The organism is Agarivorans litoreus (assembly GCF_019649015.1).
GTDB classification, from domain to species: Bacteria; Pseudomonadota; Gammaproteobacteria; order Enterobacterales; family Celerinatantimonadaceae; genus Agarivorans; species Agarivorans litoreus.
This window is the reverse complement of the sequence record NZ_BLPI01000001.1, coordinates 115,343-575,000: the sequence shown is the minus strand read 5'-3', so window position 1 is coordinate 575,000 and position 459,658 is coordinate 115,343. Positions and strand designations below refer to the sequence as shown.

Genomic DNA, 459,658 nt, shown 5'->3' with positions numbered 1-459,658 from the left:
GCTGGTTCTCCTCGAAAGCTATTTAGGTAGCGCCTCGAGCGAATACTGATGGGGGTAGAGCACTGTTAAGGCTAGGGGGTCATCCCGACTTACCAACCCTTTGCAAACTCCGAATACCATCAAGTACTACTCGGGAGACACACGGCGGGTGCTAACGTCCGTCGTGGAAAGGGAAACAACCCAGACCGTCAGCTAAGGTCCCAAAGTGTATGTTAAGTGGGAAACGATGTGGGAAGGCTTAGACAGCCAGGATGTTGGCTTAGAAGCAGCCATCATTTAAAGAAAGCGTAATAGCTCACTGGTCGAGTCGGCCTGCGCGGAAGATGTAACGGGGCTAAACATACCACCGAAGCTACGGGAGCATGCTTGCATGCTCGGTAGAGGAGCGTTCTGTAAGCCGTTGAAGGTGTGTCGTAAGGCATGCTGGAGGTATCAGAAGTGCGAATGTTGACATGAGTAACGATAAAGGGGGTGAAAAGCCCCCTCGCCGAAAGACCAAGGTTTCCTGTCCAATGTTAATCAGGGCAGGGTGAGTCGGCCCCTAAGGCGAGACTGAAAAGTGTAGTCGATGGGAAACAGGTTAATATTCCTGTACTTCGTATAATTGCGATGGGAGGACGGAGAAGGCTAGGCCAGCGTGGCGATGGTTGTCCACGTGAAAGGCAGTAGGCGGTAAACTTAGGCAAATCCGGGTTTACAATACGCTGAGAGTTGATGACGAGTGTCTACGGACACGAAGTGGTTGATGCCCTGCTTCCAGGAAAAGTCTCTAAGCTTCAGATTATACGAAACCGTACCCCAAACCGACACAGGTGGTTGGGTAGAGAATACCAAGGCGCTTGAGAGAACTCGGGTGAAGGAACTAGGCAAAATGGTACCGTAACTTCGGGAGAAGGTACGCTGCCGGCGGTGATGGAACTTGCTTCCTAAGCTGCTGGCAGTCGCAGATACCAGTTGGCTGCAACTGTTTATTAAAAACACAGCACTGTGCTAAATCGAAAGATGACGTATACGGTGTGACGCCTGCCCGGTGCCGGAAGGTTAATTGATGTGGTTAGCGCAAGCGAAGCTATTGATCGAAGCCCCGGTAAACGGCGGCCGTAACTATAACGGTCCTAAGGTAGCGAAATTCCTTGTCGGGTAAGTTCCGACCTGCACGAATGGCGTAATGATGGCCAAGCTGTCTCCACCCGAGACTCAGTGAAATTGAAATTGCCGTGAAGATGCGGTGTACCCGCGGCTAGACGGAAAGACCCCGTGAACCTTTACTACAGCTTGACACTGAACATTGACCCTACATGTGTAGGATAGGTGGGAGGCTTTGAAGCGTTGTCGCTAGATGACGTGGAGCCGACCTTGAAATACCACCCTTGTAGTGTTGATGTTCTAACGTTGTCCCGTTATCCGGGATGCGGACAGTGTCTGGTGGGTAGTTTGACTGGGGCGGTCTCCTCCCAAAGAGTAACGGAGGAGCACGAAGGTTGGCTAAGTATGGTCGGACATCATACGGTTAGTGCAATGGCATAAGCCAGCTTAACTGCGAGACAGACACGTCGAGCAGGTACGAAAGTAGGTCATAGTGATCCGGTGGTTCTGTATGGAAGGGCCATCGCTCAACGGATAAAAGGTACTCCGGGGATAACAGGCTGATACCGCCCAAGAGTTCATATCGACGGCGGTGTTTGGCACCTCGATGTCGGCTCATCACATCCTGGGGCTGAAGTCGGTCCCAAGGGTATGGCTGTTCGCCATTTAAAGTGGTACGCGAGCTGGGTTTAGAACGTCGTGAGACAGTTCGGTCCCTATCTGCCGTGGGCGTTTGAGAATTGAGGGGAGCTGCTCCTAGTACGAGAGGACCGGAGTGGACGAACCGCTGGTGTTTGGGTTGTTATGCCAATAGCATTGCCCAGTAGCTACGTTCGGAACTGATAACCGCTGAAAGCATCTAAGCGGGAAGCAGGCCTCGAGATTAATTCTCACTAGGACTTTAAGTCCTCTGAAGGGCCGTTGGAGACTACAACGTTGATAGGCAAGGTGTGTAAGTGCTGTGAGGCATTGAGCTAACTTGTACTAATTACCCGTGAGGCTTAACCATACAACACCTAAAGGGTGTTGCTTATAGATACTTTATTTTAGAAACCATGAATGCTTGTTAGTGCTCATGAGGTATTTCAGCTTTTTCGAATGTTAAAGACAACAGTTTTTGCCTGGTGGCAATAGCGTTGTGGACCCACCTGACTCCATGCCGAACTCAGAAGTGAAACGCAACTGCGCCGATGATAGTGTGGGGCTTCCCCATGTGAAAGTAGGTCACCGCCAGGCTCCTATACTAAGCCCTCGTCTAACGACGAGGGCTTTTTTATTGCCTGCGATTTAGTCTCTCAGGCATAGCTAATACTCAATCTCCTGTGACTTCATCAGCAGTACTAACCTAGCACATCACAGGCATCGCCTTCTTGCACATACAAAGTCGACCAGTGATTACCCTAGGTTTGTTTCTTGGCGAGGTTGGGCTCAAATCATTAATGCGTAGCTATCTAGTGAACGCTTTAATTACTCGTCGTGCTTATTGGCTGGACTGATGAGAAAAGTAAGGTGAAAGAATTGTTTTTGGCAATTTGAAAAACAAAAAAGGCAGCAAGTGCTGCCTTTTTATACTATTTCGAACAGCTTATTGAGCTGTAGAAGTAGTTGTTGAAGTTGAAGTGCCTGTAGTCGAATCGTTATTTTGGTTTGCCGCAATACCAATAACAGTAGTTGCTGCTACTATACCACCAACAACGCCTGCAGTAACACCTGTTCCACCAGCTGCACCGCCTGCTGCACCTGCTGTAACTTCTTGTGCGTATACATTAGAAGATAAAGCTAAAGCTGCTACACCAGCTAAAAGTAAAGTTTTCATGAAATTTCCCTGTATTAAATATATCACTGTTTCATTGTATTACTGTGTGGAGATTCTTGCCACATCTACTTACATTTTTATCACTGAAAGCTCTAAATTTCCAGTAATAACAATTAAAAATTAAAGCTCTAGTTCTGAAAGGTATTTCTTGAAACGGTCCCTAAGCTCTGGATGGCGTAAGCCAAATTCGACGATGGCTTTCATATAGCCAAATTTACTACCGCAGTCATGGCTTTTACCAACCATGTAGTAAGCCTGAGTAGTTTCTTTCTTCATTAAACTAGCGATGGCATCTGTTAATTGAATTTCATCTCCAGCCCCAGGAGGGGTTCTTGCGAGCTCTTTCCAGATTTTGGCTGATAATACATAACGACCCACAACAGCAAGATTAGAAGGAGCATCCTCAACAGCGGGTTTTTCTACAGAACCTACCATGTCTGCAGAATTTCCGGGTTTAAGCTCGCTGCCGTTGATGTCTACAATACCAAACTTGCTAACATCTTCCTGCGCTACTGCTTCAACCATTACTTGACTAGAGCCTGTTTGGTTAAACTTCACCACCATGTCTGCCAAATTTTCAGTGCGAAGGTCTGAGGTTGAGTCATCCAGCACTACATCTGGAAGAAGCACGGCAAAAGGTTCGTCGCCAATAAGTGGGTGAGCACATAGAATTGCGTGTCCTAGACCTTTTGCAACGCCTTGTCGTACATGCATGATGGTAACGTCTTTGGGGCAAATTGAACGTACTTCATTTAGCAGCTGACGTTTTACCCGTTTCTCTAAAGTAGCTTCAAGCTCGAAGCTAGTATCAAAATGGTTTTCTATTGAGTTCTTACTAGAGTGGGTTACTAAAATGATCTCTTTAAGGCCCGCTGATATTGCTTCTTGAACAACATATTGAATCAGCGGCTTATCGACAATAGGCAACATCTCTTTAGGGATGGCTTTAGTTGCTGGTAGCATTCTTGTTCCTAATCCTGCTACCGGTAGTACAGCTTTTCGTACTTGTTGGGTCATTTTCAGTCTCTTGAAAAGTAAGGTTAAATACAACAGCACTGTACCACGCCAAAATGACATTTTAAATTGAGATATTTGCGAATAACCAAACTTGGAAGGCGTTTAATTGAGTAGAAAGCAATCGTCCTCACAGTATATGCGACCAACGGACGATGCTGGTTAAAAAGTTAATCCACGTAGATTCGATCTTTGTTATCGAGATAAATCTTTTCACCAATGCCTGGCACTAGCACAATTTGTTCAATGTTCTTGAAGTTACCGTGTTGCTGGCGGTACTGAATAATTGCTGTTGATTTCGACTCACCGACGCCTTTTAAAGAATCTAGTTGTTCTGCGCTGGCAGTATTTAAGTTGATTAGTGTTAAATTTTCATTAGCTAAGGCTGATTGTATGTTGATGAAACTAAATACAAGCACTAGTGCCAGCTGAAGTAATTTCATGGCTTATTCTCCTTTTTGATAAAACCATGAATAACAGTAGAGGATATAGTTTATATGCGAATCACTCATTTGGGCTAAATTGTGACAGTAAGATGATAATTGGGCGATCGCTCGCCCAATTAGATCAAGGAAGTACTTTTTTGAAGGGCTTTACACTTATCTTTGCGTAAACGCCTGCAGCCACGTAAGGGTCTGCATCTGCCCAGGCTTTTGCATCTTCTAAGCTTGCAAACTCTGCTATTACTGTAGAGCCAGTGAAGCCTGCTTCGGCTGGGTCTTCAGCGTCAATCGCGGGCATTGGGCCGGCAACCAATAATCGCCCTTCATCGAGCAAGGCGTTTAAACGCTCTAAGTGTGCAGGTCGCGCTTGTTTGCGTTTATCTAAACTATTAGCCACATCTTCTGCATAGATTACATACCACATGCTATTAATCCTTTTTCTCTGTGAGTGATTCTTTTTGTTCTTTAGGCAAGTGTTTGTATAAGTAAACGACAGTGCCTACTGTAAATACCAAGGTTAAGCCGAGTAGGCCAAACACCTTAAAATTAACCCAAAATTCTTCTGAGAAACTGAATGCGATATAGAGGTTTAGTGTTCCGCAAGCGATGAAAAAAAGTGCCCATGAGACATTCACTTTTGACCAAACAGCATCGGGTAAAGTCATTTCTTTGCCTAGCATTTTTTTGATTAGCGGGCTGCCAAATGCAAACTGACTCACTAACAGCACTAAACCAAAGATCCAATTAATAACGGTAGGTTTCCACTTAATGAAATCGTCATCGCGTAGGATTAGGGTTAAGCCACCAAAAACCAATATAAGAACAAAAGAGATGAGATGCATTTTCTCAACTTTTTTGTTTTTGAAGTAGGAAATAGCTAATAGAACCGCTGTAGAAATAATTAATGCAAGAGTTGCTGCGTAGATATCCTGCATTTTGTATACAGCGAAAAATATAATTAAAGGGATAAACTCGAAAAATTGTTTCATAGTTCCTCAGCGTAAGCTGTTAATAAAAAAAAGCCGCTAAAAAGCGGCTTTTGATAGTAGCAAGATCTTTAACTAAACGGTAGCCGCTTTCATGTCACTGGCAAATTGCTTGAGTGTTACAAGCATTTTCGCTTTGTCATCAAGGTTGTTTTCGATGATCTTAACTACGGCTGAGCCCGATATAGCACCAGCCGCGCCAGCTTCAATGGTTTCTTTAACCTGCTGAGGAGTAGCTATGCCAAACCCCAGTAAGGCTGGCGGCGCATTATGTTGCTTAAGTTTATTTAACAACTCTCCCACTGGCGCGCCTGCTTTGGTTTCTGTACCGGTTACGCCTGCTCGGCTAACAAGGTAAGTGTAACCTTGTCCATACTCAGCAACTTTAGCCAATGTAGCTTCATCGGCGTTTGGTGGCGCAATAAAGATGCTTTGCAAGCCATGTTTATCAGCCGCCTCTCTAAAAGGCGCTGACTCACGAATAGGCACATCTGCAACCAACACCGAGTCTACGCCTACAGCTGCCAGTTTTTGGTAGAAAGAATCAATACCGGTTGAATATACGAGGTTAGCGTATAACAGCAGACCAATAGGTACCTCTGGATGTTTTTCACGAATAACACTTAGCATTTCTAAACATTTAGGAGGGGTAACACCTGCAGCTAATGCGCGAACGTTAGCTCCTTGAATAGTTGGACCATCAGCGACTGGATCAGAGAAGGGTATACCCAACTCTAAAGCATCTGCACCACCTTCAACTAAGGCATCAACAATTGCTAGGGATTGCTCTAAATCGGGATCGCCAAGTGTTACAAAGGGAACAAAAGCGCCTTGTTTTTCGCTCGTTAGACGTTCAAATAGATTAGCGTAACGTTGCGTCATTATAAGCTTCCTCTTTGTTCGAATATTTCGGCTACAGTAAAGATGTCTTTGTCGCCACGCCCCGATAGGTTTACCAACAATATCTGTTCTTTGTCTTTATCTTGCTTAGCGAGTTTTAGCGCGTAAGCCAGCGCGTGAGCAGATTCTAGAGCGGGAATAATTCCTTCACTCTCAGCTAGAGTTTGGAATGCGTCCAAGGCTTCCTCATCGGTAGCTGATTCATAATCTGCTCTGCCGATTGAATTCAAATATGCATGCTGCGGACCTACTGATGGAAAATCTAAACCCGCTGAAATTGAATAAGACTCTTCAATTTGACCATTTTGGTCTTGCATCAATAACGAATGCATACCAAAGAACATGCCTTTGCGGCCATGTTTAAGTGGAGCGCCATGTTGGTCGGTATCAATACCTTTACCGGCAGGTTCTACGCCAATTAGTTTTACATCTTCTTCTTTGATGAAGTCAGCAAACATGCCGATTGCGTTAGAGCCACCGCCAACACAGGCGATTACCGCATCAGGCAAGCGACCTTCGGTCTCAAGAATCTGCTGTTTGGCTTCTTCACCAATCATTTTCTGGAATTCACGAACAATGGTTGGGAATGGGTGAGGGCCTGCTGCTGTACCTAATAAGTAGTGAGCGCTGTCGTAACTGGCTGCCCAGTCGCGTAAGGCTTCGTTACACGCATCTTTTAGAGTAGAAGAGCCGCTGTGCACAGGGATCACTTCTGCACCCATTAGCTTCATTCTGAAAACATTAGGCTTTTGGCGTTCACAGTCAATTGCGCCCATGTAAACACGGCACTTTAGACCAAGTAATGCACACGCTAAGGCGGTAGCTACGCCATGTTGACCAGCACCGGTTTCAGCAATAATTTCTTTCTTACCCATACGTTTAGCTAATAGGGCTTGGCCTAACACTTGGTTGGTTTTGTGTGCACCACCATGTAATAAGTCTTCACGCTTTAGGTAAATTTTGGTTTTAGTCCCCGCAGTTAAGTTACGGCACAAGGTTAGAGGTGTTGGTCTGCCTGCATATTCGCTTAATAGCCCGTTGAACTCTTCAATAAAGCTAGGGTCTTCTTGGGCGTCTATAAAGGCTTGTTCTAGCTGGTCGAGCGCCGGCACTAAAATTTGTGGTACAAACTGCCCGCCAAACTCGCCGAAATATGAATTTAATTTACTCATTGTTGACTCTTATTCGTTAAAAATGGTTAACGCTTACTAATCTGTTTGAGACTAGTACTGTCTAATCTGTTCAAACGCAGCATTAATTTTTGCTGGGTCTTTTACCCCTGGCGCTTGTTCTACACCGGAGTTTAAATCTAAGCCTGCAGCGGCGTAGGCGAGGGCATCTTGAATGTTACTTGGGCTTATGCCGCCTGCTAGCATCGCACCATGACTGTGCTCACCTAATAGTTGCCAATCGAAGGTTTGGCCTGTACCGCCGCATTGGCCAGCGACTTTGCTATCAAATAATATTTTGTCTGCGTTGCTAGGCGCTTCTGGTAATGCTTCACTCACGCCAAGCGCTTTCCAAACTTGGCTGTTGTTAAGTTTTTCTTTTAGCTGTTCGATAAACTGCTCGTCTTCATCACCATGCAATTGTACAGCATGAAGTTTAAGCTGATTGGCAATACTTGCCACTTCTTCGACTGAGCTATTTACAAATACACCCACAAAATTAAGTGGTGCCGCTTGGCTGAGTTTTTCTGCTTGCGCTAGGTTTACGCAACGCGGCGATTTTTTTGCGAAAATTAATCCGCCGTATACTGCGCCCGCTTGATAAACCGCTTTAACATCTTGCTCGCGTGTTAAGCCGCATACTTTGTTTTCACCAAGTATGAGTTTACGACAAGCCATGTCTACATCATCTTGGCTCATTAGCGAGCTACCTACCAAAAAGCCGTTGGCGTATTTGGCTAGCTCACGCACTTGTTGGTGCTGATAAATGCCTGATTCAGAAATGATGATGCGATCTTCAGGGATTTGTTTGGCCAGCTCTGGAGTTCTGTCTAAGGTAATCGACAAGTCACGTAAGTTGCGGTTGTTAATACCGATGACTTTGGCATTTAGATCAATGGCGCGCTCAAGCTCTTGTTGGTTACTCACTTCAGTCAGTACGCCCATATTTAGCTTGTGGGCTACTTCAGCTAGCAAGCGATACTCGTTGTCATCGAGAACCGATAACATCAGCAAGATGGCATCAGCTTTGTGATAACGGGCTAGATAGATTTGGTACTCGTCAATGAAGAAGTCTTTACATAACACAGGTTGCTCAACTTGCTCTCTAACCTGAGTTACATAGTCAAACTCACCTTGAAAGTATTTGGTATCAGTAAGCACCGAAATGGCTGCAGCATAGTTTTTATATACGCCAGCAATTAGGTCTAAGTCGAACTCCGGGCGAATCAAACCTTTGGAAGGTGAAGCCTTTTTACACTCAAGAATAAACTTAGCGGGTGAGCCTGATAGCGCATCATAAAAACTGCGATCTGTGGGCTTAACCTGATCTATAAAGCTTGCTAGTGTTTGGCTTTGCATACGCTCTGCTAACCAAATTTCTTTGTCAGCCACAATTTTATCTAGAATGGTGGCTTGTTTTGTTTCTGCTTGGCTCACTGACTCATCTCCGCCAATTGGTTTGCTAGGGTTAGTGGACGACCAGAGGCCATTTCATCTAAGGCCATTTTAACGCCTTGAGCAACATCATCAGCTTTACCTGCAAGCTTAAGTAACAAGGCAACATTAACTGCAACAGCTGCTTGTTGGGCTGGTGTCGCGGTGCCTTGTAATAACTGTAAAGTGATGGCTTTGTTTTCTTCAGGAGTACCACCTTTAATGGCATCTAGTTCGGCTTGCTCAACACCAAAATCAGCTGGGCTTAAGCTATATTCGGTAATCTTATCGCCGTTAATCTCAGCAATTTGAGTTTCACCATGAATGGCTACTTCGTCTAAGCCTGCACCGTGAACCACCATGGCTTTTTTCATACCTAATTGTTGCAAGGTATGCGCGATGGGCAAAATAAGCCCGGGGTCATAAACACCCATCACTTCCATGCTTGGATGAGCGGGGTTAATTAGTGGGCCTAGTACGTTAAATATGGTGCGCGTTTTTAAGGTTTGGCGCACCGGCATCGCGTGGCGTACACCTGCGTGGTACTGCGGCGCAAACAAAAAGCATAGGCCTAACTCGTCTAAACATTTGCGCGCGGTATCTGGGGTCATTTGAATGTTGATTCCCAAGGCGGCCAATAGGTCTGAAGAGCCCGACTTACTTGATACACTGCGGTTACCGTGCTTGGCTACCTTAACCCCTAAACTTGCTGCAACAAACGCAGAGGTGGTTGAGATATTAATGGTGTTGTGACCATCTCCGCCGGTGCCAACAATATCCGCAAAATCATAATCGGGGCTTGGAAAAGGGGCCGCATTCGCTAACAAAGCCTTGGCTGCTCCAGCAATTTCTTGGGGTTGCTCGCCTTTAATCTTTAGTGCGGTGAGCAATGAAGATAAAAGGATAGGCTCAACTTCACCCTGAATCACCTGACTAAACACTTGCTGTGCTTGTTCAATGCTTAAGTCTTTTCCTTGATATAGCTGCTCTAAAATAGCCTGCATTACGCTTGCTCCTTTTGGGTGGCCCAGTCTAGGCTGCGGGCTAATAGTGTTGCCCCTTCGCTGGTTAAAATGGACTCGGGGTGGAATTGAAACCCAACAATCTTGTCTTGTTCGTTGATTATCGCCATTGGCATGTTTTGATAATGAGCATTCACCACCAGCCCATCTGGCATTGTGGTGGCTACTAAGGAGTGGTAGCGCGCTACAGGCAGAGGATTGCTTAAACCTTCAAACATTAGGCGGTTGTCGTGCTCAATTGCTGACGATTTACCATGAACAATTTCATCGGCTTTACCCACCACACCACCGTAGCTTTCTACTAGTGCTTGGTGGCCAAGGCAGATTCCAATAATAGGTATTTCGCCTTTACATAAGTCGATAAGCTCTAACATGCAGCCCGCTTGCTGTGGGTTGCCAGGACCTGGTGATAAAACCAATACTGGCGGAGTAGGGCTATTATCAATATGTGCCTTAATCTCTTTAGCGCTTAAGTGGTTACGGTAAATGCTAACCTCTAAGCCTTGACTACGAAACTGGTCAACAAGGTTGTAAGTGAACGAGTCAAAGTTGTCTAACAAAAATACACTATGCGTCATCACTAACATCCTTCAAAGTAGAACCATGAGCGCGGGCAATGGCATTTAGCACCGCAGCTGCTTTGTTGCGGGTTTCATCGGCTTCGGCTTGAGGCTGTGAATCATACACCACACCAGCTCCAGCTTGAACATGCGCCACCTTATCTTTAACAAAAGCTGAACGAATAACAATACAGCTATCCATGTCGCCGTTACCTGCAAGGTAACCTACGGCGCCGCCATAACTGCCACGGCGCTGTTGTTCTACTTGGCGAATTAACTCTGAAGCACGAATTTTTGGTGCGCCAACAAGGGTACCCATGTTCATGCACGCTTGGTAGGCGTGAAGTGCGTCTAGGTCATTGCGTAAGGTACCAACTACCCGCGATACTAAGTGCATTACGTGGCTGTAGCGGTCTACTTTTAGTAAATCAGCTACATGACGAGTGCCTGGCTCACTGATGCGGGCTACATCATTGCGGGCTAAATCAACCAACATAATATGTTCTGCGGTTTCTTTTTTATCTAGGCGTAGCTCAAGCTCTAGGCGGCCGTCTAAATCTTGGTTAATTGAACCATCGGTGTTAAAGCCACGTTTGCGCGTGCCGGCAATCGGGTAAATTTCTACATCTCGGCTACGAGAGGAGTATTTAATAGCACTCTCGGGAGAGGCGCCAAATAATACAAATTCACTGTCTTGCAGGTAGAACATGTAAGGACTTGGGTTGGTAATTTTTAATTCGCGGTAAGCGGCGAGGCTATCAGGGCAAGAGAGTTTAAAACTGCGTGATGGAACCACTTGGAAAATGTCGCCTTGGCGAATGTAGTCTTTCATAATTTCTACATTCTGGCAGAAGTCTCGGTCGCTAATGTCAGCTTCAATCTTCCCTTGGTAATCACTAAAATCTGGCTGCGCTTGTTGGTGATTTTTATGCTCACATAATTCTACTAAGTGGGCTAGGCGCTGATTTATTCTAGCTTGCTCACCTTCGTTATATACCGAGCCAATTAAGTGAGTTACTTGTTCTTGGTGATCTATTAGTAGCAATGTTTCGGCGAGGTAGAACTGGTAGTCGGGGCAAATGTTGGTGCTTTCGGCGACGTCTTGTAGTTGCTCAAAGCTGGCGATGAAATCATAGGCAAATACACCGCCGATAAAAACGCCTTTATCATGAGAGGCTAGCTTACCGTAAAGTGTAGTTATCAACCGTAAGGCATCAACAGGAGAGCTCGCTTTTAAACGAGAATCTTCATCTAAATTAGCGGCTGGGAGTGGATAATCTAAAACCAGTTGAGTTGCACTATGCTCGGTGATTAAGCTGTTGTCAGTGTGTTCTACAACCGCCGAGATAACCGCTTCACCATTGAGTGATACCGCAGTAAACGTCACTCGACGACCTTTACAAGTGATCTTTAAGGCTGCATCGGCCAAAATTAAACTTTGAAGGTTTTCTTTGCTGTCTATTTCGCAAGATTCTAGCAACACATTGTGTTGACTCTCTTTGCAAAGCTCTTGATATAAGCTTAGTGGGTCAAGCACGTAGCTAGCATCAATTAAGTTGTTGCTTAGCTGCACCCTAGGGTGATTACTCATGGTTCGTTACTCCTCGTTAAGGCCGTAGCGCAAATATAAAAAAAGCCCGCATTAAGCGGGCTTTTTGTTGTTCTGTTCAATGTATAGGAAATACAACAACTCACACCCGTTTATTTCGGAGTGCGCCACCACCAAGATTTGTTGGTAAGAAGAAAAGTTGTCATGCTTATTCCTAGTCATTTTGATAGACTAAGTTAACTGTAAATGACATCACCAAGTCAAGAAAAAATTTAGGAAATTTAATGCGATTTGATTTGCATTGCCATACTACTGCCTCGGATGGTGGCTTAAGCCCAACTGAAATAGTAATGCGTGCCGAAAACATGCAAGTTGACGTATTGGCTATTACCGACCACGACACCACCGCGGGCATTGCAGAAGCAAAAGCTAATGCGAAGCATGTGCAAATTATCACTGGTACCGAAATCTCTACTGCTTGGCATGCTTTTGATATTCATATTGTAGGCTTGAATATCGATGTGACGTCTACAGAATTACAAAGGCACTTGGCTGAGCAACGAGACAAGCGAGAAGTTCGCGCTCAAGAAATGAGCCGCCGTTTAGCAAAAGCCGGTATCCATGATGTGTACAGTGATGCGAAACAATTGGCGGGCAATGCCCCGATTACCCGTTCTCACTTTGCTAAGGTATTGGTGGAACGTGGTATAGCAGCTAACTTTAATAAAGTATTTGATAAGTATTTAAGCCGTGGCAATACCGGTTATGTGCCTAATAATTGGATGAGCATGGGCGATGCAATAGAGGTTATTCACCAAGCTGGCGGCGTTGCTGTATTGGCTCACCCAACTCATTATGATTTGTCGAATAAATGGGTGCGTAAGTTGTTGGCCGAGTTTGCCGAATTGGGCGGCGACGGCGTAGAAGTGGCAATGCCGCAAATGTCTAAAGACCAATTACTGTGGCTAGCCGATTTAGCCGAACAAAATGGATTACGTGCTTCTCAAGGCTCTGATTTTCATCATCCCTCTCCTTGGCGTGAATTAGGTAGAGGCTTACAATTACCAGAAAAGTGCCAAGCTATTTGGCAGTTGTGGCCTGGCTTCTCTCCTGAATCCAATCGCTAGGCCCATTAATCGCAGGGACAGTTATGAGTCAGTTTTTCTATGTACACCCCGACAATCCTCAACAGCGCTTGATGAATCAAGCGGCTAATCATATTCAGCAGGGCGGGGTGGTGATCTACCCAACCGATTCAGGTTATGCCATTGGTTGCCATATTGGTGATAAAGCCGCATTAGAGCGGATTTGCCGTATTCGTCAGTTAGATAAAAACCACCATTTTACTTTGATGTGTCGCGATTTATCCGAGCTCTCTGAGTACGCGAGAGTGGGTAACCAAGCTTATCGCTTGTTACGCAACAATACTCCAGGACCGTATACTTTTATCTTTAAAGGTACCAAGGAAGTGCCGCGTCGCTTACTTAACCCTAAACGAAAAACCATTGGTATTCGTGTCCCCGACAACAAAATTGCATTAGCCATGCTGGAAGCTCTTGGAGAGCCACTAATGTCATCGAGCTTAATTTTGCCGGGCAATGACTACACCGAATCTGATCCTGAACAAATACGCGACCTGTTGGAACACCAAGTAGACTTAATTGTTAACGGTGGCTATTTAGGCGAGCAGCCTACTACTGTTATTGATCTTTCAGAAGATGAGCCAGAGATATTGCGCAGTGGCTCCGGTGATACGAGCCCATTTGAATAATGTCTGAACAGGCTTCTCCTACTCAGCAATTAACCCTAGCCAGCGTAAATGGTGAGCCTTGGCTAGACATGCCGGAGGATTTGTTTATTCCGCCGGATGCCATGGAAGTGATTCTGGAGCAGTTTGAGGGGCCTTTGGATTTATTGTTGTATTTAATCCGTAAGCAGAAGTTGGATATTGAGCACTTACCAGTATTAGCCATCACCCAGCAATATATGGAATATATTGAAGCAATGCGAATGCTCAAATTAGAGCTCGCGGCAGAGTATTTGGTAATGGCAGCGCTGTTAACCGAAATTAAATCGCGCAGCTTGCTACCAGTACAAGAGCACGAACAAGTTGAGGAAGATCCAAGGGCTGAGCTTATTCGGCGTCTTCAAGAGTATGAGTTATATAAAGACGCCACCGAAAAAGTAGATAGTTTACCAAGACAGCAACGAGATACTTACACGGCTACCATCGACCGCCCTCAAGATATGCCAATTAATGTTATTTACCCAGAAGTGACGATGGATGAGTTAATTCAAGCTATGCGGGGTATTGCCCAACGAGTGGCTAACTTTGAACATCATGAAATTAAGCGTGAAAAACTGTCTACTCGACAAAGGATGAGCGATATATTGGCCAAGTTACAACAACACCAGTTTGTCGAATTTAGTCAGTTGTTTTCCTTATCTGAAGGTCGTAGCGGTTTAGTGGTAAGTTTTTTGGCAATACTTGAGTTAGTGAAAGAAGGTTATATCAAGTGTGTGCAAAGTCAGCCTCTGCAGCCTATTCAAGTATTATTGGTTGATACGGAGATCTCTGAGCATGGCTAAACCTAATCTAGTTAAGTTAGTTGAAGCCGCTTTATTTGTCGCTGGTAGACCGCTTAGCGTGAAAGAACTGCAAGCCACGGTGTTGGCAGATATAGGATTAGCTAAAGCACAAGTGAATATGGTGCTTGAAGAGTTGTCGTTGCGTTATCAAGATTCGGGTATTGAGTTGGCCGAAACCGCATCTGGGTTTCAATTTAGAGCGCGCCAAGAATATGCGCCACAATTAGCCCACTTATGGGCTGAAAAAGCCCCGAAATTTAGCCGAGCAATGTTAGAAACACTCACTTTAATTGCTTATCGCCAGCCGATTACTCGCGGAGAGATTGAAGCGATTAGGGGAGTGGCAGTGAGCAGCCATATTATAAGTGTATTGAAAGAGCGCAATTGGATCCGCAGTGTTGGACATAAAGAAATTCCCGGCCGTCCTACCTTATTTGCAACTACAACAAGCTTCTTAGATTACTTTGGTTTGAAAGATCTGGCCGATTTGCCAGAATTAGATCAATCTTTACTTGAAAAACTGCCGCAAGACTTTCAGACTTAGCGCACTTTACCACCCGGATAAGAAATATGAGTGAAAAACTTCAAAAAGTCCTGGCCCGCAGCGGTTTAGGCTCACGTCGTGAGATGGAAGCTGTAATTGACGCAGGGAGAGTAAGCGTAGATGGGAGTATTGCCACCTTAGGCGATCGCATCGAAGAAGGGGTTGAAGTAAGGGTGGATGGCCGCATCATCGATATTCAAAAAGTCGAAGATACCATTTGTCGTGTATTGGCTTACCATAAGTCGGAAGGTGAAATCTGTTCTCGCAATGACCCAGAAGGACGAGAAACCGTATTTGACCGTTTACCTCGTTTGCAACATGGTCGCTGGATAGCGGTAGGTCGATTAGATATCAATACCTCAGGTTTATTGTTATTTACTACTGATGGCGAGTTGGCCAACCGTTTAATGCATCCAAGTTTCGAAGTTGAGCGCGAATACGCGGTACGGGTATTTGGTGATGTAGATGACGAAGTCATTCGTAACTTACGCACCGGTGTTGAATTGGAAGATGGCCGTGCTGCATTTACCACGGTTAAGCGCCAAGGCGGCGAGGGTATTAATCAGTGGTACTCCGTGACACTAAGCGAGGGTCGTAATCGTGAAGTGCGCAGAATGTGGGAATCACAAGGCATGCAGGTGAGCCGTTTGATTCGGGTTCGTTATGGGCTTATTCCTTTACCTAAAGGTTTACCGCGCAGCGGCTGGCAAGAAATGCCCTTAGATCAGGTAAACTACTTGCGTAAGTTAGTGCAGCTAAATAAAGAAGAGAATACGATTATCAAGGTGGAGGATCGCGTTCGCAGTGCCCAGCGTATTCGCAAATCGGTGCGTAAACACCGTTCTCGCACGCAAAGCCAAGCGGCAAAAAGAAGACGTTTAAAATAGCCCTTTAGCCAATAAAAAGCTCGCTTAGTTGCGAGCTTTTTTGTTGTGGCCTTGCGTCAGTTCGCAAAGATGGGGCCTGCGCCGCTAGACCATAAAATAACAGTTGAGATGAGCACAGTCACCAACATCACCAAGCCTACAGTAACTAGACTACTGGCAAAGATGAAGCCTCGCTCTTCTGGGATGTGCATAATGATCGGCACACCCGTGTACAGCAAATATACGGCGTAAGTGACGCCAACTAAGCCGGCAACCATAACAAACCAAGGTTCTGGATAAAGCGCGGCAAAACCTACCATATATATTGGCGTGGCTACGTAAGCAGATAGCTCAAGTGTTTGCTGATAGGTAGTATCGGTATTAAAGGTTTTTGCCATCCATAGCGCCGCATAAGCTAAACACAACACTACGGTAACCATGGCTGCATACATTGCCACAGACATGAAGATGGCACTGTCGCTGGTTAAAGAGAAACTATTTGCTCCAACCTTCCAACCAATATGCACGGTAGAAAAGTAACCACAAATGGCAGGAATAAGTGCCATAAGTAATAAGTGCGACAAGCTCGCTCCTATCCCTTCGTGGTGCTTGTCAATGTCTTGCCATTCTTCTTTTGTATGTGAAGCTAGTCCCCAAACATGACTAAATAACATAGGCGCGTCCTCGCTAAAATTAACATTAATGCAACATTAATGATTAAGTTATGCGCGATGTCTATGAAATCGTCAAGTAGTTTATTAATTAAACGATTCTGCTGAGGGTTTGGGTAAGAGTAGAGTATTCAAGTGCTTGGCTTGGTTTATTAACAATTTACCTAAGCAAAGTACTAGTACTTAATGTTTAAATTATTGACCAAGCTCAAGCTTCTGTAGCTGGCCTTTAGCGCTAAGTTCTAAACCGTTTCGATCAATTTTTAATACACTCATTTGTTGGTACCAATCTCCAAGTACTACCCGATACTTGGTTGCATTATTGGTTTGCTTAATAGAGTGGATATCTGGTCGGTGGGTATGACCGTGGATCATGTAGTCAATAGCCTGGTCTTCAAAGCGTTGTTCAACGGCTTGTTGGTTAACATCCATAATGCCAAGCGATTTGCTGGTATTGGCTTGTTTACTTTTACTACGGATCTTGTTGGCAATTTTTTGCCGAACAAATAGAGGCAGCAATAAGAATAAGCGCCTAAGCCAAAGCTTTTGAGTTACCTCGCGGTACTCTTGATAACCTACATCGTCAGTGCATAAGGTATCGCCATGCAAAATTAAGACTTTATGACCGTAAAGATCTACCAATTTTTCTTCTTCAAGCAAGGTCATGCCGCAGCGTTTTGCGTAAGCCTTGCCTACCATAAAGTCTCGGTTGCCATGAATAAAGTAACTTGGCACACCCTTATCAGATAAAGCTTTTAATGCTTGCTCTACTTGCTTGGCCACCGGTGTTTTATCGTCATCACCAATCCAAAACTCGAATAAATCGCCCAAAATATAGAGGGCATCGGCCTTAGGGGCTTGTTGCTGCAAAAAGTCGAGAAAGGCCTGAATAATGTCAGGCCGATCTTCACTTAGATGTAAATCTGAAATGAAATAGGTGTGCACGTAAGCTTATTCCGCAACACTTACAGAAGTGATTAGTACTTCTTCTAGTGGAACGTCTGAGTGAACGTAACCAAAGTTACCAGTGTCTACGCCTTTGATTTTGTTAACTACATCCATGCCTTCAACCACTTCACCAAATACGCAGTAACCCCAGCCTTCGGTGGTCTCTGCTTTAAAGTCTAGGAAGGTGTTGTCATTCACGTTAATGAAAAACTGGGCAGATGCTGAGTGAGGATCCATGGTGCGAGCCATTGCCAAGGTGCCAGTTTTGTTAGATAAACCGTTGTTCGCCTCGTTTTTAATTGGCGCTTTGGTTTCTTTTTCTTCCATGCCAGATGCAAAGCCACCGCCTTGAACCATAAAGCCATCAATTACGCGGTGGAAGATAGTGTCGTTGTAAAAACCGTCTTTTGCATAAGCAAGGAAGTTAGCCGCTGTTTCAGGCGCTTCAGCGGTGTTTAGTTTAACCACGATGTCGCCAAAATTTGTATGTAAAGTAACCATTGTTTCACCCTTTTTTGGTAAGTGCACCGATTCTAAACTTTCCCATGTCTACTGACTAGTCACAGCGCTTAATTCGGCTGTTTTTCCTCAGGCGCAGTGTTAGAATAGCCAACCTTAGCAATAGTCAGTAAATGGAACAGGAAACCAATTAGATGTTACAGATATACAATACTTTAACCCGCAAGAAACAAGCGTTTAAGCCCTTAGTAGAAGGGAAAGTGGGTATGTATGTTTGTGGAGTTACCATTTACGACTATTGTCACATTGGCCACGCGCGTACGTTTGTTGCTTTTGATACGGTTGCTCGCTACTTACGTTGGTCGGGTTACGAGCTTAATTTTGTTCGCAACATTACCGACGTAGACGACAAAATTATCAAACGAGCTGCCGAAAACGGCGAAAGCTGCGATGCCTTAACCGAGCGTTTTACTAAAGCAATGCATGCTGACTTTGATGCACTGAATATGCTGCGCCCAGATATTGAGCCTCGGGTAACAACGCATATGCCAGAAATCATTGAGGTGATAGAAAAGCTAATTGCTAATGGCCACGCCTATGTTGCCGATAGCGGCGATGTACTGTTTGAAGTGAGCACCTTCGCTGATTACGGCAAGCTGAGCTTACAAAACTTAGAAATGCTACAAGCAGGAGCGCGAGTAGAAGTAGAAGAAGACAAGCGTAATCCTCTTGATTTTGTGTTGTGGAAAAGTGCCAAACCTGGTGAGCCTATGTGGGATTCGCCATGGGGTAAAGGCCGCCCTGGCTGGCACATTGAATGTTCTGCGATGAATATGAAGCATTTAGGTGATGTATTTGATATTCATGGTGGTGGTTCAGATTTAGCTTTCCCACACCATGAAAACGAAATTGCTCAATCTTGCTGCGCCCATAAAACCAATTACGTGAACTACTGGATGCACTCTGGCATGGTTCAAGTAAACAAAGAGAAAATGTCTAAGTCTTTAGGTAACTTCTTCACCATCAAAGATGTGTTAGAAGTGTATGATCCTGAAACAGTGCGTTACTTCTTATTGTCAGGCCATTACCGCAGCCAGTTAAATTACTCTGAAGACAACTTAAAGCAATCTCGCTCGGCACTTGAGCGTTTGTATACTGCCTTGCGTGGTATTGAGCTGGTGGCTGTAGACGAACAAGTAGCAGCTGCTTATCGCGAACCGTTTAAGGCTGCGATGGATGATGATTTTAATACGCCAGAAGCCTTGCCTGTTTTATTCGAGTTAGCCAAAGAAATTAACCGGGTTAAAGAAAGCAATGCAATGTTAGCCGGCCAGTATGCTAGCTTGTTGATAGAACTTAGCGCGGTGCTTGGCATTTTGACTCAAAATGTCGAAACCTTTTTGCAAGGTGAGCACGATAGTGAAGTGGCTGAGATTGAGGCTTTGATTGCTGCGCGTAATCAAGCACGAGCCGATAAAGATTGGGCTGCAGCAGACATTGCGCGTAATCGCTTAACCGAAATGGGTATTGTGTTGGAAGACGGTGCGGCTGGTACAACTTGGCGTAAAGCCTAAGCAAGGCTTACAGATAACAAAAAGGCAGCTTAGGCTGCCTTTTTTACATATCGTATTTCTTTAATAAGCTTTGATACTGCTCGCCAGAGGTGACTTTACTTAGTGCGGTTCTAAAGCGTTGTAAATAATCAGGGTCAGTCCCTTGGCTAAAGGCATAACAGCCCTCTAACTTACCTAGTTGATAGACAGATTCAAATAGCTCACTTTCAAATCCCAAGGCTTTAGCCGTTTGCTCGATCACTTCGGGTTCAGATGCGATTACATCAACACGCTCGCGCTTTAACATGCGCAAGGCTTTTTCTAAATCTTCGGTAAGTGATATTTGCTCAAACTCAACACCTTTATATAACAAGAGCTGTTCGCCAACACCGGCCTTCATGGCACCAAAGAGAAGTTTTGAATTTGGCCCAATATGGTCAATCTTAATAGCCCTGGATTTTAAAGCAATAAGCTTAATATTGGAGGTAGTTATTGGACAAGCCCAGTTAAACATGTCTTCTCTGCGGGGGCTTCGCATGGTAAGAAACAAAGCCATATTGGGTCGATGTTGTAGTAAGTAGTAGGCTTTTTCCCAAGTTTGCACTTTAATAGGTTGAGGATCTTCGCCCATTTCTTTCCACACTAAACGCAGCAGTTCTACAGAGATACCGGTGAGGTGCGCATTTTCTACGTAGTTAAAAGGGCGTAGGTTTTCTGTTACAAAGCTAATGCTTTCTGCACGAGCGGCAAAAGGTAATGTTAAATATAGCAATAGTAAGTAACGGCGGAGCATAAGTAATCCTAATCTAGTCCCTTTGTTAAAATTAGCTTACTTTTGATTAAGTTGCAGTGAAAATGGCGAATACTTGATCTTAGTATTCGCCCAGACGACTATTTGTCGTGGAACTCTTCACAGGCTTCTAAGGTGTTTTGAATAAGTGTTGCAACTGTCATTGGGCCAACACCACCTGGTACAGGTGTAATAAACGCGGCATTTTGACGAGCAACTTCATATTCAACATCGCCGGCTAGTTTGCCGTTGTCTAAGCGGTTAATGCCTACATCGATCACCATTGCGCCTGGTTTAATCCATTCGCCAGGAATAAATTGTGGTTTACCTACAGCCACAACTACTAAGTCGGCGCGACGCACATGCGCTTCTAAATCTTTAGTAAAACGGTGACAAGTGGTAGTGGTGCAGCCTGCTAGTAATAACTCTAAGGTCATTGGTCGGCCAACAATGTTTGAGGCACCTACAACCACGGCTTCTAGGCCGTAAGGGCTTACTCCCGTTGATTCAATAAGGGTAATAATGCCTTTAGGAGTACATGGGCGCAGTGCTGGAATACGCTGGGCCAAGCGACCAATGTTATACGGGTGAAAACCATCTACGTCTTTGTCTGGGCGAATGCGCTCAATAATTTTGGTTTCATCGATACCTTCTGGTAAAGGCAATTGTACTAAGATCCCATCAATGAGTGGGTCGTTATTCAATTTATCAATCTCAGCCAATAGTGTTTGTTCATCGGTGTTGTCATCTAAGTCGATAGACTTAGATATAAAACCAACGGCTTCACATACACGGCGTTTACTGCCTACATAAACTTGAGAGGCTGGGTTATCGCCTACTAAAATCACGGCTAAACCTGGCGCACGTTTCCCTTCAGCGACTCTTTGCTTAACACGCTCAGCAACTTGATCTTGAACTTGTTGAGCGATTTTTTTTCCATCAATTATTTGTGCAGTCATTGATTCTTCTTTAACGAGTGATTGACCATGCTAGAGGGCGCTATTTTGGCATGATAGGCGAATAAATGTCAGATCTTTTTTTTAGCAAAAAGGGTGGTTTTAAAAAGAAAATGAGTGAAATAGTGAAATTTATAAGGAGGATAAAGAAAAAGCCTGCTTGCGCAGGCCTTTATATAACTAAGCTGCAACCCACAGTAAAACAGCGATCACTTGCGGTGACAAAATCCTTAAACACATCACCAAGGGGTAAACTGTCGCGTAAGCTAATGCGGGGGCTCCGTTGGCACTGTGAATAGAGTTGGCAAAGGCGAGGGCTGGTGGATCGGTCATTGAGCCTGCCATTAAACCGCATAGACTTAGGTAATTCACTTTTAGAACGTAACGCCCAATAAAACCAATAATGAGCAGAGGGATAAGAGTAATAAAGGCTCCATAGAACATCCAGCTAAGGCCATCGCCTTCGACTAAAGTTTCAATGAAGTTAGCACCCGAGTTAATACCTACAACCGCCAGGAATAGCACAATCCCTATCTCTCTAAGTGCTAAGTTAGCGCTTGGTGGCATAAACCAATAAAGGCGGCCAATGCTGCCTATTCTAGCAAGAATAATTGCTACAATAAGTGGGCCTCCAGCTAAGCCAAGCTTAAGCGGAGCAGGTAAACTTGGAATAGCTAACGGCAGAGAACCAAGTAAAACACCTAAGCCAATACCAATGAAAATAGGCAGCATTTGCACATGCTGTAACTTGCTACGCACGTTGCCTAAGCTTTTAGCTACTTTTTCAATGTCTTGGCTAGGGCCCACGATATTAAGAATATCGCCAAACTGTAAAATGGTGTCTTTGTTTGCAACCAGCTCAACACCGGCGCGGTTTAGGCGCGAGATAATTACGTCAAAGCTATGCTTTAAATCTAACTCACTGAGTTTCTTACCTAAGATACGCTCTTCGGTAACTACGACTCGTTCACTGCGAAGTAAGGTACCTTTTGTAGAAAGAGACTCATTGATCTCTTGGCCAATAATTAAAGTGGCTTGGTCTAGTTTATTGCGGTTAGGCCCAACCAAGTGCAGGTAGTCGCCTAAATGCATTAACATATCGGCACTGGGTACTTTTAGCTCTCCATCAGATTTTACCCTAGAGCAAATTACGTCTTCACCGATTAATTTGCTTAGCTCAGAAAAAGCTATACCATTTAGGTTGGGGTTTTCAACAATAACGTTGATATCGATTAAGCTCTGCTTGTTCTTGCCCTTGGTGCTGTCAAAGTCTTCTGCTTCCTGTTCAATGTTAATTCGAAAGGTTAGGCGAATAATCCACATAGTAAGCAATATGCCCAAAATACCAAAAGGGTAGGCCATGGCGTAACCTAAACCGAGTACGGTGGTTTCTTCGGTAGCCATACCAAGTTCTTGCAGAATTTGCTGACCTGCTGCTAGGGAAGGAGTATTAGTAACCGCACCACTGTAGATGCCTAAAAAGACGTTTAAAGGCAGATCGAAAATGAAATGAAGTGCAACAGCAGTCACGCCACCTAGTACTACTATGCCCACGGCTAGCAGGTTAAGTCGTAAGCCGCTTGCTTTAAGTGAGGCAAAAAAACCAGGACCGACTTGGATACCGATGGTGTAAACAAACAGGATAAGGCCAAACTCTTTAATAAAATGTAGTGCGTGAGGGTCAAGGTGCCAGCCAAACTGTTTGATGAAGTGACCAACAAACAGGCCTCCAAACAATACGCCGCCAATACCCAAGCCAACACCACGAACCTTTATTCCACCAAACCATAGCCCTATAACAGCCACCGCTGATAGCACTAAGATGGATAACGCAACTTCACTCATGAGATTCCATTCCAATCGTAAAAAACATTTTGTGTTTAAATAACCAGCACGAGACTACTACTTTAGTCGTAGTTAACTATTGATTTGGATTAATAAATAACAATGATCTAAATAAACAGTGCCAACGTAAAAAATGTGGAAGTGAAAGCTTGTTGATTGGCACATGGCGTTTGTTTGCTGATAAATAGCGCTAGATATTGTTGAAATTCATCCATTTTGGCTATGCTGTAACCAATCGGTAAATATCAGTAAAAAACTGTTTGACGCTGACCAATCAAGTGGGTAGTATTCGCCTCCGTTGAAGGGCACAAACAGTGCTTAAAACGAATCGGTGATTAGCGCAGTTTGATAGCGCATCGTCGCGAAGCTCACTAAGAGCGGGACCAGAGGGTATAGCCTTCTAAAATATCAAAGCAATCGGTGATTAGCGCAGCTTGGTAGCGCATCTGGTTTGGGACCAGAGGGTCGGGAGTTCGAATCTCTCATCACCGACCAAATTTTTAAAGCCTTGAGTTTACTCTGGGTTGTTTGACGCTAAAGATGCGCCCTTAGCTCATCTGGATAGAGCAACGGCCTTCTAAGCCGTAGGTAGTAGGTTCGAGTCCTACAGGGTGCGCCAAATACATGCTCTAGTAGCATAAAAGTTTGTGGTGGGTATAGCTCAGTTGGTAGAGCCCCGGATTGTGATTCCGGTTGTCGTGGGTTCAAATCCCATTACTCACCCCATTATTCGACTACATTGCCATAGCAATGTTGCGAAAATAGTTTTGCGGAAGTGGCGGAATTGGTAGACGCGCTAGATTTAGGTTCTAGTATCGCAAGGTGTGAGAGTTCAAGTCTCTCCTTCCGCACCATTATTGGTGTAAGCGTGGGTAACGCTAAAAAAATACCACAAATGTTTTCGGTGATTAGCGCAGCTTGGTAGCGCATCGTCGCGAAGCTCATAAAGAGCGGGACCAGAGAAGGTCTGGTAAACATACCAAGTCAAATTTCGGTGATTAGCGCAGCTTGGTAGCGCATCTGGTTTGGGACCAGAGGGTCGGGAGTTCGAATCTCTCATCACCGACCACTACATAAAGCCTCGTCAGTAATGACGGGGCTTTTTTGTATCTGTACTTTGCGAAGAAGAGGGCTCAGGTTTAGAGTCAGGTGTTCGCTTTTAAGTTTTGCTCATATTGTAGTACCTGCTTACTTCTGGGATAGCAACAAAGTAGAGCTTCATTTGTTCGACAAGCGCCCAGAGCTATTAGAGCTGCCGTACTTAGCCAGCGGTTTCGAATATCAAGCAAGTGAGGTGATGAGCTGCATTCGTCAGGGGATGTTGCAAAGCCAATTAAATACTTGGCAAGACACCCTAGGCACCCAGCGAGTAATGGATGAAATCTTAGCCCAAGTAGGCGTTAGTTACCCATTTCTTTAGTTGGTCATGAATGCATTTAGCATAAGCCCCGCCTTAGGGGCTTTTTAGCAACCATCGTCGACAAGTTCGTATTGTGGTGGTGTGGTTGCGTTGCTAGCTTGGGTATATTGAAAATAGCAGTTGTCGTCGGTTACTTGGCCATTGCCGTTTCTGTCGTAACCCAAATAAGTAAAAGCGATGCCTTGCTCTTGTAAAACAAAGACATCGTCAATATCGATGCGTTTAGTAATGTCGGTATTATCCAGGTAACGCCATTTTAATCTGACATCAGGGCTATCAGGGTTAAATACATCAAAAATGCCATCTCCATCCATGTCTACGTCGATTAAATCATCGCGATTAGGCACCTGTTGCGACACATAACTTGGCATGTGGGATTTAAGGGTGAGGAGGTCGTTGGCGGCTTTTACACTAACGCTAATCTGTTCAATGGTTTTAACGCGGGCATCGCTTGAAAGGGCTAAAAACTTAGGTGCGGCGGTGATCGCTAGAATACCTAGTACGATAATTACTACAACTAGTTCAATTAAAGTAAAGCCTTGGTTCTTCATTAATCCCTAAACATTTTTACAGCATCCGTTTTCGCAGAAGTATAAAAGTTTGCTTAACGCTTGCCTAGCTTTGTAAAGTCATAGGTTTAATTTTGTGCGGGTGCGCTAATTATAAGCGAGCGTTATATCAACAAGGGCTTGTTTATTTAAGTGGGAGCTTGGAGCTTAATGTAGTGAAATCGCCAAACAGGTATGCGTAGCAGCAAATATTTACCCGATATCTGCGATTATCTAGCAATCAGTCTCGACCTTGGCGAAAACCATGGCTATAATGCGGCGTTTTGAAATTATGGGTCCTTAACTAAGGACAGCTAGTTCGCCAGTGCGAACCGCTAAATTCCCATTGTTTACGTAAGTAAATTGTCAGCAGGGTGCTGACTATAGCCGAGGTAATAAAATGCAGGTTTCAGTAGAAACAACTCAGGGCTTGGAGCGTCGTGTTACGATTTCGATTGACGCTACGCAAATCGAACAGCAAATTGAGCAAGCGCTTAAGCAAGAATCACGTCGTGCTCGCATCGACGGTTTCCGCCCTGGTAAAGTGCCAGTAAGCGTAATCAAGAAACGTTACGGTGCAGCTATTCGCCACGATGTAACTGGTCAAGCAATGCAGCGTTCATTCTACGAAGCTATTATGCAAGAGAAGCTAAACCCAGCAGGTGCTCCAGCACTTCAGCCTGGTGATACTAAAGATGGCGAGTTCAGCTTTAGTGCTACTTTCGAAATCTTCCCAGAAGTAGAAGTTGCTGGTCTAGAGGCAATCGAAGTAGAAAAGAAAATAGCTACTGTTAACGACAAAGACGTTGACAACATGATCGACACGTTGCGTAAGCAGCAAGCTACTTGGAAAGAAACCAAGGGCATGATCAAAAACGAATTCCGCGTAAACCTAGACTTCTTAGGTAAAATCGACGGTGAAGAATTTGAAGGCGGCAAAGCTGAAGGTTTCGACCTAGCTATGGGCGCTGGCCGCATGATTCCTGGTTTTGAAGACGGCATCATGGGTAAGAAAACTGGCGAAGAGTTCACTATTGAAGTTAGCTTCCCAGAAGATTACCACGCAGAGAACCTAAAAGGAAAAGCTGCGACTTTTGATATCAAAATCAACAAAGTTGAGAAGCCTGAACTAGCTGAAGTTAACGAAGAGTTCGTTAAATTGTTCGGTATCGAGTCTGGTGAACTAGACGCACTCAAAGCTGAAATCCGTAAGAACATGGAACGTGAACTTGAGCAAACGCTAAAAGCGGGTGTTAAAGAGCAAGTTTTAGCTGGTCTTATCGAGCAAAACCAAATTGACGTACCAGCTGCTCTAGTTTCTCAAGAAGTTGAGCAACTTCGTAAGCAAGCTATGCAACGTTTTGGCGAAAACGCACAAAACGCGCCAGAGCTTCCAGATGAGTTATTCACTGAACAAGCACAGCGTCGCGTTCGCACTGGTCTTCTACTAGGTGAGTTAATTAAAGTTAACGAACTAGAAGCTGACGATGAGAAAGTTAAAGAGCACATCGCTTCTTTCGCATCAGCTTACGAAGATCCAACTGAAGTTCTTGAGTATTACGCTAAAAACGAAGAGTTGATGAACAACGTTCGTAATGTAGTTCTAGAAGAGCAAGCGATTGAATTTGTGCTTGGGAAAGCAAAAGTGACTGAAAAAGAAGTAGCTTTTGATGAAATTATGAACAAGCAAGGTGCAAACTAAGGTCTAATTTGACTTAGCCACCTTTATCTCGCATATAATGGCTCGTATGTACTACATACGAGCCATTTTTTTTAAGGAAGAGCGCATCAATGTCTAAAGAAGTTAATCAGTCTGCATTCGACCCCATGGCGGCTTTGGTGCCAATGGTTATTGAGCAAACCTCTAAGGGGGAACGCTCTTATGATATTTACTCTCGTCTATTAAAAGACCGAGTTATTTTCTTAACAGGTCAAGTGGAAGACCACATGGCCAACCTAGTGGTTGCTCAGTTGTTGTTTTTAGAATCAGAGAACCCAGAGAAAGACATTTTCATTTACATTAATTCGCCTGGTGGTTCAATTAGCGCTGGTATGGCTATTTATGACACCATGCAGTTTATTAAGCCCAAAATTAGTACCGTGTGCATGGGTATGGCTGCAAGCATGGGCGCATTTTTATTGGCTGGTGGCGCTAAAGGCAAACGTTATTGTTTGCCAAACGCCAAAGTGATGATTCACCAGCCATTAGGCGGTTATCAAGGTCAAGCATCTGACATTGAGATCCACGCCAACGAAATTATTAAAACAAAACGTCGCATGAACGAGTTGTTGGCCGAGCATACTGGTCAAAGTTTTGATACTATCGCTGCAGACACTGATCGCGATAACTATATGACAGCTGAACAGGCTAAAGAATACGGTATTGTCGATGATATCTTTGCGCGTCGTGAATAATTAGTTCCAATTCACGGTCTGTACAGATAGAGCATAGAGAAAATAGCATTCTTCGCGGTTTGATTTACACTGTAGTTAAAAGCGTAGAATGCTACATAGTTTGAGGTTAGCGAATGACAGATAAGCGCAAGGGTGATGGAGATAGCAGTAAGCTGTTGTATTGCTCCTTCTGCGGTAAAAGCCAGCATGAAGTGAGAAAGCTGATTGCCGGTCCCTCCGTCTATATTTGTGACGAATGTGTTGAGTTATGTAACGACATCATTCGAGAAGAAATAAAAGAAATATCGCCGAATAAAAAAGAAGGCAACGCCTTACCGGTTCCCAAGGAAATTAGAGAACACCTTGATGACTACGTAATTGGTCAAGATCACGCCAAGAAAGTATTAGCAGTAGCGGTTTATAACCACTATAAGCGCCTTCGTAACGGTGATGTGGCTGATGGCATTGAGCTTGGTAAGAGTAATATTCTTCTTATTGGCCCAACGGGTAGTGGTAAAACTCTACTGGCGGAAACGCTTGCTCGTTTACTCGACGTACCGTTTACCATGGCTGATGCTACCACCTTAACCGAAGCAGGTTATGTGGGCGAAGATGTTGAAAACATCATCCAGAAGTTACTGCAGAAATGTGACTACGACGTTGATAAAGCGCAACGCGGTATTGTTTACATTGATGAAATTGACAAAATTTCTCGTAAATCAGATAACCCGTCAATTACTCGTGATGTTTCTGGTGAAGGTGTACAGCAAGCCTTACTTAAGTTAATCGAAGGTACTGTTGCTTCTGTTCCTCCTCAAGGCGGACGTAAGCATCCTCAGCAAGAGTTTTTACAGGTTGATACCTCTAAAATCCTATTCATCTGCGGTGGTGCATTTGCAGGCTTAGATAAGGTTATCGAGCAACGAGCTTCTACCGGAACAGGTATTGGTTTCGGGGCTGAAGTGAAGGGCGAAGCGGATAAAAACTCGCTAAGCGAAACCTTCTCTAAAGTTGAGCCAGAAGATCTAGTTAAGTATGGTCTTATTCCTGAGTTTATTGGGCGTTTGCCAGTAGTGGCTACGCTAACAGAGCTTGATGAAGACGCATTAATTCAGATTTTGAGCGAGCCTAAAAATGCCCTTACTAAACAGTACGGTGCTTTGTTCAAGCTTGAAGATGTTGAGCTAGAGTTCCGCGAAGATGCACTTCGAGCTATCGCTCACAAAGCGATGGAGCGTAAAACAGGTGCTCGTGGCTTGCGTTCAATTGTCGAAGCCGTATTGCTTAATACAATGTACGACTTACCATCGATTGATAATATTTCAAAAGTAGTTATCGACCAAACGGTGATTCAAGGTGAGAGTGACCCAATCTTGATTTACAGCAATGAAGATAAAGCTGCTAGCGCAGATTAGTTTGTGCTAGTGCTAGAAAAGCCAGTCGAATGACTGGCTTTTTTGTTTTTGTAAGTTAGACCTTTTGCCAAACTAACAACAGGTTGTTAGCTGGCATAGCTATTGTTTCTTTAAGATGCAAACTATGTTTGGTTGCCCAAGCCTGCAATTGTTCTAAGTCTCGAAGGCCTCCGTAGCCTTGAGCCTGCAGCATCAAATCGAACTCGCGATTACTGTCGCTACTGTATTGGCCTGCTTGCTTAAACGGACCGTAGTGAAACAGTTGTCCTTTAGGTGGTAAATTGTCACCGATGTTCGAATACATTAGCTCTACGAGCTCTTTAGGCATTATGTGTGCGGTATTGGCGGTATATACCGCGTCGCAATCACATGGCCATACATCTTTACCTACTTGATAGTTAAGCGGCGTCGGTTGCTCACTGAGCAGCATGTACTCTTGCCAATATCTAATGGCTGCGTCATTGGTTTGTTGATCAGAGGTCTGCCAACGAAGCTGAGGTAGGGCTTTAGCAAAAAAAGCAGCGTGTTGTCCGGTGCCTGAGCCAATTTCAAGCAGACACCGCGATGATGTTAGCCGAGGGGCGAGCTGCTCTAAGATTACCTGTTTGTTATTGTCGGCGGCGCGATTAAAAAACGCCGCCGGATGTTGATTACTCGTCATTCGGGTTTTGATGCAAATAAGCTTTGTTGGTTAAGTGTTGCTTATGAGTATTGTCCTTAAGCTTCACTTTGTAGTGCAAACCGGCTTTAGCTAGCATGTGCGCTGCAATAGGCGCGGTAATTAGCAAAAACATGGTAATCAGTATTTCTTTTAAATTAACCCTGCCTAACTCAAAGCTAAAGTAAACCATTGAGGCAATCAAAATACAGCCAACACCTAATGTGCTGGCTTTGGTTGGTGCGTGCAAGCGGGTGAAAAAATCTGGCAACTTGGCTAAACCCACTGAGCCAATCAACATAACTACTGCGCCAAGTACAAGCAGAATGCTTACAACAATTTCTAATAAACTGGTCATCTGCTAATCCTATTCGATGATGTCGCCGCGAAGTAAGTATTTACAAAATGCAGCAGTACTAACAAAGCCTAATAGGGCAATTAGTAATGCGCTTTCGTAGTAACTTACCGAGCCTTGGTACAAGCCTAACAATATAATTAAGGCGATGCTGTTGATATACATAGTGTCTACCGCAACAATGCGATCAGGCGCGGTAGGCCCAATAATTAAGCGCCAAGCATTGAGCGCCAAGGCTATACAAATTAAGCCGCTAGCAAAGAGAGTGGCATAAGCTAACATTTGAAAATCTCCTTCAGTGGGGCTTCATAGCGCTGTTTTATTTGTGTAATTAGCGCTTGCTCATCTTCTAGATGAAGCACGTGAACATACAGCCATTGTTTGTCGTCAGATAGCTCGACACTGCAAGTTCCTGGGGTTAACGACACACTGCTTGTAAAAATGGTTAATGGCAAGGGTTCGCTAAAAGAGATAGGTACCGCGACAAATGCAGGGTTAAGCTTTTTGTTACTTTGCAAAACCCTTTTCGCAACATCGAAGTTCGAAACTACAATATCGACAATTAAACGAAAAGTGTAAGAGATTACTTTAAGTGGGTTTTTAGCAACCGGTTCTTTTTCACTTAGAGGCGCAACGATCCAAGGGATTACAATGGCAAAGATTGCACCTAGTACCATATGCCCGCGGCTAAACTCATGTAAGATTTGCCACACTAACCACAACAGTAAGCTGTGGTATGGGGTTGGAAACCAAACAAATTTCTTTTGAGTTTTAATCATTTGGCTACCTCGTTAAGTTGTTGCAAGCTTAGGCCAGCATTGAGTTGCTCTGCGGCAAGCTGAGCGTAATCGGTTAATGGACCACCAAAGACCACCATTAAAGGCAGTAAGCTAACTAAAATAGCGATGGCTAAATATTGAATAGGGTGCCCTTGTAAGGCAGTGGTGTTTTCACCACTGGTGCGCCAAAATAAAGAGGTCCCAGCACGAGATAAGGCAATTAGCGAAATCAAACCTGCGCCTAAAATTAAAGACCATATCCACGCCATTTGATTAGTATCTGTGACCGATTGCAAGATAAGGGCTTTGCCAACAAAACCAGACAACGGAGGCATGCCGATTAGACCAATGGCAAGCAGGGCAAACACAAAGCCAAGTTTAGCCGATTGAGGCATGGCTCTCGCTGTTACAAAGCGGTCTTCTGCTTTTCCTCGCTGCTGCTGAATGAGTCCCGCCAGCAAAAACATCGCAGCACAAGCGATGGTACTGTGTACTAAATAATAAATACCGGCAGTGCTGGCTTGTACGCTATTAAGGCTAATTGTAACCAACAAAGTACCAACCGAAACAATCACCAAGTTGCTACACAGTACTCTTAGGCTTTGGCTCGCTAATACTGATATCGCGCCAATGGCGATGGTCAACAAGGCAATTGGCCATAGCCATGGAAGTGCGATATTAGCCAGCTCGCCCGCTTGATCACCAAACATTACTCCGTGGATCCGCCATATACTGTAGATACCTACTTTGGTCATAATGGCAAACAGCGCGGCTACTGGGGAGCTGGTGCTTGAATATGCCTTAGGCAACCAAAAGTGCAGCGGAAGCATTGCTGCTTTCAAACCAAACACGGCAAGTAACAGTAATGCACCAGACTTGGTAATTAGCTGCTCACTGTGCGACAGTTGCGGAATTTTGTCAGCCATATCGGCAAAGTTAAGGGTACCTAAGGTGCCGTATAAGGTGCCTAAGGCAAACAAGAATAACGATGAGCCAATTAAGTTTAAAAACACATAATGGATGTTGGCCTGAATTTTTTGTTTGCCGCCTCCGTGGATCATCAAGGAGTAGGAAGCAATCAGTAATACCTCAAAAAATACAAACAGGTTGAACGCGTCACCAGTTAAAAAGGCGCCGTTAATGCCCATTAGTTGGAACATAATTAATGGATGAAAAAATGCTCCATTTTTATCTTCACCGGCACTGGCATACAAAATGACAGTTAGGCCTAATATGGCGCTCAAGGCAATCAATAATGCTGAAAAGGCATCAGCCACTAATACAATGCCAAAGGGCGCCGACCAATCACCTAAGGCATACATTTGAATACCTTGGTGTTGCACTTTTAAAAGCAAGGCTATTGCCACAACAACCATTAACAAATTGGCTGCAATAGTGAGAATACGTTGTTTGCTTAACGAAGCGCTTAGGCTTGGAAATAGCAACACTACGCCCACAAAAAACGGGATAAGAACAGGGAAAACAACTAAATGATCAAACAAACTCATTAGGCTTTATCCTCCCGCGCTAAACGGTCTATAGGTTCTTCTCCATCAACATGGTCGTTACCCAAATCGGCACGCCCACGCATGGCCAAAATTACGGCGAAAGCGGTCATCGCAAATCCAATAACAATCGCTGTTAGTACTAAAGCTTGAGGGAGTGGGTCGGCGTAATTGTCTCCGCCATTTAGCACCGCCGGTGCGCCAATGGTTAATCCGCCACTGGCAAACAAAAATAAGTTAACAGCGTAAGACAGCAAGGTTAATCCAATAACAAGGGTAAAAGTGTGGCCTCGTAGCATCAAAAAGATGCCACAAGCGGTCATAAAGCCGACACACAGTGAGTAGACTACTTCCATTATCTTTCTCCTACGGTGAGCCGTTCTTTGGTGGTGAGTTTGCCTAGATTAGCCAAAATCAATAAGGTTGCTCCGATAACCGTTAGGTAAACACCTAAATCAAATACCAAGGCGCTGGTAAGCTCAAACTTGCCTATCCAAGGTAGTGAGAAGTAATCGAACCACGAGGTTAAGAAGGGGCGACCAAAGGCCCAGCTGCCTAAACCGGTAATTGCTGCGGTGACTAATCCAATGGCGATAAAGTAGTGGTAACTAACACTCACTCGTTTACTCATCCAATCTACGCCGTGAGCCAAATACTGCTGAATCAATGCAATTGAGGTTATTAGGCCTGCAATAAAGCCACCTCCGGGTAAGTTGTGTCCGCGCATGAAAATGTAAGCCGATACCAATAGGAATAAGGGCAGTAAACTTTGAGATACTACCGATAGCAGAATTGGGTATTTGTCTTTTGCCCATAAGCGACCATCGTGATCTTTAGTTCGCATTGATAAACGCATTCTTGCGATCAGCTTATAAATACCTAGTGCCGCAATACCCAAAACGGTAATTTCGCCAAAGGTATCAAAACCACGGAAATCAACCAAAATTACGTTAACTACGTTGGTACCACCGCCGCCAGTTTTAGCGTTAGCAATAAAGAAATCTGAAATGCTATCGAGCGGGTGAGTTAGTAGGGCAAAACAAATACTGCCAATAATACAACCAATTGCAGAAGCCACCGCTAAGTCTCGAACAAAGTGGCTGGGGCGGCTTTTGCTGGTAGGAGTATGTTGAGGAAAAAAGTACAAAGCTAACAACAGTAAGATTACCGTTACTACTTCTACAGATAACTGTGTTAAGGCTAAATCTGGCGCCGAGAAATAGGCGAAGGTAATCGATACCACCAAACCCACTAACGATAGCATCAGCAACGCTATCATTCGGTAGTGGCTCCAGATAATGGTAGCGAGAGAGCCTGCAATTAGTAATGTCGCGGCAATCACTACCGCTCCATTAAGCGGCGTGCTTGGCAAGCTGCCTTTAGTCGATTCTAAATTTAACAACGGTGGTGCGGTTAAGGCTAGAGCAAAAAAGCACAGCCAAAAAGCGTAGCGCTGTAAAGACCCAGACTCTAAATAACCATTCACTTTTTGCGCCCACATTACGCAGCGTTGAATGGCGCCTTCAAATATCATTTTTGCGTCCAGCGCAGGGAACAAGCCCTCAAACCTAAACAGTGGTTTGCGGTTTAAATAAATGGCTAATCCGCCCGCAATAGCGAGGCCGCTCATCAATAATGGAATGTTAAATCCATGCCATATTGCCAAGCTAAATTCAGGTAAGGGATGGTTTAACACGGCCAACGAAGCGCTGTCCAATAAGGGGCCAATAGTAAAGCTAGGGAATATACCCACCACTAAACACAGAGCAACCAATATCTCGACGGGCACCCGCATGTAACGGGGTGGCTCGTGCGGTGTTTTGGTTAAACCTTTCGGTTCTCCGTTGAAAAATACATCGTGAATAAAGCGTAATGAATAAGCTACTGCAAACGCACCACCAATGGTGGCAAGAACAGGAATAAGCCAAGACAATGAGCCTAAAATGCTTTGGTCGAGGGTTTCGGCAAAAAACATTTCTTTGGAAAGAAAACCATTTAACAGCGGTACACCTGCCATCGAGGCTGAGGCTACCATCGCCAGCGTGGCGGTGATTGGCATGTACTTCCATAAACCATTAAGTTTGCGCATATCACGCGAACCGGACTCATGGTCGATAATGCCTGCAGCCATAAATAGTGAAGCTTTAAAAATGGCGTGGTTAATAATATGAAATACTGCAGCAATTGCCGCCAGTTGGGTATTTAAGCCAAGCAGCAATACAATTAAACCCAAGTGACTAATGGTTGAATAAGCCAGTAAGCCTTTTAAGTCGTGCTTAAATAGTGCTGTGTAAGCACCCAGTAACAACGTGAACAAGCCAGTAAGAGAGACAACCGCAAACCAGGTTTCGGTTCCTGCTAGCACTGGGTAAAAACGTGCTAATAGGAAGATACCCGCTTTAACCATAGTGGCAGAGTGTAAATAAGCACTTACCGGTGTAGGGGCTGCCATGGCATGTGGTAGCCAAAAGTGGAACGGAAACTGTGCTGATTTAGTGAACGCGCCTAATAGAAACAAAGCCAAAATGGCAAAGTAATAAGGGTGTTGCTGCACTAATTCGCCGCTGTTTAACACCACATCAAGTTCGTAGCTACCGACAACTTGGCCCAGTAACACAATGCCACCTAACAGGGCTAAGCCGCCAGCGCCAGTAATGGTAAGCGCCATGCGAGCGCCTTTTCTTGCGTCACTGCTATGAGACCAAAAACTAATGAGCAGGAAGGAGCTGATGCTGGTTAACTCCCAGAAAAACCACAGCTGCAACATGTTATTCGACATCACAATGCCTAGCATTGCAGTCATAAACATAATTAGGTAGCAATAAAAGCGGCCCATGTGGTCTTTTTCGCTCAAGTAGTAGCGAGCATACAAAATGACCAATAAGCCTATGCCCAAAATCAGTAAGCTGAACAGCACTGATAAGCCATCAAGGCGAAAAGAGAGGTTAAGCCCTAGCTGTGGGATCCAAGCGATACTTTGGGTGAAAAATTGGCCACCCAATACCGCGGGCATGTCGAACAAAATCAAGGCCAGTGCAAGCGCAGGTAGCAAGGCGGTGGCCAGTGCGCAAGTACTTCGGCTGAATTTGTTGGTTAGCAAAGGAACAATAATTCCTAGCATGGGTAAAAACGGTACCCAGAAATAGTGCATTTAACGCAGCTCCATCAGCTAATTGTTTGGTATTTATGAAAAATCATAGTCATTATTCGAATGAATATCCACGCTTAGTTTACACTACTTGGCTAAAGTTACTCAGCGATTAACAACAGTTATTTTGTTTCTTGAGCTTAAGGGAAATGAGTCATAGACTAGGCGCAAACCCCTACAATAAAAGGTGTTTTTAATGGTGCTATTTAAATGCGGTGTTAGTTTACTGTTGTTTAGTTTGTGCATGTTTAGTCAGTTTGCCTTAGCTGAAACAGCAAGCGACTCAAATTGGTTGCAACAGCAGCAACGAATTGAAGCCCTTTTACAAGCCATTGAACAAGCCGATCTCACTTTTGTTCGCAATGGCTCTGAACACAATCCTCAGCAAGCGGGCGAACATTTAAGAATGAAGCTAAAGCGCGCGCAAAACAGTTGGTTTGCGCCAGATAAAGAGAGCTGGACCGCCGAAATGTTCATCGACAAGCTTGCCAGTAAGTCTTCTTTGAGTGGCAAACCTTATCAAATCCGGTTTGCCAATGGCGAACAAGTAGACTCATCCATTTGGCTATATCAACAGCTCGCCCGATATGATCAGCAGCAGGGAGCACAATGAGTAAAACTAATTATCACCGTAAGTTTGTACCGGTGATTCGTTACTTAGTAAAAAACTACGATAAGAACCTTAATTTGAATGAAGTGGCGGAGATGGCGCATTTATCTCCTTACTATTTTCACCGTGTGTTTAAGGCGGTAACGGGAGAGACTCCCGCCGATTTTATTCGCCGCTTAAAACTTGAGAAAGCCGCCACCCAGCTATTTTTTCATAAAGAAGCGGTCACCAAGGTGGCTTTAGATTTTGGCTTTTCTAGCTCGCAAGCCTTAGCTAAGGCTTTTCGTGGTTACTTCGCACTAAGCCCTAGCGAAGTAAAAAATTGTGAAAGCATGGAGCATTACACTCAATTGCTAAGAGACAGCAAGATTGGACACCTGTTACGCAACAATGGACACGCTTTAGCAAACGGCACGCAATATGATGACTCTGCAAATCAAACAAGGAGTGAAATCATGAAAACCGAACATTTTGAAGAAAAGAACTTGGCTTACATTCGGGTAACCGGGCCCTATGGCGAAGGTTACGATGTTGCCAGTGAACGCCTTTATGGCTGGGCGGGACCAATGGGTTTAGCTGAGGGGGAGAGTATTTTTATTTATCACGACAACCCTGAGTTAACCCCAGCCGATAAATGCCGTACCGACGTCTGCTTGGCTATACCTGCAGGGGTTACTCCACCTGCAGGCATCGAGTTGCAAACCTTACCTGCGGGGAGTTATGCCAATTTGCGTAAACTGGTAACGGATAAATCACAATATGCGCTTTACTGGCAGAAGCTGATGAGCCAAGTGGTAGACGCAGAGTTAACGGTTGATAACCGCCCATGTTTTGAGCTTTACCATAGCTACGATTTAAAGACTCACCATGCCGATGTAAGTTTTTGCACCTCTATTAAGTTGTAAGTAGTTCAAGCAACAAAAGTTGCTTAGCGTGTTTTTGAGTTCATTTTGTTTTGCAGCCCTTCCGGGCTGCCTTTTTTATCCCCTCAATAAAAAATGCTTATAAAGCCCAAGGCTATTGGCTCTGCTATGCTCTGGTAACTGCATGTTTAAATTGCTTATCTATTAGTGAAGGAATGTTATGGATACCAGTAACTTTATTAAATCTCGAGCCGCTATTGCTTGGGCACCCAATCAGCCGCTTTCTATCGAAACCGTAGATGTTATGCCACCGAAGAAAGGAGAAGTGCTGGTTAAGATAATTGCTACAGGGGTGTGTCATACCGATGCTTACACCTTATCGGGTGCCGATTCAGAGGGGGTATTCCCTTGTATTCTTGGCCATGAAGGTGGTGGCATCGTTGAGCAAGTGGGTGAGGGAGTTAATTCGGTTAAAGTGGGGGATCATGTGATTCCGCTTTATACCCCAGAATGTGGCGAGTGTAAGTTTTGTCTGTCGGGCAAAACCAATCTTTGCCAAAAAATTCGCTCAACTCAAGGGCAAGGGTTGATGCCAGACGGCACTACCCGCTTTTATAAAGACGGTAAACCCATCTTCCATTACATGGGCTGCTCTACCTTTAGTGAATACACCGTGCTGCCAGAAATATCACTGGCCAAAATAAACCCAAGTGCCGACTTAAAAGAAGTCTGTTTGCTGGGCTGTGGCGTTACCACCGGCATGGGCGCGGTGACAAAAACAGCCAAGGTGCAAGCTGGAGATACGGTGGCAATATTTGGTTTAGGCGGCATTGGCTTGTCAGCAGTGATTGGCGCAGAAATGGCCAAGGCTTCACGTATTCTGGCCATTGATATTAACGAATCTAAGTTCGAGTTAGCCAAACAGCTTGGCGCTACCGACTGCATAAACCCACAAACCATCGATAAACCTATTCAAGATTACATCGTAGAACTTACCGATGGTGGCGTGGATTTTTCATTTGAATGTATCGGTAACGTAAACGTAATGCGCTCAGCCTTAGAGTGTTGCCATAAAGGTTGGGGTGAATCGGTCATTATTGGGGTGGCTGGTGCGGGCGAAGAGATAAGCACTCGACCGTTTCAATTAGTTACCGGCAGGGTTTGGCGCGGCTCGGCATTTGGCGGAGTAAAAGGGCGCAGTGAACTACCAGAATATGTAGATCGTTACATGGCAGGCGAGTTTAAACTTAGTGACTTTATTACCCATACCATGGCATTAGACAAAATTAATGAGGCATTTGATTTAATGCATCAAGGTAAGAGTATTCGCAGCGTAATTCACTATTAAGGTAGCGTGCAATGACAATTAAATTACTTGCCAGCAACAAAGTGTTTGGTGGTGTCCATCAGCGTTATTCTCATCAATCAGAATCCACGCAATGTGAAATGAATTTTGCTGTTTATATGCCGCCACAAGCTGCTGACGATACACCAGTACCCTTGTTGTATTGGCTGTCTGGTTTAACCTGTAGCGACGAAAATTTCATGCAAAAAGCCGGAGCTTTTAAAGTGGCTGCCGAGCTAGGTATGGCGATTGTTGCCCCCGATACCAGCCCACGAGGTGAAGGCGTTACTGATGACCCAGAAGGCGCTTATGATTTAGGTTTAGGTGCTGGCTTTTATGTTAATGCCAGCCAAGCGCCTTGGGCTAAACACTATCAAATGTATAGCTATATTTGTGAAGAGTTACCGGCATTGTTAGAACAGCATTTTCCCATTACTCAGCAGCGAGCTATTGCTGGGCACTCGATGGGCGGGCATGGCGCTTTGTCTATAGCCTTTAAAAATCCCCAGCGTTATTCGTCGGTTTCGGCATTTAGCCCAATCTGTCAGCCTACAAATTGTCCTTGGGGACAAAAGGCTTTTGCGGCTTATTTAGGTGATGACCAACTTCGTTGGCAGGAGTACGACAGTAGTTTGTTAATAAAACGATTAAAACCCGAGCAGCACTTGCCACTGTTGATTGACCAAGGCAGCGATGACAATTTTCTTGCCGAGCAGCTCAAGCCCGAAACCCTTGTTGATGCCGCTAAGCAACGTGATTACGCAATAAACTTTAGAATGCAGCAAGGCTACGACCATAGCTATTTCTTCATTGCTAGCTTTATTGAAGATCATCTGCGCTTCCACTTTAAGTACTTTTAGTTAACTAGGGTCTGTTGATCTTTGCTGATGGTTTTTGCAGCAATTTATTAGCCATTTAGGCAAGGCAGTGAGTGTGCAGTTAAGTGGGCTTAATAATCACTCGCTAACGCTGAATAAATGGCTAAGGAATGCTGCCCAAAGGGTTCGGATAAGCGAGCTTTACTCTTTGTTAAGCACTTCTTGCTTAGCCCACTAGGCTTCTAAGTGCTCGCCGCGATTAAAGCCCGCTTATCTCGAACAAAATTTCAACACCAAAGATCAACAGACCCTAGCTACTATCTTTTACGCTAAACCCGCAACTAACACTGCGGGTTTGTTGTTTTCTCACATTCTTTGATGTTTTGTTTGAAACAAATTTAGGCATATTTTCATTGATGCTTTATTAATGTGAGAACCTACAAATTCTGATTACTCAACAAAGCTTTAGCCTAGGTCAGCTCGGGCTAATCAGTTAGCCTGCTAAGTAGTAATAGGTAGTTGTTTAGAAGGTAAAAGCATGGAAGTGATTAAAAAAAGTCTTCAAGGTAGTGTCATACTCGTTAGCGGTATTTTGCTTGCAGCCTGTGGCGGTGGCAGTTCAACAGGAGCTGCCAGCGGTGCGCAGGTAGAGCTAGACAGTGCTTATTACAGCGATGTCTATGGTTGGAATGCCAGCGGTGGGCTTAACCAAACCCAACTTGGCCGAGGACTTAACTTAGGAAACTACCTAGAAGCGCCTAATGAAGGAGAGTGGACGGGTGGAAGACTGCTGGTTCAAGAAGATCTACAGATTATTGCTGATGCTGGTTTTAAAACAGTGCGCATCCCAGTGCGTTGGTCAAATCATGCAGCTGAATCTTCTCCATATCAAATAGACGCCAGCTTTATGGCCCGAGTTAAGCAAGTGGTTAATTGGAGCTTGGCTGAAAATCTACAAGTGGTGTTAAACGTGCACCACTACGAAGAAATGATGAACGACGGCGAGAGCATGCAAGAAAATCATATTCGTCGTTTAGTGGGGATCTGGCAACAAATTAGCCAAGAGTTTCCGTTAAGTGAGTATGGCCAAGAGCAAGTAGTATTTGAGCTACTTAATGAGCCAAATGGCACCATTGGCTACGATGATTGGAATGACATCATTGCTCGGCTAACGCAGTTGATTTGGACCACTATGGCCGATCAGCAAAATGATGGCAGTGAGCAGCGTACGATTATGATTGGTACTGCTAATTGGGGACACCCCGATGGCTTAACCCAATTGCAATTACCTAGCAGTGTTAACGCTGATAACACCATTATTACCGTTCACTATTACGAACCGTTCCACTTTACTCATCAAGGTGCCGATTGGGTATCGGGCTCTAACGATTGGATTGGCACACCATGGTTAGGTACTGCCTCAGACCAACAACCTTTGATTAATTTATTTGACAGGGTGACGGCTTGGAATGAACAAGCTGGGCGAGGCTTTGAGATATTCATGGGAGAATATGGCGTGTATTCACTGCATTCTGATCCCGACCATCAACGCGCTTGGACTGCGTTTATTGCCCGCGAAGCAGAAAAGCGCAATATAAGTTGGGCCTACTGGGAGTACGCCTCTGGCTTTGGTGCCTACGATCCAGAAGCTGGCGCGTGGCGACCAGCGTTGATCGAAGGCTTAATCCCAACTTCGCTTTAACTATTACTGCTTTGAGACTATTATCTTCTTGATAATCAAATACTACTGTTTGTTAGTCGATTTACTGTGTCAATACTAAATCTAAGCTATTAGCCTGCGCGCTGGTGGCTTTTTCTGTTATTTAAACGTGGTTGCAGTGATGAAAATGAAGCCTTGGTTAAAGCGAAGCATAATTGGTTTAACAGTATTGTTCGCCATTATACTGTTACCCATTGCAGTGTTGGTAGTAGGTGTCAATATTGAAATTGGCGATAGCCGTCAAGTTGTTACTAAGCTACTTAGCGAGCAACTGCAGCGCGATGTTAGCATTAACGGCAATATACAACTCGAGTTGTCTTTGCGTCCTGCCATAACCGTAGAAGATATCCACATAGCTAACCCAAATGGCTTTGGTCAACAACACTTTGCTCAAGTGCGCAAGGCTAGTGCCCAAGTTCGGGTGCTGCCACTTTTGAGGCAGCATTTAGAGATCGAGCAAGTACTGTTAGATGGTTTTTATTTAGAGTTAATAAGAAATGTAGAGGGGCAGAATAACTGGCAGTTTACTAGTCGTGCCGCAGAGTCAAACAACATAGACTCTCATTCGGCTCCCAGTAATACTAAAAATAATAATGATTTAACTTGGCAAGGTATTAACTATAGCTTTGAAATTAAACAGCAAATATTGATTAGCGACGCCAGGATTAACTATACCGACCACGCTGCCGAAGCGGTGCTAGACTGGCAGCTCGAAGAACTAAAACTGACCTCTCTAGACAGTGAAACGCTGGCGATGACAGCTAAAGGGAGTATGTTAGATGAGCACTACGCACTAGATTCCAGCTGGCAACTAGAGCCCTTGCTACAGGGACGTACTGGCGATGTGCAGTTAAACATGCAGGTCGCCGATGCTAAGTTAAGTTTATCGGGGCAGCTGGCGCCGCAAAAAGAAATAAACAGCTACTTAGAACTTAATCTTGATTGGCAAAATGCCAATTCTATTGCCCGTTTATTAGGCAACAAATTATCAAATATTGCTCCGATTAAATTGGCAACGCGTTTTGATGGAAAGCCAGGTGCATACAGTTTATCCCCGATTACCGCTACTTTAGGCAGCAGTGAGCTTTCCGGCGAATTGGCGTTAACAGGGAAACAGCCTGTTGCCATTAGTGGTAATTTAGACATAAGCGAGATTGATTTAAGTGCTTGGCTTCCCAGTTCGGAGTCTGATGAAGCGAAAGCTGAACCGTTGATAAGTGCAGACTCCCAATCGCAATCAAACAAGCAAGTTATTGGACAAGTTCAAGATATAGAAGCGCAAGCGCAAGCGGAAGCGTTACCGTTGTTGCAGATTGTGCGCTACTGGTTAAATCAAGCCGATGCAGACTTGTCATTAACTATTGGCGAGATATTAGGACTACCGCAAGAGGTATCATCAATTAGCTTGGGTTTAAAAGTTGAGGGTGAAAAGTTAAAGGCTCCGCTGCGTGCAGTGGTTGACGATATTCGCTTTCGCGGTAACTTAAAAGCAAATGTGAAGGACGATCGTTTAACGACTTCAATGCGGTTGGTCGCACAAAAGTCCCCATTAGATAAACTGGCTAGTCGTATTCCAATGCTAGCTGGAAGTACTGGAAGCATTGGTCGCTCGGTATTACGAATCAAGGCTACGGGTAGTGATGTTACTGAGCTACTAAGAAATAGCCAATTTGATTACAAAATTGAAGATAGTCGTATGACTTTACCTACAGGTACTAGTTTCGATATCAAGAGTGCCGACCTGCATGCCAGTATAGCCAGTGAGTTAGAGGTTAATCTTGATGGTGTATTACTTGATATTCCGGTTAGTGCGGTTATTCATACCAGCCCTCTAAGGGCTATGTTTAATCAACAAGCGTGGCAAGTTCGAATGCAGCTAGACTCACCAGCAATTGAGCTTGATTTAAATGGTGAGCTTCCTAGTGGCGTGTGGCAGCAGGGGGCAAGTTTGCAACTAAACGCAAATTCTCCACGCATTGGTTTACTCGCGCCATGGTTGGGTGTAGACCAAGGCGCTCAAGGGCCATTTAAGCTCGAGCTAGCGTTGCAGGCTGAAAAAGGGCGCTCATCAATCAATATTAGTCGGCTACAATTGGCTGACAGCAAAGGCTCGTTGCAAGCAAGTTGGGATAGGAGCAAAACGAAGCAAGGATTAGTAAGCATCAATTCCGCTTGGCAACGTATTGATCTTGCTCAGTTAACTGCGTTTATGCCTAATGAAGAGATATCAACCTCCGCTCTTCAAAGTGATAATAAGCAAGCGAATCAACAGCCTGCGAATAGAACCACTATCGATATTCGTGTGCCTATATTGCCACAAGGCGTGTCTATTAATGATGCCGAACTTAATATTAAAGTGGAACAATTGCTATTGGGAGAGCATCAATTTAGTCGTTTGGAGTTACAGGCCTCGGCGCGAGATGGTTGGGTGCAGAGAGCGCCATTTAGTGGCGAGTTTGCGCAAAGTAAAATCGCCGGTAACGCGGTGTTAGATTTACGCAGTTCACCATTAAAACTTGATTTTAGTATTGCAAGTGAACAGCCAAATATTCCTCAATTGCTTAAACAACTTAAGATTGCCGAACAAGCCAACTTGGCCTTAGAGCGTGCAGAGCTAGATTTGTCTTTAACAGGCGACAATATAGCCCAATTAGTCGCGAGTACATCGCTCTCTGCTAAGCTAATTGGCGGGTATTGGGTTTTAGTTGATCCTAATACACAAGCCAGCGCTAGAATAGAACTTGATGAAGGGAGTTTGACTGCCTACCCTGAGCAGCCTTTGGCTTTAAATTTATCAGGTCAGTTAGAGGAACTTCCGTTAAGTTTAGAGTTAAGCACGCTTAGTTTAGCCGAATTTAGTCAACAACCTCGAGAGTTACCTATTCAACTAAACTTAGATGTAAACCAAGTTAGCTTACAAGCAAAAGCCACACTTCCACGCCCTATTTCAAGTGACAATTTAAGTCTTGCTGTGCAATTAAAAAGCCCCAGCTTAAGTCAGTTAGATAGCTTACATGGGATCCAATTACCACCGTTTGGTCCGATAGAACTTGCTGGTGAGTTGCTGATAAATAAGCAAGGTTATGCTATCAATAACATGCTATTAGCTGTAGCCAATAGCGAGCTTACGGGCCTGGCTAACTTAAACACAGTAAATTCAAAACCACAGCTCGATATTGCAATTAGCGCCAAAAACATCCAATTAGATGATTTTCGAACTGATGGGTGGCAGGGGCTTGAGCAGAGCCTTTCTTCATCGACGAATAAAGCGCAAAGTAACGATAAAACTCAGGTTGGCGCTGACTCAACAGACGCTGCTCAACCCTTGTTAAGCCAAGCTGTGTTCCAGCGTCTAAATGCTAATTTTTCTCTGGATGTTGAGAGGGTTAAATCGGGTGATGATTGGCTAGGTGAGGGCAAACTATATTGGCAATTACACGATAGTAGTTTGCACTTGGCTCCTTTGTGGTTAGCACTACCAGGAGGCGAAATAAACCTTAGTGGAGAATTAAGCGCTGTAGATGAAGGATTTTATAGTCAGCTAAAGGCTGATATAGATAATTTTGATTATGGCTTGTTAGCAAGGCGGATAAAACCTGATACTGAGATGCGTGGGACTTTTAGTTTGCATTTAGACGTGAACAGTGAGTTTGACCAACTAAATCAATGGTTAGAAAGTGCTAATGGTAAGATTGGTTTTGCGGTTTGGCCTTTGGAGTTTGAAGCTGGCATTATGGATTTGTGGGCAGTAAGCCTTGCCAGTGCAGTTATTCCCGAGCTGGATGACTCCGAAAAATCGGTACTTAATTGTGTGGTAGCGGCCTTTGATAGTAACGATGGTCAATTGGTACAAAATGTATTGCTGGCAGATACCTCCCGCATGAGAGTGCTAGGAGAAACAGAGGTAGATTTTAAGCAACATCAAGTAAAGATGGTGCTACGACCCAAAGCGAAACGTGCTCAAATATTTGGTTTATCAACACCCGTAAAAGTTACTGGGAGTTTTGATGATTTTAAAATTGGTATTGCAAGTGGTGGGTTAATTGGCACCACCATTCGTTTTGTGACCAGTCCGGTGGTTTCACCTTTGCGTTGGATTGTGGAAGCGCCGCTGGATGCTGATGGCAGCGAACTTTGTCGCCAAGCTTGGCAGCAAGCAAAACAGGTGGATGCAAATAGCCAAGTAGAGTAGTTGGCCTAATTCACAGCTTGCAGGGCTAGTTTATAAAGTTGTTGCTGACAATGTTCCATCAGCTAAATTCGAGTCTGGTCACTAAATACAAAACTTTCAGTTGCTTAGCATCAAGCAAGCTTGATAACTAAGCACTTAGCGCTAACCTTAAATATAAGTCGTATTTAAGGAAGATATACAATGTTCGCGTTTATCAAACCCTTATTCTTAATTGCCGCGGTCGCTAGTTCTCAGTGGGTGGTCGCTTCCGAGTTGACTATTTGTAATCGTTTAGTAGTAACCGGTAATGCCGAGTATCCGCCTATTTTATGGCGAGACCAAAACAATCCAGGCAAGCTTACAGGCCTTGCTATAGAGCTGCTTGAGCTGGCATTAATGGACACCGAAATTAGTATCGATGCTCGTGACCGAGGGGTATGGGCAAGAGCGTTACAAGAAGCCAAACACGGCGAAATAGATATGCTGGCCGGCGCTTTTTTAACCAATGAGCGGCAACAATATATGGACTATATTGTGCCGCAGTTTACCGATGTCCCCAGTGTTGTATGGACAAAAAAAGGTAATGAGTTTAACTATCAGAAGTGGGAGGATTTACTAGACCGCCGTGGTGGCACCTTAGTAAATAACAGCTTTGGTCAAAACTTTGATGCTTATGCCAAAAAGAATTTGAAGATCCTTAGCAGTGCATCAGCAGAGCGCTCTTTCGCCATGTTGTTGGCCGATCGATTCGATTATGTACTTTATGAGTTATATCAAGGCTTAACTATTTTGGAGTCGGCCGGTTTGAAATCTGAGGTTGTTGCTTTAGATAATCCCATTTCTGTAGAAGGTTTGTATTTCACTTTTTCTAAAAAATCAGGTTGTAATAGCGAAGCGCTGAGGCGTCATTTAAGTGAACGAGTGACTCAACTCACTAGGTTTAATACCTTCGAACGCTTGTTTGACAAACACATGCAAGCTTGGTTATTGCAGCAATCGAACTATGGTGATGCGCCGCGTAACTAAGAGCTAACTTGGGTTCAGTTGGTTACGGAGCTTACTCGTCTTAGCTTGTGACTTTTTCTGCTCTAACAGCGGTGTTAGCTTCTTGCCAACCGCGGGTTTTATTAATCAGCTGTTCAACCATCTCGGCATTACCAACAACAACCCCTTCTTCTAAGACCACCAAGCTATTGTTCCGTTCTTCAATCTGAAAATTTGTGCAGATGATTTGGTTGTCACTATATCCGGCAGAATTAAAAAAATGAATCTTGTAAGTATTCATGCCTTCACCTCTATTTGAAGAGCAAAGAATTGCCTTTCATCATTAACTGAGAGTTTTATTGTATTTTAGGAGAGAAAATCGCTATTAAGCAATCGTAGTGAAGAGTATTGTTCAGTTACTTTGATGTTCATCTGTCTTACTTAGTGAGTAACTGAAATGCTATTGCTGTTAGCGATTATTTACCTTGCGTTTATTAGCCTTGGTTTGCCTGATTCGCTATTGGGCTCATCGTGGCCAATCATGCGGGGTGACTTAGACGCCAGCCTCGAATTTGCCGGTGTAATTTCTATTGTTGTTAGCGCGGGAACAGTGGTGTCGAGTCTATTGTCTACTCGGCTTACTCATTACGTTGGCACTGGTAAAGTGGTAGCTGTAAGCGTACTAATGACTGCGATTGCTTTATTTGGCTTTAGCTTAACTTACAACGCTTGGTTACTGGTGCTTTTGGCTGTGCCTTTGGGTTTAGGTGCGGGTGCCGTTGATGCCGCTTTAAATAACTTTGTCGCAATAAACTACAAAGCCAAACATATGAATTACCTGCACTCTTTCTGGGCTGTTGGTGCCACCGCTGGTCCTTTGATTTTGGCGCTTTATCTGAGTCAGCAACAAGGTTGGCGCGACGGTTACGCCAGTATTTCTTATATTCAGTTTGCCTTAGTTGCTGTATTGCTGTTGGCTTTGCCCCTTTGGCGACGCGCAACCAGCGAGAAATTGCCAGCAAGCGGCGAGCAGCATACACCGATAGGCAATGTTACAGCCTTTAAAATGAAAGGCGTTAAGCTGCAATTGCTTACTTTTTTTTGTTATTGCTCCTTAGTGGCGGGGACTGGCTTGTGGGCCGCTAGTTACTTAATTAGTCAGCAGCAGGTAAGTGCCGCTAATGCTGCTTTTTGGACCGCTATGTACTTTTTGGGGATTACGCTGGGGCGCTTTATCTGTGGATTTGTTTCTGAGCGAATTGCAGAAGATAAACTTGTTCGTGGTGGTGTATTGACTATTTTTGTTGGTGTTATGTTTTTGCTGATACCTAGTTGGCCAATGTTGGCTAAAATCGGCTTAATGGTTATCGGTTTTGGTTGTGCGCCTATCTATCCAAATACTATTCATCTCACGCCACAAAGATTTGGCAAGCAAGCATCGCAGACTATTATTGGTTTATCGATGGCCTGCGCTTATGTTGGTACTAGCTTAATGCCTCCGTTTATTGGCTTATTGGCTGCATCCAGTTCTTTTTGTCGTCCTGCCAATCGCATTGCTAATGTTTAGTGGTTTCATGATGTTTAGCACCGAGCGACTGAAACTCTGGCCGAAGTCGTAGCCTACAAATAGCGATCAGCCAGCCATTACTTAGTTCAAGTGCAAAGGGTTTTTATGGGAAACAAACACATCGGCGAGCTGGTATTAAGCCAGCAACAAATTAGCCAAGGAGTAAGCACGGTAGCTAAGCAACTAAATCACTTGTATGCAGGTAAAACTGTTGTGCTAATTACGGTAGTTCCGGGGGGGATTTTATTCACCGCTGATCTAGTGCGCCAGTTAAGCTTTGATGTTGAAATGGATTACATCTCTTGCCCACATACACCTGGCGACCGGCAGAACAACTCCACCATTGTTTATCATCAAAATATTGATATTAACAATAAGCCAGTGATTGTAATTGATGATGCCATAGAGTCTGGCGGCACTATGCAGCGGCTCATTGCCCATCTAAGTAGTCAGTTCTCACCCTCATCATTGGCTATCGCTAGTTTGCTGGTAAAACCGGGTCGTGTGGATATTCCTGTAAAGCAATATTTTGCTTATTTAATGGACAGCGACGATATGCTGGTGGGTTATGGTTTACCGTGGAATAATCAATATCGCAACATCCCATACATCAGCAAGTTAGTAGTACAATATTAAATACTTAGTTGCCGGCAATACTGGCGGCTTGGCTAGTTTCTCGGCTTTTCTGTTTGCTAGTTTTAGCAGGGAAATAAAAGATTTCAGCTGAGCTATATTTGGCTATACTTGGTTTAATGGGTGAATTTAGTTTTAGGTATAACCTATTAATAATAAAAATGAAAATAAAGTGTTAATGCTTTTTCGTTTAGTCGCGTTAAGCATGTGTTTATTGGTGTTTAAGTCAAGTGCTATTGATATCGTACGCTATAATCGACCTCACTCTGAGCTAGATAAACGAGATGATTATCCATTACAGTTGATTACTGCTGCTTTAGAAGCGACTAAAGAGGAGTTTGGGGATTATGAGATAAGCTTTTCTCCCTTGCTGTTGAAGCGCAGCCGAGCGTTGCAAGCATTAGCTACTGGCAAACTTATAAACGTATACTCTGCGCCAAATAATATAGAGTGGGAAAATGCCATATCCCCCATCTATTTCCCTATATACCGGGGGTTGCTGGGTTATCGCTTATTACTCATTAATCGCAGCAACACTCAGCTATTTGCAGACATTAAGTCTTTAGAGGAGTTAAAACCATTAAGGGCTGGATTAGGTTTACAGTGGAGTACCACTAAAATTTTAAAGCCTCAAGGTTTTACGGTAGTCACTAGCAGCTCATACGAAGGCTTGTTTGGTATGTTACATCTTCAGCGTTTTGATTATTTTATTCGTGGCATTAATGAAATTTTTTATGAGTTTGAAGAAAGAACGGACAGGTATCCAAATATGCAAATTGAGCAAACCAAAGCCCTTTATATTCAGTTACCGGTTTTTTTCTTTGTTTCAGCTAGTGAGCCTAAATTGAAACGCCGCTTGGAGGCGGGGCTTTGGAAATTACATCATAGTGGAGAGTTTGACCGTATATTTAACTCTTATCATAGCAACTCTATCATTCGTTCTGATATTAAAAATAAAAGGCTATTTGTTATTGAAAATAACCTGTTAGCTCCAAACCCTATTTATCAGAATTCGGAGCTATGGGTTGACCCTCTAAGTTATTAGCGTCAACAAAATAACGTTGTTATTTTTTCTCAGTTAAGACCACTTGGCTGAAGCTAATGCCATCCCAACCATTTTTAATAAACTGGCGAATATTTTGGTGGTCGTCACCGTATGGCGTAGACAATACATCTTGGTAGTATTGACCAAACAAGGCTAGGGTCTGTTGTTTACTTAATCTGTTTAATTGACCAAAAGCAAATACTTTGCATGAACCTGAGTTTTCACCTTCGGCATTGTTTTGCTTGCCGTTACTAAATGCACTTGGCGTGAACTCGTAGTTTGCGTCAATAATTTTCATACTATCTTCAAAGCGAATTTGATCGGGATCTTTAGTAAGAACTTCAACAAAGTTAGCGATATCTGCCTGTGCCATGAATTACATCCTGTAGTATTAGTTTATTCGCGCTTACCTTATTTGAGAGTATTGCCTCGGGTCAAGAAAAAATCAGCCGATTCAATTATTGTCATTTTGAATAATTAGCATCACAAAAAATACTGGCATTTATGCAGTGTTTTCAGAGCGTCAATTTTTGCCCGCCAAGGCGAGAGCTTTTGTCAATTTTTCCATAGTGCACTTAGCCGCAGAGCAGCCTTATTGGGAGCTTAACCCCAGCTAGCGGCTAAGTGTATTGCTATCGTTTTGCGTGAATGCTGAGCTAATTACTACTCGCTGTTATTAGCCCCTGCTATCGCTTTCTCTAACCAAGATTGTGCATGTTTAATTGGGCCTTGTATGCCTTTTAGTGGGGCGTCGGGGCGGTCGGCTCTTACTTTTGGATGGTTGTTGAGTTTAAGTAAAACTTGCTGAGCATAAGCTAAGGTTTGCTGATCAGGCATTGGTGTCACACCATCGCGAATACAGGCAATTAGCGTACGATGTAAGCCGCTGGTTAAGGTCCAAATGGTGTTTAGCCTAAATCCTCCAAGCTGGCTGTCACTGGCTAGTTCATCTAAAAAACGGATCAGCTCTGGCAACAGCGACACTGGCCTTTTTTCCCTAATACTTACTGCGGCAACGTAAAGCTCTTTTGCTGAAGCGCTTAAGCGAAGATAATCTGCTAGGGAATCAGTTTCCGATAAATTGCGTGCTTCGGCGATGATTGCTTGTCTAGCTTCAGCCAATTGGCTAACCGGGGCATGAGGGTCAAAATTTTGCAGAATATCTTCGAACTGGCGTCTATCGTTTTCGATCTCTGCTTCTAGTTCAACAATCTTTTCTTTACCTTTCTCTACTTCTTGTTTTAGGCTTTGTAGCTCTAGTTCAAATTCGCCAAACTTGAGCTTAGTGATCCGCTTGCGAAGCTCTGGTTGAGTTGCAATGTAAATCACAGCTGCTAGTACCATAAGCTCCCAAAGAGAGGTATTACTCAAAATATTGCTAATGATGCTCATGCCAAAACCTAGTTATTTGAAAGGGTTTCTAGATCTTAGACCAAGCTGGATACATATTGGTGTTTTCAGTGCTTGTGCGGTTTATTCACTTCGCCATTTAGGATTGATAATCGCCCAGCGTTCGTGGTCTTTCCATCCTTTACCACCAATGTTTAAGTAGCTTTTTGATAGACCTTCTTTCACGAATCCTGCTTTTGCTACTAATGCTATTGAAGCTTTATTGGCAGGTTGGATATTGGCTTCTAAGCGATGCAGATTGAGCTCTTCAAAGGCTTCTTTTAATACTAAGCGAATGCCTGTTCGCATATAGCCTTGGGCTTGGTGAGGATGAAAGACTTCGTAACTAAGGTAAGCTGATTGAAAATGGCCGCGAATGATAGCCGAGATATTAAAAGTACCGACTATTTCACCCGTTGCTTGCAGGCAAACAAAATAGCGATGTTCTTCTTCTAAATAAGCGCGCACGTTTTTTGGTGGATAGCTCCAGGGGCGATGAAATATCTCACTGTTTTGATAGCACTCGCTTAGCTCTTCTAAATCGCTGCGCTCGGGTTTTCTTATATACAGTTCTTGGCTCACGCCTTATACCTTAGTTTGCTGAAAAGTGGCTAGAAGCCAAAGTATTTTAGCGAATTATTTTTGCTAAAGGCCAATCAAAATTCCAGTTATTGCTCACAATTTTTTGTTGAATATAACGGACGCTAAACGCACTTTTCTAAGACTATTGTGTAGTTTTTATCAACAGTTTCTTTTGCAAAAACGGGATTATCATTTAAACCCTGTGAAATTAAGCTGGTGGCAACGTAAGTCAAGGTCTTAATTAGGGTCTGTTGATCTTTGGTGTTGATCTTTGGTGTTGAAATTTTGTTCGAGATAAGCGGGCTTTAATCGCGGCGAGCACTTAGAAGCCTAGTGGGCTAAGCAAGAAGTGCTTAACAAAGAGTAAAGTTCGCTTATCCGAAGCCTTCGGGCAGCATTTCTTAGCCATTTATTCAGCGTTAGCGAGTGATTATTAAGCCTACTTAACTGCACACTCACTGCCTTGCCTAAATGGCTAATAAATTGCTGCAAAAACCATCAGCAAAGATCAACAGACCTTAGTTACCTATAAAGCTTAAGGAATAATCATTGAACTATTTACAGCCATTGAGCAACGCCGCGCGGTTAAACATTTTGATTCAGGCGAACAAATGACTGAGCGAGATTTCCCTTAAATGATGAAGGCAGTGCTGTTATCGCCCCGTTTTACAACATTCAGCATTGGCGATTTGTGCGAGTGAGCAATGCTAAGGTGCGAGAGCAAGATGGCAAAGCGGCTAATCCGGCAGGTGTATGCGGGGGACATTTAGCGATGTGCCAGTTGTTGAGGCAAAACCACTTTGCTTAGATCTAAAGTAATAAATTAACCCAGGCTGTATTTGCAACAGCTTGGGTTGATAAACTTCGTTGAGAGCAGCTTTAGTTGCTTAAATGTTGATTAAGTAGTTGCCGTTCGCCAACAGTAATTTGTGTTTTATTCAAAAACGGCATGTCTTGGCTAACAAATGAGCGTTCTACAATCCGTGCTTTCCAGCGCTCTACATCTTGCCAAGTATCTAAATTTACCCCGCCTGGTGCCGCGGTGAAGGTGTCGTCTGTAGGCACGCGGCTGTGACAAGTGGTACAGCGCTGCTGAATAATTGCCATTACTTGGCCCTGCTCGGCGTTTAGCTCATTGTTGTTTTGATCTTGAGCCTGCACAGGGCGATTAGCGTTACTCCAGCTTAAAAACACCGCCATTAACAGCAAACCTGCAGCGCCGCTGACAATAATACTGGGCTTTTGAACGCCTTGGTGCTTTAGGTTGAAGTAATGGCGGATCCAAGCGCTTAAGCCGATCAGCGCACAGAGGATTAACCAACTATGGCTGTGCTGATAAATCATTGGATAGTGGTTACTAATCATCAAGAAAATGACTGGCAAGGTGAGGTAGTTATTGTGCACCGAGCGCTTTTTAGCTTCGAGACCGGGCGCGGGGTCAACGGGCTCGCCAGCGCTAACTTGTGCCACCATTTGTCGCTGTCCTGGGATAATCTTGATCCACACATTAGCCACCATAATGGTGCCAATTAATGCGCCCATGTGGATAAAGGCACCACGACCGCTAAATACTTGAGTAAAACCAAAACAAAACAGTGCACCTATAACGATTAAACAAAGGCTTAAGGGCAAAGGTTTGTTAGCAATCGGTGAGCGCAGTAAACCTTCATAAATGGCAAAACCAAGCGCAATGCCGCCAATTCCAAGGCCAATAGCTTGATAGCTGGTTAAAGCCATAACTTGTGGATCAATTAGATAGGCATCGGCGCGAAGGTAGTAGATCCAAAAAAGCAGCAATGTGCCACTAAGCCAAGTGCTATAGGCTTCCCATTTAAACCAATGCAGTTTTTCTGGCATTTTTTCTGGGCCCACTTGGTACTTGGCTACTTCGTAAAAACCGCCGCCATGCACCGCCCACAAATCGCCTTTAATGCCTTTTTGCTTTTTCCATTCTGGCGGCGTTTTTAGGTTGTTATCTAACCAAACAAAATAAAAGCTAGCGCCTATCCATGCAATGCCAGCGATTACATGAAACCATTTAATAAAGAGGGCTAACCATTCATACAGCTGTGGCCACATAGTGTTGTCCTTTTTTGTAAACTTGCTTACCTGCTACATAGGTGGCGTTTATTACGCGGTCATCACCTAGGGTATTAATGGCAAATAATTTCTCACTTAAGCTGCTGGCTTTATTTAAGCGCTGGCTAAGCATCGGAGTAGGGTGCATATCTAGTTCAATAAAATCGGCTTCGCTGCCTACATTTAAATTGCCCACCTGCCTTTCAATACCCATTGCCACTGCTGCGCCTTGAGTACATAAATACAATGAATCGAAGGGGCTTAAGCTGGCTTGTTGCAGTTGGCAAACTTTGTAGGCATCGGCTTGGTTAGCAAACATGCTTAAGCTGGTGCCACCGCCTACATCACTAGCAAGCGCTACGGCCACGCCATTGGCTTGGGCGCGTTGGTAGTTAAATAAACCGCTACCTAAAAACAAGTTAGATGAGGGGCAAAAGTTGATGGTTGCGCCTGAACTTGCCAAGGCTAAATACTCACGGTCGGTAAGATGAATGCCATGGCCAAATAGCGAACGCTCTCGCACTAAGTCATGCGCTTCGTACACTGCCAGGTAGTCAGAGTAATCGGGGAACAGTTCGTTAATCCACTGTACCTCTCTGGGGTTTTCTGACAAGTGAGTTTGAATAAAGCTATCTGGGTGCTCTTTGGCTAATTGACCCGCTTTAGCTAATTGCGCTTCGCTACTGGTGGGGGCAAAACGCGGCGTAATTGCGTAAAGTTGCCGACCATTTTTGTGCCATTGCTCCAGCAGTTGCTTGCTCTCTCGATAGCCAGATTCAGCGCTATCTTGCAGCGCGGTGGGGCAGTTTCTGTCCATCAATACTTTGCCGCAAATCATTCGTGCATTGTAGCTTTCTGCCGCCTCAAAAAAGCTGCTTACCGATTGCGGGTGAACGGTTGCATATACACTAGCTGTGGTGGTGCCGTGGGCAAACAGTTGTTGCAAAAAGAACTCGGCTTGGGCACGAGCATAGGCGGCTTCAACAAATTGTTGCTCAGTAGGAAAGGTGTAAGTGTTTAACCAATCCAATAGTTGCTTGCCATAGCTGGCAATAATCTCTACCTGAGGGTAGTGCACGTGGCTGTCGATAAGCCCGGGAATAACAAGGCCATGATGCTGAATAACAGCCGCTTGTATTTCGGGGTTGTTGCGTAAGTAATTTTGCGCATCCCCAAGGTGTTGAACAAGACCATCCTCAACAACCAACATGCCATCATGTAAATATTGGTAATTATCGCTAGGTGCAATAGTGGTCTTTGGAAAGTGTAAAATACTCCCGCGGTGGAACTGTCGCGTCATTTTAGCTGCCTCGATAAGTGGAATAGCTAAAGGTGCTCAACAGCAGCGGGATGTGGTAATGGGCTTGTTGTTCATCACTAATAAACACCACATCGGCTAAAGGAAAAAAGCATTGCTGGAAGTGCGCTAGGCAGTATTCTTCGGTAATAAAGCGTAGGCAGTAGCAATCGCTGGGTAAGTCTAATTGTTCAAACTTATAACGCCCGTCTTGGTCGGTTAAGCCTTTGGCTAAGCTTTGGCTTTCACCAAAGCGATAAATTTCTACCGCAACACCTGCTGCGGGCTGGCCACAAGTGGTATCGAGTACATGACAGCTTAAGGTGCTCAAAATAAGTTCTCCATTCTATGCAGGCTAATGCGTTGTTGTTGTTCGGCAGCATTGTGTAATTCTTGCTCGCGGCTATTCCCGTAGCGCTGCTCCAATATGTGCAGCATTTCCTCGGCGGATTTACCGCTAGCAAATACGATAAAAATGAAGCCATATCGGTTTAAATAACGCTGATTAAGTTCTAGTAAAGCACTAAGAGTGGCTTGTTGAGCATGGTTAACTTGTGCTTGCTCTGCTTCGCTTAAGTGCTTGGCTTGGCTGTACTTTTTTTGAAGGCTGGTTAAATCACCAATCATTGGATGACCCGCAAAAGCCTCCAGCCAATCGTTCTCTGTTAGCTGACTAAAGGCTTGTTTCGCCATAGAGATAAACTGCTCAACCGATTGAAAGGGGCGCAATGTTGCCATGGTGGTTTGCCATGTTTTGCTACTGCAAATACTGGCCATTTCGCTAACGAATTGACTGTGTGGAAGATTGTTTAGCAGCTTAAGATGTTTTTCGTCATCATTCATTGAGCTGTTCTCCCGCAAGTTGTTTTCGCAGAGTATTGCTAGATTCCCATTGTTGTTTTTGTTGGTCCCTGCCACTGGTTTTAGCGTGTTTTTCTAGCAGCGTGATCAGCTGGGCACTAATCGACACCGCGACTTGCATGGGTAATTTCCCACTTACATCGGCTAGGCCAATAGGGCAGGTGAGTTGATCACAGCGTGCCGGATTTTTAAGTTGTTCGGCTAAGCGATACTTAAATCGTTGGGCTTTAGTTTGAGAGCCAATCACGCCTACAAAGGCTAAATCTCCTCGGCGCAGCGCAGCTAAACTAAGCGCGAAATCTAAGCTGTGGTCTTGGCTTAGAATGACAACATAAGAGTTGGCTGTTAACTCTGCTACGCTATTTTCTGGCTGTGCGTGATAGTGGGTGTTCACACCAAATTGGCTAATTGAATCTAGCCATTGCTGGCGATTATCAATGACTTGTACTTGGACCGGTAGTTTCGCCAGTATTTCACATAAACAATGGCTTACATGTCCCGCCCCATAAATGGTGATAAGTGGCTGATCAACCAAGAAGTATTCGAACAATACTTGTACTGCGCCCCCACAACATTGGGCTAGATCTGCAGCTAAGGAAAAGCGTTCAATGTGATTAGATTTTGTTCCCTTTTCTAATTGCTCACGGGCATGCTTGATCACCGAGAACTCTAAATTTCCACCACCTAAGGTATCGAATTGTTGTTGCTGACTTATCACCATTTTAGCGCCTGTTGCTCGCGGCACAGAACCAGCCTCGGCCACAATGGTCGCAATACAAAATGGCTGCTGTTGCTGCTTAAGATAGCTGCAGGCATCTAACCAGTTATTGGGTAAAAAGCGGGATTGCCAATCACTCATCTTGTACCTCCATAAACTCATATTGCTTTTGGCAAGCCATTAAAATGCGCTCGCTGGTGGCAGGAGAATCTAACTGCGCTGGTAGCTTATGTTGGCTGATTGACGTTACTGCATCGTAAATGGCACACCAAGCGCTAATGGCTAACATAAAAGGTGGCTCGCCCACTGCTTTAGAACGGTAGATGCTGTGCTCAGGGTTGGCTTGGTCGAACAAGGTAATGTTCATTTGTTCGGGGTAGTCGCCAATAGTAGGGATTTTGTAGTTTGCCGGGCTATTACTCAGCAATTTGCCTTTTTTGTCCCATACCAGTTCTTCGTTAGTAAGCCAGCCTAGGCCTTGAATAAAAGCGCCTTCTATTTGGCCAATGTCGATGGCCGGATTAAGGCTGGTGCCTACATCATGCAGAATGTCTACTCGATCCACGCTCATTTCTCCAGTTAGCGTATCAATGCTCACTTCGCTAACGGAGGCGCCCAGTGCAAAGTAGAAAAACGGCCGCCCCTGCGCTTGTTCGCGGTCGTACCAAATTTTAGGTGTTTTATAAAAGCCAGTCGCTGAGAGTGACACTCGCTGCATGTAAGCTTGTTGCACTAACTCCGCCCAGCTAATGGTTTGCTCGGCGATTTTAACTTGGCCTTGGTTTATGGTGATTTGCTCTGCTGTAAGCTGGTAATGTTGCTGGGCAAATTCAAGCAGACGTTGTTTGATTTCTTTCGCCGCATTATGCGCAGCCATCCCGTTTAAATCACTGCCTGAAGAAGCCGCCGTGGGCGAGGTATTCGGTACTTTGTCGGTGCGGGTAGATGTAATGAGTACATAGCTAAATGGAATGCCCAAAGTTTGCGCCACAATCTGCTGAACCTTGGTATGCAGACCTTGGCCCATTTCGGTCCCGCCATGGTTTAGCTGAACACTGCCGTCGGTATACACATGCAGCAGCGCGCCTGCTTGGTTAAGGTGTTTGGCGGTAAATGAAATACCAAATTTTACAGGGCTTAAGGCAAGGCCTTTTTTGATCAGCGAGTTAGAGTTGTTCCATTGATTTATTTGCTGACGACGCGCGCGGTAATCTGCGTTCACTTCTAATTGTTTAATTAAGTTAAGCTGGTCTTGATGTTGCTCTACCGGCATGCCGTAGTGGGTGGTGGCATGTCCATCGCGATAGAGGTTTTTGTAACGCACATCTAAGGCATCTTGGCCGGTAGCAATTGCGATGTCTTGCATAGCTTGTTCAATTAAGATCATGCCTTGTGGGCCACCAAAGCCGCGGAAGGCAGTATGTGAAACGGTATCGGTTTTTAATCGATTACCTACGACTTCGGCTTCGCCTAAGCTGTAGGCGTTGTCGCTATGAAACATCGCCCTATCCACAATCGCGTCGGATAAATCAGGCGAGTGGCCACACAAGCCATTCACTTCTAACTTAGCACTTTCAATGATTCCCTCGGCGCTTAAACCTAGTTGGTATCGGTTATAAAAAGGATGGCGCTTGCCGGTTACAGCCATATCTATACTGCGCGGTAGGCGTATTTTCACAGGTTTATTGCAATGCCAGGCTGCAAGGCTGGCTAAGCACGCCCATTGAGCGGCTTGGGTTTCTTTACCGCCAAAGCCGCCGCCCATGCGGCGCATGTCTACGGTAACTTGTTGAAACGCAATGCCTAATACTTCAGCTACTAACTTTTGTACTTCGCTAGGGTGCTGTGAAGAGGTGTAAAGCATAATGCCGCCATCTTCGGTTGGCTGGGCGAGGCTTACTTGTCCTTCTAAATAAAAGTGTTCTTGCCCGCCAATATGTTGTTCACCAACTAATTGCAGTTCACTGCGATCTAGCACGGCATCAGCTATTTGTTTACCCATGCAATGGCTTGGGCGCACCGTTGCATTGGGCTGGCTTAAATCGCTAATATCTTGCTTACTTAGCGCTAGCGTATCGGCGCTTTGGTATTGCACTAGCTCTTGATTGGCTTGGTGGGCAATTTGCCATGCGAGTTGGTGGCTATGAGCAAGAACTAGGGCTATAGGCTGCTGAAAGTAGCTAATCTCGTTCTCACTTAACAGCGGGTCGCCTTTAAATATCGGGCCAATATCCCGGTGCCCGGGGATATCCTGGCAGCGAATTACCGCAACTACATCGGGGTGTTGTTGCAGCGAATCTAAGTGCTGCGCAAGTACTTTACCTTTGGCTACTTGGCTAGTGATGACTGCAGCATGCAAGCAACCACTTGGCAGGTTATAGTCGTCGATGAACTGCGCTTCGCCAGCGACTTGTTTGGCTGCACTCTCATGGGGAATCGATTTACCCACTACTTGGCTTGGCGCAGTTTGCTCGAGGTGCTGAGTAGTTAATTTACGCATGGGCGGCTAACCTCGTGGGTAATTGTTGGCTATAGAGGTAGAAGCGTTTTAATAGATTTTGTACCAGCAACACCCTATAAGCTGCGCTGGCTCGCACATCATCAATGGGTTTTACATACTGCGGCACTAGGGCTTGTAGCTGCTTGAGTTTGTTGTTGTTGAAGACTTCACCCAATATGCAGTCTTCTAGCTGGCTTAAGCGCACCGACTTAGCCGCCACGCCTCCTGCTGAGATAACGCAGTGGCTTACTCTGCCTTGGTTATCGCACTCCATAGCTACCGCCAATACCACGGTGGCGATGTCGTCTTCATAACGTTTACTCACCTTGTAGATTTGATGTTTAAGTGTTGGAGACAAATCTGGCAGGTGAATGGCGCTAATCCACTGTTGTGGTTTTAAGCGCGTTTCGCGGTAGCCTGTGATGTAGTCTTCCGGTGCGTAAAGCTCGGTAGTGGTGCCATCATCTACTTCAATTTTGCCGTTTAGGCTAATTAGCAATGGAGCTATGTCACCGATGGGTGAGGCATTGCCTAAACTGCCACCAAGGGTAGCGCGGTGACGAATGGTAATACTGCCCAAGCGAGCAAAAATTTCGTCGGTAGTGGGGTAGTGCTGTGCCATAAATGCATGAACTTTATCTAAGCTTACTGCTGCTCCTATGCGCCAGCCATTGTTGATGCGCTCGATGCCAGTGAGCTCTGGAAGGGCGGTTAAGTCGATAATTTCATCAATGCGTTGATACTGTTGAGTAACTTCTAATGCTAAATCGGTACCGCCGCCTATCCATTTGGCGTGAGGGTGCTCTGCGCGAATGCTGGCTAGCTCACTGCGGCTAGTAGGCTGCCAGTAGTGTTCACTTTCTAACTTGTCACATTGCCCCATCCAGTACTGCACGGCGGACTCATTTTCTTGGATATGATCCTTGGCCGCTGGCGCTGCAGCTACTTGCTTGGCGGCTTCGATAAGTGGCCCATAACCAGTGCAACGACACAAGTTGCCAGCTAAAAATTCTTCGGGATGATCGGGTTTAGTTGTTTGACGGGATAAGGCATATAAAGACATCACAAAACCAGGCGTACAAAAACCGCATTGGCTGCCATGTTTATCTACTATGGCTTGTTGAACGGGATGTAGCTCTTGGCCTTGCTTTAGGTATTCAACGGTGATGATTTGTTTACCGTGCAAAGAATGTAAGGGCGTAATGCAGCTGTTTATTTGTTTGTAACTAAGTTGTTGTTGCTGATCTTGGCTCACCATTACTACGGTGCATGCACCGCAATCGCCACTGGCGCAACCTTCTTTACTGCCCACTAAACCTTGTCGCTCGCGTAAAAAGCTAAGCAGCATGGTATCTGCCGCTTGCTGGCTTAAGGTGATGGCTTGGTCGTTAATCATAAGTTGTAACATGATTGCTCCGAAAAATTTGCAGTCATTAATCTGACTGTTTGGTCAGCTTTTTGGTCAAATTTTTTATTCTTGCTGGTCGTTTCTATAAGCGTAAGTATCGGCAAAGCGCGATAGTATCCATTCACCAGCCGTTATTTCGGGATACTGACTTTGTTCCCCAGGAGCTAAACAGCTCGCGAGAGTATTCACTGGAGTATCAAAGTCTGGCTCTACAAAAAATGGCATTGAAAAGCGAGTAGTTTGCTGTTTTGGACTAAGTACTCTATGCGGCGTAGACTTGTAATGTCCATTGGTCCAGCGCTGCATTAAATCGCCAATATTTACCACAAAGCTATTCTCCACTGGAGGAGCATCTAGCCACTGTTGGTTGCGATCTTGTACCTGTAGACCACCGGTTTGATCCTGATAAAGCAAGGTAATGCAGCCATAGTCTGTGTGTGCGCCAGCGCCGTTATCATTTTGTTGCTGAGGTGGATAATGAATTAAGCGCAGCACACTAATCGGGCAGCTAAAATGCTTGCTAAAAAAGTCTTCGCTTTGGCCCAAGGCTAAAGCCATGGCTTTAAGTATTTTGAGGCCAACTTGCAAAGTGAGTTCGTAATGCTGCTGCAAAAGTTGGATAAAGCCGTCAAGATTTGGGTACTGGTTTGGTCCGTACAACTGTGGGTAACGCGCAACTTGTGGATGATAAGGGCTAAGATCTAAAGCCATATCAAAGGTCTCTTTGCAGTCTTTAGGGCCGCTTGGGTCTAGTTGCTCGGCGCTTACTTGTCCCCAACCTCTATGGTTGGCCGAGTGCTGAATATTGATCTTTTGTTTTTCTTGTTCACTAAGAGCAAAGAACTTAGCAGCCATGGCTTGCATAGCAGCAAATTGTTCGCCAGGAATGCCATGACCGGTCACATAAAAAAAGCCCTTGTCACGACAGGCAGAATCAATGGCTTGAATGGTTTCTTGCCAGTGCTGACTATCGCTATTATCTAGCGTAGAAATATCAATAATGGGTAGGGCTAAATTCATCTCATTCTCGCAGTAAAGGCCCAGCTTAGCTGGGCACTTATTTAGGACTTAGGGTCTAGGTTTACTTAGGAATCGTAGCGTCGATGCCTTCTACGTACCACATCACGCCAGCTAGCTCTTGGTCGTTAAGTGTTTTACCCGCTGGGATCACCTCTTTGCCGCTGTTATCTTTCATAGGGCCAGTAAAGGGATGAAATTCACCTGATTTTATCTTGGCTTCGGTTTCGCTAATGGCGGTTTTTACGTCGTCGGGTAAGGCTGGGTTAACTGAAACAATTTGTAGAATGTCTTCTGCAAAACCACCCCAGTAATCTTCTGGCTTCCAAGAACCCGCTATTACTTCTTCTACGGTGCGAATGTAGTGGGGTGCCCATACATCTCGAACCGAGAACATGTGAGCAGTAGGAGCAAATTGGCTCATATCTGATGCTTGACCAATGCCCATTACGCCGCGCTTCTCGGCAGCAATAAGTGGGGCAGGGCTGTCGGTGTGTTGCAAAATAATGTCGACACCTTGGTCCATTAAGGCGTTGGCTGCGTCTGCTTCTTTACCTGGGTCGTACCACGTATTTACCCATACAATCTTAATTTGCACGTCTGGGTTTACGCTTTTCGCGCCTAAGTACACCGAGTTAATGTCACGGATCACCTCCGGAATAGGGAACGAGGCAATGTAACCAATCACATTGGTTTTGGTCGTCATGCCAGCGGCTACGCCAGACACATAGCGGCCCTCGTAGGTACGTAATACATAAGTAGACACGTTTTTGCTGCGTTTGTAGCCGGTAGCGTGTTCAAAGGTAACTTTAGGAAAACGTTTAGCGGCTTTGATAGTTGGGTTCATAAAACCAAAGGATGTAGTGAAAATGACGTCGTGACCCGATTTAGCCAATTGGGTAATCACTCGCTCTGCATCGGCGCCCTCGGGAACATTCTCAACAAAGGTGGTACTTACTTTACCGCCAAAGTGCTGTTCCATTTCAATCCGGCCTTGGTCGTGCTCATAACTCCAACCGTGGTCACCCACTGGTCCTACATATACAAAGCCTACTTTTAGTGGCTCGTCGGCGGCCATGCTGGCTGGTGTTATCAAGCTGGTTACAGCAAAGGCTGCAGCACTTATCCATTTATTTAGTTTCATTAAGAACTCCGTTTCAATTGTTCGGTGTTTCGGGTTTTGATTAGTGGTAGCAAAAAGCTGGCCACTTGGTCATGTTTTTTGATTTAAGTCAAAGAACACAGTGAATACAAGTTTTGTTGTAAATAGATGTCTTAATTGTTAGCAGCCTTATGCTTATTTATGGCGTTTTTTGGTGCAACTTATCAACGCTACGCACCAAAGCTAAGCGTGTGTAGTTAGCTTAGCCTATGGCTCTTAATGTAGATGTAAGGAATATGTGTATTGCATGTTACTTACTAAGTGGTGATTAGTGGGCGTTACCCAAGTTTTACTAGAGGAGGTGATGCTAGTTGGCAAGTTACTTGCGTTATTAAGCTGACCTAGTGGTCAAATATCTGCTTGTGATTTAGCTTAATAATAGGGAGCAAAGCATGAACGCTAATAAGGAAAAAGCGATACCAAAAGAGCTGTTGTACCACCTAGACGAGAGGCCTCCAGTAGCAGAAGCTTTTTTCGCTGGGCTACAACATGTATTGGCATGTTTTGTTGGTGTGATAACGCCAACTTTGATTATTGGCGGCGTATTAGGCTTAGGCGCGCATATTCCCTACCTAATTAGTATGGCGCTCATCGTATCAGGTGTAGGTACCTTCATTCAGGCCAAAAAATTGGGCCCTGTTGGCGCAGGCATGATTTGTGTGCAAGGTACCAGTTTCGCTTTCTTAGGCTCTATATTGGCGGCAGGCTTTATTGCTAAAAGCCAAGGCGGCGGTCCCGAAGAAATATTGTCGTTAATATTTGGTATTTGCTTTTTAGGCGCTTTTATTGAGATTTTCTTATCGCAAATGCTGGTTAAGATGAAGAAAATCATCACTCCATTGGTGACCGGAATAGTGATTACTATTATTGGTATTTCGCTGATAAAAGTAGGCATGACCGATTTGGCGGGGGGCTTTAAAGCTGCCGATTTTGGTAGCTTACAAAACCTAGGCTTAGGCTTCACTGTGTTGGCAATTATTATTGCTTTAAACCGTTCGGCAAATCCTTGGCTGCGCCTCTCATCAATTGTTATTGGCTTGCTCGCTGGTATGTTAATCGCGCTATTTATGGGGAAAGTAGACTTTTCTTCGCTAGGCTCGCAACCTTGGGTGAGTATTCCTATTCCTTTTAAATATGGTTTTAGTTTTGACTGGGTGGCCTTTCTTCCTATTGCGCTTATCTACTTTATTACGGCAATAGAATCGGCGGGCGATATTACCGCTAACTGCGCTATCTCGCAGCAAGAGATTAAAGGAGACCGCTACTTAAAACGAGTACGTGGCGGAGTGCTAGCCGATGGCGTTAACTCCTTAATTGCCGCTGTTTTTAACACTTTTCCAAACACCACTTTTAGCCAAAATAATGGAGTGATTCAACTAACCGGCGTAGCTAGTCGGTACATCGGTTATTACATTGCGTTAATACTGGTGGTGTTGGGATTGTTCCCTATTTTGGGCGCTGTTTTACAGCAAATTCCTAAACCAGTGTTAGGCGGAGCCACCTTGGTAATGTTTGGTACAGTGGCGGCAGCGGGAATTAAAATTATTGCTAGCGAAACACTTTGTCGACGTAAATTGCTGATTATGGCCGTTTCTTTTGGCGTAGGTTTAGGCGTGACAATGGTACCCGACCTATTACAACACGCGCCTAAACTGGTTCAAAACATCTTTGGTTCAGCTGTTACCTCAGGTGGTTTAGTGGCAATCATACTCAGTTTACTATTACCTGAGCAGCAATCTTCAGCAGCGGCTCAATTCAAACCAAGTGCTCAACAATCATAGAATTAATGGCCTTTAGAGTTTACTTGTATAATCAAAATAGCTTTGGCAGAATGTTGGCAGGTGCTAAGGGGCGCCTGCCCGCCAAGAGGAACTCACCCTAAATACCAAGTGTGTAAGCACATGCTTAGTTACACATCATTACGACACTGTATGTCATTCTGAATATTGTTTTGCGGGGAACAACTTAAGTATTTAGGAGCATAGAGATGTTATCTGCCGTTGAAGAACTTAAAATTCGCAGTAAAATTTTGCTTAAACAGCGCCATACTGCCGATTCCCCATTGGCAAGTTTAGCTAAAGACAAATCACCACAACTAAAACATGCCTTGTTGTATGTAGCGCGAGAAGCGGGCTTTAAAGACTGGCAACACGCCCAAAGTGTATTGTCGTGTCAGCACAAGCAAACCATGCAACAAGATAGCGGCAAGTTTTGGTACTCGCCTGCTTGTATGGCCTTGCTTAATCATTGGTGCGCCAATTATCCAGAGGCTCTGGCTCTGCAAGCCAAGCAGGGTGGGGTGATCCTCCCCTACAAAAGCCAATATGTAGTGGCCAAGGCAAGTTATATTGAGGCTTTGGGTTTATCACCTAAAGATCCACTTTGGGAGCCGCTGGAATATAATTGGTGCGAAGGCTCGCCAGCTCTGCGTCAAGAGTTAGCCTACAAACGCTTATTGGCGATGCAAACCCAGCGCTATAGAGCTTGCTAATAGCCAATTAGTTGCAGCGTTTGCCCGCACAAAGGCTTATTATTGATCTTTTTAAGAATGGCGAGCTCAGCTCGCCGCTTTATTAAGGAAGCCTAATGTCTAAAAAGATCTATTGTATTGCCATGTTTAAACCTAAAGCTGGTAAGCAAAACGAGCTGTTTAAAGTATTGCAAGCGTTAGAGCCAAACACCTTGCGCGAAGATGGCTGTATTCAATACACGGTTACACGCCAAATTGACAACCCCTTTGCTCAGGGCACTGGTTATCCCATCGCCTTTCAAGAGATTTGGGCGGATAAAGAAAGCTTTGAAGCACACTGCCAACGCAAAGAAATTAGTGAGTTTTTTCAAACCCATTGTGTTGCAGAAACAGGCTTAGTAGAAGATTCAAATGTTTGTGTATACAGCGACGAAGCAGAAGATTTTGACGCACCAGTATTTGCTTAGTCTTGAGTAGACAAAGATTGCTTAGGGCGCTTTTATCGTTGGTTATAGATATACAAAGTGATAGCTTTTAGTTCTAGGTTTGGAATAACTAGATAAATAGTTTTGCAATACCGGAAGTTAGTATGCTTGGTTTTATTTGGGATTTGTTTCAGGCTGGTCAAATTGATAGGAATGCTGCTAAAGGCACACAGAACTCGGTTTCGAGCGAATAACAACTCAAGAAGTATCGAGTTTTTGGAAGAGTGAATCAACACCTTAGGCTAGCGAATTAAGCAATGTCGGAGTGATTGTCGAAACAGGTAGGCCTATCTGAGACTGACCTTTTAAACAAGATGGAGTGAGGGATGGCAAAGTAACCAAGCCGGCCATTCATTCCTGTTTAGATTGCGGACACAAAACCAAACAACAAAGAACCCATTGCTATTGGTGTCGTAGTGAATTGGCGACATCTAGGTCCATTTACTGGTTAACACAGTTAGTCTCATAAGTAGCTGAAATAAAAAAATGCTTAGTGAACCAAGTATTGCTGCAATTACTTTTTCCTCAGCTAAATTAAGTGGATTAATTGGTGCTTTTGTCTTCACCTTTCAATGATTTGTTTAGTGATATCGTGCATGTTACCAGCAGCGATATCAGGCTTTACATAATGTGGATTGTAAGGGACATTTAGTCTATTGATATAGGCTGCTTTTAAGCCAGCACTTAATGCTCCATGGGTATCCCAATCGTGAGTGGCAACCAAACGGATATTGTTCGGAGGAAGAGCCAGCCGTTCTACTGCATAATTATAAGCGGTTATTGATGGTTTGAAGGTATTAGCACTTTCTACTGAAATGACATCATCGAAATGAGCCAACAAGCCAGAGTGGCTAAGTTGAGACTTAAGCAATTCTGACGATGAGTTTGAAAAAGCGGCAAGCTTAAATCCAGCCTTGCGTAGTATGGTTAGCGCAGGTTTTATGTCGCTGTGAGCGGGTAAGCTGGTAAATGTACTCAAAATATCAAGGTAGTTTTCGTGTGAGAGATTTTTACCTAAACGTGCTGCAATTGATTGCAAAGCCGCCAGCGCCAACTCCCTAAAGTTAGTATTTATGCCTGTTACTAAGCACACGTTAGAGGAATGAAGGAGCATAGCGAACCACGTATCTGTATGGCTTTCACTTCCCATGTAGTGGCGAAACTTTGGCCTTAAGGCACTTAAGTCGAGCACAGTCTCATTAATATCGAACAGAATGGCTTGGGTAGACATGCTTAACTCTCTTGTCGTTTTAGAAACACTATGGCTAAGTTAGCGCACTAATGGCTATATTTGTGTTAATTAGTATGTTTAGTAATGCGTTATTATGTACTTATAGCAAAGTTTCTAAGCTGGCGTCTTTAAGTACGAACGATGAGCCTTGTGTTCTGCTAAATCAACGATTAATTATGCCCGAGGCTAACTACGCAATACCTGACAACGAGTTGCTGTTGCGTCAAATCGCGAAATGTTTTTGTTACCAGTTACGCCGCTAGTAATTAATAAAACCGAAACACTGAAAAGTAAAACGCCACTGTGTTAGTAACGTTTAGAAGCGCTTAAGCTATTAGATGAGCGCTTCTATCAACTCAACAACTTGCCCGGATTTTTGGGCGTTTAATGCATCGGGGTGGGGTGAGGCAAATTGGCCGATGTCGTTATCAAAATATAGGCCTGCAGCATCATTAAATTCTTCTGATAAGCTGGCTCTTACGAGTATATCTGCACCAATGCTTAAATCGCCGCCAGCAATACCGTAGGCGTCTTTCACCATTTTTCTGCCAAGTAGCGATTTAGGGTTAACCGATACTACGATTGGGCCACTGTCTTTGAGCGCTAAGCCCAACTCGCGAGACCACATGGTTAGTGCCAGCTTGCTTTGCGCATAAGCAGAGTTGTCACTAAGCTGGCGGTTACCTTTTAGCGCGTCTAAATCTACCGTGGCTTGGGCTGCAGACGATAGGTTCACAACACGGCCACTTTTACCCATTAAAGGCAGTAGCGCTTTGGTGAGCTTGTATGGGGCGAGGGTGTTTACTATAAAGCGTAAATCTTGCCCTTGAGCATTGCGCGGTTCGGGGATGTTAAATACTCCGGCATTGTTAATCACTACATCTAAACTGCTGTACTTGCTTGCTACTTGTTTGGCTAGCTCATCAACTTGCTCAAGCTTGGATAGGTCGGCTACAAAGGTATCTACTTGCGCGCCATTCACGCTTAATTGATTTTTAACAGACTCGAGTTTGGCTGGGTTGCGGCCATGAAGCAGCACCTTATGACCCTGCTCTAGCAATTGCTTGGCGGTAACTAAACCAATGCCGTCGGTTGCACCGGTAATTAAAATGGTTTTGCTCATGTGCTTGATACCTATCTTAAAATTGAAAGCCTAAAAGCGAATGCCTTAAGCTGCTTCAAATAGTAGGTGTTGAATCTAGCAACTACAACGGCGGTTAGTGAGAAACAGTTTTTAGATTTTGTTAATAATTGCTTGTTTAAGTGCAACGTTGAGTTACCAGAAGAGAAGGAACAAAAAACGATTAAACCAGCAACTTGTTTAAGAATAGTAACGCTTAGTCGCTAAGTTGTTTATACATGATTAAGCTGTCTACATAGCCAAGTTTGGGGTGTAAGTAGGCCTTTGGAATGGTGCCGATAGTCGCAAAGCCGAGCTTGTGCCATAGCGAAATTGCTGCGGTATTGCTAGATACTACTGAGTTAAACTGCATAGCTTTAAAACCGAGTTCTAATGCAATACCTTGGGAATGTTCACACAGTTTACGCGCAATACCTTTGCCACGTGCCGCCTCGCTTACCATGTAGCCACAATTGCAAATATGTTTACTGGGGCCCATGGCATTGGGCTTGATGTAATAAGTCCCTAGAATTTGCTGCTTGTGTTCAAACACAAAGCTTTTCAGCGGTAGTTCGCACCAAAGCTGAAAGGCTTGTTGTTCGCTCATGTCTGGGTCAAAAGCGTAACTTTGCTGGGCTTGGATAATTGCTTTAAAGCTAGGCCAAAAGTTTTTAAAGTCAGCTCGGCTCATGGTTCTTATCATTTTTTGTCCTTGATCCCTTCATCGACGGCCAACTAAATGTATCTTCCATTTAGTTAGCTACTATTTATTGGCGCAAACCGGCAAGTATTTTAGCAAATCTGTTCTTGTATTGATCTTAGCCACTTACGATGATGTGAATGAATCTTGTTTGACATAATATATTTATTTAGCCAAGTGAGACCATTGCGTCGAGTGGCTTCTGTGATGATTTTACACCCTTTGTTCGAAGGCTGGAGAATCCAAGCGTGATACATATCTGCAGTGCCGACTTTACCTTTCCATGCCAGCCGTTTGTTGGGGATGAACTCTACAACAGTGCCTTTAATGGTGGCTAGCTTTGTTTTTAAGTAAAAGTTTGCGCCTTTAGATAAAGCGTGCCCTTTGCCGTCGAGAATGTGCACTGAGGTTGAGTTGTGGTTCCAGCTAGGCCAATTTGGGGCGTGCACCAAGCTAGACCAAACTTCTTCCGGAGTGGCTGGTATATCAATTTGATTCTTAACGTGTATTTGAGAGTGTTTGGGGTGGTAGTACTGAGGCCATCTAATTTTTTTAGGTGAGATTACGTGACTCCTTTTAGAGATAAAGAATCTTTAGTCTCTCACATTTGCTTAACACAAGCCAATTTACCGTCCCATCCAGTAAGGAAATTATGCTTAGCAGTTGGCCTACCTACAGAAAACAACTAAGACTGATATGTAGACCTAATTGCTAGGTCGCTACAATTCGCAGTTGTTGGCAAAAGCAATAAAACTGTCGCTCATGCTAAGTTCTAAATCGTGATGATCCCAGCTGTTTAATAATGCGTCGTAGCCTTCTTTACCTGCCAAGGTATAGGCAGAAGACACTCCACGATAAACCCGCTGTAGCTGCAAAGCTTGCCAGCCTTGCTCATCTTCAAGTTGTATGTGGCTAACGCGCTGCCCAAGAGGTTTGTGGGCTTGGTAGCTATAACGCAGTTTGTAAAAGTAGGGAAAGCTGCCATCGCCAGTACCCATTAAGCCATTGTTAGTGGCATTGTTAATGGCACCTTCAATGGCCATGGCTAAATCTTCGCCCTTAATTAAATAACTCATTAAGGTTATTTCGAAGGGCAGCAAACGACCGCAAATATCTGCTTTACTCAAAGGGCCTGCTTTTAGCGATACGCGAACGCCGCCAGCATTGTGCAAGGCAAAATCGGTAGGGTGCTTGGCAGCAGAGGTTTGGTAAAATCCTTGGCAAATTAGCGGCGCAATTTCACTGCCATTGGGTAGCTCTTTATTTGGCATTCTACTATGGCGTAAAGGCTGGCTGAGTTTGGTCACTACTTGGCTTTTCATTTGTTCAACCGCTGGACGATATTGTTGATTGATGATCTCGCTGATTTGCTGATCATCAGAGCACTTTAATAGCCCTGGGGCGCTAGCCAAATAGTCGCTAATGAGACGGCGAGTTTCATTGCAAACTATCTGCCCGTTTTGTTTGGCTTGCCAGTTATCATCGATAAGAAATTGGGTTCCGCCTTCAAGCTTAATAACCTTGCCATTCTTATCAAAGTGTAAGCAGCTTAAACCTATAGATTCTGCATGTTTGCCAGCTTGTAGTACCAAGCAGCCATTCTGCCATTGGCCTTCATTTCCGGTACAAGCTTGCCCTAAATGGCCAAACTCGCCGGTTAATGTGTGTGAGTGGCCACCAACAATCACACTTATGCCAGTCACGGCTTTGGCTAAGGCAATATCGCCTTCATAACCTAAATGGCTAAGTATGACGATGTGATTTACGCCTTGTTGCTTTAAGTGCTTAACCGTAGCTTGAGTGGTTTCGATGGCGTTCAAAAAATGGCAGTCGGCATCGGGGCAACCAATGTTGTGCATCTGGTCGTGAGTGATGCCTACAATGGCTAATTGCTGGTCGCCTAAGGGCTTAAGCAGATAGTTAGCAATGGCCAGCTCGTTGTTGTAGTAATACAGATTGTTATGGGGAGCTAAAGGTAAATGCTTTTGCTGATCTTCCTGGCTTAAATCCATGTTGCCGGCAAGGCAGGGGAAGTTAACCTGATCAACAAATTTAGACACCGGAGCATTGCCAAGATCAAACTCATGATTGCCGATGGTCATGGCATCTACCGACATCAAATTGAGTAAATGAGCGTTAGCTTCACCTTTAAACTGGCTAAAATACAAACTGCCTTGAAAGCTATCGCCAGCGTGTAAAAACAGGCTTGAGCGATTATTTTGTGTTGCCAAGGCGTGGTGTTGTTTTACCGCTGTAGCTAATCGTGCATACCCGCCGCAGTATGCGTCTACTTGGTAAACCTCTTGGTTTATGGTCACTTCAAAATGAACCAAAGTAGGCTCAAAATGCGAGTGGGTATCGTTGATGTGAGCAAGGTACAGCGAATAAGTCATGACTACTCCAAACTAGCGGGCAAGCATAATACGTTAGTTTGCTGGCTAGCTTGAAGTATTTGCTTCAATAAATTGGCCTGCTTATTAATGGCGGCGAGCGTCAAAGGGTTTCGCTAGGCTCATTGGAGCCGCTAGTTTCTGGCGAATTGGGTTGGCACTAATCATTACCATTACCACAATAGTTGCCACGTAAGGCATCATCGCTAGCAAGTTAGGCGATATGGTAAAGCCTATGCCTTGCATCACTAAGTGCAAAATAGAGGCTGCGCCAAACAGGTAAGCGCCTACCATTAAATAACCTACACGCCATGATGCAAACACCACTAACGATAACGCAATCCAGCCGCGGCCAGCGGTCATGTTTTCCATCCACATTGGGGTATAAGAAAGCGACATATAAGCGCCAGCTAAGCCTGCCATTGCGCCGCCAAAAAGCACCGCAATATAACGAACTTTTATTACCTTAATGCCAAGAGCATTGGCAGAATAAGGGTTTTCGCCCACGGCGCGCAAGGTTAAACCTGCGCGGGTTTTATTCACAACCCACCAAGTTATTGCCACTAAAGCAAAACTACCATATACCAAAATGTCATGCTGAAATAGCAAAGCCCCAAGCATTGGAATATTACTTAACAAAGGAATTGAAATCGCCTTAAAGCCGTTAATGGTAGAGCCAACCAAGCTTGCACCCAAGAAAGCACTTAAACCGGTGCCAAAAATAGTAAGCGCTAAGCCAGTTGCCACTTGGTTGGTATTAAGGTTTAACGAGAGTAGCCCAAATATGCCCGCCATTAACATGCCTGCAATTACCGCTAGCAATAAACCTAAGGCTAAGTTGCCAGTAAAGTAGGCACCGGCAAAGCCAGCCATAGCGCCCATTAACATCATACCTTCTTGGCCTAAATTGAGTACTCCAGATTTTTCACAAATTAGCTCGCCTAGCGCTACTAATAACAAGGGGGTTCCAGTTTTAATTGCTGCTACCAATATTTGTTGCAGTAGTTCCATGTCCATTATGCAGCTCCTTGCTTAGCACTAGATGAAGAGGGTTGCGCTACGCCCGCGCTGGGCTGCCAGACTATTTTGTAATGAATGAGAAAGTCACAAGCGAGTAAGAAAAACAGCAGTACACCTTGGAATAAACCAGTGATGGCAGTGGGCATACCGAGTTCTATTTGGGCTAAATCGCTGCCCATGTATAAAGTACCCATGAAGAATGCGGCGAAAATGATGCCAAAGGGATTTAGCCTGCCAAGGTAGGCCACAATAATGGCGGCGTAACCATAACCTGGAGAGACTTGTGGGATGAGCTGACCAATTGGGCCTGTCACTTCTGCCACCCCAGCAAAACCTGCCAGTGCGCCGGCGCTTAGCATTACGCTCCAAACAATAAACTTGCTGCTATAACCCGCGTAACGTGCAGCAGGTTGGTCGGAGCCAAATACTCGCAACTGAAACCCAGGTAAGGTGCGATACAAAATGATCCCAGAGCCAATAGCAAATACCACCGCCAAGAGAATACTAATGGAAGCGCGGCCGTCTTCCATAATGGTAGGTAGCAATACGCTATCGGCAAAAATGGCTGACTCTGGGAAACCAAATCCGTCTGGGTCAATTAAGGGACCATGCACGCCCCACAGCAGCAAATACAAGCCAATGTAGTTGAGCATGATAGTGGTAAGAATAAGGTTGGTATGAAATAGCTGATGCAGCAGAGTAGGGATGGCCGCCCAAATCATACCGGCTAATGCCCCTGCTGCGAGGGTGACAAGTAACCACAGATAGCCACTTTGCTCATTGGCTTGCAGTGCAAAATAGCTGCCCACCAATGCGCCAACCAGCAATTGGCCTTCTGCACCAATATTCCAAATATTGGCTTTGTAGCACAAGGCTAAACCCGTAGCACAAAGCAGTAACGGAGTGGTTTTCACCATTAACTCGCCTAAGTTATAGCCATCACTAAGCGGGTCGATGATAAACACTTTAAAGGCGGTGGCTGGGTTTATATCTAGGGCCCAAAACATCACACTAGACACCAACATGGTGAGAACAATAGCGATGAGTGGTGAGAGCCAAGACATCAACTTTGATGACTCTAAACGGGCTTGAGTTTTAAGCATACGCTTGGCCTCCTTGCTCGCTATCGCTATGGACAAATCCACCGGCAATCCATTTGCCAATTTCTTCGATATTGGTTTGCTCGGTATGCACCGCCTCAGAAAGTTGCCCCTCATATAAGGCGGCAATGCGATCGGAGATCATAAACAGCTCATCAATATCCTCTGACACCACCAAAATAGCAGCACCTTTATCGCGAAGTTCAATCAGTTGGCGATGAATTGCGCTAGCTGCGCCAATGTCTACGCCCCAGGTGGGGTGAGCACAAATCAAAATTTCTGGATTTTGGTCTACTTCTCTACCAATAATAAATTTTTGTAGGTTGCCGCCCGATAAGCTTTTAGCTTGGGCGTGGGCGTTATGACATTTAACGTCATTTCGATGAATAATGGTTTTGGCGAGCTCCACCACTTTGTGCGGCAAAATTAGCCCTTTGCTTACCAAGCCCTTGCGCGCGCTGGTAAGCAAGGTATTGTCGGCCAAACTCATTTCTGGCACCGCCCCTTGGCCTAGTCGGTCGGTGGGAACATAACTCATGCCTAACAAGCGGCGCTCGCCAGCATGCAATTTACCTACTTTGCGTTTACCGATTAAAATGCTGTCGGCGGCAGCTCGAGTATCTTCGCCGCTAAGCGCTTCGAGTAAATCTTCTTGGCCATTACCTGCAACCCCTGCAATACCCAAAATTTCGCCGCGATGCAGACTTAAGTTCACCTTATTTAGGCCTGTACCGAAGGGATTGGTGGGTGGCACGCTTAAATTACTCACTACCATTAATTCGTCTGAGCCAATGCGTTTTTGGTAGCGTTCCGATAGTTGGGTGTCGCTACCTACCATCATGCCAGCGATAGACTCTGGCGTTTCTTGTGAAGGAATACATTCTCCACTCACTTTACCGCCACGTAATATAACTGCGCGATCACACAGCTCGGTGACTTCTTTTAGCTTGTGGCTAATAAACAAAATACTGCAGCCTTGGCTTGCCAAGGTGCGCAATACCTTAAACAAACCGGCCACTTCTTGCGGGGTGAGTACAGAGGTGGGCTCATCTAAAATCAGCAGTTTTACGTCTTGAATTAAGCAACGCAAAATTTCCAGCCTTTGGCGTTCACCAATGCTTAGGTTATGCACATAACGGTCGGGCTCAACTTTTAGCTCGTAGGCATTGCTTAGCTCAACGATCTTTGCTCGTAGCGCTGCGGCATCTTTAACTACACCAGCATCTAAGCTTAACGCTATGTTCTCTTGCACGGTGAGAGTTTCAAATACCGAGAAATGCTGAAATACCATGCCAATACCCATAGCTCTGGCCATGTTAGGCGAGCGTATTAATTGCTCTTTCCCTTTCCATAGTAGGCCGCCTTCGTCGGGCTGAATAACTCCGTAGATCATTTTGACCAGGGTTGATTTCCCTGCGCCATTTTCACCTAGTAGCGCTAAGATTTCTCCTTCGGCTAAGTCTAGGCTTACTTTATCGTTGGCAATTACGCCGGGGTAACGTTTTGTCACCCGCCATAAAGACAACAAGCTTTGCTCTGGTTTCATTTTGCGTCCATTCGTTTTTGCATTCTATCCGCTTGGCTGGTCTTATTGCATAAATCTGACCAACTGTTCAAGTTCAGTGCTGTAGCTAATAAGTTGCAATTGTTGGTTTTTTGTTGTGCTTTGATGGTGCGAAGTATGGCAAGTTTTGTCGCGTTATGGTGCGTTTATCGCTTTTTTTTGTTGAGCGCTAGTGATTTACATATTAATCATTAATAATACTTTGCTATTAAGCTTCGGCATTAAAGTTCAACAAGGAGAGTGGGTTAGCATGGCTAAAGCTACGGCAGGGCAAAGTGGCGCAATTAGGAAAAAGAATGAACGGCTTATTCTTAAAGCGGCAACCAATGAATTTGTAAAACACGGTTACCAAGGCACCTCCCTACAAGCCATTGCCGACAGAGCCGAGTTGCCTAAGGCTAACATTCTGTATTACTTCAAATCTAAACAAGGCCTATACAAAACCTTGCTCGAAGATATTGTAGATATGTGGAACGATGCCTTTGAAAACACCACCGCTAACGACGATCCCGAGCAAGCAATTAGTGCTTATATTCGCTCTAAAATGCGTTACAGCCGTAGCCATCCTAAAAGCTCTCGGATCTTTGCCATGGAAATTATCCAAGGTGCTCCTAACCTAAAGGGCAACTTGCAATTTCCTGTTGTAGATTGGACTAAAAACAAATGTAGCTTGATTCAAGCTTGGGTAGACCAAGAAAAAATTGCAGCTATAGAACCTTTATACCTGTTGTTTTTGATTTGGGGAGCTACTCAATTTTACGCCGACTTTGATACCGAAATTAGAATGATTAACGGTAAAACCTTAAGTGCAGAAGATTTTGCCAAGGCCGAACAAAACGTGATTGATATAGTTATTCGCGGGATTGGCTTAAAAAGCTAAAGCAAAAAGCTGAGTGATTGGTCAGATTTTTGCTTATGCTTTAGCTACTACGCTAACAGGACAAGCACTAAGTAATGTCGCCACTCTCTAATCAAGCTCTACAATCAAGCCAAACTCTTTGGATTAAAAATCCTTTAACCGTATTTAGCGGAGCTATCAGCGGCCCCGATGCCGAGCGTGATTTACGCGGTGGCATTGTGATTCAAGGAAGCCAAATTATTGAATGTATTGCAGCAGGGCAGCAGCCGGTTACGGCAGTAGACCAACAGCTCGACGCCAGTGATATGGTGTTGCTGCCTGGCTTAATTAATACTCATCACCACTTTTATCAAACCCTTACGCGCTGCTTACCGGCTGCAATTAATCAGCCGTTATTTCCTTGGTTACAAACGCTTTACCCTGTATGGGCTGGCCTTACTGCTAAGCACATCGAGGTTGCTACAGAGATTGCTTGTTGGGAGCTAATGTTGAGCGGCGCGACAACGGTGGCCGATCATCACTATGTATTTAATCATGCCTTAAGCGAGGCGATAGATATTCAAGCCGAGGTAGTAGGGCGCTTGGGAGTGCGGGCAACCTTAACCCGCGGCAGTATGAGTTTGTCACAAAAAGACGGCGGCTTGCCGCCAGATTCTGTAGTGCAAACTGAGCAGCAAATTCTTGATGATAGCCTGCGTTTAATTAAGCGCTATCACAATGCTGAAGAAGGCAGCATGCTTAATTTGGCGCTTGCGCCATGCTCACCTTTTTCGGTGACCGAATCGCTAATGTGCGACACCGCTACTTTAGCCAAAGAGCAAAGTGTACGACTGCATACTCACCTCGGTGAAACCATTGATGAAAACGACTTTTGTTTGAGAACGCTAGGCATGCGACCAGTAGACTATTTGGAGCATTGCGGGTGGCTAGGACCACAAACGTGGTTAGCGCATGGCATTCACTTTGACCAAGCTGAAATTCAACGTTTAGGTGCTGCACAAGTTGGAATAGCACATTGCCCAACCTCTAACATGGTATTGGCATCGGGCATTTGCCCAACTTTAGACTTAGCTAAAGCTGGTTGTAAGCTAGGCATGGCGGTAGATGGCTCAGCCTCTAATGATAGCTCTAATATGATTCAAGAGTTACGCCATTCACTAATGCAGCAGCGCTTGCGTTATCGCGCCGATCAAATCACTCACCACCAAGTGCTTAATTGGGCAACACAAGGCAGCGCCGCGGTATTGGGGCGTGATGATATTGGCGTTTTGGCGCCAGGTAAGCAGGCAGACATTGGTTTGTATAAGCTAGATGGACTTAATTTTTCGGGCGCTCACGACCCATTAGCCGCTTTGATTTTATGTGGTGCAAGCCAAGTGAGCAAACTGATGGTAGCGGGTAAGTGGATTATTGAAGACGCCGATGAAACCCGCGCCCAGCTAGAACAACTAAAATTACAGCATCACCAATTAGCTATTCAATTGGTGAACTAAGGATAACTATGAGCAACAAAAACTACCCTCGAGATCTAGTCGGTTACGGCCAAAACCCGCCTAAAGCCAACTGGCCAAACAAAGCCAAAGTTGCCCTGCAATTTGTGGTTAATTATGAAGAGGGGGGCGAAAACTGTGTATTACATGGTGATAGTCATTCCGAGAAGTTTTTATCGGAGATAGTTGGGGCAGAGGCGTATCCCGATCGCCACATGAGTATGGAATCCATATACGAGTACGGTAGCCGAGCGGGTTTTTGGCGCTTGCATCGTTTGTTTGTGAGTCAAGGGATTCCAGTTACCGTGTTTGCTGTTGCGATGGCCTTGCAGCGCAACCCGGAAGCGGTAAAAGCTATGTTAGATGCCAACTGGGAAATTGCCAGCCATGGTTTAAGATGGATTCACTATCAAGATTTTAGCGAGCAGCAAGAGCGTGAACATATAGAGCAAGCCATAGCTATTCATCAACAAACCACTGGCAGCAAACCTAAAGGCTGGTATACCGGCCGCACCAGCCCGCATACCTTAAAGTTAATTGCCGAGCGTGACGATATTCTCTATTGCGCCGATAGCTACGCCGACGACTTACCTTATTGGGACAACAACTACAGCAAACCCTTGTTAATGGTGCCCTATACCTTAGACACCAACGACATGCGCTTTGCTACCCCACAGGGCTTTAACAGCGGCGAGCAATTTTACCAATATTTAAAAGATGGCTTTGATGTGTTGTATTTTGAAGGTGAAACTACGCCTAAAATGCTTAGCATTGGCTTGCACTGCCGCATAATAGGCCGCCCAGCAAGGTTTGCTGCGTTACAACGGTTTATTCAATATACCCAACAGTTTGAAGGTGTTTGGTACGCCACCAGAGAGCAGATTGCAGAGCATTGGCTTAATCGATAAATACGCTAGCGATGTTTGTACTGAGTGGGGCAGTAACCGCGCGAAACTTTAATACTTCGTAGTTTTAGGTGTTTGGTTGCACGCCCTGAGACTCTGGCCCGCCAGAGCTTAAAGCTGCTGCGCTTTAACGAGTGCCGCATAAGGCGAATGAGCTGAGGTTCGCTTAAGCCAAATTGTAGTTGTATTGCTTCAAAGGGCGTTCTATCTTCCCAGGCCATTTCGATAATTCTTGATTTGTGTTCTGCTGACAATTCCATTTTATGACTCGTTTATTAAAACTTAACAGTCTTACGGAATTTATTCGCGATTAGTTCAAATCTTATATCTGAGTAAAGTGGGCAATAAAAAAGCAGCACTAGGTGCTGCTTGATGTATATCTTTATCGCTAACCGTCTAAAAGTTCGTGGTCCTTAGGCAGTTGGTTAGCTAACCACAGCACCAGTTTATGGCGCATTTCTGGGCCGGTGATTTTATCTTTTGGCAGTGGGGTTAGCCGTTTATCTTCGGCTAGCAACATGTATAAGGCTTCTACTTTGTCTTTCTCTGATATGCCAGGTGGAAACTTGGCAAAACCACGTTGCAGTGCGTATACCTCACCAATTTGTAAGGCTTTTTTAAGCAACTGTGCTTCATGTTTATACTTTTTCACTAATCATCTCGCTGCGTAGCATATTTGTTTCAACATACGGTAAAGCGATGGTTATTAACAGTGCTTAGCTCACTAAATATTACGAAAGCAAAAAAAATTCACCAATTTGGAGTATGGCATTTGTGATGCTTTTCACTTTTAATGGCTGGCTCGTACAACCTATAGGGTTGGAAGAAGCAGAATCAATAACAAGGAATTTATTTTGAACCAACAGTTACCTGTTACTGCCATTTTATACGATGCTGTAACTTTGCCTTTTCGTTATTTTCGAGATCTTCTCAATATTGGCGCTCCGCTGCTTTTTGTTATGTTTATTGCAGTGTTGTTTGCGTTACTTTCGTTAGAAGTTGGCGACAGCTACTTTAGTAATATTGGTATAGCTTTTTTGAGCATTGCTTATATAACTGCGGCGCTGCAGGCCTTGGTTGGGGCTCATCGTTTGTTTCTTAACAAGCGCCTGCCTAGCGAAGAGCGGGTGCTTAACTGGACAGGCAATGAAATCCGCTTTGCAGGTTGGAGCTTGCTGCTAATAGTTTGTGTTGCTTTGGTATCTTTGCCAGTGGTTGGTATAAGTGGCGTACTTGTTGGCAGCATGGTTTTGGGAGAAAACTCACCGCAATTAGTCGCTCAAATAGTGTCATTAGCGATTACTTTCCCAGTGTATTATTTTGTTGGGCGGTGGTCTTTGGTTCTTCCTGCAAGTGCTATTGGCATTAGGGGGAAGGGGCTATCTTGGGCCTGGAGCTTAAGTGATGGAAATGGTTGGCGTTTAGCGCTGCTAATGGGGCTTCTTCCTACAGGCAGTAACATCCTTCTTAGCTTAATTGCCGTTGAGGATAGCTGGCTATTTGCGATATTTTCAACAGCGATATCTTTGCTAGTCGCTACTATCCAAGTGGGTGTATTGTCACTTAGCTATAAGTTTTTAATCGACAATCAAGTTGATGAAGAGGCAGAGGACAAACCACAAATTGGCACTGTAGAACTATAGCTAATAGACCCACAGTACTCGTTATAACTAAACGGGTGCTTTGCTTTTAAACCAAAAGATAGTGCTTAACAAAGAGTAAAGTTCGCTTACCCGAACCCTTCAGGCAGCATTTCTTAGCCATTTATTCAGCGTTAGCGAGTGATGATTAAGCACACTTAACTGCACCACTCACTGCCTTGCCTAAATGGCTAATAAATTGCTGCAAAAACCATCAGCAAAGATCAACAGACCCTAAAAATTGGCTGCAAGCACTAATTAACTGCCGTTGATTAATTCTTCTTCATCAGTTCAGCAAATCGAGTAGACGCAAAGTTAAATCCTGCGCTGCCACCTCCCAAAAGACCTTCGGCAATGAGTACGTCGGCGATTGTTATTAGATGGCCGTGTATGCCGGATATTTTAGTTAAGTTCATCATTACATCACTAACAATGCTAAGGCCTAGTGATGCCAGTATGATTTTCAAAATAAACAAAAAAGTTCACTTTGCGCTTACCGGTGAATTACAGCCTAGTGCCCATGTTGTTTAATCCAAAATTTTTAGTAGCTGTTTCTTGAATTGTTACCTACAAAGTAGCTTTAGTTTAATAAGCGCCGTTTAGATGAAGTTGGTTAACTGTAGCAATAGTGTTCTGTTGCCGTTAAAATCCCGTGCAATTCAAGATGAGGCTATTAGCCCAAGTAAAGTGAGTTTGAAACATGAGTAGAAAGATTGAATTACTTGCCCCCGGTGGTGATGTAGAAGCCATAAAGGCGGCGGTAATCGCTGGTGCCAATGCGGTGTATTGTGGTTTAGATACCTTTAATGCCCGTAACCGTGCCTCAAACCTTTCTTTTGATGATTTGAATGGCATTTTACGCTTGGCGCATAAGTATGATTGTGAAGTGTTTTTAACCCTAAACGTGGTCATTCTTGAACAAGAAATTCCTGCCATGGTTAAGTTGCTTAACAAACTGGTAAATACCAGCCTTAATGGGATTATTGTGCAAGACTTGGGCATGTTTAACTTGGTTAAAAAGCATTTCCCAAGCTTAGATATTCATGCTTCTACCCAGCTAACTACCCACAATGAAGGGCAGGTAGAGTTTTTGGCAAAACTTGGTGCTTCTAGGGTTAACCTGTCACGCGAGTTAAATTTAGCTGAGATCAAAACACTAACGGCTCTAGCGCATAAACATGATGTATTAACCGAAGTGTTTGTACATGGCTCGTTGTGTATCGCCTTTTCTGGTCAGTGTTACTCTAGCTCGGTAAGTGTGGGTAACTCAGGTAACCGCGGGCGTTGTAGCCAAGCGTGCAGAGACGAATACGAAATCACCAATGCTGGTAATCGCTTCCCACTTAACCTTAAGGACAATTCTGCTTATTTTGATTTGCCAGAGCTGGTGGATGCACAAGTAGACTCACTTAAAATTGAGGGCCGCATTAAAGGTGCTCACTATGTTTACACCGTGGTGGATAGCTGGCGTAAACATATCGATAAGTTTGTTGAGACCGGAAAAATTCTAGCCGACGATTCAAACCTATACCGAGTATTTAACCGAGATTTCACCAACTCCTTTTTGAAGGGCAACCTTACCAAGGATATGTTTATCGATAACCCGCGTGATAACAGCGTGCAGCATGCGGTGCAAAAATATAACGCTATATCGGTGGTAGAAATTAAAGAAGCCAGAAAAGGCTTGCACGCAGAGCGCAACGAAATTGGTGATGAGCTAGCCGAAAAAGTTAAGTACTTGAGCATTGCCAAGCAGCCTTTAAAGGTTCAGTTTTCTGGTGAGTTAAATCAACCCTTGCGTTTAATTCTCACTGTTGGTGATAACGATAAAGTGTATCAATTGGCGACTGAAGAGTTGCTTAGCCAAGCCGGTAAACAATCTTTAGACCAAGCCCTGCTTGAGAAGCGTTTTAAAAACTTCGCTAACCGAGATTACGATTACGCTGAGTTTGATTGCTCAGATTTAGCAGCCAACTTAAGTTTGCCGCTAAAGCAAATTAGTGAGCTGAAAAACCAAGCCATATTGGCCTTAAACAATTCTGTGCCTCATGTGCCAGCGGTAGAGGTGCCAGCCTTGCCTAAGCACCCTCGTACAGAAGGTAAACCGAGCATGTCGCTGCTTATTGCAGATGAAAAAGACTTACACCTATGTGATTTAACCGAATCAGATGTTTACTTTAAGCTGCCAGAAAGCTTTAAAACTGGCAATAATAAGTACATTGATATTTTCTTGCGTAATCCGCGATTAATCCCGTGGTTCCCTGCGGTGTTAATTGGTAAAGATTACCTAGAAGCGGTGCGTTTACTGGAAGAAGTTCGCCCAGCTCGTATTGTAAGTAACAATACCGGTGTGGCTTTTAAGGCTTACCAAATGGGCATTGAGTGGATAGCCGGGCCATTCTTAAATACCACCAATTCACACGCTTTAGTTACTTTAAAAGAAGAGCTTAATTGTGCTGGTGCGTTTATTTCTAACGAAATTAATCGCATGCAAATTCGAAATATTACCAAGCCTGATAACTTCAAATTGCTCTACAGCATTTATCACCCTATTTTGATGATGACTAGCCGCCAGTGTTTCTTCCAACAAACCGTAGGCTGTAATAAGCCTGCGATTGAAGATGGCTGCATGCTTAAGTGTACTAAGGCCACCACTATTACTAATGTGAAAGGTGTGTCGTTTGCGGTCGACAAACAAAAGGGCGGCTACCCAAGCATTTACAACCACGAACAATTCTTGAACTTCGATATTGTGAATGATTTAGCAGGCCAGTTTGACGAGTTTTTTATCGACCTAACCAACATAGGGGCGGGCTCGAAAGCTGAGTTAGACAAAACGGTATTGGTCACTCAGTTTGAGGCATTTCTGCAAGGGGATGAACAAGCGCAACAACAGCTTAGCAGTATGGTGACTGTGGCCACTAACGCCCAATACAGCCAAGGTTTGTAAGCTCACACTTAACACTGTTAGCGCCTTGTTAGCAGTGTTAACACCAAAACGTGGCCAAAGGAGTGAATGACCATGATGACAGGATTACCAATCTTGTACTCCCTGCAAAACTGTCCTTATGCGATGAGGGCTCGATTGGCTCTTTTGCTCGCTGGGCAAACTGTGCATTTGCGGCCAATTGTGATGAAAAACAAGCCTGAACAAATGCTAGCCTTGTCGCCAAAAGGAACGGTACCGGTATTGGTTTTAGCTGATACCCCCAACGCTGAAGCAACTCAATATCAGGTTATTGATGAGAGCCTAGATATTATGCTGTGGGCGCTAAGGCGTAACGACCCTAATGATTTATTGTATTCAGCGCAAGGCGATGCGCTAGATGAAATGCTGCAAATTATTGAGCGTAACGATCAGCAATTTAAGCCGGATTTAGAGCGCTATAAAGACGCAAAACGCTACCATCATCAAGACCTAGAAGCATGCAGGCTAAAGTGTGAGCCTTTTGTGCAAGACTTGGAGCAACGTCTAACTAAACATGGGTTTCTAATGGGCGATAACCCCAGCCTGCTCGATTACGCTTTACTGCCGTTTATTCGACAGTTTTCCAAGGTTAACCGACAGCTTTACTTAAATGGCCCGTATACCCACTTACAAGCTTGGCTAAATCTGCATTTGCAAAGTCGCCTTTTTTCTAAAGCGATGTTTAAACATCCTCTATGGTTGGACACTCAGCAAGACATTGTATTTGGAGAAAACTATTAGCTGCCACTTTTTGGCGATAGCTTTGATTTTAGCCAATTAGAAGCGGTGCTTAGTACTAAGCTGATTAACCAGACTTAAGGTTGTTTTAAGTAAGTGTGCCAGCTTTGGTTAGTTTGCTGGTACTGGTGAATGCAAAACTCTTGGCGCTCTGCCAAGTAGCTGGTGTCAATCTCGTTTAGCAATTTTGGGTAGCGTTTAGGGTTAGAGCCATACACTAAACACAGGGTAGAAAAATAGCGTTGTAAATCAAAACTGTGTTCATTTATATACTCACTTAACTCGTAAAAATTGGGTTTATCTTCAGATTCAAACGCAAACATGTCGGCGGCACTAATTGCTACTTCGTCGCCCAGTTCAACGTAGTTGAGTAATACAATGGTGGCTAAATTGTCTGCTGCATCCTCCTCTTTACCAAGTATAGGTATTTGCTGGTCGGTAATGTAAGCGTGGCCTAATTCATGTAACAGAGTGTGCAATAGGGTGTCTATGGCGGCATCTTCTGCGCTTATGCCATAACGTTTTTGGTAATTGTTATTGGCGAAAAACGCTAAGGTCTCTGCAACAAAGGCATAAGGAATGTAAATACCATGAGCGTCTGGATCGTACAGTGGGCCATCGTTAATGCCATATTCTAAGGTAACTGCCCGTCTAAAGTTGAACAGCTGCGCGACTAACTGGCTAAAGTGCTGGTTTACATTACTGCGTTTTATAAGCGCACGGCTTTCTTTATCAGCTTGGCTTACCGCTGGTTGCATTACTATTTGAATGTTTGTTGCTTGTTGGTTTGCTAATGTCGGATAAGCAATAAGCCCCAATAAAATGGCAAGTATCTTAATAAGCTTCAATAGCAGGCCTCTAGGTATTTAGCGATTGATACCTTTAGCTTAGCCGTTTTTAGCTGGCTAGCGTTAGGTAGGTAAGGGGGAAATGAGATGTGTTGATTGCTGGAGGAAGAAGTTATGGACAATCTATTTGCTAAGCTGCCTAGGGATAAGAGCCAAGAGCATTTTAGTGAATTACTACAAGCCGATGGATTGAGGGTTGAGCGAGTTGTTTCTTATGGACAAGCCTCACCTGAACAGGGTTGGTATGACCAAGAAGAAAATGAATGGGTAAGTGTTATAGAAGGTTCGGCAGTTATAGAGTTTGATAATGGCCAGCGTGTTGTTTTAGGCAAGGGCGATTACTTAAATATTCCCGCACATCAAAAGCATCGAGTGGCAGAAACAGCGGAAAATGTGGCGACTATTTGGTTGGTGATTTTTTACAAATAAACAACGAGCCTATGCGCCATTAAGGCGTTTATAAACACGATATAGCGCAATATCAGTTTATTGGGTTTGGCGTACAGTGGCGTTAATCATCTTAAGTTGCCTTCGGGAGCACCAACATGTTTAACCTAACAAAAGTGCCTGACAACCGTTTAGATATTGAATTTGGCGGGAAGCTGGATGCAGACGAAATGAAACTAGCCTTAGATGGACTTAGCAGCAAAGCACAAGGTATAGAGCAGGGGCTAATGCTTTACCGAATCGAAGACTTTGCATTACCCACATTAAGTGCCTTAGCCTTAGAATTTGCGCGTATTCCCGAGATGTTTAAAGTAATCCGCCAGTTTAAACGCGCCGCAGTGTTGTGCGACAAGCAATGGGTGCAAACCATTAGCGAGCTTGAAGGCAAGCTTATTCTAGGCTTAAGCATTTGATATGGATCAGGCTGACCAAGCCGAGCAGTGGCTCAACAGTTAATAGAACTCTTTCAAAACTAAGCTACGCAATAGTTGGCTTTGCTGCTAGGGTGTAAATACATTCCTAGCAGCCAATAGGGTAATGTTATGCCATTTTCCTCACCTAACATTTCGCGAAATTTTCTAGCCAGTTGCTTAGCGCTTAGCTTTTTCTCCATTTCAGCCTTAGCCAACGATGTCACAATAGTGGCTGCTGAGTTTACTCAAGATGGCCAACGAACCTGGAAGGTTGATGTATCACTTATGCATAGTGATACAGGTTGGGATCACTATGCCAATATGTGGCGTGTGGTGGATGTAAATGGCACGGTTTTGGGAGAGCGCGAATTGTTACACCCCCATGTTAACGAGCAACCCTTTACTCGCAGCTTAAGCAAGGTGCCACATCCAGCTGTTGGTTCCATTGTTTATATCGAAGCGCGCGATAAAGTGCATGGATGGTCACCACAGCGTTTTGAAGTTGATTTAAGCCAAGCACAACAAGGGCATTTGTTGGTGGAAATGCCTAAGTAATCGTTTTAAGCGACGCTTAAATTCGCTGCTTTAGTTCGTGTATTAGGGCTTTAATGGAATGAGTCGTTAAAGCCCAATAGTTGGATTATTGGCATAGTTAGGTTTTAAGTGCTTAGAAGCAGCCCTAGCCGTTAGCATTTTTGTTACTTAATGCTGCAAATGCATTCGCTTTTGCTTTAACTTGCTGTTAATTAAAAAATAATGAATTTTACTGACTTTTATCTCTATTATTGCCGACGTTTGCAACTAAAGCTTAATGTTAGAAAGTGCGAATTTGAAATAAAATGTTACAAGTTTGTATGTTAGTCTGTACTTTGAAAGGGAAGTCTCAGATAACAATATGCACATTAAAAAACTTATAAACTTAGGCGCCGAAGGGCGCTCTTTTGCTGCCGTTAGCCGCATAAAGCTAACCAATATCATCGCCTTAATAACCACCGTTATATCTGGTTTATACTCACTTAACTATTGGCTATTGCTTGATAATAGCGGTGTTGCTTCAATTAATCTTGGCTTTACGGTGGCTTACTTTGCCACCTTAGCATTTATGCACCGGGGCCATGTATCTGGAGCTAAAACCTGGTTTTTCTCGGTGTTAATGGTGCATTTATTGGTTTGTACCAATGTGTATGTGACCAATCAAAGTGGTTTTCACTTGTACTATTTTTTGGTGCCTACTGGCGCATTTTTGCTGTTTGAGCTTCATCAGCGACGAGAGATGCTGGCATTAAGCGCTGCCTCAGTAGGTTTGTTCCTTTATTGCGAAAACACCCTTAATTTAAATCCGCTCATAGAGCTAGATGCTGCCACCAATCACTTGCTTTATCAGTCGGTGGTGTTGGTGAATATGATTGAAGTGGTTTTTGTGCTGACCATTTTTGCGCGACAAATTGAAGCCAATGAAAAACAACTTACCTTACAAGCGTCGACGGATTCGCTAACCGGTTTGGCCAATCGCCATTGCTTTTTCGCTGAAGGTAAGGAAATGCTCAAGCATGCGAACAAGTTGTACCAAACAATGAGCTTGGTCTTGCTCGATTTTGATTACTTTAAAAGCATTAACGATCGTTATGGTCATGTGGTTGGTGATTTGTGTTTAGTTGAAATAAGCAAAGAAATTAATGCGATTTGTCGCGAGCAAGATTTGTTTGCCCGTATTGGTGGCGAGGAGTTTGTTATCGCCATGCCTAAAACCAACTTAGAGCAAGCGCAACAAGTAGCTGAGCGAATGCGCGAGCGGGTGTCTAAACACATTATTCCTATCGTGGGTGAATCCAATTTCACTTGCACCGCTAGCTTTGGAGTGGCAAGTAGCAGCGATGTGAAGTCATTAAAGACCTTGCTGCAACAAGCAGACAAAGCCTTGTATATGGCTAAGGAACAGGGGCGAAACTGCGTTCAGTTGTATACGGCTTAGTAGGAGTTTAATGCTCACAGTTTTTCTCATCGTCAAACCATTGCGCTAGTCGTTTTTGTTGTGGCTGTTTTTCCTTTAGGGATCTGTGTGTTAGTCGTTTAATCTTAAAGCTTAACCTGCTACAAACCAAAGTGGCGTTAGAATCTACCTTGAGGCTAACAAGCCAGCAGTTCAAGATAGGATTTGTCGAAAACCCAGAGACTTACGCTGATATCAACATCGGTTTAGGTGGAGAATTAACGCAAAACAATGGCCTTGTCTCGAATAGTTAGAACAAGCAGAAGCACAATCCACCGCTATCTTTGCATGTTGTAATGAACGCAAGCACTAGCTCAAAGGTTGTAAAATCGTCGCCTTATTGCTTCTAAAGCTTTAGTAAAAGTGCTTTATGCCAGCGCAAAGAGTGTTTTAAAACGCTGGCGTTAAAATATCTTTAGGGCTTAAAAATCACAGTGAGGTGAGCTAGGAAAACAGCTATTGTTTACTTATTTAAGTGCAAAATAGCCATTTCCTCTTAGGTTAAAAGGTTAAGCCCATGCTAGTCTTGAGGGTCTATCTTGAGCGGTGAAAAACACTAATGGAGTAGGTGCAATGTTGGGCATTAATGAGTTTTGGCTATTTGTGATTTCGGGTATTTTGCTCAATTTGATCCCAGGACCAGACTCTTTATATGTAATGGCGCGCAGTGCTAGCCAAGGTTTTAAAGCTGGCTCGGTGGCCGCGTTAGGCATTGGAGCGGGTACCTTTGTACATATAGCTGCGGCGGCGTTTGGTCTTTCTGCTATTTTGGCAAGTTCGGCTGCGGCTTTTACCGTGATAAAAGTTATTGGCTGTATTTATTTGTTGTATATGGGCTTTTCGATGGCCCTTACAAAAACTACCCCCGATGCTAGCTTGCACTTAAGCAACAATAAGGGCGCTGGAGCCCGCTATTCCAAAATATTTAGCCAGGGCTTTCTTACTAATAGCTTAAACCCTAAAGTGGCGTTGTTTTTCTTAGCATTTGTTCCCCAGTTTATCGACGCAGCCGAGCCAAACAAAGCTTTGGCATTTGTGGTGTTAGGTTTGGTGTTTAATCTTAACGCTATGATTTGGGGCCATATTTTAGCTTGGTTAAGTGCTTCTATTTCTCATCGCGTACAGGCAAGTGACAAAATTAAGTGTTGGTTAAATCGTGGTTTAGGCGGCTTATTTGCTGCCTTTGGTATTCGCCTAGCTTTTTCTGAACTGAGCTAAAGCTCGGTTACTTTCATCAAGGATTATGATGCAGCGTTCTAAGAAACAACTTCTGTTAATGATGGCATTTTTAATGCCCTTTAGTTTTTCTATATGGATGGTTTTACTCAACAATTTTGCCATTGAAGTCGCGCAATTTACCGGTCGCGAAATTGGTATATTGCAAAGCTTGCGCGAGATCCCTGGCTTTTTAGCCTTTACTGCAATTTTTGTACTGTTAGCGCTCAAAGAGCAAACCTTTGCCTTGTTAAGTTTATTGGTATTAGCCATTGGTATTACTCTTACCGGATTTTTTCCCAGTATTTACGGGTTGTACTTTACTACGGTACTTATGTCGGTGGGTTTTCATTACTTTGAAACAGTTAACCAGTCACTCACCTTACAGTGGATCCCAAAAGATGAAACGCCAGCCTTTATGGGTAAAGCCCTAGCGGTGAAAGGCGCTGCAGCGGTGTTAGCCTATAGCTCTTTATGGGCGCTACTTGAGTACACCGAGTTTGAATATGTATCGCTTTACGCCATGTTTGGTGGAGCAACCATAATAGCGGTGTTGTTTATTGCCTTAAGGTTTCCACATTACACCGCAGAACACGAACAACACAAACGGCTAATACTGCGCCAGCGTTATTGGCTATTTTACACCTTGGTATTTTTAAGTGGTGCGCGTAGGCAAATCTTCGTGGTGTTTGCCGGTTTTTTAATGGTAGAGAAGTTCGACTATTCAGTGTCAGACATCGCCTTACTTTATCTTGCTAACCAAGTGCTAAACATTCTGTTTGCCGGGAAAATTGGCCAGTTGATTGGGCGTATCGGTGAACGTAGAGCGTTAATTATTGAGTACTCAGGGCTAATTTTTGTATTTGCTGGATATGCCATGGTGGACACCGCAGAGTGGGCTGCAGGTTTATATATTATCGATCATCTGTTTTTTGCGATGGCGATAGCGATAAAAAGTTACTTCCAAAAAATTGCCGATCCTGCCGACATCGCCAGCTCGGCGGGGGTTAGCTTTACCATTAACCATATTGCCGCGGTGGTATTGCCCGCGCTGTTGGGATTCGTTTGGCTGTATTCTTCATCCTTAGTATTTTGGATCGGGGCGGGCATTGCAGTGGCTTCATTGGCCTTTTCGTTTTTGGTGCCACGACATCCCGATCAACATCTAGAAACCACTTGGGCAGTTAACGCACGTTAGTTCACACCATAATGGCGATACGCTGGTAAAATAACCGATATGTCTTAAGTTCTTTATATCAGAACGACATTTGTTGATGGCTAAAGGCGCATTAAATGCTTAAAGTTCTACTCTTAGTATTTTCAATTTTACTCATACAATCTGGCAAGGTTTATGCTGAAAAAATTGTTCTTGCAGCTGCTGCTGGCAGTATCCCTACCTCATATATAGAAAATGGTGAGCAAACCGGTATTTTAGTTGATGTTATAAACCAAGTATTTATCAGAGCAGGCTACACCGTTGAAATCAAGCTAATGCCATGGGCAAGGTGCTTAAGGTCGGTTGAAGAAGGAACTGTAGATGGAATATTTTCAGTATATATGACAGCTGAACGGCAAACATTTTTGAGTTACACCAGTGAGGCTCTTATTACTCAAGTACAAGCTTTTTTTGTTCCCATTGATTCGGCCATTGTCTTTGATGGTGACTTTCAACAATTGGCAGATAAATCAATTGGTATTATTAATGTTACCAGTTATGGCCCAAAGGTTGATGCAGCTCTAGAACAGGGCTTATTCTAGGCAGTTGATGAAGCTCAAAACTCTAAAAGTAATGTTAGAAAACTACTGGCTGGCCGCGTGGATTTGATACCTTCCTATCGGCATGTAGTCTTTAGTACTGCAAAAACATTAGGGGCCGCACATCAAATAAAGCAGTTATCACCTCCGATAGAAGCTATTCCTAGTTACTTGGCGTTCACAAATAAACGTGACTTCTCCATAGTTATAAGTGAATATGACAAAGCTCTTTCAGAAATGAAAAGCGACGGCACCTACGATAGGATTTTTGATAAATACCTTCAATAATCCATGTCGCCAGTATTTTTAAAGCCGTGTTTGAACAATTGTGCTTGAACCTTATGTAAACCCTCAATCTTTCAATGGCGATTGTTATGATTACTAGCCTTGCAAAATGCAATTGGGCCTAAGTATTTGCTTTTTAATGCCACTAAATATCTGATTTATAATCTAAAATAATCTTGGTATGAAATTCGCTATTCAACACTTGAATCAAGTGGAGAATGTAATGGGCGAATTATTACCAAGAGTTTATTTAATCGTTGATGCGCTATGGCGCAGACGTTATTTAATTGTCTTGCCAATACTTCTGATGCCAGTGGCGGGAGCACTCGTATCAATGTTTACCGACAAACAGTATGCCTCGCATACCAGTATGTTGGTGCAAGAAACCGCCAGCTTAAACCCATTTCTAGAAGACTTAGCCGTATCGGCCAACGTGGAAGGGCGCATGGAAGCTCTAACCACGCTACTGCACAGCCGCCACGTTTTAAGCGAAGTGGCAATTGAACAAGGTTTGATGTTTGAAACCGACAGCGCCAGTAAAAAAGAACAAGTAATTAATCGATTATCGGCTTCGTTAAGTGTTCGTCAGGTTGGTAAAGATCTCATTCGCATCGACTATAAATCGCCTAATCCTCAGGGCATGAGCCAGTTATTAGAAACCGTTTCTAAGCACTTTGTAGAGCAATTGCTAGCGCCGGAGCGTTCATCAATTAAAGAGTCTGAGCGCTTTTTGCGAGAGCACTTAAGCCTAAGCAGTATGGAGTTAGAAGAAGCCGAAGAAGCACTGGCAATTTACCGCACCCAACATGCCGATGCATTACCAGAGCAGCATTCGGCAAACATTGAGCGTTTATCTCAAGTTCGCCAACGCCTTATTGAACGAGAAGCGGAGCTAGCGGGAGCTAAGCAAAGTTTAGGTAGCATCGACCAACAACTGTCGCGCACCAACCCAGTATTAACCCGTTTAGAAGAACAAATAGTGCTTAACCGCGCCGAGTTGGCCACCTTGATGTCACGCTACACCGAAGGTCACTCAAAAGTTCTCGCGGTTAAACGGGTATTGCGCCATTTAGAAGAAGAACGAGCTCAAGTATTAGCGCAGCCCGAATCGGCAGTAAGTAACCACGACAGTTCGGCTTTATTGCAGCAGCAAATTTCTATTACCGAATCTAATGGCGAAATGCTGATTGTGCAGGTTGAAGCCTTAATGATTGCCCGCCAACGAGTCGATGCACTGGCCGAAGAAGTCTCGCAATTACGCAGTTTGGCGTCTTCTTTACAGCGCCAAGTGGGATCGGTGGGTGAGCAAGAGAAGCAGTTACGCATTCTAAATCGTAACCTGCGGGTTAAGCGTAGCCTTTATGAAAATTTACTCACTCGCTATGAGATGGCGCAAGTAACCGGTGCGCTTGGCGTATTTGAACAGTCTGATCGGATCAAAATAATCGACCGCCCTTACACACCCAGTGGCCCTTCAACCTTGCCTTTATGGATGTTTGTTGTTGCTGGTTTGGTGGGAGGCATAGCCCTAGGAATTAGCTTAGCGGTGATTGCCGAGCTTACAGACTCAAGCTTACGCACCATTAAAGAAATTGAAGATATCGCAGGCGTATCGGTATTAAGCCGCATTCCGCCGCTTAAAGAATCGCATTAAAGAGGATGACCCAATGAGTATTTGGATCCAAGTAGTACAACACTTACAACCTGGCGGCATCGAAACTATGGCGCTTGACCTGCAACGTATGGAAGAAGCGCATGAGCAAGGCATTATCATTTCTTTAGAAGGTACTAAAGAAGAAGCCTTAGCCGCATGGCCTCGTTTGATTCCTTTTGCCGACCGCCTCATGTTTTTGAATAAGCCTGCCGGTTTTAGTTGGAAAACCCTGTGGAAACTTACCAACTTGTTTCGCCGTTGGGCGGTGCCAGTGGTGCATACTCATCACATTGGGCCGCTCATCTATGGCGGCATTGCTGCCCGTTTAGCCAGAGTTAAGGTGGTTATTCATACCGAGCACGACGCCTGGCATTTGCGCCAGCAGCGCCGTCGCATTTTGCAAGGTGCAATTCTTAAATGGGTTAAACCTATGCTAGTGGCCGATGCCAATTTGGTAGCTGGTGAACTAAAAACTGCCTTAGGTGTAACTGATGAAAACGTACAAGTGATTAAAAACGGTATCGACACCCACAGTTTTACCCCCGGCAATAAACTCATCGCTCGCGAGGCCTTAGGTTTACCTAATAACTGCCAAATAATTGGATGTGCAGGGCGTTTAGAAGTAGAGAAAGGCCAAGCCGTATTAATTGAGGCGCTGCCATTTTTACCTGCCGATGTGCATTTGGCCTTTGCCGGAGACGGCAGCCAACGCCAAGGTTTAGAGCAATTAGTAGAGAGTTTGCACCTTAGCCATCGGGTACATTTTTTAGGCGCACTAGATTGCATGCCACGCTTTTACCAAAGTTTAGATTTGTTTTGTTTACCGTCTTACTTTGAAGGTTTGTCGCTGGTTATTTTAGAAGCGCAAGCCTGTGAAGTACCAGCAGTAGTGACTAATGTAGGTGCCTCTACCGAAGCCTTGTGCCCACGCACTGGCACTGTGGTAGAGCCTGGTTCTGCGTTTGCAATGGCGCAAGCTCTAGAGAAAAGGCTCGAAAAACCAAGTAGCGGAAATCCACGCCAATTTGTTAAGCAGTCGGGCGATTTGCGCACTACCGCACGTAATTACGCGGCCTTACGCCACCGTTTCTTATAAGGGGATAATCATGAACGCATTAATTTATGTAACCTTAATCGCAATGTTCTTGGTGGTTTATCATCACGCTTTATATCCTTTGTTGTTAAAGCTTTTGAGCAAAGACAAACCGCAAAATGCCGAGGATGAAATTCAAAGCGTTGCGCGCAAATATCACCAACGCGAGCAAGACCAGCAATTGCCCAGCATAGAGTTACTTATACCTGCTTATAACGAGCAAGATTACATTGCGGCAAAGCTGATTAACCTCGCTACTTTAGATTACCCTGAAGACCGCTTAAGTATTAAAGTGATATGCGATGGCTGCAGCGACGATACCGCCAGCGTGGCAAGAGCGTGTTTAGAAGACTTAACGTTTTGCAGCTTTTCCATAGAGATATGCGAACAGCTGCAAAACCAAGGCAAAGTGGCAGTGCTTAACCAACACATCTCGCAAAGCAAGGCCGATATTGTGGCGTTGTCTGACGTATCAGCGCTTATTTCGGTAGACGCAATGTTAATTGCAGCTCAGCATTTTGGCCAACCACAAGTTGGCGTAGTGTGTGGTTACTATCATCTACTAAGCCCTGGTTCGGTGGGAGAGCAGGCTTATTGGAATTACCAACGCGAAGTAAAACGTTGTGAGGCAAACATGGGTGCACCATTGGGCGCACATGGCGCATTTTATTTGATTAAAAAGTCTCTATTTAGAGTAATGCCAGACGACACCATTAACGATGACTTTGTTATCCCCATGGACATAGTCGCCCAAGGCTACAAGGCTGTTTACGAACCCAACATTCGCGCATTAGAGCTCGAACACGCCGCCGACAGCCAAGACCGTAGCCGCAGAAAGCGCATTGGCGCGGGCAACTTACAGCAACTCATTCGTCTTCGTCATATGTTGCTACCGCGTTTCAAGGGTGTGGCCTTTACTTTCTTCTCTGGCAAAGCCCTACGAGTAACCATCCCTGTATTTATGCTCACCAGCTTTTTTGGGGCCATGGTGTTAGCTGCGCAATCTACAATATTTGCGGTGTTATTTGCTTTGCAGGTTTTGGCTTACAGCTTAGCGATGTTGCCGCGCTTTATGCCTAATGCAAAACTACCAAACGCAATAGGCAGCCTAAATTATTTAGTAGAAGGGCACTTTTCTAGCATGATGGGCTGTGTAGATTACCTTCTTAAAAAGCTACAGCGTCGCTACTTAAGTGGCTTTGTAAGCCCCTTAGTTGCCGTGGGTAAAAGACTATTTGATGTGCTGGGGGCAACGATATTGCTGCTGGTATTTAGTCCCTTATTTCCTTTGGTGGCACTAGCCATAAAGCTGGATAGTAAAGGGCCGGTTTTCTACCAGCAAACTCGAGTAGGCTTAATGTCTGACAATGTAGTGCAGCTGTTCGACATTTTTAAGTTTAGAAGTATGCGGGTCGATGCCGAATCTGGCATTGGTGCTGTTTGGGCGGCAAAGCAAGACAAACGCATTACTCGAGTGGGGCGGTTTTTACGTAAAACCCGAATTGATGAATTACCCCAACTCATCAATGTACTTAAAGGCGAAATGTCTTTGGTTGGGCCACGACCAGAGCGCCCAGTTTTCTATCAAACGCTAGAAAACTCCATCCCTTTTTATAGTGAACGCACAGTGGGCGTAAAACCCGGCATTACCGGTTTAGCGCAGGTAAGCTTGGCCTACGATTGTTCAATCGAAGATGTAAAACAAAAGCTCGTTTATGATCATTGCTACGCATTAAGCCTTAGTCAATGCAGTTCTTGGCTCTACCAAGACACAAGCGTACTGCTTAAAACGGTGTGGGTAGTATTAGCGGGAAAAGGGCAATAAAAAGTAAGTTGTATTAATCATGCCGATCTTTTATCTGGTTTATTGTCATTAACCATTGTGGTTATAAGGCAAGTGAACAGTGAGTAATTATTTATTATCCCGAGCTAAGGTTATACTAGGCTTTAGTGTTTTTGGTGGTCTAATCTGGGGTTAACCACTTAACGTGGTGTTCACATTAATGGAGAGTTTCGATGAATTCAGTACCAGAAAGTGATTGGAAACTTTTTAGAAAACTACAACCAGAGCTTGTGGATAAGGTCTGTGAGGCCGTATTTTTAAAAGTTGATGCATTGTCAAAATCAAGAGCAGGTTCACAGCATCACGCGTATTTGAAACTGTTCAGTTTGATACAAGATGAAGATTTACTAATTGCCAAAATGTTTAATGATCCAAAACGAAGTAATGTAATGTTTAAAATTATAGAACTCAGACGGAATGATATTTTAAGTGATGAGCAATTTGCTCAGTTTAGCAAAGATACCCAAAATAGGGTGACGACAACCCTTCGTTGAGGGAGCGAACAACTGTCAGCAAATCACACTGCAGTCGCTCGTAAACAACACCACGTGTTTGTTTATTGCGCTCGTTTAAAAGTTAAAATATACCCTTTAAACACTTCATCAATGTAGTCGGTATGAACGGGTTTGGCATGGCTTGACGTGAATCCAAATTCGACCATTTTTGTACTTAGTTTGCTTTTTCTACCACGCCCCGGATCTACGATTATCACTTCGCTAGAAGGTTTTGAGTGGTCGTTGATGAAGTTGGCAAGTAGCTCTATGTGTTCGTTTTCGTAGAGTAGGTCGCTACCAATTATCACATCGAACAGCCCAAGGGTGTCGTTTTCATCTGCCCAACTAACTCTTTCATAGTTAATGCTTTTGTCGCCATTCAGCTTGGTGTTTCTATTGAGAAAGGTTTCAACTTCGGGGTGGTAATCGGTAGCGGTTATATCAGCAAGTTGTTTGTTTAACAATAAACTGCTGAGCCCGATACCGCAGCCTACTTCTAATATTCTCTTGGTGCCTGTGTCATAGTCGGCCATGTAGTGGGCGAGCACAAAGCTGGATGGCCAAACTACACCAAATATTGGCCAAGAGGCTGAGCTTATGCCGAGTTTCTCGGCTATGCCTGCGGGGTCATGAAATTCTTGATTGTTGCGTAAGGTGCACAGGTGTATATCGGTTTTTCCAAACTCAACCGTTTGGTAGGATAGGCGTAATTTTGTCATTAGGCTGTCTCAACAAATAAATGAGCGCTAAGCCAGGTATCGGTGATAAATGACAAAACGAGATGTTTTCTCTAGGGTATAGCAGTTTGCCTAAATGGCAATGTATTTAGCAAAGTCATCAGTATTTTGGTGTTGCTGAACAATAAAGTGCCAGAAAAGTTGCTAGCACTTGCTCGATCTTGGCGCGCGCCATAAGTATTATGCCCAGTAAGTTAAATATAAAAAGTTGTAAGAGATGTTATTTCCTCCGTGCCCCAATTGCCAATCTGATTATGTTTATCAAGATCAAACTCAGCTGGTTTGCCCTGAATGTGCCTTTGAATGGAACCCCGATGAGGTTGCAGAAGCAGAGAAGGTGGTTGTTAAAGATGCCAATGGCACTTTGTTGGCCGAAGGGGATAAAGTTACTTTGGCTAAAGATCTTAAAGTAAAAGGCAGTTCTTTGGTGCTAAAAATTGGCACTAAAGCGGTGATTAAACGCATAGCCAATGGTAATGATCACCAGTTAGATTGCAAAGTAGATGGCGCTGGCGACATGATGGTAACCGCTCAGTTTGTGAAAAAATCTTCATAGCTATAGCTAGGGTCTGTTGATCTTTGCTGATGGTTTTTGCAGCAATTTATTAGCCATTTAGGCAAGGCAGTGAGTGAGCAGTTAAGTGGGCTTAATAATCACTCGCTAACGCTGAATAAATGGCTAAGAAATGTTGCCCGAAGGGGTCGGATAAGCGAACTTTACTCTTTGTTAAGCGCTTCTTACTTAGCCCACTAGGCTTCTAAGTGCTCGCGGCGATTAAAGCCCGCTTATCTCGAACAAAATTTCAACACCAAAGAGCAACAGACCTTAATAGTGCGCTTAGATAAAGGCGCTGTAGGCTATTGGAACAATTTTTACGCTTACTTTATCGGCTGGGCGTTCCTTTCCTAATTTTTCGTGTTTGTGTGCCTTTTGGCCCTCAACTAGTTAGTGCTACTTAAGCAGTGTTTTGCGCTTATATTATTCAGTTAACTTAGTGCAATTGAGTGGCATGCGCGTGTGTTTTTGAAGCCGTTTGTTAGTCGCTAAACAAAGTTTAATTTTGTTGAAGTACCTAACATTAATCTTTACTTATTTGTAATACATTAAGTTATAAAATATTACAAAAGGTGAAAAGGATGAATCGCTTTGGCTTTAAATCAAGCTTGTTGTCGGCAATGGCATCTATGCTTGTTTTATCTCTACTTGTAACAAGTTACCTCTCTTATACGCTAATCAAAGATCAAATAACCGATAGTTTACTTCGTAATATTCATCATACGATTGATCAAAAGACTCAAGATATTGAAACCTCTTTTCAGCGTACAAGCGACGCAGTAACTCAGTTGGCAAAGCTCTACCAAGAAAAGGACATTGGCGATAACCATGTAGCCATGACCGAATACACCGCCCGTTTAGGTGGGGTGTATAAAGTGATTATTGGTTTTGATGATGGATCGTCGTTTGTTTCTAGGGCTTCTGAGTCGTTTCCTAATGGTGTTGGTCGCTTAGACAAATACGACCCACGTAAACGCCCTTGGTATCAAGCCGCTAAACGTAATAGTGGCTTGTCGTTAAGCGATGTGTTTTTTACTCGTAGTGATGGTGTGCCAATGATGGGGGTAATGCATCCGATTAAAGATGGCATCATTATGGCCGATTTACGTTTTGATCACTTACAAGAACAGTTGAGCTCGTTAGGCGAAATAGCTGGGGCAACGGGTTTAGTGTTAGATAAAAGTGGCTTAGTGTTGGCCTCAACTAACGAGCAAGTAAAGCAGAAAGACAACATTGCCGATGTTGAAGTGTTTGCCGGCGTTTACCAAAGTCTTATAGGCAAAGAGCAAGCAATACAAACCGCTGACGTTAATGGACAAACTACCTTGTTTGTTAGCCAGCAAGTGAAGCTGCTGGGTGATGATGAATGGTACGTAATGATTACAGTCGACGAGGCAACGGCTTTTGCGCCACTTAAAGCCACAAGCTACAAAATGGCCAGCATTATTGCAGCCGCAACACTGGTGTCGGTGATAATTTTACTGTTTGTGTTAAACCAGCTCTATCAACCGATTATTAAGTTGCGCAACTTAGTAACCGAGCTCGGCCAAGGTAGTGGCGATTTAACTCAGCGTTTAGAAGTTAAAACTGATGATGACATTGGCATTATTGCCAAGGGTATCAACGGCTTTATTGCTCAACTGCAAACCATGTTGTTAGAAATAAACGCTGCCCGTTCTAAGCTATCTTCTGGCATAGATACCTTAGATCTGCACAGCAAAAGTAGCAGTGACATTTTGCAACAGCATACCAACGAGACTACGCAAATTGTTGCTGCCATTGAAGAGTTGTCGAATACCGCAGAGTTAGTGGCTGGCAATACCTCAGCCGCGGCTAAATACACCACCGAGGCAAACCAAAGTGGCGAAGACTCGGTAAAAACTATTAAATCTACCCAACAAAAAATTGAAGCCTTAGCCAGTGAAATTCATGAAACCTCTAGCAATGTAGAGAACATGAATAACGAAACTTCGAGTATTCAAAACATTGTCGAGGTGATTGGTAGCATTGCTGAGCAAACCAACTTGCTTGCACTAAATGCTTCTATTGAAGCGGCAAGGGCAGGTGATCAAGGTCGCGGCTTTGCGGTAGTGGCCGATGAGGTGAGAGCCTTAGCAAGCCGTACTCAAAGTAGCACCAGCGAAATAGAGCAGGCCTTAGCCAAACTTAAGCAAGAAGCCAGCTTGGTGGTATCGTCGATAGGCAGCACCGAACATACTTGTTCAGATACCGTAGAAGAGGCGGATAAAACCTCAACCAGCTTGCAAAAATTGGGTGATTTTATTCATCAAATTAATGAGCTAAATAGCCAGGTTTCTACCTCTGCCAGCGAGCAGAACATTGTGATTCAAGAAATAAACCGGAGCATGCATCAAATTCACGACATGGTTGAAAAGCTAAATAGTGAAGGGCAAAGCCAGCGTAGTGAAACTCAGAACATTGCAGCAATTAACCATGAGTTAGGCACTATGATTAGCCAATTTAAACTCTAGCTTGTTTATGCCATTAAACGCCCAAGCCAAGTGCTTGGGCGTTTAACTATTAGGCTGGCAGTTACCTGCAAATTGCAATTTGCGAAATCAGAATATTTGTTAATTTTAAAACCCGCCCTACCACTCATTTTTATATCTATCTTTTTGTATTTATTGAGTATTTTTAGTTTGGCATAAAACTCGCTTTATCAGTCTTGAAATTAAGAATTGTGGAGCGAATTATGAAAATGCAACTAACTACTTCAAACCAAGGAAACCTTACCGCTTCTATTGTTGGCGCATTTGATGCCGAGTCTTGCGCCGAGCATAAAGCAGCCTTCGAAGGTATTTGCGCCGACGCAGCTAGCAAATTGGTAATTGTGAATATGAGCCAAGTAGAATTTTTAGATGCCTCTGGCATTGGCGCCTTGGTATTTATGTTTAAACGCATTAATGCGGCAGGCGGTCAACTGGTGTTACTTGGTGCTCAACAACAGCCTCGAGATTTGCTGGTTATGCTTCGTGTAGATCACATCATTACCATGATTGACACCTTAGCTAGCCAAGCGGATAGCGCTGAAACTTTACCTTCAATCGCCGCTTAAGCTGAGCCCCAGGAGCCTATTATGCGTAGCATTATCATCCCCGTATTGTTAACCATGACCACAGCTTGTACCGCCTGGCCAGAACAAGGACGCGGTGGTTTTGCCGAGCATCAACACGCTATATTGGCTTGGATGGACGGTGACACTGGTACCACCGATCTTCGCGAGCTCGGCCCAGAACATGGCCTGCAATTTGAGGCGGTATTAGTAAAACACCAGTTAGATTTATTGGTGCTTGAAGGGGCAGAGCTATGTTTCCCTGCATCGGTTACACAAGCACGTATGCAGCAGCAGCGCATTTTGCGCGAACTAGAAGGCGGGCTAACTTTCGATGCCGCTAATGACCTTGAAATTCAACAGCACTTTTTAAATATGTTGGAAAAACGTTTGGACCGCGTAACCGAGAGTGGCGCTTGCCAAACCGACCGTTTAGGACATATTCAGTCTTCCCAATTAATGGTAAGCATTAGCGATGCATTAAACAGCAATAATCAATTTGCTTTTGACTCTAGCGAGCTTACGCCTGCTTACCAAGACCAGCTTCGTAATCTAACGCCAATTATCGCAGCCAGTAAGGTGTCGCTAATTATCACTGGGCATAGTGATAGCAAGGGCGATGACAATTACAAGCAGCGTTTATCTTTAGCCCGCGCACAGGCCGTAGCCGAGTTTATGACCGAACTAGGCATGAACCAGCAGCTAATCGAAGTGGCTGCCGTAGCAGACTCACAACCCTATTTAGAAGGTAACAGCGATGCTGTTCGCCATTCTAACCGCCGCGTTACTATCAGTGTTATTGATGCTGACAGCAACATCCTCGCTCAGCACGCTTTGCGTGTTAAATAAGGAGCTTGTCATGAAATTCTTTAAATTGTGTAAGTACATAGTGGCAGCATGGATGTTGTTTGGTTTGGTTATGAGTTTTGTGTTTAGTGCCCAAGCGCAAACCACTAAGCCGCAAGTGCAAGCGGGAGATGTAGTAAGAATAATTCTCCCCGGCGAAGCCTCGCTTGATAAGAATTTTGAAGTAGGGCGCAATGGCCGTTTAATTTTGCCAGAAGTTGGCCCAATTATGGTGTCGGGCTTTACCGAAGCGCAAATGCAAGAAAAGATTAAGCGCGAATTGTCGAAAGCTTACCGTGATCTTGCTGGCCTAAAAGTATTGTTAGAAGAGCGCCGTATTCGCATTAGTGTGCTGGGCTTTGTTGGCCAACCTGGTGAAGTAGTGTTGGCACAAGGTGCTGGTGTGCAGATGGCGATTCAAGCCGCAGGTGGCTTACGTTCTGGTGCGCAATTAGACCGCATGCAACTGCGCCGCGAAAGCTTAGATGAAACACAAGTATTTAACTATAAACACTACTTAGATTCTGGCAATTTAAGTGTACTGCCAGAGCTAGAATCTTTAGATGTACTGTTTGTTCCTGCCTCACCTAAAATTGGCAATGTAGCAGTAGATTTTGACCCAAAAGCCTTAAACGATAAAGGCGACGCCGCTGAAGATCGCACTGCAGTAAAAGTATTTGGTGAAGTATATAACCCAGGTAGCTTTTCCTTTAAAGAGTCAGCCTCGTTAGTTGATATGCTAATGCGAGCAGGTGGTGTGACTCGCTACGCCAGTGTTGAACAGATCCGCGTTATCATCAACGGTGACCCGCAACTATTTAATTTAAAACGCTATTTAGATACCGGCGATAGCCAGATGATGCCCCGTTTAAGCGCTGGCACCACTATTTTTGTACCTAAGCAAGAAGAAGAGATTAAAGCGGGCGCAAACACCGTGTATGTAATGGGTGAAGTATTTAAGCCCGGTGCTTACGAAGGTAATAAATCTGCTGGCTTTTTAGATGTGCTAGCTAACTCTGGTGGCCCAACCCGTTTTGCTGAAACTCGCCAAATTCGTGTGATTCGTAGTAATGGTTCGGTAGAGCGTTTTGACTTGCAATCGTTTACCGAAGGACGAATTTCTCAGTTACCCGAAATAGCCGCTGGCGATGCGATTTTTATCCCAGAGAAAACCGATTTAAATGAAAAGTCGTGGACTAAAGTATCGCCTAATCGCGCAGTGAAGGTGATGGGTGAAGTTAATCGTCCTGGTCGTTTTGAATGGGCCAACGAGATGAACCTTATGGATTTGTTGGCACATGCAGGTGGCCCGAAACCGAATGCCGATATGGCTAAAATTACCGTATTGTTTAGCGATTCAAATGGCAATACTCGTTCGGTTAACTTTGACCTTAACGCCTACCTAAACGGTGAAATTAGCAATAACAGCATGCCACGCATAGTAGCGGGAACTACTATTATGGTGCCGCAATTGCCAGATGACCCAAGCGACAACAAATCGCAGTGGGTGCGTCAGCGCTCTGAAGATTCTATCTACGTATTTGGTCAAGTCGTTGCACCTGGTCGCTACCGTTTTGACCCTAGCATGCACTTCCTAGACATTTTGGCTGCGGCCGATGGCCCAGCGGAGCAAGCCGACATTAGCAATGTGCGAATTAGTCATCGCAATGGCAAACACTCTCGCGTGTCTAAATTAGATTTAGCGATGTACTTTGAAACCGGTGATGAGTCCTTACTGCCAAACGTGGTACCTGGTGATTCTATCTACATTCCTGAAAAAGACCGTAACTGGTTGTCGGAGAAAAAAGAGCGCACCGTGCGTGTACTTGGCTCGGTGAACAAACCTGGTCGTTACCGCTTTAACGATGACATGACGCTATTAGACTTGTTAGCCGAAGCCGGTGGGGTTGATAGCGATGGCTTCCCCGAGAAAATCACCGTGGTAAACCTGTCTTGCTGTAAAGACCAAGCGCGTACCTTCAACTTACTTGAGTTCTCTAAAACCGGTGATTTTGGCATGTTGCCTGTGATTCGTGCTGGCGACACCGTGTACATTCCATCACGTGAAGAAAGCGGCTGGCATAAGGCTCGTCAAGGCATGGAAGATGTGTTCCGCATTGTCACTATTAGCGCGCTGTTAGGTTTTCTATAAGCCTTTGCATCACTGAATTAGCCGATTACTGGAGTTTTATATGATTAGCTTACCGTCAACTTATCAAGAACTAGAGCGAGTGTATCAACGCTTACCGGTGAAACAGCATTCTTGCATTGGTGTAAGTGCCAGCCAGCCAGAAGAGGGCGTGTCTACCTTGGTTGATGCCATTGCACGCCGCGCCGCTGGGGCTGGTCGAAGCGTACTAGTGGTGGATTTTAACCTGCATCACCCCCGCCATTTTGATGTGCCAGTGTTCGATTTAGGCTGGGATCGCGGCAAAGTGCTTGGGGTGATTAAAGACCAACAGTCTGGCGTTGATTACTTGCCAGTGCCAATGGACAAAGTGAGCTTGGTGCAGCTAAGAGAACCAGGTGCTATTGAGCAATGGGTAGAGCAATGGAAGCAAAGCTATCAGCTGGTGTTGTTCGACACCTCGGCGATTAACCAAACTAATAGCGGCAACCTTCATGCCGCTCGTGCTTTATCGGCGTGTGACGCCAGTATTATCACCATGATGGCTGGTGTTACTTCTCGGCCTGCTTTTGAAACGGCCATTAACGATCTTAGCCATGAAGATATTCGCCTACTTGGGGTTGTGATGAACGATCGCTTTAATCCAAGTTTAAAAAATGAGTTATTGAGAGAAACTTCACGAATTACCGACATGTTTCCTCGTTTCAAGGGGTATCTGCACAGAATTCTCGTTAACTCTCAACTACTTTCAATAAGGATATGATATGTTTTTCATAATACAAACGGCGAAAGGAAGTCGCGTTCCATTGAGTAAACAGCAACAAGAATTGTTTGAGCTAAAAAACAAGCAATATAAAGCCAAACGCCGTATGCAAATTAAAGTTACGGTGTTGTTAGTGTGTTTATTGCTGGTGATTTTTGCCGCTCTTATGTCAAAGGCTGAGGCAAAAACTTATACCTTTGGCATTGTGCCGCAGCAATCTGCTACCCGTTTGGCTCTGCAATGGAGTCCGCTTTTGGAGGCCGTTAGCCAACATAGTGGTTATCTCTTAGAGTTTAAAACTGCACCCAGTATTGCCGAATTTGAAAAGCGTTTAGCCCAAGGGCAATACGATTTTGCCTATATGAACCCTTACCATTATCAGGTGTATTCAGAGCAACCTGGTTACCAAGCTTTCGCAAAATCAAAAGATAAAAAACTTAGTGGTATTATTGTGGTAAGTAAAGAATCTGATACTACTATCAATAATGTGCGAGACTTGGATGCTCAATCAATGGCTTTTCCTGCACCCAATGCGTTTGCCGCTAGTGTGGTTCTTAGAGGTTACTTAACTCAACAAGAAATTGATTTTAATCCGTTTTATGTTGGGTCGCATGACTCGGTTTATCGGGCTGTGGCTGCGGGTTTATACCCTGCTGGTGGTGGTATTCCGCGCACTTTTCAAAGCAGCACGGTTAAGGACCAATTACGCATACTGTGGGAGTCGCCAGGCTTTACCCCTCATGCCATCGCGGCACACCCTAATGTGGAAGCGCCAGTGTTAGCCGCTGTGCAGCAAGCGTTTCTTAGTATGGGGCAAGATGAAGCGCAACAAAGCTTACTTAAAGCCTTAAATATGAAAGGTTTTGTTGCCGCAAATGATGCCGAGTGGGATGATGTGAGAGAGCTTGGGATAGGCGATACTCACTACTAATAGACCTTAGCAACAAGGATGAAACGACGCGATGACATTTAGCTTTAAGGCAAAAACAGTTCTGGGCGTCGCTTTAATTGAGGCCGTACTGTTAGGCGTGTTGGTGTATAGCAGCATTGGCTGGTTGTATGACTCTAACGAATTGCAAGTAGAGCAGCACAGCAGAATGATGTCCTCTCTGTTTGCCTCTACCACTAAAAACGCCATTATCACCACCGATTTAGCCACCCTCGATAGCCTTACCAGCGAATTCTCCGCACAAAAAGACATTGCCTACGTCATCATCAAAGACCAAAACGATCGTTTGTTATCAAAGGCAGGTGTAGACCCCTTATCTAACCCTAGAGATAACCCCGACTTAGGAGACCATGAACACAGCGTATTTGTTACCGAAAATGTCGTTGAGATCGGTGGGCGAATATACGGAAACATAGAAATTGGTATTTATGACCATGGCTTACATGGGCTTATTTCTGAAGCGAGCTCTTTTGGGGTAAGCATCGCCTTATTAGAAATAAGCTTAGTGGCCTTATTTTCGTTTTTGCTTGGTTCATACCTCACGCGGCAATTGGGGGATTTAAGAGATGCGGCCAAAACCATAACCCAAGTAGGGCCGGGCATTCAGCTTCAAGTTAAAGGCAAAGACGAAATATCTGAGGTGTCTAACGCGTTTAACACTATGTCTGCTGCCCTAGAGAAATCTCACAAAGAGTTTAAGCAAAGTATAGAAAAACAAGAAAGGTTAGCCTTAGAACTTAAACAAAACCAATCCATTTTAAAGGCCACTATCGCTTCTGCAATGGATGCCGTTATAACTACTGACCGGCATGGTCATGTACTAGAGTTCAGCCAAAGCGCTGAAAAAATGTTTGGCTATACGCGTGAAGAAATTGTTGGAAAAGATTTGGCGAGTTTTGTGGTTCCCGAAGCATTTCGTGAGGCGCATCGTCAAGGTTTAAAGCATTTTCGGAAAACTGGAGAAGCGCCAGTACTAGGCCAGCGTTTAGAATTACCTGCCTTGCATAAACAAGGTCATGAGTTTTTATCGGAGCTGACCATTACCTCGGTAGAAGTGGGGGATGACACTGTATTTACCGCGTTTATGCGTGATATTTCTGATAAGAAACGTACCGAGCAAGAGCTACAATTAGCCGCCGAAGCCTTTGATGCTAACGAAGCTATTTTTATTACTAACCAACACGCAGAGATTGTAAGGGTTAATCAGGCGTTTACTCGTATTACTGGTTATAGCGCTGAGGAAGCAATAGGCCAAACGCCTTCAATATTAAGCTCAGGAGAGCACGATAAAGCGTTTTTCGACAATATGTGGCAACACTTAAAACAAGATGGTGTGTGGTCGGGCGAGATTGTTAATCACCGCAAAAATGGCGAGCGCTTACCCGAGTGGTTAAGTATTTCGTCGGTAAAAAACTCAGAAAATGAGATCAGCCACTATGTGGCCCACTTCACTGATTTGAGCGAACAAAAAGCGACAGAGCAATCGCTAGAGCGAGCCAAGCATGATGCCGAAGCCGCAAGCTTAGCTAAAAGCCGTTTTTTAGCCAGTATGAGTCACGAGATCCGCACCCCGCTAAATGCTATTATTAATATGTATCAAATACTCAAAGAAACCGATTTGAGTTTAGAACAACAAAGCTTTGTAGATACCGGTAATGAGGCCGGTCATACGTTAATGGCCTTGGTAAACAACGTATTAGATTTTTCTAAAATTGAGGCTGGACAGCTGGAATTTAATAACGAGTGGTTCTCGGCCACCGATACCTTAGAAAGTATCGTTAAGTTGTTTAGTACCTCCGCACAGCAAAAAGCCTTAAAGTTTGAATTAATTGTAGACCCAGAGATCATGCCTGAGTACTTTGGTGAGCCACTGCGCTTTAGGCAAATTGTATTTAACCTAATGGGAAACGCGGTTAAATTTACCTCTAAAGGCGGTGTAACCCTAGGCTTAAAAGTCATCCAACCTTATGGTATAGAGCTTACAGTTAGTGATACTGGTATTGGCATTAGTAAAGAAGACAAAGAGCGTTTGTTTGAAGAGTTTTACCAAGTAGATAGCGGCGCTACTAAGCGTTACTCCGGTACTGGATTAGGCTTAGCAATCACCCGCCAATTAGTTGAGAAGATGGGCGGAGAGGTGAGCGTAGAAAGTGAAGTAGGGCGCGGCACCACATTTACTGTGAACCTGCCTTTTAGGGGGCGTCATGCTCCTGTTATCCAGTTAGACGAAAATCCAGAGCCAAAAGAGCCTGAACAATCTGCAGCAAGCGATGCCCGAGTTTTGTTGGTGGAAGACAGCGCAATGAATCGTGCGGTGGTGACCCAAGTGCTTAAAGATTTTGTTAAAGAGTTAAGTTGCGCTGAAAATGGTCAAATAGCTGTTGAGCTTTGCGAGCACAATGAATACGACGTGATTCTTATGGATATGGCAATGCCCGTAATGGATGGCTTAGCTGCAACCCGAGCGATTCGAGCAGCCAGTGGGCCCAACCAACAAACCCCGATTTTGGCGATGACAGCCAATGCCTTTGCCGAAGATAAACAAGCCTGTTTTTCTGCAGGTATGAACGATTTTATCACTAAGCCTATCGACATCCCCTTGTTAAGGGCTAAACTGGTTCAGTGGTGTAGCGAAGCACCAATTCGCTCGCAGCTCAGTGAGCCACTTATATCAACGATACCAGAGCAAACAACAGTTAGTGCTCATGCTGACAAACCTAAGGCGAACTTGCATGTTGTTTCAGAGACAAAAACAGCAGCGGTGCTAGAACAAGACTTAAGTGTGTTGGTTGATAAAAAAGTGCTCGAGCAGTTGGTAAAAGATGCCGGAACAGAGGCACTGCCGTTGATGCTTTCTTTGTTGTATCAAGAAACTGAGCAGCAGAGGGTAACCATTAAACAAGCCTTTGAAGAACAGCTGTTTGACGACGTAGCATTAGCTGCGCATACCTTAAAAGGTAATGTAGCCACGTTTGGTGGAGAGCGTTTGAGGCAACTCGCACTTGCGATAGAAATAGCTGGTAAAGCATCGGATGCAGAAGCATTGGCTAATACTGTGCCGCAGTTAGATCATGTTGTAGAGCAAACAATTAACGCCATTAAACAGTTTGAAAAAACAGTGTGCGCTTAAGGAGAAGCTATGGGAAGTGAGTTAACAGCCTCCGTATTATTGGTCGAAGACAGCGAAACGCTTGCCGCCACCTATCAGGCTTATTTAAGCAAAGAAAATTTAAAATTAGCGCGCGTTGCCACCGGTGGTGCCGCGATTGAGTTCTTGTCTAAACAATCTCCGCAAGTGATGTTATTGGATTTAAACCTGCCAGATATGGGCGGGATGCAAGTATTGGAGTGGATGGTAGAACGTAGTTTACCCACCTCGGTGATTATTATTACTGCTTATGGCTCGGTAGATATTGCTGTTGACTCGATGCGTTTGGGGGTGGTGGATTTTATTGAAAAACCTTTTGATGCCAGCCGTTTAAAAGTCACGGTAAACAATGCACTTAACCTTCACAAGCTAAAATCTTTAGTCGAAAACTACCAAGCGGATGCAGGACGCGATAGCTTCCATGGCTTTATTGGCAGCAGCCTAGCCATGCAAAATGTATATCGCATGATTGAAGCGGTGGCACCAAGTAAAGCCACAGTGTTTATCACCGGTGAAAGTGGTACCGGCAAGGAAGTATGTGCCGAAGCCATTCATAAGCAAGGTACCCGTGCCGACAAACCATTTGTGGCAATTAACTGTGGTGCTATTCCTAAAGATCTTATGGAGAGCGAGATTTTTGGTCATGTTAAAGGCGCATTTACCGGCGCCTCGTCGATGCGTGCTGGTGCGGCTTCACAAGCTCATGGTGGAACCTTGTTTCTTGATGAGATAGGTGAAATGGACATGGAGCTACAAACTAAGCTACTGCGCTTTGTGCAAACAGGCCGTTTTCAAAAAGTGGGTGGCAGCCAAGAAGAACAAGTGGATGTTAGGTTTTTGTGTGCCACCAACCGCGACCCCTGGGAAGAGGTGCAAGCTGGCCGATTTAGAGAAGATCTTTATTATCGCTTGTATGTAGTGCCAATTCATTTGCCGCCATTGCGTGAAAGGGGATTAGATGTTCCCGGTATTGCGCAAAAGTTTCTGCGTCGTTACGCCAAGGAAGAGGGTAAGCAATTTCGCCGCTTCTCAAGTTTAACCGCCACGGTAATGAGTAATTATGATTGGCCGGGGAATGTGCGTCAGTTGCAAAATGTTATTCGCAATATTTGTGTATTACACGATGGCAAGGAAGTGCTCGCTAGCCAGTTACCACCTCCGATAAACCAATTGGTTCCAGAAGGTGCGATTGGTAAAGATGGTCGACACTCAGAAGAAGTCGTTACTGAGGAACAAAGTGATACTGGCTTAAACGGCGCTAGCCAATATCAAATTCAACCGCTGTGGATTACTGAGAAAGAAGCCATCGAACATGCGATAGACCATTGCGATGGTAATATTCCTAAAGCTGCTGAATTGCTGGATGTAAGTCCTTCTACTATTTATCGCAAAAAGCAATCATGGGAAGAAGCCGAAGCTAGCTAGGTCTGCATTCATCAAGATACAAAAAGGCCCTGCTTAGCAGTAATGCCGATCAGTTAAGACAGAACCATTGACGATCTTTCTAGGTATAGCAAAATCCGATGTTATTAATGGCATCGGATTTTTTCGTTTATGGACGTCTCACAAGCACTCAACATCATCAATGACTGGAAGCCCAATCAAATTGAAACACTGGCTGATTTGTTACCCCTTGAGCTCATTAATGAAGCCTATGCTTTGTCCGATACGGTTACGCTGAGAAAGCGCAAACTGTCGCTTGAGTCACTGGTCTGGTTGCTTGTTGGAATGGCGCTTTATAATGACAAATCGATAGCCAATATCGTGAATCAGCTCGATATTGTTGACCGTGAAGGTAAGCCTTTCGTTGCGCCAAGTGCACTCACGCAACGGCGTAAACAGCTAGGCGAACAAGCGATACACGATGTCTTTCAACTCATGTCAAAGCGCTGGTGCCAACAAGCCAACTTCGCTCACTGGAATGGTTTAACATTACTCGGTGTTGATGGTGTCACTTGGCGTACTGATGATTCTAAAGAGAACAGCGATGCATTTTCTCGACCTAAAGGCACACAATACCCACAAGTGCGCATGGTGTGTCAGATGGAGTTAAGCACACATCTCATCACCGCCAGTGCTTTCGACGACTACAACGTCAACGAAATGGTGTTAGCCGAAAAGCTGATTAAAGATACGCCAGACCATAGCCTAACGATGTTCGACCGTGGCTTTTATTCGATGGGGCTACTGCATGCTTGGTAGAGTGCAGGAACAGAGCGCCACTGGCTTCTGCCATTAAAGAAAAACACTCAATATACCGTGCTGAGAAGCCTTGGGCGTAACGATAAACTTGTCACCCTTACTAGTAATCCTAGAGCGCGTAAGTTATGGCCAGAACTATCCGAAACGATGACAGCTCGTCTCGTGACCCGCAAAATCAATGGCAAGACATTTGAGGTACTCACCTCCATGATTGACCCGATGCGCTTTCCCGCAGCAGATATTGGTTCATTGTATGGACACCGTTGGGAAATCGAACTGGGATACCGAGAGCAAAAACAGTTTATGTTGGGAAGGCGTTTGACACTCAGAAGCCGTAAACCGGAGCTGGTGCGCCAAGAGCTATGGGGCATTTTGCTGAGCTATAATTTGATACGGTATCAAATGGTTGAAATGTGCTTTGTGTTGAAAGGGAGCTACTTGCCTTACCAGCTGAGTTTCAATGGCGCGTTAGCGCATGTCATGAGGTTATTGGTAGGACTGCCTTATTCCAGCCCAGGGGCAATTCCTCGGCAGCTCAAGCATTTTTATGGGATGGCAGAAAGCCTCATTCTTCCGCCAAGGCGAGAACGAACCTTTCCAAGGTGCGTTAAGCCCAGGCCGCAGCGATACGCTAGAAACAAAAATGCCGTTCACCTTAAGTGAACGGCATTGCCTGCTTAGCAGGGCTTTTTACTTTAGGCTTGTTTGAGTTTGTTATTAGATTTGCTCGATTTTTTACTGGCGATGTTAAGTAAACGGCGAAAGGTAGGGCATTCGAAATGATTGGCTGCTTTGCATTTTGCACTGTGTCTTAAGCCATCACGCATAGTAGTGAGAGCTTTGATCGTTTTGTCTAATTCATCGGCTTTGGCATTTAGCTTAGCTCGTTCTACTTGCGCTCCATTTGATGTGAGCATGGGCTTTATTTCAAGTAACGAAAATCCAGCTTGGCTGGCTAAGCTAATAAAGGCCAGCTGTTCCACTACCTTCTTACTAAACTGACGTCGCAATCCTTTTCTTGAACTAGATTTAATCAAGCCTTGTTGTTCATAGTAGCGCAGTGTTGAAGCGCTAAGCCCCGAGGCTTTTACTACTTCTGCTATATCCATCTTTTTTACTCTTGACTTAAAGTCGACTTTAACTTGTAAACTAGTGGATAAGCTTGCTTAGCACAACGCTTTTTGCAGATTAGAAAGATTTTAGGGGGTAAACGTGCACGAACAATTTTGGCATCAAAAATGGGAAAAAGACGAAATCGGTTTTCATGAAGGAGAGGTGAACCGCTTTTTATATGATTACTTTAATGTTCTTAAACTAGCAGCAGGTGCGCGAGTGTTTGTCCCTTTGTGTGGGAAAACGCGAGATATCGCCTGGTTGTTAGACAAGGGGATGAAAGTAGTTGGCGTAGAGCTTAGTGAGCATGCCATAAAGCAGCTTTTTGCAGAGTTAAACCTAGAGCCCAAATGTAGAGAGCTTAGCTGACGGCCTACATTACACGAGCGCAAATATAGATATTTTTGTCGCTAATATCTTTAGTCTAAACAGTGAGTTATTAGGCGAAGTGGACGCAATTTATGATCGTGGTGCTTTAGTGGCTTTACCCGAAAACATTCGCACGCGCTACGCTCAAATGCTACCAACTATCACCAACAATGCACCGCAACTAGTGGTTACCTACAACTACGAACAAAGCCAATATTCCGGTCCTCCTTTTGCATTACCAGAGTCTGAAATAGAGTGTTTATATGCATCCGTTTATGCTTTAAAGAAACTCGCTAGCAGACAGGAAACAGGAGGGTTTGCCAAGGGAATAGATGTTGAAAACGCGGTTTGGTTGCTAGGGAGTTAGATAGCTTTAGTTCTTCAGCTATTCTAACTGATTTGCAAGATGCAAAAGTGTCATTCTATTCAATGGGATATTCGCAATTAAATTCATATAAATCATGTCGTTACAGATCTGGCTTAGCTCTTGCTAATAAGCAATTACTAGCCTCACAAAGTAAACGATAGGATTGAATATGAAACTTTGGAAACCTCTCGCTTTTGCCATGCTTTGCTCGCCATTGAGCACTTATGGTGCTGCGTTCTCAAGTTGCCCTACACAAGCTTTTTTGGTTCAGCAAAATGTGGCGCAACTGTTCGGTGTTAACTTGGCCACAGGCTTTTACCAAACCTTGGCCGATGATATGGGCACTACCGGTAAACTCAACGCTTTGGGTTTTAACCTCCATGACGATTACCTTTATGCTTGGAGTTACCAGCATGGCACCCTGGCAAGAATTGGTGATGACTACCAAATTGAGCCACTTAATCTAGATTGGAATGGCATTGACAGTAATGTGAGTTTTTACGTGGGCGATGTAGCCGTTAGCCACAATGCTCATTACCTCTATCGCAGCGGTTCATCGCGCGGTTTATACCGTGTGTCGCTAGATGAAACTGATAGTGACTACCTACAAATGCAGCGAGTAATTGATGGTAGTGCCTTAAACTTGCGCATTTTTGATATGGCCTTCCATCCCGATAACAACATGCTTTACAGCGTTGATAACAACGGAAACTTATGGAGCATTGACGCTAGCAACGGAAATAGCCAAAACCTCGCAAATGTTGGTCAAACTGGCACCTTTGGCGCGGTTTACTTTGATGTTGATGGCAACCTATATATTAGCCGCAACAGCGATGGCTCAGTATTCAAAATTGATGTTTCAGAAAGTAACCCACAAGCTCAGTTTTACGCACAAGGACCGGCATCGGGTAATAACGATGGCGCCCGATGCGCAATCGCCCCGATTGTTGCCGAAGACGAAGCCAATATCGACTTTGGTGACGCTCCAGATAGCTTTGGTACTTCTTTAGCCAATAATGGCGCGCGCCACCAGCTAGTGGATGGCGGAATTCACTTAGGCACCTATGTAGACGGCGAAGCCGATGCTTATGTGTATCCAAAGAGTGATGACAGCTCTCGTTTATTGGACGATGAAGACGGCATTGCATTTGTAACCAATGTGCAAGTAGGCCTAGATTTTGTAGTGCAGGTAGACAGCTCTGCAGACGGCTATTTAAGCGCCTGGATCGATTTGAATGGCAGCGGATACTTTGACCCAGAAGAGCAAGTGTTAACTGATAAAGCTGTTGTAAGTGGTGTGCAATCTCTTTTAGTGAGTGTGCCTGAGGGCTACGAAAGTGGTGACCGCTGGGCACGTTTTCGGATTAGCTCGGCGGGTGGTAATGCCGCCACGGGTGGCGCACCAGATGGTGAAGTGGAAGACATGCAAATCTACGTGGGCGACTCGGCCACTCAGGTTAGTTATTACCCAAGTGCTGATGGCTACGCCACGGTTGCCTTTGAAGATAATTGGCCAGCAGAAGGCGACTACGACCTTAACGACCTAGTGGTAAACCTGCAAACTAAGGTATTAAGTTTTGCTGATGGCGACGTTGCAAGGGTAGAGCTGCAAGGTGAAGTAAGAGCGGTTGGCGCAAGTTTTCATAATGGCTTTGCGATCCGTATTCCAGGGCTTGATAAATCGTTGGTGGATGTTGCAGCCATTCGATATGAAATAAATGGACAGCTATTGGATAGTCCGGTTCTGGATGCAAACACTAGCGATATTACCGCGATCATTGCCAGTAACGTGCGCGATTATATTAATAATCAAAACCAGTGTGACTTTTACAAAACGCAAAGCGATTGTCGTGGCGAAGGTCAACTTCACTTTAAAGTATTGTTACCAATGCTTGAAGGTGTCGCGGCCAGTAGTTTACCTAGCGCACCGTTTGACCCATTTATCTACGCAACCGATCAAGCGCGTAACCCTTATTTTGCAAACTCACCAGGCCGTGGCTTAGAGATCCACGCTAAAAATCAAAGCCCAAGCTCGCAAGCTGACGATACCTTGTGGGGAAGCATGGATGATGTGTCCAACCCAGCGGCTAATTCCTACTACCAAACTGGCAACGGCCTGCCTTGGGCAATCATTGTGCCTTACAACTGGCAGTATCCATTTGAGCGAATCAAAGTAAGCGATGCCTACCCCAACTTTATTGAATACGCCCAAAGTGAAGGTCAACAAGCCAGTGACTGGTACTTGCTGGAAAATGCCCGCAGCGAACTTATTTATCAAGATCAGGAGTAAGACCATGAACAAGTTAATCAATGTAAACCGTATTTTAAGTAGTGGGCTATTGGTGTTAAGCAGCAGCTTGTTAGTGGCCTGTGGGGGGGGAGGCGGCGGTAGTGGTGCTGTAGAAATTGTGGATGCAGTAGAAAGCGAAGAGCCTAGCCCGCAACCTACTACGCCGGTAGAAACCCTACCTGAGCCCGCTCCTGAGCCAACCCCTGTTGCAACCAGCTTAGAAGACGTACAGGTTGCAGAGAGTTTTATTTTTAGTAATCAGCAAGATATAGAGTTGCAGGTGTCTTATCCAATGCAGGGAGACGAACGAGCTCACTTAAATATTTGTACCCAATGGAAAGACATGGAGCAGCAAAGCATAGCGTACAGTTCTTGTGTATGGCGTGGTCAAATTAGCCAATCACAAATGGCGCTAGATATAACCTTACCAGCTCATGCCAGCACTTTAGTGGCTGAGGTTTGGCAGCTATCGTCTGGCAACGTGACTCGAGTTCATCAAGAGTTAAGTTTGGCAGAGTTAGGTGTTACCTCACCGAGCTTTTCGTTTTAAGAGGTCAATGCGATGCAGGCATATCATCATGGTGAGATGGTTCCTCAAGCGTATTCTGTTTGGTTGTTTATCGACAGCCAAACAGTGGGCGGTATAGAGAGCCACGTGTTCAATTTGGCCTTAGCGCTTCAGCAACGAGGCCATGCTGTATGTGTTGTGTTTTGGAAGGCTTATATCAAGCCTCATCCTATGCTTAGTCAGTTAGAGCAAGCTCAAGTGCCTTGGTTAATACTCGACGGCGCGATAGCTAGTTTGTTGCATGCGGTGAATGGCTTCTCTCCAAGACTGGTACACAGCCATGGTTACAAAGCAAGTTTAGTAGGGCGCGTGTTACGCTGTATTAAGCCTATCAAGTTGGTTTCTAGCTATCATGCAGGTGAAATTAGCCAAGGGCGTTTAGCCTGCTACGACTGGCTAGACCGGTATACCGCATGTTTATCGCAGGCCAGAATTGCTGTTAGTAGAGATATAGCCAAGCGTGTTGCAGCATCTAGCAAGATAGTGAACAACTTCGTGCAAGTCCCCCCGTTTGTATCGACCTTAAAGTCGCGGCGATATAAGCGCCGTCTAACCATTGGTTTTGTTGGTCGGCTAACAGAAGTAAAGGGGCCTGATCGTTTTTACCAATTGGCTAAGGCCATGCCTGAGCTCAACTTTGTGGTGTTTGGTGAGGGGGCTTTATTGCCAAATGATGAACACAGAAACTTAAGAAACCTAAACTTACGCGGCAAACAAAACAGCATGGATACTTGCTGGAAGGAGCTAGATTTACTGTGTATGCCTTCACGAAATGAGGGCTTGCCGCTGGCGGCTTTAGAGGCCATGAGCAGAGGGATCCCGGTTATCGCCAGTAATGTTGGGGCGCTTAGTGAACTCATCAAACACCAACAAAATGGTTTTATACTAGAAGGCTTTGAAGTTGAGCAGTGGTGTGAAGTCATTAAATGCTGGCAACAAAATGCTAATTTTCAGCATCAGCTTGCTAAGCAGGCTAGGCAAACTATTATCGAGCGTTACTCGCCAGAAGCGATTATCCCGCAGTTTGAAAAAGTGTATAATCAGTTGGTTTAATGAGTAAAAAGTATTTTTTAAAGGTCGGTCTCGTATGCGTTTTTTATTAAATGGCGGGGAGTGGTGATAACAAATTGTACTGTCTAAATAAATTGTCCGTTCACGTTATCGGGGTATCGAAAACAGCCTTCACTGGGTGCTTGATAGAGCGTTTTGCGAAGACAATTGTCAAATCTACCGAGAGAACGCCGCAGAGCTTTTGGCGATTATCCGCCATATAGCGCTAAACCTGCTGAGGCAAGAAACGAGTAAAAGGACAGTATCAGACCTAAGCAAAATATCGCGGCATTAAATACTGCTTACTTTAAACAAGTGCTATCGGCAGGGGGCTAACCGGAAAAATAGTTATTCATGTGTATTCACTGACTTAACAAAAATGCCGATTCTTGTCTTCAAGAACCGGCACTTACATTAATAACCATTTGTGTATTAGTGCAGATGCACTTCTTTATCGTGCAAGTCTACAGTCAGTGCTGCACCGCTGAAATCCACCACATCAACTTGAAACTCTTCCTTCCAACTCTCTTCGGATAATGGCTGAAAACGACCTTCCTCTTCAACCTTAAAACGTATTGGCTGGCCAGGATAAGCACCGCTGACATACTCTGAATCTCGCATAACGATTACGCCGTTAATAATTACATGAGGAATGCCCGACGACGGAATAGTGCCTGTCTCATAAGTTGCGTTATCTTGCACCGTCTCAGGATCAAACATGGTGATATCTGCAATCATACCTTCTTGCATTCTGCCGCGAAGTTGCATGAATTCAAAGCCCATTTTGCTCATAGGAAGCGCCGTATTGTAGCTAGACATTGCGACGACTTGCATTAGCGGAATGTTGTTTTCTCGCGCTATGCGTAAAGCTCGGGCATATGTTCCAGCACCTCGTGGATGCATATTGTTCAATTCCTCAAAAGGAAGATCAATGCCAGCACCTGGTTTAGGTATTGAGCCGCCATCAGAGGCAAGCGCAACGCCGGGCATTCTTAACCAGTCTATAATTGCACTGCTTGGCATTTTAAAAATAACGACCAAACGGGTAGGCTCTTTTTTTAGCATTTCTGCTCGACTTTGTTCGGTATAAAACTCACCTGTTTTAATATCCATTACCGTTTCTTCATACTTGTAGCCTAATTCGTCAACCCAAACTTCAGGCTCAAGGAATACCGCATTCAAGGTCGTACTCCCTGCTTCATAGGGATATAATTCTCCCCACACATTGTGGCCTTGCTCACGCATTTTAACCATGATTTCATGTACCAAGTTATAACCATGGTTATTGAAATGGCAAGCAATTGCAGGCGCACCCAAGGCCGCAGCATTTGCCAACATTTCTTGGATACCGTTAACTTCTGTCACCTCATTTCCCGGTGTTCCTCTAAAATGCATTGCGATTGGTCGACCATATAGACCGGCCAACTTTTGCATTTCGAATACTTCACGAGCACTGACACCGTCACGCATATAACCTAATGTGGAACCAATACCTATCCCACCTTGGCGCAAACCTTCGTCTGTTGTCGAAAGAATTTGATTTGTCTGAGCTTGATCTGGCTTCACTTTTGACCAAGCCGAGCCGAAAGCACGACTGCGAATTGCGTCAGGGGTATGATACAATTGCCAATCGTTGAAGCCGTCAAGCACAGCTGAACGAGAGAATTCATGGGATACCGACGCACCATAGTTCAATGGCGATTTCCCTTCATGCTGTTTATAAAATGCATCAATTTTTGGCCCGTAAACGCCTATTTCTAGATCCATGACCGAAGTTCGCCCATCACGGAGATAGAGTCTCGCTATGCTCGGATGTATGACGTGAGTATGAGTATCGATAAAGCCTGGTGCAACAACCAGCCCTTTTGCATCGATTGTTTCTTTACCGCTAATTATATCTTGAGTGATCGCGACTATCTTGCCATCCTTAACTCCCACATTCGCAATCTGATCAAACTGGGTTTCAGGATCCATGACGCGGCCATGATTGATGACGATGTCAAACTCGCTAGTTGCTTCCTCTGCTGCCACAGCATTAGCGCCTAGCCCGACACTTAACAAGAGCATACTGCATAGCTTTATTAATGACTTCATTGCTACTTTCCTTTCATTTTTCTTGATTTTTCAACACTGCTTTCAATCAAAACCGCTAGTGGTTAACTCATGGATAAATTAAAACGAAAATGTACGATTCATTTAGACTAAGGCGAATTACCGATATGGCTGTTAACCTTAAATTTACAATAATTGTAGACACGATAATGTCAAAGTGATGACAATGTGCTTAAAAACGTGACAAATAGATAATAGGTGTCAGAGTCACTTTAAACATTTTCTCGCTTTAGCACCTTTATCGCATACCTAAAATCACGGCATTGTTCAATGCCAAACGCATCGCTTATTGGTGTTTTGCTCATGGTTATTTGATACGCGGGTAAGTATTTTGAGGGCTGCTTTTTGTAATAAAAGGGGGCAATAAGAGTAAAAGGGTCAAAGTTTGAGGGCTTCTCTCACAGTTATTCTGGTGTGGTAGCTCAGACCCAGCAGTTACCCCAATTGGGGGTGTTTTGTTAGCTTAGGTTTGAGCTACGTGTTGTCAGACTCCATTAATCTTGCTGCTATCTCAGCAATAACAAATTACGGGTGTCCGCTAAGGTTTCTATAACGCGTCGGCGATTTGGGGAATAGTAAAGAGCCTGAACTCTTGAGAATATTGCTGATAGTCGCAGGCTTTGTTCATTGTATAGCTCCGCTTCTGCGGTGGCGATGCGAGCTTTGGCTTGGGCTAAAGCTTTTGGTGATTGCTGTTTTACCGCTTGCGCATAGCGCTGATAGATAATGTGCATGGCTTTAATGCGTAGCTGACTTTTGCTGCTTTCCGAGCCATCGCGCATTAGGTATTCGCAATCAACATGGTTGCTAATGCCAACAGGGCCTAGTAATGCCAACTTTAGCCACAAGTCCCAATCTTCTGCCGAGGGCAGTTGCTCATCAAAAGCGAAGCATTTTAGTAAGGCTGTCCGAGATGCCATTACCGTAGAGGTGCCAACCACATTTTCTGCAAACAAACTTGCTGCGGCATCGGCTTTAAGTTGGTAGCCCTTTTGTTGTTGGCTTAAGCCTTGGTAGTTTGGCCAAAACTCGAAGCAAGTGCCTAGGTCTTCGCCATGTTCTCCCACATGACGGTAATCGGTAAAACTAAAGCTTAATTCAGGCTTTGCTTGATGAAATTCGATTTGGCGTTGTAGTTTGCCTGCTAACCAAATGTCATCGGCATCTAAAAAAGCAATAAGCGGTGCTTTAGCTTGCTGAATCGCAATATTGCGCGCCACTGCCGGGCCTTTGCCGCTGAGTTTAATGCTGCGTAGATGCGGTGTTTTTTGTTGTTGGCTTTGCAGCCATTGCCAGGTGCCATCGCTAGAGTTGTCGTCTACTATAATAACTTCCAGCTTATCTACGTTTTGTTGTTCAACGCTTGCTAAGGCTTGTTTTAAGTAGCTTAAACAATTGTAAGTAGGGATCACTACACTGCATACGGGTTGGCTATTCACTACGTTAGGCATATCAATCTCCTGGATAGTAGCTGGCATTCAGCTTGCTTATACAGCTACATAAGCAAGCTGAATGCCAGAGAGTAATGTAGATGAAAGCAGCCTTAAAAAATCAAGACCATAGCGGAATGCGACTTAAGCCTTTAGCTTGGTCATTATTGGTTGTGGCGCTGGTAGCTCTAATTTGGTTGAAGCTATCTAATCCCTTGATTCCAATAGCCTTAGGCGTTCTTCCTTTGCTTGTTGTAATGGTGATGAAACAACCGTTCTGGGTAGTGCTTGGCTTTGTTTGTTTCTCATTTTTTCGTTTACACGAAGCTTTTCCTGCCTTGTATGTTTTACGCATTCCGCAATTATTGGCCCTTGCATCCTTAGCTTGTTTGGCTTGGCATTTATTCATTTCTCGCAAAATGCAAATCTACTGGAGTAAAGAATTAAGCTGCTTAATGTTGTTTGTGGCTTTGTGTGCGGTGGGGGTGATATTTGCCAGTAGTAGACCGACAGCAATGGCTTATTTTAATGGGGTATTTAGCAAGATTGCATTAATGACTGTGGCGATTGCTTGGTTAATGCGTCGCCCCGAAGATTTTGAGAGAGCAGCCCTTGCCTTTTTTGTTTGTGGCTTAATGATTGCGACTGTTGCCTTACAAAATGCCGCCGCCGGTATAGAGATGGTAGAGGGTACCCGAGTAACCATTGGCCGCTCGATGGGTTCGGTACTTGGAGACCCAAACGACCTCGCCTTAACCTTGCAGTTTCCCTTAGGTTTTGCCTTAGCTTTTAGCTTAAAGCGAGGTTTTTCGTTTACTCGTTTGCTGGCCATTGTATGTGCTGGAGCGATTATCTTGGCCATTTTGGCCACTCAAAGCCGAGGTGGATTGTTAGGCATTGCCACCATTTGTGCAGTGCTAGCATGGCGAAGAGTAGAAAATAAGGCGCTGCTAATTAGCGCCGGCGCCTTGGCTTTGCCGATATTGTTTATTCTGGCTGGGGTGTCGGAGCGTAGCTCGGGTGGGGCGGCCGAGTCGGGAATTGATGAGTCTTCAATGGGCCGAATTTATGCGTGGCAGGCTGCCTTTAAGATGGCTTTATATAATCCCATTACCGGGGTTGGTATTGATAACTTTTATGCTAACTACTATTTCTTCTCATCTCACTGGGACGGTAAAAACCATGCCGTTCATAGCACTTGGTTTGGGGTGTTAGCAGAAACAGGTTTTGTGGGGTTTATTGTATTTTGCGTGCTGCTATTTAAAGTTTGTCGGCTCGCCTATCAAAATCTAAAGACCCTTGCACAACATGCCACGAGCAAACATGCTGGCTTGTTCTCCTGCGCTGAAGGGGTGTTTGCGGGTATGTTAGGCACCATTGTTTCGGGCACCTTTCTTACTCAAGGCTTCACTTGGCCTATCTATATTTTTACTGCCTTAGTGGTGGCGATTGCTCAACTACTTCGTCAACCCATTGCAGAATGCAAAAGCCGCTAAACAAGCTTTCCTTGTTACAACTTTATCGCTCTTATCTTATTGAATTTAAATAACTAATAATGGATGGCCTAGCTTTTGCTCTAGTGGTGCTATGACCTGAATTCGAACTCGAAATAACGGGTCGAAGAATAGCAAAAGAGGGCATCGCCATGTTTAACGTATCTATTATTGTTCCTGTCTATAAATCTGAGCAGTACCTAGCAAGTTGTTTGAACTCACTGGCCAAGCAAACGCTCGAACATGTTGAGGTAATAGTAGTTATTGATGCCTCTCCAGACAACTGCGCAGCGATTGCTGGCGAGTTTTGTATTCAGTATCCAGAGCGCTTTCGCAAAATTGTGTTGGAAAAAAATGTGGGTGTGTCGATGGCTCGCAACATTGCCATGCAGTCGGCGCAGGGTGAATACATTGGTTTTGTAGACAGTGATGATTATGCAGAGCCAAATATGTTTGAACTGATGTTTTGCAAAGCGCTCACAACCAATGCCGACGTGGTGAGTTGCCAAATGCGCTCTTTCGAAACGCATGCCTCAAGTGTGGAATACCACAACATTCCTACTAAAGAGTATTACGACGATACCTTTGTGACTAACAAGCTATTTCGTCGTGTTTATCTACTTTCCAAGCAAATAAATTTTTATAGCAATGTGATTTTTGAAGATGAACCTTTTGCGTATACCGCACGCTTTGCCACCGAGAATGTAGCTGAGGTTAATCAAGTGCTTTACAACTACCGAATGAGCCCAGAAGGCTTGTGCCGTGGAGATAACCACGGTCGATTCAACCTCTATGATAAGCAGTTGATGCTGGCAAGGTTTTTAGCCGATATGGAGCGCAGGGGCGCTATTGAAGATCATGCGGTGGAGCTGCTGCAGTGTTTAGCTAATCACGCTTTAAGCGCACTTTATTATCATATTTCGGCTGTTGATTTGTTGGGCTTCTTTAGTTTTATCGACCATCTAGTGGGCAAGTACCGTTTGCTTGAGCGCTGCGCAGTTGTTCCCCAAGACTACAAAGTAAGCCGTTATTTAAAATTCAGAGGCTCGGCCACACAAATTGTATTGCTGAGTTATTGGGTAAAGGCGCGCCAGTTCAAACAACAGTTTTCTGCAGGACTGTTACCACCCAGCTTGAGTAGTGAAGGAGCTAAATAATGGAAAGTGTATTTGCTTCTCAGGTCAGTGTGTCGGTGGTGGTTCCGGTGTTTAATACCGAGCAATATTTGTGGGAATGTTTAACTAGCCTAGAAAACCAGCAACTAAGTTCACTTGAAGTTATTGTGGTGATTGATGCTTCACCGGATAAGGCTTATCAACTAGCGACGCGTTTTGCTCAGCAATCCCATTTGGCTATTCGCATTGTTAAGCTAGATAAAAACGTGGGCTTAGCACAAGCACGAAACATTGGAATGAGCCACGCTAAGGGCCAGTATCTAGGATTTCTAGACAGTGATGATTACGTAGATGAAAACATGTATCAACATTTGTTTATTGAGGCCAGTGGGCAGCAAGCGGATTGGGTGAGTTGTGGTTTTAGTAAGTTTTCTGCCCAGGGGGTAGAGTGCTATGCCCATCAAAATATTAGCGAGAATACCTCGGTATGTAACAAGCTATTTCGTCGAGAGTTTATTTATGAGCATCAAATAGTATTTCCACAAGGAGAGTTATTTGAAGATGAAATTTTCTCTTACATGGCCGAATTGTTCGCGGATACCGTGGTGCATATTGAGCAAGCTTACTACTTTTATCGGCATAATCCGCAGGGCATTTGTCGACGCGCTGGTGCCGACAAACATCGTTTGTATGCGCGTATGTCATCTATTGGCGATTTTATGCAGCGCATGGAGCAAAGTAAGTTGTTGCCTAACGCTGCGCCGCTGTGTTTGGAAATGCTTTGTCGGCATGCTTATTTGCAGTTAAGAACTCAAGTGAGTTGGTTCGATTTACTCTGTTACTGGCGCTTTACCCAGCACCTCATCGAAAAATATCAGCTAAACAACAGTGACTCGCAAACCCTAGATAATTATTTTGTAAGCAGCTTTAGTAAATGGCAAAGCCGAGAGTGGGCACTTTGGTTAATTCGCATTCGAGCGGGGAGAGCCAATTATGCTGTGGAATAAGCTTAAGCAAGCTCGCCAGTCGCTGCAGGAAATGGGTATATACGGCTTACTCATGGTTCTGCAAAAAGGCATTGGCTTAATGATGCTGCCAGTCACCACGCGCTATTTGAGTTTGCAAGAATACGGCGTGTTAGAAAGTCTGGTAGTGATTTTTTCTCTGTGTTCGCTGCTAGAAATAAGTGCAGGGGCTTTGCCACGTTTCTACCCAGAGTGTAAAGATGCTGTGGCTAAAGCGAACCTTATTTCGTCGTCTGTTTTATTAAGTTTGAGTTACGGACTGGTGCTAGCCGTATCGGCAGGAACAGCACTAGCCCTAGTGCCGCTAGAGGTATTCTCTCAGTTAAGTCTTATCCAGTTAGCTGGCGTTTCTGCGGTTATTGCTTTATCCATTTCTTTGCAGCCTATTATGATGTGGCTGCGCATTGAGCGCCGCGCTGACAGTTATTTTTATTTAGTTGTGGCGCAAGCAAGTTGCCAAGTCGTGATGACTTTATTTGGTTTGCAGCAGGGCTGGGGAATGGATGCGGTGATTGTTGCTAGCATTTGTGCCAATGCTTTAGGTTTAAGTATTGGTTTGTGGTTTTGCCGCAAACAGTTGAAGTTGAAGTTAGATCTTGCCCTTGCCAAGTTAACCTTAAGTTATCAACGTTGCTTAATTGGCGCTTCGCTCGCGCTATTCATTATGCATGGTTTAGACCGGCTGCTACTAGCAGAGTGGTTAGGCGCAGAAACGTTAGCCCATTACGCCATTATGATTAAAGTGGTAGAGGCCACGGCCATGGCATTTGGTGTATTGGAAAGCTGGTGGTTACCACGCCGGTTTACGGTGTTACAACAAAGCAATGGCGTAAATGAAGTGAGTGTGATTCATCAGCGTTTGCTGCTCGCGGTGATGTTATTGATTTTGTCTGCCGCTTTGTTTGCACCCATAGTGCTTAAGTGGGTGCTGCCAATAGAATACTTAGGTGGCATTGAATGGTTGCCTTTAATGCTATTGGCGCTAGGCTTTAAGCTAGCCACATCAGTAACCGATATTGGTTGTTACCTACCAAATAGCCCTGTTTGGCTGCCGCGGATTAATGCTTTGTCTGCGGTGATGGCGATAGGTTTGTATTACCTACTTATACCTAAGTGGGGTGTTTGGGGGCTGATTGTAGCCACCAACAGTGTATTTGCTTTGCGCTTTATACTGTTCACCTTACTGAGCTTACGCTTACAGGCTCTGCCTTATAAAGTAGCTTTACTGTTAAGCGCTTTACTCCCTCCTTTAGGTTTGCTTTTAATCGTTCCGTTTATGGCGGCTTCTATCTGGACCTCTCTATTACCGGCCATTGGCTTAAGCTGGTTGCTGCTATTGGCAATGCCATTGGTAAAGCCCAAAATGCATTTTAAGAAGGCTTATGCTTGAGCGCCAGAGAGCGAATTGCAAACTGCAATTTGCTCTTTGTTTCCCTTTTAAGTTATTGAATATATTAACCTTAGTTTGTTGGCATAAATGCTGCTATCTACAACTTAAGACAACACACCTACCTGTAAAAGGGGAATTTTATGAGCAGCATGTTTTTTCATCATACGAAGCATTGGCTAAAAAGTAGTGATTCTGCCGTAGCAAAAAATCTATTTAGGTTTTTGAAAGCGCTAAGGTTATGTCAGCTACCTAAAGTGCCATTGTTGTTCTCGGTGCTTTACCGCCTTCATACCAGTTTATCTAGTGCCTTAAGCAGTGTGCTGCGCATATTGTGGTGGACGCCTTTGTTTAGAAGTAAAACCAGCGGCCCTTCTCAGGCCTTGTATCTATACGGTGGAATGCCACTTATTAGTGAAGGCCTAAATATTGAATTAGGCAATCGCTGCCGAATTTCTGGGGCGACCACCTTTAGTGGACGAAGCAGTGCAGCTGAGCCCGCGTTATTAAAGATTGGCGATAACGTGGATGTAGGCTGGCAAACCACCATCGCCGTTGGCAAGCAAGTTATCTTGGGAAACAACGTACGCTTAGCTGGGCGCTGTTTTATTGCTGGCTACCCTGGTCATCCTTTAAACGCAGAGCTACGAGCTGCAGGCTTGCCCGAGTTAGATGAGCAGGTTGGCGACGTTATTCTTGAAGACGACGTTTGGTTAGCTACCGGGGTATCAGTTATGGCTGGGGTAACTATTGGTAAAGGTACCGTGGTTGCCGCTGGTAGCGTTGTGACTAAAAGTTTGCCGGCAGGTGTTTTGGCCGCAGGTGTACCCGCCAAAGTCATTAAATCGATTGAGGGGAAATAACATGAAACACGATCTCATAGTATTTGGTGAAGATTGGCAACGCCACCCAAGTAGCAGCCAACACGTGATAACCGAACTGGCTAAAAACCACCGTATTCTTTGGATTAATTCTATTGGTTTACGTAGGCCACGCTTGAGCCTGCGAGATGCTAAAAGAGTACTAGAAAAAATGAAGTCGATGTTTGGAGCAACAAAAGCCAACGCAATTGCTCAAGATTCTACAGAAAAAGCATCAGCTAAAAAGCCGGCCAATATTCATGTATTGTCGCCCATAGCCTTGCCCGCTCCACGTAGTCGTTTTTTTCGCTGGCTTAACCGCTGCTTGTTAAAAGCTCAGGTAAAAAAACAGGTTAAGCGTCTTAAGTTAACTAATCCTGATCTTTGGATTGCCTTACCAACAGCGGTGGATATGTTAGGCCACCTAAACGAGCGGCAGGTCATTTATTACTGTGGTGATGATTTTAATGCCCTAGCTGGCGTAGACCACCAACATGTTACTGAGTGTGAAAAGCAGTTAGTTGAAAAGGCTGACCACGTGCTAGTGGCTAGCGATATGTTGTTACGTAAGTTCTCTAAGCAGCCGCGTTTAGCTTTGAAAACCCGTATTTTACCGCACGGAGTAGACTACAGTTTGTTTGTGCGCCCTTCGCGCCCAGCACCGTCTATTTTAAAGGGGGGGCCGGTTGCTGGTTTCTATGGTTCCATAGCCGCTTGGTTAGATATTCCGTTAATCGTTAAAGTCGCTAAAGCCTTACCTGAGTGGCGTTTTGTATTTATTGGTCAAGTGCAAACCGATATCTCTGCTTTTAAACTGGTAGACAATATAGAAGTGTACCCAGCAGTGGCCCATAGTGAGCTGCCACGTTATGTGCAACATTGGCAGGTATCTTGGTTACCCTTTAAAAGCTGTAAGCAGATTGCTTCTTGTGATCCCCTAAAGTTACGTGAGTATTTAGCCGCGGGGCGCCCTATTGTAAGCACGCCTTTTCCTGCGCTTAAACCTTATGCTGGCATGGTGACACAGGTTGAGGAAGCCTATCAAATGGTGCAAGCATTACAGGAAAGTTTGCAAACGCCATCTGCTTTACAACAGCGTAGAACATCTTTTCAACGATTGAGTGTGCGTTCAGAAAGCTGGGGCGAGCGAGCTAAGCAGGTGCATCAATTGCTGTCTTGTTAAAATACAAAGTGTTGCCTTAGGCAACACTTTGTCGGTCTCGCTTATGAGAGTTTGCTGCAGGGAGGGGCTCGGATGAAGCGGTGGTTGTATTTTTACCAGCCACTTTTGAATTGGAGCGCGCTATAAACTCGCCGCCGCAACCAGGGTGAGTTAACCCTGTTGCAACTTCATCATGTTTATTGTGTTGCCAAAATTGCTCAACAATGTTCAATGAAGAATCAATAACTTCAACATCCAAAGAGTCACAACAAACGCATTTCGCTTTATTTGCCCGTTGTCTGGCAATATCAAGTTCTGCAGCTAAGGTAAGTAAGTTTTCTACGGAGCGTCGGCGAACTCGACGAAGTTTTCGATTAAGTAGCCGTTGCCAGTAGTTAGTTTTTAAGGTTTTCTCTAAGGCTGATACCTGCCTAACCAGTTCGCCCATTTCCTTAATAATAAGGTTTAAATCCCTAAATTCTTCGGCGGTTACTAGCGCTTCACATTGTTTGCACCAACCCAAGGTTCTGCGTAGCGGAAGTTCTAGCCCGCTATACAAAAACACCCGCCAGCCATTCACTTTATCGGTGGTGGTAGAGCATGTACAACGATTACAGTGTATCTGAGTTAAGGATTTATCCATGGCTATTCCCTTAGCACAACTAAACTTAGTGTGGTTTATTTCTCGGAAATAGGAAAGCGCTTAATTATATTTCTGTCAGTGATTTAGTAGTCCTAGCAAGTTACGCGTTTGGGCTGTGCTGGTGTTATAGTGTTTTGCAAAAAATAGCTGGAGATAAAAATGGCCAATATTCCAAATAATTACGCTAGCCTTGAACAAGGCTACCGCGAGAAAGCGTTGAAGTTGTTCCCGTGGGTTTGTGGACGATGTGCGCGTGAATTTCCTTACTCAAATTTGCGCGAATTAACGGTGCACCATATCGACCATGACCATACTAATAACCCAAACGATGGGTCTAATTGGGAGCTACTGTGTTTGTACTGCCATGACCATGAGCATTCGAAATATACCGAAGCAGCTCAATACGGTTCAACAGTAGAAGCTGGCAGTGATTTAAAGCACGAAGTGGCAACCTCAAATCCGTTTGCTGATCTTAAAGCTATGATGGATAAAAAGAAGTAACGCTAGCTTAGGTTACCGCGAACAAAGGTGGCGGTAATAAGGGCAATAATCCAGTTGCGCTAATGATTAAGCCAACTATGCTGGTTATTGGGTAGGGGAGTTATACTTTCTTTCTTGAGTGAGCAGAAAATACTAATTTAAGTGAAAACCCGTGGTTAACAGGCTTGCGGCTAGTTGTTGAGACTGATTAAAGACACTTTTTTAAAGAAATTTCGCAATAAATCGCTCAAATACAGTTCACCCTCTCGCCTTGTGCGACAGTAGTGGTATACTCCCCGCGAATTTGAAAAACAATTGAATTAGAGTTGAACAATGGCTGATTTATCAAAATATAGAAATATTGGTATTTTTGCTCACGTTGATGCAGGTAAAACTACCACAACTGAGCGTATCCTAAAACTTACTGGTCAGATCCACAAAACTGGTGAAGTACATGACGGTGAGTCTACTACTGACTTCATGGAACAGGAAGCTGAGCGTGGTATTACTATTCAGTCTGCAGCAGTAAGCTGTTTCTGGAACGACCACCGCTTCAACGTTATTGATACTCCTGGACACGTTGACTTCACCGTTGAAGTTTACCGTTCACTTAAAGTACTTGATGGCGGTATCGGTGTATTCTGTGGTTCTGGTGGTGTTGAGCCTCAGTCAGAAACTAACTGGCGTTACGCTAACGAATCAGAAGTTGCTCGTATTATCTTCGTAAACAAGTTAGACCGTATGGGTGCTGACTTCTACCGCGTAGTTAAGCAAACTCAAGATGTACTAGCTGCTAACCCACTAGTTATGGTTCTGCCTATCGGTATCGAAGAAGACTTCGTTGGTGTTGTTGACCTGCTAACTGAAAAAGCTTACATCTGGGATGACACAGGTCTTCCTGAGAACTACGAAATTACCGATATCCCAGAAGATATGGTAGAAAAAGCTGCTGAATACCGCGAAATGTTGGTTGAAACTGCAGTTGAGCAAGACGAAGACTTAATGATGGCTTACATGGAAGGTGAAGAACCTACTATTGAGCAACTTAAAGCGTGTATCCGTAAAGGTACTCGTGATATGTCTTTCTTCCCAACTTACTGTGGTTCTGCGTTTAAAAACAAAGGTATTCAATTAGTACTTGATGCTGTTGTTGATTACTTGCCAAACCCAACTGAAGTTGATCCTCAACCTCTTATGGATGACGAAGGCGAAGAAACTGGCAACCACGCGATTGTTTCTGCTGACGAACCACTACGCGCGTTAGCATTCAAAATTATGGATGACCGCTTTGGTGCACTTACCTTCGTACGTATCTACTCGGGTGTGTTGAACAAAGGCGACACTATCCTTAATGCGTTTACTGGTAAAACAGAGCGTGTTGGCCGTATGGTAGAAATGCAAGCTGATGAGCGTAATGAATTAACTACTGCTCAAGCCGGTGACATTATTGCTATTGTAGGCATGAAGAACGTTCAAACTGGTCACACTTTATGTGATCCTAAGCACCCTTGTACCCTAGAGCCTATGGTATTCCCAACGCCAGTAATCTCGATTGCTGTTGCACCTAAAGATAAAGGTTCAACTGAGAAAATGGGTATTGCTATCGGTAAAATGGTGGCAGAAGATCCTTCTTTCCAAGTTGAAACTGACGAAGATTCAGGTGAAACCATCCTTAAAGGTATGGGCGAACTTCACCTAGATATTAAAGTTGATATTTTGAAGCGTACTTACGGTGTAGATCTAGTTGTTGGTCAACCTCAGGTTGCTTACCGTGAGACTATTACTCAAGCAATTGAAGATAGCTACACGCACAAGAAACAGTCTGGTGGTTCTGGTCAATTCGGTAAAATTGATTACCGAATTCGCCCAGGTGAGCCAAACTCTGGTTTCACGTTCTCTTCAACTGTTGTTGGTGGTAACGTACCTAAAGAATTCTGGCCTGCAGTTCAAAAAGGCTTCGAAGTGATGATGGAAACTGGTCCACTTGCTGGCTTCCCATTACTAGATATGGAAGTAGAATTGTACGATGGTGCTTTCCACGCAGTGGATTCATCAGCAATTGCTTTTGAAATTGCAGCTAAAGGCGCTTACCGTCAATCTGTGCCAAAAGCGGGTCCACAACTTCTTGAGCCAATCATGAAAGTTGACGTATTCTCTCCAGAAGATCACGTTGGTGATGTTATTGGTGACTTGAACCGTCGTCGTGGCATGATTAAAGACCAAGAAGCTGGCGTAACTGGCGTACGTATTAAAGCTGACGTACCACTAGCAGAAATGTTTGGTTACATTGGTTCTCTGCGTACTATGACTTCTGGTCGTGGTCAGTTCTCTATGGAATTCTCGCACTACGCTGCTACTCCACAAAACGTGGCTGAAGCAGTAATTGCAGAAGAAAAAGAACGTCAAGCTAAGAAGTAAGCTTATTACTTAGTAAAAAAGCCGCTCATTGAGCGGCTTTTTTTATGTTTGTGTTTATTAAAAAGCAGCCTTTGGCTGCCTTCTTATTTTTGGGGCTTTTAGCTACTAGAACTTGATTGAGTGGCGACCTGTTTTGGCATTTCGTTGAGCTTGCTTTTTGGAAGGTTGTTTAGCAGCTGTTGATTTTTGACTAGGCTTGCTTACTTTATTGCCCTTGCTTTTCTGCTTGTTTGAACCTTTCTTCGCTGAGCTCTTAGGCTCTGGCTCAGTAATAGGCTGATCACAAACAACATATAAAAATTGACCGTTATACTCGATGATGTCATCCGCATACACTTTCTTGCGTTTACGCTGTTCGAGTTCACCGTTAAGCCCAACATAACCTTCTGCTATGGCCATTTTAGCTTCGCCGCCGCCATTCACCAAATTGCCTATCTTTAATACTTTGTAAAGCTCGATGGGCTGTTCATCCACATATACTTCGGTGGCTTCTACTTCAATTTCTTCTGGTGAATCTTCTTGGTTAGTCATTTTTAATGCCATGGGGAGGAAGAGCCCAGATTATGGCGATGTGCTGGGAATGGGTCAAGTTTGAGCTAGTGTAATCGAATGTGAAATTTACTTGGTGGTTTCACTTTTTAGTGCTTTAGTGACTGCTTATTGCTTTGGTGTTGCCTGATTATGGATTTTAGCTTCTTAATGAAGAGAGTGATGTTGTGGCTGTGTCTATTGGCTGGACTGTGCACATTGCTAGCCTGTAGCCCAATGTTTAGTGCGATAAAGCAACAACAGCAGTTTATTCAAAGTGATTTATTAACTAATCCCGATATCGAACACTATCAACTTACTGCGGATAATTTTACTTTGAACGTACATGCTAATGGGCGTGCAGAGCAAGCGGTGATGGTGTGGATCCACGGTACGCAAGGGTCTTGGCAAGACAGCGCTTACTTAATTACTGAGGCTTCATTAACTAGCAAAATACGCGTGGTTAGTTTTGATAGACCGGGCTAGGGCTTGTCGCAATATCAAGACCAAGCTAAACCCCAAGCAGGTTGATAGTTTGTTATTGTTGGCAGGCGGAATGAGTAAACAGCTTTCTCAAGCCGTTGGTATATACCCGTGATCATTGAAGGTGATTGATTTTTTCGTCAATGAGGATCATGCTACACACCATGAAAATTATACTGACTCCTCAACAGAAACAGCAACTCGAGCAGATGCATGATTCCACTCGCGATGGTCGAGTGCGAGACCGTATCAAAGCGGTATTACTTGCTTCTGAAGGTTGGAGTCAGGTGATGATTTCTCAAGCCCTTCGCATCCACGAGTCGACAGTCGCTCGACATCTCAGCGACTATGTTCTTTCTGAAAAACTTAAGCCCGAAAATGGCGGAAGCCAAAGTAAACTTTCTGCTACTCAAACCATGCACCTAATCGAGCATTTGACCGAGAAAACCTATTCTCACACTCATCAAGTTGTCGCCTACGTTAAAGAGACATTTGGACTTGATTATACGGTTTCTGGTATGAACAAGTGGCTTCATCACAATGGTTTTAGCTACAAGCAACCGAAAGGCGTTCCACACAAGTTTGATGAGACAAAACAACGGGCGTTCATCGAAGCTTATGAAGCTCTAAAGACAAGCTGTGGCGAGGATGAATCGATATTGTTTATCGATGCCGTTCACCCGACGCTATCGACCAAAATCACCCATGGCTGGATACGTACAGGCCAAGAAAAAGTGATTGAAACAACGGGCAACCGTAGTCGGTTAAACCTTATTGGCGCACTGAATTTATCCGATATTGGAGCGACGGTTGTTAGCGATTACGAAAGCATTAACAGTGAAAATATTGTTCGTTTTTTCTGTAAGCTCAGAGAGAGTTACCCGTTAGGCCATAAGCTTCATATCATTTTAGATGGTGCGGGATATCACCGTAGTAACTTAGTCAAAGATGCCGCGTTTGTCCTTAATATTGAATTGCATTACCTCCCACCTTACAGTCCAAACCTCAACCCAATAGAGCGGTTATGGAAGGTAATGAACGAGAAGTCGAGAAACAACGTTTATTTCAAAAATAAACGAGACTTTAAGGCGGCGATAGACCAATTTTTTTCTGTGACTCTTCAGGAGATCGCAGGCTCCTTGGCATCTCGAGTGAACGATAATTTTCAGGTACTCAAGCCTGCATCTTCAAGTTGATTGGGTATAATAAGTTTGCTAGAAGTGGTGTAGGGCACTTTTTATTGTCTTTGTCTGATATGGGGAAACAACTAAACCAAGTTAATTTGGATATGTTTGCCCTGCAGGATGGCTTAGCTGATTCGGCCGAGCGTTTAGCTGCGCTTAAAATCCCCGTGGGGTTGGTACAAGGTGGCAAAGACCATTTGGTTGATCCCAAAAATGCTGATTTTGCCGAGCAATACTTACCAGCCCAATACTCCAAAGTTATTCGCCTAGTTGAGCAGGGGCATTTTATGCAAGTTGAGCAAGTTGCATTAACTAGCTTCTGTACTTATGCCTTGGTAAATAACAAGCTGAGTGACTGTGGTTAAGCCCGCTAGTTTGTAGCAATTTGCTTGATGCTAAAGTTAGCAAAGTCTACATGTACACTTGGTTTAAGTTTGTTTGCTTCAACAAGCGAGCGATAAATCCCCCATTTAGGGCGAACAAAATGTTGTTCGCTCACACCTCGCCACATATCTAGCTTGTCTTCGCGAAAGTTAAATATTTCTGCTCCATCGCGTAAGCGAACGAGTGTTAAGCTGAACCAACCTTGTTCGCTGTATTTGGCTTGAACCTTGGCCTCTAGCCACTCTCCTTGAATCAAGTCCCAATCGGCTCTTGCTAGAATATGGGTTTGGCGCAATGGACTATGCCTTACTTCTATGCCTGCTTTACCATAACGGGTATTTCCAGTTAGCGTAATAATTGGCATTGAATCTTCACCGCCTACGGCTTTTAGTTGAAACAAATGGGTGAACTTGTTGGTAACCTGCATGTCATTGCTGACGCGAAACTTCCAACTGTATGAGAAATGACTGTTTTGGTAGCCTTTTAATGCGTCTGCCGAGCCGCCATAGACTTTAATTTCATTGCGTTGTCTATCGATATACTTTCCTTTATTGCCATCTAAATCTCGGTGCAAAATAAAGCGAAAATAGGGGCCGTATAGCTTGTCTGTGTATTCTTGTATATGGAGCTCACCTTGGTGGTCGTTTTTAAAGCGATCCGGTGATTCTATGGCGTTGTTGCCAAACTGCTGACGAATTAGCTGGTAAGCGGATTGTCCGTAGTCTGGGCCATCTGCATCCAAGTTAGCGCTTGCTAAAATTTGTTTGTTTTCTAGATGTAGCGCTTGGCTCTGCAAATCATCGTTAAGTTTGCTGGAGCTACAGGCAGTTAAGACAACCAGCATCGCCGCAGATAGCCCGGTTTTTGTTAGCGTATTTATTATTGGTTTCATCACAATAAGCTACTGGGCCGCAATTTGATTGTTTGCAGGCAAGTATTCTTTGAGCTTGAAAATAGCCAGTTGCCCGAGTTGTTGCTCAGATTTGGCTTTTAATGATTCGCTGGCTTGTTCATTGTGCTCTGCATCTTTGTGGGCCGAGTGGCCTAACTCTACAATTTTTTGTACGTTGTTGGCCACTTGTGAAGCCACAGCCATCTTCTCTTCAGCTGTTGTTGCAATTTGCTGGCTGTAGGCGCGAATTTGCTCCAGCATAACGGCTATATTTTCCAGCTGTTGGTCACTTTGTTCTGCTTGGCTTAAGCACTCTAGCACCATGGTTTCGCCTTGTTTCATTAAGTCTACGGCTTCGTTTGCACCTTTTTGTAGACCTTCGATAACGTTAAAGATCTCTGTGGTCGAATTTTGAGTACGGCTTGCAAGGTTACGCACTTCATCAGCGACAACTGCAAAACCTCGGCCTTGTTCACCGGCTCTTGCGGCTTCAATGGCGGCATTTAGCGCAAGTAGGTTAGTTTGCTCTGCAATACCTTGAATCACATCGAGTATTGAGCCTATATCATCAGAGCTTTGCTTAAGCGTATCAACTTTCTCTGCTGCATTAAGAATGGTTGTTTTTAGCTGTGTGGTTGTTTTACGGGTGGTGTGGGCGGCCTGTCGGCCTTGCTTTGTTAGTGCCGACACATCTCCAATATCATCGCGTGAGGTATTGGCTTGTTGAGATACATCTTGTACCCCTTGTTCCATGGCTTTTACCGCACTGGCTACTATGTCGGTTTGTGCGCGTTGTTCGGAGATAATGGAGCGAGAGTGTTGGCTTGCATTTAAGCCAGATTCGGCGCTGCTCTCTAGCTGTTTTGCACTGTCTACCATTGAACCAATAACTTGGTTAAATTGCTCTGTAAGTGAGTTTAATTGGTGCGCTATTTGGCCAAACTCATCTTGGCGCTCGATGGTTAATTGCTGACTAAAGTCGCCTTCAACTAACTGTTTCATTTGTTGTAACGTACGCTTTAATGGCCCTTTAATACTTGATGTGACACTCCATGCAACGAGTACCGATATGCTTAATGAGGCAAGCACTACGGCAATCATAGTGCTAATGGCGATTTGCGATTTTTCACTGGCTTGATTTTTTGCTTCGTCAATGATTAACGATACCGCGCTACTGGCGAGAGAGAGCTGATTTAAAGCTTCCGCAGTTTGGGTATTAATTTGCTTGAAGTTATCTTGTTGCTGCTGGGTTAAACGTACGAGACGATCTATTTCGCTGAACAATCCTTGAGGGTTTAACGATTGATTAAGTAATACAAAATAATTAACTACGTTTTCGATATCATCTTCAATATAGAACTCTAACTCATCACGTTTTTCAATCATACTGGCATAGAGTTTCTTTAATTGCTGCATTTGTTGGCTGGTTTGCTCAGGCGTTTTTGCATAAAACGCTTCATCAAGCTGGCGCTCTAACACTACACCATCAGCTTGTAAATCAACTGCAATCCAGTGCGCATCGCCGTCTACCGATTCTGCTATCTGTTCTAAATCGTCACTGTATCCACTCCATTGTTGCTTAAAATCTCTGCGCAGATTTTCAACCGACTTATTAGCTACTAGCCATTGTTGATGGCTTACAAACTGCCTGTTGGTTGCGCTAAATGTTGCTTCTGCATTCACCTCTATTGGGCCAAGTAAATTATGTAAAACGGGATATTTTTCAGTAATTAACAATAGCTGTTGGTAGTTATCTTGGTAACTGCTCATATAGCTAGACGCTTGGTTTTCTAATTGGCTTAGTTGTTCTTGGGACTCAGTATTACTGTGTAAGCCAATCACCCATGCTGTGTTTAGTAGCAGGCTCGATAGGCGATTAGTTAGCTCTGCAGTCGGGGTGAGACGGTCAACAGTTTCATTAAGTTGTGCTTCTAGGCTGCGTATGTTTATTTGGCCAATCAGCGCTACCGCAATGAGTAAAACAAATAGAATTGCAAAACCGCTTAGTGTTCTTATCACTACTGAAATTTGCATGTGCCATCCTTAGCATTTAGTCGATTTTAGTTTGTTTATTACGTAATGTATTTTTATTATTATGGTAATACAATTATGTTGTGACGTGGATGTGATTAGACTAACACTTATGTGGGGAGCGTGAAGCGACAAAGGGAGCTAGAATATTTTTGGGGAGCCAGTTAGTTTGGCCGTTTTCTAAACAGTTACGTTAAAAGAGGAATATGGCAGTGCTTTACGGTTTCTGTAGTAGAACTAATAGCATAAGAATTCAAATGTATTGAACAATTTAGGCTATTATCTATTTGAATCTTCGAGAGTTAGATTTACTTGCTATTTATTTCGCAAATTGATGTGAATCAATTTCATCATCAAGTGGTCAGAGTAGTCTAAAGCTTCAGCTATAACTCAAATTTCGTTTAGCTTTATAATTTTAATAATAGTGATTTGTAGTTTGTGTAACTAAACCTTGTCGTTTCTGTTTTTCAGTTAGTTAAGGCTTATTATATGCATTTATCGACTCCACAGCTGTTGGAGATTGTCGCAGCTTTTCCCGATTCTACGTTGGTATTTACCGAAGATGGTTACTGTATTGCTCATTTGGGTGATCAAGAAACCCATGAGTTCTCAAGCAGCCGTTTATTAACTGGTCGCTTCGTATCTGATGTATTTAACGAAGAAAAAGCTAAATGGTTCTTACAACAAATCCGTAATAGCATTTTTGAACAGCAGTTACGTGTTTCGGAGTACGCTATTTCACCCGACGATATTCGTTTACCCAACTGTGAAAGCGCTAAACTGGAAAGAGAGCAGTGGTTCGAAGCCCGCATTTTACCTCTAAATTCGTTTATAGATGGCCAGCGCGCGGTGGTATGGGCGGCTCGCAATATCAACGAACGCCATAAGCTGGAGCAACAACTGCGTAGGCTTAGTGAAACCGATGAATTAACTGGTGCGTTCAATCGCCGTCGTTTCTTTGAAAGTTTGGCGAATCATTATCAAACCTTTCACCGTCACTTTCTTGATTGCAGCTTAATCATGTTAGACATTGATAACTTCAAGAGAATCAACGATCAATATGGTCATCCTTGTGGCGACAGAGTGCTCAAACAAGTTTATCAGCAGATTTGTACTCAGCTACGAGAAATCGATATTTGTGCGAGAATGGGAGGAGAAGAGTTTGCTATTTTGTTGCCTAATACCAATACTGCAGAGGCTATGCGCAGCGCAGAACGGATTAGAATAGCAGTAGAGCAAAACACGTTTACTACAATGCACCATCAAGTCGACATTACTGTAAGTTTAGGGGTAAGTAGTATCGAGGTTTCAGATAGCAATTGTGATAGTGTGCTGCAGCGCGCCGATGATGCTTTATATCACGCTAAAAAAACTGGCCGAAATCAGGCTGTTAAATTTCTAGAACAATTCAGTATTTAAGCTATAAATCAGAGGTTTAGTTAATCCTAAGACCAATACCTAAGATCAGTTTGTAGTTTACCTCGCCCGCTTTCTATGAGATTGATATTATCAATTTTTTCTAACGAACAGCTCAGTTTTTTATCCTGTCTACGGACCCCGTTCCGAGTAGAGCTTTTTGTTTTAGTTAACAAAGATAGATTTATAACCCAAGGAGTGGAGTAGTTGAAGTATTCAGCTGGTGTATCGTGGTTGCTATGCATGACTAGTTTTAGCGTTGCATCGGCTGAGCCCATGCCCAATTTAGATTTAGAATCTTTGATGGCTACAGATGTGCAAGCGACATCTGCGATGAAACGTGCTCAATCAGCGTTTAGCACTGCGGCGTCATTATATGTGTTGGGTAAAGAAGATATTCACGCTTCGGGTGCAATCTCTGTGGCCGAAGCTTTAAAGCTAGTGCCTGGCTTAGAAGTAAGGCAGCTTGACAATAATCAGTGGGCGATTACCGCACGAGGTGTAGCCGGTCGTTATACTAGTAAACTATTAGTAATGGTGGATGGGCAAAGTGTTTATAACCCATCTTTTGCTGGTGTATATTGGGAAACCTTAGATGTACCTCTCTATGACATTGAGCGGATTGAAGTTATACGAGGTCAAGGTGGTTTGTTGTGGGGCAGCAATGCTACCAATGGGGTGATCAATATTATCACCAAAAATAGTTTAGATACGCGCGAAACCTTGCTGAAAGTAAGCAGTGGTGACCAATTGAATTACGATATTGGTTTACGCCATGGTGGGAATATCGGCTCCAACGGTAGCTATCGCATCTTTGGCAGTGTGCGTGATTCTGACGCGGCCAAAACGGGCAAGTCGCTACCTGCAAATGATGACGCCAAACAACAAAGCATAGGCGCTCGTTTTGATTTCGCACCCAATGATGATTTATCCATTCTAACTCAGTTTAGTTATACCCATACTGATATGGGGCAGAACCTTAAAGCTCTATCACTAGCGACTAACCAAAATACCTTATATGCCGATCGTTTTGAGCGTGATGATGGGCGGATTATGGCCAGGGCAGAGCACCGCTTATCTGGTTCTTCTAACCAAATGTTGCAAGCTTCTTGGGCTATTCAAGATGGTAAGCAGTTATATTTGGATGAACGATTTCAATCAGTGGATGTTGATTATCAAATGAATAGCTTGTGGGGAGCTACGCAACTTGATTGGGGGTTAAACTATCGCAATAGCTACTTACCTTTTGAAGAAAACTACATTATTCGTAGTGACGCAGATATCGACCGTTTAGAGCAATACGGCGCTTTTTTACAGCTGCAATTTGCGCTTATTCCCGAGCAGTTAAATGTAAGTTTTGGTAACAAGTCTGAACACAACAGTTTTACCGGTTGGGAGCATCAGCCGGTTGCACGTATAACTTGGCAGCCCAATAATGAGCATGTACTTTGGAGTGCCATATCGCAAGGCGTGCGGATCCCATCGTTGGCAGAGTTTGATTATGACACAGGCATTAATGGCACACGTGTTGGCGAGTATTTTCAAACCGGCATCGACGCCATTGATAACTACCACGTGCACACTGTGTTGAATGGCAATCAACAAGTTGAGCCAGAAAAGTCTCTTTCTTACGAGCTGGGTTACCGTTTTAGCAAACAAGATTGGTCATTTGATTTGGCCTTATTTCATACACAATCTAAAGATGTATTTGCCGTGCAGCCAAACCCAGATAGCGCTAATCTCGACCAAATTGCTGCTTTGTTAGCGCAGGGGAAAATCGTTGAGGCGCAACAAGCTTTGCAAAATACTGTGCTTGAATTTGACGTTGCTTCAAACGCTGATTTAAATGTGAAAGGTGGTGAAGCGCTAGTTGCTTGGCGGCCCAGTGTGAATTTTCGCGCTGAATTAGGATACAGCCAAATGTCTTATCGCTACCGTTTAAAAGAAAATACTCAACCAGCCATTGGTTATGACTCTGATAGCAAACAGTTTTTTGCCAAGACTGGCTGGCATCCTTTTAAAAAGCATTCCTTTTTTGCATTGTTCCGCTCAATTAACAGCGATGCTTATTCAGTAGATGATTATGATGCGCTAGATTTAAGTTGGGCTTGGCAGCTTATGCCCCATAGTTCGCTGTCATTGACGGGCAAAAATTTGCTGGCAGGAAGCCACTTAGAATATGACAACACTTCTGAAACCTTTACGGTTCCAAACTATATTGAGCAAAGCGTCGTGCTGCGATTAATGGCGGAGTTTTAGTCGATGCTAGCGATAAAGCGCTTTGTGACGTCGCTGATAATGCTAGCCTTGGCGGTAGCTGCTGGTGAGACTGGTGCTGCAGATAAAGAGGCGGCGCTAAAAGCCGGCTTTATGTTCAACTTTGCGCGTTATAGTGAATGGCAGGGTTTAGCCAAGCCATTGGGTTATTTTAAGTTGTGTAGTCCAGACATTGAGTTTGTTGACACTGCGAGTTGGGTACTCCATAAGCAGCGCATTCATGAGTTAGAAATACGGGTAAGCCTGGTGGAGTTGGATTCGTTATCGATAAATCAATGTAACTTACTGTTTGTCCCTACCGCTTATAGAAAAAACTGGCTCACTGTAGATAGAACCTTATTATCTCACACCATGCTGGTAGGGGAGGCCCCAGATTTTATTCATCAAGGAGGGCATATTCGCTTCTTCTTATTAGCTGGAAAAATCCGTTTCGAAGTTGCCCCCGAAGAACTTAAAAAGGCCGATATAACCATGAGCTCAAAGGTATTGAGATTGAGTCGCGTTGTTAAGGAGGAGCAGTAGAGATGTCTTTTCTCAGCATAAATACCATGAGTAAAAAACTGCTAGTCATTTTGATGAGTATAGCGATTTTTTCTGCTGCCATGGTAACGGTGGTGTTAAGTGCCTACGAATTTGTAAGTGCCAAGCGAGAGCAGACTCAAAGCTTGCAAAATATAGCCGATACCTTGTCGCCCAACATTACAGCCGCTTTGTTGTTTGATGACAAAGAAGCCATGCAGGAGATGATTTCTTCATTGTTGTTACGTGAAAGCGTAATTAGAGCAGCTATTACTGATACCGAGCAGCAAAATTTGGCAGTGGTAGAAAGCGATAGCTACCAAGAAGAGTTAGCAAAAGAAGCCGATGACCTGATAGAGGTAAGCAGTTTACTTATCCTTGATGAGCAAGTTTATGGTGCGCTTACAGTGCTGGCAAATGACAGTTACATAGACCAACGAATTGGATTTTATGGTCAGTTTTTAGCCGTGCTGTTGGTGATTACGTTTGGCTTAAGTTTGTCTTTTTCGTTGTTTTTAAAACGTGGTTTTTTGCGCCCTTTATTGCATTTATCAGATGTTGCCGAGCGCGTAACGGCATCCAATGATTATAGTTTGCGCGCTCAGCAATCTAGCGACGATGAGGTAGCCAACCTTACCGAGTGCTTTAATGGCATGTTAGAGACGATTGAACTGCGTGAGCGTATGTTAGAGCAGCAAGTAAGGCTGCGAACCCAAGAGCTAGAGGAAGCTAATCAGCAACTATTGCAATATGCCTATACCGACGGTCTCACAGGTTTGCCTAACCGTCATTTTTTCTATGAAAAACTACAAACTTTAGTTAAAGAGAAAATTGAATTTGCACTGATCTTTATTGATTTAGACGGCTTTAAAGAGATTAACGATACCTTGGGTCATGATTATGGTGACGTTTTATTAAGTCAAGCTGGACAGCGGATCTTACGTTGTGTGCGCGAGCAAGATACGGTTGCTCGTTTGGGAGGAGACGAATTCACTATTGTGATTGAAGGGGTAAGCGAGCAGGCAAGAGTAGCTAATATTGCTGAGACCTTATTACAAGGCTTAGCCAAGCGTTTCACCATAAAAACAGAAGCCGCTCATGTTAGTGGCAGTATTGGTATCGCTTTTTCTCCACTGGATGGTGATAGTGTAGAAGCGTTGGTAAAACACGCTGATCAGGCGATGTATGTATCAAAAAGTCGTGGTCGAAATTGTTATCAATTCTTTTCGTCAGATATGCAAGTAGAAGCGCAACAGAAGCGGCGTTTACTGGAAGAGTTACGCACCGCTTTAAAAGAGCAACAGTTCGAACTTTATTACCAACCGATTACTGCTTTAGAGTACCTTGATAATGACTGTAAGGTTAAAAAAGCCGAAGCCTTATTACGTTGGAATCATCCACAGCGGGGAGTTGTTGGACCTGATGAATTTATTCATGTGGCGGAAGAGGCCGGGCTGATTCGCGAGATTAGCCAATGGGTAATGCAGCAAACAGTTGCTACGGTTTCTCAATGGTATAAGCAAGGGCTTGATGATATTCAAATTAGTGTAAATACCTCTCCTTCCCAATTTAATGATGGCGGTAAGTGGATAGATGATTGGATACACGCCATAGCTTTGCATGAGGTTCCAGCTCACAGCATTATGATTGAGATTACCGAAAATGTGTTGATGGAGACTGATGATACGATCCAAGAACAGCTGGCTCGATTGCAGCAACGTGGCTTTGATGTTGCAATTGATGACTTTGGTGTAGGCTATTCTTCCTTGTCCTATCTACAGCAACTAGATATCGATTTACTAAAAATAGACCGCTCGTTTATTCAGCACCTAACCTTCGATGATGATAGTGTAGCGCTAGTCAAAGCCATAGTAACGATGGCTCATCATTTAGGGCTAAAAGTGGTTGCTGAAGGGGTGGAAACAGAGCAACAACGACAGCATGTGTTGAACGTAGCGTGCGACTACTTACAGGGCTACATATTTGCCAAGCCCGTTCCCAAAGATGAGTTTTATCAGCGTTATTTATTAGGTAATGCTTCTACTTCTACTTCTTAAGCATAGAGACTTATTGTTCAGCCTCTATGCTTTTTGTTCTAGCGCTCCCAATAAACTTCTTCTAAGCTCTCTTCGCGCTCCGGTAGCCCACGTGAAAGGCGAGGGCTATGTTGAGCTAACACCTCATAACTTACACGGTTTGCGTATTTACAAATTTGCGCAAATGATGAGTAACTTAAGGCATCAAAGCGGTGTTTACTGGATTGCTCAACATTGCGACGGTGAAATACGTTTGCAGCCATGTCGTGAAGCAGTGCTGATAAGGCGCCATCCCCAGCGCCATTGGTATTGGTTATTTTTTCCGGGCCACCCATAAATGGGGCAATATGTGAGTATACTTTGAGTGCTTGTTGGCAATCTACTCTTAACATGGGGCGGGAGAATTCATATTGGTTGAATTCTGGAATAGCACCTGGAAGTAGGGTATGACTGGTGGTTCGCTTAAAAGCTTCGTCGGTGTAACCAGCCATAAATAAGCCACGTGAGCCAGCAGTACACAAAATAAGATCGCACCAATCTAGGGCTTTTTCGCAAGCTAACAACACATCACTTTCACCGGTGAGCGCTTCTGCTTCTTCTTCATTCATAGCCAGCACCGTGACATGTTCGTTAATGAACTGTTGCCACCATTTGGGATCATCTTTGATTAAGAAACGGGTGCCTAAGGTTAGCACAACCGGTACTTTTGCTTGGTGGGCATACTCTATGGCTTGCATGGCTGCTTGAGTAATAGGATCTTCGCCCGCGCGCATAAGGTAGGCGGTGAGTGCCAGAGCTGCTCCGGTTTTTACAAGTTTTTCATCAATAAACTCAGGAGTGAGTTTATCCATGTGGCCTTTAGAGATAGCAAATGTGCGCTCTCCGCAATCGCTTATCAAAGTGAAACATCGACCTACTGGGCCGTTTACGGCTTGCAAGTGATTGAGGTCAACTCTTGAAGAGGTATTGCATAAATAGCGATAGGCATAATCACCAATAGTGATGTTCTGACTCATTACCCCAAACATCACTGATCGACCATCTGCTAAGGTAGAGTAGTTGTGAAGGGTATTGCCGATAGTGCCGCCAGCAAACTCTGCAGTTATTAGCTGGTTGTCTTGCAGTTCTTGGTAAAGGGTTTGAGCTGCTAGGTCATCGATCAACAGTGAGTTACCTTTTACTAGCTTATGACGATCGATAAATGCTTGGTCAACGTGAGCCTCAATATCTACCAAGGTCTGATCAATACCGGTAATGTGCGTGTGTTTAGGGCTAATAATTGGATTGAGTTCGTTGGTTAATGGGTCACGAGATTCAACCGGAAAATAGTGTTTGGATTTACGTTGGCCAGGAAATTTCATGCAATGGTCGCTTGTTCTATTTAAGGATTAATGTAGCAGTGAACGGTGAGCACTGCACAAAAGCGAGCGATTTTAGCATAGGCAATTCAAAATGTTGTTTTGTAGATCAATATTAGATTTAAATTTTTTATTTTTATTGAATAGCGTGTTGATTTAGCTGTTATCCAGCAAATTTTTCTCTTGCAATGTTTCATAAGCTCGTAAAGCTGGGTGAGTCATTTTTCCGTCCATACGGCGGTAATGTGCAATGGTTTTGTTTAAGTAGGCTTTATGTTCGGGCTTAGACAAATCCCACATTGCGTCACCAATTTGGCTGATTGGTGAATTGGCGGTGGTAGAAAGATGCAGTATTTCGTAGTAACGCTGGTTCTCTTCTATTAGCTGTTCATCAATTAAACCAAAGCGATTGCTTAGTAAAAATTGCCGAAGTTCATATTGATAATGTACTGGGCAAATAATGAGTTCAAAGTCCACAGTATGGTTGTGTACTAGTATCCCCTTTAGCAACTGAATACATAGCTCACCACCAACTCCAGCGATTATAACCAGTTGATTGTCATTTTCGCTGAGCTTTAATTGGGCTACGTCTTGGCAATGTACTTGCCACGGGGCAGTTAATGAAGATGAACTGTAGGGAAGGTAGCGCTGTAATTGTTGCTCTAGCTGCAGGCAAATTTGCGGCACACTATCAACAAAGTGCACGCAGTCTGCACTATTGCGTTTAACTAAATCGGCACCTAGCAAGCCGTGGTCGCAACAGCAGTCCCAAATATCTTGGTAGTGCTGGTTTATTTGTTGGCTAATAGCCGCTAAACGTTGACTAAGTTTCACAACCCCCCCTTAGTAAGATTATGAATAGTAATTAATTTTTATTTAGTGGCAAGAGTTGTTTCCATTAACTTTAGGGTTAAATGTGGAGATTTTCTGAGATTTACTCGTTTACACTGTTTGTTAACATTTTTTTTACTTTAATCGCTGACATCGTCGATAAGCACCTTGCTTATTATTTTTCTTTGCTAATTAGTTATTTGGCTATTTTGGAGTTTGTTACTACGCTGAATTTTGGGGGCGTTAACCGCTAGCACATTTTTGTTCCCCAAATGTGAATAGTTAATGAATAAACTCGGGTCAAGGAGTGAATAATGAATAAGTTAATTGCAGGGCTTGCACTTAGTGCAATGGCGAGTAGCGTTTCGGCAGCTACTATTTATGAAAACGGTAAAACTAACGTAAAGATAGGTGGTTACTTAGGTATAGAGGCTTTTTATCAAGCTGGTTACGGTGATGGAGCTACCAGTGACAGCTCGTTTGAGATGCAAAACAAAACTTCTCGGATCCGCTTTGCATTTGAACATGAAATGGTACAAAACTGGATTGCTGGTGCTCAGTTAGAGTGGGGGTTTAATCCCACAGAAGGTTCTAGTTCAGATGATCCATTATTTAGTAATCGTTTAGGTAACATCTATTTTAACAACGATAGCTTTGGCGAAATCCGCGTTGGTAAGCAATGGTCGGCCTATTACGATATTGCAGTATGGACCGACCAATTTTGGAAGTTTGGTGGTGACGCATCGGGCACTTATGATGGCCGTAACGGCAGTGACGAGTCAGGTATGGGGCGTGCCGATGAAGCCTTGGTTTACCGTAAATCTTTTGCTGGCTTTGGCTTAGCCGCCCAGTATCAATTAGAGAAGGATGATTCGGCGAGAGATTATGGTTATCAGCTAAGTGGTAAATATGATTTTGATTTTGGCCTGTCTATTGGTGCTGCTTATGCCGAAAGTGGTTATGATAATACTAAAGCTGGGTATGTAGGCACGCCAGATCAAGACAAAGCTTCTTCGTGGTTAGTGGGGGCAGTATATGAATCAGATATGTTCTACCTAGCCGGCACCTATGGTCAATACAAAAAATTAAGCAAAAAATTTAGCGTAGATAATAGTAACCCAAGTATTTCAGACAAGGCCAACGGTGTTGAAGTGATTGGCTTCTATAACATAGATGGGGGGCTTTACCATGTATATGCTGGATATAATGGCTTAAAAGATAAAACCGAAGGGAGTCAGGGAGAGCTTAGCTATGCAGTCGGTGGGGTTGGCTGGAAGCCTGGGCAAGTTCTTTTGGCCCTAGAGTATAAATTTGGTCTAGAAAACAAAGACGCACTAGGCACAGATAAAAAGCAAGATGAAATGTCGATACAAGCGCGTTATTACTTCTAGTTAAACTTAAATAGGCGCTACATTTAGTTAGGCCGAGGGAGCCTAACTAATGAAAGGCATTGCTGTTAATGAGCAATGCCTTTTATGCTGTTTAATGAGCCTGTCCTAAATTCTGTGTAACTGTCTAAACTTAAAGCCGTAATGGCTAAGGATAGGCACATGGATAAGAAAGCACTTGAAGCTTTTGCTATAGAAGCTGCAAAGGGAATCAAAACTCCCGATGATTTAACTGAATTCAGCCAGATGCTCAAAAAAATCACTGTTGAAGCGGCACTCAACGCTGAAATGGATGAGCATCTTGGTTATGAAAAACACAAACCTTCCAAGTCGAATAATACCCGCAATGGAAAGAGCACTAAGCGCGTAAAAACCGAAGACGGAGAGTTTGAGCTTGATACTCCTAGGGATCGCCTTGGCTCTTTTGACCCCAAGCTGGTCAAAAAACATCAAACACGATTTACCTCCATGGATGACAAGATCTTGTGGCTCTATGCGCAAGGTATGAGTACGCGTGACATCGTGAATGCTTTCGATGAGTGGTACGGGGCCGAGATATCACCCAGCCTAGTTTCGCGTGTCACAAATGCGGTGATGGAGGAAATTGTGGAGTGGCAATCTAGACCACTCGATGCCATTTATCCTATCGTCTATCTCGACTGCATCGTGGTCAAAATCCGCCAAGACAAACGCATTATCAATAAATCTATCTTCCTTGCTTTGGGCATTAACACCGACGGCCAGAAAGAGTTAATGGGCATGTGGATAGCCGAAAACGAGGGTGCTAAGTTTTGGCTGAGTGTTCTAACTGAACTCAATCAACGTGGTGTTGAAGATATACTTATCGCCTGTGTAGATGGCCTGAAGGGCTTCCCTGATGCGATCAATACCGTCTTCCCCCAAACACATATCCAGCTTTGCATAGTCCATATGGTGCGAAACTCATTGAAGTATGTATCCTGGAAAGACTACAAGGCGGTTACAGCCGACCTGAAGCGTGTGTATCGCTCAGCTACAGAAGATGAAGCTTTACTTGAGCTGGAGCGCTTTAGCGAAGTCTGGGATAGCCAGTATCCGCAAATCTCCAAATCTTGGCGCAATCACTGGCAGAACCTCAATACGCTCTTTAACTACCCTGAAGATATCCGTCGGGCCATTTACACCACCAATGCGATTGAGTCTCTCAACAGCGTAATACGCAAGGCACTAAAGAAGCGGAAACTCTTCCCAAACGATGAGGCCGCAACCAAGATGGTGTACTTAGCAATCAAAGACGCCAGCAAGAAATGGACAATGCCCATTCAAAACTGGCGCCAAGCTATGAGTCGGTTTATTATCGAGTTCGAGGAACGTCTAGAAAAACACATTAACTAGATGGCAGATACACAGAATCTGTTACAGCCTCTGTTTAATCTAAATTATGCACGTTCAAGGTGTAACTAGGCAGAGACCTGTTACAATCTGCTCTTTTTTGCACGAGACTTAAGATGAAGTGGGTAACCATATCTTTTTTGATAATAATTGCCTTAGTTAATTTTGGCCCTAGGGTTAACGCCATGTTCTATTCAAAACCTGATACCACGGTACTGTTTAACAGTGGTTGTTTTCTGCATGGTGAATTACGGGTTGACCCAGTGAGTCTTTCATACTTTATTGTGTTAGATGATGGACAAGAACTGTCTTTTTCTGATGATAGCTATGCGGAAATTTCATCTGATGACAATCCTGTTGATGTTTCTGAACTGGATTTTTGTGTGTAGTTAACATTATGTTAACTTGAGTTTGTCAAGCCTGGCCTTTCAGGCTTTTTGTACTTAGCTCTGTTTTCTTGAGTCCTCTTTAATTGTTCATTGCTTCCTTTTATTGCTTCTTTAAGTGTTGATTTCCTGCGTCTAGATCTCAATTTTTACTTGTATTCAGGGACTTTAGACTAAAGATTAATACCTAGTCTGTTAATCGTTTGTTAACTTTTTCTTCGATAGGCTTGAATTGAGTTTATATTTGCTGTTATTCCACTAGCCGCAGGTAAAAACTTAATGATTTGTTCGGTCGTTAACATGTTGTTTACATATTTATTGGCACAAAATTGCGAGGCTTATACAGCTTGCTTGGAGAAATATCATGGAAGAACAGACTACATATTGGCAAGAAAACTTGCGCCTAATATTTACCTGTCTCGTCATATGGTTTGTGGTTTCATTTGGTTTTGGCTTACTTCTCGTTGAGCCGCTAAATGAAATTCGCTTAGGCGGATATAAACTGGGCTTTTGGTTTGCACAACAGGGCTCTATTTATACCTTTGTGGCTTTGATTTTTTGGTATACCGCCAAAATGAATAAGCTCGACAAAAAATACCATGTTGAGGAGTCATAAATGGACGAGTTAAAACTCTATACTTATATCGCTGTATTTGGCTCCTTTGGCCTGTACTTCGCCATTGCTTGGTGGGCTAGAGCAGGCTCTACCAGTGACTTCTATGTTGCTGGTGGTGGTGTTACGCCTATCCAAAATGGTATGGCAATTGGTGCTGACTGGATGAGTGCAGCTTCGTTCATTTCTATGGCGGGTTTAATTGCCTTCCTAGGATATGGTGGTTCTGTTTTTCTAATGGGCTGGACTGGTGGCTATGTGCTGCTAGCAATGTTACTAGCCCCTTATATGCGTAAGCATGGTAAGTTTACGGTGCCTGAGTTTATCTCCGATAGATACTACTCGAAAGGTGCGCGTATTGTTGCAGTATTGTGTTTGATTATCGCATCGCTTACTTACATTATCGGCCAAATGAAAGGTGTTGGTGTTGCCTTCTCTCGCTTCTTAGAAGTTGAGTACGACATGGGCTTATACATTGGCATGTTTGTAGTTTGGGTTTACGCAGTATTAGGCGGCATGAAGGGGATTACTTACACCCAGATTGCACAATATTGTGTACTTATCTTCGCTTACACCATTCCTGCGGTGTTCATTTCACTTCAACTAACAGGTAACCCTATTCCACAATTAGGCTTAGGCAGTACTTTGGCAGATGGCAGTGGTGTTTATCTGTTAGATAAACTAGATATGGTAGTTACCGATCTTGGTTTTAAAGAGTACACCACCGACAACCTAGGCGGTACTTTAAACATGTTTGCTTACACCATGTCATTAATGATTGGTACTGCAGGCTTACCTCACGTAATTATGCGCTTCTTTACTGTTCCAACGGTTCAAGCGGCCCGCTCTTCTGCTGGTTATGCCTTAGTATTCATTGCTATTTTGTACACTGTAGCGCCAGCTGTAGGTGCCATGGCTCGTTTCAACTTAATGAACACTATTGTTCCAGAAGCCGGCGATAACTTGGTTTATGACGAACGTCCACAGTGGTTCAAAGATTGGGAAAACACTGGTCTGCTGAAGTTTGAAGACAAGAACGGTGATGGCAAAATCCAATATGTTGCCGATAAAGAAACCAATGAAATGGTGAAAGTAGACCGCGACATTATGGTACTTGCTAACCCAGCTATTGCTAATCTACCTAACTGGGTAATTGCATTAGTAGCTGCTGGTGGTTTGGCGGCTGCGCTCTCAACCGCTGCTGGTTTGTTGTTGGCTATTTCATCCTCGATATCTCACGACTTAATGAAAGGTGTGCTCACGCCTAACCTCTCAGATAAGAATGAGTTGCTGGCAGGGCGAATAGTGATGACACTTGCCATTTTGGTGTCTGGTTATCTCGGTTTAAATCCGCCTGGATTTGCCGCAGGTACCGTTGCACTCGCATTTGGTTTAGCCGCTTCGTCTATCTTCCCAGCGTTGATGATGGGTATCTTTGCTAAGAAAATGAGTGGTACAGCTGCGGTAGCTGGCATGTGCTCTGGTATTGGTGTAACAATGCTTTACGTATTCCAACATAAGGGCATTATGTTTATCCCTGGTACATCATTCTTAGGTGATATGGGACCAAACTGGTTCTTAGGTATTTCGCCAAATGCCTTTGGTGTAGTAGGTGCTTTGGTTAACTTTGGTGTTGCCTTCGCAGTATGTAAAGTAACCGGTCCTGCACCACAGCATATTCAAGATATGGTTGATAACTTCCGTGTACCACATGGTGCAGGCGCAGCTCACGATCATTAAGCTTGAATTGAACTAATCCCTAGTAAGCAAAAGGCTCCCTAGAGGGGGCCTTTTTTTGCGGTGGAACTTGGTAAAAACAATTAAATTTCAATATGATAGTGTTAAAGGGTGAACTTGGTTAGCATCACTCAATAAGGTTGATTACAGGAAGTAACAATGAACAGACATACTAAGTTAGCTATGTTAGTGATGCCGTTTTTGGCAATAGGCGGGTATATCGCATCAGATATTTATTTGGAGCATGATGCAGAAAAAGAGCGCGTTTTCCAGCTAAGTACCTATGGTCACTGCGACATTATTAACCAAAAGTGTATTCTTGAATCCGGTGATTTTCAGCTCAATATTAGTGATGAAGCAGGAACAACCACGGTTAATTCTACCTTTCCTTTAGATAGTGCCACCTTCTTTATTGTAAGCAGTGCAAATGTAGTGACCGCTTACCCACTAGGCATGAGTGATAGCCCTTATTACTGGAGAAGCCCCACCGAATTACGCGAATTGATCCCTAACCAGGGAGATAGCTATAAGTTACGTATTATTGCCAATATTAAAGGCGGAAAATACATTAGTGAGTTTTATAGCCAAACAATTAAGTAGTTGACCGCTGGGAAAGCAAACCGCTAGTGCTAACATTTAATCAATAAAAACAAAGCATTGTTCCTAGGTACTGCATGCATATTACTCCCGAACGTTTAGTTTATTTGGTGACAGTAGCTGAGACGCGTTCTTTCTCAGCAGCCGCACGTAAACTGGGGGTAAGCCCTTCAGCAGTGAGCCAATTGATTCAAAACATGGAGTTGGATTTAAATATTCGACTTTTTGATCGTGTTTCTGGCCAAGCACCAACCTTAACTGACGTAGGGCGCACGCTTTATGTTCAGGCTTTGGAGATTATTCCACGCTTACAAGCTATGGAGAAGAAAGCTCAGTCTTACCATGAGGGGATTGAAGACAAATTAACCATTGGTGTATCGGGTTATAGCTTTTTTCCAGAGTATGGAGAGGCGATAAAGAGCTTGTTAGCTAAGTTTCCGCAACTAAATGTGAAGATCATTGATGTAGATGAGTTCGACTCCCATAATTTTGCTGAAGACGGGGAGGTAGACATTCTTATTACTCCTGGAGAGCTTATCCCACGTCGCGGAGTAGAGAGTGTTATGATAGGCCGAATTAAATGGTTGTGTGTTTGCGCGCCAAGCCATCCGCTTGCCAAGATAAAACATGCTTTATCTATTCAAGATCTCCTTTCACAAATTCAAATAACTCCCGCAGTGTCTAAGTTTATTACTGAAGATTTAGCTGAGTCAGTGCGCCTTAGTTCTCAGGTGGTTAATTGTTCAAGAATGTACCAATTTAAGCAGCTGTTGCTTAATGGTGTTGGCTTTGGTTTGTTCCCCGAACCTTTAGCTAGAACCTACATCGCCAATAACCAACTGGTTGAGTTAGAACGAGATTTTATTGTTGATGACTTTGAGTGGCCAATTGAAGTGGTTTGGAGCCAAGCACTTGGGCCTGCAGGGGAATGGTTTATTGAGCATTTGACGGAGCAAAACAGCAAATAAACTAACGATAAATCTAAGTAAATAGCTAACCGGATCATTAAATGTTTAATTTGTTGTGATTAATTGCAGATGATCAAATACACTTAAGCAATAAACTAAATTTCCCATAGAAAGAAATAGGAACCAGTAGTGAGCTCTAATCTAAAATGTCCATCTTGCGGTGGCCATAAACCAGCATTAATGGCCTGTCGTGATTGTGGATTTACCTATAGTGTAACGAGCCGTCCACCTGCAGCCACCAAGCCAGTACCTCAAGCTAAACCAGTGCCTAGAAGTGAATATAGGGCGGTGATGGAAGAAGGCGGTGCTAAATCAAAAGTTGTGATAAAAACCAAAAAACGCCGCACTTATACCATTCCTAGCGAAGAGTAACCGCTTAGCTTAACTTTGCGATGTTCTGCAATATCGCCGTTATTCCATTGTTTCTCGATTCACTTAAATGATGTGCTAAGCCAAGCTTTTCTAAAGTTTGGCTAAATGTTATTTGAGTGTTTTCAGCATCCTGCGCGAAGCTGGCTAGCACGATTACCAGTAAACCCTTGATGATTTTCGCATTACTATCAACTACTAGCTGCGTATTGGCATAATACAGCCACACATCGCTTTCGCAGCCTTGCACTAAGTTTTCTTGTGTTTGGTATTGAGAGTCCATCGGGCCCAGTACTTTGCTTAACAGCAGCAGTTGGCGGTAACGCTCTTCCCAAGACTTACAATTAACAAAGCGCTGTTCAATCTGTTCTATGTTTAGTTCAACTTGCGGTGCTCTATTCACCAAACAACTCCATAATTTTATCAATTGCTTCTATCGCTTGGTCAATATCTTGTTGATTGTTATATAAGCCAAGTGACAAACGAATACTGCCTTCTGGAGACAAACGACTGCTTAAGGGCATTGCGCAATGATGGCCACAGCGCAAAGCTACATTGTATTGGTCAAATAGGGTGGCGGCATCTTGAGGGTGAATACCTTGCAAGTTGAACGCAATTAAACCAACTCTCATCATCGGTTCACCAACCAGTTCAACCTTGGGGTGCTGTTTAAGCTGCTGTAGCGCATAAGCTAATAATTGGCGCTCGTGACTAAGACGCTCTTTTAAAGGGAACTGCGCTAAGAACTTTATGGCTGAGGCCAAACCTATTGCCCCAGCTATGTTAGGGGTCCCTGCCTCTAGGCGATAAGGAAGACTGTTCCAGGTGCTGGTTTCAAAAGACACCTTATTTATCATCTCTCCACCAAACACGCTGGGCTCGAGCAGTTCTAAGGCTTCTTCGCTTCCATATAGCGCGCCTATGCCAGTTGGCCCATATAACTTGTGTCCAGAAAACAAGTAATAGTCACACGCTAAGCGATTAACATCGACGTCTAAGTGGGCTACAGCTTGTGCGCCATCCACCACTATTTTTGCGCCGAACTGGTGGGCTAGCCTAGATAATTCGGGTATTGGCTGCATAGCACCAATACTGTTTGATACATGGGCAACGGCAACAATTTTACATTTGTCGCTAAGTTGCTGGCGAAAGTAAGCTAAATCTATATCACCATTGTCTAGTACAGGAATTACTTTTAGATTCGCCTTACGCTTAAAGGCTAATTGTTGCCAAGGTACTAAGTTTGAGTGATGTTCGAGCTCGCTAACCCAAATTTCGTCGCCTTCATCAACTAAATGGGCGAGGCCATCTGCCAATAGGTTGGCGGCTTGAGTTGTTCCGCTGGTCCAAATAAGATTTTGCGCCTTAGCACCAATAAATTCTGCAAGTGTTTTCCTTGCTAATTCAAAGGCATTGGTGGCATGTCGAGCAAAGCTATGACTTGCTCTATGTACATTGGCATGACCTTGGCGGTAATATTGTTCAATGTCTTTTAAGACGACTTCAGGGACTTGAGTTGAAGCTGCGCTATCAAGGTATGCAAATGGCTGATTAGTACCGTTTAATGACGGGAAAAATTGTCGATAGCGAGTATGCTTAAGTGAAGTCACAATGATTCTTTGTTTGGCAATTAAAGCCGATATTGTAGCCCTAGGCGCAAATCTAAACTAGCTTATATCGGTGTTCTCTGTGATTTAACAACGGGAGTTAAAGGAAGGATGCGACAGCCACAAGTTATGCAAGCGTGGAAAAGCGTATTTATGGGCTTTTCTTCCTCTAGCCAAGAACGGCAATTTGCTAACTGGCAGTGGCAACAACAGCGCCAACATCTCTTTTGGGTTCAATCGCTCTATTGCTTGTGTGTTATTTCCTATCTTTTTCAATCGGGTGTACTTGCTGCTTGGTGGCAACAAGCCAATATAGGTGCATTTTTAGCATTAAGCGTTTGGTTTTGTTATCAAATATTGCTCACCTGGCGTGGTTTAAACTTGGTGACGGCTCGCTCAGCCCATGCCTTGTTAGCTGGCCATGCAGTGATTCATTTTGTTTTAGTATTCGCGTTAATGCATGGTGGAGGGGAGCTGCAGTTTAGTGTGGTTCCTGATTGGTTAGTATACAGCCTACCGTTACTGTTTATTTGTTTCTATTTGCCTATCTTGCTCGCAATTATGTTGATAGTTGTTGCTACTCTGCTCACGTTGAGTGGTGTTGAGCTTTTAAACGCAAGCCAAATACAAAATTGGCCTTATGTCGAGCTGCCAAATACCTTAGTGAACTGTTTGTTGGTATGTATCATTGTTTGTCTTTGCCATGCCTTGTGGCGCCATCGTTATACTCATGAACAAGGCTTAGATTTGTTTCAAGAGAAAGAACAGCCAAGTAGCGAAAACCTCCCTTTGTTTAAGCAATCTATCGATACCGATGAGCTTACAGGCTGTGCTAACTTTGCGCGCTTTAAACAATTTTCTGAGATAGAAATTGAACGTACCTCTCGTTATCAGAATGCCTATTCTATTGTTTTGATTAACGTCAATCATTTTAGTCGATACCGTGATAAATTAGGCGCTGATGAAGCTGATAAGCTATTGGTTAAACTAGCGAATTTTTTACTATCGAAGGTACGCAAAGTTGACTTGTTAGCGCGTTGCGAAAAAGATCAGTTTGTTATTGGTTTACCTGAATCTAGCTTGTACCAAGCTTTGGATACTGCAGAACGGATCCACGATGCTTTAGGTAGCGAATTTTGGCTCAACTATCTGGATGAGTTAGAACTTGGCTCTCGTTTGGGAGTGGCTTGCGTAGATGGCACTGCCAACAATATTGAGGCACTAATGAGCAAAGCTGAAAATGCAATGAACAATCATCGAAGTGCCAGCGCCCTAAGCTACGGACGCTAAAACGAAATCTTTATCAATCTAAAACAAATGAGCATTCGCCTAAGGAGTGGGATTTAATGCGTATATTGTTGCCTCTGTTATTGTTGTTTTTTTCTTCTGCTAGTTATGCCGCTGATGGCTTGAGCTTAACCTCGTCTTGGGTAGGCTATAGCGCCTTAGTCATTTTTGCCATTGCTTACTTGTTGGTGATGAGTGAAGAGGTTATTCATCTAAGAAAGTCGAAACCCGTGCTGGTCGCCGCAGGCTTAATTTGGTTTTTGATTGCTATTTATTACCGCGGCTCTGGTCACGAAGAGCTGGTAACTGATGCCTTTCGCCATAACTTATTGGAGTTTTCAGAGTTAATGCTGTTCTTGCTGGTGGCGATGACATACATCAATGCCATGGAGGAACGACGCTTATTTGATGCATTGCGAGCTTGGCTAGTCAGTAAAAAACTGAGTTATCGTAAGCTGTTTTGGTTAACGGGCTGCTTAGCCTTTGTTATTTCGCCAGTGGCCGATAACCTTACCACTGCGCTACTGATGTGTGCGGTGGTGACTAAAGTAGCGCAAGGAAACAGCCGATTTATTAACCTAGCGTGTATCAACATTGTTATTGGCGCTAATGCTGGTGGAGCATTTAGTCCATTTGGTGATATTACTACCCTGATGGTTTGGCAAAAAGGTTTGGTTACTTTTGGTCAGTTCTTCGATTTGCTAATCCCTTCTTTCGTTAATTTTGTTATTCCTGCCTTTATCATGTCGATGTTTGTTTCCGCAGAAGCAGTAGAAGCAGAACACGAAGAAGTGGAGTTAAAGCGCGGCGCAAGACGAATTGTTGGTTTATTTTTGATCACTATTGCCACAGCTGTAATGGGACATAGTTTGTTCCACATGCCACCGGTAATGGGCATGATGATGGGCTTGGGTTACTTACAGTTCTTTGGCTTCTTCTTGCGTAAAACACTTGCGTCTAGCTTGCATAAAAAAGCTGTTGATGCGATTTCTCATCGTGATGATGCCCGATTAAAAGCCTTAGGCAGCGTAGTACCCTTTGATATTTTTAACCGGGTAGCACGGGCCGAATGGGACACTTTACTGTTCTTCTACGGTGTAGTTATTTGTGTTGGTGGCCTTGGATTTATTGGTTACCTAGAAATGGCATCTAACACCATGTACTTAAATTGGGACCCAACCTACGCCAATATTGCCGTTGGGGTATTAAGTGCCATTGTAGATAACATCCCGGTGATGTTTGCAGTTCTTACCATGGAGCCAGCAATGTCTTTAGGCCAATGGTTATTGGTGACACTAACCGCAGGGGTGGGTGGTAGCATGTTGTCGATTGGCTCTGCGGCAGGGGTTGCGTTAATGGGGCAGGCTAGAGGCCACTATACCTTTATTAGTCACCTTCGTTGGGCACCGGTTATTGCCTTAGGTTATGCCGCATCTATTGTTTGCCACTTAATGCTGAACAACGCGTTGTTTTAATTGAATCAGAAATAGCAAAGCCACCTAAAGGTGGCTTTTTTTTGCGACTCAATTTAGTCGTGTGCTGGGCAGCGGGCTATTTCTTGTATGCCGCCTTTATCGTCACTTTGCTCGAGAATTACATCGAAGCCCCATAAGCGATGAAGGTGTTTAATCACCTCATCTTTGCTTTTGCCTAGTGGAATGCCTTGATGAGGGACGTAGCGTAAGGTCAGTGAGCGGTCTCCACGAAGGTTTACGTTATAAACTTGAATATTAGGTTCAATGTTACTTAGATTGTATTGGGCACTTAAGGCTTCGCGCACTTGTTGGTAGCCATGGTCATCATGAATGGCTTTAACTTTTAAGTAGGGTTTGTTTTCGTCGTCATCGAGGGTGAACAATTTTAAGTCACGTATTACCTTGGGTGATAAGTATTGGCTAATAAAGCTTTCATCCTTAAAGTTTTGCATAGCAAAGTGCAGGGTTTTAAGCCAATCACTTCCCGCGATATCGGGGAACCACTTGCGGTCTTCATCGGTGGGCGATTCACATATTCTACGGATATCGGTCATCATGGCGAAACCCAGCGCGTAAGGGTTTATCCCGTTAAAATAAGGGCTGTTATAAGCGGGTTGCATCACTACGCTGGTGTGGCTGTGCAAAATTTCAAGAATAAAGCGCTCGCTCACTTGTCCATGGTCGAACATATGATTAGTGATGGTGTAATGCCAGAACGTAGCCCATCCTTCATTCATCACTTGAGTTTGTTTTTGAGGGTAAAAATACTGACTTATTTTTCTTACTATGCGAACAATTTCTCGCTGCCAAGTCTCCAATAAGGGGGCATGTTTTTCGATGAAGTAGAGGATGTTTTCTTCTGGAGAGGCGGGAAAACGCTGACGCTTTTCTATGTTTGGATCTTCTTTGGTAGGAATGGTTTTCCACAGTTCATTGATTTGGCTCTGTAAGTATTCTGCTCGAGCGTCTTGGCGAGACTTTTCCTCTTCCATTGAAATTGGGCTAGGGCGCTTGTAACGGTCAACACCGTAATTCATTAAAGCGTGGCAAGAGTCTAGCAAGTCTTCTACTGCTTGTACGCCATGGCGAGCTTCGCACTTGCTAATGTAGTTTTTGGCAAATACCAGATAATCGATAATTGAGCTGGCATCGGTCCATGTTTTAAACAGGTAGTTGTTTTTGAAAAAACTATTGTGGCCAAAGCAGGCATGGGCGATAACTAAAGCCTGCATTGGCATGGTGTTTTCTTCCATTAAGTAAGCAATACAAGGATCTGAATTAATAACAATTTCGTAGGCTAAGCCCATTTGACCGCGTTTGTAGGTTTGTTCAGTTTGGATGAATTTTTTGCCATAGGACCAGTGGTGGTAACCAATGGGCATACCTACGCTGGAATAGGCATCCATCATTTGTTCCGCGGTAATTACTTCAATTTGATTAGGATAGGTATCCAATTGATAGTGTTGTGCAACCTTCTCAATTTCTTGATGATAAAGCTCAAGCATTTCAAAGGTCCAATCTGGTCCATCGGGCAACATCTTAGTTTTGCTCATAAGGGCCTCACACAGTGGCTTTTTTGAAGAGATCTCTAAATGTCGGCAATATTTCCTCGGCATTTTTCACATGACGAATAGAGAAGTTAGGGAAAATTTCACTGAGTTGTTCGTATTCGTGCCACAAGCTTTGGTGGGCACGGCTGGTGATTTCGATGTAAGCGTAATGACGACTTAAAGGTAACAGCGTTTTTTCCAGTAATGCACGACACTTGGGGGAATCGTCGGCCCAGTTATCGCCGTCGGAAGCTTGTGCTGCGTATATGTTCCATTGGTTTTTCGGGTAGCGATCTTCAATAATTTTGTCCATTAAGTTAAGCGCACTAGAGACAATGGTGCCACCGGTTTCTTGAGAGTAGAAAAATTCATGCTCATCAACTTCTTTAGCTTGAGTGTGGTGGCGAATAAATACTACGTCGATTTTTTCGTAACTGCGGGTCAAAAATAGATAGAGCAGTAAGTAGAAACGCTTAGCAATGTCTTTGGTTGCTTGGTCCATAGAGCCAGAGACATCCATTAAACAAAACATCACAGCTTGGCTGCTTGGTACTGGGTGTTTAGCAAAGTTATTAAATTTAAGATCGAAGGTATCGATAAATGGGATGTTTGAAAGCTTGCGCTTTAGCACCTCGATTTCTGCTTTTGTCGCTTCAATCTCACTATGTGGAACTTGTGAGTCTGATTGGCTTTGTTCAAGCTGTAGTTCCAATGCACGTAAACGTTTGCGTTTGTCTCCTCCCATCGCCATTCGTCGCGCTAGGGAGTTTTGTAAAGAGCGCACAATATTAATATTGGCGGGTACCCCGTCGTTGGTAAAGCCGGCGCGGGCGGTGCGGTATTCAACAATGCTATCTACGTCTGTTTCTTGAAGATTAGGTAGCTCCAAATCGTCAAATAGAATATCAAGGTATTCGTCTTTGGAAATGTTAAATTGAAATTCTTCGGTACCTTCGCCTTGGTCACTGGCCTCACCATCACCTGGTCCTCCAGCTCCATCTCCTCCAGGAGGGCGTTCTATTTTGTCGCCTGTTCCAAACTGATCGTTACCAGGTAGAGTGCGTTGGCGATGCCCCCCTTCACCTTGGTGAAAAAAGGGTTCGGTAATATCTTTATGAGGAATGCTTATGCTTTCGCTGTTCTCCAAGTCTTGGATACTGCGCTGATTAACCGCATCATTTACTGCGCGTTTAATTTGGCTTTTATAGCGGCGAATAAAGCGCTGGCGGTTAACCGCGCTTTTATTCTTACCATTTAAACGTCGATCGATAAAATGAGCCATAGGCGCCCTCCATCCAATCTAAGACGATTTACGAACGCGTAAATACCATTCCGATAACAAGCGCACTTGTTTGCGGGTGTACCCTTTCTCCATCATTCGGGCAACAAAGTCATCGTGTTTTTGTTGATCGTCGGCGGAGGTTTTTGCATTGAATGAAATGACAGGAAGTAAGTCTTCGGTATTCGAGAACATTTTCTTCTCGATAACGGTGCGAAGTTTTTCGTAGCTAGTCCAGTTAGGGTTTTTCCCGTCATTACCTGCGCGAGCACGTAGAACAAAGTTAACGATCTCATTACGAAAATCTTTAGGGTTACTAATGCCAGCGGGTTTCTCTATTTTTTCTAGCTCAGCATTAAGTGCAGCGCGATCAAACAGCTGGCCAGTGTCTGGGTCTCGATATTCTTGGTCCTGGATCCAGAAATCGGCATAAATCACGTAGCGGTCAAATATGTTTTGTCCATATTCAGAGTACGACTCTAAATAGGCGGTTTGAATTTCTTTGCCAATAAAGTCGACATACTTGGGAATGAGGTAGCCTTTGAGATGTTCAAGGTAGCGATCGGTGACCTCTTGGCTATATTGCTCTCGTTCAATTTGTTGTTCAAGAACGTAGAATAAGTGAACAGGGTTAGCGGCTACCTCGGTAGTATCAAAATTAAACACCCTAGATAAAATTTTAAAGGCGAAGCGGGTGGATAAACCCTCCATGCCCTCGTTTACCCCGGCAAAATCGCGGTATTCTTGGTACGACTTCGCTTTAGGATCGGTGTCTTTCAGTGTTTCGCCGTCGTAAACTCGCATTTTTGAATAGATGCTTGAGTTCTCTGGGTCTTTGAGCCGAGACAATACCGAAAACTGCGATAATAATTCCAAGGTGCTAGGAGCACATTTGGCTGTGTTTAACTCACTATTATCCAGTAGTTTTTGATAAATTTTTATCTCTTCACTTACTCGTAAGCAATAAGGTACTTTTACAATGTAAACACGGTCTAGGAATGCCTCGTTGTTTTTATTGTTTTTGAAGCTTTGCCACTCGGATTCATTTGAGTGAGCCAAAATTATGCCTTCGAAGGGGATTGCCGAGAGCCCTTCGGTACCGTTGAAGTTACCTTCTTGGGTGGCGGTGAGAAGAGGGTGTAGCACCTTAATAGGCGCTTTAAACATCTCTACAAACTCCATTAAACCTTGGTTAGCTCTACATAGTGCGCCTGAGTAGCTGTAGGCATCGGGGTCGTTTTGCGCAAAATGTTCTAATTGACGAATGTCTACTTTACCCACCAGAGATGAAATATCTTGATTGTTTTCATCGCCTGGCTCAGTTTTAGCTATCGCAATTTGGTTGATGATAGATGGGTAGCATTTTACCACTTTGAACTTAGTAATATCCCCGCCGTATTCATTTAAACGTTTAGCTGCCCAGGGAGACATAATGGTTTTTAAATGGCGCTTACTAATGCCGTATTCTTTTTCTAGAATGTTGCCATCTTCGTTAGCATCAAACAGACAGAACGGGTGGTCATTTACTGGAGAGCCTTTTAAGCGGTAGATAGGCACTTGTTGCATAAGAGCTTTCAGCTTTTCAGCCAAAGAGGATTTACCACCGCCAACGGGACCCAACAGGTAAAGTATTTGTTTGCGTTCTTCAAGGCCTTGAGAAGAGTGTTTTAAGTAAGAGACAATTTGTTCAATGCTGTCTTCCATCCCGTAAAATTCTTTAAAAGCGGGATAACGAGCGATAATTCGGTTAGAGAAAAGCCGGCTTAGGCGTGGATCTTTAGAAGTATCTACCATTTCTGGCTCGCCAATGGCGAGCAAAAGGCGTTCTGCTGCACTGGCGTAAGTACTTGGTTGTTCTTTACAAAGTGTTAAAAACTGGTCGAGGGATAACTCTTCTTCTTGAGCCTGCTCGTAACGCTGTTGATAGTGGTCAAAAATACTCATGGCCTAGGCCTCCTAAATACAAGCTATCTCTATAAAAGATAGAATTTGGAAACAAAAGATTTCATGAAGCGCTAAAATAAGTTTATACCATGGCAAAAATAAATTTCTAAAAAATAAGCATTTTTTTAAAAACCCTTAGTTATTAATTGTTGCCATCCTGTCCGTTCAAGATTTCCTGCGCAAGGCTCTTCGAGTATTACAAACAGGCGTGATTTGCTTCGCTCTATATAAGTAAAGTACGTTTAAAGAAATAAAAGAGATCGAAAAATGCATCGTTTCTTCAGCGTGTTAGGCTGCTCACATAAAGTTAATGAATTGTAAAATTTATAGTTGACCTACAAAATCAGCATGCTAATTTAGGTTAGTAGCTTGAACCTTCTAGCTTTGGTCGGCGAGCACTACATCGAGGGGAGTAGTGTTGAAGGTTTCCAAAAAGCACGTTTCCATTGGCTCTTGCTTTGCAAGAGCTCTTTTTTTGTCTTTTTTATAGAAACATCGCCCTATTTATCATTGTTTAGACTAAAGGATGATAGAAGGGTTTTAGTCTTCTTTTTACTTCTATTCAATGGCTTACGTGTGAGTCTGTAAATAAACAAAGCACCATTACTATTAAGTGTCTCATCTATACCAAAGTATAAGTTTCAAGTGGCTAAATGCGCCCTAAGTTAATGTGTAACAAATTGTTAACTTTTGGTCTGCTTTGTTGGTGTCACTTTTCGATTATCAGCAGCTTAGCTCCAGTAGGATAAGTATCGCTAGATATGGGCATTCAAACTTGGACTTCTTTATTCGTTGCGGCTAGTTTCACGCTGTATATGGTGATAGCCATTTGGGCTAAAGCCAACAATACCCAAGACTTCTACGTTGCTCATGCTTGCATTCACCCGCTTACTAATGGCATGGCTACCGCTGCTACTTGGATGTCGGCTGCGTCCTTTATCTCATTGGCTGGAGTTATCTCATTTTTAGGGTATGACGGGGCCGTCTATTTAATGGGCTGGACCGGTGGATACGTGCTGCTAGCGGTATGTTTAGTGCCCTACTTACATCGATTTGGCCAATACTCTGTTGCCGATTTTTTTGGTCAGCGTTATTACTCAAAGCGGGCGAGAGTGCTAGCGGTAATATGCACGGTGTTCATTTCTTTTGTTTATGTTGCTGGGCAAATGCGCGGCGTTGGTGTGGTGTTTGCGCGTTTTTTGGAGGTTAACGTTAATCTGGGTATTTTGCTTGGCATGGCAATTGTGTTTTTTTACGCAGTATGGGGAGGAATGAAAGGCATTACCTATACTCAAGTTGCGCAATATTGCGTACTGGTTTTTGCTTTTTTAGTCCCAGCTATTTTTACATCGATAGCTTTAACTGGGCAGGTTTTTCCACAGTTTGGTTTAGGTAGTAATGTTAGTGGAGCTTCAAATCTTTACTTACTGGATAAGCTTGATGGTTTATCTGAAGAGCTAGGTTTTGCCAAGTTTACCAATGGTACTCGAGGCCTGAGTGACCAAGTTTTTATCACAGCTGCGTTAATGATGGGAACCGCTGGATTACCGCATATCATCGTGCGGTTTTTTACCGTCGCTAAAGTAGGTGAAGCTCGGGCATCTGCCGGTTATGCGCTAGCCTTTATAGCTTTGTTATACACCGCTGCGCCAGCGGTGGGAGCTTTTGCAAAAGTAAATCTGATTGAGTCTATCAACGGTTTGGATTTAAAAGGCATTACGCAAGAGCAGCAGCCCAGCTGGTTAGCTCATTGGCAGCAAGCCGGCCTGGTGGAGTGGCGCGATGAAAATGGTGATGGCCGCTTGTTTTATTCGGGAGATCAGCGCAATGAAGTCACCATTAATCAAGATATTGTGGTGCTGGCCTCACCAGAGTTAGCGCAGTTGCCAAATTGGGTTGTGGCCTTGGTTGCTGCGGGAGGTTTAGCGGCGGCGCTTTCTACTGCTGCAGGCCTGTTGCTGGTGATTGCTAGCTCGATATCACATGATTTGGTCAAGCAAACTTGGCAAAAAGAGCTTAGTGATAAACAGGAGCTGAAATTGGCACGCTGCTGCGCAATTGTAGCAATTTGCGCGTCTGGCTATTTAGGCATTAACCCTCCGGCCTTAGTTGCGGAAGTGGTTGCGATTGCTTTTGGTTTGGCGGCTAGCTCGCTGTTCCCAGCCATTGTTTTAGGTATATTTGTTAAGTCTATTGGGCGTACAGCAGTAATAAGCGGCATGCTAAGCGGTATGAGTATCACTTTGGCTTACGTGGGTTTCTTTAAGTTTGTATCTCCAGCTCTAAACTATTCGGAGCATTGGCTTTGGGGGATTTCTCCAGAGGGAATTGGCGCCCTGGGAATGCTCGCAAATTTTGCCATTGTGTTTATTGTCCAGCGCTATACTCAGCCAGCGCCCGTCAGTGTTCAAAACTTAGTACTAAAATTGCGTAAGCCATAGTCTACAGCGTTTTCTCGGCTCTTCACCGAATGTAGTGGAAACACTTTCAACAAACATTAATGAGCGCGATAATAAGTAAACGTTCATCAATGCCCCGCCACTATGCAAGACACGATGCTTTATCAATCCATTCTTGGATTAACTCATCCTTGGGCTGTTTCATCGGTTGAACTCAATGAGTCTACCCAAACCATCACCGTACGCGTTGACTATGACCGAGCGTCATTAACGGCTTGCCCCTCTTGCGATAAGGCTGTACGTCGCCACGATACTCGGCGGCGGGTTTGGCGACATTTAGATACCTGTCAGTTTGAAACACGCATTGAAGCTGAAGTACCTAGGGCTGATTGCCCAGAGCATGGAGTACAAACATTTCAAGTGCCTTGGGCAACGAGTAACAGTCGCTACACAGAGTTGTTTGAGACTCACGTTATAGACATGCTTAAAGTCAGTTCCTTATACGCGGTGAGTAAAACCTATCGGCTTAGTTGGGGAGCTATTGACCGCATTATGGCGCGAGCCGTTCAACGCGGCCTGACAGCCAGAACCACCATTAACCACCAAGACCTGTTGGTCGATGAAACGGCATTTAAGAAAGGCCATGACTATGTCACGGTATTATCCAATCGTGATGGCCAAGTGATATCGGTTGAAGACGGGAGAGCAGGCCTAAGCCTATCTGCTTGCTTTAAGGCATTGCCCCTTGAATCAAAAGGGGCTACGCGCTCTATATCAATGGACATGAGCAGAGCGTATATAAGCGCAACCTATGACTATTTTGGTGAGCGGGCTAAGCAGATGATAGCTATAGACCATTTTCATATCGCCAAGGTCCTCACTAAAGCGGTAAATGAAGTGAGAAAAAGCGAACTCATGGATTTACCCCACCAATTGAAAAGAGAGTGCCACCAAACACGGTATGGCTGGTTAAAAAGAAATAGTTATCTACAAGGGACATTGAGAGAAAGAGTGAATGCATTGGCTAAAGTGATGCTAAAGACAGGGCTAAGCTGGATATTTAAAGAACAAGCCAGAGCCATTTGGTATGGCAATGCAGGACAGGCCAAAGCAGCTTGGAATGATTGGTTAGCACTGGTAGAGGTCAGTCAAATCAGGCCGATGATGATAGCAGCAGAAACCGTGAAAACGCACTTAAACGGCATCATCAATGCGATGCGTTATAGGGTATCAAATGGCTTGGCGGAAGCGATAAACGGAAACATCCAGCGCCTAAAAATACGTGCAATGGGCTTTAGAAATAAAGAGCGCTTTAAGCGAGCCATTCTATTTCACTTTGGAGGGCTTGATATGACTTTCCACCAAGAACGGTGAAGAGCCCGTTTTCTGTCCACTTTCTACTACAGCCTCATCGCGTCTTTTCTTGCTAGTTACATCGCGCTTCGCTAGTGGCTTACCTAGGCTATGCAATAGTGTAAAAGGAAGGTTGCTTTATTAACTGACGGTTAATAATCGTTGGCGAATAAAACTAAGATTTTGAATTAGCAATTTTAATTACATGGACGTAATACGATGAAATTGATTTTTGTGCATGGCTGGAGTGTGACCAATACCTCCACATACGGCGAGCTACCACAATCTTTAGTGGCTAAAGCTAATACTGCAGGTTTGCAGTTAGATTTAGAACATATCTATTTAGGTAAATACATTAGCTTTCATGATGAAGTATCGATGGATGATATCGCGCGAGCTATGCAACAAGCCCTATTAGATTTACCCGGTAACGAAACTGGCATTCAAGAATTCTCTTGTATTACCCATTCTACTGGTGGGTCGGTTGTGCGTTTTTGGGTTGATAAGTATTACGGTGCGGCAGAGCTAGCTTCGTTACCGCTTAAGCATTTAGTAATGTTAGCACCAGCTAACCATGGGTCTAGTTTAGCGGTGTTAGGTAAACAGCGAGTTGGGCGTATCAAATCTTGGTTTGCTGGTGTTGAGCCAGGGCAAAGAGTATTAGATTGGCTGTGCCTGGGTAGCCAAGGTCAGTGGCAGCTAAATCAAAATGGTATGGCTTATGATTATGTTGGCAACAGCTTTTATCCCTTTGTGTTAAGTGGTCAGGGGATTGACACTAAGTTCTATGATTTTTTAAATGGCTACTTGGTAGAGTCTGGCTCAGATGGCGTGGTACGCGTAGCGGGTGCCAATATGAATTACCGCTACTTTGCTCTGGAACAGTCTGAAGAACAGCTGACGGGTTTTCAAGGTAAAGCATATAGACTAAACCCTAGTGAAGCTGAAACTGTTCGACGCCCTGCAGAAGTGCCTATTGGGATACTTAGTGAATTTAGTCATTCAGGGACCAAAATGGGCATTATGGCCAATAAAGCGAGCTCTGCTAATCATTATATCGTTGTTGACCAAGTGCTTGCATGTTTGCAAGTAAACAGTGCCAGTGATTACCATCAACGCAGCGCTGAGCTAACTCAGTTAAGCCAAGCCGAACAAGCCAAAGTGCCGCTCGGTAAAAAGCGAACAATTGGTAAATATTGCATGTTGGTTGTGCGGGTTAGAGACCAAACAGGCGAGCACATTCACAATGAAAACTACGATGTTTTGCTACTAGCAGGTAAAGGTTATAAACCTCATCAATTACCGGACGGTTTCTTTGTCGATAAGCAAATGAATAAAGCAACACATAGCTTGGTGTATTACATTGATGCTGACAAAATGTCGCAAATTAAAGATAGCTGCTTTGGACTGCAAGTGATGGCTAGACCAAACAAGGGCTTTTCTTTTTACACCAATACCCAGTTTCGCTCTGAGGGTATAGCCATTGATGAGGTGTGTGCTGCCAATCAAACCACCTACATCGATATCACCATTCATCGCGATGTCGATAAAAATGTGTTTAGGTTTGCGTCTGCTAAAGCGCCACGAGAAAGCTTTAAGAACATAAAACCTTCTGGTGATACTATCTCTTGAAACTGAGTGGGAGAAATTGAGTTGTTTAAACTTATCGCAATAACTCTAGCGCTGTTTTTTAGCATCTCGGCTAATGCAGGTTGTGGTAGTGATGTGTTTGAGTGCCGAGTTTATCAAGGCGATGAGATAACGCTTGTGCCTTGTGAGATAAAAATCTGTGCCAGCGCGAACGATTCAACAGCCTATTGGACTCTGCAAGATGGCACCGAAATCTATGATCATGCGGAACAAGGCTTTAATGAAGTCACCATTAATAAGGAAGCTGCGCAGCAGCTTCCTAGTTACATCTTAAAAGACCCAGTAACTTGTTACAGTGCATTGGGTAAGGCGATGATTATATGTGCTGACGACGTATCGTTATAGGCACTACAGCATATAGCGAAGTCGTAAGCCAAAAATGGTATCTCCAGCAGTATTTATGCCTTTGGTGGCTGCTTTAGTAAAGTAGTATTGAATATCAGGCTCAATGCTCACTCAATTAGTCAGCTTTATTTGGTAGCAAATCTTTTTGGTTTCCTTGTTATTAAGCTCCAGCTGTAACCAGGCTGATACCAGCAAAGCACCTGCAGATACGAATGGAAAAACAAAAGCTTGAACGATTAGGCAGCTCGTTGATTTAATTAAAAACGCCTACTAAGAAAGCTCAAAATTAGCACTGAGCCAATGTCGTTAAGTATGTGTGTTATACATGTATTAAATGACAAAAATTCATTTAATACATAAAGCTAGAGCAGCTACACTGTAATCTAACAATTTTGCTTAGCAAACCGGAGCACAACCATGTTTAAGGCACTCGTTCTCGATCAAGTTGAGAAACAAACCACTTCTAGCATTCGCCAACTTAATGATGCCGATTTGCCCGAGAGTGACGTAATTGTAAAAGTTGATTATTCCTCACTTAACTATAAAGACGGCCTAGCCATTACCGGTAAAGGAAAAATTGTTCGCAATTTCCCTATGGTACCCGGTATCGATTTAACCGGTACCGTTGAGCAATCTCACGACCCTCGTTACGCTGCTGGTGACAAAGTGGTGTTAACCGGTTGGGGAGTTGGTGAAGGTCATTGGGGTGGAATGGCAGAAAAAGCCAGTTTAAAAGCGGATTGGTTAGTTCCTCTGCCTGAGGGCTTAAGTGGTAAGCAAGCCATGATGGTCGGAACTGCCGGCTTTACCGCTATGTTATGTGTGCAAGCTTTAGTTGATGCCGGTATTACGCCAGAATCGGGTGAAATCTTGGTTACCGGTGCTAGTGGTGGCGTTGGCTCAGTAGCCGTTACCTTACTTGCTAAGTTGGGATATAAAGTGGCTGCTGTTAGTGGTCGAATAGAACAAAATGGTGCTTTATTAGAAGAACTTGGCGCTAGTCGAGTTATCGACCGTAGCGTGTTTGAAGAGCCAGCGCGCGCCTTAGAAAAACAAGTTTGGGCCGGTGCAGTTGATACCGTGGGTAGCAAAGTGTTGGCTAAGGTACTGGCTCAAATGGATTACAATGGCGCCGTTGCCGCATGTGGCTTAGCTGGCGGCTTTGATTTACCAACCACGGTTATGCCGTTTATTCTGCGTAATGTTAGCTTGTTAGGCATAGATTCAGTGAGTTGCCCAAGTGCTAAACGGATTAAAGCGTGGCAGCGTTTAGCAGAGTTGCTTCCAGATAGTTACTACCAGCAAGCGTGCACCGAAGTGGAATTAGAGCAAGTTGCAGAATACGCCGAAGCCATAACTAATGGCCAAGTCACTGGGCGGGTGGTCATCAAGCTATAAAACATAGTAACTTACGTCTAAGCCGATCTATAAGGTCGGCTTTTTATTGGACTGTTTTTGATTGCTTAGCACTTATTCTATTAATCCCATGTCTTGCACACGTTTGCTTATTAAGCGGCTACATTCTTGTTTAATTACATTGCGCAGCCAAATTTGCGGAGCAGAGTGTTCGCAGCGAGGGTGCCATAACAGTGAGTAGTCAAAAGGCTTAAATTCAAAAGGTAGCGGTTTAACTACCAGTTGATTCTTTTCCGCGACTAAATAGGCTAGGTCGGCGGGAACCGTAATAATCACCGGGACTTGTTCACTAATTGCTAAGGCTGCTTCTAGGTGGTAAGCGCGAAGCAGCAGTTGTGGTTTATCTTGACCAGATAATGCTTCATCCAGCAAGCTTTTCACTCCATCACTAATGGCTATCATCGCGTGTGGGTAAGCCAAATACTCTTTAAGCGTGAGTTCTTTGTTTGCCAATGGGTGATGCTTAGCAAGTAAACAAAATACACTCACTAAACCCAAACTTTCTTTAGCAAGCGGGGCGATTGATTTAGTAGGCCGACAGATCGCCATATCACAGCCATCTGCTGATAACTGCTGGGTGAGTTGCTCATGTTGCAGAGGAGCAAACTCAAGGGAAATATTTGGCGCTTCCTGATAAATCCTTGCTAGGGCAAAGGGCAGAATGGTTTGCATTGCATAGTCAGTAGTGGCGATGGTGAAATGCTGGCTGCACTCTGCTGGGTTAAACACATTTGGGCTAAGTACCTGACGCAGGTTTTCTAAGGGGCCTTGTAAGGCTTGATTCAATTCTAAGGCTCGCTCTGTAGGCACCAAACCTTGGCCTTGGCGAATAAACAAAGGGTCATTGAGTAAGTCACGTAGGCGGGTTAATACTCTACTCATCGCTGATTGACTAAGGCTCAGGCGGATTGCCGCCTTACTTACGCTACCTTCCTCGATGAGTACTTTTAGAGCTATGAGTAAGTTAAGGTCGCGACGATAGATTTCTTCTAAGTCCATAATATATTGGGTATTTAAACGATGAGCTAAGTATGGGTTATTTTAAGGACTTGGCGGCAAAAATCTTTGACTTGAAAAAATACTTTAAGAATTGATTACAAAATAATTGAGTATGGGAAGGAAAGTTTGGTCGTTGTTAAAGTATTCTAACCGACAAACTGCGTCGGCTAGAACGTTAGTCTTATTCATGTTTTTATCTTATTGGTGACTTTTTAGTATGGCTGCTACGTCCATTATTACTAAGTAAGAGGCGACTAATGCCAGGAATATTCCTACAAAAATCATAATGTTGTCCTTATTCTCGCGTTTAATTATTAAAACCAACAGTTCCGACAACAGTGCAATGAAGGTTTTAACGATGTATATCTTTCTTATTATTTTTTGCAGCGTATTTAGCTTATAACCGCTAGTACCCTGTCTTGCTATTAAAGCGATAAGCCTAAATAGTCATACAATTAAAGCCTGTTTTTTGAACATTTGTCTGTGAGATTGATCTTGTTTTGCTTAAGCAATGGCGTATTTCAACCAAATTAGTGAAGCTAAACGCCCAAAGAAACAAAATTTGTTAGCGTTAAACCAGTAATAGCAATATAGCTGCTGCTGATAAACCTAAGTGGGTAAATAGCCTATTTGTATTACCAATCTCTGTTTGGAGTGAAACTAAGCAGAGTTTTTCTCTCGACTAGCGATACAAAACTAGGCGCGGTTAGCCGGTTAAAAAGCCTATTGGTTTTAGCTTGTGTTCACTTATATTTGGTGCAATTGGAAAACCTAGTTGCTGGTGTTGTGGTGTTCAAGGTCATTACTTAATAAGTTATTAAACAGTTATTTTACTTTGATAGTTTGCCGATAAGTTCGTTCCTCGCAATATCAATATTTTCATCGCTCAATCTGCTTTTATCTGCATTCCACGACTTGTGAAGCCAAAAAGATTAATCGCAAATAGTGCGAAGTCGGTCACTTTACAATCACAATCTTTTGCCACATTATAGTTTTGTATTACTAATACAATATGATCATTTTTACCGATAATTGCAGGTTTAAATGGAACCTTGTCGCCAGCTAGTCATATAGAGAGCGAATAGTCTGGAAAGGAAAGTCATCTGGTTGTGTTGCGTTAAATTGGTTTGGACTGTTTAACCGCGGATGGCTTTCAGCAACATTAGTACTTTAACTATTACAATAATATTATTTATACCTACAAGGAGGTTTAAATGAAACCATCTAAGCTGCTGCTAATCCCTATGAGTACAACATTGATGTTTGGTTGTTTTGATGCGCCAGAAGTATATGTTCCGCCACCAGAGCCTACTTACGCCATTGAAAATACAGATTGGAACATCACTAGCGAAACCGCAAATATTACCACGTCATCTACCGAATATGCCCAAATCTACAAGTTTGTTGACGATGTATTGACGATTTACAGCTATGACGAAATAAATGACTTATACACCTATACAACTCAAGCTTACACGGTTTCAGAAACCACGATTGTTTATGGTGATGTAGATGGAACTTATGTGGTTGATGGTGCGGGTGAGTTAACTATTACCTATACATTAGATGGCGTTGATTACAATGACGCCGGCACTGAAGTAACCGATGAAGCCATTCTTGCGGCAATTGCAGAGGCTGAAAAAGAACCCACACCAGGTGTAGAGGTTCCAACTGCTAATTACGAGTGGGACTTTGCAACTATTGATGCTGATGCTGCACAGGGCGATAAAGTGTTGCAAATGAGCAAGGCCGATGCCAACCCTAGAGCGGTTGTTGATGGTGCCGTAGATTCAACCGCAGCGGTATCGATTTCTCAGTCTACTGAGTCTGGGTCTTACGGTTATCACTACACTACCATGGATAGCACCACTGACCCTCTTGCTGCTATTGATGGTGTAATTTCAATGGAATTTACTTTTAAGGCCGATAGTGCCAGCTTTAACGCTGACCTTGGTCAGGACCTGCAGTTACTAGAAAATACTGATAGTAACAAAGGTTGGAAACTTATTGTAAACAAAGGGACCCTTATTCCTGAGCTGCGTATTTATAACGGAGAAGGTTCTACAGCTGTGAAAGCGACAACTGCCTTAACAGATGATACCTGGATGCATGTTGTGGCCACTTACGACAATACAACAGCTAACATCTATGTAAACGGCGAACTAGAGGGTACTGCTGAGATTACTGATTATGTTGCTAATACTAAAGAGGGCGACAAAGTTTATATTGGCGGTGGTTCTAACAGTTCACAGAAGAACCTAGCTGGTGCAATTGATAATACAGCGTTTTGGTTAGAAACGTTAACGGCAGAGCAAGTTGCTGAGCGAGCGAAAGCTTATGGTTTTGGTGAGTCAGAACTACCATCTTCACCAACGGCAGACTTTGCTTGGGACTTCTCGAGTGTTGATGCTGGGGCTTCTGAAGGTAATAAAGAGCTGCAAATGAGCAAAGCTGATGATAACCCTAGAGCAGTTGTTAACGGTGCCGTTGATGCTAATGGCGCAGTATCGATTGAGCAAACTTCTGCCTCTGGTTTATATGGTTATCATTATACAGTAATGGATAGCGCAAGCGATCCGCTTGCTGCTATTGATGGTGTGATTTCGATGGAGATTGTCTTTAAGTCTAACAGCGCTAGCTTCAACGCTGACCAAGGCCAAGATTTACAACTCCTTGAAAACACTGATAGTAATAAGGGTTGGAAAGTAGTTGTAAATAAGAGCACGTTAATTCCTGAGTTGCGTATTTACAATGGTACGGGCTCAACATCGGTTAAAGCGACAACTGCCTTAAATGATGATACTTGGATGCACCTAGTTGCCACATATAATAACTCTACTGCTAACATCTATATAAACGGTAAGCTAGAAGGTACAGCAGAAATTACTGATTACATCGCCAATACTAAAGAAGGTGACAAAGTATACATTGGTGGTGGTTCTAACAGCTCACAGAAAAATCTTGATGGTGCAATTGATAATGCAGCCTTCTGGTTATCCAGTTTAAGCGCTGAAGAAGTAGCAGCACGCGCAGAAGCATTTGGCTTTACTGCTAACTAGTTGCTGCCCAATCAATAAACCCTCACCATTTGGTATGTGAGGGTTTATTAACAGTTCTATTTCGGGCTTTCACAAGCACTTACTATTGCTCAACTAGATACAATTGGAAACATCGCCGACCAGCAAGCTAGTTGTAATGCAATAGTCGTGAATCTGTAAATCGCTAACAATAGCTGTTCTAAAATGCACCTTATAAGGTGCATTTTTCTTTTCTGTAAGCGCTGCTCTGAAAGAGGATGTTTCGTCTTCGAAGGTTTACATACCCTCAAGATACTCTAGCACTTCGTAAAGCAATTACGTTACATCATCAGTTAGGTGTGTCGACCAGTTAAAAATTTCTCACTAAATATCTCGCGATTTCTCCAATTATTGAACTAATTGACCTAAAAAAAGTGATCCCTTAGACGTTTTGTTTAAACAGCGACGTTGGCGATCACATTTTGAACTGTTTAGTCTACAAAATGCATTTAAATGATATTGTAATACAATTTGTTGTGTTAAATATAGAGTTATAAACATGAAATCATACAGTCTAGCAGTGTTACTAAGCGGTGGTTATTTACTGAGTGCGAACGTTCTCGCGACTTCAGTTGATTTTCGCCATGAGTACAAAAGTGATACCAAGCAGCATGCTAGCCGAGTAAAGATGGCCCACACCTTTGACAATAATTTCTCTATGGCTTTAGAGCTTAAATTTAAAGGAGAGGAGGGCAAGTTCATGGAAGACTTACAATCAAACGGATCTGAAATCGACCTTGGCTACCGCTATAAAATTAACAATCAGTGGGCGCTTATTCCTGGCATGCCTATAGAGTTTGGTCAATCAGGAACCACCTATAAGCCTCAGTTGCGATTAACCTATACACCCGAGAAGGTGAAGGGTTTATCGTTGAGTGGTCGATACCGACTTGATGTTAAACCAGGAGAGGACGTAAAAAAGTTTCGTCATCGCTATACTGCCAATATTGGGTATAAGTATAAGCAGTGGAGCTTTGGTTTAGAAGGTAATTACTATTATTCGGATAACTCTGGTTATCTTCTTTATAACAATGATCGAACTAATTATGAAAACAACTTTACCATTCAGCACAGCATGGGCAGCTGGACGCCATGGCTGGAGTTTGGCGATGTTTCTGTGTCAGACCAATCGAGTCAACGAGAGCTAAGAAGTCGAATAGGGTTACGCTACAACTTCTAAAGTGTGATCTCTGTATTTGTATTACAAATAATTTAAATATAATCTATTTGTATTACCAAATAACGTGATTCTCTGAGATGACTCAACAATTAACTGAGAGTGTAGATATGTCTAATAAAGTTGCTTTAATTACCGGTGCAACCGGTGGGATTGGTTTTCAAGTTGCAAAACGTTTAGGTGAAGACGGCTATACGGTTGTACTAAACGGTATCGAAGATGAGGCAGGGGCAGAGCGAATTGCTCAGTTGCAAGAGTTAGGAATTGAAGCTGAGTACTATAGCTTTGATGTGACCGATGAAGTCGCTGTTGCAAATAACGTAAACATGATTGGCGAGAAATTTGGCAAGATTGACGTGCTGGTAAACAATGCCGGTGGCTTAGGGGGGCGTAGCTCAATGGAAGAGATGACCACTGAGTTTTATCGTTTTGTTATGGCTCTCAATCTAGATAGCGCATTTTTTGTATCACGCGCAGCGATACCATTTTTGAAGAAGGCAGAAAATGCGTCAATTATTAACTTTACTTCAAATGCTGGTTGGAATGCTGGTGGTCCTGGTGCTGGCATATATGGCGTTTCTAAGGGGGCGGTTCATACCTTAACCCGCGCTTTAGCCAAAGAACTAGCACCAGCTGGCATTAGAGTTAACGCGGTTTCTCCAGGTACTATTGATACGCCGTTTCATGCACAAATTAAAGAGACTAAGCCAGAGGTATTTGCTTCCTGGAAAGATAGCATCATGCTTGGACGTTTAGGTAAGCCTGAAGAGGTAGCTTCTACCATTTCGTTTTTGGTTAGCAAAGATGCTTCCTTTATCACCGCCGAAACAGTGCAGATTGGCGGGGGCCAAGCACTAGGGATTTAAGCTTTACAGCAGTAGATAAGTTATTGGTTTAAAGCCACACCTACTAAGGTGTGGTTTTTTACTTTGGGGCATTCTAAATGGGGCGGCAGTGTTTAAGTGTTACAAATAAAGCGATCAAGCTTACATTTGGCTGCTTTTTTTGTATCTGGGTTTGTACAAATAAGGTAGTATTAGTCATACTAAATGTAGAATGCGTTGTGTTAGTAATGGCAAATTTCATCAATGACGATTGGTTATTCCTAACACAATATTTGATTAAGGTTTTATATGTCTAACGAATTTATGCAAATTGAGGGAGCTTCTCGTAGCCTTCATTTGCAAGTAGCCAGAGAGATTGCTCGTGGGATACTGTCAGGTCACTTACCGCAAGGTAGCATCATTCCTGGCGAGCTAGACTTGTGTGAACAATTTGGAGTAAGCCGTACCGCATTGCGTGAAGCGATTAAGTTACTTAACTCCAAAGGTTTACTGGAGTCTCGGCCAAAAATTGGTACGCGTGTTCGTGACCGCGAATACTGGAATTTTCTTGATTCGCAGTTGTTGGACTGGATGATGGGCCTAGAAAACACTGAGCAATCTTATCAAGAGTTTTTAGCTTTACGTCGAGCGATTGAGCCTGAAGCGGCTGCATTAGCTGCAAGAAATGCAACAGCCGAACAGCGTATGGGCTTGTCTGCAGTTTTTCAACAAATGTTTGATGTTGCTACAGGCGTAGATCAGGTTACTTCTTGGACAGATGTCGATATGGAGTTTCATCGTTTGGTATTTTTATCAACAGGAAACAGCTTCTACATTCCGTTTGCTAACGTACTACGCACCATGTTTATCGGCTTTATTGATCACTCATCCAAAGAAGGTGGCACCTGTATTGAAGAGCATAAAGCTATTTACGATGCGATTATGGCTGGCAATGCAGATAAAGCGCGTGAAGCTAACTTAGCATTATTAAACAATAGTAATCACCGTTTGCCTTCCGATAACGCTGCTTAAACTCTTATTTTTCACTAGTTGCCAAATGCCGACAATATGTTTGTCGGCATTTTCATTTGCAGCGGAAGAAACTCAGATTATCATCATTAACTGCTGTATATTATGCTTTGGGCTGGGCTCGCAACTTTCACCAATTATTAAATGGACTTATGCATGGAAGAGTTAAAACGAGATTATGCTGTTTATGTAATAGAACATGAGCTTGAACACTATTCTTTGGTTAAGCGTTGGCTGTGGCTATTGTTTAGAAGTACTTTTATTGTCGTTATGTTTTATCGCTTAACTACTCATGGAAGTCGCTTTATTCGGCTATTGGCCATCCCTTTATATAAAGTTATTCGCATAGTCTCTGGTGTACAAATTCCTCGTGCTACCAAAATTGGTAAAGGCTTATTCTTGCCTCATTTCGGTAATATTGTTTTGAACAAAAAAGCACAATATGGTGAAGATTTGACTATTTATCATGGTGTAACCGTTGGCGCGAAAGGTGGAGCAAGTAGCGATGTTGGCGTACCTAAAATCGGCGACAAAGTGAGGCTTTCTGCTGGAGCCGTTGTTCTGGGAGATATTCGTATTGCCAATAATGTCACGGTTGGCGCAGGGGCGGTTGTGGTAAAAAGTGTTCCAGAAAATTCTGTTGTTGTGGGGAACCCTGCGCGTATTCTCACCGCGGAGCTAAACTCTGCCAGTGAAACTAAAGATAGTGCTAACTAAATTTGAGCTCAGGACTTAATGTTACCTAGCCCAAAACATCAGTGGTATCTTGTTTTATAAGGTTGTGAATCTTGAAATTTTAACCTGTTATCTCATCAGCAAAGACGTCTATTTTGCTTGTTCAGCTAGTTGGCTCGATATCTAGAATTCATTTATCAGACATTGTTGAAGCTAACAAACCCAATGATGCAGGGATACTTAAATATTTAGGCGTGGCTGATATCCTTTACTAACTTGCTATCTACAATGGCAAAAACAGTTTTTTAGCAGCCAGACAATGTGGCAAAGTAAAGATAAATATCAAACGTAATAGTTAGGTTTTGATGGTGCGTTTACTCGCAATCTAAGCAAACACCGACGGGGCCAGAGTTCATTACGATTTACTGGATGGCTGTTGATGTAAAGCGCTTATTAACACAGATGACACGTATAGTTGTGTTAACAGCGAAGATGGGTGGATTAGCCGTTTAGTTTTATACTTGATAAACAACCGAACGACTAGGCTTCACCAGTAAGTGACATGTTCGCGAGGTTAAATTATAAAAAAGATGCTGCTTTTTACAGAGCATCTTTATGGGCGGTTATTGCAAACCCTTAAGTTAATTGTTGATGGCAAAGCCAATACCAATACCTAAGCTTTGGTTGTGTTTGTTGTAATCAATTAACGATTCACCATATCCATTGAAGTATTTAAGGTAAAGGGCAAGATTTTGTGTCATGCCATAAGACCAGCGTATATCCAAAGCACCTTTATTTTCTTTTTTAAAGTTATTTCGGCCTAAAAACATTAAATGGTGGCGATCGTTTATCTTCCAGTTGGCTGTTAGCTCTCCGTAGCCGTAGTAGTCTTCTATGTTTGGATTGTCATCTTCAGATTCATCTTCTTGTATCCGATACCATGGCTTAATGGCAATGCTTACTGGGTCTGCATCAAAGCTAAACTCTGTATATACTCGGTTCCAAGAACGAGAGCGAGTTTGTGTTTGTCCATTTGATTCATGTACTAAACCAAAGCGTATCCACTCCGGTGACCATTTTGCTTTATGCTCTGATTCGCTGTTCCATTGGTAAAAAAACTCAGGCTCATAATTAGTTTCCCGAATAGAATCTACCGAGCGATCATATGGTTGCCAAAAGGTTTGTTGGGTGTAAGCAAAGCTTAAGTTGTCGCTGTCGGTAAATAGAGTGAAAGGAAAAGTGAGACGAAAGCTAAATTGAAACTCTACCTCAGTGTTACCGGGCTGTTCACCGGTAACTCCGCCAGCTAAATCAGGAATTGCAGGTGAAGGGTTGTATTTGAAGGGAAGTATGTAGCTGTCTCTAAACATACTCATGCCCGAAAATGCCCATCGGCTGCTGCTCGACATTACTTCACGTTTATCGCCTATTCGGTTTAAAGCAACACCTAAACCAAAAGATTGATTGTGAATGTTGTAATCGAGCATCGATTCACCGTAGCCGTTAAAGTATTTGGCATAAATTGAGAGCGCGGGGGTTATGCAGTAATTAAAGCGTACATCTAGTGCGCCTTTATTACTGGATTTAAGATTATTGCGCCCCATAGCGGTGATCCGATGGTTGCATTGGTTGTCACCAAACAAATATCCAACAGTAAGTTCACCATAGCCATAGTAATCGGTGAGCTCATCACCGTTATTTACCTCAGGGCCTACAGGGATCCAAGGCTTAAACCTAAATAACCAATCATTGTATGAAGTATCGAATTGCGCATAAACCCTATTCCATGAGCGATCCCATTCGTCATGCGAGCCATTTGCCTGATGGCTAAAGCCAAAGCTTGCCGATCGCAAAAGCCAGCTATTTTGTTCAATACTAAATTTATCTGGCCGCCAAGTATAAATGAGTTCTGACTCATAGTTGGTATCGCGAAAAGGAGATGAGAAGGGTTTATTGTATACTTGCCAAAAGCTTTGTTGGGTGTAAGCGATGCTAAAGTAATCTCTATTACTAAACAGGCTTTCCCCCGCAATAAGCTTACCGCTTATTTGAAACTCAGCCTCAACATTGTCAACACCTCTACCATTTTCACCTTCCCTAGCCGCTAAAGCTGGGGAGTAGTCACTTAAACTGGGAGGGTTAGGGTTATATTTTCCTAGTAGGATATACGTATCTCGATAGGCAACTAATCGCGGTCCACTACCTTGCTGGGCAAAGCTAGCACTTGACAGCGAGAGTAACAAGATGCTCAGTACTGTTTTTTTCATTTCTTCCCTGAAACCTTAGTTGTACAACAACCTAGAGTTAGATCAATAAGTTAACACTTTTATATTAGTGGGGAAAAGAAAAAGATGCTAGCAAGCCAAGCAGGAAATAGTGAGGCTGAATTTAGCTTGATATGTATAAAGGATGCGAGGCGCCTTTCGTGAAGGTAACTAGTTTGCTCAAGAGATGCTATAAGCAATAACAACTCCTAAGGCCACAAGGGCTAGAGCAAAGGTAAACTGTATAGCGGTAGATAATAGCGCCAATACAAAACCCGCTACAGCAGTGGTTCGAAAAACCAAAGAGAATAGAATGCTAGTGATAACTAGAGCGACTAAAGTCGGGAAAACCCCTTCACCAATAACCATTTCGGTAAACGCTGTAGCAGCTAGGGCAGCAATTACGGCAACAAAACAAACATCTATTCCTGAGCGCTCAATTTTGAGCACATGAGTACCCAATTTAATTGGTGCAAGCATAAATAGTGTGAGTAGAGAAAGCGTTAATACTATTGTCATTCCGTTAACCTCTATTCGTTGATAACAATCCTTGTTAAACAGTTTCCTAAATCAAGGCTGTTACTAGGGTCTGTTGATCGTTGGTGTTGAAATTTTGTTCGAGATAAGCGGGCTTTAATCGCTGCGAGGACTTAGAAGCCTAGTGGGCTAAGCAAGAAGTGCTTAACAAAGAGTAAAGTTCGCTTACCCGAACCCTTCGAGCAGAATTTCTTAGCCATTTACTCAGCGTTAGCGAGTGATTATTAAGCCCACTTAACTGCTCACTCACTGCCTTGCCTAAATGGCTAATAAATTGCTGCAAAAACCATCAGCAAAGATCAACAGACCCTAATCAGGTGTGAGCTACTACACCTAAGCTGATCATTCACGCCTATTCCCCATTTGGGTTAAACTACTTGTTAATTAATCAACTTTGGCAAGCTTGTCAGAGCAGGGGATGACGTTAGATGAATATTTTGTTACAGCGGAGTGTTAAACGAGCAGTATGAGCTTGAAGCGCGGCAATAAAAAAGCCCCGCATAGCGAGGCTTTTATAAGAATAGAGTGTATTAAGCTATGTGAACAGCGCCACTCCAGCGTAGGGTTTCGCCATTAATCTCTAATTGATGTTGAGTATCTGATTTCACGTTTGCTTGGTTAGAAACACAAACGGTAATCTGTTTACCCGACACCAAGTGGATCGCCACTGCTGACGCCACTTTGTTGTGAGCTAATACTTCAACCGAAACAACTTGGCCACGAGCCTCGGTACTCGCTTCAATCGCTTCATTAAAGTAGCCGTGAGTTTCGAATACGTTGGCGAACAAATGATCTTTACCTTGCTGGCGTAGCAGTAATACTGGTTCGCTGCGCAAGTTGAAGTCTGGATCGTTTGCACCGGTACGCGCCATAATAACTTGGCTTTTTGCTACCGCAGAACTAACCATTGTGTAATAGCTGTTACCTTGCAACCAAGTGATTAGGCTTGAGCCTTCAACTTCAGCTGTTGCTTGATGCCATAGGTGCTGGTAACCATTGTTTTCACCTAACGGCTTAAGGCGTGCATTGCATTCGTAGTTAAAGTCGCTGCGAATAAACTGGCCACAGTAGTGAAGGGCGTAATCATAGTTATGCTCTTGCTCGCTTACTAAGCGGAACAAATCCAATACCAAAGGCTTAGCGAAGCCTTCTGCTTCAAACATGATGACACTGCGTTGTTGATCTACGCCAGGGTAGTAGTTACGTACAAACGCACTCATTGCTTGTAGCTGGTTGTCTCCACTTACAAAGAAGTGCTGCTCGCCCCATTTTTCTTCTGCGGTGGCAGTATCACCTTGGTTTTGGCTTTGGTAGTCAACAACCACAGTGTTGTGAGCAATGGTTTGCTTGGCGTAGCTTTTGTTCTCTGGAATGTAACGGCCGCCAAATTTTGGCTCTACATTTACCCAGCGGCCAAAGCCGTAGTCGTGCAATACTTCTTGGCCACGATTAAATAGGTTGAAGTGCAAGCCGTCAAAATGACCATGGTCTAAGGCCGAGTGAAGTTTGTGGTCACTACCATGCTGGCCAAACCAAAGTAGCGCCATGCTGTCGTCTTGCTGAGCATCACGGTGGCGTAAAATTGCAACACCGCCGCGGTCGCCTTTAGCGCCATCAGTTAATACTAAGCTGCCCCAGTTAAAGCCACCAATACTTGCAGCGTTTTCACTAGCATCCGATAGGCTAGCGCCAGAACCATGCACCCAAACTTTAGCTTGGTGTTTGGCCATAGCCACTAAGTTGGCGTCACGTTGGTAACGGCTAAAGCACATGCTGGTAGCAATCAAAATACCTTCGTCGTTAATGTCCATGGTTTTTGATGAATCATTAAGTGCGGGTAATACACCATTAGGAAAGGCGGTAGCCATTACTGCGTAGGTTGTGGTTTTAATAACCTGATCTTTTAGTTGGTAAATACCAATCTCTGGTTGGCGACGCTCAATAGCCTCGGCAAACAAGAAGATTGGACGCAACGAAAAGCGGTGGTAGTAAGGACCTTCCATGTAGTAACCGTCAGGAGAAAACAGCTGAGTAAGCTGAGCAATAAAGCCGCCGCTTACGCTATCACCTTTAAGGCCATACAAGGCTTTATCTACGCTGGCTTGGTCTTGAATCGCGTAACCACAAATACCAACACCTGCTACTGCCCACAAACCATGGTTGTGCACAATATCAAAGTCGTGGGCGTACACATCTACAAACAACTCAATCATTAACTTAAATAAGTCATTTTCGATCAGTGTTTGCTCGTCGTCTGCCAACTTATGACGAATGCAAGAATAAGCACATGAGGCGTACAGCATCCACATGTTCTCATTCAATGTCTGGTGGAATAAACGCCCTGGTGGGTTTGAGTCTCGGCTAGTGTTTAGCTCTAAAGTAGGGTACACCTTGGCGTATTCAACCAGCATGCTACGTGCATAATCTAGGTAGCGTTGGTCTTCAGTAATGAGGTACAAGCGGCCCGCTAAATCCAAGTGGATGTAGTTTTGCTTGTGGCGGTTATGCTCATAACCGCCTGCTTCACCGTGGCCTGGGATCTCAATGCCTAAAGGCATGTAGGCTTCTAGTGCGGCAACTTCTGCCGCGATAGATTGACCAATCAGTGAATCGGTATTTAGATGCTTAGCGAGCTCTTTTGCTTCTTCAAAGCTTATCAATAATGGTTGGTAAGTCATGGTTAACCTCGGTTCTTTTCTAACGCCAGAGATCCCTGCCAGCAATAAGTTTGTTGATTATGTGCAATAGTGTGCTGAGTTTCAGCGCTTACATCGCGTTGGTTGCTAAGCATTACGGTGAAATCAATGCCTTCACCTTTAACTTCAATAACGCTGCCAATGTCGTTGCTTACAACTACAGTAACTTGATTTACTTTGCCGCGAGCATTGGTACTGGCTTCTACGGCTTCGTTAAAGTAGCCGTGCGTTTCTAATACGTTAGCAAATACCGTAGATTTAGCTTGGCGGCGTAAAATAAAGCTGGTTTCGCTGCGCAGGTTAAACTCTGGGTCGTTAGCGCCTACACGAGTGAAGAATAGCTCGTCGTTTGCCTCGCTGGCACTAATCCAAGAATAGTAGCTATTGCCTTGTAGCCAGCTTACTAAATTGTTTTCAGAGGCTTTGCCTTGCGCTTCGTTCCACAAATGTTGGTAACCAAAGTTGTCACCCATTGGTGCCAATTCTTTGTGTGTTTGGTAATCGCTTGTACAACGTACAATTTGACCTTGGTATTGCAGGGCGTAGTCGTAGCTATGTTCGGTGTCGCTAGACAAACGGAAAACATCTAGTAATAGCGGTGCTTCTAGTGCGTCGTCGTTAATGAGTACTACACTGCGTTGTTGGTCAACGCCAGGGTAAAACTCTTCAGCAAAGGCACTTACCGCTTGTAGATCTTGGTTGCTACTTTCGAAGAAGTGCGGAATGCCGTGTTTGCTGTCTGCCAATTCTACATCGAAGTTGTTTTGACAAGCTTGGTCTACAGCAACTGCGTTGTGAGCAACGGTTTGGCGTGCATAAGATTTGTTCTCATCTAAATAACGGCCACCAAATTTAGGTTCTACATTTACCCAGCGGCCAAATCCGTACTCTTTAAGTACCTCTTGTCCACGGTTGAAGAAGCTAATGCCTAAGGTGTCGAAGTGACCATGTCCCATGCCGTGTTGGCCATAGTTCATTACTAATTGGCTTACGTCACCGTCTTTGCTTTGCATTCGAACAAAACCTTGTGCGCCGCGATCACCATTTGGTCCTTCGTTTAACTCAACACTTGGCCAATGAGGAAGGGCTGTATTGGTTGACTCTTGGTAGGCTTTTGACAACGCCGCGCCGCAGCCGTGTAACCAAACTTGCTGCTGAATTTTAGCCATACCAAGTAGTTTTTCGTCGTGGCCGTAGTGTTTGTAAGCTAGGCTCACTGCCACTACTACACCTTGATCTTTAATGTCCATTGTTAACGAGGCATCGTTTAGCGCCGGGAACACACCGTTAGGGTAGGCGGTAGCTAACATCGCTTTAATGGTTTTACCAATCACTTGGTCTTTGTAGTTAAAGATGTCTAGCTCTGGACGATGGCGGTGTAACACTTCGGCAAACAAACACAGCGGGCGAATCGCATAACGATGGTAGTAAGGCCCTTCCATGTAGTAGCCTGACGGAGCAAACAGTTGGCTAATTTGTGCTAAGAACCCACCAGTAACATCGTCACCTTTTAGGCCATGTACCGACATTTCTACATATTCTGGTTTGCCAATGGCTAGACCACAAATACCTACCGCTGCCACTGCCCAAAGGCCGTGGTTGTGGATGCGGTCAAAATCAAAACCGTATTTGTCGGTAAACATATCTAACATAGGTTGAAATAGTTGGCTTTCGATATGTTTAACTTGTTCTTCGTTTAACCAGTGCTTAATACAGCTGTAGCCTAAGCTCGAATAGAGAAGCCACACGTGTTCATTAAGAATCTGGTGAAACAAACGGCCCGGTGGGTTGGTATTGCGTTGAATATGAAAGCCAAAGCCTAGGTACTTGTTGGCATACTCGGTAAGTATGTCTGCGGTGTACTGGGCGTATTGCTCTTCACCGGTAATAAGAAATAAGCGACCCGCTTGATTAATGTACTGGTAGTTCTGCTTGTGACGGTTATGCTCGTAACCACCGGCTTCGCCATGGCCTGGCACTTCAATAGGCTTAGCCATATAAGCCTGAGTTTCGCTAATCATTTTGGCTAAGCTTAAACCCATTAAGCTGTTGGTGTTTAGCTGTTGGCTAATTTCAGCAATTTCCTGCTGGTCTAGTAGCACTGCATTTAAATTCGCAAGCATTTGAAACCTCATACATATAATTTATTGATATAAAGTAATACAAATGAAAGCTGAATTCAGCTTAATCAAGTAAAAAAGTGAACTTACTCACAATATATCTTTTTGCCGTTTATTTATTCTATTGCATTGCGGTTGGTTTGCTGATTTCAAGCAACCTAGGGCTGTATTTGAGTTGAGAATAGTCAAAACAAGCTAAGCAAAAAATAATTGGATCTTCATCACACATAAAGTGTTCTTGTATTACAATATAATTAATTTGTAATACACTGACCTGGCTTTAAATATTTCACACTTAACTTTTGACCTTCAGAGGCGGCTATGAGTATTGATATCGTTGTTGTACTAGCCTACTTCGTATTTTTAATTGCGATAGGTTGGATGTTTCGTACTTTTACATCTTCCACCAGTGACTACTTTAGAGGCGGCGGTAAAATGCTGTGGTGGATGGTAGGTGCGACAGCATTTATGACTCAATTTTCAGCATGGACCTTTACTGGAGCAGCAGGGAAAGCATTTAGCGACGGTTTTGCCATCGTTATCTTGTTCTTAGCCAACGCGTTTGGCTACTTTATGAATTACATTTATTTCGCTCCGAAGTTTCGACAACTTCGCGTAGTTACCGCAATTGAAGCGATTAAAAAACGTTTCGGCCGTACCTCTGAGCAATTTTTTACTTGGCTGGGCATGCCCGACAGTTTGATTTCTGCCGGTGTATGGTTGAACGGTTTGGCAATTTTTGTTGCCGCTGTTTTCAACATTCCTATGGAAACCACCATTATTTTTACCGGTGTAGTATTGGTGATAATGGCAGTAACCGGTGGTTCTTGGGCGGTTGTTGCGTCTGATTTCATGCAAATGTTAGTGATAATGGCGGTAACTATTACCTGTGCCATTGCTGCTTACTTCCATGGTGGCGGTCTAAGCAACATTATTGGTAACTTCCATGGCGACTTTGTGATGGGCAGTAACCTTAACTATGTGAGCATTTTCTTATTGTGGATTGTATTCATCTTTGTGAAGCAATTCGGGGTAATGAATAACAGCATTAACGCATACCGCTACTTATGTGCTAAAGACAGTGATAACGCACGTAAAGCAGCTGGCTTAGCGTGTGTGTTGATGATTGTTGGACCATTAATTTGGTTCTTACCTCCTTGGTATGTAAACGCCTTTATGCCTGATTTTGCGGAAGCTTATGGCACCGTAGGCGGCAGTGATGCAGCGTACTTAGCCTTTGTTCAAAACGTTATGCCAGCAGGTATGGTGGGTTTGTTAATGTCGGCCATGTTTGCCGCTACGATGAGCTCTATGGACTCGGGTCTTAACCGTAATGCCGGTATTTTTATTCGTAACTTCTATTCACCGATTTTACGTAAAGAAGCCGCCAGTGAGAAAGAGCTTGTTGTTGCCAGTAAAATTGCCACGGTATTTATGGGCTTGGTGATTATCTCAATCGGCCTATTTATTAACTCGCTGCGTCATCTGAGCCTGTTTGACATTGTATTGAACATTGGCGCGTTGATTGGCTTTCCAATGTTGATTCCTGTGCTACTTGGTATGTGGATCCGCAATACGCCTGATTGGGCAGGATGGGGAACCTTAGTAGTGGGTGGTGTGGTGTCTTACTTGTTTGGTATTGCGTTAACTGCCGATGACATTCAAAACTGGTTTGGCTTAGAGCAAGCGCTAACTGGCCGCGAATGGGCTGACCTGAAAGTAGGACTTAGCCTAGCTGCACACGTGATATTTACCGGTGGCTTCTTTGTTGGCTCTACCTTGTTCTTTAAAGGGCGTACTCCGGAGCGCGAAGCTGAAGTGGCTGAGCTATTCCGAGATTGGAATACTCCAGTACACGCAAACTCAGAAGAGCAGCAGAATCTAGATACTAAACAACGCTCTATGTTGGGTAATCTGATTAGCGTAGCAGGCTTCGGTATTATTGCTATGGCAATGATTCCAAATGACATTTCCGGTAGAGCACTGTTTGTTCTGTGCGGAACCATAGTATTGGTAGCTGGGATCTTGTTGGTACAAGCAGCCAGAAAACCGAATAAAAGCTTAACAGCAGAAGCGATAACGGAATAAGCGCGAGAGGCTTAAGCCAAGGCGAGTAAATACTCGCCTTGGTAATACAAGGATTTACTTTAAGCACAATTGATAACTAACCATAACGAGAAACATTATGACAGCATTTTTCGATTCAGCAGAAACCCCTTGGGATGACCTAGGCGATGGTATTACCCGTAAAATCGTGGGGCATACCGACCAGTTGATGGTTGTTCACGTCCGTTTTGAAAAGGGTGCTATAGGTGCTCCACATGCCCACGAATTTCACGACCAAATTGGTTACGTGGCTGAAGGAAGCTTTGAAGCTGAGATCAACGGCGAAAAAAGAATTGTTAAGAAAGGTGATGCATATATCGCCCCACGTACTTTCATGCATGGTGCAGTTGCGCTTGAAGAGGGTAGCGTATTAGTAGATTGTTTCTCACCACCACGTGAGGACTTCTTGTCTTAAGAGGAAACATTCATGACTGAGTTAAAAGTCGCCTTTATTGGCGAATGCATGGTAGAACTGCAGCAACAAGAACATGGCTTGCGTCAGAGCTTTGGTGGAGACACGTTAAATACAGCGGTGTATTTTTCGCGTATTAGTCAAAATGCCAAAGCTAGCTATGTTACCGCACTTGGCCGCGATGCCTTAAGCGAGCAAATGATCGCAACATGGCATGCCGACAATATTGATACCCACTTAGTACAACGTTTAGAAGATAAGTTACCTGGTATTTATATGGTGCAGGTAGACGAGACTGGCGAGCGTAGCTTTTTGTATTGGCGTAACGATTCAGCGGCTAAATTTTGGTTAGAGCGTGCTAGTGACGCTTTAATTGAAGAGCTGACTAACTACGATGTAATTTACTTGTCGGGAATTAGCATTGCAGTGTTGCCAGAAGCATCTCAAGAGAAGCTTTTCCAAGTTTTAGCTCAGTGTAAAAACAACGGGGCGAAAGTTGTATTTGATAACAATTTCCGCCCAGCTTTATGGCAAAGTAAGCAACAAGCTATCGACGCGTATGCCAAAGTATTAGCCTGCACTCATACTGCTATGCTCACCTTTGATGATGAGCAAGAGATTTATGATGATGCGCATATAGAGCAATGTATAGAGCGTACTTTAGCGCTAGGTGTTAGCGAATTAGTGATTAAGCGCGGTAGTAAAGATTGTTTAATCGTTACTGAAGATGGCGCAATTAGTGTTCCTGCTACAAAAGTTGCTAAGGTGGTTGATACCAATGCGGCTGGCGACTCGTTTGCTGCAGGTTACTTAGTTGCTCGTTTACACGGTGCAAATACCGAACAAGCAGCATTAACTGGCCATAAAGTGGCTGGTACAGTTATTCAGCATAAAGGCGCAGTAATTGACGCCGCACAGATGCCAAAGATTGAGCTATTATTTACCGCAGATGCGGTGTAAGAACTAGGAATAAAACATGAACTTAAATGAACAACTTCAAGCGCTTAAAGTAATTCCTGTTATCGCTATTGATAACGCAGATGATGCTGTGCCATTGGCAAAAGTATTGGTAGATAATGGTTTACCTTGTGCTGAAATTACTTTCCGCACGCCAGCTGCGGCTCAAGCAATTGCTAACATGCGCGAAGCCTACCCTGACATGCTAATTGGTGCGGGCACAGTATTAAATAGTGGCCAAGTTGATCAGGCTATCGACGCAGGTGTTGATTTTGTGGTTAGCCCTGGTTTTAACCCAACAACCGTGCGTTACTGTCAGCAGCGTAACATGCCGATTATTCCTGGTGTTAACAACCCTTCATTGGTTGAGCAAGCGATGGAAATGGGTTTAGACACTTTGAAGTTTTTCCCTGCAGAGCCTTCAGGCGGCGTAGGCATGTTAAAAGCGTTAACGGCGGTTTACCCAGTTAAATTTATGCCAACTGGTGGTGTATCGGTTAAAAACATTAACGATTACCTAAGCATTAATGCTGTATTAGCTTGTGGTGGTACCTGGATGGTTCCGGCGAATTTAATCAAAGAACAAAACTGGGATGCTATCGCTGAGCTCGTTAAAGCTATTGATTTAAAATAGTATTTAGTTTTGTATAAAAAGCCCTTGCAGAGCAATCTGCAAGGGCTTTTTTGTGTTGTATCAATATTGCATTTATTAGGGCTGGTAGAGTAAAGCTATGCATTTACTCGGAGTGCAAAGCAGGTGTTTCAATTATTCGTTTGTTTTGCTCACAATTTTATGAAAACGCATCAGCGCTTTCATCTTTGATAATGCACAATCAAAAGAGTAAACATTCACTAGGGGGGCTCCGGCCTTACCAAACGGCTGTCCTTTTGGCGAATATCATTTATTTCAGTCCTTAAGAAAAGCGGTGAAAATAGTCTATACCATCTACTATCGTAAGTTAGATAGTCCATACAAAGGGAAGGTTAGCCAACCACAGGTAATAATATTTAACCTGAACTCGGGATAAGGAAGTGACGATATTTTTGCAACCAAGTACTTAATCTAGAAACCGGTTTATTATCCCGGGCTCAGGTTATTTAGTCTCTATTTTAACGGAAAATTCATTACCACAAATATCAGCATTTCTATCGATAGTCGTTTTGATAAATTTATTACGTCTTAAGCGTAAACTTGAGGAGAGTAATGGCTAAAGTCATTTTTCTGTGTGGTTTTATTGGTTCAGGTAAAACCACTTATGCAAAAAAGCTAGCGGCGGAGTTGCCGGCATTTCGCTTTACCATGGATGAGTGGATGATTCCTTTGTTTGGTGAGCACATGGAACGTGAAGTGTTTGATGCACGAAAAGCGGTCCTTTATAACCTATTCCAGCAATCGGCTTTGTCCTTATTAAAACTGGGCACTTCGGTAATTTTCGATTGTGGCTTGTGGCAAAAAGCAGAACGATTAGAAGTCGCTCAGTGGGCCCAAGCCGAAGGCTTTGAGTTTGAGCTCCACTATTTAGACGTAAGTTTTGAGCAATGTTGTGACAGGGCTTACTCTCGCAATAAGCAGCGCGGTGAGCACGCTTACGAAATGACACCCGCGATGATGGAGATGTTTTGGCAACAGTTTGAGCTACCTAGCGAAGAAGATGTGGTGTGGGTTACCTCAAAGCCCCTCAGGTTAACCTAGCGCTTAATTGAACACTACATTCAAGCTAAGTTCCCTTAGCTTTATTCTCTTGAAGCAGCTTTTAGGATGAAAAGCTGCAAGCACTAGTTGTTATTTACAAACGCTAAGCGACAGATTGGTGGTTTAGTTATCACTTACTTTGTTGTAGTTTGGTTGTATCAATGTAACGAAGTGTGATTTTGTGACTATCAGTGAAAATGCGTTAACTAACAACAGCAGTTATCTTTTGCACTCTAGCATTAAGCACAGCGAACTTGCGCTTGATGCTAGCTCTCCCTTTCACAACCCGGTGTTCTTACAAGCCTTAGAGCAACAGGCATGTGTGGGAGCGAATAGCGGCTGGCAGCCACATCATATTGAGTTGCCTGATCACCAATTACTGTTTCCAAGCTATTTAAAGTCACATAGCTATGGTGAGTATGTGTTTGATTGGGCATGGGCCGACGCTTATCAGCGTTACGGTTTACAGTACTACCCCAAGCTTGTAACTATGCAACCCTTTACGCCTATCGGCGGGCAGAAGCACTTTGGTAATGCCCTCACTGATAGCGCCGTTTCTCAACTAACCGATAGTGTGGTAGATATTTGCCAACAACAGAGCTTAAGTTCTTGGCACTGCAATTTTATTGAGCAGTCTTTTGCCGAGCAATTACAAAGCAATGGCATGATGACGCGTCACGGGGTGCAGTTTGAATGGCATAATAAAGGCTATGCTAGCTTTGAAGATTATGTATCACGTTTTACCTCTCGCAAAAGAAAAACCACTAACAAAGAGCGCAGAGTAGCGAAATCCAGTGTGGACGAGATAGTTTGGCGAATGGGCGACGATATCGACTATCAAGCCTTAGAGGCATTTTATCTTTGTTATCAAACTACCTATATGAAGCGTGGACAAAAAGGCTATTTGTCCTTTGGCTTTTTTCAGCAACTCGCTAAGCAAATGGGTGATGACATGCTGCTAGTGACAGCAGAAAAAGACCAGAAAATTGTGGCTAGTGCTTTGTTCTTTTTCGACCAAGATAACTTATATGGCCGCTATTGGGGCTGTTTGCAAGAGTTAGACATGCTGCATTTTGAGTTGTGTTTTTATCAAGGTATCGAGTTTGCTATAGCCAAAGGAATACAGCGGTTCAACCCTGGTACTCAAGGTGAGCACAAGCTGTATAGGGGTTTTGAACCAGTGACCACCTATTCCTCTCACTATGTTGCTCGTAGTGATTTTTCCGCCGCAATAAAAGCCTTTTGCATCGAAGAGCAGCGGCACATCGCACAATATGCTGAGCAGTGTAAAAAGCTGCTCCCCTATAAAACCCAGCCCTAAGACAAATGGAGTCAGTCATGGATGTAGATCTACAATGCCGATGTGGCAAGATAAAAGGGCAGATAAAGCAAGTAAGCCCAAGCGCTGTTAAGCAGCTAGTCTGTTACTGTGAAGACTGCCGCAAGTTCGCTCTACATTTGCAGAGCGAGGGAGGCTCAATAAACCAATATGGCGGCTCCGAGCTATATTTAGCCGCGCCCGCTAAGGTTGAAATAATTGACGGCAAACAGCAGTTAGCCTGTTTGCGACTAACGCGTAAAGGCATTTATCGCTGGTATAGCCAATGTTGTAATACACCGATTGCTAATACCGTGGGCATTAAACTGCCATTAGTTACGGTTTATCAAGATTTTGTGGCTGCAGAGCAAACTAGCGCTTTACAAAGTCACGTTGAAGACTTGGGAGCCGTAAATGAAGATGAAGCCTTAAAGCCACTACCCAAGGCACTGTTGGGAGCATCCCCACGGATAACCAAATTTAAACTGATTGTTAAATTACTAAGCTGGAAACTGACCGGAAAAGGAAAACCCAATCCTTTCTTTGAAAACTCAGGCAGGGCAAAAGTAAAACCCTTGATACTTAAAAGCTAGTTTCCAAAGTTAACTCGCTACTTCTATAACTGATTTAATTAGCCCTCACGAGCAGTGAAGGCTGTTACACATTATCTGATCGTCTTTTTCGCGCTCTTGTAATGTCCATTACCCTTTTTAGATTTAGGTTTGTAGTTGAGAATTGAAATGGGCACTTCCTTCTTTGGCTCAAACCCTTCTATCACTTTACGTTCTATTAAGTGGCCAATTCGGCTTTCTATTGCACATAGGTTTCTAAAGTCATCTTTCGATACAAAGGATATCGCTTCGCCGCTTGCGCCTGCGCGCCCGGTTCGGCCAATGCGGTGCACATAGTCATCAGCTTGGTCGGGTAAATCGTAGTTAACCACTCGATTTAATTCTTCAATATCAATACCGCGAGCGGCAATACCGGTGGCGACTACAAACTTTACTTGGCCGGCTTTGAAGCTTTCTAACAATTTAGTTCTAGATGCTTGGCTACGGCCACTGTGAAAGGCTTCTGCAGCTATTCCGCGTTTCTCCAATTGGCTAACTAATTTGGCCGAGCCATGTTTCGTTTGAATAAAAATAAGCGCTTGCTGCCAATCATTTTCGTTAATCATGTGACTAAGTAATGAGGACTTTTTGTCTTTGTCTACGGTGACTAACCATTGATCAATATCAGGCGCGTTGTTGGCATCGTGGGTAAGCGATATTTCAACCGCATCACCAATTGTGGTCTTAGCAAGTTGTTTAACTTGTTTAGACAAGGTGGCTGAGAACAGTAGGCTTTGACGCTGCTCAGGTAAGCGATCAACGATTTTGCTTATGTCGTCGATAAAGCCCATATCTAACATGCGGTCAGCTTCGTCGAGCACTAAGGTATCTAGCTGGTCAAAGTGCACTGCACGTTGATACATCATGTCCAACAACCTACCAGGAGTTGCCACCAAAACATCTACACCGTAAATTAAGGCCTGCTTTTGCGGTTCTGAGTCTACTCCGCCAACCATTGCTAGAGAGCTTATTTCAAGGTGTTTTGCATAGTCCTTTATACTTTGCTCTACTTGCTGAGCTAGCTCTCTAGTGGGGGCTAATATTAAGGCTCGTACTCTTTTACCGCGCAGTGCTTCGGTTTGCTGAGAAATACTTTGCAAAATGGGTAAGACAAAACTAGCAGTTTTACCTGTGCCTGTTTGTGCAGCTGCAATAAGGTTCTTGCCTTTTAGTACCAATGGAATGGCTTTAGCCTGAATCGGAGTAGGCTGTTGGTAGTTTTGTTCTTGTATGGCTTGAATAAGCTGTGGGCTTAAACCAAGTTTTGTAAAAGGCATTGGAGTACTCTGCTAAATAAGCGGCAACAGCTAGTATAGTATCTAGCCTATAAGTTAACGAGCGCGGAGTGTAGCACCTTATTTACTCGCAAGCTTGGGAATTAATAGCTTTCTTCGCTGGTCTATAGTTGGCGATAGGTTAGTGGTGTGGAGTGACTATGATTTCTTGCAACGAATATGATTATATTGAAATAGCCTGCATGTTCCGCTACTCCGTTAAGCTTATATTGAGAGACGCTTCCGTACTTGAAGGGATAGCAGTTGATACCTTTACTAATCAACAGAAACAAGAATGTATTAAGTTACAACAGGAAGAAGGTGAACGCCTTGTCCTGCTTGATAGTCTTAAGCGGTTACAAGTATTTAGTGACAACCCGCGTTTTACTCTAGTGGACTTCGCTTGAGGTCTTATGTCGTTGGCTTTAATTAGAAAAGGCGAGCCATGCTCGCCTTTTAAGTTTACTTGAGAGGCTTTAGTGTTACTGGCGTTGGTGTAAACGCACATTCAGCATGCGTAAAGTAGCTTGAATACCAGCAAATACCTGGTTGGAGTTAACCCCACGGGTATGAAATTGCTTAGCATCATCGGCCCATTGAATCACACACTCGGTCAGTGCATTTGCTTGGCCACCTGGAGGAATACGAACCTCGTAATCAATCAGTTCTGGCATGGTTAGCTTAGAATCGCTTAAAGGATGTTCGAGTGCTTTCATGAAGGCATCAAAACCACCGTTACCGTGTCCTGAGCTCTTATAAACCTTATCACCAATGCGTAGGCGAATGTTGGCGGAAGACTCTAAATCTAACCCACTGGTAATTGAGCAGTTAAGTAACTCAATATGGGCGAAGTCATTGCTCTCCATGATATCGGCGATAATGAACGGTAAATCGTTAGGAGTGATAGTGGCTTTTTGGTCACCTAACTTAACGATTTTGTCGAGCAGCTTTTTCTGATTCTCTGGAGATATTTCTATCTCCATCGCTTCTAGGTTTTTAATAATTGAGGCTTTACCTGCCATTTTACCTAAGGCATAACTGCGCTCACGGCCAAAGCGCTCTGGGCTTAGCTCGGTAATGTATAAACCACCTTTATGGTCACCATCGGCATGAATACCCGCGGTTTGAGTAAATACATCTGCACCAACAATCGGGGTATTAGCGGCTAGTCGTTTACCGGAAAAGCTTTCAACTAGCTTGGCAATATTGTGGATTTCTTTTTCATCGATGTTTAGCTGAAAACCGAGCTTATCTTTAAGTACTACTGACACTTCGGCTAACGAAGCATTACCAGCGCGTTCACCCAAACAGTTCATGGTGCAATGCAGTGCCGCTACGCCGGCTTCTGCCGCTGCCATGCTATTGGCTGTGGCTAAACCGTAATCGTTATGCGGGTGAAAGTTAAACTTAATACTTGGGAAGCGCTCAATCATGTCAGTTAAGCTATCAAATACTTCTTTTGGTGCCATTACCCCTAGGGTATCTGGCAACATAAAGTGTTCTATGCCTAAGTCTTTAAGTGCGTCGACCAGCTGGTATACGTAGTCTGGGCTATCGGCATAGCCGTTTGACCAGTCTTCCAAATAGACGTTTACGCTTAAGCCTTGGGCTTGGGCGTAGCTCACCGTTTGTTTAATGTCGGTGATATGCTGCTCTATGGTTTTACCTAGCTGATTAGTACAGTGGTTTAAGCTGCCTTTGGTCAGTAGATTAATAATTTTAGCGCCTGATTCTACAATCCAATCAACGCTTTTAGTGTGATCAACAAAACCAAGAATTTCGATTTGATGTAGGTGTCCTGCGTTTTTAGCCCAGTCGGTAAGCTGTTGTACCGCCGATTTTTCGCCGTCTGAAACACGTGCAGAGGCTACTTCGATACGATCAACTTTTAAGGATTGGAGTAGGGCTTTACCTACACTGACTTTTTCTTGGGGGAAGTAAGACACACCTTGGGTTTGTTCGCCATCGCGAAGGGTAGTGTCCATGAGTTGTATTGAGCGCTTTTGCTCCATAAACCATGTCTCGCAGTAAAGAAATTAGCTAAAGAGTAGGCGCTACCTTGGTAGCGCCTAACTGCAACTACGCGCTTGGCCACAACCAAGGTAGTTGTTGTTTGTGTTTGGCTTCAAATTCAGAGATCTTATCTTCGAATTTTAAAGTCCAACCAATATCGTCAAGGCCTTTAGATAAAGTCTCTTTACGGAATGGGTCTACATCAAACGCTATTTCTTTACCCGCTGGAGTTTGAATTACTTGATTCTCTAAATCGATAGTAATTGAAATACCAGGTGCGGCTTCTACCTCATCCATTAATGCTTGTAATGTTTCTGCATCAACAATGATTGGCAAGATGCCATTTTTAAAGCAGTTGCTGAAGAAAATATCAGCGTAGCTAGTTGAAATGATTGTATTGAAACCGTAATCGGCAATTGACCAAGGTGCGTGCTCACGGGAGCTACCACAACCAAAGTTATCACCAGCAATTAGAATTTTAGCGCCTTTAAACTCAGGGCGGTTCAATTCAAACTCTGGATTGTCAGAGCCATCTTCTAGGTAGCGCCAATCGTGAAAAAGGTGAACACCAAAACCAGTACGTTCTACTTTTTTCAAAAACTGTTTGGCAATGATTTGGTCGGTATCAACATTGCTGCGATTCATTACTGCGGCAACAGAACTGTGTTTTTCATAAGGTTGCATATTTAACTCCAAAATTTCACTCACATCGATAACTCAATGTGTTTACATTATTTCCAATTACGTAAATCGACGAACTTACCTTCTACGGCCGCTGCTGCAGCCATGGCCGGTGATACAAGGTGGGTTCGACCCCCTTTTCCTTGTCGTCCTTCGAAGTTTCGGTTTGAAGTTGATGCACAACGTTGTTCAGGTTGAAGGTAATCACCATTCATCGCTAAACACATTGAACAACCCGGCTCACGCCATTCCCATCCAGCTTCGATAAGCACTTTGTCAATGCCTTCTTTTTCAGCTTGCTCTTTAACAGGATAAGAACCTGGTACCGCAATGGCTTGAACGCCTGGTGCTACTTTTTTGCCTTTAGACACTTCGGCAATAGCGCGGAAGTCTTCAATACGGCCGTTGGTACATGAACCCACAAATACTACGTCAACTGAGAAGTCAGTCATTTTCTTACCGGCCTCTAAACCCATGTAGTTAAGGGCACTTTTAGCGGCTAATGATTTGATTGAATCTTCAATTTGAGCAGGATCTGGAATGGGCTGATCCACGGGTAAAACTTGCTCTGGCGAAGTTCCCCAAGTGACTTGAGGTGCAATGTCTGCTGCGTCTAATTCTACAACTGCATCGTACTCTGCGCCTTCGTCGGTGGTTAGAGACTTCCAGTATTCTAGAGCTTGTTCCCAATGTTCCCCTTTAGGTGCAAACTCTTTGCCTTCTAAGAAATCGAAGGTTTTTTGGTCTGGTGCAATAAGGCCAGCACGTGCGCCACCTTCGATAGCCATGTTACATACAGTCATACGACCTTCCATGCTTAAGGCTTCAATTGCGCTACCCGCAAATTCAATCACGTAACCGGTACCGCCAGCAGTACCAATTTTACCGATGATGGCTAATACAATGTCTTTAGCGGTGGCAAATTCTGACAGTTCGCCATCTACCTTCACCAACATGGTTTTAGATTTCTTCTGTTGGATGGTCTGAGTTGCCATAATATGTTCAACTTCAGAGGTACCAATACCAAACGCAAGAGCGCCAAATGCACCGTGTGTAGCCGTGTGGCTATCACCACAACAAACCACCATGCCTGGGTGAACAAAACCATGCTCAGGTACAACGATGTGAATAACACCGTTATTGGCGTTGTTCATATCGTATAAGTTAATGCTGTTGTCGGCACAGTTTTGCGCCATAACTTCAATTTGTTTTTTGCCGATGGGGTCTGGCAAAGAAGCGCGGTCGGCGGCTTTAGTTGGTACACAGTGGTCCATAGTGGCCAAAATGCTGTGTGGGTTACGAACTGGGCGATTAGCCATACGCAGACCTTCAAAGGCTTGCGGGCTTGTTACTTCGTGCATGAGGTGACGGTCAACAAAAAGGATAGATGCGCTACCTTTAGGTTCGTGGACTACATGCGCGTCCCAGATCTTTTCGTACATTGTTTTTTTCATGGCTTCCTTTACACCCTGTCTGTTGCTCTCACTCGCGCTATTGTTATTTCTTTAGTCAAGCTTTAAGCGAATACTACTAACTTAAACTGTTTCTTTTATCTGTCTGCTAATTGTGATTTTTAAGCGAAATATTCTGCCAAAATAACCACAATAAAGACCCGACATGATAAAACAACATCACAGGTGCAGCAAGGGGCACGCGCTAATGAATGTGGATATGATGGCGAACCTGCTGTTTTGCCAAATGAAAGCGCTGTCAGTCATAAAATTCGCAAATAATCATGCTTTGTTAGTGAAAACTTAACTAGCTTTTGTTTTCATCACTTCAAATAGTTGAACGAGGTGTTTATGCGCAGGTTGCGATAGGTAAATACCATGGAGGTTGAATGAAAGGTTTTAAACTAGGTTTATTGAGTGCGGCGCTAGTAATGGCAGGCGGTTCGGCAAATTTGTCGGCGGCGATGATTAAAACGCCTCTATACATGAATTATGCTGATAGCGGTGTTAACGTTGAGCAGCGCTTAAAATTTGCTGGAAAAAGTAAATATAAAATTATCGTTCCGCTCGAAAAAGGCACTTATAACATTCAGATCTCAGACGAAGGCCAACAATGTGGCTTGCGTTTTGGCCCTGTTGACAAAAACAAACTTCGTTTTTCAAAACCTCAAGACTTAAATAGCTGTGCTAAAGATAAGTACTTTGAACTGAAAATTTTGTTTGCGGGTAACTACGAGTTAATTCTAGATAACTCAGATGCTGACAACCCTACCTTACAAGTTTCACGCAAGGCGCAAGCATCTACCTTTAAACGTAAACCGCCAGCGGTTGATTGTATCGCTTGGGATGGGCAGCCGGTAACGGTTGACGTAAGCTCTACCTTTAAAAATGGTCAAACCGTTAAAGATTTTTACTCTGGCCAAACCCAGAAAGTGGCTAATGGTAAAGTGACCATGCAGCCAGACCCGGCTAGCGGCGGTATCTTGTTGCTTGAAGCCGCAGATGCTAAGGCCAGTGAGTTTTCATGGGATAACGCGAGCGTTTACTTCATCATGACGGACCGTTTTAATAATGGTGACACCAGTAATGATTACCCGCTGAATCGTAAAGCCGATGGTAAACAGGAAATTGGTACCTTCCAAGGTGGTGACTTTAGTGGCATTACCGCTAAATTAGATTACATCAAAGACTTAGGCATGAACGCCATTTGGGTTACGCCTATTGTTGAGCAAATTCATGGTTTTATTGGTGGTGGAGAGAAAGGTAGCTTCCCATTCTATGGCTACCATGGCTACTGGGCTTTAGATTTTACTAAAATCGACCCCAATCTAGGCAGTGAAGAAGATTTTGGTCGCTTTGTTGACGAAGCCCATAAACGCGGCATTCGTGTGCTGGTTGACGTGGTAGTTAACCACGTGGGTTATCCAACCATGGATGATATGCAAACTTTTGGCATTAACGCAATGGCTCCTGGAGCTCCGGTACCGGAAAAATGGACTGACTGGCAGCCCGATTTTGATAAAGGCCAAAACTGGCATCGCTATAACAACTTTATTCGTTGGAGTTCTAGCGAATGGGGAGATAAATGGTGGGGACCAGACTGGGTTCGCAGTGGCATGGCAGGCTACACCGCACCTGGTGGTGATGATATCACTATGAACTTAGCGGGTTTGCCTGACTTATTAACCGAGAGTACTAAACACGTAGGATTGCCGCCTATTCTTAAAAACAAAAAAGATACCAAAGCGGTAGAGCGTGAAGGCTACACTGTGCTGGATTACTTAGTTGAATGGCATACTAATTGGGTACGCGATTACGGCATCGATGGCTTTAGGGCTGATACGGTTAAGCACGTAGAGCCTGAAGTTTGGGCTAAGTTGAAAGATGCCGCTACCGACGCCTTAGCAGAATGGAAGAGTAATAATCCAGAGAAAGCCATTGATGACAAACCATTTTGGATGGTAGGTGAAGTATGGCACCACGGTGCTTACCGCGACTTTTACTTCGACAACGGTATGGATAGCCTAATAAACTTTGAGTACGCTGGCGAAAGTGCAGCACTTAAAGGCTCTCAGTGTTTGGCGCAAAATGAAAAAATGTATGCAAGCTATGCTAAAGACATAAATAGCGACCCAACGTTTAATTTGCTTACTTACATTAGTTCGCACGATACCAAGTTGTTCTATTCAAACTATGAAGATTTACCGTTGCAAGCGGGTGCAGGTACGGCATTACTTATGATGCCTGGTGGCGTGCAATTGTACTATGGTGACGAGAGTGGGCGCCCACGCGGGCCACAATCAGATGCCTTTGACTCTCCAACGCGTTCGTTTATGAACTGGGAGCAAATTGCTAAAGACAAAGATCGTCAAGCGTTAGTAAAACACTGGCAAACAGTAGGTCAGTTCCGTGACCGCCACGTTGCCATTGGTGCTGGTGAGCATAAAAAAATAAGCGATCAACCTTATGCCTTTAGTCGCACCAAAGGTGACGACAAAGTGGTTGTGGTATTTGCTGGCATCAAGCAATAACAAAAAGTAATAAGCGGTAGTAGCAAAGCGACAGCGTAAATCTATGCTGTCGCTTTTTTTATTTTGCTTTAAACCTGGCTGCGCTTCACCTTTAGCGCGACTAAGCCCAAGAGCACCAGCCAAATACTGCTTGGCTCAGGTACTTGACTAGCTAGTAGATTTTCTCCGTTAACGATAATCTCCCTAAAGGCGAATGCCTCATTCCCACCATTTTGATTTGCGTTAAAGTACAAGCTAAATATTGAACCACTGCCAATTAAGCTCTGACTAAGTTGCTGGAATTGGTTGTTTAGCACCTGACCGTTTATCGATAGTGGGTCGTTTAGTGCGTATTGGCTTCCGTTGGCCATGGTATAGCTCTGATTGGTTTGTTCACCAACCGAGCTAGCAAAGAGTAATTGAATAGGTGAAGCATCAATTGCATAGCTAAAGCTAAAGTAATCAGAGCTTTCAAAATCACCCATAGCCGCCATAGAAATAGAAATTGAAGTTAAGGAAAAACCGCCAATATCAAATTGCCAAGTTGCTTGTGTATTGCCGCTTGGGTTATTTGGATTTAGCGTATCACTTACACCAAAAAAGCTTTGTTGGTCAGTTTGTGAATTAACAATACCAAGGTTATCACTTGCGGTACTTAGGCTCGAATCAATCAGGCTATTTGGAATATTGGCGCCAGGACCAGCTTGGTATTTATCAAAGCCGTCTTGATCACTAGCAAATTGAGGGCTAAATGGGTTTTGATATTCGATTAGATTAAGACTACTGCTGTTTAGCATGTCGTAGGCGATAATAGTTGCCTGAACTGGCGCGGTGAGTAGCAACAAGCTTACAGAGAGTATATTTCTAGTGATTAGCATTAGACATTCCTTTGTAAAGTGAATGTCTTATAAATCAATAATTGCGCCAAGATTTAAAAGTTATAAAAATCAAAGGGTAAGATAGTTATAGCACTTAAGGAAAAGGATAATGTAAATATTAATGACACATTTATCATCAAGTGTAATGCAGTGTCCAATCTTTTTATTGACCATTTTGTAGTTAAATGGGCTCATAGCTTAACTAAATGTATTTTCATATTGATATTAGCTAGTTACGAATGCCGAATTATGACTGTAAAAAATCCTGACCACTAGCCCTCAGATTCAGCGCCGAAATATTGAACTTTATCGCCTAAGACTTCGTTCTAATTAGCTGAGAACGGGGGAATTGTTATGAAACAAGTAATCGCAGCTATGTTGTTATCTATTAGTGGCGTTGCTATGTCTTATCCTTTAGACAGCGACTATTGGGCACACCGAAGTGTGTTGTTTTTTGCGCCACAACAAGACCGCGCAGTTGAACAATTTTTGGCAGATGAAATGCGTTATCGTTGTCAGATCCAGGAGCGAGATCTTGTTGTTATGGTGATGACACCGCAACAAGCTTTAGGCAAAACTGGCCCAGTAGCAAGCCATGGGGTCTCTTATTTACGCAACAAATATAAGGTAGAAGATAACAAGCACATAGCAGTGTTAATTGGTAAAGATGGCCACGAAAAACACCGTTGGGGTGCTCCTACTAATTGGCAGGAAGTATTCGCAATTATTGATGCAATGCCGATGCGCAAACAAGAAATGCTAAATAATACCAGTGTATGTTCGGCATAAAAAAGAACCAAGCAGAAAACCTGCTTGGCTTTAAAGAAGGAAAGCTAAGTAATTACGAAATGTTTAAAATTTGTATTTAACACCAACACGGGTTTTAAGTTGGCGTTGGTCAGTTTTAGAGCTCACACTTGAGTTCCAAAATTCTACGTATGGACGCCATTTTTCAATTTGGTAACCGATGAAGATACCAGCATCCCAGTTGTCATCACCATTGTTGAATTGCGGATCTTTTGCTTTACCGGCAATTGCATCCCACTCGTATTCATGGCTTTTCCAGTAGTTCGCTTCGTAATCTAGTTTTAGATTAGGCATGCTTTTTACTTTGTAACCACCAGTCAGAGTGATTTTAGATTTAGTCCATGTCTCGCCGTTTTCTTTGCCATCGGCATATTGGCGAATTTCATAGCGGTAGCGTAATGCAGTTTTTAAACCGAAATCTGAGGTATAACCTACACGAAACTGCGGCTTATAAGTCACGCGCTGATCACCAAAGGTAATTGGCATACCAGGGTGGATGTACCATTTTTTGTTTAGTTTATGTTTGTAGCCCCAGTCAAACTCTGAGTCGCCGCGTTGTAAGTTTTCTAAAAAATCGCCGCTTTCGCCGTTTTCTTTATCGCCGCTAAAAAACTTCATCTCAACACTGTAGTTCCAGCTACCAGCATCACTTACTTTAGTTGAGTCACCTATCTTAATACGGTAACCGTAATCTTCTGACTCGTGCTTGTATTCGCTACGTATATCAAGTTGACCAGCAGCGACAGGTGCTGCAATTAACAGGGCACCAATTGCAATTGAAAGGCTTTTCATTTTTGTCATGATAAATTCCATTTCCAAGTTAAGGCCTATTAACAGGCCTAGTTTTTGTTTAGGGAGTTAGGGTCGTTATTATTGTTTTGGGTATAACAGTTCTATATCTCGTTCAGCCCAAATTTCAGCCAGGTTTTTTTTAACGGTAAATTGAGAAAAATCGCCTGAATTTGAGAGAGCCAATAAGGTTTGGTCACTCATACCTAGAGCTGCTTTACGATAGATTGGCATCATGCGCATTACTCGCGGAGTTTTTTTATGCGGGTAAGGCCAGTCTTCCGCTTTGTCTTGATATTGAGCTAACAACACAATACCTTTTTTTAGCGAACCACCTTTAGGCGATTCATAGTTCCATAGGTCTATGCCAATTTTTTCGCCCACTTGAGCAACACCAGATAAAGCATCTAAATTAAAGTAGCTGTAATGGTAAGAGCGAGTGCGCGCTAATTCATGTGGTTGAGTACCGTCGGCTCTAAACTGACTGTCTATGCGCATCTTGCCTTTCTCTACCGCGTTCATGGCAATTGATTCTTTGCCCAAAAAGTAGGAGATGCCCGCAACTTGTAGGTCATACCAAGAGCCGTGATTGTTTTCAGCATAGGCTTCGCCTTTGGGGCCACCGCCCAATTCGCTGGTGAGCAGCCAATCTAAGTACTCGCTATACCATTGATTGATGCCGTTCTCGTCTGCTTCTGTCCAAGCGGGAGACTGAGATACCATCGCAATCGCATCTAACATTCTGTCTGCAAACGAACGTGAATCAATAATGCCACCACGGCGGCCTTCTGCACGACCTGGCACACCTTGGGCGTAGTTCATGTTGGGGTTCATTCGTGTTTTAGGGTTTAAAAACCAAGTACGAATGTAATCTATAGCTGTTTCTGCATATTGCTCGTCTTGGCTAAAATAGTAGGCTATAGCTAAGGCTCTTACCGAGCGGGTAAACTTACCTAAGCGTTTTGAATCTGTTTCGCTAGTTTTTGATGCTGGATTTACCTTGCCATCAATACGGTTCCAAGGAAGGCCATCAGCTTTGTTTTTGTCAGGCCACCAATAAGGACTAATGCTTAAGTAATCGTTTTTGTTACCGCTTGGAGGCATCATCCCTTTATCGGTCACCGAAAATCGACCTGCTTTGGTAGCGTATTTTGCTTCTTCTAATAAACGCTCATAGCTTCGAGTCATCGTTGAAGGAGCATTTTCTGAATGCAGCAACGCTCGATTGTTTTTTAATACTTCTTCTTTCACAAATACAAATTCTGCTGCAATAGCGCTTGAGCTGGTTGCGATACAAATTGCAAAAGCTAAAGGTTTATAACTTGTCATCATTAGTCCTTAGAGGTGACTTCGCTACTAGTATTAATGTAATACAAATATGGTATTGGGATTTTGGATTTGTATCTGTGAGCCTGATCAGATTATTAAATATTTTTGTATGATTAAAAGAGGAGAGTTAAAAACTGTGGGCTAGATGAGGTTTAGCGTAAAGAAATGTGAGCTTAACCCTCTAATCAACTTTGTTTCAGAGAGAACTAAAACAACAAACTGGTATAGAAGGTAAAATGCAAACATAGCTGACAAGAACACTTTTCGTAAGATGATAAGTTATTGAATAGTTTATTTATTGGATTCGAATAAAAGTAAAAGCTATTAAAGTCATCGGTATAAGTGACTGATTTTCGTAATGCTTGTCAACGCTAGATCTTATTGATGGCTAAAACTAGAAAAGGTTTAGTATGGATTTATTAATAGTTATGAATTGATAACGACAAATAATTTTGAAGTCTTAAAGTAGACTACATTACTCTATTTTGTACTACATATAAGGGCTGTTGAAGCAACAACCCTGGCATTATCATGACTAGTTTTGATTCAGCGGCAACCAATCAACAGCTACACCTGCTTGGCTAAACATATCTTCACTAACTTTAATTTTGTCTCCCCAGCGAGATAAAAAGTCTTCAGATTGTTCTGGGCAATGCACGGTTGCAATACCTGTTTGAATAATTTTTGCTGCGCAGTTAGGACAGGGGAAGTGAGTAACCCAAATCTCGCAGCCAGACAAATCTCGCTTGGCAAATAAAATTGCATTTTCTTCAGCATGCAGGGTTTTAAGCAGCTTCATTTCTCGGTTGTCGGTTTCGGCGCTATCAGATATCCCGTGTGGGTAGCCGTTAAAGCCTAAGGATACAATGCGGTTGCTCTCGGTAATCACTGCTCCCACTTGGGTAGAGGGATCTTTACTCCAAGATGCTACTAGCTCTGCCATTTGAAAAAAGCGTTTAGCCCATTTAGAAACCATTTGTTTTACTCCTTTGTTAACGCGGGTATTGTGCGTAAGTTCTGTATTGCTTGCAAGTGACTTAAATAACGAGGTTTTTATAAGGCCAAGCTAATTGTAATAGGAGATTTTACTAACATTTCGAATAGAGTAAGCATTGTTAATTCACTGGGATTGGATATGTATGATGGGCTGTTATTTAAAGCCATACTCAATTTGAATATGGCTTTAATGGCTTACTTCATGGTTGCAATAAATTTGTCCGATTCTGCAATTGCCTTGCTCATTTGTGTAATTACGTCAGCAACTTCTTGCTCTAAGCGCGAGAACTCTTTACCAACTGCGCCAATGGCTCGAGCATTTAAGTTATGCTTTAAATAAAGCTGGTTGTCGTTTAAGCGTGTTAATACCGGGCCCATTTGTGCTTCTGCTCGGCGCATTGCTTTAAGCATGGCGGCGTAGCGTTTACGTGTATCAGCAAGCTGCTGCTTGCTCTCGGCTTTTAAACTAGCCGATTGATATTGCTCTAACTCATCTTGCCATTCATCAAAAAGTGCTTCTGCAACACTGTCTACTTCATCTATCCGTTCACTTACGGTTTCGGCTGCTGCTTTAGAGTCTTTATATTGGGCATTTACTTCATCGTAAACATCTTCTAAATCGCCGCCATCAAAATTAGTTAAGGTTTTAAGTTGTTCAAGAGCCGAGGTGAATTGTTGCTGCGCATCTTGTTGGCTTTCTTGTGCTTCTTCTACTCGGTCAACCAATATCTCGCGTTTGTGGTAGCCCACCTTTTCCATTGCGGAGTAATAGGTGGATTCACAAGCAACAAGGCCGGTAAGCAATATTAATATGCTAAAAATTCTCATTAGTTACTCCCTGGTGTAAATCTCGCTGCGTCAATAATTGCCCAAATATGAACGATCACCGCAATCACAATGGGCACAATTAACCACCAAAGCGCGTAGCCTGCAGCAGTTATTACAAAAAACATCAACGCCGACAGAATTCTGCCTTGAACTAATTGGCCTAAACCGGGGATAAAAAAGCTACAAATAGCGGCAAGCACGTTGCCAGTTGAACCTTGATCAGACACAGCTCTTCCTTGAAATAATTATTCATTAATAGGCCTATGTTGCCAGAGTCTAAGGCGCTATGCGAGTTTCGCTGACGAATTCATTTCTTTGACAGCTTGCTTGGTATCAAATGCGTATATTCATTGCCTTAAAAGCATGGCTTGGCGATAATGCTAGCACTGCAATTAGTAAAGCATTTGTGCTGGTTTCTGGTTTAACTTACGGATATTGAATGAAATTTCTCCACACTTCTGACTGGCACCTTGGGCGCCAGTTACACAATCAGTCTTTATTAGAAGATCAAGAGTATGTGTTAGAGCAAATTATTCAAATTGCCCAGCAGCAACAAGTGGATGCGTTAATCGTAGCTGGTGATGTATTTGATCGCTCTGTACCACCCAGTAATGCTGTTAAGCTGCTTGATGACACCCTAGATAAACTCGTTAATCAGCTAAACATCCCTGTGATACTGATTGCTGGAAACCACGATGGTGCGCAGCGCTTAGCTTTTGCATCGAGACAAATGCGTGAAAGTGGTCTCTATATTAGCGGTACTTTAGGTCAGCAAGTTTTAGCCATTAAGCTCCCCGCTAAAGATGGTGAATCAGTGGTGTTTTATCCGCTTCCTTATGCTGAGCCAGCCACCGTGCGTGAAGTGTTTGAATGCCAAGCAACTACCCATCAAGAAGCTATGCAAGTGTTGCTTGAACAAGTTAAACAACATGATAGCAAAGGCTTAAAAAAGGTAGTGATTGCTCACTGTTTTTTAGATGGCGGTGATGAGTCTGAATCAGAACGGCCCCTTAGCATTGGCGGGGCAGACAAGATTTCTCCAAAGCTATTTAGCGGTTTTGAGTATGTTGCTCTAGGTCATTTACATGGGCCCCAATACAAGGGTTCACAGCAGATCCGCTATTCCGGTTCTCCTTTAAAGTATTCTTTTAGCGAGCAGCATCAGGCTAAGTCTGTGACTTTGGTTGAGCTCACTGAAGACGACAGCAATATAGAACTGATTGCACTTAACGCTAAGCGAGATGTACGCATTATAGAAGGTTATCTCGACGACTTATTAGCTAGTGGAAGCACCGATAGTCAACGAGATGATTACCTAATGGTGCGTTTGTTAGATAAGTCGGCCATTTTAGATGCCATGGGCAAGTTACGCGAGGTATACCCAAATGTTCTGCACCTCGAGCGAACCGGTTTGATGGCAAATACAGACAAGCTTGAGCTTAATCGAGAGCACATAAAAAAAGGTGAATACGACATGTTCACCGACTTTTTTGCCCAAGTATCTGGCGATGAGCTAAGCGCTGAGCAGCAAGCCTTGTTAAAGCAAACTATCGACCAACTGCACCGCGGAGACCAATAATGCGCCCAATTTCATTATGCATGAGCGCCTTTGGCCCCTTTGCTGGAATAGAGTTGATAGATTTTCGCCAACTCGGTCAAAATCCACTATTTTTGCTCAATGGTCCTACAGGTGCAGGCAAAACCTCCATTTTAGATGCCATGTGTTTCGCCTTGTATGGAAAGAGCACTGGTGATGAGCGCGAAGCTTCACAAATGCGTTGTGATTTGGCCGATGAAGCCTTGCTAACCGAAGTGATTTTTGAGTTTGAACTAGGGGCGAAGCGATACAAAATTCGTCGCGTACCCGAACAAGCTCGCTTAAAAAAATCCGGTGATGGTTATACCCAACAAAAGCCAGAAGCCCAGTTAAGTTTGTTGAATGACGACGGCAGTGAAGAGCTACTAGTCCCTGCCAAGGTGTCGGAAGCAAATAACCAGATAGAGATGCTCACTGGCTTAGATGCCGACCAGTTTCGCCAAGTGATGGTCTTGCCACAGGGTAAGTTTCGCCAGCTATTAATGGCTGACTCTAAAGAGCGGGAAAAAATATTTTCTCAATTATTTCAAACTCATATTTATCGAAAAATTGAAGACAGCCTTAAAGCTCAAGCGGCCAGTATTCGCACTCAAGCTCTAGAGCAAAAGAATATTCGCGAAGGTATTTTACAAAGTGCCGATCTAAATGAACAAAGCGATTTAAGCGAAGAGCTAGCCCAATTAAGCTCGCAACTTGAGCAAGCCTTAGCGCAAAAGCAGCAAACTGAAGCACAGTACTTAGTGGCGAATAAAGATTACCAAGCGGCCAAACTACTCGACGAAGACTTTAATCTACAGGCTACTCTTAAAACAACTTTAACTGCTTTGAACAAACAAAAAGCCAGTATCAGCGAAAAGCAAACTCGCTTAGACCAAGCCAAAGCTGCTCAGGCTATTGAGGCCTTTGATACAGCAAAAGTACAGCGTTTTAACGAGGCTAAGCAAGCCAGTTTGGCACAAAGTCAAAGCGAAGCGGCATTAAGCTCGGCTCAACAACGCTTGCAGCAATCTAAGCAGCAAGTGGAGCAGGTTCCAGAGAAAGAAGCGCAACTAGCCCAAGCTCAAGAAGGCTTACTTTCGCTGCAAAACTTTAAGCCACTGATTCAAGACTTAGATAAACTAAAACAGCAGCAAACTGCAGCCCAAGCAAAATTAGATAGTCAAGCAGAGCAAGGTAAGGGGTTAAAGCAGCAGCTGGTAGATTTAGTTAGCCGTAAAGTCGCTTTGAGCGAGCAACTTACCAGCAGTCGCCAATTGGCGGAAAGCCAAGCGGAAAAACAGCGGTTGTTAGGCCTATGCCAGCAAAATGTAGAGCTGGCTGAGGCGCTGGCTAAACTAAACCAACAGATGAGTGATAATCAGCGTGAGCTTGAACAATCTGCTGAGCAAGGTAAGCAGCTTAAAGCTGATTACGAGCAAGCTCAGCAGCAGGCAAATCAGGTTCAACTAACTTGGCACCAAGGCCAAGCCGCTATTATGGCGCAACGACTTAAGACGGGTGATGCTTGCCCAGTATGTGGCAGCACTGCGCATCCTCAACTTGCGGCGAGTCATCAAGCATTGCCCAGCGAAAATGATGTAGAGCAGGCACGTAACAATGAGCAAATCGCGCGAGATAAACTAGAAGAAGCCCGTCAGCACTACAAAACCTTAAAAACCAAGCAAAGCGAATGGCTAAATCAACAGCAGAACATTAGCCAGCAACTGGGCGATAAAGCGGCAATCTCCTTGCAACAGTTTCGCGCAGAACTGGATGCTGCACAGCAAGCTTTGGCCGCCGCTCAACAGGCTCAGTCACATGCTAAACAACAGCAACAACAACTTGAGCAAACAGAACAAACAGAGAAGCAGTTGCACGCTCAGGTAGAGCAAGCGCGAGACTTATATCAGCAAACCAAAAGCCAGTTAGATGTGTTGCAAGGGCAGCGCGAAAATGCCAAGCAAAACTTACCAGAGAAGTACCAGCAGCCGTCAATTCTTGATGAAGCTATAAATCTGCAACAGCAGCAAGTAGAGCAACTTAAGACATCTATTGCAGCGATAAACGAGCAGCACAATGCCGCTCGGGAAGACTTAAGTGCTAAACAATCGGCAGCTACAGCGGCAAAACAGGCGCTGCAACTCGCTCAGCAAGCCTTAAGTGAAGCGCAAGCTAGGTTTTCAGAGCAATTAGCAAAGTCTAGTTTTGTCAATGAAAGCGCCTTTAACATGGCCTTGATTAGTGATGATGAAATGGCAGCACTTGCAAAGGACCTAGAAGAATATCATAGCGACTTAACAAAAGTGTCTGCGCAATTAGAGCAATTAAAGGCCAAACTAAAGGGCAAAAAGCAGCAAAGTCTTGAAGACTTAGCGCAAGCGCTTAACAAACTGCTAGAACAAAAAGATTTAGCAGATACTGAGTGGAACAAGCTCAATAATCGTCACTTAAGTTTGTTAGAGATCCAAAATAAGCTAAATCAAGCCGATAAGAATGCTCAATCTCTATCTGAGCAATACCAAGTGGTAGGCACTTTAGCTGACGTAGCCAATGGTCAGACCGGCAATAAGGTTAGTTTGCAGCGCTTTGTATTGAGCGTATTACTAGATGATGTATTACTTCAAGCTAGTCAGCGCTTAGGTGTAATGAGTAAAGGTCGTTACCAACTCATTCGCAAAGAGCTGCGCGCTAAAGGAAATAAAGCCTCTGGTTTAGAGTTGGAAGTTGAAGATAGTTATACCTCGAAAGTTCGTTCGGTGGCTACCTTAAGTGGTGGCGAGAGCTTTATGGCAGCCTTGGCAATGGCACTAGGTTTGTCGGATGTGGTACAAGCTTATGCTGGCGGCATAAAACTAGATACTCTGTTTATTGATGAAGGTTTCGGTAGCTTGGATCAAGAGTCATTAGATTTAGCGATTCGTACCTTGGTGGATTTGCAAAGTGCTGGCAGGACGGTGGGAGTGATTTCTCACGTATCAGAGATGAAAGAGCAAATTGCCACTAGAATAGATGTGCTTAAGCACTCATCTGGTAGTACGACTAAGTTAGTGTTGGCGTAGAGTTTTTCGAGTCTAGTTTGATGAATTTTAAACTTAATAAATTAGAGATAGGAGTGTAGATACCAAACAAACCTAGTTATTACTAGGTTTGTTTGGCGAATAGCAAGGCTTAGATTTTGTAAGTCACAGAGAAATAGTGGCCAAAACCAGTTGTTTCTTGAATTGGACCGCCTGGGTACAATTCCGCATTATCTCTCATACCATAAGTATCATAGAAGTATTTCAATCCATAACCTACAGCGAAGCGATCTGAGTGCCAGTAAATACCATGGAATGTTTGTCCACCTGAGGTTGTGCGGTTAGATTGGTCTGAGTAACCATTCGCACCAAACATATGGTCCCAATAACCTTGGTATGAAATGAAACTGTCATTCTCGAAAAAATAAACAGGTTTGAACCAGTTAGTTGAGAATTGGTAGCCATTCCACGAACCTTCATCGTCGTTACCAAAGTTTTTAGCGCTATAACGAGCATAAAGGTTCATGCCCATTTTACCCAACCAAGGTACATTAACGTCAGAGCCTAATCCTAGGAAATGCTCTTGCTGTTCTTCGCCAAAGTTGTTTAAGTTAGCTATGTAAATTTCTTGAACTGGACCAAATGATAAATCTTTGCCGGTTACTGCATCTAACGAAAGGCGCGGAGCAAATTTCATGAACATACCACCGGTTTCATGTTTAGTGCTGCTGCTGCTGTTAGTTATGTCGAAAACATCGACGTAACCGTAGAAATCGAAGTAGCCAGAGCGACCGCCAAATTCCATTTCTAAATAGGTATCTTTGTAGCCTTCATCGATATTATGCGGCTTTTGATCAATGGTGTGCATCAAGTTGAATTGCAGCCATTTATAATCGCCTGCATGTACGTCTTCTTTTACTTCGGCAGCATTTGCCGACAAAGATGACGCTGCAATTAGCAGAGCGCTAACTAATCCAAGATTTTTCATTAGGGTAGTTCCTTGTTCACATTTAGGTGAATTACCGTGTGTGTGTTGTTTTGAGTTCGGCGGCAAGTTTATAGATGAAGGGAACTAAAGTTTCGACTTTGGTCACAAAATATAGTGCAATTATTGGTCGGTTGAAACAAATTAACCAAATATGTTTATTTGAATTGTTGTGCGGATGAAAAATTTATATAAATTTGTTTGTAACAAATTTATATAATTCAGAGGCTTGACTAATTTGTTGAGCACTTACTTTAGTAAGTTACTTTGCTTGAGGTTTTAGTCTTCAAGCTTTGATTGTTTGGCAATTTTTTGTTGGCAATCATTAGTGACTATTTCTAAAGCTTTAAGAGCAAGCTCTGGCTCAATGTGGTTTTCTTCGAGTAATTGAATCAGATCAACAGCAAGTTGGATATGTTTTGGAGCAGTGTTTAGAGACATAGTGAACCAGAAAGAAATAGGTAGGCAAAATGACCTGAATTGATATTAATTCAGGTCATCGAAAAAGTAGTTTACTGTTGTTGGATTACCCAAATTTGAAACTGTTTACGAGTGGCTGCATCGGCACGTTGATACCAAAACTGCAGCATTTGTAACTCAGTATTATCACTCGCAGGTACTGCTACATTACTCGCAGGTAACGCTACTTCGGCGCTTGTGGCAACTGGGTTGTTATTAGAAGCAACGACAGCCGTTGTTGCTACAGCTGTGGTAGCGATTGCAGCATTGGTATTGCTGCTACCGTTTGTACTAGTCGTTGCAGCAGGTGTTTGTGCTTTTGCTACCACCGCCGTGCTTGTGGCTGCAGCAACAGCGGGTGTGTTTGAGCCTTGTTTGGCTTCAATGGCTGCTATTTCTTCTAAGTAGTCACGCGAAAACTGCATGCCCGGTTTTAAAGGTAGGAGGTAGTAGCTCGAATCAACAGAGCCACCTTTTTTATCACTCAAGCTAAACTTTGGTTTCTCGGCAAACTTTTTCGCTTTACTAATATTGCGAGGTTGTTGGGCTTGTAAAACAATCTCTTGACCATCTTTTACATTCAAATTAATCACGATAGGCGTAGACTTGATTATCTCTGAATTGCTATTTGAGCCCACGTTGTCTGCGTAGCGAACCACAACTTGGTGAGGACCTGCATCTAATTTAGTGTCTGTTTTACTTAGGCTGAATACACCACTAGACTGTTTATCTACATACATAATCTCGAAGTGACTAGGTGTAGAGAAACTTGCAGCAAAGGCATTGAAGCTTGCAATACAAGCAAATGTTAAAGTTACAGTCTTCCCAAAGAATCGCATGAATTACTCCTTAAAGCGTGATTCTAACTGATTAATTTTTTGTTCCAGCTTCCACGTGGTTTTTTGACACTCGCCCAAACGACTTTTTAGGTTGAGGAGTTCCGTGCTTAGTCTAGCAGTATCTGTCTTTAGATTACTACGATTAAGTACTTGGTTTTTTTCTGCTATTTTTTGCTCAAGTTGGAATTCAAATTGTTTTTGTTGCTTGAGCTTTTCGCGCAGTTGATTTTGATCGCCAGAGTTCATAACTTTATTTAAGCGGTTTTGCCAACTCTGGATCCTTTGTTGTTGAGGGGCAGAGTATTGCTTTTGCTTTCGGGATACTTGGCTTATTTTACTTTGTAGCATCGCAAATTTACCGACGAAGCGGTCGCAATAAAGTTTTAACAAGTCTACATCTTTGGTTTTTTGACCTAAACGACTTATTTGCTGAAGGTCTTGTTCAAGCTCGCCAACATAGTCACTAAACAGATCACTACGACAGCTAAATCGCTCATCCAGTACTGCGGTTTTGGCATAGGCACTACGTTCACCCTGTAAATCTCGATGTTCGGCTTGCTCCTTTAGTTGACGCAGCTTTTGCGCCAACTTTTCCAGTTCTAACTCAACCATGCTTGCCACGCCAGTTTACCGGCAATAACCATTACCACAGTAATAAACACCGGACGAATGAACTTCGCACCAAAGTGAATGGCTGAATGCGCGCCAACTACTGCACCCAGCATAATACTCACACCCATGGTTAAGCCAATTGCCCAATTTACGTGGCCTAAATATACAAAGGTAATAAACGAAACAAAGTTACTGGTGAAGTTCATCGCTTTTGCTAAGCCTGAAGACAATAAAATGTTCATCTTATATAAGGCCATGGATGACACGGTCCAGAATGCTCCAGTGCCAGGTCCTGCGACGCCATCATAAAAGCCTAGGCTTAAACCTTGCCCAACCATTTGTTTAGTGAGTTTTTTGTCTGCTTTGGGAAGCACAGCTTGGCCGTCGGCTTGTTTACGATTAAGGATGGTATAAACCGCGGTTGCCATAATCACTAGAGGTAATAGCTTTTCTAACCATTCGGTGCTTATAAAGTCTACGATAAAGGTACCGGCAAAAGCGCCAATTGCGGTAGCAACAAAGCTCCAAAGCCAAAACACCGGATTAAATAGTTGTTTACGATAAAATGTCCATGCAGCGGTGCTTGAACCAAAACTAGCAGCAAGCTTGTTGGTGCCTAAAGCAATGTGGGGGGGCAAGCCAATGCTCAGCAAGGCGGGAATGGTCAATAGGCCTCCGCCCCCTGCAATTGCATCAATAAAACCGGCTGTTAGGCCTATGCCTACGATAAGGATCAAAACAGATGGGTCGAGTCCCAGTTCTAACATCAATGGTCACTTCTTTTATAAGGTGGTAATGCAGCTAATAGTTGCTTGCCGTATCGACGAGTAGTGAGTCGACTATCGAGCAGCACAATTCTACCTGAATCACTTTCTTTTCTCATTAGTCTTCCGCAGCTCTGTACCAGTTTTCTACTGGCGCTAGGTAAAGTTAGCAACATGAACGGATTTTGGTTACGACTTTCAAGCAGTTCGGCATGGCTAGCCATTACCGGCTCGGTAGGAACAGCAAAAGGAAGGCGAGCAATGATAAGGTCGGTTAATAGATCACCGGGTAAGTCGATGCCTTCGCTAAAGCCGATAGTTGCTAGAATAGTGCTGGTTTGATTTTGTTGGCGGCTTTGTCGATGTTTTGCCAGTATTTGCTGATTGGTTAATTGACCTTGAATCCAAAGGTTATTTAGTTTCTGCTTTTCTAATTGCTCTGCAACTTTATCCACTAAACGATAAGAGTTACAAAGCACCAATATGCCGCCTTGATTGCGCTGAGCTTTGATGATCTCGTGGGCAACATTATTGGCAAACTCGGGGTGGTCGGGTTCAGCGATATTGTTTGGAACCGCTAGAACAACTTGCTGGTAGTTAAAAGGAGAGGGCAGTTTTATGAGTTGTTCCGTCGCTAATTTAGGTAAGCCAATTTGATTAAGGTAATAGGAAAAGTTGCCTAGAGCGCTGAGTGTTGCTGATACTGCAATTACAGAAAAAGCATCTTGCCAAAGCAACTGTTGCAGTAAACCACCTATTTCAATGGGAGAACTACATAATAGTATTTCCTTTTCTTTACGGGTAAACCAAAAGGCATAGTTTTTTTGGTTGTTTTCGTTCGCATAACTAAACAATACCTCCAGCCAAGACTCAGATAAACTTTGCATGATGCTTAATCTACTCAGTAAGGCTTCAGCCTGGGCAGACTTCATTTGATTGTTGGCTACGCTCTCTTGGATAACCCCAGCATAATGCTGCAAACTATTACTTAGCTTATTGGCTTCTTTATGGTAGTTACTGGCAATGTTAATGATCGCGCTGGGTGTGTTTCCAAGTGCGAAGCGCCAATGCTGACTGTTATCAAAAGATCCTTTATTGGCATTTGCAACATCTTTAAGTTTGTTAAAGCAGCGGTTTAGTTCTGCGCAGGCTTCCTTTAACTTTAAGCTGCTTCCAGCAACAGCATTGGGGTTTAGAATGTTTGCTAATTCTTTGTCGAACAGCTTTAGGTTCTCTAGCTCCTTTAGTGCATGATTTAGCATTAGTTGCTTAGCGCTAGCCTCTCTTGCTACCTCAGGAAACTGATGAGCTTCGTCTAATATATAGATGCAATCCTCTGCGGCGGGGAGAATATGGCCACTGCCTGCATGAAGATCTGCAAGTAACAAACTATGGTTTGCCACAATAACATCAGCTTTTTTTAAGCCTTTGCGTGCTTTATGAAAAGGACAACTTCGATGCCTAGCCGATTGAATCGAGCAACTTAGTGTATCAACCACAACATGTTGCCAAATTTGCCAAGGTACTTGCCCTGGCCAACTATCTCTATCGCCATCCCATTTACCTTGCTGCAAAGCAATCGCCATTCTTTTGCTGAGATCTAATTGTTTTGGGGTGAGACCTAAATCGGTGCTAGTGGCTGCAACTAGTTTATGGGCGCAACAATAACGCTGCCTTCCTTTTGCTAAGGCAAACTCAAACTCGCCGTGTGCCGCTCTATGCACCGTGGGTAAATCACTTTCTATTAATTGCTGTTGTAGCGCAACAGTTGCGGTTGAAACGACTACTTTTTTGTTCATTGCCTTAGCTAAAGGAATGGAGGCAAGTAAATACGCCAGTGATTTTCCGGTTCCTGTGCCAGCTTCAGCTAAAAGCACCCGTTGTTTTCGATTGATATCTCCAGCGATTGTTTTGGCGATTTGCGCAATAAGAGCACTTTGTGCAGCCCTCTTAACAAATTTTAGGTTTTGCTCCTGAAGAGTATTATACCAATGGCGAATTCGTTGTTTGTGTTTTTCTGTTAACATGAATTCCTCAATGTTGTTAACAACTTAGAAATGACCGCTTGTTCTTTGCCTGTATATTATAGATGAGTGTGGCGACATAAAATACTGCAAAAAAATCAAATTGTTGGCTTAAATACTGTTAGATATAGATCACGTTTTTATCTCTAATACATTCTTTTATGGTGTGTGATTATAGTTTGACCACTCTAAAAGCACGTAGATACAGGGTTTTACGTGATTTTATAAAAGTTCAATTTTTTATTGCAAAATTTTTCCAGCTTGATAATGTATTGACCAGACAGCGAGAAATCACTGTCGCACAGGGAATTTAAGGAACAAGTGTTTAATTGCTAAGAAGGCACAGGAAAAATGAAAAAAACAATTCTAGCGGTAGCAATACCAGCTCTATTCGCAGCATCTGCACAAGCTGCAACTGTATATGACGCTGACGGCATAACTGCTGAACTTTATGGCCGTATGCAGTTTGATATCAAATCAACTCAAAATACTAAAGAAGAAGCCGGGGAAACTGTTCTTATTGACGGTACTGGAACTGATGGTGTGGGTAGTGCTCGTTTCGGTTTTAAAGCAAAATCAGAAATCGCTACCGGCGTTTATGGTTTAGCGCGTGGTGAGTGGCAAATCCGTGCTGAAAACAGCACTGAAGACGCTAAACAGCTTTCTGCTCGTCACTTATATGCAGGTTTTGAATTTGATGACGCAGGTACTGTAGTATTTGGTCAAACTGATACTGCGTTCTATCAAGCAGTTGCTGCAACTGATATCTTCAATACTTACGGTTATGAAGCTTTCGCAGCTATTGAAGATGGTCGTCAAGAAGGTCAAATCGTATATAACGGTGAGTTTGGTGGTTTCTACGTAGGTGCTTCTTACCAGTTCCGCGATGATAACTTTAAAAACAGCATTGGTAACCCTGATCTTGGTATTCCAGCTAAAGCGACTGATGCTAAGCTAGCACACTCTTACGCTGGTACTCTAGGTTATAACTTTGATTTTGGTTTAGCTATGTACGCTGGCGCGCACATGCAAAAATTTGACGAGATTCCACTTACTTCAGGTGCTATTGTAAGCGGTGACAAGAAAAACTACGCATTCTCTGCAAGCTATTCTTGGGAAGCTTTGTATTTAGCAGGTGCTTACGTAGCTACTGATTTTGAAGGTGCAAAACTAAACGGTTATGATCTAGTAGCTTCTTATGACATCAATGCTATTTCATTGTACACTGGCTACGCTGCACAGAAAGAAGATGGCGATTTGGGTGATGCTGATACTGCTAAAGCATTCAAACTTGGTGCAGCTTACAAGTTCAACAGCAACATGAAAGCATGGGCTGAGTACTTGAACGATGGTATCGATGGTCAAGAGAACCTTTGGACAATCGCTGTTCAATATAACTTCTAAGTTTATTGTTGCGATGAGCGCTAGTTAAGCGTTCTACAGCCATTTAAAAGCTCACTACGGTGAGCTTTTTTTGTTTTTTCAGTTCTATCAATCATGTTTTTAAAGCCCTATCCCTTATACAAAAACGTTCCCTATTTTTTGCTTGGCTCTTTTTATCTTATTTTGATGTGTTTTAGTATATTATTTCGCCAATTTTCTACATTCATTCTTAATTATCTGTAAAAGTTCATAATGCATTAAAAAAATGTTGATTTCGCCCTGTTTTTCAGCAAATATATCGCCCGTGAGATGGACTTCACTGCTCAAGGAAACCATTCCAAGGACGAATGAATGGATCAAGGAAGAGATAAATTATTAATCTCAAAATAGGCAGTGGAACTTTGAAAAAGACTATTCTAGCAATCGCAATTCCAACATTATTCACAGCGGGCGCAACTAACGCCCAAGAAATTTATAACGATGGTGAGAACACCTTTTCTATTGGTGGTCGTCTTAACCTTATGGTTGAGTCTGCTAACAAAGATGGTGATCGTGACCTTCGCTCTGAAAACAACTCTTCACGTATTAACCTAAACTTCTCTCGTAAAATGAGCGAAAACGTTACTGCTCGCGCAACTATGGAGTATGGTTTAGATAACCCAAGTGGTAACAGTGACTCTCCTTTCTTCAACCGTTTAGGTTTCATTGCAGTTGACCATGCTGATTTTGGTTCTATTTCTTACGGTAAGCAATGGTCGACTTATTACACTATTACTGGCGTAACCGATGTATTTTGGGTTTATGGTGGTACCGCAATGGGTATTTACGATAAGGGTGATGCAGCAGGTACTGCTCGTGCCAACGATGCGCTTCAATACAACGGTAGCTTTGGCGGCGTTAACTTAAGCGGTCAATACCAGTTTAAAGATGAAGGCGAAGGTCGTAAAGACAGCTACGCTGGTGCAGTGTCTTACGATTTCGATTTCGGTCTAAACGTTGGTGTTACGTACCACCAAATGAACCGCACAGATGAAGAAAAAGTTGCAGTAGATAACAATGGCGATGCTAAGCTTACTGCATTGGCGGCCAGCTACAATCAAGGTCCAATCTACGCTGCCGTTACGTATGGTGAATTTAAAAACCAGGTAGAATTTGATGGCGCTACTGGTGTTTCTGATAAAGCGACCGGCCATGAAGGTGTATTTGCTTACACGCTAGACATGGGTCTTCAACTTTACACTGGTTGGAACTACCAAGAAGACAAGAACTCTGATGCAGACTTAAAAACGGCTTTAGTAGGTGCAATGTACGATTGGAACAACGTTCTTTTGTACACTGAGTACCAAGATGAGACCACTAAGTCGACTTCTGGTAACAAAACTGACGACAACCGCTTAGCTGTGGGTGTACGTTACAACTTCTAATTCTTAATTAGACCTAAGAAGTTAAAGGCCACCTTGCGGTGGCCTTTTTGTATTTAATTGGTTAAAGCGCAAAGCTTTCTCTTCGCTTAAATAAACGATGCTTATCACTACAGCGTTGACAACGCTGAGTGCTAGGATCGTGTTGTAAACGATTAAGCTCTATTTCTTCTTCACAATCACTACATAAACCATATAGGCCTAAGTCAATTTGACAAAGTGCGGCATCAACTCTTTTTAATTGTTTGAGTTGAACATTTAGCTCTGAGTACTGCAATTTTAAAGCTTGATCTATGAGCTCTTCATTGCTTAAAGACTGAAGTTTGTCTGCAGTAAGTTTTAAGCTGGTTTTTTCTGAAACAGTTAAAAACGAGATTATTTCAGACTTTAACTGCTCTAATTGCTGCATGAGTTGCAACTGATAATCCCTAAATTCCACGTTCAAGCCCAATTAATAAATGAGCTAGCAGTATAAACACCGGATCTCACAGTGAGATATGATGTGAATCAAAACGAAACACTAAAAACCTATATAACTACTTTTATTGGGGTTTTGTTGATCTAATACAGAATATGACCAAATTATGCGAAGAAACGTAACGCCTACCTTAACTAAAGGTCAATCTTTGCATTGCTGTAAGCGGATTTGCTTCACAATAGAATTGGTATCTTTTAATACTCTGATGTTGCGAAAGAGATCGTCGGCTTCGGTGTAGTAGCCAGAAAGGTATCTTAACCACTGTTTCACCCGGCTTTGGTAGTACTTGGCTTTTTCACTGGTGATTTCGTGCTGAGAGTAGCGAATTAGCAGCTCAATTACTGCAGACCAAGCTAATGGCTCTTCTTCACCTCGTACTACTTTAGCGAGGTTTGGAATAGTAAGCGCACCGCGGCCAATCATTACGTCATCACAGGCACTGGCTTCTTTACACTGTAAGTAGCTTTCTCTATCCCACACTTCGCCATTAGCAATAATTGGAATAGAGAAGCGCTGTTTTACTTGTTTAATGTAGTGCCAATGCGCGGGTGCTTTGTAGCCGTCCTGTTTGGTTCTGGCGTGAATGGTGAGTTCATTGGCGCCTGCTTCTTGTACGGCTTGTACAATATCAAAGCAGTCGTCTTTGTTTTCCCAGCCTAAGCGTATTTTAGCGGACACTGTATGTTGTTTGGGTACTGCTTTTCTTACTTCACTGACCACATCAAAGATCGACTGAGGGGCTTTTAGCATAGAGGCACCACCGCAGCTCCCAGTGACGGTATTACTGGGGCAACCAAAGTTTAGATCTAATCCATGCGATCCAAGTTCGATAGCTCTTAGCGCATTTTCGGCCATAGGACTTGGGTGCTGGCCTAAAAGCTGGACCCTTACAGGAGTGTGCCCATCTATCAATCCTTTCTCATGTAGCTCAGGGCAATATTTGTAAAATACTTTATCGGGTAGGGCTACATCGGTTACGCGAATAAATTCTGTTACGCACCAGTCGTAGCCACCGCAACTGGATAAAAGCTGACGCATGGAAGCGTCTGCAACACCTTCCATAGGGGCTAATACTACGCGCATAGAAAACCTTGGTTTGAAAAAGCGGCCATTCTAACGGTTTGCGAAGTATCCGGCTAGCAAATTAGCAAGTCAAACCCGCCGCTTGCTTATATTAAAAACCTGGTTTATTTCCATGTTTTTGCTGGGTGTTTGTGGCGCTAATGCTCAAGTATAATTGATCTGGATCAATGTTGATTGAATTTAGTTTAAGGGTAATGTTTAGATGGACCAGCAGTTTAAAGAAAATTATAACGTATTCTATTTCCTAGGTTTTGTAGTAGCTCTGCTGTTACCAACCTTGCCTTTGAGCTTGTCTTTATTAAAAATATTTGCTTAGTTTTTGGCTATTATCTTGATGAGCACTGCGTTGCTTTATCGCCATAAACTGAGATAATTAAAGATTGTAATTACGCCCATCCTGTTTGGGCGTTTTTTTTGGAAAATGGAAGCCGGTATGAGCAGCGCTAGTCTTGAGTATATAAAGAACGCAATTAAAACAATTCCTAACTACCCAAAAGAAGGGATATTGTTTAGAGACGTCACCAGCCTAATTGAAGATCCCAAAGCTTTTGCCTTGGTCATTCAAGAATGGCAACAGCGTTTCGAAAACCTTGGTATTACCAAGGTCGTTGGTACCGAAGCAAGAGGATTTATCTTTGGTGCACCTTTGGCCCTAGCATTAGGTGTAGGTTTTGTACCGGTGCGTAAACCCGGCAAGTTACCTCGAGAAGTGATTGGCGAAAGTTACGAACTTGAATACGGTATGGATACCTTGGAGATCCATACTGATGCAATTAAGCCGGGCGACAAGGTGCTGCTGGTAGATGATTTAATCGCTACCGGTGGAACAGCTGAAGCGTCAGTTAAGCTAATTCGCCAACTCGGCGGCGAAATCAACTATGCGGCCTTTGTTATTAATTTGGTAGACTTACCTGGCGCACAGAAATTAACAACACTCGGAGTAGAATCAACGTATTTAGTTGAGTTCGAAGGCGAATAGGACAAGATCATTTAATGAATTATCAAGCACTAGCTAGAAAATGGCGACCTAAAACATTCCAGCAGGTTGTTGCCCAGCAACATGTACTAGCAGGCTTGATAAACTCATTAGATCAGCAACGCTTGCATCACGCGTATTTATTTAGCGGTACGCGTGGTGTTGGTAAAACTACCATTGCGCGGTTATTTGCAAAAAGCCTTAATTGTGAGCAGGGCGTATCATCTAATCCTTGCGGTCGGTGCAGTAATTGCGTTGAGGTAGATCAGGGCAACTTCGTAGACTTATTGGAGATCGATGCAGCGTCTCGCACCAAAGTTGAAGATACCCGAGAACTGCTTGATAACGTGCAATATAGTCCGGCCAAAGGGCGCTATAAGGTGTACTTAATTGACGAAGTACATATGTTGTCACGTCATAGCTTTAACGCGCTACTAAAAACACTAGAAGAGCCACCAGAGCACGTTAAATTTTTGCTTGCTACCACCGACCCGCAGAAACTGCCGGTAACGGTGTTGTCACGCTGTTTACAATTTCAGTTGAAAGCGCTGAGTGAAGAACAAATTTCTCAGCAGTTAGCTCACATTTTGGATGCTGAGCAGCGTCAATATCAGCCTGCAGCACTTGCTGCTTTAGCCCATGCAGCCGATGGCAGTATGCGAGACGCTTTGAGCTTAACGGATCAAGCCTTAGCCTTGTCTAATCAAGAGTTAGCTTACCAGCAAGTACTTAACATGTTGGGCGTGTTAGACCCGCATCAGTTGCGTCAGCTTCTTTGTCATGTCGTTGCCGGACAAACAGAATCGGTATTCAGCAAAATTTCAGAGTTGGCGAGTATGTCGCCTGATTATGAGCACTTGCATCAACAATTAGCTGAGATTATTCATAAAGTAGCGATGGCGCAGGTGCTACCAGCAAGTCAACATGATGAAACGATTCAAATGCTTGCAGAGCAAGTAGACGCTCAACTGGTGCAGTTACTTTATCAAATAGTGATTACTGGTAAGCGAGATTTTGCCTATGCTCCAAGCCCACGTAGCGGTTTCGAAATGACCGTGTTACGAATGTTGGCATTTCAGCCAGCAGAGCGGGGCGAAGTAGCAAGCTCGATTACTAAAGAAAATAGCCCGAGCAATGCAGATTTAGCGGATAAAAGCTTAGTAAAAGAGCAACAAGAAATTCTAGAACAGGCGACGCAACAAGGTTACGAAATGCCTACCGCTGCTGCAGTTTCACGTGTTAGCGATAATGCACCGGATCCTGTTGATAAAGATGAGCGAGTTGTGCAGCGAGAGCAGAGCATTGCCAAGCTGAAAAATCAGTTACGTGGTGATTATTCTGAGCAACAGCAACAGCAACAGCAACAGCAACAGCCTGTTGCCAGCCCAGTAGAGCCAGCTACAGCAGAAGCGGGTATAGGGAATAAGCCACCAGTAGCAAGCCATTCGCCTTCTCAAACACCATCTTCATCAACTCAAACTGCTTCTCAGGTTAATACCAAGCAAGCCGCTGTTAGTGCAGATCAAGCAACGGTTGATGATAGTTATTATGCCCAGTTTGCCGACATGAATGCTGAGGCTGAATATGAAGAGCCTAATTATGCTGCCGAATACCAAGCTCAAGAGTTGCTTGCTGCAATGCCTGAGGTTACTCCAGTAGATGTTCCTCAAGCACCGGCTAAAGAAGAAACTGCATCTTTGCTGCAGCTTAGAAGCCAGCTACGAGGGCGAGGAAAGTCCGAAAAAAAGTCTGAAGAGGCGGGTGCCTCTAGCATTCTAAAGCCAAACTCAGCACCAGCAAATACATTGGAGCCATCGAAGCTTTCACAAGTGCAGCCCGAAACGGTTGAAGTAGTTGAGGAAGTAGAAACAGTAAGCTTTGTCGCCACTACAAACGACAATGATGAAGCTTGGTCCGAGATGGTGAAGTTTATGGAGCTAGGACCAATTGCTCGACAAATAGCCATTAACTCTTTGTATCAGCTTTCTGGAAGCACCGTAAAGTTGCTTTTAAAGCCAGAGCTATCCCATTTGCCTAAACCTAACTCATTAGAGGAATTAAAGCAGCAGTTGGGTATATGTTTACAAATGGGTATTGAGTTAGAAATTAGCATTGGTGAGAGCCTAAACAGCAAAACGCCGTTGGAGCTGTCACAGTTACTTCATCAACAAAATACTAAGGCGGCTATTGAGCGTTTATTGGATGATCCTAACATAGAAGTACTGCAGCAACGTTTTGGCGCAGAATTAGATAACGACAGTGTGAAATACTACTGAACAACTTGATTTTCGACATTAATCTCGATGTAATGTCGCAGTTATAACTAATAGAAGAGAAGAGAATAGTTATGTTTAAAGGCGGAATGGGTAACCTAATGAAGCAAGCGCAGCAAATGCAAGATCGCATGCAGCGTGCTCAAGAAGAAATCGCCAAAATGGAAGTTACAGGTGAGTCAGGTGCAGGCTTGGTAAAAGTTGTTATGCTTGGTAACCATAACGTTCGTCGTGTTGAGCTAGACGAGAGCCTAATGGACGATGATAAAGACATGATTGAAGATCTACTTGCCGCAGCCGTTAATGATGCTGTGCGCCGCGTAGAAGAAACCAGTAAAGAGAAGATGGCTGATGTTACTGGCGGTATGCAAATGCCACCAGGTATGAAGATGCCATTTTAAGCTAGCGAGTGCTTAGCTAATTAATTAGGCCGCTTAGCGGCCTTTTTTGTGTAACACTTAAGTGGCACGAGTAAAATTTTAAGTAGGTATATAAATGAAAGTATGCGGTGTAGAAATAAAAAGTAATGAAGTAATAGTGAGCTTATTAACGCTTGAAGACGGTTTATTTCAAATCCCCGATTGTCGCGTGCGCCGTCTTACTTTAAGCGACATAAATAGCACTCAGCACTTACGTGACTTTCAGTTTGCCTTTGCTAAATTGATGAGTGATTACAAGGTTGAGAAAGTGGCGATTAAGCAGCGCCCAATGAAAGGTAAATTTGCTGGTGGTGCGGTAGGCTTTAAATTAGAAGCAGCTATCGAGTTAATTAGCGAACTTAACGTGGAGCTAGTATCTGCCACTAAATCAAAGCAAGTACTTAAAGATAACCCAATGCCAGTAGAGTTTTCTGCAACGGGCCTTAAAGCTTTTCAAGAAACCTCGTTTACTACAGCTTATGTAGTTTGCATGGCTTGATTGAAACGCCATGATACTAACCTTATAGCTTGATTAGCGTGAAATAAAAAACCGATGCTACAGCATCGGTTTTTTGGTTTAACACTAAGTGCTTAAGTCTTAGTAGGCTTCATTGTGTACTGACAATACAGCACGACCAGAAGGATCGGCGTTGTTGGCAAAGCTCTCATCCCAAGCAATCGCTTCAGGAGTTGAACATGCTACAGACTTACCATGTGGCACACATTCTGCGGCAGAATCCTGTGGGAAGTGCTCTTCAAACATGCTGCGGTAGTAGTATGCTTCTTTGGTATCGGGCGTGTTAATTGGGAAGCGGAAGGCCGCGTTTGCCAATTCTTGATCAGATACTTCAAGTTCAACCAATTCTTTTAAGCTGTCAATCCACGAGTAACCCACACCATCTGAGAATTGCTCTTTTTGACGCCAAGCCACTTCAGCAGGTAAGTAACCTTCAAAAGCTTCACGAACAATGTGCTTCTCAATTTTATCGCCTGCACACATCTTAGCTTCTGGGTTTATGCGCATGGCAACATCCATGAACTCTTTGTCTAAGAATGGTACACGGCCTTCAATGCCCCAAGCAGCAAGAGATTTGTTCGCTCGGTTACAGTCGAACATGTGCAGTTTCTCGAGCTTACGAAGTGTTTCTTCGTGGAATTCTTGAGCGTTTGGTGCTTTGTGGAAGTACAAGTAACCACCGAAGATTTCGTCAGCACCTTCACCAGAAAGTACCATTTTAATACCCATAGCCTTAATTTTACGCGCCATTAAGTACATTGGGGTAGATGCACGAATAGTGGTTACATCGTAGGTTTCAAGGTGGTAAATAACATCTTTAAGTGCGTCAATACCTTCTTGAACAGTAAAGTGAATTTCGTGGTGAACTGTACCTAAATGGTCGGCAACTTTTTGCGCAGCGATTAAGTCTGGCGAGCCTACTAGGCCAACCGCAAACGAGTGCAATTGTGGCCACCAAGCTTCAGAGTTGTCGTTATCTTCAACACGCTTGTCGGCATACATTTTAGTGATTGCAGAAATAACCGAAGAATCTAAACCACCAGATAGCAATACACCGTAAGGAACGTCACACATCAGCTGGCGTTTTACTGCAGCTTCTAAAGCGACTTTTAAATCATCTACACTGGCGTCATTGTTTTCTACATTTTTGTAGTCCATCCAATCGCGCTTGTAGTATTTAACCGGTTCACCGTTTTTGCTGTACAAGTAGTGACCCGGAGGGAATTCGCTTACTGTTTTACAAATTGGCGTTAGCGCTTTCATTTCTGAGGCAACGTAAAAATTACCATGCTCGTCGTAGCCAGTATAAAGAGGAATAATACCAATATGGTCTCGACCAATTAGGTAGGCGTCTTCTTCAGAATCGTACAAGCAGAAACCGAAGATACCATTTAGGTCATCTAAGAACTCAATGCCTTTTTCTTTGTACAAGGCCAAGATGATTTCACAGTCAGACTCGGTCTGAAATTGAAAATCAACGTTAAGCTGTGCTTTAAGATCTTTGTGGTTGTAGATCTCACCATTAACAGCAAGAGCATGAGTTTTTTCGGGATTATAAAGAGGTTGTGCGCCGGTATTTACGTCTACGATAGATAAACGCTCATGCACTAAGATGGCATTTTTTGAAGTGTAAATACCTGACCAATCCGGGCCTCGGTGGCGTAAACGTTTTGACATCTCAAGTGCTTGCTTACGCAATACACTGAGGTCAGATTTAATGTCTAGAACTCCAAATATGGAACACATACTCTTCCCTTAACTACTTTGTGTTTACTCTCGAACAAATGGTACTTCGCCATTTGTTCCAATATTGCCCTCAATTTGCCAAGATCAGAAATTATTGCAAGTCCTGAATGACATTTTTTGCTAAAAAAAGCCAGAAAACTCAGAATTATTAACAAACTGGCTATTTTTGTAAGTTTTTTTGCAAATTTTAAGCTTTATTCATGTGGTTTTTTGCCATCAATGAGTTGTGAGTGGACGTGGTCTGCAAAACCCGCACCTGCTTCATTGTAGAGGTTGAATACTTCATCTGCACCTAGGCGTTTTAACTTTTCGGCGTCGTCAGCAAACTGTGCGATGGCAGCAATTTTGGCATTAAATTCCCCTTTCTTGAGTTGCTTTAATGCATATTGGTTACCATGGTGGTGGGGCATAGCCAGTAACACTAGTTTTAAATCTTTTGAGGGGGCTAATTTTTCCCAAAAATCGGAGTCGGTAGCGTCACCTTGAATTACTGCTCGACCACTTTCAATTTGGTGCTGGATTTTCTCGAGATCGGTATCAATACCAATAACTAAATCGGGGTAGTGCTGCTGCAGCATATCGTAGGCACCTTCGCCGATTCGGCCCATGCCTAATATCACTACTTGCATTTGACCAAGCTCAATAGGTTGGTCTTCTAAGTGCAACTTAGAGCGTTGTAAGCGTTTTAGGCTTGGCCGGATAAACTGGTAAATGATATCGGCGTTTTTGTGAATAGGCGCGGAAACCAAAAAGCTAATACTTACCGCCATTGCTAAGGTTGCCATCCAGTCCCCATGTAGCCAGCCAAGTTGCACCGCAACAGCCGTTACAATCAGGCCAAATTCGCTGTAGTTAGCCAAGCTCACAGCACCTAGAAAAGCGGTTCGTGAACGTAATCTAAATTGCAGCAAATACAGCAAATAAAATGCTGTTTTTATCACGAGAATGCCCACTAAGAACAGTGCGATATAGATAGATTCGAAGCTTAATTCACTGGATAAACCAATCGATAGGAAGAAGGCAACCAAAAACAGTTCTTTAAAGCTAAATAAGGCTTTTGCCATGCCACTTGCAGCGGGGTGGCCTGCTAGCAACATGCCTATAATTAGCGCACCTAAATCCGATTTAAGGCCAACGCTGTCGAACAGTTGTGCACCTAGAACAAAAGTTAAAAAGAAGCCTAATACTAACTGCAGTTCACCGTGGCCTACTCGGTTTAGCAAACGATACAACACTGGACGCAGTGGCAATAACAGCAGTAGTAGTGGTGCATACATGGTTGGCACTTTGCCTGTGGTAGCTGCCAGAAATACCACTGCAAAGATGTCCTGCATAATCAATACACCAATAGCCACGCGGCCATACAGTGCATTCATTTCACTCTTGTCTTCTAATACTTTTACTGCAAATACGGTACTGGAAAAACACAATGCAAAAGACAATATAACAATACCGGTGGTAGATAACTCACCAATGCTACTTATGCCAAACCATTTAACTGCCGATAGTGTGCCGATAAACAGCAACATGTTAGTACCAAGGTGTGCTGTCGCAGTTCCCCAAACTTCAGGTTTAAACAAGGTCCGTATATCTAGTTTTAAACCCACAGTAAACAACAGTAAGGTTACACCTAAATCTGCTGCCGTAGAGATCAGTTCATTTTGTTCAAAACCTATTTCGCGTAAAGCAAAACCAGCGGCCAAAAATCCAATTAGAGGGGGCAAGTGCGCTAAATGAGCAAGAAATCCTGCTAAAAACGTCACTGTTATTAGTATAGAAATATCCATTAAGTGCTAAATCTTTATCGTTAGATTATGTCGATTGCTGCTACGTTAGGGAAAACATAGTTTGGTCTAAAGGGGACCATTTCAATGTCGGCTTCATTGCTCACACCAGATAGTACCAAAATTGTTTCTAAACCAGCTTGAAAGCCAGCCAGTATATCAGTGCGTAGGTTATCACCAATAATCACGGTGTCGTCTGCATGTGCGCCAATTTTATTGAGTGCTGCACGTACAATCCAGGCTGAAGGTTTGCCGACCACAAAGGGTTCACGTCCGGTAATTCGTTCGATCGGGGCGCATAGAGAACCACAAGCTGGGCTCATGTTTGGTCCGTGAGTGTCTGGGTTGGTGGCAATAAATTGTGCGCCTTGCGCAACAAATTTTGCTGCATGTTGAATCATATTCCAATTGTAGTTTTTGGTTTCGCCCACTACTACAAAGTCGGGGTTAATGTCGGTGATGGTAAATCCAGCGCTATAAAGTTCATGAATTAAAGCACCTTCGCCAATAACATAGGCTTTATTGCCTTCTTGGCGTTTAAGAAAATCTGCGGTAGCCATCGCTGAGGTATAAAAACAACTTTCTGGAATATCAACTCCAGCAGTTTGAAAACGGTTCTGTAAATCTTGCGGAGTTTGAGCAGGATAGTTAGTTAAAATCACTAGCTTGGTATCGTTAGCCAGTAAACGTTCAATAAATGCTTTGGCTCCGTCTATCAGTTGGTTGTCATGTAGTAGTACACCATCAATGTCACAAATAACTGCTTTGCTCATTCTTTTTCCTTAGAACCCCATAATCCATAGTTCAGAGTAACGTAGTGTGACTAAAAAGCGCTAGGGAAAAATAACCTAACGGCAACAAATAGCTTATATTCATTAGGGGCTGTTGAACTTTCGAGCTGAATTTTGCAGTAGTTTGAGGGTTATTTATACAAGGTAGAGGCTTTAATGTGTAGCTAGCCTACATGAGCAGCCGATAACGTGGTAGAAATAATCCTCACACTCTGCCCGAAGGGGTCGGCTAAAATCGTTTTATGCTTTGTTAAGGCGTACTTACTTAGAGTGACTAGGTTACGCACACCTTGCCGCGCCTAAAACAATGTTATCTCGAACAAAATTTAATCACGAAAGATTAACAGCCCCTTATCTCCAAGCAGTTGAAGGGAAAGATTGATGTTTAATCAACAAGATTTTATTAAAAAAATAGCAAAGGTTGAGCTGCATTTGCACATTGAAGGTAGCTTAGAACCTGAATTGATGTTTAAACTAGCAAAACGAAACAATATAACTTTGCCTTATGCCAGCGTTGATGACTTAAAAAAGCTTACCAGTTTAATAACCTACAAGAATTTCTAAATTTGTATTATCAAGGTGCAGAAGTGTTGCAAACAGAACAAGACTTTTATGACTTGGCCTGGGCTTACTTTGAAACCTGCCACCGCGATAATGTATTACATACGGAAGTATTCTTTGACCCTCAAACTCATACTGAACGCGGTATCGCAATAAGCACAGTGATTAATGGGCTGGTGAGGGCTAAGCAACAAGCTTTTACCCAGTTTGGAATAACCAGCGAATATATATTGTGTTTTCTGCGCCACTTATCGCAGGACTCTGCAATAGAGACTTTAGAAGCCGCTAAACCTTACCTTAAACATATAATTGGTGTGGGTTTAGACTCTAGTGAACAAGGTCATCCTCCTGAAAAGTTCCAACAAGTGTTTGCTATGGCCAAGCAACTGGGGCTACAAAGAGTGGCTCATGCAGGAGAAGAAGGCCCGGCAGCCAATGTGGCAAATGCTTGGCAGCTATTGGATGTTAGCCGAATTGATCATGGCGTTCGCTGCTTAGAAGACGAAGCCTTAGTGAATAAGCTTGCCGCCGTTCAAATGCCTTTAACCGTTTGTCCGTTTAGTAACGTAAAACTAAAGGTGGTAGAGCACTTAAGTGAGCACCCATTACCGAAAATGTTGCAAAAAGGCTTGGCGGTTACAATTAACTCAGACGATCCTGCTTATTTTGGCGGTTATTTATTGGATAACTTGCAGGCCTGCAGTGAAACTTTTGCCTGGAGCCCGCAGCAAATTGCCCAGCTTTGCCACAACGCTGTCGCCGCAAGTTATGCCAGTGAGCAAAGAAAAAGTGAGTTAAGTCAACTAATTGATAACCGTTTAGCAGAGTTTAGCTAGAGACCTTGTGTTTTAAGGCAGGCTACAGCCATAGTTATATTAAGCAAGAATAATAAGGAGATTGTCGATGTTTGTTGTGTTGTTTCGTTGGAAGTTAAATGAAGAGCATATTCAGTCCTTTAAAGAAGGCTGGTCAGAAATTATTCATTTTAATATTGATAAGTGTGCCGCATTGGGGTCGCGTTTACATAAAGCTTCCGATGGCACGTGGATTTCTTACTCACAGTGGCCTAGTAAAGACCATTGGTTACGCTCTAAAGAATCTGAATCTATGGTATTAGATGCGCGCCAAAAAATGCGTAAAGCGATTATTTGGCAGGACGAACCCTTATTAATGGCACCACAACTTGATCATTTTGTATCGAGTAACTTGGATGCTACACACTCTATTTTGTAGCTCACCGCCTTGAGTAAACTTGCTTTAGCGCCACTGCAGAGTAAACTGGCGCGCAGTTTTATCAATTTCTTAAGGTTGTGTTGTTAGACTATGTCGAAGTTTGAGTCTCAAGCATTTTCTATATCGTTTTCCAAATCATGGTTAGCCCCTAAGCATTGGGGCACCTGGTTGGTGGGCGGACTCATCATTCTGCTGGCCTATGTGCCAGTAAAGCTACGAGATAAAATTGCCGTAGCTATTGCCAACCGTATTTTTAAGCTCAAAGCTTTGAAGAAACGCCGTGCCATTGCCGACACTAATTTACAGCTGTGTTTCCCCGATATGACCGCGCAACAACGCGAGCAATTAATGCAAAAGAATATGCAGATTTTTGCTCAGCTTATTTTGGGAGCAGGCGAGATGTCTGTTCGCTCAAAACGCTATCTGCAGAACCGTATTGTGGTTGATGGTGAAGAGAATATTCAAAGTATTCTCGATAACAATGAAAACTTTATAATTCTATTACCACATACCTACCCAGTGGATTTTTTAGGGACTTATTTTTGTACCCGCGGCCACGATATGTGCACCATGTTTAAAAAAACTGGTGACCCCATTGTTGATTGGGCGATGGCAAAACAACGTACTCGTTTTGGCGGTGTTATTTTTGAACGTAACGCAGGTATTAAAACGCTGATCAAAGCAGTAAGAGCCGGTTTTGGTTGTATCTATTTACCAGATGAAGACTTTGGTCCAGAAGCCAGTTTAATGACGCCATTATTTGCTACTAAAAAAGCCACGTTGCCGGTATTGGGTAAAATGACAAAATTAAGTGGCGCAAAGGTGGTGCCTATCTATGCGGGTTACGACAGCGAACTGCATAAAGTTAAGTTGTTCATTCATCCTGCTATGCAAGACTTCCCCAGCAAAGATGTTGCGCAAGATACCTTGCGAATGAATCAAGAGGTAGAGAAGTTAATTTCTCGCTCGCCAGAGCAATACATGTGGACCTTAAAGTTATTGCGTACCGTTGAAGGCAGCGATAAGCCGCGTTATTAATTTGGTCATCGTGCCCTAGCGAGCTAGGTGATTATGCGTTGTGCTCGCGCAGAGTTTGGTTTTTGTAGTTACGCACTAAGCTAATGAATGCTTCTGGTTCTCGGTCAAGAATATCTTGCTCAATTAATAGGTCATAGCCAGTGAGCTCTCGGAGTTTTTTCATTCTGTTTGCAAACATGCCGGTGAGTCCGGTGTAAATTTTCCCACTGCTCGATTTAAAATAGTCGTCTTCAATTAAATGGTCACTCACTTTACTGTCTTGGCAATGTTTACAGCTTCTTCGCAAGGATGCGAGCAAAGCCGCTCTTTGCTCTGTGAGTAAATGTGCAGATAGGCGAGGGGACAGACTGTCGAGTAAATAATCTGGGTCGCTCAAACGTAAGCCAACGTAATTCATGTCGTGCCAACTAAGCCCGTCACTTAATCTTGGGACATCGATACGTTGTAGTTTATCCCAGGGTAAACACCAACCACCGTAGCGATGGTGGAATTGAATGTGGTCGTAACACAATACAACTGAATATAGCGGTTGCATCCATTTCTCTACACCAACGCGAATCCCCAAGTATGCTAAAAAGAATATCACCGAGGCTATAAGCGATACCAATACCGCTGGCACGTAGAGGGTGCTTATTCCGACCAATACTAGCAGGGAGCCAGCTAGAACTAAGGTTTTAGCGTTGTTGCTGGCCTTGCTTTTTATCCATACTGATTTTGGCATTGTGTTACCTCAATCATTTACCGTGATACTTAGATATACGGACCGGATCGGCTAAATGTTCATTACAATGGTTAGTGAAAGAAGAAAGCTCACATCACCTCAGCGTATTACTTTTTAGCGGCTTGTTTAGCGTTGAAAATGGCCATTTGCTCATCGGTAGCTGGTAGTTGGTGGTGCTCTTTCCACTCTGAGTATGGCATGCCATACACTTTTTCTCTTGCTTCATCATAGTTAAGGCTTTCACCTTGCTCTTCTGCAGCTGCCATCATCCACTTAGCTAAACAGTTTCGACAAAAATTAGCTAAGTTCATCAGCTCAATGTTTTGTACTTCTTTGTGTTGGTCTAGGTGTTCCAGCAAACGGCGAAAAGTGGCAGCTTCAATTGCTTGTTGTTTGTCCATGTTACTTATCCTTGGTAAAAGTTAAGCCAGTGTAAATGCACAAAAGCAGCGAATCAACGCTGCTTTAGGTATTGCCTAGTAGCTAATTTAGCCTTTGGTAAGCAGATTATTCAAATTAATAATGGCCGCATTGGCACGTGATACATAGTTGGCCATAACCAAGGAGTGGTTAGCCATTAGGCCAAAACCTGTGCCATTTAAAATCATTGGGCTCCATACGGGTTCTTGGGTCGCCTCTAACTCGCGAACTATCTGACGAACCGCCACTGTAGCGTTCTTCTTCTCCAATACACCTTTAAAGTCTACTTCTACTGCTTGGAAAAAATGCAATAATGCCCACGCTTCACCGCGAGCTTCGTAGAACACGTCATCAATTTTCCACCAAGAAGTTTTCACCATGCTTTCAGATGGAGCAAAGGTAGACTGTGCAGCACCTTCGTCACCCACTAAGCTAGTGTTAATGCGTTCTCGGCCTACCGAGGCTGAAAGCTTTTGTGACATGCTTCCCAGGCGCGATTGTACTTCGTTTAGCCACGTGACTAAGTTGTCAGCGCGTGCGTAAAATTGCGCATTGTGATCTTTGGGGTCAGCAAGCTGTACGCGGTAAATTTTTAGTGCGTCGATAGCGTCTTGGTATTCGCGCTCAGCACTGGGCAGTTGCCAAGAAGTATGATCAATATTGAACTTAGGCTGGGCGATTTTAAGCTGGGCATGTTCTACCGATTGCGCTTGAGAGCGGCTAAAATCTTTACGCATAATCAGCGATAAATCTCGAACTTGGTTTAATACGCCAAGCTCCCAACTCGGCATATTGTCCATAAACACACTGGGGGGCATTTTGTCGTTGCTTAAGTAACCCCCAGATTTGTTTAATAAGGTTTCGGCGACGTATATCAAAGCTGTTGTTGTCGCATAACCAGTAACGGCTTCTTCGCCATTGGCAACTGCTTGTTCTAATACGTACTCTTTTACTTCTATTTGGTCAGGCTCAATGCTCCAAAATACCGCAATGATGTAGTTAATGATGAAAAAGACCAGAAAGAACAAGATAACCTTACGGCCAGTAAGCTGAAACATAAATGCATCCTTGTGAAGATTAATGCTCTCAGCATAGTCAAGTAAGCTATTTAATCAATAGCTTATATCAAATCTAATGAGCATGTTGCCAACCATAAATAATCAAGGGGTCTGCATGTTGGCTATAGTAATGTCATGCAGTGTCAAGTCACTCTCATTTTTTTAGCAATTACCTCTAAAATTTTGTGTATTTATGGTTTTTATGGTTTTTTTAGCCGTGAATTCCTGACATTATCAGCTGCAAATTTTTAGCTTACATGGAGGTATCGGTAAAAAGGTATACAATTAGTGCTTATTTCCAAATTAGTAAAGGCTATCATCGCTGTAAGTGTTCTGACCATGCCGACTTCAGCGGCAGCGCTTATGGAAAACAACCAACAACCTAGTGCTTATCCCTGGGCTGCGGTATTCCTTGATTATCAACATCCTGACCAGCCTATGTTAGGCATAACGGTTAATGTAAATCACTATGATAACAATTATCCCCGTTGGGGCTATTACTTGGGTTATGCGCGCTCAAAAGAAGAAGACCTAGGTTTAGAGTATCCGGCTGAGGGTAAACGTGGCTTAACAATGGTGAGGCTAGGACTGAGCTACAGCTTAACGAATGACTTAAGTATTTATGGGGGAGGCGCAATGCTAGAAGACACCTCCGAACATACCGACGGTATTACCCAATATTGTACCGACTGTCAGCCTAAGTATCACACGAATACCGAGCGAAATTGGGGCGCAGAGCTTGGCTTTCGTTACGCGCCCACTCGTCACCTAGTATTTGGCATTGGTTACAACTCGGTTATTGAGAGTGGGGTATTTAGCATTGGGTATAGAGGCTAAATACAACCACGTTCTAGATATATTAGGTATTGCTAAAAAGGCGGGTACCACCAAATTTGGCGGATAACTCCTTAACAAACTAGTGCAATGGCGTTTATCTTGGTGATTACATTAATAATACCAATCGAAGCGTTTCACCAAGCATAAACAATTTTAGCTGCAGCTGAAACTCTACCCTGCAATTGCAGTGATGATGGTCATGCGTTAGATATAGATCTTAAGTATGAACATGTTGGTATTGATAAAAAACGGGCAATGATTTGGTTGGAGACGACACTACTGCACTAAAGCCGATCTCTGTAATGGTCCGGCTCTATTAGAGGAGAACCTAGCTTGAGCGCTGGTAAATTTAAGGTGACATGCTTAGAAAATTCACTATATCGATTAGGGTAGTGCGCGATGGCAAACCTGCTGCCCTTCAGGCCTTGGTGATGAGCGCTAGTCGTTACGATAAGCAGCGAAGCAAATGTACATTAAAGATAGCCTTTGTAATTAAAAATTATTTGAATCAGGAGAGTTCGTTTTAGCGAGCCTCCTACTACATTTAAAGCCGCATAGCGAGAATTAAGTAAAGCTCCCCCAATAAGCCTGATAATAAAAACTAACAGTAACGCCTACTTTTTGCTTTACATGTTTGGGCTAAATCAATTAGCAGACAACTTTTAATAAACTATTGTATTTTATAACAATAGCTTCTGATAGACTGCGCGTTTTATCAATAAAAGGGAAGTTAACAACAATGTGGATGTTGTTTATTAAGCACCAAGGAAAAGGTGTGTTGCGTTTATTGGCATGTATAAGCTTATTGTTTTCAAACTTGGCTACGGCAGAGTTAGGTTACGGAAAATATGCGGAACAAAACAACTGGGATTTACTGATTAGCCTAGGGGCAAGCTACGGTGGCGATACCATCGCCGAAGCTTACTATATCGATGAAAACAATAATGTTGTCGATGACGCTGTGTTGAAAGGCGGCGGACTGTTTAAAGCAAGCGTAGGAATAGATTGGCCTATAGTTGAAGACCTTCGATTGATTACCAATACGGGCTATCATGTAGATACCCAATTTAGCTTCGCCAGCACTTCTAGCGGTAACCAAGGAATGTGGTTTACTCGCTTTGTCCTCGAAGCCTTACCGTATTATCAAATTAATGATTCTTTTAAACTAGGTGGTGGCCTTACTTATCACATGAGTAACAAAGTGGGTGGCCAGTTCATAGGCAGTGATGAAAAGTACTACGCGCGCTATGAAGACACGCTGGGCTATACCGGCTTTGTTGGTTACATGTTAGGTGAATCGCGCTCATGGATAGAACTACGCTATACCTACATCAAATATGATCTTGAGACCGAGCCATTTTTAGCTTCATTTTGCACTGCCAACTGTGATGGTAGTCATGTGGGAGTAACCTTTCACTGGGCTGTTTTATAAATCCTCCAAGGTTTAATAAACAAAAAACCGCTGTTAGCGGTTTTTTGTTTTTGGGTAGGGTATAAAAGTATTTAACTAACCTAAATTTTGGATAAGGAAGTGACGATAACTCCGTAACCCAGTACTGAATCTTGCTTTATGTTTTTGGCGAGATAGTTTTGCTTCATTCAAGGTGAAGCTGCGCGCCAATAGCTAGGCTATTGCAAGTAGCTTCAACACCGAAATAAGTAGCCCTTAAAAGCCAGTTTATTATCCCGAGCTCTGGTTAACTAGCTCAGCGGACAACTTAACAACACTTCATTACCGCTTAAGTTTATTACCTGCATCTTGGTCTCGTCGATAAGCGCATAGCTCCTTGGCCAGCCTTGGCGAGGCATCGACACTGAGCCAGGGTTCAATACAAAGCACTTTTCTTGATAATCTGCTTGCGGAACATGGCTGTGGCCACTTACAAACAGATCTCCCTCAGCCAATGGTGGGAGTTTGCTTGGATTATATGTGTGACCGTGACACAAAAAAACCTTACGACTAGCTAGCAGCAGTTGGTTGTATTCGGCTAATAGCGGAAACTCACAGAGTGCTTGGTCAACTTCACTGTCGCAGTTGCCCCTAACTGCAATGATATGTTCAGCTATTCTGTTTAAAGCTGCGGCCACTTTTGTTGGCGCATAATGCTCTGGCACTGGGTTACGAGGGCCGTGATTAAGCACGTCTCCCAAACAAACTAAGTGCGAAGCGCCACTGCGCTCAAAAGCCGCTAGAGTGAGTAGCAAAGCCTGATAATCACCGTGGATGTCGGAGCATACAAACAGCATCTTTTATTCCTGTAAACATTGGCAAAATAGTGACAAAGGATTATACAGCCACTTAAACTGCATAATATTGACCTCCATAACTTGTTCATAAGGAAAATCTCGCGTACTTCTTGCCTAGTGTTTAGCTGTCATGTGCTGGATTGGTGTGAGACTTAAACTAAATGTTTTAGCTTATCAGCAAGTGCTTTGCCCAAGTCTTGGTGCTGCGCACAGTTCAGATGGACGCCATCCGTTAGCGTTCCGTTAACTACCGTTGCTGCATCGAGAAACTCAGCGTTATTCAATAAAGCTACTTTTTGGAATAGCTCGGCTAGTTGGTGGGATTTATCCTGTGCGCCAGCAAAAAACTCTGCAAAGCTACCCTGATTTAACGGTGGGGGAGCAATCAACAGTATATGAGGTACGGCTGTTTGCTCACTACAACAAGCCTCTCGCAGCTCAACTATCATTTTATTAATGTTGTCCGCTACTTGCGCTGCGCTGAGTTTAAAGGCTGGGAACAAATCGTTGGTACCTAGCATCAATACTAACCAGTGGGGTTGATGTTTAATCACTTCATCGATTAGGGCATTAATGCCGCTGGTTAAACCAAAATTAGGGTTGTTTAGATAGCTGGAGCGTCCCGGTAAACCATTCTCAATTAGCCTAACGCCTTTGCCAAGCTGTTGAGCTACTACTCCCGGCCAGCATTGGTTATGGTCTATGCGTTGACCATTATCGGGAGAGTAACCCCAAGTATTAGAATCGCCGAAGCAAAGGATTGTTTTCATGAGTAAATGAGTTAACTTAAACGCAATAAACCTGCTAAGGCAGGTCTATTTATTACTTCAAGGTTAAAATTTATTAGTTCTGTTTTCTAACAAATTTAGATTTAAGCATCATGTGGCCGTGACCATCTACCTTACAGTCGATGTCATGATCAGCATCTACAAAGCGCTTAATTACCGCTTTAGTACCTACTTTTAGCACTAACGACGACCCTTTCACTTTTAGGTCTTTAATCAGGGTAACTTTATCGTCTTCTGCTAGTAAATTGCCTACAGCGTCTTTAAGTACAATGGCATCAGGGTCAACTACTTCTTCGTTTGGGTTCCACTCATGCGCGCATTCAGGGCAAATAAGTAGTGAACCATCTTGGTATACATAGGCTGATTCACATTCTGGGCATGGAGGCAGATCGCTCATGATATTTTCTCTTTTAATTTCTGTTTATGGTGGCTTAGCGAGGGTAACGCCTTAAGCCAAAGCAGCACTAGTTAAATTAGCACCTAAGTTTGTAGGGGCATTATAAGTAAGAATGACTCTGCCAGCTAGCGCTTAACGGTGATTGATGTGGTTCTATACCAATGCTTAGCTTATTTTTGTTGCTCTTGGCTGTGCCTTGTTAGATTTTGTTTGGTTTCGTCTGTTGCTCAAGTCCACCTAAGCCTAGCCATCTGGTCTGAACAGAGTGAGTAAGGCTGCGTACTTGCCAGTATTCGTAGCGTTTTAGCTGTTAGTTTCAAAAACAAATAGTAACCGCACTAAATCGAGTGTTTTATTTCCCCAAAAATTCAATACAATTGGGGCGTCCAAGCAAAAGGAGTAGCGGTTTGGTTAAGGGTAAGTTTGAATCAATGAACATTAAGGGCGATTTGTTTGGTGGTGTTACCACTGCTATCGTCTCACTACCAATGGCTTTAGCGTTTGGTGTTGCATCGGGAGCAGGACCTCAAGCGGGTCTTTGGGGCGCCATTTTAGTAGGTTTGTTTGCCGCGTTATTTGGCGGTTCGCGCACTTTGATCTCCGAGCCAACCGGACCGATGACCGTCGTCATGGCGGCGGTACTTACCACCATGATAGCCAAACACCCAGAAAACGGGCCCGCCATGGCATTTACCGTGGTGATGATGGCCGGACTATTCCAAATCGCCCTTGGCGCCCTTAAGCTAGGTAAATACATTACCTTGATGCCTTATAGTGTTATTTCTGGCTTTATGTCTGGCGTTGGGGTCATTTTGGTCATCCTCCAGTTGGCGCCCTTTTTAGGCCAATCCACTCCTGCCGGTGGAGCCCTTGGAACCCTGCAGGCGATTCCCGACTTAATTCGAAATATGCACTTTGGCGAGTTCCTGTTAGGGCTGATGACCTTAGGCGCACTCTTATTCATGCCTAATAAATACAAAAAAATAATCCCTCCACAATTGGTCGCGCTGGTGGCGGTTACTTTAGTGTCTATGCTGCTATTTAGTGACGAGGGTATTCGCCGTATTGGAGAGATCCCAAGTGGCCTACCATCGATTATTTGGCCCACTTTTACTTGGGGCCTGCTTAGCGAAATGCTGGTTGATGCCTTAGTGCTGGGTACTTTAGGCTGTATCGATACGCTACTTACTGCAGTAATTGCCGATAGCTTAACCCGCAAAGAGCATGACTCTAACCGAGAGTTAATGGGGCAGGGCATTGCAAATACAGTTTCAGGCCTGTTTGGTGGCTTGCCTGGCGCGGGCGCGACTATGGGAACTGTGGTGAATGTTCAAGTAGGCGGAAGCTCTCCACTCTCTGGCATTGTGCGCGCGATTATCTTGCTGTTAGTGGTGCTTTGGTTAGCGCCGCTTACCCAGCCAATTCCGTTGGCCGTTCTTGCGGGTATTGCTATGTATGTTGGTCTAAATATTCTTGATTGGAGCTTCATCAAACGCGCCCACCGGGTATCTTTAGTCCCGACTTGCATCATGTACGGCGTGCTATTTCTTACCGTGTTTGTTGACCTAATTTACGCGGTAGGCATTGGAGTATTCCTCGCCAACGTAATTACTATCGAAAAGCTTAGCCGGGTTCAGGAGAAAAACGTTAAGGCGATATCTGACGCCGACGACGGCGTCCCGCTTGAAGATTCAGAACGCCGGTTGTTAGACCAAGCCAAGGGCCAGCTATTGTTTTTCTACCTCTCTGGGCCAATGATTTTTGGAGTATCAAAAGCCATTGCCAGACAACACGCAGCCGTGGAGCAGTACAAAGTAATGGTGCTAGATCTTAGCGCGGTACCAATGATTGACGTTACCGTGGCGCTAGCGCTGGAAAACGCCATGCGTGATGCCTTAGATGCTGGCTGTGAAGTGTTCCTCTACAGCCCTAACGAGCAAACCATGGAGCAGCTAGAAAAAATCCAAATTCGCGATTGGATAGATCAAGAGCATATCGTAGATAGCCGCACCGAAGCCTTAGAAAAAGGATTAGCGGTAGTAAAACGCATTAATGCGGCGTCAGACAGTGTGCAGCAAGGAGCGGCCATTTAGTTACTTGTTTTGTTAAAGTAGCGCTGGTGCTAGCTACAGCACTGGCGCGGATCTTCTCACCTGTTTACTTCCACGGTTTGGTGCTATCGAAAGGAGCCTTGGTAATGCACCTTTGCTGCAGTTTGAAATTAACCTTAGTTCTCTAGTGGATTGTTAGCGTTTGCTTTATCACATTTTCAGTCGGTTTTAGTTTTCGTTACAACTTTGTTTCATCAATAAGCACTTTTAAAAACTGTGTTCGTATTAGGAAGTCTGTACTAATTAAGCAGCAACGAACAAGACTTCAGCATTCATTTTACTCATTACCATTGTCACTCGGCATTTATGCAAAGGTTGCATACTCACAAATACAATCGTATTCACCATGGCGTCAAAGTGAGGTTATACCAATCGTACTAAGTACCTGTTCATTCTATCGGGTTAAAATACTTGATAACTGCGTTAGAATTTTTGATTGTAGAATAACTACTTATCGAAAAAACATGCTTTGTTCTCGAGCATTTTTCCTGCGTTATTTTTGATCACTTACTTAGTGTGATTGGTATTATTTTCGATTTCTAGCTCATAGCTTTTTATGAATCAGCTTTTCTTTGGCGCGAATCGTTCAGGCTCAGGATTAAAACTGATATGCACCAGCCCCAATCCCAGAGTATTTCAACTAACTAGCATTATTTTTTGTATTATCAGTTTTATTACTGTTAGGCAGTATTGGGGTTAACGGGGGTTAAGTATTAAGCTAGGCCGCAACTTAACGGGAGATCCTTGCACACCTTAAGGCTAATCTTTCCACAAAGTATTGCTTAAAGTCTGCGGTGAGTGATTGCATATAGATGTTACGGGGTATTGCCTAGCACTTGATGAATTGGTTGATACAGAGTGTAGCCCTAAAACTTTAACCCACTAAGCGGCAATTATACTGTCAATCCTCCCAGCGCTTTATTGGGCTATTTCAATGCATTTGATAAGAGGACACTGAATAAACAGACCCTAGTCATGCTTAAAAATACAAAAGGGTTAGCCGAAGCTAACCCTTTGTAAAATATGGTCGGAACGAGAGGATTTGAACCTCCGACCCCCGACACCCCATGACGGTGCGCTACCAGGCTGCGCTACGTTCCGAATTGAGCAATGAATTTACTTAGCTATCGGTGTGCTGTCAATACACCACTTTGGTTTTTGTGCTTAAGTGTTCATTCAATGTACAAATTATTGTTGTGGCTGATAAAAACGCTTTAAGTCGTTTAGTACTTGTACCAGCATTGGGACTGATACTCGAGCATTACTGGCTTTTAAATCACGATCCAGTACCTGATAGCTACCCGATTGATCAAAGAGAGTTATTTGGTTGTTTTGAACCACAGCTTGTTGCTCTTGGTTACCAATTAAAACCCAATCACGCTTGCGTTTTTTAAATAAATTTTGGCCACTACTGTAGTTTGTACTGTTTGATGCTACCGCCAGCATTTCTTCGAGTATGGTTGGCACTATATCGTTATGGCTGGTATCACCGTGTAAAAGCAAAGGGGTTCTATCTGGCCAAGATATAAATAAAGGTACTTGGGTTTGATAACGACTAAAGTTGCTATTGTTTCCCCAATAATTGCTGTTTGCATCATTGAGTTCGTTTCCGTAGTCAGAGGTGACCAGTAAGATAGTGCGTTCTAATTGACCACTTTGGACTAATTGTAGATAAACTTTGTTTAGTTGCTGATCTACCGCGTGGGCTGCTTCGCTATAGTGTTGGCTTAAAGACTCCGGAGTTACTTCGCTTATTGTACTACCACTGCCATTGTCGTAGGCCGCAACACCATTTAAGTAAAGAAAGTTAAACCAAGGAAGCTGAGCGTATTGGCTTTGTTGCCAAGTTAACCATTCTTGGACCGCTTTTTCATCGCCAGCAGCCCCGCCTGGCCATTGGGTCATATCAAGGTTTGAAAGTTCGCTAAAGCTGGTTTCAGCCAATTCAGGTAGATTTAAGCCGCGACTACTGAACAATTCAATCTGGTAATTGTTGTCTTGAAGCGCAGAGACTAGTACAGAGCCTTGGCGCTCTGCTTTGAAGCTAGGCCAATAACTGGTTGGAATACCATAGAATAGGCTGAACAAGCCTTCTTGAGGTTTGTTGCTGCCACTGAAGTGACTAAAAAATTGGCTAGAGTGTTTAGCCTGCTTCCAGCTATTTGGCATCGCCTGCTGGTTTAGCATATCCCAACGTAAACCCTCCACTACCACAATCATTAAGTTGTAACGGTGTTCTACTTGGTTGTATTTTAAAGGGGATACTGGGTAACGAAGGCGTCCTTGCTGTTCTTCTTGCGCTTTAATTTGCTTGTAGTAAGCGTCAACATCAAAAATGCCTTGCTCCTGTAGAAAGCTACGCGCGGTAAGAGGGTAAAATAAAGGAAAGTTATTCTTTTGCCGAGTAATGGTAGTGTAGTTTGTTGCATCTGCCCACGCATGCACAAAGTGGGTTAACAAAAAACAAATAAACAATACACCCGCAATAGGTCCACCTAGGCGCTTATGCTCTAAACGACGTAAATACTTCCAGCATAGCTTCGCTAGCCATAGCTCCAATAGAAAGATGAAAGGCACAGATACAAACAATAGGTTAAGTGTATTGGCTTGGCTGTTTTGCTCTTTATCTATAAGTAGCTCTATCAGCGTTGGGTTTAAGTGTAAGCTAAATGTGGCAAAAACCTCGGTATCAACAATTAGTAAGCTGATCCCAATGGTTGCAAACACGGCACCAACAAAGCGCATCGAGCGATTACTGGGAATAATAAAGCTGAGTGGGAATAAGGTTAACAAGAATATAACAAAGGCGATAAAGGCAAATTGCCCGAGCCAACTAACAATTAAATAGCTTTGGCCTAAAAAAGTTTCTGGTGGTGTAGCTAATACCAAATAGCGCAAGCCAACCATTAACGCTAGAATAATGTTAGATAAACAAAACCAGTGGCCCCAACTAATGAGTTGAGACACCTTGTCGCGGTACTGTTTTGAGCTATTTACCATTGCGAGACAGAAAATCCTTAGTATGCTTATTTTTCGTCGTTAATCGAATTCTTAAGGGCTTTGGCAAAGCCCTCGGTGAGCTTCTTTCTTTGCTCAGGTGCAACACGCTGATTTATCATACAGGTAGCTGCATTGCCCAGTACCATTAGCGCCAAATCAGTGGTTACATTGTGATTGTCGACTACTTTGAGTACATCATTAAGTAATTGTTCCACCTGTTCAGTGGAATATTTTGAAACTATTGCCATTACTTCTCTGCAAATTTTTTGATAAAGACGCGTATAATACCCCACCTTGTCAGCAAACACTAACAGTAACAGACCATGAGCATTTCCTTAAAACACCTTATTTTACATTCACTAGAGCTAGTTGAAGATGGCACCATTGGGCTGCAAGCACGAGCTGAAGAAATGGCTCATAGCGAAGAGGCACTTAGCTTAATCGAGAGTTTACATCTCAACTATAGTGGAAGAGCAGCTAAAGGCTTTGGTTTTTATAACCAAGAAAATGATAGCCCCTTCAAACAACAATTGGATGCCTTATTAAGTCAAGACGTTGATTTTCATAAATACAGTGTTGATGCTGGCGCGGTATTGGTTGAAGAACTAAAGAAATATGATTTTGTGGAGCAAGGAGTATTGCTTCTGGCCAACTATGAGCATGTTGCGGGCGAGTTTTTGCTTATCATGCTGTTAGAAAATAAAACCTCACCTGCAGTAGACGATAGCTTAGAACTTACAGCTAGTCGTTATTTAGAAACAAGCTCTGTACAACTTGCTGCTCGCATTGATATTACCGACATGCAACGTAATCCAGAGTCTCAGCGTTATGTTTCTTATATAAAAGGAAGGGCTGGGAGAAAAATTGCAGATTTCTTTGTGGAGTTCTTGGGGTGTGACGATGGTTTAGACGTAAAAATGCAAAATGCAGTACTTATGCAAGCTGTTGATGATTACTGTCAAGCTACTCAGTTAGATAAAGAAGAAAAACTCGCCTATAAAGATGAAGTTAAGTCTTATTGTGAACAACAGCTAAAAGATGGCGAAGACATTGTAGTTGGCGAGTTAGCTAAGGCTTTACCTACTGCCGAAGAGAACGTCGATTTCTACCAGTTTGCTGCTGAGAACTACCCCCTTGAAGAACAATTCCCTGCTGATCGAACAGCACTGAAAAAGCTGGCTAAATGTTTTGGTCAGGGGAAAGGGGTGTCGGTAAGTTTCGAACAAAAATTGTTAGGAGATCGCGTTTTTTACGACGAAGCAACAGATACATTGACGATCGTTGGAATCCCACCTAACTTAAGAGAACAGTTGAAAAATAACAAATAAGTTAATTGGATTGCTTGAAAAGGTTATCAGTTTCATTTCTGTAGTTTAATTACTACATGGAAAGGTTTTCAAGCTTATTTGGTGGATGTTTTGTTGTTTTATTACCACTGTTAGGTGATTAAATCACCTCTTAAGGCAGGCTGCACCTCGGTTTAGGTGTTTGTAGTATAATTTCAAAAGTGCGAGCTAAGTCATGTGTTAAACCAGCCTTATGAGCTAGAATCTAGCGCAGCAAGTTACTCTTGCGACCCAAAAATAATCATAACGACAGTTAAGGAAAGGCTAATGAAAAAGACAATTCTTGCATCTGCTATTGCGGTTGCTTCTTTAGGCATGGCATCTAATGCTTTTGCTGCAATTGAAGAAGGCCAATTAACCATTTGGGTAAATGGTGATAAAGGCTACAACGGCTTGGCTGAAGTAGGTAAACGCTTTGAAGCTGATACTGGTGTTAAAGTAAGTGTTGCACACCCAGACGATGCCCCTGGTAAATTCCAACAAGCGGCTTCAACTGGTTCAGGTCCTGATATTTTCTTATGGGCTCACGACCGTTTCGGTGACTGGGTTGATGCAGGTCTATTAACTGAACTTAAGCCAAGTGCTGAGAAAAAAGCAGCAGTAGAAGACTTTGCTTGGAACGCGGTTACTATCGACGGCAAAGTATACGGCTACCCAATCGCTATTGAAGCGGTAGGTCTTATCTACAACAAAGATTTAGTGCCAAACCCTCCTAAGACTTGGGAAGAAATCCCAGCTCTAGATACAGAACTTCAGAAGTCTGGTAAGCACGCTATCCTATGGGATTACAACAATACTTACTTCTCATGGCCTCTACTGGCTGCGAACGGTGGTTACATTTTCAAATACGAAAACGGTAGTTACGACGTTAAAGATACCGGTGTTGCAACTGACGGCGCTAAAATGGGCGCTAAAGTAATTAAAGATCTTATCGAAAATGGTCACATGCCAAAAGGCGCTGACTACGGTGTAATGGACTCTGCCTTTAACAAAGGTGAAGTAGCAATGGTTATCAACGGTCCTTGGGCTTGGGATAACATGGAAAAAAGTGGCATCAACTACGGTGTAACTTACATTCCAACTATCAACGGTAACAAAGCTAAGCCAATGGTTGGTGTATTAGCAGGTGCGGTTAACTCTGCGTCACCTAACGCTGACTTAGCGGTAGAGTTCCTAGAAAACTACCTTGTTACTAATGAAGGCTTGAAATCTGTGAATGACGATGTACCACTAGGTGCTGTAGCACTTAAGTCGTACATGGAAGAGCTTTCAAGCGACCCTCGCATCGCTGCAACTTTCGCAAATGCTCAAGATGGTGAGCCAATGCCTAACGTAGCTGCAATGGGTAAATTCTGGTCTGCGATGGCAACATCTCTAACCAACATCACTAGTGGTCGTCAACCTCTAGAGAAAGCACTAGACGCCGCTGCGCGTCGCATAGCGAAATAATACGGTCATATTATTTCGGTCAGGAGGAGGATATTGGTCTATCCTCCTCTTTATTAATTTCGGTCAAATACAAAGGTTGTACATAAGATGGGTCTTTCTGCGTCTCCAGGTTTTATGCAAGGCAAGTATGCTTGGCTAAAACTTCTGCTGATCACGGCGATTGTATTGCTTAACGGCTATGCAATTGTTTTGATGTATGCAGGTGGTGAATATGCATTTGCATTGCTCACCCTTGTTGTTGTTTCTACCGGTGTTTACGTTTTTTTAAGTAAAAAAATGTATGCGCACAGATATATTTTCCCCGGCATTGCGGGGATGGTTGTATTTATCATCTTCCCTCTGGCATACACCATTGGAATTGCCTTTACCAACTATAGTGGCACCAACTTGTTGTCGCTTGAGCGGGTAGAGCAGTTACATATCCAGAAAACTTATATGGCGAAGGGCGGTTCATTTGACTTTCAGCTGCATCAAGAATCTGAAGGTAAGTATGTTCTAGCACTGTCACAAGACGACAAGTTTTTTGTTACTCGTCCTGTTGAAGTAGTGTCAAACGCAGATGTTCGAGCGCGCAAATTAACGCTGCCAACTAAGCGAATTAAATTACAAGAAGTTGACGCTTTACCTACTAGTGAAAAAGCGCCAATTAAAGAAATTATCTCTCATCGTCAGTTCTTTAATAGCATCGTATTAGTTACACCTAATCAAGATGAACTGGTTATGAATGGTCTTCGCAAGTTCTCTGCGATGAAGCCGTTATATACACGCCTTGAAGATGGAGTAGTGCTAAAAGAAAGTGGTGCTATTTTACCCGGACCTTCTATTCTGCGTAACAACCAGACTGGCGAGCTTATGCTGCCAAACATGGAAACAGGTTACTACCAGTACATTGATGGTGATGGAGAGTTTGTTGGTAGCCGTTTAGCGCCTGGCTTTACTGTTGGCGTAGGTTGGAAAAACTTTGAACGTGTTGCTACCGATAAAGGAATTAAAGAACCGTTCATCGAAATCTTCATTTGGACAGTGATTTTTGCTGCGGCATCCGTGGCATTTACCTTAGCCATTGGTATGGTTTTAGCCTGTCTAATTCAATGGGAAGAGCTAAAAGGTCGCGCTATCTATCGCGTAGTGCTCATTCTCCCCTACGCGATTCCAGCCTTTATCTCAATCCTGGTATTTAAAGGTTTATTCAACCAAAACTTTGGTGAGATTAACGAAATCTTACATGGCTTATTTGGTATCAAACCAGACTGGTTTACTGATCCGGTAATGGCCAAGTCGATGATTTTGATCGTTAACACTTGGTTGGGTTACCCCTACATGATGATTTTATGTTTGGGGATGCTTAAGTCTATTCCAGAAGACTTATACGAAGCTTCTGCAATGGATGGAGCGGGACCAATTAACAACTTCTTCAACATTACTGTTCCGTTGTTAATGAAACCTTTAACACCATTATTGGTGGCTTCTTTTGCCTTTAACTTTAACAACTTTGTTTTGATTCAGTTATTGACCAACGGTGGTCCTGATATCATTGGTGCTTCGACACCTGCTGGTACAACCGACTTACTCGTAAGTTACACCTACCGAATAGCCTTCCAAGGTGACGGTGGTCAGGATTATGGTCTTGCAAGTGCCATTGCAACCCTAATTTTCTTAGTGGTTGGTGCACTAGCATTAATTAACTTGAAACTAACTAAAGCTGATAAAACGGCATAAGGAGAAGCTACTATGGCAATGGTTCAACCTAAATCATTGAAATATAGAAAACTAGCTACTCACGTAGTGCTATGTTTGTTTCTATGTTTAATTATTTTCCCATTATTAATGGTAATCACAATTTCATTCCGTACTGGTAACTTTGCGGTAGGTGAATTGATTCCATCTAACCCTACTTTAGATCACTGGCGCTTGGCCTTAGGGATTACAGTTGTAAACCCAGATGGTTCATTAACGCCGCCTCCATTCCCAGTACTAACTTGGTTATGGAACTCGATTAAAGTAGCGGGTATCTCAGCCTTACTAATCGTGGCTCTATCTACAACTAGTGCTTACGCGTTTGCTCGTATGCGCTTTAGAGGTAAAGCAACCATTCTTAACGGTATGTTGATTTTCCAAATGTTCCCATCTGTATTGGCCTTGGTAGCAATTTACGCCTTGTTCAACAAGATTGGTGAATACATTCCTTGGTTGGGTCTAAACACTCACGGCGGGTTAATTTTCGCTTACCTAGGTGGTATTGCACTTCACGTGTGGACCATTAAAGGGTACTTCGAAACCATTGACCCGGCATTAGAAGAGTCTGCTGCTATTGATGGCGCAACTCCTTGGCAAGCGTTTAGATTGGTATTGTTACCGCTTTCTGTTCCTATTTTGGCAGTAGTGTTCATTCTTGCATTCATTGGTGTAATTACCGAAGTACCAATGGCGTCTGTATTGATGCAAGATGTTGATAAGCTCACGCTCGCCGTAGGTGCTCAACAATATCTCTATCCGCAAAACTACTTGTGGGGCGATTTCGCCGCTGCAGCTGTATTGTCAGGATTCCCTATCACGCTAGTGTTCCTAATGGCTCAACGTTGGTTGGTCGGCGGGTTAACAGCTGGTGGTGTTAAAGGTTAAATTATTTGGGCGTAGCTACTTATTGTAGCTACGCAAAACAAGATTGATTGCGAGTAAAGCGAAGGCTTTATTCAGTTTGGAGCTAATAATGGCTGATGTAATTCTAAAAAATGTACGTAAAAACTACGATCCGGCAATTCACCAAGATACCTTGCGTGATATTAACCTAGATATTAAAGATGGCGAGTTTGTTGTATTTGTTGGTCCATCAGGTTGTGGTAAGTCAACGTTGCTACGTATGATTGCTGGCTTAGAAGATATTACTAGTGGTGAGCTTAACATTGGTAGTAAGTTCATGAATGACGTACCGCCAGTAGAACGTAACGTAGGTATGGTGTTCCAGTCTTACGCACTATACCCACACATGGATTTACGCGAAAATATGTCTTTCGGCCTTAAGTTGAAAAAGGTTGATAAAGATACGATTAAAACCCGAGTAGATAATGCTTCTGACATTCTAGGCCTAGATCCTCTTCTAGACCGTAAGCCAAAAGAGTTAAGTGGTGGTCAGCGTCAACGTGTTGCTATTGGTCGTTGTATTGTACAGCAACCAGGCGTATTCCTATTTGATGAGCCACTATCTAACCTTGATGCAGCACTTCGTGTGAAGATGCGTATCGAGATCGCTAAACTGCACAAAGAACTGCAATCAACTATCATCTACGTTACCCACGACCAAGTGGAAGCGATGACCTTAGCTGATAAGATTGTGGTGCTTAGCCCACTAGACCCTAATGCTGCCACTAACTTGGAGCAATACGGTTCTCCGTTAGAGCTTTACCATAACCCAGCTAATAAGTTTGTTGCTGGCTTTATTGGTTCGCCAAAAATGAACTTCATCGAAGGCGAAATCATAGAAACTGGTGAGCAAGAAAGTAAAGTTAAATTGGTAACTGGCGATGTTATCACTGCTGCGGTAGATACTAGCCGTGCAAGCGTAGGTGATTTAATTGAGCTTGGTTGCCGTCCAGAGCACTTGGTAGAAGATACCCATGCTCATGCAGAGAACTTCATTACAGGTACAGTAGTAGTTGCTGAACACCTAGGTTCAGAGTCTTACGTTTATATGGACGTTAAAGGCTTCGATTTTACCTTTAAAGCACGCAGTGAATTCCCAAGTAAAAATGGTGATGAACTACGTGTAGGCCTGCCAACTAAAGCTTGTTACTTGTTTGATAGTAATGGCATTGCGTTCCCGCGTACTGCCAAGTACAACAAAGACTAGAACTTGACCGTTAATTCAAAAGCGACCCTTGGGTCGCTTTTTTTGTACCTTGAATCGTGCTTATGCTTTTAAACCGGGAGTTTTGTTTTCTCGTTGCACAATTTCTAGAAGCGCACGTTCAATAAATCTTTGCTTAAGTTTGTCGTCGGCATCAAAGCTTAAGCCGTAATGCACTTTTTCTGGTGAGCGTTGTTCTAAATGCTGATTACAAATATTCACCGTTATCGCTAATGGCTCTTGGTCTTCTACTGTTAATTCTAGTGTAAATGCTTGTTTAGTTAACGGCAGAGGAATAGGACTAGACACAAAGCCACCACCATTTAGTGATAAATCCTTTAGTAAGCCATCGAAAGATTCTTGTTTATCAGCGCCACTGCGCATATTGCAAGACAAGGAAATAGGCAAGCGGCTGTGTTGGCGTAAACTGATTTTTTGCACGTTGCGTGGATAATCCAACACTACCCAGCGGCCAACACTACTCATTAGCTTAGAAATAGAGCCGCGATAGGCAAATATCGTAGCGTTTGGATCGCCTTCGTTTACAATACGCACAACAATTGACTGACCTTCTCGAATTAAATCTCTAGCTGCTTCCCAATTTTGGTCCATTCCGCGAGATAAAATCACACACATTCCCGGCTCAATACCAATTAAGCGACTTCTTAAGCGCAATGGCTTTGTGGGAGTGGGTATTTGTAAATGCACTTCGGTTTGACAAGGAAGGGCATTAAACTGCTTGAGAAGTTCCGGAGCTATAGGGTCCACATCAATATCTATCGTTTCCATGACATAGTTTAACCATATCATAGATCTACGCTGTTTGGATTAGAGAGCATTGAGGCGATGACTATTCTATGCACTTGCCGTTATAATGAGCCGCATTCGCGTTTATGAGCAGCATTATGAAATTATTTGTAAAAGATTTAACCGTAATCGACTCTACCTACCTTTGTCCTGATCGTGGTTTAGTGGGAGAGAGTTGGTTAGTAGACATAGAGTTAGGTGGTTCACTTAATGATATGGATATGCTGTTAGATTTTGGCCAAGTAAAAAAGCTGATTAAACGTTTAATCGATGAAAAGGTCGATCACAAACTGTTGGTGCCTATTCGCTCGCCTCTATGTAAGGTAAAAACCGGCGAAGGTTATACCCAATTGGACTTCATGCGACCGCATGGAAAGAGCATTCATTTACGTTGCCCTGATGAAGCGTATACCTTTATTGACTCGGTAGAGGTGAGTAACGAAGCCTTAACCGCGTACGTAAAAAATGTCGTTTTAGAGCAACTGCCGGCGAACATTCAAGATTTGGTTATTACCTTAAGACACGAATCTATCGATGGTCCTTATTATCACTATAGCCACGGATTGAAAAAGCACGATGGCAATTGTCAGCGTATCGCTCATGGGCATCGTTCCACTATAGAAATTCAGGTAGATGGGGAGTACGACATTGACTTAGCCACCAGTTGGGCGATGAAGTGGCGCAATATTTACCTTGGTAGCGAAAGTGATGAAATTAGCCAGCAAGACATTAGCTTTTACCAACAGCAAGCCTGGCAAAACCATTACGCGTTTGCCTATCAATCGCCGCAAGGTTATTTTGAACTAGTGCTACCCAAACAAGAAACAGACATTCTGCCCTGTGAGACTACTGTCGAGAATTTAGCTGCGTATATTGCATCTACCTTAGCAAGCGTGATGGAAGGACATAGTTTGAAAGTTATTGCTTACGAAGGGGTAGGAAAGGGAGCAATATCAGAGGTTTATCGCTAAAAAAGGCTCCTAAAGGAGCCTTTTTTAGTTGCAGTGAAACCTAAAGGGTAAAGCGTTTAACTAGTGAGTCTTGCTGTCCTGCTAATTCACCAAGCTCTTCACTTGTGCTTGTCACTATTTCAATGCTTTGGTAGTTCTCATCACTAATATCTGAGATACGGTTAAGGTTGTTGGATATCTCAGCGCCGGTGGCTTGCTGTTGTTCTGCCGCAGCAGCAATTTGGCTACTCATATCAGAGATTTGAGTAATAATGCCTTGGATTTCCTCCATTGCACCGTTAGCGTCAGAGCTTTGAGAAATACTGGCTTGCATTTCTGAAGAACACTCCGACATAACCGATACAGCGCGTTGAGCGCTTCTTTGGAGGTTTTCAATCATAGATTGAATTTCGGTTGTTGAATTGGTGGTTTTCTGTGCTAATACTCGCACTTCGTCAGCTACTACTGCAAATCCACGGCCTTGCTCGCCAGCACGAGCGGCTTCAATCGCAGCGTTTAAAGCCAATAAATTGGTTTGGTCGGCAATGCCTCTGATTACATCTAAGATTGAGCCAATACTGTTACTCATGCTGTCAACTTCACCAATAACTGAACTACTATGCTCTAGTTTTTCTGATAATTGGTGTGTAGTGGTGATGTTGTTGCTCATCACTTGTCGGCCAGAGTTTGCCGCTTCTTCAACTTCCATTACTTTTTCCAAAGTAATGTTAGCGCTCTTGGCCACTTCTCTTACCGATTGTTCCATTTCAGTCATGGCGGCAGCAACTGAAGCCGTTTCTTGTCGTTGATTATCTAACTCAATTTTTGCGGTATTGAGGGTAGTAGAGTTGCCTTTAGACACGTTAGATAGGCTTTCTGCTGCTTCGCTTATGTCATTTAACACGGAACGCATTTGCTCCATCATGCTGTTGGCTGAATCGGCTAGCTGTCCAAATTCGTTAGTACTTTGGTATTTCACTGTTTCTGTCATATCGCCCGCAGCTGCAGCTTTGAGCGTTTTGAGTAACAAATTAAGTGGCTGTTTGATAGAGCTTGCAACGTTCCAAGCAACTAATAGCGCTAGCGGAATCACTATAACCATTGCTGTAATTAGCTGTATGCGGCTAGCTTCTAGCATTTTATTCGCATTTTCTGAAGCATTGTCAACTTGCGCATTGGCGATGTCGTTAATGCTAGATAGCTGGCTAATCGCTTCGGTAATCTGCAGAGAGGTTTCACTCACACGTTTAGCAATTGCTTCACTATCTTGAGTCACTTTTAAGTGGGCCGCTAGTACACCGTCGGATTTAGTTGAATCCTTCACAAACTGATCAATTTGGTGGCCCATATCATTGCGTAATTCAGGTATTTCCTCCTCTAAGTCAGAAGTGGCACTTAAGAAGTTTTTGATTAGCTTGTTGTTGCGGTTAAGGATGACTGAAACCTTTTTGGATTGGCTAGTGTTTAAGCCTTCTAAGGTATTAAGCTCGATAACGGCCATAGCATTTAAGAAGCTCTCAGCCGCCCAACGAATGTAATCATCGTTCAATGCAGCTACTTTATCTGATAGGTTTTTCTTAAGTTGCGGTAGCATTACCGACAATTGGTTGGTGCTACGCTTAACCGATTGTAAGTCTTCCAAGTAATTAATGTTGTCATTCATTACCTGTTTAGCGACTTGGAAGTAGTTTTGATCTAGCGAGTTTAGGGCATCTAAACGAGATTCCAACTCAGCATTGCCTTCCGACATAGAGCGTAACGTGCCAAGTGAAGAAATAAATACTAACTCGCTTTGCTCAAAAGCCTCGCTGCTAGCTTTAATAGCATTAGATTCGCTAGAGGTTAGGGCATCTTTAAAGTACTTATCGGCGGTGAGCAAATCTACCGCAAACTGACTACTTTGTAGCACTAATGGTGTGGCTTCTTCTGTTACGGTATCAAGTTGCTGGTTGAAGCGACTGCCTGTTTGTAACGACAATACATTGGTAAGTACCATCATTAAAACTAGAAAGCCGAAACCAATGTTTACTCGATGAACAATAGAAATATTCTTAAAAAATTGGAGCGATGAGGCTACGTTCAGTGACTTTTTTTTCATAATTCCTCGACCAACCGTTCTTGTTAGCTATTTATAGTTTTTATATTATTTTATTTTGTTAAAAGTATGCCCTGTGTTGTCTATTCTTACTATGTAAGAGATCACAACTCTACTCGCGCAGGCCGCTTTTATACTGATATTAGCGGCTGATCCATCGAAGACTTTACCTTTTAAACTTTTATCTAAAGTCAATTGTACAAATTAAGTACAGCTAAGGTGCTTTTTTGCTAAATAACTCACAGCTAAGTTGGGTCTGAATAGCAAAATAGTTTATAACTAGGGTTCTTCATCACGTGAGTTTTACTTAGACAAATGGCCTTCAAACCTCGCATGTTTAAGTGCATGTTAGTAAACCGTCAGTTCGCTTACATTCTTTTGTTTAGAACACGAGCTTTTTTTGCTGCGTTTGTTTGCAGCATAGTATTACTTGGCTGCAGCAGCGCGGTTTTTAGTGATCTTTTTGTGAGCTACGATGAGCAATTACGAGCGAGTCGCTACCAACTTGGGTCTGGGAAGTTTGAACTTGCCTCAGATTTTTTGGCCGAAGGAAGCAAAGGGGATAACAACTACTACCTTAAGCAACTAGAAAAAGGCCGCATGAGCTACCTCGCTGGCGATTATGAACAAAGCCAAACACATTTTACTACCGTTGACGAACAACTTAAGTGGTTATCTCGGCAAGCGGAGTACCGTTTATCAACGGGTTTACAGAATGTTTCGGCCTTGGCGACCAACGACAACTTTATTGAGTACCATATTCCTGTTTATGAACAGGTTATGTTGCATCATTATCAGGCGATAAATTACTTGCATAGCAATGGCCTAGAGTCGGCATTGATTGAGGTGCGCCGTGCGGCAATGATTCAACAACAAGCTATGCAAGAAGCACCAATTAGCCTAGAAGAGCAATTACGGGATTACAAAGCACAATACGACGATTTAATGCAAGAATACCCGCGACTAAACTCCAACGATAAAACCGTGGATAATGCTTTTCAAAATGGTTTAACGTTTGCTCTATCAGCTGCATTGTACTTGGCGGCGGGGCAAGAGGATGATGCTTACATCGATTACCGAAAAGCCTTAGCACTGGCGCCTAATAATAGCTATTTACAAGCCGAAGTAGCCCGCCTTGGCAAGAAACTCTCGATGAGTGACTATAAAAAGTATACCCATGCAGAGGCTGTTCCCTTAAGTAAACAACAAGGGTTGCTGATTGTTCTCCATGAACAATCAATCGTTGCAGCTCGCCAAGAAGCCCGTTTTACTTTACCACTTTATAACCATAATCGCTGGCAAACCTACACGGTAGCGCTGCCCATTATGAGGGAAAATGCCCAAGTAAGCATTCCACAAAAGCTCACGGTTAATGGTGAACAGTTTGCTACCGAACGTTTAGTGCAGTTTGATGAATTAGCAGCTAAGCAGCTGCAGCAAGATTTACCAGGCATATTACTACGGCAAATCTTGCGAGTTATCACCAAAGACCAATTTAGGCGAGAAGTGAATAAAGACAGAGCTGATGACGAAGAAAATTGGGCAAATGCCTTAGTCAATATTTACAATGTTGCTTCAGAGCGCGCCGATACACGTAGTTGGCAAACCTTACCAGCTTTAGCACAGATTGCTGTTAAAGCTTTGCCTGTTGGTGAACATACTCTAGAATTTGAGGGGTTAATTGAACCATCCACAAGCATTACTTTAAGGCCTAGAAAAGTTACTTTGGTGTTAACCAGTGATTTGGGTGCTCCTGCTCAAGTATTTAATTTATGAAGAGGGTAAAGCTATGAAATATTTGCTGTTACTAAGTGTATTGTTGGTTGGGTGCACCACTGATACTTCAGGGATTGCAGCCGACTCAGGCAAACCTGATGGTAAACAATGGTTAATCGTAGATAACCTTAATCTAGGTCGTAAGCTCACCATTATTGATGCAGCAACTCACCAAGGTATGGATCGCCTGCGTGGTGTCGCCACGATACAATCTTTGTTCAAAGGCGACTTAAATTTACAGTATCGTTTTTATTGGTACGACAGTAACAATGTACAATTGAACAATGCAACAACAGCATGGACGCCGCTAAGCTTGCACGGCAAGCAACAAATTCAGGTGCAATCGGTGGCGTTAGTTCACAACGCCAACCATTTCAAAATTTATGTTAGAGAAGTTGAATAACAGAGAGATATCCCATGAAAAAACTTGTATTAGCAGCATCCGTACTGGCATTTACCTTGACTGGGTGTTCAACTCAGGTGAGCTATGGCGACCCTCAAGAAGTTGAAACTGTAGATGTTGCTTTTGGCTCGAGTGATTTGCAGAAGATTGCTGGCGAAATGACTGACTCCATGATCTCATCTCCTTTGTTAGCGGAAATCACCGCCAATAATCGCCCCATTGTGTTTGTTGAACGGATCAAAAATAAAACTACTGAACACATCGATACCGAATCGGTAACTGATTCCATCAGCACCAAGTTATTGCAATCGGGCAAATTTCGATTTGTTGATATGAGCCGCGTGAATGAAGTGCGAGAGCAGCTCGACTTTCAAAATGAGGTTGGTTTAGTTGACCCCTCAAAAGCGATTGCATTTGGTCAACAGGTCGGCGCTGAGTATATGCTTTATGGTAATCTAGCCAGTATTGTAAAAACCAACAAAAAGACTAAAGACGTTTATTACAAAATGACCATGCGCTTAATGGATCTCAAAACCGGTTTAGTTGAATGGGCTGATGAGACTGAAATCCGTAAGGCCGAAACTAAATCTACTTTTGGATGGTAGCCATAGATGGGGCCTCTTTTTTTAGATTTACTTGGTACTGAACTCAGCACAGAAGAACGCGAAATGCTTCAGCATCCTTTAGTTGCTGGGGTTATTTTGTTCAGCCGTAATTATCAAGACCGAGCTCAATTAATAGAGCTAGTAAGAACCATTAGAGCGTCTAGCAAACAGCGTTTACTGATTGCTGTTGACCATGAGGGTGGGCGTGTTCAACGTTTTAGAGAGCAGTTTTCTGCTATACCTGCGATGGGGAAAATTGCCAACACCGCCAATCAGCTAGGCTTGTCTGGCATTGAATGGTCAAAGCAATTAGGTTGGTTAATGGCGGTTGAGCTGCGAGCTTGCGACATTGATATCAGTTTTGCTCCCGTGTTAGATATTAATGGCGTGAGTGACGTAATTGGCCAGCGGGCATTTAGTGACAAGCCAGAACAAATTACTCAGCTTGCCAGCGCATTTGTCGATGGTATGTTGGTAGCAGGAATGAAAGCCACCGGTAAGCACTTTCCTGGTCATGGTAATGTAAAAGCCGATACACATCATTTAGAGGCGCGTGATAACCGCTCTTTTGCCGACATTCAACAGCAAGATATGCAAGTGTTTGCCTCGCTAATAGCCCAAAATAAGTTGGATGCGGTGATGCCTGCACATGTTATTTACTCACAAGTCGATGAAAAGCCGGCAGGTTTTTCTAAGATTTGGCTGCAGCAAATTCTACGCAAAAGTTTGGCGTTTAAAGGTCTAGTATTTAGTGATGATTTAAGCATGAAAGGTGCGGCAGTGGCGGGCGATCATGTGGCGCGCGCTAAACAGGCACTAAATGCTGGCTGTGATTTGTTGCTCGCCTGTAATGATCGAGAAGCAAGCATTAGTTTGCTAGATGGTCTAGAGCACACTGATGTGCCCGCCGGTGAGCGTTTAGTTGGCAAAGCATATCCACTTAGTTGGTCTGAGTTAGAAGCGCAAGCTCATTATAAAGAAATTGCCGCTCGCGCAGCGAAAATAGCGCAAATGAGTAGTGAAACAAACAGTTTATAAATACACTTGTTTTTAGTATGTGATTCTAAGGAAGGTAAAGCGAGATGATTATTTATCTACACGGCTTTGACTCAACAAGCCCGGGTAACCACGAAAAAGTGCTGCAGCTGCAATTTGTTGATCCTGATGTTCGACCTATTAGCTATAGTACCATTCACCCAAGGCATGACATGAGTCATCTTCTTAAAGAAGTACACAAGCAACTTATGTTAAGTGCCGAAGAAGAAGTAGTGATTTGTGGAGTGGGTTTAGGGGGCTACTGGAGCGAGCGAATTGGCTTTTTATGTGGTATTCCCTCGGTGATTTTCAACCCTAATTTACACCCAGAAGTAAATATGCAAGGACGCATCGAGCGGCCAGAAGAGTATATTGATATTGCTTCGAAGTGTGTTACTGAGTTTCGGACCAAGAACAAAGGCAACTGCACAGTGGTGTTGTCGGAAAACGATGAAGTATTGGATAATAAAATTTCAGAACAAGAGCTAAAAGAATACTATCAAGTGGTGTGGGATAAAGAGCAAAGTCATAAATTTAAAGACATTAGTCATCACTTACAGTTAATTAAGTCTTTAAAACGTTTACCAAGTCTTTAGAAGCTTATATTTTTCTCAAAAGAGGGGGCTAATCCCTCTTTTTTATTGCGCTCTTTTTGTGATCTCAGTCAAGTTACGTATAATGAGCGCTGCTTCATCAGCAGTTGAAGGCACACAACATAAATAAAAAGCCTTTTTGGTAAAGCAAAAACACTTCAAGTTGTTACAAGGAAACAATCAAGCATGACTAGAATCGTTGTAGTTGGTGGTGGTGCCGGTGGCTTAGAGCTAGCGACACGTTTAGGGCGTAAACTGGGTAAAAAGGGTCAAGCAAGTGTAGTGCTGGTGGATAAAAACCGCACCCACCTTTGGAAACCCCTGTTGCACGAAGTAGCCACCGGTTCATTAGATGCTGGCATTGATGCGCTTAGTTATCGCTCTCATGCAGCTAATCATGGTTTTGAGTTTCAACTAGGTGAAGTTGACGACATAAACCGTGAAGATCAGTTAGTGACCCTAAAGCCAATGGTAGAGGAAGGTAAAGAAGTTCTGCCGTCTCGCCAACTTAACTACGACTACTTAATAATGGCGATTGGTTCGGTTTCCAATGACTTTAATACTAAAGGCGTTAAAGACAATTGTATTTTCCTCGATAACCCAAGCCGCGCTGATTTATTCCATCGTCGCATGCTTAATCGTTTTTTACAGTATTCACAAAATGATGAAGCGCAAAAAGGTGAAAAAGTCCGAGTTGCTATTGTAGGCGCAGGTGCTACTGGCGTAGAACTTTCAGCTGAGCTGCATAACGCTTTAGACCAGCTTCGAGCTTACGGTGTACCTAATTTAAGTCACTCTAGTTTGGCGGTTACTTTGGTTGAGGCTGGGGAAAAAATCTTACCCGCTTTACCAGTACGTATTTCTAGTTCTGCGCATTCTGAGTTACAAAAAATGGGTGTTGATGTTCGCACTAAAACCATGGTGACAGAAGCCACACCTGAGGGGTTAACCACTAAAGATGGTGAGTTAATTAAAGCCGATATCATGGTATGGGCTGCTGGCATTAAGTGTCCAGAGTTCATGAAGGACTTAGGTGGATTAGAAACTAACCGCATTAATCAGTTAGTGGTTAGGCCTACTCTGCAAACCTCTCGCGATAGCAACGTTTATGCAATTGGTGATTGTGCCAGTTGCGCTATGGGCGAAGATGGCTTTGTACCTCCTCGTGCTCAATCGGCCCATCAAATGGCAACATTGGTGTTTAAAAATATTGTGCGTCAAATAGAAGAAAAGCCACTGTTAGAGTTTGAGTATAAAGATCACGGTTCACTAGTATCCCTCAGCCGCTATTCAACCGTTGGTTCGTTAATGGGGAACTTGATGCAGGGCTCTATGATGATTGAAGGGCGCATCGCACGGATAATGTATATTTCCTTATATCGCATGCACCAAATCGCCTTACATGGTTACATGAAAACAGGCTTGATGATGTTAGTTGGGCGCATAAACCAAGTATTAAGGCCTAAGCTTAAGTTGCACTAAGCGAGTAGGATTGATGATTAAAATAAAAAAGCAGCCTCTGGGCTGCTTAATTAGATGGTACCTTTACTCTAAAGGTACAAAGTCAGGCTCTTGGTTTTATTAACTGGGCTTTTTTAACGTGATTTAATGCGAAGGGTGTTTTTCTAAAGCGGATTTGAACACAATAAAGCTCAACATTAAGCTTATCCATAAAGTGATGGCATTAAGTGTTTCAAAGCGCCAGTAGTTTAAATTAATAGAGTGGATCTGAATGGCTATGTCGCTGAATAATAGAACTAAAATGCCCCAAAGCTGACTCCTAATGGAGAGCTTTTGCCATAGTTTCGGAAAGATCAATCGAGTGAGCGGCAGAGCACCCATAGCCAAGCCAACGTAAAACCAAAAATGGTCGGGGTAGAGTAGACCCAGTATTTTGTCGCCGGTTTGTCGAGAGCTGGCGGCAATGGCCAGCAATAACCAGGTTCTGCTTAACAGCGCACAAGCAAATAGCACGCTGGGTTGATTAGCAAGTAACACAAATGTACTTAAGAAGCGGGTGTAACAGAGCTGTTTTGCTGTTCGCTACTAAGCTCTGATGCTTCATTAAAATTAGCTTGCTCGGCTTCGACGATAGGATCTGATTCAGCTTGAGCATCGGTTATAGGTGTTTGCTCGGTATCGACAGAAGCGTTAGTTTGCTCTTCCGGGCTGCGACGAATTTGAATTAACATGCCCATTAAAGGGTGGTCAAAGTAATGAATTTCGCCAGAGCGAACCCGACGTTTTTGATCAAACTTAAAGCTGTGCAATTGTTCTTCGGTTTGAAACTCACTAATTAAGCTACCTTGTTCCACCGTCTCAGTGTTAGCACTTAATACAACTACGTTTTGCCCTTCACTGGGGGCTACAACTTCAGCAACGGCAACATTGGCAGGAACTTCTACGGTGTTTTCTTCCGTGATAACAGTAGATTGCTGTGGTAATTCAGCGGATTGCTCAGGCTGAGGTTCTGGTTCATTCAATAACAGCTCCACTTCCACAGGGCGTTTTAGCAGTAACTCGCTTTCGATATACAGGTAGTGCTGTAGATAAACGCGGATGCCGCCTTCAAGTTCCCAAATAGCCGGTGTAGGTTCTGGGTCAATACCCAAAGCGGCAATTGCTGAGTCGGATTCATCAAACAACGAAATGTCTTCAGCGGCTAAATCGAAGCTTTGGCTTTCTGTTACATATTGCTCGTTAGAAAAGCTTACAGAGCCCAATAAATGACCTTCTTCATTGAAACGGGTAGAAAAGTCTTCGCCAGCTTGCACTAGGTAGTGTTTAGCGCGGTTGCGAGGAGCAACAATCTCTCGCCAGCCTAGGTGTAACAAAGGGGTGAATGCAGCGTGTTGGCTAAGTTTAGCAAACTCTTCGTTTAGTTCTAGCTGGTCCTTACTAAGCATTTGACGTTTAGTTGCGCCGCTGATTGGCCATCCTCTGCCATCGATGCTTACAGGCAGCTTGTCAAATCGAGGGGCAATACAAGGCTCTTGCTCTTTGCTACAGCCGAATAGTGGAGCCAATAAAGGTTCGCTAGTGCTGGCATTAAGGCTTTGTGGTTGCGGCCAGTACTCTTGGCTACTTTCTACACTTACATTGCGTTTAAAAAAGATAACTTCAATATCAAACCAACGAGGCTCTTGAGCGATACTTGGTAGGCTGGCGAGGCATACTACAGCTAAGCTACCTAGCTGCAGGGCATGTTTAAGAGTTAGTCGCATTGGCAGTAAATTGCTCCAATAATGATTCAATTAAGCTTAATCGTTGTTCCGGACTATCGCTAGGTACCGCAAACTTAAGTTTGTTGGCACCCTCTAATCGATAAATAGCTGGCTGTGATTGTAACAGGCTTACTAGAAAAGCGGCATTAACTTTTGTGCTTTCGGCAAACTCAACTTGGCCGCCTTTAGGCCCTGCTTCGATACGTTTTATACCTAGATGCTCGGCATCAATTTTAAGTTTTTGCACTTCAAACAAGTTCTTGGCTTGGTCGGGCAATAAGCCAAAGCGATCAATAAGCTCTACTTGTAGTTCACGCATTTCAGCTTGGTTGGCACAGTTAGCAATGCGTTTATACATGGTTAAGCGCGTTGTCACATCAAAGATGTAATCATCGGGCAGCAGGGCGGGTAGGCGCAGTTCTACTTCACATTGGTCGTTCTGGCTTAAGTCCCAATTTAGATCTTGACCATTTTTTAATGCAGTGACTGCTCTATCTAACATTTCCATGTAAAGCGTGAAGCCAACAGCCTCAATTTGGCCACTTTGATCGTCGCCTAATAGCTCACCCGCGCCGCGAATTTCTAAGTCGTGGGTTGCGAGTGTGAAGCCGGCGCCTAAATCTTCTAGTTGCGATATGGCATCTAAACGCTTTTTGGCGTCTTTAGTAATGAGTTTGGGTGGAGGTGTTAATAAATACGCATAAGCCTGGTGGTGCGAACGGCCAACACGACCACGTAATTGGTGCAACTGAGCTAAACCAAAATTATCGGCGCGGTTAATAATGATGGTGTTGGCACTAGGGATGTCGATACCGGTCTCAATGATAGTGGTACACACCAGGACATTAAAGCGTTGGTGGTGGAAGTCACCCATGATTCGTTCAAGTTCGCGTTCACGCATTTGACCATGAGCCACGGTAATTCGCGCTTGTGGTAACCATTCTTTAAGCTCTTGTGCTACACGTTCGATGGTTTCGACTTTGTTATGCAAGAAGTAAACTTGACCGCCACGCATCACTTCTCGACTAATTGCTTCTTTAATTAGCGCGGGGTCGTGCTGGCGAACAAAGGTTTTTACTGCCAAGCGCTTCGCTGGTGGGGTCGCAATAATCGATAGATCACGCATGCCACTCATTGCCATATTTAAGGTTCGAGGAATTGGCGTAGCGGTAAGAGTAAGAATATCGACGTTAGCACGCATCGCTTTAATCTGCTCTTTTTGGCGCACCCCGAAGCGATGTTCTTCGTCGATGACCAACAAACCTAAATCGGCAAATTTAACGTCTTTGCTAAGCAGTTTATGGGTACCAATAATTACATCCACTTTGCCGGCTGCGAGATCCTTTAAGACAGCATTTTGTTCTTTGGTGGTTTTAAAGCGAGATAAAGAAGCGACTTCTATCGGCCAATTGGCAAAACGATCGCTAAAGTTGTCGAAGTGTTGCTGGGCCAATAGGGTGGTTGGTACTAATACTGCGACTTGTTTGCCAGCATTTACGGCAACAAATGCTGCGCGCATGGCAACTTCTGTTTTACCAAAACCTACGTCACCACATACTAAGCGGTCCATGGCGTTAGGTGTTTGCATATCTTGCAAGGTTGCGCCAATGGCCTGTTGCTGGTCATCGGTTTCTTCAAATGGGAAATCGGCAGCAAACTGTTGGTAGGCGGCATCATCTAGCTCATAACCAAAGCCGGGTTTAGCGGCGCGTTTTGCGTAAACTTCTAGTAACTCGGCGGCAACATCGCGAATTTTCTCAGCAGCTTTGGCTTTGGCTTTTTGCCACTGGTCATTACCTAGTTTATGCAGAGGTGCGGTTTCGTCGTTAGCGCCGGAGTAGCGACTAATTAAATGCAGGGCATTTACCGGCACGTAAAGCTTGGCTTCGTTGGCATACTCTAGGGTTAAAAATTCAGTTTTAATACCACCGTTTTCAAAGCTGCTTAAACCATGATAGCGGCCAACCCCGTGTTCAATGTGTACTACTGGCTGACCAATACTTAGCTCAGCTAAGTTGCGAATAAGTACATCAGGATTAAGTGTTTTACTGGAGGCCTTACGTTGTCTTGCACGAACTTTGTCGCCAAGTAAATCAACTTCACTAATTAGCTGAATATTGGGATCTTTTAGCTCAAAGCCCTTATCTAGAGGTGCAACTACCATGGCTAAGCTGTCTTTACTTGCCAAAAACTCACTGATACTGGCAACATCTTTGATGCGCAGCTTAAGTGGGCTAAGTAAGTTTTTTAGGGCTTCGCGACGGCCTTCTGTTTCGGCGATAAAACAGGTTTTAGGTTTTGGGTGATGCTCTAGGTAATGACTTAGCGCTTGCAAAGGCAAATTCAAACGGTGATTTACGCTTAAGTCTGGCAGCGCGTGGGCATCTAGATTCAGTTTACCTTGGCTATTACGGGCCGGGGCTTTATGCAGTTTTACTCCTGCGAACTGTTTTAGTTCTTTAAAGCATTGCTCGGTACTTTGATATAACTCGTCTGGCGGTAAGATCGGCCGCGCTTTGTCGTAGCGTCGATTTTCATAGCGGTCTGTCAACTCACTCCAAAATTGCTTACCGGCATGATCCAAATCACCGACTTTAAGAATCACCGTGTTGGTGGCTAATTGGTCGGTTAAGCTTTCGGTGTGAGCATGAAATAACGGTAGATAATACTCAATGCCCGCTGGCATTATGCCTTTGGTGACTTGTTGATAGATGGAGCCCGCATCTCGGCTTGGTTCAAAACGGTCGCGCCACTGTTGGCGGAAGGTTTCTATGCCGCCTGCATCGGTCGGGAACTCGTGCGCTGGTAACAAGGTAATGCTTTTGCGCTGCTCTGCACTGCGCTGGGTATCGGGATCGAACTCGCGAATGCTGTCTAGCTCATCATCAAAAAAGTCTAAGCGAAATGGCAGATTGCTACCCATGGGGAAGAGGTCTAACAAGCTTCCGCGAAGAGCAAACTCGCCGTGCTCCATTACTTGGTCAACATGCTGATAACCGGCGCTAACTAAACGCTCTTTAAAAGCATTGAGGCTTAAGCTTTGACCCACTTTAAGCTGCAAGCTGTGCTTGGCTAAAAATTCAGCTGGCGCACAACGTTGCAGCCAGGTAGCTATGGGGGCAATAAGTACGCTGTTTTTATCGTGACTTAGTTGATTAAGGCTTAAAATACGTTGCGATACAATATCTTGGTGCGGTGAGAAAGTGTCGTAAGGCAAGGTTTCCCAGTCGGGTAGTAAATGCAAGGCACGCTGAGGTTTTAAGCCGTTTACCTCTCGCTCTATTTGCAGGGCGCTACGGGTATCTTCCGTTAAAATCACGATCGGCGCATCAAGTTGCGCGATGTATTCTTGAATAACAAAAGCAAGCGCGCTACCGGGTAAGTTGCTTACTTGCTTTTGGTCGCCAGCATCAACTGGGCAGGGTAAATTTAGTAACACTGAGAACTCTTATTTTTCGGCTTGTTGGCGAGCATCTGCTCGGGCTTTTAGCTGCTGGCTTTGAATGTGTAAGCTGGCTCTAACCAGTGCTTCAACATCCTCGTCTCGAATCAAGGTATAGTTTATTTCTACCAAGTGTTCACTGCGATGAGCAATGGCTTTGCATTGCTGTACTTCGCCATAGCAATAAACGGCAGTGGACTCTTCTGGCAGAAAAATTTTTAGCTTTACTGCTTGTCCTGGTTGCAAGGCTTGCGACCAGAAACAATGGATTTCTGAGCCGCCAAATTGATGACTAAGCGTACGGTGTTCAGGGCTGTCTTGTTGCACGAGCACGTAACTTAACACCCGGTTTAGCTTTTGTTCTTGAGCATGTAGATAAGATAAAAGCTGTTCGCCTGCTTCGCCCAGCTGTTTAATGGCGCGCAAACCGAGCAGAGAATGATGCTGTCCTGGGTTAGCCAAGGTAAAGGGCTCAGGAATGCTGGCTTCAAATGCTGCTTTTGTCTGAGGTAAGTCATTTGGCTCAATTAACTCAAGGTTTACATTAAGTTGATGAGTAACGCTAAAATATTGTTGTTCCTGCATACATTCCCAGAAGCGCCGTGCGGCGAGTTGTCAAATAGACCATGCTTAAAGCGTAGTTGAAGGCGAAATTACAACAAGTTGCGTAGCGGATTGCAAATAATCTGAATATCTTTGTTTTTTATGTGATTAAGCAAGAGTTGTGACTTGTTGGCCTTAGTGCCGCGCGGTATGATTAGCGCGTTTTTTTGTGCCTAGGGATGTTCGTTGCTTCAATGAAATTAATTGGCTTTATAGCATGGCGGTTCTCGCGAGGAGCCAAACAGCAACGTTTTGCATCGTTTGTGAGTTGGTTTTCTACTTTAGGCATTACATTAGGGGTAGCTGCGCTTATTACGGTTATTTCGGTAATGAATGGTTTTGAAAACCAGTTAAAGCAACGCATCCTCAATTTAGTCCCTCATCTTACTATTGCTAACCAGCAAACCTTGCCTAATAACTTGTCCTCGTTAGCTACCGCACCATTGGTGCTGAGTGAAGTGGTACTACAAAGTAGTAGTAACTTACATGCCGCGATGATGCAGGGTATCGATATCGAGCAACAACAAGATGCAGCTTTGCTGCGTGAAAAAATGCTGATTGGTGATCTAGATAGCTTGCAAGTAGGCAGTTACAACGTAGTAATAGGCATTGGTACGGCTAACGCTCTGGGCGTGCGCTTAGGTGACACAATTAGGCTGCTGGCTACCGACAGATTGGTATATACCCCATTAGGAGAAATGCCTTCACAGCGCAATTTTGTTGTTTCAGGAATATTTGAGTTTGCCGCAGAAGTCGACAAACAATTTATTTTACTCAATATAGAAGATAGCGCGCGCCTATTGCGCTCTCCGCTTTCCGCTGTGAGCCAACAGCGAGTGTTTCTTGATGATCCGTTCCAAATAGAAAACATTGCCGCTAGCCTCAATCAGCACAATGTTGAGTTTCAAGATTGGCGGCGCTTTTACGGCGAGTTATTTGCCGCAGTTAAAATGGAAAAAAACATGATGGGCATGCTGTTTTGCCTAATTATTGCGGTGGCTGCGTTTAACATACTGTCGAGTTTGGTGATGATGGTAGGGGAAAAGCGCAGCGATGTGGCCATATTGCAAACCCTAGGTTTATCGCGCGATAAGGTAGTAATGGTGTTTGTTATGCAAGGTGCCTGGAGCGGATGCATTGGCGCTGCCGTTGGAGCCTTAAGTGGCTGGTGGTTAAGTTCCAATATTAATAGTGTTATGTCTGCTATTGGCCTTAACTTTGCGGCCAACTTTGGTGGTGCAGGGTTACCTGTATTGCAACGCAGTGAGCAAATTATCTTTATCACCCTTGCAGCCATGTTGTTAAGCATTGTCGCGACGATTTATCCCGCTTGGCGCGCCAGCAAAATCCATCCTGCAGAGGCACTTCGTTATGAATGAGATTAATGCTCAGCCCGTATTAGTGGCGAAAGAAATATATAAAACTTACCAAGACGGCAATCAATCTACTGAAGTGCTTCATGGCGTTGATTTTGAAGTGAATGCTGGTGAAGCAGTGGCCATTGTAGGTAGCTCGGGCTCTGGTAAAAGTACCTTATTGCATATTCTTGGTGGACTAGATGAAGCAAACAAGGGCACGGTAAGTATCGATGGAAAAGCTATCGACGGTTTAAGTAGCAAGCAATTAGCTGGCTTACGTAACCAAAAACTTGGTTTTATCTATCAATTTCACCACTTGTTAGGTGAGTTCTCGGCCATCGAGAATGTTGCAATGCCCCTGTTAATAGCGGGAATGGCAAAAAAGACTGCTATGCAAAAAGCGCAAGCTTTATTGGAGAGAGTTGGTTTAGGCCATCGCTTAAAGCACCGACCATCCGAGTTATCGGGAGGCGAACGCCAGCGCACGGCTATCGCTCGCGCCTTGGTTAATGAGCCAAGCTTGGTGCTAGCCGATGAGCCCACCGGAAATTTAGATAGCCAAAGCACAGAATCTATTTATCAACTTATTTTGGAACTAAACCGAGATTTAAATACAGCGTTTGTTGTGGTTACTCATGATTTAGCTTTAGCTGCTAAGTTTACCCGCCAAGCATATATGCAAGATGGAAACTTTGTGAGCAAGGGCGAATAGAATGCGTTTGCCTTTGTCATTTTTTATTGGCTTGCGTTATCACCGAGCCAAACATAGTAATGGATTTATCTCGTTTATCTCAGCCTCTTCTACTTTAGGCATTGTGTTGGGTGTAGCAGTTTTGATCATTGGCCTTTCGGTCATGAATGGCTTTGAGCGAGAGTTGCGCGAGCGCTTTTTAGCGATTGTAAGCCATGGCGAACTAGAGGCGGTAAACCCTCCCTTGAGTGCTCATCTGCAGCTGTTAACTACTGCCATGGACCATACCAAGGTACTGGGCACAGCTCCGTATGTTAGCTTTAGCGCACTGGTGCAAAAAGGCAAACAGATGAAAGCCTTGTCGCTAAAGGGCATCGATCCAAACTTAGAGAAGAATGTAACTAACCTTCATCAATATGTTGGGGATAGCGCTTGGCAAGCCTTGGCAAGTAATCAGCCGCAAATTGTTTTGGGTTCGGGTATCGCCAAACTGCTTGATGTAACTGAAGGCGAGCAGGTTACTTTGTTGTTGCCTAAAGCTAATCAACAAAACCGTTTAAGTTCACCACAGCGGGTTCGGGTTAAGGTTGTGGGCTTGATGAAGGCTGGGGGACAACTGGATAATCAACTGGCCTTTATTAATTTGGCATTTGCCCAGCAACTGATGACCTGGCAAGACGGCGTTTCTGGAATTAGCTTGAAGGTAGCAGATCCCTTACAAGCAGACCAAGTGGTGCGTTCCGTAGCGAAAACCTTTCCACAACTGGTTTATATTAAAAGTTGGATCCGCCAACATGGCTATCTCTACCAAGACATTCAGTTAGTTCGCACCATTATGTACGCGATAATGTTATTGATAGTGGCAGTAGCTAGTTTCAATATCGTATCCACTTTGATTTTGGCGGTAAGCGAAAAGCGTGGTGATATTGCTATTTTAAAAACCATGGGTGCGAGTGACCAAACCTTATTGAAGAGCTTTATCGTATACGGCTCATATAACGGGGTGTTAGGTTGTGCGTGGGGGGCATTGTTAGGCGTGTTAGGTAGTTTGAGTTTGCCCAAATTAGTTGCGTTGATTGAAGCTCTAATAGGGCATAGTTTGCTTTCTGCTGATATTTACTTTATCAACTTCCTTCCCGTTGAGCTTATTTGGACAGATGTTATAGCCGTCGTTGTGGCAGCGCTGGTACTAAGTATGTTAGCGACTATATGGCCAGCTTGGCAGGCTACCCGAGTTAAACCAGCTCAAGAATTAGGTTAACCACATCAACAAAAAAGGAGCTGTAAGGCTCCTTTTTTGTTTTGGACATCTAGCGGCGTTTACGGTAGCGACGCCTAACTGAATAACGCCACAATGCGTTAATAGCAAAATACCCACACACCGAAAAAACAATACCACAGACTAAGCTGCCTAATAAAAACGCAGGGCCAATAGTGGCAATGAGATGTTCTAGGCCTTGCCAGGTCAGCTCTATATGGTAATCGGCTACAGGTTGACCCAAGATACCGGTTCCTACTAAATAGCAAAAATAGAAAATTGCTGGAATAGTAAAGGGGTTAGAAATCCAAACTAAAGCGACGGATAAAGGGAGATTTACCTTAAACATAATGGCAAAAGCTGCCGCAATTATCATTTGCGATGGCAGCGGAATAAAAGCCACAAATAAACCTATGGCAAACGCACCCGCTGCTGAGCGCCGATTAAGGTGCCATAAATTTGGATTATGTAGCCAATCACCAAAAAATTTTAGATGCTTGTTTGCTTTTAGATCTTCAGTTTTAGGAATAAATCGTTGTATCGTTTTTTTTGGCATATAGTTTGTTATTGATAATAAACTTCTTATGACACATGAATGCCTTTTTACTAGCAAGTTTGCTAGCAATGACTTCATCGCTATTCTGGCCTAACTTACTTAGCCTACCAATCCTATATGTTAGCTTGATTGCACTTGTAGCTTCACTTGTTAAAAGAAAGCTCTGGGCTGCTGGCTTCATATTTGGCGTGTGTTGGATGACTAGCCACGCGCTTTATTATCAGTCATGGATTGTTAATATCCAACAAAAAACGGCCAACTCTAGCATAATTGGCGAGATCTTGGCAGTTGATAATAATCAATACTGGCAAAAAATTACTGTAGAACTACATCAATTAGATACCCATACCAGTATAGCGTGGTGGCAGCCAAAAATTACGCTTTATCATTCTCGTTCAACAACGGATTTTGTGCCACTTAAGGCCGGTCAGGAAATTGCTGCGGAGGTTAAGCTAAAACCCGCCTTTGCCAGTATTAATCCGGCAGGGTTTAATTATGCGAGGTGGTTGGTTGCTAAATCAATTATCGGACGCGGCAAACTGATTAGTTATGAGCTTTTGGAAAACAAACCGTCATATCGGGAAGCTTGGTTAACAAATGTAGTCAATTTATTGCAAAGTTATCAGTATTCGGGCGAGATGTTGGCGCTAATGAGCGGCGATAAAAGGCTTTTCTTGCAGCAACACAAGCAGCTATATCAACAATCTGGTTTAGGTCATTTATTTGTATTATCCGGATTGCATTTGGGAATAGTCGCGTTTTGGTCTTGGCTATTAGCGAAATTGCTGAGTGTGATATTTCGGATCCATCATCAAGCAGTGCCAATCATTTTTAGTTTAGTGTGCTGTTTGGCATTTTGTTGGCTGGCGAATTGGCAGTTATCGATGATGAGAGCGCTGTTAATGTACGGTTGTTCGATGCTATTTATCTTGCTGGGGAACCGTAGGAGAGTGGTCTGGGGGCTAATGTTTAGTGCATTACTGATCCTGCTTATTTGGCCCTTTAGCGTTTATAACAATGGTTTTTGGTTGTCTTATCTAGCGGTAGCTATAGTGCTAGTCTGCTTATGGTTAGGTCCAAAGAACAAACTGGTAATGCTTGTATATATTCAGCTGGCGATTGGTTTACTGATGATGCCGCTACAGGTGTTGTTATTTGGACTGGTACCTAGCTCCGCGTTAATGCTTAACCTAGTTGCTGTGCCGTTATTTAGTATGGTGATTGTGCCATCCTTGTTATTACTGATTTTGTTTATCGGAGTTGATAGTCGATTTACGTCTTATTTGATGCATTTTGTTGATTGGCTATTCTCGTATCTTTATAGCTCGCTTGAGTGGCTGAATGGCAGTTTGTCAGTGGGTTTAAGCTCTTCATCAGTCGCTATAGGCTTGTTATTAACTCTCCCTTTATGCACACTTTTACTTATGCTTTACCATGAACGCTTACATTGGGTTTTGTTGTTGCTGTTATTGCTACCCAGTAGTGTTCGTCTGAGCCAAGAGCGAGATAGCTGGGGTGTTTATGTGTTAGATGTTGGGCAGGGGCTTGCGGTGGTCGTTACTCACCAAGGAGAGGCGCTAATTTATGATACAGGCCCCAAGTTTCGCAGTGGTTTTAGTTATGCTCAGAGTGTGATTATTCCTCTTCTTAGAGAATTAAGAGTCCAGCGTGTTGACAGCATAGTCATCAGCCATGGGGACAATGACCATGCGGGTGGACGTAAAATACTAGAACATAACTTTCCGCTAGCCAAGCGCTATTATGGAAGGGACGAGCGTTTACCGGGAGCACATTGCCATGGCAGTAAGACTTGGGGAAAGCTAGAGTTAGATTTTTATTTGGTTGACCTTGGCTATGGGAATAATGGGTCTTGTGTGTTGAAGCTAAATGATGGCAACACGAGCGTATTGTTAACCGGTGATATTGAGCAATTGACTGAACAGCAGTTACTAAAAGTGGGCTTACGAAAAGTAAATATAATGCTAAGTCCACATCATGGTAGTAATAGCTCATCATCAACGGGTTTTATCCGCTCACTAGAACCAGAGGTGGTGATCCATAGTAGTGGCGCATTTAATCGATTTGGTTTCCCGCATCCATCGGTGCTTGAGCGCTATGCAGGGGCAGAGCAGTATATAACTGGACGAGATGGGACGATAAAACTTGAAATTGATGACCGTTCATACCAAGTTTATTCATATAGATATTTGAAGTTTAGTCCGTGGTACCAACAAATCATCAGTTGGTGATTTGGTTATAAACCGCTAAACTAAGGCAATTTTTCCGATGGAATAACTCTGTTCTTATGATTCCAGATACAGCTACAAACACAAAAGCCAATTTTATCCGTTTATTAAGCTACGTTAAAGACCGTAAAATTGGTTTGATTATCGCCATTATTGGCATGATAGGCTACGGTGCTGTAGATACACTTTTTGTATACTCTATTAAGCCGTTGATTGATGAAGGCCTGTCAGGCAAAAACCCTGAAATACTAACTTATATGCCAATCTTCGTATTAGGTATTGTATTGCTACGTGGTATCTGTGGTTTTGCTAGCAGTTATGGTATGTCTTGGGTTGGAGGTCACTTGGTGATGAAAATTCAACGGCAGATATTCAATCATTTAATGCTAATGCCTGTATCCTTTTTTGATAAAAATCCAACAGGAACACTTATTTCAAAAATCACTTATGATTCAAATCAGGTTAGCACGGCTGCTACCGCCAGTTTGGTGAACCTGGTGCGGGAAGGAGCCACCATCGTTGGTTTACTAATCCTTATGTTTTATAACAGCTGGCAACTGTCATTGATTTTCTTTTTGATAGGTCCTCCAGTGGGGTATGCCATTAGCAATGTAAGTCGTCGTTTTAGAAAAATTAGTACAAATCTGCAGCATGCTGTTGGTAATGTAACCACTACCAGCGAGCAAATGCTTAATGGCCATAAAGAAATTCTTTCATTTGGTGGGCAGCCTAAAGAAGAAGAGCGTTTTAATAGCGCTAGCAATATGATCCGTCGCCAGCAAATGAAGATGGCTACCGTAAGTGCTATTGCCAACCCAGCAGTACAATTTATCGCATCCATTGGTTTGTCGATTGTATTGTTTGCCGCATCATCACCTGAGCTGGTGGCAGAACTTAGCCCTGGTACCTTCACCATCATTGTTACTTCTATGATGATGTTACTAAAGCCATTAAGAGTAATTACCCAGTTAAATAACGATGTACAAAGAGCGATGGCTGCTTGTACTAGCTTATTTACAGTGATGGATATGGATACAGAAACTGATAACGGTACCTATGTTACCAATCGTGCTAAAGGTAAGATCAACTTAGAGAATGTTGAGTTCAAGTATCCCACCAAAAATGAGATTGTACTTAAGGGTATTAATCTAAGTATAGAGGCAGGACAAACCGTTGCCTTAGTTGGGCGCTCTGGCAGTGGTAAGTCAACTATCGCTGGGTTGTTGCCAAAGTTTTATGAAGTGCAATCTGGGCAAGTGAAGCTTGATGATATCCCTGTTCAAGATTACCAGTTAAAAAACTTACGTGAACAATTCGCACAAGTTTCGCAAACCGTTCACCTGTTTAGCGGTACCATTGCCGAAAATATTGGTTATGCCAAAGAGAATGCCAGCCGTGAAGAGATTGAGCGAGTGGCTGAAATGGCAAATGTAACCAGCTTCGTAGAAAAGTTTGAAGATGGCTTTGATACTGTAATTGGCGAGAAAGGTGTGATGCTTTCTGGCGGCCAACGTCAGCGCATTGCAATTGCGCGTGCCTTACTAAAAGATGCACCAGTTCTGATTTTAGATGAGGCTACTTCGGCGCTTGATACTGAATCTGAGCGTAAAATTCAGCAAGCAATTGACAGAGTGTGTTCTGATAGAACTGCCATTGTGATTGCGCATCGCTTATCAACCATTGAAAACGCTGACATGATTGTTGTTCTTGATGAAGGAGTAGTGGTTGAGCAGGGCAGTCATGCTGAGTTAATGGCTAATCAGGGGGACTACTACCAGCTACATCAAATTCAATTTGGTGAAAGGTAAGCAGTGAAGTTTTGGTATCAAGCTAAGCAGCAACATTGGATAAAAATTGTTTTATTGTTGCCGCTTAGCGGCTTATTTTACTTAGTTGCTAGCGCTCGCCGTTTAGCCTTTAAGCTATCTTGGTTTAATAGTTATCGCCCGCCGATCCCGGTTGCCATAGTGGGTAACATCAGTGTGGGAGGAAATGGCAAAACTCCCGTTGTATTAGCGCTGGTTGAAGCCGCAAAGCAGCGCGGTTATAAGCCGGCGGTTGTTAGTCGTGGCTACGGTGGCAAAGCGCCTCATTACCCTTTTCTTGTCAGCGCGGCCAGTCAGTCTTCTGAGTGTGGTGATGAGCCCTTACTTATTTATCAGCGAACAAAATGCCTAGTGATCGTAGATCCTAAACGCAGTGCAGCGTGCAAAGCTGCTGTTGAGCAGGGAAGTGATCTGATTATTTGCGATGACGGAATGCAGCACTATGCCTTGCAACGCGATATAGAAATAGCGGTCATTGATGCTCAGCGAGGTTTAGGCAATGGTTTGTGTTTACCTGCGGGTCCTTTACGTGAAACAGCCTCTAGGTTATCAGCGGTCGATTTGATTGTGAGTAATGGGGAGCCGCTGTTTAATGCCAATAGTTATTTATTGCAGTTACGAGCCAGTGGTTTGCGCCGTGTAAGCGATCAGCAACGAGTGAAGGATGTTACTAAGTTTGACGCGGCTATTGCCGGGATTGGCAATCCTCTGCGCTTTTTTGATTCACTTGCTACCTTAGGCTTTGATTGTAATAAGCAAGTCAGCTTAGATGATCACCAGCTCCTTAGTGAAGAACAGCATAAAGAGCTGCTTGAGAAACGTATAATCATGACAGAAAAGGATGCGATTAAATATCGTCATACAGCCGGTGATGAGTGGTATTATTTACCCGTGGATAGCGTGCTGCCTGATTCGTTTTATCAGCAATTCTTCTCATTGTTACAGGAAAAAATTCATGTCAGTTGAACATAATTTATTAGAAATTGTTGCTTGTCCATTGTGTAAAGGCAAGCTGCATTACGACAAACCTAATAACGAGTTAGTGTGTAAGTTTGACCGTTTAGCCTATCCCATTAAAGATGCTATTCCGGTTCTTTTAGTCAATGAAGCCAGAGAAATGTCAGCCAACGAGTTACCGCAATGAAATTTGTAGTGGTTATTCCAGCACGTTATCAGTCTACCCGTTTACCGGCTAAGCCACTGCAAGATATTGCGGGTAAAACGATGATTGAAAGAGTTTATCAGCAGGCCTGTAAATCAGGCGCTGAACGTGTAGTTATTGCAACTGATGATCAGCGTATTGTGGATGTTGCAGATGGTTTTGGTGCTGAAGTTGTGCTCACCTCCGCTTCACACGAATCGGGCACCGAACGCTTAGCTGAAGTGTGTGAAAAGTTGGCATTCTCAAACGATACTATTGTGGTTAACGTTCAAGGTGATGAGCCATTGATCCCACCTGCAGTTATTTCTCAAGTAGCTGGCTTACTCGAAGATGCGCCTGAAGTAAAAATGGCAAGTTTGTCTGTGCCTATTCATGAGGATACAGACATTCATGACCCTAACGTTGTGAAAGTTGTGTGCGATAAAGATGACCACGCCTTGTATTTCAGCCGCTCTGCAGTACCCCACGAGCGAGATGGAGATTGGCAATGTGAGCTGTATTCAAGGCATATAGGCATATATGCCTATCGCGCGCATTTTATTGGTGAGTATTTGCAACTTAGTCCGTCTCCCATTGAAAAGATGGAAAAATTAGAGCAATTACGTGTTCTTTGGCATGGTTATAAAATAAAAATGGCAAGAGCAATTGAAACGCCTGCTCATGGTGTAGATACGCCAGAAGACTTAGAAAAAGTTCGTGCTTTATTTGCGTGAGTACGCCAAATCGTTATAGAGAAGATATGAATTACATTCCCTTAAGTGAGCACAAAAAAGCTTGGATCTTTAGACGGGCAGATCTCCCCATAAGCAGTGAAGACAGCGCTGCAATTAAACCTATGACCGAGCCTCGAGCGAACCTGTTATGGAAAGACCTTGTGAGTAAACAAGTCGATCATCCAGATTTTTTTCGTAAGGGCGATTGGGCCTTTAATCTAGAAACTTGGACAGGGCAGGGTAACTGGGAAGCGGTATGGGATAGCGAGCAACTTGCGTTACCTGAGGAGCTGTTGACCCACTTAAACTGGCAAGACAATACAGTGGTTTATTATTGCAATGATCAACGAAACGTTATTGAAACCACTTGGTCGGTATTTAAACGTTGCTGGAAAAACTTTTTGTTCATGGATGATGGAGCGTTGTTAGTCGCTAAAAAGCGCACTGAAGTCGCCCAATTCCTTGCCAATGGTAGTTATCAATTTGGCAATAAGCCTGCTTAGCAGATAGCTTAAAAATTAATAAAAAACCGAAGCAAGTGCTTCGGTTTTTTTATGGCGCTAAGTAAGGCGATTTACTTGAACGGACGGTGCGGTTCGCCGGTGTATAATTGACGTGGACGACCGATACGTTGGGTCTCTTCTTCCATCATTTCTTTCCAGTGAGCTATCCAGCCAACTGTACGAGATAGAGCAAAGATTACAGTAAACATGCTTACTGGAATACCAATTGCCTTAAGAACAATACCTGAGTAGAAATCTACATTCGGGAATAGTTTTTTCTCTTTGAAATAAGGGTCAGAAAGCGCGATGCGTTCTAATTCCATTGCTACGTCTAGTAGTGGGTCATCGATGTTTAATTCGTTGAGCACTTCATGACAGCTTTCACGCATTACTGTAGCGCGAGGGTCGTAGTTTTTGTAAACGCGGTGACCAAAGCCCATTAAGCGGAATGGGTCGTTTTTGTCTTTAGCGCGTTCAATAAATTCTGGAATACGATCTACTGAGCCAATTTCTTCTAACATTGTTAGGCATGCTTCGTTGGCACCACCATGAGCAGGCCCCCACAAACATGCAATACCAGCAGCAATACATGCAAATGGGTTAGCACCAGAAGAACCCGCTAAACGTACTGTTGAGGTAGAGGCATTTTGTTCGTGGTCAGCATGCAATGTAAAGATACGGTCCATTGCACGTTCAACAACAGGGCTAACCTTATATTCTTCAGTAGGTACTGAGAACATCATATTTAAGAAGTTTGCTGCATAGCTTAAATCGTTGCGAGGGTATACAAACGGTTGGCCTGCAGAATACTTGTAGCTCATTGCGGCTAAAGTAGGCATCTTAGAAATTAAGCGATAAGCCGCAATTTCACGGTGACGCTCATTGGTAATATCCATCGAGTCGTGGTAGAACGCAGACAATGCGCCTACCACACCTACCATGATGGCCATAGGGTGCGAGTCACGACGGAAGCCTTGGAAAAAATGGATTAGTTGTTCGTGCACCATTGTATGGCGAGTTACAGTGGTTTTGAAGTTCTCATATTGTTCAACGTTTGGTCGCTCGCCGAACAAAAGAATGTAACAAACTTCAAGGTAATCAGCATGTTTTGCTAGGTCCTCGATTGAGTAACCCCGGTGTAACAATATACCTTGCTCACCATCGATATAAGTGATTTTTGATTCACATGAAGCTGTCGCTAAGAAACCTGGGTCAAAAGTGAAATACCCTTTTTTACCTAGTGTACGAACATCAATTACGTCATGTCCTGCTGTACCAGACATAATCGGCATCTCGTACGCCTCTTGGCCTGGCAGCGTTAGGGTGGCTTTATTGTCAGCCATAGCATGTCTCCCTTGCTTGTTCTAATTGTATTGTTTTTTGGATACAAAGCGCAGCACATTCTCACCTAGAACAAGGTCAAATGTCAATTGGCGTTGGTTGTGAAATATAGTGACTTATAGCGTTTATGTTAAATTTTCGAATTAAGTTGGCTGTTTCGTTGCGCTAAATTAGCTAAATGAAGGAAATGTTAATTGTATTTGTATAATGTGGGCGTTATACTTTGCCCGAAGTATGGCGCTAGTCCGAGCATTTTTTGCGCAATATAAATGTTAGTTTTTATACTTTAGTCTTAATTTAGGCCTTAAGTTCACAAAATTAACATTATCGCAACTCGCTGCTCTGTCCAGAGCCTCACTTTATAACCATAATAATACTCAAGGACCTGAGTGGGCAGAGAATCGTGAAAATAAAACAAAGACCAGTAAACCTCGACCTACAAACCATCAGATTTCCCATTACCGCAATTGCGTCCATCTTGCATCGTGTTTCCGGTGTGATTACTTTCTTCGCCTTGGCTATTTTGTTAGGCCTACTTGCTGAATCCCTTCAATCAGCAGAAGGTTTTGCGAATGTGCAATCCATAATGGATAACTTCTTCGTGAAGTTAATCATCTGGGCAAGTCTTAGCGCGTTGATGTATCACATTGTTGGTGGAATACGCCACTTGATCATGGACATGGGCTATTGGGAAGAGCTAGATAGTGCATCATCTAGCGCTAGAATCTCGTTCATTATCACTGCTGTACTGGCGGTACTAATGGGAGTAATCGTATGGTAACTAATGCTGCAACTTTTGGCCGTAGCGGCGTACATGACTTTTTGCTCATTCGCGCAACCGCCATTATTTTAACCCTGTATACAATCTACTTACTTGGCTTCTTCGCATTTAACGATGTGACATATCAGTCTTGGAGTGGATTTTTTGCTTGGCTTCCAACCAAAGTATTCACCTTACTTGCACTTTTATCGATGCTGATCCATGCCTGGATTGGTTTATGGCAAGTGTTAACTGACTATGTGAAGTGCACGGCATTGCGTGTTGGTTTACAGTTTTCTTTAACAGTTCTGGCGCTAATCTACGTAGCGACCGGGCTGTTTGTTATTTGGGGGTAAGTCGAGTGGCAATTTCTATTCGAGAGTTTGACGCCGTTGTTATCGGTGCTGGCGGCGCGGGAATGCGTGCTGCTTTACAGATTTCTGAAGAGGGCAAATCTTGCGCTCTAATTTCAAAAGTATTTCCGACCCGTTCTCACACTGTATCTGCTCAGGGTGGTATTACGGTTGCGTTAGGTAATTCACACAAAGATAATTGGCAGTGGCACATGTACGATACCGTTAAAGGGTCAGACTACATTGGTGACCAAGATGCCATTGAATACATGTGTAATGTAGGTCCTGAAGTTATTATCGAACTTGAAAAAATGGGTCTACCATTTTCTCGTTTTGATAACGGCTCAATCTATCAACGCCCTTTTGGTGGACAGTCTAAAGAGTTTGGTGGTGAGCAAGCTGCTCGTACCGCCGCTGCTGCAGACCGTACCGGCCATGCATTGCTACATACGCTGTATCAGCAAAACGTTAAAAAGAAGACCACTATATTCTCTGAGTGGTATGCCTTAGATTTAGTAAAAAATGCTGATGGTGATGTTGTAGGGTGTACTGCAATGGACATCGACAGTGGCGAAGTGGTTTACTTTAAAGCTAAAGCAACCGTATTAGCTACTGGTGGAGCAGGGCGTATTTTTGCTTCAACCACCAACGCACACATTAATACCGGTGATGGCGTGGGCATGGCGTTGCGTGCTGGCGTACCAATCCAAGATATGGAAATGTGGCAGTTCCACCCAACCGGTATTGCTGGTGCCGGCGTACTAGTGACCGAAGGCTGTCGTGGCGAAGGTGGTTACTTATTAAATAAGGACGGCGAGCGCTTTATGGAGCGCTATGCTCCAAATGCTAAAGACTTGGCAGGCCGTGATGTTGTTGCGCGCTCAATGATGACTGAAATTCGCGAAGGCCGTGGATGTGATGGACCTTGGGGCCCACACATCAAACTTAAAATGGACCATTTAGGCGAAGAAGTTCTAGAGAGCCGTTTACCGGGTATTTGTGAACTGTCTCGGACATTTGCGCACGTTGATCCTGTTAAAGAACCAATCCCCGTTATTCCAACGTGTCACTACCAAATGGGTGGTGTGCCTTGTAATGTAAACGGCCAAGCTATTACCCAAAATGAGAAAGGCGAAGACGAAATCATTAACGGCTTATTTGCTGTGGGTGAGATTGCTTGTGTATCGGTACACGGCGCCAACCGCTTAGGCGGTAACTCACTACTTGATTTAGTTGTGTTTGGTCGAGCTGCCGGTAAATTCTTAGGTGAATACCTAAACGAAGATATCAATATGGCAGATGCTACAGAAGCAGAATTAGATGCTGCCATGGCGCGTTATAATCGTTGGGAAAACTCGACTTCAGACGGTGAAGATCCAGTTCAAATTCGTAAAGACCTCCAGCAATGTATGCAGCTTAACTTCTCGGTGTTCCGCGAGGGCGAGTCTATGGCTAAAGGCCTAGAAGAGCTGCAGGTAATTCGCAAGCGTTTAGCTAATGCTCGTTTGGATGATAAGTCAAAAGACTTTAATACTCAGCGTGTAGAGTGCTTAGAATTAGACAACTTAATGGCAACTGCAATTGCCACAGCCCATGCTGCAAACTTCCGCACTGAAAGTCGCGGCGCGCATAGTCGCTTCGATTACCCAGATCGTGATGATGCACAATGGCTGTGCCATTCACTGTTTGATCCAGCTAGCGAGACAATGGGGCGTCGTGAGGTGAATATGTCACCAAACCTACGTGAAGCTTTCGAACCTAAAGTTCGCACATATTAAGGAGGCGGTAATGAACGTTAATTTTTCTTTGTACCGCTATAACCCGGATACTGATACTAAGCCAAATATGAAGTCATATCAGCTTGAGGTCCCTGAGGGCTCTGATATGATGGTACTAGACGCATTGATTTTGCTTAAAGAACAAGACCCTAGCATAGCTTTTAGGCGCTCATGTCGTGAAGGTGTTTGTGGTTCAGACGGCATTAACATGAATGGTAAAAACGGCTTAGCCTGTATTACGCCTCTGTCAGACTTGTTAGGTAAAGGTGACATTGTGATTCGCCCACTACCTGGTTTGCCTGTTGTACGTGACCTAGTGGTTGATATGGGGCAGTTTTACGATAACTATGCGCGAATTAAGCCATTCTTAATCAATGATGAACAAATTCCGCCTGCTCGTGAAAACTTGCAGAGCCCAGAAGAACGCGAAAAGTTAGACGGCATGTACGAGTGTATCTTATGTGCATGTTGTTCAACGTCTTGTCCTTCTTTCTGGTGGAATCCAGAAAAATTTGTTGGCCCTGCTGGTCTATTGGCAGCATATCGTTGGTTGGCAGATAGCCGAGATACGGCTACTGATGAACGTCTTGCAGAACTAGACGATGCCTTTAGCGTATTCCGCTGTCATGGCATTATGAATTGTGTAAGTGTTTGTCCTAAAGGATTGAACCCGACAAAAGCTATCGGCCACATTAAGTCGATGCTGATAAAACGGGCTGTTTAGCAAAAAGTTAATTTTTATAATTAGCTGGTTCTAAATAGCCATTTTACTTCGGTAGGATGGCTATTTTTTTATAAAACCCTAAAAAGTCATACAGTGACGTAGAAAATAAAGGGATAGCGTTTAAATGCAAAATGGCGTAATGAAGGCCTGGCTAGAGTCTTCGCATTTAGCTGGTGCTAATTCGACTTATGTGGAAGACCTCTATGAGGCATATTTAGAAGATCCTTCTTCTGTATCAGAACAATGGCAGGAAGTGTTCGCGGAACTTCCTGCTGTAGACGGCATATCTGAAGACACCCCTCACACTCCAATTCGTGATTACTTTCGCCGCTTAGCGAAAGATACTTCTCGGTTTAGCTCTCCAGTTGAAGATCCTCAACACGGAGCCAAACAGGTTAAAGTTCTGCAGTTAATTAATGCGTATCGCTTCCGTGGGCATCAGCATGCGCAACTGGATCCTTTAGGTTTATGGCAACAAGAACGCGTAGCCGACCTGTCTCCAGAGTTTCATGCTCTAGATAGCGCAGACTTTGAAGAAACGTTTAACGTAGGATCCTACGCCATTGGTAAAGAAACCATGGCTCTTAAAGATATACATAAGTCTTTGCTAAAAACTTACTGTGGTTCTATCGGTGCAGAGTATATGCATATTACCGATACTGATGAAAAACGCTGGATTCAAAGCCGTTTAGAGTCAGTAGAAGGGCAGGGCGACTTTACACAAGAAGACCGAATTCGCTTTCTTAAAAGCCTAACAGCAGCAGAGGGTTTAGAAAAATACCTAGGTGCTAAATTCCCAGGCGCAAAACGATTCTCGCTGGAAGGTGGTGATAGCCTGCTAGTGATGCTTAAAGAGATTATTCGCTCTGCTGGTATTCAAGGTACCAAAGAAGTTGTAATAGGCATGGCGCACCGCGGTCGCTTGAACGTGCTAGTAAACGTGTTGGGTAAAAATCCTTCTGAATTATTTGATGAGTTTGCTGGTAAACACGACGATACGTGGGGTACCGGTGACGTTAAGTACCACCAAGGCTTTAGTTCAGATTTTGCTACTCCAGGTGGCAATGTGCATATGTCCTTGGCTTTCAACCCTTCACACTTGGAAATTGTAAACCCGGTAGTGATGGGCTCCGTCCGTGCTCGTCAAGATCGCCGAGCAGGTGAAAACTGCTTACCGATTACCATCCATGGTGATTCAGCTATTGCTGGTCAAGGTGTGGTGCAAGAAACCTTTAATATGTCACAAGCTCGTGGCTTTAAAGTCGGTGGCACAGTGCGTATTGTGGTGAATAACCAAGTTGGTTTCACTACCTCTAATCCTCGCGATACTCGTTCAACGCAATACTGTACCGATATTGCAAAAATGGTGCAGGCGCCAATATTCCACGTAAATGGAGACGATCCAGAAGCGGTTGCTTTTGTTAGCCGTATGGCACTGGACTACCGCAATACTTTTAAGCGTGACGTGGTGATTGATTTGGTGTGTTACCGCCGCCATGGTCACAACGAGGCTGATGAGCCAAACGCAACTCAACCTTTGATGTATCAAAAAATCAAGAAGCACCCAACACCACGAAAATTTTACGCAGATGTGTTAGTAGAACGTGGTCAATTAGATAGTTCTGAGGCAACCGCCTTAGTTAATGGCTACCGTGACCAATTAGACAATGGTGACTGTGTTGTTGAAGAATGGCGCCCAATGACTGAACACAGTGTTGATTGGCGACCATACCTCGGTCACGAATGGGATATGGAGTACGATTCTTCATTACCTGTTAAAGTAATTCAAGATCTTGGCGAAAGGCTGACTAAGCTGCCAGAAGACCATAAGCTGCATCCCCGCGTTAAGAAAATTAACGATGATCGTCGCTTAATGGCTTTGGGCGAAAAACCACTGGATTGGGGTTTCGCTGAAAACTTAGCTTATGCAAGTTTACTTGATGAAAAACATAATATTCGAATTACCGGGCAAGACTCTGGCCGTGGAACATTTTTTCATCGCCATGCGGTATTGCATAACCAAATCGATGCTTCAACCTATGTACCATTAAAAAACCTCTCTGAAGGGCAAGGGCATTTAGCGTTATTTGATTCAGTATTATCTGAAGAAGCGGTGCTAGCGTTTGAATATGGTTATACAACTGCAGAGCCTTCTACTTTGGTTATATGGGAAGCGCAGTTTGGTGACTTTGCGAATGGTGCGCAAGTGGTTATCGATCAATTCTTATCATCTGGTGAGCAGAAATGGGGCCGTATGTGCGGTCTTGTGATGTTGCTGCCGCATGGTTACGAAGGCCAAGGCCCAGAGCACTCATCGGCGCGTTTAGAGCGTTATTTGCAATTGTGTGCAGAACACAACATGCAGGTGTGTGTACCGTCTACGCCCGCGCAGGTTTACCATATGTTGCGTCGCCAACAGGTTCGTCCTATGCGTCGTCCGTTAGTTGTAATGTCGCCTAAGTCTTTACTTCGTCATCCTCTAGCGGTGTCTAGCTTAGAAGAGTTAGCAGAAGGCCAGTTCCAAAATGCTATTGGTGAATTGGACGATATCGACCCAGCTCAGGTTCGCCAAGTAGTAATGTGTTCAGGTAAAGTATATTACGACTTGCTTGAGCAACGCCGCAAAAATCAACAAACTGATGTTGCTTTGGTACGTATTGAGCAGTTGTATCCGTTCCCCGACCAAGACGTGAAACAAATTTTTGAACAATATCAACATGTAGAAAGATTTGTTTGGTGTCAGGAAGAACCGCTTAACCAAGGTGCCTGGTATAGTAGCCAGCATCACTTTAAATCTGTAATCCCTGCCGGAGCTGAATTACGTTATGCTGGTCGACCTGCATCTGCGTCTCCTGCGGTTGGGTATATGTCTCTTCACTTAAAACAACAACGCGCTCTAGTTACTGATGCGTTGACAGTTGAATAATAAAGAATAAAGGAAGCCTTAATGAGCATTGAAATTAAAGTGCCAGACCTACCTGAATCAGTAGCTGATGCAACAATTGCCACTTGGCACAAGCAGCCTGGTGACGCAGTAGAGCGTGATGAAGTAATCGTTGATATCGAAACAGATAAAGTTGTACTTGAAGTACCCGCATTGGAAGCTGGTGTACTTGAAGAGATTGTTGAAGCAGAAGGTGAAACGGTACTTGCTCAGCAAGTTATCGGTAAGATGAAAGCAGGCGCAGTTGCTGGCGAAGAAGTAAGTACTAAAGCTGCTGACGCCGGCAACGATAAAGCTGATAGCGGTGAAGAGTTATCGCCTTCTGTACGTCGTTTAGTGGCAGAGAAGGGTATTGACGCGTCTGCAATTAAAGGCTCTGGCCCAAATGGTCGTATAACTAAAGAAGATGTAGAAGCACATATTGCTAAACCTGCGGCGGCCGCCAAAGAAGCCAAAGTCGAAGCGACTGCACCACAAGCGCCGCTATCTTCGCGTAGCGAAAAACGTGTAGCTATGACACGTTTACGCAAACGTGTTGCTGAGCGTTTGTTGGAAGCTAAAAATACCACTGCAATGTTAACAACCTTTAATGAAGTTAACATGAAGCCAATTATGACTTTGCGTAAGCAATATCAAGACGTATTTGAAAAGCGTCATGATATTCGTTTAGGCTTTATGTCTTTTTACGTAAAAGCAGTTGTTGAAGCGTTAAAACGCTTCCCGGAAGTTAACGCGTCTATCGACGGTGATGAAATTGTTTACCACAATTACTTTGACGTAAGCATCGCTGTATCAACACCGCGCGGCTTAGTAACGCCTGTGCTGCGTGACTGTGATTTGCTAAGCGTTGCAGATATAGAAAAAGGGATTCGTGAACTGGCTATTAAAGGTCGTGATGGTAAGTTAACCGTTGATGAATTAACCGGTGGTAACTTTACAATTACTAACGGTGGAGTATTTGGCTCATTAATGTCTACGCCAATTATTAACCCTCCACAAAGTGCTATTTTGGGCATGCACAAAATTCAAGATCGGCCTATGGCAGTGAACGGTCAGGTAGAAATTCTACCGATGATGTACTTAGCGTTGTCTTACGACCACCGTTTGGTAGATGGAAAAGAGTCTGTTGGTTTCTTAGTAACCATTAAAGAGTTACTCGAAGACCCAACACGCTTATTGCTCGACGTATAATAAAAATTTGTATTGGGCCTGGCTTTCAGGCCCTTATTCGGAAAGGTGTTCAGCACCTCTAATGTATCCCCTAACACTATGGATAGAACATCATGAATTTGCATGAATATCAGGCCAAGCAATTATTTGCCGACTATGGTTTGCCAGTGCCAGAAGGTTACGCCTGTGATACCCCACATGAAGCGGCCGAAGCAGCTGTCAAAATCCCTGGCTCTACATGGGTAGTAAAAACTCAGGTTCACGCGGGTGGACGCGGTAAAGCCGGCGGCGTAAAAGTAACGTCTGATAAAGAAGAAATTAAGGCATTTGCTCAACAATGGTTAGGCAAAAACTTAGTCACGTATCAAACTGATGCTAATGGTCAACCAGTATCAAAAATTTTAGTAGAAGAAGCCTCTGATATCGCTAACGAACTTTACCTTGGTGCGGTTGTTGATCGTGCAAGTCGTCGCGTTGTATTTATGGCATCAACTGAAGGCGGCATGGAGATTGAAAAAGTTGCCGAAGAAACGCCGGAGCTGATCCACCAAATGGCTATTGACCCGCTAGTAGGGCCTCAGCCATACCAAGCGCGTGAACTAGCATTTAAACTGGGCTTAGAAGGTGCTCAAATTCGTCAATTCACTAAAATCTTTGTTGGTCTTGCAGAAATGTTTACCGATCTTGATTTGGCGCTTTTAGAAATTAACCCGTTAGTTGTTACCGGTAGTGGTGACCTAGTTTGTCTAGACGGCAAAATTAACATTGATTCTAATGCTCTATACCGCCAACCTAGATTACGAGAAATGCATGATCCTTCGCAAGAAGACGAGCGCGAAGCTCACGCTGCCCAATGGGAGCTTAACTACGTAGCGCTAGATGGTAGCATTGGTTGTATGGTGAACGGCGCTGGCTTAGCAATGGGGACCATGGATATCGTGCAATTGCATGGTGGCTCTCCTGCTAACTTTTTAGATGTAGGCGGCGGCGCAACTAAAGAACGTGTTACCGAAGCATTTAAAATCATTTTGTCAGACGACAAAGTAAAAGCCGTTTTGGTAAATATTTTTGGCGGTATTGTACGTTGTGACTTAATTGCCGATGGGATTATTGGCGCAGTAGAAGAGGTTGGTGTAAGTGTACCAGTTGTTGTTCGCCTAGAAGGTAACAACGCTGAACTAGGTACTCAACGTTTGGCTGAGTCAGGCCTTAACATTATTGCAGCTACCAGCTTAACAGACGCTGCAGAGCAAGTAGTTAAAGCAGCGGAGGCCAAATAATGAGCATCTTAATCGACAAAAACACTAAAGTGATCTGTCAAGGTTTCACTGGCGGCCAAGGTACATTCCACTCAGAGCAAGCTATTGAATACGGCACGCAAATGGTAGGTGGTGTATCACCAGGTAAAGGTGGTCAAACTCACTTAGGTCTACCTGTATTTAACACAGTAAGAGAAGCCGTCGAGGCAACTGGCGCAGATGCTACGGTAATTTACGTACCAGCTCCTTTCTGTAAAGACGCTATTTTAGAAGCAATCTCAGCTGGCATTAAAATTATCATCACTATTACCGAAGGCATTCCAACTTTGGATATGTTAGAAGTTAAAGTTAAGTTAGATGAAGCTGGCGCACGTATGATTGGCCCTAACTGTCCGGGTGTGATTACCCCAGATGAATGTAAGATTGGTATTATGCCAGGTCACATTCATAAAGCTGGTAAAGTTGGTATTGTATCTCGTTCAGGCACACTTACTTACGAAGCCGTTAAGCAAACTACCGACGAAGGTTTTGGTCAGTCTAGCTGTGTTGGTATTGGCGGTGACCCAATTCCTGGCTCTAACTTCATCGACATTTTGGAAATGTTCCAAAATGATCCAAAAACTGAAGCAATCGTAATGATTGGTGAGATTGGTGGTAGTGCGGAAGAAGAAGCAGCAGCTTACATTAAAGCAAATGTAACCAAACCAGTTGTTTCTTATATTGCAGGTGTTACTGCTCCTCCGGGTAAGCGCATGGGGCACGCTGGTGCCATTATCGCTGGTGGTAAAGGTACTGCTGCAGACAAGTTTGCTGCTTTAGAAGATGCCGGAGTCAAAACAGTACGTAGTCTTGCCGATATTGGTAAAGCATTGCGTGAAGTTACCGGTTGGTAATTTTAGACTCAATGCAATAAGGCGCCTCAGGGCGCCAATGCCGTTCACTTAAGGTGAACGGCATTTTTGTTTCTAGCGTATCGCTGCGGTCTGGGCTTAACGCACCTTGGAAAGGTTCGTTCTCGCCTTGGCGGAAGAATGAGGCTTTCTGCCATCCCATAAAAATGCTTGAGCTGCCGAGGAATTGCCCCTGGGCTGGAATAAGGCAGTCCTACCAATAACCTCATGACATGCGCTAACGCGCCATTGAAACTCAGCTGGTAAGGCAAGTAGCTCCCTTTCAACACAAAGCACATTTCAACCATTTGATACCGTATCAAATTATAGCTCAGCAAAATGCCCCATAACTCTTGGCGCACCAGCTCCGGTTTACGGCTTCTGAGTGTCAAACGCCTTCCCAACATAAACTGTTTTTGCTCTCGGTATCCCAGTTCGATTTCCCAACGGTGTCCATACAATGAACCAATATCTGCTGCGGGAAAGCGCATCGGGTCAATCATAGAAGTGAGTACCTCAAATGTCTTGCCATTGATTTTGCGGGTCACGAGACGAGCTGTCATCGTTTCGGATAGTTCTGGCCATAACTTACGCGCTCTAGGATTACTAGTAAGGGTGACAAGTTTATCGTTACGCCCAAAGCTTCTCTGCACGGTATATTGAGTGTTTTTCTTTAATGGCAGAAGCCAGTGGCGCTCTGTACCTGCACTCTGCCAAGCATGTAGTAACCCCATCGAATAAAAGCCACGGTCGAACATCGTTAGGCTATGGTCTGGCGTATCTTTAATCAGCTTTTCGGCTAACACCATTTCGTTGACGTTGTAGTCGTCGAAAGCACTGGCGGTGATGAGATGTGTGCTTAACTCCATCTGACACACCATGCGCACTTGTGGGTATTGTGTGCCTTTAGGTCGAGAAAATGCATCGCTGTTCTCTTTAGAATCATCAGTACGCCAAGTGACACCATCAACACCGAGTAGCGTTAAACCATTCCAGTGAGCGAAGTTGGCTTGTTGGCACCAGCGCTTTGACATGAGTTGAAAGACATCGTGTATCGCTTGTTCGCCTAGCTGTTTACGCCGTTGCGTGAGTGCACTTGGCGCAACGAAAGGCTTACCTTCACGGTCAACAATATCGAGCTGATTCACGATATTGGCTATCGATTTGTCATTATAAAGCGCCATTCCAACAAGCAACCAGACCAGTGACTCAAGCGACAGCTTGCGTTTTCTCAGCGTAACCGTATCGGACAAAGCATAGGCATCATTAATGAGCTCAAGGGGTAACAAATCAGCCAGTGTTTCAATTTGATTGGGCTTCCAGTCATTGATGATGTTGAGTGCTTGTGAGACGTCCATAAACGAAAAAATCCGATGCCATTAATAACATCGGATTTTGCTATACCTAGAAAGATCGTCAATGGTTCTGTCTTAACTGATCGGCATTAGCCTCAGGGCGCCTTTTTTATTGCTCGATTCTTACTAGCTCATTAGTGTTTACCCTGCAAAGAATTTTACGCGACTTGCTGCTATCACATTAACTAGTGATAGCGGGCTGAATAACTTGCTTTTAAGGCGCGAATGAACAAGGATGAAGAGATAAAAATAATATAATTACTAGACTAACAACAAGGATGAACTATGAAGGATTCTCTTCCTATAGAACATTTGTATTACACCGAAAGTAGCCTAGAGAAAATCCTAGGTAACCTCGATAAAGTTAGACAGAATATCTTTCCTAATCTATCAGAAGAAAAAGACTTATTAGAACAAAGCTTCCCATCTGTTTGCTTAATAGGTCTTGGCCGTTGCGGGTCAAATATTGCACTTGATGTAGCCACTTTGGTATACAACTCCCGTAATCACTACCTTAACGAGTTAGAGTATCAAGACCAACTCGCTCAGGAACGTGAATTTAAACCCATGCGTTGGATTAAAAATCATTTGCCACTAGATAGTGGAAATGGTGATAACCCAGTATTTTTGATTGAACCCGTGGTATTGGTGGGTGATTTAGACAAAGATATTGCAGGACGTATTAAGTACTCCTCACAAGCCGGTCGCCAAAAGTTTCTAGATGAATATAAGAAGCTCCAGTTGATGGACTTATCCGAAGTACACGCCGGAGGCGCAGGTAACGCGCCAATCTTAGGCCAGTACTTAGCTAAGATTATTTTAAATAAAGAAACTGCTAGCTTTAGAAATGAAGATTGGCGCCACATTCACTCTTACTTGGTTGACTCCTGTGGCATTAAAGCTAACCAATCGCGCCTCTACTTCTACATTTTTAGTGCCGGTGGTGGTACTGGTTCTGGCATGGCTTCTGAGTTTGGTCTGGCGCAGCAGTTTTCTTACTTAAGTAAAACCTTTGATTATCAAGTGTCGCCATCTAATCAACCCGATAAACGCGATTCTTTTGTTTTTGAACCCATCTTCACTTCGGGCATTTGTATCCTGCCTAATATCTCGGGTAGCAGTATCGAGGTGTCTGAAGCACTACATATCAACGCCGGTCGTTTGTTATGTAAGTACCTTTCTGAAGAGTGGGATTTCTCGTATAACGTAGAGCGTGAAAGTAACGATACACCAGAAGATGTAATGAAGCGGATCCGCCCTTGGAATTCTATGATGTTAATTTCTAATGACATCATGCGTTATGTAGAGCAAGAAGAGAGCGATAATGGCAAAGATATAGATGTAAATACTATGGAGAAATATGCTAACCAGTATATCTCCCAACAAATATTTAATATCTTAACAGCTCAGGCAGTAACCACAGATTACGACGAAAATTATTTCCGCCGTGCAGGTATTGATATCTCGGAAACCGTACGCCTAGATGCTAATGATTTGTTCATGAGTATGGCGGGGCCTGTTGCGGTTGCCTATGCAGAGAGCGTGGTAAATAAATCGGTAAATGATGATGTAGACATTGATGAGCTATTTTTCCGTTCCATTGATTTGCCTCACTTTAATCGTGATACTCAAGCTATTGAAGGTATTAGCATTTTACCTATCGAGTCGCAGCGTTATAAACAGTCACTGAAGAGGTACCAAGACAGTCAATATAATGCAGAAGAGCTAAATGAATTGCACTTTTTCAAGCATTGTTCGTCGGTAATCTCGATAATTTCTTTGCCAAAAGACTACAAGCTCTCGTTTATGGATTTAAATAAGCTTAAAGTTCATATCAACAAACTTTTCCCTAACACTACGCTTAAACGTTATGCGCTTGTTATCGGTGCTTCTGCAAACCTTTCTCTAACAACATTAGTTGCAAAAAGCCCTTGCCTAAGTGACGACTTCTTAACCTTAGTCGTGGCTTATATTAAGCGTTGTTTTGCGAAAGAAGAGTACCGTTATAACGATGATATCGACCAAGCAATACTGCGCTTTATTACCCAAGATGAGTTTAAGCCAGAAGAGTTACAAGAGTTCTTATGGGAGTTTGAAAACCCAGCCAAGATCTTAGATACCAATTGGTATGCTATTAAGCCAATGTATGAAAAGAAATATCGAGAGTTAATTGGTGAAGCTGATAAGTTTGTATCGATTAACGATATTCGTTTGGACTTTAAGAATGTGGAAAATGCGATTAAATATTTGCGTGAAATTTATCGACACCGCATTAGCAAAACCAACATTCTATCTTTGGATAATGATGCCGGCGGAGTTATTCATTTATCGCCAGGATTACACTCGATAGAGCCTGTGGCCGAATCCAAATAAACACTAAAAAAGGGGCTTTAGCCCCTTTTTTATGTATACACCAAGCAAATTAGTTATTGCCTAAGCTTTCGCGGTCTAATGCTAACTCTAGTGCTTCGGTTGCAAGGTTTTGCTCTTGCTGGCGTAGTAAGTTGTAGTTCTCTACAGCGCGGCGATTGGTCGCTACGTTTCGTTCGATAGCATATTGAAGATCAGTCTTCATGGGATTCCCTATATATACGATGATCAAACTTATGACCTTATGGTCGACACAAGTTTGAGGGCGCAATGTTACACAAATGTGAAAGAAAGGTGAAGTGTTTACTTTGTGTTTTGAGCCCGTTTGCCGCTTAATTGCTCAAAATAAGCAGAAAGCCAAATTCCTTCTATAATCGGGGGCAAGCCTTGTGATTATACTTGGACAAGGATGAAAATTTGTTTCAAAATGTGGGCGTTATCTGATTAGGGTCATAAAACTTTTACCCTTTGCGTGGCAAAATGCGCGCTCATAAAAACAGTGGATTGGAATTGTGAAGTCGCCGATTCTAGTGCTGTTTAAAGAATATTTGTTGTTTCGTGCAGCCAAGTTAAGCCAATAAAAGCAAAAAAGCATTAAAAGGCAGGCACGAAGGAATTGTTGAATTATTACGTAAGTTTTGGTCAGTTCAGCTTTGTGAGGGAATGATGGTTAAGAAAATTGGTGTTTTAACAAGTGGCGGCGACGCTCCTGGTATGAATGCTGCGGTACGTGCAGTTGTGCGTAGTGCGTTATCTAAAGATATTGAAGTATACGGTGTATACGACGGTTACATGGGCTTATACGAAGACAACATTAAGAAGTTGGATCGCTACAGCGTTTCTGATGTTATCAACCGTGGTGGTACGTTCTTGGGCTCAGCTCGATTCCCAGAATTTAAAGAACTTGCTACCCGTGAAGTAGCAGTAGAGAACATGAAGAAACACGGCATCGAAGCGCTTGTAGTAGTGGGCGGTGACGGTTCTTACATGGGCGCTAAAAAGCTAACTGAAATGGGTTTCCCATGTATTGGTTTACCAGGCACTATCGACAACGATATTGCAGGTACTGATTACACCATCGGTTTCGATACTGCACTAAACGTAGTGATTGACGCGATTGACCGTATTCGTGATACCTCTTCTTCACACAACCGCATTTCTGTTATCGAAATTATGGGGCGCTACTGTGGCGACTTAGCCATGCAAGCTAGCATCGCCGGTGGTGCAGAGTACGTGATTATCCCAGAAAAGGGTTTTGATCGTGAAGAGCTATTAAACAGCCTTAAAGATGGTCAGAAAAAAGGTAAGAAACACGCTATTGTTGCGATTACCGAGCATATCACTAACGTGAATGAGTTAGCTGCTGGTATCGAAATGGCCACTGGTCGCGAAACTCGTGCAACCATTCTTGGCCACATTCAACGTGGTGGCACGCCAACAGGTCGTGACCGCGTAATGGCTAGCCGCATGGGTGCATACGCCGTAGACCTACTGCTAGAAGGCGAAGGTGGACGTTGTATCGGTATTCAAAACAACAAGATGGTTCATCACGACATCATCGATTGTATTGAAAACATGAAACGTCCATTCAACGAAGAGTTGTACGACTTATCTAAATGCTTGTTCTAAGCACTTAGCACTGTTAAAAAAGCCCGCAATAGCGGGCTTTTTTGTATCTGCAATATACCCTGTTATTAGCGATAGTCGTTTAACGACCAATCGTAATCTAGATAAGAAATTTTCGCTTGTTTTACTTGCTCCGGGCTAATGCGTAAATCTGCCGCATACTGGCTTAAGTAGCTATTAAGGCCACCCTCAAAATCGCCTTTATACCATTTAAAAATAGACGATAGGTATAAGCGCTTTTTGTCTGCGTCATAATAGTTTTTATTGCTATGTAAAAACTCTCTAAACGCTTGGGTGAGTTGTTGCTCAACGGCATCACCAGTAAATGCCACGCTCTGCAGCGGAGGGCAGCTAATAGCAGCACATACTACTGCGGCATGAATGTGTGGATTATTGTAACCTGGGCGAATTAGATCGTGTTCGATATGATCAAGGCTGACTTTCTCGCCAAACAGCATAAAGCGTTTTTTCTTCCAGGGTGACTGAAACAAGTTACCTAAATCGCGAATAGAAGTAATGTTAGGGTAGGCGCTAAGAATGTACTGCACGGTGTAAGCGTTGTAGGCATTAATCAGAAACGCCAGTTGCTCGTTCTCAGACCAAGCATCAAATTCGCTTTGGCTAATGCTCGCCAGTTTGTCTAAGTAAGCCTGTAACTCTTGTTGATCAAAGTTGGCGTAGTCTACGCGACTTTCTTGATTAGCCACTGGCCAATGTACGAATTCTTTTAGCAATCCATCCCACTTCGCGTGATCAAAAGCTTCTGCTAAGGCCAGTGGCGAAGATATTAAACTAAGAAGGATTAAAACTTGAGCAAACAAACGCTTTGCAGGGTTAAAAAGCGCTTTTAGCGTTTGCAAAACAACAAGGCTTAAGCGAGAATAGCCTCGCTTCTTCGGAAGCTCATCTATGGTGGCCCTATTGGTCCTCCCGCATTGATACTCTGTGAACTCGGCCAGGCCCGGAAGGGAGCAACCGCAGCAGACGACTCGAGTGCCGGGATGTGGCTGGTAGGGTTGCCACCCAATCTTATAAGCCGCTAATGTAATAAGATTTCTCAAACTTTTTCCTTCTGAATTTAACTAGTATTTGTTTAGCATAATTTAGCTTTACGGTGTCTATCTATATGCGTAGCTAATTCCTAACTATCTATCTAGACAGAGAATAGCTTAGAAAACTTCCTAGTTTTCTTTCTAATTATTAGTTCATCTCCTTTACTTGCCAACTCGAAGCATTGTTACCTCTTGTCACCGAGTTACTCCAGTAACTTACTTCTTTGTGTTTACCCTAAAATTCACAATGGCTCCGTTAAAACAAACTGCGCTTAGTTAAAGGCTTAGCCGCTGTTTATGCCAGTGGCGAGGTTCTTAGTGGCCGATAGCTTTGCTTGGCGCTCGTTAACTAGCCTAGTAGCGCCGGTTAGCGCTATTGCCTTAGTTGTTGGTTTACCTTGCTTAGTAAAAAGTCAAAAGTGGTTATTCAAAGGCACTTATTGTCTTAAGTGTCTTTTCATCGAGAATTGCTGGTGATTGCATGCTTAAAACTTTTTAAGAGAAGTAATCGATTTCTTGTTGGTTTAGTGCTCGCCATTGTCTCGGTGCAATGTCCAATACAATGTCGGCAATTTGTTGTCGGTGCAGTGCCTTAACGCGGTTGCCGGTGGCAGCAAACATTCGTTTTACTTGATGAAACTTGCCTTCGCAAATACTTAGTTCAACTTTGGTGGAGCTTAAAGCTTTAACAACAGCTGGTAGTGTGGCTTTAGCTTCTCCTTGAAGAACGATGCCTTTTTCGAGTTGTTTAATGGCTTTGCTGGTAATGGGTTTAGCAAGTGTTACTTGATAAACCTTAGGGCAGTGTTGCTCAGGGCGAGTTATAGAAAATGACCACCTGCCGTCATCGGTAGCTAATACTAAACCAGTGGTATTGACGTCTAAGCGTCCGGCAATATGCAGCTGCTCATTTTGGTTTAGCCCAACGGCACTAAAAACCGACGGATAAGCTTCGTCTTTATTAGAGCAAATACACCCAGCTGGTTTGTGGATCATAAAATACTGAGAGGGGCGGGCAAATAAGCGTTCACCTAATAATTCTATTTGATTGTTCTCGTGCACCTGCATCGCCGCATCTGTAATCGTTTTCTGGTTAACGAGTACCTGCTGATGGCTAATGACTAATCTTGCCTGAGCAAGATCAAGCCTAGTGCTTTTGCAAATAAACTTGTCTAGTCGCATAAATTTTCATACCAATCCCACTAAATAACTGTTCATTTTTTCTAGTTAAAATACTCGATAACTACCTTTGAATTTTTGATTGTAGAATAACTATTTTCGAAAAATTCCGCCTTATTCTCGAATATTGTTTCTGCGCTATTTCTGGTCATTATTTAGTGTGATTGGTATTACAGTATCGAAAAACTGCACGAAGTATAACTAAATCCCCGCTAGAGTAGGGATTAAAGTTGTCTAATGTAGGAAAAGGTGTTGGCTTGCCTGCAAAGTTTTAACCAAGGGCTCGCAAGGTAGCGGTTTTACTTTTAAAGGTTTAGGTTTATGCGGTTTACTAAAACTAGGTGTTTTGGCAAGCCGTTCTTTCCACCAGCTTAACTCGTCACAGCCATGACCTTTTGCTATTGGTTTTTGGTTCTTACATAGTGTATCACCCGCTGGGCAAGCTAAACGTACATGCATATGGGAGCTATGGCCCCACCAAGGCCGTACTTTTTGTAACCAGTCATCAGTGGCTTCGCGTTCATCACACAGTTGTTGTTTAATAATTGGGTTAATAAAAATACGCGCAACCCGCTGGTCTTGAGCTGCGACTTTTAGCATGGTTTTATGCTCATTTTTCCAAGTGTTTTTATTGATCACCAAATTTTTCTTGTCTACCACACTTACCGCATAAGGGCTGGCTAGTTGTTTGGTTACCAGTAAATCATCTTCTAGTCGTAACCAAATGTCCACGTCTAAGCCAATTTGGTGGCTACTATGCCCATAGTTGAATTGGCCTCCTCTTGGCATCGACATGTCTGCTATCAAAATATTGTTAATGCCTTGGCTGCGCAGTTGTTTGGCGTAATCACGAATAAATGCGATAAGGCTTGGGTGGCCATAAAAGCGATGACGTTGGGCGCGAATAACTTGATAGCCTTCGCCAGCTAAGGGAAGTGCTTTTGCTCCGGCTAGGCAGCCGTTGGCGTAGCTACCAATTGCAGCAGCTGGGGCTTGATAGGTGCTGGTGGCCTGTTCCCAGGGGTTGTATTGGGCTTGTGCGGTGCAGCAAGCAGCAAGTAACACCAGAGCGGCAGATAAACTCTTCATTCCGTTTGGCTCTCCCTATAGCGTCTACCTGCTAGTGTAGTCGCCTTTGCTAGTGGTTTCCGTTACATTTGTGCAATGTGCTGTTCGCTAAGCATTACTTGGCATCAATTATAGATAGGTGAATGAGAGAGTGAATGTATTCTGAAACGAGCTTTTCCACTGAACGTTTACAGGTAGGCAAGGTTTTTTGTGAGGATGTATCCAAGCAAGACTTTGGCTTTTTATTGCGTATTGTAGAACTGCTAAGGCCGGCAGTGGTAGAGGCTTTACCGCCGCATTTCCAGCACATAAATAATGAAAAAGATGCTTTGCAGTGGTTAAACACGCTGTGTTCAGAAAGCCAGCTTTTTGCCGTTTCGATTAATGACCAAGCGCTCCCCATCGGTTTTTTGTTTGTACATGAGCAAAGAAAAAGCACTGTTCATATAGGCTATTTATTGGGTGAGGCATACTGGCGACAAGGCTTTGCCAGTGAGTTGTTAAGTGGCTTTATAAAATGGGCGAAACAACATACAGCATACTGCTGTTTAGTCGCGGGAGTTAATGTTGAGAATCAAGTATCCCAGCGCTTATTGCTTAAATTGGGTTTTGTTTTGCAAGCAAGTCGTGATGCTAATACTCAAACATACCATTATGATTATCGGCTTTGATTTAGCCTAAGTTACTGTATTTTAATTCTTTATTTTCACTTATCAATCTGATGCTTACGTGCTCTATTGCTGGAGCTAGTGCCATTTGGCTCTTGGGTGATGCCGGTTGATTCCACTTTAACGTTGGTAAACGTTTTTAATTACAAAAAGTGGGGCAGAGGGGAAATAAAAACGCGTTGAAACAAGCTTCAACGCGTTTTTAGTTTTGGTTCGCTCGGAACTACTTAGCAGAGCCGTGGCTTACATCTAAGCTGTAGAAGGTTGCTTGAACATAGTCCTCTGGGTTGCCAGAGCGGTTTTGGTTATAAACACCAGCTTTAAAATACATCCACTGATCTTTCAAGCCGTAGCCTGAGTTCTGCATATCAACCTTTTGTACAACATCAGCCTTACCTTCGCGGCTTATGGTTACCGTCATGTCAGAGCCATTAATATCAATCTCGTAGGAGAATTTTTCACCTAAGGCGATACCATCATTGTATGCCTTTGGAATATCTTTATCTTTTTGCTTCCAGTAATTTGGCTTAGTTGGACCAATCATCGGAAAAATGATGTCGTCTCCACCATTTGGCTCATGACTAATCCATACCGAACCGGTTTCATGGTTAGGAAGTTTGCGGTAGTAGATTTTAACGGGTTCATCATCTGGGGCATGAATTTGACCAATAATGACTCGACCTTGTTGCCAAATTTCACCGGTAGAGGTGACGTGATCGACAGATAAGGTGGCTTTTAAGTTACCATCTATACCCGCCGCATTTTTTAATGACTCAGCTGACTCGTTATGACTAAATACCCAGTTGTTGCCATTAACGCCTTTTGTTTTATGGCTAGTATCACCACAGCGCATCATTTCACGAAGTTCCGAGCGAACATACTTGGTATTTTTAGAGGTTTTAATACCTTGAATCGGTGAGCGAAAAACCACACCGTCTTTTGCTTCGTTTACGTAAAAGTAATCTTCATGCATTGCGCCTTTAGCAATCTCTTTCTCGCTAAACTCGGTAGGGCGGTCACCATTGTCCAAAGACACTGGTAAAGTTACTTTCCAACAAGATAGATCTAATACTTCTGCTGGCGTAGTCGTGGCCGCAGATAGGCTGGTGCTTAGCGCGCCTAGCATCATAACAACAAGAGTTTTTATTTTCATTCGCTTACCTATAGCTTGTTTATTGAATTATTGTACTACAATATATTTATGATGCTTCTCAAAAAAAGAAGGTCAATTAGCGCGTTAATTATTTGAGACATCAAACTGGATTAGGCCGGATTTTAAGCTATTAAATGTGGATTAGTGCAAAGTGATTAGCTTGTTTAGGGGCATTAAAAATAGTGCTGATCTTAAATTGGTATTATGCCGTTGGTATAGACTGAACCTGCAAGCCTCATGTGACTAAGTGGTTTGTCGCGTAGTCAATTTAATTGCTCAAGGAATAAAAATATAGCCAAGTGATACCAAGAACATCTATTTGGTCTAAGGTCATACATTAAGGTAAAGGTAAGGAAGCTAACTATGGATTCATCTAAAACTGAAGTGCTAGCAACTCAACAAAGCTATTCTATTCCTCAAGAAGCATTTGATTGGTATGACGAATATGCACACGGACTTATTGATCGCCGAACGTTTTTAGCTCGTTTGTCTAAACTGGCGGCAGTTGGGTTTTCAATGGCGGTGTTATCGTCGGCTTTACTTCCTAATTACGCGCTGGCTGAACAAGTGTCGTTTAACGATCCTGATATTAAAGCAAGCTTCGCAACTTTTGCTTCCCCCCAGGGTTACGGTGAGGGTAGAGGGTATCTTGTTATGCCCGCAAATTTACAGGGCAAAGCACCCGTAGTATTGGTTATTCACGAAAACCGAGGGCTTAATCCTTATGTGAAAGACGTAGCAAGGCGTTTAGCTAAACAAGGTTTTATAGCCTTTGCCCCGGACGCCTTATACAGCTTAGGCGGATACCCAGGGAATGATGATGAAGGGCGAAGCATGCAAAAGTCATTAGACCGCGGTAAAATTGAACAGGACTTTTTAGCTGCTGCTCAGTTTCTAAAAAAACATGATGCAAGCAACGGTAAACTTGGCGCAGTGGGTTTTTGCTTTGGAGGTTATGTAGTAAATATGCTTGCAGCGCGAATGGGTAGCGAGCTTGACGCTGGAGTGCCATTTTATGGAACGCCGGCGGCCAAAGAGCTTAGAGCCAACATCAAAGCACCATTACAAATTCAATTAGCAGAACTTGATAAGCGGGTTAACGCAACGTGGCCAGAGTATGAGCAAGACCTATTGGCCAATAAGGTTGATTTTGAAATGCACATGTACTCAAAAGCTAACCATGGTTTCCATAATGACTCTACTGGCCGCTATGATGAAGAGAATGCAGAACTGGCGTGGAACAGAACTATTGCATTTTTTGAGCAGCATCTAGCCTAGTTATCTTGCCAGTGTTTAGGGTTAGTTTTCACCACGTGAAGCTAGCCCTATACTTTAGTTAAAAATACTTGTTCAGTTTTCGGTAGCGCTGCTCAGCAAACTTGCTAATGTAGTTCCAAGTCTGTTCTATGTAGTGAAAAGTTTATGAAAGCACTAAGTTTTCAGCAAAAGTATCAAGCTATGAGTCGCAGAGATGCTCAGTATGAAGGCGTTTTTTATACCGCGGTTAAAACCACCGGCATTTTTTGTCGGCCTAGCTGCAGGGCCCGTAAACCTAAAATTGACAATGTGGTTTTCTACGACACCGTGCAACAAGCATTACAGCACGGTTATCGCGCATGCAAGGTGTGTAAACCGATGCAGCCGCTGGATGCTGCACCTTCAGGTATTAAGCAGTTATTGGACGACCTTCAGCAAGACAACTTCACGCGAATTCAAGATGGTGACTTGCGTGAGCGAGGTTTAGAACCCGCGCAAGTGCGCCGTTGGTTTAAGAAACATCATGGCATTACCTTTCACGCTTACCAGCGGATGTTGCGGATTAACTCAGCTTTTAGCCAAATTCAACAAGGGGATAGTGTAAGCAATAGCGCCTTTGATAGCGGTTATGAATCGCTAAGTGGCTTTAACGACAGCTATAAAAAAGTATTTGGCGGAGCGCCTAGTGAACAAAACCAAGCAGTTATCAACATTGTTCGTTTCACCACGCCCATTGGGCCAATGTATGCCTGTGCCACTGATAAAGGGCTTTGTTTATTGGAGTTTACCGATAGACGCATGCTAGAAACTGAGTTTGCCGATCTTACCAAGCGATTAAAAGCGGTGATTTTGCCAGGAGATAATCCGCACTTAGACCAAGTTCAACAGGAAATTGCAGAGTATTTTGAGGGAAGCCGCAAACAGTTTGACGTGGCGCTAGACACCCCAAGCACCGAGTTTAGACAAAAAGTTTGGCAAGGCTTAATGGACATTCCTTACGCCGAAACGCGCAGTTACGGCCAACAAGCGGAGTATCTACAAGTTCCTAATGCCGTGCGAGCTGTGGCATCGGCGAATGGGCAAAATCGTATTAGTATCATTATTCCTTGTCATCGGGTAGTTGGCGCTAACGGTCAATTAACCGGTTATGGTGGGGGAATTCACCGCAAAGATTGGCTGTTAAAGCACGAGCAGGCAAATCGCTAAGTCTTTTGGTTTTACTGGTAGAAGGAGGGGAGCTTATCGAGGAGCAATCAAGCTTAAAACAACAGTTGCACCATTGGTTAGAAGCTCAACAAGGTGTGAGTAGCGTGTTTTGGCCAAATGACAAAGGCGGCTTTTATGGTTTTCGCTATAAAGAATGTGAGTTTGCTCATTTTCATCAATCTGATGAACTTGATCTAAAGCTAGGCAAAAACACCATTACTAAGTTGGGTTTGGTACGGCCGGCTCGCTCGCTTGTTCATCCCAAGCGCAGTGCAGGATCTGCATGGATAGAGCTAGCATTTAGTGATTCGCAAGATCTAGAAAAGATAAAGGACTTGGTGAGGCTGGCAATATCTCAGCTATAGTTGCTCTAGGCCGTGAGTTATAAGCGGTTAATATCTCGACATATTGAAGTTAGCTCATAGTATTTCTGCAAAATAGCAATATAATACTACTATTGCTGATTATAGGTTGTCACCATGCCGCAAACCCTACTGCCAAACATTATTGAGTTCCTCTCGCAAATTTATCCTTTTAATTTGTTGCCACCTAAATTGCAGCGTCAAATAGGGGAGTCGGTGCAAATTACCTATTTAGCGCGTGGCGAAAAAATCAACTTTGGCAGCGAGAAGCAAGAGTGTTTTCTATACATTATTCGCACTGGCGCAATGGAGCAGCGTAAACCCAATGGAGTTTTACGCTCAAAGTTAGGTGAGGAAGATTTATTTGGTTTTACTTTTTTAGCGCCACTTAAAGATGCATTAGACGGATACAGTGCTACGGCGATAGAAAACACCTTGTTATACATGGTGCCACATAGCCAACTCACTCAGTTACTAGAAGAGCATCCAGAATATGCGGATAGCTTTGCCTCTAAAGCGCGAGTGCGCTTGCAGTCGGCGCTTAATGTGGTGTGGTCAGACAATGAAAAAGGTTTGTTTTTCAAAAAAGTCTCTGAAGTTGCTAGCGGTACCGTGGCAGTTGTTACTGGTGACATGTCTATTCAAGCGGTGGCTAAAGAAATGCGCGAGCAATGCCGTTCATCAACCGCTGTAATCAAACAAAATGGGGTGATTAGTGGCTTAATTACCGACCGAGATATGACCAAGCGAGTAATTGCAGAGGGCTACGACATAAGCTGTCCTATCAGCGAGGTGATGACAACACCTGCCATTACCACCAAACCTAACGACCTTATTCTTACTGCTGCTTCGTTAATGATGGAGCACAGTATTCGCAGTTTACCGGTAGTTGAAAACAATCAGGTACTTGGCTTACTTACAACCTCGCACCTAGTGCAAAAGCATCGGGTACAAGCGATTTTTCTTATTGAAAAGATCAAATACACCGAAAGCATTGAAGGTCTAGCTAAGCTCACTCCCGAGCGACAAGCTATTTTTGAAGCTTTAGTGGAAGGCAAAGTAAGGGTGGAAGTAATCGGCCGCGTAATGGCGATGATTATGGATGCTTACAATCGCCGACTTATTCAAATGGCTGAGCAAAAGCTTGGCAAGCCGCCTTGTTCGTATACTTGGGTGGTGGCAGGCTCGCATGCCCGTAACGAAGTGCACATGCTCTCAGATCAAGACAGCGCAATTATTTTGCCAGAAGGCGCGAGTAAATCAGACAAAATCTACTTTACCCACTTAGCCATGTACGTGTGTAATGCGATGGCTAGCTGTGGTTACCCATTGTGTAGCGGCAAATTTATGGCCGCTACGCCTAAGTGGTGCCAGCCAATTAATGTGTGGAAAGAGTATTACCGTAAGTGGGTCTCTAATCCAGAATACAGCATGTTACTTAACGCCACGGTATTTATGGAAGTGCGTTGTATTCATGGTGATAGTAGCTTGTCTGAGCAATTGCAGCAGTATTTGTACAGTTTGCTAAATAACAATAAAACCTTTTTAAATTCCTTAGTGACAGACTCCGTTTCGGTTAACCCGCCACTGGGTATCTTCAATAATTTGGTGCTAGAAAAAGGCGGCGAACACAGCGAAATGCTCGATATTAAAAAGTACGCTTTGTTACTTATTGTCGATTTAGGCCGAATTTATGGCTTGGCAGTAAACTGCGATGACACTGGCACCGAGCAACGCTTTAACCAAGCAGCCAAGCAACATATTTTAAGTGATGATGCCCTTAAAGATGTATTGGGTGCTTACCGCTTTATTACCCAGTTACGCTTTCGTCATCAGTTAAAAGCCTTAAAAGAGGGGCAACAGCCCAACAACTACATCGCACCTAAAAGTTTTGGTAACTTTGAGCGTGAACACCTAAAAGATGCCTTTAGAATTATTGGTAATCTGCAAGATGCAGCCAAGTTGCGTTTTAGTGAGAAGTAGTTTTAGCTATGTTTAAGCGTTTTAAACCCATAGCAAAGCTGACTAAACAGCGCAGTAAGGCTTTAGCTTCTACACAGTTGCCAAAGCAGCTCGTTGAGCTACTAAAGTCTGAATTACCTAAAGAAAGTGAGCTAATAAAAGACCTAGAGTTTTTAGCCTTTGATATAGAAACAACCGGTTTAGACCCCAGCACAGATCAAATCTTAAGCATTGGTTTTGTGCCAATGAAAAACTTGCGGATCAACATGCAGGATGCAGAGCATTATTTCGTAAATAGCGGCACCCAGGTAAAAGCCGAAACCGCTGTTATTAATCAAATAGTGCCAGAGATGTTAGAGCAGGGCATTAGCCTAGATGCGGCAATGGATAAGCTATTTAAAGCTATGCGCAACAAAGTTTTATTGGTTCACGGTCGCTGCGTGGAGCAACAGTTTATAGAAGCGTATTTGCAGCAGCGTTATCAAGATAGTCATTTCCCAGTATTATGGATTGATACCTTAAGCATCGAGAAGTCTTTACTAGCGAATGCAAATCGTCAAAAAACCGGAGATTATCGTTTAGCTTCAGTACGTAAACGCTATGGTTTGCCTGATTACCCAGGGCACAACGCGCTAGTGGATGCAGTAGCCACCGCGGAGTTATTGCTTGCTCAAAGCAAACGTGTTTATGCTCAAACCCCACAAGTTATTGGTGCTTTAGTGAAAAATAAACGCTAATTATCTCTGTGAAATTATGATTTAAATGGCATCCGTGTATCTCTTCGGCTGACGTTTAAAGCGCTGTTAGGGCTTTGGTTAATACTTCCTTCTGAAAATGGAAGTTGTGATTGGTATTTTTAGAGGTTGAAAAACGGAAACCTAAAAAATAGGTCCCCGATTGTTTTTGAGCTGTGTGAGCGGTCAACTGATTGCTGTTTGTCCTGCAGTACTTATTAGGATGGCTTTAAATTTCTAGCTTGTTTTTTGCGCCATTGTAGGCCAAAGAACGTAATACCGGCAGTTAAAAATACAGCAAATATCAAGATTAGCCATTGTGGCATAGACCAACCTAAGAACATCCACGAAATCTTGTCACAGAAGCCTGTTGGGTTAAATAACCAAGGTACCCACTTATCTAATGGCGCCCATTCTGGAAAGTTGGCGAAGAAGTCACAAGTCGCGAATGGGTTAGGATTCATTTGATAATCGGTGTGAGTAATAGCCAGCTGCAAGCCCCAAGCTGCGCTTACTATCCACATTCCAAATGCTGTTAAGCGAATAATCAGGTTTTGAGGGGCTATCCATCCAATGAGGCCCGCGAACATTAAACCAAACATGGCTACACGCTCATAAATACACATAACACAAGGGTCGAGCTTCATTACGTGTTGGAAGAATAAGGCACACAATTCTAGTGACAAGCTACCAATAAAAAGCAGAAACCAAGGTTTACGTTGGTACGGCATGCTGCTTAAAAAGTTGAGCATAATCAGAAACTCCGATAAAAAAAGGCGATGCAAGCATCGCCGTTTTTATTTTTAATGTCCAGCAGAAACCGCCGATGCTGCTCCTGCAACGTGATGGCTGATCCAACCCATATCGTAGAAGTATTGGGTAGCAGGAATAAGTGCGTATTCCACACATAATAAACCAATACCGGCGAGCACAATAGTGTAAGGCAACGCCATCCAAACCATGCGGCCGTATGATAAGCGTAACAATGGCGCTAACGACGATGTTAGTAAGAATAGGAAGGCCGCTTGACCGTTTGGCGTGGCAACCGAAGGTAGGTTAGTACCGGTGTTAATTGCTACCGCTAACATGTCGAACTGATCTCGGGTGATTTGTCCTTCTAACCAAGCTGCTTTTACTTCGTTAATGTAAACCGTGCCCACAAACACATTGTCACTGACCATCGATAGCAAGCCGTTTGCTATATAGAAAGCAACTAGCTGGCCTTCGTTTTCAATCGACAATACCCAGTGAATCACTGGTTTAAATAGCTCTAAGTCAATAATTACCGCAACAATAGAGAAGAACACCGCTAATAGGGCTGTAAATGGCAGGGCCTCTTCAAAGGCTTTACCTAGCTGATGCTCTTCAGTAATGCCAGTAAATGAAGTAGCAAGAATAATCACTGATAAACCAATTAAGCCAACAGCGGCTAAGTGCAATGCAAGACCAATAATTAACCATACAGCAATAACTGCTTGAACAATCAGTTTTGCACGGTCACGGTTGGTCCGCTTTTGATCTTCGTGTTTATCGTAGTCGGTAAGAATTTGGCGAACGTTTGCTGGTAACTTGCTACCGTAACCAAACTTGCCAACTTTCTCTAAGGCCACACAAGTAATTAAACCACATACTAAAACAGGCAGAGATACCGGTGCCATTCTCAGGAAGAACTCGAAGAACTGCCAGCTAGACTGGTCTGCAATGATCAGGTTTTGCGGTTCACCTACCATGGTACATACGCCACCTAAAGCGGTACCTACACCTGCATGCATCATTAAGCTACGTAAGAATGCGCGAAAGCCTTCTAAGTCATCACTGCTTAAGTCATCGCCAGTGTGGTCATGTTTTTGGTGGAAATCTTTGCCAGATGCCACTTTGTGGTAAATGCTGTAGAAGCCAATCGCTACGCTAATGACTACTGCTATTACGGTTAAGGCATCTAAGAATGCTGATAAAAAGGCGCCGGCTGCACAAAAGGCTAAAGACAAAATGGCTTTGTCTTTAATTTTGATAAGCATCTTGGTGAAAACAAACAGCAACAGTTGTTTCATGAAGAAAATGCCAGCCACCATGAAGATCAACAGCAGCACAACTTCGAAGTTGGCAACTAATTCATGTTTAACGGTTTCAGAGGATGTCATGCCTATTGCTACTGCTTCTATGGCAAGCAAGCCGCCCGGCTGAAGCGGGTAACATTTTAAGGCCATCGCAAGAGTAAAAATAAATTCGATAACTAGTAACCAACCTGCCGCAAACGGGTTGATATAGAAAACGATGGGGTTAATGATTAGAAATAAAACAATGGCTTTTTTATACCACAAAGGTGCATTGCCAAGAAAATTCTTAGCAAAAGCACTAGAAAGACTAGTATTCATCCTGAAATCTCATTGTTGTTCAAATGGCAGGTCGAGTTTCCCCTACGAAAACTCGTGCGCGATTGTATGTGATCTCACGCGGCTTTGGTAGTTGAACAACTGAAAATATCAAATTTATTCAAGTGTCGATAAAAATAGTCAAGAGATTTTCAAATTTGGAGGTTTGAGCTCAAACCACTTGCTTTAGCTTTCGTTAATGGTTTGTTATTATCCTTGCAATAAAAACGAAAATAGACTGAGTAAATAATGGTAATTAAAGCAAAAAGTCCAGCGGGATTCGCAGAACAATACATCATTGAATCTATCTGGAATAACCGTTTTGCTCCAGGCACAATTTTACCTGCCGAAAGAGAATTATCTGAGTTAATAGGTGTTACTCGAACCACTTTGCGCGAAGTGCTTCAGCGATTGGCGCGGGATGGATGGTTAACGATTCAACACGGCAAGCCCACCAAAGTGAACAACTTTTGGGAAACCGCAGGGCTTAATATTTTAGAAACCTTGGCCCGTTTAGATACCGATGGTGTGCCAGAGTTGTTTGAACAGCTGCTGTCGGCAAGAACCAACATTAGTGTGATTTTTATTCGTGGCGCCCTAAAAAACAACCCAGAGAAAAGTCGCCAACTTATTGAGCAATACAAACAACTTGAACAAACTGGCGAAGCTTACGCTGAATTTGACTACCAAGTGTTACACGGTTTATCTTTTGCGTCTGGCAACCCATTATACGCGCTTATCTTAAATGGCTTTAGGGGCATGTATAGAAGTGTTGGTAAGTATTATTTTGATGATCCTCAAGCCAGAATCTTGGTGGACAACTTCTATCAGGAGTTGATAGCTTTAGCCGACAGTGGTGAGCACGATAAAGCGCTGCAGGTAGTGCGTAGTTACGGTATTGCCACAAGTGAAGTATGGAAGCGCCTGCGTGAAACCATGCCAAGTGATATTATGGAAGCAGACTAAGTTTGAGTTGCTAATAGTAAAAAGCTCCGCAATGCGGAGCTTTTGTGTTTTAAGCCACTTTGGCTTCTAGGTAGTTAATGATGTCGTTAGACTCGTAAAGCCATTCTACTTGGTCGCCATTTTCAATGCGTAAACAAGGTACTTTTCTTGAGCCCCCGTAGGCAATCAATTCTTCAAGATACTCTGGCTGCGCCTTAATATCCCGTAAACCGATGTTTATACCATTACGTTTCATCGAGCGACGTACTTTTACGCAAAACGGGCAAGCTGGCAGCTGATAAAGGTGTAAACCTTGGGTTTTTTGATCAACTATCGCTTGCTGTTCTGCACTTCTTATTACGCCCTTAGGGGAAAATACTGCGTTAAGTAACAATATAATGCGGCCTAAAATCCAACGAACTATTTTCATTATTACAACCTTGCTAACAATTTGCGGCTGAGTTTAACACAACCAGAGCGCAGCAAAAGCCTTACTAGAACACCAATGTAGTAACGCCCAGCACCAAAAACAAAATAGCAGTAACACGATGAATGAGAGTCATAGGCAATTTCTCTACGCCAAGTTTACCCAGCAGCACTACAGGCACGTTGGCTAAACACATTCCGATGGTAGTGCCGGTAATCACCATAAACATCGAGTCATACTTGGCCGCTAAAATCACGGTCGCAACCTGGGTTTTGTCGCCGATTTCGGCAATAAAAAATAAGATGAGCGAGGCCAAAAACGGGCCGTATTTGAGTAGTTTGTTATCGTCTTCATCTATTTTGTCTGGAACTAATACCCAAATGGCCATGGCAATAAAAGACAAGCCTACTAGCCAACGCAACAGCTCAGGGCTAAACCATTGTTGAATTTGTGCGCCAAACCATGCTGCGACGGCATGGTTAAGTAGCGTAGCGATAATAATGCCAGCAATAATCGGAATTGGTTTTCTAAATTTACAGGCGAGCAGCAGAGCAAGCAGTTGAGTTTTATCGCCTATTTCGGCAATGGCTACGGCAGTAATTGAAGTGAATAAAGCTTCCATTGGATCTCTTAATAAGAGGCGAGCAGATAAACCAATGCACATAACGCTGCTCACCTCTAAATAGCGTTAATGTGCATTTGGTCTTGCTAGGCCAGTGTTGGCTGCATTTACCATAGTGATGAGCACTAAGTATGTTGATAAATGCCCCATACCTTATTGATATGGGCAGCTACTCCCCAAAAGCGCGAAGAATATACCTAAAAGCCCTACCAAAGGCAATGGTTTAACCACCTATGCGTTTAGTTTTGTAATCTTTCTGCTTAAGCCAAACCTCTAGCTTGTCGCGCTGGTCACCTTGGATTTCGATAACGTAATCTTTAACGCTGCCACCTACGCCGCAGTGTTTTTTCATTTCTTTACATAAGGCTTTTAGCTCAGCTTCAGGTAAACCAAATCCAGCTAAACAGGTAACCCCTTTACCTTTTCTGCCTTTCGTTTCTCTACGCAGTTTAATAGTACCGTCTGTATCAGGTACTTGTTCAGCTTGTTGCTCTGGCTCAATGCGGCCCTGGTCTGTTGAGTAAACCAGTTGCGAAAGTTGGTCTTTGAATGACATCTTCAATCTACCTTATACGTAAGTTGTGCTGATGGTAGCGTATTTGTTCAGGAGGTTTCAAAAAATAGCGCTAAATATTTCTCACAAAAATACCAAGCTATCTATAAGCGTTTGATTTAGATCAACACGGAATAGTGATGTGTGTCGCACAATAAAATCAAATGAAAATCATTATTATTTAGACTTAGGTATGGAGGTTCCATGTCATTGGATGAAATAGCCACTGGTCAAAAGGCTCAAATATTGAGCTTAAATGGTTTACCGCGAGCAATGCGCAAGAAGCTTATGTCGTTGGGTATTTTACCCAATACGACCTTAACCATTGTAAGGCGCGCTCCACTTGGGGACCCTATCCAAGTTTCAGCACCTGGAATCAACCTTGCGCTAAGTAATGGCCAAGCAAAAGCGATTGAGGTGGATAGTCTATGAACAAACATATGATAGCCACCGTAGGTAACCCTAATAGCGGTAAAAGTACCTTGTTTAACGCTTTAACCGGCAGTAAACAAAAAGTAGGCAACTTTAGCGGGATAACCGTAGACAAAAAGTCTGGCTGGATCCGCCAAGCCGACTGGCAAGCAGAAGTCGTAGACTTGCCTGGTGTGTACAACATTGATCCGCAGCTTGATAAAAGCTCACTAGATGAGCGGATTGCTTGCGAGTTTTTGCAGTCTGAGCCACTCGACCTAGTCATTAATGTAATTGATGCCAGCGCAGTGGAGCGAAGCCTATATTTAAGCATTCAGCTTAAAGAGCTTGGCTTACCAGTGGTGTTGGTTCTAAATAAAATGGACACAGCTAAAGCTAAGCTACTTAATATTAAGGTGAAGCAATTTAGCGAGCAGTTTAATTTGCCTGTAGTGTGCTTGTCGGCCACCTCTAAAAAGCAGGTGAATGATTTTAAGCGCAACTTGCCTAAGCTAATGGAACAAGCCCAGAAAGCTCCGACTTTAAGCTTACAATACACCCAACAAATTGAAGCCTTTAGCTGCGAGTGGCAGCAAAAGCTTGACTTAAATAAAGGCCAAGTTCTGCGCTTGATTGAGCAGGACCCTTGGTTAATGGAGCAACTAGAGCCTGATTTACAGTTAGAATTCAGTCAAGCGCTGGGCCAATTCTCAACAACAGACGTTGACTTGGAGCTCGCTGACAGCCGCTATAGCTTTATCTACCAACTTACCCAAAGCTGTATCAGTAAAAAAGGCCAGCTAAGCCGCGATTATTCCGCGCTACTGGACAAAGTATTGCTTAACCGTTGGGTCGGTATTCCGGCCTTTTTAGGTGTTATGTACCTAATGTTCATGTTTGCCATTAACGGTGGCGCGGTGTTTATCGATTTTTTCGATATTACAGCGGGTACTATTTTTGTTGATGGGGTGAGCGAACTGTTAGCTAGTATTGGTGCGCCAGAATGGGCGAGCATTGTATTGGCCAGTGGAGTAGGGGTAGGCATACAAACCGTAGCAACCTTTATTCCGGTAATTGCTTGTTTGTACCTGTTTTTAGCTTTGTTAGAAAGCTCTGGTTACTTAGCGCGTGCTGCGTTTGTTGTTGACCGAGCTATGCAAGTTATCGGCTTACCCGGTAAAGCATTTGTGCCAATGCTAATGGGCTTTGGTTGTACCGTACCGGCCATCATGGCAACTCGGGTATTAGAAAAACACCGAGAACGGGTGCTTACCTCAGCAATGAGCCCGTTTATGTCTTGTGGCGCACGTTTACCTGTATATGCTTTGTTTGTTGCAGCGTTTTTCCCGGAGCAAGGGCAGAACATGGTGTTTGCTCTTTATATTGTGGGCATTATCGCCGCGATTATTACCGGTTTACTGCTCAAGTTCACACTGCTTCCTGGCACCGCTCAAGACTCAGTACTAGAGCTACCAGATTACCAATTCCCAACGGTATTTGGGGTATTGCTGCTGACTTGGCAAAAAGTGCGAGGCTTTATTGTTGGCGCCGGTAAAACCATTGTTTTAGTGGTAGCAATATTAAGTGTTCTTAACCACATTGGTACCGGTGGTGAGTTGGATGCTGAAGGTCAAGAACACTCCATATTAGCTCGCGCAAGTCAGTTTGTTACGCCGGTATTTGGCCCCATGGGTATTGAGCAAGATAACTGGCCAGCAACTGTAGGAATTGTAACCGGCCTGTTTGCTAAAGAAGCGGTAATTGGCACCTTAAATAGCCTATATGCTGATCCTGAAGAAGAGGCTGAAGCATGGACTTACTTAGGCCGTTTCCAAGAAGCCGGTCAAAGCATTGTCGATAACTTTAACGACCTTAATTATGGCGACCCGCTAGGCATTGCCATTGAAGAAGCTGATGATTTAACCAGCGCAGCAGAAATTAACGAAGTAGATGTAGGCACTATGTCACAGTTGTCGCAACACTTTAGCCAAGCATCGGCAGTATCGTTTATGTTGTTTATTTTGTTATACATGCCTTGTGCAGCAGCAATGGGCGCTTTGGTTAAGGAGCTGGGGCTAAAATGGGCAAGGTTGATTGGCGTATGGTCTACTTTGTTGGCTTATTGCACCGCAACTATTTATTACCAAGCAGCAACCTGGCAGCAGGCACCATTTTCAGCCAGCGTATTATTATTGGCAATGGTTATTGTTTTAAGCGTTTGGGTACTGTTCTTAAAGCGCCAAAAGGCTGAATATTATGATACTACAAGCGCTTAAAGCCTATATTGAAGAAAATCCGGGGGTGTTGTTAAACCAAGTGGCTAAGCATTTTTCGCTGAGCGATGATGCCGCGCTGGCCATGCTGCAACCCTGGGTAAAACGCCATAAACTGCGGGTGGTTAAGTTAGGCTCTTGCAACAAAGGTTGTGGTTGTAGCGCCAGTGAAGAACAGTGGCAGCTATTTTGGCAAAATGACAACAACATTGGTGTGACCTGCTAAGGGGGCTCCAGAAATGCATAAGGACAGCAACAAGCTGTCCTTTTTTGTAATCGATAAGTAAAAGCTCGCTTAAAGCTTAAGTTGTTTGACAAGCTAAAACTCATTCACTGTTGTTTGTGTGTTGGTAAGCTTTAACAAAAAGCGCTAAGGGCATTGGTTTTCCAAACATCCAGCCTTGGCCATATTCAACACCTAACTCTTCTAACACCTTGCTTTGCAGGGAATTTTCTATGCCTTCAGCAATGACCCTTAAATTGGATTTATGGGCAATATCAACCATGTGAGGCACTAAGGAAGAGCGAATCGAGCCAGCCTCTAAGTCAAACACAAAGCTTTTATCAATTTTCAAGTACTGGCAGCGAAAGCTTTTAAGCTGGGCCAAATTTGAGTAGCCGGTACCAAAATCGTCGATAGCAACTTCAAAACCTTGTTGAATTGCCGCGTTAATATTCTGGTTTGCTATTAGACTGTCTAGCTGCAAGTCTTCGGTAATTTCTAAGGTGATGTTTCCTGAAAAGTTTACTACTTCATCTAGCCTGCCAAGTTCTTCGATATTGTTATTTTCAACATCGTTAGGAAAAATATTAAAACTTATTTTGCAGTCACTTTGTATGGCTCCGCTTGACTGTAAGTCATTAAGAGCATTTTTTATGATCATTAGGGTGAAGGGCCAGGTCAGTTTTAAGGCGCGGATTTCTGAGATAAATTGGTCGGGGTATAGCTCACCTAAGGGATCTTTGAAACGCGCGAGTACTTCGCCACCAATAATACGTTTGGTTTTTAAGTCTACCAAAGGCTGAATTTGGTAGTAAAAGTAGCCTTTTCGAATGCCCCTGCGTAAGCGAGCGTTGATACTGTTGTGTCGCTTGAATAAACTTTCTGAACATATACTAGCAATTACACCAAAGGCTAGACTTAATAAAATAGAGAAAATCAAAAAACCTGTTTTGTTTTTAATTAAGGTGTAGTTATACATGCTTAGTGCAATACAAAAATTATAGTTTTCGCTGCAGTTGTGAAAGTAGTGGTAGTCGTCGGTGATTTCTTCATAACTGATTAATTCGCTGTGATTGAAAACCCCCAGAGTGCCGGATAGGTGGGTAACGTTGTTATTTGTATTGGACACTATCTCCCATTGGTTTTCGCCATATTCAAGTTTTGCAAAGGTACTGTTGTCTATCACAACATTAAAATCACCTTTACGGATAACCACCCCAGAATGCATGTTGTCGAATATAACTAGTTGCTGATTGAGCCAAACATCAAACCCTAAACTAGTAGTGAATGTGGGAGGCTCTAATTTGATTGGTTCTTTTAGCAAGCCGCCTGTTGTAGTGCAATGCAGCTTGTTATCTTTTACGTAGCCAACATCACGAATGAAGTGACTTAGAAAAACTGTTTGGCGCATTTTAGTTAGTGCCGATTGGCTGCAATCTTGGATATCAAGGTTTGCCAAATCATCAAGAGCGTGAAGCGAATCGTGAATTACCGATTGTGTGAGGTTGAGAGTATCATTTGCGTAGCGTCGTTGGTTTTCAGTGATTTCGGCAGAAAGTAGCATTAATGCAATGTACGCCATTAACGAACAGGCTATGAGGCCACTACTGATTACAATAGCTCGGTGAGTGAAGATCTGCATTAACCAAGTCCTTGTGAATAAACCTCTAAAGTAAAGCATAAAAATATCAATTATTCCTATGCTTTACCGCGTTTTGTGCTCACTCATCCTAATTAATGGATGGCTTATATAGAACTGCTTATTCTGGCTTTTGATTGATTAGGTGGATTAATAAGCTGCCATCGAGTAGAGCACGCTTCACTAGTGCTAGGCCACCAATGGTCGGGTTGTTTTGAAAGTGTGCTGCCTTTACAGGCAAGTCATCAGTAAAAGAGCTTAAGGCTTGATGTTGAATGCACTGCTGAATGGTGGGTAATAAAATTTCTTCAGCGTTCATTATTTCACCCGCTAAGACAATTTTTTGGGGATGAAATAAATTAATAGTAATGGCAATGCTGCTTCCTAATACTGTAGCAGCGCGTTGCAGTACTTGGCGGCACAACATGTCGCCTTGTTTAGCCGCAAAACAAACATCTTCAATAGTGAAGCCGGCTTCAAGCATACTTGGACTACCTTGCTCAATTAGCTCTTGCAAACGAGCTACAATAGCGGAGTTAGAGACGATAGTCTCGAGGCACCCTACATTACCGCACTGGCATTTTTTACCTAATGGGTCGACTTGTATATGACCGATTTCGCCAACATCTCGATGCTGGCTCATAAATACTTGGCCATTAACAATGATGCCGGCACTGGTGCCGTTATGCACAGTAATCAAAATTGAATCTAAGCAATCTTTAGTCGCACCAAAATAATGTTCTGCTAGCGCCATCGCGCGCGTATCGTTACCGATATAAGCGGGTAAACCGAAACGGCTTTCTATCATTTCACCCAGTGGACAATCACGTAGTTGGTAGTGTGGGGTATAAACTACAATGCCTTCGCCTGGATTAACTAAGCCAGACAAGGTTACTGCTACGGCAATAAGTTGTTTTTGTTCGCTAACATGTTGTGAAATAAAATCGGCGATTTTGTCTAGTAACTCTGTGCTTAATGGATCTTGCTCAAGCTCGTTTACCGGAAGCTTATCGTGGGCATGAGATACACCGCTTAAGTCAAATAGCGAGATATCTAAAGCTCCACGACCCAATCGCACCGAGACAAAGTAATAACAGCCTTGCTCTGCCATTAAGGAAATCGCGCGACGCCCGCCGGTTGAGGCCTGTTGGGCAACTTCTTTAATTAAGCCAGTTGCCAGCAGTTGGCGGGTGATTTTAGTCACACTGGCGGGGGCGAGCTGGCTTTGTTCAGCAATTTTTACCCGCGAGATTGGCCCTTGTTGGTCAATCATGCCGTATACAGCTGCGGTATTTACTTGCTTAACTTTATCTACATTTACGATTAATTTATCATTCATTTTTTTGATTAAAACTGAGTCAATTGGCCATCGCTAATTGCAAGGGTGACATTAAAGTCTTGATCAAATGCGGTTAAGTTTGCGGCGTAACCTGCCTTGATTCTGCCTAAGTCTTGATCCCTGTTAATTGCGGTTGCTGGGTACAAAGAAGCCATTCTTAAACTGTCTCGAAGAGATAAACCTACTGATTGTACGCAGTTTTTTACTGCTTCAATCATGGTTAAAGCAGAACCGCCGAGTGTACCATCATCGCCAAAGCAAATCCCATCTTGAACTGTGATCTTGCGTCCAACAAAGTCAAAGCTGCTTATGTTAGCGCCCGCGGCTGCCGTGGCATCTGTAACTAAACACAGTTTGTGGCGCAATAAGCGTTTAGCGATACGCACATTAGCACTAGATACATGGTGACCATCTACAATGATGCCAGCATATAAATTGTGGTCGAAAATAGCGCCTAATACGCCTGGTTCGCGACCGGTCATTGGGCTCATGGCGTTAAATAGGTGAGTGGCAAAACCTGCTCCAGCATTTATTGCATCGCTTGCTTGCTGGTAGTTCGCATTAGTATGGCCTAACGACACCAATATGCCTGCTTCTTTTAGTGCTGCTATACTTGATAGCTCAACATGCTCTGGCGCTAAGGTAACCTTTTTAACTGCGTCGTGGTTATCTAGCAAAAAGCGTAAACGTTGTTGGTTGAGCTGGCGGATTAGCTTTTCACTATGAATACCTTTTTTATCTACACTCAGGTAGGGGCCTTCTAGGTGAAGCCCTAAGTTAGCAGAGCCGTGGGCTTGGCTATGTTCTCGTGATATCGAAACTGCTTGCTCCATTTCCTCATCGTTGGTGGTGATAAGGGTGGGCATGAAGTTAGTAGTACCACTTACTAAATTAGTTTGATGCATGTGCTCTAAGTTGGTGCTAGAGAAGTCGCCATTAAGCATCACACTGCCACAGCCATTTAGTTGTAAATCGATAAACCCTGGGCAGAGTACCGAGCCATTTAAGTCTATGCTGTTTATTTGTGGTGATACTTGCTGGTTTGGCACAACAGAGTTGATGGTGTTGTTTTCAACAAGCACCGAATAGCCGTTAAGTAATTCACAACCATCAAATACTAATGCATTGGTTAAGGCGTACATCATTATCTTATCCTAAATATTTTTGATGTTTTCAGCTTCCAGTTCATGGAAGTAGCGTACTGTTTTTACTTTTAATTCCATGGTGGAAGGCTGGTCACAGACTATCATCGCTTTAGGGTGAAGTTGCAGTGCAGAGATAGTCCAAAGGTGATTAACGCTGCCTTCAACTGCAGCCTCTAATGCTTGGGCTTTATTGTGTCCAGTCACCAATATGAGAATTTCTTCAGAATCGAGCAGGGTGCCCACGCCTACAGTAAGGGCTAGTTTTGGCACTTGTTCTAGGCTATCGAAGAAGCGCGAGTTAACCATGCGAGTGTCTTCGGTAAGGGTTTTTATCCGCGTTCTTGAAGCTAGCGATGACGCCGGTTCGTTGAAAGCGATGTGGCCATCTACGCCTACACCACCCATAAACAAATTAATTTTGCCGTATTGTTTAATTTTGGCTTCGTATCTAGCGCACTCTGCTTCTAGATCTTCGGCGTTACCGTCGAGCAAATTAATGTTCTCTACAGGAATGTCTATGTGCGAGAAAAAGTTGTTGTGCATAAAGCTGTAGTAGCTTTCCGGATGGTCACTAGGGATCCCAACATATTCATCCATATTAAACGTTACAACGTGCTCAAAACTTAGTTCACCTTGCTTATGTAGCTCAATTAAGTGTTGATAGGTAGCTAGCGGCGTTCCACCTGTAGGGCACCCCAATACAAATGGGCGTTCCGCAGTGGGTTTGTAAGACTTAATTTTCTCTGCGATATAAAGTGCAGACCAACGTCCTACTTGGCTTTTGTCAAGTAATGGTATTAATCTCATCATCGTTCTCCAGTAATTTTAGGCTTAGCTTAGCAATTTAATTCGCATAGAGAAATAAGTATTCTAAAAATTGTGATTAAAAGCGTGTTTGGCTTGTATTGAATGTGCCTACGTCACATTTTTACAGCGCTTCATTTGCGATGTATTTTTTATTATTTACACTGCGAATTAAGTTCTTGGGAGGAAGCATTAATTGGTAAAATGTTTAATGATTTCATCCAAGCTCGAACAGGCAATCGCTACTGGAAAATAGAATTTGGTTACTAACAACCATAACGAGGGATACTATGTTTAGCTATTTACAAAAAATTGGTCGAGCCTTAATGGTGCCCGTTGCTGTGCTACCTGCAGCAGCCATTTTAATGGGAATCGGTTATTGGATTGACCCAAATGGCTGGGGGGGCAATAGCGCCTTAGCTGCATTTTTAATTAAATCGGGTGCTGCCATCATCGACAATATGTCGGTGTTGTTTGCTATTGGTATTGCTTATGGCATGTCTCGTGACAAAGACGGTGCTGCAGCTTTGGCTGGTTTTGTTGGTTATATGGTAATTACCACCTTGCTTTCTCCGGGGGCTGTAGAGCAAATTGGCTTGGTGACTTTAAATGATTCAAGCACCTTGGCATTTTCCAAAATTGAAAACCAATTTGTTGGTATTATTAGCGGTATTATGGCTGCCGAGTTGTATAACCGCTTCTATCAAGTTGAATTGCATAAAGCGTTGTCGTTCTTTAGCGGTAAGCGTTTAGTTCCTATTCTTACCTCAGTAGCCGGTATCGTGGTGGCCTTTGTATTAATGTACCTTTGGCCGTTAATTTTTGGTGGCTTAGTTACTTTTGGTGAGAGCATTACCGGTATGGGCTCGGTAGGCGCGGGTATTTATGGCTTCTTTAACCGTTTACTAATTCCTATTGGCCTTCATCATGCACTAAATGCTGTGTTCTGGTTCGATATGGCAGGCATTAACGACTTAGGTAAATTCTTGAGCGTTGCATCAGATGCTGTTCCAGGAGAAACAGGGCGTTACATGGCTGGCTTCTTCCCGATTATGATGTTTGGATTACCTGGTGCCGCACTCGCGATCTACCACACTGCTAAAGCAGAAAATAAAACAAAAGTTGCATCTATTATGATTGCGGCAGCTACAGCTTCGTTCTTTACTGGTGTGACAGAACCACTAGAGTTTGCCTTTATGTTTGTAGCACCGGTGCTATACGTAGTACATGCGATACTAACAGGTATCTCAGTATTTATTGCAGCGTCAATGCAATGGATGGCTGGCTTTGGCTTTAGTGCAGGTTTGGTTGATATGGTGTTGTCATCACGTAATCCACTTGCTACCAACTGGTACATGCTGATTCCACAAGGCTTAGTATTCTTCGCTGTTTACTACTTCGTTTTCAAAACAATGATCATCAAAATGAACCTTAAAACGCCGGGTCGTGAAGATGCCTCTGAAGAAGAAGCTAGCTTAAGTGTAGGCGGTTCACATAGTGAGACGGCAGGTTTAGTTCTGACAATGTTGGGTGGTACCGATAACGTAGTATTAGTTGATAACTGCGCAACGCGTCTTCGCTTAGAAGTGAAAAACAGTGACCAGGTAAATGTAAATGAACTTAAAAAGCATGTACCTGGCGTTATCGTCCCTAGTAAAACAGCAGTACAAGTGGTTATTGGCCCACACGTAGAATTTGTTGCTCACGAGCTTAAACTGTTAGCGGCGAAATAATGATAAGAACTTAACTGTTGATAGTGGTATTTGGCCCTCTAACTAGAGGGCCTTTTTTATGTCTAAGGTAAATGTCGTCAATTATTGGATAGTAGCTACTGGTATCGAGTAAGCTTTTGTTCCCCATAGCGGCACAGTAGACAAGCTATGTTTGTAACTGCCTGATGTTTCTTTGGTTGAATAAGATAAATACATCAGGGTTTGAGATTCGGCGTCGAAGATACGTCTAATCTTTAAAGACTTAAAGAGTATGCTTTTAGACTTTTTAAAAACAACCTCACCTGATTTAGACATATCGATATTGGCTAGCATGGCTGGGGTGATTTCGCCAGTTTGGCGACAGGATATAGACATATCGCTGGGGTCTGCAAAGTCTAGATCGGCTTCTACATTAGCGATGTGGCAGGTCACTCCATCTATTAAAGGATCCTTTAATACGCTGATTTTAATGTCTTTGGTGGTAAGTAAGCCTAAAGATACATCGGCGACTTCATTATTATCACAAGCAACTAAAAAGCTGCTGACGAATAAAATGCTAAGGATTTTGTTCATAAAATCACTTTCCTAATTTTTAGCGTTTACAGTATCTTAAACTGATGTAATGGATTTGGTAAGCAATGCCTTTGGCTTCTAGCGCCGCAATTACACGCTATACACACGGGCATATTTTAAAGCTAACAATGTTAATCATTTCTATCTCGCTCTTATGGTTGTTTAACCATAAGACGAATAAATAGATAAAAAGATGAAACTAATTTGAAGAAAACTGCTGTTTAATGTTTTGCTGGTTTATCGCTCTACCTTAGCTAAGGCAATGCCCATCATTACAAACAGCGAGCCGAATACACGATTTTGCAAGGCTACAAACTTCGCCTTTCCTAGCCATGGTTTTACCGCCGAAGCTAAGGTGGCATAGCTAAACATCACGGCGCAATCAATCATTACCACTGTTACACCTAAAAGCAGGTACTGGCCGGTCATATCTTGGGTTGGATTAACAAACTGCGGTAAAAATGCAGCAAGAAAAATAATTGATTTTGGGTTCATTAAGTTAACGATAAACCCTTGTTTAATAAGCTGTGAACTGGTTCTAATTGCCACTTCTTTTCCAGTTAGTGCCACTGATTTCTCAAAGAATTTACTAATGCCCAAATAAAGGAGGTAGGCTGCGCCTAGATACTTTACTGCGGTGAACGCTATCGCCGAAGACGCTAACAATGCGCCTAAACCAATAGACACAATAATTAGATGAGTGACAAGAGCTAGTTGTAAGCCAGCTATGTTTTTACATGCCTGTTTAAAACCACCACTTAATGAATGGCTAATAGTGGCTACGGTGCCAGCTCCCGGTGAAATACTAAATACAATACAAGCGGCTACAAAGGTGAGCCATACACTGAGCAACATGGGGAAATCCTTGTAAAGAAGCCCTTAAACATTGCTGCAATATCGCAGAATAGCCTAAGGGCGTCTAGAGCTTGCCGTAAAATGTTTAGCTTTGGCGTTTAGAAGACAATATTGGCAAATATACCGTTAAGAAAATCAAACTCGTGATTATCCAAAGTCCAGCACTTAAATTCCAAGCTAACAAAGCATCAGCAAGGGGTAAAAAAGTGCGTATTAAAGTAGCCGCTACTAAGAGGATAAACGCAATGCTAATAATCGGCTTGATGATCAATGTTCTGCCGGTATGGCCAAGCGATACACGGCTCATCATGGCAAAAATCATCAAACCAATGGCTCCAATGGTAATGATATGCAGCGCATTGCTAAAGCTTAGTGGAGTTAGGTAATAGCTCGCGCCAAGAGCAATTAAACCCAAGGCCATAAGCAAATACGATATGTGTAGCGACCATAACAGCGGTACTTTTAGGGTGTTAATACTGCGCCAGTAAGCTAAGCGTAATAAGTGAAACAGCCCAAGTAACATTAAACTTAGTGGTACAAGTTGATAGGTATTTACAAAATAGCTAGCAATAAAAGCCGCAGTGGTTGCAATTGCTAATGGACCTACTAAGCGGTTGATCCACACCGGACACTCTATGGCTGCGGTTTGGGCGCCGCGAACAGTAAAGAAAGGGATTACTCGGCCACCCACCAAGGCCATCATAATGGTAAATAACAACACCATGGCTCGAGTTAAATGTAGTGCTAGGGCAGTATTGGCGAGCAAGTCACAGGCTAAAATCGCCAGGTTTATCAAACCCATGACCGACAATAGAGCGATAAAAATGTAGTTACGGCGGTTTTGCGCGGCAAACACCAACTTGCTATAAATCACTACCACGGCGAGCCACCACAAACCTTGTAATACACTTGCGAGTATTGCGCTCTCAGCGGTGTTTATATAAAAGGCTATGCGAGCAAAACACCATAATAGCACCAAGCCCGCCAGCGCTTTTCCTTTAATGCTTGGTTGACCAGTCCAAGTTTGTACTGCGGTTAAGATGAAACCAACAGCGACGGTGGTGCCAAAGCCAACTAGCATTTCATGGGCGTGCCAAACCTGTGGACTTAAGCCGCTAAAGCCAATCAAGTTGTGTCCGTTTAACAGCATTATCCAAAGCGCCAAGCTAAGTGCCGAGCTAAAGGCTGCTAGCAAGAAGAAAGGGCGAAAGGCTAATTCGAAGATTGGGTGTTGATGCCAATGTTGTGCAGTATCTTTTGTATCTGGCTCAGCAATTTTAATCACTATATAACCTCTTGACCGAGTTCGTTAAATCCTACGCAGCGTAACACGTAACCCACTTTTAATACGCCAGCAAATACAATGGTAGATATGTGTGCAGTAATTTGCATTGGAATAGAAAAAGCCTGTGCTAAGGGGTAGGAAATGATAATGGATGAAATGATCACAAGCAGTGAGACTAGCATTAACCAGTTTCCACCCACTATGCAACGCATGTATTGGCGAAAAGCACTTGGTTTGTTTGAATCTACGAATAAAGGAAAGTGTTTCATGGAGTTCTCCTGATACTAGGGTCTGTTGATCTTTGCTGATGGCTTTTGCAGCCATTTATTAGCCATTTAGGCAAGGCAGTGAGTGTGCAGTTAAGTGGGCTTAATAATCACTCGCTAACGCTGAATAAATGGCTAAGAAATGCTGCCCGAAGGGTTCGGATAAGCGAACTTTACTCTTTGTTAAGCCCTTCTTGCTTAGCCCACTAGGCTTCTAAGTGCTCGCCGCGATTAAAGCCCGCTTATCTCGAACAAAAATTCAACACCAAAGATCAACAGACCCTAGCTATTTGATATTCATTTCTCGCTCACATAAGTACTTCGCAATCTTCATACCAACTATTTAAAGCCGCTAAGACCTGTAAATTCGGTTACTCTTGAGTTGTTTGTGTCATATTGACTCGTGGATATTATTAGTCATTTTGACTACTATGGGTATAAATGAGGAGTTGTAATGTCAGATATATCTTCAAAAGCCTTAATCGAGTTAGCTTTAGACTTAGCGCAAAATCTTAGTAGTAAAGATCGCTTCGACCGGTTACTAGATACAGTACGAAAAACCATTGCTTGTGATGCAGTGGCTTTGCTTGCAGTAAGAGGTGAGCAACTTACTCCTCTTACGCTGCAAGGGCTTAGCCGAGATACTCTAGGTAGGCGCTTTTACCTGTCGGAACATCCGCGCTTTCAACAAATTTGTGCTTCCAGCATGCCGGTGCGTTTTCCGGCTACCTGTGAGTTACCCGATCCCTATGATGGCTTGTTGATCGACCGAGAAGGTGATTTGCCTGTTCATGCCTGTATGGGTTTACCCTTGTATTTTGATCAAAGCTTAATTGGCGTGCTTACCTTAGATAGCTTTACGCCTGAAGTGTTTGATGACATTCCCAATAGAACACTTGAAGTAATCTCCGCCATGGCCGCAGCTAGCCTTAATACAGGCTTAACCTTAGACCTACTGGAACAGCAAGCTCATCATTCGCAACAAGTATTGGAAGAGCTAAATCAAGCAGCTTGGCACCACAACAGTGATGAAATTGTAGGTGAAAGCTCAGTGATGAAACGCCTCAAACAAGAAATTGCCTTGGTGGCACCATCTGATTTTACTATATTGATCCAAGGGGAAACCGGTGTAGGTAAGGAGCTAGTTGCGCGGTCTTTGCACCTTCAATCGTCTCGTTACAAAGCGCCAATAGTGCATGTGAACTGTGCGGCCTTACCTGACAATTTGATTGAAAGTGAACTCTTTGGCCATGTTAAAGGCGCCTTTACTGGCGCCGATAAAAACCGGGCTGGTAAATTTAGCATTGCTGATGGCGGCACTATTTTTCTCGACGAAATAGGTGAGTTGCCTTTGGCTGCCCAAAGTAAGCTATTGCGAGTATTGCAAAACCAAGAGGTGCAGGCGCTTGGCCAAGACAAAATTCAAAAAGTAGATGTACGGGTGATTGCCGCCACGAACCGCGATTTAGCTAAGGAAGTTGAGCAAGGGCGGTTTCGCGCCGATTTGTATCATCGCTTATCGGTCTACCCTGTGTTGGTTCCACCTTTAAGAGAGAGAGTGGGGGATGTTCAATTATTAGCGGGCTTTTTTGTGGAGCTGGTTAAACGCAAATTGGGGATTCCACAAATAAAACTACAAAGTGATTTGGTGGCTTATCTAAATGCCTACGATTGGCCTGGCAATGTTCGGGAATTAGAGCATCTAATTAGCCGCGCAGCGCTAAAAGCGCGAGCTCACCAAAGTGCTAAAGCTATTGTACGAATTAGCGTTGCCGATTGCGGTGAGCTTAAATCAGCAGATATTGTAAAAGCTTCCTCGTATCAATCGACTGCACCAACAAGTATTGCTGCCGGCTTTAATTTACGCCAAGCAACAGACGCTTATCAAAAAAGCTTGGTAGCAGCGAGCTTAGAAAAACACCAAGGAAGCTGGTCGGCAGCGGCTAAAGAGCTAGGGGTTGATAGAGCTAATCTAAGCCGCTTGGCAAAACGTTTGGGTTTAAGTGTCAACAAAGTGGTTAAACACTAAACTATAGTTTGCTGGTGCACGTAGTTGCTGAGAAACAATACATCAAGTAAGAACTGTGAATTACATATTATTGACAGGCTTCGCGCTTTTACTTCTCTCAAGCCCAGCTATTGCTGAGCAAACTAACCAGTTTGCGTTAATTGACTATCAAGGGGTAAAAACTTGGGTTAAACGCGATGGTGATAAGCTACTTCACTTAAATGCTTCACCTTTAGATAAAGGCCAAGTTAATGGTCAAACATCAACTGTGGCATCAGCCAAGTACTTAATGCCGATAAAACCGGCCACAGTATTTGCAGTGGGTTTAAACTATCGCAGCCATGCTGGAGAAGCAGGTGCCAGCAAACCAGAGATTTTTTACAAGTCATATAGTTCTCTCAGTATTGGTGGACCTTTGCAGCTCCCAAAGGATGCGCGAAATGTGCATTTTGAGGGAGATCTGGTGGTTGTGATTGGTCAAAGTTGTTCAAAGGTATCTAAGCAAAATGCTAGAGATTGCATATTTGGTTACACCGTAGGGAATGATCTCACCGAGCGCTCTTGGCAAGGTCGAGATTTGCAATGGTGGCGGGCTAAAGGTGCCGATGGTTTTGCTCCGATTTCACCTTGGATAACTCAAACTACAGCTGAAAACCAGTTCACTGTGACCACTAAGCTAAACGGCGATATCGTTCAACAAGAGTCGTCTGCCAACATGATTCACTCTGTAGAGGATATTGTTAGTTACATTAGCCAATATGTAAGCTTACAAGCCTATGATGTGATCTTTACTGGTACACCGGGAAGAACTAAAGCACTAAAAAGTGGCGACCAAGTAGAAGTGAGCATCGAAGGCCTAGGCAAGGTGTCTACTCAAATAGAGTAAACACCTAGGTTATATGGTGTTATTTTACTGGGGTTAAGCCCTTGTTGCGGTTTTCTACTGCGCCATCTAAATCAAAATCAGCGGATGTCCAAGCACTCGCTTCTTGGTGAGTGAACTTTTTAGCGGCCCATGCAGTGGCTGAAGAAAGATCAAAACCTGAATCTATCCAACCTCGGGCGTCAACAGCGGTGAAGGCTTGGGCCCAAGCGGTAATTTGGTTTGGGTCACTAAAGTTTTGGTCTATAAATTCTTTAACTTGTGGTTGGCTCATGCCTGCTCGTACATAAGTTTGTACTTGTTCAACATTTACTCCGATTTCTTTCCAAGACGCAATTTCAGATTCTGACATACCATCCCAGGTGGGCTGGCTAGAGCAAGCAACCAATAGCAGGATACTAAAAGCAACACTAAGTAGACGCATGACATATTTCCTTTATTATCAACAGTAACCATTAATCACTATAAACCATGACTACAGATTCGCCATTTCCTTAACAAAACCATAACTAAGAAAGTTGGGTGGGAATGACTTTGATTCCTGTCTTATCGGTAGAAGTTGCAGTAAGGCGCTGGTTGAGTTTAGTCAAAAGAAGAACTAAAAAAGTTAATCAAGCTAAGCTGTTTAATGGCAAGGCGGGGAGGCGGAACAGATGCATAAGGCGATCTTTTCATCGCTTGTTCGATGGTTGCTTGTACTAAGGCTAAGAATCAGGGATTATACGGCTTTAATTAGCGTTTCATTATTTATAGGTAGGCTGGTATGAGTGAGGCGGAAAATCGCCCTAGCAATTTCATTCGTCACATCATTGATGAAGATCTTAAATCCGGAAAGCATGACACAGTGCATACACGTTTCCCACCGGAGCCAAATGGTTATTTACACATCGGCCATGCTAAGTCGATTTGTTTGAATTTTGGTATTGCTCAAGACTACCAGGGCGCATGTAACTTGCGCTTCGATGATACCAATCCCGAAAAAGAAGATATCGACTACGTTAACTCAATTCAGCAAGATGTTAAGTGGCTTGGTTTTGATTGGGATGGTGAGGTATGTTACTCATCAAACTATTTTGATCAGTTATACGCTTATGCTGAAGAGTTGATTCAAAAAGGTTTAGCCTTTGTTTGTTTCTTAAATGCCGACGAAGCGCGTGAGTACCGTGGCACCTTAAGTCAACCTGGCAAAAACAGCCCTTACCGTGATACTCCTGTTGAAGAAAACTTGGCCTTGTTTAGAAAAATGCGCGCGGGTGAGTTTAAAGAAGGCGAGTGTTCGTTACGTGCCAAAATCGACATGAGCTCTTCGTTCATGTGTATGCGTGACCCGGTGATTTATCGGATTCGTTTTGCCCACCACCACCAAACTGGGGATAAATGGTGCATTTACCCAATGTACGATTTTACCCATTGTATCTCGGATGCGATTGAGGGCATTACTCACTCTTTATGTACTTTAGAATTCCAAGATAACCGTCGTTTATACGATTGGGTACTGGAGAATATTACCATTGAGACAGTACCGCATCAGTACGAGTTTTCACGCTTAAACCTCGAATACACGGTAATGTCTAAACGTAAGCTAAATACTTTAGTTAGCGATGGCCATGTAAACGGTTGGAACGATCCACGCATGTTAACTATCGCTGGTTTACGTCGTCGGGGTTATACCGCTGCTTCGATCGTTGAGTTTTGTAAGCGCATTGGCGTGACCAAAATGGAAAACATGGTAGAAATGCCAATGTTGGAAGCGTGTATACGTGACGATTTAAATGCTAATGCACCTCGTGCAATGGCAGTGTTAGATCCAATTAAAGTAATAATCGAAAATTACCCTGAAGATAAGGTAGAACAGCTATCTGCGCCTAATCACCCTAGCGAAGATATGGGCGAGCGAATAGTGCCGTTTAGTCGTGAACTGTACATTGAAGCTGAAGACTTCCGTGAAGAAGCTAACAAGAAGTTCAAGCGCTTAGTAATCGGCAAAGAAGTACGTTTACGTAATGCTTACATGATTAAAGCCGAGCGCTGTGATAAAGACGAAAACGGTAATGTTACTACCGTTTATTGTACTTATGACGATACCACCTTAGGTAAAAACCCTGAAGATGGACGTAAACCAAAAGGCGTTATACATTGGGTGTCTGCTGAACATGCCAAGCCTGCGGAAATCCGTTTGTACGACCGTTTGTTTACCGTTGCTAACCCAGCTGCTGAAGAAGATTTCACCGCCGTGCTTAACCCTGAGTCATTGGTAGTTAAACAAGGCTTTGTTGAACCAAGCTTAGTTAACGCAGAAGCCGAACATGCTTACCAGTTTGAACGCCAAGGTTATTTTTGTGCCGACAGCGTAGATTCAAGCCCGGAAGCTTTAGTGTTTAACCGTACCGTAGGTTTGCGTGATACTTGGGCTAAAATTGGTGGCTAGGTGCCATTAATTAAACGTTTGCCAATAGAGATGGAGTTGTATCGATGAGCAAAACGACTTTGGTTAGCCAAGCTGATGCCTTACCAGGGCGCTTGGAAGCAATTGAGTTAGACGGAATTCATGCAGTAAACGGTAGCAATTACTTAGAGCAAGCTAGCGCTGATCAGGAAACTGCCTACTTTGGATTAGGTTGTTTCTGGGGCGCTGAGCGACTGTTTTGGCAACAACAAGGTGTATTTACAACGGCAGTAGGTTATGCCGGTGGTTTTACACCTAACCCAAATTACGATGAAGTGTGCACTGGCTTAACTGGGCATACTGAGGTTGTTAAAGTCATTTACGACCCAAGTGTGATTAGCTATCAACAGTTATTGACCTGCTTTTTCGAACAGCACGATCCTACTCAGGGCATGCGCCAAGGTGGGGATATTGGAACTCAGTATCGCTCGATGATATTTGCCACCAGCAGTAAACAGCTAGAGTTAGCTAAGCAAGCTCAGCAGGCTTATCAAAAAGCCCTGCAAGGTGAAGGCTTAGCTCATGCTATTAGCACTGAGATAGTTAGTTTTGATACCTTCTATTATGCAGAGCTTTACCATCAGCAGTATCTACACAAGAATCCCAATGGATACTGTGGTTTAGGTGGCTTAGGGGTATGTTTACCGCCTTGGCTTCAAGACTAAGTAAAAAGCAGCCTAATGGCTGCTTTTTTTTACTCTGTTGATAATCGCTAGCTACCATCTTAATTGCATTTTCATTGGCTGGTTGGTGTTTTGTAAGCCGCACATTTCATCGTAGGCCGAGTGCTGAACTAGCCAAACATTATCGATGGCTTGGTCTTGGTAGTGTTGTTTAATGCTAGAAATGCTGGAGAACCTGAGAGGGTGATGATTGCTATCGCAGAGTATCCGTTGAGAACTATGTTGTTGCTCGTTAACTAGGTAGATGTCACCTTCATGAGAATTAATAATCAAATCCATATCAGCCTCCTTAGTTTGTATATTAGATACGCAACAAACTAACGAGAAGATGACTAAGACTAAAAATTAATGGAAAGAGTTGGGGGAGGAGATCCGCCCCCACTGTCTTATAAACTAGCGACGCAGTTTTAAGATACTAATAGGGCAGGTAATGCCTAGTTTCTCTGCGGCTTGTTTAAATCCAGCCTCTAAACTTTCGAAGCTCATATTTGAAGTGAACTCCATGCAGAGCATGTCACGCTCTTTTTCGATGTTCCAAAGTACGGCTTCATCGGCGGTGGCAGATTGGACTAGCGGTAGTGCTTGTGTAATTGCTGCGCTTATTTTTGCTTTATATCTCATGAATCACCTTTAAGACAGAAAGGGTCGCAGATCTCTTACTGTCTAACTACTAGATATTTATCGTTCCGAGGTTATTAGGGCAATAGCATATTGGATTCTATGTCCAATGCGAAGCCATTACTTCTTCTCATCATCCATGACCTAATCATATTAAAGCACTTTTGATTACAAGACTGTGTAAAAGTTCGCAAATTACGATAAATATGACATTTTTGAGTTAAATATAAGTTTTTAATGCTGATTGTTATAGGTACCTTAAGGCTAAGCGATTAACTTACAATCACTTTTAATTTCAGCTACCTATGGCCTATTGTTATTTCTGATACTAATTGATGGACCAGGTTATCTAAGGTTGAGAAATCATCTTCAAAAAGAATTTGGTTTTTTGCTTTACTGGAGAAAGGTAATAGCTCCAACCAACGTGAGACTACCCAATATTCATCATCATAAGCGAAAAAATCTGGATGTTGCTCGTAGAGCTCATGCTGCGTTAGTACCTGTTGTAGTTTTTCACTTAAGTCATCTTCAACTGCGGGAGGCTTTTCAAGTTGCCAATTGGGTTTAGCTTGAGCAAAAGCGCTATAAAGCTTATCGTCGGCTTGGCTAACATCGCTTAAGTCTACGCGCTTAATGCCGCGAATAGTGATGCCTAGCATGCCGTCATCTAGCTGCTCAAAATCTTCAATTTGGCAATGAACGCCTATTTTAAAGTCTGTTTGGCCTTCTGCTAGAGGTTGGCATAATACAAAACCTTTGGCTTCTTCGCTGGCTATAGAGACCAAGCGTAAATAACGCGGTTCAAAAATGCGTAGTTTATTTAGGCCTCCAGGCAAAACAAAAAGCTCTAATGGAAACAAGGGTAAGCGCATAAGTCACCTTATCCAATTTGATTGACGTCGCTAGTAAATACGTGGTTTACAGCTTGGGTGATCAATTGACTCTAGATTAATTATACTAGCTCAAGGGTATTCCACTGTGAAAACGAAACATCTTATCTTGCTGATAAATTAGCTGTGCTTCTTGCTGGCCAATTTTTTTGACTCTTTGTTGGAGCTCTTGTTCATCGATGACCATATTGGCCAAGCTCAAATAGTCTTGATAGTGGCGGGCTTCTGAACGCAATAATGATATATAGAACTGACCGATGGCCTCGGGTAAAAGTGGCGCTAGCATAGCGAAACGCTCACAGGAGCGTGCTTCGATATAAGCACCAACAATAAGTTTGTCGGCTAGGGCTTGTGGTTCATAGTGACGAACTTGCGACATTAGGCCCTTGGCATAGCTACCTGCAGGGAGGTTTTGGTAGTGAATGTTAAACTGACGCATGATAGAGAAAACCTGTTCAAAGTGATGTAGTTCCTCTTTAATTAGCAGCCGCATTTTTTCAATTAATGCTATTTGAAAGTCTGATAGTTGCCCCTCTGATCTCGTTTCTGCTTTAGCACTTAATGTTGATGCTCTGTGTGTACAGTGATGGCTAGGACTGCCTACTAGTTCATGCAGCTGTGACAATAGCTGTTGGTCAAACTTGCATCGCTGCATTAAAGCCAAGGTTGTAAGGGCTGCTTTTAGTTGCTCGTTATTGGCTTTGTCTAAACCTAAGGGAAAAAACCAATCAATAAAAACCTGAACAGACCAGCGACCCGCCCGAAAAATAATGAACTCATAGGGAGCTAGCAATGCTTTTATTTCTTGTTGAATCAATGGCTGATTAGCACCGGCATACTTAAGCATCAGTTTGCTTGCGGTGGCGGCCGCTTTCCACTCTGCATTTGCATGATCGATCAATAAAACCTTTAAGTTTATCGGCTCTTTAGCCATAGCCAGCCATTGCTTAGGTGTAGAGCAGTATAAAAAATTGTTAATTGGTTCGAGCAGCGCAGAGTAAGGCATTGGATAATTAGTGTATTTACTTCAAGTTAATGAAGTTTCACCCATTTGGAGTCTTGTTTTCAAGTACTTGATCAGTACACTTAATGGCGGTTTTAACTGGGATAGTGAAAATGGAACAAATTAACCAGCATTTCGACAAACTATTAGACCCTTTAGCACGCTTAGATGAGCTGTGTGCCAAGCTACCTTGTGGTGATAAAAAGACTCGCCTGCTAGACCAAATTGCCGCTATTAAAGAACAAAACGAACAGGCAAAACGTGAGTTAAAGGCTTTCTTATCTAATTAGTTGTTGCGTTTGCAGCGCTAACATCGAGACTATCTAAAAGCACTGCTCTCGGTTCCCCGTCTAAATTGATCTCTTCTATTTGTTGCACTTCCGTTTGTTGAGCTTTAGTCGATTTTTCTGCGTTAGAACTTTTATAAGTTGCACTTTCATCAATGACCGCTTTGTTATCAATTACGGGGGGTATTTGTATATGCTGCTGTAACAAAAACTGCTGCTGTACTTGGTTGAGCGCTTTGGCGGAATGCTGATTGAGCAAGGCACGAATAAGCGACAAACTCATATCCAAATCTGACTCAAGGTATTGTTGGCGAGCACTGCTTAAACGTAGTTTATGTTTTAGCTCCCATGTTTTGGCTAAATTTTCTTGGTTTAGCGCAGGCATTGTGGGTTTTACAGGTTTATTGCTGTTATTAATGGTTGTAGTCAGCCGTTTGCTTACTTTGTTTAATTGCTGGTTAGACTGATACCAGCCATTGGCTAGAACTACCACCACTACAGCAAGTATCCCAACAAGCGCTGGCATTAATATCTTTTTTAATCGTTTGGTTTCTTTAATTTGTGCCTGTTTGGCAATTGCTACGCTAAGTTTTTGAATATAGAACTGCTGTTGATGAATGGTTTTCTTTAAGGCGAGGACTTGCTTGTTCGAATCATCTAAAGATTGTTCTATGGCAATCGCGCCTTCACCTAACAACAGTTTTTGATAACTGTTTTTAATTAAGATCATCAACTGGGCAGAACCGCCTTTGTCGGGGTGGCAGCGGCTGGCGAGTTGTTTGTAACGGGTTTTTATTTGCTCCTCGGTAGCATTTTCCGGGAGATCAAATAATTGAAAGTGCGTGGTCATGGTTTAGTGTTACGTTTACTGTCCCTGTTAGCTGGCCTAAGCATACAAAGTTTTTTGAGTTTTGTCCTTTGAATAAAGCGACGGTTTGGCTAAAAGCCAGTGTGGAAATCAGTTACACTTTGCCGATACTACAAAAGGTAAGCTGTATGACATATCAAACCGCATTTAACCAACAAGAGTTTATGGCTAATTACTGGCAACAGCGTCCCTGTTTGTTAAAACAAGGCATGCTTGATTTTGTGGACCCACTTAGCCCTGAAGAACTTGCTGGCTTAGCCATGGAGGCTGATATTCAAAGCCGATTGGTAACATGTCACGAGCAGCAGTGGCAAGCTCACCTAGGGCCATTCGAAGACTTTGCATTGCTGGGGGAATCACATAGTTCTCTGTTGGTTCAAGGTGTCGACCATTGGCATAGTGAAGTGGCAAAACTAGCCGCGGCGTTTCAGTTTATCCCTAACTGGCGATTTGACGATGTGATGATTTGTTACTCCACCGTTAAGGGCGGTGTAGGGCCACATATCGATCAATATTGCGTATTCATCATCCAAGGACAAGGTAAGCGACATTGGCGTGTTGGCCAAAAGCAAATTCTTAAAGAGTTTGCGTCTCACGATAAGTTAAAACACTGCGAAGACTTTGTTGCTGAGATTGATGTGGTACTCGAAGCCGGAGATGTGTTGTATATCCCGCCCGGCTGCCCTCATGAAGGTTACGCGATAGAACCATCGATGAGCTATTCGGTGGGATTTAGAGCGCCAAACGCGAAAGATTTAGTCACTGGTTTTGCCGATTACCTTTTGCAACACGAAACCAACTCACAACGTTTTGCTGATCCGCGCCGACAAGAAACCAAGGAATTTGGTCGAGTGGCAGAAAATGATACATTAGCACTTAATAAACTGATGCAGTCTTTAATCAATTCTCCTCAAGCCAGTGCCCATTTTTTAGGTGAGTACCTTAGTGATTCATCACATAGTTCTGACATTGTTGTGCTAAGTGGCAGCGATCAAGAGTTAGCGATGAGTGATCTACGCCAATTGATGGAACTGGGTGCAGAGTTAAAACGCACCGCGGGGATTAAGGCCTTATATCTTGATGTATTGCCTTATGAACTGTTTGTAGATGGGCAAAGCTATGCGGTGCCTAACTGTTCTTGGGCTTTAGCAAAAAATATGTGTGATAGTTCCGCCATAGACACTCACTCGTTGCGGGCCTTTAACGAAGATGAGCACCAGCTTGATTGGCTGTTAGAGCTACTCAACGCCGGCTATTGGTATTTGGACGAGCAATAGCTTTTAGCCACATCATATTCATTCTTTAGCTAAGTTTGACTAAAGCGTATCTGAGAATGAAAGTTGTGTAGAGCTCGCGAATCGCTAGCAGTTAGCGAGCTTTCTGGTAAAATCCTTCAGCAAATTAATGTTCCCCGTAAAAATCAGTGTGTAAGCGAGCTTGCTCGTTGATTTTTCGTTCTTAAATAGAGGACTGTTTACCATGAGTCTTGCTGATAAAGTATTAGCAGTGAATAACGATTTACCCATTCGCACCGACGCGCCCGTTCATAGCGGTAAAGTACGTTCGGTATATTGGCTAACCGAAGCTGATAGTAAACGACTCATTAAAGAAAAAGCTTATGATGTTGCCGCCGACACACCACTAGCAATTATGGTAATCAGCGACCGAATTTCAGCCTTTGATTGTATATGGCACGGCGAAGAGGGCCTTAAAGGCGTACCTGGTAAAGGTGCTGCACTGAACGCAATTTCCAACCATTGGTTTAAGCTTTTCAAAGAACAAGGCTTGGCCGATAGCCACATTCTGGATATTCCTCATCCCTTTGTTTGGATTGTTCAAAAAGCACGTCCGGTAATGATTGAAGCGATTTGTCGACAATATATTACTGGCTCTATGTGGCGTGCTTATGAGAAAGGTGAGCGTAACTTCTGTGGTATTGATTTACCGGAAGGGCTACAACGGGATCAAAAACTGCCAGAGATTCTCATTACCCCGTCTACTAAAGGGATTCTTAAAGGGATCCCCGGCGTGCCAGAAGCAGACGATGTAAATGTTACTCGCAACAACATTGAAGACAACTACGCAGCATTTAACTTTAAATCGGCTAAAGATATCGATGTTTATGAAAACCTGCTTAAGCAAGGTTTTGGTGTAATTAGTCAGGCATTAAGCGATATCGACCAAGTATTTGTTGATACCAAATTTGAATTTGGTTACGTGACCGACGCCCAAGGCCAGGACAAGTTGATATATATGGATGAAGTTGGCACGCCTGATTCATCACGTATTTGGGATGGCCCAAGTTATCGTGAAGGTAAGGTTGTGGAGAACTCTAAAGAAGACTTCCGCCAAACCTTACTTAGCTACTTCCCAGACCCAGACATACTGTTGAATAAAAACCGTATGCCAGAGCGCGAAGCCTTGGCGCGAGATAACAATTTGCCGGTTGAAGTATTAATGAAAATATCGGAAACCTACACGGGCATTGCCGAAAAAATCACTGGTGCGCCAATTACCATTGGTGACAATCCAAAACAAGAAGTGATTGATATTCTTCGTAAAGATTACGATTTAATCGTTGATTAGTACGATAGTGTAAAGTTAAAGAGCAAGGTAATCTTGCTCTTTTTTATTGTCTTCGATTAGCAAAAACGCTTAGCTAAGCTGTTCTAGGGCGCTAGCTAAGGCAGTTTCATCTTGCTTAAATACTGCTTCAGAAATCTCACTTACCTGCTGGCTGAGTTTATCGGATGCAAACTTCTCTGCTCCAAATGCGAGCTGTTGTACTTGCTCTTGTGCCTCTTTCCATCGTTGCTGCTTGGCAAACTCTACAATGAGAGAAGAGCGATTTTTGTTTTCGATACTGAATACATTTTTTAGTGCAAGCAAGTAGGGCTCATTATCCGCTTTTGTGGTCGATGTCACAGCTTGGTTATCGGGTTTGGATTTGGGTTTTGGTTCGCTAGGGCTTAAGCCGCTAAGGCTTTCAATTAAGCGAAGGTAGCTATATTCCGATAGAGCTTGAGATGACAATAGCTGCTCATCGGCACACAAGCCTTCTAATGCCTGCCCAAAATGTTGATTTAATACCAACACATCGCGGATATCGCTTTCTGTATTGGTTTCGCTTAGCAAATAGTAATGTAAGCCCGCTAAATATGTGGCATCAAAATCCTTAGCGTTGTTCACTAATAGCAGTAAGCGAAGCTCAGGTTTGTACTGTTGTATTTGTTGAATACGGATCGGCGTGAGCTCGCTGCTTTCTAGTAACAAGTAATCAACTGTGCCGAGATTCTTAATCTGGTTATAAGCTTCTTGCCAAGCACGATGCTGCCATTTAATGGCAATGTCACCTATGTGAGTACTTAAGTGCTCAAAACGGTGCTTTGATTGGCTAAACGAGGCAATAGAGAAGTTGCTTGGTGTGTTTGGCTCATCTTCGGTTGATGCTGCAATGGCTACTTCCGCAAGGTCTTCGATAGTTTGCTGCTCTTCTTTATCGGAATGTCGCTTGAAGACGCTCGCCATTAAGAAGCTGCACAGATGATGCTTCAAACAAAATAGTGGCTTAGGTGAAGAGTCGACTTGTGTTGGTGAAGGCAGTTGTTCTGCTACCAGCAATACCGTTAGCTTAATGCCTTGGTCTTCTAACTCAAGGCTTCGCTCAGGTTTGTCGGTTATCACTGTTACCTTGTGATTGGTGGCCACATCTTCGACCTGTTTGAGCTCTACAAGCTCGGCAGATAAAAGTTGTAGTTGAATGCTGATACAACGCTGGAAAAACTCATCAGCAAAATCTACTGCGAAGTATTGCACCTCATCACTAGGGCTTTCTACCAATTGGTCCGATGCTACCGCTTGATAGTTTAAGCAAATGCTTAAGGAGTCTTGGTTTTGTTGCTGGCGGCCATTGATTTGTTTTACTAAGGCTGCGCTAAGGGCAATGATTGATTGCTGTAAAGCATTTAATTGGCCGGCGTTTTCGCTATCCACAGAAAAGACCAATTGTTGATCTTCAACCTGCAACTGAATAAGCACTTGGCTGCTGGCTGGGTACAACGAGATCAAGTAAAGCTGCAGATCTAATATCGCAGTTAGATGAGCGCGATTAAGCATGTATTGCGGGCTAATCTCTGGGCTAACTACCAGTGCCCAATGCAATTCTTGAGCTTGGTAAAGCGACGAAAACAGACCGAGCCTCTGCTCAAGTACGTCTAGTACAGACTCCGCGTTAAGCTTTATGCTGGCTTCTTGCTGCTGCCAAGGTAAGCTGCGTATCAAAGTGTTTAAGCGCAGCTGCGCGTCTAAGCGCTCTCTATCCGAATGCTCATTAGGTGCCAGAAGCGAGGCCTTGTTAAGCTGGTTTAAGGCATCTAAACATCCTGCTTTAAGGGGGCTGTATAAATCGCTGGGTGTTAAGCTTTGTAAGATTGTCTTAGGTTTTGGTTTTTGCGGGCTAGCCTGATGTTGTTGGCTAATGGGGTTAATGCTCACTAAATACAAACTGTCCTCACTAAAGGGGAGGGCAAGGTGGCTAGCCGCGTAGGTTTTACCCGTTTTGTTTGCTTTAACTAATAGGTAAAACTCCTCAGGGTAAGAAACCAATAACTCCATAAACTCGCCATCTTGAGTATTCTCTTGGTTCGGTACCGAGTAGTGTTTATTTAAGTTAATGTTGATGAGTTTGGCTTTGCTTACGTTTAGGTAGTTAAGCCCAATGTTGCTGGCTTCAATAACGTGATTGTGTTCATCAACGACAAATACGGCGTTATTAGCATGTTCTAGCAGAGCTTTTTTCAAACTGTTAGCGCGGTTTGATAACTCAACCAGTTGCTTCACTTTTTGTTGGTCTTTTTTGTGTTGCGCTTTAGCTGTTTGTAACTCTTTACTTAACTTGGCATTGGTAATTTCTCCCGCCGTTTTTGAGCTAGAGATAACAGGATCTTGTTTTGCCTGTTGCTTGTTGCTTACTGGCTTGTTTGATGTAGGTTTTGCAGGGGCAGTGGTAAACATTCTACTTACAAAAACACTGAGTAAGATTTGTAGCAACAATATTCCGGCTAGTAGCCGGAATACGACTAAGCGATGTGGCAGCAACCAATGGTAAACATTGGTGGGGCTGGAAAACTCTATCTCTACCCAAGCGATAGGGTTAATTTGGGTAGATGAACGCTGGTGGTTATCAACTTTAGCAGCCAGTTTGTTGGTTTGCTTGCCGTCATTTGCTTGCTTCTTTCGTGGCGTTCCAGCTTCCACCATTACAGTGCGGCTGCTTTGGTCGGTAACTTTTACATAGTTAACGCTAGGTGACTTTAACAACTCATCAGCGAGCTCTTTTAGCACCGCTTTGTTTTGAATATTAACCGCGCGCCGGGCACTAATTTCAAACAAACTTAGCGCGGTTGTCACTTCTTTTTCGGTGTTGGATTTTTGCTGCTGATAAAGAAAAGGCAGAGCTAAAGTGGTGACACCGGCCACCACCAATAAGCAAATTAGGTTAATTAGTAAAGCAGACTTTAAACGAGTACTCACGGGCGTCCTTGCAAGTAAAAGGTAATAAAAAGGCGCAACCTGCGCCTATAGTATTAAAATACATAACCTAAACGTAGGTAAATACTGTCGAACTCAATTTTTCTAAAGGTCTTGGCATTGTCTTGATCACGCTTGTAGTAGTTGTATCCACCACCAATATCCCAGCGCTTATTAAACGCATAGTTAATGCCTATGTCTGTCATAAGCACTTCACCGTCACCATTATTACCGTATTCACCAGTAAATGCGAGGTTCATTTTAGGTGTGAAATTTTAGCCAAAGGTAGCGTTTGCTAAAGGGTAACATAACCACTCTTCTTCAGCTTTTAACTCTTTGCTAAAGCTTGAGTCGGGGTAAAGTGAAGCTTGCGCATATTGAATTAATAAACCTAAACCGGCTTTACCTATCCATTGTTTACCAAGCTGTAAATCGTACTGCCAATTAACTAAGTTATCCCAAACTTGGTATTGCGCATAAACATCACCGCCGCCTTCTACCTTGCCTTGGTCTCGTGCTTCGTAGGGCTGGGTAAGGTAACTAAAGCTATGTTGGTCACTAGCAAACCACGTCTATCTTGCGGCTGCTGTAGTCAAGGTATCTTCTTGGCCAAATTATATTTTCTGCTTAGAAGCACAGCTGCCAATATCATTAGATTTTAAGCGAGTTGGCCCTAGTAAAAAATCAAATTTAAACTTAGAGTCAAACGTTGTTGGTGGCTTTTTAGAGCGCGTTCCTCCTTCAAAAAAGCCATTTGATAATGAAATTTGTAAACCTTTGGCATCGCCATCAACTATTGGGCTTACTTTAATGTCTTGGTCGATGGGGTTAACAAAAAACAGGTTGCTCAAAGTAGCGATACTGGCACCTGCAATTACGTCATCCCAGTAGTGTTTATCACCATGTACTCGGCTCCAGCCGGTGTATGCGGCAAGGGCGTAAGCGGGCACGCCCCAAGCTGAGCCATAACGAGTTTGGAAGAAAGAAGCACCACTAAATGCAGCAGCGGTATGACCAGAGGGAAACGAATTGTTTGTGGTAAAGTTAGGCCGGCGTTTGTCTACGGCAAACTTAATTCCATGGGTGAATATCATAGTCGTGGCGAACGACTTGGTTAATTGCCAGCTACCTGCGGTATCACCTTTGGCTAAACTCACACCTAGGCCACCAAGGGGCAGTAGAATTTGAGTGTAGTCACCAATTTGTACATAGGTTTCTTCGGCGAGTGCATTGGTACTAAATGCAGATAGAATAGCGGCCGAGATTAAGCTGGTTGTTAGCTTCGTTAGTTTTTCCTTGTTCAAGTTAACGATAAATCCTTTATCGCTAATACATCTTCATCATTATCATACTTATAGCAGTGCTGTTTGCTCTACTTGTAACAACTATTTGGCTACTAATATTAAGGGACAAAATCTGTCACTTTTAATGAATTTTGTTTATCACGCTGTTACATTAGCCTCGCGTAATTTGAGTTTAGTGGAAGTTTAATGAAATACAGCCCCAGCATAGAACAATTGATTAAGTCGCTACAGGTATTGCCCGGTGTAGGCCCACGTAGTGCCCAGCGTATGGCTTTTCACTTGTTAGAGCGCAAACGTAAAGATGGCTTACAGCTTGCTGCTAGCATTAGCAATGCTATGGACGTAATTGGCCACTGCAAGGTGTGTCGCAATTTTGCTGAGGAAGAACTGTGTCCTATATGCCAATCGCCTAAGCGAATGAGTAAAGGGGTAATCTGTGTGGTTGAAACCCCAGCAGATGTTGCTGCTATCGAGCAAACCGCACAATTTTTTGGTAGTTACTTTGTATTAATGGGCCATCTCTCACCCCTTGACGGCATTGGCCCTGGCGAGCTGCACCTAGATAAATTGGAACAGCGCTTGGCCCAAGAAGAGGTAGCTGAATTGATCCTCGCAACTAATCCCACCGTAGAAGGCGAGGCTACCGCTTATTACATCGCCGATATGGCCAAACGTTATCAAATTAAAGTATCAAGAATTGCACATGGCGTGCCACTAGGTGGTGAGCTAGACAGCGTAGATGGCACTACACTTTCTCACTCCTTGATTGGTCGTCAGCAAATCGACTAATATTTGGCAATCATCAGATCTAAAGCTCACTTCTGGTGGGCTTTTTTTGTTCATTTATAAATTTTTGAATTGTTTGCTTGAAATTAAAATTGGCTACCCCCATATCGTTTAGCAACTAACGAAGTATGTGTAAAAGCAAGGAAACAATACGATGACTGATGCAGCTCATGCAGAAACTCATGGCTTTCAAACTGAAGTCAAACAATTACTCCAGTTGATGATCCACTCTCTATATTCAAACAAAGAAATTTTCTTACGCGAATTAGTCTCTAACGCAGCCGATGCTGCCGATAAACTGCGTTTTAAAGCTTTAGAAAATAACGCTTTATTTGAAAATGATGGTGACTTACGTGTACGTGTAAGCTTCGACCAAGAAGCGAAAACTATTACCTTGTCGGATAACGGTATTGGTATGACCCGCGATGAAGTTGTTGAGCATCTTGGTACTATTGCTAAGTCTGGCACTAAAGAGTTTTTTGGTCAGTTAAGTGGCGATAGCGCCAAAGACTCGCAACTAATTGGTCAATTTGGTGTTGGTTTTTACTCAGCATTTATCGTAGCCGATAAAGTAACCGTTGAAACCCGTGCTGCGGGTGCAGAAGCTAGCCAAGGCGTGCGTTGGGAAAGTGCTGGCGAAGGTGACTACACCGTTGCCGATATTACAAAAGAAGGCCGTGGTACCGATATTATTCTTCACTTACGTGAAGATGAACATGAGTTCCTAGATAGCTGGAAAGTACGCTCTATCATTACTAAGTACTCAGATCATATTTCAATTCCAGTTCAAATGTGGAAAGACGAAACGCCTGAGTCTGAAGGTCCAGACGGTGAAAAAGTTGCAGCAGTTCCAGGTGAATGGGAAGCCATTAACAAAGCAACTGCTCTATGGACTCGCGGAAAAAGTGATATCTCTAAAGACGAGTACAACGAGTTTTACAAGCACATTTCTCATGACTTCGCAGACCCACTAACTTGGGCGCACAACAAAGTTGAAGGTAAGCAGGATTACACCAGCTTGCTATACATCCCAAGCAAAGCCCCATTTGATTTGTGGAACCGTGAGCGCCAACATGGCCTTAAGCTGTATGTTCAACGTGTATTCATTATGGACGACGCTGACGAGTTTATGCCGGGTTACTTGCGCTTTGTAAAAGGTGTTTTAGATTCAAACGACCTTCCACTAAACGTATCGCGTGAGATCCTTCAAGATACTAAAACAACTGCTAATTTACGAAGTGCATGTACTAAGCGTGTTCTTACTATGCTTGAGCGCATGGCGAAGAACGATGCAGAAAAATACCAAACGTTCTGGACTGAATTTGGCCAAGTGCTAAAAGAAGGCCCTGCGGAAGATTTCGCTAATAAAGAGCAAATCGCTAAGCTACTGCGTTTTGCTTCTACTAATAGCGACAGTGCTGAGCAAAATGTTTCGTTTGCCGATTACATCGAGCGCATGAAAGAAGGCCAAGACAAGATTTACTATGTTACAGCCGACAGTTACGCCGCAGCTGCTAACAGCCCGCACTTGGAAATCTTTAAGCGTAAAGGCATTGAAGTATTGTTAATGCATGATCGCGTTGATGAATGGTTAATTAGCCATTTGCCAGAGGCGGAAGGTAAAACGCTTGTTTCTGTAACTAAAGGTGATTTAGACCTTGGCGACTTAGATGACGAAGAAACTAAGAAGCAGAAAGAGCAAGACGAAAGCGAATACGCAAGCTTTGTTGAGCGCATGAAAGAAAGTTTGGGTGACAAGGTTAAAGATGTTCGCTTAACTTACCGTTTAACCGATACGCCTTCTTGTATTGTTGTTGATGACAACGACATGAGCACGCAAATGCAGAAGTTGATGCAAGCGGTTGGTCAAGATGTACCTGATCAAAAATACATTTTTGAATTAAACCCTCAGCATGCATTAGTTAAACGTGTTGCCGATGAGCAAGACGAAGCTAAATTTGCGGAATGGGCAAACTTACTGCTTGATCAGGCAACCCTTGCTGAGCGCGGTAGTTTAGAAAATCCATCGGCGTTTATTAAGCGTGTTAACCAACTATTAGCTTAAGCAAACTATTAGTTAATAGCAGGCAGCACTATGTGCTGCCTTTTTTATTACCTATTGTTTTCGAATTTAGACTTAAAATAAAACCGTTATCTGTTACTTGATCACGTCTAAACTGATCAGATGACTTAGAGGTGAACGTAGAGGATGAGTTCACAGATAAAGCGATAAATCATTGCTACACTAAACAAAAAATAATAACGGAAAGGTAGCTAACATGCGCAAAATACTGCTGTTAATAGGCTTAATGTTTACGCTTGCTCAGGCTAACGCAAAAGTCACATTGTGGAATGCTCATAATCCATCTCAATATCTCGATAACGCCATTATTGAATTTGAAAGACTGTCCGGCGTAACCGTTGAAAAAAATAACTTCTTGTCAGAGCGATTACGCGAAGAGGTGCTTAACCAAGCCCGCACTAATACCTTGCCAGATATTCTTTATGTGCCTAGTGATTTTGTTGGCATGCATGACTTGATCTCCTTAGCTCCGGTACCTAAAGACTGGATTATTCCCCAAATTGAACCACGCGTACTAAAAGCAGGTTTTACCGACAATCAACAATATGGGCTACCGTTGTTTCAAGGTAACCATTTGGTGCTTTACTACAATAAAGACTTAGTTAAACAACCCGTAAGCTCTTGGGCCGAGTTGTTAGAGCAGCAATCAGCGCTTAGCCAAGGTGAGCAACGAGCTATTGTTTGGAATTACTCTGAGATGTATTGGTTCATTCCATTCTTAACTGCATTTCAAGGGTGGCCACTTAATGACGGCAAAATAACTTTAGATACCAAAGAAATGCAGCAAGCTTTAACGTTTTACAAACAGCTTAAAGATATTGGCTTGGTGGATCCAAAATGCAATCACGATTGCAGTGTAGAACGATTTAAGAGCGGTCAGTCCGCTTATATGATTAACGGTGATTGGATTTATAAAGAATTGAAACAAAGTATGGATGAGCGGCTAGGCGTAAGCACTTTACCCAATATTAAAGGTCAGCCAATGTTGCCGATGTTTTCTGGTTATGTGTTAGCTTTTCCTCGTCTCTCAACGTCAGATGAAAATTACCAACAAATTAAGCAATTTAGTGGATTTATGCAGCAGCATGATGCACAAAGTATTATTTATCAGCAAGGCGGTTTAATCCCAGCCAATGTTGAGCTAGTTTCAAAAATAATTAAAGATAACAATCCAAATGAACAAAACATGTTAAAACAAATGGACAAAACTAGAGCGATGCCCGGTGCTGCTGAAATGACCGTGGTGTGGTTAGCTTTAGATCGCGGCTTTAATCGGTATATGGAGCATAATTACTCGGTAGAACAAGCTACTCAATTTATGCAAACCATAGCGGATAAAGAAACCCGAAAACGCGGACGCAAAAAATGACAATAAGACTTCGGTCTATCACATTTTTATTATTGATCTTCGTAGCCATTGTTCCGGTTTCGGTGCTCTCTTTTACACTGTATAAACAGATGTATAATTTTGTGTATCAATCAGTTGATAGCCGATTGGCTGCTTCTGCTAGTCAAATTACTGCTGAGCTTCAACATAGTAATGAAATTTTAACTAATGGTTTGCGTTTACTTTCTGAGCAAGAGAGCGTAGTGAACGGCATTGACGACTTGTTATACTCTATTCACCTGCCTGATATTCTTGGTAACTTCGTCTTAGATACTCCACTGGTAGAATCTCTTTATTTGGTCGAGGCCGATGGTTTTGTGGTGGAGTCCTACGGTGGAAACATACTTGCGCTTGAGCAATCCAATATATTGCAACAACGTTACGATAGCCCCTTTGCGATTAAAGATTTTGAATCAAAAAGCCAAGTTTATTTAGTAGATAACTACTCCTTAGTCGGCAAAAGTGGTCAACACCACAGTTTGGTTTATGTTGTCCCCATATATTCCGACCGAGCTATAGACCGCATTGTAGTGAAAGGTTATTTAATCGCCGTTGTTCCCATTTATAAGCTTGCTGAAGTTGCTGCTAATAGGCTTGATGATCAAGAAAGCTTGGCTGTTTTTTATCGAGATGAACAGTTGGTAGGTAATCTTATCGGTGATGACGCTTACGATGTTACTCACGGTAGTCGGCTGATAATTTCAGGTCGAAATTATCAGAACTCAGTTTGGATAAAAATAAAAGTGGGTCAACGTTTAGAGAGTCTAGCTAACCAAGTTAAGGAGGCTATGGCTCCTGGCATGGCCTCTAGTGTCATTGTGATAGGCTTGATTATTGTGGTGGTGATGTTGTTTGCTCATTTGGTGGCAAAAGCATTTGGCCGTTTGTACGGCCTAATTCGAGACTTTGAAAAGGGGCGGAATTCTGATTCTCTGAACAACGGCAAATTAATTATTCAAGAGTTTGCCGATGTCGCAAACCTGCTCACAGAAATGAAAAGTACTATTGGCGAGCAATTACGCACTGTTAATGAAAAGAACCAAGAACTGGCGCGAATCGATAAATTACGAGCAGGGTACTTAGAAGAAGTACAAAATTTAAATAGTCAGTTGGAATATAAAGTAGAAGAGCGCACCCGAGATTTAGAATTGTCGATGGATAACTTGGCGCAAAGTAATTTCTTTTTCCAACAGTTAGTGCAGTTTAGGCGGGTGTTAGAAGCCAGTGTAGGTAATCGACAAATCGCTAATGATGCCCTACGTATATTGTCAATGTGCTTTCCCAATATTGGCTTGGTGATTCACTTACCACAATCGCGCGGTCACCGTATGGTAAATGATAGTTTGTCTGTTGAAGTTGAAAGCTTTGAACTGCTCGGCAATCGCGTTTTAGAGAGATCTCGACAGCGTTGGGATAGATTTAGCATCGAATTTAAGCAACAACTCGTCAATGTTTTTGGCATTCGCTGTGGCGGCGGTAAAATGGGCTGGTTGCTTATTAACGAACCCAAGTTAACCGAAGAACGCAGCAACCGAATTCTGCTGTTTATCACCGAACTGAGCGCATTTTTAGAAAATAGAACACTAAATGAAGAGCTAGATCATGTGGCGAGAACAGATTCTTTAACCGGCATCAAAAATCGTAAAGCCTTTGATGAATTGCAATTCTCATTAGAAACTCAACTCGATGCCGAGGTGGGTTTGTTTATTATTGACGTAAACGGCTTAAAACAAATGAACGATGAAAAAGGCCATGAGAAGGGAGATCAGTTGATTATTTCTGTGGCTAGAGTATTAGCCGATTGTTGTGGAGGTTTAACTGAAGATTTTTATCGGATTGGTGGTGATGAATTTGCGGCAGTATTATCAGGCGTTCAGCTACAATCTGCTAGTCTACTAAAAGAGCGACTAACCTCACGACAAAATAATCAAGTAGGTATTGATCTGAATAGCTTTGGCGGTGAACCTTTAGTTAGCTTTTCGGTGGGCTATGCCTCAACCACCGATGTAGACTTTAGTGGTTTGTACAAGCTAGCAGATCAGAACATGTATAGTAATAAACAGCGTTATTATGCAGAGCTTCGTCAAACTGAACTTTAGTCGAGCTTCCCTTGTAGTTCTGGCCTCATCAGTGTAAATTCACGTCTCTTGTAAAAGCACTAAAAACTAGACCAAGGAACAGCAAATTATGCGCATTATTCTTTTAGGCGCTCCAGGTGCGGGTAAAGGTACCCAAGCACAATTTATTATGGAGCGTTACGGCATCCCTCAAATCTCTACTGGCGATATGCTTCGCGCCGCTGTAAAAGCTGGCACAGCTTTAGGCATCAAAGCAAAAGAAGTAATGGATGCAGGGCAATTAGTTTCCGATGAGTTAATTATTGGCCTAGTAAAAGAACGTATTCTTGAAGACGATTGCGAAAAAGGCTTTTTGTTAGATGGTTTCCCTCGTACCATCCCTCAAGCTGATGCAATGAAAGAAGCCGGCATTAACATTGATGCGGTATTAGAATTTGACGTTGCCGACGAAGAAATCGTCAAACGCATGAGTGGGCGTCGAGTTCACCCAGGCAGCGGCCGTGTTTACCACATTGTTTACAACCCACCTAAGGTTGAAGGCAAAGACGACGTAAGCGGCGAAGATTTAGTTATTCGCCCAGACGACGAAGAAAGCATCGTACGTGACCGCCTAGCGATTTACCATGAGCAAACTAAACCATTAGTCAGCTACTACGGTAAAGAAGCAGAGTTAGGTAACAGCAAATACTTCAAACTAGACGGTACTCAGTCTGTTGAAGCAATTAGCAATCAATTGGTTGAATTACTTGATTAATTGCTAATTACGATTTGCAAAAAAGCGGCAATTGCCGCTTTTTTTTATGCCTAAAAATGCCGTACACTGTGTTGTCCACTTTTAGGGAATAGTTGAATGTCACAACATGACAACGAGTTAAAATGTGCCGTAGTATTGGTGAACCTTGGAACACCAGATGAAGCGACACCTGACGCTGTAGCGAAGTTTCTGGGGCGTTTTTTATCAGATAAGCGAGTGGTAAACCTTCCTAAGTTATTATGGTTGCCACTATTATATTGCGTTATTTTGCCCTTGCGCTCACGACGTGTTGCCAAGCTTTACCAACAAATTTGGCTAAAGAATGGCTCGCCCCTTAAGGTGATTAGCGAACAAATTCGCAATAAAGTGTCGGCCAAACTTAGCGATAAGTACGAAGTACATTTAGCCATGACTTATAGCTCACCCGATATTAAAGAGGTGGTTAATCAAGTGCTAGATGCGGGACATCAAAAAGTACTGTTATTGCCAATGTATCCTCAGTATTCGGTATCAACTACTGCTCCGGTTTTTGATGCTTACGCCAAAGCACTTAAAAATACTTACAACTTGCCTGAATTACGCATGGTTAAAGACTACTATGCCGAGCCAGCTTATATTCAAGCTTTAGCAAATTCGATAAAGCAGCATTGGGAGCTGACGGCGCGCGGTGAAGTATTGTTGTTTTCTTTTCATGGTATCCCAGAGCGTTACGCACGAAATGGCGACCCTTACCCGCAGCAGTGTGAAGATACGGCAGCCAAAGTGGCCGCAGTATTAGGGCTTAAGCAAAATCAGTGGCGCTTATGTTATCAATCCCGTTTTGGTAAAGATCCATGGGTTAAACCCTATACCGACCAGTTACTGCATCAACTTGCAGAGCAGGGCGTTAAATCGGTAGATGTAATTTCTCCGGCTTTTTCAGCAGATTGCTTAGAGACCATTGAAGAAGTGTCTTGTGAGTTACGTGATGAGTTTTTAGAAGCGGGTGGGGAACAATATCATTATATTTCAGCGTTAAATGACAATCCCGAACAAGTTGAGTTGTATTGCCAGTTAATTGAGAAACATACCCAAGGCTGGTAGTCACTCGTATAAGCGTTTAATAAACCGCCTTAGATTAAGGCTTTAATCTAAGGCGGTTTATTTGTTAACGGCCTTTACCTAAGGCATCTTCAAACTCGTAAGGCGATAAAATTAAGCCTTCTTCTTGCTCGTTAGGAAAAACCGCAACATACAGCTCGTCACCGGTTAGCCCTTCGGTCCAGCGGCTACGCCATTTGTTTAGCGAGATTGCTTCGGCTTTACAGTGCTGCCAATCTCCGGTGGCCCAAGCGTCAGCAAATTCCTTACTTGGCCACACGGGTACGCAGTCTTCATCTTCTGAGTTAAGCATTACGCAGCCATCGTCGTCGATTAAGATCCATAATTGATTTTGAGCTTTGCTTTCTTTAATTAAGTATTGCAGGCGTGAATGGCTATCGGCTTTAGCAATGTTATTAGCGTCAGACATGGTTCGTCCTCGTTACGATGATGAGTTGTTAGAATAATCCAAATAAACTAAGCCGTCATATAAAAGCGCTAAGCTAGCTCTTGAGTGCTTAGTTTTACGGCGTATTAGCGGAAAATGGCTAAGCTTATGTGATCTTTGTCTTAATATGTGCGTTGTTTGAGCAAGTTGTGGCATAATGCGCGACCAAACAATTTAGCCATCAGATTACCCAGCAAATTGCTGGTGTAACGTAACCAAGCGGAATATTTACATTGCTTACTTCTTCTAATGTCACTATGCAATTTGGCGCTAAGCCATTGTTCGAAAATGTCTCAGTTAAATTTGGCGAAGGTAATCGCTATGGTCTTATTGGTGCCAATGGCTGTGGTAAATCTACCTTTATGAAAATATTGGGTGGCGATTTGGAGCCAAGTGCCGGCAATGTATCTAAAGATCCTAACGAGCGCATTGGTAAGCTAAAGCAGGACCAGTTTGCTTACGAAGATAAAGCGGTTATCGATACCGTTATTATGGGTTACGAGGAACTGTGGGCGGTTAAATCTGAGCGCGACGCGATCTATGCTAACCCAGAGATGAGTGAAGAAGATGGCATTCGCGCTGCTGAGCTAGAAGCCGAATTTGCTGAAATGGATGGTTACACCGCCGAAGCGCGCGCCGGTGAGTTACTGCTAGGTGTTGGCATTCCTATCGAGCAACATTACGGCCCAATGAGCGAAGTAGCTCCTGGCTGGAAACTGCGTGTATTGTTAGCCCAAGTATTGTTTGGTGACCCTGACATTATGCTTTTAGATGAGCCTACCAACAACTTGGATATTAATACCATTCGTTGGCTAGAAGGAGTGCTAAACGAGCGTAACTGCACCATGATCATCATCTCGCACGACCGCCACTTCTTAAACAGTGTGTGTACCCACATGGCCGATTTGGATTACGGTGAGCTGCGTACGTTCCCTGGTTCTTACGACGAATATATGACAGCTGCAACCCAAGCTCGCGAGCAAATGTTGTCGGACAACGCCAAGAAAAAAGCCCAAATTGCCGAGCTTAAAACCTTTGTTAGCCGTTTCTCTGCTAATGCTTCTAAGTCTAAGCAAGCTACTTCTCGTGCCAAGCAAATTGATAAAATTCAATTGGCCGAAGTTAAGCCTTCGAGCCGCCAAAACCCTTACATTCGCTTTGAAGAAGAGAAAAAGCTGCACCGCTTAGCCTTACAAATTGAAGGTTTGGAAAAAAGCTATGAAGAAACCTTGTTTAAAGATCTAAACCTAATGGTTGAAGTAGGCGAACGCATTGCGGTAATTGGCCCCAACGGTATTGGTAAAACTACTTTTCTTAAATGTTTAGTCGGTGATACTGATTTTGGTGGCAGCATTAAATGGTCTGAAAATGCTCAGCTTGGTTACTACGCACAGGATCATGCAGCTGATTTTGAAGAAGATAAAAACCTGATTGATTGGATGTGGCAATGGGGTAAAGAGGGCGATGACGAGCAAGTGATTCGTGGCACCTTAGGCCGCTTATTGTTCTCACAGCAAGACATTAACAAATCCGTTAAAGTAATCTCTGGTGGTGAACAAGGCCGTATGCTGTTTGGCAAAATGATTTTGCAAAAGCCAAACATTATGGTGATGGACGAGCCAACCAACCACTTGGACATGGAATCTATTGAGTCACTCAACTTGGCCTTAGAAAACTACCCAGGCACTTTGGTGTTTGTAAGCCACGACCGAGAGTTTGTATCAAGCCTTGCCACACGCATCATCGAAATGACGCCAGAAGGTATTGTAGACTTCCACGGTACTTACGAAGAGTACCTAAAAAGCCAAGGCTTAAACGCCTAGCAGCTTACATCGAAGTTAGAAAAAGCAGCCATGGGCTGCTTTTTTTTGCTTTAGAGTTAATGCTCACATAATGAGCCGAGCTGCGTAGCAGTGAAAGCCTACAGGCCCTTTTGTGGGAGATCATTTATGTTCTTGTTAGAATCTTGTTTCACGTACTTAGTTTTAGGAACTTTTGGTGGTTTAGTTCCATTTCCTTCTTTGTATAAACGGTAGCTTCTGATTCTCGCTCTGAAAGGATACTCATATACTTGAAGATTTCAGACTCGCTTAACTTATTATGATTGGGAAAAATTTCTTCTGGTGAAACATTAAAGTCTAACCAGCTACCATCATCATCAAATTCTATATGAGAGCCAAACTTTAAGATTACTAGCTCTCCATCTCTATCGCCCCACACGATACTCAGGGCGGGAGCATACTTTGATGGATTTATAACCCAAAGAAGACTCTTGCCCTATAATCATCGTTCCAACCCGCTTTCTTCAGCTTCACTTTTTGGCTCGGCGCACCACATTCGCATTGCTTGAGCATATTCATCACAAAACGTCTAGATAACGCAATGTTTTCAACGGCACCATCTAAAGTAATACGAGAGCTATCTTCTTTAAAAACAACATCTAAAACATAATGTTGGCTGTTCTCAATCCGCCAATGCTGGCGAATATAATGGCCCAGTAGTTTGTGGTTTGGCGACAAAGAACTAATGTAGTAAGAGGTATCTACAGTACCTTTACCATTGATCACACGATGGCGTTCCACTGCTATGATGCTTCTTATCGTCGGCCATTTCTTCGCCAATTCGTCGGGCAATTTGGCCTTTATCTGAAATACGTATCGCTCTTCGCTGCGACCATGTTTTTTCTCTTTGACCTCGGTGACTATTTTCTCTTTACCTGCATCAAAAATCGCTTGGAACTGCTCCACAACAGCCGCTCTAAGCTTGGGCTGATTATTCTTAACCTGGACAACAACATGCGCTTGTTTTTCTTTGATTTTTTCTAGTGTTTCACGCTGGCAATGCAGTGCATCAACCGTGACAACACTACCCTTTACATTAATGACATCAAGCATTTGACGAACAATGCTTATTTCACCATTTTTAGTCTCAGTCGGCTTTTGGCTTAGAACGAGGCCACGCTCGGTGTCGTAAGCCGTGACCAACTGCAATGCTGTTTTCCTGTCGTTACGATAGGAGCCCCGTAGAACCTTTCCGTCAAAAGCGATAATGGGTTTGTTCTGAGTAGTTCGTTGTTCGTTAATCCAAAGAGCCAAAGCTTCAAGCAAAGATTCCGCAACAACGGAACGCAAGATGCGAGCTATCGTGTGTCTTCGAGGGATGCCATGCTCGAATGGTCGATATTTTCTTAACCAGTCGAGTTTTTCTTCTCCAAAAAATTCAATGTCTTGCCAACCTTCGCATCCCGATGCGATAGCGCTGATCACAAGGAACATAACATCAATAAGGTTGTGTTTCTGGTTGATGTCCGATCGAGTATCTTCTACAACAGATAAGTGTTCAATAAGGTTCAAAATGACTGTGCTGCTGAGGGTTTGGCACAATTAGATCATATTAGTTAACAAAGTGCGATCCCGCCCTGACACGATACTGATGTGGTAATAGTACGTTTCATTATCAAATGATTCTGAATAAGGAAATTCTTCTCCATTTTCAGCAATCAGAGTTTTGTCATATGCCATATTCTAAATTCTAACTCCCCATTAACGGGCAAATAATTATTGGCTAAAATAGTGAACGCAGTGAACAAAAGCCAACTGTTATTTGTCCCTGATTAATGGCTTGATAAGCCATTTACTTCGATGTTATGTAAGCTACCGTTGTTTGCACTATAGCTACGACGATTAATACAATTGTGAGCCACTTCATAGATTTAGATTGTGCTAAATTTTGATTGTGCTTTCTAAATTCATCTTCATAATCAGAGATTGTGTTCAATGCTTTAGCTGAAAGCTTGTATTCAAAGCGCTCTTTTATTAATTCACCACTTTCAACTAAAGACTCTAGTAATAATTTACCGTAACTAAGTTGGCGCTCTTTATCTGGGTGAAAGACCCACTTCTGAGTGTGGAGCATGGTAGCCAATGTAATCTCATTAAGCTTAAAGTTTCTATTCTCGATTGTTTTCTCTAAAATAAGTTTGAGAGTATCAATGCGTTCTGACCTAATTAGTCCTTTTCGGTTAAAAAGAAACTGATCTAATTTACCTAACCAGATTTTACACCTATCAACGGGTAATACTCCTGAAAAGAAGTAATCGGTGAGGGATTTATATTTAAGGTCATACGCTCCAAAAAAGTGGGTGATATCTAGTTTTTCATCTTTAAGCAAAGAAAAAGGAATGCAAACGTCAGAATGGTCTTTTTCACCACTCCAGAACTTACCTTCAAGTCCTTTTTTGTGCACATTTTTAACTAGTAAAGTCCAACTATCATCTGTTGATCTTACATAAATAACAACACAGTCCACCAAATGAGCAGCATCGCCTGAACGTGGAATTGTTTCTGGAGCAGGCTTCTTGTTTAGCTTTCTAAGAAGCCATAGTTGGATGAAATTGATACCGAACTCCTTTTGGCTTATAACATTTGTATATTGCGCATGCGCGTTTACCTTGTTAGACCAGTGAAAACGCGCATAGCTAATTATTTGAATTGAGTAAACAATTAAGAATAAGGCTCATTACGCTTTCTGGCAAAACGAGCATGCACAGTAATAAACCTATTGTCTAATTTAACACTAGTCTAAGTGTTTGATACTAATGCTATAATATATCTGGCTCAAGGATTAATGCGCGTGGTTTGGATTATGTGTGAACTAAAAATGGTTTAAATTCAATCATAGTGTGTGGATACAGCTTGAGGCGTGCTTCTGTAGCATTGGTAGAACTACTATTTTGTTTGAGGTGGCTTGGTGTTTTGCGGTAAATAAAAAGCCACAACATCTGTTGTGGCTTTTGGCATTAACTAGGCCTTAAGCGGGAGGCTATAGGCCGCAGTTATTACAGCTGGTCTACTAGCTTAACCGCATCACCGATGTAGTTGGCTGGGGTCATTTTCTTCAGCTCGTCTTTGGCTGATTCTGGCATGTCTAAACCATCGATAAATTCACGCATGGCTTGTGCGTCTACACGTTTACCACGAGTGAGTTCTTTTAATTTCTCGTAAGGCTTTTCGATGCCGTAGCGGCGCATAACGGTTTGCACAGGCTCGGCTAAAACTTCCCAGTTGCTATCTAAATCGCTAAGTAAGTTTTCTTCGTTTACTTGTAGCTTGCTCACACCTTTAAGGGTGGCTTGGTACGCGATTAACGAGTAACCCATGGCTACACCAAGATTACGCAATACCGTTGAGTCGGTAAGGTCACGCTGCCAGCGAGAAACTGGTAGTTTAGCCGCTAGGTGGCCAAACAAGGCGTTTGCGATACCCAAGTTACCTTCTGAGTTTTCGAAGTCGATTGGGTTAACTTTGTGCGGCATAGTTGATGAGCCAATTTCGCCAGCAATGGTTTTTTGCTTAAAGTGACCTAGGCAAATGTAGCCCCAAATGTCGCGGTCAAAGTCTAGCAAAATGGTGTTGAAGCGAGCGATGGCATCGTATAGCTCGGCGATGTAATCGTGCGGCTCAATCTGCGTAGTGTATGGGTTCCACTGTACACCTAGGCTGGTAACAAACTCTTCTGAGAATTGGTGCCAGTCTACTTCTGGGTAAGCAGAGATGTGGGCGTTGTAGTTACCTACGGCGCCGTTAATTTTACCTAATACTTCAACTGCTTCAATTTGCTTAAGCTGGCGACGTAAACGAGCTACTACGTTGGCCATTTCTTTGCCCATGGTGCTTGGCGAAGCCGGTTGGCCGTGAGTGCGTGAAAGTAGCGGAGTTGCACGTAGCTCTTTTGCTAGCTCGGTGATTGAATCAATAAGCTTTTGCAAGTAAGGCACTAATACTTCGCTGCGTGCTTCGTTAAGCATTAACGCGTGCGAAAGGTTGTTAATGTCTTCAGAGGTACAAGCAAAGTGGATGAACTCAGATACAGCATCAAGCTCAGCATTTGCCGCTACTTTTTCTTTTAAGAAGTATTCAACCGCTTTTACATCGTGGTTGGTGGTACGTTCAATTTCTTTAACGCGTGCAGCGTCTGCTTCGCTAAAGTTGTCGTTAATGCTATCTAGAAATGCGATAGCTTCAGGAGAGAAGCTTGGTACTTCAGCAATGTTTTGCTGTTGAGCAAGTTTTTGTAACCAACGAATTTCTACTCGTACGCGGTATTTAATTAAGCCAAACTCGCTAAAAATACTACGTAGTTCAGAAGTTTTATCCCCGTAGCGTCCGTCTATCGGGGAAATGGCTGTCAAGGCCGACAGTTCCATGGTGATCTCCTAAATTAACTAATCAATGGTGTGTAAAAGTTGTGTTGTTTGCTGCAAGTAGTTTTTACGTGAAAACAGTAGCTGGCGTCGTTGGCCGCCTAATTGGCGCCACAATACACTGGCGCGAATACCGGCTAGCAGTAGCGCGCGAACTTTATGTTGTACTACTGGTTGCTGTAAATAACTTACGTTTCCGGCTACTTGAATGCGCGGACCAAGCGGGCTAATAATGTCGCTGTAAATGTCAGCAATTCCACCCAAAACTTGTTGGTCGAGCAAATCAAAATGCTGTAGTTGTCTATCTAGTTGGCCAATACGTTCGCCCATCATGTTCAATAAGTCTGGGCGTTTATTTAAACGGCGCTCTAGGGCCAACAAGCTAACTAGGTAACGTGTGATCTCGGCGTTACGCTTTTCTTGTTGGTTGCTCAGTTGGCCGCTCATTACACCCAAGCCCAATTTAAGTTGCTCTAAAGAACCAAATACCTCAACGGTTTCGTTGGGGTTAGTTATTAGAATACTACTTAAGCTGGTTTTTAAACTTGCTTCGTCGCAGTTGCTGGTTCTGGCTACGTCTTGCACCAGTTTAGCGGCTTGGCAGATCCCTGCAAAAGCGATAACGCGGTCGTTGATTGCATTGCTCATAGGCTATAGGCCAATCTTTTGTTCAATGATACCGCCGCCTAAACATACTTCGTTTAGATAAAATACCGCTGATTGTCCTGGAGTAACCGCTATTTGCGGCTCATCAAATACCACTTCAATTTCGTCGTTTTCACGCGGGATAATGGTGCAGGCAACGTCTTGCTGGCGGTAACGAATTTTAACGCTACAACGCAGTTTTTCGGTGATGGTTTTGCGGTCTACCCAATGTAATTGGCCTGCAATAAGTGCCCGAGATTTTAGGCGAGGGTGATCGTGCCCTTGGCCAACAATCAGCACGTTGCGCTCAATATCTTTATCTACGGTGTACCAAGGAGTCTCGTCACCGTCTTTGGTGCCGCCAATGCCTAAACCTTTTCGTTGGCCTAGGGTGTGGTACATCAAACCTTGGTGCTTACCAATTACTTTGCCTTCACAGGTTTCAATATCACCCGGTTGTGCTGGTAGGTATTGGGCTAGGAAGTCAGTAAACTTACGCTCGCCAATAAAGCAGATACCTGTGGAGTCTTTTTTGTTGGCGGTGATAAGGCCTTGTTCTTCGGCAATGCGGCGCACTTCTGGCTTTTCTATTTCACCTACTGGGAAGAGTGTTTGCGCAATATGCTTTTCTTCTAGTGTATACAAGAAGTAGCTTTGATCTTTATTGCTGTCTAGGCCGCGTAGCATTTGCCAGTGACCGTCTTGAAAACGGCGCTGCACATAGTGGCCAGTGGCGATGTAGTCGGCTGACAATTCTTCTGCGGCAAATTCCAAAAATGCCTTAAACTTAATTTCCTTGTTACACATAATGTCTGGATTAGGCGTGCGACCCGCTTTGTACTCTTCGAGGAAGTGTTCAAATACGTTATCCCAGTATTCTGCTGAGAAGTTAATGGTATGTAGCTTTATACCTAATTTGTCACACACAGCTTGAGCGTCGGCTAAATCTTCTGCCGCTGCACAATATTCGCTGTTGTCGTCTTCTTCCCAGTTCTTCATAAAAAGACCTTCAACCTGATAGCCTTGCTGAATAAGCAAGTAGGCTGAAACGGAAGAGTCAACGCCGCCGGACATACCGACAATCACTTTTTTAGTGTTGTTTGAGTTCATGCTAACTTGTTGGGAAAAATTTGCGGCGAATTCTACCAGAAAAACTGTGACGAAAACAGCATTTCAGCATGTAGTTCTAGGAGAGCTCTTCGCCCACTAATTGTTGGTAACTGCCGTTGTCTATTCCATCTAAGGTATAGCGACCAATTTGATAGCGAACCAAGCGCAGGGTGGGGAAGCCAATAGCTGCTGTCATGCGGCGAACCTGCCTATTTCGGCCCTCTTTAATGCTAATGCTTAACCAAGTTGTTGGAATGGATTTACGCTCTCGAACTGGTGGGTTGCGAGGCCATAAATCAGGTTCGTCCATAAGCACGACTTTAGCCGGTAAACAGCGGCCGTCTTTTAGCACTATGCCTTTACGCAAGGGCTCCAAATCAGCATCTTTAGGCGCGCCTTCAACTTGCGCCCAGTAGGTTTTTGCGGTTTTAGCTTTTGGGTTGGCAAGCTTATGTTGCAGTTTTCCGTCGTTTGTTAACAGCAATAAGCCTTCACTATCTCTGTCTAACCGGCCGGCGGCATATACATCGGGAATGTCGATATAGTCTTTTAAAGTAGCTCTGCCTTGGCCATCGGTAAACTGGCTAAGTACATCAAAGGGTTTGTTGAACAGAACTAAACGGCGCGGGCCATTGAGCGGTTTAACTGATTTGGTCTCAGCCTTTCGTTTAAAACGACGCGACTGTTGGGGTTTTGCGAACTTATTCATGGCGGCAATTGTAACATCTAATGGATGTACCACTAGTAAAACAATGTTAAAGCGTTTGTAAATGGTTTATTATTTTGGCCGAATTATTGGACGGTGAGTAGATAAGTAAACCAACTTTGTAGTTTTTTATTGCTTGCTAACCACCTCGCAGACTCGATCATTTGTATAAAAATGGCAGCCATTGCGAGAGCAACCACAACTTTTAGGGACCGACATGACGTCAAAGATAATTTATACCTTAACGGACGAAGCGCCAGCCTTAGCCACTTACTCACTGTTACCTATTGTACAAGCGTTTACTAATGCTGCTGGTGTTGATGTAGAAACCCGTGATATTTCTTTAGCCGGCCGAATTATTGCTAGCTTTCCTGAATGTTTAACTGAACAACAACAGATCTCTGATGCCTTAGCCGAGCTAGGCGAATTGGCTAAAAAGCCAGAAGCTAACATTATCAAGCTGCCTAATATCAGTGCTTCGGTTCCACAATTAAAAGCGGCCATTAAAGAGTTGCAAGCTCAAGGCTACGCGCTGCCAGATTACCCAGAAGAGCCAAGTAATGATCAAGAGCGTGACGCTAAAGCCAAATACGACAAAGTAAAAGGTAGCGCAGTTAACCCAGTATTGCGTGAAGGTAACTCAGACCGTCGTGCACCAGGCTCTGTTAAGCAATACGCACGCAACAATCCGCATTCAATGGGAGCATGGTCGAAAGATTCATTAAGCCACGTTGCTAGCATGAGCCAAGGTGATTTTTATGGCAGCGAAGTTTCTACCACTATCCAAGAAGCTGGCTCTGTAGCTATTCAGTTAAAAACTGAAGCTGGTGAAACCATCACTTTAAAAGAAGCTTTTCCAGTATTAGCTGGCGAAGTAATTGATGCTGCAGCACTAAACGTTGCGGAGCTTTCTTCTTTTATTGAAGCTGAAATCGAAGATGCTAAAGCCAAAGGCATTTTGTTCTCGCTACACATGAAAGCAACTATGATGAAGGTATCAGACCCAATCATCTTTGGTCACGTTGTTAAAGTATTCTTTAAAGATGTGTTTGCTAAATATGGCGAGCTGTTTGAAGAGCTAGGTGTTGATGTAAGCAATGGCTTAGGTGATGTTTATGCAAAAATTCAACAGTTAGACGCAGCTAAGCAAGAAGAAATTAAAGCCGCTATTGATGCTGTGTATGCGCAGCGCCCAGGTCTAGCAATGGTTGACTCAGACAAAGGTATCACTAACTTACACGTACCAAGCGATGTAATTATTGATGCGTCTATGCCTGCAATGATCCGCGCATCTGGCCAAATGTGGAATGCAGAAGGCAAGCAACAAGACACCAAAGCGGTTATCCCAGATCGTAGTTACGCCAGCGTATACCAGCAAACTATCGATTTCTGTAAAGAAAATGGCGCATTCAACCCAACTACTATGGGCTCTGTGGCTAACGTTGGATTAATGGCGCAAAAAGCTGAAGAGTACGGTTCACACGATAAAACCTTCACTGCCCCAGCTGCGGGTACAGTTGAAGTTGTTGACCAAAATGGCCAAGTTGTACTAAGCCAAGCGGTTAAGCAAGGCGACATTTTCAGAATGTGCCAAGTAAAAGACGCACCAATCCGTGATTGGGTGAAACTAGCGGTTAACCGCGCTCGCTTAACCAATACTCCAGCAGTATTCTGGTTAGACGCAAATCGTGCTCACGATGCACAACTCATTAGCAAAGTAGAGCAGTACTTGGCTGAACACGATACTAGCGGTTTAGAAATCAAAGTACTTGCCCCAAGCGAAGCGACTCAGTACTCGCTAGAGCGAGTCAAGCAGGGCTTAGACACCATTTCCGTAACGGGTAACGTATTACGTGACTACTTAACAGATTTATTCCCAATTCTTGAGCTAGGTACTTCAGCTAAAATGTTGTCGATTGTACCACTTATGAATGGTGGTGGTTTGTTCGAAACCGGTGCTGGCGGCTCTGCGCCTAAGCACGTACAGCAGTTTGAAAAAGAAAACCACCTACGTTGGGATTCTCTGGGGGAGTTCTTAGCTTTATCTGCTTCTTTAGAGCACTTAGGTCAAGTCTCAAACAATGCTAAAGCTGCGGTACTTGCTAGTACGCTTGATAAAGCCACTGGTACTTTCTTGGATGAAAACAAGTCGCCTTCACGCAAGGTGAAAGAGTTGGATAACCGCGGTAGCCATTTCTACCTATGTTTGTACTGGGCTCAGTGCTTGGCAGAGCAAAATGATGATCAAGAATTGAAAGCTATATTTGCTGAAGTAGCTCAAAAGCTAGTTAGCCAAGAAGCTGAAATTGTTGAGCAGCTAAACGCTGCTCAAGGGCCTGCAGTAGATCTAAACGGCTACTACCAGCCAGATAGCGTTAAAGCGGCCGCAGCAATGCGCCCAAGTGCCTTGTTTAACGATATAATTGATAGCTTGCGTTAAGCTTTGCTAGTTCAACAAAACCGATGCTTAGTCATCGGTTTTGTTAGCATTTAGAATAAATGCTAACAAAAAACCAGCCTTTGCGGCTGGTTTTTTATTAGCTGCTGCAGCGAGCGCTAGTTTTGACTGTCGTCGAAAACAATGCTTACTGCGTGGCTACCTTTGGGGCCCTGCTGAGTTTCAAATTGAACTGGCTGGCCAGCTTTTAGGGTGCGATACCCTTCCATTTGAATCGTCGAATAGTGAGCGAAGATATCTTCTCCACCTGTATCCGGGCAAATAAAACCAAATCCTTTTGCGTTGTTAAACCACTTAACTGTTCCGCTTGGCATACGACATATCCCTATTAAATTTATCTACCAAACTGACCGAGTTGGTCACTTTTGACTCAACTTTAAGTCAGTTGTTTAACAATTTAGTAAAATATTTACTACAGTCAAGTTTTAAGATTACTTTTCTACTAGCCTTGTTAACTCAAAGCGGTTATGTTGAGAACAGAGACGCGTTTTTACTACTATAGTTTTTATGAGCAAATTATCTGATTGGTTAGATGTTGAAGAAATAACCAAACAAGCAAAAAGTGAGACGGCACCCCCACCAATGTATAAGGTGGTTTTAAATAATGATGACTATACTCCTATGGAGTTCGTTATTGAGGTGTTGCAGTTGTATTTTAATATGGATTTGGACAAAGCAACCCAAATAATGCTTACCATTCACTATAAAGGTAAAGGAGTTTGTGGGGTTTTCACGGCCGAAGTAGCTGAAACCAAAGCTGCACAAGTAAATAGTTATGCTAAACAAAATGACCATCCCTTGATGTGCACTATGGAGAAAGCATAGCTAAGTAGTATTGATTGTCTTTAGGGGGCCTATGCATGCTAAATAAAGAGTTGGAACAAACGTTAAACCAAGCGTTTAAAGAAGCAAGACAGCAACAACACGAATTCATGACGGTAGAGCACTTGTTGTTGGGTTTATTAGATAATTCTGCCGCCAAGGAAGCCCTAGTCGCTTGTGGGGCTAACCTAAACCAACTTAACCAAGAGTTAAGCAGTTTTATTGAGCAAACTACCCCAACCATTCCTGAGGAAGATGGAGAGCGTGAGACGCAACCCACTCTTGGCTTCCAGCGGGTTCTTCAGCGTGCCGTTTTTCATGTTCAATCCTCTGGTAACAGTGAAGTAAGTGGTGCCAACGTATTGGTTGCTATATTTAGTGAACAAGAAAGCCAAGCTGTTTATTTTCTCAAAAAGGCTGATATTAGCCGTTTAGATGTGGTTAACTTTATTTCCCATGGTATTCGTAAAGATGAAGATCCTAGCGCTGAACAAAGCCCTTCCGACACCGAAGCTCAGTCTGAAGAAACTAAGCAGCTAGAAAGCTTTGCCAGCAACCTTAATCACTTAGTTCTTAAGGGCAAAATTGACCCGCTTATTGGTCGTGATAAAGAGTTATCTCGCACCATTCAAGTATTGTGTCGTCGCCGTAAAAATAACCCGCTATTGGTGGGGGAAGCCGGCGTAGGTAAAACAGCTATTGCCGAAGGGCTTGCCTATCGGATTGTTCACGAAGATGTGCCAGATGTCATTAAAGACGCCACTATCTATTCCTTAGATATTGGATCGTTGCTGGCTGGGACGAAATACCGTGGCGATTTTGAAAAACGTTTTAAAGCACTATTGAAGCAGCTAGAAAATGCCGAAAACGCCATTTTGTTTATCGATGAAATTCATACCATCATTGGTGCGGGTGCTGCATCGGGTGGTCAATTAGATGCAGCAAACTTAATTAAGCCTTTGTTAAGCAATGGTTTATTACGTTGTGTAGGTTCGACCACTTACCAAGAATACAATCAAATTTTTGAGAAAGACCGTGCACTTGCACGTCGCTTCCAAAAAGTTGATGTAGTAGAGCCAACAATCGAAGATACCACTAAGATTTTGTTGGGCCTAAAAAGCCGTTACGAAGCTCACCACGATGTACGTTACACCAAACAAGCAATGCGCAGTGCTGCTGAGCTTGCCGCTAAGTACATTAACGAACGTCACTTGCCCGATAAGGCGATTGACGTGATTGATGAAGCCGGTGCAAGCATGCGGATGTTGCCAGTTAGCCGCCGCAAGAAAACCATTGGGACAGGGGATATTGAAGCCATTGTTGCCAAGATTGCTCGTATTCCTGAAGCAAAGGTATCTTCTTCTGATAGAGAAACACTGCGTAGCTTAAACGAAACCTTGAAGATGGTGGTGTTTGGTCAAGACCCTGCCATCGACGTGTTAGTTGATGCCATTCGCTTAAACCGTTCGGGTTTAGGGGCAGAGCAAAAACCAGTAGGTTCATTCTTGTTTGCCGGCCCTACCGGTGTTGGTAAAACTGAGGTCACTCAGCAACTTGCCAAGGCCTTAGGCGTAGAGTTAATTCGTTTTGATATGTCTGAGTACATGGAGCGCCATGCGGTTTCTCGCTTGATTGGTGCGCCTCCTGGCTACGTGGGTTACGACCAAGGTGGCTTACTTACTGATGCCGTGTTAAAGCACCCGCATTGCGTGGTGTTGCTGGACGAAATTGAAAAAGCGCACGAAGATGTATTTAACTTGTTATTACAAGTAATGGATCACGGTACGCTAACCGATAATAATGGTCGCCATGCTGACTTCCGTAACGTGATCTTGGTAATGACGAGTAACGCCGGGGTTAAAGAAACTCAACGCTCTGCTATTGGTTTTAAAGAGCAGGACATGAGTTTTGATGCCATGGATGAAATTAATCGAATCTTCGCTCCCGAATTTAGAAACCGCTTAGATAACATCATTTGGTTTAATCACTTAGATGAAACCATTATCGAACAAGTAGTGGATAAATTTATCGTTGAGCTACAAGCGCAGCTCGATGCTAACGGCGTATCAATGGAAGTAAATGCAGAAGCACGCTTATGGTTGTCTGAACAAGGTTACGACAAAGCTATGGGCGCAAGACCAATGTCTCGAGTTATTCGAGAACAACTTCGTAAACCATTAGCAAACGAGATATTGTTTGGGCGCTTGAATGACGGCGGACACGTAGATGTTGGTATCAAAGATGGCAAGCTAGATTTTCAATATGAAGATGAAGTTGCTGAAGTGTAATTAGTACGGTAACTACAATCAAAAAAGCCAGCTAATAGCTGGCTTTTTAATTGTTGTATACAACAATTGCGGATTAGCGCGCGCGGAAAACAATGCGCCCTTTTGACAAGTCGTACGGTGTTAATTGAACCGTAACTTTATCTCCGGTCAAAATGCGGATGTAGTTTTTACGCATTTTTCCAGAAATGTGGGCAGTAACAACATGTCCGTTTTCTAGTTCTACACGGAACATTGTGTTAGGCAAGGTGTCTAACACTGTGCCTTGCATTTCAATATTGTCTTCTTTCGCCATTGAGTCCTCTGTTTGACACGCACTTATAAAAACGCAGGGAGGATGCCAGATTTACTGCCTTGTGTAAAGTTTATCCTCTAAATCTATTGCCATTTACTGTTAATAAATCGTTGATGTGGCAAATAGTTCCGTTTGTAGTTCATTTTTCTGCACTCATCCACCTGGTAACCTAAATATAACCAGTCTTTGCCTTGCTGTTTAGCTTGGTGAATTTGCATTAAAACCGCTAGATTCCCTAACGAGAGTTTGTCTAAGTCTGGATCGAAGAATGTGTAAACAGCACTTAATGCCTTTGAGAAAACATCAGTAACACACACCGCGACTAATTGTTCATCTTGAAATAATTTTAGGTATTGAGTGCTAGACCAATCGCATTGTAAAAATTCGAAGAAGGCTTTTTCATTTGGTGGGTACATGCTGCCTTCTTTATGCCTTGCTTCGATATAGCGGGCATAAAGTTGATAGTCATCTTGATCGAGTTGGTGCTGCCAACGAAGTGTAAGCTGTTTGGCTTTGTTTAGAATTCGCTTTTGAGATTTGCTAGGGCTAAAGTCTGCCACCTTAACTCTTAATGATTGGCATTGATTACAGGCGCTGCAAGCTGGACGGTATATCTCACTGCCGCTGCGTCGAAAACCGAGTTCCAACAATTGTGAGTAGTAGGCTGATTTTTGTTCATCATCACACAGTAAAAAACACAACTGCTCTAGTTGTTCATCTAAGTAAGGGCAATTGTTTACTTGGCTCAAACCTACTGGCAGTTGCATTAAAAGATTTCCTGTTGGTGCCAGCAGTTTACATTTACCTGGTCATCTTTGAGCTTACAAAGTAAATCTAAAAAGTTTTCTCTTCCGATAGCTTCCATACCTAAACTTATCAGGTGGGGGTTCTCAACTTGCCCATCGATGTATACGCCGCCATGTTGTTTAAAGTGTCGACAAAAACTGTGAAAAGCCAGCTTTGATGCGTTAGTTTCGGTATGAAACATTGACTCACCACAGAATATTTTTCCAACGAGAACGCCGTATAATCCACCTACTAATTCATCATTTTTCCAAACCTCTACAGAATGAGCTCGCCCCAGTTGATGTAAGGCAATATAGGCCTTGATCATGTCTGAGTTTATCCATGTTTCATCTGTGCGTAAGGCCGCACAACGTTTGATAACCTGTGAAAAGTCACGATTCACGCTAACTTTTAACGAGGTTTTACGCATGAATTTTTGCATGCTTTTGTTTACGGTATGGGCGGATAGGTCTAGGCCGATTCGAGGATTTGGACTCCACCATAAAACGGGTTGGTCATCACTAAACCAAGGGAAAATGCCATTGTCATAGGCTGCGATTAACCTTCGTGGACTAAGATCTGCGCCAATGGCTAACAAACCATTAGGATCGTCTAAGGCATTATGAGGAGAAGGGAAAGGGCGATTTAGCTCTAGGAATACTGGTTGCACAGGCACTTATAGCTTTTACATGTATCTGTTAAGTATATCAATATTAAAACGATTGTTGATATAAAAAAGCCGGTTTTACAACCGGCTCATCTATTACTTAGTCATTTAGGCTGTCTAAGTATCGCTCAGCATCTAAGGCCGCCATACAACCGGCTCCAGCGGAAGTAATGGCTTGACGGTAGATGTGGTCGGCCACATCGCCTGCAGCGTAAATGCCTGGAATGCTAGTTTGAGTTGCATTGCCTTCGGTGCCAGACTGGATAGTTAGATAACCATCTTTCATCGCTAACTGGCCTTCAAAGATGCCGGTATTTGGTTGGTGACCAATAGCAATAAAGGCACCCATAACGTCGATATCTTGGCTTGTGCTATCTTGTACGTTCTTAGTACGTACACCGGTTACACCCATTTCATCGCCTAACACTTCGTCCAGTGTTTGGTTTAAATGCAATACAATGTTGCCGTTGGCTACTTTATCCATTAAACGCTTAGTGAGGATTTTTTCACTGCGGAATTCTTCACGACGGTGAATTAAGTGGACTTCAGATGCAATGTTTGATAAGTACAAGGCTTCTTCAACAGCCGTGTTACCACCGCCAACTACTGCTACCTTTTGGTTACGATAGAAGAAACCATCACACGTAGCACAAGCAGAAACCCCTTTACCTTTAAACGCTTCTTCTGAAGGTAGGCCTAAGTATTTGGCTGATGCGCCAGTTGCAATAATCAATGCATCACAAGTGTATTCACCACTATCGCCTTTAAGCTTGTATGGCTTCTCTTTGAAGTCAACTTCGTTGATATGGTCAAATACAATCTCGGTTTCAAATTTCTCTGCATGAGCTTGCATTCGCTCCATTAGGGCAGGGCCTGTTAAACCTTCTGCATCACCTGGCCAGTTTTCAACTTCAGTGGTTGTGGTTAGCTGACCGCCTTGCTGAATGCCAGTAATAAGCACAGGGTTTAAGTTGGCGCGTGCCGCATATACAGCTGCAGTGTAACCTGCTGGGCCAGAGCCTAGGATAATTAGTTTGTGGTGTTTTGCATTGCTCATGATTGCTACAATTCCTTAAAGTTCTTGCTTGATATATGAGGGTACAAAATCCGAAATCAAGCGTAATAAAGCGAAAAAAGTGCGCTTTATACAAAGTAGAAGTTTGTTGGACACAGCATAATAGGCTTCGTTATTCCTACCAAATAATAAAACTTTATATGGATATGCGTATTTATCTAGCCTTTAATTCGGCTTTTTACTTGATAGTCCGTGCATTTTGTGGAATAAATAATGCTCAGGGATAAGACAAAAGTTTAAAAAAGTCTATTGGCTTGGGTTTTAGCTCTGCATCTCGCTTGGAATGACTTATTTATGTGTGAAAGGATATTCACATAATTTATGCAATTAGCTCAAGTATTAATGCATAAAAAGTCAGCACAACTAGGTGTGCTTAGGGACAACAATCGTATCACCATTAATGGAAGCAAAAGGTCGACCAATGAAGGAACTGGATCGTATTGATCGCAACATACTTAATGAGTTGCAAAAAGATGGCCGCATATCGAATGTGGAACTTTCAAAACGTGTAGGCCTTAGCCCTACACCTTGTCTAGAAAGGGTTAGACGTTTAGAGCGCCAAGGTTACATTACTGGTTACACTGCTATTCTAAACCCTCAATACTTAGACGCTTCGCTACTGGTTTTTGTTGAAATCACATTGAATCGCGGTGCTCCTGACGTATTCGAACAATTTAATCATGCTGTGCAACAGCTTGAAGAAATTCAAGAATGTCACTTAGTGTCAGGTGATTTTGATTATCTATTAAAGACCCGCGTAGCAGATATGTCTGCTTACCGTAAGTTGTTAGGTGAAACCTTGTTGCGCCTACCTGGGGTTAACGACACCCGTACTTACGTAGTGATGGAAGAAGTGAAGCAGAGTAATCGACTAGTTATCAAAAACTAACGGAGTCGTTTCCCCCTCCAATTCATTTTTGATAAAGTTAAACAAGCGGCTATAGCCGCTTGTTTTGTTTTTAGACAAACAGAATAATTATTGGATATTTTTAGTTCAAGGGAACGCTTGTGACAGATACTACAGACAGCAAATTGTCTGGCTTTGCTCGAATTGCGGAAGTGTGTGCCATCGCAATGGGCGCTTTAGGTGTTTACCTAATGGTAGCCTTATTAAGTTTTAATCCGAGCGATCCTAGTTGGTCGCAAACTGCTGGTCAGCAAAGTATTGCTAATGCTGCGGGAAGTTCTGGTGCTTGGTTTGCCGACTTACTGTTGTTTAGTTTTGGTTTTATGGCTTATAGCATGCCGTTTATTTGTGGTTTATTGGCTTGGGCCCTGTTTTGGCGCCCTTGTCCGGTAGCCCAAGTAAACTTCTTCACTTTAGGTCTCAGGCTAATTGGCTTTGTATTCACCTTCGTTAGCTTAACCACGCTAGCGAGCATTCATATTGATGATTTTCATTTCTTTTCTTCAGGAGGCTTAGTGGGAGATATCTTCACTCAGCTAATGATTCCAGTGTTTGGCTTGCTTGGCACTAGCATTATTTTATTAGCCGTTTTTGCCGGTGGTATTACCTTGTTTACCGGTCAGTCTTGGGTTCAGTTTGTAGAGCAACTTGGTGGGGGTCTTAACTCAGCTTACCGCGCAATAGTGAGTTTTCCTGAACGTTTACGTAATAAAAAACAGCGCGAGTTAGAGCAAGATGTTCTTATGAGAGATTTTGCTACTGAGTCTTCATTACAAGAACCAGTTCAAAGTGATTTATCTGTAGGCGATGTTGAACTTCAGCAGGATTTTGTTGAAGAGCAAAATACACATCAAGAGCCAACGCTTGAGCAAACTGTTAACTCAGAGCCAGAAACCTCTGTTGCTGTTGAGCCTAGTTTCTCCATGGACAGTGACTTTGAGGCAGAGTTGTCACAGGCTAAAGAAGATATTGAATTTGCTTACAAAGATGAAGCGATTGATCCACCAAGTGTGATTATCGATGATACCGCTCCTGACCCAATGCCCGATATTCCTTTTGACGGTGAAACTGTCGCAGTGGCTAAACCGCCAGTAGCTAAACCGGCTGCGCCGGTAAAATCTGCTCAACCAAGCTTAAGCCGTTTACCTGATATGAATTTATTAGATAGACCCGACAAAAAAGCTAACCCAATTTCACCAGAAGAATTAGAGCAAGTTTCTCGTTTAGTTGAAGCCAAACTGCTCGATTTTAATATTCAAGCATCGGTAGTTGCCGTTCATCCTGGCCCAGTGATTACCCGTTTTGAGCTCGATTTAGCCCCAGGGGTCAAAGTTAGCAAAATTACTAACTTGTCTAAAGATTTAGCACGCGCGCTGTCTGCTATTAGTGTGCGGGTAGTGGAAGTGATACCTGGTAAGTCGGTGATTGGATTAGAATTGCCTAACCGTTATCGTGAGATTGTTTATCTTAGCGAAGTTATTGATAGCAGTACCTTCCATCAGTCAAAGTCGCCTTTAGCTATGGTGTTAGGCAAAGATATTGCCGGTCAACCGGTGGTCGCTGATTTGGCAAAAATGCCTCACTTGCTAGTTGCTGGTACTACTGGTTCTGGTAAGTCGGTGGGCGTAAACGTAATGATTGTGAGTCTTCTGTATAAATCAACACCAGAAGATGTTCGGATGATTATGATCGACCCCAAAATGTTGGAGCTTTCAGTTTACGAGGGTATTCCTCATTTGTTGTCTGAAGTTGTTACCGACATGAAAGAAGCGGCGAATGCCTTACGTTGGTGTGTCGGCGAAATGGAAAGGCGCTACAAGTTAATGTCTGCAATGGGGGTGCGAAACCTTAAAGGCTTCAACCAAAAAGTGGTAGATGCTATTAAGTCCGGCAACCCAATTGTTGATCCATTGTGGAAGCCCGAAGACAGTATGGCTGAAACTGCACCAACCTTAGAAAAACTGCCTCATATCGTGGTTATCATTGACGAGTTTGCTGACATGATGATGATTGTGGGTAAAAAAGTTGAAGAGTTAATTGCACGTATTGCACAAAAAGCTCGTGCAGCAGGTATTCATTTGGTGTTAGCTACTCAGCGACCATCGGTAGATGTTATCACCGGTCTAATTAAAGCGAATATTCCAACTCGTATGGCCTTCCAAGTTTCTAGCCGTATTGATTCGCGTACCATTTTAGACCAGCAAGGCGCCGAAACCTTGCTAGGTATGGGTGATATGCTTTATTTGCCGGCAGGCACTGGTGTGCCAACCCGTGTTCACGGTGCATTTGTGGACGATCACGAAGTACATGCTGTGGTTTCGGCTTGGAAAGAACGTGGCGAACCAGATTACATTGATGAGATATTAAATGGTGAAGCAGGCCCCGATGCTATGCTGCCAGGTGAAGTAGCTGAGTCTGATGAAGAGTTAGATGCTTTGTTTGATCAAGCTGTTATGCACGTTACAGAAACGCGCCGTGGTTCGGTTTCTGGCGTACAGCGTAAGTTTAAAATTGGTTATAACCGCGCCGCTCGAATCGTTGAGCAAATGGAAGCTCAGGGCATTGTTAGTGCACCAGGTCATAACGGTAACCGGGAAGTTATCGCGCCGCCTCCAGTGAGAATTGATTAAGAGAAAAGATGAAAAAATTATTAAGTATATGTTTTGCGGCTTTGTTATCTGCTCAAGCATTTGCCAATGACGCAGCTAACGAGCTAAGAACGCATCTTGCCGATTTAAAAGGGTTTCAAGCGCAGTTTAAACAAACCGTGATAGATGCTGACGGCGTAAGCATTCATGAAGCCGAAGGCAAACTAAGTTTAGCTCGCCCCGCCAAGTTAAACTGGCAACAAGTGATGCCCGAGCAAGATATGATTGTGTCTGATGGCTCAACCATTTGGTATTACAGTCCGTTTGTTGAGCAAGTAACGATTATGGATGCGAGTGAAGCCATCAATCAATCACCATTCATCTTGTTGGCAGACGACCGCAGCGAAAGTTGGCAAAATTATCAGGTAGAAAAACAGCAACAAGGGTTTTTAGTTAAGTCTAAAGATGACCCACTACAAGCTGCTTTTTGGGTAAAGCTAAATGCTGATAATAGTATTTCTCGCTTCGATATTATTGAAAGTACCGGGCAGCGTAGCCAATTTGATCTTCAAGGTTTTAAAGCCAATCCAAGCTTTAGTGAAAAACTGTTTAAGTTTGAGATCCCAAAAAACACTATGATTGATGATCAACGCTAATGAGCTTACAGCTGAATTTTGAGGCCGACTTTAGGCCTCTTGCTGCGAGAATGCGGCCCAGCAAACTAGAGCATTATGTCGGCCAGCAGCATATTCTGGCCGCTGACAAACCTCTGCATAAAGCCATTTCATCCGGACAGTTGCACTCGATGATTCTTTGGGGGCCTCCTGGTACAGGAAAAACCACCATTGCAGAATTAGCCGCCTTGTATGCCGATGCGGAAGTAGAAAAGATCTCAGCCGTAACCGGGGGGATAAAAGAAGTGCGCGCCGCTATCGAGCGGGCTCTGCAAAACAAACAGGTTAGTCGGCGCACCATTTTGTTTGTTGATGAGGTTCACCGCTTTAACAAAAGCCAACAAGATGCGTTTTTACCGTATGTTGAGAACGGCACTGTTATCTTTATTGGCGCAACTACCGAAAATCCGTCTTTCGAACTTAATAACGCCTTGTTATCACGGGCAAAAACTTATGTATTACGCGCTTTAGACAGCGAGGCTATTCAACAACTGTTGAATAGGGCAATCAACGAAGATGAGTTGTTAAAGCAACAAACACTAAATTTTGAAGAAGGTGTATTAGAAGCGCTTTCCACATTAGTGAGTGGGGATGCACGCCGCGCTTTAAACTTGTTAGAGATGATGAGTGAATTGGCTGAGGGTGAAGGTCAGCAGAAACAGCTAAGTTTTGATCTTCTCAAGCAAGTTGCCGGAGAGCGCTATAGTCATATAGATAAAGGCGGCGATAAGTTTTACGATTTGTTATCAGCCCTACATAAATCTATCCGTGGTTCATCGCCGGATGCTGCTTTGTTTTGGTACTGTCGAATTTTAGAAGCTAGTGGTGATCCTCTATCGGTTGCGCGACGATGTTTAGCTATTGCCTCTGAAGACGTGGGTAATGCCGACCCCCGCGCGATGCAAATTGCGGTAAGCGCTTGGGACTGCTTTACCCGAGTTGGCGCCGCTGAAGGGGAGCGGGCGATAGCTCAGGCTGTGGTATATTTGGCCTGTGCGCCCAAAAGTAACGCGGTGTATACCGCTTTTAAAGCAGCTAGGCTTGCAGCAAAAGAGTTTGGCGATGCCGAGGTACCGGTACACTTGAGAAATGCGCCAACCAAGCTAATGGCAGAATTAGGTTATGGCGCAGAGTATCGCTATTCTCACGATGAACCTAATGCATACTCTGCTGGTCAGCAATACCTCCCTGATCCTTTATTAGGTCACCAGTTCTATTATCCTGAGCCCCGTGGTTTAGAAAAGCAGATTGCTGAAAAGCTTGAATACTTGCGTAATTTAGACCAACAAGCGCAATAGCCAACAATAAACAACACTATTTTCAGTTTATTACTCAATCCAGCCTACAGCCCGATTGTGTCTGTAAGTAGTTGCTTTATAATAAGCGAGTTTTGGAAACCAAATAATTAGCAAAGCTTATTTTGCCTTCACTACAGTAGGCTAAAATGGAGCTTTGCCTTTAATTAACGACAAGAATTGGAAGTAGGTTATTGAATGTTAGACGCTAATTTGTTGCGCGGCGAAATAGAAACCACCGCAGAGCGCTTAAAGACTCGTGGATTTGAACTAGATGTAGCACGATTGACAGAGCTAGAGAGTCGTCGTAAAGAGCTACAAGTTCGTACCCAAGAACTACAAAATGAGCGTAATACCCGTTCCAAATCTATCGGCCAAGCTAAAGGTCGTGGTGAAGATATAGCGCCACTTTTGGCAGAAGTAGGGCAGCTTGGCGAAAAGCTTGACGCTGCTAAAGCCGAACTAAATGACCTGTTAGAAGAAATTAAAGATTACGCTTTAACTTTACCTAACCTTCCTCATCCTAGTGCGCCTATCGGTAAAGACGAAGACGAAAACGTTGAATTACATACTTGGGGCGAATTGCCAAGCTTTGATTTTGAGGTTAAAGATCACGTTGATGTCGGTAGCGATTTACAAGGGCTAGATTTTGCTAATGCAGTTAAAATTAGTGGTTCACGCTTCATTGTAATGAAAGGCAAGATTGCTAAGTTACACCGTGCAATCGCTCAGTTTATGTTAGATACGCATACCGAGGAGCATGGTTACCAAGAAATGTACGTTCCTTACTTGGTTAACTCAGACTCTTTATATGGCACCGGTCAAATGCCTAAATTTGGTAAGGATTTGTTCCATACACAGCCAGCGACCGAAGAAGGCATTGGCATGAGCTTAATCCCAACTGCAGAAGTACCGCTCACTAACATGTTACGTGACAGTATTGTGGAAGAAGCTGAATTGCCGATTCGAATGACTGCCCATACACCGTGTTTTCGTAGTGAAGCAGGCTCTTACGGCCGTGATACCCGTGGTTTAATCCGCCAACACCAGTTCGACAAAGTTGAAATGGTGCAACTGGTTCACCCAGAGAAATCTTACGAAGCGCTAGAAGAAATGCGCCAACACGCTGAAAATATCCTTCAAAAACTTAAGCTTCCTTACCGCGTTGTAACACTGTGTACAGGTGATATGGGCTTTGGTGCAACAAAAACCTACGATTTGGAAGTGTGGGTACCGGCTCAGAACGCTTACCGTGAAATCTCTTCAGTATCTAACTGCGAAGATTTCCAGGCTCGTCGCATGCAAGCTCGTTTTCGCGCTACTGGCGCTAAGAAGCCTGAGTTACTGCACTCATTAAATGGCTCTGGTTTGGCAGTAGGCCGTACTTTGGTGGCTATATTAGAGAACTATCAAAACGCCGATGGCAGCATCAAGGTTCCAGAAGTATTGCAGCCTTATATGGGCGGTTTAGAAACTATCACGGTTTAAGTAAAGCTGAAAAGAAAAAAGCGCCTTTAGGTTAAGGCGTTTACAAGCGTGGGTCAGTTAAAAAGGGGCAGAGTATATCTTAATGCCACTCGCTTAAGAGCGAGTGGCATTTCTATTAGGGTATTTCGCAGGTTTCTTGAGTACCGCTCTTGGATAATTAGGCCTTTTACGCTTTTTGGGTAAAATGAGCCGTTTTCCATTGTCTCTTAATGTCTTTAGGTGCTTGGGAATTGCTCCCGGAGTGCGGCTATTACTAGACCAAATAAGCTCATCCATAATTAAAAACAATGCGTTAATGAAGCTTATCCTTAGAGGCTCAACATTATGCTGCTTTGCCATGGCTGCCATTTCCAACCTGACTATGTTGTAGCTAGTCAATATGCCCCATAGTTCTTGGTACACACCTTCTGCCTTTTTGCTTCTCAGTATCGGTTTATTCTGAAGCTGATACTGTTTGAGCTCTCCGTACCCTCGCTCTATCTCCCATCGTTGCCAGTACACCTTCACTAAGTCTTCAAATGGGTAACGCTCAGGGCAAAGACACGAGGTGATAAATCCTTTGATTTCACCTTTTGGAGTGGGGATGAGGATTAACCGGGCCTGCCAAGTGTTGCCAAGATATGGAGCCTGTTGTTGAGCTTGTGGGGAGACCGGCATATCAATAAGAACATCATGCTCTGCGTAGCGCTCAACAACGTGATAACGAGACTTCGCTTTAATGGGCGTTAACCAGTGTCTGTTATGACCACACCCCGCCCAACTGGTGAATAGCTCTGCCGATGTAAAGCCACGGTCAAATAAGGTGAGAGAGTTATCTGGCGCTGAGCCAACTAGCTGCTGAGCATAGAATATTTCACTGTGGCTTACTGGGCCAAAGGCCGCATCAGACAGTATATGACTACGAGTAGACATGAGCGTTACCGCTAAAACGCTAGGAAAAGAGGCTGTTTTTTGCGCAAAACCAAAGTGTTGGTTTTCTTCTGTGTTATGAGTTTTGAAGTATGTACCATCGACACTGAGTAGTTTTAAACCGCAAGCTTCATCAAACTCTGACTGCTTTTCCCATTGTTCGGCGGTGGTTTTAAATAAGTAACGCAACGGGGCTGAGCCTAATCGTTCTTTGGCTTTAATGATGCTGCTCGTGGCCATAGGGGATAACTCCCCCGCAGCATCGGGGAAGGCTAGCTCAAGTTTGTCACAAACATTTTGAATTGACCGATTACGCTGTAGCCCAATACCAAGGACCAGCCAAACGGCCTGCTCAGCGGGAAAACGGCGTTTTCTGAGAGAGGCACGCCCAGTCTGTTGTACTGCCTCTTCAACCCATTCCATAGGAATATGCTTACTAAATACATCAATGGAGCGCTCTTGGCAGAACTCTGCCGTAACGTGAAGTTCTTTGGAAAATTCAGACATAAAAATCGGCCACAATTTATATTGTGGCCGATTATGAAGCTTCACCAAGATCGTTCAAGTAGCTAAAACGATCGGCATTAAGAGTATATCTGCCCCTTTATCTTTAATAATCTAACCACAGCACTTCTTATTCTCTTGGATTGGTGGGCACGGAATGGTTCCGAAAGAGCAAAAAACGCAGCAATCGCCCTCTGATGGACGCAAGAGTTCTCCGCAGCCTTTGCAGTCGTAGAAGTATTGGCATGCATCAGTTGGCATTGTCTCTAGCTCTTTATGTCCGCATTTAGGACAAGTTAACTCACACTCCAAAATTACATTCATCATTCAAACTGCGTTTTTATATGTCAATCAAGAGCTAAATGCATTTTACTGGTTTAGGCAACCCGGCAACTTTAGTGGCTTGTTTTGCTGGGCCTTGCGGAAATAGCTTATACAAGTATCGGCTATTACCTTTTTCTGGGCCGAACTTTTTTGCCATCGCTTTAACTAAGGCTCGCATGGCTGGGGAAGTATTAAATTCTAAGTAGAAGTTTCGGACAAACCTCACGACTTCCCAATGGGCTTCGCTCATTTCTATTTCTTCTAGCTGGGCTATATGTGCGGCTAGGTCTTCCGACCAACTGTTTAGGTCGATTAAATAACCATTTTTATCGGTTTCAAATTGCTGACCGTTAAATTCAATCATTGTGTACTTTGTGCCTTTCTTTAACTTGTGGCTAGTTTACCACTTACCATTTACCAGTAGTTGACGAATTTTCTTTAGGTCTTTGCCGATTAACTGCAGTTGGTAAGCAATCAACAGTTCGTTGCCGACTAACTGGGGAAGAAGTTGGTTAATTGCTCGGGTAAATGCATCGTTGTTTGCTTGTACAATGGGGCGGTTTGGCCCTTTAAGTAATAAGTAATCGTGCATCAATTGTAATTCGCTTTGAATCAATTCGCCCAAACAGGCCAAACGCTCGGCCGCTTGATTGGATTGTAGTTGAGTACGGTGTGTTGATAATGCAGATAAATGCGATAACAAGTGATGACTTAAGCCAACTAGCTGATATAAGTCTGGCGATAAACGCTGCTTGTGGCTGGGTTCTGCTAGCATGTATTGCCAATGTCTAACTAGCTCTGCTTCGCTTTGATAAGCGTGGTAGCGACTTAATCGAAAATCAGTGGTTTCTTCAACATCGCCATTAAAATACTGGTTAAAAATAGCAGTTTGATAATTGGCAGTGTTGGCAAACAATTGACTAATTATTTTTCTGCTTTGTTTGTGTTGCCAATCGGGCCACAAGTAACGAAGTGCCGCCATCGCCATTAAGGCGCCAATTACTGTTACTAAGGTACGTACTATTAATGCTTCGTTAGCGGGGTAGCCTTGAAGATCGAGAGAGATGGCAACAAACACCGTAATCATGGCGACCGAAATGGCGTAATTAAGGTGAAAGAATAAAAAGAATAACAGCACTAAACCTGGGATTAATGACGTTAGTGCTATGTCGGGTAGACGTAAGTAGCTCAAGGCCGCTGCGAATCCAACTCCAACTATGGTGCCGTATACTCTTTTATCTACGCGTTTTTTAGTATCGTGATAATTAGGTTTTACCACCAATAAGCAACTAAGCATTAGCCAATAGGCGTGTTCATCGCCAGACAATTGGATTAATCCATAGGCAAGTAGCATTAGCGTGGCCATTCGCAAGGCATGGCGATTGATACTTAGGCTTATATCGGCAGCCTGAGACAGGTATTGTTTTACCGATATTCGAGTAAATGGTGAGAAGCTTTGTTCTGGCTCGGGGAAATGCTGTTCGTTAAAGCACAAGGCGATCACCTTATGCAAATTTTTAAGCATATAAGCAAAGCGGGGAGGAACGTCTTTTAGGTTTGCCCGTGCCGTTTCTAAATCATCGACAGCGGATACTAATTCTTTCTCTGCGCTTGCATCGAGGTGCTTTGCTCCAATAACTCGTGCGATTTTAACTAACACTGTTCTAGTGTCGGCTAATAAGGTTCTTGGCAATACTCGCTGTAAGCGTTGATAGTCTAAGTGTGAGGAGCTTAAGCGTTCATGCAGCAGTTGTGCTTTAAAAAATCGGTCCATTTGGCTGGAACCAACATGCTGTTTGTTACGCTGCTGATAAACATATAATCCATGGCGAATAACACCCAATTGCTCTGCAATGTCGGCGCTTTGGGCAGTTAGCTTTACTTGTATTTCTGTGATGTTTGCTTCACGTTGAAACAAACGGGTCTTGGTTAATTGATAAAGACTAATTTGTTTAAATATTTGGTCTAGCTGTTTGTCCAACCAGCGGGTTGGGTACAGAGCATTAATAAGCAACGAGAGTAGAGCGTAACTCAAAGCGCCTATCACTAGCCAAAAGGGTTGTACCCAAGGGTTTTGGTAGGTGTTGTAACCAAGCATCGTATATATAGCGATGATTAATGAACACAGGGAAATAGCACCGTACTTTTGTCCAAGCACTGGCATACGCATAAACAGATAGCTTGAACAAAATAAGCCAATGGCAAATAGCCAGGGAAGGGGAAACAGTAAAGTAACTGAGATGCTAGCGAGGGAAAAGCTTGCCATCATCAACAAGGTGCTTTGCAGGCGATGTTGATAGAAGTCTGGGCTGTCTGCAAGCCCAGCTGCAACCACGCCAAGTGTTGCAGTTAAAGCGAAGTCTAAATTAAATACCAAACCTAGGCTAAGAATAAACATAGCCAAACCAGCCGCTTTAAAGGCTATGGTCCAATTAAGTTTGGAAGCATCAAGTTTAAAATTAACTACCATAAATAAAAACGCCCTGTAAGAACAGGGCGTAATAGTCCTTTAGCTGTATAGCTTAGTCGTCGTTTAGGAAACCCAAAATACTTAGCAAGTGAACAAAAATGTTAAATACATTTAAGTACATTGAAATTGTTGCACGTATGTAGTTGGTTTCATTACCGTTTAGAATGTTGCTGGTATCATAAAGAATGAAGCCAGAAAACAATAGTACCGCAGCGCCACTAATGGCTAGGCTAAGCATTGGGATTTGCAAAAACAAGTTAAGCAGCATGCTAACTACGACAACGATTAGGCCTGCCATTAAGAAGCCGCTCATAAAAGAGAAGTCTTTCTTAGTGGTTAGCACATAACCAGACAAACCAAAGAAAATTAAGCCTGTCATGCCAAGAGCTTGCATGACAATGGCAGGACCTTGTGGGAATTGGAGGTAAGCACTAAGCAACGGACCTAAAGAAGCGCCCATTAATGAAGTGAATACAAAAGTCCAAACCAAACCCATAGAAGAGTTAATACTTTTAGGTAGAACGAAGAATACGATTACCATGGCGGCAACCATCATACCAATAGATGCCAGACTACCAATTCCGGCGACTACTGCAAAGAATGCTGCAATGGCACTGGTAAACAAGGTCATCGAAAGTAAGGCGTAGGTGTTACGCAATACCTTATTTGTTTCCAGTTTCGATGCAGCGCTATAGTTTATCGTGCTCGGCTGATTCATTTTTTCACTCCGTTATGACTGAGTTAGTTCGTTAAGTTATGTAAAACGAACTTGTAGTATAACGAGTTTTTTTACAAATAAAATCAAATCCGCCATCTAAAAGTGGGCTTAGCCTCACCAAATTATCATCGAATAATTTCCTAAGACGCTCAACTACTTAACAAAATTGCTTTGATTAAGCGAAATAATCAACAAGCTTAAACCTTCCTTAGTATTGCACTCGCCATCACATAGCCCTATGATCAGCGCATTAACAGGGCAGTTTGCCTAAACCATTCAACGATTAAGAGAGACGGATAACAGATGTTAGTTTTAGGACATACTAATCCAGACTGCGACAGTATTGCCGGTGCAATATCGTTAGCAGAGTTATTAACCAAGCAAGGCACACCAGCAACTGCGATTGCGCAAGGTGAACCTAATCCTGAAGCCAAATTTCTCTTAGACAAAATTGGTTTTGCAGCGCCAGAAGTGCGCACAGAGATCGCTGGCGAAGATGTTTGGCTAATTGATTACTCTGATTGGGGGCAAGCGCCAAAAGACGCTAAAAAAGCTAACATTCGCGGTATAGTTGATCATCATAAATTAGGTGACATCACTACTGCAGAGCCTTTAGAGTGTTGGATTCGCCCGGTAGGCTGTAGCTGTACTATTGTATATAGCATGTATCAAGCAGCCAATATTACGCCTAGTAAAGAAGCCGCTACCCTAATGTTAGGTGCTATTTTAAGCGATACCGTTAAATTTAACTCTCCAACATTTACACCAGTAGATCGAGAAGCTGCAGAAGCCTTAGCCTTACTAGCTGGCGTAGAAGATATTGACGCATTTGCAGACGAGCAATTTGCAGCGAAATCTGATGTGGCGTCGGTGCCTGCAGATGAGTTAGTGCTAAGAGATCAAAAAGTTTATGAGATTAATGGCAAGCAATTTGCCATTGCTCAATTAGAACTTACTTCAGTAAAACCGGTACTAGAGCGCTTAGATGAGCTAGAAACGGCTTTAGTTGCGCTTAAACAAGCAAACAACTACCACACAGCGCTTGTATTGTTAACCGACATTACTACCCTAAACTCCACTGGCTTAATTTGTAGCGATGAAGCTGCGCTGGTTGCTTCTACTTTAGGTGGAACTATTGAAGGTTCAGTTATCGACCTACCAGGCGTAGTAAGCCGTAAGAAGCAGGTTATGCCGCCGCTTCAACGCGAGTTTGATGTCGCTTAAGTGTTATACTTTTAGTTAAAAGCCAGCGTCTATCGCTGGCTTTTTTGTAGTTAAGTGTTCGGTCGCTTTCTTTTGTAACTCTCGGTAGCGTTTTCAGCAACGTGATGCTTTAAAATGGTTTACAAATTACGTTATTTTATTACTTCAAAGTGCCGTTAGTGTGAAATTATCGATATGGAGTGAATTTTTCTGCACTATTTGTGAGAAAAAACTCGCTTTTTTAGTCTCTTACGCATTTTTGTAAAAAAAAATCGTGTTTAATTTCAAGTCAAGTCTGAAATTCAAATTATATCTGTGGTAGCATTTCTTTTACTTTCGTGACGAATGGACTAGCTCCTGCGTTATTGAATGCTGTTGTTTTGGAGGTTTTTAGAATAATTATCTGACAAAGGTGATTGTTCACACATCATCAATAGATGGTGGGGCTCCTCTTTAAATGAAAATACTATTGATGTCTAAGGTCCTGTCGGTCTGAATAACATTAATATAGCAGTAAATAGGAATTACTGGATGACAAACATAACCCAACACAATAAGAGCCTTTATAGGCCAGAATTCGAACACGATAGCTGTGGTATCGGATTCGTTGCCCACTTAAAAGGGCGTAAAAGTCATGATGTGATCGAAAACGCATTAACCATGCTTACTTGCATGGAGCATCGTGGTGGTACTGGTTGTGACGTAGATAGTGGAGACGGCGCCGGTATTCTCATTCAGCTTCCTCATGAGTTTTTTAACGAAGAAGTAACAAAGTTGGGCTTCAGCTTACCTAAACCAGGTGAGTATGGCGTGGGCATGGTTTACTTCCCTGCTGGTGAAGCTATTCGTCGCGAATGTCGCGAGATACTAAACCGTAACATTGAAAAACTAGGCTTAACCTTATTAGGTTACCGCGTAGTTCCAAAAGACAACTCTAGCCTAGGTCAAGCATCTCTAGACAATGAGCCGCAAATTGAACAAGTGTTCATTGCGCGTCCAGCTGACTTAGACCAGCAAGTTTTCGAACGTAAGCTATTTGTTTTACGTAAATACACCTTGCACATTGCTGATGCGACAGTTGCCGGTGTAGACGAAGACTTCTACATGGCTTCGATGTCTTCTCGTACTATTGTGTATAAGGGGCAGTTAACTACGGCTCAAGTACGCAAGTATTATTTAGACCTTCAAGACTCTCGTGTGGTGTCGGCAATTGCCATGTTCCACTCGCGTTTCTCTACCAACACCTTCCCAGCATGGCGCTTAGCGCAGCCATTCCGTTACATTGCACATAATGGTGAAATTAACACTGTTAAAGGTAACGTAAACTGGATGCGCGCACGTGAGTCTTTGCTTGCGAGTGTAAACTTCAGCAAAGAAGAACTGGATATGATTAATCCAGTTTGTGATATCTCTCGCTCAGACTCTGCAAACCTAGACATGTGTGTAGAGCTACTTGTATTAAGTGGTCGTCCGCTTGAACAAGTAATGATGATGGTTGTGCCAGAAGCATGGCAAACTCAAGATGACATGGACCCGGTGAAGCGTGCCTTCTACGAGTACTACTCTTGCATCATGGAACCATGGGATGGCCCTGCTTCAATTTCATTTACCGATGGTAAAGTGATTGGCGCAACACTTGACCGTAACGGCTTACGTCCTTCTCGTTACCTAGTAACCGATGATGGTTTAGTAGTAATGGGCTCTGAAACTGGTGCATTGGTTGTAGATCAATCTAAAGTGGTTCAAAAAGGCCGCTTGCAACCAGGTAAAATCTTCATTGCAGACTTAGAACAAGGCCGCATTGTTGCTGATGATGAAGTTAAACATACTGTGTGTTCTAGCCAGCCTTATGGCAAATGGGTAGAAGAAAACAAGATTGTTTTAGACGATCTTCCATTACCTGAAGGTTACGACCGTTTTGCTACGCAGCACAGCCTAGAGAAACGTCAAAAAGCATTTGGCTACAGCCAAGAAGATATTAACGCGGTATTAAAGCCGATGGTTGGTACTTCAAAAGAACCACTTGGTGCAATGGGAACAGATACGCCGCTAGCGATTTTATCTGATAAAAACCCGCACTTATCACATTACTTTAAGCAATTGTTTGCCCAGGTAACTAACCCGCCAATCGATCCAATTCGTGAAGAAATGGTAATGTCACTGCGTACCTACGTAGGAGCGGACTTAAACTTACTTGAAGAAACGCCGTTGCACTGTCGTAAAGTTGAGATCAAGCAACCAGTATTAACTAACGACCAGTTAGCTAAGCTACGAAGCATTGATCACAACCATTTCCAAGCAGCGACTATTCATACCACTTTCCACGCCTCTGGTGCAGAAAATGAGTTAGAGAAAGCGCTTGAGCGTATTTGTCGTCACGCCAAAGATGCGGTTGATGATGGTTTCTCAATTCTTATCTTGAGTGACCGTAAAGTAGATAGTGATCACGCTGCAGTACCATCGGTACTGGCTACCGCTGCTGTTCACCATTACTTAATCCGCGAAGGCATTCGTGCTCACGCCGACCTAATTGTAGAGTCTGGTGATATACGCGAAACTCATCATTTTGCTACAGCATTAGGCTATGGCGCCGCTGCTGTTAACCCATACCTAGCAATTGAAACGCTTCTTGATATGCGCGACCAAGCGATTATCGAAAGCAGCCTTAGCAACGATGATGTTGTTGAGCGCTACACTAAAGCGGTGAATAGTGGCTTGCTAAAAATCTTCTCTAAGATGGGTATTTCTACACTTCAGTCTTACCAAGGGGCGCAAATCTTCGAAGCGCTTGGTATTAACTCAGAAGTAGTGAAAAAATACTTCACCGGTACAGTGACCCGCATCGAAGGTTTAAGCTTAGATGGCATCGCTACAGAAGCGCTAAACCGTCACCGTGAAGGTTTCCCGGCAGACGACAACCCATTCAGTGATTTAATCCTGAAAACGGGTGGTGAATACGCATGGCGTAAAGACGGCGAACGTCACCTATTTAACCCAACAACGATTCGTTTGCTACAAAATGCTTCGTCGACTAACGACTACAAAGTGTTTAAAGAATACGCTGCAAACGTAGATAACCAAGCTAAAGAAGCGTTCACGCTACGTGGTTTACTGAAGTTTAAATCAGACCGTGAAAGTGTACCGCTAAGCGAAGTTGAATCAGCAGAAACAATTCTTAAGCGTTTTGCTACTGGTGCAATGAGCTTTGGTTCTATTTCTTGGGAAGCACACACCACACTAGCAATTGCTATGAACCGCATTGGCGGTAAGAGTAACTCTGGTGAGGGCGGTGAGGACCCAATTCGCTTTAAGCCTATGGAAAATGGCGACTCAATGATCTCTAAGATCAAACAGGTTGCTTCTGGTCGCTTTGGTGTAACTAGCCATTATTTGGCCAATGCTGAAGAACTACAGATCAAGATGGCGCAGGGTGCTAAACCAGGCGAGGGTGGTCAGTTACCAGGTGATAAAGTTGATGCTTGGATCGGTAAAACTCGTGGCTCAACACCAGGTGTTGGTCTAATTTCACCACCTCCACACCACGATATTTACTCAATCGAAGATTTAGCTCAGCTAATCTACGATTTGAAAAATGCTAACCGCGATGCACGTATTAACGTTAAGTTAGTATCAGAAGCGGGTGTAGGTACAATTGCTTCTGGCGTATGTAAAGGTTACGCCGACGTAGTACTTATCGCAGGTTATGACGGTGGTACTGGTGCTTCTCCACTTAGCTCAATTAAACACGCAGGTCTGCCGTGGGAGTTAGGTCTAGCTGAAACGCATCAAACGCTAATTCAAAATAAACTACGTAGCCGTATTACTGTACAGGCCGATGGTCAACTTAAAACACCACGCGATTTAGCCGTAGCAACTTTGCTAGGTGCTGAAGAGTGGGGTGTAGCAACTGCAGCCCTAGTAGTTGAAGGTTGTACCATGATGCGTAAGTGTCACTTGAACACTTGTCCAGTGGGTATTGCTACTCAAGACCGTCGATTACGTGAGCGTTACGCAGGACAAGTTGACCACGTTGTTAACTTCTTCAAGATGATGGTTGAAGGTTTACGTGAAATTATGGCTGAACTAGGCTTCCGCTCAATTAATGAGATGGTAGGCCAAAGCCAGTGTCTAACGCCACGTACCGACATCGACCATTGGAAATACAAGAGTGTCGATTTATCTCCAATTCTTTACAAAGCCGATGACAGTGGTAACGAAACACTTTACTGCAGCCAAGAGCAAAAACACTTAATTCACGACATCGTGGATCGCCAGTTAATTAAAGATGCCGCTAAGGCGCTTGAGAGTGGCGAAGAAGTATCTCTGAAATCAGAGATCATCAACACTAACCGTAGTGTTGGTACTATGTTGTCGAACGAAATATCTAAGCGTTATGGCGCTGAAGGCCTACCAGAAGACACGATCAAAGTGAAATTCAACGGTAGTGCAGGTCAAAGCTTTGGTACTTTTGCCGCTAAAGGGATCAAGTTTGAACTCGAAGGCGATGCCAACGATTACTTCGGTAAAGGCTTATCTGGTGCCAAATTAGTGGTTTATCCAGATGCAAACGCACCGTTCGAAGCACGTAAAAACATCATTGTAGGTAACGTAGCCTTCTTTGGTGGTACTTCTGGTGAAGCGTATATTCGCGGTATTGCCGGCGAGCGTTTCTGTGTTCGTAACTCTGGTGTAACAGCCATTGTTGAAGGTGTAGGTGACCACGGTTGTGAATACATGACCGGTGGTAAAGCGGTAATTCTTGGTGAAACGGGCCGTAACTTCGCAGCTGGTATGTCGGGCGGTGTAGCGTACGTATTAGACCGTAACAAACAATTTGCCTCACGTTGTAACATGGAAATGGTTAAGCTAGGCGGCGTTGAAGATGCAGCCGAAGCAGCCGAGCTAAAAGCATTAATCGAAAATCACTTGGAGCAAACTGGCTCTGATGTAGCAAAAGAATTGCTAGCTGATTGGGATAACGCACTTAGCATGTTCGTTCGTGTAATGCCTACCGATTACGAGCGTATGCAAAACTACATGAAAGAAGCTAAAGCTACTGGTGAGCATGAAACGGATTACGATGTAGCTGTAGCTGCATTCGATATGCACCTTGATAGCGTAGCGCAAGCGAAAAAAGCCAAGGCTGAACAAGCCAAACAAAAAGCTGAAGCGGTTTAGGAGAGAGACATGGCAAATCCAACGGGATTTATGGAAATAGACAGGAAGCTATCGACAGACCGCGACCCAGCAGAGCGTTTGATAGATTGGCTAGAAGTTAAAACGCCTATGAGCGAAGAAGCGGTTAAAGACCAAGCTTCTCGCTGTATGGATTGTGGTATTCCTTTTTGTCATTCTGGTGACTCAGCATACGCGCCACGCGTAGCTGGGTGTCCAATTAACAACTTGATTCCAGAGTGGAATGATCTGGTGTACCGTGGTCGCTGGAAAGATGCGATTGACCGTTTACACAAAACCAATAACTTCCCAGAGTTTACTGGGCGCGTATGTCCAGCTCCTTGTGAAGACTCTTGTGTACTAGGTATTAATGCTCCACCAGTAACCATTAAGAGCCAAGAAGTTAACATTATTGAGCGTGCATTTAAGGAAGGTTGGGTTAAACCTAACATTCCAGCTAAACGCAGCGGCAAAACTGTCGCCATTGTAGGCTCTGGTCCTGCAGGCTTAGCAGCTGCTGCTCAGTTAAATTCTGCTGGTCATAAAGTAACAGTATTTGAACGCGCTGACCGAGTTGGTGGCTTATTAATGTACGGTATTCCGAACATGAAGCTGCAAAAAGAAATCGTTGAGCGTCGTATCGAAATCATGCGTGAAGAAGGCATCGTATTTAAAACCTCAGTAGAAGTGGGCAAAGACATTTCTATTAACCGTTTGAACGAAGACTTCGACGCACTGTTGCTAGCCACTGGCGCAACGGTTCCGCGTGACTTGCCTGTAGAAGGTCGCCAGTTAAACGGTGTTCATTTTGCGATGGAGTTCTTAGGTAAAAATACTAAGAGTTTGCTAGACAGCAACCTAGAAGATGGCCGTTACATTAGCGCTAAAGATAAGCACGTTGTGGTTATTGGTGGTGGTGATACAGGTACTGACTGTGTGGGAACTTCACTGCGTCACGGTTGTAAGAACGTAATGCAGCTTGAGATTATGCCTCAACCTCCGCAAGAACGTGCTCAAGACAACCCTTGGCCAGAATTTAAGCGCACCTTAAAGCGTGACTACGGTCAAGATGAAGCGATTGCCATTCAAGGTGAAGATCCGCGTCGTTACCTAGTTATGACCCAGAAGATGGTGGGTGATGAGCAGGGTAACGTGACGGAAGTTCACACTACCAAAATCAACTGGACGAAAAACGCCAACGGCCAGATGATTCCAGAGCCCGTAAAAGGAAGCGAAGAGATAATTAAAGCTGACTTAGTATTACTAGCTATGGGCTTCATCGGACCAGAAGCAGGTATTATTGACGAACTAGGTGTTGAAAAAGACGCCCGTTCAAATGCTAAAGCAACCTACGGTGAATACGCTACAAATGTTAAAGGTGTGTTTGCAGCTGGTGATGCGCGTCGTGGTCAAAGTTTGATTGTTTGGGCAATCAACGAAGGTCGTGGTGCAGCACAAGCCGTTGATACCTTCTTAATGGGTAAGAGCTACTTACCTAAGTAAGTTAGCACAAACCGCTAAAACGCCCGGCTTATGCTGGGCTTTTTTATAGCCAAAATTTGCCTAGTATTTAGTCAATTGTTAGACATTTTCGAAAAATTCAAAGATGACGGTTTACAAGCTTAAAAATGCTAGGTAATATGCGCCCCGTTGCTGCGGAGGGGTGGCAGAGTGGTCGAATGCACCGGTCTTGAAAACCGGCAAGGGTTAATAGCCCTTCGAGAGTTCAAATCTCTCCTCCTCCGCCATTATTTAGAAAAACGCCAGCATTACGCTGGCGTTTTTCATTTCTGCACTGCCGCACTTCCAAGGTGGATAAATTGCCAGTTTATTGCGCAAACTGCCAATAATCTCAGTTCTACTCTAAACTTATATCGCTTAAGCCTTTAAATTATTATCCTGATGGGATATAAAGTTTGCTGCGCAGACGATGCAAGGTCTGGCAACCCGCCCAATTAGTAGATTGATGTTTTAGTTACAGCGGAGAAAACGCTTGATAAACGTATTTCTGGTTGACGATCATGAGCTAGTGCGTACAGGGATCCGTCGCATTTTAGAAGACGTTCGAGGATTTAAAGTGGTTGGTGAAGCTGAGAGCGGAGAGAAAGCCGTTCAATGGTGCAGAAGCAACCAAGCCAATGTAATCTTAATGGATATGAATATGCCTGGAATTGGTGGCTTAGAGGCTACCCGCAAAATATTGCGTTACGATCCAGATGCCAAGATTATCGTGTTAACTATTCATACTGAAAACCCATTTCCTACCAAGGTAATGCAAGCTGGCGCATGTGGTTACTTAACCAAAAGTGCCGGTCCAGATGAAATGCTACAAGCTATTCGTGCGGTTAACGTAGGTCAGCGTTATCTGTCACCCGAGATCGCCCAGCAAATGGCTTTGAGTCAGTTTAATCCGGCAGAAGATAATCCGTTTCAAAGCTTATCTGAACGCGAGTTGCAGATAATGCTTATGATTACCAAAGGTGAAAAGGTTACCGATATTTCTGACCAGCTCAGCCTAAGCCCCAAAACGGTCAATTCTTACCGTTACCGCTTGTTTAGCAAGTTAAACATTAGCGGCGATGTAGAGTTAACTCATTTAGCCATTCGCCACGGCATGATAGACACAGACAAGCTGTAATTTTGCTCGAAGATAGCGCTCCATTTGATAGTAAGGCATTTCTAAGCCAGGTTACCGAAGCGAGCGGCATATACATGATGTATAACGCCGCTAATAAAGTAATCTATGTAGGTAAAGCAAAATCGCTCAAGAAGCGTTTAAGTAGCTATTTTCGTAAAAACGTCGATAGCAATAAAACCCGTGCCTTGGTCTCAAATATAGCCAGGGTTGAAGTTACGGTTACGCATACCGAAACCGAAGCGCTTATTCTTGAACACAACCTGATTAAAAAGCACCTACCCAAATACAATGTGCTGCTGCGAGACGATAAGTCTTATCCCTATATTCTTTTAAGTAAACACAAGCATCCACGGATATCGATGCATCGAGGTGCTAAACGTAACAAAGGCGATTATTTTGGCCCTTATCCTAATGGTAATGCGGTGCGAGAAAGCCTACATTTGATGCAGAAGCTATTTCCTATACGCCAGTGTAGCGATAGTGAATATGCCAATCGCCAACGCCCTTGTCTTCAGTATCAACTTAAACGTTGTTCTGGACCCTGTGTAAACTTAATTAGCGAAGAAGACTATCAACAGCAAGTAGATCTTGCCAGCATGTTCCTAAAGGGCAAAAGCCAACAGGTAATTAATCAACTAGCCGAAAAGATGACCAAGGCTAGCGATAGCTTAGATTTTGAAGCCGCCGCGGGTTTTCGAGACCAAATTCAAGCTTTACGCAAAGTTCAAGAGCAACAGTTTGTGAGTGGCAATACCGAGCATAGTGACGTATTGGGTTTTGCCTTTAGAAATGGCATTGCCGTTATTCATTTGTTGCTGATCCGTGATGGTCAAGTACTAGGTAGTCGTTCGTATTACCCTAAAGTGCCTAAACAGGCCGATTTACCAGAAGTACTGCGCAGTTTTGTGATGCAGTATTACCTGTCTGAACAACGTAAGGGCAACCAACCTAATGAAGTGCTGTTGCCTGATATCGAAGGCGATTGGCCAGAGATAGAAGCAGCAATCGAAAGTGAACTCGATTGCAAAGTGAAGCTTTCTCAACCAAAACGTGGAGAGAAGCTGCGGTTTGTGGCGCTAGCAAATACCAATGCAGAAAATGCGCTATTAACCAAACTAAACCAAGAAGCCACCATTCACCATCGGGTCACCGAACTTGAAGCACTGCTTAAGCAAGAACAGCCAATTAAACGTATGGAGTGTTTTGATATCAGCCATACCCAAGGCGAGCGCACGGTGGCTTCATGTGTGGTGTTTGACAGGCAAGGCCCAAACAAATCTGAGTATCGTCGCTTTAACATCGACGGCATTACCGGTGGCGATGACTATGCCGCAATGGCGCAGGCATTAACTCGTCGTTACCAAAAGGCCCAGTTAGCGGAAAAGATCCCCGATGTATTGTTTATTGATGGTGGCAAAGGGCAGTTGTCTGCAGCTTTTGCCAGCATTGAGCCGCTAAATCTAGAACCTATGCCTCTATTGGTGGGAGTCGCTAAAGGCACAACCCGCAAACCAGGCTTAGAGACACTGCTGATTGGTAAAGCGATGACAGAAATTCACTTACCCAGTGATTCCGCTGCATTGCATCTTATTCAACATATTCGAGACGAAAGCCATCGCTTTGCGATAACCGGTCATCGTAATCGCCGAGACAAAGCGCGCAAGACTAGTGTGTTGGAAGATATTGATGGAGTAGGGGCCAAACGGCGTCAAGCATTGCTAACGCATTTAGGTGGAATGCAGCAGCTCAAAAGCGCTAGTGTTGACGAAATTAAAAAAGTTCCCGGAATTAGCCCTACTTTAGCGCAAAAAATTTATGATTCGTTGCATCACTAGGCAAGATTAGGCAACATAGCGGCAGTAGTTTTATAAATGAAAAATAATGATAAATATTCCAAATATACTAACCGCGTTTAGAATTGTATTAATTCCGTTTTTCTTAATAGCTTTTTACCTTCCCGTAGAGTGGGGCATGTTGGCCGCTGCATTTATCTTTGGCTTAGCGGCTGCTACAGATTATTTAGATGGTTACTTAGCGCGACGCCTAGGGCAAACCACACCTTTTGGTGCATTTCTCGACCCAGTGGCCGATAAGGCAATGGTAGTTGCGGCCTTAGTGCTGTTGGTTGAGCATTATCAGACTTTTTGGATTACTGTTCCGGCGGTTATCATGATATCCCGCGAAATTATTATTTCTGCACTACGAGAGTGGATGGCAGAACTTGGTAAGCGTTCAAGCGTTGCGGTATCTTGGATAGGAAAATATAAAACAGCTGCTCAAATGGCGGCTATCACCGGCTTAACCGCACAAATAGACCCTTTAGTTACGCAAGCCAGTTACGTATTATTTTATGTGGCAACTGTTCTTACGCTGTGGTCAATGGTGAGTTATTTAATTCTGGCGTGGCCAGAATTAAAGCAAAATGATTAGGGTCTGTTGATCTTTGCTGATGGTTTTTGCAGCAATTTATTAGCCATTTAGGCAAGGCAGTGAGTGAGCAGTTAAGTGGGCTTAATAATCACTCGCTAACGCTGAGTAAATGGCTAAGAAATGCTGCTCGAAGGGTTCGGGTAAGCGAACTTTACTCTTTGTTAAGCACTTCTTGCTTAGCCCACTAGGCTTCTATGTGCTCGCCGCGATTAAAGCCCGCTTATCTCGAACAAAATTTCAACACCAAAGGTCAACAGACCCTAATAAATCGTAGCTTTAGCCTAAAAATCCAACGAACAGTAAGAAACTTATTAAAAGACAGTTGACGTAAAGATTTAGGTCGCTAAAATGCACAGCACATTCAGCGGCAACGCTGGAGTGTTAAAGGCGCATTACTTAGGTAATACGCAAGACGCAGCACTAGCTCAGTGTGGGTATCAAGAGTAGCGCAACCTTGTTGTCTATTTTTCCATACTAGCAAGTAAAGCGTATGAAGCGGCACTAGCTCAGTTGGTAGAGCGCAACCTTGCCAAGGTTGAGGTCATCGGTTCGAACCCGATGTGCCGCTCCAATTTAACACACATAGTATGGCGGGTTGGCAGAGTGGCTATGCAGCGGATTGCAAATCCGTGGACCTCGGTTCGACTCCGGGACCCGCCTCCATACTAAAAATTTGTGTCGCCCGGGTGGTGAAATTGGTAGACACAAGGGATTTAAAATCCCTCGTCTGAAAGGACGTGCCGGTTCAAGTCCGGCCCCGGGCACCAACTCTTCTATCTATTCTATATCTTAAGCTTCCCAAGTTTTCCTCATCTTGTCAGCTACTCTCATTGTTGCAATTAATCAGCGCATCAAATCATTTGTTTATAGATATGTGTTTTACTTTGGTAGTGTGAAAAGGCTGCTGAATCTCGCGGTGTGATTACAGGAATGGTGTGAAAAGGCAGCGCCTAGATCGCTTTTTAAGCACTTGAATCAACTCCCTTAAAAAATCCGTTGACTCATTTCTGTAATACGTTAAAGTACAACTCGTTTTCAGGGGCTAGCTCCTAGTTAACAACAAAACGTGTCGCCCGGGTGGTGAAATTGGTAGACACAAGGGATTTAAAATCCCTCGTCTGAAAGGACGTGCCGGTTCAAGTCCGGCCCCGGGCACCAATTTGTTTAAAGAATAAAGCGGCACTAGCTCAGTGTGAGTATAAAGAGTAGCGCAACCTAGTTGTTAGCTTACTTGCACTAAATAGTGATAAAGAATAAAGCGGCACTAGCTCAGTGTGAGTATATAGAGTAGCGCAACCTAGTTGTTAGCTCACTTGCACTAAATAGTGATAAAGAATAAAGCGGCACTAGCTCAGTTGGTAGAGCGCAACCTTGCCAAGGTTGAGGTCATCGGTTCGAACCCGATGTGCCGCTCCAAAATTTGTAACGCTGTTTGGCGGGTTGGCAGAGTGGCTATGCAGCGGATTGCAAATCCGTGGACCTCGGTTCGACTCCGGGACCCGCCTCCATTACAAAGAAAAGTTTTGCCCGGGTGGTGAAATTGGTAGACACAAGGGATTTAAAATCCCTCGTCTGAAAGGACGTGCCGGTTCAAGTCCGGCCCCGGGCACCAATTCAAAAAAGCCAGTAGCACTTGCTACTGGCTTTTTTGGTTTTCACAACTGGGTTTATCAATCTACTGCTTCTTCTGCCAGTTTGGTGCGCCTATTATCTTTATGCGCCAAGATGGTGCGCCGCATTCTCAATCTATTTGTACAAAGTACCTAAAATGGGGTAATGCTAGTTTGGCATAGCCATTGCAATTTACTTTTTGCGACATGAGAGATGTATGGCTCTGCCTCATCAAGAGCCGCTTAAAATTTGCAATAGACATCTAGGGTTCCGGCTGCAATGCAGTGTCTGGACCGAGAGTTGTCAACCTCATAGAGGTTACACGGAGGGATAAAAGCCCGGGAGATGACAATAAATACGTCTCTCATGTTTTTATTTTAAAGTGCATAACCACATTGAGGTGACCATGATAAACCTAATTAAATCTCCACTCCGTACCCTGGCAGTAGCAGCCACCATCGTTAGCGCAAGTGCGCTTAGTGTTGTATCTGCGCAAGCCGCCGATAAACCTACTTATAAACTCGCTTGGACTATCTATGTTGGTTGGATGCCGTGGGACTATGGTGCAGCCTCAGGCATTGTTGATAAGTGGGCCGACAAATACGATATCAATATCGAAGTTGTGCAGGTGAACGACTACATCGAATCAATTAACCAATACACCGCCGGTGGCTTTGATGCCACAGTTATGACCAACATGGACGCACTAACTATTCCTGCTGCCAGTGGCGTGGATTCAACTGCGTTAATTGTTGGCGACTTCTCAAATGGTAACGACGGTGTAGTACTTAAAGGTGATAAAAGCCTTGCTGACATAAAAGGCGAAAAAGTTAACTTGGTAGAGTTAAGTGTTTCGCATTATTTGTTAGCTCGCGCCTTAGAGTCAGTAGACTTAAAAGAGCGTGATATCAAAGTTGAAAACACCTCCGACGCCGATTTAGTTGCTGCATTCACTACCAAAGATGTAACAGCTGTTACTACTTGGAATCCGCTACTAAGCGAAATTGTGGCAATGCCAGATACCAACATGGTGTTCGACTCATCTAAGATCCCAGGTGAGATCATCGACTTGCTAGTAGTGAACACCGATACGCTTAAGCAAGATCCTAAGCTAGGTAAAGCTTTAACTGGCGCGTGGTACGAGATTATGACCACGATGTCAGGTGATGATGAAGCAGCAATGAAAGCTCGTGCATTTATGGCTGAAGCATCAGGTACCGATTTGGCCGGTTATGATGCGCAATTAGCGTCTACTAAAATGTTCTACCAACCTCAAGAAGCTGTTGATTTTACCAATAGCGCAACTTTAAAAAGCACCATGGCTAAAGTAGCCGAGTTTTCGCACCATCACGGTTTGTTAGGTGAAGGTGCACCAGATGCTAGCTTTATCGGTATCGAAACTCCATCAGGTGTTTATGGCGATTCAAGTAACGTAAAACTTCGCTTTACAGCCGAGTACATGGATATGGCTGCCGAAGGCAAACTATAAGGCTCTGCCTATGACTCGCATAATTAATAAAAAACCTAGCCGCTTCGTGCGGCTGATGTTGGGCCTACTACCGTTTTTGCTGCTAATTGCTTTATACATGGCTGCATCACAGGCGCGCTTAGCAGACAATCCAAACGATAAGTTATTGCCTGCTATGTCGAGTTTTGTGGAAGCAATTAACCGCATGGCGTTTGAGCCTAGCAAACGCAGCGGCGAGTACTTAATGCTGGCAGATACGCTTGCTAGTTTAACTCGCTTGGCGCTTGGGGTAGGAATTAGCGCCTTAGTGGCCTTAATGGTGGGAGTTGCTAATGGCATGGTGCCATTTGTACGTGCACCTTTATCGCCATTGGTTACTGCCATCTCGCTCATTCCACCCATGGCAATTTTGCCTATCTTGTTCATTGTGTTTGGCTTGGGAGAGTTATCTAAAGTAATGCTGATCATCATTGGGATCTGCCCAATTATGATTAGAGACCTGCAGCTGCGCACCGATGCGCTGCCTAATGAACAGATATTAAAAGCGCAAACTTTAGGTGCGTCTAGCTGGCAAACCATAATTGCGGTCGTTATTCCGCAAATTCTGCCAAAGCTAATCGAAGCGGTTCGTTTAACTTTGGGCAGTGCTTGGCTATTTTTGATTGCAGCTGAGGCAATTGCTGCCACAGAGGGCTTGGGTTATCGCATCTTCCTTATTCGCCGTTACTTAGCGATGGACGTAATTTTGCCTTACGTGCTGTGGATTAGTGTGCTGGCCTTTGTAATGGATTGGCTGCTGCGCAAGTTGTCGGTGCATGCTTTTTCTTGGTATCACAAAACACAAGGAGACGCATAATGAGCACTCCAATCATTCAAGCCATAGACGTTTGGAAAGAGTACGGCGACAACGTTGTGCTAGAGCGCTTAAACCTAAGTGTTGAAGAAGGCGAGTTTGTTAGCATTGTAGGCGCATCTGGCTGTGGCAAATCTACCTTTCTAAATTTGCTATTAGGAAACGAAACTGCCAGCCGTGGCAAGCTTTTGTTAAATGGCGAACCTTTACCTAATGAACCAGGGCCAGAGCGTGGCATTGTGTTTCAAAAGTACTCGGTGTTTCCCCACTTAACAGCAGTGCAAAACGTTATGCTAAGTGATGTATTTGCTAAAGCACCAGTGCTTGCGAGTCTATTTGGTAAAGCAAAACAACAGGCATACAGCCAAGCAATGGCAATGTTAGACAAAGTAGGTTTAACAGAAGCCGCGCATAAATACCCAACAGAGATGTCTGGGGGTATGCAGCAACGCTTGGCAATTGCTCAAGCCTTGATGAAAAAGCCAAAGATATTGTTACTAGACGAACCTTTTGGCGCGCTTGACCCCGGCATTCGTAAAGACATGCACAAGCTAGTTCATCAGTTGTGGCAAGAGCACAAACTTACCATATTTATGATTACCCACGATCTCTCCGAAGGTTTTAGCTTAGGCAACCGCCTATGGGTGTTTGACAAGCATCGTCATGATGCGCAGCATCCCGAGCGCTTTGGCGCGCAAGTCACCTTCGATATTCCTATTAGCAAAGACAGCGATGCTGCTCGTTTTAGTGAAGAGATGAAGCCGATTATTGATAAGTCGGTGGCCTAATAAGGACAATCTATGAACTCTACTATTTCCCAAGAACCTATTTACCAAGAAGTGATAAACGGTGCCGCGCATTGGTCGGTAACTGTACCTGCAGGTAAAACCTTGCGTTTTACCAACCCAGAAGGGGCTTCTAACGTGAGCCTACTGTTTTATAACCCAAAGGATTTGTTAGAGCGTTATAACGCGCCCGATACCCTTAAATGTCAGCACACCTTTAAACTAACCAAAGGTAATTGTTTGTATTCCGATATGGGGCGGGTGTTCTGCTCGATTACCCGTGACGATACCGGCTGGATAGACAGCGTAGGAGGCTTAGCGAACAAACAAAAGGTCGCCGAGAAATGGGGAGAGCGTAGCTATCAAACTCAAGGTAATTTGTGGTTACAAAATGGCTACGACGCCATGCTGGTTGAATTAGCTAAATATGGTTTAGGCAAGCGTGACATGGCAGCTAACATTAACCTATTTAGTAAAGTTGCCGCCGATGCAGAAGGCAACTTACAGTTTGAGCAAAACGCCAGTAAAGCGGGAGATGTTATCGAACTGCGTTTTGAAATGGACACTTTAGTGCTGATGACAACTTGCCCACATCCAATGAACCCTGCTAGTGAATACCCCAACCATGGTGTTGAAGTTGCGATGCTGGAAGCTGATCCGGTGAGCGAAGACGACTACTGCCGAAACTTTAGACCAGAGAATGGTCGTGGCTTCGAAAATACCGAACGCTACCGTTGTGTTAGCCAAGCTAGCACTTGTTGTGAAGCTTAGTTGTAAGCGCTAAACAAGGAATAATATTCATGATCAAAGAAAGTGATTTACAAGCAGAACAAGCCAGCCAGCGAGAAGTGGTTCCAGCTGGAGACTACTACATGCGGGAGCTAAAAGCCGGTCAAACGCTGCGAATTTTAGACTTAGAAGGTAACCAAGCAGCAGACACTTTGTTTTACAGTGCAGCCGATCCCAGCGAGCGATACAGCGCCATGGATACCATTCGTGAACAAGGCAATGTTTACTTAACCGCTGGCACAAAGCTGTTATCCAATTTAGGTCGCGTAATGCTCACCATTACTGCCGATACCTGTGGTCGCCACGATACCTTAGGCGGCGCCTGTGCCACCGAAAGTAACACAGTGCGTTATTCATTGGATAAAAAATGCATGCACGCTTGTCGCGATAGTTGGTTGTTGGCGGTAGCTGAGAACGAACAGTACGGCTTAACCAAGCGCGATATTACCCACAACATTAACTTTTTTATGAACGTGCCAATTACCGCAGCCGGTGGTTTAACCTTTGAAGATGGCATTAGCGGTGCTGGAAAATATGTAGAAATGCGCGCCGAGATGGACGTGATTGTTCTAATGTCTAACTGCCCGCAGTTAAACAACCCTTGTAATGGCTACAACCCAACCCCAGTAGAAATGTTGATTTGGGATGCAGCTTAAGCACAAGTAATAACTCTTTAGATTAAGGCTAGGGACGACCCTAAACACGCCTTGTTATTAGCCGGGACGACCCGCAGCTCTCAGGTGACACTATGTTCGATAAAGTATTGATAGCCAACCGTGGCGCGATAGCTTGCCGGATCATTCGAACCCTTAACAAAATGAACATTGCCAGCGTGGCTATTTACAGCGACGCCGACGCAGACAGCCTGCACATTAGCCAAGCCAGCGAAGCTTATAGCTTGGGTGAAGGTTCAGCCAGTCAAACTTACCTAAACATCGACAAAATATTTGCTATTGCCAAACAAACTGGCGCGCAAGCCATTCATCCTGGTTATGGTTTTTTAAGTGAAAACCAAGACTTTGCCAAACGTTGTGAGCAACAAGGTTTAGTATTTTTAGGCCCCACGGCAGAACAGATGAATGCCTTTGGCCTTAAACATTGTGCTCGCGAATTAGCCGAACAAGCACAAGTGCCTTTATTACCGGGCAGCGGACTATTAGAAGATCAACAACAAGCATTAATCTGCGCCGAACAGCTGGGTTACCCGGTTATGCTAAAGAGCACTGCTGGTGGTGGCGGTATTGGTATGCAACGTTGCGACACCGCAGAGCAATTAAGCCAAGCCTTTGATAGCGTAAAACGCCTTAGCGAAAACAACTTTAGTAATGCGGGTTTATTTCTTGAGAAGTTTATTACCCAAGCTCGCCATATTGAAGTACAAGTATTTGGTAACGGTGCTGGTGAGGTATTAACCTTAGGCGAGCGTGATTGTTCAGCGCAGCGCCGCAATCAAAAGGTGATTGAAGAAACCCCAGCACCCAACTTAAGCCCAGTTATTCGTCAGCAATTACAACAAACCGCTAAGCAGCTTACCGAAAGTGTTAATTACCGCAGTGCAGGCACCGTAGAGTTTGTATTTGATCAGCAAAGCCAAGCTTTTTACTTTTTAGAAGTGAATACCCGTTTACAGGTGGAACACGGCGTAACCGAGATGGTGTTTGGCGTCGATTTAGTGCAATGGATGGTAGAGCTGGGTTATGCGCAATTTGTTAAACAAGCTTATTCATTGGCAGATAAAGCCAGCAATTTACAGGCCTCTGGTCACGCTATTCAAGTCCGTTTATATGCAGAAGATCCTAACAAAGATTTCCAACCAAACGCGGGTTTACTTAGCCATGTTGCATGGCCAACTAAAGCAGAACTGGGTTTGCCAACAGCTGAGCAACTACGCATCGACCATTGGATAGAAAGTGGGGTAGAAGTCTCTCCGTTTTTCGACCCGATGCTGGCTAAAGTGCAATACCACGCAGCAGATAGAGACTCTGCCATCGCCGGTTTAGCCAAGGCGTTACAGGCTTGCCAAGTGTATGGTATCGAGCACAACTTAGCTTACCTTAAACAGTTGCTAACTTTACCTGCCTTAGAGCAAGGCACCTTGCTTACTTCAAGCTTAAACAGTTTTGCTTACCGCCCAAGCACTATGGATGTACTAAGCGCTGGCACACAAACTACTATTCAAGATTACCCGGCACGAAAGGGCTACTGGGATATTGGCGTTCCTCCTTCTGGGCCTATGGATGCACAAAGCTTTCAGTTACTTAATCAGTTATTAGGTAATCCAAGTGATGCCGCTGGTTTAGAGATTACCCTGCAAGGGCCAACGCTAAAGTTTAATCAAGACAGCTTGGTAGCAGTGGGTGGCGCAGATATAGAGATTAGCTTAGATGGCCAAAGCCGCGCGATGTGGCAAGTATTTAAAGTAAGCGCTGGCCAAAGCTTAGCATTAGGCAAAGTGAGCGATGCTGGTGCTCGCGCCTATTTAGCGGTAGGTGGCGGCATTCAATGTCCTGAGTATTTAGGCAGTAAATCTACCTTCACTTTAGGTCAGTTTGGTGGCCACGCTGGGCGTGCGCTGCGTACAGGAGATGTATTGCAACTGCCAGAGGCAAAACAAGTCAAAGCCATTGACGATTTCCTGCTAGGCCGAGAGTTACAGCATAAGCCGCAAATTACTCAACAGTGGAATATTCACGTTATTTACGGCCCGCATGGTGCGCCAGACTTTTTTACCGACCAAGACATTGAACAGTTTTTTGCAGCAACTTGGAAAGTGCATTTCAATTCTAGCCGAACCGGCGTGCGCCTTATTGGGCCAAAGCCTGAGTGGGCGCGAAGTGATGGCGGCGAAGCGGGTTTGCACCCATCTAACATTCACGATAACGCTTACGCTGTAGGCAGTATCGATTTTACTGGCGATATGCCAGTGATCCTTGGCCCAGATGGCCCAAGCTTAGGCGGCTTTGTTTGCCCGGCAACCATTATTAAAGCCGACCTATGGAAAATGGGACAGCTTAAAGCGGGCGATGAAATTAACTTTATTCCAGTAAGCATTAAGCAAGCAGAGCAGGCAGAGCGAGAGCAATTAGCAAGCTTAGCGCAAGGCAACGCCTACAATAGCGAAATTAGCGCTGCGCCCATTACCACGCCAATTGTAAAAACTTTAGCCAGTGATGTTTATGGCGAAAAGGTGGTATATCGCCCAGCGGGTGAAGACTATTTGTTAATTGAGTATGGTCCGCAGCGTTTAGACATTGCGCTGCGCTTTAGAGTGCATGCCTTAATGCTTAACTTGCAAACGCAAAATATTGCAGGCATTGAAGAGCTTACGCCGGGTATTCGTTCACTGCAGGTTCACTACAACAACCTAGAGCTACCGCTAGAGCGTTTATTGGCAATACTAGAGCAAGCAGAAGCAAGCCTTGGTGATATTGACCAACTTAGTGTGCCAGCACGAGTCGTGCATCTACCGTTATCTTGGGACGACGAAGCCACTCGTTTAGCCATTCAAAAGTATAACGACGTTGTGCGCAAAGATGCGCCATGGTGCCCCGATAACATCGAGTTTATTCGCCGCATTAACGGCCTAGACACCGTTGAACAAGTGAAAGACATAGTGTTTAACGCTAATTACTTAGTGATGGGCTTAGGCGATGTGTACTTAGGCGCACCGGTTGCTACACCTATCGATCCTCGCCATCGTTTAGTCACCACTAAATACAACCCTGCACGTACTTGGACACCAGAGAATGCTGTTGGCATTGGCGGCGCTTATTTATGTGTTTATGGCATGGAAGGGCCGGGTGGTTATCAGTTTGTTGGCCGCACTTTGCAGATGTGGAATCGCTATCGCAGCACTACTGAATTTACTAAACCTTGGTTATTGCGCTTTTTTGATCAAATTAAATTTTACCCAGTGAGTGCGGATGAGCTTAAGCAAATTCGCAAAGATTTCCCACGTGGAGATTACCCTCTAAAAATTGAGCAAACCGAGTTCAGCTTAAAAGGCTATCAAGCACTGTTAGACGAGCAACAAGAGAGCATTCAAACTTTTAAGCTTAAGCAACAACAAGCCTTTGAAGCAGAGCGCCAACGCTGGGAAGAAAGCGGCCAAGCTCACTTCTCGGTAGAAGAACAAAGCCAACAAAGCGCTACCGAAGATGCTTTAGCAGACTCAGAACTGGCGATAGAAAGCCACGTAGCCGGCAACCTTTGGCAAGTAATGGTAGAGCCGGGGCAAAGCGTTAAATCTGGGCAGGTGGTGGCAGTGTTAGAAGCAATGAAAATGGAGCTAGAAGTGACTGCGCCTTCAAACGGAGTAATAAAACAGTTGAACCAAATTCAAGGTTCCCAAGTTCACGCAGGGCAGCGCCTAATGGTTATGGAGACCGAATAACATGACAACAACTACCTACACTATTTCGCAGTTGCGCGAAGCTTATCTAAGCAAACAGTTTAGCGCTAAGCAATATTTAGAGCAGCAGTTAGCAGCAGTGAAAAGCGATATTAACAACTGCTGGATATCTACCATAAGTGAGCAACAATTAGCCGACTATTTGGCCGCGCTAGAGCAGCAAGATATTGCCGAGCTACCTTTATATGGCGTGCCATTTGCGATTAAAGATAATATTGATTTAGCAGCCTTGCCAACTACCGCAGGCTGTAAGGAATACAGCTACCAACCCAGTGACAGCGCCTTTGTGGTGAAACAACTTATTGCAGCTGGCGCAGTGCCTTTGGGAAAAACCAACTTAGACCAATTTGCTACCGGTTTAGTGGGTACTCGCAGCCCTTGGGGAGCAGTAAAAAACAGTTTTGATCCAAGCATGATTTCTGGTGGCTCTAGCTCAGGCAGTGCGGTAAGTGTTGCTTTGGGCCAAGTGTGTTTCTCTTTGGGTACTGATACCGCAGGCTCTGGTCGGGTGCCGGCAGCGCTTAATAATATTCTTGGCTTAAAAGCCACCAAAGGTTTGCTTAGTTGCAGCGGCGTAGTGCCTGCTTGTAAAAGCCTAGATTGTGTCACCTTGTTTGCCCATACCAGTGATGATTTAAACTTGCTGCTGGACGTAGCTGGCCAGTACGACGCCGATGATTGCTACGCAAGGCCAAACCAAAAAGCTAATCAAAGCCAGTACTATCAGCCTTTGCAGGAGTTAACTTCACTCAAAATAGGTGTACCCAAAGCAAGCAACCTTTCGTTCTTCGATAACCCAGAAACAGAAAAGTTGTTTGGGCAAAGCCTCAAACAGCTACAGCGTTTAGGCGCAGAGTTAGTAGAGATTGATTTTGAACCATTCCTAGCAGCCGCTAAATTGCTTTATGAAGGTCCATGGGTGGCCGAGCGCTATGCCGCTATTCAAGAGTTTTTTGAAAAAGATCCAAGCCAATGTTTACCGGTTATTCAAACCATTATTGGCGGCGCTACCAAACATAATGCGGTAGACGCCTTTAAGGCCTTTTATCAACTGCAAGCCTATAAAGTGGTCTGTGACAAGCTAGTTAAACAAGTAGACGCAATTGTTACCCCAACAGCGGGCAGTAGTTATAGCATTGCCCAATTACAAGAAGATCCCATTCAACTTAACTCCAATATGGGCTACTACACCAACTTCATGAACTTGCTGGACTACAGCGCGATATCGGTACCAGCAGGCTTTTATCAAAACCAGCAAGGTAATACTCAAAGCTTTGGCATTACCCTGTTTAGTGATGCATATTGTGATAGAAAGATCCTTAGCATGGCTGCGCTTGTCCAACAAGATAATGGCTTTAACCTAGGTGCAAGCAAACAAGCCTTACCGGCACCGCAAACCCCAGCGAGCATTGAAGATGATTACATGGAGCTGGCAGTGTGTGGTGCTCACTTGTCAGGTTTGCCCCTTAATTTTCAGCTTACCGAGCGAGCAGGGCAATTAGTTAACGCTACCCAAAGCGCCAGCGCCTACAAGTTATATGCTTTAGCTGGTGGTCCGCCCGCGCGCCCCGGTATGATTCGCGATGAAGAACATGGCGTTGCGATAGAGGTAGAAGTATGGCGCTTACCTAAACAACACCTAGGCAGCTTTCTGCAAGGCATTCCGCACCCGCTAGGCTTAGGCAAAATTGAGTTAGCCGATGGAAGCTGGGTAAATAGCTTTATTTGTGAAGGCTACGCAACGACAACGGCCAAAGATGTTAGCGAATTTGGCGGCTGGCGAGCGTACATGGCTAGCTTGTAATAAGCAGTAGTTAAAACGCTCAACCAAAAAAAGCACTGGCTATTCACCCAGTGCTTTTTACTTTCCTTCTTTCCCCAACTGCTTGCATACTTTCGCCATGAGTTTTTTATCAATGTGTTGGCTAGTTTGCTGAATTGAATAGGTTTTAGTGATAATCTTCATTGCAATAAATGTGTGATAAAAGGAAAAATTCCTTGTTTAAACAAGGAATTTTTCCTTTTAATAAGATGTTATGGCCTTTTGATTTTAATCGGAATGGGGCGCAGCCATTATTCCGGTAAGTTAAAAAATGTGGTCTGCTAAGTAAGGTAGTTCGTTTAGTTAAGTGCTTTCAGTTGCAGCCACAAACTAGCAAAATTGTTTTAGTTTTATCAAAGCTGCTGGTTTTATGCTGCTTTAAATCTGCAACAATTTCGCAGGTTTAAGTATCGCGGCAAAGGCTGCGGTAATATTGGTTGCCACTTTTAAAGTGGCTCGTTAAATTAGCTGTCAGTGGGTATTTTACTGGCAATCTGGGCAACACTTTTCGTGGTGGTTAAAGCAATATCAATCCATCACAAAGTGCGTTGCCATAACAATTAGCAGCAGCGCAGGCCCAAAGACTCCCTCGCAAGCTCGGGTGGGCCTTGGACTCGTACCTCGCCGCTGTGCATTGGCGTTAAAGTGCTATCGGCTGGTCGGCTTCGTTGAGTCTGAAAGTAATAATTGGTCGTTTGGTTTCGTGGCGCAGCGGTTTGTGGGGTAATTTTTTATCTCAATCATTTTTTAGCATTTTCGGCCAATTCGCTGCGGTTTAGTTCTTAGGCTCGTTAAAAAGTATCAGTCGTTTGTTGTGTCAGTAGCATCATGCTCTTTCACGTTAAAAGCAGTAGCGCAGCGCTTTCGGTTTGGGTAAGTTATTTTGTAGTCGTTTGTTTTGTGGTTTCCTTGCTGCGGTTAGGTATAAAGCCACTTCAAATACGGCTCTATCAAGTTTGGTGCTAAATTTATTATTTACGGTTGCTTTTGTTACGGCTTTTTAAAGCTGGGCAACAATGGTTCGATTTAGCGGTTACATTAGAAATTTTAAAAAGCACAACCCTGTGGGTCGTCAAGTTCCAGCACCTTAACAAAGTGCAGCAACCGACTCAGGCACTCGGCACTTTTTGTGCAAAAACACGCACAAAAATCGCCAAGTGCCTTCGCAGTTGTGCACGGCGTTATGACTCTATAGGTGAGCAATGAATTCAGATTGGATAGTGGATCTTAAAAAGTTATTTTTTAGTCATCGACAACAAGATTTGGATGTAAATGCTGCAATAGAGCTAAAGCAAAAATATATCCCTAATAAGCTATACAAATACAGGGCAGTAAACGATTTCGCCCTAAACAATCTGATGGAGGATACTGTTTGGTGCTCCAACGCAGCAGACTTCAATGACCCTTATGATTCTTCACTATGTTTTGATTTTAGCCAGAACTCTATAAATGAATCTGATGAAAGCATATTCAACCAGAAAGACATAGATCGAGTAACTACATCTACTAACCCTCTAAAATCACTCATAGATATAGCTGCTAATCATACAGATACATCTATAGAACCAGATATGGCAGAGAAGCTTTATGAGGTGTTAAATGAATTTACGGCCAATCAAATTATTGAAATGAATGAACGCTTTAATGACGCTATAAAGCAAGGGTATAAAATATGTTCATTTAGTGAGCGTGTAGATTCAATGTTAATGTGGTCTCACTATAGTGAAAACCATACAGGATTCGTAATGGAGTATGATTTTCCTGAGCTTGGAATTTCAGATATACGCTCAAGATGTATTTGGCCGGTTTTATATGACGATAATTTATTCGATGCAACAGCATTCTTTAATGAGCAGAAAGAATCTGGTGGGTTCAATAATTTATTTGGCATTATTGCCTCTATTCACAAAGCCAAAGATTGGAGTTATGAGCATGAATGGAGGTTGATTTTACCGTTTAGCCCTTCCGATCCATCATTAAATTATGCAGCTCCAAAGCCAAAGGCTTTGTATTTAGGCTCAAAGATATCCGATGAAAATAGAAAACAGATTATTGAGATTGCACGAGCAAAAAATATAGATATATACATTATGAAACTATCGCATAATAAGTTCGCGATGGTTCCTGAGAAAATTGAGTTTAATTCCGAATCAAGTCATAACAATTCAATCCAGCCGACTGCTAACGCGCCGGCTGATTGAGGCGTTACATGTCACCAGTATGAGAAAAATTGCAAAAGTATCAGGCAACGAAGAAGTGAAACGTATTATGCTCTACGAGTGTGAAGATGGCGTTTATCTCTTCGAGTACAACAAGGAAGTTGATTCATCAGCTACAGCTGACTATCTGCAAGATACAGCTGAAATTGTCTATGAAATAGCGGAAGAAGATTACGGAGTTAAAGCCAGTGATTGGCAAGAGATTTCTGACCCAATGGAGTTCTGCCAACACGATAGAATTAATCCTGTAAGAGTGGTTGGTAGAAACACTGGTAATCCACAATGGGGCAAACTAGAAACGCTAGTTTCCGGTAGCTGGGTACCATTAATTGAGTAAAACATGTAATCGGGCAGCCGGAGGTATCTAGCCTCCAGCCCCCACAACACCCTGCATGCGGCTCCGCACAGGGCGTTTCACATCGAAGTGAAGGAAGGATAAACCATGAAAATACGATCTACTTTACTATTGGGACATGCACTATGTGCACTGTTGGCTAACTCGGCGATGGCTGCGCTACCATCTGAACAGGTGCTAGAAGCTGTTGAGGAGATGAAACCGACGATAGAAAAAGCGGCTCAAAAACTTTGGGATCTGTCCGAGATTTCATTGTTTGAAGAGAGTTCTTCAGCTTACTTGAAAAGTGAGCTGGAAAAACACGGTTTTAAGATCACAAGTGAAGGTACAGGAAACGTACCCACAGCATTCATAGCCGAGTACGGCTCCGGGGAGCCGAAGTTGGGAATCATGATGGAGTACGATGCACTTCCGGGGTTAGGGAACCAACCCGTAGCAATGAAACAACCGCGAAATGATGGTATTACCGCAGGGCATGCTTGTGGTCATAATCTGATAGGTGCAAGTGCTCTTGGTGCAGCCTTGTCGTTAAAAAATATCATGCAGGAGAAAGGGATTAAGGGGACTTTGCGTGTTTATGGCGGGGCGGCTGAGGAAACCGAGGGGGCAAAAGTTTATATGGCTCGCGAAGGCGTTTTCAATGATCTTGACGCTATGTTGCACTCACACCCGCTGGACGTTGCCATGGTTGCGAACATCGCGACTACAGCCCAAAGCCAGATGTATATAGAGTTCACCGGTGTAACTGCACATGCAGGACAAAGTCCTTGGTTGGGGCGCAGTGCCTTGGATGCTGTTGAACTTTTTCTTCATGGTGTGAATAGCATGCGCGAGCATGTTAAACCAACGGCTCGGATACACTATGTGATAACAAATGGAGGAATCTCGCCTAATATTGTTCCAGAAAAGGCATCAGTTAAATTGACTTTCCGTGAGGCATCCCGTGCCGATGTTGATGCTGGAGTAGCTTGGATTAAGGAAATGGCAGAGGGGGCAGCTCTTATGACCCAAACCAAAGCATTAGCGGTGGATTATTACGGTATGTATGACTTGTTACCAAATACACCGATGGCTGAAAGAGTGCAAAAGCACTTTGAATTGGTTGGTGTTCCAAAATTCACAAAGGAAGAGCAAGACTTTGCAAAAGCGATTCAGACTGTAGCGGGCGTTACACCCACCGGTATGACAACATCGGTCCTTCCTCTTCCCAACGAGCCCAAAGTGGGTGGGAGCACAGATGTGGGTGATATTAGTTGGATTGTACCAACCATGGGGGTTGTTATGCCGAGCATACCCGAAGGTATTAGTGTTCATACTTGGATGGCCACCGCCTCTCATGGAACGAGTATTGGTTATAAGGCCGCTATGACAGCTGCTCAAGTGTTAGCGCTTACTGGTGCTGATATTCTGACTGATGAAGCGTTACGTGAAGATATGAAGGCAGACTTTGACAAACGTACACAGGGCTTTACTTATGTTTCTCCGCTTCCCGATATTATAAAAGAGCCTGTAGGTCTGCCCGATGCTATGCGTAAGCATGGCACTATAGGTGACCTCAAGGAAGCGGTAACTAAGCAAGCTGAAGACGATGATTTTGATCCTGAAGATTAACCTTTTAAATTGGGCAAAATAATCATGATATTTGGTGCATAGATCACCCTGTAAAGCATGATATTGCTTTAGATAGACTAACTGCTGTCGACTAACAGGCCAAAGCAAGTTTGCTTTGGCCTGTTAGTCTTTAGGGCTTAAACCTTAAACCTTAGTGGCTTGTTTGTCGGCAGCGATTTGCTGATTAAGTTGCTCGCCAACATGGCCTGGAGAGTGGGTTGAGCGTGCTAATAGCTGATACATTGCCGGTATCACCAGTAAGCTTACAATCGAGGCAAAGGCCATTCCGAACAATACCACTGTACCTACTGAGATACGGCTTTCTGCTCCCGCTCCAGTAGAGACAATTAAGGGGATTGCACCAGCTACCGTGGTAAAGGCTGTCATGGTAATTGGGCGTAAGCGCCTTGATGCTGCTTGCACAATTGCTTGGTTAAACTCAATACCTCGGTCACGAAGTTGGTTGGCGTACTCAACAATGAGAATGCCATTTTTGGTTACCATACCAATAAGCATGATCATGGCTATTTGGCTGTAAATATTGAGGCTTTCGCCCATTAAATACATGCCTGCTAGGCCACCAAATATTCCCATCGGTACGGTAAGCATTACCACCATTGGGTTGATAAAGCTTTCAAATTGGGCGGCAAGCACTAAATAGGCAACTAATATGGCTAAGCAGAAAATAATAAAGGTACTGCTTTGATTTTCTTTATAGTCTTTGGATTCTCCACTGTAGGCAATGGAAATGTCGCTAGGCAGCTGCTCAATGGCGAACTGTTCTAGGTAGTCTAGTGCTTCGCCCAGAGTGTGGCCTTGATTAAGCGTACCCGAAACAGTCACCGCTCGCTGTTTGTCTAAGCGGCTTAGTCGGCTGGCAGAGGCTATTTCTTCTAGTTGGGTTACGCTATCTAGCGTTACCAAACTACCGTTTGCTGCACGTAGGTAAATTTTGCTTAAATCGCTGGCGCTGTTAAAGCCTTCTTCGCCTCCGCGCAGGTAAACGTCGTACTCTTCGCCTCTGTCTACAAAGGTTGTTTCGCTGCGACCTCCTAACATTACCTCTAATGTGTCGGAAATGTCGCTCACACTTACGCCTAACTCGGCGGCGCGTTGGCGGTCAATTTTTACAATAAGCTCTGGGGTTTTTTCAGAATAGTTAATATCTACCGTACTAATCGCAGGATGTGCTTCGGCGGCTTGCATAACTACTTGGCCCCAATGGTTTAGCTCCTCAAAGCTTGAACCCGCCAATACAAACTGAATAGGATCGTTTGATTTTCCTCTAAAACCTGGCTGCATAGGTCGAATAGAAATGTCGGCGATGTTAGACAGTGTTTTACGCAGCAGGTTAACCACGTCGCCAGCGTTTTGTTCGCGTTCTGCCCAGTCTTCTAGTTGAACAATGATAAAGGCGGTGTTGTCGCCAGCGCGGCCACCAAAGGCTGGCGTTTGCATGTTGAATGACTTAATCACGCCATTGCCAACCAAGGGCATAATTTGCTGCTCTACTTGGTCCATGTTGGTGGTCATACGGTCGTAGCTAGTACCTTCGGCACCCTTGATCATGATGAATACCACACCTCTGTCTTCAACCGGCGCTAGTTGCGAAGGGATAGCTTGCATAAACGCAACACTGCCCAGCACACATAATACAATGGCGGTAGGCCCAGCTGTGCGAGTAGCAATAATTTTGTTTAGCAGAGTTTGATAAGCAGGGATCAATTTTGCGAACGCTGCGTCCATCATTTTGCTTATACGACTAGGTTTAGCATTGTGACGCAACAGTTTACTGCTGAGCACAGGGGTAAGAGTTAGTGCAATAAACGAGGAGAAAATAACGGCTACCGATAACAATACCGAAAACTCGGTAAACATCTTACCTACCATGCCGTCCATGTAGGCAATGGGCAAAAACACCATAACTAAAACCAAAGTGGTTGCAATAACGGCAAAACCAACTTCACGGGTACCGCGATAAGCTGCCAACAAGGGCGGGGTGCCTTGCTCGATGTGGTGGTAAATATTTTCTACTACCACAATTGCATCATCCACCACTAAACCAATAGCAAGAATAAGCGCCATTAAAGTAATTAGGTTGATGGAAAAGCCGAAGCTTTGTGCGGCGATAAAGGTGGCAATTAGCGATACCGGTACGGTAATCGCAGGAATAATGGTTACTCGCGCTTGGCCTAGGAAAATATATAGCACTAACACTACTAGGCCACCGGTGATCATTAAGGTTTGGTAAACCTCGTCGATGGCTTGGTCGATAAATACCGTGGCATCGTAATCTACTTTTAACTCGGTGCCCTCGGGTACGAAACGTTGTAAACGCTCAACCTCGTTTGCAACCATAGTGGCTACATTAAGAGGGTTAGCATCTAATTGCGTAACAATGCCTAGGCTTAGGTTTAAGATGCCATCACTTTTAAAGGTTGAGTTTTCGTTCTTGGCACCAACAAATACGTTGGCCACATCTTTTAGATAAACGTGAGTGCCGTCTTCACTGGTTCGAATTCGCAGGTAGTCAAAATCTTCAGGCTCGGCATAGAGTCGCTCGGTGCGTACCGACATTACCGTGGTATCGTTTCTTATTTCACCGCCGGGCAATTCGAGGTTTTCACTTTTTAATGCAGTAACAATGTCGCTAGGAGTAACTTATCGACCGGCCATTAAGGTGGGGTCGAGTTTTACATACATTACTTTGTACAATGCACCGGTCAGTTCTACCGAGCTTACTCCGCTAATAAGATTAAAACGATCTACCAATACGCGCTCTGCGTAGTCGGTTAGCTCGGTGCGATCCATCTTATTGGAGTTTAGGTTGATATAGATAGAGGCTTCGCCGCTGCCGTTATCTTTAGACACCACTGGATCAGTAATATCATCGGGCAAACTACGCTTCGCTCGCTCCACTGCGTCACGCACATCGCTCACACCTTAGGTTATGGGCCACCCGAGTAAAAAGGTTACGGTTACTCGCGACATACCATTTCGAGACACGGAATCAATTTGATCAATACCACTAATGCCCGATAATTGGTCTTCAATTACCGAGGTTATTTGGCTGTCGATAATGGTGGCAGACACGCCTTCGTAGCGGGTGCTAATGGTAACCACTGGGTTTTCTACATCTGGCATTTCTCGCACAGCCAATTGGCTAAACGAAGCAATACCAAAAACACACAGCAACAAGCTTAATACAATGGCAACAACAGGGCGTTTTACCGAAATGTCAGACAGCAGCATTAAATTGGCTCCTGAGTGGCTTTTTCATCGGCGAGTTGTTTAGATTTAGCGACTTTGGTGTCAACTTGTTTAATCCGAGCGCCGTCGCGAATATTCACCAGGCCTTGTACTACGATATTGTCGTTTAATGCTAAACCTTGGTCGATTAGTACGTAGTTATTAATACGTGCACCTAGCTGAACTTCGGTGCGATGAGCAATATTATTTTCTCCAACCACATATACAAATCTTTTGGTGCCAGAGTATTCAATAGCCTGCACTGGGATCATTGCTTGAGTGGCTGCAGGCAGGGTGAGCTTAGCGCGCATCATCATGCCCGGTTTTAATTGTTTACTGGTGTTGTCGAAGTTAACTCGCACAGTGAGGTTAAGGGTATTGCTGTCTACTCGCGGGTCTATGGCGTCGATGGTGCCTTCAAAGATCTGCTGCGGCCAAGCGGGGGTTGTGGCTTGTATAGGCATGCCTTTAGATAATAGAGACAAATATTGGTCGGGCACATTTAGGTCGAGTTGCAGGCTTGATAGGTTGTCTAAGCTGAGTAGCGATTGATTTGCGTTAATCAGTTCACCGTTACTGATGTTGATTAAACCAGTAACCCCAGTAAAAGGCGCAGTAAGGGTGTGATCATCAAACTCTGATTGCGCTGACTGTAATCGTGCTTTAGCAATAGTTACGCTGGCCAGTTGCGCGTCAAAACTGGTTTGCGAAACAGCCTTACGTTTTAACAGTTGTTCAAATTCATACAGTTTGCGTTGCTCGTCGGCCAAGTAGGCTCTTGCTTCGGCCAATGCTGCACTGGCTTTTAAGTCGTTTAGCTTAACTAACACGTCGCCTGCCTGAACTCGTTGATTAGAGCGCACATTGATTTGATTAATCTTGCCGCTGACTTCTGCAGCAATAGCCACCGACTGTTCGGCATCTAGGGTGCCAATTAAGCTCAGGTTTTGAGCTAGGCTATGTTGTTGCACTTGCTCTGTTGTTACCAAAGTGGGGGCAAGGCTACGCGCTGGATTGCCATTTGTAGACTGCTGATTGATCACTATTAGAGCGATCATGCAAATAATGAGAACTGGCGGTAAAACATAACGTAAGTACATGGGAGTCCATCGAGCTTAAAAATGAATAGCTATTTTACGTTGTTTAGGTTTCTGTTTAGGTAAACTAATGTAAAGATATGCAAAGGTTTGCCTTTCTATGTGCTGTGTAATGAGCGCGGCTTATCTATTTATGCTTTAGTGTTGATGTAATGTAGATTTTTACGTGGTTATATGAGCTTAAACTAGTGAGTAAGCTTAGGCGATTTGGAGGAACAACGATGAAAGCAAGCACGATGGGTTTTAACCCAGAGTACCAAGAAGAAGCGCCTAGCAGCGAGGATTTAGCAGCATTAAGTGGATATGCAGTATTAGAGTTTGGTGCGCCTTGGTGTGGCCATTGTAAAGCTGCTGCCAGTGCGGTTGAGTCGGTGTTATCTTCTAAAAATTTGCCACACATTAAGGTGTTTGACGGCAAAGGTAAGCGCTTAGGACGAGCATTTAAGGTTAAGCTTTGGCCAACACTTATATTGCTTGAGTCGGGTAAGGAAGTGGCACGAGTAGTTAGGCCGGTTGCTGTCAGCGATGTACAAGCGCTATTCGCAGCACTCGAAAACTAAGCTTTTACTACAGCTTTACAGTTAACTTAAGTAAAATGCTCAAGTTGATTTTTAGCTAGGCTATTTTGATAAGCCAACACCTGATAGGCCTATAGTCGCCTTGGTGTTATTCCTCCTCCCAATTATTAAGTGTTGTTATGCAAGCTTTTAAAACGCAGTTTACGCTGTCACGCCAATACCTCGCCGAATGTTTTGATCAAACATCGCCCTTTGAAAAGAAGTCCGCTATAAAGAAGTGGTTTCCTGCCTTATTGCTATTAGTAGGCTTAGCACTGTTGATGTTTACCGAGCAGCCCAAAGTAGCGGGTAGCATGCTAATTGGTTTAGCGGTATTAGAGTTAATTCATATTCGCTTTAAACGAGCGTGGTGGCTAACCCGACAAATGTGGGGGCGCAGCGCTAATAGTGAGATAAAACTTAGCATTAACAATGAAGGCATAGAGACACAAAATCCATACACCAAAACCAGCCTAGCTTGGGACAATGTAGAGACGGTAATTGAAACAGAGCTTGGCATTATTTTGGTGGCTAAAACAGGCGGTCGACAGTATTTGTCGAAGTCTTTGTTTCCAGAAGAGCTAGTGGCAGAAATAATTGTGAAGTTTAAAGCGGTTGAAGACGACTAGCTTCCCACATAAGCAGATTTGTGGAAAATAAGCTTAGCAACCGATGTTGCTATGTTGTAACGATAATCAGCTAGTAACCGCAATACTAGCTGTTTGAATCTTTAGCGAAGCTTGGGGTAACTAGCTGTTTCTTTTGATGTGTAGTCGTTTACCTTTTGCCGCTAGCGCGCAGAATACCGTACAAGCCACACCAAACAAAGCAATGATTAAGAGCGGTAAGCTCCAAGTCCCCGTTGAGGTATGGATAAAACCTATAAGCGAAGGCCCAGTTGCCGCCAAGGCATAACCAAAGCTTTGTGACATGCCCGATAACGCGGCTGCTTGTTGAGTATTTGTTGTTTTATGGCCAATAAAACTTAGCGCTACAATAAACGTAGCGCAGTTGCTTAGGCCAAATAATCCTACCCATAATATGGCTAAATTGGGCGCTAATATCATCCCCAGCAAACTAAATACTACGCTAGATGCACACAGTGTTATAAGCAAGGTATGGTTTCTTAGTTTGGCCAAAATGGGCATAAGTACTAGGCCTGGCACCATGGTAGAAAACTGCAAAAATCCATATATGTAACCAGCATCTAATTCACTGTAGCCAACATCGTTCAGTATTTTAGGCAGCCATCCGGCAAAGGCGTAAAAGGTAAAAGAGTTAATGCCAAGTGCTAAGGTAACAAACCAAGCTACTGGTAAACGCAGCAATGAAGTGATGGACACTGATTCGCTATGTTGCTCTGCTTGGTGCTGCTGTCTCGATTTTGTTGTAAGTTTTGGTAGCCAGAATAGTAGGGCGGCTAAGGGAAAGATAAGGTTAAAGGCTAGCGCAAATTGCCAACCAAATAGCTGTTCTGGCGCTTGTTGCGACAGGGGCACCATCACACTAGCTGCTAAGGTTGAACCTACACCCATTACAAAAATGTACAGCGATGAAACCTCAGAAATGCGTTCTGGGAAGAGCTTTTTAACTACCGCTGGCAATAATACATTACCAAAAGCGATGCCTGCGCCCATTACTACGGTGCCCAAATATAAAGGCGAAACTAAACCCATTGAGCGAACCGCGACACCAAACGCCACGCAAAAAAGCGAAATTACCAAAGCTTTTTCTAAGCCAAGGTTTTGTGCCAGTTTAGGCGCTAAGGATGAAAACACCGCTAAGGAAATTAACGGAAGCGCAGTCACGAATCCTGCCTGAGCAGCAGACAGTGAAAGGCTTTCCATAATTTGCTCTAGCACTGGGGCTAGGCTGGTGAACGGTGCTCTTAAATTAAGGGCCACCAAAAACACGCCTAACAGCGTGAGCAGTGTAACGGGTGATAAGCGAGGCATCTTGAATACTACTAAGATAAAACTAGATTTTACATCAAACTAGCGAATTTGTATTACATATTTGTGGCTTACTAAATAGCAAAGTTTTGTTGGCTCTGTAGCAAATACAACGATTATATCTGCCTACCATAAAGCTGATTAAAGTAGTTGTAAAAATCTCTCGAATTACGCGTTTAGTACCTACTTAAAAGTGAACAGTTGATTGTCGCCGCTGTAACAAGCCCATAGTAATAAACGAGTTCCGTTAAACGTTGATTTGCCCTCTGCGTCTAGGCATTTGTTACTTTCCTTGCGATTAACTCAAAATTATTGTTGCATTGGGGTTAATCTTCCAATGTTGATTCTGATTATTGGGCATGCACGTCCACTGATGAACCGTTGCTCCATCGGGCATTGAGCCATTGTTTAAATCAACACACTTTTCGCTGCGTTGCGACTGAATTAGGTACCAACCATCATTTGATGTAGTTGTTCTCACTAGGTAACCAATTAAAAAAAGCGCTACTCAGGGAAGGTGGCGCTTTTGCTTATGGTCTTGGTGCTAGGGCCAAGAACTTGCTAAGGCATTAGCGTTGTGGCGGGGCGGAGAAGTCCCAAACCACAATGCTGGCAACCGTTAGCTCACCGTTATGTTTGAAGTCAACATCTACGGTGTTGTTGGTAGAGAGGTACTCTACCGGTACAGGAATTTCTAACGTTGCAAAGTAACGGTCTGAAGAGTACTTAGCTGGGCCGCGCCAATCGATAGGTGTAGTTACGTTGTTACCATTAACCGTTAGTGAGTTAATAGTAAGCAATCCGCCTTCTTTATCGTCTTGGTCTGGGAACAAGGCTACAGTTAAACGTAGCATTGCTTCTGCAGCGCCATTAGGTACTACAAGGTTGTTAACCTTAACGGTTTTAGCACCACCATTTACACTTATGCGATGTGGTACCGAGCCGCCACTAACACTTTCGCCAAAGTATTTGTGCTCAGTTACTTTTTGGTTAACGGCAACGTTGTTACTTAAGGTGTAGCGTAGAACTGCGGTTCCATCTGCTGCTAAGGTTAGGCTAGAAGGAAGCTGTTTCTTATGGCGGCGTTCAAGCTTGGTATGCTCTACACCGTCAAAGTACATTTGACGTAGTTCAACATTGCTAACATTTAAGCCAGTTAAACCTGCAACGTTTAGCTTAACGGTAGTGTCGTAATCTTCTAGGTTGTTGATGATTACAAACAACTCTTTTCCGTCTACATAAGCATTAACTTGAACATCAGGATCGCTTGAGTGAGCGTCAACACGTGTTCCATCTACGTCTGCCCAAAGTTCAAAGAACTTAATGTAAGAAGACCACTGCCAATCACCGTTGTTTAACTCTGACTCCATCATCATTGAGTAGTGGTAAGGTGCAGTACAGTTAACTGTTGCATCGTAACCACAACCCGCAGGCTTGTAGCCCCACAATGGTTTAGCTGGCGTAAACGGCATAGACTTAATCACGTAGTCTGGACGTTGTAAGAACTGCATTAACATGCCGTTAAAGGCTTTTAAGTTCTCGATGTCGTAGCGTTCTTCGTGAGGAAGTTCGTCCCAAGCACCTTGTACAGCGCCGTACTCAGACATAACAATTGGCTTGCGGTTTTGTAAACCACCAAGGTTAACGTCAGACCATTCCATCATGTCTAACATTGCTTGTACATGACCACCACGGCGAACCGTACCCGCTTGTCCGTTTGCTTCCACGCTTGGCCAGTCGTAGATATGTACAGCGTAGAAGTCCATATCTGCACCCGCTTCCTCGATAAAACCACGCCACATTACATCCCACTGATACCAATCACTCTCGCGCGTATCATCTACCGTGGTTTGCATTCTTTCAGTGAACATTGCACAGGCTTCTTCGTCTACCCAAGCGCATAGGTAGTCGTCTTGGTGACGAGAGATACCATCACGACGATAGAAGTCGTGTTGACCCCAGGTCATACCGCCAATCATCGGTGCTTCGTCACCCAGTGCTTGTCTAATTTCTTGAGCAACCAAAGAGTGGTAGCGCCAAATGTCTTCTTGGTTGGTAACCATGAACTGACCGGTTTTCATCAACATGTCTGGTTCGTTAATCACTTCCCAGAACTTAGGCATTGGCTCACCAACGTTTCCGTTTTGAGAGTTAGCGTAGTAGTTAGCTAGGTAATGACCCATCCATTTTGCTGAGGTCTCAATAGTTTTTGGCTGCCAACCGGTAGATGTCATACCGTTGTCGTACCAGCTTAAGGTAGGGTAGGTAGGGTGCGGGTTAGTACCAGCAATTAACTCGGTTTTTTCTGGCGAGAAACGCTTGTAGAACTCGTTGTTAGCGTAATCTTCGCGCAGTACTTTACCGCGATTAACCATCCAGTCCATATCTGGTGTATTAGCTACATTTGGATCTTGAGCGGTTTCTTTGAAGCGCCAAGTTGCTGTTCCGTTGTCACGGCCCATGTATACGTCTAGCGTATTTAGGAGGTAGTTCAAACGGTCGCTGTGGCCATTCCAATCTTGCTCAAAGATGGTACTGTGCATTGTCATATGGCGGCTACGGCCAAAGTCAGATACACCGTTCACTTCATGCATGATATTGGCGTTTACACTTACTGATACAGTTTCTCCGTTGCTTAGTTGCGAACTTGAGCAACCTTCTGCGTTAGCAAACTCGTTGATAGGTGTATTGGGGCAAATATCTACACTGTCGGCTACGCCATCTTCGTCGGCATCACTGCCTGCAACGGGACAACCTGTTGGTGTTACATTTTGACCAAATGGCGTGTTTGGACATTGATCAATGGTGTTTGGCACTCCATCAAAATCATCGTCGTCACTGCCAGTGCTAGTACAGCCAATGTCATCTACAAAGGCGCCTGGTGGTGTGTTAGGGCATTGATCTATGCGATCATTGATGCCGTCTTCGTCGCTGTCTTTTTGCGAAGGCGTACAACCGTTTGCATCTGCAACTTCGTCACTAGGGCTGCTAGCACAAAGGTCATCTACGTCGGGAACACCGTCATTGTCACCGTCGATATCTAGGTCAACATTGCCTACTCGGCTAAAGCTAATGCTATCGATGTTGAACTGAAAGTCAGCTGAGCCAGCGCCGTAAATACGGATAGTGTTAGTGCCACTAAAGATGTTGAATCTACCATTGCCTGGTTGGGTGTAGAACACGTCCCAGTCGCCGCCAACACTATTAACGGTTGTTACATTTTTAACTGCTAATTGGCCATTGTGATCAGTAAGCATTAGGCCCACCGCTGTATCACTTAAAGTGCCTGTGGCAACTCGGTAACTGGCGTCGTATAAACCACCGGTTTCAAGTTTGACGTAAAACTCTAAGTAATCGCCAGAGTTAAAGTAATTAACGGCTTTACCGTTATCGATATCATAAATACCTACTTCGCCACCTACAGCTTGGTAGTTTTCTGCTTCTAAAGTGAAGCTGCCTTCTACTTCAACAGGGTCGGTGCCATTGCCTGGTGGTATCACTACAGGCGGATCGGTTGGGTCTGTAGGATCGGTTGGGTCTGTAGGATCGGTTGGGTCCGTAGGATCCGTAGGATCGGTTGGGTCTGTAGGATCAGTTGGGTCCGTTGGATCCGTATAATCACCTTCACGTAATAAGGCGAAGCTGGCTAGGTTCCACTGCCAGTCATTGGTCCCTGAAGCATTTAAGCGCAATTGCACTGAACCACTAGGAATCGACAATAAATAACTTGGTTTGAGAGACTGGAAATTGTCCCAGCCACCTGCAGCTACCGAAGACTTACCTACAGACGCCCAACCGTTACCGGTATTTAGCAATACTTCAATTTCTACACCTGCATCAAGCGCCGTAGCAATTAAGTATTCAATGCTGTAATCACCAGACTCTGCAATGTTTAGGTCGTAATCTACGTAGTCGCCCTTGTTAATGTAATTAATCGCACTTACACCATTAGCTGTATAAGTACTTACAGGAGAAGGTTGACCATCGGCAAAAGTACCACCACTACCAGTAAAGCTGGTGGCTTGGGTAATCAGTGCTGCTGGTGGCAACACCACTGGCGGTTCAGGATCTACCGGTTCATCGGCAACTTTTTGCAGCGTGAAGTAGTCTAAGTTCCATTGCCAGTCATTGGCGCCAGAGGCAGCAATTCGAATATCCACCTGGCCACTAGGTAGCTCTACCGTATGAGTAGGGGCGAGCAATTGAAAATTGTCCCAGCCAGCTGCTGGTACTGTCGTTCTTCCTTGAGAAACCCAAGCGGCACCACTTTTTACTAATACTTCAATTTCTGCACCGTTTGCTATATCGGTGCCAATTAAGTATTCGATGTTGTAGGTACCGGCTTCAGCGATATTTACCTGATAGTCTAGGTAGTCGCCTTTGTTTACAAAGTTTATTGCAGTCGCACCATTTACTGTATAGGTGCTTACTGCTGCAATTTGGCCGTCATCGAAGGTTCCGCCAATCATCACGAAATCTTCGGCCTCTACTCGTATTGCTTCGCCAGCTGCTGCTGAACATACACCTATGCTCAGTATTGAACTGACAGCAAAGCAGAGCGGAGCCATTTTCTTTGCCTTGATAGTCATAAAACTTCCTATGTTTATATCCTAGTTATTTATTTGCGTTTGTTACTTCTCGATTATCTAAACGCGATATGCTCAAAATTTGGTATACCAATTTTGGTTCCCTTAATAAGTTGTTCTGTGCTTAAACGAATGAAGTGGTTTACTTGGTAGTACTTGATAGCAGCCAAGTACTTAAGCTGTTGAGCTTAAATAATATGATTGCGCTATTTTTGATACTGACCACTTGTTGCCACTCCCTTGGTTAAGCGATTCAAGAAATACCGTCCTCCTTGTGGTTAATTGGTTTCCCTAAATAACGCCAATAGGTTGACCAATAATGGGGTTAATGGGCAAATTAATAGCATTATTGATTATCCAAATTTTAGAGGTTGATCACAATTGGTTGATCAATATTTATTTCGAGAGGATGAATAATTACTTGCTTTGGTGATTTGTGCGGCAGCTCAAAAATTGTACTGATGTTGTTTCATGCAGGATTTAACTAAAAGTCGTGCGTTATACTGGTCGGATTTGTCTTTCTTTTAACTCATTGTTTCATAATATTTAAATGCATCTTATTGATAGTGGTAGCGATAAAATTAACAGTGTATCCACTAATGGCTGAATGATTTTGTTGTTCGATATTTATACTGCCTGTCATTGTTGATTTATTTGATAGTATGCAGTTGGTTTGCATGGGGAGTTTGATATTTAACCAGTGTTTTTAAAGGCTTATCAACAAGCTTGTTAATGATTTAAACTATGCAGCGGCGACACTGCATAGGTGTAAGGTAGAGAAAAAGGAGAGAAGTAGGGTGACTATTGTATTTCGAGTGCTTTTGGCCACGTTTCTCTTGGTAAGCCTATTTTCTTGCTCAAATCGCACTGCGCAATACCCTAATCAAACGATGCAGGGTTACTGGATATACGGCTTCGAAACTTCTTTGTTCGAAAGCTGCCAAGGTGAACTGTTTTGGATGTGGTCTAGTGCTGATGTAGAAGGCCAATACCAGCTCGAAGGGTACCGAAATCCAGTAGTTGTTCAGGGCTACGTGTTACCACCCAGCCCAGAGCAAAACATGCAGTCCTATTTACCGGAATTTAAGGTAGTTAAAATGCAGTTGCTCGAGCAGGTTTGCGATTAGCTTACTTGGCAAATGAACGGCTTTCTTTAGAATGAGTTGAACGCTTGACGCTATGGTTGTGAGTTAGACGAAGAGCTTTACCAAAAAACGCTAAACGCCTTTGGAGCAAAGGCCTTATTAGATTTCAGCATTACAATTGATGCCATTAGCAGTTGGAATAGAATTGTTATTATTGTTACACCCAAGGTAGGCGGTTACAAACCCAGCCAACTCTTTTGGGCTACAGCCTGCATTAAGGGGGCCGTGGATATGTGCCCTAATTGGGGCACAGTGTCGCATTGCGATTAATGCTGATACCGTTGCTATCTTGTTTGTATAATTGATCACTCCATTAATCTAAGGCTGTGTCACAAGCCTAGACCTTGGAGCTAGCTCCAAGTCAAGCCGCAACTTACAAGTTTAACCGAGGTTTAATAAAATCAATGAACGCGGTGATACGCCGAGCGACTTTAGATGAGCGGTAGTACACAGCATTAATTTGTCGCTGGTTAGTTTCTTCCACCAACAAGGCCGGGAACAAACTCACTAGCGTTCCTTGCTCGATATCGTGTTTAACCATAAATCCCGACAAACACGCAATGCCGTTGCCACTTAACGCTAGTTGGCGAATAGTTTCTCCGCTACTAGCAGTAATAGCAGGCTTCATCGATTTAAACCCTTTTAATGGCCAATGGTTTAGCACCTTAGCTCCGCTAAAGCCGATTAACTCATGTTCGTGTAATTGCGCAACGTGCAGGGGCGCGCCGCGTTTATCGAGATAAGCTGGAGAGGCGACAATATACAGATTACTCACGCCTATGGGCCGAGCATGCAGGGTGGAGTCTGCTAATGTGCCTATGCGGATTGCCAAATCGGTTTTCTTCTCCAGTAAGTCTACAAAGCCGTCGTTGGTATTTAGCTCTAGTTCTATATTGGGGAAGGCGAGTTTAAACTCATTTATTAGTGGAACGAGTTGATGAATGACAAACGGGCTTGCCGCATCAACTCGCAGCCTACCTTGAGGCAATTCACCCTTACTAATAATATCTTCTTCAGCTTGTTGAATTTGGCTTAATCCAATTCGTACTGCTTCTATAAACTGGCGGCCTTCGTCGGTTTGTACCACCCGTCTGGTGGTTCGATTAAGAATAGTAATGCCTAGTTGTTTTTCTATTTTGCTAACCGCTCTAGATACCTTAGCGACTTGTATATCTAAGGCATCTGCGGCAGCTGAGAAGCCACCGCTATCAACTACAGCCAACAAAATTTCAAGATCATCAGAACGATTTTTTAGGTTAAACATCAGCAACTCTTTGCGAAGAAATCAACAAAAGTGAATGCTTAATACTAGTGTTTATTACAAAAGTTTTCTTAGATTTATCGCTTTTTTACTTACATTTTCTACAAAAGTATTTTGTTGATACTGCCATTTCTGACAAAAGTTAATTAACTAATAATGCTTGCCATCAACTGTTGCACAGCGCAACAACCTAATCGATGACGAGAGATTACTGTTATGCCTTTAGCTTTATTTGCACTTACTTTAAGTGCCTTTGCCATTGGAACCACCGAGTTTGTGATAGTGGGGTTGATTCCTACTATGGCCCAAGACTTAGCGGTTTCTTTACCTTCTGCAGGATTGTTAGTGAGCTTGTATGCCTTAGGTGTTGCGGTGGGCGCGCCCGTGTTAACTGCCTTAACGGGTAAGTGGCCACGCAAACAAGTGCTGCTTGCAGTCATGAGTTTATTTGTCGCGGGCAACTTATTAGCTTGGCAGGCCCCGAGTTATGAAACCTTAGTGGGTGCGCGAATTCTTACAGGTTTAGCCCATGGCGTGTTCTTTTCTATAGGTTCGACCATCGCAACGGGTTTAGTTGCAAAAGAAAAAGCCGCTAGCGCAATAGCCATTATGTTTACCGGACTAACGGTAGCGCTTGTTACTGGTGTGCCTTTGGGTACCTACATTGGCCAACATTTTGGTTGGGAAACCACATTTTTAGTCGTAGCGATTTTAGGCTTAATTGCACTTATCGGCAGCGCTGTTTTGGTACCTAGTAATTTAAAGCAAGCGCCTGCCACTAAAATATCTGAGCAAGTTAAAGTATTAACAGAGCCTCGATTGTTGTTGGTATATGCAATAACCGCTATAGGTTATGGCGGTTCGTTTACTGCGTTTACCTTTTTAGCGTCTATTTTACAGGACGTAAGTGGATTTGACGCCAGCGCTATTAGCTTGATTATGTTGGTGTATGGCGTGTCTGTCGCTTTTGGTAACATTTGGGGTGGAAAAATGGCTGACCGTTTAGGCCCAACTAAAGCACTAAGCTGGATATTCTTAGGTTTAGCCTCGGTACTGTTGGTATTCAACTTTACTGCAGTTAACCCCATCACCGCTGTTTTAACCATTCTAGTGTGGGGGGCTTTTGCTTTTGGCAATGTGCCAGGCTTACAGGTTTATGTGGTGAAGTTAGCCGAGCAATATACGCCCAATGCGGTGGATGTAGCCTCCGGTTTAAACATTGCCGCATTTAACGTAGGCATTGCTATAGGCGCCTGGGGCGGCGGAATGATAGTTGCCAATGCTGGGGTAGAACACACTCCTTGGGCTGGTGCATTGATTGTTGTTGGCGCCTTATTACTAACCCGTTTAAGTGCAGCCTTGGATAACAAACAAAAGCAATCTACTCAGTCACAGTTTTGCCATTCGGCATAAGTCTAGGCCTGGGGAGCCAAAGGCTCCCCTTGTCTATTTACCATGTATGGACACTTCTAATGATAATTTGTTAGCGGGTGTAACCGTTAAACTCTTTCTCATGGCCAATAGTCGACATGGGGCCGTGTCCTGGTAAAAACTGATAGGCATCATCAAGCGTATAAAGTTGCGTTTTGATGGCGTTGATCAGAGTGGGGTGGTCGCCTTTAGGGAAATCAGTTCGTCCAATCGAGCCGTTAAACAATACGTCTCCCACAATAGCCAATTGATTGTCGTGGTCGACAAACACCACGTGACCCGGAGTATGGCCTGGGCAATGGCGCACTTCTAACTTCAATTCACCAACTTCAATCACTTCACCGTGCTCTAACCATTGGTCTGGGGTAAAGCTAGCCACTTCTGGGAAGCCAAACATTTGGCATTGCATGGCCATTTTGCTGATCCAAAAGTCGTCATCCTTGTGCGGGCCAATCAACGGTACCTGATAGCGTTGTTGGATTATACTGCTGGCGCCAACGTGGTCTAAGTGACCATGGGTGAGCAGAATTTTTGTTACTTCAACACCAGCCTTTTCTACTGCCGCTTGAATAAGTTGAGGATCGCCACCGGGATCAACAATAGCTGCTTGTTTAGTGGATTCACACCAGATTAGGCTGCAGTTTTGTTGAAAAGGAGTAACGGGAATGATTTGGTAAGCCATGTTATCTAACTCTAATTGATTACACACCTAGTGTACGGATGTAGATGAAATTTTCTATAGTTTGTAATAACTAAGCCACCAAATAAAGCTGCTTGTGTTTATAATGGATTTAACACCAACAGATTGGAGAATCGCTTGATAATCAAAGATATTATGCAAACTCGAGTTGTTACAGTAAGCATGGATCAACGTTTGTTCGACATAAAAGACATTTTTGATAATGTGAGTTTTCATCACTTGGTGGTGCTTGATGATGAAGATACAGTCATTGGTGTGCTTACAGAGTCAGACTTATTAGCCTCACTTAGCCCGTACTTGGGTAAAGCTGCTGAAAGCCAACGTGATGTGCATACCTTAACCCAACGGGTTCATCACGTTATGACTCGTCATCCTTTATGCTGTAACGCCAATACCAGCATTAGCGATGCTGGCCGTAACTTAGTGGACAAAAGCATTAGTTGTTTGCCGGTGGTGGATGAGCGCAATAAGCTGATTGGGCTTGTGACTTGGCGCGATGTATTAGCTTGTTTATTAGTGAACAACGATAACTAATGCAAAACACTACCGTGAACCAGTCTCCAATCATGTTTATGGGCTGTACCAGTGATGCAGGTAAATCCTTGGTATGCGCACTGTTTTGTCGCCACTTAAGTCATGCTGGGATAAATGTCGCACCGTTTAAAGCACAGAACATGAGTAACAATGCCGCGGTGACTCAAGATGGCGGAGAAATTGGCCGCGCCCAATATCTTCAGGCGATAGCCGCAAAGCAAACGCCTAGTATAGATATGAACCCTGTGTTGTTAAAACCACATAGCGATAAAGGCGCTCAGGTGGTGGTGAATGGTGAAGTAAGCCATGAGCTGTTAGCGAAAGATTGGCATCAACGAAAATCGGTACTTTGGCCTGCAGTAACCTCAAGCTTGGCTCGCTTACAACAGGGTTTTACGCAACTTGTTATTGAAGGAGCTGGAAGTCCTGCCGAAGTTAACTTGCGTAAAAGTGATATCGTAAATATGGAAGTGGCCTTGCATTGTAAGGCATCGGTTTATCTTATTGCTGATATCGACCGTGGGGGAGCTTACGCACATCTACTAGGAACATGGATGTGTTTAAGTGCAGAAGAACAACGGCTTGTAAAAGGTTTTGTGCTAAACAAGTTTCGAGGTGAACAGGCTTTATTACACGATGCCAATGTGTGGTTAGAAGAAAAAACCGGCATACCAATAGTGGCAGTTATCCCTTGGACTGAGCATCAATTACCAGAAGAAGACAACTTTTTTCACCGAAGCGTTTGGCAAGCCAATTGTTTGAACATTGCCCTAATTGTTTACCCCTATGCCAGCAACTTAGATGAATTTGATCCTTTGGTGTATCAACCCGGGGTTAATGTTGTGCCAATGCGTGACAACCAGGATCTAGGCCATTTTGATGCCATTATCTTACCTGGCTCTAAACACGTGGCTGCTAGCCGAAAGCATTTAGCAAAAACAGGCTTAGACAAGCAAATTATTAAGGCGGCTAAACAAGGCGTTCGGGTAACGGGCATTTGTGGTGGTTTACAGATTTTAGGTGAACGTAACTTAGATCCTAGTTCTGTAGAAGGTGAAACGTTTGATGGTTTAGCCTTACTGCCACTAACCACTGTTTATTCAAACGTAAAAACAACTATTCAACGAAGCATTAATTACCGCGGTGAAACAATAGCTTGTTATGAAATTCATCATGGGCAAACCCAGTGTTCAGTTCAGATAGATAGCTTTGTTGAACGAGCAACGGGTTGGCAGCTAAGTAATGTTCAAGGCTCTTATTTGCATGATTTGTTTACTAATCGCAAGGTGTGCCAAGACTGGCTAGAAAGCCTTGGTTGGCAAGGGCAATGCGAAGACTGGAATAAGGTAGTAGACAATGAATTAGATAGGCTATGTGACAAGTTAAACTTGCCACTTAGCCAGATATCGCAGCATGCGGGTATCACCAAGTCTTAGTTTACCCAACCTTGTTCACGATAATAACGGAGTGCGCCAGGGTGAAGCGGAGCGCTTAGGTTGGTGTTGATCATTTGCTCTACGTTTAGCTCTGAAAGAGCGGGGTGCAGAGAGCGCAGGGTATTCAAGTTTTCAAATATAGCTGCAACAAAGTTATATACCGTTTGCTCCGAGAGTTGTTTATCGGCCACCAGCGTTGCACTTACGCCAATTGACGATACATCATTTGGATTGCCGTGATAGGTACCACCTTTAATGGTAACTGGCGAGAAGTATTCGTACTTTTCTGCCAGCGCCATAATGGTCTTTTTCGACAAACTTAATAAGTTTGACTCACACATAGTGGTAGCACGAGTTATCGAAGTATTCGGGTGGCCAACAACATAAATAATGGCATCGGTTTTGTTCCCACAAAGAGCGCGACTTTGTTCGTCTGGTTTTAGGTTGGTAATTTTAGAGAAGTCAGACTCTTGCCAATTTAACTGCTGCATAACCACCTGCATGGTGGAATATTGACCAGACCCTACTGGACCCAAGTTAATAGCGTGACTTTTGAGATCATCAATTTGACTAATCCTTAAATCGGCGTTAACCAATACAGTTAAGGCTTCTGAGTAGAGAGAAAGCAGTGAACGTAATTCACTGTAAGCACCTTGTTCAGTGAATTCACCTGCGCCCTGATAGGCTTGCCAATGAACGTCGGACTGAACAATGGCTAAATCAATGTCACCAGCCTTTAGCGCTTTAATATTATCACTAGAACCACCCGAGCTTTCGGCTGTACAACTTAATTTTCGGTGTTCGTTACTTTGTTCAAGAAGTCGGCATAATGCATTGCCAGTTGGGTAGTAAACACCGCTTACGTTGCCAGTGCCTACAAATAAGTATTCATTGCTATGCGCCAAGTTTGCGTTGATCGCCAGTGCAGCGGTCAACAAATATAGAGAAAATCGTGTCATCTTTTCACCCAAAAATGTCTTCTTTCCTTAGAATAACTTAGTCAATATACACAGTTATTTGGTAAAACGCTTGTTTGAGCGGCTAAGTTGTGAGCTGGAAAACCTTCGGTTTTTCTGTCTGTTAATCTATTCAGAGGCAAAAGTGACTGGGATTAGAGTAAAAGCACAGATATTTTGGCTGAATATTTTTGATCTAGTTAAACAAAGCGCCGTTTATGTTACGTATAGTTACTCGTTGCTAATCGATAATCCGTTATAATCAAGCCAGTATTTTTTAAGTGGTTAGCTGTTTGATTTCTTCAGGCTCTTTTAGTTATACGCTGGAAATTTGTTGTTATAGTGAAGATGACATTATTAGCGCCATCCAAGGCGGAGCTACGCGCATAGAGTTATGTGCAGGTCAGCGTGATGGAGGTACTACACCTAGTTACGGCGCACTGCTGCAAGCCCGTCAATATCTGCCACAAATTGACATTGTGGTAATGATTCGCCCCCGTGGTGGAGACTTTTGTTATAGCCGTAATGAACTACAACAAATGGTCGAAGACATTAACTTAGTTAAGCAGTTAGGGTTTAATGGCGTGGTGTTTGGTGCGTTAACTCACCAAGCTACTGTTGATCTTGATGCCTGCAAGCGACTTATTGGCGCTTCTACTAATCTAGCTAGCACTTTTCATCGCGCGTTTGACTGTATTGCTAATCCTACGAATGCTGCTAAGCAACTTAGCGAGTTAGGCATTAATAGAGTGTTAAGCTCTGGACAGCAAAACAAAATAGAGCAGGGAGTCGACTTGATATTGACCCTACAGCAACAATATCAAGATATCGAATGGATAGTGGCTGGGGGTGTTCGTGCTCGCAACCTTTCTATGCTTAAAAAGCAGGGAATAAAGCATTTTCATAGTGCCGCCTCAGAGCCTTTAATTAGCCCATTTGATACCCGTTATGCTTTAGCAATGGCAGCTGATAAGGATCCACAATTGGAATTACAACGTGCACAGGTCTCTCAACAAGAAGTCAGTTCCATGGCCTTAGCTCTAGAGCGTAATTAATATGTTGCCAAACTTACTGCATCGTATTCGCCATTTCGTTTATTACTTGGCAAGCTCATTAAAGAATCGCGGCATAGCTATGTTTGGAGCTTATCTGTTAGTGCAAGCTAGCTGGCTCGCCATATTTGCGCCTTTGTCGATAGTGGTGAGTGAAGCCTTGATGTCTTGGTATGGGCTAAAGGGAGTCGCTAATCAGGAGCTATTAGCCTTCTTTTTGTCGCCCAGCGGCTATTTATTCGCTATTTGGCTAGTCGCGATGGCCTTATTTAACTTCTTTTTGCAGCAGGGGGCTTTAACCTTGTTGCTTGCGCAGCACGAAGTGAACAAACGTTCGGTGTCGCAAGCGATACGTTTACTGGTTAATCGTGCTTGGACAATCGCCAGGTTAGCGTTTTTGCAATCTGCCTTGCTAATTAGCATTAGCTGTACACTGTTGTTTATTGGCCGTTGGTTGTTTGGCTTAATGTTAGCCGACTGGGATATTAACTATTATCTAGACCAGCAACGAAATCAGCTTTGGTTTTATTTTGCTGCCTTAAGTATTGGTGGCTTACCTTTAGCCGTTTGGCTGGGAGCTAAATGGCTTAATTGGTGGTTTGCCTTGCCATTTTGCATGCTGCAGAAAAAGGCTCTGCTTGCACAGCTTAAAGATTCAACTCAGCTAAGTTATGGACAACGTAAGCTGATTTTGTGTTTAAACTTAGCCTGGTTAGCCTTACGTACAATTGTATTCATTGCGGTAATTACCAGTTTTATTTGGTTACTTCGACTTAGCCTAAATTGGTGGGCGCCAGAAGATATTACTCCGTTGGTATTGTTTCTATTCAGTGCCATGGTGTTAGCAGGTGGTACCATTCTTAGTTTTATAGACACCTGGCTATACGCCAGTATTCAGTTTTATCTGTTTAAGGTTTTACTTAAGCAACATCAAGAAACAATTAGCAATGAACATCAGCAAGTATTAAATGAGAGTCATCGTGTGCACCTAGGGCTGCGGCTAATGTTTATAGCTGTGCTGTTATTGGGTGCAACTGAAATGCACGAAGATATCGAAGCCTTTAATCAACGTTTTATCGAACCTAGAACCATGCTTGTGATGGGCCATAGAGCTGGAGGTTGGTTAGCTTTAGAAAATAGTTTAGAAGGTTTACAGAAGTCTATTGATCTAGGTCTACCAGTAACTGAGATAGACGTACAGCTAACTGCTGATAAGCAAATTTCAGTGATTCACGATCGTGATTTACGCCGCTTAACGGGGAGTGATTTAGTGGTGTCAGAAAGCCCCTTTGCACTGATTCAACAGGCCTTTGTTGACGCCGGATTTAGCCAACCGCAGGCCTTACCTTATTGGCTAGATAAGAGCGCCAACAAGATTACCTTAAATATTGAGCTTAAACGCTACAACAATTCTCTAGCCTTGGTTCCGGCGCTACTAAAGGCTTTAAAGGAATATCCATACCCGGTCATCATAAGTAGCTTGGACATTGAGCTGCTTGAAGAATTAAAACAGCAAATAAGCGATACCGAATTAGCAAATAGGATTAGCACTGCCTTTATTGCAGCAGCCAGTTTTGGTGAGTCAGTGGTTCAACAAAATGTTGATATGTTGATCGTGAACCAACAATGGGTGAACGCTTGGCGACTATTTAGCGCCCAGCAGCGCGGCCAAGAAGTACATGTTTGGACAGTTAACAATGCTGCAGACGTTGAGCGACTTTACTATTTGCGGGTAAATGGGGTGGTTACTGATTCACCAATAATGGCTTTAGAAACCCTAGAGCGACTAAACGGTTTAAGCGACATTGAGCATATTGTAAATAGTTTGCGTTATTGGCTAGCACTCTAAATTCGGTAGTAGGTAGAGTTTAAATTCAGCTTACTTAGGTGCTAGGCCAAGTTCATCTAGCTTGAATAAAATTTCTGTTTTATGCTGTTGTTTAATCTCTTGCCAATGGCGGTTTTCTCTTGCACCGATTATCGCGTAGATAGAGTTTAAACCAGTGCCTTTTACTCGGGCTTTTAAACGTGCATAAAGCTGGTAAGGATCGATGGCCATAAAGTCTTCGACGGAGTGAATATCTACCTCTGCCAATATTTCTTCGCTGCGTGGACCAAACCCTTTTAAGTCTCTTAGTCGCCTTGGTTTAGCTGGTGATCTAGTCATAGTGGTTTTAGCATTTTAGTTGACTAAGCTGAAGAAGTTTTCAAAGGTTAGCCAACGTTGTCGTTGTTCCTCAACACTGCTTACGTAAAAGCTTATGCTTTGTTTTGGATGCCGCTGGTTTAAAGCAAACAGGTCTAGCCGAGAGATACAACCTAATTTGGGATAACCACCAATGGTTTGTCTATCAACAGACAGAATTATCGGTAAGCCGTTGGGGGGGATTTGCACAGCGCCTAAAGCTATTGCCTCTGATTCTTTAGTTTGGGGAACATTTTTTATAGCTATGCCTTTTAATCTCACCCCCATGCGGTCGCTTAACTCGCTGATTTGGTAGTCCTGTTGTAAAATTTGCTGCCGTTGTTGCGGACTAAATGCGTGAAACTGATAGCCCGGAATAAGCGCGAGTTTCAAGTGTTCTTTATAGTTTGGAATAAACTGATGCGGTGTTTGTTTCACTGGAGTGGAGGCCAGTTGCTTAGCACTTTTTATAGAATAAAGGAGTTTGTCATTTTGCTTTAAAGCCCGACCGTTAAAGGGGCCTAAAGCCTGCTTTGGTGAACTGCTTACGCTATGTAGCTCGCTGTTGAGTATAAAGCCGCCTTGTATGGCCAAATAAGCTCTTAGTCCTGATCGACTAGCGCCCATGTGTAAGGTTTGACCGGCTTCCACATCAATACTTTGCCAGGTGGCAATTGGCTTGTTGTTTGCTTTATTTATCTCAAAGCTAAGCGGCACTGCTGCGCCACATACTGCAATCTGGCAGGCTTGCTCAAAATGTAGCTTAGCGCCACCAAAAGTGATTTCTAGGGCAGGGCTGTTAACGGGATTTGCTAACAAGCGGTTAGCCCAATTAAAGGCATGCTTGTCTGCAGGACCTCCTGGGCTAACGCCGATGTGTTGAAAGCCAATACGCCCTTGATCTACAACTAACATCTGCGGACCGCTGCGAAGCACGGTGAGTGAGGCTGCTTTAGTCACTGCTGTCTCCGTAGCTGAGAAATTCCTTATAACTGAGCTCAACAAAGCGCACTTGATCACCTACCGTTAACGGGCACATAGGATTGAGATGTTTATCAAATAGCTTTATGGGGCTTTGGCCAATGATGTGCCAACCACCGGGGCTGTCGCTGGGATATACTGCACTCATATCTTCAGCAATTGCTAGGCTGCCAGCTGGTACTTTGCTTACGGGAGTGGATTTGCGAGGCAGTTTTAGCTGTGGGTTTAGTCCGCTTAGGTAAGTAAAGCCCGGCATGAAGCCAATCATCTTCACTTTATAAATGCCTTGTTTATGCAGCTCAATAACTTGATTAACACTGAGCTGGAGTTGCTGAGCTACCGCCGATATATCTGGCGCCAACTGTTCTGCGTAGCAAACTGGAATATCAAAAACTTGGTGATTAGTACGTTTACTTAATTGCACTTCAAACTGCTGAACAGCTATGCCTATCGATTCGAACTGCGTTTGGCTATTGCCGATGCAAAGTAAAGTATCGCTGGCCACGATAATATCAGTGATGTTAGTAAGCTGGTTTTTCAGAAAATTCGCTAAATTAGGCAGAGCTTGGCAGTGGGGGGCTGATATGCTGCTTACTAGCACGCTATCTTCGTTAACATAATCGATGCAGTACATACTGACTAGTCTTTCTTTGAGTGTTGGATTTGCTGCTTGATGGCTTGAACCAGCTTAACCGCTGCTTGATTGTCGCCATGAACACACAGGGTATCGGCTTCTACTTCTAGTAAGCTGTCGTCAGCGCAGCATAAGCTTTGTTGCGTGAGTAACAAGTTTACTTGTTCCAATATGTGTTCTTTGTTTGAGAGTACCGCTCCAGTTTGACTACGTGCTTGTAAACTCCCGTCGCTTAAGTAGCGTCTATCACAAAAGGCTTCTTTGATTAGCGATAGTTGGTATTTTTCTGCTAGCTCACTGATAAAGCCATGGCATTGAGTGGCATGTACCATTAGCTGAGGAACCTGATTGAGGCCAGCTAGTGCTTTGCATACAGCTTCGAATATAGCCGGCTGTTTATGCATGTCGTTATATAAAGCGCCATGTGGTTTTACATAACTTAAGTTAAGCTTATGAAACTGGCATAACGCATCCAAAGCGCCTATTTGCGCGAGCAATAGGTGAGTGAGCTCGTCAGCTTGATAGGGGATAGAACGCCGGCCAAAGCCAGCTATGTCTGCGTAACTTGGATGCGCTCCTACAGTGACAGAATATTGCTTGGCTAGCACTAATGTGCGACTCATTACATTGGGATCAGAAGCGTGCCCACCACAAGCGATATTGGCAAGATCGATATGGGGCATGAGTTGCTTATCAACCCCCATTTCCCATACGCCAAAGCTTTCTCCCATATCGCAATTTAGTAGCATCTACTTTCCTTAACGTAATGATTTACAATGTTGGATCAACAGCTTTGAAAAATGCTGACCGGCTGGGCCCAGTAGTTCTGGGCGTGGCACTACTAGGTAGGTAACCAATGACTTGGCCGCACCGCCACTTACATTAAGTTCAACCAAACTGTCATCTTCGAAATGCGGTTGAGCGATATGTAGTGGCAGCCAAGCAAAGCCTAAACCCTGCTTAAGTACTTCTACTACGCGATGAAAACTACTAAAGGTCCAGCGCTGTTCGGCGCGTAACCAACCTCTATCTTGTTGAGGGTTTTTTCCTGTATCACGGATCACCAGTTGAACGTGTTGTATCACTTCGTCTATCGAGACTGGTTGTGGCATTTTAGCTAAAGGGTGATTGCGATGAACAACTGGAACTAAGGTGACGACGCCGAGCCGCTCTCCCAATACACCTTTAGGCAAGTGAGCGGTGATCACTAGGTCAAATTCACCTTCGGCTATAGCATCATCAGCGCCACTTACTACGGTATCAATAACTTCGACACGAGTACCTCTACTTTCTGGTAGAAAGGCTTTAAGTGCTTTAATAACGGGAGCTTGTGGCTGAATGATTTCACACGCTAAGCTCAATTGTGGTTCCCAACCTTGCTCTAGACTTGCCGCGAGTAATTCTAGCTCTTGGATGTTTTGGCTAAGCAATTTACTGCGCCTTAGCATTACTTCGCCCATCGGGGTTAAGTAGGCTTTGCGACCTTTCACTTCAAGCAGCTGAATACCAAGTAAGTTTTGTAACTTACTGACAGCATGGTTCAGTGAGGATTGGCTTTTGTTTAGCTGACTGGCGGCTTGTGCGTAGCCACCATAATCCACAACGGCCTGAAAAATTCGCCACTGCTCTAAGGTGCTTTTGGCGCGAAATGGCTTGCTCATCGTTCGCTATCCTAACTAGTTACTTAGGTTGCGCATCTAAGCTAGTGCCTGTTACCCCAATGCTAGCGTCACTCATTAGGTATAAGTAATTAGGCATAATATCTAGCGGTGTTTTTAGTGTTTTTGGATCTTCGCCGGGGTAGGCTGTTGCGCGCATTAAAGTACGGGTTGCGCCTGGATTTATACAATTACTGCGTAATCCGGTTTTATCAAATTCGTCTGCAATTACTTGAGACATACCTTCAATAGCAAATTTAGACACCGAATAACCGCCCCAATATGCTCGGCCTTTTTTACCAACACTTGAAGAAGTAAAAACTAATGAGGCATGGTCACTTTTAAGCATTAACGGAACTAAAGCTTGGCTAAGTAAGAACTGTGATTTTACATTTACCTGCATAAGTTGATCCCAAAGATCTTCTTCTATTTGCACGTATTGGCTTAACACCCCCAAATGCGCAGCATTAAGCAGTGCGCCATCTAATCTGCCAAATTGGTTTTCGATGGTGGCCGCCATATCAAGATAGTTTTGTTGAGTTGCGCCTTTTAAATCAAGGGGAATAATGGCGGGTTTTGGTGCGCCCAAAGCTTCAATTTCATCATATACAGCCTCAAGTTTTTTAACTGTTCTTCCTAGCAAGATCACTGTTGCACCACATTGTGCAAAGGATAAGGCGGCTTGGCGGCCAATGCCGTCGCCCGCACCGGTTACTAAGATGACCTTGTTTTGTAGCTCATCACTGGCTGCTTGGAAGTGTTGAGGAGAGGTTTCCGTGCTCATTTTTTATTCCTGTAGATGTGCGTTGGTGCACAAATATTTGATTAACAATTAAACAAGTGTTTAACACCTGGTTAGACCTGTTGCAAAAATGTAAACAAATGTTTAAGGTTTCTTTGAAGAAACATACTATAAAAAAAGGAATTAGCTAATATGCGTCTGTCCCGAATAGCTACAGCAGTCACTCTATTTGCATCAGTTACTATAGCGGGTTGTGGTAGTAGCAACTCGCCATTTGATTTTGGTAATGATATCACGCCAAATGAGCCAAACTCAGTAAAAATTCGCTACAATCCTCTTAACAATGATGTATCTACACCAAATAACTTGTTGTTTAACGGTAGCTTAGACGGGACGATTAACCTACCAAGTGAAGCCGCTATTGCGCTTACTCAGCAGTATCAAGATATCACCAACGTATTAGGCGCCTTAGACGGTTGGCAAACCAGTGTGCCGTTTTCAATTCCTTTAGCCTACGGCGATGATGACGCGGAATACAATGAAGAAATTGATACAAAGTTAGATGCAAGTTCTTTCCCAGCTGGCGTGTTGTTATATAAAGTTCGCGCTTCTGGTTTTGCAGATACTTGTGCTGACGTTACTGAAAATGGGGGCAGTTTTGTGGCAGGGCAAACTTGCCGCGTTGATGAACAGCTTGTTTACGGTGAAGACTACATAGCTACCTTTAGTGATGGCAGCCTAATTGTTACTCCATTAGTACCCTTTGCTCCTGCGACTTCATATATGGTGGCAATCACCGATCAACTGTTAGATGAAAATGGTCGAGGTGTTGCCGCCGGAGAGGCCTACCAGTTATTGAGTTCTCCAATTAGTGCTGATGATAATGTCACGGTGCAAAGCTTGAAATATTTAACAGCAAATAACCACACCTTGTTGGCCGCGGAAGGCGTAACAGCAAATGTAAGTTACTCAGCAGTGTTTACCACTCAATCGGTAGGAAGTGTGTTAACAACTCTACAACAGATTTATGGTGGTATGGCACTAAACAACTTACTACCTATGAGTGCACTTGTTGATACGGGCACTACAGCGCAAGATGTTGCCAATGCTGCTCTTGGTACTAGCCAACCAGGCTTTGTGGTCGCTAAGTACTTTAAGTCTTCCTTGGCAGTGCCTTATTATTTATCAGACCTTGATAATCCTGATCTTACTGGTGCGGATGTCAATAAATGGGCACAAGCTAAGACAGATAGCCCGGTAGCTATTTTGCAATTGCTGCAAACCAATGCGGATTTTGCTGATCAAGGCAGTGCAACAAGTTTTTGGGCCCAGGCCGGCGCAAAAGGTTTTGACGTTGCTACATTTGGTGGCTTAGTGGCAGGCGGTGATACAACAAGCGCTGGACAAATGCTTGCTCAGGCAGATTTGGCAGGGCTTACTTATATGCAAGACGGTGAAGCGATGCCAGTTGACTCACATCGCCATCTTACGGCTTATAACCCTGTTCCAGAAACTAAAAGCACCGCGGTTTTAGACTTAGATATTTATTTACCTGATGAAACCTTAACTGGCAATGCCATGCCGGCCGAAGGCTGGCCCGTAGTGATCTTCCAACATGGTATTGGGTCGGTTAAAGAAACCGCTGCGGTTATTGCTGCTAGCTATGCAGCCCAAGGTTACGCAGTTTTGGCTATGGATTTGCCTTATCATGGTAGTCGTGGGTTGGATTTGACCGGTGATGGTAATGCTGAAATCAGTGCTAATGAAGATCCTCAAGTATTCGCCAACTTAGGTAGCTTTTTAAGTATTCGTGAAAATTTACGTCAATCAACAGCAGATTTACTTGCAGTGCGAGCTGCCTTACAAGCTGCAGGCGCGCCTGCTGAACTAGACGGCAGCAAAGTACATTATGCCGGTCAGTCATTAGGTGCAATTGTCGGTGTTGGTCCAGCATCTATTGCTGATACGGTAAACGTAAGCGGTTTTGACATTGATTACAGCCTACAAAGTGTTTCGCTTAGCGCACCTGCTGGAGGTTTGGCTGGGGTATTCCAAAACTCACCTAGTTTTGGTCCAACCGTAGAAGCGGGTTTAAAATCTAATCCTGGTTACTTAGCGCTGGTTGCTGCTGGCCTTGGCTTTGAAGACACTGACACAGCAACAGCCTTAGAGCAGTTTGCGGTATATCAAGCCACTTACCCAGAAGCAGCGCAGCTGGTGATTGACTCTAATTATCCTGCATTTGCGTCAATTTTTGGGTCGTTAGCGCAAACAGTAGTTGATGGAGTAGATCCAATTAACTACGCGCAATCCGGTTTTGCTATGCCAGTACTAGTGCATGAGATTGTGGGTGATGGCAGTGAAGATAGCGGTGATCAGGTTATTCCAAATAGCCTTGCAACACTACCGTTAGTTGGCACCGAGCCGCTGATCTCGTCAATGGGTCTAGAAGGTACCGAAGTTACCTCAGCAGGTAGTTATGCGGTGCGCTTTAGCCAAGGCTCGCATAGCTCACTGATTTCGCCTGCAGCTAGTTTGGCTGCTACTGTTGAAATGCAAACCCAGTTTGTTAGTTATGCAGTAAGTGCTGATGCTGGAAATGCTAGTGTTGTGGTGAGTGATAGTACGGTAATTGCTCCGGCTCAATAAGCACTAAGTTATCGGTTCTAAGGCCTGCATCGCGCAGGCCTTTTTTGTTACTTGGTTCAGTGTGCAAGCTATGGTACTAATAGCAGCTCGAAAATATGAGGGCAGAAGTTTGGATTTTTTGATTGAGTTTGGATTGTTTTTTGCGAAGGCCTTAACGATTGTTATCGCTATTATTGCTGTAGTTGTGGTTGTGATTGCCGCTTCTTCTAAAACTAAGCACAAAAGTGGCGAGCTTGAAGTGACGGATTTAAGTGAGCAACACAATGAGGTTGAGGAAAAGCTTAATCATAACCTCATGAGCAAAGAGCAACTTAAACAGCATAAGAAGCAACTAAAGCAACAACAAAAAGAAGAGAAGAAAAAAGGCGAAGAACAAACTAAACCACGATTGTTTGTTATCGACTTTAAAGGCAGCATCGACGCCAAAGAAGTAGCCAGTTTACGTGAAGAAGTTTCTGCGGTACTTATCGCAGCGAAGCCAGAAGATGAAGTATTAGTTCGTTTAGAAAGCGGCGGCGGCATGGTTCACGGATATGGTTTAGCGGCTTCTCAGTTAAAACGGATTAAAGCAAAAGGCATCACACTTACTATCGCAGTTGATAAAGTTGCCGCAAGTGGTGGTTATATGATGGCTTGTATCGCTGATAAGATTATCGCAGCGCCGTTTTCCATCGTTGGTTCAATTGGCGTGATTGCGCAATTGCCAAACTTTAATAAAGTATTAAAGAAAAACGACATTGAATTTGAACAGGTAACTGCTGGTGAATTCAAACGCACCCTGACCATGTTTGGCGAAAATACCGATGAAGCCCGCAAGAAGTTTCAATCTGAACTAGAAGAAACCCACGTTCTATTTAAAGAGTTTGTTCAAGAGTTTCGTCCTCAGTTGGATATAGCAAAAGTAGCTACTGGCGAACATTGGTACGGTACTCAAGCATTTGCTTTGGAATTGGTTGATGAAGTCTCTACCAGTGACGATTACTTGATGCAGCAGTTTGATGAGAAACAAGTTATCCAGTTTAAATACCATACTAAGAAGAAATTAGCCGAAAAGCTCAGCCAAGCGGCAAGCATTGGAGTAGAGCGTGGTGTAATGAAAATTATGCAGTCTCAACCTTGGGATTGGACCAAGTAATAGCAAGCTAACCAATAGCAACGAGAAAGCCTGACCTTAGTCAGGCTTTTTTGTATTTATTCAGTTAGGCTTGTTGGAAAGGGTAAACAGAACCTAAGTGTAAGATTTGGGTTAGCTCATCCAAAGCGGTATTCACTTCGGTGATTAACTGAGGGTCGCGTAAATCATCAAAAACCAAGCTATCTCTATAGTGCTTATCAACCCATTGGTTTAGCGTACTAAATAGTTGCTCATTCATGATGGTGTGTTGGTTTACTGCAGCTAATTCCATGTCGTTTAATGCAACTCGTAAGCGTAAACACGCTGGGCCTCCACCGTTACTCATACTCTGTTTAACATCAAAGTAGTGTACTTGATTAATTGGAGTATCTCGGCTTACTAAGTCTTCTAAATAAGCTCTAACTTGGGCCGATTCTTGACAGTTTGTCGGTGCAATAATTGCCATTTCACCTGGTGCAGTGGTAACGATCTGTGTATTGAATAAATAAGTTTTCACTGCTTCTGAAACACTCACCTCATTGTCGCTAACTTCTATGAAATGCAGCTTATTATCGCCGAAACGCTGCTGAATATTCTGAAGTTGTTGTTGAGTGTTCAAAAAGGCTTGCTGATGGTAAAACAGCACATTTTGGTTGCCCACCGCAATCACATCGTTGTGGAAAACCCCTTGGTCAATTACTCCAGGGTTTTGCTGGATAAAAATCGCAGTGTCTTGGTCTAACCCATGTAAGCGAGCTACGGCTTGGCTTGCTTCTAGGGTTTGCCTTGCGGGAAACTTTTTAGGAGCAATTACGCTGGCATCTGCAGCGGAGCGGCCATAAACAAATAGTTCTAAACCTGCTTCGCCGTAATTTGAACACAATCGGGTATGGTTAGCCGCACCTTCGTCGCCATAGTAGTCGTTTTCGGGTAAATGTTGATGGTGTTCAAAATATTTACTATCAGCAAAAACGGCTTTTAAAATATTACCGGTAACTTGTGGCTCAATAGAGCGATGCAGCTTATTAGTTAAGTTTGCTGGGGTGAAATGCACTTTGCCATTTTCGGTGTCTGCGCTAGGCGATACGGTGGCTGCATTGGCAGTCCACATGCTTGATGCCGAATAACTAGCGAGTAGGGCATCAGGCGCATTTTTTGCCGCTTGTTGTAACACTTGACTATCGTTACCGGTAAAACCGATACGACGAAGAAGATTGAGATCGGGACGTTGTTGAGGAGCTAGCACGCCTTGGGTAAGCCCTAAGTCATGCAAGGCCTTCATTTTTAATAGACCTTGCTTGGCAGCTTCTTTAGGATTTGAGGCATTTTGGGCATTGGATAAAGAGGCAACGTTGCCAAATGAAAGACCCGCATAATTGTGGGTTGGGCCAACTAAGCCGTCGAAGTTGACTTCAAAATGTTTCATAGTCTTCCTTTTACTACGCTCACTTAAAAAATGAGTTATCTTTAATTGAAAAATTTGACACCAATGGTTATTTGTATTGGCAGAAAAAGAAAATCAAGCGTATAACACTACGCTTTACTGGGATTTTCAGATGTTATCAGTTTGTATCTTGGTGGTCGAGTGATTAATTATTCGCCCAATAAACCAAAGATGCAAAAAAGTTATTGACCTATGCTAAGTCTCGAGCAATATAAAAAAGAACAAATATCTATTACTTTCCGTCAATAGGCCAAGTTGGTGGACACAATGGTAAAAAGAAAAATATGAGCAAATCTCTGGTAATTGTAGAGTCACCAGCTAAAGCAAAAACGATTAACAAGTACTTGGGTCGCCAATATGTGGTGAAATCAAGTGTTGGTCATATTCGTGATCTGCCTAGCAGTGGCAGTGCCACTAACAAAAAGAAAGCTGCGCCAGTTTCAACCAAAGGCTTAAGCGCAGAAGAAAAAGCCAAAATAAAGAAGGCTAAAGACAAAAAAGCGCTGGTAGCTCGAATGGGGGTGGATCCGGAAAAAGATTGGAAAGCCAATTACCAAATTCTACCAGGCAAAGAAAAAGTGGTAGACGAGCTTAAAACGCTTGCTGAAAATGCTGACACCATCTATCTCGCAACCGATTTGGACCGCGAAGGGGAAGCGATTGCTTGGCACTTAAAAGAAATAATTGGCGGTGATGACAGTCGTTTTAAGCGAGTGGTATTTAACGAGATTACCAAATCAGCAATTAAAGACGCGTTCTCGCAGCCAAGCGAATTAAACATGGCGCGAGTGAATGCTCAGCAAGCCCGTCGATTCTTAGATCGGGTTGTGGGTTACATGGTATCGCCGCTGCTTTGGAAAAAAATTGCTCGCGGATTGTCTGCAGGGCGAGTTCAATCGGTAGCGGTTCGTTTGGTGGTTGAGAAAGAGCGCGAAATTAAAGCCTTTGTGCCTGAAGAATACTGGGACATCCATGCTGATTTAGCAACACAATTGGGAGAGGGTTTCCGTTTAGAAGTTGCTAAGGAAAACGGTCAGGCCTTTAAGCCTGTTAATAAACAACAATCAGAAGCGGCAGTTGCTACTTTAAAAAATGCTGATTATCAAGTTGTTAAACGTGAAGACAAACCGACACGCTCAAAGCCTAAAGCGCCTTATATTACCTCTACCCTACAGCAGGCAGCTAGCACCCGGTTAAGTTTTGGCGTTAAACGCACCATGATGTTAGCTCAAAGGCTCTATGAAGCAGGCTACATCACCTATATGCGTACTGATTCAACAAACTTGAGTAACGACGCTGTAGAGGCTGCTAGAGGCTATATCGGCGATAATTTTGGTGATAAGTATCTACCAGACAACCCTTTACGTTATTCAAGTAAGGAAGGTGCCCAAGAAGCGCACGAAGCCATTCGACCTTCAGACGTGAATGTAATCAGTACTCAATTGGCCGGTGTAGATGCTGATGCTGCTAAGTTATACGATCTGATTTGGCGTCAATTTGTGGCCTGTCAAATGACTGATGCGCAATATGATGCTACCACTGTCACTGTGAGTGCAGCTCAATTCGAATTACGTGCTAAAGGCAAGATTTTGCGTTTCGATGGTTGGACAAAGGTTCAGCCAGTGGGCAAGGCCAGTAAAGCCGATGATGGTGTGTTACCAGCTGTGAGCCAAGGCGACAAGCTCAACTTGGTTGAGCTTGATCCTAAGCAACACTTTACTAAACCACCTGCGCGTTTTAATGAAGCATCATTAGTTCGAGAGTTGGAGAAGCGCGGCATTGGTCGCCCGTCTACCTATGCGTCAATTATTTCAACCATTCAAGATCGTGGATATGTACGCACCGAAGGTCGTCGTTTTTATGCTGAGAAAATGGGCGAGATTGTTGCAGAGCGCCTAACCGAAAGCTTCCAAGATCTGATGAACTACGACTTCACTGCTGAAATGGAAGAGCGGCTTGACGAGGTGGCAGAGGGTAGAATTGAATGGAAACAAACACTTAACGAGTTTTATAAAAACTTTAAGAAACAACTCACTGTTGCCGATGATGACGAGAAGGGGATGCGCAGTAATACCCCAGTGATAACCAACATCGAGTGTCCAGACTGTAGTCGGCCCATGGGGATCCGTACAGCCAGCACCGGTGTATTCCTAGGTTGTTCTGGTTATGCATTGCCGCCTAAAGAACGTTGTAAATGCACCATCAACCTTATTCCCGGTGAGGAAGCGGTTGCTGCTGATGTAGAAGAACAAGAAACTGAGGCTCTACGCGCTAAAGAACGTTGCCCAGTCTGTGGTACTGCCATGGACAGCTACCTTATTGACGAAACCCGCAAGCTGCACGTGTGCGGTAATAACCCCGATTGTGAAGGGTATGTGGTTGAGCAAGGTAGCTTTAAGATTAAAGGCTACGATGGGCCTATTGTTGAGTGTGAAAAATGTGGCAGCGACATGCAGCTACGCACTGGCCGTTTTGGCAAGTATATGGCTTGTACAGGTGAAGACTGTAGCAATACTCGCAAGATCCTAAAAAATGGTGAAGTGGCCCCGCCCCGTGAAGATCCGGTTCATTTACCTGAACTACCCTGTGTAAATAGTGATGCCTACTTTGTATTACGTGATGGTGCATCCGGTATCTTTATGGCGGCCAGTAACTTCCCTCGCTCACGAGAGACGCGTGCGCCATTTGTGGAAGAATTGAAGCGCTTTAGAGATAGACTGCCAGAGAAGTTTTACTACTTAGCTGATGGACCAACAGAAGATCCAGATGGGGTTAAATCTCTAGTTCGATACAGCCGTAAGACTAAAGAGCAGTACTTAAGCACTGAAGTTGACGGTAAACCTACCGGTTGGAGAGCGTACTTTAGCGATGGTAAATGGGCCATTGAAGATAAGCGCAAAAAGCCTAAAGCCAAGAAACAGGCTTAAGTAGATAGAACTAAAAAAGGAAGCAAAAGCTTCCTTTTTTATTGGCTATTTTTCGATGATTAACTGTTTAATTCCAGCTGCGCGAGTTTTTTGTCCATGGTGGCTTTTAGTAGCTTATACAACAAAATAGCTGCATCAATTTCTTCTTTACGGTTGGTAAGGCTTTCTATGTTTAACCCTAGGGGGATCCCAAGCGGTAAAACAGCTTCTAGTATCTGCACTAAGTTGTTGTAACAAATTAGGATTGATTCTTTTAGCGGTTTGTCAGCATTGAGAATACGTAGACTGGTCGCTTCAGGTACCGATATTCCCAACCATTCAATGAACTCTAAGGTTTTAGCGCTGCCGCAGGGTGAAAAGGTAAGAATGATTCGTTGCGGTTTTTGCTTGTTCACTGCACACTCATGGGCATAACGGGTTAGCATATCGATAGTAGCTTGTGCGTTATATACCGCCTGAGTCACAAAGTACTGGCAGCCTTGGTGTGTTTTGTGGATTAACCTAGCATGTTCATCACCTTTTTTGGCGTGTCGCTCTGCGATGGTTACCCCACCTAAATAAAACTCTGGTGCATGACTGGCGATTGCTTTGTAGGCATCGGCTAAACTTAGTTGAATATCATTGGTTGCCGCTGGGCTGCCAACCAACACCAAGTCACGAATTTCAAACTGGTGCCATGCTTCTTTTAACCAATTTACAAAATCTTGTTCATTCCGCTGAGAGACACTTTTGTAAGTAATTACCGAGCGTTCACTTTTATGCATTAGCAGCTGCGCGTACATACGCGGATCATGTGTTTGCATGTAAGGAAATGGGCGCGGCTTGTCAATACGGCTGCTTTCATCTTGAATGTCGTAAACAATTAAACCGTCGTACTCTATTTCATCTAAACGAGACAGCAATTTATCTGCAATATCGCTGACTTTTTCGATATCGGTATTTTGTTTAGGGGGAGTTGTACCTATGAAGTAAACCCCATGGAAGGGGTCACTAGAAATTTGCTCAAGTGTTTTACGCATGTTGTGTTTGCTTTATTTATTTATTTAGTTAGCGATATTTTCGCATAGCTTTGAGCTGCAGGTCTAACTTTCTGGGTTAGGCTGCTAAAGCAACGCGATTACGATGAAGTGGGGAAGTATTACCATTTTTTCTTGGGTTGAAATAAAACATCTAATTCGTCAGTTTCTTTCTCGGCAAGATCTTCGGCTTCTTGCTTACTAGCAGATTTGAGTTTGTCGCTCATTTCTTGGTTCATCCGACGCATATCTTGTAGTTTTTGCTCTAGGTAGGCGTCACGGTCAGAAATATTGCTTAAGGCTGATATACCTTTATTAAGTAACTGGCGTGCTGTACCCCACTGGCGCAGCGCTTGAGCTTCTACTGCGCGTTTAAGGGCATTTTCTATGTTCACTTTTAGTTGCATTAATTCTAAGCGACGATCTTCTAGTACAAACACTTGAGTGTTTAAGCGACCTTTGGCGTGTTCTGAGCGGACTACCGCACGAATTTTTTTAATGATTTGAAGCATCTGCAGAGCATCTTTATCAGTATCAGGGGCTCGGAAAGCACTGTCACTGATGTCGCCGGCATTTTTTATTTGGCTTAGTTGACCTTTGGTTGCGCGAATACGATTATTTAAACCTTTTACGCTAGGGTCGGTGGTTCTAATTTGATTAAGAGCTTCAAGCATGCGTTTATGCAGAAGCTCAACTAATTCTTTGCTGTAAGGCAAAATAGAGGAATGCAACAGCAACTCTTCCGTCTCGTTAATAATTGCCTTTTGTTTGGCAATTGCTATACGGCGTTCGGTTTCTTGCTTTTGTTTAAATTGTTGAACCATGTTGTAGGCGATAACTAAAAATAATAACGCGCCTATGCCAAGCAATACTAAGGTAAATACCATATTTAAACCGAAAAATATCCTAAGTGTTTGTGCTACGGGAGATATAAACTAAAACGGCTACCACCTAAAGAACTGCCATTTTCTAGTTTTATTTTACCTTCCTTGCCCGAATTTATATGTGCTTTAGCGATCAATTTTGCGAAAAATAAACCTAAACCACTACGATTTTTAACAAAATTTATTTGTGAAGCTACTTCTATATTTGCCAAGTCGATAATGTCCTGTGGAAATCCTTCACCATCATCATCAATTTGGATGCATAAATAGTTATCGGCGTGTTTTGCAGATATTTTAATTTGTTTTTTAGAATAGCGTAGAGCATTCACCACAATGTCGTTGAGTAAGTAGTCAACCAACACACCATCAAAGTACCAGCTTAGTGACGGCTCGACATCTATTTCGATGTTCATTTCCGCTTGTTCGATGAAGGTTTGGTTCTTGTAATAAATATCGTTGAGTAAGTCCTCTAGGTACTGCTCTTCAATGGTCATTGGCATTTGTTCTTTTTCGAAACGATAAAGCGCCAATAACTGCATTAAACTTCCGTTTAGGCGTGACACTTCGTAATGCAAGCGAGAAAGCTCTTCGCTGTCTTCTCTGCCTAGCTGCTTAGAGCGCAGCGCAATGGATTCCGTTGACTGAGTCAACATACACAGCGAGTTTTTCATATCATGAACTGCAGTGGCTAAAACTGACGAAAAATCTAGCTTGTCGTTTACTGGCATGTTGGGTCCTTTTGAACGCGTTGTAGCAGTGTAACTGAAGCCTAGCTTTGTCGCAAAATCAACTACTTCCGAATTATTAATTACTATACGTAGTCGTTTAGTAATTAACCTGTAATAGTATTTTGCTAGATGTAACTTGCCAATTATAGCAAGTGAGGGCGCGATGCAAGGTCAATGTGAATTCCCTGAAATGGACCAATTGTTGAGCTTACTCGAACGGTTTCGGAAGAAACTTGAGGTAGAGGTGTTATGTGAGGTAGCTGGAAAAGCAGGCGAGCGTTATCCACTGCATGGGATTAGCTTAGGTAAGCCTTCAGTTGTTAAGCCTGGAGTGTTGTTTGTAGGAGGGGTTCACGGCGTAGAGCGTATTGGTAGTCAAGTAGTGTTATCGTTTTTAGCGAGTTTGCTAAACCGACTGGATTGGGATGAAAAACTTCAGCACCTCCTCAATAACTGCTACCTTGGTTTTGTGCCTATCGTAAACCCTAGTGGCATGGTTATGCAGCGCAGAGCTAACGCTAATGGCGTAGATTTAATGCGCAATTCGCCAAGTATCGCTGCCGAGGGCGCTAGCTTTATGGTTGGTGGGCAAAGAGTCAGTCCACATTTACCATGGTTTAGAGGCAAAAGTGGTGAAGCAATGGAAGTGGAAAATCAGGCCTTAGTTAAATTCGCTAAAACCAACTTATTCTCACGGCCTTTTAGCTTGGTATTAGATTGTCATAGCGGTTTCGGTCAAAGTGACCGGATTTGGTTTCCTTATGCAAACTCAGTATCACAGCCAATCAATGATCTTGGTGTGGTTTATCGGCTTCGAAAAGCCTTTTTTAGTGGTTTTCCGCACCAAAACTATCTGTTTGAACCACAAACTAAAACATTATGTTTGTCATGGCGATCTTTGGGACTATTGCTACGATCAGTCTTTAGCCTATCCGGGTACATTCATTCCTCTCACTTTAGAGTTGGGCTCTTGGCGTTGGTTAAAGAAAAATCCACTTCAGCTGTTTAACAGTTTAGGTTTGTATCACCCCATGAAACCACACCGAGTACAGCGAGTGCTAAGAAGGCATCTAATACTAATGGAGTTTTTAATGGATGCCTGCCATTCATGGCAAAGCTTTCTTGATGATCCACAATTAGACTTAGACAAGAAAGCAGCAATAAAGAAGTGGTATTCATGACTTGTCGTCAACGACCAATTATTTTGGTTAGAGGGTTAATTCGAGAGAAACGCCATTGGGGACAATTTCGAGAACTCCTGCAGCTGGCGTTTCCTGAGCGTACAATTGTTAGTTTTGATCTCCCCGGTAATGGTCACTTATATCGTTTAAAAAGTGCGGAAAGCATTTGCCAAATGCGGCAAAGTTTGCGGATTCAACTTCGCCTGCAAAACATAGACATTGCTTGTGTAGATATTGTTGCTATTTCTTTAGGCGGAATGTTGGCTGTAGACTGGGCAAATACGTTTAGTCATGAAGTTAACTCAGTGGTTTTAATTAACTCTTCTAACGCTGCGTTTTCACCGTTCTATCGTCGTTTAAATTGGCGAGTTTACCCTTCTTTGGTAAGCGCTATTTGTACTCAATCTACGCTTTCTCGGCAACGCAAAATCATGGCCTTAACCACCAACTTCCCGCACCAGCACCAGCACCAGCAAGTTTTATGTGCTTGGGTTAGCTGGGCAAAGCAGTATCCGGTAAGCCTAGAAAATGCTTATTTGCAACTTAAAGCGGCTGCAGCTTTTAAAGTGCCTAATAAGCCCAAACAAGCAATGCTGATCCTAAATAGCCCTAGAGATAAATTAGTTGATTGCAGTTGCAGTGAACAACTCGCTAAGCGCTGGCAAGCAGATTTTAAGCAGCATCCTACCGCAGGGCATGACCTTCCCTTAGATGCGCCGCTATGGACGGTGAAGCAGATTCAGCAATGGCTTAATGCATTAAGCTGCTAATCTTAAAGTCGATGAACTATCGCTTGGACAAGTTAAGGAATGGTGGTTATGGGTAAGTGGTTATTTTGTTTAGGCTTGTTTTCATATTCAGCTATAGCTAATCAGCTAGCGATAGAAGTGATTGAAGGCGCTTATCCCAAGCTTACTTTTCGAGTTGAAGCGGCCAAACAACTTGAACTTATGCCAATAACAAAGGCAAGTGTTAATGAGCAAGCCGATGCCTTGCAAATCAGTCTACCTGCAAGCAATGCCTGTGTTTACGATAACCTTCAACTATTAAGAGGGCGACTAATCATCTTAGAGCTTGCTTGGAATTCCAGCATACAGCAACAAGTTAATGTGTTAAGCCAAGCCAAATTATGGAAAGACTTACCTTATCGCGTGTTAGTGCCAAGCTCTAGCAAGAGTTGTAAGGTGAAAGACCTTGAATTGCATTTTCCAAGCCTTTCCGCATTTAGCGGGGGGTGGGGAAGGCTAAAGTTAAATGATACAACAGGCGTAATTGCACACGGTTTTTTTGTGGTTCAGCAAGTTGGCAATGTTTATACCTTTAATAAGGTGGTTCCTAACAACGTTAAGGCTCAGCGATATTGGTTAAAGTACTACGCACAATAGTCGTGTTTGTACTGTTTCATTAAAGTGTCATATTAAATAGTGAACACTATGTTCCAATATACAATCAAAACACCCTAGGTAGCTTTGCTTGAACCAACTGCTAATCCAAGAACCCATTGCTAAGTTAAAAAAACTTAAACGCTATCAATACGAACGTTATGCGGTGCTTTGCAGGCTTGCTTATCCGTCGGCTATGCAAGATATGACAGAGCAGCTGGACGAGTATTTATATCAAGACGTGTTTGATCGCTGGGGGCGCTCTACAACCCGGGTACTATGGAAAGAAAGCAAAGGTGAAGTGATAGTTGTATTTCGCGGGTCAATGAACATGTTTGATTGGCTAGTTAACCTCGCTTTTATTCCACGCAAATACCAAGCTGGAGAGCGTTATTATCATGTACACTGGGGCTATTTACAGTTATTAGAACAGTTAAGTTGCGATCCTAATCGGAGTAATAACAAATACACCGTTTACCAGCGTCTTGAGGCGATATTATTGCCACTGATGGCGCAAGGAAAGCGCATATCGCTGACGGGGCACTCTTCTGGTGGTTGTATGGCAGTATTGGTGGCGGATAGGCTAGAGCGGCAATATCCCAAAAAAGTGAAAAGGGTTGTTACCTTTGGCCAACCAGCAACAGGCTTATGGAACTTTAAAAAACACTACAAATTGCATCGTAAAACTTACCGAATTTGCTGTGACTTAGACATAGTAACCTTTTTGCCGCCCTTGCCATTTGTCTATTGGCATGTAGGTAGAATGCTATGGTTACACGATGAAAGAATTTATGAGAATACGCCAACCTGGTATCGGCTAAGTAAGTCTTTGGTGAGTTGGTTGCTATTACCGTTTACTTATCACTACATGCGTAAATACATTCGCAATAAAGATTACTTTGATGAGCACTAAAGTCGAGTTAATTAAGAACCTGACGCGCTGCGGTAAGACTGTACGGCACGAATCCCTTTCTTGCTAACATTCACCACTTCTGTCCTTGGCCAACGTCCGCATAGCAAAGTAATAAACTGCTCATCTTCTTTGTAGTAAACGTAGCGCTGCCCTTGCCCTAAACTGCAGCAAACTGGTTTGTCGTCTAAATAACTAATACTAACAAAACCATCTTTAGAGCTAACATTTGGACACCAATCTTGCGTTGTGCCGCCGTGGTGGTTAGGTTGCTGTGCTTTTAATACTGATAAGGCGTCGACGGTATTTTCAGGATGAGTTGAAAACCAGTTTAGGTAATCGGAAAAACTCAATTCTTTATCGTAAAACTTTGCCAAAGTTACTTTTTGCATTTGCAATATTGCCAAAATCATCACTAATAGCGCGATGATGAACGGGAAAAGTATTCTATAGAACAAAGTTTGAAACATTGTGCCTGCCGTAAGTATTGTGACCGCGGACGATTCTAACAAAAATGTGATGTATGTCTAATTATTATTCGCCTCTACAATCATTCTTTATAAGCAGTAGCGCTAGCTTATAGACAAACTGAATTTGCAGAAGCACCAATGTTGGTTACAGTTTTGCCAACTGGAGGGTGCTGATGTTACGCAAAACTTTGTTAGCGATTATTGTTCTAAGTCTACTTATTGCTTGGTTTAGTAAGGATTTGATCCGAGCGGTATTCGAAGCTACAGCCTTTTTAGCGGTACTGGTAATGCTAGGAGCTTCGTTCGTGGGAAAACAGCGTAAACCTAACAATTAGTATTGTTGATGTAGGTTTAGCTTGCCAGTTAGTAGAAAAGCTTAACGATAACTAGTGAACTCACTGCTATGCAGGCCCATAAGCCTAATCCTAGTAATAATGGTTTACTGCCAGCTTGTTGTAAGTTTTTAGCCGTTAAGCCGTAGCCGATTAAAAATAAACATACCCCCAACAACTGTTTTGACATTTCAAACAAGCCGTCGTAGAAAGTCTCAAACATCGGTACGTAGTTACTGATAAGCATGGCCAAAATGTAGAAGAAAATGAAGTAGGGGATTGAAACCTTACCGTCTTTTTCTTTGAATACTATTGAGCTCATTAAGGCAACAGGGATTATCCATAACGCTCTGGCTAGTTTAACAGTGGTGGCAACGCTTAGAGCTTCATCGCCGTACGCTGCAGCAGCGCCTACAACAGACGAAGTATCGTGAATGGCAATGGCCGCCCAATAACCAAACTGGTTTTGGCTTAGCTCAAATACGTGGCCCAGTAATGGGAATAAAAACAAGCCACAAGCATTCAAAATGAATACGGTCGCTAAAGCCAAGGAGATCTGTTTACTGTTGGCCTTTATTGCTGGTGCCACCGCGGCAATTGCGCTGCCGCCGCAAATTGCTGTGCCTACCGAGATCAAATAGCCGGTCTTTTTCTCCATACCAATTAATTTAGCGGCTACTAAGCCAACAAATAAGGTAAAAGCGATGGAACCCACAATTAAGACAAAACCGTGCTGTGTATATTCAATAGCTTGGGTGATTGAAATGCCAAAACCTAACCCAACCACCGAGATAGCTAATAGACGCTTGGTTAAAACAGCAATATCAATGGTTTTTGGTGTTAAACCAAAACTTGCGAAACAAGCTCCAATAACCAGAGCGCCTGGGCCGTTTATGAGAGGCGTCAAGATTACTAAGCAGGTAACTAGGCACAAGACATCTGCTTTACTGATCGGTTTTAGCTTTTCTAACATATTAAATCCTCACCATTAGGCTTAATTATACGCCGAGCAAGGATTGCACGCATGTGGATTTAGCAACGTGATAAATCCAAGTAAATATTTTAAATCTTTGTTTTTAATTGTTTATTTCTATGCTTATCAATAATAATGATTATTTTGATTTATATTATTCATCAAGCTTAAAGGCTAAGTTAGCGGTAAAACAGCTCTTCTTCTATTTGTGGCCGCATCAGTTCAGTCACTCTTTTACCTTCGGCAATAGCTTCTTTGGCTCGATGGAAATCCATGATGCCAATATCCCCTAATTTTGGGGATAATAAAATATCTGGCGGATCACCAGCCATACGGGTGCGGGTTAATCGCTCCTGCATAATACTAATCGAAGTCGACATAACACCTATCATCCCTGGTGAGCGATTATTGTTTGGCTGCTTCAGGTTGCTAAGCATGGAATTGAGAAAATCTTTACCGCCACCTAATAATCGCCAAAAAGGCTGTTCGTTTACATTTACATTATGTTCATCCATGTTTAATGAGTTATCGGTTAATGCAATTCTAGACTTATCATTGTTTAGGTTTACCGCAATAACTACGTCAGCCCCCATGGCTCTGCATAGAGATACCGGTACGGGATTAACCACTGCGCCATCTACTAGCCATTGATCTTTTAAACGATAGGGGGCCATTAATCCCGGCATAGCACATGAAGCGCGAACAGCATCACGCACGCTGCCTTTTTGTAACCAAACTTCTTTCCCTGTCTCTAGTTCGGTAGCTACAGCGCCAAACGGAATGGCCAACTGTTCTATTCGGTCGCTACCGATATATTTTTCTGCAGCGTTAAAGACCTTTTCTCCAGTTAATAATCCACCTCGGTAAAGAGAGAAGTCCATTAAATTGAAAACTTGCCAGCTAGAAAGGCTTAAGGCCCACTGGTTGAGTTTATCTATTCGCTGGCAGGCGTAAGCTGCACCGACTAAGGCACCAATTGAGCAGCCAGATACAATATGTGGGCGGATCCCCATATCTTGCAAAGCCATAATTACCCCTAGGTGAGACCAGCCTCTAGCAGCTCCGCTGCCTAAGGCTAGGCCAATTTTTAACTCACTCTCGCTTGCCATAGTACCTCCAATACAACAAATACCCATAGGTAGCATTGTTACGTAAAAAAAGTAAATATCCTAGTTACTTACGCACTCATATTTAGTGCACTACCGTGATGAAAGTTACTTAATTTTGTTTCTTTATTTATAGGTGCACTGTGTTAAGCGAGCAGCTTTAAATGTGTAAAGCAACGTTAAATTCATTGAAAGTTCAGTTGTGAAGAATTTTACTTGGCGCATTGTGCGGGCTTATATCTTATTATTTATTCTACATGTGATGAATAAACCATTAAGTCATGACTCAAAAGAACCCTGTAGGTCGGCCTAAAGGTGATAGTCAAGCTAGGAAAAAGTTACTAGAGGCTGCCACTCAGTTGTTTGTAAAACACGACTACGACAAAGTATCGATACGCATGGTGGCAAACCAAGCCGAAGTAGACGCCGCGCTCATTAGGTATTACTTCGGTTCGAAAGCACAACTTTTTGGCGAAATGCTAAAGAAAGTATCTGATCCGGTGTTTAGTACCCTTCAACATGGAAAACAACACACCGAAGTCAGTGACTTAGCTAAGTTGATGCGCGCTTACTACACCACCATGGTAGAGAACCCCTATTTCCCAAAATTGATATACAAGTTAGCTGGGTTACCTAAAGAGCACGAAAGTGCTCAGCAACTAAACATCATGATTGGCAGTATGGGTCGCTTTAAAAGCAGGGAGTTATTTCAAAAATTGCTAAAAAATAAGTCGTTATTAGATGGCGTAGACCCCGAGATGGCACAGATAAGTTTTTTGAGTTTAATGGTGTTTCCGTTTTTGATGCCTGAGCGTTTATTGGAAGCCAATCAAATTGAATTATCAAAACAAAAATTTTTAAAACTTGCAGATCATAATGTTCAGTTGCTTGAACGTGGATTGTTTAAACCTAAGGAACACCGTAATGCAGCTAGATAAACCTTGGTTGATTTTTCCTGGCATTGCCATTGGCGTCTTTTTCCTAGTAATGGCTATTACCACAAAGGAAGTTGCACCGTTAAATGTTCAGCTTCAATCTTCTCGTTTAGTGGAGGTCACTAGTTTAAAGCAACAAGCTGTTGCTCCTGTAGCGCTGGCCTACGGTAAAGTAGCGCCTAAAACCAGTTGGGAAGCGGTAGCAGAAGTGAGTGGAAATATTGTCTATCGACATCCTTTGTTAGAAGAAGGTCGATTTTTGCCCAAGGGAACACTATTACTTAAAATTGATCCTCTTGAGTACAACTTAAAAATGGTTCAAGCAGAAGCCAATTTGAATGCCAGTAAAATTCAATTGGCTAGGCTTAACCAAGAAGAAACCAATCTAAAAGTCAGCCTTGATATTGAACGGCAGCGTGCGCTTTTGGTTAGTGAAGAATATAAACGTAAACAGAAACTAAAAGCACAAAATCTTATATCTAGCTCAGAGCTAGAAAACCAAAAGCAAAACGTATTAATACACAATAATGTGGTTCAAGAGCTTGAGAATGCCCTACAGCTTATTCCCGATGATAGGCGGGTTGCTCAAGCTCAACTCGCGGTGGAAAAGGCTAAACTTGAAGATGCACAACGGCAACTGAGTAAAACAGAAATAGTGCTACCTTTCGATGCCAAAATTGCAGAAGTAAATATTGAAACAGAGCAAGTGGTTAACTTGCAATCGGTAATGGTGGTGGCGCAGAAACTGGATGTAATGGTAGCCGGTGTACAGCTGTCACTAAACGACATGCGTCATTTGGTTAGCAGCGTTCAGCATTATCAACATGCTTTGGGTTTACCTTCAATTGATGAGTTGGCGTTTGAAGCTTCTGTGAGTTTGGTGGCGTCGGGCATTGAGTATCGTTGGCCAGCAACAGTCACTCGTGTTGCCGAGTCGGTGAGTGTAGAGCAAGCCACGGTTGGTATGTTTTTGGAAGTTGCACAAAATATTGCAGAAATGGATTTAGCCCAGCAAATCCCCCTGACTAAAGGTATGTATGTGCAAGCAACCATTAAGGGCTATCCGCAGCAGCATTATGTGGTGCCCGAGCGCGCTCTACATGGCAGCAATATTTACCTTATGGATGACCAAGACAAACTACGCATAATCCCAATAACTGTGTTGTTTAGGACCGAACAAGGAGTGGCTATCAGTGGTGAGATTAGCAGTGGGCAAAAACTCATTCTTAACGATCTTATTCCAGCGGTAGAGGGAATGAGTTTGCGAGTAGAGGAAGCGCCGAATGCTTAATTTCTTTATTCGCCATCCAACGCTAGCAAACCTAGTTATGGTGAGTTTTATACTTTTAGGCTTTACCAGCCTTGGTACCTTAAAGCGGGAAACCTTTCCCGAGTTTAGCAACCCCTTCATTATTGCAACAGTGGTGTATCCCGGTGCGTCACCTAATGAAGTGGAAGAAAGCTTATGTATGCGGATGGAAGATGCAGTTGATGGTTTATCAAGTATTGAAGAAACACGCTGTGAGGCAGTTGAGGGCCTTGGCTCGTTAGTTGTAAAACTTGATGGTAATGCCGACGTAGGGCGAATGCTGGTTGATATTCAAACTGAAATAAATGCCATTAAGGATTTCCCAGAGCAAATTGAACCGCCCGTAGTAAAAGAAATGGATTGGGCCGAGCCAGTTGTCGATATCGCAATAAGTGCGCCAGCATCTTGGCCCGATTTAAAAGCTTACGCAGAAGCGCTTAAACACACCTTAAAGGTTGAATACGGGGTGGCGATGGTGAGCGTGAGTGGTTTTTCGGATCATCAACTGCGCGTTGAGTTAGATCACACTGCGCTACGCAGGTTAAACCTTAGCGTGAATGATGTAGCGAGTACCATTAGCCAGCAAAACATAAACTTGCCTGCTGGCACCATTGAGCTTACCGATAAAAACTTATTGATCCGTTTTGACCAGCGCAAGCGAGACCCTATAGCGCTAGCTAAAACGGTGATTGCTTCAGATAAAAATGGCAGCGTGGTGTACCTAGGTGATATTGCCACTATCAGCGATAGATTTGAGTTAGACGAAGAAAAAATCCTGTTTAACAACCTTCCTTCTGCGGTTCTTAAAATCAGCAAAAACAAAGCAGATGATGCCTTACGGATTAAGCAGTCTGTTCAGCAGTTTGTTGATGACCAGCGCCTTATTACGCCAGAGGGAGTGAGCTTAACCCTTACTAATGATATGTCTTCTCTATTGAGCGATCGTCTAAACATGATGCTCAAAAATGGATGGCAAGGGATTATCTTGGTTTTCTTAAGCATGTGGTTGTTTTTCTCGCTGCGTTACTCATTTTGGATTGCAGCGGGCTTACCGGTGGCCTTTATGGGCGGTTTGTTTTTAATGTCGGTGTTTGGATTGTCGATCAATATCATGACGCTAGTGGGCTTGCTTATGGCCATTGGTATTATGATGGACGATGCGATTGTGATAGCAGAGTCCATTGCCGCGCATTTAGAGCGTGGATTAAGCGCCGACCAAGCGGTTGTAAAAGGTGTTAAAAAAGCTGCGCCTGGGGTTATCTCGTCGTTCTTTACTACCATTTTTGTACTGGGAAGTTTGATGTGGTTAGACGGTCAAATGGGGGCTGTATTAAGCGTGGTTCCCATGGCCTTGTTATTGGTGCTATGCATTAGTTTGGTAGAAGCATTTTTAATTTTGCCTAACCATCTTCGTCATACTTTGCAGCACAAAGGAATTGAACGGCCTAGTAGTGGGTTTAAAGCTAAATTTTTAAATGCTTTCGAGAACTTCCGCCTTAATAAGTTAGTACCAGCAGTAGCCTTTGTAGTGAAATGGCGTTACGTCTCGCTAGGGGCAACTTTGGGTTTATTGCTGTTATCTTTTTCACTGGTGATTAGTGGTTTAGTTAAATTTACCGCCTTTCCCGAGTTAGATGGCGATATTGCAGAGGCAAGGATCATTCTTCCTCCTGGGTCGAGTTTGAGCCAAACGGAGGCGCTAGTTACTGAAATCGTAAATGCGGCGCAACAAGTTGGAGAACGGTTCACCCAAGATAACAATGAACCTCAAACGCTTATTCACGATATAACTGCGCAATATAATTTTAATGCCGATGCTGGCGAGTCGGGGCCGCATGTGGCTACAGTGCGTCTTGATCTACTCTCGGCAGAGGTTCGCAATAGTTATATCGAAGATTTTATTGCGGCTTGGCGCGAGCAAGTTGGCGAGCAAGCTTTACCTTTAGCGTTGGCGTTTACTCAACCGGCGATGGGGCCAGCAGGGCGGGCGATTGAAGTTCGCTTGCAGCACTCTAATCTAGATACACTAAAATCCGCTTCTGTTGAGCTACAAGCTTATTTGGGCAAGTTTCAGGGTGTGAATAGCATTTTAGATGATATGCGACCAGGCAAGGAAGAGGTGGTTATTTCTCTTCGAGGTGGTGCAGAGTCATTTATGGTGAATGGCCAAATGGTTGCTGAGCAGTTGCGCGCTTCTTACCAAGGCGTCATTGCCGACGAGTTTCAAATTGGCCCAGAAAATATGCAAATAGACGTAAGGCTTAACAAACAACAATCCGGAAGCTTGCAAGCCTTAGCAAATTTTCCCATTGTGTTAGCCGATGGACAGCAAGTACCGTTATCGTCGATAGCAAATATCGAATATCAGCGCGCTTATGTACGCATTCAACGAATTAACAGTTTACGCACCGTGACAGTAATGGCAGATGTTGATACCCGAGTTGCGAATACTAACGAGGTAATGCAACTGGTACAAAAAAGCTTTTTGCCTGAGCTTCAAAAACAGTTCCCAGGCCTACGGATAGATTTTGAAGGTGAAGCCAAAGAGAGCGCGAAAGTAGGGGCTTCTTTAAGCAAAAGTTTTGCTATTGGTATATTTGGTGTGTTTGCTATTTTGAGTTTTCAATTTAGAAGTTACTTAGAGCCAGTAGTGGTGCTTACGGTGATTCCAATGGCCTTAATAGGCGTATTGTGGGGCCACTTTTTGTTAGGCCATAACTTAAGCATGCCGTCTATTTTGGGCTTTATTTCCCTAGCGGGTATTGTAACTAACGATTCAATATTGCTGGTGCAGTATATCCGTTATCATTTAGATGAGGGGGACGATGTTTATCAAGCGGTAGTGAATGCCAGTAAAGAGCGCTTTCGGGCAGTGTTTTTAACCTCCTTGACTACGGCTGCAGGATTGTTGCCTTTATTGCTGGAAACCAGCTTACAAGCTCAAGTTGTGCAACCAATTGTGGTGTCGATAGTATTTGGCATTATTGCGTCCACTATGATGGTGCTATTTATTATTCCGGCAGCTTATGCGGTATTAGCCGATTGGAACTTGGTTCATAAACACAAATCGCTGCAACATGAATAAGGCCTAATACTGAAGACTAAAACCTATTAGGGCTTAATTGATGCTAAGTAAACTTTTAACTCAAAGACTGGATATATATCCAGTCTTTGAGTTAAGCTAAGCGCAGTTAGTTTAGGAGTTTATGCAGTGATCGCTACCATTAAAGGTATCTTAGAAGAAAAAGTCCCCCCCTTTGTTTTAATTGATGTGGCTGGAGTAGGCTACGAGATTCAATTACCCATGAACTGTTTTTATCAATTACCTGAACTGGGTGAGTCTGTGCGCTTGTTAACTCACTTTATTGTGCGAGAAGATGCCCAGTTGCTTTATGGTTTTCATGATAAGGCTTCACGCTCTTTGTTTAGAGAGTTGATAAAAGTAAATGGCATTGGGCCTAAAGTAGCATTAGCTATTTTATCTGGTTTAAGTTGTGAACAGTTTGTGTTTGCGGTTAAACATGAAGACCTATCGAGCCTAGTGAAAGTACCGGGCATTGGTAAAAAAACTGCTGAGCGTTTATTGGTAGAAATGAAAGACCGCTTGAAAAACTGGAATGTAGAACTTCCAGAAACGCCAATTAGTGATAGCCTAAGCAGCCATGGCGATTTACCTTTACAAGCAAGTGTAGATCCTAGAGATGAAGCCATCGCGGCGCTAGAGTCTTTGGGTTATAAAGGTAATCAAGCCGATAAGTTGGTTAAACAAGTATGGACCAGCGGCTTGAGTAGTGAAGAGCTAATTAGAGAAGCCTTAAAAGCGGCACTGTAACAAAGGTAATTTAGATGATTGAAGCTGACCGTTTGGTAGCAGCCACACCAGTACCCGAAGAAGAGAGTGTAGATCGAGCGATTAGACCGAAAAAGCTCGAAGATTACACCGGTCAAGACGCGGTTGTAGAGCAGTTAGACATTTTTATTGAGGCTGCTCGTCGTCGTGACGATGCTTTAGATCATTTGCTCATTTTCGGCCCACCTGGCTTAGGTAAAACCACTTTGGCTAATATTGTGGCTAACGAGTTAGAGGTGAATATTAAAACTACCTCTGGCCCGGTGTTAGAAAAAGCCGGTGACTTAGCGGCGCTGTTAACTAACTTAGAGCCTGGCGACGTATTATTTATCGACGAAATTCACCGCTTAAGTGCTGTAGTAGAAGAAGTGTTATATCCAGCAATGGAAGATTATCAGCTGGATATTATGATCGGCGAAGGACCGGCAGCGCGTTCAATTAAGTTGGATTTACCGCCTTTTACCTTGATTGGTGCAACCACTAGAGCAGGAATGCTAACTTCTCCTCTGCGTGACAGGTTTGGCATCGTACAGCGTCTAGAGTTTTACAATACTAAAGACTTATCCGATATCGTTAAACGAAGTGCTCATTATCTCAATTTAGACTTAGATGGAGAAGGAGCCTGGGAAGTCGCTAAACGTTCTCGAGGAACCCCAAGAATAGCAAATCGCTTATTACGTAGAGTTCGTGATTATGCCGATGTGAAATTTGACGGTAAAGTCACTCAAAAAGTTGCTGCGCAAGCACTCGATTTGCTTAGCGTAGACAGCGCTGGCTTCGATTACATGGATACCAAGCTACTTAAAGCCATTACCGAAACGTTTGCTGGTGGCCCGGTGGGTTTAGACAACCTGGCAGCTGCAATAGGTGAAGATAAAGAAACCATAGAAGATGTGCTAGAACCTTTCTTAATTCAACAAGGTTTTTTGCAACGCACTCCCCGCGGGCGCATTGCTAGTGATAAAGCCTATTTACACCTCGGATTAGACCTTCCTAAACGATAAAAATGCTGTCGTTTAATAACGACAACATAGCCAAAAAATGAGCTTAAAGTGTTTAATTTTAAGCCGTTATTCCAATTTTCTTTATCAATTATCTAAATTAAGTGTCTAGAGTCTTAACCTTGGGCACCAGCCTGTGTATAGTAATTTGTAATTATATATTTGGGATAGGTGTAATGTCGGTTTTAGCTGTTCGGGTTTATTACGAAGATACCGATGCTGGCGGGGTGGTTTATCACGCCAACCATATTAAGTACTTCGAACGAGGCCGCACAGAGTGGTTGCGCGAGCTTGGCTATGATCAAGATGTATTAATGAAACAAGATTTGTGTTTTGTTGTGCGCTCGCTAAATATCGATTACAAACTTCCTGCTTTATTCAACCAAATGCTCTCGGTAGAAACCACCATCAATAAAATGAAAAGAGCCAGCTTGGTATTTGAACAAACCATTAGAAATGCTGATCAACAAGTCATCGCCCAGGGAATGGTTACTGTAGCTTGTGTCACATTGTCATCAATGAAGGCCACGGCCATTCCTGAAACATTAAAAGAGGATTTACTCGGTGCACTCTGATATGTCATTTATCGGCTTGTTTTGGCAGGCGAGCCTATTAGTTAAATTTGTAATGTTGTTGCTAGTGAGTATGTCTGTTTATTCATGGGCCATGATTATTAACCGTAACCGCGTATTAAAAGTGGCCAAAACTGCCAGTGATGCTTTTGAGAAAAAGTTCTGGTCGGGTGTAGATCTTAATAAGCTTTACCAAGAGAGTAATGCACGCGCTGATCACTTGCAGGGCATGGAGCAGATTTTTCACTCTGGTTTTCGTGAGTACATCCGTTTACATAAAACCAGTGGTCGCAGTGCCGATGCAGTGATGGACGGAACTTATCGAAGTATGCGGGTATCTTTATCGCGTGAGGTTGAATCACTAGAGAATCAACTACCCATGCTAGCCACCATTGGTTCGATTAGCCCATATATCGGCCTATTTGGTACGGTATGGGGTATTATGAATGCCTTTATCGCGCTGGGTGAAGTTCAACAAGCAAGTTTGAACATGGTAGCTCCAGGTATTGCAGAAGCACTTATCGCGACTGCAATGGGGTTATTTGCAGCTATTCCGGCTGTTATTGCCTTTAACCGTTTTTCTACGGGCGTAGCTAAACTTGAACACGGCTACGCTAACTTCATGGAAGAGTTCTCTAGCATTTTACATCGCCAAACACACAGCGGTAGTAATTAAGAGGAGCGAGCGTGAATCATTACCAACGTCCTAAACGACGTTTAGTTGCCGAAATTAACGTTGTACCTTACATCGATGTGATGTTGGTATTATTAATTATCTTTATGGTAACAGCGCCGCTAATAACCCAAGGTGTAAAAGTTGACCTTCCACAAGCCAGTGCTGAAGCAATGCCAGAAGACAGTAAGCCGCCTTTAGTCGCTACCGTGACTGAAAGCGGTCAGTACTACCTCGATACCGGTGAAGATGACAATTCTGCTAATCAATCACTTTCGGGGGATGATTTAAAAGCTGTAGTTATGGCACATCTTCAGTTAAACCCGGATTTGCCGGTGGTAGTGCGTGGCGACAAAAACGTTCGTTACGAGCAAGTGATAAACTTAATGGTGTTGCTGCAAAGTGCGGGTGTGCCATCCGTGGGTTTAATGACTCAGCCGGACGATAATTAGAATAGGAATAGCATTGAAGTCGCCTTTTAGCTTATCTATCGTTATTTCAATACTGTTGCACGCAGTGCTATTTGTCGCCTTGGTGTGGTCGGTAGATTTTGAGCGCGTAAAGTTAACACCCACCCCTAGCGCGCCAATTATCAACGCCACTGCTGTAGATATTAATCAGGTTAGCCAGCAAGTTGAGCGGATTAAGCAACAACAAAAAGATAAAGCAGACCAAGAAAAACAGCGAATAGAAAGAGTCGAAAAAGAGGCTGAACAAGCGCGCAAAAAACGTTTAGCCGAAGAAAAACGGATTAAGCAACTTGAGCTTGAAAAACGCCAAAAAGAAGATGCAAAGCGCAAAGCCGATGAACAAGCTCGTCGGGCGCAAGAAAAACAGAAGCTAGAGCAGCAAAAAGCGGCTAAAGCCGAAGCTGAGCGCAAAAAGAAAGAAGAGCAACGTAAAGTCGCAGAAGCTGCAGCAGTGGCTGCAGAAGCGGAGCGAGTGCGAAAACTTGAAGAACAGCGTAAAGCAGAAGAAGCCGCTAAGAAAGCCGAAGAAGCGGCGCGCAAAGCTGAAGAAACACGTAAACGTAAAGAAGAAGAAGCCCGTATTGCCAAAGAAAAAGCAGCCAAGGCTGAAGCTGAACGGAAGCGACAGGCTGAAATTGCTCGCCAAGAAGCTGAGTTTGAGCGCTTAATGCAGGCAGAGATGGCGGCTGAGGCAAATGCGCGTCACCAACGACAAGTACTAGGTGAAGTGGATAAATATCGCGCGTTGATTATGTCGACTATTCAACGAAACTGGCTAATAGAACCAAGTATGTTTGGTAAACAGTGTCAAATACAATTAACCTTGGCATCAAGCGGATTTGTTACCAGTATTGGCGATGGGAGAGGGGACGCTGCGGTTTGTGAATCTGCTCGTAGAGCAATCAAAAAAGCAGTATCTTTACCCGTTTCAAAAGATCCCGATGTATTTGAAAAAATGAAAAATATTACTTTAACTCTTAAACCGGAATAGCTGTGATGATTAGAAAATTTTTAGTGAGTGTGGGCTTTTTGTTTGCATTTATGAATGTTGCTCAAGCTAACCTAGAAATTGTGATCACGGAAGGCGTAGACAGTGCAAGGCCAGTAGGCGTTGTGCCGTTTGTATGGAAGGGACATGGAAAGGTTCCGCTAGATTTAGCTAAAGTAGTGGCAGATGATTTGCGTCGTTCAGGGAAATTTAACCCTGTTGCAATTAGCGAAATGCCGCAAACTCCGCAAACCGCTGAGCAAGTAGATTATGAAGCTTGGGCTGCTTTAGGTGTAGAAGCTGTGTTACTTGGCAATGTAGAAGCTTTAGAAGGCGGAAAGTATAAAGTCAGCTATTCACTGGTAGATGTGCTGCGCGGTCAGGTAACTGCGGGCAATAAACAAGAGTTAAAAGACGGTCAGTTAGTCACAAGTCAAGATCACGTGTTATTAGATCGCTTTAAAAGCGTAGCTAAGGCACAACTTCGTCAAATGGCTCACCTAATTTCAGACAATGTATACAAGTCGCTTACCGGAGAGCGAGGGGCATTCTTAACCCAAATTGTTTATGTTGTTGTGGTTGAAGGGGCCAATTTACCCTATCAATTAAGGGTTTCCGACTACGACGGCCATAATGAGCAAACCTTGCTACGTTCTAAAGAGCCTATCATGTCACCCGCTTGGTCACCCGACGGAAAAAAACTAGCATACGTTAGTTTTGAAAACAAAAAGTCAGAGATAATCATACATACTATTCGTGGCCCAGAAGCCGGACAAAGAACTACTTTGACCTCATTTAGCGGCATCAACGGTGCTCCTGAATGGTCTCCTGACGGGAAAAGTATCGCTTTAGTGTTGTCTAAAGACGGTCAACCTGACATTTATGTAATCGATGTAGAAACTAAGAAGTTACAGCGTATTACTAAAAACCGTCGTATTGATACCGAACCTACTTGGCTACCAGGTGGTAATAGCGAGTTGTTGTTCTCATCAGAGCGCGGCGGTAAACCACAAATTTACAAAGTGAATATCGATACCAATAAAGTTAACCGAGTAACCTGGGAAGGCGAAATGAACTTAGGTGGCTCTGTCACTCCAGATGGTTCGGCTTTGGTGATGGTTAGCAGAGTGAATGGGCAATACCGAATTGCTCGACAAGATTTTGATACTGGCTACGTGCAAGTATTAACTAGGACTCAACTGGACGAGTCTCCTACTATTGCACCCAATGGCAGTATGATTATGTACAGCACGGTAGCAGGTGGGCGCCAAGTTTTAGCATTGGTATCCATGGATGGAAGATTTAAAGCGACTTTACCAGCTAAAGAGGGCAGTGTAAGAGCCCCTGCTTGGTCACCCTTCTTAAACTAACAAAAACTATGTGATCATAAGGAATCCATAATGCAATTCGAAAGAGTAGTAAAAACCGTATTTTTAGGACTAGCGTTTGCAGGCTTAGCGGCTTGTAGTTCAAACAACACCAGCGATAGTGATGTGAGCGAGCAAGATAAAGCAGGTGGTGTTGTTGTTGAAGATAGCACCACTGGTGAAGGCCAAACAAATAATGGTGTTGAAGTGGGTGCCGTTGACCCAGTACTAAGTGCTGAAGAAGAAGAGCGTCAAAAAGCGGCTGAACTTCGTCAAAGCCAAGTGGTATATTTTGAATTTGACCGTTCAGACATTCGTGATGAGTTTGCAGAAATATTAGAAGCGCATGCGAGTTACTTACGTGACAACCCATCAGTTACAGTACTAATCGAAGGCCATACCGATGAAAAAGGCACGCCTGAGTACAACATCGCTTTGGGCGAACGACGTGGCAAAGCGGTATCAAAGTACCTTCAAAGTTTAGGTGTGTTGGCGTCGCAGATTTCTATTGTTAGCTACGGTGAAGAAAAGCCAGTAGATAACTCTCATACCGACGCAGCTATGGCTAAGAATCGTCGTGCTGTGTTAGTTTATTAATACGCTTGATTGTGTAGAGTAATTTATGAAACTTAATATGATTACGGCTACTTCTGTAGCCGTTTTATTTTCAGCTAGCATCAATGCAGCTGCGCCAGTAGAAGATGCAGGTGCAAGCTCCGCCCCTAACAACTCTGTGGCGTTGTCTTCAAGTAATCTTACTATGGAGCAGCGTATAGAACGTTTAGAACGTATGTTACAGGCGCGTAATCAGGTTCAATTAGATTTGCAAAATCAAGTTGAAGATATGTCTGATAGTATGTCGACAATGGTAGGGCAGTTAGAGCAAAGTAATTATCAGATAGAGCAGTTGATCGAGCGTCAGCGTGAAATCTACCAAGAGTTAGATCGTCGTTTTGCCCAATTACAAGCTTCACCAATTACTGCTAAAGCCGCCACTGAGGCCGCTCCTGTTGCAGCGGGAGAAGACCAAGCTTACGATGCGGCCGTTGCATTAGTGATGCAAGATAAAGACTACGATGCAGCTATTCCTGCATTTCAAAGCTTCATCAAGGATTATCCAAAATCTGGTTACGCGCCAAATGCGCATTATTGGCTAGGCCAGCTACAATATACTCGTGGGCAGCGTGATCAGGCGTCTGAGCAGTTTAATAAAGTTGTTAACGATTATCCCGATTCTAATAAGGTGGCTGAGTCATTGTTAAAATTAGGTATCATTGCCCAATTTCAAAATAACAATGCTGAAGCAAAATCGCTGTTTACTCGGGTAGTTAAAGAGCATCCAAACACTGCCGCCGCTGGCTTGGCGCAAACGCGTTTAGCGAAGTTGTAGTCTAAGTTTTAGCAAATAAAGTTCAGTAAATTCAAAATTCTGTACAAACAAGAAGCTGGTTGCTTATTTGCTGAACGCTTAGAAAAAAAGATTCAAATTACTGTTGCACAACAGTCTTAAATCCGTATCATAGGCCGCCGTTGAGTCAGGCCAATTGCGCAAGCAAATTGAAGCGGATTTAACAGAAGTTCAGAGCGGGTTGTTAGCTCAGTTGGTAGAGCAGTTGACTTTTAATCAATTGGTCGAAGGTTCAAATCCTTCACAACCCACCACTTTGATACTTCGCTGTAATAGATTTATGGGTTGTTAGCTCAGTTGGTAGAGCAGTTGACTTTTAATCAATTGGTCGAAGGTTCAAATCCTTCACAACCCACCATTTCTATTACCACTTTTTAGTGGGTCGTTAGCTCAGTTGGTAGAGCAGTTGACTTTTAATCAATTGGTCGAAGGTTCAAATCCTTCACGACCCACCACTATTTTGAAACGTTATGGGTTGTTAGCTCAGTTGGTAGAGCAGTTGACTTTTAATCAATTGGTCGAAGGTTCAAATCCTTCACAACCCACCACTTCTTCGTTTCAAAATATGCATTAACAGTAACGGGTTGTTAGCTCAGTTGGTAGAGCAGTTGACTTTTAATCAATTGGTCGAAGGTTCAAATCCTTCACAACCCACCACTGCTGTTATTGCTACTACTATCTAAGGGTTGTTAGCTCAGTTGGTAGAGCAGTTGACTTTTAATCAATTGGTCGAAGGTTCAAATCCTTCACAACCCACCATTTCTTAAGGTTTATCTCCAAGAACTAGACTAATTCTTTAGTCCAATAGCTGCCATTAGCTAACATCGCCGTGTATAATACTCGAACTATTTTTATCTCAGATGTAGTTATGCAACAGCTCGAATATTTTAACGAATCAATTTACCCATTTCCTCCTAAGCCTGCTCCACTTAATGCCGAGCAGCGCGCAGCGCATAAAGAACGCATTAAGCAGTTGCTTATAGAGCAGGACGCGGTGTTGGTTGCTCATTATTATACAGATCCTGAGATCCAAGCTTTGGCCGAAGAAACTGGCGGCTGTGTTGCCGATTCTTTAGAGATGGCTCGTTTTGGTAACAACCACCCAGCTAAAACGCTGCTAGTGGCTGGCGTGCGTTTTATGGGCGAAACGGCCAAAATCCTAACACCAGAAAAAAAAGTAATCATGCCAACTCTGGAGGCAACTTGTTCACTAGATTTAGGCTGTCCTGAAAAAGAGTTTGCGGAGTTTTGTGATGCTCATCCAGACTACACTGTAGTGGTATACGCCAATACCTCTGCTGCTGTTAAGGCGCGAGCCGATTGGGTGGTTACCTCTAGCATTGCGGTAGACGTGGTTGAGCACCTAGACGCTGAGGGGCACAAAATTATTTGGGCTCCGGATAAACACTTAGGTGGTTATGTAGCGAGGCAAACAGGTGCCGATATGTTGTTGTGGCAGGGTGCTTGTATCGTTCATGATGAGTTTAAAGCGAAAGCCTTGAAGCAACTTAAGCAGCAATACCCTGATGCTGCAGTGTTGGTTCATCCTGAGTCGCCAGAAAGCGTTGTAGAAATCGCTGATGCAGTGGGTTCAACCAGCCAGTTGATTGCCGCGGCAAAATCTTTACCAAACCAGAAGCTTATTGTTGCTACCGATAAAGGTATCTTCTATAAGATGCAGCAAGCTTGTCCGGATAAAGAAATGATTGAAGCGCCAACGGGTGGTAATGGCGCCACTTGTCGTTCTTGCGCACACTGCCCATGGATGGCCATGAACGGCTTGAAGGCAATAGAAGAGGCATTAATTGATGCTAGCGGCAAAGAAGTATTTGTTGATGAAGCCTTAATCGATAAGGCTTTAGTACCGCTAAATCGAATGCTAGGTTTTGCCAAGACTAACCAAATAAAGGTTAAGGGTAACGCCTAACCGTTTCTCTTTAAAAAAGCCTGCACAAGTTGCAGGCTTTTTTGTATCTAAACTTTTCGCACAAAAAGGTGCATTAACATTTTTATTATCAATAAAGGTTTGTTATAATTTTTGGGTTTTGTGCCTAATAACTAGCAGAGAAGTAGATGAGAGTTGAAACAGATATAAAGCTGGGTTTTAAAGACGTTTTAATCAAGCCTAAGCGTTCTACCTTGAAGAGCCGTTCTCAGGTTGTACTAGATCGGAAGTTTACCTTTAAACATACTGGTAGTCAATGGCAAGGTGTGCCTGTAATTGCTGCTAATATGGATACTGTTGGGACATTTGGTTTAGCAAAAGCATTGGCTGAGCACCGAATGATGACAGCAGTTCATAAACACTACACTATCGAACAGTGGTCGCAGTTTTTAGCCGGTATGGCGGCCGACAAAATTAAGTATCTGATGGTGAGTTGTGGTACTTCAGACGCAGACTTTGAAAAAACCAAGCAGATTTTGGCGCTGAATAGTAACTTACAATTCATTTGTGTAGATGTTGCTAATGGCTATTCAGAACACTTTGTTGGTTATGTACGAAAAATGCGCGAAACCTTTTCTGATAAAGTTATCGTTGCGGGTAACGTGGTTACTGGTGAAATGGTTGAAGAGCTCATTCTTAGTGGTGCAGACATCGTTAAAGTAGGTATTGGCCCAGGTAGTGTATGTACAACACGCGTTAAAACTGGTGTAGGCTACCCGCAATTATCAGCTATTATCGAATGTGCAGATGCTGCTCATGGCCTAGGTGGTCAAATTGTTGGTGATGGCGGTTGTACGCAGGCTGGTGATGTCGCTAAAGCATTTGGCGGTGGAGCTGACTTTGTAATGCTCGGCGGCATGTTAGCAGCGCACGAAGAAAATGGCGGCGAAGTTGTAGAAGAAAATGGTAATAAGTTCATGAAATTCTATGGAATGAGCTCTCAAACAGCTATGGACAAACACACTGGTGGTGTAGCCGAATATCGTGCTTCTGAAGGCAAAACTGTGCTGCTACCTTATAAAGGCAGTGTACAGCTTACGGTTCAGGATATTCTTGGTGGTGTTCGTTCTGCATGTACTTACGTGGGTGCGTCTGAACTTAAAGAACTGACTAAACGTACCACTTTCATCCGTGTACAAGAGCAAGAGAACCAAGTGTTTGGCATTACTAAAGTGTAATTCTTAAACGGTGTGGAATTAAAAGCCCTAGGTGTAATGCCTAGGGCTTTTTTGTTAAGAAATAATTTGTTGTAGACAGTGAGAGCGCTGAGGTGGCAAACAAACTGGTGATTGAGTAATGGCCGTTTCAACACAAATAAACTGGTGATAGTCGCTAACATCATCCATTTGGTTGGTTAATTGTTCGCCTGGGTTCCAAACAACTACGCTGTCATTACCACTATGGTGAATGTTTAATGAACGTTCACCATTAGTGATTACATTGCTATCTGCTGACTGTAGATAGATACGGTCGGTTTCTTCACTAAGCTTAAAACCAGCTGATTCAACCACAACTTTTTGGCTAAGAGCATCAAAATATTGTTTCCCAAGTGATCCGATGTGTAGTTTTTTTACATCAGTAATGAAATAGCTGTGCAAGGCACCTGTGAATTCAAAGCTATTTTCACTATTGTTCTTGGTGATTAAGTCTACACAAAGATTGTTAGTAAAGGTAAACAAGCAAGTTAATGCAATGCCCGGTGTAGCGCTGTGCTTTAAACTCAAACGAATTGAGCAGCTATCCTCACTGGTATTGGTTTCATCTAAAGACCAAAGGCTTGTTCTAGCAAAGCCGTGTTTCGGAAGACTGTTATCGCCTAGGTTACCAAAGCGTGGCCAACAGATGGGTATTCCGCCTCTAATGGCTTTCCCTTGGGTAAACAGACTATCATCACTTAACCAAAGGGTTTCTTCACCTGGGTTAGGGCGGTATGAGACAAGGTGAGCGCCTTGCTGAGCAATGAGTGCTTTAGCATTGGGATGATCAACCCAATAAAACACCATCCCTTCGGGGTTGCTAACTTCAAACACCGCGTTATCTATCTGCTTAATAACCGTTAGCTTAAGCTTTTCTAAGATCATGATTTTTACCTATAAAAAAAGCGACCCTAAGGCCGCTTTTAAATTCTATCTAGTAACTACATATCTTATTTAGAGATGTGAGCGATTAGGTCTAGAACTTTGTTTGAGTAACCGATTTCGTTGTCGTACCAAGATACAACTTTAACGAATTTGTCAGTTAGAGCTACACCAGCTTTTGCATCGAATACAGAAGTTTGAGTTTCGCCGATGAAATCTTGAGAAACAACTTGGTCTTCAGTGTAACCAAGTACGCCAGCCATTTCGCCTTCAGAAGCAGCTTTCATAGCAGCACAGATTTCTTCGTAGCTAGCAGCTTCTTTTAGGTTAACTGTTAGGTCAACTACAGAAACGTTAGCAGTAGGCACGCGGAAAGCCATACCAGTTAGTTTGCCGTTTAGCTCAGGAAGTACAACACCTACAGCTTTAGCTGCACCAGTTGAAGACGGGATGATGTTTTGAGAAGCACCACGACCACCGCGCCAGTCTTTAGCAGAAGGACCGTCAACAGTTTTCTGAGTAGCAGTAGTAGCGTGAACAGTAGTCATAAGACCAGATTCAATGCCCCACTTGTCGTTTAGAACTTTAGCAATAGGCGCTAAACAGTTAGTAGTACAAGAAGCGTTAGAAACGATGTCTTGACCAGCGTAAGACTCTTGGTTTACGCCCATTACGAACATAGGAGTAGCGTCTTTAGAAGGACCAGTTAGAACTACTTTCTTCGCGCCAGCAGTGATGTGCTT

General features: G+C 43.5%; 396 protein-coding genes, 20 tRNA genes, 2 rRNA genes, 1 other RNA gene, 6 pseudogenes and 2 riboswitches (2 of these 427 cut by a window edge). Of the genes and pseudogenes, 248 read left to right on the top strand and 177 right to left on the bottom strand.

The window, feature by feature from the left end:
* A 23S ribosomal RNA gene (locus K5L93_RS02640) occupies positions 1-2,095 on the top strand; it begins 793 nt to the left of the window's first position.
* Between the two features lie 111 nt (positions 2,096-2,206).
* Positions 2,207-2,322 (top strand): 5S ribosomal RNA (gene rrf / locus K5L93_RS02635).
* A 349-nt stretch (positions 2,323-2,671) separates the two neighbouring features.
* On the opposite strand, the gene K5L93_RS02630 is transcribed toward rrf, so the two are convergent.
* The 11 genes from K5L93_RS02630 to K5L93_RS02580 all read right to left on the bottom strand — a co-directional run bounded on the left by K5L93_RS02630 (position 2,672) and on the right by K5L93_RS02580 (position 12,021).
* Positions 2,672-2,902, bottom strand: a complete 231-nt coding sequence (locus tag K5L93_RS02630; protein ID WP_220718356.1) for a hypothetical protein — start codon at positions 2,900-2,902, stop codon at positions 2,672-2,674.
* Positions 2,903-3,022: 120 nt separating this feature from the next.
* Complete coding sequence (gene galU / locus K5L93_RS02625) at positions 3,023-3,919, bottom strand: UTP--glucose-1-phosphate uridylyltransferase GalU (RefSeq protein ID WP_220718355.1); 897 nt, start codon at positions 3,917-3,919, stop codon at positions 3,023-3,025.
* A 167-nt stretch (positions 3,920-4,086) separates the two neighbouring features.
* Entirely contained in the window at positions 4,087-4,359 is a 273-nt protein-coding gene (locus K5L93_RS02620; RefSeq protein ID WP_220718354.1) for a ComEA family DNA-binding protein, read from the bottom strand.
* 124 nt (positions 4,360-4,483) lie between these two features.
* Positions 4,484-4,783: a YciI family protein gene (locus tag K5L93_RS02615; protein ID WP_220718353.1), complete on the bottom strand. Its 300-nt coding sequence runs from the start codon at positions 4,781-4,783 to the stop codon at positions 4,484-4,486.
* Between the two features lie 4 nt (positions 4,784-4,787).
* A complete protein-coding gene (locus tag K5L93_RS02610; protein WP_220718352.1) occupies positions 4,788-5,348 on the bottom strand; it encodes a septation protein A in 561 nt (186 codons plus the stop codon).
* 72 nt (positions 5,349-5,420) lie between these two features.
* Positions 5,421-6,227: a tryptophan synthase subunit alpha gene (gene trpA / locus K5L93_RS02605; protein ID WP_220718351.1), complete on the bottom strand. Its 807-nt coding sequence runs from the start codon at positions 6,225-6,227 to the stop codon at positions 5,421-5,423.
* Positions 6,227-7,417, bottom strand: a complete 1,191-nt coding sequence (trpB, locus tag K5L93_RS02600; RefSeq protein ID WP_016400694.1) for a tryptophan synthase subunit beta — start codon at positions 7,415-7,417, stop codon at positions 6,227-6,229. Before trpB ends, trpA begins: the two co-directional genes overlap by 1 nt.
* 51 nt (positions 7,418-7,468) lie before the next feature.
* The gene (gene trpCF / locus K5L93_RS02595) at positions 7,469-8,851 is read right to left on the bottom strand and encodes a bifunctional indole-3-glycerol-phosphate synthase TrpC/phosphoribosylanthranilate isomerase TrpF (RefSeq protein ID WP_220718350.1); all 1,383 of its coding nucleotides are present in this window, start codon (positions 8,849-8,851) and stop codon (positions 7,469-7,471) included.
* Positions 8,848-9,852, bottom strand: a complete 1,005-nt coding sequence (gene trpD, locus K5L93_RS02590; protein ID WP_220718349.1) for an anthranilate phosphoribosyltransferase — start codon at positions 9,850-9,852, stop codon at positions 8,848-8,850. Before trpD ends, trpCF begins: the two co-directional genes overlap by 4 nt.
* Positions 9,852-10,448 carry an aminodeoxychorismate/anthranilate synthase component II gene (locus K5L93_RS02585; RefSeq protein ID WP_220718348.1) on the bottom strand — a complete coding sequence of 199 codons (597 nt, stop codon included), beginning with the start codon at positions 10,446-10,448 and terminating at the stop codon, positions 9,852-9,854. Before K5L93_RS02585 ends, trpD begins: the two co-directional genes overlap by 1 nt.
* A complete protein-coding gene (locus K5L93_RS02580) occupies positions 10,438-12,021 on the bottom strand; it encodes an anthranilate synthase component 1 (protein ID WP_220718347.1) in 1,584 nt (527 codons plus the stop codon). The genes K5L93_RS02585 and K5L93_RS02580 overlap by 11 nt, the downstream gene beginning before the upstream one ends.
* Before the next feature lie 242 nt (positions 12,022-12,263).
* On the opposite strand from K5L93_RS02580, the gene rnm reads away from it, so the two are divergent.
* From rnm to rluB, 5 genes are read left to right on the top strand one after another with little or no spacing between them, the layout of a single operon-like run.
* A complete protein-coding gene (gene rnm / locus K5L93_RS02575; protein WP_220718346.1) occupies positions 12,264-13,106 on the top strand; it encodes an RNase RNM in 843 nt (280 codons plus the stop codon).
* Positions 13,107-13,129: 23 nt separating this feature from the next.
* A complete protein-coding gene (locus K5L93_RS02570; RefSeq protein WP_016400687.1) occupies positions 13,130-13,750 on the top strand; it encodes an L-threonylcarbamoyladenylate synthase in 621 nt (206 codons plus the stop codon).
* On the top strand, positions 13,750-14,568 hold the full coding sequence (locus K5L93_RS02565) for a segregation and condensation protein A (protein ID WP_220718345.1): 819 nt from the start codon (positions 13,750-13,752) through the stop codon (positions 14,566-14,568). The genes K5L93_RS02570 and K5L93_RS02565 overlap by 1 nt, the downstream gene beginning before the upstream one ends.
* Entirely contained in the window at positions 14,561-15,112 is a 552-nt protein-coding gene (gene scpB / locus K5L93_RS02560) for an SMC-Scp complex subunit ScpB (protein WP_220718344.1), read from the top strand. The genes K5L93_RS02565 and scpB overlap by 8 nt, the downstream gene beginning before the upstream one ends.
* 26 nt (positions 15,113-15,138) lie before the next feature.
* Positions 15,139-15,999, top strand: coding sequence for a 23S rRNA pseudouridine(2605) synthase RluB (rluB, locus tag K5L93_RS02555; RefSeq protein ID WP_220718343.1), 861 nt, complete (start codon positions 15,139-15,141; stop codon positions 15,997-15,999).
* Between the two features lie 56 nt (positions 16,000-16,055).
* On the opposite strand, the gene K5L93_RS02550 is transcribed toward rluB, so the two are convergent.
* The 3 genes from K5L93_RS02550 to K5L93_RS02540 all read right to left on the bottom strand — a co-directional run bounded on the left by K5L93_RS02550 (position 16,056) and on the right by K5L93_RS02540 (position 18,098).
* On the bottom strand, positions 16,056-16,652 hold the full coding sequence (locus tag K5L93_RS02550) for a Yip1 family protein (RefSeq protein WP_016400683.1): 597 nt from the start codon (positions 16,650-16,652) through the stop codon (positions 16,056-16,058).
* A gap of 192 nt (positions 16,653-16,844) precedes the next feature.
* Positions 16,845-17,594 carry a UDP-2,3-diacylglucosamine diphosphatase gene (locus K5L93_RS02545; RefSeq protein WP_220718342.1) on the bottom strand — a complete coding sequence of 250 codons (750 nt, stop codon included), beginning with the start codon at positions 17,592-17,594 and terminating at the stop codon, positions 16,845-16,847.
* 6 nt (positions 17,595-17,600) lie between these two features.
* Positions 17,601-18,098: a peptidylprolyl isomerase gene (locus K5L93_RS02540; RefSeq protein WP_152786009.1), complete on the bottom strand. Its 498-nt coding sequence runs from the start codon at positions 18,096-18,098 to the stop codon at positions 17,601-17,603.
* 152 nt (positions 18,099-18,250) lie between these two features.
* Here K5L93_RS02540 and cysS point away from each other — a divergent pair, with 152 nt between their 5' ends.
* Positions 18,251-19,630 carry a cysteine--tRNA ligase gene (gene cysS / locus K5L93_RS02535; protein ID WP_220718341.1) on the top strand — a complete coding sequence of 460 codons (1,380 nt, stop codon included), beginning with the start codon at positions 18,251-18,253 and terminating at the stop codon, positions 19,628-19,630.
* Positions 19,631-19,673: 43 nt separating this feature from the next.
* Here the strand turns inward: cysS and K5L93_RS02530 are convergent, their stop codons facing one another.
* The 3 genes from K5L93_RS02530 to K5L93_RS02520 all read right to left on the bottom strand — a co-directional run bounded on the left by K5L93_RS02530 (position 19,674) and on the right by K5L93_RS02520 (position 23,200).
* On the bottom strand, positions 19,674-20,402 hold the full coding sequence (locus tag K5L93_RS02530) for a substrate-binding periplasmic protein (RefSeq protein WP_220718340.1): 729 nt from the start codon (positions 20,400-20,402) through the stop codon (positions 19,674-19,676).
* A gap of 98 nt (positions 20,403-20,500) precedes the next feature.
* Complete coding sequence (gene folD / locus K5L93_RS02525) at positions 20,501-21,358, bottom strand: bifunctional methylenetetrahydrofolate dehydrogenase/methenyltetrahydrofolate cyclohydrolase FolD (RefSeq protein ID WP_220718339.1); 858 nt, start codon at positions 21,356-21,358, stop codon at positions 20,501-20,503.
* A gap of 177 nt (positions 21,359-21,535) precedes the next feature.
* Entirely contained in the window at positions 21,536-23,200 is a 1,665-nt protein-coding gene (locus K5L93_RS02520) for a putative transporter (RefSeq protein ID WP_220718338.1), read from the bottom strand.
* 418 nt (positions 23,201-23,618) lie between these two features.
* Here K5L93_RS02520 and K5L93_RS02515 point away from each other — a divergent pair.
* The 6 genes from K5L93_RS02515 to K5L93_RS02490 all read left to right on the top strand — a co-directional run bounded on the left by K5L93_RS02515 (position 23,619) and on the right by K5L93_RS02490 (position 24,620).
* Positions 23,619-23,695 (top strand) — tRNA-Pro (locus tag K5L93_RS02515).
* A 47-nt stretch (positions 23,696-23,742) separates the two neighbouring features.
* A tRNA-Arg gene (locus K5L93_RS02510) sits at positions 23,743-23,819 on the top strand.
* A gap of 31 nt (positions 23,820-23,850) precedes the next feature.
* Positions 23,851-23,926, top strand: a tRNA-His gene (locus tag K5L93_RS02505).
* 43 nt (positions 23,927-23,969) lie between these two features.
* Positions 23,970-24,054: transfer RNA gene (locus K5L93_RS02500), tRNA-Leu, on the top strand.
* A gap of 138 nt (positions 24,055-24,192) precedes the next feature.
* Positions 24,193-24,269 (top strand) — tRNA-Pro (locus K5L93_RS02495).
* A 153-nt stretch (positions 24,270-24,422) separates the two neighbouring features.
* Positions 24,423-24,620 carry a hypothetical protein gene (locus K5L93_RS02490; RefSeq protein WP_220718337.1) on the top strand — a complete coding sequence of 66 codons (198 nt, stop codon included), beginning with the start codon at positions 24,423-24,425 and terminating at the stop codon, positions 24,618-24,620.
* A 44-nt stretch (positions 24,621-24,664) separates the two neighbouring features.
* Here K5L93_RS02490 and K5L93_RS02485 read toward each other — a convergent pair whose 3' ends face one another.
* A complete protein-coding gene (locus tag K5L93_RS02485) occupies positions 24,665-25,171 on the bottom strand; it encodes a type II secretion system protein (RefSeq protein ID WP_220718336.1) in 507 nt (168 codons plus the stop codon).
* 397 nt (positions 25,172-25,568) lie between these two features.
* On the opposite strand from K5L93_RS02485, the gene tig reads away from it, so the two are divergent.
* The 3 genes from tig (at position 25,569) to clpX (ending at position 28,977) form a co-directional block, all read left to right on the top strand.
* Complete coding sequence (gene tig / locus K5L93_RS02480; protein WP_220718335.1) at positions 25,569-26,870, top strand: trigger factor; 1,302 nt, start codon at positions 25,569-25,571, stop codon at positions 26,868-26,870.
* 89 nt (positions 26,871-26,959) lie between these two features.
* Positions 26,960-27,583, top strand: coding sequence for an ATP-dependent Clp endopeptidase proteolytic subunit ClpP (clpP, locus tag K5L93_RS02475; protein ID WP_016400663.1), 624 nt, complete (start codon positions 26,960-26,962; stop codon positions 27,581-27,583).
* A gap of 113 nt (positions 27,584-27,696) precedes the next feature.
* Entirely contained in the window at positions 27,697-28,977 is a 1,281-nt protein-coding gene (gene clpX, locus K5L93_RS02470) for an ATP-dependent protease ATP-binding subunit ClpX (RefSeq protein WP_220718334.1), read from the top strand.
* A gap of 55 nt (positions 28,978-29,032) precedes the next feature.
* Here clpX and K5L93_RS02465 read toward each other — a convergent pair whose 3' ends face one another.
* The 7 genes from K5L93_RS02465 to K5L93_RS02435 are packed head-to-tail and all read right to left on the bottom strand — an operon-like array spanning position 29,033 to position 35,425.
* Positions 29,033-29,638, bottom strand: a complete 606-nt coding sequence (locus tag K5L93_RS02465) for a DUF938 domain-containing protein (protein WP_220718333.1) — start codon at positions 29,636-29,638, stop codon at positions 29,033-29,035.
* Positions 29,628-29,993, bottom strand: coding sequence for a Na+/H+ antiporter subunit G (locus K5L93_RS02460; RefSeq protein ID WP_220718332.1), 366 nt, complete (start codon positions 29,991-29,993; stop codon positions 29,628-29,630). The genes K5L93_RS02465 and K5L93_RS02460 overlap by 11 nt, the downstream gene beginning before the upstream one ends.
* Before the next feature lie 9 nt (positions 29,994-30,002).
* A complete protein-coding gene (locus K5L93_RS02455; RefSeq protein ID WP_016400659.1) occupies positions 30,003-30,272 on the bottom strand; it encodes a K+/H+ antiporter subunit F in 270 nt (89 codons plus the stop codon).
* Complete coding sequence (locus K5L93_RS02450; protein WP_246614966.1) at positions 30,266-30,769, bottom strand: Na+/H+ antiporter subunit E; 504 nt, start codon at positions 30,767-30,769, stop codon at positions 30,266-30,268. The genes K5L93_RS02455 and K5L93_RS02450 overlap by 7 nt, the downstream gene beginning before the upstream one ends.
* The gene (locus K5L93_RS02445; RefSeq protein ID WP_220718331.1) at positions 30,766-32,277 is read right to left on the bottom strand and encodes a monovalent cation/H+ antiporter subunit D; all 1,512 of its coding nucleotides are present in this window, start codon (positions 32,275-32,277) and stop codon (positions 30,766-30,768) included. The genes K5L93_RS02450 and K5L93_RS02445 overlap by 4 nt, the downstream gene beginning before the upstream one ends.
* Entirely contained in the window at positions 32,277-32,630 is a 354-nt protein-coding gene (locus tag K5L93_RS02440) for a Na+/H+ antiporter subunit C (RefSeq protein ID WP_220718330.1), read from the bottom strand. The genes K5L93_RS02445 and K5L93_RS02440 overlap by 1 nt, the downstream gene beginning before the upstream one ends.
* Positions 32,630-35,425, bottom strand: a complete 2,796-nt coding sequence (locus tag K5L93_RS02435; RefSeq protein WP_220718329.1) for a monovalent cation/H+ antiporter subunit A — start codon at positions 35,423-35,425, stop codon at positions 32,630-32,632. Before K5L93_RS02435 ends, K5L93_RS02440 begins: the two co-directional genes overlap by 1 nt.
* Positions 35,426-35,618: 193 nt before the next feature.
* On the opposite strand from K5L93_RS02435, the gene K5L93_RS02430 reads away from it, so the two are divergent.
* From K5L93_RS02430 to K5L93_RS02400, 7 genes are all read left to right on the top strand, one after another.
* Positions 35,619-36,035 (top strand): DUF5329 family protein, encoded by a 417-nt coding sequence (locus tag K5L93_RS02430; RefSeq protein WP_220718328.1) that lies wholly within the window; start codon positions 35,619-35,621, stop codon positions 36,033-36,035.
* Entirely contained in the window at positions 36,032-36,937 is a 906-nt protein-coding gene (locus K5L93_RS02425) for an AraC family transcriptional regulator (protein ID WP_220718327.1), read from the top strand. Before K5L93_RS02430 ends, K5L93_RS02425 begins: the two co-directional genes overlap by 4 nt.
* Positions 36,938-37,115: 178 nt before the next feature.
* Positions 37,116-38,243, top strand: coding sequence for an S-(hydroxymethyl)glutathione dehydrogenase/class III alcohol dehydrogenase (locus tag K5L93_RS02420; RefSeq protein ID WP_281422537.1), 1,128 nt, complete (start codon positions 37,116-37,118; stop codon positions 38,241-38,243).
* Positions 38,244-38,260: 17 nt separating this feature from the next.
* A complete protein-coding gene (gene fghA, locus K5L93_RS02415) occupies positions 38,261-39,100 on the top strand; it encodes an S-formylglutathione hydrolase (protein WP_220721423.1) in 840 nt (279 codons plus the stop codon).
* 496 nt (positions 39,101-39,596) lie between these two features.
* Positions 39,597-40,760 carry a glycoside hydrolase family 5 protein gene (locus K5L93_RS02410; RefSeq protein WP_220718326.1) on the top strand — a complete coding sequence of 388 codons (1,164 nt, stop codon included), beginning with the start codon at positions 39,597-39,599 and terminating at the stop codon, positions 40,758-40,760.
* 139 nt (positions 40,761-40,899) lie between these two features.
* Complete coding sequence (locus tag K5L93_RS02405; protein WP_220718325.1) at positions 40,900-44,970, top strand: AsmA family protein; 4,071 nt, start codon at positions 40,900-40,902, stop codon at positions 44,968-44,970.
* A gap of 180 nt (positions 44,971-45,150) precedes the next feature.
* Positions 45,151-45,975: a substrate-binding periplasmic protein gene (locus tag K5L93_RS02400; RefSeq protein ID WP_220718324.1), complete on the top strand. Its 825-nt coding sequence runs from the start codon at positions 45,151-45,153 to the stop codon at positions 45,973-45,975.
* A 40-nt stretch (positions 45,976-46,015) separates the two neighbouring features.
* On the opposite strand, the gene K5L93_RS02395 is transcribed toward K5L93_RS02400, so the two are convergent.
* Complete coding sequence (locus K5L93_RS02395) at positions 46,016-46,234, bottom strand: hypothetical protein (protein ID WP_220718323.1); 219 nt, start codon at positions 46,232-46,234, stop codon at positions 46,016-46,018.
* Positions 46,235-46,390: 156 nt separating this feature from the next.
* Between K5L93_RS02395 and K5L93_RS02390 the strand changes: the two genes are divergently transcribed.
* The 3 genes from K5L93_RS02390 (at position 46,391) to K5L93_RS02380 (ending at position 49,178) form a co-directional block, all read left to right on the top strand.
* A complete protein-coding gene (locus tag K5L93_RS02390; RefSeq protein WP_220718322.1) occupies positions 46,391-47,500 on the top strand; it encodes an MFS transporter in 1,110 nt (369 codons plus the stop codon).
* A 105-nt stretch (positions 47,501-47,605) separates the two neighbouring features.
* Positions 47,606-48,136, top strand: a complete 531-nt coding sequence (locus K5L93_RS02385; RefSeq protein WP_220718321.1) for a phosphoribosyltransferase — start codon at positions 47,606-47,608, stop codon at positions 48,134-48,136.
* Between the two features lie 169 nt (positions 48,137-48,305).
* Entirely contained in the window at positions 48,306-49,178 is an 873-nt protein-coding gene (locus K5L93_RS02380) for a transporter substrate-binding domain-containing protein (RefSeq protein WP_220718320.1), read from the top strand.
* 19 nt (positions 49,179-49,197) lie between these two features.
* Here K5L93_RS02380 and K5L93_RS02375 read toward each other — a convergent pair whose 3' ends face one another.
* From K5L93_RS02375 to K5L93_RS02320, 12 genes are all read right to left on the bottom strand, one after another.
* On the bottom strand, positions 49,198-49,551 hold the full coding sequence (locus K5L93_RS02375) for a HopJ type III effector protein (protein ID WP_220718319.1): 354 nt from the start codon (positions 49,549-49,551) through the stop codon (positions 49,198-49,200).
* Positions 49,552-49,841: 290 nt separating this feature from the next.
* The gene (locus tag K5L93_RS02370; protein ID WP_220718318.1) at positions 49,842-50,570 is read right to left on the bottom strand and encodes a hypothetical protein; all 729 of its coding nucleotides are present in this window, start codon (positions 50,568-50,570) and stop codon (positions 49,842-49,844) included.
* 81 nt (positions 50,571-50,651) lie between these two features.
* Complete coding sequence (locus K5L93_RS02365) at positions 50,652-51,149, bottom strand: GNAT family N-acetyltransferase (protein ID WP_220718317.1); 498 nt, start codon at positions 51,147-51,149, stop codon at positions 50,652-50,654.
* 879 nt (positions 51,150-52,028) lie between these two features.
* Positions 52,029-53,228 (bottom strand): urate hydroxylase PuuD, encoded by a 1,200-nt coding sequence (locus K5L93_RS02360; RefSeq protein ID WP_220718316.1) that lies wholly within the window; start codon positions 53,226-53,228, stop codon positions 52,029-52,031.
* Positions 53,209-54,528, bottom strand: a complete 1,320-nt coding sequence (guaD, locus tag K5L93_RS02355; protein WP_220718315.1) for a guanine deaminase — start codon at positions 54,526-54,528, stop codon at positions 53,209-53,211. The genes K5L93_RS02360 and guaD overlap by 20 nt, the downstream gene beginning before the upstream one ends.
* A gap of 1 nt (position 54,529) precedes the next feature.
* A complete protein-coding gene (gene uraH, locus K5L93_RS02350; protein ID WP_220718314.1) occupies positions 54,530-54,856 on the bottom strand; it encodes a hydroxyisourate hydrolase in 327 nt (108 codons plus the stop codon).
* A complete protein-coding gene (gene uraD / locus K5L93_RS02345) occupies positions 54,853-55,368 on the bottom strand; it encodes a 2-oxo-4-hydroxy-4-carboxy-5-ureidoimidazoline decarboxylase (RefSeq protein ID WP_220718313.1) in 516 nt (171 codons plus the stop codon). The genes uraH and uraD overlap by 4 nt, the downstream gene beginning before the upstream one ends.
* Positions 55,361-56,245 (bottom strand): xanthine dehydrogenase accessory protein XdhC, encoded by an 885-nt coding sequence (gene xdhC, locus K5L93_RS02340; RefSeq protein ID WP_220718312.1) that lies wholly within the window; start codon positions 56,243-56,245, stop codon positions 55,361-55,363. Before xdhC ends, uraD begins: the two co-directional genes overlap by 8 nt.
* Positions 56,238-58,604, bottom strand: a complete 2,367-nt coding sequence (gene xdhB, locus K5L93_RS02335; protein WP_220718311.1) for a xanthine dehydrogenase molybdopterin binding subunit — start codon at positions 58,602-58,604, stop codon at positions 56,238-56,240. Before xdhB ends, xdhC begins: the two co-directional genes overlap by 8 nt.
* Positions 58,597-60,012 (bottom strand): xanthine dehydrogenase small subunit, encoded by a 1,416-nt coding sequence (gene xdhA / locus K5L93_RS02330; RefSeq protein WP_220718310.1) that lies wholly within the window; start codon positions 60,010-60,012, stop codon positions 58,597-58,599. The genes xdhB and xdhA overlap by 8 nt, the downstream gene beginning before the upstream one ends.
* Positions 60,013-60,075: 63 nt before the next feature.
* Positions 60,076-61,032: an isopenicillin N synthase family dioxygenase gene (locus tag K5L93_RS02325; protein ID WP_220718309.1), complete on the bottom strand. Its 957-nt coding sequence runs from the start codon at positions 61,030-61,032 to the stop codon at positions 60,076-60,078.
* 61 nt (positions 61,033-61,093) lie between these two features.
* The gene (locus K5L93_RS02320) at positions 61,094-62,173 is read right to left on the bottom strand and encodes a BMP family ABC transporter substrate-binding protein (RefSeq protein WP_220718308.1); all 1,080 of its coding nucleotides are present in this window, start codon (positions 62,171-62,173) and stop codon (positions 61,094-61,096) included.
* Between the two features lie 410 nt (positions 62,174-62,583).
* Here K5L93_RS02320 and K5L93_RS02315 point away from each other — a divergent pair, with 410 nt between their 5' ends.
* From K5L93_RS02315 to K5L93_RS02305, 3 genes are all read left to right on the top strand, one after another.
* Positions 62,584-63,972, top strand: coding sequence for a uracil-xanthine permease family protein (locus tag K5L93_RS02315; RefSeq protein ID WP_220718307.1), 1,389 nt, complete (start codon positions 62,584-62,586; stop codon positions 63,970-63,972).
* Between the two features lie 206 nt (positions 63,973-64,178).
* Entirely contained in the window at positions 64,179-64,682 is a 504-nt protein-coding gene (locus K5L93_RS02310) for a hypothetical protein (protein WP_220718306.1), read from the top strand.
* A 95-nt stretch (positions 64,683-64,777) separates the two neighbouring features.
* Positions 64,778-65,128: a putative quinol monooxygenase gene (locus tag K5L93_RS02305; protein WP_016400621.1), complete on the top strand. Its 351-nt coding sequence runs from the start codon at positions 64,778-64,780 to the stop codon at positions 65,126-65,128.
* 580 nt (positions 65,129-65,708) lie between these two features.
* Here the strand turns inward: K5L93_RS02305 and K5L93_RS02300 are convergent.
* The 8 genes from K5L93_RS02300 to K5L93_RS02265 all read right to left on the bottom strand — a co-directional run bounded on the left by K5L93_RS02300 (position 65,709) and on the right by K5L93_RS02265 (position 74,253).
* Positions 65,709-66,377 carry a haloacid dehalogenase type II gene (locus K5L93_RS02300; RefSeq protein WP_220718305.1) on the bottom strand — a complete coding sequence of 223 codons (669 nt, stop codon included), beginning with the start codon at positions 66,375-66,377 and terminating at the stop codon, positions 65,709-65,711.
* Positions 66,378-66,711: 334 nt separating this feature from the next.
* A complete protein-coding gene (locus K5L93_RS02295) occupies positions 66,712-67,500 on the bottom strand; it encodes an SDR family NAD(P)-dependent oxidoreductase (protein ID WP_220718304.1) in 789 nt (262 codons plus the stop codon).
* Positions 67,501-67,714: 214 nt separating this feature from the next.
* Complete coding sequence (locus K5L93_RS02290; protein WP_220718303.1) at positions 67,715-68,200, bottom strand: GNAT family N-acetyltransferase; 486 nt, start codon at positions 68,198-68,200, stop codon at positions 67,715-67,717.
* A gap of 89 nt (positions 68,201-68,289) precedes the next feature.
* Positions 68,290-68,706, bottom strand: a complete 417-nt coding sequence (locus K5L93_RS02285; protein WP_281422599.1) for an SRPBCC domain-containing protein — start codon at positions 68,704-68,706, stop codon at positions 68,290-68,292.
* 210 nt (positions 68,707-68,916) lie between these two features.
* Entirely contained in the window at positions 68,917-70,590 is a 1,674-nt protein-coding gene (locus K5L93_RS02280) for a bifunctional metallophosphatase/5'-nucleotidase (protein WP_220718302.1), read from the bottom strand.
* An 84-nt stretch (positions 70,591-70,674) separates the two neighbouring features.
* Complete coding sequence (locus K5L93_RS02275; protein ID WP_220718301.1) at positions 70,675-71,604, bottom strand: ABC transporter permease; 930 nt, start codon at positions 71,602-71,604, stop codon at positions 70,675-70,677.
* Complete coding sequence (locus tag K5L93_RS02270) at positions 71,604-72,710, bottom strand: ABC transporter permease (RefSeq protein WP_220718300.1); 1,107 nt, start codon at positions 72,708-72,710, stop codon at positions 71,604-71,606. The genes K5L93_RS02275 and K5L93_RS02270 overlap by 1 nt, the downstream gene beginning before the upstream one ends.
* Complete coding sequence (locus K5L93_RS02265; RefSeq protein ID WP_220718299.1) at positions 72,703-74,253, bottom strand: ABC transporter ATP-binding protein; 1,551 nt, start codon at positions 74,251-74,253, stop codon at positions 72,703-72,705. The genes K5L93_RS02270 and K5L93_RS02265 overlap by 8 nt, the downstream gene beginning before the upstream one ends.
* 268 nt (positions 74,254-74,521) lie before the next feature.
* Between K5L93_RS02265 and K5L93_RS02260 the strand changes: the two genes are divergently transcribed.
* The 3 genes from K5L93_RS02260 to puuE all read left to right on the top strand — a co-directional run bounded on the left by K5L93_RS02260 (position 74,522) and on the right by puuE (position 77,528).
* On the top strand, positions 74,522-75,151 hold the full coding sequence (locus tag K5L93_RS02260; RefSeq protein ID WP_220718298.1) for a TetR/AcrR family transcriptional regulator: 630 nt from the start codon (positions 74,522-74,524) through the stop codon (positions 75,149-75,151).
* A 74-nt stretch (positions 75,152-75,225) separates the two neighbouring features.
* The gene (locus tag K5L93_RS02255) at positions 75,226-76,623 is read left to right on the top strand and encodes an 8-oxoguanine deaminase (RefSeq protein WP_220718297.1); all 1,398 of its coding nucleotides are present in this window, start codon (positions 75,226-75,228) and stop codon (positions 76,621-76,623) included.
* Between the two features lie 8 nt (positions 76,624-76,631).
* On the top strand, positions 76,632-77,528 hold the full coding sequence (puuE, locus tag K5L93_RS02250; protein ID WP_220718296.1) for an allantoinase PuuE: 897 nt from the start codon (positions 76,632-76,634) through the stop codon (positions 77,526-77,528).
* Between the two features lie 5 nt (positions 77,529-77,533).
* On the opposite strand, the gene K5L93_RS02245 is transcribed toward puuE, so the two are convergent.
* Together K5L93_RS02245 and K5L93_RS02240 are read right to left on the bottom strand one after the other, a co-directional pair.
* Positions 77,534-77,785, bottom strand: a complete 252-nt coding sequence (locus tag K5L93_RS02245) for a TIGR03643 family protein (RefSeq protein WP_220718295.1) — start codon at positions 77,783-77,785, stop codon at positions 77,534-77,536.
* Between the two features lie 128 nt (positions 77,786-77,913).
* Complete coding sequence (locus K5L93_RS02240; RefSeq protein ID WP_016400603.1) at positions 77,914-78,177, bottom strand: DUF5062 family protein; 264 nt, start codon at positions 78,175-78,177, stop codon at positions 77,914-77,916.
* Between the two features lie 202 nt (positions 78,178-78,379).
* Between K5L93_RS02240 and K5L93_RS02235 the strand changes: the two genes are divergently transcribed.
* Positions 78,380-79,168, top strand: a complete 789-nt coding sequence (locus K5L93_RS02235) for a hypothetical protein (protein WP_220718294.1) — start codon at positions 78,380-78,382, stop codon at positions 79,166-79,168.
* A gap of 269 nt (positions 79,169-79,437) precedes the next feature.
* Here the strand turns inward: K5L93_RS02235 and K5L93_RS02230 are convergent, their stop codons facing one another.
* On the bottom strand, positions 79,438-79,641 hold the full coding sequence (locus tag K5L93_RS02230) for a hypothetical protein (protein ID WP_220718293.1): 204 nt from the start codon (positions 79,639-79,641) through the stop codon (positions 79,438-79,440).
* Between the two features lie 224 nt (positions 79,642-79,865).
* Here K5L93_RS02230 and K5L93_RS02225 point away from each other — a divergent pair, with 224 nt between their 5' ends.
* On the top strand, positions 79,866-82,115 hold the full coding sequence (locus K5L93_RS02225) for a peptidase U32 family protein (RefSeq protein ID WP_220718292.1): 2,250 nt from the start codon (positions 79,866-79,868) through the stop codon (positions 82,113-82,115).
* Between the two features lie 75 nt (positions 82,116-82,190).
* Positions 82,191-82,874: a glutathione S-transferase gene (locus K5L93_RS02220; protein WP_220721421.1), complete on the top strand. Its 684-nt coding sequence runs from the start codon at positions 82,191-82,193 to the stop codon at positions 82,872-82,874.
* A gap of 74 nt (positions 82,875-82,948) precedes the next feature.
* Here K5L93_RS02220 and K5L93_RS02215 read toward each other — a convergent pair whose 3' ends face one another.
* Positions 82,949-83,719, bottom strand: a complete 771-nt coding sequence (locus tag K5L93_RS02215) for a DUF4344 domain-containing metallopeptidase (protein ID WP_246614964.1) — start codon at positions 83,717-83,719, stop codon at positions 82,949-82,951.
* A gap of 114 nt (positions 83,720-83,833) precedes the next feature.
* On the opposite strand from K5L93_RS02215, the gene K5L93_RS02210 reads away from it, so the two are divergent.
* The 11 genes from K5L93_RS02210 (at position 83,834) to K5L93_RS02155 (ending at position 94,908) form a co-directional block, all read left to right on the top strand.
* Entirely contained in the window at positions 83,834-84,148 is a 315-nt protein-coding gene (locus tag K5L93_RS02210; RefSeq protein WP_220718291.1) for a cupin domain-containing protein, read from the top strand.
* 116 nt (positions 84,149-84,264) lie between these two features.
* Positions 84,265-84,579 (top strand): SpoIIAA family protein, encoded by a 315-nt coding sequence (locus tag K5L93_RS02205; protein WP_220718290.1) that lies wholly within the window; start codon positions 84,265-84,267, stop codon positions 84,577-84,579.
* Positions 84,580-84,708: 129 nt separating this feature from the next.
* Complete coding sequence (locus tag K5L93_RS02200) at positions 84,709-85,134, top strand: hypothetical protein (RefSeq protein WP_220718289.1); 426 nt, start codon at positions 84,709-84,711, stop codon at positions 85,132-85,134.
* Positions 85,135-85,474: 340 nt separating this feature from the next.
* A complete protein-coding gene (locus tag K5L93_RS02195) occupies positions 85,475-86,551 on the top strand; it encodes a GGDEF domain-containing protein (RefSeq protein WP_220718288.1) in 1,077 nt (358 codons plus the stop codon).
* 591 nt (positions 86,552-87,142) lie between these two features.
* Positions 87,143-87,787, top strand: a complete 645-nt coding sequence (locus tag K5L93_RS02190) for a LysE family translocator (RefSeq protein WP_220718287.1) — start codon at positions 87,143-87,145, stop codon at positions 87,785-87,787.
* Positions 87,788-87,815: 28 nt separating this feature from the next.
* On the top strand, positions 87,816-88,982 hold the full coding sequence (locus tag K5L93_RS02185) for an MFS transporter (protein WP_220718286.1): 1,167 nt from the start codon (positions 87,816-87,818) through the stop codon (positions 88,980-88,982).
* 95 nt (positions 88,983-89,077) lie between these two features.
* The gene (locus tag K5L93_RS20270; RefSeq protein WP_220718285.1) at positions 89,078-89,542 is read left to right on the top strand and encodes a substrate-binding periplasmic protein; all 465 of its coding nucleotides are present in this window, start codon (positions 89,078-89,080) and stop codon (positions 89,540-89,542) included.
* A gap of 505 nt (positions 89,543-90,047) precedes the next feature.
* The gene (locus tag K5L93_RS02170) at positions 90,048-91,478 is read left to right on the top strand and encodes a Wzz/FepE/Etk N-terminal domain-containing protein (RefSeq protein WP_152782250.1); all 1,431 of its coding nucleotides are present in this window, start codon (positions 90,048-90,050) and stop codon (positions 91,476-91,478) included.
* A gap of 13 nt (positions 91,479-91,491) precedes the next feature.
* Positions 91,492-92,574: a glycosyltransferase gene (locus K5L93_RS02165; protein ID WP_220718284.1), complete on the top strand. Its 1,083-nt coding sequence runs from the start codon at positions 91,492-91,494 to the stop codon at positions 92,572-92,574.
* A gap of 10 nt (positions 92,575-92,584) precedes the next feature.
* Positions 92,585-94,396 carry a sugar transferase gene (locus K5L93_RS02160; protein ID WP_220718283.1) on the top strand — a complete coding sequence of 604 codons (1,812 nt, stop codon included), beginning with the start codon at positions 92,585-92,587 and terminating at the stop codon, positions 94,394-94,396.
* Positions 94,397-94,587: 191 nt separating this feature from the next.
* The gene (locus K5L93_RS02155; RefSeq protein ID WP_220718282.1) at positions 94,588-94,908 is read left to right on the top strand and encodes a hypothetical protein; all 321 of its coding nucleotides are present in this window, start codon (positions 94,588-94,590) and stop codon (positions 94,906-94,908) included.
* Positions 94,909-94,970: 62 nt separating this feature from the next.
* Here K5L93_RS02155 and K5L93_RS02150 read toward each other — a convergent pair whose 3' ends face one another.
* Positions 94,971-95,627: a class I SAM-dependent methyltransferase gene (locus K5L93_RS02150; RefSeq protein ID WP_220718281.1), complete on the bottom strand. Its 657-nt coding sequence runs from the start codon at positions 95,625-95,627 to the stop codon at positions 94,971-94,973.
* 235 nt (positions 95,628-95,862) lie between these two features.
* On the opposite strand from K5L93_RS02150, the gene K5L93_RS02145 reads away from it, so the two are divergent.
* The 10 genes and pseudogenes from K5L93_RS02145 to K5L93_RS02100 all read left to right on the top strand — a co-directional run bounded on the left by K5L93_RS02145 (position 95,863) and on the right by K5L93_RS02100 (position 109,973).
* Positions 95,863-96,201 (top strand): zinc ribbon domain-containing protein YjdM, encoded by a 339-nt coding sequence (locus K5L93_RS02145; protein WP_220718280.1) that lies wholly within the window; start codon positions 95,863-95,865, stop codon positions 96,199-96,201.
* Between the two features lie 581 nt (positions 96,202-96,782).
* The gene (locus tag K5L93_RS02140) at positions 96,783-98,693 is read left to right on the top strand and encodes a methyl-accepting chemotaxis protein (protein ID WP_220718279.1); all 1,911 of its coding nucleotides are present in this window, start codon (positions 96,783-96,785) and stop codon (positions 98,691-98,693) included.
* A gap of 221 nt (positions 98,694-98,914) precedes the next feature.
* Positions 98,915-99,277 carry an STAS domain-containing protein gene (locus K5L93_RS02135; RefSeq protein WP_220718278.1) on the top strand — a complete coding sequence of 121 codons (363 nt, stop codon included), beginning with the start codon at positions 98,915-98,917 and terminating at the stop codon, positions 99,275-99,277.
* Positions 99,278-99,298: 21 nt separating this feature from the next.
* Entirely contained in the window at positions 99,299-100,123 is an 825-nt protein-coding gene (locus K5L93_RS02130) for an OmpA family protein (RefSeq protein WP_220718277.1), read from the top strand.
* A gap of 10 nt (positions 100,124-100,133) precedes the next feature.
* On the top strand, positions 100,134-102,272 hold the full coding sequence (locus tag K5L93_RS02125) for an SLBB domain-containing protein (RefSeq protein ID WP_220718276.1): 2,139 nt from the start codon (positions 100,134-100,136) through the stop codon (positions 102,270-102,272).
* Between the two features lie 40 nt (positions 102,273-102,312).
* Positions 102,313-103,011, top strand: coding sequence for a P-loop NTPase family protein (locus K5L93_RS02120; protein ID WP_220718275.1), 699 nt, complete (start codon positions 102,313-102,315; stop codon positions 103,009-103,011).
* A gap of 1 nt (position 103,012) precedes the next feature.
* Positions 103,013-103,942 (top strand): phosphate/phosphite/phosphonate ABC transporter substrate-binding protein, encoded by a 930-nt coding sequence (locus tag K5L93_RS02115; protein ID WP_246614963.1) that lies wholly within the window; start codon positions 103,013-103,015, stop codon positions 103,940-103,942.
* Between the two features lie 31 nt (positions 103,943-103,973).
* Entirely contained in the window at positions 103,974-107,090 is a 3,117-nt protein-coding gene (locus K5L93_RS02110; RefSeq protein ID WP_220718274.1) for a PAS domain S-box protein, read from the top strand.
* A 9-nt stretch (positions 107,091-107,099) separates the two neighbouring features.
* Positions 107,100-108,533: a sigma-54-dependent transcriptional regulator gene (locus K5L93_RS02105; protein ID WP_220718273.1), complete on the top strand. Its 1,434-nt coding sequence runs from the start codon at positions 107,100-107,102 to the stop codon at positions 108,531-108,533.
* Between the two features lie 129 nt (positions 108,534-108,662).
* Positions 108,663-109,973, top strand: a pseudogene (locus tag K5L93_RS02100) (IS4 family transposase).
* 32 nt (positions 109,974-110,005) lie between these two features.
* Here the strand turns inward: K5L93_RS02100 and K5L93_RS02095 are convergent.
* A complete protein-coding gene (locus K5L93_RS02095; protein ID WP_220718272.1) occupies positions 110,006-110,419 on the bottom strand; it encodes a helix-turn-helix domain-containing protein in 414 nt (137 codons plus the stop codon).
* 103 nt (positions 110,420-110,522) lie between these two features.
* On the opposite strand from K5L93_RS02095, the gene K5L93_RS20040 reads away from it, so the two are divergent.
* The 6 genes and pseudogenes from K5L93_RS20040 to K5L93_RS20030 all read left to right on the top strand — a co-directional run.
* A complete protein-coding gene (locus tag K5L93_RS20040; RefSeq protein WP_246614962.1) occupies positions 110,523-110,792 on the top strand; it encodes a class I SAM-dependent methyltransferase in 270 nt (89 codons plus the stop codon).
* A gap of 25 nt (positions 110,793-110,817) precedes the next feature.
* On the top strand, positions 110,818-111,159 hold the full coding sequence (locus K5L93_RS20035) for a class I SAM-dependent methyltransferase (protein WP_308805600.1): 342 nt from the start codon (positions 110,818-110,820) through the stop codon (positions 111,157-111,159).
* A 169-nt stretch (positions 111,160-111,328) separates the two neighbouring features.
* Entirely contained in the window at positions 111,329-113,449 is a 2,121-nt protein-coding gene (locus K5L93_RS02085) for an LruC domain-containing protein (protein WP_220718271.1), read from the top strand.
* 4 nt (positions 113,450-113,453) lie between these two features.
* Complete coding sequence (locus tag K5L93_RS02080) at positions 113,454-113,999, top strand: hypothetical protein (RefSeq protein WP_220718270.1); 546 nt, start codon at positions 113,454-113,456, stop codon at positions 113,997-113,999.
* A 12-nt stretch (positions 114,000-114,011) separates the two neighbouring features.
* A complete protein-coding gene (locus K5L93_RS02075; RefSeq protein WP_220718269.1) occupies positions 114,012-115,070 on the top strand; it encodes a glycosyltransferase family 4 protein in 1,059 nt (352 codons plus the stop codon).
* Between the two features lie 112 nt (positions 115,071-115,182).
* Positions 115,183-115,403, top strand: a pseudogene (locus K5L93_RS20030) (transposase); the annotation flags it as partial.
* Between the two features lie 96 nt (positions 115,404-115,499).
* Here the strand turns inward: K5L93_RS20030 and K5L93_RS02070 are convergent.
* Positions 115,500-117,161: an amidohydrolase family protein gene (locus K5L93_RS02070; protein ID WP_220718268.1), complete on the bottom strand. Its 1,662-nt coding sequence runs from the start codon at positions 117,159-117,161 to the stop codon at positions 115,500-115,502.
* 524 nt (positions 117,162-117,685) lie between these two features.
* Positions 117,686-118,657, bottom strand: coding sequence for a glycosyltransferase family 2 protein (locus tag K5L93_RS02065; protein WP_220718267.1), 972 nt, complete (start codon positions 118,655-118,657; stop codon positions 117,686-117,688).
* 53 nt (positions 118,658-118,710) lie between these two features.
* Here K5L93_RS02065 and K5L93_RS02060 point away from each other — a divergent pair, with 53 nt between their 5' ends.
* The 6 genes from K5L93_RS02060 to K5L93_RS02035 all read left to right on the top strand — a co-directional run bounded on the left by K5L93_RS02060 (position 118,711) and on the right by K5L93_RS02035 (position 125,672).
* Positions 118,711-120,105 (top strand): O-antigen ligase family protein, encoded by a 1,395-nt coding sequence (locus tag K5L93_RS02060; protein ID WP_220718266.1) that lies wholly within the window; start codon positions 118,711-118,713, stop codon positions 120,103-120,105.
* A 149-nt stretch (positions 120,106-120,254) separates the two neighbouring features.
* Complete coding sequence (locus K5L93_RS02055; RefSeq protein WP_220718265.1) at positions 120,255-121,259, top strand: glycosyltransferase family 2 protein; 1,005 nt, start codon at positions 120,255-120,257, stop codon at positions 121,257-121,259.
* Positions 121,259-122,224, top strand: coding sequence for a glycosyltransferase family 2 protein (locus K5L93_RS02050; protein WP_220718264.1), 966 nt, complete (start codon positions 121,259-121,261; stop codon positions 122,222-122,224). The genes K5L93_RS02055 and K5L93_RS02050 overlap by 1 nt, the downstream gene beginning before the upstream one ends.
* On the top strand, positions 122,211-123,632 hold the full coding sequence (locus K5L93_RS02045; RefSeq protein WP_220718263.1) for a lipopolysaccharide biosynthesis protein: 1,422 nt from the start codon (positions 122,211-122,213) through the stop codon (positions 123,630-123,632). Before K5L93_RS02050 ends, K5L93_RS02045 begins: the two co-directional genes overlap by 14 nt.
* A gap of 140 nt (positions 123,633-123,772) precedes the next feature.
* On the top strand, positions 123,773-124,492 hold the full coding sequence (locus K5L93_RS02040; protein ID WP_220718262.1) for an acyltransferase: 720 nt from the start codon (positions 123,773-123,775) through the stop codon (positions 124,490-124,492).
* 1 nt (position 124,493) lies between these two features.
* Positions 124,494-125,672, top strand: a complete 1,179-nt coding sequence (locus K5L93_RS02035; protein ID WP_220718261.1) for a glycosyltransferase — start codon at positions 124,494-124,496, stop codon at positions 125,670-125,672.
* A 16-nt stretch (positions 125,673-125,688) separates the two neighbouring features.
* Here K5L93_RS02035 and K5L93_RS02030 read toward each other — a convergent pair whose 3' ends face one another.
* Complete coding sequence (locus tag K5L93_RS02030; protein WP_220718260.1) at positions 125,689-126,294, bottom strand: hypothetical protein; 606 nt, start codon at positions 126,292-126,294, stop codon at positions 125,689-125,691.
* 159 nt (positions 126,295-126,453) lie between these two features.
* Between K5L93_RS02030 and K5L93_RS02025 the strand changes: the two genes are divergently transcribed.
* Both K5L93_RS02025 and fusA read left to right on the top strand, forming a co-directional pair.
* Positions 126,454-126,795 (top strand): YajD family HNH nuclease, encoded by a 342-nt coding sequence (locus tag K5L93_RS02025; protein ID WP_220718259.1) that lies wholly within the window; start codon positions 126,454-126,456, stop codon positions 126,793-126,795.
* A gap of 312 nt (positions 126,796-127,107) precedes the next feature.
* Positions 127,108-129,192: an elongation factor G gene (gene fusA / locus K5L93_RS02020; RefSeq protein WP_220718258.1), complete on the top strand. Its 2,085-nt coding sequence runs from the start codon at positions 127,108-127,110 to the stop codon at positions 129,190-129,192.
* Positions 129,193-129,297: 105 nt separating this feature from the next.
* On the opposite strand, the gene K5L93_RS02015 is transcribed toward fusA, so the two are convergent.
* Complete coding sequence (locus K5L93_RS02015; RefSeq protein ID WP_220718257.1) at positions 129,298-129,723, bottom strand: RNA-binding S4 domain-containing protein; 426 nt, start codon at positions 129,721-129,723, stop codon at positions 129,298-129,300.
* A gap of 150 nt (positions 129,724-129,873) precedes the next feature.
* Here K5L93_RS02015 and K5L93_RS02010 point away from each other — a divergent pair, with 150 nt between their 5' ends.
* The 3 genes from K5L93_RS02010 to K5L93_RS02000 all read left to right on the top strand — a co-directional run bounded on the left by K5L93_RS02010 (position 129,874) and on the right by K5L93_RS02000 (position 131,752).
* Positions 129,874-130,206, top strand: a complete 333-nt coding sequence (locus tag K5L93_RS02010) for an alpha/beta fold hydrolase family protein (RefSeq protein ID WP_220718256.1) — start codon at positions 129,874-129,876, stop codon at positions 130,204-130,206.
* A gap of 161 nt (positions 130,207-130,367) precedes the next feature.
* Positions 130,368-131,399, top strand: a complete 1,032-nt coding sequence (locus K5L93_RS02005) for an IS630 family transposase (RefSeq protein ID WP_220718255.1) — start codon at positions 130,368-130,370, stop codon at positions 131,397-131,399.
* 44 nt (positions 131,400-131,443) lie between these two features.
* Positions 131,444-131,752: an alpha/beta fold hydrolase gene (locus K5L93_RS02000; protein WP_220718254.1), complete on the top strand. Its 309-nt coding sequence runs from the start codon at positions 131,444-131,446 to the stop codon at positions 131,750-131,752.
* A gap of 5 nt (positions 131,753-131,757) precedes the next feature.
* Here the strand turns inward: K5L93_RS02000 and K5L93_RS01995 are convergent, their stop codons facing one another.
* Together K5L93_RS01995 and K5L93_RS01990 are read right to left on the bottom strand one after the other, a co-directional pair.
* Positions 131,758-132,663: a polysaccharide lyase family protein gene (locus K5L93_RS01995; protein WP_220718253.1), complete on the bottom strand. Its 906-nt coding sequence runs from the start codon at positions 132,661-132,663 to the stop codon at positions 131,758-131,760.
* 9 nt (positions 132,664-132,672) lie between these two features.
* On the bottom strand, positions 132,673-134,697 hold the full coding sequence (locus K5L93_RS01990) for a methyl-accepting chemotaxis protein (protein WP_220718252.1): 2,025 nt from the start codon (positions 134,695-134,697) through the stop codon (positions 132,673-132,675).
* 486 nt (positions 134,698-135,183) lie between these two features.
* Between K5L93_RS01990 and K5L93_RS01985 the strand changes: the two genes are divergently transcribed.
* From K5L93_RS01985 to K5L93_RS01970, 4 genes are all read left to right on the top strand, one after another.
* On the top strand, positions 135,184-136,113 hold the full coding sequence (locus tag K5L93_RS01985; RefSeq protein WP_220718251.1) for a GGDEF domain-containing protein: 930 nt from the start codon (positions 135,184-135,186) through the stop codon (positions 136,111-136,113).
* Positions 136,114-136,317: 204 nt separating this feature from the next.
* On the top strand, positions 136,318-138,369 hold the full coding sequence (locus K5L93_RS01980) for a TonB-dependent receptor plug domain-containing protein (protein WP_220718250.1): 2,052 nt from the start codon (positions 136,318-136,320) through the stop codon (positions 138,367-138,369).
* Between the two features lie 3 nt (positions 138,370-138,372).
* Entirely contained in the window at positions 138,373-138,909 is a 537-nt protein-coding gene (locus K5L93_RS01975; RefSeq protein WP_220718249.1) for a YfiR family protein, read from the top strand.
* Between the two features lie 2 nt (positions 138,910-138,911).
* Positions 138,912-140,963, top strand: a complete 2,052-nt coding sequence (locus K5L93_RS01970; protein WP_220718248.1) for a putative bifunctional diguanylate cyclase/phosphodiesterase — start codon at positions 138,912-138,914, stop codon at positions 140,961-140,963.
* A 38-nt stretch (positions 140,964-141,001) separates the two neighbouring features.
* On the opposite strand, the gene K5L93_RS01965 is transcribed toward K5L93_RS01970, so the two are convergent.
* Positions 141,002-142,303, bottom strand: coding sequence for an inosine/guanosine kinase (locus K5L93_RS01965; protein WP_220718247.1), 1,302 nt, complete (start codon positions 142,301-142,303; stop codon positions 141,002-141,004).
* 153 nt (positions 142,304-142,456) lie between these two features.
* Positions 142,457-143,134, bottom strand: coding sequence for a tRNA (adenine(22)-N(1))-methyltransferase (locus tag K5L93_RS01960; RefSeq protein ID WP_220718246.1), 678 nt, complete (start codon positions 143,132-143,134; stop codon positions 142,457-142,459).
* Between the two features lie 311 nt (positions 143,135-143,445).
* Here K5L93_RS01960 and K5L93_RS01955 point away from each other — a divergent pair, with 311 nt between their 5' ends.
* The 8 genes from K5L93_RS01955 to K5L93_RS01920 all read left to right on the top strand — a co-directional run bounded on the left by K5L93_RS01955 (position 143,446) and on the right by K5L93_RS01920 (position 150,563).
* Positions 143,446-144,522 (top strand): porin, encoded by a 1,077-nt coding sequence (locus tag K5L93_RS01955; protein ID WP_220718245.1) that lies wholly within the window; start codon positions 143,446-143,448, stop codon positions 144,520-144,522.
* Positions 144,523-144,681: 159 nt separating this feature from the next.
* The gene (locus tag K5L93_RS01950) at positions 144,682-145,893 is read left to right on the top strand and encodes an IS256 family transposase (RefSeq protein ID WP_220718244.1); all 1,212 of its coding nucleotides are present in this window, start codon (positions 144,682-144,684) and stop codon (positions 145,891-145,893) included.
* Positions 145,894-146,006: 113 nt separating this feature from the next.
* Positions 146,007-146,279 carry a hypothetical protein gene (locus tag K5L93_RS01945; RefSeq protein WP_220718243.1) on the top strand — a complete coding sequence of 91 codons (273 nt, stop codon included), beginning with the start codon at positions 146,007-146,009 and terminating at the stop codon, positions 146,277-146,279.
* Between the two features lie 361 nt (positions 146,280-146,640).
* Positions 146,641-146,892, top strand: coding sequence for a DUF4212 domain-containing protein (locus K5L93_RS01940; RefSeq protein ID WP_040306877.1), 252 nt, complete (start codon positions 146,641-146,643; stop codon positions 146,890-146,892).
* The gene (locus K5L93_RS01935; protein WP_220718242.1) at positions 146,893-148,629 is read left to right on the top strand and encodes a sodium:solute symporter family protein; all 1,737 of its coding nucleotides are present in this window, start codon (positions 146,893-146,895) and stop codon (positions 148,627-148,629) included.
* A gap of 156 nt (positions 148,630-148,785) precedes the next feature.
* Positions 148,786-149,226, top strand: coding sequence for a hypothetical protein (locus K5L93_RS01930; RefSeq protein WP_016400516.1), 441 nt, complete (start codon positions 148,786-148,788; stop codon positions 149,224-149,226).
* Positions 149,227-149,300: 74 nt separating this feature from the next.
* Positions 149,301-150,191, top strand: coding sequence for a LysR family transcriptional regulator (locus tag K5L93_RS01925; protein WP_220718241.1), 891 nt, complete (start codon positions 149,301-149,303; stop codon positions 150,189-150,191).
* A gap of 129 nt (positions 150,192-150,320) precedes the next feature.
* A complete protein-coding gene (locus K5L93_RS01920; protein ID WP_220718240.1) occupies positions 150,321-150,563 on the top strand; it encodes a hypothetical protein in 243 nt (80 codons plus the stop codon).
* A gap of 4 nt (positions 150,564-150,567) precedes the next feature.
* On the opposite strand, the gene K5L93_RS01915 is transcribed toward K5L93_RS01920, so the two are convergent.
* Together K5L93_RS01915 and K5L93_RS01910 are read right to left on the bottom strand one after the other, a co-directional pair.
* A complete protein-coding gene (locus K5L93_RS01915) occupies positions 150,568-150,963 on the bottom strand; it encodes a SufE family protein (protein WP_220718239.1) in 396 nt (131 codons plus the stop codon).
* A complete protein-coding gene (locus K5L93_RS01910; RefSeq protein WP_220718238.1) occupies positions 150,956-152,170 on the bottom strand; it encodes an aminotransferase class V-fold PLP-dependent enzyme in 1,215 nt (404 codons plus the stop codon). The genes K5L93_RS01915 and K5L93_RS01910 overlap by 8 nt, the downstream gene beginning before the upstream one ends.
* A gap of 108 nt (positions 152,171-152,278) precedes the next feature.
* Between K5L93_RS01910 and K5L93_RS01905 the strand changes: the two genes are divergently transcribed.
* Together K5L93_RS01905 and nhaD are read left to right on the top strand one after the other, a co-directional pair.
* Positions 152,279-153,457 carry a GGDEF domain-containing protein gene (locus K5L93_RS01905; protein ID WP_220718237.1) on the top strand — a complete coding sequence of 393 codons (1,179 nt, stop codon included), beginning with the start codon at positions 152,279-152,281 and terminating at the stop codon, positions 153,455-153,457.
* Between the two features lie 56 nt (positions 153,458-153,513).
* Complete coding sequence (gene nhaD, locus K5L93_RS01900; protein WP_220718236.1) at positions 153,514-154,929, top strand: sodium:proton antiporter NhaD; 1,416 nt, start codon at positions 153,514-153,516, stop codon at positions 154,927-154,929.
* A gap of 53 nt (positions 154,930-154,982) precedes the next feature.
* Here the strand turns inward: nhaD and K5L93_RS01895 are convergent, their stop codons facing one another.
* From K5L93_RS01895 to K5L93_RS01885, 3 genes are read right to left on the bottom strand one after another with little or no spacing between them, the layout of a single operon-like run.
* Positions 154,983-156,482, bottom strand: a complete 1,500-nt coding sequence (locus K5L93_RS01895) for a SpoVR family protein (protein WP_220718235.1) — start codon at positions 156,480-156,482, stop codon at positions 154,983-154,985.
* Positions 156,483-156,489: 7 nt separating this feature from the next.
* Complete coding sequence (locus tag K5L93_RS01890; protein WP_220718234.1) at positions 156,490-157,761, bottom strand: YeaH/YhbH family protein; 1,272 nt, start codon at positions 157,759-157,761, stop codon at positions 156,490-156,492.
* A gap of 18 nt (positions 157,762-157,779) precedes the next feature.
* Positions 157,780-159,702, bottom strand: a complete 1,923-nt coding sequence (locus K5L93_RS01885; RefSeq protein WP_220718233.1) for a PrkA family serine protein kinase — start codon at positions 159,700-159,702, stop codon at positions 157,780-157,782.
* A gap of 761 nt (positions 159,703-160,463) precedes the next feature.
* Between K5L93_RS01885 and K5L93_RS01880 the strand changes: the two genes are divergently transcribed.
* The 5 genes from K5L93_RS01880 to acuI all read left to right on the top strand — a co-directional run bounded on the left by K5L93_RS01880 (position 160,464) and on the right by acuI (position 166,847).
* Positions 160,464-162,143: a sodium:solute symporter family protein gene (locus K5L93_RS01880; protein WP_220718232.1), complete on the top strand. Its 1,680-nt coding sequence runs from the start codon at positions 160,464-160,466 to the stop codon at positions 162,141-162,143.
* Positions 162,144-162,245: 102 nt separating this feature from the next.
* Positions 162,246-163,475 carry an ISL3 family transposase gene (locus K5L93_RS01875; protein ID WP_220718231.1) on the top strand — a complete coding sequence of 410 codons (1,230 nt, stop codon included), beginning with the start codon at positions 162,246-162,248 and terminating at the stop codon, positions 163,473-163,475.
* Positions 163,476-163,673: 198 nt separating this feature from the next.
* Positions 163,674-165,086, top strand: a complete 1,413-nt coding sequence (locus K5L93_RS01870) for an esterase/lipase family protein (RefSeq protein ID WP_220718230.1) — start codon at positions 163,674-163,676, stop codon at positions 165,084-165,086.
* Between the two features lie 21 nt (positions 165,087-165,107).
* Positions 165,108-165,449 carry a hypothetical protein gene (locus K5L93_RS01865; RefSeq protein WP_220718229.1) on the top strand — a complete coding sequence of 114 codons (342 nt, stop codon included), beginning with the start codon at positions 165,108-165,110 and terminating at the stop codon, positions 165,447-165,449.
* 417 nt (positions 165,450-165,866) lie between these two features.
* Positions 165,867-166,847, top strand: a complete 981-nt coding sequence (gene acuI / locus K5L93_RS01860) for an acrylyl-CoA reductase (NADPH) (RefSeq protein ID WP_220718228.1) — start codon at positions 165,867-165,869, stop codon at positions 166,845-166,847.
* Positions 166,848-166,919: 72 nt separating this feature from the next.
* Here the strand turns inward: acuI and K5L93_RS01855 are convergent, their stop codons facing one another.
* Complete coding sequence (locus K5L93_RS01855) at positions 166,920-167,864, bottom strand: LysR family transcriptional regulator (RefSeq protein ID WP_220718227.1); 945 nt, start codon at positions 167,862-167,864, stop codon at positions 166,920-166,922.
* Between the two features lie 1,214 nt (positions 167,865-169,078).
* Between K5L93_RS01855 and K5L93_RS01850 the strand changes: the two genes are divergently transcribed.
* The 5 genes from K5L93_RS01850 to K5L93_RS01830 all read left to right on the top strand — a co-directional run bounded on the left by K5L93_RS01850 (position 169,079) and on the right by K5L93_RS01830 (position 174,688).
* Positions 169,079-170,923 (top strand): LamG domain-containing protein, encoded by a 1,845-nt coding sequence (locus K5L93_RS01850; RefSeq protein ID WP_220718226.1) that lies wholly within the window; start codon positions 169,079-169,081, stop codon positions 170,921-170,923.
* Positions 170,924-171,440: 517 nt separating this feature from the next.
* Positions 171,441-172,121: an oligogalacturonate-specific porin KdgM family protein gene (locus tag K5L93_RS01845; RefSeq protein WP_246614961.1), complete on the top strand. Its 681-nt coding sequence runs from the start codon at positions 171,441-171,443 to the stop codon at positions 172,119-172,121.
* 107 nt (positions 172,122-172,228) lie between these two features.
* Positions 172,229-172,984 carry an SDR family NAD(P)-dependent oxidoreductase gene (locus K5L93_RS01840; RefSeq protein ID WP_220718225.1) on the top strand — a complete coding sequence of 252 codons (756 nt, stop codon included), beginning with the start codon at positions 172,229-172,231 and terminating at the stop codon, positions 172,982-172,984.
* Between the two features lie 267 nt (positions 172,985-173,251).
* Complete coding sequence (locus K5L93_RS01835; RefSeq protein ID WP_220718224.1) at positions 173,252-173,974, top strand: FadR/GntR family transcriptional regulator; 723 nt, start codon at positions 173,252-173,254, stop codon at positions 173,972-173,974.
* A 153-nt stretch (positions 173,975-174,127) separates the two neighbouring features.
* The gene (locus K5L93_RS01830; protein WP_220718223.1) at positions 174,128-174,688 is read left to right on the top strand and encodes a serine O-acetyltransferase; all 561 of its coding nucleotides are present in this window, start codon (positions 174,128-174,130) and stop codon (positions 174,686-174,688) included.
* A gap of 599 nt (positions 174,689-175,287) precedes the next feature.
* Here the strand turns inward: K5L93_RS01830 and K5L93_RS01825 are convergent.
* From K5L93_RS01825 to K5L93_RS01810, 4 genes are all read right to left on the bottom strand, one after another.
* Entirely contained in the window at positions 175,288-176,913 is a 1,626-nt protein-coding gene (locus tag K5L93_RS01825; protein ID WP_220718222.1) for a phospholipase A, read from the bottom strand.
* A 177-nt stretch (positions 176,914-177,090) separates the two neighbouring features.
* Positions 177,091-177,429: a hypothetical protein gene (locus K5L93_RS01820; RefSeq protein ID WP_220718221.1), complete on the bottom strand. Its 339-nt coding sequence runs from the start codon at positions 177,427-177,429 to the stop codon at positions 177,091-177,093.
* A gap of 548 nt (positions 177,430-177,977) precedes the next feature.
* The gene (locus K5L93_RS01815; RefSeq protein ID WP_220718220.1) at positions 177,978-180,125 is read right to left on the bottom strand and encodes a heparinase II/III domain-containing protein; all 2,148 of its coding nucleotides are present in this window, start codon (positions 180,123-180,125) and stop codon (positions 177,978-177,980) included.
* A 2-nt stretch (positions 180,126-180,127) separates the two neighbouring features.
* Positions 180,128-182,266, bottom strand: coding sequence for a heparinase II/III domain-containing protein (locus tag K5L93_RS01810; protein WP_220718219.1), 2,139 nt, complete (start codon positions 182,264-182,266; stop codon positions 180,128-180,130).
* Between the two features lie 318 nt (positions 182,267-182,584).
* Between K5L93_RS01810 and K5L93_RS01805 the strand changes: the two genes are divergently transcribed.
* From K5L93_RS01805 to K5L93_RS01770, 8 genes and pseudogenes are all read left to right on the top strand, one after another.
* Positions 182,585-184,351 (top strand): sodium:solute symporter family transporter, encoded by a 1,767-nt coding sequence (locus K5L93_RS01805; RefSeq protein ID WP_220718218.1) that lies wholly within the window; start codon positions 182,585-182,587, stop codon positions 184,349-184,351.
* A gap of 97 nt (positions 184,352-184,448) precedes the next feature.
* Positions 184,449-184,784, top strand: a complete 336-nt coding sequence (locus K5L93_RS01800) for a cupin domain-containing protein (RefSeq protein WP_220718217.1) — start codon at positions 184,449-184,451, stop codon at positions 184,782-184,784.
* A 12-nt stretch (positions 184,785-184,796) separates the two neighbouring features.
* Positions 184,797-185,741: a 2-dehydro-3-deoxygluconokinase gene (gene kdgK, locus K5L93_RS01795; RefSeq protein WP_220718216.1), complete on the top strand. Its 945-nt coding sequence runs from the start codon at positions 184,797-184,799 to the stop codon at positions 185,739-185,741.
* A gap of 16 nt (positions 185,742-185,757) precedes the next feature.
* Complete coding sequence (locus tag K5L93_RS01790; RefSeq protein ID WP_220718215.1) at positions 185,758-186,372, top strand: bifunctional 4-hydroxy-2-oxoglutarate aldolase/2-dehydro-3-deoxy-phosphogluconate aldolase; 615 nt, start codon at positions 185,758-185,760, stop codon at positions 186,370-186,372.
* Between the two features lie 469 nt (positions 186,373-186,841).
* A pseudogene (locus K5L93_RS01785) lies at positions 186,842-186,922 on the top strand (hypothetical protein); the annotation flags it as partial.
* Between the two features lie 20 nt (positions 186,923-186,942).
* Entirely contained in the window at positions 186,943-187,431 is a 489-nt protein-coding gene (locus K5L93_RS01780) for a P-loop nucleotide/nucleoside kinase family protein (RefSeq protein WP_220718214.1), read from the top strand.
* Positions 187,432-187,612: 181 nt separating this feature from the next.
* On the top strand, positions 187,613-188,752 hold the full coding sequence (locus K5L93_RS01775; RefSeq protein WP_220718213.1) for a GNAT family N-acetyltransferase: 1,140 nt from the start codon (positions 187,613-187,615) through the stop codon (positions 188,750-188,752).
* A 17-nt stretch (positions 188,753-188,769) separates the two neighbouring features.
* On the top strand, positions 188,770-189,342 hold the full coding sequence (locus tag K5L93_RS01770) for a DUF6151 family protein (protein WP_220718212.1): 573 nt from the start codon (positions 188,770-188,772) through the stop codon (positions 189,340-189,342).
* Positions 189,343-189,413: 71 nt separating this feature from the next.
* Here K5L93_RS01770 and K5L93_RS01765 read toward each other — a convergent pair whose 3' ends face one another.
* Complete coding sequence (locus tag K5L93_RS01765) at positions 189,414-190,637, bottom strand: DEAD/DEAH box helicase (protein WP_220718211.1); 1,224 nt, start codon at positions 190,635-190,637, stop codon at positions 189,414-189,416.
* Positions 190,638-190,795: 158 nt separating this feature from the next.
* Here K5L93_RS01765 and K5L93_RS20265 point away from each other — a divergent pair, with 158 nt between their 5' ends.
* The gene (locus K5L93_RS20265; protein ID WP_220718210.1) at positions 190,796-191,041 is read left to right on the top strand and encodes a Rho-binding antiterminator; all 246 of its coding nucleotides are present in this window, start codon (positions 190,796-190,798) and stop codon (positions 191,039-191,041) included.
* A 75-nt stretch (positions 191,042-191,116) separates the two neighbouring features.
* Here K5L93_RS20265 and K5L93_RS01755 read toward each other — a convergent pair whose 3' ends face one another.
* From K5L93_RS01755 to leuC, 3 genes are all read right to left on the bottom strand, one after another.
* The gene (locus K5L93_RS01755; RefSeq protein ID WP_246614960.1) at positions 191,117-192,619 is read right to left on the bottom strand and encodes a hydroxymethylglutaryl-CoA lyase-like TIM-barrel protein; all 1,503 of its coding nucleotides are present in this window, start codon (positions 192,617-192,619) and stop codon (positions 191,117-191,119) included.
* Positions 192,620-192,713: 94 nt separating this feature from the next.
* Positions 192,714-193,331: a 3-isopropylmalate dehydratase small subunit gene (leuD, locus tag K5L93_RS01750; RefSeq protein ID WP_220718208.1), complete on the bottom strand. Its 618-nt coding sequence runs from the start codon at positions 193,329-193,331 to the stop codon at positions 192,714-192,716.
* A gap of 47 nt (positions 193,332-193,378) precedes the next feature.
* The gene (gene leuC, locus K5L93_RS01745; protein WP_220718207.1) at positions 193,379-194,782 is read right to left on the bottom strand and encodes a 3-isopropylmalate dehydratase large subunit; all 1,404 of its coding nucleotides are present in this window, start codon (positions 194,780-194,782) and stop codon (positions 193,379-193,381) included.
* Between the two features lie 386 nt (positions 194,783-195,168).
* Here leuC and K5L93_RS01740 point away from each other — a divergent pair, with 386 nt between their 5' ends.
* Entirely contained in the window at positions 195,169-197,310 is a 2,142-nt protein-coding gene (locus K5L93_RS01740; RefSeq protein ID WP_220718206.1) for an alpha-amylase, read from the top strand.
* Positions 197,311-197,378: 68 nt separating this feature from the next.
* On the opposite strand, the gene K5L93_RS01735 is transcribed toward K5L93_RS01740, so the two are convergent.
* Complete coding sequence (locus K5L93_RS01735) at positions 197,379-198,167, bottom strand: PEP-CTERM sorting domain-containing protein (protein WP_220718205.1); 789 nt, start codon at positions 198,165-198,167, stop codon at positions 197,379-197,381.
* A 354-nt stretch (positions 198,168-198,521) separates the two neighbouring features.
* On the opposite strand from K5L93_RS01735, the gene K5L93_RS01730 reads away from it, so the two are divergent.
* Positions 198,522-198,956, top strand: a complete 435-nt coding sequence (locus K5L93_RS01730; RefSeq protein ID WP_220718204.1) for a DUF4174 domain-containing protein — start codon at positions 198,522-198,524, stop codon at positions 198,954-198,956.
* Positions 198,957-199,019: 63 nt separating this feature from the next.
* Here K5L93_RS01730 and K5L93_RS01725 read toward each other — a convergent pair whose 3' ends face one another.
* The 5 genes from K5L93_RS01725 to K5L93_RS01705 form a co-directional block, all read right to left on the bottom strand.
* Positions 199,020-199,775 (bottom strand): oligogalacturonate-specific porin KdgM family protein, encoded by a 756-nt coding sequence (locus K5L93_RS01725; RefSeq protein WP_220718203.1) that lies wholly within the window; start codon positions 199,773-199,775, stop codon positions 199,020-199,022.
* Positions 199,776-199,844: 69 nt separating this feature from the next.
* Positions 199,845-201,092, bottom strand: coding sequence for an alginate lyase family protein (locus K5L93_RS01720; RefSeq protein ID WP_220718202.1), 1,248 nt, complete (start codon positions 201,090-201,092; stop codon positions 199,845-199,847).
* Between the two features lie 535 nt (positions 201,093-201,627).
* The gene (locus K5L93_RS01715; protein ID WP_016404080.1) at positions 201,628-202,068 is read right to left on the bottom strand and encodes a dCMP deaminase family protein; all 441 of its coding nucleotides are present in this window, start codon (positions 202,066-202,068) and stop codon (positions 201,628-201,630) included.
* 215 nt (positions 202,069-202,283) lie between these two features.
* A complete protein-coding gene (locus K5L93_RS01710; protein ID WP_220718201.1) occupies positions 202,284-202,916 on the bottom strand; it encodes a DUF2959 domain-containing protein in 633 nt (210 codons plus the stop codon).
* Positions 202,916-203,143 carry a hypothetical protein gene (locus K5L93_RS01705; RefSeq protein ID WP_220718200.1) on the bottom strand — a complete coding sequence of 76 codons (228 nt, stop codon included), beginning with the start codon at positions 203,141-203,143 and terminating at the stop codon, positions 202,916-202,918. Before K5L93_RS01705 ends, K5L93_RS01710 begins: the two co-directional genes overlap by 1 nt.
* Positions 203,144-203,355: 212 nt before the next feature.
* On the opposite strand from K5L93_RS01705, the gene K5L93_RS01700 reads away from it, so the two are divergent.
* Both K5L93_RS01700 and K5L93_RS01695 read left to right on the top strand, forming a co-directional pair.
* Positions 203,356-204,495: an exonuclease SbcCD subunit D gene (locus K5L93_RS01700; protein WP_220718199.1), complete on the top strand. Its 1,140-nt coding sequence runs from the start codon at positions 203,356-203,358 to the stop codon at positions 204,493-204,495.
* Positions 204,495-207,551: an AAA family ATPase gene (locus tag K5L93_RS01695; protein WP_220718198.1), complete on the top strand. Its 3,057-nt coding sequence runs from the start codon at positions 204,495-204,497 to the stop codon at positions 207,549-207,551. Before K5L93_RS01700 ends, K5L93_RS01695 begins: the two co-directional genes overlap by 1 nt.
* 109 nt (positions 207,552-207,660) lie before the next feature.
* Here K5L93_RS01695 and K5L93_RS01690 read toward each other — a convergent pair whose 3' ends face one another.
* The 6 genes from K5L93_RS01690 to dinG all read right to left on the bottom strand — a co-directional run bounded on the left by K5L93_RS01690 (position 207,661) and on the right by dinG (position 213,195).
* Positions 207,661-208,497 (bottom strand): nucleoside-specific channel-forming Tsx family protein, encoded by an 837-nt coding sequence (locus tag K5L93_RS01690; RefSeq protein WP_220718197.1) that lies wholly within the window; start codon positions 208,495-208,497, stop codon positions 207,661-207,663.
* A 276-nt stretch (positions 208,498-208,773) separates the two neighbouring features.
* On the bottom strand, positions 208,774-208,935 hold the full coding sequence (gene rsmS, locus K5L93_RS01685; RefSeq protein WP_220718196.1) for a pleiotropic regulatory protein RsmS: 162 nt from the start codon (positions 208,933-208,935) through the stop codon (positions 208,774-208,776).
* Positions 208,936-209,006: 71 nt separating this feature from the next.
* The gene (locus K5L93_RS01680) at positions 209,007-209,792 is read right to left on the bottom strand and encodes a YccT family protein (RefSeq protein WP_220718195.1); all 786 of its coding nucleotides are present in this window, start codon (positions 209,790-209,792) and stop codon (positions 209,007-209,009) included.
* 3 nt (positions 209,793-209,795) lie between these two features.
* Positions 209,796-210,404, bottom strand: coding sequence for a primosomal replication protein PriC (priC, locus tag K5L93_RS01675; protein WP_220718194.1), 609 nt, complete (start codon positions 210,402-210,404; stop codon positions 209,796-209,798).
* On the bottom strand, positions 210,392-211,171 hold the full coding sequence (locus K5L93_RS01670) for a TSUP family transporter (RefSeq protein ID WP_220718193.1): 780 nt from the start codon (positions 211,169-211,171) through the stop codon (positions 210,392-210,394). The genes priC and K5L93_RS01670 overlap by 13 nt, the downstream gene beginning before the upstream one ends.
* Positions 211,171-213,195, bottom strand: a complete 2,025-nt coding sequence (gene dinG, locus K5L93_RS01665; protein ID WP_220718192.1) for an ATP-dependent DNA helicase DinG — start codon at positions 213,193-213,195, stop codon at positions 211,171-211,173. Before dinG ends, K5L93_RS01670 begins: the two co-directional genes overlap by 1 nt.
* A gap of 348 nt (positions 213,196-213,543) precedes the next feature.
* Here dinG and K5L93_RS01660 point away from each other — a divergent pair, with 348 nt between their 5' ends.
* Together K5L93_RS01660 and K5L93_RS01655 are read left to right on the top strand one after the other, a co-directional pair.
* Positions 213,544-214,596 (top strand): porin, encoded by a 1,053-nt coding sequence (locus K5L93_RS01660; protein WP_220718191.1) that lies wholly within the window; start codon positions 213,544-213,546, stop codon positions 214,594-214,596.
* 380 nt (positions 214,597-214,976) lie between these two features.
* Complete coding sequence (locus tag K5L93_RS01655; RefSeq protein ID WP_220718190.1) at positions 214,977-215,999, top strand: porin; 1,023 nt, start codon at positions 214,977-214,979, stop codon at positions 215,997-215,999.
* A gap of 61 nt (positions 216,000-216,060) precedes the next feature.
* On the opposite strand, the gene K5L93_RS01650 is transcribed toward K5L93_RS01655, so the two are convergent.
* Both K5L93_RS01650 and K5L93_RS01645 read right to left on the bottom strand, forming a co-directional pair.
* Positions 216,061-216,435: a TraR/DksA family transcriptional regulator gene (locus K5L93_RS01650; RefSeq protein ID WP_220718189.1), complete on the bottom strand. Its 375-nt coding sequence runs from the start codon at positions 216,433-216,435 to the stop codon at positions 216,061-216,063.
* A 180-nt stretch (positions 216,436-216,615) separates the two neighbouring features.
* Positions 216,616-217,557, bottom strand: a complete 942-nt coding sequence (locus K5L93_RS01645) for a tRNA-dihydrouridine synthase (RefSeq protein WP_220718188.1) — start codon at positions 217,555-217,557, stop codon at positions 216,616-216,618.
* Between the two features lie 433 nt (positions 217,558-217,990).
* Between K5L93_RS01645 and apt the strand changes: the two genes are divergently transcribed.
* The 4 genes from apt (at position 217,991) to K5L93_RS01625 (ending at position 221,724) form a co-directional block, all read left to right on the top strand.
* Positions 217,991-218,536: an adenine phosphoribosyltransferase gene (apt, locus tag K5L93_RS01640; RefSeq protein WP_220718187.1), complete on the top strand. Its 546-nt coding sequence runs from the start codon at positions 217,991-217,993 to the stop codon at positions 218,534-218,536.
* Positions 218,537-218,550: 14 nt separating this feature from the next.
* Entirely contained in the window at positions 218,551-220,809 is a 2,259-nt protein-coding gene (gene dnaX, locus K5L93_RS01635; protein ID WP_220718186.1) for a DNA polymerase III subunit gamma/tau, read from the top strand.
* 71 nt (positions 220,810-220,880) lie between these two features.
* Entirely contained in the window at positions 220,881-221,207 is a 327-nt protein-coding gene (locus K5L93_RS01630) for a YbaB/EbfC family nucleoid-associated protein (protein ID WP_220718185.1), read from the top strand.
* Positions 221,208-221,301: 94 nt separating this feature from the next.
* Positions 221,302-221,724: a DUF3010 family protein gene (locus tag K5L93_RS01625; protein WP_220718184.1), complete on the top strand. Its 423-nt coding sequence runs from the start codon at positions 221,302-221,304 to the stop codon at positions 221,722-221,724.
* Positions 221,725-221,823: 99 nt separating this feature from the next.
* On the opposite strand, the gene asnB is transcribed toward K5L93_RS01625, so the two are convergent.
* The 3 genes from asnB to K5L93_RS01610 form a co-directional block, all read right to left on the bottom strand.
* The gene (gene asnB / locus K5L93_RS01620) at positions 221,824-223,488 is read right to left on the bottom strand and encodes an asparagine synthase B (protein WP_220718183.1); all 1,665 of its coding nucleotides are present in this window, start codon (positions 223,486-223,488) and stop codon (positions 221,824-221,826) included.
* A gap of 194 nt (positions 223,489-223,682) precedes the next feature.
* A complete protein-coding gene (locus tag K5L93_RS01615; RefSeq protein ID WP_220718182.1) occupies positions 223,683-225,275 on the bottom strand; it encodes a cation:proton antiporter domain-containing protein in 1,593 nt (530 codons plus the stop codon).
* Between the two features lie 20 nt (positions 225,276-225,295).
* Entirely contained in the window at positions 225,296-226,045 is a 750-nt protein-coding gene (locus K5L93_RS01610; RefSeq protein WP_220718181.1) for an HAD-IIA family hydrolase, read from the bottom strand.
* Positions 226,046-226,444: 399 nt separating this feature from the next.
* Between K5L93_RS01610 and K5L93_RS01605 the strand changes: the two are divergent.
* The 3 genes and pseudogenes from K5L93_RS01605 to lpxM all read left to right on the top strand — a co-directional run bounded on the left by K5L93_RS01605 (position 226,445) and on the right by lpxM (position 228,895).
* Positions 226,445-227,460: pseudogene (locus tag K5L93_RS01605) on the top strand (adenosine deaminase).
* A 67-nt stretch (positions 227,461-227,527) separates the two neighbouring features.
* A complete protein-coding gene (locus K5L93_RS01600) occupies positions 227,528-227,857 on the top strand; it encodes an antibiotic biosynthesis monooxygenase family protein (RefSeq protein WP_220718180.1) in 330 nt (109 codons plus the stop codon).
* Positions 227,858-227,947: 90 nt separating this feature from the next.
* The gene (gene lpxM / locus K5L93_RS01595) at positions 227,948-228,895 is read left to right on the top strand and encodes a lauroyl-Kdo(2)-lipid IV(A) myristoyltransferase (RefSeq protein ID WP_220718179.1); all 948 of its coding nucleotides are present in this window, start codon (positions 227,948-227,950) and stop codon (positions 228,893-228,895) included.
* A gap of 31 nt (positions 228,896-228,926) precedes the next feature.
* Here the strand turns inward: lpxM and K5L93_RS01590 are convergent, their stop codons facing one another.
* From K5L93_RS01590 to K5L93_RS01580, 3 genes are all read right to left on the bottom strand, one after another.
* A complete protein-coding gene (locus tag K5L93_RS01590) occupies positions 228,927-229,616 on the bottom strand; it encodes a DUF2982 domain-containing protein (RefSeq protein ID WP_220718178.1) in 690 nt (229 codons plus the stop codon).
* A 107-nt stretch (positions 229,617-229,723) separates the two neighbouring features.
* Positions 229,724-230,017 carry a DUF1244 domain-containing protein gene (locus K5L93_RS01585; RefSeq protein WP_220718177.1) on the bottom strand — a complete coding sequence of 98 codons (294 nt, stop codon included), beginning with the start codon at positions 230,015-230,017 and terminating at the stop codon, positions 229,724-229,726.
* 87 nt (positions 230,018-230,104) lie between these two features.
* Positions 230,105-231,094, bottom strand: a complete 990-nt coding sequence (locus K5L93_RS01580) for a DUF2333 family protein (protein WP_220718176.1) — start codon at positions 231,092-231,094, stop codon at positions 230,105-230,107.
* 339 nt (positions 231,095-231,433) lie between these two features.
* Here K5L93_RS01580 and K5L93_RS01575 point away from each other — a divergent pair, with 339 nt between their 5' ends.
* Positions 231,434-231,931 carry an outer membrane beta-barrel protein gene (locus K5L93_RS01575; RefSeq protein ID WP_220718175.1) on the top strand — a complete coding sequence of 166 codons (498 nt, stop codon included), beginning with the start codon at positions 231,434-231,436 and terminating at the stop codon, positions 231,929-231,931.
* 739 nt (positions 231,932-232,670) lie between these two features.
* Positions 232,671-233,363: a hypothetical protein gene (locus K5L93_RS01570; RefSeq protein WP_220718174.1), complete on the top strand. Its 693-nt coding sequence runs from the start codon at positions 232,671-232,673 to the stop codon at positions 233,361-233,363.
* Between the two features lie 269 nt (positions 233,364-233,632).
* Here the strand turns inward: K5L93_RS01570 and yfcE are convergent, their stop codons facing one another.
* From yfcE to K5L93_RS01555, 3 genes are all read right to left on the bottom strand, one after another.
* Positions 233,633-234,178 carry a phosphodiesterase gene (gene yfcE / locus K5L93_RS01565; protein WP_220718173.1) on the bottom strand — a complete coding sequence of 182 codons (546 nt, stop codon included), beginning with the start codon at positions 234,176-234,178 and terminating at the stop codon, positions 233,633-233,635.
* 152 nt (positions 234,179-234,330) lie between these two features.
* Positions 234,331-234,948: a GDSL-type esterase/lipase family protein gene (locus K5L93_RS01560; protein ID WP_220718172.1), complete on the bottom strand. Its 618-nt coding sequence runs from the start codon at positions 234,946-234,948 to the stop codon at positions 234,331-234,333.
* Positions 234,949-235,021: 73 nt separating this feature from the next.
* Entirely contained in the window at positions 235,022-235,363 is a 342-nt protein-coding gene (locus K5L93_RS01555; RefSeq protein ID WP_220718171.1) for a zinc ribbon domain-containing protein YjdM, read from the bottom strand.
* Positions 235,364-235,794: 431 nt separating this feature from the next.
* Here K5L93_RS01555 and K5L93_RS01550 point away from each other — a divergent pair, with 431 nt between their 5' ends.
* Positions 235,795-237,456, top strand: coding sequence for a SulP family inorganic anion transporter (locus tag K5L93_RS01550; RefSeq protein WP_246615104.1), 1,662 nt, complete (start codon positions 235,795-235,797; stop codon positions 237,454-237,456).
* A gap of 1,042 nt (positions 237,457-238,498) precedes the next feature.
* Here the strand turns inward: K5L93_RS01550 and K5L93_RS01545 are convergent.
* The 3 genes from K5L93_RS01545 to K5L93_RS01535 form a co-directional block, all read right to left on the bottom strand.
* Positions 238,499-238,575, bottom strand: a tRNA-Pro gene (locus K5L93_RS01545).
* A gap of 87 nt (positions 238,576-238,662) precedes the next feature.
* Entirely contained in the window at positions 238,663-240,474 is a 1,812-nt protein-coding gene (locus tag K5L93_RS01540) for a DUF3413 domain-containing protein (protein ID WP_220718169.1), read from the bottom strand.
* A gap of 26 nt (positions 240,475-240,500) precedes the next feature.
* Positions 240,501-240,722 carry a YejL family protein gene (locus tag K5L93_RS01535; RefSeq protein WP_040307371.1) on the bottom strand — a complete coding sequence of 74 codons (222 nt, stop codon included), beginning with the start codon at positions 240,720-240,722 and terminating at the stop codon, positions 240,501-240,503.
* Positions 240,723-240,797: 75 nt separating this feature from the next.
* Here K5L93_RS01535 and yejK point away from each other — a divergent pair, with 75 nt between their 5' ends.
* From yejK to K5L93_RS01510, 5 genes are all read left to right on the top strand, one after another.
* Positions 240,798-241,802 carry a nucleoid-associated protein YejK gene (gene yejK, locus K5L93_RS01530; RefSeq protein WP_220718168.1) on the top strand — a complete coding sequence of 335 codons (1,005 nt, stop codon included), beginning with the start codon at positions 240,798-240,800 and terminating at the stop codon, positions 241,800-241,802.
* Between the two features lie 285 nt (positions 241,803-242,087).
* Positions 242,088-243,269: a maltose/maltodextrin ABC transporter substrate-binding protein MalE gene (malE, locus tag K5L93_RS01525; protein WP_220718167.1), complete on the top strand. Its 1,182-nt coding sequence runs from the start codon at positions 242,088-242,090 to the stop codon at positions 243,267-243,269.
* A gap of 87 nt (positions 243,270-243,356) precedes the next feature.
* Positions 243,357-244,988 (top strand): maltose ABC transporter permease MalF, encoded by a 1,632-nt coding sequence (gene malF / locus K5L93_RS01520; protein ID WP_220718166.1) that lies wholly within the window; start codon positions 243,357-243,359, stop codon positions 244,986-244,988.
* 12 nt (positions 244,989-245,000) lie between these two features.
* Positions 245,001-245,891 carry a maltose ABC transporter permease MalG gene (gene malG / locus K5L93_RS01515; RefSeq protein WP_016402572.1) on the top strand — a complete coding sequence of 297 codons (891 nt, stop codon included), beginning with the start codon at positions 245,001-245,003 and terminating at the stop codon, positions 245,889-245,891.
* Positions 245,892-245,979: 88 nt separating this feature from the next.
* Positions 245,980-247,116, top strand: a complete 1,137-nt coding sequence (locus K5L93_RS01510) for an ABC transporter ATP-binding protein (protein ID WP_220718165.1) — start codon at positions 245,980-245,982, stop codon at positions 247,114-247,116.
* A gap of 60 nt (positions 247,117-247,176) precedes the next feature.
* Here the strand turns inward: K5L93_RS01510 and K5L93_RS01505 are convergent, their stop codons facing one another.
* Positions 247,177-247,902 carry a PilZ domain-containing protein gene (locus tag K5L93_RS01505; protein ID WP_220718164.1) on the bottom strand — a complete coding sequence of 242 codons (726 nt, stop codon included), beginning with the start codon at positions 247,900-247,902 and terminating at the stop codon, positions 247,177-247,179.
* A gap of 116 nt (positions 247,903-248,018) precedes the next feature.
* On the opposite strand from K5L93_RS01505, the gene K5L93_RS01500 reads away from it, so the two are divergent.
* The gene (locus K5L93_RS01500) at positions 248,019-248,891 is read left to right on the top strand and encodes a 6-carboxytetrahydropterin synthase (RefSeq protein WP_220718163.1); all 873 of its coding nucleotides are present in this window, start codon (positions 248,019-248,021) and stop codon (positions 248,889-248,891) included.
* Between the two features lie 40 nt (positions 248,892-248,931).
* Here K5L93_RS01500 and K5L93_RS01495 read toward each other — a convergent pair whose 3' ends face one another.
* The gene (locus tag K5L93_RS01495; RefSeq protein ID WP_220718162.1) at positions 248,932-250,968 is read right to left on the bottom strand and encodes a methyl-accepting chemotaxis protein; all 2,037 of its coding nucleotides are present in this window, start codon (positions 250,966-250,968) and stop codon (positions 248,932-248,934) included.
* Positions 250,969-251,430: 462 nt separating this feature from the next.
* Between K5L93_RS01495 and K5L93_RS01490 the strand changes: the two genes are divergently transcribed.
* The 6 genes from K5L93_RS01490 (at position 251,431) to K5L93_RS01465 (ending at position 256,859) form a co-directional block, all read left to right on the top strand.
* Positions 251,431-252,741 carry a COG3014 family protein gene (locus tag K5L93_RS01490; RefSeq protein WP_220718161.1) on the top strand — a complete coding sequence of 437 codons (1,311 nt, stop codon included), beginning with the start codon at positions 251,431-251,433 and terminating at the stop codon, positions 252,739-252,741.
* A gap of 13 nt (positions 252,742-252,754) precedes the next feature.
* A complete protein-coding gene (locus tag K5L93_RS01485; RefSeq protein ID WP_220718160.1) occupies positions 252,755-253,144 on the top strand; it encodes a YcfL family putative periplasmic lipoprotein in 390 nt (129 codons plus the stop codon).
* Between the two features lie 14 nt (positions 253,145-253,158).
* Positions 253,159-253,749 carry a penicillin-binding protein activator LpoB gene (gene lpoB / locus K5L93_RS01480; RefSeq protein ID WP_220718159.1) on the top strand — a complete coding sequence of 197 codons (591 nt, stop codon included), beginning with the start codon at positions 253,159-253,161 and terminating at the stop codon, positions 253,747-253,749.
* A gap of 6 nt (positions 253,750-253,755) precedes the next feature.
* Complete coding sequence (gene nagZ / locus K5L93_RS01475) at positions 253,756-254,787, top strand: beta-N-acetylhexosaminidase (protein WP_220718158.1); 1,032 nt, start codon at positions 253,756-253,758, stop codon at positions 254,785-254,787.
* A 44-nt stretch (positions 254,788-254,831) separates the two neighbouring features.
* Positions 254,832-255,380 (top strand): alpha/beta hydrolase YcfP, encoded by a 549-nt coding sequence (gene ycfP / locus K5L93_RS01470; RefSeq protein ID WP_220718157.1) that lies wholly within the window; start codon positions 254,832-254,834, stop codon positions 255,378-255,380.
* A gap of 183 nt (positions 255,381-255,563) precedes the next feature.
* On the top strand, positions 255,564-256,859 hold the full coding sequence (locus K5L93_RS01465; RefSeq protein ID WP_220718156.1) for an NAD(P)/FAD-dependent oxidoreductase: 1,296 nt from the start codon (positions 255,564-255,566) through the stop codon (positions 256,857-256,859).
* A gap of 123 nt (positions 256,860-256,982) precedes the next feature.
* On the opposite strand, the gene K5L93_RS01460 is transcribed toward K5L93_RS01465, so the two are convergent.
* Genes K5L93_RS01460 through K5L93_RS01445 form a run of 4 tightly spaced genes read right to left on the bottom strand, consistent with a single transcriptional unit; the run spans position 256,983 to position 262,628 of the window.
* A complete protein-coding gene (locus K5L93_RS01460; protein WP_220718155.1) occupies positions 256,983-257,375 on the bottom strand; it encodes a DUF2919 family protein in 393 nt (130 codons plus the stop codon).
* A gap of 8 nt (positions 257,376-257,383) precedes the next feature.
* Positions 257,384-258,601, bottom strand: coding sequence for a CsiV family protein (locus K5L93_RS01455; protein ID WP_220718154.1), 1,218 nt, complete (start codon positions 258,599-258,601; stop codon positions 257,384-257,386).
* Positions 258,585-262,040, bottom strand: a complete 3,456-nt coding sequence (gene mfd / locus K5L93_RS01450; protein ID WP_220718153.1) for a transcription-repair coupling factor — start codon at positions 262,038-262,040, stop codon at positions 258,585-258,587. The genes K5L93_RS01455 and mfd overlap by 17 nt, the downstream gene beginning before the upstream one ends.
* Positions 262,041-262,049: 9 nt before the next feature.
* Complete coding sequence (locus tag K5L93_RS01445; protein WP_220718152.1) at positions 262,050-262,628, bottom strand: hypothetical protein; 579 nt, start codon at positions 262,626-262,628, stop codon at positions 262,050-262,052.
* 212 nt (positions 262,629-262,840) lie between these two features.
* Here K5L93_RS01445 and K5L93_RS01440 point away from each other — a divergent pair, with 212 nt between their 5' ends.
* The 3 genes from K5L93_RS01440 to lolE are packed head-to-tail and all read left to right on the top strand — an operon-like array spanning position 262,841 to position 265,956.
* On the top strand, positions 262,841-264,025 hold the full coding sequence (locus tag K5L93_RS01440; protein WP_220718151.1) for a lipoprotein-releasing ABC transporter permease subunit: 1,185 nt from the start codon (positions 262,841-262,843) through the stop codon (positions 264,023-264,025).
* A complete protein-coding gene (gene lolD, locus K5L93_RS01435; protein WP_220718150.1) occupies positions 264,018-264,716 on the top strand; it encodes a lipoprotein-releasing ABC transporter ATP-binding protein LolD in 699 nt (232 codons plus the stop codon). The genes K5L93_RS01440 and lolD overlap by 8 nt, the downstream gene beginning before the upstream one ends.
* Position 264,717: 1 nt before the next feature.
* Complete coding sequence (gene lolE, locus K5L93_RS01430) at positions 264,718-265,956, top strand: lipoprotein-releasing ABC transporter permease subunit LolE (protein ID WP_220718149.1); 1,239 nt, start codon at positions 264,718-264,720, stop codon at positions 265,954-265,956.
* 49 nt (positions 265,957-266,005) lie between these two features.
* Here the strand turns inward: lolE and K5L93_RS01425 are convergent, their stop codons facing one another.
* Positions 266,006-266,509 carry a DUF2062 domain-containing protein gene (locus tag K5L93_RS01425; RefSeq protein WP_220718148.1) on the bottom strand — a complete coding sequence of 168 codons (504 nt, stop codon included), beginning with the start codon at positions 266,507-266,509 and terminating at the stop codon, positions 266,006-266,008.
* A 35-nt stretch (positions 266,510-266,544) separates the two neighbouring features.
* Here K5L93_RS01425 and K5L93_RS01420 point away from each other — a divergent pair, with 35 nt between their 5' ends.
* Genes K5L93_RS01420 through K5L93_RS01395 form a run of 6 tightly spaced genes read left to right on the top strand, consistent with a single transcriptional unit; the run spans position 266,545 to position 272,959 of the window.
* Positions 266,545-268,758 (top strand): DNA internalization-related competence protein ComEC/Rec2, encoded by a 2,214-nt coding sequence (locus tag K5L93_RS01420; RefSeq protein WP_308805584.1) that lies wholly within the window; start codon positions 266,545-266,547, stop codon positions 268,756-268,758.
* Positions 268,759-268,814: 56 nt separating this feature from the next.
* Entirely contained in the window at positions 268,815-270,563 is a 1,749-nt protein-coding gene (gene msbA, locus K5L93_RS01415; RefSeq protein WP_220718146.1) for a lipid A export permease/ATP-binding protein MsbA, read from the top strand.
* Positions 270,564-270,566: 3 nt separating this feature from the next.
* Positions 270,567-271,547, top strand: a complete 981-nt coding sequence (gene lpxK / locus K5L93_RS01410) for a tetraacyldisaccharide 4'-kinase (RefSeq protein WP_220718145.1) — start codon at positions 270,567-270,569, stop codon at positions 271,545-271,547.
* Complete coding sequence (locus K5L93_RS01405) at positions 271,537-271,725, top strand: Trm112 family protein (protein WP_016402548.1); 189 nt, start codon at positions 271,537-271,539, stop codon at positions 271,723-271,725. The genes lpxK and K5L93_RS01405 overlap by 11 nt, the downstream gene beginning before the upstream one ends.
* Positions 271,722-272,456, top strand: a complete 735-nt coding sequence (gene kdsB / locus K5L93_RS01400; protein WP_220718144.1) for a 3-deoxy-manno-octulosonate cytidylyltransferase — start codon at positions 271,722-271,724, stop codon at positions 272,454-272,456. The genes K5L93_RS01405 and kdsB overlap by 4 nt, the downstream gene beginning before the upstream one ends.
* Before the next feature lie 26 nt (positions 272,457-272,482).
* Entirely contained in the window at positions 272,483-272,959 is a 477-nt protein-coding gene (locus tag K5L93_RS01395) for a DUF2947 domain-containing protein (RefSeq protein ID WP_220718143.1), read from the top strand.
* Positions 272,960-273,030: 71 nt separating this feature from the next.
* Here K5L93_RS01395 and gltA read toward each other — a convergent pair whose 3' ends face one another.
* The gene (gltA, locus tag K5L93_RS01390) at positions 273,031-274,302 is read right to left on the bottom strand and encodes a citrate synthase (protein WP_220718142.1); all 1,272 of its coding nucleotides are present in this window, start codon (positions 274,300-274,302) and stop codon (positions 273,031-273,033) included.
* Positions 274,303-274,673: 371 nt separating this feature from the next.
* On the opposite strand from gltA, the gene sdhC reads away from it, so the two are divergent.
* The 8 genes from sdhC (at position 274,674) to sucD (ending at position 284,181) form a co-directional block, all read left to right on the top strand.
* Positions 274,674-275,081: a succinate dehydrogenase cytochrome b556 subunit gene (gene sdhC, locus K5L93_RS01385; protein WP_373869981.1), complete on the top strand. Its 408-nt coding sequence runs from the start codon at positions 274,674-274,676 to the stop codon at positions 275,079-275,081.
* Positions 275,075-275,416: a succinate dehydrogenase, hydrophobic membrane anchor protein gene (gene sdhD, locus K5L93_RS01380; protein WP_016402543.1), complete on the top strand. Its 342-nt coding sequence runs from the start codon at positions 275,075-275,077 to the stop codon at positions 275,414-275,416. Before sdhC ends, sdhD begins: the two co-directional genes overlap by 7 nt.
* Before the next feature lie 5 nt (positions 275,417-275,421).
* Positions 275,422-277,191 (top strand): succinate dehydrogenase flavoprotein subunit, encoded by a 1,770-nt coding sequence (gene sdhA, locus K5L93_RS01375; RefSeq protein ID WP_220718141.1) that lies wholly within the window; start codon positions 275,422-275,424, stop codon positions 277,189-277,191.
* A gap of 10 nt (positions 277,192-277,201) precedes the next feature.
* Positions 277,202-277,915, top strand: a complete 714-nt coding sequence (locus K5L93_RS01370; protein ID WP_220718140.1) for a succinate dehydrogenase iron-sulfur subunit — start codon at positions 277,202-277,204, stop codon at positions 277,913-277,915.
* Between the two features lie 124 nt (positions 277,916-278,039).
* A complete protein-coding gene (sucA, locus tag K5L93_RS01365) occupies positions 278,040-280,841 on the top strand; it encodes a 2-oxoglutarate dehydrogenase E1 component (RefSeq protein WP_220718139.1) in 2,802 nt (933 codons plus the stop codon).
* A gap of 21 nt (positions 280,842-280,862) precedes the next feature.
* Positions 280,863-282,050 (top strand): 2-oxoglutarate dehydrogenase complex dihydrolipoyllysine-residue succinyltransferase, encoded by a 1,188-nt coding sequence (gene odhB, locus K5L93_RS01360; protein WP_220718138.1) that lies wholly within the window; start codon positions 280,863-280,865, stop codon positions 282,048-282,050.
* Positions 282,051-282,142: 92 nt separating this feature from the next.
* Positions 282,143-283,309 carry an ADP-forming succinate--CoA ligase subunit beta gene (gene sucC / locus K5L93_RS01355; protein WP_220718137.1) on the top strand — a complete coding sequence of 389 codons (1,167 nt, stop codon included), beginning with the start codon at positions 282,143-282,145 and terminating at the stop codon, positions 283,307-283,309.
* A complete protein-coding gene (gene sucD, locus K5L93_RS01350; protein WP_220718136.1) occupies positions 283,309-284,181 on the top strand; it encodes a succinate--CoA ligase subunit alpha in 873 nt (290 codons plus the stop codon). Before sucC ends, sucD begins: the two co-directional genes overlap by 1 nt.
* Positions 284,182-284,225: 44 nt before the next feature.
* Here the strand turns inward: sucD and K5L93_RS01345 are convergent, their stop codons facing one another.
* Positions 284,226-285,536: an IS4 family transposase gene (locus tag K5L93_RS01345; RefSeq protein WP_220718135.1), complete on the bottom strand. Its 1,311-nt coding sequence runs from the start codon at positions 285,534-285,536 to the stop codon at positions 284,226-284,228.
* A gap of 282 nt (positions 285,537-285,818) precedes the next feature.
* Between K5L93_RS01345 and K5L93_RS01340 the strand changes: the two genes are divergently transcribed.
* The gene (locus tag K5L93_RS01340) at positions 285,819-287,906 is read left to right on the top strand and encodes an FtsZ/tubulin family protein (RefSeq protein ID WP_220718134.1); all 2,088 of its coding nucleotides are present in this window, start codon (positions 285,819-285,821) and stop codon (positions 287,904-287,906) included.
* A gap of 49 nt (positions 287,907-287,955) precedes the next feature.
* Here K5L93_RS01340 and K5L93_RS01335 read toward each other — a convergent pair whose 3' ends face one another.
* The gene (locus K5L93_RS01335) at positions 287,956-288,108 is read right to left on the bottom strand and encodes a hypothetical protein (RefSeq protein ID WP_220718133.1); all 153 of its coding nucleotides are present in this window, start codon (positions 288,106-288,108) and stop codon (positions 287,956-287,958) included.
* Between the two features lie 461 nt (positions 288,109-288,569).
* Between K5L93_RS01335 and pfkA the strand changes: the two genes are divergently transcribed.
* Positions 288,570-289,532 carry a 6-phosphofructokinase gene (pfkA, locus tag K5L93_RS01330; RefSeq protein WP_016403613.1) on the top strand — a complete coding sequence of 321 codons (963 nt, stop codon included), beginning with the start codon at positions 288,570-288,572 and terminating at the stop codon, positions 289,530-289,532.
* Positions 289,533-289,597: 65 nt separating this feature from the next.
* Here pfkA and K5L93_RS01325 read toward each other — a convergent pair whose 3' ends face one another.
* Positions 289,598-290,263, bottom strand: a complete 666-nt coding sequence (locus tag K5L93_RS01325; RefSeq protein ID WP_220718132.1) for a DUF547 domain-containing protein — start codon at positions 290,261-290,263, stop codon at positions 289,598-289,600.
* A gap of 185 nt (positions 290,264-290,448) precedes the next feature.
* Here K5L93_RS01325 and ffs point away from each other — a divergent pair.
* An RNA gene (ffs, locus tag K5L93_RS01320) (signal recognition particle sRNA small type) lies at positions 290,449-290,545 on the top strand.
* A gap of 531 nt (positions 290,546-291,076) precedes the next feature.
* Here ffs and K5L93_RS01315 read toward each other — a convergent pair.
* Entirely contained in the window at positions 291,077-291,763 is a 687-nt protein-coding gene (locus K5L93_RS01315; protein WP_220718131.1) for a pseudouridine synthase, read from the bottom strand.
* 231 nt (positions 291,764-291,994) lie between these two features.
* A complete protein-coding gene (gene mepA, locus K5L93_RS01310; RefSeq protein WP_220718130.1) occupies positions 291,995-292,849 on the bottom strand; it encodes a penicillin-insensitive murein endopeptidase in 855 nt (284 codons plus the stop codon).
* A gap of 134 nt (positions 292,850-292,983) precedes the next feature.
* Between mepA and K5L93_RS01305 the strand changes: the two genes are divergently transcribed.
* Entirely contained in the window at positions 292,984-293,499 is a 516-nt protein-coding gene (locus K5L93_RS01305) for a GNAT family N-acetyltransferase (protein WP_220718129.1), read from the top strand.
* Between the two features lie 220 nt (positions 293,500-293,719).
* Here K5L93_RS01305 and K5L93_RS01300 read toward each other — a convergent pair whose 3' ends face one another.
* Positions 293,720-294,649, bottom strand: coding sequence for a polysaccharide lyase family 7 protein (locus K5L93_RS01300; RefSeq protein ID WP_220718128.1), 930 nt, complete (start codon positions 294,647-294,649; stop codon positions 293,720-293,722).
* Between the two features lie 363 nt (positions 294,650-295,012).
* On the opposite strand from K5L93_RS01300, the gene K5L93_RS01295 reads away from it, so the two are divergent.
* The 5 genes from K5L93_RS01295 to K5L93_RS01275 all read left to right on the top strand — a co-directional run bounded on the left by K5L93_RS01295 (position 295,013) and on the right by K5L93_RS01275 (position 300,173).
* Complete coding sequence (locus K5L93_RS01295; RefSeq protein WP_220718127.1) at positions 295,013-295,927, top strand: dienelactone hydrolase family protein; 915 nt, start codon at positions 295,013-295,015, stop codon at positions 295,925-295,927.
* A 144-nt stretch (positions 295,928-296,071) separates the two neighbouring features.
* Positions 296,072-297,112, top strand: coding sequence for a bifunctional transcriptional activator/DNA repair enzyme AdaA (locus K5L93_RS01290; RefSeq protein WP_220718126.1), 1,041 nt, complete (start codon positions 296,072-296,074; stop codon positions 297,110-297,112).
* Positions 297,079-297,477 (top strand): luciferase domain-containing protein, encoded by a 399-nt coding sequence (locus K5L93_RS01285; RefSeq protein ID WP_220718125.1) that lies wholly within the window; start codon positions 297,079-297,081, stop codon positions 297,475-297,477. The genes K5L93_RS01290 and K5L93_RS01285 overlap by 34 nt, the downstream gene beginning before the upstream one ends.
* A gap of 114 nt (positions 297,478-297,591) precedes the next feature.
* The gene (locus K5L93_RS01280; protein WP_220718124.1) at positions 297,592-299,457 is read left to right on the top strand and encodes a putative nucleotidyltransferase substrate binding domain-containing protein; all 1,866 of its coding nucleotides are present in this window, start codon (positions 297,592-297,594) and stop codon (positions 299,455-299,457) included.
* A gap of 8 nt (positions 299,458-299,465) precedes the next feature.
* Positions 299,466-300,173, top strand: a complete 708-nt coding sequence (locus tag K5L93_RS01275) for an exonuclease domain-containing protein (RefSeq protein WP_220718123.1) — start codon at positions 299,466-299,468, stop codon at positions 300,171-300,173.
* A 215-nt stretch (positions 300,174-300,388) separates the two neighbouring features.
* Here the strand turns inward: K5L93_RS01275 and dsbB are convergent, their stop codons facing one another.
* Together dsbB and nhaB are read right to left on the bottom strand one after the other, a co-directional pair.
* Positions 300,389-300,922, bottom strand: a complete 534-nt coding sequence (gene dsbB / locus K5L93_RS01270; protein WP_220718122.1) for a disulfide bond formation protein DsbB — start codon at positions 300,920-300,922, stop codon at positions 300,389-300,391.
* A 51-nt stretch (positions 300,923-300,973) separates the two neighbouring features.
* Entirely contained in the window at positions 300,974-302,545 is a 1,572-nt protein-coding gene (gene nhaB / locus K5L93_RS01265) for a Na(+)/H(+) antiporter NhaB (RefSeq protein WP_220718121.1), read from the bottom strand.
* Between the two features lie 246 nt (positions 302,546-302,791).
* Here nhaB and fadR point away from each other — a divergent pair, with 246 nt between their 5' ends.
* A complete protein-coding gene (gene fadR / locus K5L93_RS01260) occupies positions 302,792-303,508 on the top strand; it encodes a fatty acid metabolism transcriptional regulator FadR (RefSeq protein ID WP_220718120.1) in 717 nt (238 codons plus the stop codon).
* Between the two features lie 49 nt (positions 303,509-303,557).
* On the opposite strand, the gene K5L93_RS01255 is transcribed toward fadR, so the two are convergent.
* The 3 genes from K5L93_RS01255 to K5L93_RS01245 all read right to left on the bottom strand — a co-directional run bounded on the left by K5L93_RS01255 (position 303,558) and on the right by K5L93_RS01245 (position 305,092).
* Entirely contained in the window at positions 303,558-303,917 is a 360-nt protein-coding gene (locus K5L93_RS01255) for a glutaredoxin family protein (RefSeq protein WP_220718119.1), read from the bottom strand.
* A gap of 64 nt (positions 303,918-303,981) precedes the next feature.
* Positions 303,982-304,536 carry a TMEM165/GDT1 family protein gene (locus tag K5L93_RS01250; protein ID WP_220718118.1) on the bottom strand — a complete coding sequence of 185 codons (555 nt, stop codon included), beginning with the start codon at positions 304,534-304,536 and terminating at the stop codon, positions 303,982-303,984.
* Between the two features lie 13 nt (positions 304,537-304,549).
* A riboswitch (yybP-ykoY riboswitch) is annotated at positions 304,550-304,726 on the bottom strand.
* Positions 304,727-304,759: 33 nt separating this feature from the next.
* A complete protein-coding gene (locus K5L93_RS01245) occupies positions 304,760-305,092 on the bottom strand; it encodes a translation initiation factor (protein WP_220718117.1) in 333 nt (110 codons plus the stop codon).
* A 201-nt stretch (positions 305,093-305,293) separates the two neighbouring features.
* Here K5L93_RS01245 and K5L93_RS01240 point away from each other — a divergent pair, with 201 nt between their 5' ends.
* The 3 genes from K5L93_RS01240 to K5L93_RS01230 are packed head-to-tail and all read left to right on the top strand — an operon-like array spanning position 305,294 to position 307,999.
* Entirely contained in the window at positions 305,294-305,521 is a 228-nt protein-coding gene (locus K5L93_RS01240) for a FeoA family protein (RefSeq protein WP_152782511.1), read from the top strand.
* Entirely contained in the window at positions 305,518-307,776 is a 2,259-nt protein-coding gene (feoB, locus tag K5L93_RS01235) for a Fe(2+) transporter permease subunit FeoB (protein ID WP_220718116.1), read from the top strand. Before K5L93_RS01240 ends, feoB begins: the two co-directional genes overlap by 4 nt.
* Positions 307,757-307,999, top strand: a complete 243-nt coding sequence (locus K5L93_RS01230; RefSeq protein ID WP_220718115.1) for a FeoC-like transcriptional regulator — start codon at positions 307,757-307,759, stop codon at positions 307,997-307,999. The genes feoB and K5L93_RS01230 overlap by 20 nt, the downstream gene beginning before the upstream one ends.
* A gap of 100 nt (positions 308,000-308,099) precedes the next feature.
* On the opposite strand, the gene K5L93_RS01225 is transcribed toward K5L93_RS01230, so the two are convergent.
* The 4 genes from K5L93_RS01225 to nagB form a co-directional block, all read right to left on the bottom strand.
* Positions 308,100-309,638 carry an EAL domain-containing protein gene (locus K5L93_RS01225; RefSeq protein ID WP_220718114.1) on the bottom strand — a complete coding sequence of 513 codons (1,539 nt, stop codon included), beginning with the start codon at positions 309,636-309,638 and terminating at the stop codon, positions 308,100-308,102.
* Between the two features lie 118 nt (positions 309,639-309,756).
* Positions 309,757-310,974 (bottom strand): ROK family protein, encoded by a 1,218-nt coding sequence (locus K5L93_RS01220; protein WP_220718113.1) that lies wholly within the window; start codon positions 310,972-310,974, stop codon positions 309,757-309,759.
* Positions 310,975-310,982: 8 nt separating this feature from the next.
* Positions 310,983-312,119, bottom strand: coding sequence for an N-acetylglucosamine-6-phosphate deacetylase (gene nagA, locus K5L93_RS01215; RefSeq protein ID WP_246614958.1), 1,137 nt, complete (start codon positions 312,117-312,119; stop codon positions 310,983-310,985).
* A 9-nt stretch (positions 312,120-312,128) separates the two neighbouring features.
* Positions 312,129-312,926 carry a glucosamine-6-phosphate deaminase gene (nagB, locus tag K5L93_RS01210; RefSeq protein ID WP_220721414.1) on the bottom strand — a complete coding sequence of 266 codons (798 nt, stop codon included), beginning with the start codon at positions 312,924-312,926 and terminating at the stop codon, positions 312,129-312,131.
* A gap of 287 nt (positions 312,927-313,213) precedes the next feature.
* Here nagB and nagE point away from each other — a divergent pair, with 287 nt between their 5' ends.
* A complete protein-coding gene (nagE, locus tag K5L93_RS01205; protein ID WP_220718112.1) occupies positions 313,214-314,656 on the top strand; it encodes an N-acetylglucosamine-specific PTS transporter subunit IIBC in 1,443 nt (480 codons plus the stop codon).
* Positions 314,657-314,737: 81 nt separating this feature from the next.
* Here nagE and K5L93_RS01200 read toward each other — a convergent pair whose 3' ends face one another.
* The 4 genes from K5L93_RS01200 to K5L93_RS01185 form a co-directional block, all read right to left on the bottom strand.
* Positions 314,738-315,208, bottom strand: a complete 471-nt coding sequence (locus tag K5L93_RS01200) for a CreA family protein (protein ID WP_220718111.1) — start codon at positions 315,206-315,208, stop codon at positions 314,738-314,740.
* Between the two features lie 237 nt (positions 315,209-315,445).
* Positions 315,446-316,063 carry a homoserine/homoserine lactone efflux protein gene (rhtB, locus tag K5L93_RS01195; protein ID WP_220718110.1) on the bottom strand — a complete coding sequence of 206 codons (618 nt, stop codon included), beginning with the start codon at positions 316,061-316,063 and terminating at the stop codon, positions 315,446-315,448.
* Between the two features lie 85 nt (positions 316,064-316,148).
* Entirely contained in the window at positions 316,149-317,348 is a 1,200-nt protein-coding gene (locus K5L93_RS01190) for an NnrS family protein (protein WP_220718109.1), read from the bottom strand.
* Positions 317,348-317,617 carry a hypothetical protein gene (locus tag K5L93_RS01185; protein ID WP_016401063.1) on the bottom strand — a complete coding sequence of 90 codons (270 nt, stop codon included), beginning with the start codon at positions 317,615-317,617 and terminating at the stop codon, positions 317,348-317,350. The genes K5L93_RS01190 and K5L93_RS01185 overlap by 1 nt, the downstream gene beginning before the upstream one ends.
* Positions 317,618-318,068: 451 nt before the next feature.
* On the opposite strand from K5L93_RS01185, the gene norR reads away from it, so the two are divergent.
* Positions 318,069-319,643 (top strand): nitric oxide reductase transcriptional regulator NorR, encoded by a 1,575-nt coding sequence (gene norR, locus K5L93_RS01180; protein ID WP_220718108.1) that lies wholly within the window; start codon positions 318,069-318,071, stop codon positions 319,641-319,643.
* A 55-nt stretch (positions 319,644-319,698) separates the two neighbouring features.
* Positions 319,699-320,508 (top strand): fumarylacetoacetate hydrolase family protein, encoded by an 810-nt coding sequence (locus K5L93_RS01175; protein WP_220718107.1) that lies wholly within the window; start codon positions 319,699-319,701, stop codon positions 320,506-320,508.
* A gap of 19 nt (positions 320,509-320,527) precedes the next feature.
* Here the strand turns inward: K5L93_RS01175 and K5L93_RS01170 are convergent, their stop codons facing one another.
* Positions 320,528-320,929: a hypothetical protein gene (locus K5L93_RS01170; RefSeq protein WP_220718106.1), complete on the bottom strand. Its 402-nt coding sequence runs from the start codon at positions 320,927-320,929 to the stop codon at positions 320,528-320,530.
* Between the two features lie 339 nt (positions 320,930-321,268).
* On the opposite strand from K5L93_RS01170, the gene glnS reads away from it, so the two are divergent.
* Both glnS and msrA read left to right on the top strand, forming a co-directional pair.
* The gene (gene glnS, locus K5L93_RS01165; RefSeq protein WP_220718105.1) at positions 321,269-322,933 is read left to right on the top strand and encodes a glutamine--tRNA ligase; all 1,665 of its coding nucleotides are present in this window, start codon (positions 321,269-321,271) and stop codon (positions 322,931-322,933) included.
* 44 nt (positions 322,934-322,977) lie between these two features.
* Positions 322,978-323,616: a peptide-methionine (S)-S-oxide reductase MsrA gene (msrA, locus tag K5L93_RS01160; RefSeq protein ID WP_220718104.1), complete on the top strand. Its 639-nt coding sequence runs from the start codon at positions 322,978-322,980 to the stop codon at positions 323,614-323,616.
* Positions 323,617-323,667: 51 nt separating this feature from the next.
* Here the strand turns inward: msrA and K5L93_RS01155 are convergent, their stop codons facing one another.
* The 4 genes from K5L93_RS01155 to miaE form a co-directional block, all read right to left on the bottom strand.
* The gene (locus K5L93_RS01155; RefSeq protein ID WP_281422598.1) at positions 323,668-323,934 is read right to left on the bottom strand and encodes a DUF6482 family protein; all 267 of its coding nucleotides are present in this window, start codon (positions 323,932-323,934) and stop codon (positions 323,668-323,670) included.
* Between the two features lie 93 nt (positions 323,935-324,027).
* Positions 324,028-324,255, bottom strand: a complete 228-nt coding sequence (locus K5L93_RS01150) for a hypothetical protein (protein ID WP_016401056.1) — start codon at positions 324,253-324,255, stop codon at positions 324,028-324,030.
* A gap of 296 nt (positions 324,256-324,551) precedes the next feature.
* Complete coding sequence (locus tag K5L93_RS01145) at positions 324,552-325,124, bottom strand: LON peptidase substrate-binding domain-containing protein (RefSeq protein ID WP_220718102.1); 573 nt, start codon at positions 325,122-325,124, stop codon at positions 324,552-324,554.
* 85 nt (positions 325,125-325,209) lie between these two features.
* Positions 325,210-326,148 carry a tRNA isopentenyl-2-thiomethyl-A-37 hydroxylase MiaE gene (gene miaE, locus K5L93_RS01140; protein ID WP_281422535.1) on the bottom strand — a complete coding sequence of 313 codons (939 nt, stop codon included), beginning with the start codon at positions 326,146-326,148 and terminating at the stop codon, positions 325,210-325,212.
* A gap of 110 nt (positions 326,149-326,258) precedes the next feature.
* Here miaE and K5L93_RS01135 point away from each other — a divergent pair, with 110 nt between their 5' ends.
* A complete protein-coding gene (locus K5L93_RS01135) occupies positions 326,259-326,435 on the top strand; it encodes a hypothetical protein (protein ID WP_016401053.1) in 177 nt (58 codons plus the stop codon).
* Here the strand turns inward: K5L93_RS01135 and K5L93_RS01130 are convergent.
* Positions 326,428-327,282: a J domain-containing protein gene (locus K5L93_RS01130; RefSeq protein ID WP_220718101.1), complete on the bottom strand. Its 855-nt coding sequence runs from the start codon at positions 327,280-327,282 to the stop codon at positions 326,428-326,430. The genes K5L93_RS01135 and K5L93_RS01130 overlap by 8 nt on opposite strands.
* Before the next feature lie 146 nt (positions 327,283-327,428).
* Between K5L93_RS01130 and K5L93_RS01125 the strand changes: the two genes are divergently transcribed.
* Both K5L93_RS01125 and K5L93_RS01120 read left to right on the top strand, forming a co-directional pair.
* Complete coding sequence (locus tag K5L93_RS01125; RefSeq protein ID WP_220718100.1) at positions 327,429-328,577, top strand: ribosomal protein uL16 3-hydroxylase; 1,149 nt, start codon at positions 327,429-327,431, stop codon at positions 328,575-328,577.
* Positions 328,578-328,779: 202 nt separating this feature from the next.
* Positions 328,780-329,886 carry a phosphoribosylaminoimidazolesuccinocarboxamide synthase gene (locus K5L93_RS01120; RefSeq protein WP_220718099.1) on the top strand — a complete coding sequence of 369 codons (1,107 nt, stop codon included), beginning with the start codon at positions 328,780-328,782 and terminating at the stop codon, positions 329,884-329,886.
* A 69-nt stretch (positions 329,887-329,955) separates the two neighbouring features.
* On the opposite strand, the gene K5L93_RS01115 is transcribed toward K5L93_RS01120, so the two are convergent.
* From K5L93_RS01115 to K5L93_RS01105, 3 genes are all read right to left on the bottom strand, one after another.
* Positions 329,956-332,832, bottom strand: a complete 2,877-nt coding sequence (locus tag K5L93_RS01115) for a hypothetical protein (RefSeq protein WP_220718098.1) — start codon at positions 332,830-332,832, stop codon at positions 329,956-329,958.
* Positions 332,833-332,885: 53 nt separating this feature from the next.
* Entirely contained in the window at positions 332,886-333,089 is a 204-nt protein-coding gene (locus K5L93_RS01110) for a hypothetical protein (RefSeq protein WP_220718097.1), read from the bottom strand.
* A 354-nt stretch (positions 333,090-333,443) separates the two neighbouring features.
* Positions 333,444-334,133: a phosphatase PAP2 family protein gene (locus K5L93_RS01105; RefSeq protein ID WP_220718096.1), complete on the bottom strand. Its 690-nt coding sequence runs from the start codon at positions 334,131-334,133 to the stop codon at positions 333,444-333,446.
* 186 nt (positions 334,134-334,319) lie between these two features.
* On the opposite strand from K5L93_RS01105, the gene recR reads away from it, so the two are divergent.
* The 6 genes from recR (at position 334,320) to hemH (ending at position 342,304) form a co-directional block, all read left to right on the top strand.
* The gene (recR, locus tag K5L93_RS01100; protein ID WP_220718095.1) at positions 334,320-334,922 is read left to right on the top strand and encodes a recombination mediator RecR; all 603 of its coding nucleotides are present in this window, start codon (positions 334,320-334,322) and stop codon (positions 334,920-334,922) included.
* A gap of 151 nt (positions 334,923-335,073) precedes the next feature.
* Complete coding sequence (gene htpG / locus K5L93_RS01095) at positions 335,074-336,984, top strand: molecular chaperone HtpG (protein ID WP_220718094.1); 1,911 nt, start codon at positions 335,074-335,076, stop codon at positions 336,982-336,984.
* Positions 336,985-337,198: 214 nt separating this feature from the next.
* Positions 337,199-338,371, top strand: coding sequence for a sugar ABC transporter substrate-binding protein (locus K5L93_RS01090; RefSeq protein ID WP_220718093.1), 1,173 nt, complete (start codon positions 337,199-337,201; stop codon positions 338,369-338,371).
* An 89-nt stretch (positions 338,372-338,460) separates the two neighbouring features.
* Positions 338,461-340,488 (top strand): sensor domain-containing diguanylate cyclase, encoded by a 2,028-nt coding sequence (locus tag K5L93_RS01085; RefSeq protein ID WP_220718092.1) that lies wholly within the window; start codon positions 338,461-338,463, stop codon positions 340,486-340,488.
* Positions 340,489-340,576: 88 nt separating this feature from the next.
* Positions 340,577-341,221, top strand: coding sequence for an adenylate kinase (gene adk / locus K5L93_RS01080; protein ID WP_016401043.1), 645 nt, complete (start codon positions 340,577-340,579; stop codon positions 341,219-341,221).
* 96 nt (positions 341,222-341,317) lie between these two features.
* Positions 341,318-342,304 (top strand): ferrochelatase, encoded by a 987-nt coding sequence (gene hemH / locus K5L93_RS01075; RefSeq protein WP_220718091.1) that lies wholly within the window; start codon positions 341,318-341,320, stop codon positions 342,302-342,304.
* 64 nt (positions 342,305-342,368) lie between these two features.
* Here the strand turns inward: hemH and K5L93_RS01070 are convergent, their stop codons facing one another.
* Positions 342,369-342,731 (bottom strand): DUF2750 domain-containing protein, encoded by a 363-nt coding sequence (locus K5L93_RS01070; protein ID WP_220718090.1) that lies wholly within the window; start codon positions 342,729-342,731, stop codon positions 342,369-342,371.
* Positions 342,732-342,982: 251 nt separating this feature from the next.
* Between K5L93_RS01070 and K5L93_RS01065 the strand changes: the two genes are divergently transcribed.
* Positions 342,983-344,572, top strand: a complete 1,590-nt coding sequence (locus tag K5L93_RS01065; RefSeq protein WP_220718089.1) for an ABC-F family ATPase — start codon at positions 342,983-342,985, stop codon at positions 344,570-344,572.
* 429 nt (positions 344,573-345,001) lie between these two features.
* Here K5L93_RS01065 and K5L93_RS01060 read toward each other — a convergent pair whose 3' ends face one another.
* The 6 genes from K5L93_RS01060 to K5L93_RS01035 form a co-directional block, all read right to left on the bottom strand.
* Positions 345,002-346,102, bottom strand: coding sequence for an ISAs1 family transposase (locus K5L93_RS01060; RefSeq protein ID WP_220721412.1), 1,101 nt, complete (start codon positions 346,100-346,102; stop codon positions 345,002-345,004).
* 280 nt (positions 346,103-346,382) lie between these two features.
* The gene (locus tag K5L93_RS01055; protein ID WP_220718088.1) at positions 346,383-346,994 is read right to left on the bottom strand and encodes a hypothetical protein; all 612 of its coding nucleotides are present in this window, start codon (positions 346,992-346,994) and stop codon (positions 346,383-346,385) included.
* A 592-nt stretch (positions 346,995-347,586) separates the two neighbouring features.
* Positions 347,587-348,954 (bottom strand): adenylosuccinate lyase, encoded by a 1,368-nt coding sequence (gene purB, locus K5L93_RS01050; protein ID WP_220718087.1) that lies wholly within the window; start codon positions 348,952-348,954, stop codon positions 347,587-347,589.
* Between the two features lie 18 nt (positions 348,955-348,972).
* A complete protein-coding gene (gene hflD, locus K5L93_RS01045; RefSeq protein WP_220718086.1) occupies positions 348,973-349,599 on the bottom strand; it encodes a high frequency lysogenization protein HflD in 627 nt (208 codons plus the stop codon).
* Positions 349,600-349,602: 3 nt separating this feature from the next.
* On the bottom strand, positions 349,603-350,706 hold the full coding sequence (gene mnmA, locus K5L93_RS01040) for a tRNA 2-thiouridine(34) synthase MnmA (protein WP_220718085.1): 1,104 nt from the start codon (positions 350,704-350,706) through the stop codon (positions 349,603-349,605).
* A 76-nt stretch (positions 350,707-350,782) separates the two neighbouring features.
* Positions 350,783-351,415: a pseudouridine synthase gene (locus K5L93_RS01035; protein ID WP_220718084.1), complete on the bottom strand. Its 633-nt coding sequence runs from the start codon at positions 351,413-351,415 to the stop codon at positions 350,783-350,785.
* A gap of 214 nt (positions 351,416-351,629) precedes the next feature.
* On the opposite strand from K5L93_RS01035, the gene K5L93_RS01030 reads away from it, so the two are divergent.
* Positions 351,630-353,852, top strand: a complete 2,223-nt coding sequence (locus K5L93_RS01030) for an NADP-dependent isocitrate dehydrogenase (protein ID WP_220718083.1) — start codon at positions 351,630-351,632, stop codon at positions 353,850-353,852.
* Positions 353,853-353,968: 116 nt separating this feature from the next.
* On the opposite strand, the gene cspD is transcribed toward K5L93_RS01030, so the two are convergent.
* Positions 353,969-354,184, bottom strand: coding sequence for a cold shock domain-containing protein CspD (gene cspD, locus K5L93_RS01025; protein ID WP_016401033.1), 216 nt, complete (start codon positions 354,182-354,184; stop codon positions 353,969-353,971).
* Between the two features lie 193 nt (positions 354,185-354,377).
* Between cspD and clpS the strand changes: the two genes are divergently transcribed.
* Together clpS and clpA are read left to right on the top strand one after the other, a co-directional pair.
* Positions 354,378-354,695 carry an ATP-dependent Clp protease adapter ClpS gene (gene clpS, locus K5L93_RS01020; protein WP_016401032.1) on the top strand — a complete coding sequence of 106 codons (318 nt, stop codon included), beginning with the start codon at positions 354,378-354,380 and terminating at the stop codon, positions 354,693-354,695.
* A gap of 35 nt (positions 354,696-354,730) precedes the next feature.
* On the top strand, positions 354,731-356,980 hold the full coding sequence (clpA, locus tag K5L93_RS01015) for an ATP-dependent Clp protease ATP-binding subunit ClpA (protein ID WP_220718082.1): 2,250 nt from the start codon (positions 354,731-354,733) through the stop codon (positions 356,978-356,980).
* Between the two features lie 73 nt (positions 356,981-357,053).
* Here the strand turns inward: clpA and infA are convergent, their stop codons facing one another.
* From infA to trxB, 4 genes are all read right to left on the bottom strand, one after another.
* Positions 357,054-357,272, bottom strand: coding sequence for a translation initiation factor IF-1 (gene infA, locus K5L93_RS01010; RefSeq protein ID WP_016401030.1), 219 nt, complete (start codon positions 357,270-357,272; stop codon positions 357,054-357,056).
* An 83-nt stretch (positions 357,273-357,355) separates the two neighbouring features.
* Positions 357,356-358,039, bottom strand: a complete 684-nt coding sequence (locus K5L93_RS01005; RefSeq protein WP_220718081.1) for an arginyltransferase — start codon at positions 358,037-358,039, stop codon at positions 357,356-357,358.
* On the bottom strand, positions 358,039-358,728 hold the full coding sequence (gene aat / locus K5L93_RS01000) for a leucyl/phenylalanyl-tRNA--protein transferase (protein WP_220718080.1): 690 nt from the start codon (positions 358,726-358,728) through the stop codon (positions 358,039-358,041). The genes K5L93_RS01005 and aat overlap by 1 nt, the downstream gene beginning before the upstream one ends.
* Positions 358,729-358,825: 97 nt before the next feature.
* Entirely contained in the window at positions 358,826-359,782 is a 957-nt protein-coding gene (gene trxB, locus K5L93_RS00995) for a thioredoxin-disulfide reductase (protein ID WP_220718079.1), read from the bottom strand.
* A 418-nt stretch (positions 359,783-360,200) separates the two neighbouring features.
* Between trxB and lrp the strand changes: the two genes are divergently transcribed.
* The 5 genes from lrp to serS all read left to right on the top strand — a co-directional run bounded on the left by lrp (position 360,201) and on the right by serS (position 366,752).
* Positions 360,201-360,689, top strand: a complete 489-nt coding sequence (lrp, locus tag K5L93_RS00990; RefSeq protein WP_040306996.1) for a leucine-responsive transcriptional regulator Lrp — start codon at positions 360,201-360,203, stop codon at positions 360,687-360,689.
* 119 nt (positions 360,690-360,808) lie between these two features.
* Positions 360,809-363,337, top strand: a complete 2,529-nt coding sequence (locus K5L93_RS20235) for a DNA translocase FtsK (protein WP_220718078.1) — start codon at positions 360,809-360,811, stop codon at positions 363,335-363,337.
* 8 nt (positions 363,338-363,345) lie between these two features.
* Positions 363,346-363,951, top strand: coding sequence for an outer membrane lipoprotein periplasmic chaperone LolA (lolA, locus tag K5L93_RS00980; RefSeq protein ID WP_220718077.1), 606 nt, complete (start codon positions 363,346-363,348; stop codon positions 363,949-363,951).
* The gene (locus K5L93_RS00975) at positions 363,951-365,267 is read left to right on the top strand and encodes a replication-associated recombination protein A (RefSeq protein ID WP_220718076.1); all 1,317 of its coding nucleotides are present in this window, start codon (positions 363,951-363,953) and stop codon (positions 365,265-365,267) included. Before lolA ends, K5L93_RS00975 begins: the two co-directional genes overlap by 1 nt.
* Positions 365,268-365,462: 195 nt before the next feature.
* On the top strand, positions 365,463-366,752 hold the full coding sequence (gene serS, locus K5L93_RS00970; protein ID WP_220718075.1) for a serine--tRNA ligase: 1,290 nt from the start codon (positions 365,463-365,465) through the stop codon (positions 366,750-366,752).
* Between the two features lie 93 nt (positions 366,753-366,845).
* On the opposite strand, the gene K5L93_RS00965 is transcribed toward serS, so the two are convergent.
* The 5 genes from K5L93_RS00965 to K5L93_RS00950 form a co-directional block, all read right to left on the bottom strand.
* Positions 366,846-368,168 (bottom strand): IS4 family transposase, encoded by a 1,323-nt coding sequence (locus K5L93_RS00965; RefSeq protein ID WP_220718074.1) that lies wholly within the window; start codon positions 368,166-368,168, stop codon positions 366,846-366,848.
* Positions 368,169-368,279: 111 nt separating this feature from the next.
* Complete coding sequence (locus K5L93_RS20025; protein WP_507762606.1) at positions 368,280-368,489, bottom strand: GDCCVxC domain-containing (seleno)protein; 210 nt, start codon at positions 368,487-368,489, stop codon at positions 368,280-368,282.
* Positions 368,490-368,523: 34 nt separating this feature from the next.
* Positions 368,524-368,853 (bottom strand): TusE/DsrC/DsvC family sulfur relay protein, encoded by a 330-nt coding sequence (locus K5L93_RS00960; protein ID WP_016401021.1) that lies wholly within the window; start codon positions 368,851-368,853, stop codon positions 368,524-368,526.
* 36 nt (positions 368,854-368,889) lie between these two features.
* Positions 368,890-370,959 carry an FUSC family membrane protein gene (locus tag K5L93_RS00955; protein WP_220718073.1) on the bottom strand — a complete coding sequence of 690 codons (2,070 nt, stop codon included), beginning with the start codon at positions 370,957-370,959 and terminating at the stop codon, positions 368,890-368,892.
* A gap of 52 nt (positions 370,960-371,011) precedes the next feature.
* Complete coding sequence (locus K5L93_RS00950; RefSeq protein WP_016401019.1) at positions 371,012-371,677, bottom strand: Bax inhibitor-1/YccA family protein; 666 nt, start codon at positions 371,675-371,677, stop codon at positions 371,012-371,014.
* Between the two features lie 303 nt (positions 371,678-371,980).
* On the opposite strand from K5L93_RS00950, the gene K5L93_RS00945 reads away from it, so the two are divergent.
* From K5L93_RS00945 to K5L93_RS00830, 24 genes are all read left to right on the top strand, one after another.
* Positions 371,981-372,901: a manganese-dependent inorganic pyrophosphatase gene (locus K5L93_RS00945; protein ID WP_220718072.1), complete on the top strand. Its 921-nt coding sequence runs from the start codon at positions 371,981-371,983 to the stop codon at positions 372,899-372,901.
* Positions 372,902-373,411: 510 nt separating this feature from the next.
* On the top strand, positions 373,412-378,058 hold the full coding sequence (gltB, locus tag K5L93_RS00940; RefSeq protein WP_220718071.1) for a glutamate synthase large subunit: 4,647 nt from the start codon (positions 373,412-373,414) through the stop codon (positions 378,056-378,058).
* Between the two features lie 9 nt (positions 378,059-378,067).
* Positions 378,068-379,558: a glutamate synthase subunit beta gene (locus K5L93_RS00935; protein WP_220718070.1), complete on the top strand. Its 1,491-nt coding sequence runs from the start codon at positions 378,068-378,070 to the stop codon at positions 379,556-379,558.
* A gap of 154 nt (positions 379,559-379,712) precedes the next feature.
* A tRNA-Ser gene (locus K5L93_RS00930) sits at positions 379,713-379,803 on the top strand.
* Between the two features lie 245 nt (positions 379,804-380,048).
* Positions 380,049-380,693 (top strand): UvrY/SirA/GacA family response regulator transcription factor, encoded by a 645-nt coding sequence (gene uvrY / locus K5L93_RS00925; protein WP_016401014.1) that lies wholly within the window; start codon positions 380,049-380,051, stop codon positions 380,691-380,693.
* Positions 380,694-380,695: 2 nt separating this feature from the next.
* Positions 380,696-382,528, top strand: coding sequence for an excinuclease ABC subunit UvrC (uvrC, locus tag K5L93_RS00920; protein ID WP_220718069.1), 1,833 nt, complete (start codon positions 380,696-380,698; stop codon positions 382,526-382,528).
* Between the two features lie 43 nt (positions 382,529-382,571).
* On the top strand, positions 382,572-383,123 hold the full coding sequence (gene pgsA / locus K5L93_RS00915; protein ID WP_220721411.1) for a CDP-diacylglycerol--glycerol-3-phosphate 3-phosphatidyltransferase: 552 nt from the start codon (positions 382,572-382,574) through the stop codon (positions 383,121-383,123).
* Positions 383,124-383,618: 495 nt separating this feature from the next.
* Positions 383,619-383,694: transfer RNA gene (locus tag K5L93_RS00910), tRNA-Gly, on the top strand.
* 18 nt (positions 383,695-383,712) lie between these two features.
* Positions 383,713-383,786: transfer RNA gene (locus K5L93_RS00905), tRNA-Cys, on the top strand.
* A gap of 17 nt (positions 383,787-383,803) precedes the next feature.
* Positions 383,804-383,890: transfer RNA gene (locus tag K5L93_RS00900), tRNA-Leu, on the top strand.
* A 304-nt stretch (positions 383,891-384,194) separates the two neighbouring features.
* Positions 384,195-384,281 (top strand) — tRNA-Leu (locus tag K5L93_RS00895).
* A 182-nt stretch (positions 384,282-384,463) separates the two neighbouring features.
* Positions 384,464-384,539, top strand: a tRNA-Gly gene (locus K5L93_RS00890).
* Between the two features lie 18 nt (positions 384,540-384,557).
* A tRNA-Cys gene (locus K5L93_RS00885) sits at positions 384,558-384,631 on the top strand.
* Positions 384,632-384,648: 17 nt separating this feature from the next.
* Positions 384,649-384,735 (top strand) — tRNA-Leu (locus K5L93_RS00880).
* A gap of 250 nt (positions 384,736-384,985) precedes the next feature.
* Positions 384,986-385,081: riboswitch (guanidine-I (ykkC/yxkD leader) on the top strand.
* A gap of 59 nt (positions 385,082-385,140) precedes the next feature.
* The gene (locus K5L93_RS00875) at positions 385,141-386,223 is read left to right on the top strand and encodes a putative urea ABC transporter substrate-binding protein (protein ID WP_220718068.1); all 1,083 of its coding nucleotides are present in this window, start codon (positions 385,141-385,143) and stop codon (positions 386,221-386,223) included.
* Between the two features lie 10 nt (positions 386,224-386,233).
* Complete coding sequence (locus tag K5L93_RS00870) at positions 386,234-387,058, top strand: ABC transporter permease (protein WP_040307480.1); 825 nt, start codon at positions 386,234-386,236, stop codon at positions 387,056-387,058.
* A complete protein-coding gene (locus K5L93_RS00865; RefSeq protein ID WP_016403083.1) occupies positions 387,058-387,843 on the top strand; it encodes an ABC transporter ATP-binding protein in 786 nt (261 codons plus the stop codon). Before K5L93_RS00870 ends, K5L93_RS00865 begins: the two co-directional genes overlap by 1 nt.
* 12 nt (positions 387,844-387,855) lie before the next feature.
* Positions 387,856-388,611 (top strand): urea amidolyase associated protein UAAP1, encoded by a 756-nt coding sequence (locus K5L93_RS00860; protein WP_220718067.1) that lies wholly within the window; start codon positions 387,856-387,858, stop codon positions 388,609-388,611.
* A gap of 29 nt (positions 388,612-388,640) precedes the next feature.
* The gene (locus K5L93_RS00855) at positions 388,641-389,285 is read left to right on the top strand and encodes an urea amidolyase associated protein UAAP2 (RefSeq protein ID WP_220718066.1); all 645 of its coding nucleotides are present in this window, start codon (positions 388,641-388,643) and stop codon (positions 389,283-389,285) included.
* Between the two features lie 92 nt (positions 389,286-389,377).
* Complete coding sequence (gene uca, locus K5L93_RS00850; protein ID WP_220718065.1) at positions 389,378-393,022, top strand: urea carboxylase; 3,645 nt, start codon at positions 389,378-389,380, stop codon at positions 393,020-393,022.
* Position 393,023: 1 nt separating this feature from the next.
* Entirely contained in the window at positions 393,024-394,844 is a 1,821-nt protein-coding gene (atzF, locus tag K5L93_RS00845) for an allophanate hydrolase (protein ID WP_220718064.1), read from the top strand.
* 1,220 nt (positions 394,845-396,064) lie between these two features.
* Complete coding sequence (locus tag K5L93_RS00840; RefSeq protein WP_220718063.1) at positions 396,065-397,063, top strand: DUF2971 domain-containing protein; 999 nt, start codon at positions 396,065-396,067, stop codon at positions 397,061-397,063.
* A 19-nt stretch (positions 397,064-397,082) separates the two neighbouring features.
* Positions 397,083-397,418, top strand: coding sequence for a hypothetical protein (locus tag K5L93_RS00835; RefSeq protein ID WP_220718062.1), 336 nt, complete (start codon positions 397,083-397,085; stop codon positions 397,416-397,418).
* Between the two features lie 105 nt (positions 397,419-397,523).
* Entirely contained in the window at positions 397,524-399,047 is a 1,524-nt protein-coding gene (locus tag K5L93_RS00830; RefSeq protein WP_220718061.1) for an amidohydrolase, read from the top strand.
* A gap of 144 nt (positions 399,048-399,191) precedes the next feature.
* On the opposite strand, the pseudogene K5L93_RS00825 reads toward K5L93_RS00830, so the two are convergent.
* Both K5L93_RS00825 and K5L93_RS00820 read right to left on the bottom strand, forming a co-directional pair.
* Positions 399,192-402,299 (bottom strand): annotated as a pseudogene (locus tag K5L93_RS00825) (efflux RND transporter permease subunit).
* Positions 402,299-403,396, bottom strand: a complete 1,098-nt coding sequence (locus tag K5L93_RS00820; RefSeq protein ID WP_220718060.1) for an efflux RND transporter periplasmic adaptor subunit — start codon at positions 403,394-403,396, stop codon at positions 402,299-402,301. Before K5L93_RS00820 ends, K5L93_RS00825 begins: the two are co-directional and overlap by 1 nt.
* A 218-nt stretch (positions 403,397-403,614) precedes the next feature.
* Between K5L93_RS00820 and K5L93_RS00815 the strand changes: the two genes are divergently transcribed.
* A complete protein-coding gene (locus K5L93_RS00815; protein WP_220718059.1) occupies positions 403,615-403,953 on the top strand; it encodes a thioredoxin family protein in 339 nt (112 codons plus the stop codon).
* Between the two features lie 137 nt (positions 403,954-404,090).
* Positions 404,091-404,579, top strand: coding sequence for a YcxB family protein (locus K5L93_RS00810; protein ID WP_220718058.1), 489 nt, complete (start codon positions 404,091-404,093; stop codon positions 404,577-404,579).
* 120 nt (positions 404,580-404,699) lie between these two features.
* Here the strand turns inward: K5L93_RS00810 and K5L93_RS00805 are convergent, their stop codons facing one another.
* The 4 genes and pseudogenes from K5L93_RS00805 to K5L93_RS00790 all read right to left on the bottom strand — a co-directional run bounded on the left by K5L93_RS00805 (position 404,700) and on the right by K5L93_RS00790 (position 410,491).
* A complete protein-coding gene (locus K5L93_RS00805) occupies positions 404,700-405,905 on the bottom strand; it encodes an MFS transporter (RefSeq protein ID WP_220718057.1) in 1,206 nt (401 codons plus the stop codon).
* 180 nt (positions 405,906-406,085) lie between these two features.
* Positions 406,086-406,184: pseudogene (locus tag K5L93_RS20260) on the bottom strand (hypothetical protein); the annotation flags it as partial.
* Positions 406,185-406,200: 16 nt separating this feature from the next.
* Complete coding sequence (locus K5L93_RS20255) at positions 406,201-406,383, bottom strand: RICIN domain-containing protein (RefSeq protein WP_220718056.1); 183 nt, start codon at positions 406,381-406,383, stop codon at positions 406,201-406,203.
* A gap of 88 nt (positions 406,384-406,471) precedes the next feature.
* Positions 406,472-410,491 carry a carbohydrate-binding protein gene (locus tag K5L93_RS00790; protein WP_220718055.1) on the bottom strand — a complete coding sequence of 1,340 codons (4,020 nt, stop codon included), beginning with the start codon at positions 410,489-410,491 and terminating at the stop codon, positions 406,472-406,474.
* A gap of 794 nt (positions 410,492-411,285) precedes the next feature.
* On the opposite strand from K5L93_RS00790, the gene K5L93_RS00785 reads away from it, so the two are divergent.
* Positions 411,286-411,615 carry a hypothetical protein gene (locus K5L93_RS00785; protein WP_220718054.1) on the top strand — a complete coding sequence of 110 codons (330 nt, stop codon included), beginning with the start codon at positions 411,286-411,288 and terminating at the stop codon, positions 411,613-411,615.
* A 391-nt stretch (positions 411,616-412,006) separates the two neighbouring features.
* On the opposite strand, the gene K5L93_RS00780 is transcribed toward K5L93_RS00785, so the two are convergent.
* The gene (locus K5L93_RS00780) at positions 412,007-412,897 is read right to left on the bottom strand and encodes a LysR family transcriptional regulator (protein ID WP_220718053.1); all 891 of its coding nucleotides are present in this window, start codon (positions 412,895-412,897) and stop codon (positions 412,007-412,009) included.
* Positions 412,898-413,110: 213 nt separating this feature from the next.
* Here K5L93_RS00780 and K5L93_RS00775 point away from each other — a divergent pair, with 213 nt between their 5' ends.
* On the top strand, positions 413,111-414,307 hold the full coding sequence (locus K5L93_RS00775) for an MFS transporter (protein WP_220718052.1): 1,197 nt from the start codon (positions 413,111-413,113) through the stop codon (positions 414,305-414,307).
* A 70-nt stretch (positions 414,308-414,377) separates the two neighbouring features.
* Here the strand turns inward: K5L93_RS00775 and K5L93_RS00770 are convergent, their stop codons facing one another.
* Positions 414,378-415,007, bottom strand: a complete 630-nt coding sequence (locus K5L93_RS00770; protein ID WP_220718051.1) for an MBL fold metallo-hydrolase — start codon at positions 415,005-415,007, stop codon at positions 414,378-414,380.
* 135 nt (positions 415,008-415,142) lie between these two features.
* On the opposite strand from K5L93_RS00770, the gene K5L93_RS00765 reads away from it, so the two are divergent.
* Together K5L93_RS00765 and K5L93_RS00760 are read left to right on the top strand one after the other, a co-directional pair.
* Positions 415,143-415,559 (top strand): CBS domain-containing protein, encoded by a 417-nt coding sequence (locus tag K5L93_RS00765; protein WP_246614955.1) that lies wholly within the window; start codon positions 415,143-415,145, stop codon positions 415,557-415,559.
* Complete coding sequence (locus K5L93_RS00760; protein ID WP_246614954.1) at positions 415,559-416,995, top strand: cobyric acid synthase; 1,437 nt, start codon at positions 415,559-415,561, stop codon at positions 416,993-416,995. Before K5L93_RS00765 ends, K5L93_RS00760 begins: the two co-directional genes overlap by 1 nt.
* On the opposite strand, the gene K5L93_RS00755 is transcribed toward K5L93_RS00760, so the two are convergent.
* Entirely contained in the window at positions 416,992-417,954 is a 963-nt protein-coding gene (locus tag K5L93_RS00755; RefSeq protein WP_220718050.1) for a TAXI family TRAP transporter solute-binding subunit, read from the bottom strand. The two genes, K5L93_RS00760 and K5L93_RS00755, sit on opposite strands and share 4 nt — an antisense overlap.
* A 290-nt stretch (positions 417,955-418,244) precedes the next feature.
* On the opposite strand from K5L93_RS00755, the gene K5L93_RS00750 reads away from it, so the two are divergent.
* Positions 418,245-419,006 (top strand): copper homeostasis protein CutC, encoded by a 762-nt coding sequence (locus tag K5L93_RS00750; RefSeq protein ID WP_220718049.1) that lies wholly within the window; start codon positions 418,245-418,247, stop codon positions 419,004-419,006.
* Between the two features lies 1 nt (position 419,007).
* A complete protein-coding gene (locus K5L93_RS00745; RefSeq protein ID WP_220718048.1) occupies positions 419,008-420,852 on the top strand; it encodes a glycerophosphodiester phosphodiesterase in 1,845 nt (614 codons plus the stop codon).
* A 30-nt stretch (positions 420,853-420,882) separates the two neighbouring features.
* Here the strand turns inward: K5L93_RS00745 and K5L93_RS00740 are convergent, their stop codons facing one another.
* From K5L93_RS00740 to K5L93_RS00715, 6 genes are read right to left on the bottom strand one after another with little or no spacing between them, the layout of a single operon-like run.
* The gene (locus K5L93_RS00740) at positions 420,883-421,170 is read right to left on the bottom strand and encodes a TfoX/Sxy family DNA transformation protein (protein ID WP_220718047.1); all 288 of its coding nucleotides are present in this window, start codon (positions 421,168-421,170) and stop codon (positions 420,883-420,885) included.
* A 15-nt stretch (positions 421,171-421,185) separates the two neighbouring features.
* Positions 421,186-422,148 carry a 5-oxoprolinase subunit C family protein gene (locus K5L93_RS00735; protein ID WP_220718046.1) on the bottom strand — a complete coding sequence of 321 codons (963 nt, stop codon included), beginning with the start codon at positions 422,146-422,148 and terminating at the stop codon, positions 421,186-421,188.
* The gene (locus K5L93_RS00730; RefSeq protein WP_220718045.1) at positions 422,141-422,803 is read right to left on the bottom strand and encodes a 5-oxoprolinase subunit B family protein; all 663 of its coding nucleotides are present in this window, start codon (positions 422,801-422,803) and stop codon (positions 422,141-422,143) included. The genes K5L93_RS00735 and K5L93_RS00730 overlap by 8 nt, the downstream gene beginning before the upstream one ends.
* 5 nt (positions 422,804-422,808) lie before the next feature.
* Complete coding sequence (locus tag K5L93_RS00725) at positions 422,809-423,552, bottom strand: 5-oxoprolinase subunit PxpA (RefSeq protein WP_220718044.1); 744 nt, start codon at positions 423,550-423,552, stop codon at positions 422,809-422,811.
* A gap of 9 nt (positions 423,553-423,561) precedes the next feature.
* A complete protein-coding gene (locus K5L93_RS00720; protein ID WP_220718043.1) occupies positions 423,562-424,464 on the bottom strand; it encodes a LysR family transcriptional regulator in 903 nt (300 codons plus the stop codon).
* 19 nt (positions 424,465-424,483) lie between these two features.
* Positions 424,484-425,245: a YciK family oxidoreductase gene (locus K5L93_RS00715; protein ID WP_220718042.1), complete on the bottom strand. Its 762-nt coding sequence runs from the start codon at positions 425,243-425,245 to the stop codon at positions 424,484-424,486.
* 150 nt (positions 425,246-425,395) lie between these two features.
* On the opposite strand from K5L93_RS00715, the gene K5L93_RS00710 reads away from it, so the two are divergent.
* Positions 425,396-427,852, top strand: coding sequence for a VolA/Pla-1 family phospholipase (locus K5L93_RS00710; RefSeq protein ID WP_220718041.1), 2,457 nt, complete (start codon positions 425,396-425,398; stop codon positions 427,850-427,852).
* 109 nt (positions 427,853-427,961) lie between these two features.
* Positions 427,962-428,987: a protease SohB gene (gene sohB / locus K5L93_RS00705; RefSeq protein WP_220718040.1), complete on the top strand. Its 1,026-nt coding sequence runs from the start codon at positions 427,962-427,964 to the stop codon at positions 428,985-428,987.
* A 64-nt stretch (positions 428,988-429,051) separates the two neighbouring features.
* On the opposite strand, the gene astB is transcribed toward sohB, so the two are convergent.
* Positions 429,052-430,392: an N-succinylarginine dihydrolase gene (gene astB, locus K5L93_RS00700; protein WP_220718039.1), complete on the bottom strand. Its 1,341-nt coding sequence runs from the start codon at positions 430,390-430,392 to the stop codon at positions 429,052-429,054.
* Positions 430,393-430,694: 302 nt separating this feature from the next.
* Between astB and topA the strand changes: the two genes are divergently transcribed.
* The gene (gene topA / locus K5L93_RS00695) at positions 430,695-433,337 is read left to right on the top strand and encodes a type I DNA topoisomerase (RefSeq protein WP_220718038.1); all 2,643 of its coding nucleotides are present in this window, start codon (positions 430,695-430,697) and stop codon (positions 433,335-433,337) included.
* A gap of 59 nt (positions 433,338-433,396) precedes the next feature.
* Here topA and K5L93_RS00690 read toward each other — a convergent pair whose 3' ends face one another.
* From K5L93_RS00690 to K5L93_RS00680, 3 genes are all read right to left on the bottom strand, one after another.
* Positions 433,397-434,356, bottom strand: a complete 960-nt coding sequence (locus K5L93_RS00690) for a methylenetetrahydrofolate reductase (protein ID WP_220718037.1) — start codon at positions 434,354-434,356, stop codon at positions 433,397-433,399.
* A gap of 119 nt (positions 434,357-434,475) precedes the next feature.
* Positions 434,476-435,240 (bottom strand): DNA repair protein, encoded by a 765-nt coding sequence (locus K5L93_RS00685; protein WP_220718036.1) that lies wholly within the window; start codon positions 435,238-435,240, stop codon positions 434,476-434,478.
* Between the two features lie 32 nt (positions 435,241-435,272).
* Positions 435,273-435,965, bottom strand: coding sequence for a sensor histidine kinase (locus K5L93_RS00680; protein ID WP_220718035.1), 693 nt, complete (start codon positions 435,963-435,965; stop codon positions 435,273-435,275).
* A gap of 163 nt (positions 435,966-436,128) precedes the next feature.
* Between K5L93_RS00680 and K5L93_RS00675 the strand changes: the two genes are divergently transcribed.
* From K5L93_RS00675 to K5L93_RS00660, 4 genes are all read left to right on the top strand, one after another.
* Positions 436,129-436,974 carry a DUF2817 domain-containing protein gene (locus K5L93_RS00675; RefSeq protein ID WP_246614953.1) on the top strand — a complete coding sequence of 282 codons (846 nt, stop codon included), beginning with the start codon at positions 436,129-436,131 and terminating at the stop codon, positions 436,972-436,974.
* A 168-nt stretch (positions 436,975-437,142) separates the two neighbouring features.
* A complete protein-coding gene (locus K5L93_RS00670) occupies positions 437,143-437,916 on the top strand; it encodes an alpha/beta fold hydrolase (RefSeq protein WP_220718034.1) in 774 nt (257 codons plus the stop codon).
* 48 nt (positions 437,917-437,964) lie between these two features.
* The gene (locus K5L93_RS00665) at positions 437,965-438,531 is read left to right on the top strand and encodes a hypothetical protein (protein WP_220718033.1); all 567 of its coding nucleotides are present in this window, start codon (positions 437,965-437,967) and stop codon (positions 438,529-438,531) included.
* A gap of 88 nt (positions 438,532-438,619) precedes the next feature.
* A complete protein-coding gene (locus tag K5L93_RS00660) occupies positions 438,620-439,441 on the top strand; it encodes a lipase family protein (protein WP_220718032.1) in 822 nt (273 codons plus the stop codon).
* Positions 439,442-439,452: 11 nt separating this feature from the next.
* Here the strand turns inward: K5L93_RS00660 and K5L93_RS00655 are convergent, their stop codons facing one another.
* Complete coding sequence (locus K5L93_RS00655) at positions 439,453-439,908, bottom strand: hypothetical protein (RefSeq protein WP_220718031.1); 456 nt, start codon at positions 439,906-439,908, stop codon at positions 439,453-439,455.
* Positions 439,909-440,081: 173 nt separating this feature from the next.
* Here K5L93_RS00655 and K5L93_RS00650 point away from each other — a divergent pair, with 173 nt between their 5' ends.
* A complete protein-coding gene (locus tag K5L93_RS00650; RefSeq protein WP_220718030.1) occupies positions 440,082-440,243 on the top strand; it encodes a hypothetical protein in 162 nt (53 codons plus the stop codon).
* Between the two features lie 28 nt (positions 440,244-440,271).
* Here the strand turns inward: K5L93_RS00650 and K5L93_RS00645 are convergent, their stop codons facing one another.
* The gene (locus tag K5L93_RS00645) at positions 440,272-441,213 is read right to left on the bottom strand and encodes a YeiH family protein (RefSeq protein WP_220718029.1); all 942 of its coding nucleotides are present in this window, start codon (positions 441,211-441,213) and stop codon (positions 440,272-440,274) included.
* Positions 441,214-441,392: 179 nt separating this feature from the next.
* A complete protein-coding gene (gene rssA / locus K5L93_RS00640) occupies positions 441,393-442,322 on the bottom strand; it encodes a patatin-like phospholipase RssA (protein WP_220718028.1) in 930 nt (309 codons plus the stop codon).
* A 278-nt stretch (positions 442,323-442,600) separates the two neighbouring features.
* On the opposite strand from rssA, the gene K5L93_RS00635 reads away from it, so the two are divergent.
* From K5L93_RS00635 to K5L93_RS00540, 20 genes are all read left to right on the top strand, one after another.
* Positions 442,601-443,257: a TetR/AcrR family transcriptional regulator gene (locus K5L93_RS00635; protein ID WP_220718027.1), complete on the top strand. Its 657-nt coding sequence runs from the start codon at positions 442,601-442,603 to the stop codon at positions 443,255-443,257.
* Positions 443,244-444,545, top strand: a complete 1,302-nt coding sequence (locus K5L93_RS00630; RefSeq protein ID WP_220718026.1) for an efflux RND transporter periplasmic adaptor subunit — start codon at positions 443,244-443,246, stop codon at positions 444,543-444,545. Before K5L93_RS00635 ends, K5L93_RS00630 begins: the two co-directional genes overlap by 14 nt.
* Positions 444,538-447,648 (top strand): efflux RND transporter permease subunit, encoded by a 3,111-nt coding sequence (locus K5L93_RS00625; protein WP_220718025.1) that lies wholly within the window; start codon positions 444,538-444,540, stop codon positions 447,646-447,648. Before K5L93_RS00630 ends, K5L93_RS00625 begins: the two co-directional genes overlap by 8 nt.
* A gap of 126 nt (positions 447,649-447,774) precedes the next feature.
* On the top strand, positions 447,775-448,395 hold the full coding sequence (ruvA, locus tag K5L93_RS00620; protein ID WP_220718024.1) for a Holliday junction branch migration protein RuvA: 621 nt from the start codon (positions 447,775-447,777) through the stop codon (positions 448,393-448,395).
* Between the two features lie 14 nt (positions 448,396-448,409).
* Positions 448,410-449,417, top strand: a complete 1,008-nt coding sequence (gene ruvB / locus K5L93_RS00615) for a Holliday junction branch migration DNA helicase RuvB (protein ID WP_220718023.1) — start codon at positions 448,410-448,412, stop codon at positions 449,415-449,417.
* Positions 449,418-449,590: 173 nt separating this feature from the next.
* Positions 449,591-449,989, top strand: coding sequence for a tol-pal system-associated acyl-CoA thioesterase (ybgC, locus tag K5L93_RS00610; protein ID WP_220718022.1), 399 nt, complete (start codon positions 449,591-449,593; stop codon positions 449,987-449,989).
* The gene (gene tolQ / locus K5L93_RS00605) at positions 449,979-450,662 is read left to right on the top strand and encodes a protein TolQ (protein ID WP_220718021.1); all 684 of its coding nucleotides are present in this window, start codon (positions 449,979-449,981) and stop codon (positions 450,660-450,662) included. Before ybgC ends, tolQ begins: the two co-directional genes overlap by 11 nt.
* Positions 450,663-450,673: 11 nt before the next feature.
* Complete coding sequence (tolR, locus tag K5L93_RS00600) at positions 450,674-451,111, top strand: protein TolR (RefSeq protein ID WP_220718020.1); 438 nt, start codon at positions 450,674-450,676, stop codon at positions 451,109-451,111.
* A gap of 13 nt (positions 451,112-451,124) precedes the next feature.
* Positions 451,125-452,120, top strand: coding sequence for a cell envelope integrity protein TolA (gene tolA, locus K5L93_RS00595; protein WP_220718019.1), 996 nt, complete (start codon positions 451,125-451,127; stop codon positions 452,118-452,120).
* A gap of 5 nt (positions 452,121-452,125) precedes the next feature.
* Positions 452,126-453,487 carry a Tol-Pal system beta propeller repeat protein TolB gene (gene tolB / locus K5L93_RS00590; RefSeq protein WP_220718018.1) on the top strand — a complete coding sequence of 454 codons (1,362 nt, stop codon included), beginning with the start codon at positions 452,126-452,128 and terminating at the stop codon, positions 453,485-453,487.
* 30 nt (positions 453,488-453,517) lie between these two features.
* Entirely contained in the window at positions 453,518-454,081 is a 564-nt protein-coding gene (pal, locus tag K5L93_RS00585) for a peptidoglycan-associated lipoprotein Pal (protein WP_220718017.1), read from the top strand.
* Positions 454,082-454,106: 25 nt separating this feature from the next.
* Positions 454,107-454,874, top strand: a complete 768-nt coding sequence (ybgF, locus tag K5L93_RS00580; protein WP_220718016.1) for a tol-pal system protein YbgF — start codon at positions 454,107-454,109, stop codon at positions 454,872-454,874.
* Positions 454,875-455,070: 196 nt separating this feature from the next.
* A tRNA-Lys gene (locus K5L93_RS00575) sits at positions 455,071-455,146 on the top strand.
* Positions 455,147-455,174: 28 nt separating this feature from the next.
* Positions 455,175-455,250, top strand: a tRNA-Lys gene (locus K5L93_RS00570).
* Positions 455,251-455,271: 21 nt separating this feature from the next.
* Positions 455,272-455,347: transfer RNA gene (locus tag K5L93_RS00565), tRNA-Lys, on the top strand.
* A 17-nt stretch (positions 455,348-455,364) separates the two neighbouring features.
* Positions 455,365-455,440: transfer RNA gene (locus K5L93_RS00560), tRNA-Lys, on the top strand.
* Positions 455,441-455,473: 33 nt separating this feature from the next.
* Positions 455,474-455,549: transfer RNA gene (locus tag K5L93_RS00555), tRNA-Lys, on the top strand.
* A gap of 26 nt (positions 455,550-455,575) precedes the next feature.
* A tRNA-Lys gene (locus tag K5L93_RS00550) sits at positions 455,576-455,651 on the top strand.
* Between the two features lie 109 nt (positions 455,652-455,760).
* Positions 455,761-456,819 (top strand): quinolinate synthase NadA, encoded by a 1,059-nt coding sequence (gene nadA / locus K5L93_RS00545; RefSeq protein WP_220718015.1) that lies wholly within the window; start codon positions 455,761-455,763, stop codon positions 456,817-456,819.
* 146 nt (positions 456,820-456,965) lie between these two features.
* The gene (locus K5L93_RS00540) at positions 456,966-458,015 is read left to right on the top strand and encodes a GMP reductase (protein ID WP_220718014.1); all 1,050 of its coding nucleotides are present in this window, start codon (positions 456,966-456,968) and stop codon (positions 458,013-458,015) included.
* Positions 458,016-458,069: 54 nt separating this feature from the next.
* Here the strand turns inward: K5L93_RS00540 and K5L93_RS00535 are convergent, their stop codons facing one another.
* On the bottom strand, positions 458,070-458,918 hold the full coding sequence (locus tag K5L93_RS00535) for a D-hexose-6-phosphate mutarotase (protein WP_220718013.1): 849 nt from the start codon (positions 458,916-458,918) through the stop codon (positions 458,070-458,072).
* A gap of 65 nt (positions 458,919-458,983) precedes the next feature.
* Positions 458,984-459,658, bottom strand: the 3' portion of a protein-coding gene (gene gap, locus K5L93_RS00530; RefSeq protein WP_220718012.1) for a type I glyceraldehyde-3-phosphate dehydrogenase. Its footprint extends 321 nt past the window's final position; 675 of the gene's 996 nt are visible here — the last part of the coding sequence; its start codon lies beyond the right edge, outside the window — the gene reads right to left on this strand; the stop codon is at positions 458,984-458,986.

Coding starts and splice junctions, on each gene's coding strand:
- K5L93_RS02630 (WP_220718356.1), bottom strand. CDS start 2,902: ATGAAAACTTTACTTTTAGCTGGTGTAGCAGCTTTAGCTTTATCTTCT.
- galU (WP_220718355.1), bottom strand. CDS start 3,919: ATGACCCAACAAGTACGAAAAGCTGTACTACCGGTAGCAGGATTAGGA.
- K5L93_RS02620 (WP_220718354.1), bottom strand. CDS start 4,359: ATGAAATTACTTCAGCTGGCACTAGTGCTTGTATTTAGTTTCATCAAC.
- K5L93_RS02615 (WP_220718353.1), bottom strand. CDS start 4,783: ATGTGGTATGTAATCTATGCAGAAGATGTGGCTAATAGTTTAGATAAA.
- K5L93_RS02610 (WP_220718352.1), bottom strand. CDS start 5,348: ATGAAACAATTTTTCGAGTTTATCCCTTTAATTATATTTTTCGCTGTA.
- trpA (WP_220718351.1), bottom strand. CDS start 6,227: ATGACGCAACGTTACGCTAATCTATTTGAACGTCTAACGAGCGAAAAA.
- trpB (WP_016400694.1), bottom strand. CDS start 7,417: ATGAGTAAATTAAATTCATATTTCGGCGAGTTTGGCGGGCAGTTTGTA.
- trpD (WP_220718349.1), bottom strand. CDS start 9,852: ATGCAGGCTATTTTAGAGCAGCTATATCAAGGAAAAGACTTAAGCATT.
- K5L93_RS02585 (WP_220718348.1), bottom strand. CDS start 10,448: ATGACGCATAGTGTATTTTTGTTAGACAACTTTGACTCGTTCACTTAC.
- K5L93_RS02580 (WP_220718347.1), bottom strand. CDS start 12,021: ATGAGTAATCACCCTAGGGTGCAGCTAAGCAACAACTTAATTGATGCT.
- rnm (WP_220718346.1), top strand. CDS start 12,264: ATGCGATTTGATTTGCATTGCCATACTACTGCCTCGGATGGTGGCTTA.
- K5L93_RS02570 (WP_016400687.1), top strand. CDS start 13,130: ATGAGTCAGTTTTTCTATGTACACCCCGACAATCCTCAACAGCGCTTG.
- K5L93_RS02565 (WP_220718345.1), top strand. CDS start 13,750: ATGTCTGAACAGGCTTCTCCTACTCAGCAATTAACCCTAGCCAGCGTA.
- scpB (WP_220718344.1), top strand. CDS start 14,561: ATGGCTAAACCTAATCTAGTTAAGTTAGTTGAAGCCGCTTTATTTGTC.
- rluB (WP_220718343.1), top strand. CDS start 15,139: ATGAGTGAAAAACTTCAAAAAGTCCTGGCCCGCAGCGGTTTAGGCTCA.
- K5L93_RS02550 (WP_016400683.1), bottom strand. CDS start 16,652: ATGTTATTTAGTCATGTTTGGGGACTAGCTTCACATACAAAAGAAGAA.
- K5L93_RS02540 (WP_152786009.1), bottom strand. CDS start 18,098: ATGGTTACTTTACATACAAATTTTGGCGACATCGTGGTTAAACTAAAC.
- cysS (WP_220718341.1), top strand. CDS start 18,251: ATGTTACAGATATACAATACTTTAACCCGCAAGAAACAAGCGTTTAAG.
- K5L93_RS02530 (WP_220718340.1), bottom strand. CDS start 20,402: ATGCTCCGCCGTTACTTACTATTGCTATATTTAACATTACCTTTTGCC.
- folD (WP_220718339.1), bottom strand. CDS start 21,358: ATGACTGCACAAATAATTGATGGAAAAAAAATCGCTCAACAAGTTCAA.
- K5L93_RS02520 (WP_220718338.1), bottom strand. CDS start 23,200: ATGAGTGAAGTTGCGTTATCCATCTTAGTGCTATCAGCGGTGGCTGTT.
- K5L93_RS02485 (WP_220718336.1), bottom strand. CDS start 25,171: ATGAAGAACCAAGGCTTTACTTTAATTGAACTAGTTGTAGTAATTATC.
- tig (WP_220718335.1), top strand. CDS start 25,569: ATGCAGGTTTCAGTAGAAACAACTCAGGGCTTGGAGCGTCGTGTTACG.
- clpP (WP_016400663.1), top strand. CDS start 26,960: ATGTCTAAAGAAGTTAATCAGTCTGCATTCGACCCCATGGCGGCTTTG.
- clpX (WP_220718334.1), top strand. CDS start 27,697: ATGACAGATAAGCGCAAGGGTGATGGAGATAGCAGTAAGCTGTTGTAT.
- K5L93_RS02465 (WP_220718333.1), bottom strand. CDS start 29,638: ATGACGAGTAATCAACATCCGGCGGCGTTTTTTAATCGCGCCGCCGAC.
- K5L93_RS02460 (WP_220718332.1), bottom strand. CDS start 29,993: ATGACCAGTTTATTAGAAATTGTTGTAAGCATTCTGCTTGTACTTGGC.
- K5L93_RS02455 (WP_016400659.1), bottom strand. CDS start 30,272: ATGTTAGCTTATGCCACTCTCTTTGCTAGCGGCTTAATTTGTATAGCC.
- K5L93_RS02450 (WP_246614966.1), bottom strand. CDS start 30,769: ATGATTAAAACTCAAAAGAAATTTGTTTGGTTTCCAACCCCATACCAC.
- K5L93_RS02445 (WP_220718331.1), bottom strand. CDS start 32,277: ATGAGTTTGTTTGATCATTTAGTTGTTTTCCCTGTTCTTATCCCGTTT.
- K5L93_RS02440 (WP_220718330.1), bottom strand. CDS start 32,630: ATGGAAGTAGTCTACTCACTGTGTGTCGGCTTTATGACCGCTTGTGGC.
- K5L93_RS02435 (WP_220718329.1), bottom strand. CDS start 35,425: ATGCACTATTTCTGGGTACCGTTTTTACCCATGCTAGGAATTATTGTT.
- K5L93_RS02430 (WP_220718328.1), top strand. CDS start 35,619: ATGGTGCTATTTAAATGCGGTGTTAGTTTACTGTTGTTTAGTTTGTGC.
- K5L93_RS02425 (WP_220718327.1), top strand. CDS start 36,032: ATGAGTAAAACTAATTATCACCGTAAGTTTGTACCGGTGATTCGTTAC.
- K5L93_RS02420 (WP_281422537.1), top strand. CDS start 37,116: ATGGATACCAGTAACTTTATTAAATCTCGAGCCGCTATTGCTTGGGCA.
- K5L93_RS02410 (WP_220718326.1), top strand. CDS start 39,597: ATGGAAGTGATTAAAAAAAGTCTTCAAGGTAGTGTCATACTCGTTAGC.
- K5L93_RS02405 (WP_220718325.1), top strand. CDS start 40,900: ATGAAAATGAAGCCTTGGTTAAAGCGAAGCATAATTGGTTTAACAGTA.
- K5L93_RS02400 (WP_220718324.1), top strand. CDS start 45,151: ATGTTCGCGTTTATCAAACCCTTATTCTTAATTGCCGCGGTCGCTAGT.
- K5L93_RS02395 (WP_220718323.1), bottom strand. CDS start 46,234: ATGAATACTTACAAGATTCATTTTTTTAATTCTGCCGGATATAGTGAC.
- K5L93_RS02390 (WP_220718322.1), top strand. CDS start 46,391: ATGCTATTGCTGTTAGCGATTATTTACCTTGCGTTTATTAGCCTTGGT.
- K5L93_RS02385 (WP_220718321.1), top strand. CDS start 47,606: ATGGGAAACAAACACATCGGCGAGCTGGTATTAAGCCAGCAACAAATT.
- K5L93_RS02375 (WP_220718319.1), bottom strand. CDS start 49,551: ATGGCACAGGCAGATATCGCTAACTTTGTTGAAGTTCTTACTAAAGAT.
- K5L93_RS02370 (WP_220718318.1), bottom strand. CDS start 50,570: ATGAGCATCATTAGCAATATTTTGAGTAATACCTCTCTTTGGGAGCTT.
- K5L93_RS02360 (WP_220718316.1), bottom strand. CDS start 53,228: ATGTGGCCACAGCTGTATGAATGGTTAGCCCTCTTTATTAAATGGTTT.
- guaD (WP_220718315.1), bottom strand. CDS start 54,528: ATGACGCGACAGTTCCACCGCGGGAGTATTTTACACTTTCCAAAGACC.
- uraD (WP_220718313.1), bottom strand. CDS start 55,368: ATGAATGATGACGAAAAACATCTTAAGCTGCTAAACAATCTTCCACAC.
- xdhC (WP_220718312.1), bottom strand. CDS start 56,245: ATGAGTGATTGGCAATCCCGCTTTTTACCCAATAACTGGTTAGATGCC.
- xdhB (WP_220718311.1), bottom strand. CDS start 58,604: ATGCGTAAATTAACTACTCAGCACCTCGAGCAAACTGCGCCAAGCCAA.
- xdhA (WP_220718310.1), bottom strand. CDS start 60,012: ATGTTACAACTTATGATTAACGACCAAGCCATCACCTTAAGCCAGCAA.
- K5L93_RS02325 (WP_220718309.1), bottom strand. CDS start 61,032: ATGAATTTAGCCCTACCCATTATTGATATTTCTACGCTAGATAATAGC.
- K5L93_RS02320 (WP_220718308.1), bottom strand. CDS start 62,173: ATGAAACTAAATAAATGGATAAGTGCTGCAGCCTTTGCTGTAACCAGC.
- K5L93_RS02315 (WP_220718307.1), top strand. CDS start 62,584: ATGAACGCTAATAAGGAAAAAGCGATACCAAAAGAGCTGTTGTACCAC.
- K5L93_RS02310 (WP_220718306.1), top strand. CDS start 64,179: ATGTTATCTGCCGTTGAAGAACTTAAAATTCGCAGTAAAATTTTGCTT.
- K5L93_RS02305 (WP_016400621.1), top strand. CDS start 64,778: ATGTCTAAAAAGATCTATTGTATTGCCATGTTTAAACCTAAAGCTGGT.
- K5L93_RS02300 (WP_220718305.1), bottom strand. CDS start 66,377: ATGTCTACCCAAGCCATTCTGTTCGATATTAATGAGACTGTGCTCGAC.
- K5L93_RS02295 (WP_220718304.1), bottom strand. CDS start 67,500: ATGAGCAAAACCATTTTAATTACCGGTGCAACCGACGGCATTGGTTTA.
- K5L93_RS02290 (WP_220718303.1), bottom strand. CDS start 68,200: ATGATAAGAACCATGAGCCGAGCTGACTTTAAAAACTTTTGGCCTAGC.
- K5L93_RS02280 (WP_220718302.1), bottom strand. CDS start 70,590: ATGACTTATTCGCTGTACCTTGCTCACATCAACGATACCCACTCGCAT.
- K5L93_RS02275 (WP_220718301.1), bottom strand. CDS start 71,604: ATGGACATGGAACTACTGCAACAAATATTGGTAGCAGCAATTAAAACT.
- K5L93_RS02270 (WP_220718300.1), bottom strand. CDS start 72,710: ATGCTTAAAACTCAAGCCCGTTTAGAGTCATCAAAGTTGATGTCTTGG.
- K5L93_RS02265 (WP_220718299.1), bottom strand. CDS start 74,253: ATGAAACCAGAGCAAAGCTTGTTGTCTTTATGGCGGGTGACAAAACGT.
- K5L93_RS02260 (WP_220718298.1), top strand. CDS start 74,522: ATGGCTAAAGCTACGGCAGGGCAAAGTGGCGCAATTAGGAAAAAGAAT.
- K5L93_RS02255 (WP_220718297.1), top strand. CDS start 75,226: ATGTCGCCACTCTCTAATCAAGCTCTACAATCAAGCCAAACTCTTTGG.
- puuE (WP_220718296.1), top strand. CDS start 76,632: ATGAGCAACAAAAACTACCCTCGAGATCTAGTCGGTTACGGCCAAAAC.
- K5L93_RS02245 (WP_220718295.1), bottom strand. CDS start 77,785: ATGGAATTGTCAGCAGAACACAAATCAAGAATTATCGAAATGGCCTGG.
- K5L93_RS02225 (WP_220718292.1), top strand. CDS start 79,866: ATGAGTAGAAAGATTGAATTACTTGCCCCCGGTGGTGATGTAGAAGCC.
- K5L93_RS02220 (WP_220721421.1), top strand. CDS start 82,191: ATGACAGGATTACCAATCTTGTACTCCCTGCAAAACTGTCCTTATGCG.
- K5L93_RS02210 (WP_220718291.1), top strand. CDS start 83,834: ATGGACAATCTATTTGCTAAGCTGCCTAGGGATAAGAGCCAAGAGCAT.
- K5L93_RS02205 (WP_220718290.1), top strand. CDS start 84,265: ATGTTTAACCTAACAAAAGTGCCTGACAACCGTTTAGATATTGAATTT.
- K5L93_RS02200 (WP_220718289.1), top strand. CDS start 84,709: ATGCCATTTTCCTCACCTAACATTTCGCGAAATTTTCTAGCCAGTTGC.
- K5L93_RS02195 (WP_220718288.1), top strand. CDS start 85,475: ATGCACATTAAAAAACTTATAAACTTAGGCGCCGAAGGGCGCTCTTTT.
- K5L93_RS02190 (WP_220718287.1), top strand. CDS start 87,143: ATGTTGGGCATTAATGAGTTTTGGCTATTTGTGATTTCGGGTATTTTG.
- K5L93_RS02185 (WP_220718286.1), top strand. CDS start 87,816: ATGCAGCGTTCTAAGAAACAACTTCTGTTAATGATGGCATTTTTAATG.
- K5L93_RS20270 (WP_220718285.1), top strand. CDS start 89,078: ATGCTTAAAGTTCTACTCTTAGTATTTTCAATTTTACTCATACAATCT.
- K5L93_RS02170 (WP_152782250.1), top strand. CDS start 90,048: ATGGGCGAATTATTACCAAGAGTTTATTTAATCGTTGATGCGCTATGG.
- K5L93_RS02165 (WP_220718284.1), top strand. CDS start 91,492: ATGAGTATTTGGATCCAAGTAGTACAACACTTACAACCTGGCGGCATC.
- K5L93_RS02160 (WP_220718283.1), top strand. CDS start 92,585: ATGAACGCATTAATTTATGTAACCTTAATCGCAATGTTCTTGGTGGTT.
- K5L93_RS02155 (WP_220718282.1), top strand. CDS start 94,588: ATGAATTCAGTACCAGAAAGTGATTGGAAACTTTTTAGAAAACTACAA.
- K5L93_RS02150 (WP_220718281.1), bottom strand. CDS start 95,627: ATGACAAAATTACGCCTATCCTACCAAACGGTTGAGTTTGGAAAAACC.
- K5L93_RS02145 (WP_220718280.1), top strand. CDS start 95,863: ATGTTATTTCCTCCGTGCCCCAATTGCCAATCTGATTATGTTTATCAA.
- K5L93_RS02140 (WP_220718279.1), top strand. CDS start 96,783: ATGAATCGCTTTGGCTTTAAATCAAGCTTGTTGTCGGCAATGGCATCT.
- K5L93_RS02135 (WP_220718278.1), top strand. CDS start 98,915: ATGAAAATGCAACTAACTACTTCAAACCAAGGAAACCTTACCGCTTCT.
- K5L93_RS02130 (WP_220718277.1), top strand. CDS start 99,299: ATGCGTAGCATTATCATCCCCGTATTGTTAACCATGACCACAGCTTGT.
- K5L93_RS02125 (WP_220718276.1), top strand. CDS start 100,134: ATGAAATTCTTTAAATTGTGTAAGTACATAGTGGCAGCATGGATGTTG.
- K5L93_RS02120 (WP_220718275.1), top strand. CDS start 102,313: ATGATTAGCTTACCGTCAACTTATCAAGAACTAGAGCGAGTGTATCAA.
- K5L93_RS02115 (WP_246614963.1), top strand. CDS start 103,013: ATGTTTTTCATAATACAAACGGCGAAAGGAAGTCGCGTTCCATTGAGT.
- K5L93_RS02110 (WP_220718274.1), top strand. CDS start 103,974: ATGACATTTAGCTTTAAGGCAAAAACAGTTCTGGGCGTCGCTTTAATT.
- K5L93_RS02105 (WP_220718273.1), top strand. CDS start 107,100: ATGGGAAGTGAGTTAACAGCCTCCGTATTATTGGTCGAAGACAGCGAA.
- K5L93_RS02095 (WP_220718272.1), bottom strand. CDS start 110,419: ATGGATATAGCAGAAGTAGTAAAAGCCTCGGGGCTTAGCGCTTCAACA.
- K5L93_RS02085 (WP_220718271.1), top strand. CDS start 111,329: ATGAAACTTTGGAAACCTCTCGCTTTTGCCATGCTTTGCTCGCCATTG.
- K5L93_RS02080 (WP_220718270.1), top strand. CDS start 113,454: ATGAACAAGTTAATCAATGTAAACCGTATTTTAAGTAGTGGGCTATTG.
- K5L93_RS02075 (WP_220718269.1), top strand. CDS start 114,012: ATGCAGGCATATCATCATGGTGAGATGGTTCCTCAAGCGTATTCTGTT.
- K5L93_RS02070 (WP_220718268.1), bottom strand. CDS start 117,161: ATGAAGTCATTAATAAAGCTATGCAGTATGCTCTTGTTAAGTGTCGGG.
- K5L93_RS02065 (WP_220718267.1), bottom strand. CDS start 118,657: ATGCCAGCTACTATCCAGGAGATTGATATGCCTAACGTAGTGAATAGC.
- K5L93_RS02060 (WP_220718266.1), top strand. CDS start 118,711: ATGAAAGCAGCCTTAAAAAATCAAGACCATAGCGGAATGCGACTTAAG.
- K5L93_RS02055 (WP_220718265.1), top strand. CDS start 120,255: ATGTTTAACGTATCTATTATTGTTCCTGTCTATAAATCTGAGCAGTAC.
- K5L93_RS02050 (WP_220718264.1), top strand. CDS start 121,259: ATGGAAAGTGTATTTGCTTCTCAGGTCAGTGTGTCGGTGGTGGTTCCG.
- K5L93_RS02045 (WP_220718263.1), top strand. CDS start 122,211: ATGCTGTGGAATAAGCTTAAGCAAGCTCGCCAGTCGCTGCAGGAAATG.
- K5L93_RS02040 (WP_220718262.1), top strand. CDS start 123,773: ATGAGCAGCATGTTTTTTCATCATACGAAGCATTGGCTAAAAAGTAGT.
- K5L93_RS02035 (WP_220718261.1), top strand. CDS start 124,494: ATGAAACACGATCTCATAGTATTTGGTGAAGATTGGCAACGCCACCCA.
- K5L93_RS02030 (WP_220718260.1), bottom strand. CDS start 126,294: ATGGATAAATCCTTAACTCAGATACACTGTAATCGTTGTACATGCTCT.
- K5L93_RS02025 (WP_220718259.1), top strand. CDS start 126,454: ATGGCCAATATTCCAAATAATTACGCTAGCCTTGAACAAGGCTACCGC.
- fusA (WP_220718258.1), top strand. CDS start 127,108: ATGGCTGATTTATCAAAATATAGAAATATTGGTATTTTTGCTCACGTT.
- K5L93_RS02015 (WP_220718257.1), bottom strand. CDS start 129,723: ATGACTAACCAAGAAGATTCACCAGAAGAAATTGAAGTAGAAGCCACC.
- K5L93_RS02010 (WP_220718256.1), top strand. CDS start 129,874: ATGGATTTTAGCTTCTTAATGAAGAGAGTGATGTTGTGGCTGTGTCTA.
- K5L93_RS02005 (WP_220718255.1), top strand. CDS start 130,368: ATGAAAATTATACTGACTCCTCAACAGAAACAGCAACTCGAGCAGATG.
- K5L93_RS01995 (WP_220718253.1), bottom strand. CDS start 132,663: ATGAAACCAATAATAAATACGCTAACAAAAACCGGGCTATCTGCGGCG.
- K5L93_RS01990 (WP_220718252.1), bottom strand. CDS start 134,697: ATGCAAATTTCAGTAGTGATAAGAACACTAAGCGGTTTTGCAATTCTA.
- K5L93_RS01985 (WP_220718251.1), top strand. CDS start 135,184: ATGCATTTATCGACTCCACAGCTGTTGGAGATTGTCGCAGCTTTTCCC.
- K5L93_RS01975 (WP_220718249.1), top strand. CDS start 138,373: ATGCTAGCGATAAAGCGCTTTGTGACGTCGCTGATAATGCTAGCCTTG.
- K5L93_RS01970 (WP_220718248.1), top strand. CDS start 138,912: ATGTCTTTTCTCAGCATAAATACCATGAGTAAAAAACTGCTAGTCATT.
- K5L93_RS01965 (WP_220718247.1), bottom strand. CDS start 142,303: ATGAAATTTCCTGGCCAACGTAAATCCAAACACTATTTTCCGGTTGAA.
- K5L93_RS01955 (WP_220718245.1), top strand. CDS start 143,446: ATGAATAAGTTAATTGCAGGGCTTGCACTTAGTGCAATGGCGAGTAGC.
- K5L93_RS01950 (WP_220718244.1), top strand. CDS start 144,682: ATGGATAAGAAAGCACTTGAAGCTTTTGCTATAGAAGCTGCAAAGGGA.
- K5L93_RS01945 (WP_220718243.1), top strand. CDS start 146,007: ATGAAGTGGGTAACCATATCTTTTTTGATAATAATTGCCTTAGTTAAT.
- K5L93_RS01940 (WP_040306877.1), top strand. CDS start 146,641: ATGGAAGAACAGACTACATATTGGCAAGAAAACTTGCGCCTAATATTT.
- K5L93_RS01935 (WP_220718242.1), top strand. CDS start 146,893: ATGGACGAGTTAAAACTCTATACTTATATCGCTGTATTTGGCTCCTTT.
- K5L93_RS01930 (WP_016400516.1), top strand. CDS start 148,786: ATGAACAGACATACTAAGTTAGCTATGTTAGTGATGCCGTTTTTGGCA.
- K5L93_RS01925 (WP_220718241.1), top strand. CDS start 149,301: ATGCATATTACTCCCGAACGTTTAGTTTATTTGGTGACAGTAGCTGAG.
- K5L93_RS01905 (WP_220718237.1), top strand. CDS start 152,279: ATGCGACAGCCACAAGTTATGCAAGCGTGGAAAAGCGTATTTATGGGC.
- nhaD (WP_220718236.1), top strand. CDS start 153,514: ATGCGTATATTGTTGCCTCTGTTATTGTTGTTTTTTTCTTCTGCTAGT.
- K5L93_RS01895 (WP_220718235.1), bottom strand. CDS start 156,482: ATGAGCAAAACTAAGATGTTGCCCGATGGACCAGATTGGACCTTTGAA.
- K5L93_RS01890 (WP_220718234.1), bottom strand. CDS start 157,761: ATGGCTCATTTTATCGATCGACGTTTAAATGGTAAGAATAAAAGCGCG.
- K5L93_RS01885 (WP_220718233.1), bottom strand. CDS start 159,702: ATGAGTATTTTTGACCACTATCAACAGCGTTACGAGCAGGCTCAAGAA.
- K5L93_RS01880 (WP_220718232.1), top strand. CDS start 160,464: ATGGGCATTCAAACTTGGACTTCTTTATTCGTTGCGGCTAGTTTCACG.
- K5L93_RS01875 (WP_220718231.1), top strand. CDS start 162,246: ATGCAAGACACGATGCTTTATCAATCCATTCTTGGATTAACTCATCCT.
- K5L93_RS01870 (WP_220718230.1), top strand. CDS start 163,674: ATGAAATTGATTTTTGTGCATGGCTGGAGTGTGACCAATACCTCCACA.
- acuI (WP_220718228.1), top strand. CDS start 165,867: ATGTTTAAGGCACTCGTTCTCGATCAAGTTGAGAAACAAACCACTTCT.
- K5L93_RS01855 (WP_220718227.1), bottom strand. CDS start 167,864: ATGGACTTAGAAGAAATCTATCGTCGCGACCTTAACTTACTCATAGCT.
- K5L93_RS01850 (WP_220718226.1), top strand. CDS start 169,079: ATGAAACCATCTAAGCTGCTGCTAATCCCTATGAGTACAACATTGATG.
- K5L93_RS01845 (WP_246614961.1), top strand. CDS start 171,441: ATGAAATCATACAGTCTAGCAGTGTTACTAAGCGGTGGTTATTTACTG.
- K5L93_RS01840 (WP_220718225.1), top strand. CDS start 172,229: ATGTCTAATAAAGTTGCTTTAATTACCGGTGCAACCGGTGGGATTGGT.
- K5L93_RS01835 (WP_220718224.1), top strand. CDS start 173,252: ATGTCTAACGAATTTATGCAAATTGAGGGAGCTTCTCGTAGCCTTCAT.
- K5L93_RS01830 (WP_220718223.1), top strand. CDS start 174,128: ATGGAAGAGTTAAAACGAGATTATGCTGTTTATGTAATAGAACATGAG.
- K5L93_RS01825 (WP_220718222.1), bottom strand. CDS start 176,913: ATGAAAAAAACAGTACTGAGCATCTTGTTACTCTCGCTGTCAAGTGCT.
- K5L93_RS01820 (WP_220718221.1), bottom strand. CDS start 177,429: ATGACAATAGTATTAACGCTTTCTCTACTCACACTATTTATGCTTGCA.
- K5L93_RS01815 (WP_220718220.1), bottom strand. CDS start 180,125: ATGACTTACCAACCATTATTGATAAGCTTTGAAGAAGCAAAAGAGCTC.
- K5L93_RS01810 (WP_220718219.1), bottom strand. CDS start 182,266: ATGCTTGCGAATTTAAATGCAGTGCTACTAGACCAGCAGGAAATTGCT.
- K5L93_RS01805 (WP_220718218.1), top strand. CDS start 182,585: ATGAGTATTGATATCGTTGTTGTACTAGCCTACTTCGTATTTTTAATT.
- K5L93_RS01800 (WP_220718217.1), top strand. CDS start 184,449: ATGACAGCATTTTTCGATTCAGCAGAAACCCCTTGGGATGACCTAGGC.
- kdgK (WP_220718216.1), top strand. CDS start 184,797: ATGACTGAGTTAAAAGTCGCCTTTATTGGCGAATGCATGGTAGAACTG.
- K5L93_RS01790 (WP_220718215.1), top strand. CDS start 185,758: ATGAACTTAAATGAACAACTTCAAGCGCTTAAAGTAATTCCTGTTATC.
- K5L93_RS01780 (WP_220718214.1), top strand. CDS start 186,943: ATGGCTAAAGTCATTTTTCTGTGTGGTTTTATTGGTTCAGGTAAAACC.
- K5L93_RS01770 (WP_220718212.1), top strand. CDS start 188,770: ATGGATGTAGATCTACAATGCCGATGTGGCAAGATAAAAGGGCAGATA.
- K5L93_RS01765 (WP_220718211.1), bottom strand. CDS start 190,637: ATGCCTTTTACAAAACTTGGTTTAAGCCCACAGCTTATTCAAGCCATA.
- K5L93_RS20265 (WP_220718210.1), top strand. CDS start 190,796: ATGATTTCTTGCAACGAATATGATTATATTGAAATAGCCTGCATGTTC.
- K5L93_RS01755 (WP_246614960.1), bottom strand. CDS start 192,619: ATGGACACTACCCTTCGCGATGGCGAACAAACCCAAGGTGTGTCTTAC.
- leuD (WP_220718208.1), bottom strand. CDS start 193,331: ATGCAACCTTATGAAAAACACAGTTCTGTTGCCGCAGTAATGAATCGC.
- leuC (WP_220718207.1), bottom strand. CDS start 194,782: ATGAAAAAAACAATGTACGAAAAGATCTGGGACGCGCATGTAGTCCAC.
- K5L93_RS01740 (WP_220718206.1), top strand. CDS start 195,169: ATGAAAGGTTTTAAACTAGGTTTATTGAGTGCGGCGCTAGTAATGGCA.
- K5L93_RS01735 (WP_220718205.1), bottom strand. CDS start 198,167: ATGCTAATCACTAGAAATATACTCTCTGTAAGCTTGTTGCTACTCACC.
- K5L93_RS01730 (WP_220718204.1), top strand. CDS start 198,522: ATGAAACAAGTAATCGCAGCTATGTTGTTATCTATTAGTGGCGTTGCT.
- K5L93_RS01725 (WP_220718203.1), bottom strand. CDS start 199,775: ATGACAAAAATGAAAAGCCTTTCAATTGCAATTGGTGCCCTGTTAATT.
- K5L93_RS01720 (WP_220718202.1), bottom strand. CDS start 201,092: ATGACAAGTTATAAACCTTTAGCTTTTGCAATTTGTATCGCAACCAGC.
- K5L93_RS01715 (WP_016404080.1), bottom strand. CDS start 202,068: ATGGTTTCTAAATGGGCTAAACGCTTTTTTCAAATGGCAGAGCTAGTA.
- K5L93_RS01710 (WP_220718201.1), bottom strand. CDS start 202,916: ATGAGAATTTTTAGCATATTAATATTGCTTACCGGCCTTGTTGCTTGT.
- K5L93_RS01700 (WP_220718199.1), top strand. CDS start 203,356: ATGAAATTTCTCCACACTTCTGACTGGCACCTTGGGCGCCAGTTACAC.
- K5L93_RS01695 (WP_220718198.1), top strand. CDS start 204,495: ATGCGCCCAATTTCATTATGCATGAGCGCCTTTGGCCCCTTTGCTGGA.
- K5L93_RS01690 (WP_220718197.1), bottom strand. CDS start 208,497: ATGAAAAATCTTGGATTAGTTAGCGCTCTGCTAATTGCAGCGTCATCT.
- rsmS (WP_220718196.1), bottom strand. CDS start 208,935: ATGTCTCTAAACACTGCTCCAAAACATATCCAACTTGCTGTTGATCTG.
- K5L93_RS01680 (WP_220718195.1), bottom strand. CDS start 209,792: ATGCGATTCTTTGGGAAGACTGTAACTTTAACATTTGCTTGTATTGCA.
- priC (WP_220718194.1), bottom strand. CDS start 210,404: ATGGTTGAGTTAGAACTGGAAAAGTTGGCGCAAAAGCTGCGTCAACTA.
- K5L93_RS01670 (WP_220718193.1), bottom strand. CDS start 211,171: ATGTTAGAACTGGGACTCGACCCATCTGTTTTGATCCTTATCGTAGGC.
- dinG (WP_220718192.1), bottom strand. CDS start 213,195: ATGTTAACAGAAAAACACAAACAACGAATTCGCCATTGGTATAATACT.
- K5L93_RS01660 (WP_220718191.1), top strand. CDS start 213,544: ATGAAAAAAACAATTCTAGCGGTAGCAATACCAGCTCTATTCGCAGCA.
- K5L93_RS01645 (WP_220718188.1), bottom strand. CDS start 217,557: ATGCGCGTAGTATTAGCCCCTATGGAAGGTGTTGCAGACGCTTCCATG.
- apt (WP_220718187.1), top strand. CDS start 217,991: ATGAGCAGCGCTAGTCTTGAGTATATAAAGAACGCAATTAAAACAATT.
- dnaX (WP_220718186.1), top strand. CDS start 218,551: ATGAATTATCAAGCACTAGCTAGAAAATGGCGACCTAAAACATTCCAG.
- K5L93_RS01630 (WP_220718185.1), top strand. CDS start 220,881: ATGTTTAAAGGCGGAATGGGTAACCTAATGAAGCAAGCGCAGCAAATG.
- K5L93_RS01625 (WP_220718184.1), top strand. CDS start 221,302: ATGAAAGTATGCGGTGTAGAAATAAAAAGTAATGAAGTAATAGTGAGC.
- asnB (WP_220718183.1), bottom strand. CDS start 223,488: ATGTGTTCCATATTTGGAGTTCTAGACATTAAATCTGACCTCAGTGTA.
- K5L93_RS01615 (WP_220718182.1), bottom strand. CDS start 225,275: ATGGATATTTCTATACTAATAACAGTGACGTTTTTAGCAGGATTTCTT.
- K5L93_RS01610 (WP_220718181.1), bottom strand. CDS start 226,045: ATGAGCAAAGCAGTTATTTGTGACATTGATGGTGTACTACTACATGAC.
- K5L93_RS01600 (WP_220718180.1), top strand. CDS start 227,528: ATGTTTGTTGTGTTGTTTCGTTGGAAGTTAAATGAAGAGCATATTCAG.
- lpxM (WP_220718179.1), top strand. CDS start 227,948: ATGTCGAAGTTTGAGTCTCAAGCATTTTCTATATCGTTTTCCAAATCA.
- K5L93_RS01590 (WP_220718178.1), bottom strand. CDS start 229,616: ATGCCAAAATCAGTATGGATAAAAAGCAAGGCCAGCAACAACGCTAAA.
- K5L93_RS01585 (WP_220718177.1), bottom strand. CDS start 230,017: ATGGACAAACAACAAGCAATTGAAGCTGCCACTTTTCGCCGTTTGCTG.
- K5L93_RS01580 (WP_220718176.1), bottom strand. CDS start 231,094: ATGTTTCAGCTTACTGGCCGTAAGGTTATCTTGTTCTTTCTGGTCTTT.
- K5L93_RS01575 (WP_220718175.1), top strand. CDS start 231,434: ATGCCGACTTCAGCGGCAGCGCTTATGGAAAACAACCAACAACCTAGT.
- K5L93_RS01570 (WP_220718174.1), top strand. CDS start 232,671: ATGTGGATGTTGTTTATTAAGCACCAAGGAAAAGGTGTGTTGCGTTTA.
- yfcE (WP_220718173.1), bottom strand. CDS start 234,178: ATGCTGTTTGTATGCTCCGACATCCACGGTGATTATCAGGCTTTGCTA.
- K5L93_RS01560 (WP_220718172.1), bottom strand. CDS start 234,948: ATGAAAACAATCCTTTGCTTCGGCGATTCTAATACTTGGGGTTACTCT.
- K5L93_RS01555 (WP_220718171.1), bottom strand. CDS start 235,363: ATGAGCGATCTGCCTCCATGCCCAGAATGTGAATCAGCCTATGTATAC.
- K5L93_RS01550 (WP_246615104.1), top strand. CDS start 235,795: ATGAACATTAAGGGCGATTTGTTTGGTGGTGTTACCACTGCTATCGTC.
- K5L93_RS01540 (WP_220718169.1), bottom strand. CDS start 240,474: ATGGTAAATAGCTCAAAACAGTACCGCGACAAGGTGTCTCAACTCATT.
- K5L93_RS01535 (WP_040307371.1), bottom strand. CDS start 240,722: ATGGCAATAGTTTCAAAATATTCCACTGAACAGGTGGAACAATTACTT.
- yejK (WP_220718168.1), top strand. CDS start 240,798: ATGAGCATTTCCTTAAAACACCTTATTTTACATTCACTAGAGCTAGTT.
- malE (WP_220718167.1), top strand. CDS start 242,088: ATGAAAAAGACAATTCTTGCATCTGCTATTGCGGTTGCTTCTTTAGGC.
- malF (WP_220718166.1), top strand. CDS start 243,357: ATGGGTCTTTCTGCGTCTCCAGGTTTTATGCAAGGCAAGTATGCTTGG.
- malG (WP_016402572.1), top strand. CDS start 245,001: ATGGCAATGGTTCAACCTAAATCATTGAAATATAGAAAACTAGCTACT.
- K5L93_RS01510 (WP_220718165.1), top strand. CDS start 245,980: ATGGCTGATGTAATTCTAAAAAATGTACGTAAAAACTACGATCCGGCA.
- K5L93_RS01505 (WP_220718164.1), bottom strand. CDS start 247,902: ATGGAAACGATAGATATTGATGTGGACCCTATAGCTCCGGAACTTCTC.
- K5L93_RS01500 (WP_220718163.1), top strand. CDS start 248,019: ATGAAATTATTTGTAAAAGATTTAACCGTAATCGACTCTACCTACCTT.
- K5L93_RS01495 (WP_220718162.1), bottom strand. CDS start 250,968: ATGAAAAAAAAGTCACTGAACGTAGCCTCATCGCTCCAATTTTTTAAG.
- K5L93_RS01485 (WP_220718160.1), top strand. CDS start 252,755: ATGAAATATTTGCTGTTACTAAGTGTATTGTTGGTTGGGTGCACCACT.
- lpoB (WP_220718159.1), top strand. CDS start 253,159: ATGAAAAAACTTGTATTAGCAGCATCCGTACTGGCATTTACCTTGACT.
- nagZ (WP_220718158.1), top strand. CDS start 253,756: ATGGGGCCTCTTTTTTTAGATTTACTTGGTACTGAACTCAGCACAGAA.
- ycfP (WP_220718157.1), top strand. CDS start 254,832: ATGATTATTTATCTACACGGCTTTGACTCAACAAGCCCGGGTAACCAC.
- K5L93_RS01465 (WP_220718156.1), top strand. CDS start 255,564: ATGACTAGAATCGTTGTAGTTGGTGGTGGTGCCGGTGGCTTAGAGCTA.
- K5L93_RS01455 (WP_220718154.1), bottom strand. CDS start 258,601: ATGCGACTAACTCTTAAACATGCCCTGCAGCTAGGTAGCTTAGCTGTA.
- K5L93_RS01445 (WP_220718152.1), bottom strand. CDS start 262,628: ATGCAGGAACAACAATATTTTAGCGTTACTCATCAACTTAATGTAAAC.
- K5L93_RS01440 (WP_220718151.1), top strand. CDS start 262,841: ATGAAATTAATTGGCTTTATAGCATGGCGGTTCTCGCGAGGAGCCAAA.
- lolD (WP_220718150.1), top strand. CDS start 264,018: ATGAATGAGATTAATGCTCAGCCCGTATTAGTGGCGAAAGAAATATAT.
- lolE (WP_220718149.1), top strand. CDS start 264,718: ATGCGTTTGCCTTTGTCATTTTTTATTGGCTTGCGTTATCACCGAGCC.
- K5L93_RS01425 (WP_220718148.1), bottom strand. CDS start 266,509: ATGCCAAAAAAAACGATACAACGATTTATTCCTAAAACTGAAGATCTA.
- K5L93_RS01420 (WP_308805584.1), top strand. CDS start 266,545: ATGAATGCCTTTTTACTAGCAAGTTTGCTAGCAATGACTTCATCGCTA.
- msbA (WP_220718146.1), top strand. CDS start 268,815: ATGATTCCAGATACAGCTACAAACACAAAAGCCAATTTTATCCGTTTA.
- K5L93_RS01405 (WP_016402548.1), top strand. CDS start 271,537: ATGTCAGTTGAACATAATTTATTAGAAATTGTTGCTTGTCCATTGTGT.
- kdsB (WP_220718144.1), top strand. CDS start 271,722: ATGAAATTTGTAGTGGTTATTCCAGCACGTTATCAGTCTACCCGTTTA.
- K5L93_RS01395 (WP_220718143.1), top strand. CDS start 272,483: ATGAATTACATTCCCTTAAGTGAGCACAAAAAAGCTTGGATCTTTAGA.
- gltA (WP_220718142.1), bottom strand. CDS start 274,302: ATGGCTGACAATAAAGCCACCCTAACGCTGCCAGGCCAAGAGGCGTAC.
- sdhD (WP_016402543.1), top strand. CDS start 275,075: ATGGTAACTAATGCTGCAACTTTTGGCCGTAGCGGCGTACATGACTTT.
- K5L93_RS01370 (WP_220718140.1), top strand. CDS start 277,202: ATGAACGTTAATTTTTCTTTGTACCGCTATAACCCGGATACTGATACT.
- sucA (WP_220718139.1), top strand. CDS start 278,040: ATGCAAAATGGCGTAATGAAGGCCTGGCTAGAGTCTTCGCATTTAGCT.
- odhB (WP_220718138.1), top strand. CDS start 280,863: ATGAGCATTGAAATTAAAGTGCCAGACCTACCTGAATCAGTAGCTGAT.
- sucC (WP_220718137.1), top strand. CDS start 282,143: ATGAATTTGCATGAATATCAGGCCAAGCAATTATTTGCCGACTATGGT.
- sucD (WP_220718136.1), top strand. CDS start 283,309: ATGAGCATCTTAATCGACAAAAACACTAAAGTGATCTGTCAAGGTTTC.
- K5L93_RS01345 (WP_220718135.1), bottom strand. CDS start 285,536: ATGGACGTCTCACAAGCACTCAACATCATCAATGACTGGAAGCCCAAT.
- K5L93_RS01340 (WP_220718134.1), top strand. CDS start 285,819: ATGAAGGATTCTCTTCCTATAGAACATTTGTATTACACCGAAAGTAGC.
- K5L93_RS01335 (WP_220718133.1), bottom strand. CDS start 288,108: ATGAAGACTGATCTTCAATATGCTATCGAACGAAACGTAGCGACCAAT.
- pfkA (WP_016403613.1), top strand. CDS start 288,570: ATGGTTAAGAAAATTGGTGTTTTAACAAGTGGCGGCGACGCTCCTGGT.
- K5L93_RS01315 (WP_220718131.1), bottom strand. CDS start 291,763: ATGCGACTAGACAAGTTTATTTGCAAAAGCACTAGGCTTGATCTTGCT.
- mepA (WP_220718130.1), bottom strand. CDS start 292,849: ATGAAGAGTTTATCTGCCGCTCTGGTGTTACTTGCTGCTTGCTGCACC.
- K5L93_RS01305 (WP_220718129.1), top strand. CDS start 292,984: ATGTATTCTGAAACGAGCTTTTCCACTGAACGTTTACAGGTAGGCAAG.
- K5L93_RS01300 (WP_220718128.1), bottom strand. CDS start 294,649: ATGAAAATAAAAACTCTTGTTGTTATGATGCTAGGCGCGCTAAGCACC.
- K5L93_RS01295 (WP_220718127.1), top strand. CDS start 295,013: ATGGATTCATCTAAAACTGAAGTGCTAGCAACTCAACAAAGCTATTCT.
- K5L93_RS01290 (WP_220718126.1), top strand. CDS start 296,072: ATGAAAGCACTAAGTTTTCAGCAAAAGTATCAAGCTATGAGTCGCAGA.
- K5L93_RS01280 (WP_220718124.1), top strand. CDS start 297,592: ATGCCGCAAACCCTACTGCCAAACATTATTGAGTTCCTCTCGCAAATT.
- K5L93_RS01275 (WP_220718123.1), top strand. CDS start 299,466: ATGTTTAAGCGTTTTAAACCCATAGCAAAGCTGACTAAACAGCGCAGT.
- dsbB (WP_220718122.1), bottom strand. CDS start 300,922: ATGCTCAACTTTTTAAGCAGCATGCCGTACCAACGTAAACCTTGGTTT.
- nhaB (WP_220718121.1), bottom strand. CDS start 302,545: ATGAATACTAGTCTTTCTAGTGCTTTTGCTAAGAATTTTCTTGGCAAT.
- fadR (WP_220718120.1), top strand. CDS start 302,792: ATGGTAATTAAAGCAAAAAGTCCAGCGGGATTCGCAGAACAATACATC.
- K5L93_RS01255 (WP_220718119.1), bottom strand. CDS start 303,917: ATGAAAATAGTTCGTTGGATTTTAGGCCGCATTATATTGTTACTTAAC.
- K5L93_RS01250 (WP_220718118.1), bottom strand. CDS start 304,536: ATGGAAGCTTTATTCACTTCAATTACTGCCGTAGCCATTGCCGAAATA.
- K5L93_RS01245 (WP_220718117.1), bottom strand. CDS start 305,092: ATGTCATTCAAAGACCAACTTTCGCAACTGGTTTACTCAACAGACCAG.
- K5L93_RS01240 (WP_152782511.1), top strand. CDS start 305,294: ATGTCATTGGATGAAATAGCCACTGGTCAAAAGGCTCAAATATTGAGC.
- feoB (WP_220718116.1), top strand. CDS start 305,518: ATGAACAAACATATGATAGCCACCGTAGGTAACCCTAATAGCGGTAAA.
- K5L93_RS01230 (WP_220718115.1), top strand. CDS start 307,757: ATGATACTACAAGCGCTTAAAGCCTATATTGAAGAAAATCCGGGGGTG.
- K5L93_RS01225 (WP_220718114.1), bottom strand. CDS start 309,638: ATGCAGATCTTCACTCACCGAGCTATTGTAATCAGTAGTGGCCTCATA.
- K5L93_RS01220 (WP_220718113.1), bottom strand. CDS start 310,974: ATGAATGATAAATTAATCGTAAATGTAGATAAAGTTAAGCAAGTAAAT.
- nagA (WP_246614958.1), bottom strand. CDS start 312,119: ATGATGTACGCCTTAACCAATGCATTAGTATTTGATGGTTGTGAATTA.
- nagB (WP_220721414.1), bottom strand. CDS start 312,926: ATGAGATTAATACCATTACTTGACAAAAGCCAAGTAGGACGTTGGTCT.
- nagE (WP_220718112.1), top strand. CDS start 313,214: ATGTTTAGCTATTTACAAAAAATTGGTCGAGCCTTAATGGTGCCCGTT.
- K5L93_RS01200 (WP_220718111.1), bottom strand. CDS start 315,208: ATGAACAAAATCCTTAGCATTTTATTCGTCAGCAGCTTTTTAGTTGCT.
- rhtB (WP_220718110.1), bottom strand. CDS start 316,063: ATGTTGCTCAGTGTATGGCTCACCTTTGTAGCCGCTTGTATTGTATTT.
- K5L93_RS01185 (WP_016401063.1), bottom strand. CDS start 317,617: ATGAAACACTTTCCTTTATTCGTAGATTCAAACAAACCAAGTGCTTTT.
- norR (WP_220718108.1), top strand. CDS start 318,069: ATGTCAGATATATCTTCAAAAGCCTTAATCGAGTTAGCTTTAGACTTA.
- K5L93_RS01170 (WP_220718106.1), bottom strand. CDS start 320,929: ATGCGTCTACTTAGTGTTGCTTTTAGTATCCTGCTATTGGTTGCTTGC.
- glnS (WP_220718105.1), top strand. CDS start 321,269: ATGAGTGAGGCGGAAAATCGCCCTAGCAATTTCATTCGTCACATCATT.
- msrA (WP_220718104.1), top strand. CDS start 322,978: ATGAGCAAAACGACTTTGGTTAGCCAAGCTGATGCCTTACCAGGGCGC.
- K5L93_RS01150 (WP_016401056.1), bottom strand. CDS start 324,255: ATGAGATATAAAGCAAAAATAAGCGCAGCAATTACACAAGCACTACCG.
- K5L93_RS01145 (WP_220718102.1), bottom strand. CDS start 325,124: ATGCGCTTACCCTTGTTTCCATTAGAGCTTTTTGTTTTGCCTGGAGGC.
- miaE (WP_281422535.1), bottom strand. CDS start 326,148: ATGCCTTACTCTGCGCTGCTCGAACCAATTAACAATTTTTTATACTGC.
- K5L93_RS01135 (WP_016401053.1), top strand. CDS start 326,259: ATGGAACAAATTAACCAGCATTTCGACAAACTATTAGACCCTTTAGCA.
- K5L93_RS01130 (WP_220718101.1), bottom strand. CDS start 327,282: ATGACCACGCACTTTCAATTATTTGATCTCCCGGAAAATGCTACCGAG.
- K5L93_RS01125 (WP_220718100.1), top strand. CDS start 327,429: ATGACATATCAAACCGCATTTAACCAACAAGAGTTTATGGCTAATTAC.
- K5L93_RS01120 (WP_220718099.1), top strand. CDS start 328,780: ATGAGTCTTGCTGATAAAGTATTAGCAGTGAATAACGATTTACCCATT.
- K5L93_RS01110 (WP_220718097.1), bottom strand. CDS start 333,089: ATGAACCTCGCATTTACTGGTGAATACGGTAATAATGGTGACGGTGAA.
- recR (WP_220718095.1), top strand. CDS start 334,320: ATGAAATACAGCCCCAGCATAGAACAATTGATTAAGTCGCTACAGGTA.
- htpG (WP_220718094.1), top strand. CDS start 335,074: ATGACTGATGCAGCTCATGCAGAAACTCATGGCTTTCAAACTGAAGTC.
- K5L93_RS01090 (WP_220718093.1), top strand. CDS start 337,199: ATGCGCAAAATACTGCTGTTAATAGGCTTAATGTTTACGCTTGCTCAG.
- K5L93_RS01085 (WP_220718092.1), top strand. CDS start 338,461: ATGTATAATTTTGTGTATCAATCAGTTGATAGCCGATTGGCTGCTTCT.
- adk (WP_016401043.1), top strand. CDS start 340,577: ATGCGCATTATTCTTTTAGGCGCTCCAGGTGCGGGTAAAGGTACCCAA.
- hemH (WP_220718091.1), top strand. CDS start 341,318: ATGTCACAACATGACAACGAGTTAAAATGTGCCGTAGTATTGGTGAAC.
- K5L93_RS01070 (WP_220718090.1), bottom strand. CDS start 342,731: ATGTCTGACGCTAATAACATTGCTAAAGCCGATAGCCATTCACGCCTG.
- purB (WP_220718087.1), bottom strand. CDS start 348,954: ATGGAACTGTCGGCCTTGACAGCCATTTCCCCGATAGACGGACGCTAC.
- hflD (WP_220718086.1), bottom strand. CDS start 349,599: ATGAGCAATGCAATCAACGACCGCGTTATCGCTTTTGCAGGGATCTGC.
- mnmA (WP_220718085.1), bottom strand. CDS start 350,706: ATGAACTCAAACAACACTAAAAAAGTGATTGTCGGTATGTCCGGCGGC.
- K5L93_RS01035 (WP_220718084.1), bottom strand. CDS start 351,415: ATGAATAAGTTCGCAAAACCCCAACAGTCGCGTCGTTTTAAACGAAAG.
- K5L93_RS01030 (WP_220718083.1), top strand. CDS start 351,630: ATGACGTCAAAGATAATTTATACCTTAACGGACGAAGCGCCAGCCTTA.
- cspD (WP_016401033.1), bottom strand. CDS start 354,184: ATGCCAAGCGGAACAGTTAAGTGGTTTAACAACGCAAAAGGATTTGGT.
- clpS (WP_016401032.1), top strand. CDS start 354,378: ATGAGCAAATTATCTGATTGGTTAGATGTTGAAGAAATAACCAAACAA.
- clpA (WP_220718082.1), top strand. CDS start 354,731: ATGCTAAATAAAGAGTTGGAACAAACGTTAAACCAAGCGTTTAAAGAA.
- infA (WP_016401030.1), bottom strand. CDS start 357,272: ATGGCGAAAGAAGACAATATTGAAATGCAAGGCACAGTGTTAGACACC.
- K5L93_RS01005 (WP_220718081.1), bottom strand. CDS start 358,039: ATGCAACTGCCAGTAGGTTTGAGCCAAGTAAACAATTGCCCTTACTTA.
- trxB (WP_220718079.1), bottom strand. CDS start 359,782: ATGAGCAATGCAAAACACCACAAACTAATTATCCTAGGCTCTGGCCCA.
- lrp (WP_040306996.1), top strand. CDS start 360,201: ATGGAAGCAAAAGGTCGACCAATGAAGGAACTGGATCGTATTGATCGC.
- lolA (WP_220718077.1), top strand. CDS start 363,346: ATGAAAAAATTATTAAGTATATGTTTTGCGGCTTTGTTATCTGCTCAA.
- K5L93_RS00975 (WP_220718076.1), top strand. CDS start 363,951: ATGAGCTTACAGCTGAATTTTGAGGCCGACTTTAGGCCTCTTGCTGCG.
- serS (WP_220718075.1), top strand. CDS start 365,463: ATGTTAGACGCTAATTTGTTGCGCGGCGAAATAGAAACCACCGCAGAG.
- K5L93_RS00965 (WP_220718074.1), bottom strand. CDS start 368,168: ATGTCTGAATTTTCCAAAGAACTTCACGTTACGGCAGAGTTCTGCCAA.
- K5L93_RS20025 (WP_507762606.1), bottom strand. CDS start 368,489: ATGAATGTAATTTTGGAGTGTGAGTTAACTTGTCCTAAATGCGGACAT.
- K5L93_RS00960 (WP_016401021.1), bottom strand. CDS start 368,853: ATGATTGAATTTAACGGTCAGCAATTTGAAACCGATAAAAATGGTTAT.
- K5L93_RS00955 (WP_220718073.1), bottom strand. CDS start 370,959: ATGGTAGTTAATTTTAAACTTGATGCTTCCAAACTTAATTGGACCATA.
- K5L93_RS00950 (WP_016401019.1), bottom strand. CDS start 371,677: ATGAATCAGCCGAGCACGATAAACTATAGCGCTGCATCGAAACTGGAA.
- K5L93_RS00945 (WP_220718072.1), top strand. CDS start 371,981: ATGTTAGTTTTAGGACATACTAATCCAGACTGCGACAGTATTGCCGGT.
- gltB (WP_220718071.1), top strand. CDS start 373,412: ATGACAAACATAACCCAACACAATAAGAGCCTTTATAGGCCAGAATTC.
- K5L93_RS00935 (WP_220718070.1), top strand. CDS start 378,068: ATGGCAAATCCAACGGGATTTATGGAAATAGACAGGAAGCTATCGACA.
- K5L93_RS00875 (WP_220718068.1), top strand. CDS start 385,141: ATGATAAACCTAATTAAATCTCCACTCCGTACCCTGGCAGTAGCAGCC.
- K5L93_RS00870 (WP_040307480.1), top strand. CDS start 386,234: ATGACTCGCATAATTAATAAAAAACCTAGCCGCTTCGTGCGGCTGATG.
- K5L93_RS00865 (WP_016403083.1), top strand. CDS start 387,058: ATGAGCACTCCAATCATTCAAGCCATAGACGTTTGGAAAGAGTACGGC.
- K5L93_RS00860 (WP_220718067.1), top strand. CDS start 387,856: ATGAACTCTACTATTTCCCAAGAACCTATTTACCAAGAAGTGATAAAC.
- K5L93_RS00855 (WP_220718066.1), top strand. CDS start 388,641: ATGATCAAAGAAAGTGATTTACAAGCAGAACAAGCCAGCCAGCGAGAA.
- uca (WP_220718065.1), top strand. CDS start 389,378: ATGTTCGATAAAGTATTGATAGCCAACCGTGGCGCGATAGCTTGCCGG.
- atzF (WP_220718064.1), top strand. CDS start 393,024: ATGACAACAACTACCTACACTATTTCGCAGTTGCGCGAAGCTTATCTA.
- K5L93_RS00840 (WP_220718063.1), top strand. CDS start 396,065: ATGAATTCAGATTGGATAGTGGATCTTAAAAAGTTATTTTTTAGTCAT.
- K5L93_RS00835 (WP_220718062.1), top strand. CDS start 397,083: ATGAGAAAAATTGCAAAAGTATCAGGCAACGAAGAAGTGAAACGTATT.
- K5L93_RS00830 (WP_220718061.1), top strand. CDS start 397,524: ATGAAAATACGATCTACTTTACTATTGGGACATGCACTATGTGCACTG.
- K5L93_RS00820 (WP_220718060.1), bottom strand. CDS start 403,396: ATGTACTTACGTTATGTTTTACCGCCAGTTCTCATTATTTGCATGATC.
- K5L93_RS00815 (WP_220718059.1), top strand. CDS start 403,615: ATGAAAGCAAGCACGATGGGTTTTAACCCAGAGTACCAAGAAGAAGCG.
- K5L93_RS00810 (WP_220718058.1), top strand. CDS start 404,091: ATGCAAGCTTTTAAAACGCAGTTTACGCTGTCACGCCAATACCTCGCC.
- K5L93_RS00805 (WP_220718057.1), bottom strand. CDS start 405,905: ATGCCTCGCTTATCACCCGTTACACTGCTCACGCTGTTAGGCGTGTTT.
- K5L93_RS00790 (WP_220718055.1), bottom strand. CDS start 410,491: ATGACTATCAAGGCAAAGAAAATGGCTCCGCTCTGCTTTGCTGTCAGT.
- K5L93_RS00780 (WP_220718053.1), bottom strand. CDS start 412,897: ATGTTTAACCTAAAAAATCGTTCTGATGATCTTGAAATTTTGTTGGCT.
- K5L93_RS00775 (WP_220718052.1), top strand. CDS start 413,111: ATGCCTTTAGCTTTATTTGCACTTACTTTAAGTGCCTTTGCCATTGGA.
- K5L93_RS00770 (WP_220718051.1), bottom strand. CDS start 415,007: ATGGCTTACCAAATCATTCCCGTTACTCCTTTTCAACAAAACTGCAGC.
- K5L93_RS00760 (WP_246614954.1), top strand. CDS start 415,559: ATGCAAAACACTACCGTGAACCAGTCTCCAATCATGTTTATGGGCTGT.
- K5L93_RS00755 (WP_220718050.1), bottom strand. CDS start 417,954: ATGACACGATTTTCTCTATATTTGTTGACCGCTGCACTGGCGATCAAC.
- K5L93_RS00745 (WP_220718048.1), top strand. CDS start 419,008: ATGTTGCCAAACTTACTGCATCGTATTCGCCATTTCGTTTATTACTTG.
- K5L93_RS00740 (WP_220718047.1), bottom strand. CDS start 421,170: ATGACTAGATCACCAGCTAAACCAAGGCGACTAAGAGACTTAAAAGGG.
- K5L93_RS00730 (WP_220718045.1), bottom strand. CDS start 422,803: ATGTACTGCATCGATTATGTTAACGAAGATAGCGTGCTAGTAAGCAGC.
- K5L93_RS00725 (WP_220718044.1), bottom strand. CDS start 423,552: ATGCTACTAAATTGCGATATGGGAGAAAGCTTTGGCGTATGGGAAATG.
- K5L93_RS00720 (WP_220718043.1), bottom strand. CDS start 424,464: ATGAGCAAGCCATTTCGCGCCAAAAGCACCTTAGAGCAGTGGCGAATT.
- K5L93_RS00715 (WP_220718042.1), bottom strand. CDS start 425,245: ATGAGCACGGAAACCTCTCCTCAACACTTCCAAGCAGCCAGTGATGAG.
- K5L93_RS00710 (WP_220718041.1), top strand. CDS start 425,396: ATGCGTCTGTCCCGAATAGCTACAGCAGTCACTCTATTTGCATCAGTT.
- astB (WP_220718039.1), bottom strand. CDS start 430,392: ATGAAACATTTTGAAGTCAACTTCGACGGCTTAGTTGGCCCAACCCAC.
- topA (WP_220718038.1), top strand. CDS start 430,695: ATGAGCAAATCTCTGGTAATTGTAGAGTCACCAGCTAAAGCAAAAACG.
- K5L93_RS00690 (WP_220718037.1), bottom strand. CDS start 434,356: ATGCGTAAAACACTTGAGCAAATTTCTAGTGACCCCTTCCATGGGGTT.
- K5L93_RS00685 (WP_220718036.1), bottom strand. CDS start 435,240: ATGGTATTTACCTTAGTATTGCTTGGCATAGGCGCGTTATTATTTTTA.
- K5L93_RS00680 (WP_220718035.1), bottom strand. CDS start 435,965: ATGCCAGTAAACGACAAGCTAGATTTTTCGTCAGTTTTAGCCACTGCA.
- K5L93_RS00675 (WP_246614953.1), top strand. CDS start 436,129: ATGCAAGGTCAATGTGAATTCCCTGAAATGGACCAATTGTTGAGCTTA.
- K5L93_RS00670 (WP_220718034.1), top strand. CDS start 437,143: ATGACTTGTCGTCAACGACCAATTATTTTGGTTAGAGGGTTAATTCGA.
- K5L93_RS00665 (WP_220718033.1), top strand. CDS start 437,965: ATGGGTAAGTGGTTATTTTGTTTAGGCTTGTTTTCATATTCAGCTATA.
- K5L93_RS00655 (WP_220718031.1), bottom strand. CDS start 439,908: ATGTTTCAAACTTTGTTCTATAGAATACTTTTCCCGTTCATCATCGCG.
- K5L93_RS00650 (WP_220718030.1), top strand. CDS start 440,082: ATGTTACGCAAAACTTTGTTAGCGATTATTGTTCTAAGTCTACTTATT.
- K5L93_RS00645 (WP_220718029.1), bottom strand. CDS start 441,213: ATGTTAGAAAAGCTAAAACCGATCAGTAAAGCAGATGTCTTGTGCCTA.
- rssA (WP_220718028.1), bottom strand. CDS start 442,322: ATGGCAAGCGAGAGTGAGTTAAAAATTGGCCTAGCCTTAGGCAGCGGA.
- K5L93_RS00635 (WP_220718027.1), top strand. CDS start 442,601: ATGACTCAAAAGAACCCTGTAGGTCGGCCTAAAGGTGATAGTCAAGCT.
- K5L93_RS00630 (WP_220718026.1), top strand. CDS start 443,244: ATGCAGCTAGATAAACCTTGGTTGATTTTTCCTGGCATTGCCATTGGC.
- K5L93_RS00625 (WP_220718025.1), top strand. CDS start 444,538: ATGCTTAATTTCTTTATTCGCCATCCAACGCTAGCAAACCTAGTTATG.
- ruvB (WP_220718023.1), top strand. CDS start 448,410: ATGATTGAAGCTGACCGTTTGGTAGCAGCCACACCAGTACCCGAAGAA.
- ybgC (WP_220718022.1), top strand. CDS start 449,591: ATGTCGGTTTTAGCTGTTCGGGTTTATTACGAAGATACCGATGCTGGC.
- tolB (WP_220718018.1), top strand. CDS start 452,126: ATGATTAGAAAATTTTTAGTGAGTGTGGGCTTTTTGTTTGCATTTATG.
- pal (WP_220718017.1), top strand. CDS start 453,518: ATGCAATTCGAAAGAGTAGTAAAAACCGTATTTTTAGGACTAGCGTTT.
- ybgF (WP_220718016.1), top strand. CDS start 454,107: ATGAAACTTAATATGATTACGGCTACTTCTGTAGCCGTTTTATTTTCA.
- nadA (WP_220718015.1), top strand. CDS start 455,761: ATGCAACAGCTCGAATATTTTAACGAATCAATTTACCCATTTCCTCCT.
- K5L93_RS00540 (WP_220718014.1), top strand. CDS start 456,966: ATGAGAGTTGAAACAGATATAAAGCTGGGTTTTAAAGACGTTTTAATC.
- K5L93_RS00535 (WP_220718013.1), bottom strand. CDS start 458,918: ATGATCTTAGAAAAGCTTAAGCTAACGGTTATTAAGCAGATAGATAAC.